This window comes from Nocardia sp. NPDC050712 (assembly GCF_040654295.1).
Classification (GTDB): domain Bacteria; phylum Actinomycetota; class Actinomycetes; order Mycobacteriales; family Mycobacteriaceae; genus Nocardia.
In genome coordinates, this window is record NZ_JBFAHT010000001.1 from 55,087 (window position 1) to 448,805 (window position 393,719).

Sequence of the window (393,719 nt, forward strand, 5' to 3'; positions counted from 1 at the left end):
CGCGCTGCTCGACGTGGTCGATTCGGTGGTCGCGGTCGAGATCGACCCGGTGCTCGCCGGGCATCTTCCGGTGACGGTCGCCGATCGCGCGCCCGAGCTGGCCGATCGGCTGACGGTGGTCGAGGCCGACGCGATGCGCGTGCGCGCCGACGAGCTGCCCGCCGCGCCGACCGCGCTGGTCGCGAACCTGCCCTACAACGTGGCGGTTCCGGTGTTGCTGCACCTGCTGGCCGAATTGCCCAGCATCACCACGTCCTTGGTGATGGTGCAGGCCGAGGTCGCCGACCGCCTGGCCGCCGAACCGGGCGGCCGCATCTACGGCGTCCCCAGCGTGAAGGCCGGCTTCTTCGGCCAGGTCCGCCGCGCGGGCCATGTCGGCACCCAGGTCTTCTGGCCGGTCCCGCGCGTGGAATCCGGGCTGGTCCGCATCGAGCGCTACGCCGAATCCCCGTGGCCCATCGACGAAGCGCATCGCCGCCGCGTCTTCGCGGTCGTCGACGCCGCCTTCGCCCAGCGCCGCAAGACCCTGCGCGCCGCCCTGGCCTCCTGGGCCGGTTCGCCCGCCGAGGCCGAACGCCGGCTGGTCGCCGCGGGCATCGATCCCACCGCCCGCGGCGAAACCCTCGACACCGCCGCCTACGTGCGTTTGGCCGCGCAGGCCTGATCGCTCAGCGGTGGTGCGAATGGCCACCGGATCCGGCGGAATCGGTGGCCGTGACCGTGAATTCGGCCGTGTGCACCGAATTGCCGTGTGCGAAGTCGAGATACAGGCGGTAGTCGCCGGGGCTGGGCGCGGTGGTGTGGAAGACGACATCCGGACCCGGTGGTGTCTTGCCGACCTCGCCCTGGGGATGGGTGTGCAGATACGCGAGATCGCCGGCGCGCAACGCGACCAGATGGGCGTAAGCGCCTAGGTAGGGCTGTAGATCGGTGACGGGCCGGCCGTCGCGGGTGACGGTGAAGCGCAATTCGCTGCCCGCGGTGCTCTGTTCGCCGTCCAGGGTCACCTGGTAGCCGTCGACCGTGGCGGTGCGGGCCGGGGGTGGAAGTGGTTGCGGCACGGCGTTTCCGGCCACCGTGAACGACCTGCCCAGGACCAGGTCGGCGCCGGTGGCCGTGGGCACGAAATCGGTGAAGACGCGGTAGCTGCCGGGCTGGGCCCAGGTCCAGTCGATGGACCAGGTGCCTGCCGCGTCCATGACCGGATGCACGTGGCGGTACTCGGTGGCATCGGCGCGGACGACGACGAGATGCAGCTGCTTCTCGTGCTGGGTGGTGAACCGGGTGACCGCGGCGCCGTCGGGCCCGGTGATCCGGAACCGCAGCGCCCCGGGCTGATTCGGCTCGGCGGGCGCACTCAGATCGGCCAGGGTGTAACCGGACTCGCTCGCGCTGAGTCCGGTCGCACCCGGCGTGCCGGTGGCCGCCGCGTTCTCGGCCGGGTCGCCCACCAGGGCTCCGATGCCGAGCGCGACGCCGAAGAGGACGACGAGCGCGCCGCCCGCCGCGACCAGTTTGAACCGGTCCTGCATCAGGAGGCGACCTCGTAGCCCGCCTCGTCCACGGCGGCGGCGATTTCGGCGTCGGTGACCGGGTTGCCGCTCTCGACCCGCACCGCGCCGGTCGCCAGGTCGACATCGACACTGGTCACGCCGTCGATCTTGCCGATCTCCGATTTGACCGCGCCGACGCAGTGCTCGCAGGTCATGCCTTTGACGGTGTAGGTGCTGCTGGCCATCGTCCGACTCCTTCGCTCGTCTTCAGTGCGGCCGGGACATCTCCCGGCCGCTTCAACATACCCTCAGGGGGTATATCGCGCAATGTCGCTCAGTGGGTCGCCGACCAGGATGGCCAACTCGCCATGGCCATGTCGGCGACCGTCGTCAGCTCGGCCGCGGTCGCGCCGTCGCGCGCGGCCTGCGACATACCTTGCAGGACGGTGCCGACGTAGCGCGCGAGCACCCGGGCGTTGGCGTCGGCCGGCAGCAGGCCCGCGTCGATATCGGCCTGGATGTGCTCGGTGAACGCCTCGATATTCCGATTGCGCAGGCCACGCAGCATTTCCGCGACCTCGTCGCTGGTGGTGTTCATTCCGGCGCTCATCACCAGGCAGCCGTGCGGGCACTCCGGCCGGGTGTACTCCACCGCCGCCTCGCGCAGCATGCGCCGCACCGCGGCGGTCGCGGTGGGTTCCTGTTCGAGAGCGCGCGGCATGAAGCCGCCGTAGCGGGTGGCGAAGACCTGCACCACCTCGGTGAACAGCTTGGCCTTGTCGCCGAACGCGGCGTAGAGGCTGGGCGCGCCGATGCCGAGCGCGGTGGTCAGGTCGCCGATCGAGGTGGCCTCGTAACCGCGGCTCCAGAACAGGCGAACGGCCTTGTCCAGCGCCGCTTCCCGATCGAAGGAGCGGGGTCGTCCGCGGGTCGGTGTGGCCATGGCAAACATTCTATAGCGCTCGTTAGATAATGTGCTATCTTCCTTTCTGTAGCGATCGTTAGAGAAAGGAACCCCGTCATGGGCGCACTGGCAGGTAAGACGGCTCTGGTCACCGGCGGCAGCCGCGGCATCGGGCGCGGCATCGCCGAACGGCTGGGGCGCGACGGCGCGCGCGTCGCGGTGCACTACAACGGAAACGCCGAGGCCGCCAAGGCGACCGTGGCCGCGATCGAGGGGGCGGGCGGCTCGGCCTTCGCCCTGCGCGCCGAACTCGGCGTGCCCGGCGACGCCGAAACCCTGTGGGCCGCCTTCGACGCGCACGCCGACGGCCTGGACATCCTGGTCAACAACGCGGGCATCGACGGCGTGCGCGAGCCGATCGGCGGCACCGGCGAGGCCGACTTCGACCGCGTGTTCGCGGTCAACACCAAGGCGCCGTTCTTCGTCACCAAGTTGGGCCTGGACCGATTGCGCGACGGCGGCCGGATCGTCAACGTGTCGACGGGGCTCACCCAGGGCGCGCGGATGCCGCAGCTCATCGCGTACACCATGACCAAGGGCGCGATCGACTCGTTCACCCAGATCCTGGCCAAGGAGGTCGGCGCGCGCGGGATCACCGTGAACGCGGTCGCGCCGGGCGTGATCGACACGGATATGAACGCGGGCTGGCTGCGCAATCCGGAGACCGAGGCCGAGGTCGCGAGCTGGTCCCCGCTCAATCGGATCGCCCAGCCGGCCGACGTCGCCGACATCGTCGGCTTCCTGGCCTCCAGCGACTCCCGCTGGGTCACGGGGCAGTGGATCGACGCGACCGGCGGCGTGCTGCTGTAACCGAATGATGAATGGCTCGTCGCGGGGCCGCCGGTGTCGGAGCTACCCATTAGAGTTGGGCACCGTGTTGTCAGTAGTGCCAAGCCCCGTCACCGTGCGCGCGCCCTCCAAGGTGAATCTGCACCTCGGAGTCGGTGACCTGCGCGCCGACGGCTACCACGATCTGACCACGGTGTTCCAAGCGCTTTCGCTCAGCGACGATCTGCACCTCTCGCCCGCCGCCGCGCTCACCGTGAAGGTGAGCGGCGAGGGCGCCGCCGACGTGCCGACCGATCGCACCAATCTGGTGTGGCAGGCGGCGGTCCGGCTGGCGCGCGAGGCCGGGCGGGCGCCGCTGGTGGAAATCGCCATCGCCAAGGGCATTCCGGTGGCGGGCGGGATGGCCGGCGGCAGCGCCGACGGCGCCGCCGCCCTGGTCGGGCTGAACGAGCTCTGGGATCTCGGCCACACCCGCGACGAATTGCTGTCGATGGCGGCGGAATTGGGCAGCGATGTGCCGTTCTCGCTGCACGGCGGCACGGCGATCGGCACCGGGCGCGGCGAACAGCTGCTTCCGGTGCTGTCCCGCAACACCTTTCACTGGGTCATCGCCTTCGCCAAGGGCGGCCTGTCCACGCCGTCGGTCTTCGCCGAGCTGGACCGCCTGCGCGAGCTCGGCGATCCGCCCCGCCTCGGTCCGCCCGAGCAGCTGATGCAGGCGCTGGCCGCGGGCGATCCGAAACAGCTCGCCCCGCTGCTGGGCAATGATCTGCAAGCGGCGGCCGTGTCGCTGAAACCGGAACTGCGCCGCACGCTGCGCGCGGGTGTCGCCGCCGGCGCGCTGGCCGGCCTGGTCTCCGGTTCCGGCCCCACCTGCGCCTTCCTGTGCGAAAGCGAAAGCGCGGCGGTCGAAGTCGCGGCCGAGCTCGCGGGCGAGGGTGTCGCGCGCAGCGTCCGCACCGCCAACGGCCCGGTCCCGGGTGCGCGCATTCTGCCGCCGGACAGCCAGGCCAAACGCTGAGCGTTCAGTCGAGGAGGTCGGCGAGGCGGTCGACCTGGGCGGGATCGCCGCCGTAGCAGTAGAAGATGACCTCGTCGGCGCCGAGTTCCTCGAATTGCGCGCTGGCGGTGTGGATTTCTTCGGGGGTGGTGCGCATGCCGGCGACCATGTAGTCGGCGCGGCCGCTGAATTCGTAGTAGGCGGACATGGCCGAACGGGCCTCGGCCACCGAGTGATCGGGGCCCAGGGCGACGTTGAGCTGGGCGACGATGCGCGGTTCGCCGGTGCGGCCGTGGTCTTTCCAGGAGCGGCGCACGGTGTCGAAGAGGCCGCCGGCCCAGTCGGGGGCGGCCGCGGCGAGGAAGCCGCCGCCCCAGCGGCCGACGCGGTCGAGCGCGGCGGGTTGGAATCCGCCGAACAGGAGTTCGGGTCCCGCGGGCTGCGACGGGGCGGGCCCGATCGGTCCGCAGCCGGGGCTGTGGGGTTCGCCGGCCCAGAGCCGGCGCAGCAGGCCGAGTTGCTCGTCCATGCGGCGGCCGCGGGTGCGCAGGTCGGTGCCGGAGGCGAGGTGGTCGTCCTCGCGGCCGCCGACGCCGAGGCCGAGCACGAAGCGGCCGCCGGACATGAGGTCCAGGGTCGCGGCCTGCTTGGCCAGCAGCGACGGTTCGCGCAGCGGGGCGATCAGTACCTCGGTCTGTAGTTTGATGCCCGTGGTGGCGCCGGCGAGGACGCCGAGCGCGACCAGCGGTTCGGGGTTGTCGTAGACCAGGCGGTCGAGCAGGCCGAGGGTGCTGAAATCGGCCGCGTCGGCGCGGCGGGCCCAGTCCAGGAGCTGGGCGGGCTGGGAAATGGGCAGGCCGATGCCGTATTTCATGGAGAACCTCCAGGTGGGAGTCTGCGAATAGCGCAGGAGGGGAAACAGCGTCCGTAACGAACACTGTTCGTTACGGGCGACTTTAAACGAACGTCGTTCGTCACGCAACCCCGGGCGGCAACCGGCGTCGGTGCCGCTGGGTACCCTTGCCGAGGGCAACTATCTGGCCCGGTGGCAAAACTCGGAAGGATTCATGTCCAACCTGATCAACCTGGAGCAGGTCTCCAAGAGCTTCGGCATCACGCCGCTCTTGGACAACGTCTCCCTCGGCGTGCACGCGGGCGAGCGGATCGGTGTCGTCGGCTTGAACGGTGGCGGCAAGACGACCCTGCTCGAGGTGCTCACCGGGATCGAAGCGCCGGACAGCGGCCGGGTGAGCCGGGTCGGCGGGCTGCGCGTGGCCGTGGTGACCCAGCGCGGCGTCCTGCCGCCGGGGTCGACCGTCGGATCGGTGGTGCTCGCGGGCCTGGCCGACGACGCCATGACCGACAGCGTCGACGAGCACGAATGGGCGTCGAACCCGCGCATCCGCACGGTGATCGAGGGCATCGGCATCGAGGGCCTCGGCATGGACACCTCGGTCGACAATCTCTCCGGTGGTGAGCGCCGCCGCGTCGCACTGGCCGCCGCGCTGGTGCGCGAGCTGGACCTGCTGGTGCTCGACGAGCCCACCAACCATCTCGACGTCGAAGGCGTGCAGTGGCTGGCCCAGCACCTGCTGAACCGCCGCAGCGCGCTCGTCGTCGTCACACACGATCGCTGGTTCCTCGACACGGTGGCCACCAACACCTGGGAGGTCGTCGGCGGCAAGGTCGAGAGCTACGAGGGCGGCTACGGCGACTGGATCTTCGCGCGCGCCGAACGGGCCCGGCAGTCCGACGCCACCGAGGCCCGCCGGCAGAACCTGGCCCGCAAGGAGCTGGCCTGGCTGCGCCGCGGCGCCAAGGCCCGCACCTCCAAGCCGCGCTACCGGGTCGAGGCCGCCGAGGCGCTGATCGCCGACGTGCCGCCGCCGCGCGACAATGTCTCGCTGGCCGCGTTCGCCCGCAAACGGCTGGGGCGCGTGGTGGTCGAACTCGAGGACACCACGCTGACCACCCCGGACGGCCGGGAACTGGTGCGGGACCTGACCTGGCGGCTCGCGCCGGGCGAGCGGATCGGCCTGGTCGGCGTCAACGGCTCCGGCAAGACCACGCTGCTGCGCGCCCTCGCGGGCGAGGTGGAACCCGCCAGCGGCAAGCGAATTCAGGGTCAGACGGTCGAGATCGGCTGGCTGCGGCAGGAACTCGACGACCTGCCCACCGATATGCGCGTGCTCGAAGCGGTGCAGCAGGTGGCGCAGCGAATCATGCTGGGCGACAAGGAGATCTCCGCCGGTCAGCTGGCCGAGCGGCTCGGCTTCACCCCGGCCCGCCAGCGCACCCCGGTCGGTGATCTCTCCGGTGGTGAACGCCGGCGGCTGCAGCTGACCCGCATCTTGATGGCCGAGCCGAACGTGCTGCTCCTGGACGAGCCCACCAACGACCTCGACATCGACACCCTGCAGCAGCTCGAGGATCTGCTCGACAACTGGGCGGGCACGCTGGTGGTGATCAGTCACGACCGCTACCTGATCGAGCGCATCGCCGACTCCACCTGGGCGCTGTTCGGCGACGGCAATCTCACCAACCTCCCCGGCGGCATCGACGAGTACCTGCGCAAGCGCGCCGCCCAGCTCAACCCGGTCGCGGCTCGCACCCTTCCGGGCGCGGAATCCGGTGCGCCGGTGACGGATGCGGCCGCGCACCGGGCCGCGCGCAAGGAGCTCTCCAAGCTCGAGCGCAGCATCGAGAAGCTCGACCAGCGCGAGGCGAAACTGCACGCCGCCCTGGCCGACGCGGCCTCCGACTCGGGCAAGCTCGTCGCTCTCGGCGCGGAGCTCAAGCAGGTCCGCGCCGAGAAGGAAGCCGCCGAGGAGCGGTGGATGGAGCTCGCCGAAGACGTCTGAGCGCTAGACCGCTCCGGGTACCGGGCGGGCGTTCTCCGGTAGCGGGTCCGCGAATTGCCAGCCCTCGCCGAGCAATTCGTCGACCGCCGCCACCGCGGCGGCCAGCCGCGTCGCCCGGTCGCCGCGCATGATCCGGAAGCGCCGGCCGGTGCGGGTGAGTTCGGCCTCGAAGCGGCCGGTCATCCATGGGCGCAGGTGCGCGCCGTCGCGCAGGCCGTCGTCTTCGAAGTCGACGCCGGCGTGGTCGGTCAGCAGGTACAGGTCGCGCCGGGTGCGGGCGGCGATCTGTTCGACCTCCGCGTTGCGTCCGCCCAGGTACCGCTCGTGCCAGATCCCGGTGGCGAAAGAGTCGGTGTCGCAGAGCAATACCGGGCCGCCCCGGCGGGCCGCGTCCTGCTCGCGGGCGTCCTGTTCGCGAGCGATCAGCGGGAACTCCGCGGTGCCGAAGGAGATGTCCGCCCAGGTGGCCGCCGGGTCGGCGGCGCGCGCGGCCGCCAGTTTCTCCGCGCTGTACTGCCGCCCGTATTCGGCGACCCAGGCGGTGTCGGGCCAGCGGCGCCGGTAGTGGCCGGCCAGATCCCGCGACAGCGTTGTCGTGCCGGTGGATTCGGCGCCGAGGACCACGACGCGGCGGGTCAGGGCGGCCCGCACGGGCGGTCCGAGGAATTCCCAGCAGGCCACCGGGTCCGCGCGCACCGCCGTCGCGGAGACCGGGAACCGGGTTCGGCCCGGATCCACACTGATCTCCGCGGCGCCGAAGCGTCGCGCGAGTTCGGCCCCGTAGCCCTCCGAGGTGAAGACGGCGTCGACCCGATCGGGGACGGCCGCGCGGAAGATCGCCATGTGCGCGTCCCAGATCGCGGGGTCGTGCAGGTCGACGGGGATATCGTCGATCGCGCCGACCACCGCCGCGCCGGGGTGCGCCTCGCGCATCCACGCGACCCGCTCGGCCAGCGGGATCGATTCCACGGCCGACGCGCACACCAGCACGGTGAGCCGCGCACACCGTGCCGCCGCGGTCCGCACCAGATGGTGGTGCCCGGCATGCGGCGGATAGAACTTGCCGAGCACCAGCCCGTGACCGAAGCGGATCATGCCGCGGCCCGGACGGATTCGCGCGCTCCCGGAACGGACAGCGACCGCCGCCAGCGCAGCAGCCCGGCCACGCACAACGCGAGGAACCCGGTGTACAGCACGGCCGTCAGATACAGGTCCTTGTGGACGTAGAGCGGAATGTAGACCAGGTCCGCCGCGATCCACAGCCACCACGATTCCAGCAGCTTGCGGCACTGCCCGTAGGTGGCCATCAGCGACAGCCCGGTGGTGAGGGCGTCCCAGAACGGCACGCTGGAATCGGTGGCGCCGCTGAGCAATACGGTGAGCGCGCCTACGCCCGCCGCCCCGGCCCCGGCGAGCACCGCCCATTCGGCAGGTGTGGTCCGGCGGACCGGCAGCGCCGCCGTGGCACCCGGAGCGCCGCCGTGCGTGCGGAAGTGCTTCGGCAATCCTCAGCTGGTGCCGGCGGCGCGATCCCCGTCGACGACGATCGGCAGGCAGGTGCGGATGAAGTCGGCGCCGAAGGCGGTCAGCACGATGCTGCGGTAGTAGACCTTGGTGCCGAAACCGGAGCGCTTCAGGATGGTCCGGGCCGCGGGCTCGGCCTCGAGGAGTTGGTAGCGGTGCGGGTTGCCCACCGGTTCCGGGGCGAACTCGATCAGGCCGAGGCGGGCCAGGTTCGGCAGGTACTGCTGGGTGCGGTTCGGGAATCGCAGGCCGGCGTGCTCGCCGATCAGGTTCAGGCCCGAGACCCGGCGGTCCGAGCCGAGCGCGCGCGGGCGTCCGGTGCGGATATCGAGGGCGGGCTGCGGGCCGTCGGTGTGCAGGAAGCGCAGGATGCGGGCCTCGTCGGGCGTCAGATCCGCCAGCATTCGCGCGAACGCCGGATGGATATCCGGTTGCTCGGCATGCGGACTCGCCGACAGCCGCAACAGCGCGGCGCCCTGCTCGTGCAGCGCGGGTACCGCGGAACCGGCCGTGGCTCCGGGAATGCCCAGCGCCCGCCGCACCGCGCCCTTGAACTCGGATTCGGCCTCGGCGAGCACCTCGGCGGGCGGCGAACCGGCCAGGCTGCCGCGCACCACTGTCTTACCGACATCGGCCGCGGTGCCCACGCTCCACGCGGTGGCCTTGGACGCCGCCGTAATGGCAACGCGCGCAACGCCGACCCCGGCCCGGACGGTCTGCCGGGCCGACGGGCGGGTGCGCGCCGGTTGTTCGGGAACTGGCAGGGGAGTTACCGGCCGCCGCGCGATCTCCGCCGACGGCGTCGCGTCGGTGGATCGCCCGGCGGCCGAAATATCGTCGCCGGCGCCAGATTCCGTCAGAGCCATGTCGTTGCCACTCCCGTTCCGAAGATCAGGATATGAGCGTATCCGGCAAACAGGCCCAGCACGCCGCCATGCAAAAAGAGGAGCCATTCGTCCTGTTTGATGGCCGAGCGCAGCATGTCCACGAAGTCCGGCGGCGAGAGCTGCGACATCTGCTTGGCGATGTAGTCGTTGATCTGGCGGCCCTGGCGGATGTTGAAGTCCGGGTCGGCGAAGGCGATCGGCGCGATGGCCTTCGCCTCGTTGGTCAAGGTCTCTTGCAGCGAATCGTATTCGCGGCTGCCGAGCATGAACTTGACCGCGGGCCGAGCCGGGCCGAGCGCGCGGTCGGCGGCCGGGCGCAGGGTGTCCTCCAGCATCTGCATGGTGCGATCCGAGCGCGGGCCGTTGAGCAGTTCGTCGCCGATATTGGCGACGGTCACCACTTGACTGGACACCAATTCGGCGTAGCCGTCGGTGATCTCGGACTGGCGCTTGATCAGCAGGCCCTGCCGCCACGGGCACCACCACTTCGGGTAGGCCGGCGCGAAGATCATGTTCAGGCCCACGTAGTTGACCACCCAGCCGATGATCACGCCGCCGACCGGCAGCACCACCAGCGAGGACCAGCCGGACAGGTGCAGCACCGCGACCAGCACCACGCCCATCGGCGCGCCGAAGTAGAAACCGAAGTTCTGCATGAACCGCAGCTCTTTGGCGCCCAGCACCTGGAACAGCGTATTCAGCAGGTGCGGGCGGGCCTGGAAGTAGCGGATCACCATTTGCTTGACGTCGAGCAGCTGATCGATATTCGCGCCGAGTTCCTCGGTGAGTTCGCGCAGAATATCGGGCAGCTGCTGGCGCACCCGGGCGTGCACCATGTCGCGCACTTGGCTCGGCAGGTTGTACCAGAGCTGGGGATGTTCGCGGCGCAGGATTTCCTCGACGATGTCCTGAATCTGCGTCTCGGCGATGGTGGTGAGATGCTCGGCGAGTTTGTCGGGCTCGAGCTCGCGATAGAAATCCGCGACGCTGCCGAGTTTGGCCAGGCCCTTGTCCACGGCGATGCTGGCCATTTTGTCCGCACGCGAGGGCACGATGCCCTGCCAGCCGATGCGGCCGTCGTAGCTGAGCAGCGGCAGGACCTGAATTCGCTTGGGCAGGAACGGAAAAACCGCGCGCAGCCCGGGTAGGTGGACGCCGTGGAAGGCGATCGGCTTGAACAGCATGAGGATGCCGGTCCAGTTGGTGATGTAGCCGATGATGCCCGTGAAAAGCGGGATTGTCAGTAGCTCCAGCAGGATTGTGGGGTGCACTCCGAAGACGCTCTCTAACACGACACCCTCCTGCCGACATACCGGTGACCGCCGCCTCACCGGCACATCAAGTTAGCACCACAGCCGTCTGATTGTTACGTCAGCCACCAGCGCCGTACCAGACAGCCGGAGACGTCAGTCACAATCGTCGGCCGGAATGTCGCATCCGACGGGCCCGGCGGCGAGAATGAGCGCGACCACATTTCCGGTGCGGAGGTCATCGGTTGTGACCCGCGCGGCTCTCGGTTCGGGGTACCCGGAGCCACGGCGGGCAATAATCTGTGGGCAGATTCGTTCATCGGGCAATACATCGGAGAAGACGTGGCAGACGACAGGACCGGACAGGAAATCACCCGAGCCGGTTCCCGTTCGGTGGAACGCAGCTCGGATGTCGAACAGCGGCAGATCAGCAACGAGGCCCGGCTGATCCGCGGTGTGTTCCGGGCGGCCGGGCTGGCCGCCGGCAGCGCCGTGCGCGGCGGCCAGTGGGCGGTGAACACCTCCTTCGAGGTCACCAAGGAGATCGCGCAGGCCGCCCTGGACGGCGAGTCCTCGGCCGATATCGCCGAGCGCACCGGCAACGCCATCCGCTCGATCGCCCGCAGCGCGCTCGGCGTCACCGAGGGGTCGGTGCGCGAGATCGTCAGCTACGTACCGACTCCCGGCAACAACAACAGCACCAACGGCCCCGGTCAGCAGCCCGCCCTGACCATGGGGACCCAGGTCCGCTCGGCCAGCACCCAGGAGCTGCGCCGCCGCGGGGACGCGCTGCTCGCGCGCTCCGCCGACGTCTACTTCACCGAGCACGTGCACCCGGCCTACGACCGGATCCTGGATCAGCTGGCCCCCGACGAGGCCCGCATCCTGCGCTTCATGGCGCTCAACGGCCCGCAGCCCGCGGTCGACGTGCGCACCAACCGCCCGCTGGGCATCGGCTCGGAACTGGTGCGCGGCGATCTGACCTCGGTGCCGGAGCAGGCGGGCGTGCGCTACCCGGACCGGTCGCGCTCCTATCTGATCAACCTCAGCCGGCTCGGCCTGACCCTGACCTCCGATGATCCGGTGGTGCTGAGCCGCTACATGGTGCTCGAGGTGCAGCCGGTGGTCGAGGCGGCGCTGAAGCAGGCCGGTCGGGCGCCGAAAATCGTGCGCAAAAGCCTCCGGTTGACCGAGTTCGGTGAGGACTTCTGCCGCACCTGCTTCACCATCGGTAACTGATCCGCCGCCCTTCGGCGAGAGATTGATAGCGAGTTGATACAAATCTCCTGAAGCATCGCGGCTTCAGATGGGATTGTTGAAGTATGGGATCGGCCGAGCATCAGTTGAATAGTCGGGGGACCGACGATGTCTCGGCCATCTGCCGTCTGAAGTACCGATATCTGCGCACGCTCGACACCAAATCCTGGGACGAGTTCGCCGACACCATGATTCCCGAGGCGACCGCCACCTACAGCGAGTACCTGCAGTTCGAATCGCGGGAGGCCTTCCTGGCTTTCATGCGCAACACCCTCGGGCCGCACGTCATCACCGAGCATCGCTGCGACCATCCCGAGATCGACGTCGATGGCGATACCGCCACGGGCACTTGGTATCTCGCCGACACCGTGCTGATCCCGGCGCACAACATGCTGCTGCGCGGCGCCGCGTTCTACACCGACCGCTACCAGCGCTGCCAGGACGGGCACTGGCGGATCGCGCACACCGGCTACGAGCGGACCTACGAGGTCGTGCTCTCGCTCAGCGACTTGCCGAGCCTGCGGATGACCTCCAGCCGGTGGGGGCTGATCGCCCGCGAGGACGGTATCGCCGCGGTACAGAAGGACCCGGACCCCACCCAGCCCTAGTCCGCGGCCGCCACCAGCGGTTCCAGCGTCATCTTCGGCATTTCCTTCTCGATGTACTGCAACCGCCACTTGTCGCTGAACAGCGCCAGCAGCACGCCGTCGGTGCGGGTGAACACCTCGACCCCGCGCTGGCGGCCCAGTTCGTCGGCCGACGCGGCATCGGTGCGCCGGGCGATCGTGTACGGCAGGAAGTCCAGATGCGTCTCGACGTTGTACTCGCCCTGCATGCGGGCGGTGACGACCTCGAACTGCATGGGGCCGACGGCCGCGAGCACCGGCGAGGCGTCACCGCGCGCGTCGTTGCGCAGCACCTGCACGACACCTTCGGAGTCGAGCTGGTCGATGGCCTTGCGGAACTGCTTGTACTTGCCCGCGGACTGGGCGCGCAGCACCGCGAAATGCTCCGGCGCGAACGAGGGGATCGGCGGGAACTCCACCTTCTTGTCCACGTACAGCGTGTGGCCCGGAGCCAGCGCGGTGGCGTTGACCAGGCCGACCACGTCACCCGGGTAGGCGGTGTCGACGGTGGTGCGGTCCCGGCCGAACACCGTCAGCGCGTACTTGGTCGCGAACGGGCGGCCGGTCTGCGCGTGCGTGACGACCATGCCGCGCTCGAACTCGCCGGACACGATCCGCATGAACGCCAGCCGGTCGCGGTGCGCGGTGTCCATGCCGGCCTGCACCTTGAAGATCACCGCGCTGAACGGGTCGGTGGTGGTGCGGGCGCCGCCGTTGATATCGGCGCGCGAGCCGGGCTCGGGCGCCAGCGCGACCAGCGTTTCCAGCAGCTGGCGCACGCCGAAGTTCAGCATCGCGGAGGCGTAGATCACCGGGGAGGTCTGCCCCGCCAGGAACATCTCCTGGTCGTGGTCCTGGCCGGTGGCCGAGAGCAGTTCGCTCTCCTCGGCGGCGGTGGTCCAGGCCTCGCCCTCGCGGGCCTCGGCCTCGGCCGGGCTCAGCATTTCCTCCGGGGCGATGGTCGCGCCACCGGCGGTGCGGGTGAAGTGGATGTACTCCTCGGGGGCGCCCTCGGTGCCGCGGCGCAGCAGGCCGCGGAAATCGCCGGCGATGCCGACCGGCAGGAACAGCGGCGTGGGGGTGAGGCCGATCCGCTCGCTGATCTCGTCGAGCAGTTCCAGCGGCGCCTGACCCGGGCGGTCCCACTTGTTGATGACGGTGATGACCGGGATGCCGCGATGGCGGCAGACCTGGAACAGCTTCAAGGTCTGCGGTTCGAGGCCCTTGGCGGCGTCGATCAGCATGACCGCGGCGTCGACGGCGGTGAGCACGCGGTAGGTGTCCTCGGAGAAGTCCGAGTGGCCCGGGGTGTCGACCAGGTTGATCACATTGTCGACATCGGAACCGGCGGCGCGGTAATTGAACTGCAACGCCGTGGAGCTGACCGAGATGCCGCGGGCCTTCTCCATCTCCATCCAGTCCGAGACCGTCGACTTGCGCCCGGCCTTGCCGTGGATCGCGCCCGCCTCGGAGATCATCCGGGCGTGCAGCGCCAGCGCCTCGGTGAGCGTGGACTTGCCCGCGTCCGGGTGCGAGATCACCGCGAAGGTGCGGCGGCGGGCGACCTCGGCGGGCAGTCCCTTGGGAGTCACCTCGCGCGCAGTCGTCTCGTCGGCGAGTTCCTCAGAGGAGGTCACGGGACAAACCTTTCGCGCGGGCGGCAGCAGACAACCCTTCCAGCTTAGGCCGTCGGCGCAGTACCGCCCCGACCCGGGGTTTCGGCGCAAATGTACGGCGCCTGACCTCCCGATTAATTCCGGGCCATCGGCCTGCGGTACAGTGTTCGGGTTGTCTCGGCGAGGGTGTCCGCAGACGTTTTCCGATGAATGCGACACCGTGATCGGCGTGGCGCGGCTTGATGGCCGTCGTCCTCGTTTGTCTTCGCCCGACGAGTAGACCAACTGTCAGGGTTCGATTCCCTGGCCCACAGCTGACAGCCACCGTAGAGCCGTAGGAGTACATCTAGTCATGTCCGACGCCAATCTTCTCGAAGCCGCCGTACGCACCGAGTTCGGCAAGGGCGCTGCCCGCCGCACCCGTCGTGCCGGCAACGTGCCCGCCGTCCTCTACGGCCACGCCACCGACCCGCAGCACCTGTCGCTGGACGCCAAGGCGTTCTCCGCGATCCTGCGTCAGCACGGCACCAACGCCGTGCTGAGCCTGGTGATCGATGGCAAGCAGCACCTGGCGCTGACCAAGTCGGTCGTGGTGCACCCGATCCGCCGCTACATCGAGCACGCCGACCTGCTGGTCATCAAGAAGGGCGAGCGGGTCACCGCCGACGTCCTCGTGTCCGTGGTCGGCGATCCCGCCGCCGGCACCCTGGTCACCCAGGACGCCACCACCATCTCCATCGAGGCCGACGCGCTGAAGCTGCCCGAGTCCATCGAGGTCTCGATCGAGGGCGTCGAAGCCGGCACCCAGATCAACGCCGGTGACATCGAGCTCCCCAAGGGTGTCACCCTGGTCGTCGACCCGGAGACCCTGATCGTCAACATCATCGCCGCCCCCGAGGCGGAGACCGAGGAGACCGACGAGGCCGCCGAGGGCGATGTCGAGACCGCCGAGGGCGCGTCCGACGAGGCCGCCGAGAGCGCCGAGTAAGAAATCTCCTGGTCTTGACCGACTCCGTGCCGGCGCTCGTAGTCGGACTGGGTAACCCCGGTTCCGAATACGAGCGCACCCGGCACAACATCGGCTTTCTGGTCGCCGACGTGCTCGCGGAGCGCGTCGGCGGCCGTTTTGCCGTGCACAAGAAGTCCGGCGCGGACCTGTTGCAGGCGCGCCTGGACGGCCGTCAGGTGCTGATCGCCAAGCCCCGGTCGTTCATGAATGTCTCCGGCCGCCCCGTCGCGGCGCTGGCCAAATTCTTCTCCGTGCCGCCCACCGAGGTCATCGTCGTGCACGACGAACTCGACCTGCCGTTCGGCGCGATCAAACTCAAGCGCGGCGGCGGCGAGGGCGGGCACAACGGATTACGTTCCGTCTCCAGCGCTTTGACCACCAAGGACTACCTGCGCACCCGCATCGGCATCGGCCGCCCGCCGGGTCGCCAGGACCCGGCGGACTATGTGCTCAAGCAGTTCGCGGTGCCGGAGCGCAAGGAAGTGCCGGTGATCGTCGAGCAGGCGGCCGACGCCGTGGAGCTGCTGCTGCGCGTGGGGCTGGAAACCGCGCAGAACCAGCTGCACTAGAGCCGCGGCCCGCCTAGGTGCGCGTCGCCAGGACCAGCGCGAACCGGGCCTGCGGATCGGTCCACACGTGGTCTGTCGCGAATCCCGCGGCGCCGAGCTCCTTTTGGAGGCCGAACGGCGTGAACTTGGCCGAGATCTCGGTCCGCAGCTGCTCGCCGCGGGCGAATTCCACCGTCAGGTCCAGGTCGCGCACCGTGACGGTCATGTCTTCGGTGGCGGCCAAGCGCATTTCGATCCACTCCTGCTCGGAGTCCCAGAGCGCGACGTGGGTGAACTTCTCCGGTTCGAAGTTCGCGCCGAGCCGATTGTTCAACACGTACAGCACATTCCGGTTGAACTCCGCGGTGACACCGGCCGCGTCGTCGTAGGCGGGAACCAGCACCTCGGGCTCGATGACCAGGCCCGCGCCGAGCAGCAGGTGCTCGCCCGGCTCCAGGACGTCGTGGATGCCGCGCAGGAATTCCGCGCGCTCGGCGGGGACCAGATTGCCGATGGTGCCGCCGAGGAACGCGATCATGCGCCGGCCGCCGCCGGGCAGGTTGTGCAGGGTGTCGGTGAAGTCACTGACCACGCCGTGCACCGCGAGACCGGGGAACTCGGCGGCCACCTCGGCCGCGGCGGCCTGCAATGCCGACGTCGAAACATCTTGGGGGACATACGTCTTCAACGGACCCTCGGCGCTGAGCGCGGTGAGCAGCAGTCGGGTCTTGGCGGCCGAGCCCGCGCCGAGCTCGACCAGCACCTCGGCCTGTGCGGCACGCGCGATCTCCCCGACGACCCGCTCCAGCAGGGCCCGCTCGGTGCGGGTCGGGTAGTACTCCGGCAGCTCGGTGATGTGTTCGAACAGCTCGCTACCGCGGGCGTCATAGAACCACTTGGGCGGCAAGGACTTCGGGTTCGAGGTCAAACCCCGCCGGGCATCGCCGCGCAAGGCCGCGGTGAGGTCGTCGTCGGATAGGTAGATCTCCAGCGTCGGTGCGGTCATGGTGGTACGCCTTTCGGTTGGACTCGAAGGTGTTGCCGGGGTGCGAGTTTCGGGTGCGGAGCTCACCGGGCCGCGGTCCGGACGTCGGCCAGCGGCTCGACGGAGAGCCCGCCGGGACGCGCGGTGACCAGGCAGCGATCCGGGATCGGCTGCCAGCGTGGATCGTCGTCGTACGGTTCGGAGGACAGGATCGCCACGTCGTCGGTGACCAGCGCCGACAAGGCGTGGTACACCGTTGTCGCCCAGAGCTGTTCGCCATCGCCGAGCAGGAGATTCAGTCGCGCGTCCGGGGCATGGGTCAGCACACTGGTCGCCAGCAACGCGAGCGCGGCGCCGGGGGACTCCACAAAACCCTCGGGCCCCGCCGAATCCAGCAGTTCACCCAGCAGCACCCACAGCGCGGCCGAATCGGTCGGCGCTTCGGCCTCCAGCAGCCGCGCCGTCTCGAACAGCCGCGTCGCGCCCCACTGGGTCGCCGCCACATCCAGATTCGACGACACCGCGGTCAGCGCGCGCCGCCACTCCGGCACCACGCCGTTGTGACTGAACGCCCACCGCCCACTCACGAACGGCGCACATGCCGCCCGCTCCACCGGCATCCCGGCCGTCGCCGACCGAATCGAAGCCAGTACACCCACCGATCGCAACTGCGGTAGCACCTCTTCGACCGCCGGATCGGTCCAGATCGGATCCGAATTCCGATACCGGCCGGCAACCAGACCGCCGCCTACCGCGGAATCCGGCACCCCGCCCCGCCCGGAGATATCCCCGCGCCCGGCCGTAACCTCTTGCGCCGCAGCCGCTTCGGCATCGTCGGCCCGCCACCACGCGACGCCGAACCCGTCCGCGTTGATGGTGCCGCCGCCCCGCATCTCCCGTGGCGCCCAGGCCTGCGTTCGCAGCGAATGCGTTCCGCGGGTGAGCAATTCGCCCACCGACGTGGTGGGCCCGACATAACCCAGATGCCTGCACATCAGCGTTCCTCCGGGTGGAGGTCGCGGGCCAGGCGGAAGCCGGCGAAGATCTGGCGGCGGATGGGGTGATCCCAGTTGCGGAAGGTGCTGCGGCAGGCGACGGGGTCGGTGCCGAAGGAGCCGCCGCGCAGGACCCGGTAGTCGCCGCCGAAGAAGACGTCGGAGTATTCGTCGTAGGGGAAGGCGCGGAAGCCGGGGTAGGGGTCGAAACCGGAGGCGGTCCACTCCCAGACGTCGCCGATGAGCTGGTGCACCCCGGCGGGGGAGGCCCCGGCCGGGTAGGCGCCGACCTCGGCGGGTTCCAGGTGGCGCTGGCCGAGATTGGCGGTGCGGGCGTCGGGTTCGGTGTCGCCCCAGGGGTAGCGGCGGGCGGCGCCGGTGGCCGGGTCGTACCGGGCGGCCTTCTCCCATTCGGCCTCGGTGGGCAGGCGTTTGCCCGCCCAGGTGGCGTAGGCCTCGGCCTCGAACCAGCAGACGTGCACGACCGGCTGGTTCGGGCGCAACGGCGTCAGGACGCCGAACGAACGCCGGAACCATTGCCCGTCGGTGTCGCGCTCCCAGAACTGCGGGGCCACCAGCCCGGCTTCCCGCCGGTGCGCCCAGCCGGACTCGGACCACAGCTCCGGGCGGTCGTAGCCGCCGTCGGCGAGGAAGGCCAGGTACTGCTCATTGGTCACCGGCACGGCATCGATGGCGAAACCGGGCAGCTGCCTGCGGTGCGCCGGGCGCTCGTTGTCCAGCGCCCACGGTTCGGTGGACGTACCCATGGTGAATTCGCCTGCCGGGATGATGATCTCGCGGCCGACGAGCTCGCTCGTTCCGGTGGGCGCGGGCGCGGCGTGCAGCACCGCCGCGCCGGAGCGCAACTGGTGCGTGGCCAGCATGGTCTCGTCGTGCTGCTGCTCGTGCTGGGCGATCATGCCGAACGCGAAGCCGCCGTCGACGAGCGCGTCGCCGCGTAAGGCGCTGGCCTCGAGCACATCCCAGACCTTCTCGCGCACGGTGCCGACGTAGCCGCGGGCCTGGGTGGGATCGAGCAGCGGCAGCGCCGGGCGATTGGCGCGGGCATGCTTGAACGCGTCGTACAGCTCGTCGATATCGGAGCGCACGGCTTCGCGCCGCCCGACGTCGCGCACCAGCCACAGCTCTTCCTGATTACCGATGTGCGCGAGATCCCACACCAGCGGGCTCATCAATCGCGAATGCTGCGCCACGAGTTCGGCTTCGTCGAGTACGTCGGTCAGCCCGAGCGAACGCTGACGCGCTCGCGTCAGCACCTCGGCGATTCGGCCGCGCAGTCGCTCGGTCTCGCTGTTGTCGGTCGCGGGTAGGTGCTCGGTGGTCACGGGAGTTCCTCCAAAGTCGTTGATCCGCTGCCGGACCGGCCACGCGCCGCGGTGTCGTCGCCGGCCGCGGCGGCGCGGAGGGGAGTGCTGTCGTCCCGGAATTCGGTCGGGGTCTGTCCCCGGTGACATCGGCGCGAGGCGTTGTCCAGTTCGACGGCCGAAGCTTCCGTGCCCGCGTGCGCCGCCGCGAGTGCGAGCAGATCGACCGCGACGGCCCGGATTTCGGGTTCGGCGAGCCCGTGGCGGGCCGCGTCGAGCCAGCGCCCGGCGGTGGACGCGGTCAGGGCGGTCGCCTCGGCCACCACCGCCGGGGTCGCGAGCAGGGCTTCGACGGCGAGGATCGGTGTCGCCCAGCCGCGTTCGGGTTGCGCGTCCAGGTAGCGGACTTCGAGATGCCCGGACGCGCGTACCGGCGGGAACAGGGTGGTCAGGTGGTAATCGAGGTCGGCAAGGCCGGGGCGGCGGCCGATCTCGTCATCGAGGGCCCCGGAGAGCCAATCGGCGAAGGTCGCGCCCGGCGGGGCGGCCCAGCTTTCGGTCTCGCCCTGGCGGACGCACAGCAGCGGGACGTCCAGCGCCCAGCTGCTGTAGGACTCGATCGGGTCGGCCCAGCTCTCGGCGGGCGGGCGGGTGCGGGCGTAATCCAGGCGCAACCAGGTCCGCATGCGTTGGGAGGCCCAGGCGCCCGCCGGGGCGCCGCGCAGAAAAGGGGAGCACGCGAACGCGGCCAGTAACGCCGGCCCGACGGTATGTAGCGCTTTCCAGCGCGCGGCGACTTCGGCGCGATCGGCGCCCGCGTCCACGCTGACCTGGGTGGCGGCGGTGTTGCACATCATCAGCTTGCCGAAGGGGCCGATGCCGCCGAAGGATTGTTCCATCGCGTGATAGCGCGGTAGTCGCAGCAGGCGCTTGGGGCGGCGGTCGGCGTCGGCGGCGAGGGCGACGATGCGGATGGCCCGGGATTCCAGAAGTTCGCGCAGGTGGCGGGCATCACTGCCGAGCTGCTCGCACAATTGTGCGGCGGTGCCGAACGGGGCGCTGGAGAGTTCGATCTGACCGCCGGGTTCGATGGTGACCCGGCTGCCCCCGGGCAATGCGTGTGCCGGTGAATCGGGGGCGATGGACCGCGGTGCGTAGGGTCCGAGAGCAGCGGCGAATGCAGCCGGCTGCGGGCGGGGGGCGGCGGCGGGGCCGCGGGCGGACGAACACTCACCCTGCACGGTGAGCCATTCGAGTTCGGCGCCGATCAGCGCGGGTGGGCCGAGCTTGAAGCAGACACCGCCGACATAGGCTTCCGCGGCGGCGCGGGAGGACAATTCCCCCGACGTCGTCGTGCGCCCGGGCGATTCCGACTGTGCGAGCGTGACCGCCATACCAACCTCCGCCGTGGATTCTCAGTGCTGTGCGAGCCCACTCGATCCGGGCCGCGGGGGTGCTGCCTACCTCGGTACTGCCGTGGCGTCGAAACGCCGACCCAAACCAGGGTAGCGAGGGGGACCGACAAGAAACCGACTAGAAACAAAACTTCTCGGCCGACCTGGCCTGCCCGAGGCGCTAGGGTCGTTGACATGTTGGACGAGAGTCGCGTGCGGGCCGACACACCGGGGTGCGAGTCCGAATCCGGGCTGGTTTTCCTCGACAGCGCCGGTTCTTCGCTGCCACCGCAGGTCGTGCTCGACACCGTCATCACGCATCTGCGGCGTGAAGCGGCAGTGGGTGGCTACCGTGCGGCGAACGAGCGCCTCGACGATCTCGCCGCCGTGAAGACGGCGATCGGCACGCTGATCAACGCCGATCCCGGCGCTATCGCGCTGAGCGACAGCGCCACCCGCGCCTGGGCCGATTTCTTCTACTCCGTACCCCTCGGCCCCGGTGATCGCATCCTCGTCTCCGGCTCGGACTACGCCTCCAATGGCATTGCGGCACTGCAACGTGCGCGCGCCACCGGGGCGCGGGTCGAGCAGATTCCCACCGATCCGAGCGGGCAGATCGACCTCGACGCCATGGCCGAGCTGGTCGACGAGCGCGTGAAACTGGTGTCGGTTCTGCATGTTCCGACCAACGGCGGCCTGGTCAACCCGGCGGCCGAGGCGACCCGGATCGCGCATTCGGTGGGCGCGCTCGTCCTGCTCGACGCGTGTCAGTCCGCGGGTCAGATCGCGCTGGACACACAGGAACTCGACGTCGACGCGCTCTCGGTCACCGGCCGGAAATGGTTGCGCGGCCCGCGCGGCACCGGATTCCTCTATGTCCGGCCGGAATTGGCCGCCACCATGGAACCGCAGCGACTGGATCTGCACGGCGCGCAGTGGACCGCGCCCGACAGCTACCAGCTGGCACCGGACGCGAGCCGCTTCGAGTTCTGGGAGTGCGACGTCGCCGGGCGGCTCGGCCTCGGGGCCGCGGTGCGCTACCTGCTCGAGCTGGGTCCCGAGCAGGTGTACGCCGCCGTCGCCGCCCGCGCCGAGCACCTGCGCAAGACGCTGCCCGAGATCTCCGGGGTCACGGTCCGCGATCTCGGGTCGCGGCACAGCGGCATCGTCTCGTTCACCGTCGACGGCGTGCCCCCGATCGAGGTGCGCGATCGTCTCGCGGCCCGCGACATCACCGTCACCGTGAGTCACGCGAGTTCCACCCTGCTGGACATGACCGCTCGCGGCCTGGACGCCGTGGTGCGCGCCTCCCCGCACTGTTTCGTGAGCTACGACGAACTGGACCGCTTCGTCGCGGCAGTCGCCGAGCTGTAGCGCCGGATGTCGCAGCGTGAACTCGTCGTCCTCGGCACGGCCAGTCAGGTCCCGACCAAGGTTCGCAACCACAACGGCTACATCCTGCGCTGGGGTTCGGAAGGGGTGCTCTTCGATCCGGGCGAGGGCACCCAGCGGCAGATGACCTACGCGGGCGTCTCGGTCACCGACCTCACCCGCATCGCCATCACCCATTTCCACGGCGACCACAGCCTCGGCCTGCCCGGCATCGTGCAGCGCATCAACCTGGACCGGGTGCCGCACCCAGTGCACGCCTACTACCCGGCCTCCGGCGAGGTGTACTTCGAAAGGCTGTGCAACGCCACGGCTTTCCGCCGCAATGTGGAACTACGCCCGCACCCGATCGCGGCCGCCGGGCCGCTGGACGCACCGGACGCGCCGTTCGCGATGACGGCGGTGGCGCTCTCGCATCCGGTCGACACCTTCGGCTACCGGCTCACCGAGCCGAGCAGCCAGCGCATTCTGCCCGCCCGGCTGCGCGAGCTGGGCGTGCACGGGCCCGCCATCGGGCAACTCCAGCAGGAGGGCGCACTCGACATCGCGGGCCGCACGGTCACGCTCGCCGAGGTCAGCACGCCGCGTCCGGGGCAGAGCTTCGCCTTCGTCATGGACACCCGGCTCTGCGACGGCGTCTACGAATTGGCCTCGGGCGTGGATCTGCTGGTCATCGAGGCGACCTTCCTGGACGCCGATGCCCGGCTCGCCGAGGAGTACGGTCACCTCACCGCCGCGCAGGCCGCGCGGGTCGCGGCCGAATCCGGCGTCCGGAAGCTGGTGCTCACGCACTTCTCGCAGCGTTACCAGTCGCTGGAACCGCACCTGGCCGAAGCTCAGAAGCACTTCTCCGGCGAGATCGTCGTCGCGCGGGATCTGACCCGGATCCCGCTGCCGCCGCGGCGCTGAGCCGGCTCAGGCCAGGTGTAGCTCGAGTACCTGGCCGACCAGCGAACCCGGGTCGGCGGCGGGGGCGATCAGCCCGAGACTGCGGTTGGCCTGGAGCGTGGCGATGCCGTGCAGATTGGTCCAGAGCACCAAGGCCCGCGCGGCCGGGTCCGGCGCCCGCGTGACCGCGCTGACCAGCGTGGTGAACTGGCCGAAGATCGGCAGGGTGGTGGCGCGCAGGTTCTCCCCGGAGCCTTCCAGCAGGTCGTGCCGGAACATCAGGGTGAACATCTCCGGGCGATCGGCGGCGAATTCGACGTACTCGACGGCCATGGCGCGCAGGCGATCCCGGGGTGTGCCGCCGGGGTCGATCCGCGCGAACCGTTCGATCAGGTCGGCGAAGCCGCGAGCGGCGATGGCGCCCAGCAGGGCCTGATGGGTGGGGAAGTGCCGGCGCGGCGCGCCGTGCGAGACGCCGGCGGCCCGGGTGATGGCGCGCAGGCCGAGCTGACCCGCGCCCACGTCTTCCAGCAGGTCTACGCCGACGCCGATCAATCGCTCACGCAGGGTTTCGGTTTCGGCCACGGTCACATTGTCTCTCCTGCGTGGAATCACTCATGCGGTGGGTGTAGACACTGTCTACAATGGTCGCGTAGACAGTGTCTACCAAACTCGCGTCGGGAGGAAGATCCATGTGGTACTGGCTTTTCAAACACGTCCTGCTCGGGCCGCTGCTGCGGCTGCTGGGCCGGCCGAAGGTGGAAGGCCTGCACCATGTTCCGGCGGACGGCCCGGTCATCATCGCGGCCAACCACCTCGCGGTGATCGACTCGCTCTATCTGGCGCTGATCCTCCCGCGCCGCGTCACCTTCCTGGCCAAGCAGGAGTACTTCACCGGCACCGGGCTCAAAGGTCGTTTCCAGCGCTGGTTCTGCACCGTCGCCGGCCAGGTCCCGGTCGATCGCACCGGCGGCACCGCGGCCGCCGACGCCCTGGCCGCGGCCACCCGCATCCTGACGGCGGGCGGTATCTGGGCCATCCACCCGGAGGGCACCCGCTCCCCGGACGGCCGGATCTACCGCGGCCGCACCGGCACCCTGCGCGTCGCCATGGCCACCGGCGCACCGGTCGTCCCGGTGGTCCTGTCCGGCACCGACCGGATGAACCCGCGCGGCAGCAAACTGCTGCGCCCGGCCAAGATCCGGATCAGCATCGGCGCACCCCGCTACTACTTCGCCGCCGACCAGCAGACCACCCCGCGCACCGCCACCGACGCGCTGATGCGCGAACTCGCCGCCCGGTCCGGGCGCCCCTACGTCGACCGGTACGCCACCACCTTCGTCGCACGCTGATCCGGCGCGGTCCAATTCGCCCGGTGCACAACGGGACCGGGCAAACGGTTAACGCCGATCGAACGGCGCGGGATAGTGGAGAGGAAGCAGCCCGGTACGTCGATGAGGGAGTCGGACGTTGAGCAGGTTCACCGACGAGATGTACGCGACCGCGCAGTCCTCCCAACGGGGCCTGGTGACCGGCGAGCCGAACGCGCCGAAACGCCAGGGCTGGGGTGAGATCCACCAGCTCTCGCGCCGGATGGCCGGCGGGCTGGCGGCGGCCGGGATCGGGCACGGCGACGCGGTCGGCGTGCTGGCGGGCATGCCGGTCGACATCGCTCCGGTCTGCCAGGCGATCTGGATGCGCGGCGCCTCGATCACCATGCTGCATCAGCCGACACCGCGCACCGACCTGGTGGTGTGGGCCCGCGACACCGAAACCGTGCTGCACATGATCGAAGCCCGCGCCGTGGTACTCGGCGCGCCGTTCGAAGCCGCCGAGCCGATCCTGCGGGAACGCGGGATCGCGGTGGTCCGCATCGGCCAGTTGCCCGACGGCCCGGACACCGACCCGGTGCCGACGGCCGAATCCGATATCGCCCTGCAGCAGCTGACCTCGGGGTCGACCGGCGTGCCGAAGGCCGTGCAGATCACCCACGGCAACTTCTTCGTCAACGCCTACGACATGTTCAACCGGGTCAAGTTCCAGCTGGACCAGGATGTGATGGTCAGCTGGCTGCCGCTGTTCCACGACATGGGCATGGTCGGATTCCTCAGTGTGCCCATGCAATTCGGCGCCGAGGTGGTGTGCGTGACGCCGATCGACTTCCTGACGCGCCCGCTGCTGTGGGCCGAGCTGATCGACAAGTACCGCGGAACCGTCACGGCGGCACCGAATTTCGCCTACTCGCTGCTGGCCCGCCGCCTGAAGCAGGCGGCCGAGGGCTCACTGGATCTGAGCAGCGTCCGCTACATGTGGAACGGCGCGGAACCGGTGGATCCCGACACCATGGCCGCGCTCGCCCGCTCCGGAGAGCGCTTCGGGTTGAATCCGATGGCGCTCACCCCGGTCTACGGAATGGCGGAAACGACACTGGCCGTGTCCATTCCGGATCCGGGCAAGGGGCAGGTGCTCGACGTCATCGACGCCGATCTGCTGGAAGCGGTGGGCAAGGCGGTCCCGGTGCCCGACGAGCACGCCCACCACGGCAACATCCGCAGGCTGCCCACCCTGGGCTATCTGGTCGACGGACTGGAGGGCCGCATCGTCGACTCGGAGCGGCAGTCGCTGCCCACCCGTTCGGTCGGCGTCATCGAATTACGCGGCCCTGCGGTGACTTCCGGCTATGTGACGGTCGACGGCTTCCGCCCGGCCCAGGACGACGGCGGCTGGCTCGACACCGGCGACATCGGCTACTTCACCGAGGAGGGGCTGATGGTGGTGTGCGGCCGTATCAAGGACGTCATCATCATGGGTGGCCGCAATATCTACCCGACCGATATCGAGCGCGCCGCCATGCGGGTGCCCGGCGTGCGCCCCGGCAACGCGGTCGCGGTCCGGTTGGACGCGGGGCAGAAGCGCGAAAGCTTCGCTGTCGTAGTCGAATCCAACAGTCACCAGAACTCCGACGAGGTCAAGCGGATGGAGCGCGAGATCGTGCACGAGGTGGTCTCGGAGGTCGGGGTCCGCCCGCGCACCGTCGCCGTGCTCGGGCCGGGCGCGCTGCCGAAGACGTCCTCCGGCAAGCTGCGCCGCGCCGCGACCGCCGTGCACCTGCACTAGCCGACGACGGCGGTGAACCATTCGACCAGGGGGCGCAGGGCTTCCCAGCCCTTGCGCACTTCCTTGCCGGCGCGCGGAGATTCGAGCCAGTCGGGCGCGCCGAGTTGCTTGCCGCAGCTGATCGCCTTGTGCCGGAGCAGGTCGATGCGCGGGTGGTCGGCGTCGTAGCCCTTGGGCTTGGTCTTGAGTTGCTCGCCGCCCAGGGTGAAACCCGCCTTGGTGAGCTTTGCCAGGATGGCCGCCAACTCGGCGCCGCGCACCTCGTCGTCGATGATGGCGCGCAGCTGCGCGAGCTGGGCCGGCGTGCCGCTGTAGAAGCCGCCCGCCAGGAACAGCCCGGCGGCGCCGATCTGCACGTACCAGCCGACCCCGGGCGCCGGGCTGACGACCGCGCCCTGATGGTCCTTGTAGGGGATCTTGTCTTTGGAGAAGCGCACGTCACGGTACGGGCGGAAGATCTTCGCGGTCCCGAAATCCGGTTCCAGTTCGGTGGTCAGCGCGAGCATCGGGGCGCGCACCGACGCGTCGTAGATGTGCTTGTGCGCGGTCCAGAACGCCTTGGAGTTGTCGGCCTCGAGATCCTCGTAGAAATCCAGTCCCGCCAGGGGGAACCCGCTGAAACTCATACCGAGAACCTAGAGCATGCCGATCAGTAGGCGTTGCTGTCGTCGTAGTAGCCGAGCCAGACGAAGTAGGAGAAGAGCAGGCCCAGGACCAGCCCGACACCCGCCGCGATGGCGGCCCACTTGCCCAGCGACTCACCCTTGTTGCGACCGACCAGGCCGAGGATGATTCCGGCCGGCCCGAACAGCAGCGGGCACAGGAACAGCGCGAGGGGTGCGCAGATGAAACCCAGGATCGAGAACAGCTGGGTACCGGACCGCTGCGTCGGCGTGCCATAGGCGCCCTGCGGATATTGGCCCCCCGGATACGGGTAGGGCTGCTGCCCGGATTGGGGGTAGCCGCCGGTTTGCGGCCCCTGCTGGAAAGGTTGGCCCGGTTGGTAGGACTGTCCCTGCGGGTAGGACTGTCCGGGATAGGGCTGACCCTGCTGATATGGCTGGCCCGGATTCGCCTGCGGGTAGGGCTGACCGGGATAGGACTGGCCCTGCTGATAAGGCTGGCCCGGTTGGTAGGACTGTCCCTGCTGGTAGGGCTGACCGGGGTAGGGCTGGCCCGGCTGCCCCGCAGCGGACTCACCCTGCTCCCAGGGCCCCGCCGGATACGGCGGGTACCCCGCACCGGTCGACGCCGACTCCGGCGTCTGCGAATATCCGCCACCGGTGTAGGTCGGCGCGCCAGGTGTCGGAGACGGTGACCCGGACTCGTACGGCGACGCCTCCGCGGCCCGCGACGACCACTGCTCCGCGGAATCGGGCTCACCCGCCGCGGACTTGGATAGGGAGGGCGTCGGGTCGGAATCCTGCCCGGACTGGGGCGCGCTACCGGTCAGCGGTTCCGGCGACTCGTCCGGGTTCTGCGGGTTGGTCATAGCGCTCTCCTCGTCGAAGTACGGGTCAGCTGCCACGCGCGATCGCTACATCAGGAATCTTTACAGATCGGAATCGTCGACGATGTCTACGGCGGCGACCTCGGCGGGTCGCTCGTCCTCGCGCTCGGCCTCGGCCCGCCCGTCGCCGCGGCGCCACTCCTGGTCCAGTTCCTCGCCGATCCCGAGCCGGCCGTCGGCGTCGCCCTCCCGATTGCGGATCCGCAACTCGTTCGGCGGATCCTCGACATTGCGCTCGTATTCGCGGATCTCGTCGGCCTGGTCGTCGTCACCCATGTCTTGATCGAGCCGTTCGCCGTTCATGCGCCCGTCCTTCTCCTCGGGTTCAGTACCTCCACGAGCCTAGCGGCGTGCGCCGGGGGTGACGAGCGACTAGGCCGAGTCGAGCGAACTGAAAGCGGCGATTCCCAGCAGGATCAGGATCAGGGCCAGGGCGACTGAGACACCGTTGGCGATCGCGGCCCACTTGCCGAGCGGCTCGCCCTTGGAGTGGCCGACGACGCCGAGGATGACCCCGGCCGGGCCGGAGGCGATCATCGGGAGCCCGCAGAAGAACAGGACCGAGGCCGCCGATACCGCGAGGCAGGCGAAGCTGGCGATCGACCAGGCCGGAGCCTGCGTCGGCTGGGCGTAGGGCGGGGGATAGCCGGGCGCGCCGTACCCCGGGTAGGGCTGCTGGTAACCCTGCTGGGGATAACCCGGCTGCTGGTACGGCTGACCGTAGGCCGGGTAGGCGGGCGGCGCCGGTGGCGGTGCGAAACCTGGATACGCGGGCGGTGGCACGGGCTGCGAGACGGGCGGGGTGTACGCGCCCGGCGCGGGCTGCTCCGGCTGCCAGACCTGGGTCGGGTCGGCCTGCCCGGGCTGCCACACCTGTGTCGGATCGGCCTGGGGCGGCGCGCCGTCCTGCGGCTGCTGCGACTTCCACAGATCGATGGGCTGCTGCGGATCCTGCGGCGTGCTCATGGGCGAGTCCCCTCCCGGAATCGAAATCGCCCACCATCGTCACACGCCGCTACCTGCCGGGCAAACAACAATGGCCCGGACATCGAGTCCGGGCCATTGTCGGGGTATGTCAGGCGTTGCCGTTGAAAAGGCCCGTCACGGAGCCGTTCTCGAAGACCTCGCGGATGGTGCGGGCCAGCAGCGGCGCGATGGACAGCACCGTCAGCTGCGGGAACTTCTTGTCCTCGGTGATCGGCAGGGTGTTGGTGACCACGACTTCCTTGGCGCCACAGGTCGAGAGCCGCTCGGCGGCCGGGGCGCTGAGCACACCGTGGGTGGCGGCGATGACGACGTCGAGCGCGCCCGCCTCCTTGAGCACCTTCACCGCGCCGGCGATGGTGCCGCCGGTGTCGATCATGTCGTCGATCAGGATGCAGGTGCGGCCCTCGACGTCACCGACCACGCGGTTGGCCACGACCTGGTTGGGCACCAGCGGGTCACGGGTCTTGTGGATGAAGGCCATCGGGGCGTCGGCGAGGTTGTTGGCCCACTTCTCCGCGACCTTCACCCGGCCCGCGTCCGGGGAGACGACGGTGACGTTCTCCAGCGGGTAGTTGTTGCGGATGTACTCGACCAGCTGCACCTGCGCGTGCATGTGATCGACGGGTCCGTCGAAGAAGCCTTGGATCTGGTCGGTGTGCAGGTCGACCGTGATGATGCGGTCCGCGCCCGCGGTTTTGAGCAGATCGGCGACCAGGCGCGCGGAGATGGGCTCGCGGCCACGGTGCTTCTTGTCCTGGCGGGCGTACGGGTAGAACGGCAGCACCGCGGTGATGCGCTTGGCCGATCCACGCTTCATCGCGTCGATCATGATCAGCTGTTCCATCAGCCACTTGTTCAGATCGGGGCCGGGAAAGCTCTGCAGCACAAAGGCATCCGAGCCACGCACGGATTCCTCGAAGCGGACGAAGATCTCGCCGTTGGCGAAATCGCGGGCGGTCTGCGGGGTGACGTGGACGTCGAGTTCCTTGGCGACCTGCTCGGCCAGCTCAGGATGAGCGCGTCCCGAGAAGAGCATCAGGTTCTTCTGGTTGTCGATCCATGACGCGGTCACTGCTAGTTGCCATCCTTTTGCTCAATTGCCTGACTCGACATCTCCGTCGGAGGCCTTGTTCGCTGCCTCCGCCGCACGCGCCGCGGCCGTCCCGGGACGGTGACGCTGCACCCAGCCCTCGATATTCTTCTGCGCCCCACCCGAGACCGCCAGGGCCCCCGGAGGAACGCTTCTGCGCAGTACAGTACCTGCCCCCGTATAGGCGCCGTCACCCACCGTCACCGGCGCGATGAACATGGTGTCGCTGCCCGTCCGGACGTGCGAGCCGACCACCGTGTGGTGCTTTTTCACGCCGTCGTAATTGACGAAGACACTCGAAGCGCCGATGTTGCTGTGCTCGCCGATGGTGGCGTCGCCGACGTAGGTCAGGTGCGGCACCTTGGAGTGGGCGCCGATGGTGGCGTTCTTGGTCTCGACGAAGGCGCCGAGCTTGCCGGAGTCGCCGACCACGGTGCCCGGGCGTAGATAGCTGAACGGCCCGATGGTGGCGCCGGGCCCGATCGCGGCCTGCTCGCCGTGCGTGCGAACCACTTTCGCGCCGTCGCCGACCAGTACGTCGGTCAGGGTGGAATCCGGCCCGACCTCGGCGTCCTCGCCGATGACGGTGGTGCCGAGCAGCTGCACGCCGGGCTTGAGCACGGCGTCGCGGCCGATCCGCACGGCCGCGTCCACCCAGGTGGAGGCCGGATCCATGATGGTGACCCCGGCGCGCATGTGGCGCTCCAGGATGTAGCGGTTCAGGGTGTTCGCCGCCTCGGACAGCTGCACCCGGTCGTTGACGCCGGTCACCTTGTTCGCGTCGACCAGGCGGGCGCCGTGCACCGGATGGCCGGCCTCGCGGGCCAGCTTCAGCACGTCGGTGAGGTAGAGCTCGTGCTGGGCGTTGGCGGTGGACAACCGGCCCACCATGGTGCGCAGCACGGCCGCGTCGAAGACGTAGACACCCGAGTTGACCTCGGTGATCGCGGCCTGCTCGGGGGTGGCGTCGGCGTGCTCGACGATCTCGTTGACGTGGCCTTCGGCGTCGCGGACGATGCGGCCGTAGCCGTTCGGGTCGTCCGGCACGAAGGTCAGCACGGTGACCGCCGAGCGTTCGGGATAGCTGCGGTGCTCGTCGAGCAGCGCGGACAGGGTGTGCCCGTCGAGCAGCGGTACGTCGGCGGAGGTGACCAGCAGGTCACCACCGAAGTCGGCCGGCAGTGCCGCGAGCGCGCACTGCACCGCGTGCCCGGTGCCCAATTGCTGTTCCTGCAGGGCGGGAGTGATCTCCCGGCCCATGATCTCGGCCTCCGCGGCTACCGCGGCGCCGACCTGTTCGCGGTCGTGACCCACCACGGTGATGAGAAAGGCGGGGTCGATCTCGTTCGCCGCATGCAGCGCGTGCGCGAGCATGCTCCGACCGGCCAGCGAATGCAGCACTTTAGGGGTCTTAGACCGCATTCGCGTCCCGGCTCCGGCTGCGAGAACGACGACGGCGGTCTGCTGTGGCATGAATCTCCCTCGGCTGCCTGTCATCGTGCATGGCGGCGATAGGCCATCGTGCCGCCGATGTGCTCCGCCGCCAGGACTCGAACCTGAACTATCTGAACCAAAATCAGAGGTGCTGCCATTACACTACGGCGGATTGCCACACCGGCGGATCGACACAAAACCCACCGCTGTGCCAGCGGCACGGGAAAGATCCTCGCATACTAGTCCGCCTCCTCGCGAATCTTGGCGGGGCCTCGGGGTGGGCGTGTGGCGCCGCTGTCTGGAACAGTTGTCGACGGTAGTGCTGGTCGTAGCCGAGGAGGCACGTGGTGACTTCGGGTGAGCCGCAGCGGGTGACCCGTCCACGCATGACGGGGACCCAACGCCGGCAACAGTTGATCGAGATCGGCCGGGTGCTCTTCGCCGAACGTGGCTACGAGGCCACCTCGATCGAGGAGATCGCGCAGCGGGCTCAGGTGTCCAAACCCGTTGTGTACGAACACTTCGGTGGTAAGGAAGGCCTGTACGCGGTCGTTGTCGACCGCGAGATGTCGATGCTGCTCGACATGATCACCTCCTCGCTCACCCACCATCGGTCCCGGGTGCGGCTGGAACGGGTTGCGCTGGCGCTGCTGACCTACATCGAGGAACGCACCGACGGATTCCGGATCCTGGTGCGCGATCAGCCCGCCGCGACCGGCGACGGCCGCTATTCGAGCCTGCTGAACGAAGCGGTGAATCAGGTATCCCATATCCTGGCCGGAGATTTCGAGCGGCGGGAGTTCGATACCAGTCTCGCCACGCTGTACGCCCAGGCGCTGGTCGGCATGGTCTCCACGGCCGCCACCTGGTGGCTGGACGTGCGGGAACCACCGAAAGAGGTTGTGGCAGCACACCTGGTGAATCTGTGCTGGAACGGGTTGAGTCATCTGGAGGCCGCGCCACGACTCAGCTCACAGGGAACCAACGGCGTGCCCTGGGCGCGCCGCGATGGGGACTGAGCCGTTTTGTTAACCAGTGAATTGCGCTGCGCCCCCTGGGGAATGCTCGAATTCGCTGTCGCACGCTCACCCAGTGGTACGGTTCACCCATCCTCTGGGTGCTGTTCGAGCGGTATGTCGGTCTAATTCGGGATGTCGGTCTACTTCAGGATGGCTGGTTTTAGGGATGACAGGCGGATCTGATGGCTAGGCAAGCGCGCGCGGAGATCACCCGCGACTCCGTCCTTGCGGGCGCTGCCGATGTCTTTCTGCGCTTGGGCTACGCCAACGCGAGCCTCAGCGAGATCATCGCGCAGTCCAATGTGACCAAGGGCGCCTTGTACTTTCACTTCGGCTCGAAGGAAGAGCTAGCGCGCGCCGTAGTGGATCAGGGCAACGAGCGGCTCGTCTCCTCGTGCCAGGGTTTCTTCGACCCGCGCGTGCCCGCGCTGGAGGCGTGCATCGGCATCACCTACGTGGTGGCCGATCTATCGATGAACGATCCGATGGTCGGCGCCATGCTGAAGCTGACCCACCAGATCGGCGACTACCGCGGCGCCCAGGGCGACAATATCGCCAAGACCTGGGGCGATACCTACCGCTTGCTGTCCGAGCGGGCCATCGCGCAGGGTGACCTGGAGCCCGGTCTGGACCCGGAGGTGGTGGGCCTGCTGCTGCAGGAGGTCACCGCGGGCGTGCACATCGTGGCGGTCGGCACCGAGTCGATCGACCAGATGGCCACCCGGATGGAGCGGGCCTGGTATTTCCTGCTGCCGTCCATCGTTCCGGCCGAAAAGCTGTCGTACTTCCGGGAATTCGCGGCGCGCCGGTTGCGTCGCTACGTGCCATAACGTATTCGCTGCGTAGCAACCCCCGCGGAGGGAGTTTTGCGACCGACCGTTCGCGGCCGTCTCGCGTCCGAGCAGCCGAAGCGCATGCGCCGCAGGCGCGAGTCTCGGCTGCTCGGACGCGAGACATCAGGGGCCGCGAACATGCGGTGCCGCAGGCGCCGCCAATCCAACACTGACTAGACTCGGTTGGCCGTTAGGAAACCCCGCCTGAGCTCAGGAGTCGTCGATGTCCACGCACCGCCCACCTCTTGCCGGACTGGCCGCGGTGGCCGGGGCCGACAGCGCCCTGCGGACCGTTGCCGAGCTGGTCGGGAAGTCGACCGTGGAGCTGGTCGCGCCGAGTTCGGTGCGGCCGTTCGTGGCGGCCACCCTGGCGGCGCAGCGGCCGCTGGTGGTGGTGACGGCGACGGGGCGCGAGGCCGATGATCTGACGGTCGAGCTGACCGAGATCCTGGGCGGGAGTGTCGCGGTGTTCCCGTCCTGGGAGACGCTGCCGCACGAGCGGCTCTCGCCCGGGGCCGACACGGTGGGCCGCCGGCTCGAGGTGCTGCGCCGGCTCGCGCACCCCGAGGACACGATGTTCCCCGAGCCGCTACGCGTGATCGTGACGACCGTGCGCTCGCTGATGCAGCCGATGGCGGCCGGCCTGGGCGATATCGAGCCGATCGTGCTGCGGGTCGGCGCGGAATTCGACTTCGACGAATTGCTCACGCGCCTGGTCGAATTCGCCTACAGCCGGGTCGACATGGTGGGTAAGCGCGGCGAGTTCGCGGTGCGCGGCGGCATTCTCGACATCTTCCCGCCCACGGCCGATCACCCGGTCCGGGTCGAGTTCTGGGGTGACGAGATCACCGAGGTGCGCGCCTTCTCGGTCGCCGATCAGCGCTCGCTCGCCGAGGTCGACGTCCCCGTGATCGTCGCCACGCCGTGCCGCGAGCTGCTGCTGACCGACGCGGTGCGCGAGCGCGCCGGCGTGGTCGCGCGCGACAACGCCGCCGACGCCGCCCTGGTGGAGATGCTGGACAAGCTGTCCGAGGGCATCCCGGTCGAGGGCATGGAGGCGCTGCTGCCGGTGCTACAGCCCGGCGAGTTGCGCCTGCTCACCGAGGTGCTGCCCGTGGGCACCCACCTGCTGCTGTGCGATCCGGAGAAGGTGCGCACCCGCGCCGCCGATCTGGTGCGCACCGGCGCGGAATTCCTCGAAGCCTCTTGGACCGCAGCGTCTTTCGGTGGCGCGGCGCCGCTGGGCGGGCACGGGCTCGATCTCGCGGCCTCGGGCTACCGGTCGCTGACCGAGATCCACGAGAGCGCCGACCGGCACGACCTGCCCTGGTGGACGCTGAGCCCGCTGGCCTCCGGCGATCCGGCCGAGGTGGTGCTCCCGGTCACCGGCGGTACCTCCGCGCGCGGCTCGGAGGAACTGGTCGCCACCATCTTCGCCGCGCTGCGCGCCCACGTGTCGACCGGCGGCCGCGCGGCCGTCGTGGTCGCGGGACACGGTACGGCACAACGCATTCTGGAACGTCTGGCCGACGCCGAGGTGCCCGCCGCGGCGCTCGAGCCGGGGGCCGAACCCGTCGCCGGGGTGGTCGGGGTGCTGTGCGGTTCGCTGCACGACGGCCTGGTCCTGGCCGACGTCGGCTTGGTCGTGGTCGCCGAGTCCGATCTCACCGGCAACCGGGTCACCGCGCCCGGCGAGGGCAAGCGGATGCCCGCCAAACGCCGCAACCAGGTGGACCCGCTGGCGCTGAGCGCCGGCGACATGGTGGTGCACGATCAGCACGGCATCGGCCGCTTCGTGGAGATGATCGAACGCACCATCGGCGGGGCTCGTCGCGAATACCTGGTTATCGAATACGCGCCCGGCAAGCGCGGTCAGCCGGGTGACCGGCTGTTCGTGCCGATGGAGTCGCTGGATCAGCTGTCCCGCTATGTCGGCGGCGAGCTGCCGAGCCTGTCCAAGCTCGGCGGCTCGGACTGGGCGAATACGAAACGCAAGGCGCGCAAAGCCGTTCGCGAGATCGCGGGCGAGCTGGTGCAGCTGTACGCGGCCCGTCAGGCCGCGCCCGGGCACGCGTTCGGTCCGGACACGCCGTGGCAGCAGGAGATGGAAGACGCGTTCGTCTTCACCGAGACGGTCGACCAGATGACCGCCATCGCCGAGGTGAAATCGGACATGGAGAAGGCGGTCCCGATGGACCGCGTGGTGTGCGGCGACGTCGGCTACGGCAAGACCGAGATCGCGGTGCGCGCCGCGTTCAAGGCGGTGCAGGACGGCAAGCAGGTCGTGGTGCTGGTGCCGACCACCCTGCTGGCGCAGCAGCATCTGCAGACCTTCACCGACCGCGTCGCCGGGTTCCCGGTCAACGTCAAGGGCCTGTCCCGCTTCACCGACCCGGCCGACGCCCGCGAGGTGATGGCGGGCATGGCCGACGGCTCGGTCGACATCGTGGTCGGCACGCACCGCCTGCTGCAGACCGGCATCCGCTGGAAGGATCTCGGCCTGGTCGTCGTCGACGAGGAGCAGCGGTTCGGCGTCGAGCACAAGGAGCACATCAAGGCGCTGCGGACCCACGTCGACGTGCTGACCATGTCCGCGACGCCGATCCCGCGCACCCTGGAGATGAGCCTGGCCGGCATCCGCGAGATGTCGACCATTCTGACCCCGCCCGAGGAGCGCCACCCGGTGCTCACCTACGTCGGTGCCTACAACGACAAGCAGGTCACCGCGGCCATCCGCCGCGAATTGCTGCGCGACGGCCAGGTGTTCTACGTGCACAACCGGGTGTCCTCGATCGACAAGGCCGCCCAGCGGATCCGCGATCTGGTGCCCGAGGCCCGGGTGGTGGTCGCGCACGGCCAGATGAACGAGGACACGCTCGAGGCGACCGTGCAGGGCTTCTGGGAGCGCGAATACGACGTGCTGGTGTGTACCACCATCATCGAGACGGGTCTGGACATCTCCAACGCCAACACCCTGATCGTGGAGCGCGCCGACGCGCTGGGCCTGTCCCAGCTGCACCAGCTGCGCGGGCGGGTCGGCCGCAGCCGGGAGCGCGGCTACGCCTACTTCCTGTACCCGCCGGAGAAGCCGCTCACCGAAACCGCCTACGACCGGCTCGCCACGATCTCGCAGAACTCCGATCTCGGCGCCGGCATGGCGGTGGCGATGAAGGACCTCGAGATCCGCGGCGCGGGCAACGTGCTCGGCGCCGAGCAGTCCGGTCACGTCGCCGGCGTCGGCTTCGACCTCTACGTGCGCCTGGTCGGCGAGGCGGTGGAGGCCTACCGGGCCGCCGCCGACGGCAAGCCGATCACCACCAGCGAGGAGGCCAAGGAGGTCCGCATCGATCTCCCGGTCGACGCGCACATCCCGCCCGATTACATCGCCAGCGATCGGCTGCGCCTGGAGGCCTACCGCAAACTCGCCTCGGCTCAGGACGATTCGGCTCTGGCCGCCGTCGTCGAGGAGCTCGTGGACCGCTACGGCCCGCTGCCGGTCGAGGTCGGCCGGCTGGTGTCGGTGGCGAAGCTGCGCCTGCTGGGCCGGGAGTACGGGCTCACCGAGATCGCGGTCGCCGGCACCACCCTGAAGATCTCGCCGATGCTGAACCTGCCGGATTCCAAGCAGTTGCGGTTGAAGCGGCTGTATCCGAGCGCGACCTACAAGCCGGCCAGCGGTGTCGTGCAGTTGCCGTTGCCGCGGGTCGAGGACAGCGTCGGCGCGAACCGGGTGCGCGATGTGCGCCTGCTGCAATTCGTCGCCGATCTGCTGCTGGCGCTGGACGGAAAGGCCCAGGGCGCGGTCGATCTCACCGTCGCCACCGAGGTCACGGCGGCCCGATGAGCACGGAATCCGAGACGAGCGCCGACACCGCGGTCGTCGCCCGCGGGCTGGCCGGCGCGGTCGAGGTGATGGATCGCCTGTGGAATTTCGGCGGCTGGGAAGTCACCCAGACCCATGACTCGCTGCGCCCCTATCTGCTCGAGGAGACCTACGAACTCCTCGACGCGATCGGCCACGAGGACGCCGAGACCATCAAGGAGGAACTCGGCGATCTCCTGCTCCAGGTCCTGTTCCACTCCCGGATCGCCGAGGCCGCGGGCGAGTTCACCGTCGACGACGTCGCCGCCGCCCTGGTCGCCAAGCTCGTCAACCGCAGCCCGCAGCTCTCCGATGCCTCCATCGATCCGCACGCTCCCCTCGAAGCGAAGATCGCCGCCCAGGAAAAAGCCTGGGAGGAACGCAAATCCACGGAGAAGTCCCGGCGCTCCTGCCTGGACGGCATCGCCCTGGCCCAACCCGCCCTGGCCCTGGCCGAGAAGATCATCGGCCGCAGCACCAAAGCGGGCCTGCCCGACGACCTGATCCCCGAGCACCTGCGCGTCGTCCACCTCGGCGGCCCGGACAGCGCCGAGGAGCGCCTCCGCAAAGCCACCCTCGCCTTCGCCACCCACATCCGCGCCGCGGAGGACACCGCCGAATCCACCCGCGGCACCCGCACCCCCCTCACCCCGGCCGACTGGCGCGAATTCTGGCCTCGCTGATGCTGTCCTAGCGTCGATCAACCAGTGGTGCGTTCAGTGCACTACGAGCTCGTCGCCGAGAGTGATTGTGCCCGGGCGGTTTACGGCGACCTTGATGCCGAAGGTGACGCCGCCGCCCGGGTCCCGGCGGTAGCCGGCCAGGGTGCGCAGGGGCTCGGGGCCCGCGCGCTTGCCGGTGGGCTGGTCGACGACGGTGACCTGGCAGCGGACGTCGGGCTTTACCCACCGCAACTCGGTGCTGCCGAGGGTGAAGTCGCGGATGTCGTCTTCGGCGTAGGGGGTGGTCCAGCCGGTGACCACGATGTTGGGGCGGAAGCGCTCCATCGGGACCGGGGCGGCGCCATTGGCTTCGATGCGGGCGTTCAGGTCGTCCAGGGAGGCGTCCGAGGTCAGGTGCAGCGCGGTGGAGTCGGTGAAGGTGATGTCGCCGTGCCACTCGTCGACCGCGCGCTGGTGCTCCGGCGGAACGCGGACCAGGCGCACATCCTCCTCGAGCAGCGCACTGGCCCAGGCGGCGACCTCGTCACCCTGGTCGACGCCCGCACCCTCCCAGGTGTTGTGCACGTTCACGGTCAGGCGCGGCCCGTCCGACCGGATGTCGAGCGTGTGGGTTTCGTGGTCCAGCGCGCCGAGCGTGAGTTTGGCGCCGTCACCGGCCAACTCGGGCCGGATCACCGAGAGCAGCGGGGTGCTGCGCTGGCTGCGGAACAGCCCGTCGGGACGGACGAACATGAACGCGCGATCGTGCACGACCCCGGTCGGCAGGATCTCCGCGCGGGTCAGCGGGGTGCCCGCGCAGCCTTTGATCGGGTAGAGCCAGAGCTCGGAGACAGTAGCCACCGGATCAGCCTAACCGCGGTGACCGGGAAACTCTGTCCGCCATCGTGTCCCGCGCTCGCTCGGAAACGGCTGTCATTCGGGTCCGGCTGGAAGTTGGCCCGGGAGTAAACGGTGTGGTCGCTAGGGGCGATGACACGTACACCAACCTTTTCGGCTCGAGCGTCCGACACCGAAATCTCACCTTCTCGCAAGTGTGTCGTCACCGTATGCCGGGAATCCTGTAAACGGGCCTTCGCTATCCTGGCGGCGGAACCCGAAGCCAAATCCGTGGCGACTGCTCGCAGGTCGCTCGAAATGATCGGCGGGCTACCCGCCGGGAGGGACCTCGGTCCGGTGCGCATCAGCAGAGTCGCGGAGCACCCGCGACCGAATCATGTGTTGTTCCACTTCAGCGACACCCACCTGGTCGCCGGCGACGGCGATCTATACGGTGCCGTCGACGCAGAGCAGCGTCTGCGCCAGGTCATCGACCAGGCGGCGGCCACCCATATCCGGCCGACCGCGATCGTGTTCACCGGCGATCTCACCGACAAGGGTGAGCCGGGCGCCTACGACAAGCTGCGCGCGATCGTGGAGCCGTTCGCGCGGCACATCGGCGCCCCGATCGTGTGGGTGCAGGGCAACCACGACGATCGCGGCACCCTGCGCCGCAAGCTCCTGCGCGAACGGGCCTCGACGGCCCCGCTGGACCGGGTGCACATGATCGACGGCCTGCGGATCATCGCGCTGGACACCTCGGTGCCCGGCCACCACTACGGCGAGATCTCCGGCGCGCAGCTGGACTGGCTGCGCTCGGTGCTGGCCACGCCCGCGCCGTTCGGCACCATCCTGGCGATGCACCACCCGCCGGTGCCGTGTGTGATGGATCTCGCAGTGACGGTCGAGCTGCGCGAACAGCGCCGCCTGGCCGATGTGCTGGACGGTAGCGACGTGCGCGCGATTCTGGCCGGCCATCTGCACTACTCGACGTCGGCGACCTTCGCGGGCATCCCGGTCTCGGTCGCCTCGGCCACCTGCTACACCCAGGATCTGGGCGTCGCCGACGGTGGCCAGCGCGGCCGCGACGGCGCCCAGGCGTTCAACCTGGTGCACGTCTACCCGGAAACCGTGGTCCATTCGGTCGTGCCGGTCGAGAAGGGCCCGACCGTCGGTACACCGGCCACCCCGGCGGAGACCGAGGCGCGGCTGGCCGAGGCGGGCATCGTCATCCCGCCCGCGGCCAAGATCCCGCTCTTTATGCAGCGCCCGCAGCCGGCTGAGCCCGACCCGCCCCGCCGACTCCGTCCGCAGCCATCTTCAGAGGAATCGGACGACGAGTCGGTGCACTGATCCCGCGCCGCTCCCACGGCGCCGGGTCCGGGAAGTAGTTGGCGAGGAAATCCGATACCCGCTGTGTCCGTTCGGCTTCGGACACTTCGGGGAAGCTGCCGTCGTTCAGGCAGAAGAAGTCGACGTCGCGGTCGCGCCCCAGCCCGTCGAGCAATTCGAGCCCGGCGTGGCCGGTGGTGTCGACATAGCGCATGTGCGCCTGTTCCTGCGGCACCGCGCGCCCGGTGAGCAGCGCGTAGTAGTGGTAGAGCGAGTTGGTGACCGAGATATCGGTGGCGGCGCGGAACCGGCTGGTCCGGGTGCGGGCGAAGTCGGCCGCGAACACCTCTTCCATCTCGTGTAATACGCTGCGGGACAACGGCACCGGCGTGTGCTCCAGATGTCGCGTGATGACGTGCCCGAACCGGTCGGCCAGCAGCGCGCGATTCACGCGCGCGGCGTTCTCGAACCCGCTGCGCCGCTCGTGATTACGGCCCGGTCCGATCCGGGTGTCGGCCTCGATGAACCGGCTGATCCCCGCCGGGGAGAAGAACATCGACGGGCGCACCGGCCGGGCGAAGAACATGTCGTCGTTGGAATACAGGAAGTGCTCGGACAATCCGTCGATGTGCTGCAACTGGCATTCCACCGCATGGGAATTGAAGATCGGCAGTCCGCTGGTGTCGCTGAAATGGTCGACCGCGCGCACCACGGTCACCTTCGGATGCTCCGAAAGCCAGCTCGGGACAGCCGAGTCCGTGGCGATGAAGATGCGCCGGATCCAGGGCGCGTTCTTGTGCACCGCGCGCAGGGCGTACTTCAGCTCGTCGATCTGGCGGATCCGGGCGTCGGCGTCGTCGCCCTCGCCGACCACCACCTGGGCCAGCATCCCCGCGCGGCGGGCCCGGAATTCCGGGTCGGAACCGTCCACCCAGGAGAACACGATGTCGATGTCGAAGCCGACATCGGTGGGCTGCGGCGCGAACATGCCCGCCAGCGTCGGCCAGACCCGGTCGAACAGCCGGACCTGGATGTAGTCCACATCGGCGACATCGAAGACGTTGCGGGTCAGGGCATTAGGGCGGGGGCATTCGACAGTGTCGCCGTGGTACTCCCACAGCTCGAGTTCCACATGGTGGGCCGGATCGTGATCGCGGCCGATGCGGAAGACATTGTGCGCTAACTCGATACAGGAGAACCCGGAGGCTACGGCGGTGGCGGTGACCCGGCGCACCATGGCCTGATGCGCGGCGTCCGCGGCCAGCCCCAGCCGGTGCCCGCTGTCCCGGATCAGCACGAACGGCACCTCGGCCGCCGCCAATTCGGTGCGCAGGTATGCCAAGTCGTCGATCGTCGCCTGCGAGGCCGCCAAGTTTCCGGCCAGCTGCACGGCGCCGGCCAGCATTGCCGGGTTCACTGCTCCCATATCCATCATCGGTGGTGTTCGCTCCGTTCGTATGTCGTGATCCATGACTGATCCCCCCGGGGCACCGCGCCGGAGGCCGGAGATCGGCCCTGCCGATGCCTCGAGGGCATCGGCTGACAGGCCGCCGGGACCGGCGCGGTCAGAGTCAGGGATTCGGAACGGTGCCGTAGGGCAGGAACGAATCGGCAGGCCGATATTCGGACGGCAGGTTGACCATGTCGTTCTCACCTCACTCGCTCACCGGACGCCCGTAGCGGCGTCATGGGCGAGTGCTGTCCAGCGCACGGCGGGCGACCGAGCGTGGCGACAGCACACGCAGGGCCGGACAGCCATCGGCCGGCGAAAGAAGAACTCCTGATGAACACAGGGTTGCTACGAATGATGCATCGTTCTCGGCCGTCCGTCAATCGTACAGTGTGCGCCGCCCCTGGCAGGCGGCCCGGAGGTCTAATGAGGCAAGCCTTGCCTGGTCAGGGCACCTCGCCGAAAGATCACGCACACCAGCGAGCAAGGGCCACAGCGCTTTAGACTGGCAACAGTGCGACCCCAAGCAACGATTCGCGAGGTGACGAAGATGGCAGCAGGAGCGACTCCCGCGCAACGTCAAGACCACTCGACCGATGGGTCCGCCATGGAACACCCCGAACTCGACGCATTACCGAATTGGCCGCGCGACACCATCGCGGTCCTGGTCACCACCGACCCCGCTCCGCACGCGATTCCGGTGTCCTGGCCGGTGCGCGCCGGTGATCGGCGCATCCTGCTCAGCCTCAAGTTCGACCGCGGCTCGCTGGCCCGGTTGCGCAAGCAGCCCGACATCGCGTTGCTGATCCTGGGCGGCGGCAACGTGGCGCTGTGCGCGCGCGGCAAGGCGCAGGTGATCGCCGAGGAGATGCCGGGCGCCGAGGATTACGTGGCGGTACAGCTGGACGTCGAAGTCATCGACGACCATCGGCAGTCGGCTTTCGCTGTGGCCCAAGGCATTCAGCGCAACATCCTGGACCAGAGCGAGCTGGACGCGCTACAGGGCAGAGTGGCGACCTTGCGACAATGGGCCGAGACGCCGAACTGAGCCGACAAACTCCGGGTCAGCGGGAATAATCAGGATGGAAGGCGGCGCAGGCGCGCCGAACGGAAGGGGATCATGTCCGTCACACTCGCCAAAGGCGGCAACGTCTCGTTGTCGAAGCAGGCGCCGAACCTCACCAATGTCGCGGTGGGCCTCGGTTGGGACACGCGCACCACCACCGGTGCCGACTACGACCTCGACGCGAGCGCGCTCGCGACCGGGGCGAATCTGAAGGTGCTGTCGGATCAGCACTTCATCTTCTACAACAATCTGAAGTCGCCGGACGGCAGCATCGAGCACACCGGTGACAACCTGACCGGTGAGGGCGAAGGCGACGACGAGGTGATCAACGTCAACCTCGCGGCGGTGCCGCCGTCGATCACCAACATCTTCTTCCCGGTCTCCATCCACGACGCCGACGCCCGCGGCCAGTCGTTCGGTCAGATCCGCAACGCCTTCATCCGCGTGGTCGATCGCAGCAACGGCGCCGAACTGGCCCGCTACGACCTCTCTGAGGACGCTTCCACCGAGACCGCGATGGTCTTCGGCGAGCTCTACCGGCACGGCGGCGAATGGAAGTTCCGCGCCATCGGCCAGGGCTACGCCTCCGGGCTCGGCGGCATCGCGCGGGATTACGGCGTCAACATCTAGTCCTGGTAGTTCGGCGGGCGGCGGTCCTTGCGGGCGCGCATCGCCTCGTCGAAGTTCTCGGTCGTCAGGCGCACGTAGATCTGCGCCATACCTTCGTGCTGCATGTGGGATTCGAAGCTGCCGGCTTCCATCCCACTCCACAGCATGCGCTTGGTGAGCTCGGTGCCGACGCGGCTGTAGCGCAGGATCTGCTCGGCCAGGTCGTAGCTGGTCTCCAGGAGCTTGTCGCCGGGGACCACCCGCGAAACCAGCCCGATCCGTTCGGCTTCGACCGCGTCGACATCGCGCCCGGAGAGCATGATCTCGAAGGCCCGCGAGGATCCGATGGCGCGCGGCAGCAGGTAGCTGAAGCCGAGTTCCGCCGAGGTGAGGCCGTTGTTGATGCCGGCGGCGCGAAAGTGGGCGCCCTCGGCGGCGAGGCGGATGTCCGCCCCGACGCTGAGACAGAAGCCGCCGCCGATGGCCGCGCCGTTGATCGCCGCGATCACCGGCTGGTGCATCCGCCGCAGGGCCAGCATGACGTCGTTGAACAGGTCCATCGACCGCCGCGCGATGCTGGTGCGGGTCAGCCCGGCCACACCCGGGATGGCGCCGGAGTGCTGGAGATCGGCGCCCGAGCAGAAGCCCTCGCCCGCACCGGTGAGCACGACCACGCGCACGTCGTTGTCGGCCGCGACGGCCTGCAAGGTCTCCCGCAGCGGCACCATGACGTCGAAGGCCATGGCGTTCATCCGATCCGGCCGGTTGAGCGTGATCAGCGCGACGTGCGGGCGCGGCCTGGAGACGATCACGAACGACATGGGAACTCCTGCATCCAGAACTGAAACCTGTTCTAGAACCTACGCGAGGAGCGGGCCCGATGTCCCGGGATCAGCCGGTGCTGGACAGGGTTTTGGTGAGCAGCGGGAGCTGATCGCGCTCCTTCTCGTCCAGCAGCGCGAAGTAGCGGCGCAGCATCAGCACGGCGGTGGTCGCCAACCCCGCGGTCAGGCCCCACCAGACGCCCGCCGCGCCCAGACCCACCGGGAACGCGAGGAACAGGGCGCTCGGCAGGCCGACCAGCCAGTACCCGATCAGCGACAGCCGGAACCCGGCGTTGGTGGCGCCCAGGCCGCGCAGCAGGCCGGTGCCGATGTTCTGCGCGGCATCGAAGAACTGCAGCACGATGCCGATCAGCAACAGGCTGCGGGCGATATCGAGGGTGTGGGTATCGCCGGGCTCCAGGAACGGGCGCAGCACCAGATTCGGGATGACGACGTAGGCCACGCCGGTGAGTGCCGCGACCACCGCCACCTGCCGCAGCGCCAGCCAGGAGATCGCCTTCGCGTGCGGATACTCATCACGCGCCACGGCACTGCTGACCAGGATCGACGCACCGTGCGACAGGCCGATCGCGACCTGGAAGACGATGTAGATGATCTGGTAGACGACATTGTGCGCGGCCAGCGCGGCCGGGCCGATGCTGCCCATGACCAGCGCGAGCACCGAGAACATGCCCGCCTCGGAGCCGTAGGTCAGCGCGATCGGGGTGCCCAGCTTCAGTTCGTCGCGCACCGCGGGCCAGTGCACCGGCCAGGGGCGCACCGCGAGCCGCGGCCCGAGTTCGGCGTCGTAGCGCACCATCGCCCAGAAGACGCCGAAGGTGATCAGGTAGACCAGCGAGGTCGCGACGCCGACGCCGGTGAGGCCGAGCGCGGGCAGTCCGGCCCAGCCGTGGATCAGCGCGAGCGCGAGCACGAGATTCAGCGCGACCGAGCCGAGCGTCACCAGCAGCAGCGCTTTCGGGCGCTGCATGCCGACGGTGTACTGGCGCAGCACCTGGAACCACAGGCAGGGCAGCAGTCCCGGTGCGAGCGCGATCATCAGCGGCCGCGCGTCGGCCAGCACGCCGGCGTCCTGGCCCAGCCAGTGCAGCGACCAGCCGAGCCCGATGAGCAGGACGCCGCCGAGAATGCCCGCGATCGTGGCGATCAGGAAACTCGACCGCACCACGTCCCGGATCGCGCGATCGGCCGAGCCGCCGTGCTTGCCGGAGGTACTCGTCTCGGCGGCGATCCGGTTGCCGGTGCCGGTGATCAGCCCGACGCACATGGTCCGGATCTGGTTGAACAGCACCAGCGCCAAGCCGCCCGCGGCGACCTGACGCACCCCCAGGGTGCCCATCAACGCGATATTCGTCGTGGAGACCGCGATCTGCGCCAGCTGGGTCAGCGCGATCGGCGTCGCCAGCGCGGTGAGCCGCTTGGAGTCGGCGCGGTACTGCGACAGGATCACCGCGCACCTGCCGTGCGCGCTGCGGCCGATCGGCTCGCGGTGCGACTCATCCCGCGTTCACCAGCTGGGCGGCCCGCGCGGCGGGGGAGTAGCGGTCCAGCATCGCCAGCACCTCGCGTTCGGTACCGGCGTCGAGCAGGTCGCGGTCGTTCATCCAGTCGTCGTCGAAGACGGTGTCCAGGTACTTCTCGCCGCCGTCGCAGACCAGGGTGACCACGGTGGAACCGGGCGGGAACTCCTCGAGGCGGGTGAGCCCGGCGTGCACCGAGCCGCCCGCGGAGCCACCGATCATCAGGCCCAGCTTGGCGGCGACCGCGCGGGCGGTCGCGAAGGCCGCCACATCGGAGACCTTCACGCCCTCGTCGAGCAGCGAATAATCCACGGCGGTGCCGATGGTCGCCCCGGGCGGTGTGCCGGTGCCCGACTGCCAGTACGGCCCGCCCGGCCCGCCGAACGCGATCGACCCGACCGGCTCCACCCCGATCACTAGCGGAATGCAGCCGAGCTGACGCAGCCGGGTGGCGGTACCGAACAGCGAACCGCCGGTTCCCACCGCCGAGAGCAGAATGTCGACGCGTTCCACGTCGGCCAGCAATTCCTCGGCCACGGGGTAGTACCCGACCGCGTTGGCGTCGTTGTTGTGCTGCTCGGTGAAATACGCGTCCGGCAGCCCGGCCGCCATCGCCTCGGCCAGGTCTTCCCGGGCCGAGGTGGCCAGGTTGTCGTCGTCCTCGTCGGCGACGAACACCAGTTCCGCACCCATCGCTCGCATCGCTCGCAACTTGTCCTTACACGCGTGATGATCGACCACTGCAGTAAAGCGATACCCACGTTCGGCAGCAACTACCGCGAGTCCGAGGCCGGTGTTCCCGGACGTCGACTCGATGATATGCCCGCCACTCTTCAGCAAACCGCGCCGCTCGGCATCGTCCACCATGGCACGGGCCATTCGGATCTTCGCCGCGCCGGTCGGGTTGAACTGCTCGAGCTTCAGCAGTAGCCGGGTGCCGGTAGCGGTGCTGGCCAGTTCGAACAGCGGAGTGCGGCCGATCAGATCCGTCACGCGCGTGACGAGCATGGGTGTCTCCTCATCAAGGGTTTACGGGTGGTGCGGTGGGACCGGGATCGCTCAGGAGTCGAGCGTCCAGCGGAAGCGGTCCCCGGGTGCCTCGTGCACGACGACCTTCGGTGGAATCGGCAGGTCGTGGAAGGCGGATTCGTTCGAATCCATCTGGTAGCCCGCCGTATTCGGATAGACGAGCAGATCGCCCACCGCGGCCGGGCGGGGCAGCGGTATCCGCCGCCAGCTCAGCATGTCGGACTCCAGACAGGTGGCCGCACCGACACTGGCCGGTGTTGGTGCACCGGCGCGCCGCGGCCACAGCACCGGATCGGGCAGGAATTCGCTGTCGAACCACTGCTCGGACAGGCTCAGGCTGGTTCCATCCACGGTGAGCAGCTGATACGGCTCGCCGTGCGCGTGCCGGATCTTGCCGCCGCGAACCCGGAACACGGTGCTGCCCGCGCCGTCCAGCAGCGCCCGGCCCGGTTCGATCGCCAGCCGGATATCGTTGTCGCGCAACCGTTCGCCCAGGCCGTCGTGCTCCAGAATCGCCGACAGCATGGCCGGGCCGGGTGCCGGGAAGTGGTACGGATAAAACGATTCGAAGCGCTTACCGGCATGGAACCAGTCCGGGTTCACGCCCGCGGTGAACTCCTGCCAGGGCGCCTCGGGCAGATAATCGACGCCGAAGCCGCCGCCGATCGAGAGGGTGCCGGCCGGATGGCCGAAGGCACGCGCCGCCAGGCAGTGCTCGATCAGTGCCGCCGCCTGGGTGGTGCGGGCGGTCGCGTCATAGCCGGTGAGATGGAAACTGAAGCCCTCCAGCTGAATCGGCTTCAGCCCGACCGTGCCCGCGGACCCGATGGCCGACATCGCGGCCCCGATCTCCCGCTCGGACAACCCGAATCGACTGTCCGACCCGGCAGGCAGCACACGCAACAAGACCCGCGCCGCCGCGTCGGCGGACGCGATCCGCTCCAGCCGCGCCAACTCGTCGAGCGCATCGAGCGCGATCAACGCCCCGTGCCGCACCGCCAGCCACAGCAGATCATCCGACTTGGCCGGCCCCGTCACCATCAACTCGGCCCCACGCACACCCTGTGCCAGCGCGGACGTCAACTCCCCGACACTGGAAACATCGACACCCGTGCCGTTCTCCGCACAGACCCGAGCCACACACGCCGACTTGTTCGCCTTCTTGCCGTAATAGATCGCGCCATCCACCCCCGCATCCACGAACACCTCACGAAACCCGCGAATATTGCGCGCAACCCGCTGCGGATACATCACATGGAACGGACCACCCACCGCAAAACCGATGTCATCCAACAGATTCGGATCATCCAGAACCCGCTGCTCCCAGTCGTCCCGGTGCGCGGGCAGGGGCGCGGCGGAAATCCGCACGGCGGCTGGTGCTTCGGCCTTGGCCGCAGCCTTGGTGGCCGCGGCCCCAATCGCGGCATCCTCGGTCGCTTCGGCCCTGCTGACGGCAGCGTCGGGCGCTGTACCGTCGGTTGTCGCGGCCGTGGTCGCCGTATCGTCGGTTGCCGCAGCCTTGGTCGCCGTACCGTCGGCGGCCGCACCCTTGGTCGCTTCGGCCCCAATCGTGGCAGCGTCGGTCGCTTCGGCCCCGCTGACGGCAGCGTCGGGCGCCATACCGTCGGTTGCCGCAGCTGTGGTCGCCGTACCGTCGGTTGCCGCAGCTGTGGTCGCCGTACCGTCGGTTGCCGCAGCTGTGGTCGCCGTACCGTCGGTTGCCGCAGCCGTGGTCGCCGGACCGGCGGTCGCGGCAGCCTTGGTCGCTGCAGCTTTAGCGGCGGCAGCTTTGGTTGCTGCAGCCTTGGTCGCGGCAGCTTTGGTCGCTGCAGCCTTGGCGGTGGCGACCTTGGTCGCAGCAGCCTTTATCGCCGCGGCCCCAATCGCGGCAGCGTCGTGTGCTTCGGCCTCGGTCGCGGCAGCGTCGGTCGGCGCGGCACTGGTCGCGGTGGGTTCTCGAGTCGCGCTACCAGTTACCTCGGTGACGAGTCCTATTGCCGCAAGGTCAGCGGCTGTGCGCTTCTTCCACCTGGCGCGGCCGGCAGGCGGCTCCGCGAAGGCGCGCAGCGAAATCCGCTCCAGCACAGGCGTCTCGGCGACTTCGGCGGGATCCTTGATCTCAGTGTCTGTCGAAAGCGGGTCGGCCGCCGGAGCCGAGTCGGCTTCAGCATTACCGACTTCGCTCCCCAGCACCGCATCGCCATCGCCGGTCGCCTGCGGGGCTACCGGCTCGCCGATACTCGGCTCGGCATCTTCGGTCGAGTGACCGACGACGTCATCTGCATCATCTGACGAGTCATCAACAGCGGTGTCCGTCGATTCTTCGCTGAACTTATCGAGACTTGTTTCTTGCGAGCTCATTTCGCCGAGGATGGGCGATTCCAGGTCCTCGTCAGGTACCCGCTGCGCCTCGCCCGCCGCGTACGCGATGTCGTCTCCGTCAGCATCAGTGAGTGCTCCGCCGGCAACCGCGACCAGTGGTGTGTTGTCGGGATCAAAGCCCTGCGAGATCGATTCACCGGCGCCTGACTCGGCATCATCGGCCGAGCCAGCTCCGACGCCATCCTCAGCGCTCCTGTCGAGAGTCGGTTCTTGCGCTGTCATTTCGCCGACGGCGCGTGATTCCGCGTCCTCGTCCGAATGATGGCCCGGATCGACGGGGATGTCCTCATCGACGGGTTTCCGCGTCTCGTCCAGTGCGATCCCTGGAGTCGTATCGCCGAGATCGGTGGCTTGCGCCCCTACGTCGCCGACACCGGACCCGGCATCCTCGCTCGACTGGTCGGTCGTGCCGACGAGGTCGTTGCCGTCAGCTTCGGCCTGCGCCTCATCGGTTTCGGCGTCCGCTGTGGTGCTTTCGGACGCAAGGGCCCGCAAGGTTGCTTTGTCGCTGTCGCCAGGCTCGGCGTCATCGGTCGAACCGTCGGCTCCGGGGACACCGTCCTCGCCGACCTCAGCCGGAATTTCGGCCGCGACGGGTTCGGCGTCCACGTGATCGGGGGCGACTTCGGAACCTGTTTCCTGCGAGGTTGCGTCACTCGGAGCTTGATCGGTCGAGTCGATGACGTCATCGGCGGAGGCCGGGTTCGGCATTGCGGTTGCGATGGTCTCCGGCGGCGCGTCATCGAGGTTGGCGCCGAAATCGGTTTCCTGCGAGAGTGTTTCGTCGCTGGTCGACGGCTCGGTGTCTTCGTTGTGCGGGGACTCTGTTCGGTCCAGCATGTTGTCTGTCACGTCATCGGCGGTGTCGCCGAGAGCGATGGTCTGGTCGTCAGCACTATCGGTGGGCGCTTCGTCAGTGTCGGCAGTGAGTGGGACCTCGTCGAGCGAGGCCTCAGCCTCGAGAGCGTCGACAGCTGCCACTTCGTCTGTGGCATCTGTTATTTCATCGCCTGACTTGGCATCTTCCAGCTCAAAGGTCGCCGGTTCGGCAGCAGCTGAAACCTCCGCATCGATCGATGCGGAGGTCGGAGCTTCCTCTGCCTCGGCGGAAATCGTGTCGGCTGACGCGGCGTCGTCGGCGATGGCGCTGACCGCCACCGCTTCCTTCGCGCAGAACTCGTTCAGCGGATCGTCGGACGCAACCGAATCCCGGGCGGCGGGTGCCGTTTCGGCGGCAGCGGAAACCGGTTCGGAAACAGGGGTTTCGGCCGGTTGTGCCCGCTTGCGGGGCTTGCGCTTCTTGCGTTCGGTTTTTCCGGCGACGGTGTCCGTCGGCTCGACGCGGGGTTCGGGGGCGGCCGGTTCGGTGGGGCTGTCCGGGACGGGGCTCGGAATGCCTGGGTCGTGGTCGACCGGTCCGGGCCCCATGTCGAACAGCGCCAGGTCGTCGGTATCGAACAGCCCTAAGGTCAGTTCGGCGGTGGCGTCTAATCCCACAGGGGCACCTCCGTGCCGCGTCCTTCGGCGATCGCACGCTCGGCAAGGGCGTGCGCGACTGCGATATCGGTGAGCACGAGTCCAGAGTTGTAGACGAAGATCTTCTCTTCGTCGCTGCGGCGCGCCACGGCACGGCGGGACAATATTTGCGGCAGTTCCGCGTCCACGGTCCGCAGCCGCCCGTCCGGGCCCGCCATATCGGTGCCCGTGAGCTGCATCTGCTCGGCGCTGGTGGCGACCACCCGATCGGCCTCCACCAGCGTCGACGGCGCCAGCCCGTACCCGACCAGCACCGCCGTCGCCCCCGGTGCCAGGTCGGCCGCTTCGAGCGCGACCTCGGTGCCGGGGCCCGCGGTCGCCAGCACCACGTCGGCGTGCGCGGCGGCCGCGCGCGCGTCGGTGACGGTCTCCAGCAGCGCGTGCGGATGATGCTCGGCCAGCTGCCGGTGCACCGCGTCGATGCCCTCCGGGTGCGTGCCGTAGAGCATCAGCTTGCGCAGCCCGGGGTTGGCGGCGAGCAAGTGCGGCAGGGCATTGCGGCCCTGGGTTCCGGTGCCGATGAGCAGCACGCTCTCCGCGCCGCGGCGCATGGTCTCGCGCACCAGCAGCGCCGAGACGGCGGGGGTGCGCAGCGCGCCGACGCGCGCACAATCCATCATCGCGATCGGCGCGCCGGTGGTGTCGTCGTAGAGCGTGATGGTGGTGTAGTACCGCTTGGTGCTGCGATCGTGCCCGGGATCGAACTTGTAGGAGGTCTTCATCGCCACGACCCGCCGCCGGCCGTCCCGGCCGAGCATCGCGTAGGCCACCGACCAGCCGTCCGGATTCGCCACGCTGAGTTTGCGTGGATTGTCCGAAAGGCCCTCGGCGAACGCGAGATACGCCTCTTCCACCGCTCGCACCACGTCGTGCGGCGTGATCGGTACGGCGGCCAGATCGGTACGGCTCAGCACGCGCAGCGGCGTGGCTCGATCACGAGTGTTCAACGGATCCTCGATCATTTCGGTCCCAACCTGATCCCGCCACCGCGTCCGTTCGGACAGCGAATGGGGCGACAATCCGCTGTCCATACCCATTCTCGTCGGCTTCGGCGGCGCGGCGCCGCCGTTCGGGCAGGCGGATGTTGACGCGCTTGAGCCAGCGATCGGTGCCGTCGTACCGCGCGGTGAACGGCACCCGGCCGTGCACGGCGACATCGTTGTCCACGAGCAGCAGTTCGCCCGGGTGCAGCGCGGCGGTGACGCAGACGCGTTCCAGCTCGGCGGTCAGGCGCGCGTAGGCCTGGCGGAATTCCGGGCCCGCATCGTCGAGCGGGGTGTAGGCGGGGTCGTAGCGCAGGGTGAAATCGGCTGCGCTGCCCGGTATTTCGGACCAGATGGTGGGCAGCGGCGGCGCGGTGTGGCGTTCGTGCCCGGACCCGTAGGAGACGTCCGGCAGGATCGGCAGCGTCGGCGTTTCCAGCAGCCGGTGCTCGGCCGCGGTGAGCTCGACCCGCCGCACCGAGGAGACGGTGGTGCCCACCAGGTCGGGGTTGCGCAGGCAGCCGAGCATCAGCAGGTTCGCCCGCTGCGGGTGGAAGGCGTCCTCGGAGTGCGGGCAGAGCAGCGTCTTGCTGCTCGCGCCGGACTGCTCGTCCTCGTGGCCCGGCGTGGGCAGAATATTGTTGACCAGGCGACCGTCCTGCTGGCCTTGCCAGCCGAAAGGCTCACCGGCACAACGCGCGAGCAGCAGCATGACGATGTCGAGTTCGCTCCAGCGCACCGCCTCGCGCCAGCTGTGCGGGGTCGGCCCGAGCTCGTCGTCGGACAGCGGCAGGCGGCTGACGATGGTGGCGCCGGCGGTGGTGGCCGGTGCGCGCATGGCCGTGCGCACGGCGGCGGGCAATTCGGCGGCCCGGCGGTCGATGTGCTCGGCCAGCGCCGGATTGGTCAGCGCGCGGCCGACACCGCCGGGCTGGGCCGCCAATGTGGTGCAGATCTCACGTGCGAGCGCACGCACCGCGTGTCCGGCCTCCGGGGGGAGCTCGCGTCGTTCGATATCCTGTGGGTGAAGCGTCTTACGTTCGGAGAGAACGCTTTTCACCAGGAGGTCCCTTCTTCGCATCAGTCGAAAAGCGGGTGAAGACGTATCGCACTGCGAAGCTAGTACCTCGCGCTGCCTTAAGCAAGGCTTACCTAAGCGAGTCGTGAAAAATAGCGAAGACGCATGAAAGGGTAAGGCTCGAGGCGGGTCCGATCCAAAGCGGCACCTCGTTCCGGGTGTGGCGCCGCTCTGACCAGCGAATTCCCTAGGGGTGCCACGCTGTTAAGGAGGCTTACGCCAATGGTGCGCGGATGTTGCCGGCGGAGCGATTCGCGGGTCGGGCCGGGCGCAAGTGTGGCGAGAACCGCAGTGGCCGTGCCGGATTCGAGGGCCCGGCGGTCCATCGAAAGCCTGCGTCACCGAGCGGCGCGCCCGGCGGATTTCGGGTCGGGCGCAGTGGATTCCGCACCCGCCGTGCGCGATTCGCACGCGAAGCGAACTTGTCGGTCGCTCCCGCTACGCTCCGCCGCATGAAAGCCATCGGTACCTTCGCTGTCACCGCCTTCGTCCCCACCGACGTGGTTCCCGATCCGCCGATCGGCACCGCCCTCCCGGTCGGCATCGCCACCATGACCAAAGAATTCGCCGGGGAGATCACCGGCCGCGCGGCGACGCTGTTCACCTCCGCCTTCGACATGGCCAGTGGCGCAGGCACCTACCTCGCGATGGAGTCCTTCGAGGGCACCCTCGGCGGCCGCACCGGCGCCTTCAATTTCGTGCACTCCGCGAGCACGTCCGGCACCGACCGCTCGGGCGAGTTCTTCCGCATCGTCCCCGACAGCGGCACCGGCGAGCTCGCCGGTCTCACCGGTACCGGCGGGCTGAGCGTCGATGCCGAAGGTGGGCACCACATCTGGTTCGACTACGAAATCCCGGGCGCGTAGCGGACCTGCGGCGACGCGCCGGAAGGCGACTCGGACCGGCCCCGGTTGCGTTGTTGGTCGCAATCCGGGGGAGCACTCCGAAACACCTGGATGATGGAAGGGTGCTCCTGAAAAAGACCGGCGTTGTGGCCGCTGCGATGGTGACCCTGGTTCTGGCCGGCTGCGGGGGTGTAGGCACGCTGACTCCCATTCCCGAGGGGATGCCGCCGGGGCCGGGCGCCCCGGTGCCCGTGATCGACCTGGACGCGCCCGGCCGCTCCGCCGCCCAGCTCGCGGACTGGGCCGACGGGCAGAGCGGCCTGGGCATCCCGAACGTCGCGCTCGAGGCCTACGGTTACGCGGCCGCGGTGCTGGCCCGGTCCAGACCGGACTGCGGCATCGCCTGGACGACCATCGCCGGCATCGCGAGCGTGGAGAGCAAGCACGGCACGCACGGCCGATCGGCGCCGGACGGCGACGGCGCGGTGCGGCCCCCGATCATCGGGATCCCGCTCGACGGCGCCCCGGGGGTCGCGGAGATCAGAGACTCCGACGGCGGCGCCCTGGACGGTGACAAGGTCTTCGACCGCGCCGTCGGCCCGCTGCAGTTCATCCCGGAGACCTGGCACCGCTGGAGCGCGGACGCCAACGGCGACGGCTTCGCCGATCCGCAGAGCATCGACGACGCCGCGCTCACCGCGGCCAGATACCTGTGCGCCAGCGGCGGCGACCTGACCTCCGAACACGGTTGGCAGCGGGCACTTCTGACCTACAACCAGTCCAACCAGTACATGCGTACCGTGCGCGATCGCGCCGCCGCCTACAGCGTCGGCCGCAGAGTGTGAGGCAGCGCACGGTCAGTTCGAGGGACTTTTTGAGAGTGTGCCAGGGGTCCGCCGCTACGGCACTGCGCTAGGCTCGGCACCGCACGGACCATCCGTCATCTGCCGTGCCACTGCCGTAGCGACTGCTTGCCGGTCGCTCGAAATGATCAGCCGAAGGAGTGTCGTTTTCGTGGCAATCATCGAACAGGTCGGAGCTCGCGAGATCCTGGATTCGCGCGGAAACCCCACTGTCGAGGTGGAAATCGCCCTCGACGACGGAACCCTGACCCGCGCGGCGGTCCCGTCCGGCGCTTCCACCGGTGAGCACGAAGCGGTCGAGCTGCGCGACGGTGGCGACCGCTACCAGGGCAAGGGTGTGCAGAAGGCCGTGGAGGGCGTGCTCGACGAGATCGCCCCGGCCATCATCGGCCTGGACGCGGTCGAGCAGCGCACCGTCGACCAGGTCCTGCTGGATCTGGACGGCACCCCGGACAAGTCCCGCCTCGGCGCGAACGCGCTGCTCGGCGCCTCGCTGGCCGTGGCCCGCGCCGCCGCCGAGTCCTCGGGCCTGGAGCTGTTCCGCTACCTGGGCGGCCCGAACGCCCACGTGCTGCCCGTCCCGATGATGAACATCGTCAACGGCGGCGCGCATGCCGACACCGGCGTGGACGTGCAGGAATTCATGATCGCCCCGATCGGCGCCCCGACCTTCAAGGAAGCCCTGCGCTGGGGCACCGAGGTCTACCACTCGCTCAAGTCGGTGCTCAAGGCCCAGGGCCTGTCCACCGGCCTCGGCGACGAGGGCGGCTTCGCGCCGGACGTCGCGGGCACCCGCGCCGCCCTGGATCTGATCTCGGTCGCCATCGAGAAGGCGGGCTACAAGCTCGGCACCGATGTCGCGCTGGCGCTGGACGTCGCCGCCACCGAGTTCTACACCGCCGGTAGCGGTTACAAATTCGAGGGCAGCGTGCGCAGCGCCGCCGAGATGAACGAGTTCTACAGCGAGCTGCTCGCGTCCTACCCGATCGTGTCCATCGAGGATCCGCTGTCGGAGGACGACTGGGACGGCTGGGTCGCGCTCACCGACGCCATCGGCGACAAGGTGCAGCTGGTCGGCGACGACCTGTTCGTCACCAACCCCGAGCGCCTGGAAGAGGGCATCGCCAAGGGCGCGGCCAACGCGCTGCTGGTGAAGGTCAACCAGATCGGCACCCTGACCGAGACTCTGGACGCCGTCGAGCTGGCGCACCGCAACGGCTACAAGACGATGATGTCGCACCGGTCCGGCGAGACCGAGGACACCACCATCGCCGACCTGGCCGTCGCCGTGGGCTCGGGCCAGATCAAGACCGGCGCCCCGGCCCGTTCCGAGCGCGTCGCCAAGTACAACCAGTTGCTGCGCATCGAGGACGCGCTGGGCGATTCGGCCCGCTACGCCGGCGATGTCGCCTTCCCGCGCTTCGCGTTCGAAGGCTGATCAGTAGGAGAATGATGGCGGAGCGACGTGCGCGCGGTACCAGTCCGGCTGGACGTGGGGACCGCCGCACGTCGCGCGCTGCCCGCGCGGCGCGTCCCGCGGCGGGCACACGCACCCGGCGGCGGGCGGATTCACCCCCGTCGGTGCGCAAGCCGGATTCGCGCAAGAGCGCGGACCGGCACGAACGCACCATCCTCGGGCTGCCCACCGGTAAGGCGGTCATCCTGGCGGTGGTGGTCTGCGCGCTCGCGCTGACCCTCGCGGTCCCGATGCGCACCTATTTCTCCCAGCGCGCCGAAGCCGCCGAACTGGCCCAGCAGCGCCGGGATCTGGAAGCCGACCTGACCCGGTTGCGCGATCGCCGGGCCCAGCAACTGGATCAGCGCTACATCATCTCCGAGGCGCGCAACCGGCTGCGGTTGGTGATGCCGGGGGAGACGCCCTACATCGTGCAGGTGCCGGGCATCGAGGCGCCCGCGCCGCCGCCCGCGCCGACCAAGTCCAAAACACCGGACCCCTGGTACACCGAACTCTGGGAGACGATTTCCCAGCCTCAGCCCCCCGCGACGGAGCCCGCGCCCGCCGCGCCCGTTCCTGTCCCGGAAGGACCACGGTGACCGCACCGACCGAACGCGATCTCGAAGTCATCGCCTCCCAGCTCGGCCGCGAACCCCGCGGCGTGCTGGCCGTGGCCTACCGGACGCCGGACGGGCTGCCCGCGGTGGTGAAGACCGCGCCCCGGTTGCCGGACGGCACCCCCTTCCCGACGCTGTTCTACCTGACCGACCCGCGGCTCACCGCCGAGGCGAGCCGGCAGGAGTCCGCCGGTGTCATGCGCGAGATGACCGAGCGGCTGGCCCAGGATCCGGAGCTGGCCGCGGCCTACCAGCGCGCGCACGAGAGCTATCTGGCCGAGCGGAACGAGATCGAGTCGCTCGGCACCGATTTCACCGGCGGCGGGATGCCGGAGCGGGTGAAGTGCCTGCACGTGCTGATCGCGCATGCCCTGGCGAAGGGCCCGGGGGTGAATCCGTTCGGTGATGAGGCGGTGGCGCTCGCGGCCGACAATGGACTGCGTGGCACCGCCATTCCGGCGGACTGGCCGAAATACGAGGCGGGACAGACACTATGACGCGGGTTGCGGCGGTTGACTGCGGTACCAATTCCATTCGACTGCTGATCGCCGACGTGCTCCCCGACGGCAAGCTGGCCGACGTGCACCGCGAGATGCGGATCGTGCGGCTCGGCCAGGGTGTCGACGCGACCGGTGCGCTCAATCCCGAGGCGATCGAACGCACCCGGGTCGCGCTGGCCGACTACGCGCGGCTGATGCGGGCGGCGGGCGTGGCGAAGGTGCGCATGGTCGCCACCTCCGCGACGCGGGACGCGTCCAATCGCGAGGATTTCTTCGGCATGGCGCGCGCCGAACTCGGCACCGTGGTGCCGGGCGCGGAGGCCGAGGTGATCACCGGTGACGAGGAGGCGCGCCTGTCGTTCACCGGCGCCGTCGGCGAGTTGTCCGGTGCCGAGGGCCCGTTCGTCGTGGTCGATCTCGGCGGCGGCTCCACCGAGCTGGTCTTCGGCGACAGCTCCGGCGTCCAGGCCGCGTTCTCGGCCGACATCGGCTGCGTCCGCATCACCGAACGCTGCCTGCCGGGCGATCCGCCCACCGCCGAGCAGATCGCCGCGGCCCGGGAATTCGCGGCCGAGCGGCTCGGCGAGGCCTTCGAACGGGTGCCGGTCGACGGGGCCCGGACCTGGGTCGGCGTCGCGGGCACCATGACCACCATCGCCGCGATCGCCCTGGATCTCCCCGAGTACGACTCGGAGCAGGTCCATCTCACCCGCCTGAAGCTGGACGAGGTGCGCGCGGTCTGCGATCGCCTGATCGGAATGAGCCATGAGCAGCGGGCCGCGCTGGGCCCGATGCATCCGGGGCGGGTCGACGTCATCGGTGGCGGCGGGGTCATCACCGAGGTGCTCGCCGAGGAACTGTCCCGGCGCGCGGGCATCGGTGAACTCGTGGTGAGCGAGCACGACATTCTCGACGGCATCGCGCTGTCCATCGCCTGAAAGCGGTCGCTTCGGCCACCGGCTTTCGGCCGCCCGCCGTGCTGGTCGCATGTCCAATTAGAGCGATATGCAATTACCGCATAACTGGCTAACTTCCGGCATACCTACGCTATCGAAGGTGAATGGCGAGCAGTTGGCATACTGCTCCCGAATGCGTACCTACGGTTCGTTTACCAGCGCAAACTGCCCTATTTCGGTGGTTGGATTTACTCTGGATGCACAGGGGATCGGATCATCCGGACATACCTCATTTGTCATTCGGATTCGCGGCACGCCGAGGGTGATTTGCTGCACAGTTGCGATTTATGCCAATCTCTCGGGTATGTCCCAAAGTGTGGTACCCGATGAGGCCGTAGCCGGTCGCACCCTCTTCGGCCATCCGATCGGGTTGACCAACCTGTTCGGCGTGGAGATGTGGGAGCGCTTCTCCTTCTACGGCATGCTCACCATCCTCGGGTACTACCTGTACTACTCGGCGACCGAAGGCGGCCTGGGCCTGGACAAGGCCACCGGCGTCGGCATCGTCGGCGCCTACGGCGGCCTGGTCTATCTCTCCACGGTGCTCGGCGGCTGGATCGCCGACCGCGTCCTCGGCATGGAGCGCACCGTCTTCTACGGCGGCGTCATCGTCATGCTCGGTCACCTCGCGCTGGCCCTGATCCCGGGCCTGGTCGGCGTCGGCATCGCGCTGCCGCTGATCGCACTCGGCTCGGGCGCGTTGAAGGCCAACGCCTCCTCGCTGCTCGGCACCCTCTACCCGAAGGGTGACGCCCGCGTCGACGGCGGCTTCACCCTCTTCTATCTCGGCATCAACGTCGGCGCCTTCACCGGCCCGCTGCTCACCGGCCTGCTGCAATCGCGCATCGGCTTCCACTGGGGCTTCGGCGCCGCCGCGGTCGGCATGGCGCTCGGCCTGACCCAGTACGCGGTCTTCCGCCGCAATCTCGGCAACGCCGGGCGCGAGGTGCCGAACCCGCTGCCGCGCACCGCCGTCCCGAAGGTGATCGGCGTCCTCGCGGCCGCCGTGGTGATCATCGCGATCGCCTGGGCCACGAAGCTGGTCACCCTGGACAACCTGGCCGATGTCACCACCGGCGTCATCATCGTCGCCTCGATCGCCTACTTCGTGATCATGCTGACCAGCAAGCAAGTCGAGCCGATCGAGCGCACCCGGGTCCGGGCCTTCATCCCGCTGTTCATCGCCAACGCCGTGTTCTGGTCGCTGTTCCAGCAGATCTTCACCGTGCTCGCGGTCTACTCCGACGAGCGCATCAACTGGAGCATCTTCGGCTGGGAGGCGCCGTCCAACTGGATCGGCTCGATCGAACCCGTGTGGATCATCGCGCTCTCGCCGCTGTTCGCGCTGATGTGGACCAAACTCGGCAGCCGGGCCCCGAGCACCCCGCGCAAGTTCGCCTTCGGCGTGATCGGGATGGGCGCGGCGTTCCTGCTGTTCGTCCCGCTGGCCGGGTACACCGGCAAGACCGTGCCCGTGCTGTTCGTGGTGCTGATCATGGGCGGGTTCGCGATCTCCGAGCTGCTGCTCTCGCCGATCGGCCTGGCCGTCACCACGCAGCTGGCCCCGAAGGCGTTCCGCGCGCAGATGATGGCGCTGTACTTCTTCTCCGTCGGCATCGGCACCTCCATGGCCGGCGTGCTGGCCCGTTTCTACTCCGATGAGAATCAGACCGCCTATTTCGGGCTCATCGGCGCGGCGGCGATCGTCGCGGGTCTGGTAGTCCTCGGCCTGGTCCCGTGGATCAGCCGGCGTATGGAAGGCGTCCACTAGCCGCCGCGGCCAGTGCGCTCTAGCTCAACCCTTTGTTGAAGGAGAAACACAGTGGCGATCCAGGAAACACCGGACAAAGTTCCGGTGCCACGCCGCACCGGCCTGTTCCGGACCAAGTCGGTCGAGCAGTCCATGAGGGACACCGACGAACCCGACTCCAAGCTCCGAAAGGACCTGACCGCCTGGGATCTCACGATCTTCGGCGTCGCCGTCGTGATCGGCGCGGGCATCTTCACGCTGACCGCGCGCACCGCGGCCAGCGTGGCGGGCCCCTCGGTGTCGCTGGCGTTCGTGCTCGCCGCCATCGCCTGCGGTCTGACCGCGCTGTGTTACGCGGAGTTCGCCTCCACCGTTCCGGTCGCGGGCAGCGCGTACACCTTCTCCTACGCCACCTTCGGTGAGCTGGCCGCCTGGATCATCGGCTGGGACCTGATCCTGGAATTCGCGCTGGCCGCCTCGGTGGTCGCCAAGGGCTGGTCGCAGTATCTGGGCACGGTCATCTCCAGTGAGACCACCGTGAAACTCGGATCGATCTCCTTCGACTGGGGCGCGGTGCTGCTGATCGCGATCCTGGGCGTGCTGCTGGCGGTGGGCACCAAGATCTCCTCGCGGGTGTCGGCGATCGCGGTCGCGATCAAGCTGGCCGTGATCGCGCTGGTGATCGTGGTGGGCCTGACCTACTTCAACAAGGACAACCTGTCGCCCTACATCCCGCCGTCCCAGCCGGCCGGTGACGGCGCCAGCGGTATCCACCAGTCGCTGTTCTCCCTGCTGACCGGTGCGGGCAGCAGCAACTTCGGCTGGTACGGCCTGCTCTCGGCGGCCAGCCTGGTGTTCTTCGCGTTCATCGGTTTCGACGTCGTGGCCACCGCCGCGGAGGAGACCAAGAACCCGCAGAAGGCGCTGCCGCGCGGCATCCTCGGCTCGCTGGCCATCGTCACCGTGCTCTACGTCGCGGTCTCGCTGGTGCTCACCGGCATGGTGCCCTACACCGACCTGGGTGAGGACGCCACGCTCGCAACGGCTTTCGCGCTGCAGGGCGCCGACTGGGCGAAGAACCTGATCTCCATCGGCGCGCTGGCCGGCCTGACCACCGTGGTCATGGTGATGTACCTGGGGCAGACCCGCGTGCTGTTCGCCATGTCCCGCGACGGCCTGCTGCCGCGCAAGCTGGCCCACACCGGCAAGAAGGGCACGCCGGTCCGGCTGACCATCCTCGTCGGCGTGGTCTGCGCCGTGCTGGCCGGTTTCGTCGACTTCGGCACGCTGGAGGAAATGGTCAACATCGGCACGCTGTTCGCCTTCGTGCTGGTCTCGATCGGCGTGCTGATCCTGCGCAAGACCCGCCCCGACCTGCCGCGCGGCTTCCGCGTCCCGTGGGTGCCGGTGATCCCGATCCTGGGCGTGCTGGCCTGCCTGTGGCTGATGCTGAACCTCTCGGTGGAGACCTGGCTGCGGTTCGTCATCTGGATGGCGATCGGCATCGTGGTGTACTTCGCCTACGGTCGCCGGCACGCGCTGCTGGGCAAGACCGAACAAAAGTAGCCCGAAATCCGAAGGAGCCCACGAATCCTCGTGGGCTCCTTCGTTTGCGCTCGAGTTGCTGATAGCTTGCGCCAGCGGCTACCTAGCCCACGTCAGCCCCATTGACCGCCCTCCGACCGCTCGGTCGAACGGCCGGGTCGGCCACCGAATCCAATGCGGCGGATACGATCCCGGCAGTCCCCGCCGCCGCCGCGACCGTCGCCGTCACCACGCCGATCAGCGAGTTTCCTGCCAATCTGAAGTAACCCGATGATCGCCGTCTCAATAAACCATAGCCCACGGCTATGATTATCCGACCACTCCGCCCGAGGTGTTTGCTCACTCGCAGCCAGGGAACACCAACAGACGGGGCACACCGTGAATCCCAGAATTCCGGTACAGCCGTACGAGTCGGTAGTCTGAACGCCCACGCCCCCATAGCCCAATTGGCAGAGGCAGCGGACTTAAAATCCGCAAAGTGTCGGTTCGAGTCCGACTGGGGGCACCCCTCGGGCGTGAATTCTGTTGTACACGCGGCATGTTCACCAGCCCCCGGCTGGGGACAGCGGTCCAGCGCCGGCTCCGCCCACGCCGTTTTGAACCGCTCATGGTGCAGAACTCCCCATGCGGCGCGTCCGCCCGTCGAGTCGCGATTCGCGGATGTGGGTCGCCGTCTCCGCGGTCCCCGACCTCTGCTCGAAGGCCACCGGCAGGGCGCGCAGTGAGTTCTGGATCCGGGTTGTGGCTACCCGGCAACGGCACTGGGAAACCGGTGTCCTGCGATGGAAACAACCGGTCAGGCCTGATGGCAAAAAACTACACCGGCGAGTGTAGACATTCTCCAGGGGGCGGTATACAGTCGTGATCGTTCAGTTGATGAGTCCAGAAGCCGGGCAGGCGAACTGCCCGGAATATGTTCCATCCGTCCCCCGGCGGAGAAGAGAATCCGGTGCAGTCGGCCGGGCCGCCGGCGGGGGCGGCAAGCAATGTCCAGCACTTATCCGCAGGTGAGACCGGCAACTAGGAGGTGGTCACTGAGTAGTCAGCTACCGGTTCCGTGTCCGGGCGAGAAACGCCGGGCACGTGTCGTGAGATCGGCCCCCATGGCCGGCGACCAGATTTAAAAGTCGAACCCCCTCTTCCGTATCGCAGGCCCCGGCGCGCACACGCGCCGGGGCCTGCTGGCGTTGAGCCTGAGAGATGCTCCCGCGTGGGACGGGCGGCTGGGAGGTCCCCGCTCCGGCACCCAGTGTGCAGCGTTAGTGGAGGCCCTCGCGAAGTCGATCACGTTCGGCGGTGAGATCGGCGTTGGTGTCTTCGAGTTCGAGGATGCGCCCGATCCCGGCGAGGTTGACGCCCTGGGCCGACAATTCCGAGATCCGTTGCAGGCGGGCCAGGTCGTTGCCGCTGTAGCGGCGGGTGCCGCCCGCGCTGCGGGCGGGAGTGATCAGGCCGTGCTCTTCGTACAGGCGCAGCGTCTGAACGCCGATCCCGGCCAGCTCCGCGGCCACCGAGATCGCATAGACCGCGCGCTCGGAGGCAGGTAGATGCTCCGGTGGTGGTGCCATGGAACTCCTCACGAACAAGGGATGGTCCTCGAAGATTACCTGTCTCCAAGTCTTGCACTCTCATGTGTCGGGTGCTAAATATTATCTATGCCAGATGGCAGAGGTTATCTGGTCAAGAACCCATCGAGATTGGAGTTAGAGGTGGCGACCATGCTGATGCGTACTGATCCCTTCCGTGATCTGGATCGTTTGACGCAGCAGGTGTTCGGCACGGCAGCCCGACCCGCGGCGATGCCGATGGACGCCTGGCGCGACGGTGACGAGTTCGTGGTGGAGTTCGACCTGCCCGGTATCGACCCGGATTCGTTGGACCTCGACGTCGAACGCAACGTGGTGACAGTCAAAGCGACTCGTCCCGAGCTGGATCAGGGGCGGTCGATGATTGCCGCGGAACGCTCCCGCGGCGTATTCAGCCGCCAGTTGTTCCTCGGTGACAGCCTCGACACCGAAGCGATCCGTGCCGACTATCGCAATGGTGTGCTGCGGTTGACGATCCCGGTCGCGGAGAAGGCCAAGCCTCGCAAGATCGAGATCTCGCGCGAGGAGCGCGAACTCCAGGTGATCAACGCCTGACCCGCACCCCGGGCGGCCGAACCTTTGTTATCTGTCCCAGTAGGGGAGTGAGGTGCTGCCCGTATCCCCCTGAAACACATCACGCACGAATATCTTCCGTCCCGGGTGGGCCCGACACGGACTGTGTGGGCCCACCCACCCTCGTCGACCTTGTCGGACAGGAGGACCAGCCCATGACCGCCTTCGTGACCGGCGGCGACGCCGAGCATGGCGCCGACGGAGGAGTTTCCATGATCCATCAGCCGGGCACGCTGACCGTCGAGGTCGAGGACCAGCGCGAACACGGTCGTATCCTCACTATTGGCGGCGAGGTCGACATTCTCACCGCCCCGCAACTGGCCCGAGCGTTGGACCTGGCTGTCGCCGCACACCCCTCGCGGATTCTGGCGGATCTGAGCGGGGTGCTCTACATGGGCGCGGCCGGGCTCACCGTGCTGCTGCGGGCCCACGCCGCCGCGGGCCCGCATACGGTGTTCGCGGTGATTGCGAACGGCGCCGCGGCGCGCCCGCTGCGGGTGACCGACGTGGACTCCGCGTTCGCGGTCTACCCGAACCGCGAGACGGCGCTGGCCTGCACCGCCGCCATGCTCACGCCGGTGTCCATGCGGTCCGAACCGTCCTGAGGCACAACTGCGGTCACTCGTTAGGATCGCTAGCTATGCGTTGGGTGGAGTGGGTTAGATCTTCTCGTGGTGTGGTGTGACGACATCTGAAGAAGCGGTATCCGATCCGATCGTTCGGGTCGAAGAAAAAGTAAGTACTCGCGGGGGCCGGTTCGAGTTTCTCGATGCGCTTCGAGGTGTGGCGGCGTTGGTGGTGGTGATCCACCATTGTTCGGAGCGACTATGGCCGGAGTACGCGCGGTTCGCGGCGTCGTACTTCGGGGCCGGCATGTTCGGTGTCTTCGTCTTCTTCATGGTCAGTGGCTTCATCATTCCCGCCTCGCTGGAGCGGGGGCGGTCGCTGGGTGCGTTCTGGATCGGCCGGTTCTTCCGGTTGTTTCCGCTGTTCTGGGCGTGCCTGATCGCGGCGCTGGTGCTGCATTCGGTGGGCCGGTTCCCGTTGCAGGCGGGCGTCGAGGCCGATCCCGGATGGACCATCCCCACGAATTTCACGATGGCGCAGTTCTTCCTCGGCGCACCGGACACACAGATCATCGGCGCCGCGTGGACTCTGTCCTACGAGCTGGTGTTCTACATGTTCGTGTCGCTGCTGTTCCTCGCCGGATTCAACCGGCGATCGGTGCCCCTGGCCGTCTTCGCGATCGGTTCGATTCTCTTCGCCGGAGTGTTCCTGCCGGTCGCCATGGTCAACGGATCCGCCTCGAACCTCTGGACTCGATTGGCGGTCGTGGTCGTGACCGTCGCGGTCGCGGTGTTTTTCGCGCGCCGGGCGGCCACCAGGCGCGGGGCGGTCGCCGCGGTGCTGCTCGCGGCGCTCGCTGTCCCGTTGGGGCTCAACCAGCCTGGCCCATCGGGGTACTCGGTCGGCATCATCGCCACGATGTTCGTCGGCACGGTGCTCTATCGGATGACGGCGGACGAGATCAGCACCAGGCTCGGCTGGGGCGTGTTCGCGCTGGCCGTCTGTGTGATCTTCGGGCTCAAGCTCTTCCAGCAGCCCTACGTGGATCCGACGTTCGGCTCGGTGGTCACCTGGAAGAAGGAAGCCTTCACCCTGGTCGGCGCCTATCTGGTATTCGCGGCGGCCCTGCTGTTGCGCAAGTACTCGTTCCCGCGCCCGCTGCTCTATCTCGGGCGCGTCAGCTACTCGCTGTACCTTATGCACGCCCTTGTCCTGGCCGCTATCTCCCCGTTCTCGGTGTCGGTCGCCGGGATACCCGCGACCTTGCTCACCTGGTGCACCTGGATCGCCTGCGCGATCATCCTGGCCGCACTGACTTACCGCTTCATCGAGAAGCCCTTCCACAACCTCGGTCATCGTCTGATGGGCAAGGTGGACGCGCGCCCGGTCGCCGCGACGACCTGAGAATCCGCCCGCCTCACCGAATCCGCAGCACCAGGCTTTCGTGCCGCCGCACGAAGATGCTCGGCACCCACCGCGCCGGCGCCGCGAGGGTGAACTCGGTGGTGCGGGTGAGCAGGGCGGTGAGTGCCGCGGTGGCTTCGAGTTTCGCGAGGGTCGAGCCGATGCAGAAGTGGGCGCCCTTGCCGAAGGCGAGGTGTTTGCGGGCGTTGGGGCGGTCGAGGTCGAAGGTGTCGGGGGTGGGGAAGACGGTGGGGTCGCGGTTGGCGGCGGACCAGAGCAGGAGGAGGTGGCTGCCGGCGGGGAGGTGGGTGGAGCCGAGGGTGGTGTCGGTGGTGACGTGGCGGTGGTGGGCGCGGAAAGGGGATTCCCAGCGCAGGGATTCGTCGAGGAAGGCGGGGAGCAGGTCGGGGTGGGCGCGGAGGCGGTGCTGGAGTTCGGTGTCGGTGGCCAGGATGCGGGCGGCGTTGGCGATCAGGCCCGCGGTGGATTCGCCGCCGGCGCCGATGAGCTGGACCAGGATCAGCACGGCGACGTCGGGGGTGAGCTCGCCGGTGCGGCAGGCGGTGGCGAGGACCGCCAGCAGGCTGGAATCGGGGGCGGGGGCATGCAGCTTCTCGTGCAGGTAGCCGGCGAGCGCCGCGGCGGACGCGATCAACGGGGCCAGGCGGGTGGAAGAGACTGTGCCGCCCAGCATTTCGGTGCTGTCGTAGGCCCAGGCGAGGAGTTGGGGGACGTCTTCGGCAGGGAGGCCGATGATGTCGGCGACCAGGGCCAGGGGCAGGCGGTCGGCCATGCCGGTCGCCCAGTCGATGCGATCGTCGCCGGTCCACAACTGGTCGACCAGCCGTCGGACGGTGGGTTCCAGGGTGCGAATCCGCTTGGACAGCAAGGGGAGAACGAATTTGCGGTGCACGGTGTGCACCGGGTCGTCCGCGGTGGCCAGAACATGGACCGCTTGGCCGCCACCGTCCATATCGAAGGTGACGGGCGGCCCGTCGGGTTGCTGCACCAGCAGGCCGGTGAGGTGGGAGGAGAAGTCGGTGGTGCGCGCGGTCGCCTCGGTGACCAGCTCCCACGAGGACACGAGATGGAAGTCGGTGCCCGGCACGTTGTAGACCGGCCGCCGGGTGCGCAATGCGCGCAGCAGGGGGTACGGGTCGTCGAGGTGGGCCGGGTCGAAGATGTCGATCTCGCCGGGTGACGTCGTTGTCATGGGTCGCTCCCGTTGTCGTGGACCATAGTCGGGCGCTCACCGTGCGTGGTCGCGGAATCGGTGTCAATCGTCGTCTCACCGCGCGATCCCCGGCCGGACCGCGGCGCTCTCGACCAGCAGCAACAGCGCTGGTCACCAGGAGATGGACATGGCACTGTGTCTCACATCGAGATAGCGGAGTGAGGAACTGAGACGATGCCGGAGCGCGTGGATCGGTCGGCGGTGGCACGGCAGCGGATCGAAACCGCCGCCGCGGAGCTCTTTCTCGAACACGGCGTCGACCGCGTCGGTGTGGCCGACATCGCCGCCCGGGCCGGCTGTTCCCGCGCCACGCTCTACCGGCACGCGGGCGGCAAATCCGAGCTGGTGCACCGGGTGCTCACGCGCGCCGCCGCCACGGTGGCCGAACGCGTGGCCGCCGCGGTCGAGCCCTACCGCGGGGCCCGCCGCGCGGTCGAGGCGATCCTGGCCTCGGTGGCCGCGATCCGGGCCGACCCGGCCCTGGCGCAGTGGCTGGGCCGGACCCGCACCGGTGACACCGGCGAAATCCTCACCACCGCACCGGAATTGCGCCGCATCGCGACCACCCTCACCCGCATCGCGCCGGACGACGAGGCGGCCCAGTGGATCGTGCGGGTGGTGCTGTCCCTGCTCGCCTGGCCGGCGGCGGACGCCGCCACTGAGCGCCGCCTGGTCGAACGCTTCGTCGGGCCGCTCTTCGTCAAGGGATGAGTACGGTCTTGCCCTTGGCGTTGCCGGTCGACTCGTGCGCCCGCGCGGCGTCGGCGAGCGGGAATTCGCGCTCGACGTGCAGCCGCAAAGCGCCGTCGGCGGCCAGGGCGGTGAGGGCGGCCAGGGCCTCGGCCGCGGGCTGGACGAAGACGGTCTCGAACCGGATCCCGTGCTGCTCAGCCGCTTCCGGGGTGAGCCCGGTGTTGTGGCCGACGGTGGTGACGAGCAGTCCGCCGGGCTTCAGCAGTGGCAGCGAGCGGGTGGCGTAATCGCCGCCGACCAGGTCAAGGACGACGTCCACCGGGTCGGTCGCGGTCGCGAAATCCGTTGTGCTGTAGTCGATCACCTCGTCGACGCCGAGGTCCCGCAGGAACTCGTTGTGCACCGCGCGAGCGGTGCCGATGACGTAGGCGCCCCGTGACTTCGCGATCTGCACCGCCAAGTGCCCGACGCCGCCGGCCGCGGCGTGGACCAGCAGGCGCTGCCCGGCTTCGAGCTGGGCGATCTGCACCAGGGCCTGCCAGGCGGTCAGGCCGGACAGTGGTAGCGCGCCGGCTTGCGGCATCGGCAAGGCCGCGGGCTTGACCACCAGTTGGTCGGCCGGAGCCGCCACGTATTCCGCGTAGGTGCCCGCCTCGCCCGGGAATCGGAGGAGGCCGAGTACCTCCGCGCCGACCTCGAACTCGTCGACCTCTGGGCCGAGGGCTTCGACGACACCGGCCACATCCCAGCCCAGGATGCGCGGCGGTGCGGGGAACAGCGGGAAGTGGCCCGCGCGGGTGGCGGCGTCGACCGGGTTCACGCCGGCGGCGCGCACGCGGACCAGCACCTCGCCGGCACCGGGCACGGGGCGGTCGATCTCGCTGTGGTGCAGCACTTCTGGGCCGCCGAAGGTGGTCTGGGTGATGGCGTGCATCGGGTCTCCCGGAGTTAATTGCTGTGCGGACTATTGCGTCAGCAACTACATTAACCGATTTATTCCGCACGGCAACTAAAACTTCGCGCACCCCGGCGGCACCCCGTGTTTGCCTGCCGGTCGCTGATATCGGTTAGCGTCGCGACCATGAAGTTTCGCCGTCGCTGCGCCGCCACCCTGGTCGCGCTGATCGCACCGTTGTCCGCGCAGGCCACGGCGCACGCCGCACCCGCCGGCGGTTTCGAACTGCCGAACGGCTTGTGGGAGGTCCCGGCCGCCGCGCCGGACAGCTTCAGCCTGATCATCGCCTACGCCTTCGGCAACCGGATCCCCGCCGGCGCCGACCCCGCCCGCACGATCGGTGCGCCGGGGCCGGTGAACGAGGCGCTGGCCGAGGCCGTCGTCCGGGCCCGCGGTGATCGGCAGATCCCGGTCTACGCGCAGATCGAGATCGCGGAGGTGCTGACCGCGAAGTACGGGATGACCGGTGTCGTGTCGATCGATCCGCGGCGCAATCCGGACGGCACCCTGGTCTATCTGTCCACCCTGGGCGTTGCCGAGCAGGTCGCGAGCCTGCGCGGTGCTGCCGCCGAGACCGACCGGGCCGGTGTCGTCGCCTTCGGCGATCACCTGTGGCGCGCGACGTACAGCACCACCGTGCGCGGGTTCGCGGCCTACGCGCCCGCGGGGATTCCGATGCCCGATCGCTACGACCCGGAGTCCGGGCAGGCCTGGACCACCGGCCCCGAGAAGTACCTGCCCGTCGACCTCCTCGGGCGCGCGCAACTGTTGCAGGCGACCGGCCTCGACGGCTTCCGCTAGCCGCGTACGGCCCGAAGCGCCTCGGCCGTCAGGTCTTTCAGCGTGGGATAGCCGTCCACCGCCATGATCAGGTCGGCCTCGGCGAGCAGTGCGCGCAGCACATGCACGATGCCGTCGACCCCGCCCAGCGCGGCGCCATAGACATAGGGCCGCCCGATGCCCACGGCCGTCGCACCCAGCGCGAGCGCCTTGACGATGTCGGCGCCACTGCGGACACCCGAGTCGAACAGCACCGGCGCGCCGTCGGCCGCGGCCACCACCTCGGGCAGCACGTCGAGCGCGGGCAGACCGCCGTTGGCCTGGCGCCCACCGTGATTGGAGCAGTAGATGCCGTCGGCGCCGCCCGCGAGCGCGCGGCGCGCGTCCTCCGGGTGGCAGATGCCCTTGACGATCAACGGCAGGTCGGTCAGCGAACGAAGCCAGGGCAGGTCGTCCCAGGTGAGTGGATTGCCGAAGAGCTGAATCCAGCGCAGGATCGCGGCCTGGGGATCCTGCTCCGGCGGCTTGGCCAGCCCGGCGCGGAAAACCGGATCGGTGAAATAGTTGGCCAGGCAGTGGCCACGCAGTTGCGGAAAGTTGCTGGTGGCCAGGTCGCGTGGCCGCCAGCCGGTGATCCAGGTGTCGAGCGTGACGACGATCCCCCGGAACCCGGACTGCTCGGCCCGCCGCACCAGGCTGGCCGCGAGCTCCCGGTCGGTCGGCGTGTAGAGCTGGAAAAGCCCCGGGGTGGTGCCGAATTCGGCGGCGACCTGTTCCATCGGATCCACCGTCAGGGTGGAGGCGACCATCGGTACTCCCGTGCGTGCCGCGGCGCGGGCGGTCGCGAGATCACCGTGCCCGTCCGGGGTGCACAGCCCGACGACGCCCACCGGCGCCATGAATACCGGTGCGGGCAGCGACATTCCGAACAGCTCCAGCGACAGGTCGCGTTCCTTGGCGCCGACGAACATGCGCGGCACCAGACCCCAGTGGTCGAACGCGGTCACATTGGCGTCCTGGGTGCGCTCGTCGCCGGCCCCGCCCGCGACGTAGGACCAGATCGACGGCGGCAGCGCGGCCTGTGCTCGCTCGCGCAACTCCGCGAACCGCATCGGCAGGTCCGGCACGACGCCGCCCAGCCCGCGGAAATAGATCTCGTTCTGATAGTCGCCGAACGCCATCTTCCGACCTCTCTGTCTGCACCGGTAGCAATAGGGATACAGTCCGATATCCGCTGCCGAGGCGGCCCCATATGCAGGATATGAATTGAACAGGTGCAAATGGTGCAGGAAAACGACGACCTACTGACCGAGGATGAGCTCGCGCTGATCCACGCCCTGCAACTGCGGCCGCGCGCCTCCTGGGCCGAGTTGGGCCACGCGCTCGGCGTCGACCCGGTCACCGTGGCCCGGCGCTGGCAGCGGCTCAGCGAGCGCGGCGCGGCCTGGGTGGGCGTCTCGCCCGGCCCGCGCCTGTTCGACCGGGTCTGCCTGGCCTATCTCCGAATCGATTGCGCGCCGGGCGAAGTCGGCACCGTGGTCGCGGAGCTGGCGCGGCACCCGCACCTGGTGACCCTGGAGCGCGCCGCCGGGCCGCACCACATTCTGGCCACCGCGGGCGCGGCCGACCTGGCGGCGATGTCGCGCTACGCCCTCGAGGTGCTGCCCGGCCACCCGCACGTCACCGCCGTCCGCGCGGAGCTGATCACGCACATGTTCACCGAGGGCGGGGACTGGCGCATCGACGCCCTCGCGCCCGACCAGCGCACCCGCCTGCCCGCTCCGCCCGCGCCGCGGGCCGCGAAACGCGATCGCGGCCGATTCACCGACCAGGACCGCGCCCTGCTCGGCGCCCTCGCCCGCGACGGCCGCGCCGCCTACTCCGCCCTGGCCGGCGAACTCGGCACCCGCGCGGCCGTCGTGAAACGCCGCATCGAGGAGCTGACCCGACTCGGCCTGTTCCGCTTCCGCTGCGACTTCGCGCGTCCGCTCGGCGGCTGGCCGGTCGCCGTGACCTTCTGGGCGAGCGCACCCACCGACCAGGTGCGCCGCATCGGCCACGCGCTCGTCGAACTGCCGCAGACCCGCAACTGCGCCGCGATCACCGGCGCGCACAATCTGCTCCTGCAGGCCAGCCTGCATTCGGTCGCCGACGTGCTCGCCTTCGAAAACCAGTTGGCCGCAGCGCATCCCGAGCTCACCGTCGGTGAGCGCGTGGTCACGCTGCGGCACGACAAACTGCTGGGCCGGATCCTGGACCCGCAGGGGCGTTCGATGGCCGCGGTCGCGCCCGACATCTGGAGCGACCCCGGCGCGGTCGATCAGTGACGGCTGAGTTCGCGGTCGGATTCGCGTAGGGACCAGTCGGAGTTGGCTTTCCGGCGAATCTCGTCGGTGGTCGGCCAGTGCATTCCGGGATCGCGGGGCAGCGGGTCCATGCGCTCGTCCCGGGTGCTGCGCTCGTCGATCTCGGCGAACCCGACCAGGATGACCAGCATCATCAGCACCAGGGTGACGGTGACGATGAGCGGGGTGAGCAGCTGGGTCGGTTCGACGCCGCTGTCCGGCGCCACCGCCGAGTGATGGGTGCTGTGCGGTGCGTGCATGGAATACATTCCGGTGTAATGCATTCCGCAGACCGCCAGGCCCATCAGCAGGGCCGCGCCGAGGGTGGCCAGCAGGCCGCGCACATGCAGCACGAACCACAGCGCCGCGGTCGCCGCGACCACCGCGATGCCGATCGACAGGGCCACGGTGCCGAGCTTGTAGTCCATGTCCATGCCGGTCTTCATCGCGAACATGCCCAGGTAGTGCATGGCGGCCACGCCGAGACCGGTGATCGCGCCGCCGATCGGCAGCGCCACCAGTTCGCGCCGGCCCCGCACCACGATGGACAGCCCGATCCACACGAACACGATCGCGATGGCCGCGCTGAGCAGCGTCAGCGGCACGTCGTAGCGGATGGTGCCGCCGGGGATGGAGAAGCCGAGCATCGCGGTGAAGTGCATGACCCAGATGCCCGCGCCGCCGAGCGAGACCGCGGCCGCGATCAGCCAGCCGACCGGCCATTCGGTGAGCCGGGCGTGCGAGGTGCAGCGCAGGCCGAGCAGCGAGCCGAGAACCGAGATGAGGAAGGCAACGGCGGGGGTGACCCAGCCGTAGCTGAAGTGATCGAATTCCATTGCAGCTCCGTTGTTCTCAGCCGAGCAGGTGCGCCGGGGTCGCGGTCGCGCAGACCTTGTGGACGAAGTTCTGCCGCAGCTGGTGGTACGGCGATCCGGGCGCGAAGTTCTCGCGCATCCGCGCGAGTTCCGCGGCGCGGTAGGCGGCCAGCGGTTTCACCGCCTCGTCGGCGGCCAGGCGCCGCTTCTTCTCCACCAGCCGGGTCGCCAGTTCCGGCGAATCCGCCAGCGCCCCGGCCTCGGTGCGCACCCAGGCCCAGAACGCCGCCGGGCTGCCGGGAATCACCTGATCGACCAGTCCGAGGGCGCGCGCGGCCCGCGCGCCGACCGGAAGTGCTTGCTGGGTAAGAGTTTCCGCCATCGCGGCGCCGACTCGGCGCGGCAGCGTGTAGGTCCAGTACTCCGAGCCGTAGAGGCCCATCAGCTTGTAATGCGGGTTCACCACCGCGGATTCGCGGCACCACACCTCGTCGGCGGCCAGCGTGAGCATGATCCCGCCGGCCGCGGCGTTGCCCGGCAGCGCCGCGATCACCAGCTTGTCGGTGGTGGTGAGGATGGCCTCGACCAGGTCGTCCATCGCGTTGATATTGCGCCAGGACTCCTCGCCCGGATCGGCCGCGCCCTCGATCACGTTGAGGTGGATGCCATTCGAGAAGAAGTCCCGCTCCGGGCCGAGCACGAGCACGCCGATCGGGCGGGTGCGGGCCTGCTCGTAGGCATAGAGCAGGCGGCGGCACTGGCCGGTGCTCATCGCGCCGCCGGCGAAGCCGAATTCCAGGTAGCCGACCGAATCCTGTTCGCGGTAACGGATTTCCGACCAGGTATCGCGGGTGGCGGCCTCGGCGGGGGACACCGGCACCTCGGGGACCGCGGGCAGCAGCGGGCCGAGCGCGTCGGTCGCGGGTTGTTTGAAGGTCGGCGGTCTGCCCTGCTCCCGGCGCGCCCGCAGTTGCGGCAGCCAGACCGCGCCGTCGACGGTGGCCCGGCAGATCGCACCGTCGCGGGTCGCGACGACCGTGCCGGGCTTGCCGCGCAACTGGTCCTCGTTGTGCCCGCCGTGCAGGAAGAACTCGCGGCCGAACAGCTCGTCGAGCACACCCGGCTGCGAGTCGGCGGCGCGCAGTTTGCGCAGGACGGTGGCGGTGCTGTCGGCGGCCCAGTCGATGCGCCGGTGCGGCTGCGCGTGGTACGGGCGCAGCTCACCGCGCACGTCGGGGCGGCTGTAATCCAAAGGCTCCGGCTGGAATTCGCCGCTCTCGAAACGCTGCACCGCCAGCAGGACCGCGGTCAGCGCGGCGTCGGCGACCTCGTTGCGATACAGCGCGCTCTTGCCGACCGGCGTGACCGGGAACGGCACCGAGGCCCAGATCGGCCCGGCGTCCATCTCGGCCACCGCCTGCAGCACGGTCACGCCCCAGGTCCGCGCGCCGGTGCTGATCGCCCAGTCCAGCGAGGAGGGTCCGCGGTCGCCCTTCGGGCCCGGATGCACGATGAGCACGGTGTGATCGGTCCAGATGTCTTCCGGGATCGCCCTGGTCAGCATGGGTGCGAGGATCAGGTCCGGCCGGAATCGCGCCACGCCCGCCCGTAGTGGTTCGTCTCCCAAAGCCAGCTCGACGCCGACGTGGTGTCCACGGTCCCGTAGTTCGGTGTGGACCCGCTGCGTGAGGCTGTTGAAGGCGCTGGCGACCAGCAGGATGCGCAAAGTTTTACTCCATCAGGCGGATTTCTGTGCGACATGACGACGGCGTCCCGGTTGTCCGGTTCGGCACCAGGAAAAGTTAACCGTAACCAAGCCGTTATGCACCTTGATCGTTTCGCGATCTGTTCCGCCGGGTACTCCGTATGGCCGCCGAAACTGCTGGTCGGCAAGGGTTTTGGGGTACGCCGACGAACAGTGATAGCCAGTGGCTAGTGTGTTTCTTGGAACAAGTTGATTGAAATTCGATTCCATTGGGTACCCACTTCGCCCCGGTAATGCGGGCGCGGCGATTGCCGCCCGATGGCCACGCGAAGGTGCGCTGGGCATTTGCTGTTGGTGTGCTGGTATCGCCGGCCACCCCGAGAAATCGAAAACCACCTGTTTCGATCGGAGGACAGGCCGACCCTGGAATCGCTACTGTCCGAATATATTCCGGGGCAGTACGGATGAGGGTCGCCCCGGTTCTGCTCGATGTCAGGAGAACGCAGTGAGATTCACAAGAGCTGGCGCGTTGATCGGGGCGGTGTTACTGGCCACAAGCCTGGGGCTGTCCGCGTGTGGCACGGAAGACAGTGCGGCCGAAGGGATTGTCACCACCAACGGTGGTGAGCCCCAGAATCCGCTGGTGCCCGGCAACACCAACGAGAATATGGGTGGTCGCGTCGTCGACCGGCTGTTCGCGGGCCTGAAATATTACGACGCGAACGGTCAGCCGCACGACGAGATGGCCGAGAAGATCGAGACCACCGATCGCAAGAACTACAAGATCACCATCAAGCCGGACTGGAAGTTCACCGACGGCACCGTCGTCAAGGCCAAGAACTTCGTCGACGCCTGGAACTACGGCGCTCTGGGCACCAACGCCCAGTTGCAGAGCTACGTCTTCACCCCGGTCCTCGGCTTCGACGAGGTGTCCGCCGATCCGCCCAAGGCCCAGACCATGTCGGGCCTGAAAGTTCTCGACGATCGCACCTTCACCGTGGAGTTGAAGTTCCCGTCCATCGATTTCGAAGTGGGACTGGGCTATTCGCCGTTCTACCCGTTGCCCGACGTCGCGTTCAAGGACATCAAGGCGTTCGGTGAAGCGCCGATCGGCAACGGCCCCTACAAGTTCAAGACCTGGGAACACAACGTCAAGATCGACCTGGACGTGAACCCGGACTACCCGGGTGGCCGCCCGGCCAAGAACAAGGGCCTGCGGTTCGTGCACTACCAGACCTTCGAAACCGCCTACGCGGACTTGCAGGCCGGCAACCTCGACACCCTCGACACCATTCCGTCGAGCGCGATCGCGACCTACAAGGACGACCTCGGCGACCGCGCGATCACCAAACCGACCGCGCAGAACCAGCACATCGGCGTGCAGTCCAACGTCGCGCACTTCTCCGGCGCGGAAGGCGTGCTGCGGCGCAAGGCGCTGTCGATGGCGATCAACCGAGAGCAGATCTGCGACAAGATCTTCCACGGCAGCCGCATCCCCGCGCGCGACTTCACCGCGAGCACGCTGCCCGGTTTCAACGGCAACCTGCCCGGCGCCGAAGTCCTGAAGTACAACCCGGAGGAAGCCAAGAAGCTGTGGGCCCAGGCCGACGCGATCGCGCCCTGGTCCGGTCGCTACGAGATTGCCTACAACTCCGACGGTGGGCACCAGGAGTGGATCGAAGCCCTGGCCAACAGTGTGAAGAACGTGCTCGGCATCGACGCGGTCGGCACGCCCTACCCAACGTTCAAGGATATTCGCGGTCTGATCACCGGGCGCACCATCGGCAAGGCGTTCCGCTACGGCTGGCAGGGTGACTACCCGACCATGATGCAGTTCCTGAGCGCCAACTACTACAGCTATTCCGGCACCAACAATGTCGACTACAAGAACCCGGAGCTGGACAAGCTGTTCGACGCCGCGCTGGCGGCGGCTTCGCTGGAGGAGTCCTACAAGATCATCGCGCAGGCCCAGACGCTGATGCTGCGCGACATGGTGGATATCCCGGTCCTGGACTACGTGGCGAACGCCGGCCGTTCGGACAGGGTGAAGAAGGCCGAGCTGACCTGGAACGGGCTGTTCGACTTCGAGGGTATCGAGAAGTAGAACCGTTGGCCGGTGGGGACTTTCGGTCGAAGGCCCCCACCGCGCCAGGTCTCAGGACGCCAGGATTCGCGGCCCGAGGCCGGGGTTGTCGGTGACCCGCGGGTCGGCGTAGGGCCGCTTGCCCAGCTGCTGTGCGGCCTGCGCGGCGAGCAGGTCGGCGAGCTCGTCTTTCAGATCGCCGTCGTCGCCGAGATCGATGTCCACCCAGTCGGTTTCGATGCCGCGCTCCACGTAGGCGTGTACCTCGCCGCCGGTGATGACTCCGGCGATATTGCGGAAAGCGGTGGAATCCGGGTCGTCCCAATACTTTCCGTGACCGTCGGTGCCGAAGACGACCTGCTGTTCGCCGTCGCCGTCGTAGTCGCCGTAGTAGCCGGTATCCAGGCGGGTGACGCCCGGCATCTCGTCCGGGTCGGTGCCCTGCGGATGACCGCCGTGCGGATTGCGCTCCGGGATGCCGGGCAGGTCCAGCCAGGAGGGGAGACCGGTGTCGCGCGGCGCGGACTGCGCGGCGCCGATCAGGTCGCCGGGGGCGGTCATGGCGTAGCGCCGCACATCGGGATTCGGGTTGTTCCAGGATTTGTCCTCCACGCCGGTGCCCGCGGAGGAGGCGTGCAGGATGCGATCGGCGCGCAGGCCCTGCTGCTCGGCGGTGCCGACGATGGAACCGCCGTAGGAATGCCCGACATAGGTGACCGGGGTGCCCGGCGCCCGCTGCGCGACCTCGCGGTCCACCTCCCTGCCGAATTCCACCAGCCGGGGCGCCATTTCGGCGGCGTACTTCGGATTCATCGCGCCGGACGGGCCGAGATCCTGCGGGAAATCGCCCGCCATGAAGAGGAACACCGGGCCCTTGGTCTGGTCGGCCAGGTTCCAGGCCGCGGCCTGGTTGGACGCGGAACCGTCCAGATCGGTCGAGGTGCCGGGCACGTAGACGCCGACACCCTTGGTGTCGGCGGTGAATTCGCCGACCATCTCGATCATGTGGCCGGTGCCCTCCTCGGCCCGGAACATGATGAACTTGCGATCGAGCTTCGCGTCGTCGGCGGCGCTGACGCCCGCGGTGCGCACGAGCTCGAGTTCGGGCTTGCGGTCCGAGTCCGATCGGCCCGGCACACGGTCGGTCTTGGTGGGGTCGTCGATCGGCTCGAGCAGGCCTTCCAATCGCCGCACCCGGCCCTGATCGGGATCGGGCTTGTGCTTCTCCCGCTGGATGGCGTTGCGGATATTGATCTCGTTGGCGGCGATGCGCACGGGGAACGGAACGCCGTGCAGATTGCCCAGCGCATCGGGATCCGCGACGACCAGGGCGCGGAGATCGGCCGGGCTCAGCTGGGACAGCGCGGCCGCGCGCTGCTCGGCGGTCATCGCCGCCAGCCGCGTGACCACCTCGTCGGGATCGCGCGGGACACCCTGGAAGACGATGTCGCGCTGACCGTCCCGGATCGCGGCGAGATCGGACTGGATGGCGCGCAGGCGGTCACCATAGACGGTGTCGATCCGTTCCACCTCGTCCAGCCCGGCCAGGATATTCAACTGGAAGACACCGGCTTCGGTGTTCCCGGCGTCCGGATGGGTGACGTACCCGGCGTCGTCGACGGTACAACCGGCGGCCTGCGCGGCCGCGCGCTGCGCCAGCACGTACTGCTGCGCGGTCGTGAATTCCCGATGCGCGTCCTCGGCTTCGTCGGCGAACTGCACCAGCAGGCCGCGCACCTCGTGCGCGTGATCGATCTCCTCGTTGGTGCGCTGCCAGGCCGCGTCCCTGGCCCGGCCGCGCCACTCCTGTGCGGCGTCCATCGCCCGGGTGGAATCGGTCAGCGAGTCGTACAGCGTCACCGCGTTCTCGTTCGCCGCCTTCGCGGCCTGGAGCAGCCCGGCGAGATTCCACGCCGCCAGTTGCGCGATCGCCGGGCGCATCAGCGCGCCGCCAGTTCGCCGAATTCCGTAGCGATCTCGGCGTCGCGCTCGGCGATATCGCCCGCGAACCGGTCGACCAGGTCGGCCATCGTGCCGAACCGGCCCGCGATCGCGACCGCGGCCTGCCGTGCCGGATCCGCGCTGTCGCGGACCGCGGCCAGCACCGCGCTGCCCTCGCCGGTGGCCTCGGACAACGCCGTCCAGGCGAGGCCGGTGAGATCGGCGGCCTCGCGCCGCCACGTCGCGGAAATGGTCGTCAACTGTTCGGGCCGCACCCCGAACCGATCCTCGGTGCCCACATCGCTCCCTGCGTCGTCCAGAACTGTGCGTTCTCTGTCTTCGACGCAGCGCGGGCGAGATCGGTTCCACGAACCCGGGTACGAAATTTCACCGGCTGGGTAGCATGAGGGCCGGACGTCGGCGGCGCTAAGAGGGGTCTGATGGAGCGCGATCACGAGTTCACTGTCACGTTGCCCGGGGGTACCTATGTGGTCGAGTTGCTCGCCGGTGTGCGGCTCGAGTCGGCCGAGGGGGTCGTTCGCGGGCAGTGGCCCACGTTCGGGCTCGAGGCGAAGAGCGACACCGAGGCGAAGGTCTACGACGAACTGCTGAACGATCTGCAGCAGCAGATCGGCGCGGGTCCAGGCGCACCGGAGTTCGCGGCCTTCGAGGCCTATGTGCACGAGCACGGCACCCTGCTCTCGGCGGCCGACGCACTTGCCCGCGAGGCGGTCGAGGTGCGCGAGATCGCCCTGCGCTGGCGGATCACCGACGCGGAGCAATACACCGTGCGGCTCTGGCAGGACATCGAATTGGCGCGCGACGGTGACACCGTCAGCGCGCACGCCTTCGAGTTGACCGGTAGCGGCCGGCACACCGGTGAGGCGTTGCAGGCGCTGTCGAAAGCCGTCACCGAGGCCTGCGGTGAGCCCGGCGCACCCGGCCCGCGCTTCACCGAGTTCACCGCCTGGGTCCGCGAGCACGGCGAGCCGGTCGACGCCCTCCTGCTGGCCCAAGAGGAGCAGGACAAGCAGGTCTACCTGTCGGCCCGCGACAAGCTGACCGCCATCACCCCCGACGACATCGCCGCCGAGAGCTCGACCGGCATCCCCCTGCTGGTCGACTTCTGGGCCGAATGGTGCGGCCCGTGCCGCCGCGTCACCCCGGTCCTGGTCGAGCTGTCCCAGCAGTGGGCCGGGCGGGTGCTCGTCCGCAAGATCGATGTCGACCGATTCGACGGCATCTGGGAGCGTTTCGGTTTCCGCGGCATCCCCGCCATCCTGATGTTCAAGGACGGCAACGAGATCCACCGCGTCATCGGCTTCGGCGGCAAGAACCACCTGATCGCCGAGCTCGAACCGCACCTCGGCTGAAGCTCACCCGCCGAGGCGCGCTTGCAGGGCGCGCGCGTCGCGCGGGGCCATGACCTTCGCGTCGTTGTCGAAGTAGGCGTAGACATCCCCGTGCCGGGCCCGCTCGCGGATCTTGGCGGCCCACAGATCCAGCCCCTCGTCGGTATAGCCGCTGACGTACAGCTCGTCATGGCCGTGCAGCCGGATATAGCTGAAGTCGGCGGTCTGCTCATCGAGGAACGGGTACTTGCCCGCCGTGTCCGCGACGACCAGCGCGACACCGAATTCCCGCAGCAGCGCCGGGAATTCGGCGGTGGCGAAGCTGGGATGCCGGACCTCCATGGCGTGCCGGAGCGGCCGGTCCGCGTCGGTGCTGAGCCAGGGTTCCGGGACGCGTTCGTCGTGGCGGCGCGCGATCTCCACCGCCGCGGTCGTACTGCGGGGGAGCCGGGCGCAGAAATCGGCGAGGACATCGGGGTCGAAGGCGAAGTTCGGGGGCAGCTGCCACAGGAACGGGCCCAGTTTCGGACCCAGCGCCAGCACCCCGGAGGCGAGGAAGTTCGACAGCAGGGTGTCGCCGTCACGCAGCCGCTTCATATGCGTGATGAACCGGCTGCCCTTCACCGCGAACACGAAATCGTCCGGGGCCTGCCCGGCCCATTTTTGATAGCTGGCCGGTTTCTGCAACGCGTAGAACGAGCCGTTGATCTCTACGGTGCCGAATTGCCCGGCCAGATAGGCGAGTTCGCCGCGCTGCGGCAGACCCTTGGGATAGAAGACGCCCCGCCATGGCGGGTACAGCCAGCCCGAGGTGCCGATGCGAATCTCGCCCATCCGGCCATGGTGTCAGCTAGCGCGGCGTGCGGGCCGCTACGACGCGGCCGACCAGCCAGGCCACCAGGGCCGCGGCGAGGAAGGACAGCAGCGAGGCGCTCATCCAGGCCTGCTTGGTGAAGCCGATCGCCTCCTGGACGTCGACCCAGAAACGGGTCCACACGCCCGCGTCGCCCGGGTTGATCAGCTGGTACACCGACAGGCCGACCAGCCAGGCGAAGACCATGCCCCAGCGCGACGGCGCGTCCTGCTCGGTGTTCCAGGAACCCTTGGCGCGCAGGAAGAAATCGGCGGCCAGCACACCGAGCAGCGGCACGAACACCGAGCCGATCAGGCCGAGGAAGCCGAAGTAGTCGTCCATCTGCAGCCACAGCGCCAGCACCGTGATCAGCACGCCGAGCCCGATGGTCAGGATCCGACGGTCGATGCGCGGCCACAGGTTCTGGATCGAGACCGCGGTCGAGTAGACGTTGGCGAAGGACTGATCCGCCTCCCGGAAGACCAGGATGAAGAAGAAGAACGCGCCCAGCGTGACGTGCAGGAACGGACCGTAGACGCCGCTGTCGCCGGTGGCCAGGGCCAGCGCGAGCAGGCCGAGGATGTAGGCCACGATCTGGGTCAGCGCGTAGGAGCCGCTGGCCGCGCCGAACGCCGCCCGGCTGCTCTTGGAATGCCGGGTGTAGTCGGCCGCGACCGGCACCCAGGAGATCGACACCGCCAGCGCCGCGTCGGTGGCGATCCAGAAGAGGTTCCAGTCCACACCGAACGGGCCGCCGCCCTTCGGGCCCGGGTTGGTGGTCAGGTCGGGAATGCCGGCCCGGAAGAACTGGATATAGAACCAGGCCAGCGCGATCACCACGCCGACGGTGACGAACCGGCGCAGCATCCGCACCGAACCCAGCGGCCAGATCGTCAGCGCCGTGGTGATCAGGCCCGCGGCCACCACATACAGCCAGCGCGGTCCGCCGCCGAACAGCTCTTCGGCCGCGCTGCCGATGACGATCAGTTCGAAGGTGCCCCAGCCGATCAGCTGGGCGATGTTCAGGACCGTCGGCAGATAGCTGAGTTTCGCGCCGAACAGGCCGCGCAGCAGCACCATCGCGGGTTTGCCGGTCTGCGCGCCGGGCACCGCGGCCAGGCCGAGCATGAGCCCGCCGACCACGGTGCCGATGATCATGGCGAGGATGCCCGCCGCGATGGACAGCTGGAAGGCGCCGTCGGTGTTCGGGGCCAGCACGGTGTAGGCGCCGGAGAAGGCGAACAGGCTGACGCCGAGGTTGGCCCAGAACGCGCTCTGATCCCAGAACGAGAGCACCTTGGGTGCGGGCTGATCGAGGGTGAGCGGCGCTTCGTGCGCCGCCGTCGGAACAGACATACTTCGAGCACTTTCCCTACGTCGGCATTACCCGGACAGGTTGCGCGGTCGGCGGAGCGTAGGGCCCGCCCTCTCAGCCCGGCCATGCCCGAGCTCCCGCAGTGAGGTGGTTCGGGCGAATAGTACACCCGCCCCAGTATTCGTGGGATGTCTCGAAGTCCCTGCTCACCCCGGGTGTGCGGTCCTCCGATCGGTAGGCTGCGATAGTGCTGCCGGGGTGGAGGATTCGCCGAACCCGGAGTGCGAGACGACGGGGTGGGTGCGGTGCGAGCATTCTTCGGGGCGGCCGGCGCGCGGTGGCGGCGCTGGTCACGGTGGCGGCGGGCGGGCGTGGTGGCCGGCTTGGTGGTGAGTCTGCTGCTGACGGCGGTGGCCGGTCTGGCGCTGGCGCTGCGGCTGGAGTACGCCGGTGAACCGGCGGCGGACGCGCGGACCCGCGGCCGCGACGCGGTCTGGCTGGGCCACGCCTGGGTCGACGGCCGCAAGACCGACGCCGATATCGCCGGGCTGGTCACGCTGCTGGCCGGCACCGGCATCAAGGACCTGTTCGTGCACACCGGCCCGTTCGAGCACGACGGCAGCCTGCCCGGCGACCTGCACCCGCGGGCCCGCTGGTTCGTCGACGCGGTGCATCGCGGCCTGCCCGGCATCCGGGTGCAGTCCTGGCTGGGCCAGCTCGTCGCGCCCGAATTCGATGCCTTGAACATGGACGATCCGGCCACGCGCGCCCGGATCACCGACGCCGCGACGCAGGTGCTCGACCTCGGATTCGACGGGGTGCACCTGGATCTGGAGCCGGTCCGATCCGGTTCGGCGGGCTTCCTCGCGGTGCTGGCGCAGGTCCGGGCGGTCACCGGGGCCCGCGCGGTCCCGCTGTCGGTCTCAGCGCCGCAGATCGATCCGCTGCCGGGTCTGCACAACCTCGGTATCGCCCTGCGCGACCACGGAAAATGGTGGTCGCAAGCCTATTTCGCGGAGGTGGCGCGGCGCGTGGACCAGGTCGCCCTGATGTCCTACGACACCGCCATGCCCTGGCAGTCGCTCTACGGCGGCTATGTCGCGCAGCAGACTTCGCTCGCACTGGCCGTCACTCCGGCCACGGTGGACCTGCTGATGGGCGCGCCCGCCTTCTGGTCCGACGACATCGCCCACCACGGCGCCGCCGAAACGGTGCCCGCCGCGCTGCGCGGCATCCGCCTGGCGCTGAGCCGCGACGACCCGGCGCGGCAGACCTTCGGTGTGGCCCTCTACGTCGATTTCGCCGCGACACCGCAGGATTGGGCGGCCTACCGCCGCGATTGGGGCACGCCGCGCTGAGTGGAACACTCGTGGGTCTTGTTTTCCGGCGCCCGCGGGTTTCCCATAGAGGGAGATAACGTCGACGTTCGGGGGTTATTGATGCGCGCCGAACCTGTCCATGGTCACTACGTTTTCGACAACGGCAACGAAAAAGCCGGCGAGCAGTTCCAGCTCCTGTGTGACATCCTCAACGCCCACACCGTCGGCGTCCTGCGCGCCACCGGGGTGACCAGCGGCTGGCACTGCTGGGATATCGGCGCCGGCAACGGCACCATCGCGCACTGGCTGGCCCGCGCCGTCGGCCCGACCGGCACGGTGCTCGCGACCGACTTGGCGCCGCAGCACGTTCCGCCGCACGACAGCCTCGAGATCCGCAGCCACGACGTGCGCGGCGACGACCTGCCCGGCACCTTCGATCTCATCCACGTGCGCCTGGTCCTGATGCACCTGCCCGAACGCGAAGCCGTGCTGCGCCGCCTGCTCGCGGCGCTGGCGCCCGGCGGGGTGCTGGTGGTCTCGGATTGGGATGGCCCGCAGCGGGATTTCGTCATCACCGCGCCGGACGCGGAGGCCGCCGCGGCCGTCGGCCGGTTCGGCGGCGCGATGCACACCGTGGCCGGCCTGGCGGGCATCGACTTCTCCTGGGCCCGCCGCGCGCCCGCCGTCTTCCACCAGGCGGGCCTGGCCGACGTGCGCTGCACCGGAGTCGGCGAGATCTGGCCGGGCGGCAGCCCCGGCTGCGCCCTGTTCCGCCTGCACACCCTGCTGCTGCCCGGCCCGCTCACCGCGGCCGGGCTCGCGCCGGGCGATCTGGACACGCTCGCGGATGCCTTCACCCGCCCCGACCTGCGCTTGTGGTCGCTACGCATCTATACGACCACCGGCCGACTGGCCGCCTAGACCGAAACCGGGATGCCGGGCGTCCGCGCGCCTGCGATCATTGCCGGATGGGGAGTCTGCTGCTGACCGGGGACCTGCACGGCAATACCACCCATGCCGTGGACCTGCTGCGGGTCGCGCAGCGCGAGGACTGCGCGAAGATGTTCGTGCTCGGCGATTTCGGCGCCTGGGAGCACACCCCCGCCGGAAAACGCTATTTCGACGTGGTGGACCGGGTGGCGCGCAAGAAGCAGGTCCGGGTCTATTTCCTCGACGGCAACCACGACAAGTCCTCGCTGCTGTACGAACGCTACGGCGACGCGCTCGACGACGAGGGCTTCCTGATCTGCCGCAAGAACATTCGCTACGCGCCGCGCGGCCACCGGTGGACTTGGGCGGGCACAAGGTTCGCCGCGTTCGGCGGGGCGTACTCGGTGGACAAGGCGTGGCGGCTCGCCGCCGAAGCGGTGCGCGAGCAGAAAGCCGAGCGCCGCAGGCAGTTCGGTTCGGGCCGGCGGCCGGCCACCGCGGGCACGCTGTGGTTCCCCGAGGAGCAGATGACCGACGCGGAATGCGACGCGCTGCTCGCCGCCGACCCCGCCCCGGTGGACGTGCTGCTGACCCACGACAAACCGCGCGCCGCGGACCCGGCGTGGAATCGCAAGAATCTGCCCGAGTGCCTGCCGAACCAGGACCGGATCCAGCGGGCGGTCGAGGCGCTGCGGCCCCGGCTGCTGCTGCACGGGCACCTGCACTTCCGCTACACCGACCAGATCGGCGACACCCGGGTGGAGGGGTTGGGCGCCGATCCGGACGCCTCACACCCGCACGACTACGAGAGCTCGGATTCCTGGCTGGTGCTCCCGCTGCCGTTCCCGCCCGAGGCGGCCGCGGAACGCGAAATCGCCTGAGGCGCGCCCCTATCCGGCCAGGCAGGCGTCGCGCGCGGCGTTCTTGCTCGCGTTGAACTTGTCGACCGAGGCGTTGAGGGTGTCGACATCCACCCGGCGGTCCACGTTGTCGGCGACGACATTGCTGTCGTCGCGGTAGGTCTTGAGCGGATCCGCGATGCGCGCCGGCAGCTCGGAGGTCAGCTTCGCGGTCAGTTCGGTGGCGGCCCCGCGCAGCGTGTTCACCGCCTCGGTGGCTTTGACGCCCTCGTCCGGGGCGTTGGATTCACCGGCGGCGATGTAGGCGTTGAAGGAGGTGACGGACTTGGACGTCACCTGCGCGAAGGTGTCGCAGGCGCTTTCGATGGCCGAGGCGGCCGCCGCGGCCTTGGACGAGGAGGCCGCGATCGAGGACGAGACCGAGGACGCGGTCACCTCGGAGGTGTAGGAGGCCAGCTCGGTCTGGTTGGCCTCGGCCGCACCACTGACCTGCTTGGAGCAGGCGCCGAGGAAGATGATGCCGGTAGCGGTGGCGGCTGCCGCGGCGGCCAGGCCCGCACGCTCTAGTCGTCGCATCGTGTACGCCTCTCTGAATCGGACGTTTCGACGTTACTTGTTCGGCGTGGATCCCGTGGGGTGGGCCACCAACCCGTAATCATCTGTACCCCGAAGGGGCCCGGGACCGGGTGGTCACGGGCCCCGGTCACCGCCGGATCAGCCGGGCAGGCCCGCGAGCATGCCGTTCATGGTGTCGATCTCGGCGCGCTGTGCGGTGATGACCGCGCGGGCCAGGGCCACCGACTCGGGGTTGACGCCGTTCGCGACCTCGGTGTCGGCCATGGTGATGGCGCCCTGGTGATGCTGGATCATCAGCTCGAGCCACTGCCGGTCGAAGGCGGTGCCGGTGGCGGCCCGCAAGGCCGCCAGCTGCTCGGCCGACATCATGCCGGGCATGGTGGCGCCGTGGTCGCCATGGTCGCCGGACGTGCTCGGCACCGGTTTGCCGAAACTTTGCAGCAGCGAGCTGATCTGCTGCATCTCCGGCGACTGGGCCTGCTCCACCGCCGTCGCGAGGGCGAGCAGCCGCGGGTCCTGGCTGCGGCCCGGGACGAGCTGCGCCATCTCCACCGCCTGCGCGTGATGCGGATACATCCCTTGCAGGAAAGTGATATCCGCGTCGGTGAAATCGGTGCGCGCGCCCGGGGCGGCACCGGCCGACGTGCTGGACGGCGCATTGTGATCCATGCCGGGCATGGCATCGGAATCGTCGCTACAGCCGGCCGCGAGCAGGCCGATCACGGCGACGGCCAGGGTGATTCGGGTACGACTTTTGAACATGGGTGTACTCCTGGGGAATTGGGGTGGGATTCAGGGCAGGGCGAAGCGCCCATCAGATCCGCAGAATCGACAATTCGGCCAGGGATAGGACGGTCCACGGCGGCGGGCGTTCCCGCTCGGCGCGCCAGTGCCGCGGTGCTGCCGGCAGGCCGCCCGCCCGATCGGCGGCGACGTAATAGAGCAGTACGAGCAGCAGCGCCAGACCTAGCGCGGTCAGGATGAAGACGCAGCCGTGCAGGCCCGCGTGCCCGGTATCGCACTCGGCGCCGCAGCCGGTGTCGGCGGCGGCGAGCGGGACGGCCGTGGCATGCTCGGCGGCCATCTCGTGGGCGGCGGAAACGGAGTGGTGCGAATCGCCGGGATGCAGGGTGAACACACCCGCGTGCATCGCCACGATTCCCGCGAGCAGCGCCAGCACCGCCAGCATCCGGGTGGCCCCGGAGGCTCGAAGCAGTGGATGGTGGTCGACCACGGCGCCGAGTCTAGCCACCGCCTCCGGCCGCTCGCAAATACCCCCATCCCGTATCGGGACGTGCGGCTACGGCGTCGCGATATCGATCACCAGGCGCTGCGGATTGGACAGCGTGCTGACGGTGAAGGGCGGCCGATCGGCGTTCACCCCGATGAACGACTGCGTGGTGCCCTCGTAGACAGCGCTGCCGTACACCCCGGCGATGCCCGGCGCGTTCGGATCGGTGGCCGGGTCCGGCCCGGCGTACGGCTCGACCCCGCTGTCGAACGGATACGCCGACCCGGTGATCTGCACCTGCAGGATGGACTGCCCGGCCACCGGGATGGCCCGGCCGCTGCCGTCCTGCACGGCACGATCGGCGTACTGCACGTTCCAGCCGGGTGCGCCGCGGCCGCCGAGGTCGTAGACGACACGGTCGTAGCCCGGCTGCCGGCCGATCCGGATGCCGGTCACCGTGACGCCCGCGTCGCCGGCCGGGGCCTGCTGCTTGGGCAGCGCGTCCTGCGGCGCCTGGGTGGGCGCGTCGGTGAACGTGCTCGTCGTGCTCGACGACGGCGGCGCGGATTCGGGGCCGCGGTCGGCACAGCTCGTCAGCAGGGCCGCGGAGGCGACGGCCAGCACCACCATCGTGTTACGCATGGGGCTGATGTTACTTAGGGAAACCGGTATCGACGGGAACCAGCAATCCTCGTGTCGTGCAGGTCCTTTCGACCACCGCCCGGTCGGGGGTATTACATTGCGACGCTTGATATTACGAACCTTGCATATATGCCGAAATAAACAATCGGGCCTATTTGCCGGGGTGAATGAGACATTCGGGCAACGATCTAGCACACTTGACGTGTGGGAGATGTCGAGGATGTCCTAAGCCGGCTTCGGCGGTATCCGGATGTGGAGGCGCTGAACCTCTATGCCGTCGATGCCGCGGATCGGTTGATTCTCGATGTCGCCGAGGAGCAGTTGGCCGTCGCGGGTAGCGGCAAGGTTGCTGTGATCGGCGACAGCTATGGCGCGCTGACCCTCGGTGTGATCGCCGCGCGGGATCTGCGCGACGTTCGCGTGCACCAGGATCTGTACACCGGCGAGCTCGCCCTCGCCAACAACGCGAGAACCCTGGGCTTCGCCGATCGCTATGTCGCGCACGGCCTCAACGAGAAGTTGCTGGCCGAGGCCCGCGTGGTGCTGCTGCGGCTGCCGCGCGCCCTGGCCGGGCTCGCGGAGGTGGCCGACGCCATCGCCCGCTACGCCGACCCCGAGGTCACCGTGATCGCGGGCGGCCGCGACAAATACCTGACCAAGTCGATGAACGACGTGCTGGCCGAATACTTTTCCGAGGTGCGGGCCAGCCGCGGCCGGCAGAAGTCGCGCACGCTGCTGGTGTCCGGCCCGAAACCCGTGGCCGAGCCGCCGTTCCCGGTGTCGGAGCACATCGAGGATCTCGGCCTGGACGTGGTCGCGCACGGCGCCGCGTTCTCCCTCGCGCGCCTGGACATCGGAACCCGCTTCCTGCTCCAGCATCTGAAACTGATGAAGCCGGACGCCCGCGACGCCATCGACCTCGGCTGCGGCACCGGCATCATCGCCGTCACGCTGGCCAAGGCCCGGCCGGGGATCCGGGTGCTCGGCACCGACCAGTCCGCGGCCGCGGTGGCCTCGGCGCGAGCGACGGTGGCGGCCAACCAGGTCGACGATCGCGTCACCGTGGTGCGTGACGACGCCATGTCCTCGGCCGCCGACAACAGCGCCGACCTGGTGCTGTGCAACCCGCCCTTCCACGTCGGGGCCGCCGTGCACACCGGCTCGGCGATCAAGATGTTCGTCGAGACCGGCCGGGTGCTGCGCCCGGGCGGCGAGCTGTGGACGGTATACAACTCGCACCTGAACTACCGGGGCGTGGTGGAGAAGATGGTGGGCCGCACCGAGGTGATCGGGCGCAACCGGAAGTTCACGGTCACTCGTTCGGTCCGTGGCCTGCACGACGCCCAGCAGCGGTAGAGTCCAGTCCGATATGTCCATCTCGGGCAAGCCCCACCTGGGAACTTGCCAAGGGGCGTACACGTTGAACAGGGCAGTTGGCACCTTCGGGCACCGGGCCCGGGTACCCCAGCAGCAGCAACGACCGAAAGAAGGGACGCCTTGCGTACCACGAGCAATCCGGTTTTCAAGAACCTGCCGAAGCAGCAGGGCAACGGTGGCTACGCCAATTTCGGCCAAGGTCCGGCCGGTGCCCCGATGGGTCAGCCGTACGGTAATCAGTACCCGCCCAACCAGTACGGCCAGCCCGGCCAGTACCAGCCGTACCAGCCGCCGGCGCAGGCCACCCGCTCGCTGACCATCGATGACATCGTCACCAAGACGGCCATGGTCCTCGGTGTGCTCTCGGTGACGGCGCTGGTCTCCTACATCCTGTCCGCCAGCAGCGCGAACAACGCGCTGGCCATGCCGCTGATGCTGGTCGGCCTGATCGGCGGCCTGGTGCTGTCGCTGGTCGCGATCTTCGGCAACAAGACCGACAACCCCGCGATCGTGCTGTCCTACGCGGCTTTCGAGGGTCTGTTCCTCGGTGCGATCTCGTTCGTGTTCGCCAACATCGTCAGCGTCGGCGGCCCCAGCATGATCGCGCAGGCGGTGCTCGGTACCTTCGGTGTCTTCGCGGGCATGCTGGTCGTCTACAAGACCGGCGCCATCCGGGTCACCCCGCGGTTCACCCGCATGATCATCGGCGCCACCATCGGCGTCGTGGTGCTGATGCTGGGCAACCTGGTCGCCAGCTTCTTCACCGACGGCGGCTTCGGCCTGCGCGACGGCGGCCCGATCGCCATCATCTTCAGCCTCGTCTGCATCGCCATCGCGGCCTTCAGCTTCCTGCTGGACTTCGACGCCGCCGACGACCTGATCCGCGCCCAGGCGCCGGAGAAGGCGGCCTGGAGCGTGGCCTTCGGCCTGACCATCACCCTGGTCTGGCTGTACCTGGAGATCCTGCGGCTGCTGAGCTACTTCAACAACGACTAGTAGTACCCGTTCGGCAACGAGAAGGCGGCCACCGGAATACCGGTGGCCGCCTTTGTCATTCGCGAATCAGGAGAGGCGCTCGATGACCAGCGCCATGCCCTGGCCGCCGCCGACGCACATGGTCTCCACACCGAACTGCTTGTCGTAGGTCTGCAGGTTGTTGATCAGCGTGGTGGTGATGCGGGCGCCGGTCATGCCGAACGGGTGGCCCAGCGCGATCGCGCCGCCGGACACGTTCAGCTTGTCCTCGTCGATCTTCAGCTCGCGGGCCGAGCCGAGCACCTGCACCGCGAAGGCCTCGTTGATCTCGAACAGGTCGATATCGCCGACGCCCTTGCCGGCCAGCGCCAGCGCGCGCTTGACGGCCTCGATCGGGCCCAGGCCCATGATCTCGGGGGACAGGCCGGAGACGCCGGTGGACACGATGCGCGCCAGCGGGGTCAGGCCCAGCTCCTTGGCCTTGGTGTCGCTCATGATGACCAGCGCGGCGGCGCCGTCGTTGAGCGGGCAGCAGTTGCCGGCGGTGATGGTGCCGTCCGGCCGGAAGACCGGCTTCAGGCCGCTGACCTTGTCGTAGGTGACGCCGGCGCGCGGGCCGTCGTCGGCGGACACCACGGTGCCGTCGGGCAGGGTGACCGGGGTGATCTCGCGCTCGAAGAAGCCGTTCTTGATGGCCTCCTCCGCGCGGTTCTGCGAGCGCACGCCCCAGTGGTCCTGGTCCTCGCGGGTGATGCCGGTCAGGCGGGCGACGTTCTCCGCCGTCTGGCCCATCGCGATGTAGGCGTCGGGCAGCAGGCCGTCCTCGCGCGGGTCGTGCCAGCCGACGCCGCCCTCGGCCGTCTTGGCGGTGCGCGCCTGCGCCTCGTCGAAGAGCGGGTTCTTGGTGTTGGGCCAGCTGTCGGCGGAGCCGTTCTTGTAGCGCGAGACGGTCTCCACGCCGGCGGAGATGAAGATGTCACCCTCGCCGGCCTTGATGGCGTGGAAGGCCATCCGGGTGGACTGCAGCGAGGACGCACAGTAGCGGTGCACGGTGGTGCCGGGCACGGTGTCGTAGCCGAGCTCGACCGCGACGTTGCGCGCGATGTTGAAGCCCTGCTCACCGCCCGGGGAGCCACAGCCCAGGATCAGATCGTCGATCTGGGTGGGGTCGAGGGCCGGCACCTTCTCCAGCGCGGCGCGCACGATCTGCACGGTGAGGTCGTCCGGACGCATGTCGACCAGCGAGCCCTTCATGGCGCGGCCGATAGGCGAGCGAGCGGTCGAAACGATAACTGCCTCAGGCATGAGGGCTCCTTCGGTACTGCGGCGTGGCGAGCTCAGTTTTGTACTGGCACCTCTATGTGTACCGAACTCCTGGATTCCGGAGTCAGGCAGGTACGTCGAAGGCGGCGCGCGCGGGAATATGCCCGCTGTCGGTGGTGACCACGACCTCGATGCGGCCGGGCCCGGTGTCCTGGAACAGCGAGTACAGAATGCTGCCGTAGATGCCGACCACTACGGGGTTGCTGTAGGCGCCCGCGGCGCCGGTGTTCATGTTGCGCCAGGCGACGGTCGTCTGTACTTCGCACAGCGGGGCCAGGGGATAGACGCCCGGCCCGACGCCGGCGACCGGATCGGCCCGCATATTGATGATGGCCCGGCCCGGCCACTGCGCGCTGGTGTCGGCCCAGGTGCGGACGCTGGTCCAGCACAGGCCGCCGTGCGCCAGCGTCGGCACCTGCGGAAACGGCGTGGTGGCGGCGTTCGCCGCCGCGGTCGGGAGCAAAGCCAGCGCCGCCGCGGCGATCAGGGCGGCGCGAGCAATGGTGGGCTGCCTCATATTTGGGAATGATAGGGGCGAAGGGCAGTCAGAGCCGGGAGGTGCCGTCCGAGGCGCTTCGGGTTCGGCGCGCAGCTCACCGGGCCGCGTGGGGCACCGGGGGGCCGAGCGGCCGCACCACGGTCGCGTGCAGCGAAAATCCGGCTTCTGCAACGATGGGGGCATGCGCATCGCGAACCATGTCGTGGACCTCATCGGCAATACGCCCCTGGTTCGGTTGAACTCTGTGGTGGAACCGGAAGCCGGCCTGCTGGCCGCCAAGGTCGAATACCTGAACCCGGGCGGTAGTTCCAAGGACCGCATCGCGGTGAAGATGATCGACGCGGCCGAGGAGGCCGGGCTGCTGAAGCCGGGCGGCACCATCGTCGAGCCGACCTCCGGCAACACCGGCGTCGGCCTGGCCCTGGTCGCCCAGCAGCGCGGATACAAGTGCGTGTTCGTCTGCCCCGACAAGGTCTCCGAGGACAAGCGCAACGTGCTGCGCGCCTACGGCGCCGAGGTCGTGGTCTGCCCGACCGCGGTCGCGCCGGAGGATCCGGCCAGCTACTACAACGTCTCCGACCGTCTGGTGCGCGAGATCGAGGGCGCCTGGAAGCCGGACCAGTACTCCAACCCGGGCGGCCCGGACAGCCACTACGCGACCACCGGCCCGGAGATCTGGAAAGACACCGAAGGCAAGATCACCCACTTCGTCGCGGGCGTGGGCACCGGCGGCACCATCACCGGCACCGGCCGCTACCTCAAGGAGGTCTCGGGCGGCACAGTGCAGATCATCGGCGCGGATCCGGAGGGCTCGGTGTACTCCGGCGGCACCGGTCGGCCGTACCTGGTCGAGGGCGTCGGCGAGGATTTCTGGCCCTCGGCCTACGACCCGGCGATCCCGGACGAGATCATCGCCGTCTCCGACGCGGACTCCTTCGACATGACCCGCCGCCTGGCCCGCGAGGAGGGCCTGCTGGTCGGCGGCTCCTGCGGTATGGCCGTGGTGGCGGCGATCGAGGTGGCGCGCCGCGATCCGAACAACGTGGTGGTCGTGCTGCTGCCGGACGGCGGCCGCGGCTACCTGTCCAAGATCTTCAACGACCAGTGGATGAGCTCCTACGGCTTCCTGCGCACCCGGCTCGACGGCAGCGTCGCCGAGCCGCTCGTCGGTGACGTGCTGCGCGGCAAGTCCGGCGCCCTGCCGGATCTGGTGCACACCCACCCGTCGGAGACCCTGCGCGACGCCATCGAGATCCTGCGCGAGTACGGCGTTTCGCAGATGCCGGTCGTCGGCGCCGAGCCGCCGGTGATGGCGGGCGAGGTCGCGGGCAGTGTCACCGAGCGGGATCTGCTCTCGGCGGTGTTCGAAGGCCGGGCGCACCTGACCGATTCGGTGGCCAAGCACATGAGCCCGTCGTTCCCGCTGATCGGTTCCGGCGAGCCGATTTCGGCGGCGACGAAAGCACTTTCGGATACTGACGCGCTGATGGTCGTCGAAGACGGCAAGCCGGTCGGCGTCATTACCCGCCACGATCTGCTCGGTTTTTTGAGCACGGGCAGCATAGGGCACTGATCGGATAAACGCACGCGGCAATTCGGTCGCCGATTCATCGCGACCGAATAACCATTCCTCCTACTTTGGCAATTTCCTGGCAAACTGCTGGTTTAGCACTTCGCGGCGGGGTACAACCGCTGGGAAGGTCGCCTGGCAACCGCCTGGGCGTCGTCGAATAGCAGCGAAGGGAAGCAGCCGTGCAAACCTCCAACTTGGCTATCGATATCGACTTCCGACAGGGGTGGTCCGACGCCTGGAGTGCGATCGCGACGTTCGTCCCCAAGTTCATCGGATTCCTGGCGATCCTGTTCATCGGCTGGATCGTCGCCAAGATCGTCGCCTCGATCGTGGGCCGGGTGCTCGACCGGGTCGGCTTCGAGAAGCTGGTCGATCGCGGCGGCATCAAGAACATGCTGGCGCGCAGCAATTGGACCGCCTCGCAGATGCTGGCCAAGCTGGCCTACTACGCGGTGCTGCTGATCACCCTGCAGCTGGGCTTCGGCGTCTGGGGCCCGAACCCGGTGAGCGACATGCTCAACGGCATCGTCAGCTGGCTGCCGAAGCTGGCCGTCGCGATCGTCATCGTGATCGTCGCCGCGGCCATCGCCCGGGTCGTGCAGGAGATGGTGTCGGCGGCGCTGGGCAGCCTGTCCTACGGTCCGCTGCTGGCCCGGGTGGCCTCGGTCTTCATCTGGGCGCTCGGCATCATCGCGGCGCTGAACCAGGTCGGCGTCGCCACCGCGATCACCGCGCCGGTGCTGTGGGCCGTGCTGCTGACCATCGCCGGCATCCTGATCGTGGGTGTGGGTGGCGGCCTGGTCCGTCCGATGCAGTCGCGCTGGGACGGCTGGCTGGAGAAGGCCGAGAACGAGATGCCGAACCTGAAGGGCCACGCCCAGGCCTACCAGCGTGGGCGTGAGGACATCTCGCGGGAGCAGGCGTGGCAGGACCAGTCGGCGACGACGACCACCCGCTACACCAGCGCGACCGGCGATCAGACCCGTCAGAACGGCTGAATCACGCTCTGAGTCGCTGTAAGACAACGTCCGCCGCGAGCCTCGGCTCGCGGCGGACGTCTGTGCTCAGTTGATGGCTTGCGCTTGGACGCACACCGCGGCCAGCCGCAGTTGCATCCAGTCGGCCCGGGTCCAATCCGCGGGCGGCAGGCCGGTCATCGGGGTGGCGATCATCTCGGCCAGATCCTGGGCGGTCGCGGGCTGGTGCTCGCGGGCCTGGTCGAGCAGGCCGCGGACATATCCGGCGAGCAGCAGCAGCGGCGGCACCTCCTCGGCATCCTCGACACCGTGGTCGAGAATGTCGCGCAAGGCCGCGCCGTGCTGGTCGAGCACCGCCGACAACGCCGGATTCACCGCGGCCGCGGCGAGCGCCGGTTCCCCGTGCGATTCGTGCAGGCGGTTCATAATTCTGCGCGCCGACACTTCGAGCAACGCGGGACCGAGCATGAACATTGGCCGACTGTAGCAATCATGCAGTGTTTATCAAAATGTGATCTTCGACCTATTTATCCCGGGCTCCGAAAGTGTTTGTCAGCGAAACGCATTCGCGTCCGTCAGTGCTTTTCCGAGGACCAGTTGATGGACTTCGGCGGTCCCCTCATAGGTCAAAACGGACTCGAGATTGTTGGCGTGCCGCAGCACCGGATAGTCCAGCGTGATGCCGTTCGCGCCGAGGATCGTGCGGCACTCCCGGGCGATCTTGATCGCCTCCCGCGTGCTGTTCAATTTTCCGGCGCTGATCTGGTCGGACAGCAGCTCGTGCCGGTCCTTGAGCCGGCCCAGGTGCAGCGCCAGCAACTGGCCCTTGCCGTACTCCAGGGCCATGTCGGCCAGCTTGGCCTGGGTCAGCTGGTAGGCGGCCAGCGGCTTGTCGAACACCTCGCGGGTGCGGGCGTAGTCGATGGTGGCTTCCAGGCAGTCCCGGGCGGCGCCCAGCGCGCCGAAGATGATGCCGAAGCGGGCCTCGCTCAGGCAGGCCAGCGGCGCGGCCAGCCCGCGCGATTCCGGCAGCACGGCCTCGGCGGGCAGGCGCACGTCGTCGAAGTCCAGCTCGGCGGTCACCGAGGCGCGCAGCGACAGCTTGCGGTGCATCACGCGGGCGGTGAAGCCGGGGCTGTCGGTCGGCACGACGAAGCCGCGGATCTTGTCCTCGGTCTGGGCCCAGATGACGGCCACGTCCGCGACCGAGCCGTTGGTGATCCACATCTTCGAGCCGTTGAGCACCCAGTCCGCGCCGTCGCGCACCGCGCGGGTCCGCATGCCGCCCGGGTTGGAGCCGAAGTCCGGCTCGGTCAGGCCGAAGCAGCCGATGACGCGGCCCTCGGCCATCCCGGGCAGCCACTGCTGCTTCTGCTCCTCGGAGCCGAACTTGTGGATCGCGGTCATCGCGAGCGAGCCCTGCACCGAAACCATGCTGCGCACACCGGAATCCACCGCCTCCAGCTCCTGGCAGGCCAGGCCGTAGGTGGTCGCCGACATGCCGGCGCAGCCGTAGCCGTCCAGGTGCATGCCCAGCAAACCGAGCTTGCCGAGTTCCGGCGCCATCTCCCGGGCCGGGAAGGTGCCTTCCTCGAACCAGTCCGCGATATGGGGTCGCAGCTTCTGGGTGGCGAAGTCTCGTACGGTGTCGCGGATCTCGCGTTCCTCGGCACTGAGCAGGGAGTCGGTGGCGAACAGTTCATCAACGCTGAGCATGGACCTCACGCTACCGCCGAGCCACCCAACCCCGTGCCCGAAGGCAGCGGCCGAATCGGACCCATTTAGGCTGGCGCTATGAGTGCTGAAGGGTTGGGATTTTCCACACGGGCCGTGCACGCCGGATTCGAACCGGATCCGCAAACCGGCGCGGTGAACGTTCCGATCTACGCGAGTTCGACGTTCGCCCAGGACGGCGTCGGCGGCCTGCGCGGCGGCTTCGAGTACGCCCGCACCGGCAACCCGACCCGCCAGGCGCTGGAAGCCAACCTCGCCGCGCTGGAATCCGGCCGTTTCGGCCGCGCCTTCGCCTCGGGCATGGCGGCCACCGACTGCGCGCTGCGCGCCACCCTGCGCCCCGGTGATCACGTCGTCATCCCCGACGACGCCTACGGCGGCACCTTCCGCCTGATCGACAAGGTGTTCACCCAGTGGGGCATCACGCACTCGCCGGCGGCGGTCTCCGACCCCGATGCCGTGCGCGCCGCGATCCGCCCGAACACCAAGCTGGTCTGGATCGAGACCCCGACCAACCCGCTGCTCAACATCGGCGACATCCCGGCCCTGGCCGAGATCGCGCACGACGCCGGCGCCAAGCTCGTGGTCGACAACACCTTCGCCACCCCGTACCTGCAGCAGCCGCTGCTGCACGGCGCCGACATCGTCACCCACTCGACCACCAAGTACCTGGGCGGTCACTCCGACGTGGTGGGCGGCGTGCTGATCACCGACGATCCCGAGCTGGACGCGGCGTTCGCGTTCCTGCAGAACGGCGCGGGCGCGGTCCCCGGCCCGTTCGACGCCTACCTGACCATGCGCGGCGCCAAGACCCTCGCACTGCGGATGGAACGGCACTGCGACAACGCCGAGCTGCTGGCCGAGTTCCTGGTCAAGCATCCGGCCATCGCCCAGGTCATCTACCCGGGCCTGCCCGAGCATCCCGGCCACCAGGTCGCCGACAAGCAGATGCGCCGTTTCGGCGGCATGATCTCGGTGCGGCTGCACGGCGGCAAGGAGGCGGCGCACGACTTCTGCTCGCGCACCAAGATCTTCACCCTGGCCGAATCGCTCGGCGGCGTGGAATCGCTGATCGAGCATCCCGGCGCCATGACGCACGCCTCCACCGAGGGCTCGGAGCTGGAGGTGCCCGCGGATCTGGTGCGGCTGTCGGTCGGCATCGAGGACGGCGCGGATCTACTCGCCGATGTCGAGCAGGCGCTGGCGGGATAGGACCACACAGATGACGAAGCGGCCGCACTCGAGATCGGGTGCGGCCGCTTGCGTCTGCTACGGGTTTTCGGCTACCGGCGGATCAGCTGTGGTAGGGCTCCGCGCTGACCAGGGTGACCTTCATGACGTTGCCGTTGGGCAACTGGTATTCCCGGGTCTCGCCGACCTTGGCGTCGATGAGCGCCCCGCCGAGCGGCGACGCGGGGGAGTAGGTCTCCAGCTTGGAATCGCTGAGGCCCTCTTCGCGGGTAGCGATCAGGAAGGTCTCGGTGTCGGACTCGTCGCCGTCGTAGTAGACCTTGACGACCGAACCGGGCAGCGCCACACCGGACTTGGTGGGCGCGACACCGACCTTCGCGTTGTTCAGCAGTTCCTGCAGCTGGCGAATGCGCGCCTCCTGCTGACCCTGCTCTTCACGCGCGGCGTGGTAGCCGCCGTTCTCCTTGAGGTCACCCTCTTCACGGCGTTCATTGATCTCGGCGGCGATGACGGGACGGTTGGCGATGAGCGCGTCGAGTTCGCCCTTGAGCCTGTCGTGCGACTCCGGGGTCAGCCAAGTCACTTGCGTCTCAGTCATCTCGATCACTCCCTAGTAGTTGTTCCCGGAAAACCGGGATTTCTTCGTAGCTGCCGCAGTACCCACCCGGGAGCGGGCACGCACCAGCCGACGACCAGGCGCGATCAATGGAGGTTCGAAGAACTCCTACCGACCTGATCCCGGGCAAACCCGAAAACCCAAGATTCCCTGCGCTGGCCGCCAATGCAGCAAACACGGCTCCGAGGTCCGGAACCGTGTATCACGCCATTTTAGCATGAATCACAAACATGCAGGTCGGAACTTGTTTTGTGTCCGAGGGGTGCCGTTTGTTCGCCGGATAGGTCCGGTTGATCACCCGGCTCGCAGGTAACCCGGCACCTGATCGGCGCATCCGTAAACGTTGCCGGCCGATGGCCGGGACGAGGACCGCACGGTGGTGGTCAGCTCCAGGGTGCCGCTCTCGGACGGCGGGATCAGCACTTCGCGACGGCCGATCTCGGCGCTGTTGCTGGACATCACCCGCACGAAACACACCACGGGCTGTCCCGGATCCTTGCGGGTCACCTTGAACCGGACCGTCATGGTGGAGTCGTCGATCTGCTGGTAGCCGAGCCCTTCGGCCTCGATGTCCTTGGGCCCGTACTTCTGGTAGCCCAGGAAGGCGACGCCGACCCCGGCCAGCACCACCAGCACGCTGAGCACGATCGGAATCCACGGCCGCCGAACCCGCTGAACCTTCCCATAGCGGTCGGCGTGTCGCGCCGCAGCTGTGGACTCCGCGTCGGTCATAGCGATCACTCCGGGGGGTAGGTCGGAACAAAAGTAGGTCGGATGGAACTATAGGGAACGACCATCCGACACCCGCGACCGAGAGCGATGGTGAACGAAATCGTGAGTGGCCTTCGCCTCATGGCGGTGCACGCCCACCCGGACGACGAGTCCAGCAAGGGCGCCGCGACGACCGCACGTTACGCCGACGAGGGACACGACGTCCTGATCGTCACGCTGACCGGCGGCGAACGCGGCAGCATCCTCAACCCTGCCATGGATACCCCCGGCGTGCTGGATCGCATCGACGAGATCCGCCGCGAGGAGATGGCCGCCGCCGCCCGCGCGCTCGGTGTCCGGCAGACCTGGCTCGGCTTCGTGGATTCCGGCCTGCCCGAGGGCGACCCGCTGCCGCCGCTGCCCGAGGGCTGCTTCGCGCTGGTGCCGCTCGAGGAGGCCACCGAGGCGCTGGTGCGCGTCATCCGCGAGTTCAAGCCGCACGTCATCACCACCTACGACGAGACCGGCGGTTACCCGCACCCCGACCACATCCAGTGCCATCTGGTGTCGATGGCCGCGTTCGAGGCCGCGGGCGACCCGGAGCGCTTCCCCGACGCGGGTGCGCCGTGGACGCCGCTCAAGCTGTACTACGACCACGGTTTCTCGATGAAGCGGCTGGAGCTGTTCGCCGCGGAGTACGAGCGCAACGGCGAGCCCTTCCCGCTGCAGGAGTGGCTGGACCGGATGCGCGGGTACTCGGTGGACCGCGGGGACATCATGTCGCGGGTCACCACCCAGATCGATTGCGGCAAGTACTTCAACCAGCGTGACGACGCGCTGCGGGCGCACGCCACCCAGATCGACCCGAACGGCGCGTTCTTCGCGATACCGCTGGAGATGCAGCAGCGGCTGTGGCCGACCGAGGAATTCGAGCTGGCCCAGACCCGGGTCCGCACCGCTCTCCCCGAGAACGACCTGTTCGCGGGCATCGAAGAAGCTGAACTCACCCACCCCGCCGACTCCGTCGGCGACCATCCCCGTAGTGGAGTCCAGGGCTGATGTTGCTCGAACTGCTCGCCCAGACACCCGGAACCCCGACCGGCCCGGAATTCGGCAAGGCCTCCCCGCTCGGCCTGGTGATCGTGCTGGTGCTGCTGGCCGGCACCGTGCTGCTGGTCCGCTCCATGAACCGGCACCTGAAGAACCTCCCGGAGACCTTCGAGCCCGAGCATCCGGAGCCCGATCAGGAAGCCGACGAGGGCACCGAGCCCGGCATCACCAAAGCGACCAAGGACGAGTCCGGCGCCGAGGGGCACGCGCAACCGAGCTGAGGGCCCGCGCGCCGATCGCCCACCTCGGCATTCTTCGCGGATAGTGTCCTTGACGGCGAAATCGGTTCCGGCGCAGTCGATTCGCTCGTCACCGGCGTTTCCGTCACCGGCGGGGATCATGCCATCGTCGACACCCGGCGATCGCTCCGCTATCGGCACCGAATCCCTTCGAACCCAGTGCTGCAACAGGTTTGGCGGCGATTCGCGCTGCGTCGAACAGGTGATCCGGCACACAGCGGAGGTCGTCCGCCCGCCGTCGCGATCGCGGTATGGGCAGCACCACAGTTGTTTTCGCGGCTGGTGATGCCGGGTAATCCGATCCTGCGGTTGCTGCCACTTGTCAGCCGGTCGTGCTATCAATGCTGCATCCGCTCGAGCGAAGGAAGCCCATGGAGACTGCGCCTACCCGTCCCGTCGGAGTGATCGGCCAGATCGATCGCGCGCTGGATACCGCGGAAGTGATCGTCGCGGCCATCACGGCCGAGCAGTTGACGGCGGCCACTCCGTGTCGGGAATGGGATGTGCGCGCCGTCCTCAATCACCTGGTGGGCGGGATGCACCTGTTCGCGGCCGCGCTGAGCGGGATGGACGCGGGCGCCGGCCACGACGACGACTGGCTGAGTTCGGATCCGCAGGGCGCGTTCGGCGCGGCCGCCGAGATCGACCGGGCCGCCTGGCATCGCCCGGACGCGCTGGAGGCGACGGTCGAGATCGGGCTCGGCGCACTACCCGGGCATTTCGCGGCCGCCGTCCACCTGACCGAGCTGGTCGTGCACGGCGTCGATCTCGCGGTGGCCATCGACCGGCCCGATCTCGCCGACGATCAGCTCTGCGCCGACCTGCTCACCCTCATGGCCGAGCAGGGCGGCCTCGACGCCTTCCGCAAGCCGGGCATGTTCGACGCCGCGGTCGAGATCGCCGCCGACGCACCGGCACACCGCAGGCTGCTCGCCTACGCGGGCCGCGTCCAGTAGTCGCTAGAGCCGTCGCGCCGGGTGGCGCAGAATGGTTTTCGTGCTGTTCCCCGGTGTCCTGCGCGGGTCCGACAGGTAGATCTCGTGATGCCTGCCGTTCATCGTCAGGCCCTCGGCGGTCATGAAAGCGTCCATCCGCGCCAGTGTTTCGGGTTCGGTCGCGTACGGGCCGACGTGCAGCGCCTGCACCGCGAGCCCCTCGTGTAACCGCTGCACGGTGACCGGCTCGGTCACCACCTCGGCCGCCATCTGCTCGGTGACCACCTCCGGCAGCCGAATGAGCAACTGCCAGTGCCATTCCGCGCGCGGCACCGTCAGCGCGGGCCGGTCGTCTTCCACCCACCACAGGCCCTCGAGCTTGGCCACCACGAAATCCCGCTCCGCCGCCTTGGCCCGCTTCTTTATTCCGTACGCCGCCCGGTACAGCGCGGTGACGGCCTCGGTGTACTCCGGCCCGGCGGGTGCGCCCACCCCGGTGACCGCCAAATAGTCGCAGGCCTCGAAGGTCCGCAGTTGGGGTGCGGCCGCGGCCGTGTAGTAGTGCTTGTCGCTCTTGGCGAGATCGATCTTCACAGTGCTCCTCTCGGGTCCGCGTCGAGCCTGAACCCTCCCGCGGCTGGAGAGTCAAGCCCGATTATCGAATCACCGGCTGCTGTAACCGAGTATTTGCTGACCGGTGGGCCACACTGAGGCTCGTGGCTACCCCACCTGCACCGGACCGATCCGCCGCGACCTGGGATACGGCGCGCCGGATGCCGCGCTGGCTGCCGCGGGCGATGGTGCTCGCGTTCGTGCTGGCCGGCGTCTTCGAGCTGTGCAACTGGGCCGTCTACCGGCTGCTCGGGCTGTTCATCCTGGTCCTGGTCGCGTTCTTCGTCGCGCTGGCGATGGAACCCGCGGTCGACAATCTCGCGGCCCGCGGCCTGTCGCGCGGGCTGGCGACCGGGTTCGTCTTCGTCCTGCTGTACGCGTGCGTGGCCGGGTTCACCGCGGCGCTCGGGGTGTTGCTGGTGCACACCGTGTCCGGCGTGGTCAACGAATTCCCGCGCCTGATCGATGAGGCCGTCGGGTGGGTGAATTCGACGTTCCACCAGGACTTCACGGTGGCGAAACTGCGCAAGCGGCTGCTCGAGGAATCCGATGTGATCAGCAACTACGCGCAGAGCGCGGCCAATCACGCCTGGGGCCTGTCCTACACCGTGCTCGGTGAGCTCGGCCGCTTTCTCACCGTCGCGCTGTTCAGCATCTATTTCACGGTGTACGGACCGCGGATGCGGCGGTCGATGTGCTCCTGGCTGCCGACCGAGCGCCAGGACATGATCCTGCGGGCCTGGGATCTCGCGATCGAGAAGACCGGCGGCTACCTGTACAGCAGGGCGTTGCTCGCGGTGATCTCCGCGCTCGCGCACGGCCTGTTCCTTTGGGCGCTCCGCATCCCCAACGCGATCGAGCTCGGCATCTGCTTCGGCGTGATCGCCTCGTTCGTCCCGATCATCGGCACCTATCTGGCCGGCCTGCTGCCGATCCTGGTGGCGCTCACCATTCACCCGATCGACGCGGTGTGGATCCTGATCTTCGTCGTGGTCTATCAGGTCTTCCAGGACTATGTCCTGCAGCCGCGGATCACCGCGCACAGCGTCGATGTGAATCCGGCGATCGCGCTGCTGGCCGTGATGGCCGGCGGCGCGCTGCACGGCGCGGTCGGCGCGCTGCTCGCTATCCCGGCCGTGGCCACGCTGCAAGCCTTCCTCGGCCTGTACGTCAAGCGCTACGAGGTCGCCGAGGACCCGCGCATCGACCGGGTCGGCAAGTCCCCGCGCCGTTCTCGCCGCGGCAAGGACCGTGCCGCACCGGTTTCACCGGAGGTCGGTGAGTAGATCGTCCAGCGCGGCGCCGAGCGCGTCGGCGTTGGCCTGGTCGAACCAGGTGGTGCGAATGCGCTCGTTGTTGCCCTTCGGCGTCTCGTGCTCGGCGGCGAGTTCGCCCAGCGAGCGTTCCGCGCCCAGCGAGCGGCCGACATCCTGGAAGAGGCTGCGCACGTAGCGTTCCGCGGCGTCGGCGGGGATGCCGTGTCCGACGGCCCATCCGGTGAGCGCGGTCAGGTACGCGTAGTGCGCGGTCTGCGCGCCGGTCACGGCCGACAGCACGTCGAAGGCCGCTTCATCCGCGACCGGCAGGGCGCCGCCGAGCCGATCGAAGAGCGCGTCCACCACCGGGTGGGACGGGAAAACGACTGTCACCGAGCGCCGTTCGCGCGCGGAAGGCAGCGGGATGGCGCGCACCAGCGGCGCCTCGGTGGCGAGAATCCGGCGCAACTCGTCGTTGCTCACCCCCGCCATCACATTGACCACCGTCTTGTCGCCGTCCACGCGCAGGCCGCTCAGTGCCTCGTGCCGGTCCGCCCGGCGTACGGCGATGATCACCACCTCCGCCCGGCGCACCACCTCCTGGTTACCGGCGCAGACCTGGACACCGTCGTACCGCGCGGCCAGCTCCCCGGCGATCCGCGCACCCCTGGGCGAGAGGAACACTTCCGGCGCGTCGCCGCCGCTGTACAACCCGGCCACGAGCGCCTGCCCGAGTTTGCCCACCCCGATGATGCCGATCCGTAAGTGCCTACCCCAATCGCGCGTAGTTGTCGTGACCCATGGTGCGGCCATCGCGGGCGCCCCGCCACAGCAGTGCGACGGCCACCAGCCCGGCCAGGCTGGGCGCCATTCCGGCCCAGCCGAGCACGGGCGCCAAGCCGGTATCGCCGGACGCGTCGTTCGTGAGCAGCAGGGTCAGCCCGAGGCCGGTGCCCAGGACGAACAGTGTGGTCGCGGCCGGGCGGGCCCACCGCTTGCCCGCTTTGACCGCCCAGGCGGACCCGAGCCAAGCGAGGACGCCGAGTGCCCCGATGACCGTGAGCAGGATGAGGTAGGCGCCGACGGCCGAGTCGATGCGGGCGTCGGAGTAGGTGGGATAGCCGGATCGAATGTGGTCGGCCAGCAAGGACCGGTCCAGGTATGGGGTGCTGGTCACCAGGACGGTGAGCCCCAGTCCCGCGAGCATCGCGCCGAGGGTCGATCGCTCGAATCGTCTGGTCTTCATGATGTCGCTTCCCTTTCTAACCTACGTCGTAGGTTTCAAGGACGACGGTATATCCTACGGCGTAGGTTTGACAAGGAGAGGGGCGAACATGGCCAGGCGGGCGCAGGGCACAGCGGCGGGGCTCACCCGCGAGCGGATCGTGGCCGCCGCCGTCGCGCTCGTCGACCGCGACGGTCTCGAGCGCTTCGGAGTCCGGCGGCTGGCCGACGACCTCGGTGTCGATCCGATGTCGATCTACAACCACATCAAAGGCAAGGCGGCCCTGCTGGATTCGGTGTCCGAGGCGGTGCTCGCCGAGTTGCCCGACGTGGCGCACGACGCCGGGGACTGGGAGGCTGTCGCCCGCTGGACGGCGCACAGTTATCGCGAGATCGCCTGCCGTCATCCCCGGGTGATCCCGCTGCTGGCCACCCGCCCGCAGACCTCACCGACCGCCCTGGCCGCGCTGGAAACGCTGGTCACCGCGATGCGCGCGGCCGCTCTGCCCGATCGGCTGATCGCCGACACCCCGCTGCTGCTGTTCGGTTTTCTCAACGGTTACCTGCTGGCGGCGATCAGCGCCGAAACCGACACCGTGCCAACGGTTCCCGAAATCGACGCCACCCGGTATCCGGCGCTGGCCGCGCTCGCGCCGCAGCTGGCCGACTTCGGCTCGGTGGCCGAGTTCGACCGGCTGCTCGACGCGGTACTCGCCGGGATCCGTTGCCGGGCAGCGAGATAGCGGGCCTAGGCCTCCGCGCTGAGCTCGGGCAGGCGGGGGACCGAGGCGACCAGCCGGCGGGTGTATTCGTGCTGTGGCGCGTGCAGCACCGAGTCGACCGCACCGGATTCGACGACCCGTCCGTCTTTCATGACGACCACGCGATCCGCGAGGTGGTGCACCACCCCGAGATCGTGCGAGATGAGCAGCAGCGCGGTGCCGAACCCGGCCTGCAATTCGGCGAGCAGATCGAGGATCTGGGCCTGAACGGACACGTCGAGCGCCGAGACCGGTTCGTCGGCGACGAGCAGGGCCGGGTTCGGCGCGAGCGCGCGGGCGATGGCCACGCGCTGGCGCTGGCCGCCGGACAGGGTGCGGGGGTGCCGGTCGAGCAACTCGCGGCTCAGGTGCACCGCGTCCAGGATCTCCCGGACCCGCCCGGCGCGGGCCCGGCCCCGAATCCCCACGGTGTCCAGGCTTTCCCCGATGATGCGCTCGACGGTGTAGCGCGGATCGAAGGAGCTGAGCGGATCCTGCGCGATCAGCTGCGCGGTGCCGCGAAGACGCCGCAGTTCCTTTTCCGGCAGTTCGCTCCACGGTGCACCGTCGACGACGACGCGGCCCGAGCTGGGCGCGACGAGCCCGAGCGCCATCCGCGCGGTCGTCGTCTTGCCGGAGCCGGATTCGCCGACGATGCCGAGGGTTTCACCGGCGAACAGATCGAAGTCGACATCGGCGACCACGGTGCGCGCGGCCGCTCCGGAACCGTAGGTCTTGCGAAGCTTCCGCGCCGACAACACGATTCGGGTGTCGTCGATCGTCCGCTCCGGCAGCGGCGGGCGCTCGGCAACCGAGAGCGCCGTCCCCCGCGAGGCCGCCGACGGTACGGCGGCGAGCAGCTTGTTCGTATACGGATGCGCGGGCCGGGTCAGCACATCGTGACTCGCGCCCGCCTCGACGATCTCGCCGTCCTTCATCACCAGCACCCGATCGGCCAGCTCCGCGACCACCGCGAGATCGTGGCTGATCAGCAGTAGTGCGTTGCCCGCGGCCTTGCGCTGGCGCAGCAGATCCAGGATCTGGCGCTGCACGGTGACGTCGAGCGCGGTGGTCGGCTCGTCGGCGATGATCAGCCGCGGATCGCCCGCGATGGCCGTGGCGATCAGCGCCCGCTGGCGCAGGCCGCCGGAGAGCTCGTGCGGGTACTGCCGCAACCGCAGCTCTGGTTCGGGGACACCGACATCGGTGAGCAGACGGACGCTGCGCGCGGTGCGCTCGGGCCCGCGTAACCGGGTCAGCACCCGTTGCGCCTCGCCCAGCTGGCCCCCGATCGTGCACAGCGGGTCGAGCGAGACGAGCGCGTCCTGGAGGACGAATCCGATGTCGGCGCCCCGGATTCGGCGCCACTGCCGTTCCCGGAACCCCCGGGCGTCCTGTCCGCCGAGTTCGAACTCATCGGCCCGCACCCGCGCGTTCGATCCGGTCAGCCCGACCAGCGCACGGGCCGTCACCGACTTGCCCGACCCCGATTCACCGACCAGGGCCACCGCCTCGCCGGGCTCGATCCGCAGGTCGATGCCCTTGACCACATCGTGGATTCCGCCCGGCCCCGCGAAGCCGATGCGCAGATTCCTGACAGCGACCAGACTCATGCCGGCGGCCTCCCGTCGTAGTGCCGTTGCCAGTGCCGCCCGAGGGAACTCACCGCGATGACCGTCGCGGTGACCGCGACACCCGGCAGCACGGCGATCCACCAGGCGTTGCGCAGATAGTTGCGCCCCTCGGCGAGCATCGCGCCCCATTCCGGTTCGGGCGGTTGCGGTCCCATGCCCAGGAAGCTCAGACCGGCCGCGCCGAGGATGGCGGTGCCCAGGCCGATGGTGGCCAGGATCGGCACCTGGGCGACCGCGTGCGGCAGCACGTGCCGCCGCACCAGCGTGGCCCGGGTGAGCCCGAAAGTCCGTGCCTGCTCGACATATCCGGATTCCTGCACGACCAGGGTCTGCGCGCGCACCACGCGGGCGAACCGGGGGATCGAGGCGATGCCGAGCGCGAAGATCAGGTTGGTGGTGCCCGGCCCGGTGAACGAGATCAGCACCAGCGCCAGCAGCAGATCCGGAAAGGCCGAGACCACATCGAGGAACCGGGTGATCAACTCGTCGAGCGCGCCGCGGGCCAGCCCGGCCAGCAGGCCGAGCAGCGTGCCGGCCAGCACCGCGATGGCCACGGCCGTCACGCCGATGAGCAGCGAGTAGCGCGCCCCGTGCACGACCCGGGTGAACACGTCGCGCCCCAGATGATCGGTGCCGAACCAGTGCTGGGCGCTCGGTGGAAGCTGTGCCGCGAGGGGATCCGCTTCGAGCGGATCGGATCCGGCCAGCACGTCGGGCGCGAGGACCGCGACGGCGACCAGGCCGACCGTCACCGCCGCCACCGCGACCCCCGGGGCGAAGCCGATATTCTTCGCGCGCAGCGCGATTCGGCCGAGTACCGGGCGCGCGGAGTCGAGGACCGTCATCGCGCACCTCCGCGCCCGGCGTCGCGGCGCAGCCGCGGATCCAGTAGCGGATACAGCAGATCGACCAGCGTGCTGATCACCACGTAGACGAACGCGGACAGGATCGCGACCGCGAGCACCACCGGAAGATCCTGTGCCAGCACGGCTTCGACCGTCACCCGGCCGAGGCCGGGCCGCCCGAAGACCTCCTCGATGATCACCGCGCCGCCCAGCAGTCCGCCGACCAGCCAGCCGGTCAGGGTCACCGCGGGCAGGGCGGCGTGGCGCAGTCCGTGCCGCAGGCGCAGCTCGCTCTCGCGCACCGACCACGACCGCACCGTCACCGCGAACGGTTCGTCCAGCGCCCGCTCCAAGCCGTCGCGCAGCACCTGGGAGATGACCGCGCCGAGCGAGAGCCCGAGCGCGAGCGCGGGCAGCACCAGCGCCGACAAACCCTTGTTCGCCGCCACCGGGAAGATCTTCAACTGGAAGCTGAAGACCGAGAGCAGCACGATGCCGAGCCAGAACGCCGGTGTCGAAACCAGCGCCAGTTCAACGGCATTCGCGACCGCGCGGGCCCGCCGCCGCCGGGCGGTGAGCGTCGCGACGGCGACCGCGAAGACCAGCGCGACGAGCAGCGCGGCCCCGGTGAGCGCCAGGGTGGGCCCGGCCTGTGAGCCGAGCACCTCGGCCACCGGCCGCTGCAACACGTAGGACCGCCCGAAATCCCCGTGCGACACGTTCCACAGGTAGCGGGCGTACTGCACGACGGCCGGGCTGTCCAGGCCCCATTCGGCCCGGATGGCGGCTTCGACCTCCGGGGTGCGCGGCTGCTCGCCGAGCAACACGTCGACCGTGTCGCCCGGCGCCAGCCGCACCCCGATGAAGGACAGGGTGATCGCGCCCCACAGGACGCCGATGCCCGAGATCACCCGAAGCACAACCCGTTTGGCGGTGCCGGCGCGAGCGCTGGGCGCGGTGCCGGCAATGGGTTCCACCGTCTGCGGAGCGGTGATTTCGAGCGTCACGGACAGCACCCCGGTTCGGCGCGCCCGCTCGCCGGGCTACCCACGCGAGACCCAGATGTCGTAGGAGTTCTCCACGAGTTGCTTGTACGGACGGAATCCCGCGCCGTGCACGTGCGCGGCGGCCGCGAGCTGGTTCTCCGGAATGTAGAGCGGCAATCCATAGGCCTTGTCCACCAGCGCGAATCGCTGCAGCTGACCGTACTGCTTCGCCCGTTCGGTGTTGTCGACGGTCGCGGCCGCGGCCCGGAGCCAGCCGGACAGTTCCGGGTCGGTGGCACGGCTGTAGTTGAGCGTGCCCAGCCCCGTCGCGGGGTACCAGTGGTTTTCGATGTCGATGCCGCCGGTAATGGTGTCGGAGTTGGCGATCGCGCCGAAGGTGTTGTTCTTGCGGAACTCGGCGTAGGTGCCCAGATCGACGTAGGACAGCTTCAGATCGATGCCCGCGTTCTGCTTGGCCTGTGCCTGCACCGCCTGCAAGAGCACCTCGCGCTGGTCGCGCACGGTGGACTGGGCCTGCACCAGTTCGATGGTCAGGCGCTGGCCGTCCTTGGTCCGGAAGCCCTCGGAATCCTTGCCGGTCCAGCCGGCTTCGTCGAGCGACCGGTTGGCCGCGTCCTTGTTCGCGCCGTAGGCGCCCTCGACGCTCTTGTCGTAGAACAGCGCGTCGACGCTGGAGGCGATGCCCCACCCGCGGGTGCGCTGGCCGCGATAGATCGACTTCAGCACCGCGTCGACATCGACGGAGTTGTTGAGCGCCTTGCGAACCCGCACATCGGCGGCGGGCCCGAAGGTGGCGTTCCAGTACAGCGTGTACGGGCTGCCGTTGTTGAGCGACCGCTGGTAGGTGAAGTCGGGATCGCCCTCGAACAGCGAGGAGTCGTTGCCGGACACGCCCTCGATCAGGTCGACCTGGCCGGAGGTGAGCGCGCCGGTGCGCACCGAGGATTCGGGCAGGAACCGGTAGGTCACCTCGTCCAGGTAGGCCGGGCCCTGGTGCGCGGCGTTCTTGGGCGCCCAGTTGTAGTCCGGGTTCTTCCGGAAGTGCAGTTCCTGACCCTTGACGTAGCGGTCGATGATGAACGGGCCGGTGCCCGCGATCTCCGGCCCGCCGGCTTTGAGCTGCGGCTTGTCCCACGCGGCCGGGGAGATGATGGGGAATCCGGCGGCGAAGTCGAGGAACGGCGCGTACGGGTCCTTCAGGGTGAAGACCAGGGTGCGCTCGTCGCGGGCGTCCACCGCGGCCAGATGCGACAGCGGCCCAGCGGACCACCCGCCGGAGTAGGACACGTCCTGCATCTTGGTGAAGTTGCGGGCCGCCGCGGCCGCGGTGAGCGGGCTGCCGTCGGTGAACTTCACCCCCTCACGCAGGGTGAAGGTGTAGGTCAGTCCGTCCGGCGAGATCTCGTGCCCCGAGGCCAGCCAGGAGACGAAACCGCCCTCGGTGGTGCGCGCCAGCAACGTCTCGAAGACGTTGCGCAGCATCAGATGTGTATTGCTCTGGCCGTTGAGGTGCGGATTGAGCGTGGTCGGCTCGGTCTCCACACCCCAGGTCAACGACCCGCCGCTCCGCGGCTCCCCGGACCCGGAGTCCCCGGTATCCGCTCCGCCGCAGGCGGTCAGCAGCATGGCTGCCGCCGCGAGAGCTGTCGCTAGTCGCCAATTCCGCTTCACCGCGCGGTGCTCCTGTCTTCGATGAGAAAAATTGATTGGGCCGTGGTGACGACCGCGCCTTCCAGCGCGGTGACGGTGACGATCCCGGTGTGTGTCGCGGTCAGCTCGTGTTCCATCTTCATGGCCTCGACGACGCCGAGGAGCTGGCCTTTTTCGACCTCCGCACCCGATTCGACGTGCAGGCGCACGAGCGTGCCGGGCATGGGGGAACGGATCTCGGGGTCGGCCGAAGTCGTGCCGAGCGAGCGGTATTCGGCGTAGCGCACGTCGCGGGTGACCCCCGCCACCTGGCTGACCCAGCCCTCGCCCGCCCGGCGGACCGTGCTGGTGACCGCGCCCACGGTGACGGTGTCGCCGGTGCGGATACCGGACACGCTCGGGCCGTCGGTGTCGGTGCGGACCAGCACCGCCTCGCCGTCGTATCCGCTGACCCGCACCGTGAACGGGCGGCCGTCGACCGTCAGATCGAGGGTGCCCAGGTCGTGCTCGGCGGGGTCCAGCCAGGTCCGGTCGCCGACCGGGGCACCCGCCGACCACGGCGTGCTGCGGTCGGGTGCGGTCAGCGTCGCGGCCACCGCGAGGGCGCTGAGCCGGTCGGGATCGCCGAACTCGGCGACCGGGTCGATCCGGTCCAGGTAGGCGGTGTCGTGCTCGGCCGCCGCGACGATCGGGGCGGCCAGCACCTGGGCGACGAAGCCGAGGTTGGTCGAGATGCCGTGCCAGCGCAGGTCCGCGCAGGCCTGCCGGGCCGCGGCCAGCGCCTGCGCGCGGGTGCCGCCGGTCGCGACGAGCTTGGCGATCATCGGATCGAATCCGCCGGTGACGTCGAGCTTGCGGGTGAAGGCGCGGTCGACGCGGACCTGCGGCCACCGGGTCACCTCGAGCGGGCCCGGGCACGGCAGGAAGGACCGGAACGGGTCCTCGGCGTACATCCGGACCTGCACCGCGGCCCCGGTGTAGCCGATCTGCGCCTGGGTGGCGGGCAGTGGCTCCCCGGCGGCGACCCGCAGTTGCCACTCCACCAGGTCGAGCCCGGTGATCTCCTCGGTGACGGTGTGCTCGACCTGGAGCCGGGTGTTCATCTCGATGAAGAAGAACTCGGCGCCCACCAGCAGGAACTCGAACGTGCCCGCGCCGGTGTAGTGCAGCGCCCGCGCGCCGCGCACGGCGGCGTCGAACATGCGCTCGCGCAGTTCCTCGGGAATCCGCGGCGCGGGCGCCTCCTCGATCACCTTCTGATGCCGGCGCTGCAAGGAACAGTCGCGATCGAAAAGGTGCACGACACTGCCGGATTCGTCGCCGAAGACCTGCACCTCGATGTGGCGCGCGTGCTCGACGTAGCGCTCCAGGTGCAACCGGCCGTCGGCGAAGGCCGCGGTCGCGGTCCGGGTCGCCGAGGCCAGCGATTCGCGCAGTCCGTCGGCGGCGTGCAGCACCGACATGCCCTTGCCGCCGCCTCCGCCCGCGGGTTTGACGATCAGGGGATAGCCGATATCGGCGGCCGCTCGGACCAGTGTGTCCAGGTCGTCGCTGGCCTCTTTGGTGCCCGGCAGCACGGGGACACCGGCCTCGGCCATCACCTGGCGCGCCGAGGCCTTGTCGGCCATGGTCTCGATCGTTCCCGAGGCGGGTCCGACGAAGACCAGCCCGGCCGCGCGCACGGCCCGGGCGAACGCGGCGTTCTCCGAGAGAAAGCCGTAGCCGGGATGCACTGCGTCACAGCCGGTTTCGGTGGCGGCCCGGACCAGCGCCGCCGCGTCGAGATGGCCGCCCGCGGGCAGCCGCACGGTGGCCTTGGCCCCGGCGTGATAGGTGAGGTCGCGGTCCTCCTCGACACTCACGGTGACGTAGTCGATGCCGAGGTCCGCGCAGGTGCGCGCGATGCGGGCGGCGATCTCGCCGCGGTTCGCGATGAGCAGTGTCGAGATCACAGGCGCAGCACCCCGAACGTGGCGGCGGCCGGGGCGGTCCGGTCCCAGCGCTCGTGGGCCAGCGACAGGCACTGCGCGAGCCAGGCCCGGGTGTCCTCGGGTTCGACGATGGCGTCGATCCACATCCGCGCGGCGATATAGGCCGGCAGCGACTGCTGTTCGAAGCTGTCGATGATCGGCTGCTTGATCGCGGCCTCCTCGGCGGGGCTGAGCTCCTTGCCTTCGCGGCGCAGCCGGTCCCGCTTCAGGATCGCCATCACCGCGGCCGCCTGCTCGCCGCCGACGCCGGTGGAGCGGGCATTCGGCCACATCGCCATGAACTGGCCGCCCATCGACCGGCCCGACATCGCGAAGTTCGCGGCGCCGAAGCTGCCGCCGATCACCAGCGAGATCTTCGGGACCGTCGCGCAGGAGACGGCGTTCACCATCTTCGCGCCGTGCTTGGCCACGCCCTCGCGCTCGTACTGCTCGCCGACCATGAACCCACTCACGTTGTGCACGAACAACAGTGGGATCCGGCGCTGGTTGCAGATCTGGATGAAGTTCGTCGCCTTGAGCGCGCTGTCCGGGAAGATCACGCCCTGGTTGGCGATGATGCCGACCTCGTAGCCGGCGATGCGCGCGGTCGCGCACACGATGGTGATGCCGTAGTCCTTGCGGTACTCCACCCAGGAGGCGGCGTCGACGACGCAGCGCAGGATCGCGCGGACGTCCATCTCCTTCTTGGTGGTGGCCGGGATCAGATCCGGCAGGCGCGCCGGATCGTCGGCGGGTTCCAGGGCCTGGAACGCGGGTGGCCGCACCTCGTCGCCGGGCGCCCGCGCGACGATGTCGCGGATCATCGCCAGCGCTTCCTCTTCGTTCGCGGCCAGGTGGTCGGCCACGGCAGTTTCCCGCACGTGCAGGTCGGCGCCGCCGAGGGTCTGCGCGTCCACCTTGATGCCGGTGGCGGCCTCCACCAGCTGCGGCCCGCCGAGGAAGACGGTGCTGAGGTCCTTGACCATCACCGTCTCGTCGCTCATCGCGGGGATGTAGGCCCCGCCCGCGGTGCAGATGCCGAGCACGGCCGAGATCTGCGGCAGGCCCAGCGCCGACATCTCCGCGATGTTGCGGAACATCTTCCCGAGGTGTTCCTCGTCCGGGAAGATCTCCTCCTGCAGCGGCAGGAAGATGCCGCCCGAGTCGGCCAGATACACACAGGGCAGGCGATATTCGCGCGCCAGTTTCTGCCCGCGCAGCTGCTTCTTGATCGTGAGCGGGTAGTAGGTGCCGCCCTTGACGTGCGGATCGTTGGCGAACACCATGACCGGCCGGCCGTGGATGGTGCCGATCCCGACGACCAGCGCGGCCGCGGGCAGATCGGTGTCGTACATGCCGTGCGCGGCCAGCCGCCCGATCTCCAGGAACGGGGTCCCGGGGTCGAGGATCCGGTTGACCCGTTCGCGCACCGGCAGTTTGGCGTCACCCGGCCGACGCCGGGGCGCCACGATCGCCGCGGTGTGCTCGCGCAACTGCCGGCGCTGAGCTTCGAAACCGACGTTGTTCTCGATGGTGAGAGTCATGCGAGCTGTTCCTCCCGGTCCTGGTGTGCGGCCAGACTCGCGGTCAGCGTGTCCGCGAAGCGGTGGATGGTGGCGGGCTCCAGGTCCGCGCGCAGCATCAGGCGCAGGCCCGCGCTGCCGCGGCGGATGATCGGGAAGAACACGGGGGAGGTGTAGAAGCCGGCCTCCAGCATGTCCCGGGCCACCGCCACGGTGGTGTCCTCGCGGCCGATGCTGACGAAGCGGATCGGCAGGCCGTCGCCCGCGAGCTCGGTGTCGACCAGGGAGTCGAACAGCCGGACCCGCTGCTGGAGTTCGACCTGCAACCGGTCCACGGTGCCGTCGTCGTGCAGGTCACAGGCCGCGACGATGGCGCCGAGACCGGCGGTGTTGATCCGCTGCGACCACATCAGCGGGCCGCTGGTGCGCAGCAGCGTCGGCTTGCGCGAGTCGTCGCCGGGCGGGCCGAAGAAGATGACGCCGCCGCTGGCGCCGAAGCCCTTGTTGAGCGAGGCGATGATGAGCGTGCGGTCGCGCCAGCCCTCGTGCGCGCCGAGGACATATCCGCGCCCGTTCGGACCCAGCGTCGAAATGCCGTGCGCCTCATCGAAATACAGGAACAGCCCGTACTGGTCCTGGAGCCGGTGCAGCTCGGCCAGCGGGGCGCCGCCGCCGGTGCTGTAGACGCCGTCGGCGATGTAGGCGACATGAGAGTGCTTGCGGCACAACTCTTCCAGCGCCTCGATGTCGTTGTGCTCGATGGTGACCAGCTCGGTCTCGTCGGCGACCAGCGGCTTCATCGCGTTCAGGCAGAAGTGCGCGTTCTTGTCGAAGACCACCAGCGGTGCGTGCCCGCCCGTCAGTTCCCCGGAGGCCAGCAGCGGCAGGGTCGCCCAGGCCGCCGCCGCACACGAGGACACCGTGACGGCCTGGGCGCCGAAGGTCCGCGACAGGCGCTGCTCGGCCTCCTCCAGCAGGCTGAGCCGAATGCGCATCCGGGAGATGGAGGAGTTGATCGTCGCGGTCTCGTCCAGGCCGCGATGCGCGCCCGCGATGATGCGCGGGTCGCTGTCCAGGCCGAGGTAGGAGTAGGAGGAGAAGTTGACGATCGTCCGGCCGTCCCGGTCGTGCACCGTGCCGTCGCGCATGTCCGTCGCGACGATGTCGACCAGCCCGTGTGTGGCGCTGTCGTCCCAGAAGGTGTTGCTCAGTTGCAGCTGCCTGCGAATATTGGCGAATTGGTGAGTGACCATTCCGGTTAACCCTTCGTCGGCGAGAGCACCGTGACGACCGATACGTTCACGGCGGCGAGCAGAGAGATGGCTAGGGACCAGGCGAGCAGCCCGGTGAGCGAGGGGCCGGCCAGCGACGCGAGGCCCGCCAGACCCTGCTGGATCAGCGCGCACCACGAGACCGCGATCGCGCCGCCGGCGACCAGGTGGCTGACGGCGTTCGCGGCGCTGTTGGGGAAGAGGGTGGCCTGACCGAAGGTGGTGGTGACGTAGCCGGCGAGGAAGATCGGCAGGGCGATCGCCCTGTGCAGGTCGCCCACCCAGACCACCGTGATGAGCAGGCAGCCGGCCAGCATGATCCAGGCGCCCTGCCGCATCATGACGCGCGCGCCCAGCTCGCTCACCCGCCGCCGGACGTAGGTCGCCCCGGCCAGGTAGGCCGCGCCGTACAGCACGCCGAAGAGCCCGAAAACCCAGGGCGGCAGCGCGAATCCGTCGGCGAAGATGAACGCCGAGCGCTGCTGGATCATCACGATGACCGCGAAGCCGATGCCGCCCGCGACGGCGGGGGCCAGAAAGGCCCGATCGCTGAGTAGCCTGCGCGCCGAGCCACGGCTCGGGGCGGGTGCGTCCGGCCGCGGCAGCGAGATGCGCAGCGCGAGCACGACGGGCACGATCGCCAGGACGGCCAGTACGGCGAACCCGTACCGCCAGCCGAGAGTGGAGGTGACGATGCCGCCGATCACCTGGCCGCCGCCGAGCGCGACGACGAAGGCCATCGACAGCAGCGCGAGCTGGCGCGCGAGTTCGGCGCCGGTGAACAGGTCCTTGACCATCACCCGCCCGACCACCGCGATGCCGCCCGCGCCGATCGCCTGAATCACCCGCAGCGTCAGCAATTCCGGCGCGTTCTGGATCAGCGCCAAGCCCGCGCTGGCCAGGATGAAGCAGAGCCCCGCCGCGGCGAACGCGGGCACCCGGCCGAATCGTTCGGCGGCCCGTCCCCAGGCCACCACCGGCAGCGCCGCGAACACCACGAAGATGGCCACCGAGAGCTGCAAGGTGCTGTCGCTGGCACCGATATCGGCGCCGAGCGCCGGCATACTCGGCAGGTAGATGGTGGTCGCCATCTGCGCGACAATGACTGCCCCGCAAGCGATTGCGACAATCCTCCGGTTCGGTGCCGTTCGAGTCGTCGTCCCGCCGGTCTGTTGCCGCACAGCCAAGTCACTTCCCCTACGCCCCACAGATGTGCGCCGCAATGCGGCCGGCCACCTCTGAACATTTCTGGCGTCGGCAAAGCATTGTCAGCGTCACTTGTCCGGATTTCGGATCCGCTTTATAGATCTACGGGACTGCGCGCCGGTTACCCAGGGTTAGAATCGGCTTGATTTCACACGCGTAACGGGTTGTGCTCGCGGACAAGGGCTTTCGCGCTGATTGCGCAGGTGGCAGCGCGTTTCCGGGTCAGGGGATGGTGATGAAGCCCGCGGCCGCCAGCCAGTCCCGGGCCACGTCGGCGGGTTCGCGGCCCTCGACATCGACCTTGCGGTTGAGCTCGGTGACCGACTCGTTGGTGAGCAGCTGAGAGATCGGCGTGAGCACGTCGAGCACCCGGGGGTGCGCCTCGGCGAAGTCCGCGCGCATGACGAGGGCGATGTTGTACTGCGGGAAGAATCCGAGGTCGTCCTCGAGCAGGCGGAGATCGAGCGCGGGGATGCGGCCGTCGGTGGCGGCGACGGAGCCGAAGCGGCATTGGCGGGCATCGGCGGTGGACTGGTAGACGATGGCGTCGTCGACCACCTGCTTCTGCACCTTCGCGGCGTCGATGCCGTATTTGCGGATCACGCCGGGGAAGCCGTCTTGGCGCACGCTGAATTCGGTGCCGACACAGGTGGCCGCGGCGGCCGGGTCGGTGTTGGCCAGCTTCGCGTATTGGGACAGCGTCCGCACCCCGGTCTCTTCGGCGGTGCGGGCGCTGGTCGCGATGGCGTAGGTGTTGTTGACCGGTGCCATCGCGGCCCAGAGCATTCCGTGCGCGGCGCGGTCGGCGTCGCGGACGGCCTCGAACTGGGGCTGCGAGCCCGGGACGGGCGCCTCGTTGCCCAGGTAGTTGATCCAGCCGGTGCCGGTGTAGTCGTAGGCGATATCGACCTGTCCCCGGACCTGCGCGTCGCGCAGACTGTTGGAGCCGACGATATCGGTGAGATCCCGCACCTCGGCCCCCGCCGCGTCGAGCGCGAAAGCGATGATCAGGCCGAGGATCTCCTGTTCGGTGAAATCCTTGGAGCCCACGGTGATTCGCACACCCTGGAGTTCGGGTATCGGCTGGATGCTGCCGGGATCGACCTCCAGCGGCACCGAGCGTCCCGCTTCCAGCCCGCAGGAGGCGACGAGCGCCACGGTGAGCGTCATCGCGAATGCCGCACAGCCACGCCGGATCCGGGCCTTCATCGCAGCCCCTTGGGTCCGAGATACCGTTCGGCCAGCGCGCCCACCCAGTCGATGAGCAGCGCCAGCGCGACTGCCAAGAGCGCGCCGACCCAGAGCGTGACGTTGTCGCGCAGCTTGTAGCCGGTATCGATGAGGATGCCCAGCCCGCCCGCGCTCACCAGGAACGACAGCGTCGCGCTGCCGACCGCCAGCACCAGGGAGGTGCGCAGGCCCGCCAGGATGTAGGGCACGGCGAGCGGGAATTCGATGCGGCGCAACACCGTCGCGGCCGACATGCCCTGCCCGCGACCGGCGTCGATGAGCATGGGGTCCACCTGCTGATAGCCGAGGATGGTGTTGCGCAGCACCGGCAGCAGCGCCAGCAGCACGATCGGCGCTACGCCGATCCAGAAGCCGGTGGTGCGGGTGACCAGGTAGAACAGCACGATCAGGCCGATGGCCGGCGCGGCCGCGCCGATATTGGCGACGCCGACGAAAAGCGGTGCCAGGCGCCGGAATCGGGGCCGGGTGAGCGCGGTGCCGAGCGGGACCGCGAGCACGATGACGATGGCGACCACGGTCGCGGTGATGAGCAGATGCTCCCAGGTGACGGTGGCGATGATGCGCGCGCTGAGACTGGCCTGCTGGGTGGCGGTGAGATCTCGGGCGAACGCCCAGACCAGCACGCCCGCGCTGAGCAGCACGGCGAGCACCGGCTGGGCGAAGAGCCGGATGCGTTCGGCGCGGCGTTCGGTCTGCGCGGTCACGGCGAGCCGGTTCCGGAGTGCGTGGTGCGCAGGGCCGACAGGTGCGAGACCAGCGTGTCGATGGTGATCAGCCCCGCGTACACCCCGCGCCGCCCGGTGACCACGGCGTTCGCGGTGCTGTCGGCGAGCAGGGCCTCCAGCGCTTCCTGCAGGGTGGATCGCAGCGAAACACCCTCGCCCACCGCTGTTCCCACCTCGTGCAGGGACGTCGCCTGCTCCAGCCGGGGGAGGGTGACCCAGCGCAGTGGGCGCTGGTGTTCATCGAGGACGAGACCGAAGTCCTTGCCGTCCTCGGTGATCTTGGTGCGCAGCGACGCGACCGAATCGGTGGCCAGGGCGGTGGGGCAGGCGTCGAGCTCGACGTCCTCGACCCGGGTGAGCGTGAGCTGCTTGAGCGCGGCGTCGGCGCCGACGAAGCCCGCGACCGTTTCGTCGGCGGGTTCGGCCAGGATCGCGGCCGGGGTGTCGTACTGCAGTATGCGAGACTGGTTACCCAGCACCGCGATCCGATCGCCGAGCTTCACCGCCTCGTTGAAATCGTGGGTCACGAAGACGATCGTCTTGCGCAATTCGGCTTGCAGCCGCAGCAATTCGTCCTGCAGCAGCCCGCGGGTGATCGGATCGACCGCGCCGAACGGCTCGTCCATCAGCAGCACCGGCGGATCGGCCGCGAGCGCCCGCGCGACACCGACCCGCTGCTGCTGGCCACCGGAGAGCTGGCGGGGATAGCGATCCCGGAAGGTGCCCGGATCCAGCCCGACCAGATCCAGCATCTCGTCCACGCGATCGCCGATCCGCTTGCGGTCCCAGCCGATCAGGCCCGGCACGGTGGCGACGTTCTTCGCGACCGTGAGGTGCGGGAACAGCCCGGCCTGCTGGATGGAGTAGCCGATCCCGCGCCGCAACTCGTCCGGATTCACCGCCGCGGCGTCCCGCCCGCCGATCGTGATCGTGCCCGAACTGGGCTCGATCAGCCGGTTGATCATCCGCATGGTCGTCGTCTTGCCGCAGCCCGAGGGCCCGACGAGCACCACGGTCTCCCCGGCCGGGATGGTCATCGACACGTTCTCGACCGCCGGATCCGATTGCCCGGAATAGCGTTTGGTGACCGCGTCGAGCACGATCTCGACCCCGGACACGTCCGGTTCGACGGTTTCACTCACGGATACCCCCGGGGGTGGTCAGTCGTCCGGCCAGGACGAGCAGGGCGTCGAGCAGCAGCGCCAGCAGGACGATCAGCACCGTGCCGGTCAGTGCCTGCGGCACCGCGGTCGGCGTGCCGAGCCGCGACAGCCCGGAGAAGATGAGGTTGCCCAGCCCGGGCCCCTTGGCGTAGGCGGCGATGGCCAGAATGCCCATGATCAGCTGCGTGCTGATCCGCATCCCGGCCAGAATGGCCGGCCAGGCCAGCGGCAGTTCGATCACCGTGAGCACCCGCAGCCGGTTCATGCCGACACCGCGGGCGGCGTCGGTGACGGCGGGATCGACCGAGGACAGACCCACGATCGTGTTGCGCAGAATCGGCAGCAGCGCGTAGAGCACCAGCGCGGTGATGGTGGGCGGAACACCGAGCCCGAGAACGGGAATCAGGATGCCTAGCAGGGCGAAGGACGGAATGGTCAGGATGATGCTGGCGGCGGCCGTGGCGGCCGCCGAACCGGCCGGGCTGCGGTAGACCAGCGCGCCGATCGCGATCGACACGACCGCGGCGATCAGCACCGACTGCACCACCGCCGAGACGTGCAGATAGGAATCCGTCATCAACTGCTGGCGGTGGTCAGCGATATAGGTCCACAGCGCGTCCAGTACCCCGCCCTCCCTCAGGTCGGCATCGCGGTGAGCCTATCGGCAATGCCACGACGCCGCAGGGCAATTCAGGGTGCGGGATGCTGGGCGTGCCGGCCGACGGCGTTGAGATGGCCGAGCGCTTCGGCGTAGGAATCCAGCAGTCCGGTCTCGCGATAGGGCACGCCGATCTCCGCGCAGAACTCCTCGACCATCGGCTTGGCGCGCCGCAGATTCGGGCGCGGCATGGACGGGAAGAGGTGATGTTCGATCTGGTAGTTCAGGCCGCCGAAGACGGTATCGGTCAACCAGCTGCCGCGGACATTGCGCGAGGTCAGCACCTGCCGCCGCAGGAAATCGGTGGCGTCGTCGGCCGAAAGAACTTCCATGCCTTTGTGATTGGGCGCGAAGGTGCAGCCCATGTAGAACCCGAACAGGCCCTGCTGCACCGCGATGAAGAGCAGCGCCTTGCCCGGCGGCAGCACCAGGAACACCACGGCGAGGTACCCGGCGGCGTGCGCGGCCAGCAGCGCGCCCTCCCAGACCCGGTGCCGCAGCGGCCAGCTCACGACCGCCCGGACGCTCGCGTAGTGCAGGCTCCCGGCCTCGAGTAACAGCAGCGGGAAGAACAACCAGGCCTGGTAGCGAAAGATGAAGCGCCGCAGCCCGGTACCGGCGGCCGCGCGGCCGCCCGAATGCGCCAGAATCCCGGAGACGTCGGGATCCGCGCCCTCGGTATTGGGGTGGGCGTGGTGCCGGTTGTGGTTGCTGGTCCACCAGCCGATGCTCAACCCGGTCGCGAGATTGCCGGCCAGCAGGCCGTACACATAGTTGGCGCGGCGGCTGCGGAAGATCTGCCGGTGCCCGGCATCGTGGCCGAGGAAGGCGAACTGGGCGAAGACCGCCGCCAGCACCACCGCCACGGCCAGCTGCCACCACGAGTCACCCAGCAGCACCAGGGCCGTCCACCCCGCGACGAACACGCCCGCGGTCACCGCGGTCTTCACGCCGTAGTACCGCGACTGCCGGTCCAGCAGCCGCGCCGCGCGCACCCGCCGGGACAGTACCGCGTACTCACTGCCACGCGTCGTCGCCGGCGCGGGCATGACCTGCGCCAATTCTGCTACTACGGGCACCGCACATCCCTGCTGTCGCTTGGTGATCAGCAGTGGTTTCCATGCGCTTGTCACAAGAACTCTCGCCTGCCTCCCCGCATCATGCCGTCAACTGGCCACCATCAGGTAAACGGACGCGCGGAACGCCGAGACATCTGTGTGACATCGCCCTGCCGGGCTACCGCCCGCGGTGGGTGTCGCGCGGCCCGGGCCAGCCCCAAGCGAGGTCGTCGACCGCGAGGAACGGTTCACGCACCACCGCCGACGGAGTAAGGCCGGTGAACGCCGCGACGTCGCGGTGCAGGTGGCGTCCAGACCGCACGCCGATTGGTTTCGAGTGACAAGTCAGGACTTGGCTCGCGGGGGTGGGTCGAGGGGTTGGTCGAGCTGGGTGTGCATCGCGGACAGCAGGTCGGTGAGGAAGGTGTCGAACTGCTGGAGCTGGGTGCTGGAGTAGCGGGCCATGACGGCGCCGACCTGTTCGCCGAGCGGGCCGAAGAATTCGTCGGCGAGGGTGTGGACCTCGGGGCTGCTGCGCAGGGTGACGACGCGCCGGTCGCTGTGCTCGCGGGTGCGCATGACGTGGCCGGCCTGTTCGAGCCGGTTCAGCAGGGCGGTGGTCGCGGGCTGTGAGAGCCCGATCCGTTCGCTGAGGCGGGCGGGGGACAGGGTCGCGCCATGTTCTTCGGCGGCCAGGATTTCGATGAGCGCCTCGGCGTCGGTGGAGTGCAGGCCGAGCCACGCGGCGAAACGCCGGCTGAACTCCCGGAAGGTCGCGCCGTAAGCGCGCAGGCGTTCGGTCACCTGCTCCTGCTGCTCCGGAGAAACCGGGTCGTCCATCCTCGCCACCTCACCCTTCCGCGCCGAGCGCTACCCGGCGACACCGATTGACAACTTACGGCCATCCAAAGTACTTTTACCGTGGAATTATTCTACCATGGAAGGAGTTGCTGATGGATGAGACGAAAACACCCCTTCTGCGGTGGCTCGGCTTGATTGCGATCGCCCTCGGCGTCGCCCTGATCGTGGTCGACACCACGATCGTGAACGTGATCATCCCGTCGATCATCGAAGGCTTGAAGACGGATTCGACCGAGGCGCAATGGATTCAGGAGTCCTACGCGATCGTTTTCGCGGCGCTGCTGCTGGTGGTCGGGCGCATCGCCGACATCATCGGCGCCCGGCGCGTGTTCGTCGCCGGTGTCGTCGTGTTCGGCGCGACCAGCATCCTGGCCGGGCTCGCGCCCGGCGGCGGCCTGCTGATCATCGCGCGCTTCCTGCAGGGCGCGGGCGCGGCGATGATCCTGCCGACCTCGCTGGCCCTGCTCAACGCCACCTTCACCGGCAAGGCGCGCGGTCAGGCGTTCGCGGTGTGGGGCTCCACGATCGGCGCGGCCGCCGCGCTCGGCCCGCTGCTGGGCGGTTGGCTGGCCGAGCATGTCTCGTGGCGCTGGGCGTTCGGCATCAACGTGCCACTGGCGGTGCTGATCGTGGTCGGCGTGCTGCTGTGCATCGAACGCTCACCCCGCGTGCCCGGACGCCTGGACGTCCTGGGTTCGATCCTGTCGGTACTCGGCCTCGGCCTGCTGGCCTTCGGCCTGGTCGAGGGCCGCACCTACGGCTGGATCAGCACGACCCACGCGATGAGCCTCGGCGGATTCACCTGGGACAGTGGGCCTTCGCCGGTCCTGGTCGCTCTCGTGCTGAGCGTGCTCGCCCTCGGCGGATTCCTCGCGCGGCAGATTCTGCTGCGCCGTGGCGGCAATGCCGACAAGGCGCTGCTGGATCTGGGCCTGTTCGCGCTGCCGTCGTTCCGCAACGGCAATATCGCCACCCTGATCATCGGGCTCGGCGAGTTCGGCATCGTCGCCGTGCTGCCGCTGTGGTTGCAGTTCACCCTGGGCTACAGCGCGTTGCAGTCGGGTCTGGCGCTGGTGCCGATCGCCATCGGCAGCTTCATCGCCAGCGGCGCGAGCTTCGGCTTGGCGGGCAAGGCGTCACCGTTGAACATGGTCCGGCTGGGGCTCGCGCTCGAGGTCGCCGGCCTGGCGGCGCTCGGCTTCTTCGCCGCCACCGACAGTTCCTGGTGGGCGATCTCGCTGATCCTGTGCGTGTACGGCGTCGGTGTCGGCTTCGCCACGGCGCAGGTGACCAATGTGGTGCTGGCCGACATCCCGGAGCAGGACAACGGCCAGGCCTCCGGTATCCAGAGCGCCTTCCGCCAGCTCGGGTCGGCGTTGGGGATCGCGATCCTGACCACGGTCTTCTTCACCACGCTGAGCTCGCAGATCGACGACGATCTGGCCGCGGCGGGCACCCCGCCGGCGCAGGCGCAGCAGTACGCGGACGCCGTCACCGGCAGCGCGGGCGCCGCGATCGAAGGCTTTGCCGCACAGCCGGAAACGCGGGAGGTCGCCGCGGTCGGCCGGGCCGCGATGACCGACGGCGTCACCCTGGGCGGCTACCTCGCGGCCGGATTCGTCCTGCTCGGACTGATCGCTACCGCGCTGATTCCGAAGCAGGAGGTGCACGAGGAGGAGCAAGGGCGCGCATCGGTGCACGTCTGACCGCGCCTGCGGCCCCCGGCTCGGCCGGGGGCCGCAGGCCGTTCAGGCGGTCGGTCCGACGAGCCGAAGAGCGCTGTCGTGCAACGACTTCTCGGCTTGTGCCCGGGTCATGCGGCCGGCCTCGACTTCGGCGCGGGCAGCGCGGGTGATTGCGATGACGGTCGCCGCGAGCCACTGCACCGTTGTGGCGCTGTCGAATTCGCCGGTGCGCTGTCCGCGTTCGAGCAGGCGCAACAGGCGCTCGTAGACAGGGGCTGGAAGTTCCTGGCCACGAGGAGATTCGGCGCTCACGCGCTGCTTCACTTGGCGTAAATCGACTGCCCGCCAGCTCAAGTCGAGGATGCGGCGCAGCGCGTCCGTCGCGGGCCCGGCATCGAGGTCGGCGGCGTCGAGCGCGGCCACCGTATCGGTCTTGATGCGCTCCGCCACGGCCTCGAAAAGCGCCTCGCGACTGGAGAAGTGGGCGTAGACGGTTTGCCGCGTCACCCCCGCCGCTTCCGCGACAGCCGCGAGCCCGCCCGTGTCGACGCCCTCGGCCAGGAGGCGACCGGCGGCGTCGAGGATGGCCGCCCGGCTGCGCTCGGCGTCGGCGCGGCGGCGGGGTTCCTGTGCAGCGGACAATTCTTACACCCTTGTCAAAGTTAACGATGGGCCATAACCTTTACAGCGTTGTAAGAATTCTACGGCATCGCTCAGGAGATTCATGCGCACCCGACTCACGCACGCCACCGCGCTACTGACCACCGGCCTGCTCGCCGGGGCCTTCGGCTACGGCGCGGCCAATCTCGCGCCGACCTTCCATCGGGTCCCGCTGCAGATGCGGCTGGAGTTCCACACCGAACTCATGAAGGCCAACAGCATCAGCATGCACCTCACCATGGCGGCCGCGGCCGTGAGCTGCCTCGGCCTGGCCCTGCTGACCACCGGGCGCACCCGGCGGCTGGCCGGCGCGGCTACCGCGCTGGTCGTGGGCTCTTTCGCGATCACGCGGCTGGGCAACGTGCCGATCAATCACCAGATCAACCGCTGGGTCAGCGCGGGCCCGCCCGCGGACTACGCCGCGATCCTCACCCGTTGGGACATCTTTCACGGACTGCGGACCGGCACGGCCCTGCTGGCCTTCGGGCTCGTGATCGTTCTCGCGCTGTGGCCGGTCGTCGCCGGGAATGCGGACGATCATTCCGGTGTTGCCCAGTGATATGTCGGAACGACTGACGATCATGGCTGTCCACGCCCATCCGGACGACGAGGTGCTCAATACCGGCGGCGTGTTCGCGCGCTACGCCGAAGAGGGCATCCGCACCGTCCTGGTGACCTGCACCAACGGGGAGCAGGGCGACGGACCCGAGGGCGTGAAACCCGGTGCGCCAGGCCATGATCCGGCCGCGGTGGCCGAGCATCGACTCGGTGAGCTGCGGGCCTCGGCCGCACTGCTCGAGATCGAACACCTCGAACTGCTGGGTTACCAGGACTCCGGGATGGACGGCTGGGACGCCAACGCCGATCCCCAGGCCTTCACCAACGCGCCGGTCGCGGACGCCGCCGGGAAACTCGCCACCCTGATCGAGAAGTACCGCCCGCAGGTGATCGTCACCTACGACGCGAACGGCGGCTACGGCCATCCGGATCACATTCAGGCACACCGCATCGCGGTCGCGGCCACCGAGTCCACCGGCATTCCCGCCAAGCTGTACTACGCGGTCGTGCCGCGCGAAGCCGCCCAGGAAATGGCCGCCACCGCCAAGGCCAACGGCGTCGATGACTTCGAACTGCCCGAGGACTTCGGCACCCCGATGGCCGAGATCACCACGGTGGTCGACGTCGCCGCCTACACCCGGCGCAAGGTGAAAGCCCTCGAGGCGCACGGCAGCCAGAGCGACGGCGCCTTCTTCCTCGGCCTGGACGAGCCGGTCCAAGATCTCATCCTCGGCACCGAATTCTTTGTCCGGCAACAGAATCGGGTCGCGAGCGCGCCCGATCGGGAAACCGACCTCTTCGCCGGGCTGCGCTGAAAACTGGCAGCCGCAGGGCCGGACGGACTAGCGTGAACCCGAAGGTTCGAGGTCACCGAGTGCGGCGGTAACGAGATGTATAGCGATGCTCAGCTGAGTCAGCCACATCCCTCGCGCATCTATGACTACTACCTCGGCGGTAAGGACAACTACGAGGTAGACCGGCTGGCCGCGGCGGAGATCCTGGAGGCGTGGCCGCACATCCGGACGGCGGCCCGGGTCAACCGCCGTTTCATGCACCGCAGCATCCAGTTCCTGGCCGAATCCGGCATCCGGCAGTTCCTCGATATCGGCACCGGGATTCCCACCGAGCCCAACCTGCATCAGATCGCACAGCAGGTCGCCCCGGCGGCGAAGGTCGTCTACGTCGACAACGATCCGCTGGTCCTGACCCATGCCCGCGCCCTGATGACGGGGAACGAGCAGGGGGCCATCGCCTACCTCCAGGGCGATGTCACCGAGCCGAGCGCCATTCTGCAAGCCGTGCAACGGAATCGAACGCTGGATCTGTCCCAGCCGATCGCCCTGAGCATGATGGCGCTGCTGCATTACATCGACCACAGCGTCGACGACGTCATGGCGACCTTCGTCGAGGCCCTCGCGCCCGGCTCCTACCTCGCGATCTGCACCATCACCGCCGATTTCGCCCCCGAGCAGGTGAACGCCGCCCAGGAGATCTACCGCGTCCGCAAGCTGCCGGCGCAGGCCCGCGGCCGGGACGAGGTCACCGGCTGGTTCGCCGGACTCGATCTGGTCGAGCCGGGTGTCGTGCCGCCGCACCGGTGGCGGCGCGCGGAGATCGCCGAGGTGCCGGCGTCCTACGACGCCAAGGTCTCCTGCTACTGCGCGGTGGGCCGCAAACTCTGAACCCAGTGCCCGAAGCCCTTGGCACACAACGAGGTCGCTCCGCGATGATGGACGCGTGGAGATCCCTGGATATGTCATGGACGGCGACGGGCGAGCGGAGTTGTACGACGCGACCGAGCTGACCGCGCATCCGGCGTTCTGGTCCTATCACCTGTGCGGCACGGTGAACGACGCCCATCGGTACTTCGGGGTACCCGACGAGGAGTTCCTGCGGATGCGGGATCGCCTGACCGATGCCGCGCGCTGGCCGGTGCTGCCGATACCGCTCGCGGGCGGGCACGAGATGTTCATCGTGTACGAGAACTACGAGCTGACACCGGGCGACTACGAATACGAAACCAGCTATCTCCTGCGGCTCACCGACGCACCGGACCTGTTGGCGCTCAGCACAACCGACATGTACGGCTCCTACGCGGGCATCCGCTGGGCCGAACTCGCCGCAGCGGCAACGCCGTCCGGTGCCGGCGGGATCCAGCACGCCGCGGCTCGATTGCTGACCCTGCTCCCGATCCTCGGCGACGCGGAACTACCGCTGCCGGAAGCGACCGATGTGCTGGCCGAGGCGCTGCGCGCCGTCGGCGCGACCGACCCGGCTCGCCAGGCGGCAGCTCTGCTCACCGATCGGGAGTTCTGCGGCGACGAGCCCTGGTCGGTCGACGCCGACGGCGTCTGGACCTGCGATGAGCAATCCAGCCGACGGCACCGCGACCAGGGGCACAGTAGTGCCGACCTGGCCGCGATCAGCCACGCGCTCCAGCGGTAGCCCTCAGCGGGCCGGTTGACCCGCCGCGACGGGCTGCTCCGCCGTGCCCGGCTCGGTCGCGACCATCGGGTCGAGCGCGGGATCGATGTCGATCGTGCGCCGGAGCGGACGGTTCGGCAGCAGGGTGGTCGCCAGGAGTGCCACGACTGCGGCGCCCGCGGCGATCAGGAAGATCCGGCCGGTCGCGTCGCCGTAGGCAGCGCGAATAATGGTGGCGATGGGTTCGGGCAGGGCAGTGATATTCAGATTGCTGCCGCCCGAGGCACTCGGGTGCGCGCCCACCTTGGCGAAGCCCGCGGTGGACAGGTCGCTGACCCGGGTGGCCAGGACCGAACCGAGCACCGAGACTCCGATCGCGCCGCCGAAGGTGCGGAAGAACGCGACACTGCTCGAAGCCGAGCCGATGTTGTGCACGCTGACGGTGTTCTGCACGGCCAGCACCAGGTTCTGCATCATCAGGCCGACGCCGAGGCCGACGATGGTGATGAACAGCCCGACCAGCCACAGATTGGTCGCGTGGTCGATGGTCGAGAGCAGTCCGAAACCGACCACCAACAGCGCGCCGCCGGTGACGACGAAGCCCTTCCACTTACCGAAGCGGGTGATCAACTGTCCGGAACCGACCGAGCCGATGAGCATGCCCGCCACCATCGGGATGGTCAAAATGCCCGCGGTAGTGGGGGAGTAGCCGCGCGCGGTCTGAAAGTACTGGCCCAGGAAGGTGGTCGCGCCGAACATGCCGACGCCGACCGCGATCGAGGCGATGATCGCCAGCCCGGTGGTGCGCTCGGTGACGATCCGCAGCGGGATGATCGGCGACTTGGCGCGGGATTCGACCCACAGCGTCGCGAGCAGCAGCAGCACGCCCGCGCCGACGTAGAGCGCCGACTCCCGGGAGAACCAGTCGTAGTAGCCGGCCTTGCCCGCGAAGGACACCCAGATGAGCAGGACGGAGACACCGCCGGTCAGCAGCGTGGCGCCGAGCCAGTCGATCGAGACGCCCTGCTTGGCTTCGGTGGGCAACCGCAACGTGCGCTGCAACAGGAAAAGCGCGATCACGGCGAGCGGCACGCAGACGAAGAAGGTCCAGCGCCAGCCCAGCGGGCTGTCGACGATGACGCCGCCGAGGATCGGCCCGCCCGACATCGAGACGGCCATGACCGCGCCCATGTATCCGGAGTACCGGCCGCGTTCCCGCGGGGCGACGATGGAACCGATGATGGCGACGGTGAGTGCGGTCAGCCCGCCCATGCCGACGCCCTGAATGGCGCGCGCGACCAGCAGTACCGGCACATTGTGTGCGAATCCGGCGATGACCGAGCCGACGACGAAGATGATGATCGCCGTCTGGACCAGCAGTTTCTTATTGAACAGATCCGCGAACTTGCCCCAGATCGGGGTGGACGCGGCATTGGCCAGCAGCGCCGTCGTGATGACCCAGGCGTACGCGGTCTGCGAACCCTCGAGGTCGCCGATGATGGTCGGCAGCGCGGTCGCCACGATCGTGGTGCTGAGCAAAGCTGTGAACAGCGCGGCCAGCAAGCCGGTCATTGCTTCTAGAACTTCGCGGTGCGACATGGCGTACGGATCGCGCGGGGTCACCGCCTTGACTGAACTAGACATTCACTTCCTGACTCTCTCCCGGAACGGGCCGGTGGCTCGCTCCGGTGTGGTGCACGTGTGTGGTCAGTGCGTTCTTGAGTTTCTGAACAGCCGCGCGCGCCTGCTCGGCTTCGTCCTCGCTCCAGTCGGTGAGGACGGCTTGCAACTCCTGTGCCCGGGACAGTCGAACGCGGTGCAGCAGGTCACGACCTGCTTCGGTGACCTGGATGACGTTGGCGCGGCCATCGTTCGGGTCGGCGTGCCGGCTGATATACCCGGATCCGACCAACTCCGCGACCTGCCTGCTCAGCACCGAAGGGCTGATACACAGCTGCGCGGCCAGATCCCCTTGCCGGTTCGGGCCCTTGGCCTCGAGCAGCCCGAGCACCGCGACGCCGCCCGGAAGCAGCTCGCCCTCCTCCGGATGAAGAAGCGCGAGGCGCATCGCCCGCCCGACCAGGTAAAGCTCCCGGACCAGGCCTTCAGCGGTATCGGCGGACACTGCCATGGTCACTCCAAGCACAAGATTGTCGTTGCCTTATGCAACTATAAGTCATTTACTTGTACTAAGCAACTACATCTGGACGATGGTATTGTCGTACAATAACTTGTACAACTTGATAGGATGTAGTCATGGCCAAAGCCCTACCTATATCGACCGTGCGCCAGAACCTTTTCGGCCTGGTGCAGCAGGTCAACGATGACCATGACACCGTGACGGTCGTGTCCAAGACCGGTGAGAACGCGGTCTTGGTAGCGGAGAGCGACTGGAATTCGTTGATGGAGACGCTCTATGTGCTGCGCACGCATGGCGGCGTCACCTTGCTCCAATCCGCCGATGACGCCCGCTCCGGACGAACCGAAGCCCACGAGTTGATAGACCCGGACGCCGACTGATGGCGGACCGCAAACTCACCTTCACCGCGCAAGGCTGGAAGTCCTATAAAGGCTGGCTCACCACCAACCGGGATGTGCTCAAAGGCGCGAACAAGATGATCGACGCGGCGATGCAGGACCCGTTCACCGGCATCGGCAAACCCGAGCCGCTGAAACACCAGCTGGCCGGACACTGGTCGCGCCGTATCAGCCAAGAGCATCGATTGGTTTATCTGGTCACCGATACCGAAATCGTTGTGGTGCAGGTCGGCTCACACTACGAGGATTGAGCGGCCGGCCGGGTGTGCAAGGCTGGGGATATGAACCGATTGGCCAGCGCGACATCGCCCTACCTGCGTCAGCATGCCGAGAACCCCGTGCACTGGCGGGAGTGGGATGCTGCGGCGCTGGCGGAGGCGGTGGAGCGGGATGTGCCGATTCTGCTGTCGATCGGGTACGCGAGTTGCCATTGGTGTCATGTGATGGCGCACGAGTCGTTCGAGGATGTGGCTACGGCCGCGGTGATGAACGAGAACTATGTGTGCATCAAGGTGGATCGGGAGGAGCGGCCCGATCTGGATGCGGTGTATATGAATGCCACCGTGGCGATGACGGGGCAGGGTGGGTGGCCGATGACGTGCTTCCTCACGCCGGCGGGGGAGCCGTTCTATTGCGGGACCTATTACCCGAAGGTGGCGCGGGGTGGGATGCCGTCGTTCACGCAGTTGCTGGAGGCGGTCACCGATACCTGGCGGAATCGGCGGGATGAGGTGCACAAGGCTTCGGGGCAGGTGGCCGAGGCGCTGCGGGCGCAGGCAGCGGGGTTGCCGGACGCCGATCTGGCGTTGAACGCCGAACTGCTGGATCACGCGGTGGCGGCGGTGCTGCGCGATGAGGATCGCGAGCACGGGGGTTTCGGTGGGGCGCCGAAGTTTCCGCCGTCGGCGCTGCTGGTCGGGTTGGTGCGGAGCTGGGAGCGCACCGGGGACCCGGAGGTGTGGGATGTCGTGACGCGGGCCGCGGACGCGATGGCGCGGGGCGGGATCTACGACCAGTTGCGGGGCGGGTTCGCACGGTATTCCGTCGACACCGCCTGGGTGGTGCCGCATTTCGAGAAGATGCTGTACGACAACGCGCAGTTGCTGCGCGGGTACGCGCATCTCGCCCGGCGCTCGGCGGCGCCGAACTCGTTGGCGGAGCGGATCACCCGGGAGATCGTGCAGTTCCTGGTCGATGATCTCGGTACCGAGCAGGGTGGGTTCGCTTCCGCGCTGGATGCCGATACCCATCTCGAACCCGGCGGTCCCGGGGTCGAGGGCGCTACCTATGTGTGGACACCGGCGGAGCTGGTGGGGGAGCTCGGTCCGATCGACGGCGCCTGGGCCGCAGAGCTTTTCGGGGTGACCACCGCAGGAAACTTCGAGGAGGGTGCCTCGGTGCTCACCCGGTACACCGACCCCGATGACCAGGAGCGTTTCGATCGTGTCCGCGCCACCCTGGTGCGCGCCCGCGACCGTCGCCCCCAGCCGGCCCGTGACGACAAGGTGGTCACCGCCTGGAACGGCATGGCGATCACCGCTCTCGCGGAAGCGGGTTCAATTCTCCAGCAGGCGGATTGGATCGAGGCAGCCGCCAAGTGTGCACGTTTCCTGCTGGCCGAGCACGTCGTCGACGGCCGAGTGCGCCGGGCCTCGCTCGGCGGGGTCGTGGGTGCCTCACCCGGGGTGCTCGAGGACTACGCCTGGCTGGTCACCGGCCTGCTCGCGCTGCATCAGGCCACCGGCGAACTGGAATGGCTGGACCAGGCGCAAGCATTGCTGGACAAGGTGATTCAGCACTTCGTGGATCCAGAAATCCCGGGCAGCTGGTTCGATACCGCCGATGACGCCGAGGTGCTCGTCACCCGCCCGCGCGACCCGGTCGACGGTGCGACCCCCGCGGGCGCCTCGTCGCTGGCGGAGGCTCTGCTCACCGCCGCGGCGCTCAGCGCCCCGGACAAGGCCGTGCGCTACCGGGAACTGGCCGACCAAGCCCTCGACCGTGCCGCTGTCGTCCTGGCCCGCGCCCCACGCTCGGCGGGCCAATGGCTCACCGTCGCCGAAGCGGCACTGCGCGGCCCACTCCAGGTCGCCATCGCAGTGCCGGCCGATAACGCCGACGCGACAAGGGAATTGCTCGAGACGGCTCACCGCGAGGCACCCGGCGGAACGGTGATCATCGCCGCCACACCCGATTCGGTCCCGCTGCTCGCAGACCGTCCATCGGTCAGCGGGAAGCCTGCCGCCTATGTCTGCCGGGGTTCGGTCTGCGACCTCCCGGTCACGACGTCGGCCGACCTCCTGGAGTCTCTGCGACGCCCGTAATCCGTCAGCCTTCCCCCGCCCGCGAATCGGTTTCGGTGACGAGCGTCCGAATCTCGGTGACGGCCCCACGCTCGATACCGGGGTCGGCGTGACCCTGCGGGGTGGCGGGGACGCTTTCGTCCTCGATGATGCTGGCCGAGTAGTCGACATCGCTCCAGCAGGAGGTGGGTTCGGGACGGCCGCGGAGCTGGATGCGCTGGTAGAGGGACCATTTGGCTTGCTCGTGGGCGGCGGCGGCCTCGATCACCGCGCTGCTCACCAGGATTCGGCGCGGGACCTCCTTGGCCTCGGTGGTGAGCCGGGCGGCCTCGTTGACCGCGTCGCCGATCACGGTGTACTCGAGGCGGGTGTCGGAGCCGACGTCGCCGGCGAAGACCTGGCCGCGCGCGACGCCGATCCCGATATCGAGTTCGCCGCTGGCGAGCACCTCGTCGCGGATCCGGCGGGCCGCGCGCAACGCGGGAGTCGCGTTGTCGCCCAGCGTGATCGGGGCGCCGAAGATGCACAGCGCCGCGTCCCCCTCGAACTTGTTGACCAGGCCGTTGTTCTCCTCCGTCGCCGAGACGACGATGGCGAGCAGGCGATTGAGTTTGGCGACGAAATCGTGTGGGGACAGTCCGATGGACAACTCGACCGAACCCGTCACGTCGACGAACAGCGCCGACACCTCCCGCACATCGCCCTTGAGGTGCACGGTCTGCTCGGCCAGCGCCCGTTCGGCCACCTCGGTGCCCACGTGCCGCCCGAACAGCTCCCGCATCCGCTGCCGTTCCCGCAGGTTCGCGGCCAGCTCGTTGACCGAGTGCTCGAGCCGGCCGATCTCGCTGGTGCTGCCGACCGGCACCCGGATGTTCAGCTCGCCCTGGGTGATCCGGTCCAGCGCCTGGCGCAGCATGCGGATCGGGGAGGCGACCGCGAGGGCCAGCAACGCGGTCGCCAGCGCGCCGATCGCGAGCCCGACCGCGGACAGGTAGATCGCGGTGCGGATCCGGTCGTGGGCCGAGGACGCGGGGTCGGCGAGCACCACGATGAGCATCATCAACGGCAGCGCACCCGCCACCGTCCAGCTGAGCACCACCCGCGCCAGCACCGACGAACTCCAGTGCATGGTCGCGCCGAGTACCCGGGTGAGCATCGGGATGGTGGGCCGGATCAGCCGGTCCACGATGATGAAGGTGATGCCCGCGGATTCCAGCGCGCCGATGGTGAACAGCGCCGCGGTGATGCCGCGATCGTCGTGCGGGGTGACGTGGGTGAACACCACGGCCGCCACGATCACGCCCGGGATCCAGATGGCCAGCGCCCGCAGCGTGATGGCCAGCGGCAGCTTCAACAGCCGCCGGGCCTCCTCCGGGGTGGGCCGGCGTGCCTGGTCGAACCAGCCGAAGTAGACGGTGCGGTCCCGGATGGCCAGCGCGATGCCGGCCAGGAATCCGAAGGTCGGGTAGATCGCGACCAGGCCCAGCGTGTGCAGCCAGTCCTCGCCGAGTTTGTCGAAGAAGTTGCTCAGCCAGAGTTCGGTGATGATGACGGCGAGGCCGCTGAGATTGGCGGTGATCACCACGGCGGCCAGGCCCCAGCGGGCCCGCAGCGCCCACAGGATCAGCCTTGCGATCACCCGCCGCACGCGATTCATGGGGGGCGCCAGGTGCACGGCATCATCGCGATCACCCTCGGCGGTGTCCACGCCTTGCTCTGCCATCGTCAGTGCCGTCCGGTCGTCGGAGTTTCGCTGCCGACTTTATTGCGCGGAGCAGGTGGCGGGTGTGCGGACACCGAGTTTTCAGCGCAGAACGACCATCCAGATCGCGATGTAGTGGGTCAGCGCCGCCAGCACCGTTGCGGCGTGGAAGAACTCGTGATGCCCGAACACGGTCGGCCACGGATTCGGCCACTTGGTGGCGTAGAGGATGGCGCCGGCGCTGTAGATGAGGCCGCCGATGAGCAGCAGGATCAGCGGCGCGATGCCGATCTCGGTGTGCAGCTGACCGGCGACCGGCACGATGGCCCAGCCGAGCAGCAGGTATAGCGGGACGCCGACCCAGCGGGGTGCGGTGGGCCAGAGCAGTTTCAGCGCGACACCGGCCAGCGCGCCCGCCCACACCACCGCGAGCAGGATCTTGCCGGTGCGGCCGGGCAGGCCGAGCAGCGCGAACGGCGTGTAGCTGCCCGCGATGAACAGGAAGATCATCGAGTGGTCGGCGCGCTTCATCTGGATGCGCTTGCGCACGGTCGGCCAGGTCACCCGGTGGTAGACGGCGCTGACGCCGAACAGCAGGCAGACGGTGAGCCCGTAGACCAGAGTCGACCAGCCCGCGGTCGCCGAAACGGTCGCGGCCTTGGCGACCAGCACGGTGCACGCGACCGCGGCGATGCCGACGGCCCAGGTGTGGATCCAGCCTCGCATGCGCGGTTTGACCAGCGCGTCCACCGGAGATTCGCCGGACTGGGCGAGCTCGGTGGCGTTCCCTGCTTCGGACACGAGCATTCTCCTAGTTGACCGGTGAGTAACCTACGGTACCGTAGGTTCGGTGCTGATGCCAGTGCACGCCGTCGTTGCCGGCATCGGGCCGGTGAGGCGTAGGGTTGGACGCCGTGGAGTTTCCCAGTCGGGTGCGTGGCCTGCCCTACCGCATCTACGAGGCGCGGCTGTCCAAGCAGCTGGCCGGCAAACAACATCCCAGACACGTCGCCGTCATGTGCGACGGTAATCGGCGATGGGCCCGCGAGAACGGCTTCACCGACGTCAGTCACGGTCACCGGGTCGGCGCGCTCAAGATCGCCGAGCTGGTCGGCTGGTGCGCCGAGGTCGGCATCGAGATGGTCACCGTCTATCTCCTCTCCACCGAGAACCTGCAGCGTGATCCAGAGGAACTGGAGACGCTGTTCGAGGTGATCACCGATGTCGTCGAGGAACTCTCGGCGCCGGAACAGGATTGGAGCGTGCGGATCGTCGGCACGCTCGACGGGTTCCCGGAGCTGATCGCCAAGCGCCTGCGCACCGCCGCCGAACGCACCGACGGACGCGAGGGCGTGCACGTCAATGTGGCGGTGGGCTACGGCGGCCGGCAGGAGATCGCCGACGCCGTGCGCAAACTCGTGCGCCAGGAGATCACGGCGGGGGAGCACGGCGAGGACCTGGTCCAGTCGATCACCGTGAACGCCATCGGCCAGCATCTCTACACCTCGGGTCAGCCGGATCCGGATCTGGTTATCCGCACCTCCGGTGAGCAACGCCTGTCCGGCTTCTTGCTCTGGCAGAGCGCGTACTCCGAGATCTGGTTCACCGAGGCCTACTGGCCGGAGTTCCGCCGGGTCGACTTCCTGCGCGCGCTGCGCGATTACGCGGCCCGGCACCGCCGCTTCGGGGTTTAGCCGGTACCCCGAGTTTCGGGTTTCCCGGGTCGTTCGGTCCGATTTCGCGTAACTTCCGATTCATGGACGAGTCGGCGCCGTACATCAGCTACGAGGACTTCGGCCGCCGGTTCCTGGAGTACGCGGTCTCCGAGCAGCGCATCCTGGCCGCTTTCAGCCAATTGACCGGCGCCGCCATCGATTTCGGACCGATCGGCGTCGGTCCCGCCCGGCTGGCGAAGGTCACCGCCAACGTCCGGCTGGGTGAGCCCCGTCTCACCCGCTACCTCGAAGAGCTCATCACCTTCGAACTCGTCATTCCGCTGTCGCTGGACATGGTCATCGACCTCACCCTCGACCGCCACACCTTCGACGTGGCGGGCACGCTGCACCTGCATCTCACCGCCCGCACCGCCGATCCGCTGCGCATCATCATCGACATCGCCGAGCCCCGTCCCGCCGACGTCCGCATCAACGTCGAAGCCGAAACCATTCGGGCCCAGCTACTCCGGGTCTTCGCCAGCGTCGACCACGAGATCCGCCGCTTCGTCGCCAAGTACATCGCCAAGGAGATCCGCAAGCCCCACATCGCCGCCGCCCGCGACATCGATGTGGCGGCCCGCCTGGACGCCGCCTGGAAGCTCTAGCGGCGCATCGGTACGGGTCGGTATGCTCCTTACCCCCTCAGCCGGCCGCGACACGCGAAGGAGGGCTGGCTCACAGTGTTCGCTTTCCCGGCGAATCCGTGACAAGGTGGGTAAGTGAGCACGGGCTGATCAAAGTGATCTGTTCGGCTCATCTACAGAAAAGAATGAATACCAAAATGGCTCAAGGCAGTGTGAAGTGGTTCAACAGCGAAAAGGGCTTCGGCTTCATCGCTCAAGACGGTGGCGGTCCTGACGTCTTCGTTCATTACTCGGCGGTTTCCGGCTCGGGATTCAAGTCCCTTGAAGAAGGACAGCGCGTGGAGTTCGAGGTCGGCCAGGGACAGAAGGGGCCGCAGGCCCAGGACGTTCGCGCCATCTGATTTCGGCGTATAAAGAGCTCCGCACCCTCGGGTGCGGGGCTTTTTGCGTTGCTCAGAGCTTGCGCAGGCGGATCCGGTTGATCGTGTGATCGGCGTCCTTGCGCAGCACCAGGGTGGCGCGCGGCCGGGTCGGCAGAATGTTCTCCACCAAATTGGGGCGGTTGGTGGAGTTCCAGATCTCCTTCGCCGCCGCGGTCGCCTGATCGTCGGTGAAGTTCGCGTAGTGGTGGAAGTGCGCCCGGGGATCGGCGAAGCCGGTTTCGCGCAGGGCGAGGAACCGCTGGATGTACCAGTTCTCGATGTCCTCGATGCGGGCATCGACATAGATGGAGAAATCGAACAGGTCCGACACCATCAGGCGCGGACCCGTCTGCAGGACGTTCAAGCCCTCGACGATGAGGATGTCGGGCTGGTGCACACAGTGGAACTTGCCCGGCACGATGTTGTAGGAGATGTGTGAGTACATCGGCGCGCAGACCTCGGCCGCACCCGACTTCACCTCGGTGACGAAGCGCAGCAGTTTGCGGCGGTCGTAGCTCTCCGGGAAACCCTTGCGGTGCATGATGCCGCGACGGGTCAATTCCTCGGTGGGGTAGAGGAATCCGTCGGTGGTGACCAAGTCGACGCGGGGATGATGCTCCCAGCGGGCCAGCAGCGCCTGCAGCACACGCGCGGTGGTGGATTTACCGACCGCGACACTGCCGGCGACACCGATCACGAACGGCACCTGCTGATCGGGGTGCTTCTCCCCGAGGAAGGTGGCGGTCGCCGCGAACAGCCGCTGCCGCGCGGCCACCTGCAGGTGGATGAGGCGAGCGAGCGGCAGGTAGACCTCCGCGACCTCCTCGAGATCGATCTGTTCGCCCAGGCCACGCAGGCCGATCAGTTCTTCCTCGGTGAGTACCAGCGGAGTCGATTTGCGCAGTGTTCGCCACTGCTTTCGATCGAACTCCACGTAGGGACTCGGCTCGCTCATCTTCGCCACTCTATTAACCCGCCCCGCCGGCCGCGCTGGCTGTCATCCCCTTGGTGCCGGGACAACTCTGTGGGTTCCGGTGTAGCTGTCGCCGCATGGACGAATTGTCCTCTGCCGCAGAAGTGTGTGAAACGGGGGGTACCGCTACTCACTAGTAACCGCAGGTGGCCCCGGCTGTCAGCCACTAGGGTTGACGGGCATGGACGCGCATCCCGTTGTGACCGAATATTTGCGGCTCGGCCTGGCCTTCGACCGGCTCGAGGAAGGCTTCGTCGACGCCTACACCGGTGACCCGCAGTTGCGCCGCGAGGTGCAGAACGCCCCCGCGCCGGAACCGCGCGACCTTGCGCGGCGCGCGGCGGCGCTGCGGGCCGACCTGCCGGACGCCGGTCTGGCGGCCGAGCGCACCGAATTCCTGGACGTGCACCTGCGCGCGCTGGAGACCTCCGGCCGCAAGTTCGCGGGCGACGACATCGGTTTCGTCGACGAGGTGCGCGACTACTTCGACGTCGACATCGCCCCCGGCGACACCGAGGATTACCGCGACGCGCACCGGCAGATGGACGAGGTCCTGCCCGGCGACGGGCCGCTGGCCGAACGGGTCGCCGCGCACCGCCGGGCCGACGAGATCCCGCCCGAGCGGTTGCAGGTCTGTGTCGAGGCCTTCTCCTCCGCGCTGCGCGAACTGGTCCGCGAGCGCTACCCGCTACCCGACCACGAGCACGTCACCTACGAGGTGGTCGGCGACAAGCCGTGGTCCGGATTCAATTACTACCTCGGCAATTACCACTCCCGGGTAGCGATCAACTCCGATCTCAAACAGCACATGGCGCATCTGCCGAGCCTGATCGCGCACGAGTCCTACCCGGGCCATCACACCGAGCACTGCCGCAAGGAGGCCGGGCTGGTGGCGGCGGGCCAGGCCGAGCAGACGCTGTTCCTGGTGAACACCCCGCAGTGCCTGATGGCCGAGGGCCTGGCCGACCTGGCGCTGCGCTCGATCGTCGGACCCGGCTGGGGTAAGTGGGCGCAGGAGATCTACGCCGATCTGGGCCTGCGCTTCGACGGGGACCGCGCCGAACGCCTGTCCACCGCGTCGGCCAAGCTGTTGAGCGTGCGCCAGGACGCGGCGCTGCTGCTGCACGACCGGCATCGCGACGAAACCGAGGTCGCGGAATTCTTGCAGCAGTGGACCCTGGCGACCCCGGACCGGGCCCGGCAGTCGCTGCGCTTCCTGTCCTCGCCGCTGTGGCGCGCCTACATCAGCACCTACGTCGAGGGCTACAAACTCCTCGGCGGCTGGCTGGATCAGGCCCCCGACGCCGGTGAGCGCGCCGACCGGTTCCGCCGGCTGCTGGACGAGCCGCTGACGCCCGGCGCGATCCGCCGCATGTGAGGCGGCGCCGGGTCAGCGGAAGATGACGCAGGTCGTGGTGGCGTGCGCGACCAGGCGGCCCTGCTCGTCGACGACGCGGCCCTCGGCGGTGGCGGTGGTGCGCCCGACGTGGATGGTGGTGCCGGTGGCGGTGAGGCGGCGGCCGTCGACGGGGACCGCGCGGATGTAGTTCACCTTCAATTCCAGGGTGGTGTAACCGACTCCGGCGTCCAGGGTGGTGTGCACGGCGCAGCCCATCACCGAGTCCAGCAGCGTGGCGCAGATGCCGCCGTGCGTGCTGCCCAGCGGGTTGGCGAAGTCCTGGCGGGTTTCCACGGCGAAGACCACGCGACCGTGCTCGAGCTCCTCGACCTGCATGCCGAGCAGGTCGCCGATGAAGCGCGGGCGATTCTCGGCGGTCATGGCGGTGCGCAGCAATTCCAGGCCGGACAGCTTCGAGTAGTCGATCTCTGCGGTGGTCATAGGGTTCCGTCCTCTCTGTGAACCGATCGGTCCACATGGCATGATTGGGAGTATGGACCGATCGGTTCATGAAGGCAAGGGAGACGCCATGACCGAGGGCCCGCGGACCCGGTTGATCGAGAGCACCATCGCGCTGGTGCGCGAGCAGGGCGTGCCCGGCGCCGGGCTGGCCACGCTGCTCGAACGCAGCAACGCCTCCCGTAATTCGCTGTATCAGCACTTCCCCGCGGGCAAGGCCGAATTGGTGACGGAGGCGACAAAGGTCGCGGGTGCGCGCATGTCCGCCGTCTTCGACCGGGTGACCGCCACCGGCCCGCCCGACCAGTGGCTGGCCGCGCTTGTCGGCTGGTGGAAGAAGGCCCTGCGGACCAGCGACTACGCCACGGGCTGCCCGGTGGTCGGCGCGGCGCTCGCCGAGGCCGAACCGGGGGTGCAGGCCGCGGCGGGTGCGGTCTTCGACGAGTGGAACGTCCGGCTGGCGGGCGCCCTCGGCGACGCGGGCGTGCCCGCCGAACGGGCCCGCGCACTGGCGAGTCTGATGGTCAGCGCGCTGGAGGGTGCCATCGTCCAGGCCCGGGCCACGAAATCGGTGCGCCCGCTCGACGACCTCGAGGCCACCCTCGGCCCGCTGCTGCGCGCCGGATAGGCTGAGCGGACCGCGACTGGCGCATTCGAGGTGGAAATAACCACCGGGAAGCCTCACCGCCCGCACCGCGCGCCTGGGTGCAGGGCAACCTTTGGAGGTTGCTATGCAACAGAACCCCGTTCCGGCCGCCGCGGGCCCGGCAAATACACTCGGCGGCGTGACGCAGACGACCCCCTCTGTCAATACTCAGTCTCTCGGTGAACTCGATCCCGAGCTCGCCGCCGCGATGGCCGGGGAGCTCGCTCGCGAACGCGACACCCTCGAGATGATCGCCTCGGAGAACTTCGTGCCGCGCGCGGTGCTGCAAGCGCAGGGCAGCGTGCTCACCAACAAGTACGCCGAGGGCTACCCCGGCCGCCGCTACTACGGCGGCTGCGAGCACGTCGACGTCGTGGAGACCCTCGCCCGTGACCGCGCCAAGGAACTGTTCGGCGCCGAATTCGCCAATGTCCAGCCGCATTCGGGCGCCCAGGCCAACGCTGCGGTACTGATGGCGCTGATGAGCCCGGGCGAGCGCCTGCTCGGCCTGGATCTCGCGCACGGTGGTCACCTGACCCACGGCATGCGCCTGAACTTCTCCGGCAAGCTCTACGAAGTCCACTCCTACGGTGTGAGCAAAGAAGATCACCGCGTCGACATGGAAGAGGTGCGCAAGATCGCGCGCGCCTCGCGCCCGAAGGTGATCGTGGCCGGCTGGTCGGCCTATCCCCGGCATCAGGACTTCGCGGCGTTCCGGGAGATCGCCGACGAGGTCGGCGCCTACCTGTGGGTCGATATGGCGCACTTCGCCGGTCTGGTGGCCGCGGGTCTGCACCCGTCGCCGGTGCCCTACGCCGACGTGGTCTCCTCCACCGTGCACAAGACGCTGGGTGGCCCGCGCTCCGGCCTGATCCTGGCCAAGCAGGAGTTCGCGAAGAAGCTCAACAGCGCGGTGTTCCCGGGTCAGCAGGGTGGCCCGCTGATGCACGCGATCGCCGCCAAGGCCGTGGCGTTCAAGATCGCCGCGGGTGCGGAGTTCGCCGATCGGCAGCAGCGCACGCTGTCGGGAGCCAAGATCCTGGCCGAGCGCCTGGCCGGCGCCGATGTGAAGGACAAGGGCATCACCGTGCTCACCGGCGGCACCGATGTGCACCTGGTGCTGGTGGACCTGCGTAATTCCCAGCTCGATGGTCAGCAGGGCGAAGATCTGTTGCACGAGGTCGGGATCACGGTGAACCGGAACGCGGTGCCGTTCGATCCGCGTCCGCCGATGGTGACCTCGGGCCTGCGGATCGGTACCGCGGCGCTGGCTACCCGTGGTTTCGGTGACACCGAGTTCACCGAGGTCGCCGACATCATCGCGACCGCGCTGGCGGGTGGCTCCGATGTCGAGACGCTGCGCGGCCGGGTGACCGAACTGGCCCAGAGCGTCCCGCTCTACCAGGGCTTGGAAGACTGGCGCCTGCTCGGCTGAGCCCGGCGCAAGCTAGGAGCGTCCCGGTCCATGTCCGACATGGGCTGGGACGCTGTCGTTTTCAGTTCTGCGGCATCTCCACGCCGCGCGCCGCGGCCAGTTGACTCAACTTCTCCGATTCGTCGATCGCGACCGCGACGTAGGCATGTAGGTGGCCGCCGTCGCGGCGCAGCAGGTATTCGTAGTCGCTGTCGGTGAGCAGGCCGCCCTCGGCATCGTAGAAGTGCCAGCGCACCCGCACGCGCACGATCTGCCGGGTCAGATCGACCCGGTCCAGCACGGTGTAGCCGACACTCGCCAGGCCCAGGCGCTGGTAGAACGGGTAGGACTCGGCCAGGCCCTCGGCCAGTTCGGCGGTGGTGTCCACGGAGCCGATGAAGCCGTCGCTGATGATGGTGCTCGGCATGCCCCAGTAGGAGGCCGCGCGTTCGGCGTCGTAGGCACTCAACGCCTTCTGATACTCATCGAAGAAAACCCCGATTTCGTCCTGGTTGGTCATAGCGTCCACGGTAGGGAAGAAGACCTTCGGCCACGCCCTGATTGGCCCGGCATCATTGAGACAACATCGCGCCGGGCGGGGCGGAAAACCGGCCGGTGGCTCAGGAATCCATCCGGGCCCGCGCGCGGATGATGGCCTCGTCCAGGTAGCGAGTGATTCCGGCGCTGGTCGCGGGCCGGATCATCAAGGCGCCGTTGGCCGGTGTCTCGGCGTAACGGCCCTCGACAGTGTCGATCCAGCGGAGCTTGCCGGTGGGCAGCGGTTCGGCGTTGCGCGGGCCGAGCAGCACGACGACGGTGCCGCGCGTGGTGCAGGGCTGGCGCCAGAAGCGGCGGTAGTCCTCGCGGGTGTCCGCGGGGGCGAACGGATCGGCCGGGTCGGTGCCGAGATCGCCTAGTAGATAACTCTTTTCGGGCGCCGTGCCCGCGGTCGCGTCGGGTAGCAGCCGGATCAGTTCGGTGGCCAGGTGGTCGCTGCGGCAGCGGCGTAGTCGTACCTTGCCGCCGTCGGGGCCGGGGTTCTGCATGGCGATGACACCGGTCCCGCTGCGGCTGGCGCAGCCGATGGCGCGCATCTCGGCGATGCCGCCGCGGCGGTGATCCAGACCGAACAGTTCGATGCGCCAATCGGGTTGGCCGAGGACCCGCAGCGCCCGCTTGAGATGCAGGTGCTCGTCGGAATCCAGTTCGCGCCGGAAACGGCGCTGGTAATCCTGGTATTCGTAGAGCCCGGGAAAGCGGCTGGTGAACCGGAACGGGAACGGCAGCCGGTCCAGGCCGGTGCCGAACCAGGCCGCCGCGAACTGTTCGGCGGTCAGTGTCCACTGCGGAATTGCGGGCTGTGACATCAATCGGCTCCGAGCGCGGGCGGAACTGTCTTCTCGGTCTCGCCGAGCAGTTCCTTCGTATGTTCCTTGGTGCGCAGGTATTTCGGTGTTCTGTGCTCGTCGTCCTCTTCTCGGCGGGCGTGCGTCCGGGGCGGCATCAGGCCCGCGTAGCCGGGGGTGCCGGGCGCGCCGAGGCGCGGGCCCGCGGCGGCCGGTGCGACCGGTGCGTTCTGGGCGGCCGGGTAGGCGGGCACGGAGGTGCCGGGCCGCAAGGGGTTCGGCGCGTTCGGCGCCGGGTTGTTCGCGGCCGGGGTGTTGGGCACGCCGGTCGATTGTGGCGTGGCGACGGGCGCCGCCGGCGTCACGGCCGCGGTGGGTATGGTCGCGGACTGCGGCGTGGTGGCGGCGGGGTTGTAGGTGGACGACGGGAACCCGCTACTCGGGTTCTGCGAAATGGATTGCGGCGTCGTGCTTCCCGGGGCCGTGCTCGCGGGCGTCGTGGCGGGATCTTCCTCGGTGGGAGCCTCCGAGTTCGGCTTGCCCTCCTCGGCGGGCCGGCCTTCCTCGCTGGGCGCACCTTCCTCGCTGGGCGCGCCCTCCTCTGCCGCCGCGGGCGAGCCGTTCTCCGCCGGTGTGGCGGCCGGTGTGCCCGCCTCGGCGGGATCGACGGGCTTGGTGGTGCCGGGAACGGCGTTGTCTGTACCGGGTTGTGTACCAGGTGAACTGGGCCCGGGGATGACCCCGGTACCGGGCTGCGCTATCGGCTGGACCGGATCCGGGAGGGTGGGCAGTTGCGGCGCCGTCGCCCCGTACGGCTGGATGTAGTAGGTGTACATGTCGTCGCGGGCCTGCTCCTCCTGGGAGTTGCGGGCCGCCGGCTCGGTCGAGTTCGAGGAGCTGTCGGCCACCGCGGGAATCGAGGCCTTGAACTTGGTCGCCGCCCCGGCCGCCGTGGACAGCGGCCCGGACTGCTGGGCCAGGGACTCGCCGAGTTCGCCCACCCGGGTGGCGTATTCGCGGATCCCGCGCACCGCCGCCGCGGCCGCCACGCCCTCCCACCGCTGATCGATGGCCTTCTGGATCGCGGTCTCGAACTCGTCACCCGCCTTGGTCACCGCGGCCGCGATCGCCGACCAGGCCGTGAACGCGGCTTCCAGCGCGGCCGGATTCATCTGATCGGCGGCCTGTTTGATCTCGGCGTGCGAAAAGTTCTGCGCGTTCTCGGGATTGGTGATCGCCCTGCCGTCGGTAGGTCTCATGGATCGCTCCCTGGTGGTGCCCGGTGGCGGATGTGAGCCGTTCGACCATATAGACGCATGCCACCACCTATCGGTTCCATCGAAACACAGCCGATCTCCCGGAGCCAGGTGAGAATCGATCACCGGCCCTCGACCAGCGCCGGGTAATCGCGCAGATCGATGTCGGTGGCGGCGTTGTCGCCGAACTTGCTCATCAGCGCGAACATCCGGCTGCCCAGGAACCAGTTGCGCAGCTTGATTCCGCGCGCGGTGCGCGGGGCGAGGAACTTGCCCGCGTTGGCATTGCCCGCGATCTTGGCGTAGCGCCGCATGATCTCGTCGTACCGGGCGAACGCCGCCGCGTGATCACCCGCCGCCAGCGCGAGTTCGCCGGCGATCACATAGGCGCCGACCACGGCGAGCCCGGTTCCGAACCCGCCCAGGGTGTTTCCGTAGGCGGAGTCGCCGACCAGCGCGACCCGGCCCCTGGTGTAGCCGATCTCGCGCATCGTGACCTGGCTGACCGAATCCAGGAAGAAGTCGTCGAAGTCGACCATCTCGGCCAGCATGCGCGGCACCTCCCAGCCCAGACCGGCGTACTGCTGCGCGAGCAGGCGGCGCTGCGCGGTGACGTCGTTGCGGTCGTAGCTCAGTTCGGGCGCGGCGAACATGTACAGCTGCTGTGCCTTGGCGCCGCCGCTGATCGCGAGGCGGCCCGGAGCGTTGAACCCGTAGGCGGTGGCGCGTTCGCGCGGCCCGGTCTGCTCGGCGCTCCACGGGCTGGCACCAGCCACGCAGTAGTAGTGGCCCAGATGCTTCACGAACTCCGCTTCCGGCCCGAACGTCAGTCGCCGCACCCGGGAATGGATGCCGTCGGCGCCGAAGACCAGGTCGAAGGTGCGCGGCGCGCCGTTCTCGAATTCGACGTGCACACCGGCGGTGGTCTCGGTGAGCGCGCTGATCGAGTCGCCGAAGACGTACTCGCAGTCACCGAGGGTGCGCTTGTACATGATCTCGGCCAGATCCCCGCGCAGGATCTCGACATCGCCGCCGGTGAAGTCGCCCGACATGAACCCGACCCGCTCGCCGTTCTCGTCGACGAAGACGGTGTCGGTGGTGCCGGTGCGGTGTGCCTGGATCTCGTCCCAGATGCCCATCCGCTCCAGCACGGTGCGGTGGGTGGCGCCCTTGAAGTCGATGGCCTGGCCGCCGGGCCGCAGGGCCGCGGCCCGCTCGACGACGGTCACCTCGAAGCCGTAGTGGTTCAGCCAGAAGGCGAGGGCGGGGCCCGCGATCGAGGCGCCGGAGATGAGAACGGTCTGGTTACGCATGGCTGCTCCTGAAGAGTGAAATGGTGTCCATCGGAATCTGTTTCCGGTGGACACGAATTAGAGTATGGTAGACACAGTTTCACGTCAAGTGCGTTTCCGGAAGGATCAGCGAATGCCGTCACCGACCACCGTCGAGCTGCTGTGGGGCACCCAGCAGCGCCCGAAGCGCGGCCCCAAGCCGGCGCTGACCCTGGAGGGGATCGTCGCCGAGGCGATCGCCCTGGCCGACGCCGAAGGACTGGCCAGCCTGTCCATGCAGCGGCTGGCCGAGCGCCTCGGCTTCACCAAGATGTCGCTGTATCGCTATGTGCCGGGTAAGGAGCAGTTGGTCGCGCTCATGTTCGACACCGCGATGGGCGCGCCGGTCCGGCCCGCGCCGCCGAACCCGGATTCGGCCGAGCCGTGGCGGGCCGGCCTGCGGCACTGGGGGCTGACCATCTTCGAGCGGTACTGCGAGCATCCGTGGTCGCTGGAACTCGCGGCCGGGGTCCGGCCGATGGGCCCGAACGAGATGGGCTGGCTGGAGGTCGCGCTGACCGCGTTGGCCGGCACCGGGCTGACCGGCCCGGAAAAGCTCGACACCGTCGTGCTGATCAACGGCCACAGCCGCAGCCTGGCCCAGCAGGCCCGCAGTGTGACCGGTGCGCAATTGGCCGAGCAGGTCGCCGAGCAGTTCGGGGCGATGATGGCCGCGGCGGGCGCGGACTATCCCGAGGTGCGCGCCGCCTTCGCCGAGGAAGCCGCCGCTGGTGCCCCGGCCGACGCTATGTTCAACGAGAACGCGAGCAACGCGCTGCATTTCGGCATCGACCGGATCCTGGACGGACTGGCCGTCCTCATCGCCGACCGCGCGGGATAGCGTCCCCGCGCGCCCGCGCCTAGGCTCGACGCATGCCCGAGGAACTCGAACTCACGCAGGACGCGATCACCACGGTGCGGGAGTTCTTCGCCGCGCTGGAAGCGAGCGCGGTGGACGAGGCGCTGGAGCTGCTGCACCCCGACATCGTCTGGAAGAACACCTCGCTGCCCGATGTCCGCGGCATCCGCCGGGTGGGCGCGGTGCTGCGCGGCCTGGACCGCGAGGCGTTCGGTTTCGGCGTCGACATGCACCACATCGCCGCCGACGGCCCCATCGTGCTCACCGACCGCACCGACTACCTGCGGGCGGGCCCGCTCACGATCGGCTTCTGGGTCACCGGCACCTTGGCGCTGCGCGACGGCCGAATCGTGCTGTGGCACGACCACTTCTCGTGGGAAAACTTCTTGAAGGGCACCGCCGTCGGAATCGGGCGCGCGGCGCTCACCGCCGCACGCCGCACCCGTGGCTAGACGGTTGCCTGCCGACCGTCAGGAATGTTCGGCCAGGTACTCCAGGTAGAACGGCCGCAGCTGTTCGGCCAGCTCGCCCTCACCCGCGTGCACGTAGTCGTGCAGCAGGGCGGCGGTGTTGTTGACGTCCACCTCGGCCTCGCCCTGATCGCCGGTCTCGGCCTGGGCGGCCGGAATCCGCTCGAGCAGCTGCCACAGGAACTTCACGTCGCCGTGGCGCACCGCACGCTTCACCGCCTCGTCGTGGAGTTCCTTCGACGACAGGTTCTCGAGTTCCGTGTTTCCGGCCATGAAACCGACTCTAGCTCCCAGTCTCGTATCGGTTAACGAAAGATTCACGGACACGCCTTCACTTCCCCGAGCGCAGACCGGGTGGTCGGCGGTAGCGTCGGTGGTGCGGGCCGCGTCGGTGTGGTTCGTACGGGAGGTCCTGACCGTGACTGAGAAATTCAGTGCGAGAGGGCCGGCGCCCGGCCCTCGTGGCTATTGACGTAAGTCAGACGCCATCAGGGCCGGCCGGTCCAGCGAGATCGTCCGCGCGCGGGTGCCGCACGGACACAAAGGAGCCCACCGTGACTGCTGCACGCTCCGTTTCCGCCTCCTCGGCGACCTCCTCCAGGAAAGCCGCCGCTGTCCCTACAGACACCAAGGAGGCTCGCCCTTCGCTCTCCCAGAAAACCTTTGTCATCGACACGTCCGTGCTGCTGTCGGATCCCTGGGCATTCACCAGGTTCGGCGAGAACGACGTGGTGCTTCCGCTGGTCGTCATCAGCGAACTCGAAGGCAAACGGCACCATCACGAACTGGGCTGGTTCGCGCGGGAAGCCCTGCGCAACCTGGATGATCTGCGCCTGCAGTACGGCAGGCTGGATGAGCAGGTGCCGATCGGCACCGAGGGCGGAACGCTGCAGGTGGAACTCAACCACACCGACCCCGCGGTACTGCCCGTCGGATTCCGCACCGACACCAACGATTCCCGCATCCTCGCCTGTGCGCTCAATCTCGCGGCCGAGGGCCGCGAGGTGGTGCTGGTGTCCAAGGACATTCCGCTGCGCGTCAAAGCCAGCGCGGTGGGGTTGCACGCCGACGAATACCGCGCCCAGGACGTGGTGACCTCCGGCTGGGCCGGCATGGTCGAAATCGATGTGGCAAAAGAGCGGATCGATCAGCTCTACGCCGATTCCGTGATCGATCTGGATGAGGCCCGGGAACTTCCGTGCCACACCGGCATTCGGTTACTCGGGACGAGCTCCAGCGCGCTGGGCCGGGTCACGCCGGACAAGCGGGTGCAGCTGGTGCGAGAAAGGGAGGCCTTCGGTCTGCACGGCCGCTCCGCCGAACAGCGGATCGCGCTGGATCTGCTGCTGGACGAGAGCATCGGCATCGTCTCGCTCGGTGGCCGGGCCGGCACCGGTAAGTCGGCGCTCGCGCTGACCGCCGGTCTGGAAGCGGTGCTGGAGCGCCGTACTCAGCGCAAGGTGGTGGTGTTCCGTCCGCTGTACGCGGTCGGCGGCCAGGATCTGGGCTACCTGCCGGGCTCGGAGAGCGAGAAGATGGGGCCTTGGGCTCAGGCCGTCTTCGACACGCTCGACGGGCTGGCCAGCCGTGAGGTGCTGGAAGAGGTGCTCTCCCGCGACATGCTGGAGGTGCTGCCGCTCACCCACATCCGCGGCCGCTCGCTGCACGATTCGTTCGTGATCGTGGACGAGGCGCAGTCCCTGGAACGCAATGTGCTGCTCACCGTGCTCAGCCGGCTCGGCACCGGGTCGCGGGTGGTGCTCACCCACGATGTGGCCCAGCGCGACAACCTGCGGGTCGGCCGGCACGACGGTGTGGCGGCGGTGATCGAGAAGCTCAAGGGGCACCCGCTTTTCGCGCACGTCACCCTGACCCGCAGCGAGCGCTCGCCGATCGCGGCGCTCGTCACCGAGATGCTGGAGGAGTACGGACCGAACGCATAGGGCAAATGTGTAGCGTGTGTTTCATCTCACAACGAGCGGGTAATTACCTGCGGTGATACCTGTTCAGCGCGATCCGGCGAATCATTCTTTGATTCGCCGGATCGTTGCTTGAACGCCGATGGTCGCCACTTTCGAGAGGGATGGACATGAACCAATTCGCTCGACGAACGGCTACGTACACCACCGCGGCGCTCGGCGCCGCGGCCCTGCTGCTGGCCGCGGGCTGCAGCGAGGACGAGGCGAAAGAGAACGTCGACAAGGCCAAGGGCGCGGTCACCTCGGTGCTGTCCTCCCCGTCGGCCACTCCGTCCGGCACCGAGGCCGCCGAGGAAACCAAGATCGCCACCCAGAACGGCCCGGAGGTCACCGTCTCCGGCGACATCTACGAGAAGTACGTCGCGTCCGGCGGCGCCGCCGGTGCGCTGGGCCTGCCGCTCGAGGCGCAGGAGAACGGCCCGAACGGTGGCGAATACCAGGACTTCGTGGGCGGCACCATCTACGCGGCCGAGGAGGGTGAGCCGCACATCGTGTGGGGCGAGATCCGCAAGGCGTGGGAGGCCAACGGCGGCGCCAACGGCAAGCTGGGCTACCCGACCAGTGACGAGCAGGACGTCCCCGGCGGCAAGGAATCCACCTTCACCGGCGGCACCATCACCTGGAAGGACGGCCAGACCACCGTCACGCCGAACTAGCGCGGGGGAGCGCCCGAGCTTCCGGGCGCTCCTTTTTCTTGATACCAGGTGCCCCACGAAGTGTGATCAGCGACTAAGTTGTGCTGGTGCAGAATCACTTGACCGACCGCGAGTTGCTCGAAGCCCTCTCCGGCGAGGTGGAACTCGAGCTTCACCGGCACATCGAGCTGGCCGACGGCTGGCAGCCGCACGAATATGTGCCGTTCGACGACGGGCGTAATTTCGGCTTCCTGGGCGGAATCGATTGGGAGCCGGAGCAATCCGAGCTCGGCGAGATCGCCAAGCTGGCCCTGACGGTGAGCGTGCTCATCGCCGACAACCTGCCCTCCTATCACCGCGAGATCGGCAAGTACCTGCGCATCGGCCCCTGGTGGCGCTGGGTCGGCCGGTGGACCGCCGAGGAGAACCGGCACGAGATCATGCTGCGCAACTACCTGATGGTGACGCGCGCGGTCGATCCGATCGAATTGGAGCGCCTGCGCATGGCGCACATGACCAACGGGTTCCGCCGTCCCGCCCTGCACCTGCTGGACGTGCTGGCCAACTGCGCCTTCGAGGAGACGGCCTCCGCGGTCCGGCATCGCAATATCGCGGCGCTGGGTGAGAACGCGATGGTCACCGCGATGGCCGAGCGCATCGCGATCGACGACGAGATGCAGGCCTCGTTCTTCGCGCACCTGGTCGACGCCGCGTTCGCGCACGCCCCCGATCAGACGATGCGCGCCATCGCCGACCGGGTGGCCGACTTCACCGTGCCCACGGTGGCCCTGCCCGACGGCCGGACCAGCGACGAGCTGCTGGCCGAGGCCGGTATCTACGAGCCGGCCAAGCAGGACGAGCTGATCTTCGCGCCGCTGCTGCGCCGCTGGAACTTCTTCGAGCGCACCGATATCGGCGCCGAGGGCGAGGCCGCCCGGGCCGAGCTGGCGCACCTGCGGGCGCCGGCGCTGTCCGGGGCGTCCGAGTAGCAGACCTCGAATTCCCCCGCTGGTTTCCTACCGGCGGGGGAATTCGGCTGTCCGGGGTCGCTACTTGTCTTGGACCTTCGCCATCGACAGCACGTCGAGGCGGCGATCCAGCTCCGCCTCGGAGAGCTTGTCGCCGATCAGCCCGCGATCGATGACCGTCTGCCGGATCGTCTTCTGCTCCTTCAGCGCCTGCTTGGCCACCGCGGCCGCCTCCTCGTAGCCGATCGCCGAATTCAGCGGCGTCACGATGGACGGCGAGGACTCGGCCAGCGTGCGCAGCCGCTCCTCGTTCGCGACCAGCCCGGCCACGCACTTGTCGGCGAACAGCCTCGACACGTTGGCCAGCAGGCGGATCGACTCCAGCACATTGCGCGCCATCACCGGGATGTAGACGTTGAGCTCGAACGCGCCGCTCGCGCCGGAGAAGGCCACCGTCGCGTCGTTGCCGATCACCTGCGCGGCGACCTGCGTGACGGCCTCGGGCAGCACCGGATTGACCTTGCCCGGCATGATCGAGCTGCCCGGCTGCAGGTCCGGCAGCTGCAATTCGCCCAGACCGGTGAGCGGGCCCGACCCCATCCAACGGATGTCGTTGGCGATCTTGGTGAGGCTGACCGCGACGGTGCGCAGCGCACCCGAGACCTCCACCAGACCGTCCCGGGCAGCCTGCGCCTCGAAGTGATCCTGCGCCTCGGACAGGGCGTCGATGCCGGTCGAGCGCACCAGTTCCGCGACCACCCGGGTGCCGAAACCGTCCGGGGCGTTCAAACCGGTGCCGACCGCGGTGCCGCCGATCGGCAGCTCGCCCAGGCGGGGCAGGGTGGCCATCAGCCGCTCCATGCCGGCCGCGATCTGGCGGGTGTAGCCGCCGAACTCCTGACCGAGGGTGACCGGCACCGCGTCCATCAGATGCGTGCGGCCGGACTTCACCACGGTGCGCCACTGCACGGACTTGTCCAGCAGTGCCAGCCGCAGATGCTCCAGCGCCGGAACCAGATCCGTGATGACGGCCTCGGTCGCCGCCAGATGCGTCGCGGTCGGGAAAGTGTCGTTGGAGGACTGCGACATGTTCACGTCGTCGTTCGGGTGCACGTCCACGCCGGCGGCCTTGGCGAGGGAGGCGATCACCTCGTTGGCGTTCATGTTCGAACTGGTGCCCGAGCCGGTCTGGAAGACATCGATCGGGAACTGGTCGTCGTGCGCGCCCGCGGCGATCTCCTGGGCGGCGGCCACGATGGCGTCGGCCTTGGTCTTGTCCAGCAGGTCCAGGTCGCGATTCACCGTGGCGCACGCGGCCTTCAGCAATCCGAGCGCCCGGATCTGCGCCCGTTCCAGCCCGCGCCCGCTGATCGGGAAGTTGTCCACGGCCCGCTGCGTCTGCGCCCGCCAGAGGGCGTGCACGGGGACCTGGACTTCACCCATCGTGTCGTGCTCGATGCGAAATTCTCCGGGGATGGCAGCCGGCGGAGCTTGCGGAGCCGGCGGGGTGGGTGAACTCTGCGATTCCTCGGTCATGGGATCGACCATATGCCGCGAACGGAGCACGGTGGGCTGCCACGCCTGAGGTCATTCGCACATCGGGCGCGGGGAATAAGACTCAGGAAGAGAAGAGCATCCGCTACTCGGCGGAAAAGAAAGGCGCGCAGGCCGAGTGGCCTGCGCGCCGAGATCTGTCGCCGGGGCGATCAGGGTAGCGGGGGGACCGCGTCCTCGTCGCCGATGAAGTCGACCGAGCTGTACTCGCGCAGCTTGGTCAAACGGTGGTAGGCGTCGATCATGCGGACGGTGCCGGACTTGGACCGCATGACGATGGACTGGGTGGAGGCGCCGCCGCCGTAGTAGCGGACACCGCGCAGCAGATCGCCGTCGGTGACGCCGGTGGCGCAGAAGAAGATGTTCTCGCCGGAGACCAGATCCTCGGTGGACAGGATGCGGTCCAGGTCATGGCCCGCGTCGATGGCCTTCTGGCGCTCGTCGTCATCGGTCGGGGCCAGCATGCCCTGCAGCGCGCCTCCCATACAGCGCATGGCGGCCGCGGCGATGATGCCCTCGGGCGTGCCGCCGATGCCGACCAGGATGTCGGTGCCCGAGTCGGGGCGCGCGGCGGCGATGGCGCCGGCCACGTCACCGTCGGAGATCAGGCGGATCCGCGAACCCGCGTCGCGCACCTGCTGGATCAGGTCCGCGTGGCGCGGCCGATCCAGGATGCAGACGGTCAGATCGGACTTCGACAGCTTCTTCGCCTTCGCGACCCGGCGGATGTTCTCGCCGATCGGGGCGGAGACATCGATCACGTCGGCGGCGTCCGGGCCGACCGCGATCTTGTGCATGTAGAACACCGCGGACGGATCGAACATGGCGCCGCGCTCGGCGACCGCGAGCACCGCGATCGCGCCGGGGGAACCCTTCGACATCAGCGTGGTGCCGTCGACCGGATCGACCGCGAAGTCCACCTCGGGACCGGTGCCGTCGCCCACCAGCTCGCCGTTGTAGAGCATCGGGGCTTCGTCCTTCTCGCCCTCGCCGATGACCACGACACCGCGCATGGAGACCGAGTTGACCAGCTCACGCATCGCGTCGACGGCGGCACCGTCGCCACCCTCCTTGTCACCGCGGCCGACCCACCGGCCCGCGGCCATCGCCCCGGCCTCGGTCACCCGGACCAATTCGAGCGCAAGGTTGCGGTCCGGTGCCTCGCGGCGGCTAGTGGGCGAAGATGCCGTCATGGCGGGGTGCCTCCCTCGGGTTGTACGTACCGGACGATTGTCTCATTACGTGCGCCGGAGTCGTGCCACCCCTGGTCGGCGGGACCGATACCGAAGTGGATACTGGGGGCGTGTCGTACCAGAAACCGCGGATTCTGCTGAACTACAAGGATCTGTTCCTGTCGCTGATTCCGTTGGTGCTGATCGTGGTGGTCTTCGCGGGCGTGGCCAGCCAGTGCAGCTTCGCCGCCAAGGGCCCGACCCAAGGTCAGATCCCGCATTTCGACGTCAAGACGGCGCTCACCGCCGACGCGAAGACGCTGCCGTTCCCGATCCGGAACCCGGCCGTGCCCGCCGACTGGACCCCCAACTCCGGCAGCCGCGCCGACATCACCGGCGCGGGCGGCGGCGCGGCCAGCACCGTGGGCTACATCACCCACCAGGGCACCTACATGCAGCTGACCCAGACCGCCGCCACCGAGGAAGCGCTGGCCCGCTTCGTGCTCGGCTCCCGCTACGCCAGCGGCACCCAGCAGCTGGGCAATCAGCGCTGGACCGTCTACGCCGAGCCGACCGAGGAAACCGCCTGGATCGCCGACCTCGGCACCTCGCGCGTGCTGATCAAGGGCGCGGGCAACGAGGGCGCCTTCAAGACCCTGGCGCAGGCGATCGGCACCGCCCAGCCGCTCACGCGCTGAGCATCGCCCACCTTTACGCCTCTTCGGCGGCCTCGGAGCGGGAGATCGCGTCCTCGACGCGCTGGCGCGCGCCCGCGAGGTGCTCCTCGCAGCGATTCGCCAGCGCCTCGCCGCGCTCCCACAGGGCCAGCGACTCGTCCAGGTCCATGCCGCCCTGCTCCAGCATCTTCACCACGTTGACCAGTTCGTCGCGCGCGCGTTCGTAGCCGAAGGTCGCGATCTCGGCGGCTTCCTCGGTGGATACGGCCTCGGTGCCGGCATCGGCCACGGTCAGTTCCTCTCGGTGCGGTTGGTCTTGGTGGCGCCCAGCGCCTGGGTGCCAAGCGCCGCCGCGCTGATCGCGCCGTCGGCGACGCGGATACGCAGCTGGCTACCCGCGGGCGCGTCCTCGATGCTGCGCACGACGTGGCGTTCCGGCCCGGTCACGCGCTGCACGACAGCGTAGCCACGCGACAGGGTCGCGGCGGGGCCGACCGCGGTCAGCTTTTCGCGCAGGTGCCGGGCGGCCGTCGATTCGGTGCGGATCAGCTGCTCGGCGTTGCGCCGCGCGGAGGTGCGCAGCCGCTCGACTTCCTCGGTGCGCCGGTCGATTTCGCGCAGCGGGTCGGCCAGCACGGGACGGGACCGCAGCTGGGCCAGCGCGCGGGTCTCGCGCTCCACCCAGCCGCGCAGCGCGGCGACCGAACGCGCGCGCATATCCCGGACACCCGCCAATTCGGCCGCGGCGTCGGGCACTACACGCTTGGCGGCATCGGTCGGCGTGGCGGCGCGCACGTCGGCGACGTAATCGCTGAGCGGGTTGTCGGGCTCGTGGCCGATGGCGCTCACGATCGGGGTCTTCGCGGCCACGATGGCCCGGCACAGGGTCTCGTCGGAGAAGGCGAGCAGGTCTTCTACGCTGCCACCGCCGCGGGCCAGCACGATCACCTCGACCGCGGGATCACGCTCCAGATCGGCCAGTGCCGCGATGATCTGCGGCACCGCGGCCGGACCCTGGGTCGCGGTGTTGCGAATCTCGAAATGGACCGCGGGCCAGCGACTCTGCGCCACCGAGACGACATCGCGCTCGGCCGCGCTGGCCCGGCCGGTGATCAGCCCGATCGTCCTGGGCAGGAAGGGGAGTGGGCGCTTGAGACGCGGATCGAACAGGCCCTCGGCCGCCAGCAGGGCCTTCAGCCGCTCGATGCGGGCCAGCAGTTCGCCGACGCCGACGGGCCGAATCTCGAGCACGCGCAACGAGATCGTGCCGCGGCCGGTGAAGAAGGAGAGCTTGCCGTAGACGACGACGCGGGTGCCCTCTTGCAGCGGCACCGGGGATTTGCGGATCAGCTCCGGATCGCAGGTGACCGAGAGCGACATGTCGACCGACGGGTCGCGCAGCACCAGAAACGCGGTGCGGGTGCCGGGCCGCAGATTGATCTGGGTGATCTGGCCTTCGACCCAGATACTGCCCAGCCGATCGATCCACTGCGAGACCTTCATCGACACCGAGCGCACCGGCATCGGCGCTTCGGCGGAATTCGGCGGGCTCGCCGGTGGGTTGGCCGCGGAGGTCATACAGCTAGATATACGCGGTGCCACCGACGCGCTCGCGCAGCGGTCGGCCGGGATGCGCTTTCCGCACCCGGCCGGGCCGCGAAAATTACTGCGCCTGAACGGTGGCGATCCGGTTCGTCAGCATGGTGACGAACGGCGCCCGGGCCCGCGTCTGCTGCTCGTAGTCGAGCAGTGCGGCCAGATCCTCGAGGGTCAGCATGCGCAGCCGGGCGCGCAGCTGGGCCAGGGTCATGTTGGCGTAGTCGTAGCGGGTGGCGACCTCCGGCTCGACGACCTCCGCGGGCTCCGGCTCGGCCGCGGCGGCGGGTTCGGGTTCCGGCTCGGATTCCGCCTCCGGGCGGTTGAATTCCGGCACCGTGATGGTCGTCACTGCCGTGACATGACCATTGGCCGTGCGGGTGGGCTCCGCGGGCTCGCCGTCGGTGTAGAGGTCGAAGCGACTGGTACGGCCGGCGGCCGGCGCGTCGAAGCCGGGAGTTTGCTCGCCCGGCAGATCCTCGTCGAAGGTGGCCCAGTCCGGCTGGTCGACGGGCGCGTTGCCGAGCCGGTCGAACACGGCGTCGCCCTTGAGCGCGAGGCTGGTCACGAACTGCTGCAGGTGCATCGTGGTCTGCAGCAGCTGACTGATCGCGGTGATCGGGAAATTCATTGCCGTCGTAGGTAACCGGCGGGTTTCCTCGAGGGCGTATACGGCGGCACCGGCGGCGACCCGGGCCAGGAACGGAGGTCGGAACATGGTCCTAGCCTGCCCGATCCGGTCGGCTATGCAAAGACTTACTGTCACAGACACATCGTGATGCCGGTCATGCCGCTTCATCCGGCCGGGTATCGGTCGGTGCGCGCCAGTAAGCTGTGGGGCATGTCTTCGGCCATACCTTTGAACCTCGGAATCGCCCGCTCGGCGGGCGCCGGATCAGCCGATGCCAATGGGGGAAAGCGCGTCCTACTCGCGGAGCCGCGCGGCTACTGCGCGGGGGTGGACCGCGCGGTGGAGACGGTGGAGAAGGCGCTGGAGAAACACGGCGCCCCCATCTACGTGCGCAAGGAGATCGTGCACAACCGGCACGTGGTGGAGACGCTGCGCGATCGCGGCGTCGTGTTCGTCGACGAGACCGACGAGGTGCCCGAGGGCCAGGTGGTGGTCTTCTCCGCGCACGGCGTTTCGCCGATGGTGCACGAGACCGCGGCCGAGCGGAACCTGCACACCATCGATGCCACCTGCCCGCTGGTAACGAAGGTGCACCAGGAAGCCAAGCGCTTCGCCCGCGACGATTACGACATCCTGCTGATCGGCCACGAGGGCCACGAGGAAGTCGAGGGCACGGCCGGCGAGGCGCCGGATCATGTGCAGCTCGTGGACGGCCCGGATTCGGTGGACAAGGTCACCGTGCGCGACGAGTCCAAGGTGATCTGGCTGTCGCAGACCACGCTCAGCGTGGACGAGACGATGGAGACGGTGAAGCGGCTGCGCGAGCGGTTCCCCGGATTGCAGGATCCGCCGAGCGATGACATCTGCTACGCCACCCAGAACCGTCAGGTCGCGGTGAAAGCGATGGCGCCGGAATGCGATCTGGTGATCGTGGTCGGTTCGCGCAACTCGTCGAACTCGGTGCGGCTGGTCGAGGTCGCGCTCGGCGCCGGCGCGAAGGCGTCCTACCTGGTCGATTACGCCAAGGAGGTCGACCCGGCCTGGCTCGAGGGTGTCGGCACCATCGGCATCACCTCCGGCGCCTCGGTCCCGGAGATCCTGGTGCAGGGTGTGCTGGAAATGCTGGCCGAGTACGGGTTCGGCGAGGTTCAGCCGGTGACCACCGCGAACGAGACGCTGGTCTTCTCGCTTCCGCGCGAACTGCGCGCCGCTCGTAACTGATCGCGACAGTCCCGGCGGGCACGCCGGCCGGGACTCGAGCGGTTCCTAGAGGTTGTTCTCGGGCTTGCGTCGCTCGGGCCGGCCCGCTTCCCGCTCCCGGTAGCGCACGTTCGGGCGCGGCAAGGGCGGGTTGTCGCTGCGCGGCGTGGCCGAACGGCCACCGCGGCCGGTCCGCCCATCGCGCGGCCGGCCCGACTTGCCCACGCGCGGCGGCGTATCGGCGACCTCGCCGGAACCGCGCTTGCTCACCCGCGCCGGCGGGTACTTATCGGTCTTCTGCTCTTGCAGATCCGGGTCGAGGTCGTTGTCCGGATCGGTCTGATCGCGCCGGCCGCGGCGCTTCGGGGTATCCGCGAGGGCGCCCCGGCCGGGCCGGGACCGTCCGGTCGCGGTGGTGCGGCCCCACGCCGAACCGCGGCGCGCTTCCGCGGCCGTCTCGGCGGACTGCTCGCGCCGGGCCAGATAGATCCGGATGCCGCCGATGATCAACACCAGCGCGGTGGCCAGCAGCATCGTCGGGAATCGGGACACCAGCGGGAGCGCCAGGTTCAGCAGCACGTCTTTGAGGCCGCCGGACGAACCCTCGGAAAGCTGCTGGTAGGCCAGCGGCACGGCGATAACCATCAGCAGGGGCGGCAGCACCATCGTGCTGAACAAGCCGCGGTAGCGAACGACGAGTACCGCGACTACGCAACCGGCGACGTAAAGCGTGGCGAAGGTGCCCGTCAGCTCGGTCATGTCGCCGTTGGCGTCGATCAGGAACCCGAGGAACGCGCAGGCAACCGCAATCAGGACGGCTGCGCCGGCCGGGATACCCGGCACCGACGGCAGGAACGAACGTTGCGGCGCGGGCACCCGGGAACGCACACGTTGGGAAGCAGCCACGGTATGAACCCTAACCGCCGTCGCGCCGTACGGCGTTATGGCACGGCGCGACGGCCATCACTGGCTAACCGTCGGCATCGGCGAAGCCGACCGCGCGCGGCCAGGAATCCACCCGGGCGATGGTGGGCACTTCCTGCTCGGCTATCTCCATGTCGTGCAGCTTGCGGGCCGTCACCATCACCCGTGATTCCACCGAGGCCACCGTGTAGTTGAACGCGTCCACGGCTTTCGACAGCTGCGCGCCGAGCCGGTCCAGGTGCCGGCCGGTCATGCCGAGGCGGGAGTAGAGCTCCCGGCCCAATTGCTGAATTTTTGCCACATCCTGGGACAGCGCCTCCTGCCGCCAGCTGAACGCCACCGTGCGCAGCAGGGCGATCAGTGTCGTGGGAGTAGCCAGGATGACGTTGCGCCCGAACGCGTATTCCAACAGCCCCGAGTCGGTGGTGAGCGCCGCGTCGAGGAACGGATCGCCCGGCACGAACAGCACCACGAACTCCGGGGACGGATCGAAGGCCGCCCAGTAGGCCTTGTCGGCCAGCTGGTCGATGTGGGCGCGCAGATGCTTGGCGTGCCGGAGCAGATGCGCGCCGCGCTCGTCGGGATCCTCGACCGCGCTGGCGTCCAGATAGGCGCTGAAGGGCACCTTGGCGTCGACCACGATGTGCCGGCCGCCCGCCAGCCGGACCACCAGGTCGGGTCGGACCGTGCCGGTGCGGTCGGCATTGCCGTCACCCCGGGCGGCCCGGCTGACCTGGGTGTCGAAATCGCAGTGCCTGGTCATACCGGCCAGCTCGACCACGCGCTCAAGCTGGATCTCGCCCCAGCGGCCCCGGATCTGCGGTGCCCGCAGTGCCGCCACCAGCTGCGAGGTCTGGCTGGTGAGCTGATGCGAGGTGCGCTGCATCCCGGCCACCTGTTCGCGCAGGCCGGAGTAGGCGTTGATGCGGCTGTGCTCGACCTGCTGGATGTGCTGATTCAGGGCGCCGACCGCCTCCCGCAGCGGGTCGACCATGGCGCCGATCGCGTGGGAGTGGCGGCGGGCCGCGTCCTCGTTGGCGGCGGACAGCGATTGGCGCAGCAGCTGCTCGTTGTCGGTGGCCGCAGCCAGCCTGGCCTCGGCGGTGGCGGCTCGTTGCCCGGCGTGGGCGGTGTGGCCCAGCCAGCCCAGCCCGACTCCGGCGGCGAATACCAGCAACAGTGCGAAGAGCATCGATGCGGTCATGGACGAGATAGTGCCGTACCCCACCGACAAGTTCCGGCCGCCAGCAACTTCACAGCGCCGGTGTCGGCAAACCGACTGAGCCGCAGGTATGTCAATGACTGTGGACAGCTGAGCGGATTGCAGCAAATGAGCTGTGAAGTCGGCTGCGCGCCGGTGCGCGCCGAAACCCGCTGGCGCTGCGCCTACCACGGGCCGGTGGCTGCCCGCGGAGATCGTTCGCGGCCCCGCGGCGTCTGTGCCGCAGCCGTGAGTTCGGGCACTCGATTCCGCGCGTCGTGCCGGAAACACGCCGCTGAGGAACTCGGCAAACCCGACACCCGGCTCTCGGCAATTGAATTGTGTCGGTGGGTGCGCCTACGTTTCTCGCCATGCGGCTGCTGCACACCTCCGACTGGCATATCGGTCGTACCTTCCACGGTGTCGATCTGCTTGCCGATCAAGCACGTTCGCTGAGTGCCATCGCGGAGCTGGTGGCCGCCGAGTCGGTGGATGTCGTGGTGCTGCCCGGCGATGTGTACGACCGCTCGATTCCCAGCGCCGACGCCATCGCGGTCTGCATCCGCGGCTTCGAGGCCATCCGTGCCGCCGGCGCGCAGATCGTCGCGACGTCCGGCAATCACGATTCGCCCGCCCGGCTCGGCGCCGGCGCCAGCTTCGCCGCCGCGGGTGGCCTGCATCTGCGCACCACCGTCGCCGAGGCGGACCGGCCGGTGCTGCTGGCCGACGCGCACGGTGCCGTCGCCTGCTATGGCATCCCCTATCTCGAGCCGGAGATCACCCGCGCCGAACTCGGCGTGCCGCAGGCGCGTTCGCACGCCGAGATCCTGGCTGCCGCGATGGGCCGGATCCGCGCCGATATCGCCACCCGCGGCGATATTCGCACGGTGGTGCTCGCGCACGCCTTCGTCGTCGGGGGCGAGGCGACGGGGTCGGAGCGCTCCATCTCCGTGGGTGGTGTGGAGACGGTGCCGCAGTCCGCCTTCGACGGCATCGATTATGTGGCGCTGGGGCATCTGCACTCACCACAGACGTTGTCGGAATCGGTGCGGTACTCCGGCTCGCCGCTGCCCTACTCGTTCGCGGAGAACTCGCACCGCAAGGCGGTGTGGATCGTCGAGCTCGACGCCGACGGCCTCGGTTCCGTCGAGCGTCACGACCTTCCGCTGGTCCGCGGCCTGAGCAGGCTGACCGGCACGCTGGACGAATTGCTCTCCGGCGCGGCCTATTCCGAGGCCGTCGAGCACTACGTGTCGGCGACCTTGACCGACCATGCCCGTCCCGTGGACGGGCTGCGCAAACTGCGCGAACGCTTCCCGCACGCCGTGCACGTGGAATGGTCACGCCCGGAAGGCAATCCGGAATTGCGCTACCGTGAGCGGGTGCACGGCCGCCGCGACACCGAAGTAGCGCACAGCTTCCTCACCGATGTCCGCGGCGCCCCGTCCGCCGGTGAGATGACCTGGCTGGAGCGGGCACTGGCCGCCGCGGTCGCCGAACCGGAGCGGGCGCCTGCCGTCGCGGAGCAGTCCGGGCGCGGGGAACTGTCTGCATGAGGCTGCATCGGCTGGAGATGACAGCGTTCGGCCCCTTCGCCGAGACCACCGCGGTCGATTTCGACGCGCTCGGAGCCGATGGGCTGTTCCTGCTGCACGGGCAGACCGGCGCGGGCAAGACCACCGTGCTGGACGCGATCGCGTTCGCCCTCTACGGGCGGGTGCCCGGCGCGCGCGGGGAGAGCAAACGCCTGCACTCCGATCACGCGCCGGAGCAGACCGCGCCGCAGGTGGTCCTCGAAGCCACGCTGGGCGGACGGCGCCTGCGGCTCACCCGGACTCCGGAATTCGAGCGCCCCAAGTTGCGCGGCACCGGCATGCGCACCGAGCAGGCCAAGGCCACGCTGGCCTGGCTGGACGGGCGCGGAGCGAACCTGGCCCGCATACCCGACATCGGGGAGGAGATCGTGCGGCTGCTCGGGATGAGCGCCGACCAGTTCTTCCAGGTGGTGTTGCTGCCGCAGGGCGATTTCGCCCGATTCCTGCGCGCCGACAACGAAGATCGCGAGAAGCTGCTCGAAAAGCTCTTCGACACCGAACGATTCGGTAGCGCCGAGCAGTGGCTGGCGGATAAGCGCCGCGCCTCGGCCGGCGATCTGGAGAAGCGCCGCCAGGGCATCGAGCGGTTGATCGCCCAGATCCGCGGCGCCGCCGGCCTGAGCGTCACCGAATCCGTCGGACCGCTGGAATCGGTCGGCTGGTCCCAGGACCTGCTCGCCGCCGCCCGCGCCGACCTGTCCACCGCCACCGTCGAAACCGAACGCTGCCAACAGGAATCGACCCGCGTCGGCACACGCGCCGAAGACCAGCGCCGACTGCACGAACTCCGCCGTCGAATGACCACCGCCCAAACGCAACTCGCCGACTACGCCGCGAAGAGCGATCATCGGACGGCCTTACAAGCCGAACTGGAAGCGGCGCGGCGAGCACAGCCGGTGGCCGACGCGATCGATGAGGCCCGTGCGGCTGTCATGACGAACCGTCGCCGCGATGGCGAAAAACGCGATGCAGCAGTGCAGTTCGTGTCCGCACTCGTGGAGCCAGCTGCCGCTGAAGTCGGTGGCCGTGAGCTGATCGACGAATCCGGCGGTTCGGCCCCATCGGGCGGTCATATGGCCGCAACGGGTGAGGGCGCCGCGGGTGGCCGCGTCGAATCCGTGGGCGAGAGTGTCGCAGGGACTCGCGCTGCTGATCGGCCCGACAGCCGCGCTGAAGCGATCGGCGCGGGTGCTCGGGGTGGCGGTAATGCGGTGGGCGCGGGCGTTCGAGCGGACGTGGATGCCGGCAGCGCCGCGGTGATCCGTGCCGACGCTGATATCGATGCCGCGATCCGGCGCTGGAGCAGTCAGATCGGTGCACTCGAGGAGATCGGGGCCGACGCCGCTACCGCGACCAAGATGACCGCCGAATTGACCGGGCTGCGGGAGGAAGACGCCGCGGTGGCCGGCCGCATCGGCAAGCTCACGCGGTTGCGTGAACAGCTGCCCGCGTCGATCACCACTATCGAGGGCCGCTTGCGGGAGGCCACCGAGGCGGTCGCGCTGTTGCCCGCGCTGACGGCCGATTGTGAACGGCTGCAAGCGGCGGCGACTGCCGCGGTCGAATTGGCCAGGCACCGGCAGACGGTGGATCGGGCCCGGATCGAGTTCGAGACCGCGCGTACCGCGCACAACGACGCCAAGGAGCGCGTGCTGGATCTGCGCGAGCGCCGCTTGGCCGGGATGGCCGCGGAACTGGCCGGGCAGCTGAATGATGGTCTGCCGTGCACTGTTTGCGGTTCGGCCGATCATCCGGCTCCGGCCCGCCCCACCTCGGACGCGGTGTCCAAGGACGCCGAGGACGCGGCGGAGGCCGCCGCCCGCACCGCCGAGGCGAAGCGCGATCAAGTGCTGTCCCGGATCACCGAACTCGAACGCGATATCGAAGGGCTGATCGCCCGCGGCGGCGACACCGATCGGGTCGAACTCGCGACCGCCTTGCGCACCGCCACCGACCGCTACGAGGACGCCTCCGGAAGTGCCACTCTCGCCGAGAGTTTGACCGCGGAGCTGGCCCGGGTGCGCTCGGACGAAACCCGCCTGCACGACGAACTCCGCGAAGCCGAGACCCGCCGCGGGACGATCACCACTCAGATCACCACGATCGCCGCCCGCCTGGTCGAACTCACCGACCGCCTGCGCGCCGCCGCGGGCGCCGACGAAACCATCGATCGCCGCCGCACCCGCCTGCACACCCTCATCACCCTCGCCACCACCTTCCGCGACACCAGCGCCCAGGCCGCCGCCGCCCGCGAAGCCGTCTCCGTAATCGCCACCCGCGTCGAAAGCCTCGCCCTCGCGGCGGGTTTCGTGCTCGACGCGGAGACCGCGCGTGCGATCGGTGCTGCGATATCCGCTGAGATAAAGGCTCCGGAAACAGGCGCTGCCAACACATTCGACAGCCGCCCGCTGCATGATGGCAACCGCCCACTGCGTGACGACAGCCGCGCACCGCGTGACGACGTCGCACTGCTCACCGCCTACGCCAAACTGGTGACCGCCGCCGCTCGAACCACTCAGCGCCAGAACGACATCGATGCCGAACTCGTAGCCGCCGACCGTGCCCGTGCGCACGCGGAGGCGGTGCTGGCCGAACCCGAGGTGCAGGCCGCCGGTGCGGCCGAACCCGGCGATCTGGCCGAACTGGAAGCGGCCGTGGCCCAGGCTCGCTCGCAGCTGAATGCGGCGGTGGCCGCGCATGCCGACGCCACGCGCCGGGTCAAACTGCTCGAGGAACTCGGCGGGCAGCTGTGGACCGAGGTCGACCGTATCGCCCCGCTGCAGCAAGCCCATGATGAGCTTGCGGGTCTCGCCGAGGTGGTCGCGGGCCGCGGCGAGAACAACCGCCGAATGTCGTTGCGCTCCTACGTCCTTGCGGCTCGCTTGGAAGAGGTTGCCCTTGCTGGCTCGGTGCGCTTGCGCCGAATGTCCAGCGGCCGTTACGAATTCGTGCACACCGACAAGGCAGGACCGCGCGGCCGTCGCGGTGGCCTCGGTCTGGACATCCGCGACGACTACACCGGCGCGATCCGCCCGGCCAAGACCCTCTCCGGCGGCGAGACCTTCATGGCCTCACTGGCTTTGGCGCTGGGCTTGGCCGACACCGTGGCGGCGGAATCCGGCGGCATCGTCCTGGACACCCTGTTCATCGACGAGGGCTTCGGCGGCCTGGACGCCGACACTCTCGACGCGGTGATGGGCGTCCTGGACGAACTGCGTTCCAACGGCCGGGTGGTGGGCGTGGTCAGCCACGTCGACGAAATGCGCCAGCGCATCCCCAGCCGCCTGCATGTCCGTCGTACCCCCACCGGGTCCCACCTGCAAACGATCGTCGCGTAGCCGAACTAGGCCTCGTGGTCGAGCAACCACCGTTTGGCGTCCAGCCCCCAGCGGAATCCGCCCAGCGCACCACCGATGCGCAGGACGCGGTGGCAGGGGACGAACAGCGCGGCGGCGTTGCGGGCACAGGCGTTCGCGGCGGCGCGGGTAGCGGCCGGACGGCCGGAGAGCGCGGCGTATTCGGTGTAGGTGACGGGCTCGCCGGCGGGAATCTTGCGCAGGACTTCCCAAGCGTACGTGAGGAATTCGCCGGAATGCTGGCGCACCGGGATCGCGTCGATGGCGGTGAGATCGCCCCCGTGATAGTCGATGATCGCTGTGCTCACCGCGCCGAGCGAATCGCGCCGGCGCAGGTCGGCGGGCCGCAGCCTGGAGTGGATCAGCTGGCGCAGGTTCTCGGCGTCGGCGGTCCAGCCGGCGGCCAGCACCGCGCCGTCGGCGGCCGCGATGGCGGTGAAGGGGCCGATGGGCGTGTCGACGACGGTGAAGTCGGCGGTGGTCATGACGGGCGTCCGTTCTTCTTGGGGGAGGTGGCTTTTCGAGGGGCGGCGGCGCGATCGGCCAGCGCCGCTTTCCACAGGTGCATGGACAGGTAGGAGCGCCAGGGGCCGTACCGCGCGGTGTCGGTGAGGTCAAGGCCGAGCAGCGTCGCGCCTTGGCGAACCACCAGGTCCGTGTCGAGCAGGATGTCGGGGTCGGCCAGCAGGCGCATGGTCACGTAGTCGGCGGTCCAGGGGCCGACGCCGTCGAGGGCCAGCAGATCGCGGCGTAGCTCGGCGGCGGTGCGGCCCTGGTGTAGCTGGAGTTCCCCGCCGGCCAGGGCGGTGGCCGCGCCGATGATGGAGCGGACCCGTTTGGCCGGGCCGGTCAGCACTTCCGCGCCGTGCTCGGCGACGACCGCCGGGGTGGGGAACAGCCGGGGCAGCGGCCCGGCGATCGGTTCGCCGAGCGCCTGCACCAGCCGCGCGGTGTGCGTGGCCGCGGCCGAGACCGAGATCTGCTGTCCGATCATGGTGCGTAGCAACAGCTCCGGGCCGTCCAGGCAGCCGGGCACGCGGATGCCCGGGCTGAACAGCGGCCGCACGGGCTCGAGCGGCCGCGGCACCGAGTCGGCGGCACCCGCGGCACCCGCGTCGGGCAGCCCGTCGACGGTCAGTTCGGCGACCGTCTCGGCCGGCCGCACCCCGAGCACCTCGTCGATGCCGACCGGGTCGGCGTCCAGATCCAGCAGGTGCCGCAGCCGCCCGACGGTCGGCGCGAGGTCACGCATGTCGTGCAGCGCGATTTCGGCGCGCACATGATCGCTCTGGAAGCTGAGCCGGGCGATGGCGTGCCCGTGCGGGGTGCGCAGGGCCCGGGTGTAGGCCCGGTCCTCCCACAGCTCCATGCCCGGTGTCACATGCGCCGACAGGAACCATTCCAGCCAGGCCCGATCCAGCGGCTCACGGTACGGAAGCCGCAGTGTCAGAGCGCCGTTGGTGCTGGGCACGGGCTCGCGCCGGGCGCGCTGGCGGGCCTCGGTGCGCATCACCGTCGGGCTGACGGCGAACACCTCGCGCACCGTGTCGTTGAACTGCCGGATACTGGCGAACCCGGCCGCGAACGCGATGTCCGACATCGGCATCTCGGTGGTCTGGATCAGCAGTCGCGCCGTATGCGCGCGGTGCGCCCGGGCCAGCGCCAGCGGTCCGGCCCCCAGTTCGGTGGTGAGCACCCGGGTCAGCTGCCGCTGCGAGTAGCCGAGGGTGGCGGCCAGGGCGGGCACGCCGCCCCGCTCGATCACCCCGTCCCCGATCAGCCGCATGGCCCGCGCGGCCAGATCGGCCCGGGTGTTCCACAGCGGTGAGCCGGGCGCGGCGTCGGGCAGGCAACGCCGGCAGGCTCGGAAGCCGGCCTGCTGGGCCGCCGCCGCGGTGGGCAGGAAGCTGACATTGGTCGGCTTCGGCGTGATCGCCGGACAGGAGGGGCGACAGTAGATACCGGTGGTGCGCACCGCCGTGAAGAACTGCCCGTCGAACCGGGAGTCCCGCGTCGAGACCGCCCGATAACACCGTTCGAAATCCAACGCCATGATCGTCACGTCCTCCACAATGTCAGCTCCCCGAGCGCGGTGCTAGCGGAAAACAGACACCGCCCCCGACTCTGTGTGGACACACAAAAACGGGGGCGGATCTTTGATAGTCGAGGTGGTTACGGCTGCCCCGGTAATCGGGGGCCTAGAAATCGGGGTCTATGACTTCCAAATGCTGCGGCATAGCGTGATCGGCGCTGCTTCGGGCATTTGGGGCAGTCCGAAAATGCTAAAGCAAAGGGAAATTCGATGAAACGATCACTTGCCGCAGCCGCCCTGGCCGGTGCGCTGACGCTGGCCCCGATAGCCACCGCCAACGCACAGCACCCTGCCCCAGCCCCCGCGCAGGCTGCGGCAACCCCCGCCGCAGCCGAACCGGTTGCCCTACCGCCCGACTTCAACCCCTTCCACGTCCTCCTGGAACTGCTGCACACCGGATCCTCCAGCCTCAGCGGTGGCGCCAAGTCCACCGCCGCGCCGGTCGCCTCCGGGTTCCAGGAGTTGCTGTGGGCGCTGACCGCCGGCTCCTCCAGCGCCAGCGCCGAGGACCAGGCGTGCCGGGAATCGTACGAAGGCCTGATGCACGGCTGCCCCGGTCTCCTGCAACGGCTCCTCGGTAGCGGTTCCGCGAAATAGTAATCAGCAGCAGCGGTTCGGAGTTCGCGTTCGGCCTCGTCGTCGGTCCCGCCAGTGCTGCCGCGCGCCCGGGATCTCGCAGCCGGGTCGCGCGTGCCCCTGGCGACATGGGCCAGGGAACCGGGGTCTGTGGGCTGGGCCCATGCCCGAATACCGTGATCTTCGCTGCTTCGGGGGGCAGTCAGGCAGTTCCGAAAAGTTAGAGCAGAAGGAATTTGATGAAGCGATCACTTGCCGCGGCCACCCTGGCCGGCGCGCTGATGCTGGCCCCGATGGCCACCGCCGCCGCCACCGCCGAGGCCGAACCGGCCGCCCCGGTCTCGGGGTGCGCCACCATCCCGCCCGGTGGGTGTAGCTGGTTTCACGAGCTCGGAAACCTGCTGTCGGCAGGCTCCTCAGCCCTCAGTAGCGGCTCGAAAGCCAAGTCCTGAGCCTGGATACGGAACCGCCCGGCACGCGAGGCGTGCCGGGCGGTTCGCTGTTCAGCAGCAGCGGTTCTGGGGTTTGCGTTCGGCTTCGTCATACCGGTCGCGCCAGTATTGGCGCTCGCTCGGGATTTCGCAGCCGGGATGCTCGCGCCGCAGATGCGCCACGTAGCGCTGGTAATCCTGTCCGCCGATGATGGCGTTGTACCAGCTCAGCAGGCTCCGAACGGCGCCGAGCAGACGCCGCAGCACGGCCGGTCGGGTGGACCGGCCGCGCTGCGGCACATCGGGATTCGTCACTTACTCAGGCTGACGTCCGGGCTCTCGGCCCCGTGCGCGGCGCCGCGCGGGGCGAGTTTTCCGGCCGCGACCAGCTCGTCCCACTCCTTCTGCACGGCCTTCTCCTCCGCCGTCGGCAGGAACCCGCTCGGCTCGAAGATCTTCGAGGGGACCTCTTCGGTTTCGGTCGTCTCCGAACCGCCCTTGCGCCAGGCCTTGAAGCAGACCAGCGCACCGACGATCGCGACGATCAGCACCATCGCGGCGAACACGATCGACAGCGAACCCTGGATGAAGGTGTTGCGCACGACGATGTCGACCTCTTCGGGAGTCTTCGCCGTCAGGCACAGCTTCCCGGCCGCCTGGGCCTGCTCACAGATGCTGTTCTGCTTCCAGTAACCCACCTTCGGGTCGGCGGAGAAGATCTTCTGCCAGGAGGCGGTCATCGTGACGAGCAGATCCCAGACCAGCGGGATGCCCGGGATCCAGGCCCACTTGGTGTAGCCCTTCTTCACCAGGATGGTCAGTACCACGGTCAGCGCGATCGCGGCGAGCAGCTGGTTGGCGATGCCGAACAGCGGGTAGAGCGCGTTGATGCCGCCGAGCGGATCGTTGACGCCCATCAGCAGGATGGAGCCCCATCCGGCGACCACGATCAGCGAGCACAGCCAGGCGCCGACCCGCCAGGACGGATCCTTGAACTTGCGCAGCGGGCCACCGAAGTTGCCGAACGCGTCCGAGACCATGAAGCGCGCGACTCGGGTGCCCGCGTCGATGGTGGTGAGGATGAACAGCGCCTCGAACATGATCGCGAAGTGGTACCAGAACGACTTCATGCCGGCGCCGCCGAGGAACTTGCTGAACACCTCGGAAATGCCGACCGCGAGGGTGGGCGCGCCACCGGTGCGCGAGATGATCGACTTCTCACCCAGATCCGAAGCGGCCTGCGAGAACGTCTCCGCGGTGGCCGGCGGGCCGGAGAGCCCGAGCGAATTCGTGTACGCCGCGGCTTTTTCGGGCGTGCCGCCGGTGAGGCCGGCGGCGGCGTTCATGCCGAAGTACAGGTGCTGGTCGATGATGGTGGCGGTGATGATGGCCATCACCGCGACGAACGACTCCATCAGCATGCCGCCGTAGCCGATCATCCGGGCGTGCGATTCCTTGGCCAGCAGTTTCGGCGTGGTGCCCGAGGACACCAGCGCGTGGAAACCGGACAGCGCGCCACAGGCGATGGTGATGAACAGGAACGGGAACAGGCTGCCGGCGAAGGCCGGACCGGTCTTGTCGAAGGCGAACTGCGACACCGCGGGCGCCTTCAGCACCGGCATGGTGATCAGGATGCCGATGGCGAGCAGGCCGATGGTGCCGATCTTCATGAAGGTCGACAGGTAGTCGCGCGGGGCGAGCAGCAGCCACACCGGCAGCACCGAGGCGACGAAGCCGTAGGCGATCAGCAGCCAGGCGATGGTGACCTTGGACAGGGTGAACCAGTCCACGCCCCAGGCGGTTTCGGAGACCCAGCCACCGGAGATGATGGCGAGCAGCAGCAGCACGATGCCGATCACGGACACCTCGCCGACCGCGCCGGGCCGCAGGTACCGCAGGTAGACGCCCATGAACAGGGCGATCGGGATGGTCATGCCGATGGAGAACACGCCCCACGGGCTCTCGGCCAGCGCGTTGACCACGACCAGCGCGAGCACCGCCAGCAGGATCATCATGATCACGAGGATGCCGACGATGGCGGCCACGCCGCCGATCGCGCCGAGCTCGTCCCGGGCCATCTGCCCGAGGCTGCGGCCGCGCCGCTTGGTGGAGGCCCACAGCACCAGGTAGTCCTGCACGGCGCCGGCGAAGACCACGCCGACCACGATCCAGATGGTGCCCGGCAGATAGCCCATCTGCGCGGCGAGCACGGGACCGACGAGCGGGCCGGCGCCGGCGATGGCGGCGAAGTGGTGGCCGTAGAGGACCCGCCGGTCCATCGGCATGTAGTCCTTGCCGTTTTCCAGGATCTCGGCAGGGGTAGCCAGGTCGTCGCGGGGCTTGGTGATTTTCCATTCGATGAACTTGGCGTAGAACCGGTAGGCGGTGATATAGGTACACACCGCCGCGATCACGATCCACACCGAGTTGACGGACTCGCCGCGCGCGATACCGACGACCGCCCAGGCGATGGCGCCGAGGATCGCGATCGCGGCGAAGATCGCTTTCTTCTTCGCCGTGATCGGGGTTTTGTCGACCACGCCTACCGGGGGTAGGTCTGGGTCTGTCCGCAGATATTCGATTGTCGCCATCGAGCCCTCATCTCCTGAAAAGCGCAGGGTGCAGCAGGAACCAGAAAAAACGTAACCGATCGCGGAGCTTTGCCGAGTGGATTCGCGCCGTCGGTAGCTCGAGGTTTTGTTCTGTCCAGTGTGTCCGCCGTCACCTGCGTTATAGCCGTGCGTATGCTGCCACGCCGCCTCAGCTCGCGCCACATCCTTCGGGGAGCCTTAAGGAGGTCTGAACATTCGGATCGGATGAACGGTCGATACCGTGCGACGAACGGTCGCGGATCCGCGACCGGCGGTCGATCGCGATTTTGCCGTAAGTATGCTGCTGCGCGTCCGTGGCAGTCCCTTCGAGGCTCGAAGAACGGTAGATCGTGACGACACCCCTCGGCTCGTGACCGCCCTGCGCCGCCGGACCCTGCTCGGCGCCGCCCTGGCCGCCCCGCTGGCGCTGGGCGGGTGCGGGGCCGACGACGACGCGCTGACCTTCTTCTTCCAGGCCCGCCCGGAGGAGGCCCGGGTCCGGCTGACGCTCATCGAGGCATTCCAGCGGCTGCACCCCGAGATCAAGGTCCGCACCATCATGTCCGGCCCGGATCCGTTGCAGCAGATGCTCACCTATTGCGCCGGCGGCAAGTGCCCGGACGTGATGATGGCCTGGGAATTGCTCTACGCCGGGCTGGCCGAGCGCGGGGTGCTGCTCGATCTGCGGACGCTGCTGGACCGGGAGCCCGCCTACGCCGCGGAGTTGCGGCGGGACAGTTATCCGACGCTGTACGACACCTTCACCTACGCGGGCGGCCAGTACGCGCTGCCGGAGCAGTGGTCGGGCGTATTCCTCTATTACAACCGGCAGCTGTTCGCGGCGGCCGGGATCGTCCCGCCCGCGCGCTGGGCCGAGGCCTGGACCTTCGACGAATTCCTGGCGGCGACCGGGGAACTCACCCGGCGCACCGGCGAGCGCACCACCCAGTGGGGTTTCGCCGACGCCTGGGTGCCGTACTTCTCGGCCGCGTGCTTCGGGATGAACAACGGCGCCGACTGGTTCACCCCCGCGGTCGACCCGACCCGGACCAATCTCGGTGATCCCCGGTTCGCGGCCGGGTTCCAGTTCTACGCGGACCTGGCGGTGCGGCATCGGGTGGCGCCGAAAGTGGCCGATCAGCAGTCTGTTTCGGCGCCCGACCTGTTCCGGCGCGGCCGGGCGGCGATGGCGATGGGCGGGCACTGGCTCTACTCGGAGTTCGCCGGGCACGACGATCTCGCGATCGATCTGACGGTGCTGCCGCGCGGTCCGCGGGGTGGACCGGGGGCGGTCACCGATGTCGGCTGCACCGGCTTGTCGATCGCCGCGGACAGCCCGCGCATCGAACAGGCCTGGGAATTCGTGAAATTCGCGACCGGGCCGGTGGGGCAGGCGATCGTAGCCTCGTCCGGGCTGTTCGTCCCGGTGCTGCAGTCGGCCATGGCGTCACCGGGTTTCGCGGCCGCGCACCGCGCGATCGGGAACCTCGAGGTGATGACCGGCGGGCCCGCCGCCTCCCGTCCGCTGCCGGTGACTCCGGCCTGGGGCAAGGTGTCCGCGCTGCTGGAGCGCAGCGGCAATCGGGTACTGCGCGGCGCCGCGACGGCCGAATCCCTCGGCGGCTCCTGCGCGTCCGATATCGACGCGGTGCTGAGTGCCCATGCTTGAACGCGGCCGCCTGGCGCGACGCCGGGAGCGGGCGGGCTGGCTGTTCATCGCGCCGAATCTCGCTGCGGTACTGGTCTTTCTGGTATTCCCGCTGGGCTTTTCGCTGTATCTGAGCCTGCACTCCTGGGATCTGTTCAGCGCGCCCCGGTTCGTCGGGATCGCGAACTACCGGCGGCTTTTCGGTGCGGATCCGCTGTTCTTGATCGCGCTGCGCAACACCGCGGTATTCACGGTGCTCACCCTGGTACCGACGGTCGCGATCGGGCTCGGCGTGGCGTCGGCGCTGAACCGAAAGCTGCCCGGTATCGGGATCTTCCGGACCCTCGCGTTCCTGCCGCTGGTCGCGTCCACGGTGGCGATGGCCGTGGTGTGGCGGTTCATGTTCACCACCGACGACGGCGTCCTGAACCTGCTGCTCGGCTGGTTCGGCATCGATCCGGTGCCGTGGCTGACCGATCCGGGCTGGGCGCTGGTGTCGCTGAGCATCGTGACCGTGTGGAAGAGCGTGCCGTTCGCGACGGTCATCCTGCTCGCGGCGTTGCAGGGCGTGCCGGAGCAGCTGTACGAGGCGGCCAAGATCGACGGCGCCGGTGCGCTGCGGCGGTTCTGGTCGGTGACGGTGCCGCTGATCCGGGGCCCGCTGTCGTTCGTCTTCGTCATCACGGTGATCAACTCGGTGCAGGCCTTCGATCAGGCCTACGCGCTGACCGGCAGCGGCGGCGGACCGGAGACCGGCACCTACCTGCTCGGAATCATGCTGTTCCAGCACGCTTTCGGGTTCTACGAGGTGGGTTACGCCGCGGCGCTGGCCTGGGTGATCTTCGCCATCCTGCTGCTGCTGACGCTGCTGCAACTGCGCTTCGCGCGCCGATCGGAGGTGGAACTGTGAGCGGCACCCCGCGGGTCGACCGCAGGATCGTGCGCCGGGTGCTGGGCGGGGTGCTCGCCTACCTCGCGCTGGCCGCGATCGCCTGGTGCGCGCTGCTGCCGATCCTGTGGGCGCTGTCCGGCTCCTTGAAGCGGGACGGCGAAATCGCCGACGCCGCAATCTTTCCCGAGCGCCCGAGGTGGGCCAATTACGGCGAGGTCTTCGAACTGCTGCCGCTGGGCCGGATGCTGCTCAACACCACGGTGTACGCGCTGTGCGTCACCGCCGGGCAGGTGTTCTTCTGCTCGCTCGCCGGATATGCGTTCGCGCGCTTGCGCTTTCGCGGTCGGGACGCGCTGTTCGTGGCCTACCTCGCCACCCTGATGGTGCCGCTGACCGTCACGGTGATCCCGCAGTTCCTGCTCATGCGGGCCCTCGGCTGGGTGGACACCCCGTGGGCCATGATCGTCCCGGGACTGTTCGGCAGCGCCTTCGGCACCTATCTGATGCGCCAGTTCTTCCGCACGCTCCCGGCGGAATTGGAGGAGGCCGCCATCCTCGACGGGTGCAGCACCTGGCAGGGGTACTGGCGCGTGCTGTTGCCGCACACCCGCCCCGCGCTGATGGTGCTGGCGGTTCTCACCTGGATCACCGTCTGGAACGACTTCCTCTGGCCGCTGATCATGATCCAGCGCAACGAGATCGCCACCGCCACCTTGGGTTTGGTCCGGCTCCAAGGGCAGTACCACACCCAGTGGCCGATGCTGATGGCCACCGCAATCATCATTCTGCTGCCGCTGCTGGTGGTCTACGCGATCGCGCAGCGCGCCTTCGTCCGGGGTATCGCCATGTCCGGCATGGGCGGTCGCTGAGGGCCGGCCCAGATAATCGGGGGCACTGAGGAAGTTGGCACCGAGCAGCCGGATGGGTCACGATGGCTTGCGCCGGCCCGGCGGGTCGCGGGGAGATGCTGTCCAGGGCTTGGAGTGACGGATGCTGCGCAGCGGTGAGGTTTTCGCCGACTATGTGATCGAGCGGGAATTGGGCCGCGGTGGCATGGGGACCGTCTATCTGGCTCGGCACCCACGCCTTCCGCGCCTGATCGTGCTGAAAGTCCTGAATTCCGAGCTGTTCTCCGACGCGGAGAGCCGGGGCCGATTCGAGCGCGAAGCGGAATTGGTCGCGCGACTGGAACATCCGAACATCGTGTCGGTGTACGACCGCGGCGCGGTGGGGGAGCAGCTGTGGATCGCGATGCAGTATGTGCAGGGTGCCGACGCGTCGACGACGGTGGGCCCGATGGCGCTGGACCGCGCCGTGCGGATCATCGGCGAGGTGGCCGAAGCCCTGGACCACGCGCACAGCCGCGGCGTGCTGCACCGCGACGTGAAACCCGCCAATATCCTGCTGGAACAGTCGATCGAGGGCCGGCCCGAGCGAGTGCTGCTGGGCGACTTCGGCATTGCCCGGCTGCGCGACGACGGCGGGCATCTGACCCGCACCGGCAGCTTCACCGCGACCCTGGCCTACGCCGCGCCCGAGCAGCTCTCCGGCGCCGAACTCGACGCGCGAGTCGACCAGTACGCGCTGGCCTGCACGCTGTTCCGGCTGCTCACCGGCACGCCGCCCTTCATCGCGGACCATCCCGCCGTGGTGATGCAGGGCCATCTCTACGACCAGGCTCCGCTCGTGAGTAGTCTGCGCCCGGACCTGCCCGGCGCTATCGACGCCGTGCTGGCCCGGGCGATGTCGAAGCGGCCGGAACAACGCTTCGCCAGCTGCACCGAGTTCGCGGCCGCGGCGCGGCGCGCGCTCGGCGCACCGGCCGAGCCGACGGTGTCGACCGAGGTCGACCGGACGGTCCGGGCCCAGCCGGCCCCGGCGCGACGCTCCCGGCCCCGGCTGCTGGCCGCCATCGGCGCGGGCGTGCTGGTGCTCGTTCTCGCGGTGGCCGCCGGAGCCTATGCCGCATACGGCAATTCGGACTCGGAGGTGCAGACCTCGGCCGGGGATCACGCGGCCCTGTGGGACGCCTTCCCCAAGATGGTGCCGGTCGACGCCAAGCGCAAGGAGGGCTATCACGGCGCCAGCTGCAAGAGCAGCAAGGACGGGAAGGGGGCCGACCGCGAAGACGACGGACTGGAACTCGGCCGCTGGACCGCCGCCTGGGAATGCGATTCCAGCAGCGACTACAAGGACCCCACCTTCCGGTTCTACGCCTACCGGTCCTCCGCCGACGTGCAGGCGGTGGTCGCCCTGCTGGATCCGAAAACCCGGTTCACCGCCGACAACAACGGGCGCTCGTATACCAACTATCGCGTCACCTCGTACTGGGGCGAGGCGATCGTGACGGTATTCCTGGACACTCCGGACCGGGCGCCGTTCCTGATGTACTCCCGGCCTCGATCTTCGAGCGAGAAGCAGGATGTGGTCGCCTGGTGGAAGGCGACCACGCTGAGCTGAGCAGCGGTTATTCGCCCCGGTAGGTGCCGAAGCTCCACATGTTGCCCTCGGGATCGCGCACGGTGAAGCCGCGCGAGCCGTAGTCCTCGTCGCGCAGGCCGCGCACCACCTCGGCGCCGGCGGCGGTAGCCCGCTCGAACAGTTCGTCGGGGTTGTCGCAGACGACGTAGATGTTGTCGATGCCGGGCGCGCGGTTGCAGAACGGGGAGTCGTCGCGGCCGATGGAGCTGAACATGATGCCGCCGCCGAGCGGCCCGCGCAGCTCACCGTGCTCGATGATCGACGGATCGCTCTCCCGGGCGAACAGGGAGGTCTGCTCGAAACCGAAGGTCTCGACCAGGAACGCGACCGTGCCGCGGGCATCGGCGAAGGTCAGGCAGGGCCACAGGTAGGTGGTTCGGGTCTGGGTCGGATTGGTCATGGACCTAGCCTCGACCGGTGGACCCCGGTTCGTCTTGGACGGATGGAATCTCCTCGGCCAGCAACGTGGTCGGGCTGCACCCGGCCAATTCCGCGAAGTCCCGATTCAGGTGGGCCTGGTCGTAATAACCACAGGTGGCGGCGACCTGCGCGATGGTGACGTAGGACGGTGTGCGCTGCAACATGCGCCGGGCCCGCTCGAAACGCGTGACGCGGGCGGCCAGCTTCGGGCTCAAGCCGAACTCCGCGCCGAAGCGGCGGGCCAGATGCTGACGACTCCAGCCGATCTCGGTCGAGAGCTCCCCGATGCCGGTGGTGCCGCCGGTGTCGACCAGAGTGCGCCAGGCCCATGCCAATTCGGGGACGACCAGGCGGTCGTGGCGGGCCAGCCGGGTCAGCACCTGATCGCAGGCGGCGAACCGCTGCGGCCAGGAGGCCGGGCCCTGCAGCCGCTCCCACAGTTCGTGGCCGGTCGGTCCGGCCAGGTCGGCGAACTCCAGGGTGGTGTCCCACAGCTCGCCGGCGGGCAACCCGAACAGGGTGCGCGAGCCGAGCGGCGTCAGCGCGATCGCCAGGCCCTCCTGATCCGCGGGGTTGGCGATGGACGCCGGACTCGCTTGCAGGCCGCTGAGCACGCAGCGGTAGTTCGCCGGCTGCTGGCGCGGATCGGTCTGCGCGACAACGTCGATGGTGTGGCCGATGGCGACGATGAAGGTGAGGTGGCGCGAGGGCAGGCCGCGATGCAGCGCGGGTTCGTACCCGGTCATGCGGTAGCCGAGGTAGTGATCGATGAATCCGGCCAGCGTGGGTGCGGGCCGCGCGGTCACCACCTCGGTGGTCGGCTCCATGTCTGTCACGCTACGCCGCCGGGCAGTGCGCGCAACCCCGGTGAGATGTCGCACATGTCCGGCTCACAGTGTGCGAGATCTAGTTGCTGCCCCGTTACCGTTACGCGTTCTAACGTTTTCTGGAGGTGTGATGCGGCGGGTCGGGTACGAGCGCAGCGGTGGTCCTGAGGTGCTCGAGCTGTCCTCGGCCGAGGTGCCGACGCCAGGCCCCGGTGAGCTCCTGGTCAAGGTGCAGGCGATCGGCGTGACCCTGCCGGTGGTCCGGAAGGTGCGCGAATCCGCCGATCCGATCCCGCTGGGCGGGGAAATCGCTGGTGAGGTTATTGCCGTGGGTGACGGGGTCACCGGTTACACCCCGGGCTACCGGGTCACCGGCCTGTGCTTCGGCCACGGTTACGCCGATTACGCGATCGTCTCCGCACGGGTGGCCTCGCCGATTCCGGACGGCGCCTCCGCGGTCGACGCGGTCGCCCTGGTGCGTAGCGGACTGGTTGCTCTCGGTGCGCTCGACGCCGCGCGACCGGCCGTCGGCGAGACCGCGCTGATCACCGCCGCGGCCAGCGGCGTCGGCCATCTGGCCGTGCAGCTGGCCCGGGTGCGCGGCGCGTCCTGGGTCGTCGGCGCGGTCTCCGATCCCGCGAAGGCCGATTTCGTGCGGAGCCTCGGCGCCGACGAGGTCGTGACCTACGCCGAGACCGCCTGGGGCAAGGCCGCGGACTACGGCCTCGAAGCGGTCGGCGGCGATCTGCTCACGCCCGCGCTGGACGCCCTCGCTCCCGGCGGTCGCCTGGTCGCCTACAGCTCCGGCGGTGGCACGATCCAGGCCTACGACCTGCTGGTGGGTGCCAAGTCGGTCATCGGCTTCCAGATCCGGCGCATCGCCGAGGGGCAGCCGGAGGTCTATGACCATTGGCGCCAAGAGCTTTGGCAGTACTTCGCCTCCGGTCAGGTGCGTCCCGTGCACACCGAGTTCGCGCTCGCGGACGCGGCCCAGGCGCATGCCCACGTGGAGGCTCGCGCCAATCTCGGCAAGGTCGTCCTCATTCCCTGAGGTGGCACCGCGTAGACTCTCCTGCTCGTGAGTCTCACCCTCGGAATCGTCGGCCTGCCCAACGTCGGAAAGTCGACGCTCTTCAACGCGCTGACCAAGAACGACGTGCTGGCCGCGAACTACCCGTTCGCGACCATCGAGCCGAACGTCGGGGTGGTGCCCCTGCCCGATCCCCGGCTCGGCAAGCTCGCCGAGATCTTCGGTTCCGAGCGCATCGTCCCGGCCGTGGTGTCCTTCGTCGACATCGCCGGCATCGTCAAGGGCGCCTCCGAGGGCGCGGGCCTGGGCAACAAGTTCCTCGCCAACATTCGTGAAGCCGACGCCATCTGCCAGGTGGTGCGCGTGTTCGCCGACGACGACGTGATCCACGTCGACGGCAAGGTGGACCCGGCCTCCGACATCGAGGTGATCGAGACCGAGCTCATCCTCGCCGATCTGCAGACCTTGGAGAAGGCGGTTCCGCGCTTCGAGAAGGAAGCCAAGATCAAGAAGGACCGCAAGCCGATCGCCGACGCCGCCAAGGCGGCCCAGGAGGTCCTGAACGAGGGCACCACCCTGTTCGCGGCGGGCAACAAGGTCGACACCGATCTCCTCAAAGAGCTCTCCCTGCTCACCATCAAGCCGTTCCTCTACGTCTTCAACGCCGACGAATCGGTGCTCACCGACGAGGCCAAGATCGCCGAACTCAAGGCCACCGTCGCCCCCGCCGACGCCGTCTTCCTCGACGCCAAGGTCGAAGCCGAACTGCTCGAGCTCGACGACGAATCCGCCCTGGAACTCCTGGAATCCATCGGCCAGACCGAACCCGGCCTGCACGCCCTGGCCCGCGCCGGCTTCCACACCCTCGGCCTGCAGACCTACCTCACCGCCGGCCCCAAAGAGGCCCGCGCCTGGACCATCCACCAGGGCGACACCGCCCCCAAAGCCGCCGGCGTCATCCACACCGACTTCGAACGCGGCTTCATCAAGGCCGAGATCGTCGCCTACAACGACCTCGTCGCGGCCGGGTCCATGGCGGCCGCCAAGGCCGCGGGGCGGGTGCGTATGGAGGGTAAGGACTACGTGATGGTGGACGGCGACGTCGTCGAGTTCCGCTTCAACGTTTAGACGCTGCACGGCTGAACCGGCCGAGCATTCATGCGCACGACTGTTCAATATTTTGCGACGTTCAGTTCAGTTGAACATCGCAAAATATTGAACAGTCGCCTGCGTTCGATTTCCTGGTTCTGCGCGGACTTATTGAGTGAGTGCTGCTGAGGCGAGCAGCTCGTTCCAGCGGCTCATGATCAAGGTTGTGTACTGGTCGGCGGGGATGTTGTAGGCGCCGAGGTGCCGGTGAAGCTTTTGCGGCGGTCGGCCGGTTTGATGAAGGTGGGTGGTAGGGCCCCGGTTTCGAAGCCGCGTTCGATCTCGCCCAGGGTGGCAGTCCAGATTTTTCGGCGCAGGAACTCGCGGAGGCCGGCGGGGTAGTCGTCGGGTTCGGGTATCGGGATTCCGAGTTGGCGCATCGCGCCGTGCATCGCGTCCATGTCTCCGGCGATGAAGGTGTCCGGGCCCAGGGGGAGTTGGCGGCGGGTGATGCGCTTCATCGTGTAGTAGTGCACGGGTATTCCGTGCTGCTGCAGGCCTGCTTTCAGCAGCGCTTCCTCGTGGCGCATCGGGCCGCTGCCCGGGTACTGGAGAAAGGCGGTCGTGAGCATGAGTTACTCAATCATGCTGCGGCTCAGGCGATCCAAGAGATAAAAGGCGCTGCCCGGTTTTGCACGACGAATGCTGTCGAATAAGTGAGGTGGATCACAATATTGCCCGGTTTTCGACCGTTGTAATCACCGAGGAGCGGGTATCAGTTGCATTGCGGTCCGCAGCGTGCGGAGAAACCTGGAGAAAGAAGGAATCGTGTCGGCGACGGTTGTGGCGTTGGTCGGGGTAGCGGTGCTGGCGATGGCTGTCATTGTCTGCCATGTGGCCGTGGCCGCCAGTTACTGGTGGCAGATGCGCGACCTGCGGCGGCGCTGCGCGGCACGACGTCCGGTATCCACGGGGATCCCCATGCGCGAGCTGCAGTGGGCGGGCGCGCGGAACTGAACGACCGGGCCCCGGTGATCAGCGAACGGGGCAGTCCCCGTCGAGGATGCCGAGGTCGTGGAACAGGCGGTAGCAGGTCGGGTCGTCGGGCAGGAAGTGGAAGCCGGCCAGGCAGAACGTCGCGATCAGGTTGATCACGATGACGAGCGCGGCGAACCACAGCGCCAGCTTGCCGATCAGGGCCTGCGGGCCGCCGGTGGGGATGGTGATCGCCGCGGTCTCGTAGGCGAAGATCAGGATCACGCCGATGGTGGCGATCGCGGCGACGAACAGGATCCAGGCCCAGACGTAGAGGTGCAGGCCCAAGACGGCGCCGCCGTAGCCAGGGTCCCCGGGCAGGATGTGCAGCATGGTCTGGCGCCAAGAGGTGAAGCCGCCCGCGACGCAGCCCACGATCGCCAGGCCCCAGCCGGTCATGTAATCGCGCCGGGTAATGCTGCCGCGCAAACCTTTAGCGACGATGTAGGCGCCGCCCAGGGCGGCCAGGGTCATGAAGTTGCGTTGCAGCATGCACAGCGGGCACGGGTATTCCCAGTTGACGAACTGCACGGCCAGCCCGCCGCAGACCACGCCGGTCCAGCCGACCACGAAGATGACCGCGAGCCAGTACTGCAACCGGCCGAGCGCGCCGCCGCGCGGGGCCTCGGCCGCGGGTTCGGTGGTCGTCGCCGCGGTCACCAGGTCAACCCGAGTCCGAGACCACTGCTGATGTGGTGGCGCAGCAGCAGCGCCGTCGCGAGCAGCGTGATCCACCACAGGGCCAGTTGCACCCGGCGCGAGCGCTGCTGGAACATCACCACCCACGTCGCCAGCAAACCGATCCAGATGAGCGAGTCCATGCCTGGAAGCTACCGTCGATAGCAGTTCAGGACGCTGGTGTGCCGGCTCGACACGCCGCGCTATGCGAGCGCTGGCAATATTTCAGCAACCATTTAGTTCCGGCTGCGGGCGATGAGCTCCGCGGCCGCGACGCTCGCCGACGAGACGGCTTGCTCCATGCTCGAACTGATGCCACCCGGCCGATCGGCGTAGACCGAGACCACGCCGATCACGGTGCGCTCCAGCGCGACCGGATGGCACAGGACCGCCCGAATGCCCAAGTAGCCCAACTCCGTCGCGTAATCGTCCCACTTCGCGCTGCTCGCCAAGTCGGTGACATGGACGGGTTCGTGTGAACGCGCCGCGGTCAAGCCGGGGCTGGTCAGGGCGATCATCTGGGTCTGCTCCGCGAGTTTGGCGCGCGGACTGGACCAGGCCAGGGATTCCAGGGTCTCGTCGCGGTAGGCGCTGATGCCCGCCGACGGCCCGCCCGGGACGCTCCGGGCGATCGACAGCGCCAATCGAGTCAGCTCGCCCAGGCCTTCCTCCGGTGACGTGCGGCGCGCCTGCACTGTTCGATACCTCCGCATGATCTGCCCTCAGCCGACCATCCGGCATCGATCCAGCGTGCCAGCGGGATCGCGAGCGGGCAGCACGCGGAACGAAGACGCCGGGACGGAAAGCGAAGCGGGTCAGCGGTGCAGGGTTTCGCTGGGCGCGCAGCCGTATTCGCGGCGGTAGGCGGCGGCGAAGCGGCCGGAGTGCGCGAAACCCCACGCGGTCGCGATGGCGGTGACCGTCGCGGCGTCGGACCGCGCGCGGCGCAACTCCTCGTGCGCGCCGGCCAGCCGCAGGCGTTGCAGATACCGCATCGGGGTGGTGCCCAGATGGGCCTGGAACGCCAGCTGCACCGCGCGCGGGGTGACATAGGCGGCCGCCGCGATATCGCCGACGGTGAGGGGTTCGCGCAGATGGGCTTCGAGAAAGGCGATCGCGCGGCGCACCGTGGCGGGGTGGGCGTCGTGCCGGTCGACGGTGTTCTCGGCGGGCCGCTCGGCGGGAAACGCGCTCAGCACCGTCGCGGTGGCGTAGTCGGCGAGAGTCGCTGCTACCAGCGATGATTGCTGTGCGGCGGCCTGCACTTCCGGCTCGCGCAGGTGCGCGAGCAGCTGCCGCAACCGCTGCGCCTTGGCCGGCGCGCAGGGGCCGCGCTGGAGCACCCGCACCGGCTGGGCGCCCGCCACCCGGGCCAGCATTTCCGGGCTCAGCGAGAGGATGTCGTAGTCGGAGTTGATCAGCCGCCCCGTGTTCGGCTCGTCCGGGGCGCTCATCCACACGACGTCGCCGGGCCGGATCTGGGCTTCGGTGCGCTCGCGCAAGTAGGTGTGCTCGATGACGCCGGAGCGCACGGCACACACGTTCCAGGTGCCCACCGGGTCGGAGTCGTAGGCGACCTGGACACCGAATTTCAGCCGGTCCAGCCGCAGGTCCGGCCCGAACTCCGAGCGCGTCATCACCGTGCGGCGCGCGGCTACCCGCCCACCCGCGCGCAAACCATCGAAACGGACCTTGGCGAACGCCTTGGTCAGGACATCTTCGACCAGATCCAGATCCCGACTCTCGAAATTCACCGTCACTCCTTCCCTGCGCAACCCGGCGTATATAACCATCAATTCTTCCGGAACCTCGCGACCGGGGGGAATCGAATGTGAGCGGGAAAACGACGAAACCCCGGCGACCGCGAGGTCGCCGGGGTTTCGGCATGAGGGGGATCAGCTACCGGGGAAGCCCGGCGGCAGCGGTGCGAAGGCCGCCATGAACTTCGGGCCCGGCGGCAGGCCGCGCAGCAACGCGCTGGTCCAAGCCACCGCGGGCGGCCAGCCGGTGACCGCGTTCACCACGTGCTCGGGCACGGGGACCGTGTAGAAGCGCAGATCGGCGCCGCGATCCCAGTAGCTCTGGACGGTGGGGAGCACGACCTTGCTGGGCGGGATGAGCTCGTCCCAGATGCCGTGCCACCACAGCACCGGCGTGTCCGGAATGTATTTGCCGAGGCTGTTGTCCTGCAACGCCTGGACCACCGCGGGTGAGCCCTCGAGCGATTTGCCGGGCTGGAAGTAGTCGCTGATCGGGCGGTACATGCCGGTGGCGGCGATGGTCGCGTAGCAGCGGCTCTGGAAATCGGCGAGGATCTGCTGGCCCTCGGGTGTCAGCAGTTCCTGCGCGTCGAACGCCTCCGGATATTCGCGGGACAGCGAAGCGAAACCGAGCCACATGGTGAAGTTGCTGATTCCGGTGAGGCCGGGCTGCTGTTCGACGGCGAACTTGGCCTGCTCGATCAGGTTGGCGGGCGTGCCGCCGATGGTGGTGCCGAGCAGTCGCACATCCGGTGCGTAGGTCTGGCGCAATTCGGCGGCGCGGATCGATCCGGAACCGCCGCCGGAGTAGCCGTAGAGGGCGATCCCGGAATCGGTGAGGCCCAGGCCCGGCGCGCTTTTCATGGCGCGCAGGCTGTCCAGCACCATCTTGCCCTCGGCATAGGTGTTGAACGTATTGAACTTGCCGTCGAAGTCGGGGACGTTGATGGCGAAGCCCTGCATCAGCCAGTACACGGCGAGCGCGGCTTCCTTCATGGTGCCGGTCTGCAGCGTGTAGGAGGGATTACACGTCGAACTGGTGGAGTCGATGGCCTCCTGGAACGACACCACCGGGCGCGCGCTGCCCTGCCACGGAATGCCGGGCACGATCACGGTCGTGGCGGTGACGATCGGATTGTCGTGCACGTCGTTGGAACGGAACAGCAATTGCCGGGTGTACACCGGGAACGGAAGTCCCAGCAATCGCGTCTGCACGTCGCGCGACCGGACGATGTCACCCGGTGCGAACGACGCCAAATTCGGCGGATCGGCGTACCACGGGTCTTCGGCCGGGGTCGGAATCGGCAGCAGATCGTAAAGCTGTGGTTCCGCGGGCAATTGCGGCAACTGATTCTGATCCGGCGGAAAAGCCGGAAGCCCCGGTTGTGCGGATGCGACACCCACACCACTCGCTACCACGCACGCCGACGCCAATGCCAGCGCGAGTCGTCGGAGATTTTTCCTGGCCATTTCGCAGTAACCTCGTTGTTCCTGTGCGGCCGGACACATATGTCCGGCGGTATGGTCCAGCACACAGGATCTGAGAGCCGGGCGCTATCGGCATACTTCCCAGGCTCGGCCGCCCCGGTTGTGCATGTGCACGGTCAGGCCCGGGCGCCCCGCGATTCCAGGCGCCGCGCCACCCGGGCCGCCATCAGGGTGGCGATGCCCGCGGGCTGCTGCGGATCGTGACCGGTCAGGTCCGCGATGCGGGTGAGCCGGTAGTTCACGGTATTGCGGTGGATGAACATGGTCCGCGCGACCGCGTTGTGATTGAACTGCTGATCGATGAACGCGTCCAGGGTCTGGGCCAGCGCGGGCTGACCTTCGAGCGGATCGAGCAGCGCGGCCAGCCCGGGCCGGGCCGGACCCGAGGTGGCGATGGCGTACTCGAACACCACGAACGAACGCTCGCACACGGTCTCGCCCCGGCGCAGCGACCGGGCCACCTCGGCCACGATCTGCGCCTCGGCGTACGCGGCGGGCAGGGCGGCCCGGTTCGGGGCGGCGGCGACGCCGATCCACAGCTCCGGATGTGGTTGTTCCGCAGGGGAACCCAGCCGGCTACGCAGGGCCGCGGCGGGGGATTCGGCGTCCTCGGGCCGCATCGGGACCAGGGCGGTCCAGCCGCCGCTGTCGCGATGCATCAGGGTGCCGGGCACGGTGTTGATCCGCCCGCGCAAACCGGTCAGCGTTCCCGGGGTTGGTTCGCCCAGGCGCACCACCGCGACCAGGTACGCGGTGCCGATCGGCGACTCCGGATCCTGAGCCCAGCCGGCCGGTTCGCGGCCGGTCAGCAGCGCGTCGACCACCTCGCGCTGGCGCTCGAGCAGATCCCAGCGCGGCTGGCGCGCCTCGTCCACCAGCGCGACCGTGATCCGGGACATGATCAGCCCCAGATAGTCGGTCACCCGCAGCGCTATATCGGTGACCACGCCGACGTCGGCGACCTGCGGCACCAGGTGCGCGAACAGGAATTCGATGCCGGCGCGATAGTTGTGCAGCACCTCCACCAGCGGCATGCCGTCGTGCACCAGGGTGACCGCGCGCAACACCAGCGGTGCGGTGTCTTCCTCGGACGGCGCGATCTCCTCGATCAGATACCGGAAGAACAGCGAGACGTTCAGCGTCGCGCTCGGCACGAAATCCGCGTCCATCATCGAGGCCGGGAGCGCGTTGTAGGGCGCGCTGTCCGCACTGAAGGCGCCGACCAGCGCCACCGCGCGATCGCGCAGGCCTTCCAGTTCGGACCGCCGCGCCTGCGCGGCCGGTCCGGTAGTGCCCGGGGGTTCGGGTGCGGTCATGGGACATCCTCGGCTATTGCCCGGCGAATTGGTCCAACGATAACTGCGCGGTCCGGTTCAGTTGCGCGTGGTGAGTTCCGCGGGTCGGACCGGCCGCAATGCGCGCAGCCGGTCGGCGAGTTCGGTGCGGTAGAACTCGAGGAATCCGTCCGGATCGGGTCCGGCGTTCTGCAGCACCGGGTGGTCGAAGCCCGCGTCGGTGTATTTCTTGACCGCCGCGACAAAGCGCTCGGGGTCGGTGCCGCAGGTGAATTGCGCGAGAATGTCCTCCTCGCGGACGGTGGCACTGGCGGCGGCGAAATTCTTCGGATTCGGCAATTCGCTCATCACCGGCCAGCCGGTGAGCGCCCAGCGAGAGGTCTCCCAGGCGGCCTTCGCGCCGGTGTGCTCGTCCGGCGCCCACGCCACCGGCACCTCGCCGTAGCGCGGACCGTCGCCGCCGGCCCGGTGATAGTGCTGGACCAGTTCGGCGCCGGCCTCGGTGGTGAACAGGCCGTCGCCGAGTTCGGCCGCCAGCTTCGCCGCCGACTCGCCGCCGGCCGCCACCGCGATGAGCGGCGGTTGCTCCGGCAGATCGAAGATCCGCGCGTCCGACAGCTGTAGGTACTGGCCCGCGTAGGACTGGTAGCCGCCGGTCCAGAGCAGCCGGATGATCTCCAGCGCCTCGCGCAGCATGGCCTGCCGCACGCGCACCGCGTCCGGGAATTCCAAGCCGACGACATGCTCGTTGAGCCGCTCACCGGAGCCGACGCCGAGGGTGAAGCGCCCATCCGAGACCAGTGCCAGCGTCGCGGCGGCCTGGGCGATGATCGCGGGGTGATAGCGCAGCGTCGGGCAGGTGACGCCGGTGGCGAGGCCGATCCGATCGGTTTTCGCGGCGATCGCGCCGAGTACCGTCCAGGCGAACGGCGAGTGGCCCTGATTGTCGAGCCAGGGGTGGAAGTGGTCGCTGATCTCGACGAAGTCGAAGCCCGCCTGCTCGGCGGCCACCGCCTGCCGGATCAGTTCCTTGGGACCGAACCCCTCCGCGGCCAGCTTGTATCCGATCTGCATCGCTACCTCCTGGATTGTGGCCGTGGGCACGGCGCTGCTCCGCACTGCTCGGACCAGGAGGTGCTACCCGGCGTTCGGGTCAGCAAACCCGGGGCGGCGGTGCCCGATTGACATCCGTGGCCATCCGAAATACCGTCAGTATTCGAATACTGGCGGTATCCAACGAGGAGGTTGGGCATGACGAGGTGCGGGTCGGCGTATGCGGGGGAGGGTCGGCGATGACCACTCCCCGGGAGCCGCGGATTGTCGTCATCGGTGCCGGAGTCTCCGGTATCGCCAGCGCTATCACGTTGCAGCGCAATGGGTTCCATGACTTCGTCATCCTGGAGAAGGGATCCGACGTCGGCGGGGTGTGGCATTGGAACCACTACCCGGGCCTGACCTGCGACGTGCCCTCCCAGCTGTATCAGTTCGGGTTCGCGCCGAATCCGAAGTGGTCGGCGGTCTTCGCGCCCGGGCCGGAGATCCAGCAATATCTCGGCGACGTGGTCGACCAATTCGAGCTGCGGCCGCGCATCCGCCTGAACTCCGAGGTGGTGGCGGCGGAGTTCACCGGGTCGGGCTGGCGGGTCGAGACCGGCGACGGCACCGTGCACGAGGCCGACTTCGTGATCGCGGCCACCGGCGTGCTGCACCATCCGGCCCAGCCCGAGCTACCGGGCCTGGACGAGTTCACCGGCGACGTCCTGCACACCGCCCGCTGGGACGACAGCATGCCGACCGCGGGCCGGCGGATCGCCGTGATCGGCACCGGATCCACCGGCGTGCAGGTGGTTTCGGCGTTGCAGTCGAAGGCCGGGCGGCTGACGCACTTCGTGCGCAGCCCGCAGTGGGTGATCTGGGCGCCGATGTGGCTGCCGCAACCGGCCGCCGTCGGCGCGGTGCTGGACCGGCTGCCCGAGGTGAACAAGGCGCTCTACCGGGCCGGGATGATCGGCGCGAAACTGTTCACCGATGTCGTCACCCGGCCGAGCTGGCGGCGGCGCGCGGTGCAGGGCTACGCCCGGCTGAGCCTGCGCGCCCAGGTCCGCGACCCCGGCCTGCGCGCCCAGCTCACCCCCGACTACGAGCCGCTGTGCAAGCGACAGGTGCTGTCCGGCAGCTACTATCGCGCGCTGCGCGCCGGCAACACCGAGCTGGTCTCCGAGCGCATCGAGCGGGTGACGCCCACCGGCATCCGCACCGCCGACGGCCGGGAGCATCCCGTCGACCTGATCGTGTTCGCCACCGGATTCCAGGCGCACAACTACATGCGCCCGATGAATCTGATCGGTCGCGACGGTATTTCGATCGACGAGGCCTGGACGAAGGGCCCGCGCGCCTATCGAATGACCGCGCTGCCCGGATTCCCGAATCTGTTCACGGTGCTCGGACCCAATTCGCCGACCGGCTCGATCCCGCTGCATCACGCGGCCGAGGTCACCGCCCGCTACATCACCGCGTGGATTAGCCGATGGCGTGCGGGTGAATTCGACACCGTCGAGGTGACCGAGGCCGCGACCGAGCGTTTCGAAGCCGATGTCAGCCGGGCGCTGGGCCCGACGGTCTGGAACACCGGCTGCAATTCCTGGTATTTCACCGAGGGCGGCAGCATCGACCTGCTGCCGTTCGATCGAGCCACCATGGAAACGATGCTCGCCGCCCCCGACACGGACGATTTCCAGCTGCGCAAGCTGCCCGGATAACGCGCTCGCGGTTCAGCGCGGCGCGAGGCGGACGACGGGGTATTCGCGGTCGGACTTGCTCTGGTATTTCCCGATGCGCGGCTGCGCCGCGGTGATGATCGTGAACGCCTGCGCGCGCTCGTCACCCTCGAGCGTCCGCGGCAGCACGGCGACCGGGCCGGCACTGTCGGGCAGTTCGATGCTGGCCTGGTCCGGATGCGCCATCAGGTTGGTGTACCAGGCGGGATTCCGGCTGCCGCCGCCGGAGGCGATGACCAGGCGGCCGCCGGCGCCGTCGTCGAACCAGGCCACCGGGGTCTCGCGCGGCTCGCCGCTGCGCGACCCGACGGTGTTCAGGATCAGCACCTCCATGCCCGCGAATCCACCCTTGCCCTTGCGGACCTTGCGGTTCATCCGCGCATTCATCTTCTTCTGCATCCAGAGGGAGAACGCGCCCGGAGTGCCGGCTTTGCGCTGCTGATCGGTCATTGTCTGCCTCCGTCTAATAGAGCGGAATGCCCGCTCATTTGGCGTTATTGCTGTTGGTAATAACGTTAGGCGCGCGGCACCGCTCTCGGCTTCTCGATTCCTGATCGGTCGCGACGGTGATAAACAGCACTGCCGCGTAACAGTTCGGCCTCGGCGACAGACTTAGATTCGGTGAAGCTATCTGCCCTACGCAACACCGCCGCGGTCGCGCTTACCGCCGCCCTCTCGATGACGCTGCTCGGCGGCACCGCTTCGGCGGCCCCGGACAAGCCCTCGGCCGTCACCTCCATCGTCAAGGAGGGACGCAACTGGCATCTGAAGGTCTATTCGGCGGCCATGGATACCGAGATTCCCGTCGACGTGCAGCGTCCGGCCGACGATTCGAAGCCCGCCCCGAACATGTGGCTGCTCAGCGGCCTGGACGGCGGCGAAGGCACCGCGAGCTGGCAGGCCCAGACCGACGCGCTGGAGTTCCTGGCCGACAAGCCGGTCAACGTGGTCCTGCCGATCGGCGGACGCGGCAGCTACTACACCGACTGGGAGAAGGTCGACCCCGAGCTCGGCAACAACAAGTGGCGCACCTTCTTCACCGAGGAGCTGCCCGCGCTGCTGGACGACGCCCTCGGTTCCACCGGCCTGAACTCGCTGGCCGGTCTGTCGACCTCCGGCACCTCGGTGCTGCAGCTGGCCGAGGCCAAGCCGGGCCTGTGGAAGTCGGTCGCGGCCTACAGCGGTTGCGCGCAGATCGCCGACCCGATCGGTAAGCAGGCCGTGAAGTTCTCGGTCGAGACCTGGGCCGGTGGCAACACCAAGAACATGTACGGCGCCGACGACAGCCCGCAGTGGGCGGCCAACGACCCGGTCATCAACGCCGAGAAGCTGCGCGGCACCAAGCTCTACATCTCCAGCGGCAGCGGCATCCCGGTGGCCGCCGACGTGCTGTACTACCTGAACCAGGCGCCCGGCCCGATGGGCGCGGTCAACCTCAGCCTCGGCATGATCATCGAGGGCGCCACCAACGCCTGCTCGGTGAACCTGAAGAACCGCCTCGACGGCCTGGGCATCCCCGCGACCTACCAGTTCAACCCGGTCGGCACGCACTACTGGCCGTACTGGGAAGAGGCCCTGCACAAGTCGTGGCCGGTGCTGGCCGAGGGCATGGGCATCCCCGCCTGAGCCGGAACCGCACGCCGGTGTACCCAGTCGTTCGCGCCGCATACCTGTGCGGCGGCCCGCACCTCGGTGTGGCCTGTCCCACAGTGGCGCCGACCAGGCACGACCCCAGTATTTCGACCTGATCGCGTTTCGCTCCCGTGGGACGGGTATGCCCAGAGTGTCAGCCGTTGCCTGATATTTGGAGGTAGTTGTGCCCGAACATACGAGTGGTCCCCGTGAAGGAATCGAAGGCGTCGTCGAAGACGTGAAGGGGAAGGCCAAGGAGGCCACCGGCATCGTGACCGGTAACGAGGGCCTCAAGGATGAGGGCCGCGCCCAGCAGGACAAGGCGGAATCCCAGCGGGAAGCCGCGAAGAAGGAAGCCGCCGCCGAGAAGGCGCGCGCCGAAGCCGATATCGACGAGGCTCGCCAGGCCGGTTACCAGAACCGCTGACGGGTTCCGATGCGGGCGGTGGTCGAAAGACCGCCGCCCGCATCGTCGTGTTCAGCGCTCCGCGGCGTAGGTGCGGATGATGGCGCCGTCGAGGTCGGCGGCGAGGTAGGCCCCGGCGTAGTCGTCGACGAGATAGACCAGCAGCGTGGGCTTGTCGTCGTTGAACGTCCAGGCGGGATTGACGATGACGTAGCGCATGGTGGGTTTCGGGATGTTCAGTTTGGCCGCGGCGGCCTCGAACAGGGCGGGGAGCACATCCCAATTGATGGTGGCGAGCTGGATCGTCGGATCGGACAGCTGGCCGCCGGGGCCGGTGCGCTTGGCCTTCTGGCTGTCGCGGTAGTAGTCGTACAGGTCGTACACGGAGGGGCGGTCGGCGACGGGTGCGCCGGTGGAGACGTGGTCCGCGTAGATCTTGGTTTCGGTGAATTCCGTGGTGCCGGCGGCTTTTTCGAGTGCGGTGACCGCCGTGCGCAGGGTGGCGGGGTCGAAAAGATCGGCACCGGTGCGCGGTACGGCGGCCGGGCTGGTCCGTACCGTCGTGGTCTGGCCGGGGATCGAGGGCTGGATCGACTGGGTCGTTTCCGGCGGCGGGCTCGCGGTGGTGTCCGGCCGCTGCCACAGGGTGACGGCCGCGCCGACCGTGACGAGGGCGACCACCAGTCCGGCGGCGAGAAGTATCCGGCGCGCGGGGTGCGGGGGCTGCGGTAGTCGGTGGGGGTCGACAGGTGTCGGCGAGTAGGCGGCGACCTGGTATCCGCTCGGCGCGGAATGCGGCCGGGCGTGCGATAGTTCGGCCGGCACGGCGTACGGCTGCGACCGGTACTGCCCGCCCGGCGGCGGTGTGTGCGCGAACGGCCGATACTCCCCGGCGGGCGTGACCGAGGTCCGTGTCGTCGGCTCCGGCCCGGGGAACCGTTGCGGCGCGGCCAGCGGCATGGACGGTACCGAGGTCGCGGAAATCGCCTGCGCGAGTAACTGATCCACCTGCTCGGCCGAGGGTCTGCGCTCCGGCTCGGGTACCAGCAGCGCCTCCAGCACCGGGGTGAGCGCACCGGCGCGGCGCGGCGGTGGCACGTCGCCCGCCAGCACCGCGGCCAGGATCGCGACGGTCGTTTCGCGCCGCATCGGGTGGTAACCCTCGACCGCGACATAGAGCACCAAACCCAGCGACCACAGGTCCGACGCCGGATGGCCCTCTTTTCCGCCGAGGCGTTCCGGGGCAACATATTCCAGCGAGCCGACCAGGTTCCCGGTGGAGGTGAGCCCGCCCAGGCCTTCGATCGCGGCGATGCCGAAATCGGTGACCACCGGCGAACCATCCTCGCGCAGCATGACATTCGCGGGCTTGATGTCGCGGTGCAGCACACCCACCGAATGCGCGGCCCGCAGTCCGGCCAGGATGCCCCGCCCGAGTCGTGCGGCCACGCCCACCGGCAGCGGCCCCGCCGCCAGCCGGTCGGCCAGGCTCTGCCCGCGGACCAGCTCCATCACGATCCACGGATGATCCTCGGCCTCGGAATTCACGATGTGGTGTAGCGCCACCACATTCGGATGCCCGATGCGGGCCAGCGCCCGCGCCTCGCGCAGCACGCGTTCCCGCTGCACCGCCGGTGAGCTGGCCCCGGGTGAGATGTCGGGCCGCACCTCCTTCAGCGCCACATCCCGGTGCAGCATCACATCCAGGGCGCGCCACACCGTCCCCATGCCGCCACTGCCGAGCGGCTCGATCAACTCGAAACGCCCGTCGACCACTGTCCGCCCGGAAACCACGGCGTCAGCCTATGGCGTCGCCCGTCCGGGCGCGAGACCCACCCGGCCTTGGTGATAGTTAGTATCTTGTTGACAGAGACTGTCATACGTGGAGATACTTTCAGGCATGGCGACGGAATCGGTATCCCTGCGGGAACGGCAGCGGCGGCAGGTGCGCGCCGAAATCCAGCGGGCCGCGTTCGAGTTGTTCGCGCGCAACGGATTCGACGCGGTGACCACCGAGCAGATCGCGGCCGCGGCGCAGATCTCGCCGAGTACCTACTTCCGGCACGTGCGCAGCAAGGAAGACCTGCTGCTGGACCCGGTCCGGGAGGGCGGCGCGGGGATCGCCGCGCTGCTCGAGGAGCGCCCGGTGGGCGAAGCCGCGGATGTGGCACTGGCCCAGGCGATCTTGACGCGCTCGGCCGCCCTGGCCCCCGCCGAGCTGGCGCACTGGCGCGCCGCGTTCCGCAGTGCGCCGCATCTGCTCGACCGGGTCGCGCTGGTGCCGCCCGAGCATCGCGCCCGGCTGATCGAGCTGGTGGCGCAGCGGATGCCGGGCGATCCCGCGGGGGACAGCCGGTCGGGGCTGCTGGTGCATTTGATGCTCGCCGCCGCCGAGTTCGGATATCTGCAATGGCTGCGCAGCGCGGACAACACGGCAGCGTCGCTGCCCGTCTGTATCGAAGCAGCCCTGGCCGCCGTGCTGGATCGGCGCTGGCGCGCGCAGGGCTGAAACAACCGGATAGGGATCGAACATGCAGGACACCAACGTCTTCGACCTGGTCGTCGTCGGGTCGGGAGCCGCCGGGATGGCCGCGGCGCTCACCGCCGCGCACCACGGCCTGAGCGCCATCGTCATCGAAAAGGCTCAGCGCTGGGGCGGATCCTCGGCACGGTCCGGGGGCGGGCTGTGGATGCCCGGGAATCCCGTACTGCGAGAGCAGGCCCCGGCCGACGACATCGAAGCCGCGCGCACCTACCTGCACGGCATCGTAGGCGCGGAGGCCGGCACCGCGCGCATCGACACCTATATCGATCGTGGCCCCGAGGTTTTCGAGTTCTTGCAGCGGCACACCCCGCTGGACATGCGCTGGGTGCCGGGCTATTCCGACTATTACCCGGAAGTCGAGGGCGGGCGGGCGCACGGCCGATCGGTGGAGCCGAAACCGTTCGACGCGCGCCGGCTCGGTTCCGAACTGGCCACCCTGGAACGGGATTACGCGCCGGGCCCGCGAAATTTCGTGCTCACCCAGGCCGACTTCCGGCAGTTGCACCTGGGCCTGCGTAACCCGCGCTTCCTGCCGCGGGCCCTCGCCATCGGCGCGCGCTGGGCGAAAGCGAACCTGCTGCGGCAGCAGCTGCGCACGCGCGGCCAGGCGCTGATGGCGATGCTGCGCAGCGGCCTGCTGGACGCGAATATCCCGCTGTGGCTGGATACCGCGCTCGTCGCGGCGCGCGAGGACGACGGCCGGGTCACCGGTGTCGTGGTCCGGCGCGAGGGTGTCGAGCAGTTCGTCGAGGCCCGCCGCGGCGTCGTGATCGCGGCGGGCGGCTTCGAGCACAGTGCGGAGATGCGCGAGCGCTATCAGCGTCAGCCGATCGGGACCGGCTGGACCGTCGGCGCGCGGGGCAACACCGGAGACGGTATTCGAGTCGGCCAATCAGTCGGCGCGGCAGTCGAATTCATGTCCGACGCGTGGTGGGGGCCGTCCATTCCGCTGCCCCGGGTGCCGTGGTTCTGCCTGGCCGAACGCAACCTGCCGGGCAGCCTGATCGTCAACGAGCGCGGCGAGCGTTTCATGAACGAATCGCTGCCCTATGTCGAAGCCACGCACCGGATGTACGGCGGCGTGCACGGCCAGGGGACCGGTCCCGGCGAAAACCTGCCCGCCTGGCTGATTTTCGATCAGCGCTACCGCAACCGCTATTCGTTCGCGGGCCTGACGCCGCGCCAGGCGATACCCCGGCGCTGGCTGGACTCCGGGGCGGTGACGCGTGCGGATTCCCTTGCCGCACTGGGGGAGCGGATCGGCGTTCCCGCCGCCACGCTCGCGGCGACGGTCGCCCGGTTCAACGGTTTCGCGCACGCGGGCAAGGACGCGGACTTCGGTCGCGGTGAAAGCGCCTACGACCGCTACTACGGTGACCCGCGTCAGCGCCCCAATCCGAATCTCGGTGCGCTGGAACAGGGTCCGTTCTACGCCGCGAAGATGGTGCCCGGCGACCTCGGCACCAAGGGCGGCTTGGTCACCGACTCGGACGCGCGGGTGCTGCGCGCGGACGGCAGTGTCATCGCGGGCCTGTACGCCGCGGGCAATGCCAGCGCCCCGGTCATGGGCCACACCTACGCCGGACCGGGTGCGACCATCGGCCCCGCGCTGGTCTTCGCCTACCTCGCGGCCCGGCACGCCGCCGCGGTGCTCCCGGCCCGCGGCTGACCGGTCAGCGCCGCGACAGCTGCGCCGGGGACCGATCCCGGTGCAGATAGGCGGCGCGCTCTTCCTGGCGGCGGTAGTCCAGATCGGTGCCGCCGCCCAGGGTGGCCGCGGTGCGGAGCGCCACGACGATCCCCACGGGCAGCAGGATCCAGCTCAGTTCCAGCACGGCTATCGTCCGCCGTGGGAGCGGGCGGGTTCGCTGCGGTAGCGCGAGGTGGTGCCGTCGATGCGGCAGATCTTCCACAGGATCCGGGAGATCGGGTTGATCAGGCCGAGGTCGGTGGCCAGCATGCGGACATCGGCGAAGAAGCCGCGCAGCAGCTTGCGGGATTCCGGGCTGCCCCAGAAGACCTCGTCCAGCACCGACTGCGGCACGTCGCAGTCCTGGCGGAACTCCTTGGTGGGCACCGCGATCAGATCGCAGATGATGCGCATGGTCGGGGCGAACACCAGCGACAGCGCGAACTTCTTGAACCGGCCCAGCCGCGGCACCGCGTGCTCCAGGTAGCCGTGGGCGAAGCTGATGTGGCGGGCCTCCTCGGCGACGTGGATCGCCATCACCCGTTCGATCATGGGGTGGGCCGCGGCGCCCGAGCGCAACAGCGTCTTCTGCCCGTGGTCGATCGGCTCCTCGCCGGCCAGCACCATGACGAAGAACCATTCCGGAAAGACGTTGGCCAGGAACGGAACCAGCGGCGCGACCACCCGCACCCAGGGGCGCATGCCGGGGACATCCAGGCCGATCCGGTTGACCACCTCCTGGAACATCATGGTGTGGTTGCACTCTTCGATGGATTCGTGTGTGCAGTAACGGAATTCGGCCGACCCATTGGGCAGGCTGAACACGTACTGCATGAGCCCGCGGATGAGAATGTTCTCGAATTGCAGGCCCACCTTGGCGATATTGGCCTGCCGCCACATGCCGATGTGGATCTGCCGCTCGCGCGGCAGCGCCTGGTACCAGGGGTGCGCGCCGAACGGGTCCGCGGTGGGCATGATCCAGCGGTCGTCGTCGGCGCGGACGGCGAACTCCGGGTCGTCCCAGGGGATGTCGATATACGGATCGAACCGCTTGTGGACCGAGCCGTAGGACAGGGTCGCCAGTTTCTCGATGTACTCGTCACGAAGTGCCTCGGGCATCGGGCCCCGCCTCCTCCAGCTGTGATCGCGACACTGTGTCGCGCTCAATAACGTCACGGTACCGCCGGGCATGCGGTGCGGGCAAGGGTTGACCGCGACAATCTGTCGCGGTCATGGCCGAACGGTGACTCAGTAGCGGGCGGCGGCCTCGGCCAGCAGTTCGCCGATCGGCACGTCCGCGTCGACGGGGATACCCCGGTTGCGGGCATGGCCTTCCAGCACCATCACCAGCGAATCGGTCAGCGCGCGGCTGACCTGGGCGGCGTCCCAGCCGCCGGGCCGGGTCCGCAGCCAGCGCGTCACCGCGCCGTCCACCGTCGACACCACCGCGAAGGCCGCCACGTCGATGGCGGGGTCGGCCTGCCCGAACAGCGCGGCCGCGGGCGTGAACAGTGCCGAGATGCGCTGCGCGACGGCCTCTTTGGTACCGGCGACCACGATCACGCCGGAGGGATCGTGGCTGCCGGGCCCCTGCTCCACCCACCGGTGCAGGCGGGGATGGGCCGCCACCAGGGTGACGTAGGTGTGCACGGCGCGATACACCGTCTCGCGCACCGAATCCTCGGGGTCCAGCGTCGGCATCAGCGTGCCGATATACGACTCGACCAGGTACTCCCGGGTCTGGGCGTCGAGGTCCTTGCGATCGGCGAAATGCCGGTAGATCACCGAGCGTTTCAGGCCGGCCCGGTCGGCGATGTCCTGCAGCGAGATCTCGGTGCCCGGTTCGGACTCCTCGATCAGCTCGACGAGCGCGTCCATGACCGCACGGCGGCGCTCGGCGTTGTGCTCACCCCAGCGCCCACCGGAACCCTCGTTACGCCGCGCGACCATGTCTCACAGCATTCCATCTCCGGCGCTACGGGTTCACCACTGTCCATACGACTCGGTCAGGATGTGGTTGAGATCGACGCCGACGCCGTCGACCGCCCGCTTGTCGATTTCGAACTGGTGCAGGTGCGCGGCCGGGTGCACATAACCCTGCGGCGTGCCCCAATTGTGCTGCCAGAAATAGGAGCCCAGGCCCGAGTCCAACGCCCAGTCGATGGTCGGGGAGTTGGCGTAGACGCCGGTGTTCTGGTGACCGGCGACCGATTCCCAGCCTTCGAGGTACGGGCGGACCATCGCGTCGAATTCCTCGATGCTCGGATTGTCGTCGATGGAGGTGTAGATGGGACGGTCGTCCGGCCCGCCCGCCTCGCGGTGCAATTCCATCCCCCGCTCGGCGTGGCGCTGACCCGCTTCGAAACCGCCGCGCCAATCCGCGGTGGGGCCCTTGCCGAATTGATAGCAGGACACGACCGCCAGGCCCGCGGCACGCAGGGCTTCGGCCTCGAGGGCGAGCAATGGTTTGCCGATCATCCATTCCGCGCCGGGCCGCCGATCGGAGACGTACCGGATGGCGCCCAGATGGCCCGCCTGCATGATCGCCTCGACGGAGGGGACGCCGCCCGCGTAGTCCAGCAGGGTGCCCAGCGGCTCGGCGGATACTCGGGGCGCGGTCAAACCGACGGCCGCCACGGCGGCGGCACAGGTGAAAAGGGAACGCCGGGACAACTCCATTACGCAGACTCCTTCGCACAAACCGCTGGGATGCGCGAGCCGAAATTGCGCACCTTTATGGGCAGCGTGCCCGGCGCACCTTCCCCAAGGTGGCTACATTCCTGCAGCCGCGCGCCGGGAGCCTCGAACGTGAACTTATTTCACCATATTCACAGGGGAACCGCCAGACCCATCGGACACACTCACCACACGAGTCCCAACGGTCACTAGCGGGTTTTGCTGCCGCCGATCCGGGCGGCGACGTCGATGGTCCGCCCGGACGCGTTGCCCAATTCCTTGCGCACCACGCTCGCGACCTGGGCTACCACCTGTTTCTTGATTCCGGCCAGGGCGCCCAGGGTGGCGGCGCGCATGCCCTCGGCCTTGTATTCCAGCTGGATGTCCGCGGTGTCGAGCGGGTCGACATCGATGACGATCGACAGCGGGTCGCTCGCGCGGGCGGTCAGCACCAGCGGCACCCGCACGTCGGCGCGGTAGCGATTGGACTTGAGCACGTCGACGGTGATGTCCAGGCTCACCGGCAGCAACAGGTCGAAGGACACCTCGTCCGCCTCGCGCTCGGTCAGCTCCGGCTCCAGGATCGAACCCCGCACCTGCACGGTGGCCTTCTTGCCGGGGCCGGTGCGCAGCGGCCCGACCTCGATCGGGCGGCCGGCCATCCGGCGCACCACGTCGAAGACGCGCTCCCGGGTGACGATGTGCTCGAAGAAGCGGTGGCCGAACTCGCCGTAGTCGATCCAGTCGAACTCGGCCTTGTCGCGATGCGGGGACGGCGTGCCGGCCACGATGGCCTCGACGTCGAAGACCCGCCCGCGCCGGGCCTGCGGCTCGGACAGAATCGCGTTCACCCGCTTGGTCACCTCGTTCTGCACCATTCCGGCCAGCGGTCCGAGCAGGCCCTCCCAGGACGCGGCGATGGCCTGGGCGCGCAGCACGAAACTGACGTCGGCCGCGGTGATCGGCGGGATGTCGATGACGATGAGTACCGGGTCGGCCGTCCGCGCGTGCAGGGCCAGATCGATCTCGACGACGGCCGCCAGCCGCAGCTTCTGCCCGCCGAGCAAGACCTTCACCGACAGCGACAGCGGCACGGTGACCTGGAAGACGACGTGCGGGTCGCGCCGCAGCACCACGGGTTCGCCGACCTTGCCCTCGGCGAGGAAACCGGCCAGGCCCGCCGGGCCCAGGGAGTACGGGCCGATGCTGACGCCGCGGCCGGCCATACCGGCCACCGCGGACACGATGCGCTGCTCGGTCACCGCCTGGGCGACGAAGCGTTCTCCGAATTCGGCGTAGTCGATCCAGGTCGGATCACTACCCGTGGCGTCGATCGGCTGCACTGTTGCGGAACCCTTACCTGAAGACGGACACCGGACACGCTACGCGACCGAGGTTTCCGGCGGCGTGCGCCGCCTGGGAACGAGGCGGGATCCCTGTCCTGCTGATGAGGGGGTAGCAGGACAGGGCCCCTATGAGCGACGCTGCCGGGCGCCGCCTACTCCATGGTAAGGCGCGGGGCCGGACTCGCCGATTGTCCGCGCGCCGAGTATTCGGGCAGATGAGCAACGATTCTCACAGTTGACAACGGCTCAGCTGTGCAACTTGCCGAGTCCGACCACGCCGGGCACTTCCGCCAGCACAAATCTGCTGATGCGCACATCGTCGAATTCGTTGCCGCCGATCGTGGTCACCGAGCCGTTCGCGTAGTCCAGCACGATGTTGGTGTGCTGGGTGAACGGGCTGCCGTCGCTGTAGAGCAAGACGTCGCCGGTGCGCGGCGAATATCCCGCGAGGCCGGTGAATCGGCCGGCTCCCTGGTAGTACTCCGTCAGCGTGTAAACGCCCGGAATGCGCCAGGATCCGGAGTTCGGGTTGGCCAGTGGAAGGCCGGCCGCGCGCATCGCCCAGCTGACGAAGTCGGCACACCAGGCTTCTTCGATGCCCTCGGCGTATTTGGTGCCGGCGCCGGGCTGCTCGAACTCCCGCCGCAGCACCTCGCCGAGCCGGGCCTGATCGGCGCTCAGGCTCGACTCGTCCAGGGCCGGGAACTCGGTGAGATTTTCCCCGATGACCGCGGATTCGGCCGAGTGCTGGTGCCACAGGCGCACTCCCAGGACCGCGGCGACCGCGAGCGCGGCCACCAGGATGATGCCCAGCCCCGCCCAGCGGCCGATCTTCTGCTTGTTCATGTGCCCCCGGTCCTTCGTGCCGTTCTACCGAGTAGACGAACGGGGGCGCCGAACGGTTCCCGCGTCGCTCAGGCGGCGGGCTTCTTGCCCATCGGAATGCAGGCGGTCAGCGCGATCGCCACGACGGCGGCGGCCATCGCGATGAAGAAGGTGGTGTGGAAGCCCTCGCGCGAGGGGAGCACGTGCGTACCGAGCTGGATGGTCATGTGGGCGAGCACCACGCTCATCACGGCCGAGGAGGTCGAGGTGCCGACCGAGCGCATCAGCGAGTTCAGGCCGTTGGCGGCGGCGGTCTCGGTGATCGGCACCGCGCCCATGATCAGCGCGGGCATCGCCGCGTAGGCCAGGCCCACGCCGCCGGCGCAGATCACCGAGGCCAGCATGATCTGCCAGACGCTGTCCATCAGCACCACGGCCAGCAGGTAACCGGTCGCGATCACGGCCGAGCCGAGCATCAGGGTCACCTTCGGGCCGCGCGCGGCCGACAGCCGCGCCGACACCGGCGACAGCAGCATCATCACCAGGCCGGTGGGCGCCATCACGAGGCCGGCGTTGACCATGGACAGCCCGAAACCGTAGCCGGTCTCCTCGGGTGCCATCAGCAGCTGCGGGAAGGTCAGCGACATGCCGTAGAGCGCGAAGCCGACCGCGATCGAGGCGACGTTGGTGAACAGCACCCGCGGCCGTGCCGACACGCGGATGTCGACCAGCGGGGCGGCTTGGCGCAGCTCGTACCAGCCCCAGCCGAGGAACATCACCAGCGCGACCGCGAACAGCGCCAGGATCGATCCGCTGGCCCAGCCCCAGTCCGCGCCCTTGGTGATCGCGATCAGCAGCGCCAGCAGCGCGATCGAAAGACCGACGGCGCCACCGAAGTCGAACCGGGCGGGCGTGCGGACCGGGGACTCCGGAACGAAGATGAACACCAGCACCGCGCACAGCACGCCCATGCCCGCGGCGGTCCAGAACAGCATGTGCCAGTCGGCGTTCTGCGCGATCGCGGCGGCGACCGGCAGGCCGATCGCGCCGCCGACGCCCAGGGTGGCGCTCATGATGGCCATGGCCGAGCCCACCTTCTCGGCGGGGAGTTCGTCGCGCATGATGCTGATGCCGAGCGGGATCGCACCGACCGCCGCGCCCTGCAGCGAGCGGCCGATGACCTCGGGCAGCAGCGAGGAGAAGCTCGCGCAGACCACCGAGCCGGCGATCAGCGCCAGCAGATTCACGAACAGCACGCGGCGCTTGCCGAACATGTCGCCGAGCCGGCCGCTGATCGGGGTGAACACCGCGCCCGCGAGCAGCGTGGCGGTGATGACCCAGGAGGCGTTGGAGGCCGAGGTGCTCAGCAGCGTGGGCAGCGACGGAATGATCGGGATGACCAGCGTCTGCATCAGCGACACCACGACGCCGACCATGCCGAGGGTCGCGATGAGCACGGCGGGCGCGGGACGGCGGGGAGTCTGCGCCGGACTCGGGTCGGCGGTTTCCGCGCTGGATTCGGCAATGGTCATGAGTGTGTACGGTACATATCGTGTGTAGGGTGCACAATTTGCTCTCGGCGTGATCCGGCCGACATAGTGGTGCCCATGTCCGACGAGCCGGCCGCGCTGCAGCGCTTGGTCTACGAGATGACCCTGCTCTCCCGGCACTTCCCGACCTCGGTGCTACGCCGTCCGGGATTCCAGCTCGACCGCTCCGCCTACCTGTTGCTGATCCGGCTCGAGCTCGACGCGCCGCTGAGCCTGCGCGAGCTGGCCGAGGCGTTCCGGCTCGATATCTCCACCATCAACCGTCAAGTGGGCTCGATGCTCAAACAGGGTCTGGTCGAACGGGTTCCGGACCCCGCGGGCGGGATCGCGCGCAAGATCCAGGCCAGCCCCGCGGGATTGGATTTGCTGGTCCAGGATCGAGCGCAGAGCCGGGATGGCATCGGCGCCGTCGTCGCGGACTGGGACGCGGCCGATGTGGCACTGCTGAGCAAACTCGTCGCACGGTTCAACGCCTCGATCGAGGCCAAGGAAGACAACCCGTGGCCGCGGCCCTAGGGCGGACATCGATGCGGACAATCGGTGCGAACCCGTTGTGTCCGTGGCCGATCCCATTAGGCTCGCGACGGTGGGACAGCACCGCAGCACAGAACCCTCTACCTGGCTTTCCTGGGACAATTACCTCATCGGTGTCCTAGGTCTGGTGATCGCGGCGGGCCTGGGTACCTCGGCCGCCATCCTCGCCGATTCCGGGCACACCACCGCCGCCGTCGTGCTCGCTGTCGCGGCCGCGGCGTGTGTGATCCCCGCGGCCCTGCAAGCTCTCGGCGAACTCCTCGCCGGGCTGCTGCTGGTGCTGATGTTGCTGGGCGGTGTCCTGCTCTTACCGGCGCTGCTCGTCAGCCGCCGATTACGGCGCTGGGCCAAGCAGCGGTGGATCCGGACCTGGCATTGAGTCTTCAAGTGCCCCAGCCGGATTGACTCGTGCACCCGCAGCCCCACCAGTACCTATTCGGGGGTTCGAGGTGTGCGGCGCGGCTTTGTCGGGTTCACTGAACACTATGGGCCCATTACGAATTCCGGTCTCCGCCGCGTCCCTGAAAGGGGTCGGCTGGCTCGTCGACGCGAGCAGGCAGCAGCGCGTCATCCTGACCAGTGCCGGCCGCCCGGTCGCCGTCGTCGACGCGTGCGGCCGTGCGCCACAGTCATTTCCGGCTGTCGACCTGGCCGGCGCGTGCGCTCGGCTCGGCGTCGACGAGGCTCGGGTACGCGAGCGAATCCGGCACCTGACCGGTCGGTAGCCAACCGGCAACTGGGGGTCTCGCCGACGGCGGGGCCCCTATTTTGCTGTGCCCCATCGAAATAACCCGATGTTTGAGTCGCCGATCGCGAGGCACTACCGGAACAACAGACGCTCGTCGAAGGAGAATGCGGTGTCGTCCGGAATGTTGGTAGTGCTGGTTATCGCGGTGGTAGTCGCCCTCGCGCTGTTGGGCTTGTTGATGTGGCCCGCGGTGCGCAGGCGGCGGCTGCGGGAGAAATTCGGGCCCGAGTACGACCGGACCCTGCAAGAAGCCGAGGATCGCAAGACCGCCGAACGTGAACTGGCGCAACGCGAACGTCGGCACGCCGAACTCGAGCTGCGTGAGCTGCCCCAGGAACGCAAAGAGCAGTACCTGACCGAGTGGGCCGGGGTCCAAGAGCAGTTCGTCGACCATCCGGCCGAGGCCGTGGTCGCGGCGGACCAGCTCGTCACCACCATCATGTCCGAACGCGGTTACCCCACCGAAGGCTACGACCAGCAGGTCGCGGATCTGTCGGTGGAACACGCCAACACGCTCGGCCACTACCGCACCGCGCACGAGATCGCGACCCGTCGCGACGGCGACGGCGCCTCCACCGAGGAGATGCGCACCGCGATCGTGCACTACCGCGAACTCTTCCAAGACCTGATGAACGGCCACACCACCCAGCACACCAAGGAAGCGAAGTCATGAGCACCAAACACGTCCACGGCGCCCAGCCCTCGGATTCCGACGACACCGCCGCCGAGTCCGCCTACGCCAAGCCGCACGACGCCGAGGAAGATCAGCTTGTCCCCGGCGACGACCCGAACGGCTGGTCCGGCACCCACCACGCCGGCGACGAGGCCACCACGGCCGAATCGGCCGAGACCGAGCGGGCCACCGACGCCGAGCTGAACGAGCACCCGGACCGGGCGGACTACGCGCACGAGGCCGAGACCGCGGAATCCCCGGCAACCGAGCGCGACGTCGACGGGACTTACGCCGACACCGAGCGGCCCGCGACCGAGTCCGAAACCTACGATGCGGCCGTCGGGTCCGAAAGCTACGACCCGGCCGTCGACTCGGAGCCGTACGAGCCCCTGCCCGCGACCGCGGAGCACGAGACCGCGGCGCACGAGACCGCCACCGCGGTGCCCGAGGCGAAGTCGCCGGTGTCCGCCGAGACCAACGGCGACGTGAGCGGCCCGCTGTTCGCCGAGGACGAGCTCGAGCGACTACGCACCGAATGGCGCGAACTGCAGGGCAATTTCGTCGACAACCCGCAGGACGCCGTCACCCGCGCCGACGAACTCGTCACCTCGACCATCGATCACCTCACGGCCGCTTTCGCCGAGCGCAAGCAGACCCTCGGGCAGCGTTGGACCGACCAGGCCGACACCGAGGACCTGCGCAACGCCCTGCGCGGCTACCGTGACTTCTTCAACCAGCTCCTGAGCACTCCGTAACCCCGGAGCCGACACACCCCCTGCGTGCCCGCACGCAGGGGGTGTGTCGCTGTCTAGGTCTGGCTGTGGCTCAGTGGGGAGCCGCGAAGGTCCGGCTCGTCGTCGGCGACGACGCGCAGCGTCGGGCGCGACTCGGGGGCCGCGTGATCGCCGCGCCAGGAGAACATCGACCAGCGCGAGCGGCCGGAGAACGCCGAGCCGAGGCTGGCGAAGGAGGCCGAGGAGAGCAGCGAGCCGAAGCAGCCGGCCGAGCCGATCGACAACACCGAGCCGACGCTGCCGATGGACAGGATCGAGTAGGCGGAGCCGATGGACAGGATCGAGCCTTCGGAGCGGTAGGACAGAATCGACCGGTGCGATCGCCTGCTCCGGCGGGAGTGCGAGGGTGCGTCGACAGTCGCCATGACTCGGGTCTACCACAGTGCGACGAGATGCACGCGCTAACACCGGGGTCCGGAAACGACGAAGCCCGGCGGTCGACGGACCACCGGGCTTCGGGCAAATATCAGGCGACGTTGAAGAAGCCGAGCATCGGCAGGAAGGAGCAGGTGCGCGGCTCGGCATCGGCGGCCTGGGTGGTCAGCGAACCGCCCACCACGGCGACCACGCGACCGGCGCCGGTATCGGCGATGGCCGAGAGCGTGGCCGGGCCGTCCGGGTTGATCTTGGCGTCGTCGGTCAGGGTCTGCACGCCGGACTTGCCGGTGTTCAGGTTGATCCACTGCACCGTCATCGGCGCGCTCTGTTCGGCGGTCGGCGACTTGGTGCCGAGCGCGGTGAACACGAAACCGGTCTGACCGGACTTCGGCCCGGGCGGGGGCAGCTGGGCCGGGCCGGGCACCGCGAGCGCGGTACCGACCGAATCGGCGCTGGCGCTGATGCAGCCCTTGCCGATGCTCGGGTACAGGAACTGCGCGATGACGGGGCCGTCCTGCGGCAGGGTCGGGCCGCCGCCGCCGCTACCGTCGAGGAAAGTGATGATGCGTTCCAGCGTGGCCTTGATCTGCGGGGGCAGGTTCAGGGTGGCCAGCAGGGTGCGCGCCTGGGCCAGGATGGCGGCCTGCGGTCCGTCGGCGATGTCCTTGGCGGGGCCGGTGATCGAGCCGACGATGGCCGGGGCCAGCGCGGCCAGCGCGTCGACCGGCACGCCCTCGGGCACGATGGGGATGTCGTTCGAAACCGCGGTGGACGCGGGCGCCGGAGCCGCAATGGCGGTGGGCGCAGCGAGTGAAGCACTCGCGGCCAGGGCGAGAGCGGTCAATGCGATCCGCGATCCTCGGTTGCGAAGCACTGTCTAGCCGTCCTTACCTTCGGGTACATCTGGTGCGATGGGGTGAAAACCCATCGTTTCGGGGTCACTCTAGGGACAAGGTCACCGAGTTGTACAGCTGCGGTGTCCTAGTAGTGCGCTCTGGACGAACAGTGTGGTCAGAACCTAGCGCGATCTGGTGTTACTCGAGTGAAGTGTGATGCAGATGTTATCAGCAATTATGCGGCGCCAGGGTGCAGGCCGGGCATCACTATAGGGCCCTGATGAGTGGTCCTACCGGGGCGTCCGCCTTGTGGGCCTTCGCGCTGCGGTTAATGTAGTCGGAGTTTTCAGCCCCTGCCGCCCAATGCCCGAACGAAAGCCGCGATGTGACCCCAGAGAGCGTTCGGACGACCCACCGTCCGGCCGCCACCCGCCTGCGCTGGGCGGTGCTGGCCCTCGGCCTGTCCGTGCTGGCGCGGCTGTTGTGGATGCTGCTGTCGGAGAACGGGATGAACCTCGTCGACTTGCACGTCTACGTCGACGGTTCGGCCTCGCTGCTCACCGACAAGCTCTACGACTACACGTATTCGGAGAAAACGCCGGACTTCCCGCTGCCGTTCACCTACCCGCCGTTCGCGGCGCTGGTGTTCTATCCGCTGCACTTCTTGCCGTTCACCGTGATCGCGATCGGCTGGCTGCTGGCCACCGTCGCCGCGCTCTACGGCATCGTGCAAATCAGCTTGGAGCTCTTGCTCGGTCGCGATCGGATGCGCGAAATCGGCTGGCAGGCAGCGGCGATCGGCTGGACCGCGGTGGGCGTGTGGCTGGAACCGGTGCGCACCACCATCGACTACGGGCAGGTGAACGTCTTCCTGGTGCTGGGCGCGATGCTGGCCGCGCGCAGCACCCGCTGGTGGGTCTCGGGCGGGCTGGTCGGCATCATCGCGGGCATCAAACTGACTCCGGCGATCACCGGTCTGTACTTCGTGGCGCGGCGGCGCTGGGGCGCGGCGGTCTGGTCGGCGGTGGTGTTCGGGCTGACCGTCGGCATCAGCTTCCTGATCAATCGGCACGAGGCGAAGCGGTATTTCGGCACCCTGCTCGGCGACGCCGACCGGATCGGCCCGGTCGGGTCGGTGTGGAACCAGTCGATGCGCGGCGCGCTGAGCCGGATCGTCGGCTACGACGTGCAGACCGGCCCCTGGTACCTGGCCGGCGTGCTGGTGATCGCGGTGCTCGGCGTCTGCGCCTGGCGCACCCTCGGCCCCGACGACCGGCTGGGCACGCTGATCATCGTCCAGCTGTTCGGGCTGATGATCTCGCCCATCTCCTGGTCCCACCACTTCGTCTGGCTGCTGCCGACCGTGCTGTGGCTGGTGTACGGCCCGCTGCGGCAGGCGCCCGGTGCGCGCCTGCTGGCGGGATTCTGGTTGCTCACCATGCTGATCGGCGTGCCGTGGGTGCTGTCGTTCGCCCAGCCCTCGATCTGGGACGTGTCCCGGCCGGGGTGGCTGGCCTGGCTGGGCGCGGTCGACCTGTTCGGCGTGCTGGTGTTCTTCGTCTGGGTGATCTGGGTCAGTCGGCGGAACCGGCCAGCGCGGCCAGCCGATCGATCTCCCGAGCCAGCGCGACATCCAGGGCGGTGAGTCCGCCCGAGTCGTGGGTGGACAGCGCGAAGGTCAGCGTGCGCCAGCGAATGTCGATATCGGGGTGATGGTTCATCGTCTCGGCGATGTCGGCGACCCGGCGCACGAGCTCGACGCCGTTCAGGAACGAGGTCGCCTGCAGGGTGCGGGTGATGGTGTCACCGGAGCGAGTCCAGCCCTGCAACTCGAGGAGCGCGTCGGTGAGTTCGGCGTCGGTCAGTAGTGGGGTACTCATGACCCGGTTCTACCCAATTCGCTACGCGGCGCGCGCCAGTTTCAAGGCTTTCTTGAGGTCTTTGCCACAGCAGCCGCGTGCCTCTGCCTTCTGCATCCGCATGATGACAACAGGGCATTTGATGCAGCGCGTCTTCTTACGGCAGCATTTCTTCTTAGGTTTCAGCTTGGAAACCTTCTTGGCTTTCACCTTGCCCACAATGGTTAGCATACCCTAAGTCGGGGAGCCGGACGCGGAGGGGACACGTGATTGCCGGTAAGGTATCACCTGGCCGCTAGCCCCAGGTGAGTTTTTTTCGCTACCTGTTTGCAGGGCCGGCCGACCTACACCAACAGCAGGAGGATTCAGCGTGTCGTCTGCGCGCGATTTTCGCAACGTGGCCATCGTGGCCCACGTCGACCACGGCAAGACGACGCTGGTCGACGCCATGCTGCGGCAGTCCGGGGCATTCGCCGAACGGGCGGAGCTGGTCGATCGGGTCATGGACTCGGGTGACCTGGAGCGCGAGAAGGGCATCACCATTCTCGCGAAGAACACCGCGGTACACCGGCATAACCCCGACGGCTCGGTAACCGTCATCAACGTGATCGACACCCCCGGCCACGCCGACTTCGGTGGTGAGGTCGAACGTGGCCTGTCCATGGTCGACGGCGTCGTGCTGCTGGTCGACGCCTCGGAGGGTCCGCTCCCGCAGACCCGCTTCGTGCTGCGCAAGGCGCTGGCCGCGAAGCTCCCCGTCATCCTGGTGGTCAACAAGACCGACCGCCCCGATGCCCGGATCGCGGAGGTCGTCGAGGAGAGTCACGACCTGCTCCTCGATCTCGCCTCGGATCTGGACGACGAGGCCGCCGAAGCCGCCGAGCTGGCGCTGGACCTGCCGGTCCTCTACGCCTCCGGTCGCGCGGGCAAGGCCTCCAAGGAGCAGCCGGAGAACGGCTCCGCGCCGGACGCCGAGAACCTGAACGCGCTCTTCGACGTTCTGATGGAGTACATCCCCGCGCCCAAGGGCGATCCGAACGGGTCGCTGCAGGCGCACGTCACCAACCTCGACGCCTCCAACTTCCTGGGCCGCCTCGGCCTGGTTCGCATCTACAGCGGCGAGCTGCGCAAGGGCCAGAACGTGGCCTGGATGCACGCCGACGGCGTCAAGACCATCAAGATCACCGAGCTGCTCCAGACCATCGGCGTCGAGCGCCAGCCCGGCGAGGTCGCCGTGGCCGGTGACATCGTCGCCATCGCGGGCGTCCCGGAGATCATGATCGGCGACACCCTCGCCGATCCGGAGAACCCGGTCGCGCTGCCCCGCATCGCGGTCGACGAGCCCGCCATCTCGGTCACCATCGGCACCAACACCTCGCCGATGGTGGGCCGGGTGAAGGGCCACAAGCTGACCGCGCGCATGGTCAAGGATCGCCTCGACAAGGAACTGATCGGCAACGTGTCGCTGCGCGTGCTCGACATCGGCCGTCCGGACGCCTGGGAGGTGCAGGGCCGCGGTGAGCTGGCGCTGGCCATCCTGGTCGAGCAGATGCGCCGCGAGGGCTTCGAGCTGACCGTCGGCAAGCCCCAGGTGGTCACCAAGAACATCGACGGCAAGGTGCACGAGCCGTTCGAAGAGCTGACCATCGACAGCCCCGACGAGTACCTGGGCGCGATCACCCAGCTGCTGGCCGCCCGCAAGGGCAAGATGGTGCAGATGAGCAACCACGCCGCCGGCTGGGTGCGCATCGAGTTCATCGTCCCCTCGCGTGGCCTGATCGGTTTCCGCACCGACTTCCTCACCGAAACCCGCGGCACCGGTATCGCCAACGCCGTTTCGCACGGTTACGCGCCGTGGGCCGGCGAGATCCGCGCCCGCCACACCGGCTCGCTGGTCTCCGACCGCGCGGGCACGGTGACCCCGTTCGCCATGATCCAGCTGGCCGACCGTGGCCAGTTCTTCGTAGAGCCGGGCGCGGACACCTACGAGGGTCACGTCGTGGGCATCAACCCGCGTGCGGAGGATCTCGATATCAACGTCACCCGCGAGAAGAAGCTGACCAATATGCGCAGCGCGACCGCGGACACGTTCGAGACCATGGCCAAGCCGCTGCAGCTCGAGCTGGAAAGCGCGATGGAGTTCTGCGCCGGCGACGAGTGCGTCGAGGTGACCCCGGAAATCGTGCGCGTGCGCAAGCTGATCCTGGGCGCCACCGAACGCGGCCGTGAACTGTCGCGGCGTAAGGCTCGGGACCGGGCCGCTCTGTAGTGGGAATGCCCGGCGAGGCAACGGATTCTCACACGCCGTCTAGTAGTGTGCGGCGTGTGAGCCCGGGGGCAGAATCTACTTGGCGCGTTCGGGGCCCTGCATGGTTACGCAGGCTGCCGCCTCCGGGCCTGACCTCGCGCGCCGGACGACGCGCCACGGTGCGCGTGATGTCAGTGCTGATGGCGGCCTCCGTGACGGTCCTCGCCGGCTGCACGGCGAATCCGCCACCGCCCATCGAGAGCACCGACAGCCCCAAGACGACGCCGGCCAAGCCGGGCAAGAACACCGTCGTGGTGGCCATCGACGACATCGGGATCGGGTTCAACCCGCATCTGCGTTCCGATCAGTCGCCGGCCACCGCCGCGGTGAGTTCGATGGTGCTGCCCAGCCCGTTCCGGCCGGTGCCGAATACCGCGGCGCCGGGCGCGACGGAGTGGGTGGCCGACACCGCGCTGGTGACCTCCGCCGAGGTCAGCTCGCAGGAGCCCTTCACCATCACCTACGCGCTGCGCAATCAGGCCAACTGGTCCGACGGCGCCCCGATCGCCGCCGAGGATTTCCGGTTCCTGTGGCAGCAGATGATCACCCAGCCCGGTGTCGTCGATCCGGCGGGCTACCGGCTGATCTCGGATGTGGACTCCTCCGACGGCGGAAAGACCGTGAAGGTCAAGATGACCCAGGCCTACCCGGCCTGGCGGGAGCTGTTCACCAACCTGCTGCCCTCGCATCTGCTGAAGGACTCGCCGGGCGGTTTCACCAACGGCCTGGTCGAGCGAATCCAGGTGTCGGGCGGCAACTTCCGCATCAAGTCGGTGGATCGTGGCCGCGACGAGATCCTGCTCGAACGCAACGACCGCTACTGGGGCACCCCGGCCGCGCCGGACCAGATCCTGTTGCGGCGCGGCGGAACTCCCGCGCAGCTGGCCGATTCGCTGCGCACCGGGGACGCGCAGATGACCCTGGTGCACGGCGGCGTCGCGACCCAGGCGCAGCTGGCGGCGATCCCCTCGGTGCGGACCGCGATCATGGCGCAGTCGCGGCAATTGCAGCTCGTGCTGAACGGCCGCGGCACCGGCGATCTCAGTGACGCCCGGGTCCGCCGCGGGGTTTTCGCGCTGCTCGATCCGTCGCTGCTGGCGACTGTCGGCGCGCAGACCGGCGGCTGGGTGGAGCCGGTGCGTGCGCAGATCCTGAGCCCGTCCGACCCCGGTTACGCGCCGACCGCGCCGCCGCGGCTGTCCGCGGAGGAGGCCTTCGGGCTGCTCGGCGAGGCCGGGTACACCCGGGCGCCGGAAACGCCCGTTGCGAGCTCGCCGACCGCGCCCGCGCCGCAGCCCCGTCAGCTCACGAAAAACGGTAAGACCCTTGCCATTCGGATCGGCGCGGTGACCGGCGACGCGACCTCGCTCGCGGTCGCCAATACCGCGGCCGACCAATTGCGCAGTGCCGGTATCGATGCCACCGTCCGCAGCCTGGCCGCGGACGCGCTCTACGGCAAGGAACTGGTCGAGGGCGGCGTGGACGCGATCGCGGGCTGGGCGGTCGCCGGGTCCGATCCGGCCACCGTGCTCGCCTCCCGCTACGGCTGCCTGCCGCCGACGGACACCGGCTCCGACACCGGCACCGCCCCGACCGTCGAGGCGATGCGCCGGGCGCCGAGCAACCTGTCCGGGGTGTGCGATCCGGTGCTGCAAGGCGGGATCGATGCCGCGCTGCGCGGTGTCGACGTGCCCCAGGTGCTCGCCGAAGCCGAACCGGCCCTGTGGAATCTGTCGACCGTGCTGCCCATCGTGCAGGACAACGTGGTCGCCGCCGCGGGCCCGCGGGTGGACGGCGCCTCGCTGAGCGGAGCCATCCAGGTCGGCATCTTCGGTGACGCGGCCATGTGGCGGCGCCTGCCGTGAGCGGTGGTCTGCTGCTGGTGCACGCGCACCCGGACGACGAATCCATCACCACCGGCGGCACCATCGCGCACTATCGCCGCCTCGGCGTTCCGGTCCAGGTGCTGACCTGCACCCTCGGCGAGGAGGGCGAGGTGATCGGGGACGAATGGGCCCAGCTCACCGTCGATCACGCCGATCAGCTCGGCGGCTATCGGATCACCGAATTGACCAGGGCGCTGGCGGCTTTGGACGCGGGGCCGCCGCGCTTCCTCGGCGGCGCCGGGCGCTGGCGGGATTCCGGGATGGCGGGCACGCCCTCCGCCGAGAATCCTCGGGCCTTCGTCAATTCCGGCGCGGCCGCGGTGGACGCGCTGACCGAGATCGTGCTCGAACTGCGCCCCGACGTGGTGGTCGGCTACGACCCGAAGGGCGGCTACGGTCACCCGGATCACATTCGCGCGCACCAGATCACGACGGCGGCGGTGCACGCGGCGGCCGACAAGGGCTGGGATACACCGAAGTTCTACTGGACCGTGACCGACGGCGACATCCTGCGCCTGCACACCGCCGCGCTGGCCCGCCGCACCGTCGAGGGGCTGCCCGGCGCGCTGCCGCCGGGATGGCGGTTGCCCTTCGCGGATGAACTCGCCTGCGTCCCCAGCCAAACCGTCACCACGACGGTCGACGTCTCCGATGCGCTGGCGGCCAAGCGCGCCGCGCTGCGGGCCCACGCCACGCAGGTGACGGTCGCTCCGGCCGGGCGCGAATTCGCGCTCTCGAACAACATCGCGCAGCCGGTCCTGCCCGAGGAGCACTACGTGCTCGTGCGCGGCGCGCGCGGGCCGATCGGCGCCGACGGCCGCGAGCACGACCTGTTTGCCGGTATTGCCCGATTTGCGCAAAGTAGCTGATAAACGCCGGTAACTGGACGTCTGCTGAAATGCGGTGAACCCGAGGTAGGGTTCCCTCGTTCACAGACGTTCGACGCGGAGGAATGCACGTTTCATGACGGCAGTCAGCGACCACGATTCGAATCACCTCAGCGTCGAGGACCACGGCTATCACAAGAGCCTCAAGCCGCGGCAGCTGCAGATGATCGCGATCGGCGGCGCCATCGGCACCGGCCTGTTCCTGGGTGCGGGCGGGCGGCTCGCCAGCGCGGGCCCCGGGCTGTTCCTGGTCTACGGAGTCTGCGGCGTCTTCGCCTTCCTGATCCTGCGGGCCCTGGGCGAGCTGGTGCTGCACCGGCCGTCCTCCGGATCGTTCGTGTCCTACGCGCGTGAGTTCTTCGGCGAGAAGGCCGCTTTCGTGGCCGGCTGGATGTATTTCCTGAACTGGTCCATGACCGGTATCGCCGACACCACCGCGATCGCGCAGTACTTCCACTACTGGGCCGGGTTCTCCCATATCCCGCAGTGGGTGCTGGCGCTGATCGCGCTCCTCATCGTGCTCGGCATCAACCTGATGTCGGTGAAGTGGTTCGGCGAGATGGAGTTCTGGGCCGCACTGGTGAAGGTGTTCGCGCTGAGCGCGTTCATCATCATCGGCGCCATCTTCCTGCTCGGCCGGTTCACGGTGCAGGGGCAGCCGACCGGCATGTCGGTGGTCACCGACAACGGCGGGCTGTTCCCGAACGGGCTGCTGCCGCTGGTCCTGGTCACCTCCGGCGTCGTCTTCGCCTACGCCGCTGTCGAACTCGTCGGCACCGCGGCGGGGGAGACCGAGAATCCCGAGAAGATCATGCCGCGCGCGATCAACTCGGTGATCTTCCGGATCGCGATCTTCTACGTCGGCTCGGTGGTGCTGCTCGGGCTGCTGCTGCCCTACACCGCCTACAAGGCCAGCGAGAGCCCCTTCGTCACCTTCTTCGCCGCGCTCGGCGTCCCCGGCATCGGCAGCGTGATGAACCTGGTCGTGCTCACCGCCGCGTTCTCCAGCCTGAACGCCGGTCTGTACTCGACCGGCCGCATCCTGCGCTCGATGTCGATGAACGGCAGCGCGCCGAAATTCACCGGCGTGATCGGCGACAACGGCGTGCCCTACGGCGGCATCCTGCTCACCAGCGTGGTCGCGCTGTTCGGCATCGCGCTCAACGGCATCGTCCCGGACGAGGCGTTCGAGATCGTGCTGAACATCGCCTCGCTCGGCATCATCTCCTCCTGGGCCACCATCGTGCTGTGCCAGCTGCAGTTCTATCGCTGGTCCAAGCAGGGCAAGGTGCAGCGGCCGGCCTTCCGGATGTTCGGCGCGCCCTACACCGGCATCCTGACGCTGGTGTTCCTGTTCCTGGTCCTGGTGCTGATGGCCTTCGACACCCCGATCGGCACCTGGACCGTCGGCGCGCTGGTGGTCATCGTGCCGGCGCTGATCATCGGCTGGTTCGCCGCGCGCAAACGGGTCATGGCCATCGCCGAGCAGCGCGAAGGCAACACCGGGCAGTTCCCGGTCGTCGCCAACCTCCCGATGGGCAAGCGCAAACGCAAAGGCTAGCCAACCGGACGTAGACTCCGTGGGGTGTACAACTGGGACCTGCAGAACGCCATCGCGGCCTTCGTGGAGAGCATGCGGCCCAACTGGCCCGCGCAACACGAGCTGTACATGTCCGCGCTGCACACCTTCGTCGAGATGCAGAGTCACCTGCTGACCCTGCTCGGCTTCCCGCCGGTCCCGTGACCGCTACCGTCGACAAGCGCGCCGCACCGGCCGCGGATCCCGCCGAGCGGGCGCCGCGCCTGGTCCTGATGACCACGCTCGTGCTGAGCGGATTCTTCACCCTGGCCTTCGAGGTGCTGTATCTGCCGTTCTACCTCGGCCGCTCCGGTGTGCCCGCGCCGGAGGCCGGTGTGCAGGCCGCGGGCCTCGCGGTGGCCGGTACCGGCGGCGCCACCCCGTTCCCGCTCACGGCGCTGCTCGCGGCCGTGCTGAACGTGCTGCTGGTCGCGGCGATGGGCACGCTCACCACGAGCGCCCGCGTCATGCTGCTCCCGGTGCTGGCCTGGGCCTTCGGCTTCTTCCTGTGCTCGATTCCGGGGCCCGGCGGCGACATCATGCTGCTCAGTGACTGGTCTACGCTGCTCCTGCTGCTCGGCGGCCTGATCCCGCCGCTGCTGTACGCCCTGCTGCGCTGGAATCCGGCGCCGGTCGCGCGCTAGTCGATCCGGATAGCCATGGTGGCGACCACGGCGTCGGTGCGCAGGCGCAACGCGGTGGCCAGGACCGGGCCGCGGGGGTTGTGGAAGACGCGGTGCCGCCAGTGTTTCGGCTCCACCTGCGCCAGCAGGACGGTGACGTGGCGACCGGCGGCCGTGCGCTTGCGCACGTAGGCCAGGACGGTGGCGACCATGTTGCGATGCGGGCAGGGCAGGACGACGAGCGGGATATCGGGATTCCACTCTTTCCACAGGGCGCTCAGGTGCTTGGTCTTGGCGGGCTCGATCTCGGCGGTGACGGCGATGATCTCGCCGTGCATGCGCAGCGCGGCCTCCAGCGCCCGCACGGTCACCTCGCTCATCGTGACCACCGGGACGATGACCAGCGGCTCGGCGTCCGGGCTGAGCCGCAGCGGCGGCGGGATCCGACCGAGGCGCAGGGTCGCGGCGACCCCGCGGTAGTAGTTCTCGGTGCGGGCGAACAGGATGATCAGGGCGGGCACGATGAGCAGCAGCAGCCAGGCGCCCTCGCGGAACTTCTCGGCGAGCAGCACGAAACCCGCCAGGCAGGTGAGCACCGCGCCGAAGCCGTTGAGCAGGATGCGGGCCCGCCAGCCACGACCGTGGTCCTGATGCCAGTGCCGCACCAAACCCGTTTGGCTGATGGTGAATCCGATGAAGACCCCGATCGCGTACAGCGGCAGCAGCCGATGCGTGTCGGCGCCCACGACGAGCAGGATCAGGCCCGCGGTCAGGGCCAGGGCGAGCACGCCGTAGCGGAAGACCGGCCGCTCCGACCGCATGGCGAACAGCGAGGGCAGGCGGCGGTCCTTGGCCAGCAGCGACAGCAGCACGGGCAGCCCGCCGAAGCTGGTGTTGGCGGCCAGGACCAGGACCATGGTGACCGCGAGGTTGGTCAGGTAGAACAGCCAGCCGGTGCCGAACGCGGCGGCGGCGAGCTGGGCCAGGATGGTCACCCCGTGGCGCGGCACCACGTCGTGCTGGCGGATCAGCCAGGACAGTCCGAGCAGCAGCACGCCGAGCAGCACACCCAGCGCCACCTCGGTGTGCTGGGCCCGCCGCACGGCCGGGCTGCGGAAGGCGGGCACCGCGTTGGCGATCGCCTCGACGCCGGTCAGCGCCGAACAGCCGGCCGCGAAGGCCTTGAGCAGCAACAGGATTCCGACGGCCTCCAGCACCGGGAACGGTGCCTCGTCATCGCCGATGACCGCGACCGGCGTCGCGCGGAACAGGCCGGTGACGATGACCGCCACCATCAGGACCAGGAACAGGAACGCCGGTGCCATCAGGACTTTCGCCGATTCCGCGACGCCGATCAGGTTGAGCACGGTCAGGGCGAGGAGCCCGAGCAGCGTGATCGCGAGCAGGTGATCGTGCAGCGCGGGGAAGGCGCTGGCCAGGCTGGCCGCGCCCGCCGCGAGACTGACCGCGACGGTGAGCACGTAGTCCACGACCAGGCTGGCCGCCGCCAGCAGCGCGGCGTAGCGGCCCAGATGCTTCTTCGCGACCGCGTAGGAGCCGCCGCCGTCCGGGTGCACCGCGATGACTTGCCGATACGACAGCACGAGCACCAGCAACAAGGTGGCGATCGCAGCGGCCACCGGCAGCGTCCAGGACACCGCCGCCGCGCCCGCCACCACCAGCACCAGCACGATCGCCTCGGGACCGTAGGCCACGCTCGACAGCGCGTCCAGCGAGAGCGCCGCGAGACCGCCGACGGCGGTCAGCCGGTACTTGTCCCCACGCTGCTGCCGCCGGACCCGCGGATCGGCGATGGGCAACTCGGTCGTCCGCGGTTCGGCCACGGATCTATTGAACGCGGCGGGCGCTCGGCAATCAGGCAGCGACACCCGCGCGGTCGCCCAGGCGGCCCGGGGTCACGGCGTCGATCAGCGGCCAGGCCTGATCGACGGGGATGTCGATGACGAGATAGCGTTTCCGGCCTGCCGCCGTGGCGGCGATGATGGTGGCGACGCCGGAGCGCCGCTGCCAAAACGATTGCCGCACAGTCCAGCCGATGATGCCGGGCGCCTCCACGCAGTCGCGGGCGCGGTCCAGCGAGCCGGAGCGGGTGATCAGCCAGGCCGGAGCGGTGCTGGTCGCGGGGATCACGGTGTGCCCGAGCCCGCGATACCGGTCCTCGGCGAGCGGGAGCGCGATCAGCGCGAGAATGCCGGGCAGCAGGAGCCACCAGGGGGAGACGCGCGCGCCGGTCAGGTGCAGTACCGCCAGCAGGACGACGATCAGCGCGGCCGGAGTGAGCGCGCGGGTGTATCGCCGTCGGCGCGCGGCGGTTCCGTGGGGGATCAGCGGTGCACTGGTCTGCACTGTGGTCACAGTGCCCCCGCCCGTGGAGTTGGCGACAGCGGGCGAGTGGGAGTTGTCTGCGGCGGACTTGCTGAGCTGCGGCGGATCGGAGTCGCCTGCGGAGGCCTTGTGGAGGCTCAGCGCGCCGGCCGCGGTCGCCGCGGAGTCCTGTTGCTGTGCACTCTTTTCCGGTTCGGGCGTCTGGCGCGGCCCGAGCAGCTCGGCGAGGGTGCGTTCGACGGCGGCGCGCGGGGCCTGGGGGAGCAGCTTCAGTTTGGGCTTCTCGCCGACCATGATCGCTTCGAGTTCCGCGGCGCCCGCCAAGCGCAGCAGCAGGGGCTCTTTCACGGTCGCGCCGCGAAACCGGGCCAGGTCCATGGTGATCTGGCGGGTGGTGAACAGGCCGTGGCGTACGTGCAGGGTGTGACCGTCGTCGAGGACCTTCAGGTTGTGATAGGTGGTGAGGTAGCGGGCGCTGCCGGCGAGGCTGACCACCAGCACGATCGCCACGACCAGGGCCGTGATCGCGAGCGCGATGACCAGGCCGCTGCCGTCCTCGAGATTCTGGGCCGCCCGTGATTCGAACAGCACCTTGCCCAGGCCGTACTGGAAGGCCAGGCCCACCACGGGCGCGACCACCGCGAACCCGGTGAGCGAGAGCGGCGCGTAGCGGGCCCAGGCCGGCTGCCAGTGGCCGATCTCGCGGGCGGGCCGCGGCGGCTCGGGCGGCGCGCCGGGCGAAACCGGTTGTGCCGCAACACTTTGCGTGGTGTGCGCCAGCAATTCGGTACGCAGTCCCGGCACCACCCGGGCGTCCAGGGCGTCGAGTTTGAAGGTGTCTTCCCGATCCGCGGCCTTGCCCGTGCCGATGACCACCACCGCCAAGCCGAGCGCGCGGCGCAGTAGATCGGCTTCGATGTCGACCGACCGGATCCGCGAGCGTGGCACCGAGAGCTTCTTGCGCTGGATCAGGCCGGTACGCAGTTCCACATGCGTCGGCCCGACCCGATAGCTGGTGGTGAACCAGCGGGTGAGCGCGAACACCACGATCAGGACCAGCGGCACCAGGCTCCACAGGTGGTTGCCGCTGCTGGTGCCGAGCAGCACGGTGCCGATCAGCACCGGGATGAACTTCACCAGCTCGGTGACCGGATGCACCAGCAGCATGCGCTTGTCCAAGCGCAGCCACGGCCGATCGGATGGAGCCGGTTCGACGACCTCGGTCATCGGCGGCCCGGCCGGTCCATGCCGACGGCTCGCGCCCGGGCGTGCTCGCTCATGTCGCGTCCCCGCGATGCTGCGCGGCGATCTCGGTCAGCCGCTGCACGGTCTGTTCGGCGACCGGCAGATCCAGGGCGGAGATGTGGACCGCGCCCGCCGAGGACGCGGTCGTCACGGTGACCGTGGCCAGCCCCAGCATGCGCTCCAGCGGCCCGCGCTGGGTATCCACGGTCTGCACCCGGGAGATCGGCGCGACCCGGCTCTCCTGGGTCAGCCAGCCGACCCGGGTGTACACGGCCTCCTCGGTGACTTCCCACCGATGCACCGAATACCGCCAGATCGGCACGACGACGGCGGTGAGCACCGCGAGCACCACGGCGATGGCCAGCGAGAGCAACGCCGAACCGCGGCGGGCGGAATCGACCGCGGCCCAGATCGCCAGCGCCACCACCGGAATCACCCAGCCCGCGAGCACCTGCAGCGCCCACAGCAGCCGCGCCCTGGGACTCGGACGCCAGGCGGGGTCGGCCAGGATGGTGGGCGGCTGCGACATCTTGCCATCTTGCCCGAACTCGGGCCCGTACGGCGCGACCCGGCGAATCGTGGGCTCGCCGAGCCCGGTCCGGCGTCCGGGAATAAGGCCGCGCGCCGCCGCGGTTGTCCCGCTCATGACCGGCGTCGAACTGGAGGGTTCGGTGCGTCACGAGCAGTCGAGGGAGACAGGCCGGGATGTGTAGCGCATGATCGAACCTGTGAGTGAGCGCAGCGAACGAACAGAAGGCACAGCACGGCCCGTCACGGCGGAGCCGAGCGGCAGCGAGGCGCAGCGGTGACGGAGCTAGCGACACCGAGTGTTCCCCCGGCACCGCCTTCGCCGTCGGCCATGCGCCGGGCGTTGCGGCGCGCGCGTGACGGCGTGACGCTGAACGTGGACGAGGCGGCCGTACTGCTGCACGCGCGTGGCGAGGATCTGGCCGATCTGACCGCCAGTGCCGCGCGGGTGCGTGATGCGGGTCTGGAGTCCGCCGGGCGCCCGAAGACCATCAGCTACTCACGCAATGTCTTCATCCCGCTGACCCGGTTGTGCCGGGACAAGTGCCACTACTGCACCTTCGTGACCGTGCCGGGCAAGCTGCGCGCCGAGGGTAAGGGCATGTTCCTGGAGCCCGACGAGGTGCTCGAGATCGCCCGCCGCGGCGCCGAACTCGGGTGCAAGGAGGCGCTGTTCACCCTGGGTGACCGTCCCGAGGACCGCTGGCCGGAGGCCGCGCAGTGGCTCGACGAGCGCGGCTACGACTCCACCCTGGATTACCTGCGCGCCGTGTCGATCATGGTGCTTGAGGAGACCGGCCTGCTGCCGCATCTGAATCCGGGCGTGATGAGCTGGGAGGAGATCTCGCGGCTCAAGCCGGTCGCCCAGTCCATGGGCATGATGCTGGAGACGACCGCGACCCGGTTGTTCACCGAGAAGGGCAACTGCCACTACGGCAGCCCGGACAAGGACCCGGCGGTCCGGTTGCGCGCGATCACCGACGCGGGCCGCCTGTCGGTGCCCTACACCACCGGTCTCCTGGTCGGCATCGGCGAGACGCTGTTCGAGCGGGCCGAGTCGATCATGGCGATTCGCAAGCAGCACAAGGCGTTCGGCCACATCCAGGAAGTCATCATCCAGAACTTCCGGGCCAAGGACGACACCGCGATGCGCGATGTCCCCGATGCCGGCATGGACGAGTTCCGCGCCACCATCGCGGTGACCAGGCTGGTCCTGGGCCCGGATGTGCCGGTGCAGGCGCCGCCGAACCTGGTGTCGCACGCCGAGTGCCAGGCGCTGATCGACGCCGGCATCGACGACTGGGGCGGTGTCTCCCCGGTCACTCCCGACCACGTGAATCCGGAACGCCCGTGGCCGAACCTGGACACGCTGCGCGAGATCACCGAGGCGGCCGGGTATCAGCTGGTGGAACGGACCTCCGCGCACCCGAAATACGTGCGCGCGGGCAACCCGTGGACCGACCCGCGGATCGGCGCGCACGTCGCCGCGCTCACCGATCCCGCGACCGGCCTGGCGAACCCCGACGCCATCCCGAAGGGCCTGCCCTGGCAGGAGCCCGACGAATCCTGGGAGTCGGTCGGCCGCGTCGATCTCAACACCTCGATCGACACCGAGGGCCGGATCACCGAGTCCCGCAGCGATTCCGGGCTCGGCGAGGACCTGCTGGGCGCCTTCGGCGACTGGGAGACCATCCGCGAACAGGCCCGCGATCTGGCCGTCACCGCCCCCGAGCGGCTCGACTCCGATGTGCTCGCGGCGCTGCGCGTCGCCGAGCAGGACCCGGCCGGGCTCACCGACGATCAGTACCTGGCCCTGGCGACCGCCGACGGCCCGAACCTGGAAGCCGTTGCCGCCCTTGCCGATCAGTTGCGCCGCGACGTCAACGGCGACGACGTCACCTACGTGGTGAACCGGAACATCAACTTCACCAACATCTGCTACACCGGCTGCCGCTTCTGCGCCTTCGCCCAGCGCAAGGGGGACGCGGACGCGTTCACCCTGAGCACCGACGAGGTCGCCGACCGGGCCTGGGAAGCCCACGTCGACGGCGCCACCGAGATCTGCATGCAGGGCGGTATCGACCCGGAACTGCCGGTCACCGGATACGCCGACCTGGTGCGCGCGATCAAGAAGCGGGTGCCCTCGATGCACGTGCACGCGTTCAGCCCGATGGAGATCGTGAACGGCGCCTCGCGCGGCGGTCAGAGCATCCAGGATTGGCTGATCGCGCTGAAAGAGGCCGGGCTGGACACGATTCCGGGCACCGCCGCCGAGATCCTGGACGACGAGGTGCGCTGGGTCCTGACCAAGGGCAAGCTGCCCAGCTCGGCCTGGATCGAAGTGATCACCACGGCGCATCGGGTGGGCCTGCGCTCGAGTTCGACGATGATGTACGGCCACGTCGACAATCCCAAGCACTGGGTCGGGCACCTGCGGGTGCTGCGCGGCATCCAGGACGAGACCGGTGGTTTCACCGAATTCGTGCTGCTGCCGTTCGTGCATCAGAGTTCGCCGCTGTACCTGGCGGGCGCGTCCCGGCCGGGGCCGACGATCCGCGACAACCGCGCCGCGCACGCGCTGGCCCGGATCATGCTGCACGGCCGGATCGACAACATCCAGACCAGCTGGGTCAAGCTCGGCTCGGCCGGTACCCGGATGATGCTCAACGGCGGCGCGAACGACCTGGGCGGCACCCTGATGGAGGAGACCATCTCCCGGATGGCCGGTTCCCAGCACGGGTCGGCCAAGACTGTGGCCGAACTCACCGAGATCGCCACCGGCATCAACCGCCCGGTGCGCGAGCGCACCACGGTGTACGGCCAGGTCGACCGCCGTGGGACGCCGCTGCCGCTGTCGGTCGGGTAACGGCTGGGATTCCCAGCCCCCGCGGGGGACGACGGGCGGCTCCGGGGGCACTAGGATTCACCGGGAGTGGACGTCGGTGTGGACGGGACCATCCGGCGGCTGCGAGCTGGGGCCGAGCAGGCAAGTTAGGGCAGGCTGACCGGGAGTAACGTGGGGGAGCCCCGATAGGGTTTTCGCAGGCGGACCAACCCCGCAGGCGAGGACAGACTAGGAGAACGGCAGTGCCGTACATCATCGCTGAACCGTGCGTTGACGTGAAGGACAAGGCATGCATCGAGGAATGCCCCGTGGACTGCATCTACGAGGGTGGTCGCATGCTGTACATCCAACCCGACGAGTGCGTGGACTGTGGTGCGTGTGAACCGGTGTGCCCGGTGGAGGCGATCTTCTACGAAGACGACACCCCGGACCAGTGGAGCGGCTACGTGAACGCCAACGTCGACTTCTTCCACGAGCTCGGTTCGCCGGGTGGTGCGACGAAGGTCGGCGCGGTCGATTACGACCCGCCGTTCATCAAAGAGCTACCTCCGATGGCGGAGTGATTCACCGGTGAGTTCACGTAGCCGGGTCAGCAGCCTGCTGCCCGACTTTCCCTGGGACACCATTGCCGCGGTCAAGGCGAAAGCGGCGGCCCATCCCGGCGGGCTCGTCGACCTGTCGGTCGGCACGCCGGTCGATCCGGTCGCCCCGCTGATCCGGGCCGGCCTGAACGCGGTGGCGGAGGTGCCCGGCTACCCGACCACGCACGGCACGCCGGAGCTGCGTGCCGCCGCCGTGGAGGCGCTCAAGCGCCGCTTCGGGATCACCGGCGTCGACCAGTCCGCGGTGCTGCCGGTGATCGGCACCAAAGAACTCATCGCGGGTCTGCCCCGGCTGCTCGGGCTGGGCGCGGGTGACCTGGTGGTCATCCCCGAGGTCGCCTATCCCACCTACGAGGTGGGCGCGCTGCTCGCGGGTGCGCAGGTGCTGCGCGCCGACGGGCTGACCAAGTCCGGCCCGCAGACCCCCGCCCTGATCTATGTGAACTCGCCGTCGAATCCGACCGGGCGCGTGCTGCCGGTCGATCACCTGCGCAAGGTGGTGGCGTTCGCGCGCGAGCGCGGCGCGGTGGTGGCCTCCGACGAGTGCTACCTCGGCCTGACCTGGGAAGGCCGCGCGGTCTCGATCCTCGATCCCGAGGTGTGCGACGGAGATCACACGAATCTGCTGGCCATCCACTCGCTGTCGAAGACGTCCAACCTGGCCAGCTACCGCGCCGGTTTCGTGGCGGGCGATCCGGAGCTGGTCGCCGAGCTGCTCGAGGTGCGCAAGCACTCCGGCATGATGCTGCCGCTGCCGATCCAGGCCGCGATGACGGCCGCGCTGGGTGATGACGCGCACGAGGCGCAGCAGCGCGAACGTTACCGCGTGCGCCGGGAGATCCTGCGAAAGGCCTTGCAGGAGGCGGGTTTCCGCATCGATCACTCCGAGGCGGGCCTGTACCTGTGGTCCACGCGCGGTGAGAGCTGCCGCGCCACCCTGGACTGGCTGGCCGAGCGCGGCATCCTGGCCGCGCCCGGCGATTTCTACGGGCCCAACAGCAATGAGCACGTCCGCATCGCGCTGACGGCCACCGACGAGCGCATCGCCACCGCGGCGCAGCGCCTCTCGTCGACGAACTGAGCTATTCCTCGTCCGGCGCCGCGGCGGATTCGTCGCGGCGCGGCGGGGGAGCGAGCCGCACTACCCCCGCGTCGAGATCGAGCTCGACGGGGCGATGCGGCTGCCCGTTGCTGTCTTCGCCGCCCTCGTCGGCCAGTTTCTGGCCGGGAAACAGTTCACCGATGACACCCATGGCTCCACCCTAGCCGCGCTCAGCGCAGTGCCGGGTCGGTGACCTTGTCGCTGCTCCCGGCGGCCGCGTAGGCCTGGTCCTGCAGGTCCAGCAGCAGGTTGCCCGGCTGCACCTGGACGTCGGTCTCGCTGATCACCCCGCCCTGCGGGCACCACACGGCGACCCGGTGCGTGCCCGGCTTCAAGTTGTTGATCACGATCGTGCCGGACGGGTGCATCGCGATGCTCTGGGTGTCGGGGGTGCCGATGCTCGGATCGATCCGGCAGTGCCCGACGGGGTACTGCGTGCCGGTAACGGTGACTTTGACCCGTTCCCGGCCCGCGACGACCTGTGCCGAGCCCCAGTCGTCGGCGTGGGCGATGGCCGGTGCGGCCAGTATGAGCGATCCGGCAGAGAGCACAGTGGCGAGAATTCGCGCGGAGGTCATGTGACGAGCCTAGGTCGACCATGATCGGCGCCGCCACCCTCGATCCCGGCCAGTTACCGACACGCCCGGCGGGAGTGCGCCAACAGTCGCCTTCCGGGGTGCTCGCGGCGATAACCTGGGGTATGGACGCTGTCACGGTTGTCCCTACTCCTGCGAACGAACCCGTGCACTCGTATGCACCGGGTAGCCGGGAGCGTGCGCTGCTGGTCGCCGAGCTCGCCGAGATCTCCGCCGAATCCGTCGATGTGCCGCTGGTGATCGGCGGCAAGCATCGGCCGGGTACCGGGCAGGGACACGATATCGTCGCGCCGCACCGGCATCGCCACGTACTGGGGACCTACACCGATACCACGCATTCCGAAGCGAGCGCGGCCGTCGAGGCCGCCGTCGCGGCGGCGCCCGCCTGGCGGGCGCTACCCTTCGACGAGCGGGCCGCGGTGCTGTTACGCGCCGCCGACCTGCTGGCCGGGCCGTGGCGCGAAACCATCGCCGCCGCAACGATGCTCGGCCAGTCGAAGACAGCGCAGCAGGCCGAGATCGACGCGCCCTGCGAGCTGGTCGACTTCTGGCGATTCAACGTGGCCTTCGCGCGCGAGATCCTGGCGCAGCAGCCGCAGTCCGGCCCGGGGGTGTGGAACCGGATGGACTACCGGCCGCTGGAGGGGTTCGTCTACGCGATCACGCCGTTCAACTTCACCGCGATCGCGGGGAACCTGCCGACCGCGCCCGCCCTGATGGGCAATACGGTGGTGTGGAAACCTTCACCCACGCAGACGCTTTCGGCGTTCTATACGATGCGGCTGCTGGAGGCGGCGGGCCTGCCGCCGGGGGTGATCAACCTGGTCACCGGCGACGGCATCGCGCTCTCGGAGGTCGCGCTGGCCGACCCGCGGCTGGCCGGAATCCACTTCACCGGTTCCACCAAGACTTTTCAGCACCTGTGGCGCCAGGTCGCCTCGAATATCGACCGCTACCACGGCTATCCGCGCCTGGTCGGGGAGACCGGCGGCAAGGATTTCATCGTCGCGCACCCCTCGGCCGAGCCGGATTCGCTGCGTACCGCCCTGATTCGCGGTGCCTATGAATATCAGGGCCAGAAGTGCTCGGCGGCCTCGCGCGCCTACCTGCCGCGTTCGCTCTGGCGCCGGATGGGCGATGATTTCCTCACCGAGGCGGCCGAGCTGACCTACGGCGATGTCACGGATCTGGCGAATTTCGGTGGGGCGGTGATCGATCGGCGTTCCTACGACAAGAACGTGGCCGCCATCGAACGCGCCCGCGCCGCCGGCCTCGGCATTCCGGCGGGCGGAACCTATGACGACACCGAGGGCTGGTTCATCCGCCCGACGGTGCTGCTCTCCGAGGATCCGCGCGACGAGTCCTTCGCCACCGAGTATTTCGGGCCGGTGCTGTCGGTGCACGTCTACGACGACAGCGCGCCCGGCGCCTACGCCGACATCCTCGCCGAGGTCGAGTCCACCGCGCCCTACGCCCTGACCGGCGCGGTCTTCGCGCGCGACCGGCAGGCGATCGAACAGGCCGGTGCCGCACTGCGTTTCGCGGCGGGCAACTTCTACATCAACGACAAGCCGACCGGCGCGGTGGTCGGCCAGCAGCCGTTCGGCGGCGCCCGCGCCTCCGGCACCGACGACAAGGCGGGCTCCCCGCTGAACCTGCTGCGCTGGACCGCGCCGCGTGCGCTCAAGGAAACCTTCGATCCGCCCGCCGATTACCGCTATCCGCACATGCGGGCCGACGGATGAGCCGGGAGCGCGCGACATGGCGGTGAACCCGTTGCGTCCGGTGATCCTCGCGGCGGCCGACTCGCCGCGGATGAAGGCGGCGATCACCGGCACCAAGATCACCTCCGACATCGTGCGGCGGTTCGTGGCCGGCGAGACCCGCCGCGACCTGCTGCCCGTGGTCGGCGACCTGCTGGGCAGTCGCCGGCTGATCAGTGTCGACTTCCTCGGGGAGAACACCACCGACCGGGCACAGGCGGACGCCATGGTGGGCGAATACCTGGCGCTGATCACGGAATTGGCGGCGGCTCCGCGCCCCGACCTGGCCGGGATCGGTGCGGCGCCGGTGGAGGTGTCGGTGAAGCTGTCGGCGCTCGGGCAGGCGCTGCCCGGCGACGGTCCCGCGATCGCCACCGCCAACCTGCGCACGCTGTGCGAGAGCGCCGCCGATGCCGGGGTGTGGGTCACCGTCGACGCCGAGGACCACACCACCACCGACGCCACCCTGGCGACCGTGCGTGAGCTGCGGCCCGAATTCCCCTGGCTGGGTGCGGTTCTGCAGGCCTACCTGCATCGCACCGAGGCCGACTGCGCGGAGCTGTCCGGGCACGGCTCGCGAATCCGGCTGTGCAAGGGCGCCTATCGGGAACCGCGGGAGGTCGCCTTCCAGCGTGCGAGCGAGGTCACCGACTCCTACCTGCGCTGCCTGGAGATCCTGATGCGCGGGGCGGGCTATCCGATGGTCGCCACGCACGACCCGGTGCTGGTGCTGGCCGCCGAGCAGTTGGTCGCCGAAACCGGCCGCGACATCGGCAATTTCGAGCATCAGATGCTGTACGGCATCCGGGACACCGAACAGCTGCGGCTGGCGGAGGGCGGAATGGCGATGCGCGTCTACGTGCCCTACGGCAGCCAGTGGTACGGCTACCTGACCCGCCGGCTGGCCGAGCGCCCGGCGAATCTGACCTTCTTCCTGCGGGCGCTGGTCAGCAAGTCCTGATCAGACCAGCGGCTTGCCCAGGCGGCGGCGGATGCGCATATCGAGCAGGTAGGCGTTGACCGGGAACATCCGCGCCGGCTTGGGCAGCCGGGAGTGCACCGCCGAAATGGTGCGCAGGATCCGATCGAAGCGGGCGGCGTCGTGCGCGGTCCACGTCATCCGCATCTCGTCGCGCAGATGCTGGGGCAGCAGCCCGGTCACGATGAAGCGCTGCATCCGGGCGAAGGCCAGCTGGATCGGGCGCGGCATCATCTTCAGGTCGATCATCGCGTCGAAGTAGCGGCGCAGTTCGGGCTCGATGGACTTGGTGGCCAGGTTCTCCGCCCAGTAGCCCGCGAACGCGGCGCGATCGGCCGGCCACATCTCCGGCCGCATCTGCAAGGTGGTGCCCAGCCGCGCGCAGTACTGATAGAAGGCCTCGGCCGAGGCCGGATCCATCGGGCCGTGCATGCGGGTGTGCAGATCGTCGATGCCCCAGTAGAGGCAGGCCGCGACCCACAGTTGCAGTTTCGGGTCGAAGGCGTTGTATTTCACCGGGCTCGCCGCGGTGGACCGCACCGGCCGGTGGGATTCGTTGACCGCGTCGCGGTAGGCGACGCGCTCCTCGTCGGTGCCCATGAGGGCGACGGCGAGATAGGTCAGCGTGGTGCGCAGCCGCTTGACCGGGTGCAGGGTGACCTTCCCGCTGTCGACCGGGCTCTCCAGGACGCCGCGCCCGACCGGGCGCAGGCTGAGCTGCATGATGACGTTGGCCGCACCGCCGAGGAAGGCGGCGACACCGTCCAGGTGCTGTTGCACGGTGTCCGGAGTGAACGGGACGTAGGCGACCGGCTCGGAGTCGTGGGCGCGATATGCGGCTGTCATGGCTCTCCATTGAGCTGTGAGATGATTTGTATCGAACCTTCTCATCGTCTCGGCGAGCTGTCAATGCCGGGCCGCGACTGGATAGGGTGGACCCCATGGCGAGGCTGACCAAGTTGCTGTCGCTGGTGCGCAGCACCGGCCCCGAGGATCGCAATCAGGCGCGTGTCCTGGACGCGGCCTTGCTGGCGTTCCTCGATTTCGGCATCAAACGCACCAGCATGGTCGAGGTCGCCCGGCGTTGCGGTCTGTCCCTCGCGACGCTGTACCGGCGCTTCGCCAGCAAATCCGATCTGATCCAGGCCGTCGCGCTGCGCCAGACCCGCGAATTCATCGACGAGGTGGACGCGGTGCTGCAACGCCAGGTCGACCGCGACGCACCCGCCGAAGATCAGATCGTCGAATTGTTCGCCGCGTTCCTCAACGGGCTGCGCGAGAACAAGCTGGTGCACCGGCTGCTGGCCACCGAACCGGAATTCGTGCTGCCGTTCCTCACCACCCAGGGCGCGCCGATCATCGAATTGGGGCGCGATTATCTGGCCGAATTCGTCGCCCGGTTGCAGGCGGAAGGCAAACTGCCGGAATACGATCCGGCGCCGCTGTCGGAAATGATCGCGCGCACGGCGATTTCGCTGGCCCTCACGCCGCAGACGGTGATTCCGCTGGGTGACGACGCCGCGATCCGGCAGTTCGCCCGCGACCACGTGGTGGTGTCGTTCCGGGTGCCGCAGCGCTAGACCAGCCGCAGGCCCAGCCGCCGCCGCAACCGGAAGTCGGCCAGGTAGGCGTTGACCGGGAACATCCGGACCGGCCCCGGCATCCGGCCCGAGACGGCGCCGAGAGTGCGCAGCAGCGCGGCCAATACCTGGTCGTCGCGAGCGTTCCAGCGCATATTCATCTGCTCGCGCAGATGCGGTGGCAACATTCCGGCGACGACCCAGCGATGGAATCGGGCGAAGGGGAGCCGCAGCGGCAACGGCAGCATCTTCAAATCGATCAGGTCGTCGAAGTAGGCGCGGATCGGCGGATCGATCCGGGTGCGGGCCAGATTCTCGGCCCAATAGGCGTCGAATGCGGCCCGGTCGGCGGGCCACATCTCCGGGCGCATCTGCAACGTCGTGCCGAGTCGAGCGCCGAAATAGTAGAAGGCGTCGGCACTCGACGCGTCCATCGGGCCGTGCAGGCGCTCGTACATATCGCGCGCGCCCCAGTACAGGCAGGCCGCCACCCACAGTTGCAGTTTCGGGTCGAAGGCGTTGTATTTCACCGGGCTCGCGGCGGTGGAGCGCACCGCGCGGTGTGAGCGGTTCACGGCCGCGCGATAGGCCGCGCGCTCGTCCTCGTCGCCGAGCATGGCGACCGACAGGTAGGTGACCGTCGTGCGCAGCCGCTTGATCGGATGCAGCGTGACCTTGCCGCTGTCCACCGTGCTCTCCACCACGCCGTAGCCGACCGGTGGATCGGCGAGTTGCATGATCACATTCGCCGCCGCGCCGAAGAATGCGGTGGCGCCGTCGAGGTAGTGCGTGATGTCGAATTCGGCGCCGGGGAGCCCGGAATTGTGTGCTGCGCGAAGCGGACTGGTCATGATCGACCTCGTTCTCGTCGTTGAGAAGGTTATGCAATAACTTTCTCACCGCCTCGCGGGGGTGTCAACGGTCACAGTGCCCGCGGGCAGTAGCGTGGGCGGGTGTCCTATGGCCCGCCTTTGCTGCTCCGCTCGCTGAACCCGCTCGCCGTCGCCGCCGGGGCGGATATCCCCGACGCGGTGACCATCGACGGGACCACGCTCTCGCGCAGTGACCTGCTGGGCGCGGCCACCTCGGTGGCCGAGCGGATCGCGCGCGCCGAACGCGTCGCGGTGCTGGCCGAGCCGACCGTGCCGACGGTGCTCGCGGTGCTCGGCTGCCTGATCGCCGGCGTCACCGTGGTGCCCGTGCCGCCGGACTCCGGCACCGCCGAGCTCGCGCACATCCTGGCGGACTCCGGGGCGCAGGCCTGGCTCGGCGCGGCGCCGGAAAACGCTGGGCTCCCGGTGGTTCCGGTGCGCGTGCACGCCCGCTCCTGGCACACCTACCCCGAACCCGACCCGGCCACCACGGCTTTCGTGCTCTACACCTCCGGCACCACCGGCCCGCCGAAGGGCGTCGTGCTCAGCCGGGGCGCCATCGCCGCCGGCCTGGACGCGCTCGCCGAGGCCTGGGCCTGGACGCCCGGTGATGTGCTCGTGCACGGACTTCCGCTGTTCCACGTGCACGGCCTGATCCTCGGCCTGCTCGGCCCGCTGCGGGTGGGCAGCCCGCTGATCCACACCGGCAAGCCCACCCCGCAGGCCTACGCGGCGGCGCGCGGCACCCTGTACTTCGGGGTGCCGACCGTGTGGTCGCGCGTCGCCGAAGACGCCGATGCCGCACGGCAATTGGCGAGCGCGCGCCTGCTCGTCTCGGGCAGCGCGCCGCTGCCCGTGCCGGTGTTCGAGAAGCTGCGCGAGCTCACCGGCCACGCCCCGATCGAGCGCTACGGCATGAGCGAAACCATGATCACCCTGTCCACCCGCGCCGACGGCGAACGCCGTCCCGGCTGGGTCGGCACCCCCGTGGCCGGTGTCCGCACCCGGTTGCGCGACGAGGCGGGCAACGCGGTGCCGCACGACGGCGAAAGCATCGGCGGCCTGCAGGTTTCGGGCCCCATGCTCTTCGACGGCTATCTGAACCGGCCCGACGCCACCGCCGCGAGCACCACCTCCGACGGCTGGTTCGTCACCGGTGACGTCGCGGCCATCGACCCGGACGGCTGCCACCGCATCGTCGGCCGCGAATCGGTCGACCTGATCAAATCGGGCGGCTACCGCATCGGCGCGGGGGAGATCGAAACCGCGCTGCTCGGCCACCCGGCGGTCGCCGAGGTCGCGGTGGTGGGGCTGCCGGATGCCGACCTCGGTCAGCGCATCGTCGCCTTCGTGGTGGCCCGCGACGCGGCCGAGGCGAACGAGGACGAGCTGATCACCTATGTGGCCGAACAACTTTCGGTGCACAAACGGCCCCGCGAGATCCGGCTGGTGGCCGGGCTCCCGCGCAACGCCATGGGCAAGGTGCAGAAGAAGCAGCTGGGTTAGCGCGGCGTCTTGACCTCGAGTCGGCTCGAGGTTTTACGGTCTCGGACATGACTGCAGCCCTGGCCCAGGACCACATCGATTACCTGAAGACCCAGCAACTCGGGCGCTTGGCGACCGTGCGCGCGGACGGCTCGCCGCAGAACAATCCGGTGGGGTTCCACTACAACGCCGAACTCGGCACCATCGACATCGCGGGCTGGAATATGGGCGCGTCGTGGAAGTTCCGCAATCTGGCGGGCAACGATCAGGTGGCGTTCGTTGTCGACGACATCGCCTCGGTGCAGCCCTGGCGGGTGCGCTGCCTCGAAATCCGGGGTAGCGCCGAGGCTTTGACCGATGTCGACTCGTATCTGAGCGGCGTGCCGTCGCGGGAGATGATCCGCATCCACCCGACCCGCGTCATCGCGTTCGGGATCGGCGAGGAGGTCGCCGTCGGCTGACGGCGCACGCCCACCGGCGCGGTGCCGGTGGGCGTTTCGGGATCAGTCGTTCGCGTGCAGCGCGGCGTTGAGCTCGATGCCGGTGCCCTTGCGGGGCACCACCTCGACGGCGCCGGTCTGCGAGTTGCGGCGGAAGAGCAGGTTGTTCTGGCCGCTCAGTGCCGCGGCCTTGACCACGGTGCCGTCCGGGGTGCTGACCTTGGTGCCGGCGGTCAGGTACAGCCCGGCCTCCAGGACGCAGTCGTCGCCGAGCGGGATGCCCAGGCCGGAGTTGGCGCCAAGCAGCGAGCGCTCGCCGATGGAGATGATGGTGGTGCCGCCGCCGGACAGGGTGCCCATGGTGGACGCGCCGCCGCCGATGTCGGAACCCTCGCCGACCACGACGCCCGCCGAGATCCGGCCCTCGACCATCGAGTTGCCGAGCGTGCCAGCGTTGAAGTTCACGAAGCCCTCGTGCATGACCGTGGTGCCCGAGGCCAGGTGCGCGCCGAGGCGGACCCGGTCGGCGTCGCCGATGCGCACGCCGGAGGGGACCACGTAGTCGACCATGCGCGGGAACTTGTCGATGCTGTACACGGTGACCGGGCCGCGGGCGCGCAGCTTGGCCCGCACCGTCTCGAAGCCCTCCACCGCGGCGGGGCCGTGATTGGTCCACACCACGTTGCTGAGCAGGCCGAACTGGCCGTCCAGGCTCACTCCGTGCGGCTGGACCAGCCGATGCGAGAGCAGGTGCAGGCGCAGGTACACGTCGTGCGCGTCGATCGGCGCGGCCGACAGATCGGCGATGGTGGTGCGCACCGCGATGACATCGACGCCGCGGGCGTCGTCGAAACCGAGCAGCGCTGCGTACTCCGCGGGCGCGTCCTCCAGGCGCTTGGTGCCGGTCTCGGCGAACTCGCCCAGTTCCGGGCTCGGGTACCAGGTGTCCAGGACGGTTCCGTCCGCGGTCACATTGGCGATACCGACTGCTACTGCTCCCTGAATGCTCACGTCAGAAGAGGTTACCCACTCTCGCCGAACAGCAGGAACCTACCTCTTCGTCAGTCTAGCCAAATTTGGCTACTCGAGTTACGCTCGCGGCCTAGGTAACCAATTTTGGCTAGTCAGGAGATCGGGATGTCCGCAGTAACCCCCTATGTGATGGTCGATGACGCCACCGTCTTCCGCGCGTTCCTGGAGCAGGTCTTCGACGCGCAGGTGCCCACGGTGGTGCCGTTGCCCTCGGACCCCGGCCGCATCATGCACGCCGAAGCGCGGATCGGCGAAAGTTCGCTCTATTTCGCCGATTCCGGCGCTGCCGGTGAGCGCTGCCTGCGCTCGCCGCAGGAGCCGGTGCACGTGCAGCTCTGGTCCACCGTGCCCGATCCCGAAGCCGCCCACGAGCGGGCACTCGCCGCGGGCGCGCGGTCGGCCGCGCCGGTCGGCGTCCAGGACGACGGCAGCCGGATGGGTGCGTTCGTCGACCCGTTCGGCACACTGTGGTGGGTCACCGCACCCGCCTGACATTCGACCGGGAGGTACCACGTGACGGCGGTTCGACTGCTCGTGCTCGGCGCGGTCCGGCGCCGCGGTCGTGCGCACGGCTATCAGGTGCGCGCCGATCTGGAGTCCTGGGGCGCGCACGAATGGGCCCGGGCCACCTCGGGTTCGGTGTACCACGCGCTCAAGTCCCTGACCAAGGACGAACTGCTGCGCGCGCACGACACGATGCCGAGTGAAGCGGGCGGACCGCCGCGCACGGAATACGAATTGACCACCGCCGGCGAGCAGGCCCACCAGCAACTGCTGCGGTCCGCGCTGGCGCACCGCGACCCCCGCCTGGACCTGCTCGCGGCGGCGGTCGGCTTCATCGACGATCTCCCGCGCGCCGACGCCATCGCGCTACTGCGCGACCGCGCCCGGGAACTCGGGGAGTGGCGCGCCAGCATCACCACGAACCTCCCACCGGACACCGACCTCGAAACCTGGGGCCCGGTCGGCGAGGTGCTCGGCCTGTGGCTCGATACCGCCGACAGCCGCACCGCCTGGACTCAGCGCCTGATCGCCCGCCTGGAGGGCGGCGCCTTCACCATGGCCGACGACTGACGCAGACGCGGTCGTAGGGTGGTGGCGTGACTCTGGACCTGTCTGCCGATCCCATCGCGCTCACCGCCGCCCTCGTCGACATTCCCAGCGAGTCGCTGGACGAGAAGGTGATCGCGGACCTCGTCGAGCAGGCGCTGCGCGAGCAGACGCGGGGGTTCGAGGTGGTGCGGCACGGGAACGTCGTGCTCGCCCGGACGAATCTGGGGCGGCCGGAGCGGGTGATCCTGGCGGGGCATCTGGACACCGTGCCGATCGCGGACAACGTGCCGAGCCGTTTCGAACGGGACGCGGCGGGGGAGCAGGTGCTCTACGGCTGCGGCACCGTCGATATGAAGTCGGGGGACGCGGTATTCCTGCACCTGGCCGCGACCATCGCCGATCCGGTGCACGATCTGACGCTGATCTTCTACGACGGCGAGGAGATCGCGGCCGTGCACAACGGGCTCGGTCACATCGAACGGGACCTGCCGCAATGGCTGGAAGGTGACCTGGCGATTCTCGGGGAGCCGTCCGGCGGCTGGATCGAGGCGGGCTGCCAGGGCACGCTGCGGGCCCGGATCGGCACCGCGGGCGTGCGCGCGCACTCGGCTCGCTCGTGGAAGGGCGACAACGCGATTCACCAGCTGGCCCCGATCCTGGCGCGCCTGGCCGACTACCGGGCCCGCGAGGTCGACATCGACGGCTGCGGCTACCGGGAGGGCCTGTCCGCGGTGCGGATCGCGGGTGGCGTGGCGGGCAATGTCATCCCGGACGCCGCCGAGCTGGACGTGAACTTCCGCTTCGCCCCCGACCGCTCCGTCGAGCAGGCCATCGCGCACGTGCGCGAGGTCTTCGACGGCCTCGAGGTGGACTTCGAGATCACCGACTCCGCCCCCGGCGCGCTGCCCGGTCTGACCGCGCCCGCCGCGAAGGGCCTGATCGACTCGGTGAACAGCCACGGCGGCGGCGGTATCCGCGCCAAATACGGCTGGACCGACGTCTCCCGTTTCGCCGCGCGCGGCATCCCCGCCGTCAACTTCGGCCCGGGCGACCCCAACCTCGCGCACAAGCGCGACGAGCACTGCCCGACCGCGCAGATCACCGCGGTCACCGCGATGCTGCGCACCTACCTCACCGGCGCCTGATCCGGTGGTCACGGCCCGGCGGTAGCGTGGAGCGCATGTCCAGCGACGCTGCCGAACCCGAGGTTGACCGTCCGCCGGTGGCCGGTACCCCGGCCCCGAATCCCCCCGCGAACGACCCGCCGGCCGGTCGTTCGCCGATGCTCGGCACGCCCGTCGAGAGTGCCCCGGTCACCAGTGGCGCGGTGCCGGGTCTGCCCAGATCCACGCCCAAGATGCGAGGCCCCATCATGTTCCGGCGCGACCGTAAGCCCGGCCTGCGGACCGCCGATCAGAACCTGCTCGACGACCACGGCCCCAGCGACTGGGTGCACACCGACCCGTGGCGGGTGCTGCGGATCCAGTCCGAGTTCGTGGAGGGCTTCGGCGCGCTGGCCGAGGTGCCGCCGGCGGTGGCGGTCTTCGGTTCCGCGCGCACACCCGTCGACCACCCCGAGTACCAGGCGGGCATGGCGATCGGCGCCGCGCTGGCCCGGGCCGGGTTCGCGGTGATCACCGGCGGCGGCCCGGGCGCGATGGAGGCGGTGAACCGCGGCGCCTCCGAGGCGGGCGGGTATTCGATCGGGCTCGGCATCGAGCTGCCGTTCGAGCAGAGCCTCAACGAGTGGGTCGACCTGGGGATCAACTTCCGGTACTTCTTCGCGCGCAAGACCATGTTCGTGAAGTACTCGCAGGCTTTCGTCTGTCTCCCGGGCGGTTTCGGCACCCTGGACGAACTGTTCGAGGCGCTGACCCTGGTGCAGACCCGCAAGATCACCCGGTTCCCGATCATCCTGTTCGGCACCAGGTACTGGTCCGGCCTGATGGATTGGCTGCGCGACTCGCTCGGCGGCTCCGGCAAGATCGCGCACGGCGATCTGAGCCTGTTGCACGTCACCGACAGCGTCGAGGACGTGGTGTCGATCATTACCAGTAATGCCGCGGCGGACATCGCCGCCGATGCGATCGGTACGGAGGATCTGTGGTGAGTGCGCCGGTGGTACAGCCCTATTCGGTGTGCGTGTATTGCTCGGCGAGCACGGTCGACACCGACTATCTGGCGCTGGCCGGCCAGGTCGGCACCGAGATCGCCGGTCGCGGCTGGCAACTGGTGTCCGGCGGCGGCAACGTGTCGATGATGGGCGCGGTCGCCACCGCGGCCCGGGCCGGTGGCGCGAACACCGTCGGCGTCATCCCGAAGCACCTGGTGCACAAGGAAGTCGCCGACACCTCCGCCGACGAGCTGGTGGTCACCGACACCATGCGCCAGCGCAAGCAGATCATGGAGGAACGCGCCGACGCTTTCCTGACGCTGCCCGGCGGCATAGGCACGCTCGAGGAGTTCTTCGAGACGTGGACGGGTGGCTATCTCGGCGAGCACGAGAAGCCGGTGGTGCTGCTGGACCCGAACGGCTTCTACCGCGGCCTGGTCGACTGGCTCGGCGAGCTGCACCAGCGAAAGTTCGTGCCGCAGTCGGCTTTGGATCGCATCACAGTGGCTAACACCATGGAAGCGGCCTTCGCGGCGCTGAAACCAGGGCTCGAATAGGAGAACCGTTGTGAGCGAAACACGGAACACGGTCAGCCTGCTGGATCTGGCCAAGTCGTTGCCCCGCATGGCCTTCGACGCGCCGTCGATGCTGCGCGGAGCCCGGGGCATGCTGGTGCGCGGCGGGGACAAGGCCTCGGTCGGCCTGTACTTCCAGCGCAACGCGCACCGGCATCCGGATCGGTTGTTCCTGCGGTTCCAGGGGCAGAAGTTCACCTACCGCGAGGCCAACGCCGAGGTGAACCGGTACGCGCATGTGCTCGCCGAGCGCGGTGTCGACCGTGGTGACGTGGTCGGGGTCCTGATGACCAACCGGCCCGAGACCTTGTTCGTCGCGCTGGCGGTGGTCAAGCTCGGCGCCACCGTCGGCCTGCTCAACTACAACCAGCGCGACGAGGTGCTCGCGCACAGCTTCGGCCTGCTGGAGAGCGTGCTGAACGTGATCGGCGAGGAGTGCCGGGAAGCGTTCGACTCGCTCGCCGAACCGCCGTCGAACGTGTTGTTCAGCAACGATCTTCGCGACGCCGCCCGCGACGCCGACGCCTCGGACCCGCCGGTCTGCGCGCAGGTCACCGCCCGCGAGCGCGCCTTCCTGATCTTCACCTCCGGCACCACCGGCCTGCCCAAGGCCAGCGTGATGACGCATCGGCGCTGGACCCAGTCGATGTCCGGCCTCGGCGGCCTGGGCGTGCGCCTGAACACCGGCGACGCCCTCTACTGCTGCCTGCCGCTCTATCACAACAACGCGCTCACGGTGGCGCTGTCGTCGGTGCTCTCGGGCAGTGCCACCTACGTGCTCGGCGAGAAGTTCTCCGCCTCCGGTTTCTGGGACGAGATCATCCGCGAGCAGGCGACGGCGTTCATCTACATCGGTGAGCTCTGCCGCTATCTGCTGAACCAGTCGCCCAAGCCGGCCGATCGGCAGCATCGGGTGCGGCTGGCCGTCGGCAACGGCCTGCGCCCGGAGCTGTGGGACGAGTTCAAGAGCCGGTTCGGGATCGACCGCATCGTCGAGTTCTACGGGGCCAGCGAGGCGCCGGTCGCGTTCGTCAACGCGTTCGGGGTGGATCGCACCGCCGGGTTCACGGTGCTGCCGTACACGATCGTGGAATACGACGAGGAGAACGGCGCAGCCAAGCGGGACTCCGCCGGTCGGCTGCGCCGGGTCGGCGCGGGCGGGATCGGGTTGTTGCTGGCCAAGGTCACCGACAGTCAGCCGTTCGACGGCTACACCGATGCGGACGCGACCGAATCCAAGCTGGTGCGCGACGCCTTCAAGCCCGGCGACTCCTGGTTCGACACCGGCGACCTGGTCCGCAACCAGGGCTGGTGGCACATCGCCTTCGTCGACCGGCTCGGCGACACCTTCCGCTGGAAGGGCGAGAACGTGGCCACCACCCAGGTCGAGGGCGCGCTGAACAAGGCCGACGCCATCGACGAGGCGGTGGTCTTCGGCGTCGATATCCCCGGCGCCGACGGCAAGGCGGGCATGGCCGCGGTCACCCTGCGCGCGGACACCGAGTTCGACGGCAAGGCCCTCGCCGACCTGGCGCACGACCAGCTGCCCGGGTACGCGGTGCCGCTGTTCGTCCGGGTCGTCTCCGAGCTGGAGCAGACCTCCACGTTCAAGAGCCGCAAGGTCGACCTGCGCAAGCAGGGCTACGAACCCGACGACGCCACCGAGCTCTATGTCCTGTCCGGCCGTTCGGAGGGCTACGTCCCGTTCTACGACGACTACCCCGACGACGTCGCGGCGCGGCGCGCCCCCAAGTAGTCGCACGGCTCCCCGTCGATCTTGAGGCGGGGTTCCCCTGGGTACAGTCAAGGTCATGTTCAGCCCTGCCGTAACGCCGCTTCCCACCCTGTGCGGCAGGCCGGTGCGGACGGATCGGGCACTGGTGATGGCGATCGTGAATCGCACCCCTGATTCGTTCTACGACCAGGGCGCGACCTTCAGCGACGCGGCCGCGATGGACGCGGTCGCGCGGGCGGTGGACGAGGGCGCCGATCTGGTCGACATCGGCGGGGTGAAGGCGGGGCCGGGCAATCTCGTGGATGCCGCCGAGGAAGCCCGCCGGGTCGTGCCCTTCGTTGCGGAGATCCGCGGTAAATATCCCCAGCTATTGATCAGCATCGATACCTGGCGGGCCGAGGTGGCGCGGGCCGCGGTCGACGCGGGTGCGGATCTGATCAACGACACCTGGGCCGGCGCGGACCCCGATCTGGTGCGGGTAGCTGCGGAAACGGGCGCCGGAATCGTGTGCAGCCACACCGGCGGGGCGGTGCCACGGACTCGCCCGCACCGCGTCCGGTACGCCGACGTGGTCGAGGAAGTCACCGGGACCGTGGTGAACGCGGCCGAGCAGGCGCTTGCGGCAGGTGTGCGCCGGGATTCGATCCTGATCGATCCGACCCACGATTTCGGCAAGAACACCTATCACGGGCTCGAGTTGTTGCGGGCAATCGACGTTCTCGTAAAAACCGGATGGCCAGTCCTGATGGCACTGAGCAACAAGGATTTTATCGGGGAGACTCTAGGTGTCGGTCTATCCGAACGATTGGAGGGCACATTGGCAGCAACCGCATGGTCCGCGGCCGCAGGCGCCCGGGTCTTCCGAGTCCACGAAGTTGCCGCAACCCGTCGCGTGGTCGACATGATCGCCGCGATCCAGGGCATCCGGCCCCCAGCGCACACCCTGCGAGGTCTGGTATGACGATCAACACCTGGGACAACCCCGAATGGCCGATCGAGGAGCTGGTGGCCGCCAAGGCCGGCCGCACCGTCTCGGTCGTGCTGCCCGCATTGAACGAAGAAGCCACGGTCGCCGCCGTGGTGGCCAGCATCCGGCCCCTGCTGGGCACCCTCGTGGACGAACTGATCGTCCTCGATTCCGGCTCCACCGACGCCACCGCCGAGCGCGCCCGCGCCGCCGGGGCCGAGGTGTTCAGCCGGGAACAGGCCGTCCCCGAACTCGATCCGGCCCCCGGCAAGGGCGAGGTGCTGTGGCGCTCGCTGGCCGTGGCCGAGGGCGATCTGATCGCCTTCGTCGACTCCGACCTCATCGACCCCGACCCGGCCTTCGTCCCGAAGCTGCTGGGCCCGTTGCTGACCGTCGACGACATGCAACTGGTCAAGGCCTACTATCGTCGTCCGCTGCGCCGGGGCGGCGAGGTCGAGGCGCACGGCGGCGGCCGGGTCACCGAGCTCGTCGCGCGCCCGCTGCTGGCCGCCCTGCGGCCCGAGCTATCCCAGGTGCTGCAGCCCCTGGGCGGCGAATACGCGGGCAGCAGAGAGCTTTTGACCTCGGTGCCCTTCGCACCGGGCTACGGCGTCGAAATCGGCTTGCTGCTCGACACCTACGACCGGCTCGGCCTGGAAGCCATCGGTCAGGTCAACCTGGGCGTGCGGACCCACCGCAACCGCCCGCTCGCCGACCTCGGCGTGATGTCACGCCAGATCCTCGGCACGGTCCTCGGCCGCAGCGGCGTGCAGGACTCCGGCGCCGCGCTCACCCAATTCCCCATGATCGGTGACGCTTTCACCGCGCAGAGCACCGAGGTCTCACTCACCGACCGCCCCCCGATGAACACCCTGCGCCCCACCCGCGTCGCCGCGTGACCGTCGCAGGCCCGACCCTTCGCCGCGTGCTCAGCGTCGCGTACGCGGCGCCATGACGCGCGAGTCGGAAGGGTCGTGCCGGTAGACGGGGGTGAGCAGGTCGGCATCGACCGGCTCGCCGGTGCCGCGGTCGTAACGCACCGCGATCAGCACCGAGAACAGGTGATTGGCGGCGCGCTCGTGCAGCGTCGCCAGGCGGGTGGCCAGCAGCCGGACGGCGCCCAGCGAACCGGGCGGGTGCAGGCCGTCGATGATCAGGCAGGTGCCGCGGCCGTCGGGGCGCGGCAGCCGGGCCAGATAGGCGATGTCGTGCGGATCCGGGCCGCCGGGCCGGTAGACCCGGCGCGCGGCGCGATCCTCGATGCCCCGGCGGGCGTCACCGGCGCGGGCCACCGCGCGGCGCAGGCGCGGGTCGGCGGCGATGAGCTGGCGCAGGCTGGGGGAGAGCTCGGGGCCGCCGACGATGATCAGCCCGTCCCGGTTCAGATCGATCGGGCGCCCCGGCAGGAAATGTTCGATGGTCGCGCCGAACCCGAGCTCGTGCAGCAACTCGGCCAGCCGCGCGGGCGCGGTGGCGTCGGGTGCGCCCAGCACCCGCCCCGCGCGCACCTCCGGCGCGATCACGGTGACGGGACCGTGCCCGAAGAACAACCCCTCCGGTGCCGGACCCTGCGTGCTCACCTGATGGATGCGGGCGCGGGAAAGACCCGCGGCCGCACCGATTCTGGCGAAGGTCCAGCCCTCGGCGTGTAGCTCCCGGATCACCGCTCGGCGAATCCGGGTGAGTTCGTTGATGGTCTGCTGGGCCGCCGCTACCCCGTCGGTCGCCGCTTTGAGCCGCTCGACCTTGTCCTCGATAGCGAAGACCCGTGCCACGTCATCGGCCGACATGTGCGAAGTCTAGACAGCTGGACAGTGTCAGGTGTCTAGAACGCTTGACGCCGGTGACCTTGCTCGGCCTAGGTGGCGTCGTTGTCGATCGGTGGAGTTTCGTTGCGCTCCAGCGGTTTCTGCGGCTTCAGCATGGGGTGCGCGGGCATCTGAGTGCCGTTCCGAAGATCTCCGACAGCGCCGTCGATTTCCTTGAACACCGAATCGTCACCGCCCAGCAGATGTTTGGTGACCACCGCGCGCGGCGACATCCCGCGCAGCTCGTTCAGCTCGGCCAGCGGTTTGCGCAGATCGTCGAACTCCGGGCCGAGCTCCTGTTTGAGCTGGGTGGTCGCGCCGCTGGCGTAATCGCGCACCTGACGCAGGCTGCGCGTGGTCCAGCGAACCGCGCCGGGCAGACGCTCCGGGCCGAGGATCACTAGGGCTGCGACGAGCAAGATGACCATCTCGCTCCAGCCGATGTTGCTGAACACGGATCCCAGCGTACCCGGAGGTCACGCCACTTCTCAGTCGGACTCGAGGGTGACCGGCACGTCTACCTGCCTGCCATCGCGGATCAACTGCACGTTCACCCGCTCGCCGATCTTGTGCTGCTGCACGGCGACCGTCAGTTCCTCGGGCCCGGTCACTTCCCGGTCCCCGATCTTGACGATCACGTCGCCCTCGACGATGCCCGCCTTGGCCGCGGGGCCACCCGGCTCCACATCGGCGACCGCGGCGCCGCTCATCACCTCGTTGGCGACCGTCTTGGTGCGCGCCGACAAGCCGATCTTGGCGTGGTGCATCTGCCCGTCGCGGATCAGCGTCTGCGCGACCGTGGTCACCACATCGGCCGGGATGGCGAAGCCGAGACCGACCGAACCGCCGGACTCGCTGCGGATCGCGGTGTTGATACCGATCAGCCGGCCCTGCATGTCGACCAGCGCGCCACCGGAGTTACCCGGGTTGATCGCGGCGTCGGTCTGCACGGCGTCGATGACGGCGTTGGTGTCGCTGCCCTCACCGGCCAGCTTCACCGGCCGGTGCAGCGCGCTGACGATGCCGGAGGTGACGGTCTTGCTCAGGCCCAGCGGCGAACCGACGGCCAGCACGTCGTCGCCCACCTGGACGTCCGCGGACTTGCCGATCTCGGCCACCGTGAGGTTCTTCACATCGACCTTGAGCACCGCGAGGTCGGTCTTCTGATCGCGGCCGACCAGCTGCGCGGGCACCCGGGTGCCGTCGGAGAAGGTCACCTGCATGACCGCGCGGTTGCTCTTGTCCTGCGCGGCCATCGAGATCACGTGATTGTTGGTGACCACGTAGCCGGCGCCGTCGATCACCACGCCGGAGCCGGTGGCGCCGTTGTCGCCGACCGTCACGCGGATCGAAACCACCGACGGCAGTACGGCATTGGCGACCTGGGAGATCTGGCCGTGCGGCTGCTCGGGCGCGTCACCCTGTTCCAGGGCCACCTTGCGCGAGGTCAGGGTCTGCGAGGTCTCGGCCGTCAGCCGGCCGACCAGACCACCCACCAGGCCGATGGCGAGCGCGACAGCGGCCAGCAACGCCAGCGCCTTGGGCGCGACGCGGGAACCGAAGAGCACCTCGCGGGCACTGAGCCTGTGCGACTGCGGTAGCGCCTCGGGCGCGGGCGTCTCGACCGCCGGGGCACCGAGCCGCGCGGGTGCGTTCGGATCACGCCACGGATCCGCGGGACCGGCGACGGCGGGATGGGCGTCGTCGGCATCGGGATCACGTTGCAGCAGTTCGCTGGAACCCGCGGGCCGGCCGAAAGCCTCGGCGAGCACCGAATCCGGCGGGCGGTTCTGCAATTCCGGGCCGAGTTGCGGCGCGGCATCGGGGGCACCGCCCGGTGAATACGCGGCGAAGGATCCGACCTGCCCGGCGGGCCTGCCGAAAGTCGAGGCGGTATGCGGATCTACCTGGGGGCGATTAACCGGTCTCGGGCCCAATACGGGCGCATCTGACGGCCTCAGGCTTCCCCGATTGGCCGCCGAATCGTTGGTGTCGGCCGATCCGGTGTTCTGCGATTCGGTGGTCACGCGTGAAACTCTACTTGCGCCACCACTGTGCCCACCGGGTCGCGGTGAACGAATCCGGCAGAAAACCGAAAACTGCCTCGGTACGCGAGTTTCCCGGCGCGGAATGGGCCGGCCGATCGGACGGCGGACCCGCGCTCGGACCGGCGCCGGGCAATTCGCCGAGCGGGATGCGGCTCAAAGTGTCGTGCAGGCCGTGCGGAATCCGGATCGGGCCGGACTGGCGCAACGCGATGCGCGCCTGCTGCTGTGCGTCGACCTCGGCCGCGCACTCGGGGCACTGGGACAAATGCTGAGCGGCGCGCAAATAAGCGTTCATCCGCAACTCGCCGTCCACATAGGCGGCGATCGCTTCGCTCGCCAGATGCTCGGTGGGACGAAAACGCGGCCTAGCTTCGCCACTCATTCGGTGCTCACCCTTCCGACCGGCAACATCCATCTGCTGACGGTGAGGCCGGCTCCCGAAGCCGACAGTCGGTTCGGTGCCCGGCTCACCCAAGGCTCGTGGCCGCGGTAATCCGCTGCCCAGCTCCATTATGCGCAAGGTGCTCACGCAGTGCCTGGCGGCCGCGGTGGATTCGGCTGCGCACAGTGCCCAGTTTCACGCCCAGCGTCGCGCCGATCTCCTCGTAGGACAGGCCCTCGATGTCGCAGAGCACGACCGCGGCGCGGAATTCCGGAGCCAGCGCGTCCAGCGCCGATTGCAGCTCGGGATCCAGGCGGGCGTCGTGGTAGGCGTCCTCGGGGGTCGGGCCCTCGGCCGGCACCCGGTCGTAGTCCTCGGGCAGCGCTTCCATCCGGATGCGGTTGCGGCGGCGGACCATGTCCAGGAACAGGTTGGTGGTGATGCGGTGCAGCCAGCCCTCGAAGGTGCCCGGCTGGTAGTTGGACAGGGAGCGGAAGACCCGGATGAAGGTCTCCTGGGTGAGGTCCTCGGCGTCCTGCGCGTCGCCGGAGAGCCGGTAGGCCAGCCGGTAGACGCGGTCGGCGTGCTCGCGGACCAGTTCGTCCCAGGAGGGCATGACCGTGCGATCGCCGGTGGCGTCGAACGCGGCGGTGCCGGTCAGTTCTTCCTCGGGGATCTCGGAGGCATCGGAATCAAGGGGAAAGGCCTGCTCAGGCAGGGTCGACTGCTCGGGAACAGTGGTGGGGTGCCCCGAAAGCGCCGCAAACGAACCTTTGACCATGTGGATGGGGCTACCTCCTACTCAGGACCGTAAACACGGCAGTAGCGAATACAACCGACAACCTGTATGTCGTTGTTCCCGCCCCCGCCGTTGCGCGGTCGACTGGTCTTGCTTGCCCCTACTCTTTCCTGTGCTTGTATGCCGGGGATATGGAGATCCTGAGGGTCGGCTGAGAAACTCGGCGGGGCCGAAACCGTGTTGTCACAACGCCGATAACACGTTCTCCGCATTAGCCTCATAGGCGTGGCATCGAATCTGGAGCAAAATCTCGCCTACGTGGAGGAATCCGTGGTGGAGGACGAGGTACTCGTCGGCGCGCGGGAACGGGCCACCGAGCTCGGCGCGGCGCCGGTGCCCCCGTCGGTCGGGGCTTTGCTGAGTATGTACTCCCAGTTGCTCGGGGCCCGCGCGGTGGTCGAGGTGGGCACCGGAGCGGGGATCAGCGGGCTGTGGCTGCTCGACGGTATGCGCGAGGACGGCACGCTCACCACGATCGATTCCGAGCCCGAGCATCAGCGTGCCGCCAAGGAGGCTTTCCGCACCGCGGAGATCCCGCCCGCCCGGACCCGGCTGATCAACGGCCGCGCCCTGGACGTGCTGCCCCGGCTCGCCGACGGCGCCTACGACCTGGTCTTCATCGACGCGGCGCCGATGGAGCATCCGGAATACGTCGAGCAGGCCGTCCGGCTGCTGCGCCAGGGCGGCGCGATCATCCTGCACAACGCGCTGCTCGGCGGGCGCGTTCCCGATGCGGCCCAACGTGATCCGGCGACCCAGGCGGTGCGCGCGGCGACCCGCGCCATCGCCGAGAACCCGGAGTTGACCAGTGTGCTGATCCCCGTCGGCGACGGTTTGCTCTGCGCCTCGCGCGGCTGATTCCTTTGCCCCGCAGGGGGTAACCGGCAACCACTACACAGGGTTGCAGAGGTACAGCATGACGTGGCAGAGCGGGTCCGAATTCGTCGAAGGTGTGCACGTAGGGCATATCGCCACCGAGAAATCGGTGCCCTATTGGCTGATTATGGTCTTGTCGGTCGTCGGTTTGATGGTCGCGGCGGCGGTGATTGTGCTTGTGTTGGTCAGCAACGCCGATTTCGACACCGGACCGACTAAAGCGCCGCCGCCGCCGGGAACCTGCGCACCGTTCTGCACCGAGCCCGCACGCTGAACGCGACCACGGCCCGGTCACAGTGAAGGGTCAGTGCCATGTGGGAGGGCTGGGAAGAAGAGCAGCGAGCCCGCCGCCGCCGGTTTCGCAACCGGGAGGCCTACGACGCCTACGAGGCGTACGACGATCCGGGCCCTGACCGCGCCTACGACAACCGCGCCTACGACAACCGGGGCTACGACACCGATCGCCGCGCGGACGGGCAGACCGACTGGGCCGGCGCCGCGATCATCTTCGTGCTCCTGCTGGTCGGGGCCATCGTGCTCCTGGTGCTGGTCAGTACCGCCGATTTCGGTGGCGACCCCGAGACCACGGTCCCGCGTACCCCGGGGCCCTGCGCGCCGTTCTGCACCGGCCCGCAATCCGGGCCCTAGACCCAGATCCCCTTGCCGACGGTGACGATGCCTCCGTGACTGATGGCGAACCGGTCCCGGTCGCGCTCGACGTCCACGCCGATGATCTCGCCCTCGCCGACGACCACGTTCTTGTCCAGGATGGCCCGGCGCACCACCGCGCCCCGCCCGATCCGCACACCCGGCATCAGCACGCTGCCCTCGACGGTCGCGCCGTCGTCGATCATGACGTTGGAGCTGAGCACGGAATTGCGCACGGTGGCCGCGGACAGAATGCTGCCCGCGCCGACGATCGACTCCTGGGCCAGCCCACCCTGCGCGAACTTGGCGGGCGGAAGGTTCTCGGCGGCCCCGCGGATCGGCCAGTGCCGGTTGTAGAGGTTGAACACCGGGTGCACCGAGACCAGGTCCATGTGCGCCTCGTAGAAGGCGTCGATGGTGCCGACGTCGCGCCAGTAGCCGCGGTCGCGGTCGGTGGCGCCGGGCACCTCGTTGTCGGCGAAGTCGTAGACCGCGGCGTCCCCGGCGGCGACCAGCGCCGGGATGATGTCGCCGCCCATGTCGTGGTCGGAGTCGTTGTCCTCGGCGTCGGCGCGGATGGTGTCCACCAGCACCTTGGTGCTGAAGACGTAGTTGCCCATCGAGGCGAAGGTGACGTTCGGGTCGTCCGGGGTGCCCGGCGGGTGCGCGGGCTTCTCCAGGAACTGGGTGATCCGGCCGGACTCGTCGGAATCGATGCAGCCGAACGCGCTCGCCTCACTGCGCGGCACCCGGATGCCCGCGACCGTCACGCCCGCGCCGGAGGCGATGTGCGCGGAGACCATCTGCTCCGGATCCATCCGGTACACGTGGTCGGCGCCGAAGACCACGATGTAGTCCGGGTCCTCGTCCTGGATCAGATTCAGCGACTGCATGATCGCGTCGGCGCTGCCGGTGTACCAGCGCGGGCCTAGCCGCTGCTGCGCGGGCACCGGGGTGATGTATTCACCGGCGAACCCGGACAGCCGCCAGGTCTGGGAGATGTGGCGGTCCAGCGAGTGCGACTTGTACTGGGTGAGCACGCACAGCCGCAGATATCCGGCGTTCACCAGGTTGCTGAGCACGAAATCGATGAGGCGGTAGGCACCGCCGAAGGGGACGGCAGGCTTGGCCCGGTCCGCGGTGAGGGGGAACAGTCGCTTGCCCTCGCCACCGGCGAGCACGATCCCGAGTACGTGCGGCTGGCTCCTCACACAGCCAAACTACCGTGAAGTAGTCCGCTGAGTGGCCCGAGCCGAGCCGAGCGTCTAGTTTGAAGTGGGTGAGTTTCGGCACGGATGGGGGAGTTTTCGCGGCGGGCCCCGAGGGGCTCCGGGTCGCGATGCTGACTCGCGAGTACCCGCCGGAGATCTACGGCGGCGCCGGCGTGCACGTCACCGAGCTCACCGCGCGGCTGCGCCGGCTGGCCGATGTCACCGTGCACTGCATGGGCGTCTCGCGCACGGATGCCGTTGTGCACCAACCTGATCCGCTGCTCCAGGAGTCCAATCCGGCACTGCGGATGATGTCCGCGCAACTGCGCATGGCCGACGCCGCCGGGCATGTCGACGTGGTGCATTCCCACACCTGGTACACCGGGCTGGCCGGGCATCTGGCCGCCACGCTGTACGGCATTCCGCACGTGCTGACCGCGCATTCGCTGGAGCCGCGCCGGCCGTGGAAAGCCGAACAATTGGGCGGGGGCTACCGGGTCTCGTCCTGGTCGGAACGCAACGCGGTCGAACACGCGGACGCCGTCATCGCGGTGAGCGACGGCATGCGCCGCGATGTGCTCGACGCCTATCCGGCCGTCGACCCCGATCGCGTGCACGTGGTCCGCAACGGCATCGACGCCGAGCTGTGGCACCCGGGCCCCGCCGCACCCGGCGCCCGGCCGATCCTGGCCGAGCTGGGGGTGCGTACCGACCGCCCGATCGTGGCCTTCGTCGGGCGGATCACCCGGCAGAAGGGCGTCGGCCACCTGCTGGCCGCCGCCCGCGCCTTCGATCCGGACATTCAGCTGGTGCTGTGCGCGGGCGCGCCGGACACCCGCGAACTCGAAGTGGAGACCGCGGCCGCGGTGGACGAACTGCAGCGGGTGCGCGGCAACGTGTTCTGGGTGCGCGAGATGCTGCCCACCGAGCAGATCCGGCAGATCCTGTCCGCGGCCACCGTTTTCGTCTGCCCGTCGGTGTACGAGCCGCTGGGCATCGTGAATCTGGAGGCGATGGCCTGCGCGACCGCCGTCGTCGCCTCCGACGTCGGCGGCATCCCCGAGGTCGTCGCCGACGGCGGCACCGGGCGCCTGGTGCACTACGACCCGCAGGAGCCCGCGGCCTACGAGCGGGCCCTGGCCGCGGCCGTCAACGAGGTCGCCGGGGATCCGGAACTCGCGGCCCGGTTCGGGGCGGCCGGGCGCAAGCGCGCGATCGCCGAATTCGACTGGTTCCGCATTGCCGAGCAGACCATCGCGGTCTACGACCTGGTGCGCAAGAGCTAGGCGCGGCCGTAGGTCGCGACGGTGACCGACGCGGTCACCTCGAGCTGTTCGGGGAGCCCGCTCGGATCCCGGCCGGCGTCGTGGAAGGCGGACGGGCCCATCCCGATGACCTGCCCGATGTCGGCGCGGGCCAGCTTCATCGGATAGTCGACGACGACACGGTCCCGGAGTTCGAAATGACCGGTCATCGCCGCGGCGAGGCGGCGCTCCTTGTCGGGGTCCACCGTCACCATGCCCAGCGGCCCGACCAGCTCGGCCAGGTGCCGCACGGTCGGGGTGGCCACCACGAAGCGGCCGTCGGCGCGCAGCACCCGCGCCACCTCGGCCGGATTGCGCGGAGCGAACACCGACACGGCCCGGTGCACCGTGTCCGCGCGCAGCGGCAGACCGCGCCAGGCGTCGGCCAGCACCGCCGCGGCGCGCGGATGGGCACGCGCGCAGCGCCGGGCAGCGGCCTTGGCCACATCCAGTGCGATGCCGCGGGCCGCGGGTGCGTTGTCGAGTGCGCGAGCGAGGTAGTAGCCGGTGCCCGCGCCGATTTCCAGCATGACGACGGCCGGCTCGTCGGCCGGTGCCGCGGCCGCGGAGACCGCGTCGGAGATGGGTGTGAAGTGCCCGCCGCCCTGAAAGGCGGAACGGGCGTCCAACATGGCGGGTGTATCGCCGGTCATCTTGGTGGAAGCGCCGGTCAGCAGGCTGACATAGCCCTGCTTGGCGAGATCGAAGCTGTGGCCCTGCGGGCAGCGCAGTACCCGGTCGGACGGCTCCAAACCGAGACCGCATTCTGGGCAGGCCAATAATCCGGCCAGCTCAGCAAGCACACGACTAGCTGGTGACACTCTTCAATTCGTCACCGAGCGCCGCTGCTTCATCCGGCGTGAGTTCGACGACCAGACGCCCGCCACCCTCGAGTGGAACCCGCATCACGATTCCACGCCCTTCTTTGGTTGCCTCGAGGGGACCGTCCCCGGTGCGGGGCTTCATGGCCGCCATCCTCTGCTCCCTCCAGATCTGCGCGGTAATCCTGCGCACTTTCTTGGAACTCCAGTTGTCACCAACTAGGTAGCTCGCCGGCATTTGGCGAGCTACACCGCACCTATTCTTCCCTATCGCCGTTGTGGACGGATACCTGAGTTCGAAATGTGACCCCGGGACCACTGTCGGGCACGTCACGTTTCACCCAGCAATCGACCAGATGGTCGTCGACCATTCCGGTCGCCTGCATCAGTGCGTAGGCCGTGGTGGGCCCTACGAAACGGAATCCCCGGCGCTTCAATTCTTTTGCCAGAGCGACGGATTCGGCTGTGGTGGCGGGCACGTCGGCGAGCGCGCGGGGCCGCGGCCGGGGGGCCGGCGCGAAGCTCCAGAGCAGCTCGTCGAGCCCGATATCGAGATCGCGGGCAACCTGGGCGTTGGTGATCACCGCGTCGATCTTGAGGCGGTTTCTGACGATGCCCGCGTCCGCCATCAGCCGGGCCACGTCGGCCGGGCCGAACCGGGCCACCCGCTCGATCTCGAAGCCGGCGAACGCGGTGCGGAAGGCGGGCCGCTTGCGCAGAATCGTGATCCAGGACAGCCCCGACTGGAAGGCCTCCAGGCACATCCGCTCGAACAGGGCGTCGTCGCCGCGCACCGGCTTACCCCACTCGTGATCGTGGTACTCCCGATACAGCTCGGAGCCCTCCGACCAGCCACAGCGGATCAGCCCGTCGGCGGGGAGCTCGAGGCTCACTGGTGATCGCGGGGCTGGGCCGGCCCGGCTTCGAAGCTGTAGGCGGCCGGGGGCGGCGGCGCATCCGGGAGCGGGTGCTTGGCCGCGGCCGGTGCGTGCCGGGCCCGGGTATGGGCCAGCTCGGTCTGCAATTCGTCGATGCGCGCGGCCAGCCGGGCCAGCGCCCAGTCGACCTCACCGGCTTTGTAGCCCCGGACCACCTGCTGGAACCGCAGCGACCGGACATCGGCCCCGGTGATCCCCTCGGCGGGCAGCACGGTGGTGGTGGTGCCCTCCGGGAGCGGCCCGAGCTCCTCCCCGCGCCCGAACACCGCACTCGCCAGCAGGAACAGCACGACGGCCACCAGGCCGACGATCAGCACGTACAGAAGCAGCGTGAGCATGGGTTCGAGCTTATTGGCACCCGCCGACAACCGGTACAGCTCACCCCGGCGGAATTCGGACCTCGCGTTCGGCTACAGGTGGCGGGTGGTGTCGATGCCCAGCGACATGCCGGCCAGCCCGCGGCGGCGGACCGCCAGCTTGTCGGCGACACCGAGCAGCGCCTTGGCCGCCGGGCTCTCCGGATTGCGCAGCACGATGGGCGTGCCCTCGTCGCCGGACTCGCGCAGTTCCTGCTCGATCGGGATCTGGCCCAGCAGCGGCACCGAGGCGCCGACCGCGCGGGTGAGGTTGTCGGCGACGATCTGGCCGCCGCCGGAGCCGTAGAGGTCCATCTTGGAGCCGTCGGGCAGTTCCAGCCAGGACATGTTCTCCACCACGCCCGCGATGCGCTGACGGGTCTGCAAGGCGATCGAGCCGGCCCGCTCGGCCACCTCGGCGGCCGCGGGCTGCGGGGTGGTGACGACCAGGATCTCGGCGTTCGGGATGAGCTGGGCGATCGAGATGGCGACGTCGCCGGTGCCGGGCGGCAGATCCAGCAGCAGGATGTCCAGATCGCCCCAGAAGACGTCGGCCAGGAACTGCTGCAGCGCGCGGTGCAGCATCGGGCCGCGCCACACCACCGGGGTGTTGCCCTGGGTGAACATGGCGATCGAGATGACCTTCACGTCGTGCGCGACCGGCGGCATGATCATCCGCTCGACCTGGGTCGGGCGCTGGTCGGTGCCGAGCATGCGGGGCACCGAGTGGCCGTAGATGTCGGCGTCGAGCACGCCGACCGACAGGCCGCGCGCGGCCATGGCGGCGGCCAGGTTGACCGTGACGCTGGACTTGCCGACTCCGCCCTTACCGGAGGCGACGGCGTACACCCGGGTCAGCGAGCCGGGCTGGGCGAACGGGATGACCGGGTCGGCGGAATCGCCGCGCAGCTGCTTGCGCAGGGTGGTGCGCTGCTCGTCGTCCATCACGTCGAGTTCGACGGTGACGGCGCCCGCGCCCGGCACATCGGCGACGGCCTTACTCACCCGCTGGGTGATCTCGGTACGCAGGGGGCAGCCCGCAGTGGTCAGGTACACCTCGACATGGACGTTGCCGTCGTCATCGATCGCGACGCTTTTCACCATGCCGAGTTCGGTGATCGGCTTGCGGATCTCCGGGTCGTCGACCTTTGCGAGGGCGCCCCGCACATCCGCTTCCGTAAACACTGGCATAGCAGTGAATTTTAGGCGCCTCAGATTTTGGGGAGCTCTGCGGGCTTCGGGGCGACGCCCGTGTTGTAGGAGTTGGCCCATGCCATGACGTTGGCCACATAGGCCATGGAGTTGTTGTAGCGCAGGATCGCGCGGGTCTGCTGGCCCACGTCGCGCATGTTCAGGCCGCCCGAGCACAGGTACTTACCCGCGGTCAGCGCGGCGTCGTAGAGGTTCTGTGGATCGGCGATGCCGTCGTTGTTGCCGTCGGCGGCGAACTTCTTCCAGGTTTCGGGCAGGAACTGCATCGGGCCGATGGCGCGGTCGTAGCCGCCGAGGCCGTCGAGTTCGCCGCCGTCGCTGTCGTGGATGACGTTGTTGCCGTAGAGGCTGCCGTCGAGCACCGGGCCGTAGACCGGGCTGAGCGGGTTGCCCTGGTTGTCGGCCTTGCCGCCGAAGGCGTGCGTGGACTCGACGCGCCCGATGCCCGCCAGCATGGACCAGGACATGTTGCAGGTCGGATTCTCCGCGTGCAGCGTCTCCTCGGCGGTCTGGTAGGCCGCGATGGCGACGCCCGGGATGCCGGCCTGCGCGGGCAGCGTCGACTTCTCCCGGTCATTGGGCAGCGCAACGGTTTTGACGACCGGCGGCGCTCTGTGCCCCTGCTTGGCGACGGCGTGGGTCTGTTCGGCGGGATCCAGCGCGGCCGCGGCTCTGGCGGCCAGCGGCTCCAGTTCGCCCTCGCCCACCTGCTGAATGGCCGCGACTTCCCCGGTGTCCAGATCGGAGGCGGCGCCGACGGCCATGAAGCCGGCGGGTACCAACCCGGTTAGTGCGAGTACGGAGCTGCGCCTGACGGTCGCAGGCGATTGCTTACGGTGACGCCCCACTTGCGGTGATCCTCCTGCAGCGACGAGCTGTTGTGGACCACACGAGGCTACCGCATTCGAGACCTTTTTGTTACTCCTTCGTGACCTGTGTTTATGTTTCGGAATCAGGCTGCTGGCAACGGGATAACGATGTTGAAGGGCAGCGTGATCGCGGGCGGCGCGACCGGCGCGGGCTCGGCCGGTGCGGCCTCGGCGGGCGCGGGCGGCTCGGGTTCCGGTGTCTTGGCGACCTCGGGCTGCTGGGCCGGTGCGGGGGCCGCCGGGGCGGCGGGCGCGGCCTGGGCGCCGGGTTCCGCGGGCTTGGCGGGGTCGGCCGGGACGCACACCGGCTGCTTCGGCTCGGCCTTGCCGGGCTCGGTGTCGGCGGGTTCGCTCGCACCGTAGGTCTGCGGCGCGTTCGGGTTCACGGCTTCCTCGACCGGGCGCGCCATCGGCGCCGGAATCGTCTCGCCCACACACTGATCCGCCGGCGGCGGGACCGGCGCCGGGCAGAAGATGCCGCACGGGATCGGCGGCAGGCCGGGCAGGTAGATCATCACCTCGGTCGGCGTCGGCGTCGCCGGGGTGACCGCCGGGGCCTGCGACGGGGGCTGCTCGGTGCTCGTCGGCGGTTTGGTGTTGGCGGCCACCATGTCCGGGCCGGCCTGGATCGGGCTGGTGCCGGGCGCGATCAGCGCGGGGGAGATGGGCACCTGGCTCGGCGAGCCGCCGGTGCGATAGGCCGAACTCCAGCTCAGCACGTTGGCGGCGTAGGACATCGAGTTGTTGTAGCGCAGCACCGCCCGCAGTTCCTGTTGCGGGTCACGCAGATTCATATTGCCCGAGCACAGGTACTTGCCGGCCGCCAGCGCGGCGTCGAAGACATTGTGCGGATCGGCGACGCCGTCGCCGTTGCCGTCGGCCGCGTAGTTGCTCCAGGTGCCCGGCAGGAACTGCATCGGCCCGAGCGCGCGGACGTAGCCGCCCTCGGCGGCCTTGATGACCTCGTTGCCGGGCAGGGTGCCGTCCAGGGCGGGGCCGAAGATCGGGGTGACGGTGGTGCCGGCGGCGTCGGTGCGGCCGCTGCTGGCGTGGCCGGATTCGATGCGGCCGATGCCGGCCAGCAGATTCCAGGACACGCCGCAGCCGGGCGCCGAGGACTCCAGCGCCAGTTCGGCATTGCGGTAGGCGGCGAGCACTATCTCCGGAATGCCGAGCGCCCCGCCGGTGGCCGGCAGGGCGATGTCACGCAGGGGGACCAGGCCGGCGAAGGGAGCGACGCCGTCGGCGGGCGGAGTCATTGCTGTGAGTTTGCGAGGAGTTTCCGGGGCGACCGGTAGTAGGCCGACCGTCCGGGACAGTTGCGCCTCACCGGCTGTGGCTGCGGTGTTGCCCGAGCCTTTCGCGGCGGCCAGTAAAGCCTCCGGCGCGGTGGGCGGCGCGGTATCGGTGGTGGAATTAGTAGTCGATCCGGTAGCGACGAGACCCGCGACGACCAGCGCCGACACGGTTATTGGGGCAGATCTGCGCATTCGGCCACACCAATCCTCTACGTCGTGGGAGCGAGGCCGGGCCATCCCCTGCCCGCCCGCCCCTCGGGACAACGCTGTCTAGGTTACCCACCGGTCAGGTGATTCAGTGCACATTTCCGGTCAATCGTCAGCAACTGGAGGCGAAATCGGTCCCGGTGCCTGCTTTTGCCCGGATGATTTCTTCCGGCGTGTCTTGATCGTCTGGTCGGGCCGGAACGTTCCAGCGGCCACCTCGATCCGATCCAGCACCTCGCGCATCTCCTCGATCTCCCGGCGCAGATAGTCACGGGTGGCGACATCGCCGACCGCGATGCGCAGCGCCGCGAGCTCGCGCGCCAGGAACTCGGTGTCGGCCTTGGTCTGCGCCGCGCGAGTCCGGTCCTCCTCCAAGGCGACTCGGTCCCGGTTGTCCTGACGGTTCTGCGCCAGCAGGATCAGCGGCGCCGCGTAGGCGGCCTGGGTGGAGAACGCCAGGTTCAGCAGGATGAACGGGTACGGGTCCCAGCGCAGTGCCACCCAGAACACGTTCAGCACGATCCAGATGATGACGACGATGGTCTGGATCGCCAGATACCGCCCGGTGCCCAGGAATCGGGCGACGCGCTCGCTGCCGCGCGCCAAAGCGTCCGCGTCCCAGTCGAATCGGAAACGCGATTCCATCGGCGTTTCCAGACGCTGCCGGGCCGAAGCCTTCTCGGCCAACCGCTTCTCAGTCATGGATCCGGACCTCCCCGAGCGCCTGCTCCTGTTCGCGCCAGTCCTCGGGCAGCAGATGGTCCAGGACGTCGTCGACGGTGACCGCGCCGAGCAGATGGTTCTCCTGATCCACCACCGGACCGCAGACCAGGTTGTAGGTGGCGAAGTAGCGGGTCACCGCGCCCAGCGGCACCTCGGGATGCAGCGGGGCCAGATCGGAGTCCAGAATCCCGCCCACCAGGTGTGCCGGAGGTTCGCGCAGCAACTGCTGGATGTGTACACAGCCCAGATAGCGGCCCGTCGGCGTGGCCGTCGGGGGGCGCACCACGAACACCATCGAGGCCAGCGCGGGCGTCAGATCCGGGTTGCGCACCCGGGCAAGCGCTTCGGCCACGGTGGTGGCCGGGGTCAGGATCACCGGCTTGGGCGTCATCAGACCGCCCGCGGTGTCGGGGGAGTGCTGCAGCAGCCGGCGGACCGGTTCGGATTCCTCCGGGTCCATCAGCGCGAGCAGGGATTCGCGTTCCCCGGTGGACAGTTCGCCCAGCAGGTCGGCGGCGTCGTCGGGGTCCATCGCCTCCAGCACGTCGGCGGCGCGGCCGACCTCGAGGTGGCCGAGCAGGTCGATCTGATCGTCGTCGGGCAGCTCCTGCACGACGTCGGCCAAGCGCTCGTCGTCGAGGGCCTCGGCGACTTCGATCCGGCGCTTCTCGGGTAGCTCGCGCAGCAGGTGCGCGACGTCGGGGGCGCGCATGCCCTCGAACTGGGCGAGCAGCTGGGTGACGTCCTGGCCGGGGCGGCCCACCTCGTAGGGGGTCAGCCCGCTGACCCGCGACCAGTCCACCACGTGCACGGTGCGGCGGCGGCCGATGCGGCGGTGCCCGCGCACCGCGACCCGCGCCACCAGCCAGTCCCGGGTTCTGGACTGCTCGATGGCGAGATCGACGACGAAGACGTCCACGCCGGCCAGGTCGGGCAGATCCGGGTCCTCGACGCGGACCGCGGAGTCCACGATCTGGGCCAGCGCCAGTAGTTCGCCCGCGCGCTGGGCGAATCGGCGCAGGCTCACGGTGCCGGTGTTGAGCGTCACCACGCCCGGCTCGATGCCGGTCACCCGCAGCATCGGCACGAAAATCCGGCGGCGGGTGGGCAATTCGACGACCAGCCCGTGCACCCGCGGTTGCTGCCGGTCGTAGCGGATGGCCACGACGACATCGCGGATCCGGCCGATAGACTCGCCGTCCGGTCCCAGCACCACCAGGCCGGACAGCCTGGCGATGTACACCCTGGTTGCTGCCATGCTTGCCAGGCTAAGGGTTCGCGGCCCGGTCTCGTACCACGCCACGAGCCCCTGGACAGGCAAACAGCTAGGAGATCTATGAAGTCGCGCCGTTCGGTACTCGCCGTGCCGGGAAGCAACCCGAAGATGATCGAGAAGGCCAAGGGGCTGCCGGTCGACGAGGTGTTCCTCGACCTGGAGGACGCGGTCGCGCCGGTCGCGAAAGCCCAGGCCCGCGCCAATATCGTGGCCGCGCTCAATGATTCGGGCTGGGGCACGCAGCTGAAGGTGGTGCGGGTCAACGACTGGACCACGCAGTGGACCTACGCCGACGTGATCACCGTGGTCGAGGGCGCGGGCGCGGCGATCGACGCGATCCTGCTGCCGAAGGTCACCGATGCCGGGCAGGTGCGGGCGCTGGATCTGCTGCTCACCCAGTTGGAGAAGGCCCAGGGCCTGCCGGTGGGCCGGATCGGGATCGAGCCGCAGCTGGAAAACGCCCTCGGCCTGCGCAATATCGATGCCATCGCGACCGCGAGCCCGCGCGTGCAGGCGCTGGTCTTCGGGCCCGCGGACTTCATGGCCAGCATCACTATGCGCACCCTGGTCGTCGGCGAGCAGCCCGAGGGCTACGAACCCGGTGATGCTTATCACCACATCCTGATGACGATCCTGCTCACCGCCCGCGCGCACGGCTTGCAGGCGATCGACGGCCCGTACTTGCAGATCCGCGACGTGGACGGTTTCCGCCGGGCCGCCCGGCGCACCGCCGCCCTCGGTTTCGACGGCAAGTGGGTGCTGCATCCCGGCCAGGTCGAGGCCTGCAACGAGATCTTCAGCCCGCGCCAGGCCGACTACGACCGGGCCGAGGAGATCCTGGCGGCCTATGCCTTCCACACCTCCGCCGAGGGCGGCGCCCGCGGCGCGGTCATGCTCGGCGACGAGATGATCGACGAGGCCAGCGCGAAGATGGCCCAGGTGGTCGCCGAGCAGGGCCGGGCCGCCGGTATGACGCGTTCCACGTAGAAGAGCCGCGTTTCACATCACCGGACCACCGGTGGGAATAGCAGAATAGAGACATGACGAATCCCTTGGGGAACGCTAACCGCCGTGCTCAAGGCCTGCCGACGCCGCCGTCGGGCTGGCCGGTCGGCTCCTACCCGACCTACGCCGAGGCGCAGAAGTCGGTCGACTTCCTGGCCGACAACAACTTCCCGGTCGGCGATGTGACCATCGTCGGCGTCGACCTGATGCAGGTCGAGCGGGTGCTGTACCGGCTGACCTGGGGCAAGGTCATCGGCGGCGGCATCGCCTCTGGCGCCTGGCTCGGCCTGTTCATCGGCCTGCTGCTGAGCCTGTTCAGCCCGGACGGCTCGCTGGCGCCGCTGGCGGTCGGCCTGGTCGGCGGCATCGTCTTCGGCCTGATCACCACGGCCATCCCGTACGCCGCGACCAAGGGCCAGCGCGACTTCGCCTCCAGCATGCAGCTGGTGGCGGGCCGCTACGACGTGCTGTGCGACCCGAAGTCGGCCGAGCAGGCGCGCGACATGCTGGCTCGGCTGGCCATCTGAGCATGGATGTGGTGCAGCAGGTGCGCGCCGGGGTGCTCGATCACTTCGGTGTGGACGCGGCCGGTGTCGATTCGGCCTCGGTGACATTCCTCGGCTTGGAGCCGATCGAGATCCTGCGGATCGGTGACGGCGAGCTGGTCCATTACGTGACGCTGGGTGGATCCCGGACGCCGATGGGCGATCCCGGCGATCTGCTGGCCGATCCGGTACGCGGCCCGCGCGCCGAACTGGTGCTCACCCTGCGTGCGGGGACCGGCGCGGCATCCGGCCTGGCCCGGACCCTCGGTGTGCTCGCCGCTACCCCCGCGGTGGAAGGCGTTGTGCTGCAATCGGATGCGCTACTCGACCTGGGTGAGGCCATGTGGGTGAACGCGCCGTTCACCGCGGTCCTGCTGGGCGACAGCGCGATTCCCGAGGTCGTGCTGCCCGAGCCGGCCGAGCCGGTGCGCTATCTGACGGTCACGCCGGTCACCGCGACCGAGGCGGCCTGGGTGCGGGTGCGTGGCGCGCAGGCCCTGCGCGACGCCTGGGCCGAGGCCGGTATCGATGTCCGCGATCCGGCGCGCGGCGCCGCGCAGCTCTAGGTCTACAGCCAGCTCCGGCGCCGGAAGTTGAGGTAGAGCACGATGCAGCCGGTGAGGATGATGGTCCAGATCAGCGGATAACCCCAGGGCTGATGCAGTTCCGGCATGAAGTCGAAGTTCATGCCGTAGATACCCGCCACCATGGTCGGCCAGGCCGCCATGGCCACCCAGGCGGAGATCTTGCGCATATCGGTGTTCTGCTGCACGCCGATCTTGGCCAGCGCCGCCGAGACCAGCTCGCTCAGTGACTCGTCGTAATCGGCGATGCGATCGTTGACGGCGGTGTGGTGATCGGCCACGTCGCGCATGTAGCGGCGAATCTCCTTGGGCAGCGGGGTATCCGGGCTCTGGCTGAGCATCTGCAGCGGAATCTGCAAGGGCGCGACCGCGCGGCGCAGCTCCACCACCTCGCGCTTGAGCTGATAGATCGCCTCGATGGTGACCAGGTTGTTCGGGGTGAACACGTGCTCTTCCATCTCGTCGATGTCGTTCTCGACGGCTTCGGAGACATCGATATAGGAATCGACGATGTGATCGGCGACGGCGTGCAGCACCGAACCCGGCCCGAGCGCGAGCAATTCGGACTGGGCCTCCAGCGCGCTGCGGACACCGGCCAATTCGCCGTGGTCACCGTGGCGCACGGTGACCACGAAGTCGGCGCCGGTGAACACCATGATCTCGCCGGTCTCCACGATCTCGCTGACCGAGTTCATCTCGTGCGGCACGTAGAGCACGGTGCGCAGCACCAGGAACAGGGTCTCGTCGTAGCGTTCCAGTTTGGGGCGCTGGCGGGCGTGCACCGCGTCCTCGACGGCCAGCGGATGCAGACCGAATGTCTCGGCGATATCGGCCATCTGGGCCTCGTCCGGGTGGTGCAGGCCGATCCAGACGAAACCGGTGCCGCGGGAACGGACTTCGGCCAGCGCCTGCTGGTGGGTGTAGTGGCCGGGCAGGCGCTTGCCCTCGACGTAGACCCCGCAGTCGACCACCGCCCGCGCCGTCGGCACCGGAATGCGCGGGCGCTGGGTGGCCGTGCGCGGTTGGGTCCGGAACGACGGCAGCGGGGGCATGGATGGCACGGATCCGATGCTACGTCCGTAACAGCCGCATACCGGTGATCACGTAATCCCGGCTCGCAGGGTAAGACTGAACTCGTGCGCATCGACCTCCACACCCACTCGACCGCCTCCGACGGCACCGACACTCCGGCCGAACTGGTGCGCAATGCCGCCGCCGCCGGTCTGGATGTCGTGGCGATCACCGATCACGACACCACCTCCGGGTGGGCCGAGGCGGTGGACGCGCTGCCCGCGGGCCTGACGCTGGTGCGCGGGATGGAGATGTCGTGCGTCGGCCTCGGCGAGGACGGCTGGCCGGTGCCGGTGCACCTGCTGGCCTACCTCTTCGATCCGGCCGACGGCAGTTTCGCCGCCGAACGCGAACGGCTGCGCGCCGAACGGGTGGACCGGCTGCGCGCCATGGCCGAGCAGATGGCCGCCGACGGCTTACCCGTCGACCCGGACGCGGTGCTGGCCTCGGCGGGTCCGTCGGCGGGCCGCCCGCACCTGGCCCGCGCGCTGGTCGCCGCCGGTGTGGTGCCGACCGTGGACGCCGCGTTCACCGATCTGCTCGCCCCGCACGGCCGCTACTACGCGGAGAAGGCCGACACCCCGCTGCGGCGCGCGGTGGAGATGATCGCCGCGGCGGGCGGGGTCAGTGTGCTCGCGCACGCGCGGGCCCGCAAGCGCGGCCGCATGCTGGCCATCGACGACATCCGCGACCTGGCCACCCGCGGCCTGGGCGGCCTGGAGGTCGACCACACCGACCACAGCGCCGCCGACCGGACCGTGCTGAGCGACTTGGCCGCCGAGCTCGGGCTGCTCACCACCGGCTCGTCGGACTACCACGGGTCCAACAAGACCATCCGGCTCGGCGACTTCACCACCGATCCCGCGCAACTCGAGGTGCTCGTCGGCAAGGCAAGCGGGGTGCCGGTGATATCCCGATGAAGGTGCTGCGCGGGCTGAGCGGGATGGCCGCCGCGGGCGCCGTCGTGCTGACGCTGGTGGTGGTCGCCACGGCGTTCATCGGCGCGCGGCGCGGATTTCCCGGCCCGGGCGGGGAATCCATCGCCTGGCATGTGGGTACTTCGATCGTCGTTATTTCCGCGCAGGTTTTCGCGGACCGGCGTCGGGGTTTTGCCGCGTTTTCCGCATCGATCGTTGTTTTCGTGGTGTGCGGAATATTGCTGTGGACCCAGTGGTGGAGCTGACAAAAAGCGGAATAGTTATCTGGTGCGGTTGCGGCCGGATGAATTGTGGCCGAATATTTCTTCTGTGAGTGCGATCGAGACGGACGTACTGGTTCTCGGCGGGGGTCCCGCCGGAGCTTGGGCCGCCGTCTCCGCCGCCGCGACCGGCGCGCGCGTCGTTCTGGTCGACAAGGGGCGGTGCGGGGCCAGCGGTCCCGCCGCCACCGGCGTCAGCACACTGTGGACCATTCCGCCGGGCGCCGCCCGCGACGAAGCGGTCCGCCAAGCCCTCGGGCAGGGCGGTGAGCTGGGCGACGCGGACTGCCTGCATCGGGTGCTGGACGAGACCCACCGGCGGGTCGAACAGCTGGCGCGCTGGGGGCAGCGCTTTCCCGGCGAGCGCGGCGCGGTCCGGGTCCGCCTGGACGGGGCGAGCTATCTGCGCAGGCTGCGCCGCCGACTACGGGCTTCCGGCGTGCTGGTCCTGGACCACCAACCGGTGCTGCAACTGCTCGTCGACCGGGACGGCGTCGTCACCGGCGCGACCGGAGTGCGGCCGCACCATCGGTATCAGAACTGGACCGTGCACGCGGGCGCGGTGGTAATGGCGACCGGCGGCTGCGCCTTCCTGTCCGGCGGCGCGGGCACCGAGGTGAACACCGGCGACGGCTTGCTGCTGGCCGCCGAGGCGGGCGCGCACCTGTCCGGCATGGAGTTCTCCAGCGCCTACGGATTGGCCCCGGTGACCGGCGGGCCGGCGCACCCGCTGCAGTTCGAGAAGCTCTACGACGAAACCGGGGCGGTACTCAGCGATCAGGCGGCGGCCTTCGCCGAGATCGGGCAGGGCCGTCGCGTGTACGCCGCGCTCGACGACCTGCCCACCCGCGGCCGGTCGAACGGAACCGGGCCCGCGGGGCGGGTACCGCTGCGCCCGGTGCTGGCCGGCACCGTCGGCGGTACCGGCGGGCTGCTGCTGACCGGCGCCGACTGCGCCACCTCGGTGGCCGGGCTCTACGCCGCGGGCAGTGTCGCCAGCCGGGAATCGATGACCGGCGCGGTCAGCGGTTTCGGCGGGCAGGGCGGTGCCTGGGCCATCGCCTCGGGCGTGTGGGCGGGCGCGGGCGCGGCCCGGTTCGCCCTGGACCGCGGCACTCCCGACACGATGCGGCCGGTGCCCGGCGCCGGTTTGAACGCCCGGGCCCGCATCGATCCCCGCGCGGTCGTCGGCCTGGTGCAGGAGCACACCCTGCCGCTGCGCCGCAGCTACTGGCGCAGCGCGGGCAGTCTGCGCGACAGCATCGCCGAACTCGACGCGATGTGGCCGGGCGCGGAATTCGACCTGGGCGGCACCGGCACGGGCCGGTTGCAGGCCCGGCAGGCGGCGGCGCTGCTGGCGGTGGCCCGATGGACCAAGTACAGCGCGCTGGCCCGGACCGAGAGCCGCGGCATGCATCGCCGCACCGATCACCCGGGGGCCGCCGAGGATTGGCGGGTCCGGCTCACCTCCGGCGGGCTGGATCGGATCTGGGTGCGCACCGACACCCGGCGACCGGCCGCGCCGGTCGTCGAGGTGCGGGCCGCCGAGGTGCCGGTGCCGCTGGGGCGCAGGCTGGACGCGCTGCCCCCACAGGCCGGGGCGGTCGAACTCACCGCTGACGTGCGCCGGACCTCCGGCCAGGAGTCGGTACTCGCCGCGCCGCGCGCCGAGCGGGCGGCCGCCGAGCTGATTCCGCACAGCGCGACCGCGCACTCCGGTCGGGTCTCTCACATCCCCGCACCACCGAGCTGCGAGTTTCCCCTTACGTCAGGGTAATTCCGCCGCCTTACTCTCGAACGATGGCGCGGCACCGGCATAACCCCAGGCCGGTTTGGCATGTCGCGAGACCGGCTGGCAGAATATTGCGGATTCCCCGCTCCGCCACCGCCGGGTTCGGGAATAACGGTGATCTCCGCCGAGCGACGCACCGTCGCACCCCGAGAGTCACCGGAGCATGTTCCGTCCGGACCACCCTCCGGCTCCCGCTGGTCGGGAGCGATGCGCCTGGAGGCGGCAGCCTGCGTAACCACGCAAGCGGTCGCGGACACCGCCGAGAGTCAGCAGCGCCACAACACATTTCGGTACCGCCGAGTAATAAGCAAGAATACTCGGCAGATCGAAACGCACCGGTGCGCGCACTCTAGAAGCGGTATGCAGCACCTAATACCAATTACCCGGCGGTAACCGTCCCCCCGGATTGCCCGACCCGAGCAGGAGTGAAATCGTGTCACCTGTGACTGACGCACCGAATGCCACTGCGGCCCTTTCCGAAATCACGCAGGAAGAGATTTTCGCAGGCCATCTCGGCGGCAAACTCTCGGTCGAACTGGCGGCGCCGCTGGAAACCCAGCGCGACCTTTCGATCGCCTACACCCCCGGCGTCGCCCAGGTGAGCCGTGCCATCGCCCAGGACGCCGCGATGGCCAAGCAGTACACCTGGACCGACCGCCTGGTCGTCGTGGTCAGCGACGGCACCGCCGTGCTCGGCCTCGGCGATATCGGCCCGCGCGCCTCGCTGCCCGTGATGGAGGGCAAGGCGGCGCTGTTCAAGAAGTTCGCCGATCTGAACTCGATCCCGATCGTGCTGGACACCAAGGACGTCGACGAGATCGTCGAGACGATCATCCGGCTGCGCCCCAGCTTCGGCGCGGTCAACTTGGAGGACATCTCCGCCCCGCGCTGCTTCGAGGTGGAGAAGCGCCTGATCGAGGCGCTGGATTGCCCGGTCTTCCATGACGATCAGCACGGCACCGCCATCGTGGTGCTGGCCGCGCTCAACAACGCCGCCAAGGTGCAGGGCCGCGGCATCGACGGCCTGAAGGTCGTCGTGTCCGGCGCCGGCGCCGCCGGTGTGGCGTGCACCAACATCCTGCTCGCCGCGGGCGTGCGGGACGTCACCGTGCTCGACTCCAAGGGCATCGTCAGCCGGGAACGCGGCGATCTCAACGGCGTCAAGGCCGAGCTCGCCCAACGCACCAACCCGCGCGGCCTGGCCGGCGGCGCGGCCGAGGCCCTGTCGGGCGCGGACGTGTTCCTGGGCCTGTCGGCCGGCCTGATCCCCGAGGAGTTCATCGCCACGATGGCTCCCGACGCGATCGTGTTCGCCATGTCGAACCCGGATCCGGAGATCCACCCCGACGTGGCCCGCAAGTACGCCTCGATCGTGGCCACCGGCCGCAGCGATTTCCCGAACCAGATCAACAACGTCCTCGCCTTCCCGGGTGTCTTCAAGGGCGCCCTGGATGCCGGCGCCCGTCGCATCACCGAGGGCATGAAGCTCGCCGCGGCGAACGCGATCGCCGCCGTGGTCGCCGATGAGCTCGGCCCGGAGAAGATCGTGCCCAGCCCGCTGGACCCGCGCGTCGCCCCGGCCGTGGCCGAGGCCGTCGCCGCCGCCGCGCGCGCCGAAGGCGTCGTCTGACCGATCGACAAGCGAGAGGCCCCGTTCCGATCGGAACGGGGCCTCTCGCTGTACCGGGTCAGTGCGCGGGTTGCAGGATGCCCGCCGGGGTGACGGGCAGGCGCCGCGTGCGGCGCAGGCGGCCGGTGCCGGGGGCGCTGGCCCAGACCACCCCGGCCAGGATCCCGTCCAGGACCATCGCGAGCAGGGCGACCAGCAGCGCGCCGACCAGGACGCGGTCGTAGCGGTAGAGGCCGATGCCGTCGAAGATGTAGCGGCCCAGGCCGCCGAGGTTGACGTAGGCGGCGATGGTGGCGGTGGCCACGACCTGCAGGGTGGCCCCGCGCAGGCCGGTCAGGATGATCGGGAGCGCGTTGGGCACCTCGACGCGGAACAGGATCTGGCGTTCCTTCATACCGACGGCGCGCGAGGCGTCGACGACATCGGCCGGCACGTTGGCGATGCCCGCGTAGGCCCCGGCCAGCAGCGGCGGCACCCCGACGGTGATCAGGGCGAGCAGCGGCGGGATCAGGCCCAGGCCGAGCAGCAGCACCAGGAAGGTGAGCAGGCCCAGGGTGGGCAGGGCGCGCATCGCGTTGGCGAAGCCGACCAGCAGGGCCGCGCCGCGGCGGGTGTGGCCGATGATCAGGCCCAGCGGGATCGCGATCAGCGCGGAGGCGGCGACGGCCAGGAAGCTGTACCAGAGGTGTTCGAGGATGCGCTGGGTGATGCCGGTGGGACCGGACCAGTTGGCCCCGTCGATCAGGTACTGCCAGGCGTCGGTGAAAAGGTTCATGCCCGGGCCCCTTTCGCGGTGCGGACCCACGGCGTCCCCCAGCGGCCCAGCAAATAGAGCACTCGGTCGACGACCAGCGCGAGCGCCAGGGTGACGATGATGCCCGCGATGATCTCGTCGGTGTAGTTGCGCTGATAGCCCTGGGTGAACAGGACACCGAGCCCGCCGCTGCCGATCAGCGCGCCCACCGACACCATGGCGATATTGGTGACGGCGATGACCCGCAGGCTGGACAGGAAGACCGGAATCGCCAGCGGCATATCGACGGTCAGCGTGCGGCGCAGCGGACTGAAGCCGACGGCGTCGGCGGCGTCGATCACGGTGGCGGGCACCGAATCCAGGGCCGCGGGCACCGCGATCAGCAACAGCGCGGTCGAATAGATGGCGAGCGCGATGATGACATTGAGCGGATCGATCGTCGAAATTCCGACCAGCGGCGGAATGATGACGAACAGCGCCAGCGACGGAATGGTGTAGGCCAGGCTGGATACGGCCGTGGTGATTTTCCGCAGCCACGATATCCGGCGGATCAAGGCGCCCACCGGAATCGCGATCACCAGGCCGATCAGCAGCGGTACCAGCGCCAGCTTCACATGGGTTCGGGTGTAACCCCAGATCTCCGCGAAATTGTCGATCAGATAATTCACGCCGGATCCTTGGTCAGCCCGTGCTCGAAGGCCTGCCGGTTGCGTTCGGCGTCTTCGGCGGCGCGCTGGTCGGCGAGCAGTTGCAGCACCTCGGTGGCCAGGACGCCGCCGCGTACCGCACCCGTATCGTCCACGGCCACACCGATGCCGGAGGGCGCGGAGATCGCGGCGTCCATGGCCTGGCGTAGGTCACCGCTCGGGGTGAACAGCGAGCCGCCCGCCGACATGCTCTGCGCCAGTTCGCGTCCGGCGCGCATCGATTCCACGCCGGTCACGTCAATCCAGCCGACCGGCTTGCCGTCCGGGTCGACCACGAGCACCCAGTCGCCCAGCTCCAGCCGCAAGGTCTTGACCTGGTCGGCGGTGCTGGTCCGGATCTCGTGCAGCGGAACACCATTGGCGGTCCGGAAGGACAGCCCGCGGTAGCCGCGATCGTGGCCGACGAAGTCGGCGACGAAATCGGTGGCGGGCTGGGCCAGCACTTCCCGCGGTGTGTCGTACTGCTGCAGTACGCCGCCGCGGGCGAAGACCGCGACCTTGTCGCCGAGCCGGATCGCCTCGTCGATGTCGTGCGTGACGAACACGATGGTCTTGTGCAATTCGGCCTGCAGCCTTTGCATTTCGGCTTGCAACTCGGCGCGCACCACCGGGTCGACGGCGCTGAACGGCTCGTCCATCAGCAGGATCGGCGGGTCCGCGGCCAACGCCCGGGCCACGCCGACGCGCTGCTGCTGACCGCCGGAGAGCTGGGCGGGATAGCGCGTGGCCAGTTCCCGGTCCAGCCCCACGCGGTCGAGGATCTCCAGTGCGGCGGCCCGGGCGGCCTTGCGCGAATCTCCGCGCAGCACCGGCACGGTCGCGACATTGTCGAGCACCGTGCGATGCGGCAGCAGGCCGCCGCTCTGGATGACGTATCCGATACCGAGCCGCAGTTTCACCGGGTCGATGGTCGAAATATCTTGTCCGTCGATGGTGATCGCGCCGCTGGTGGGCTGGATCATCCGGTTGATCATCCGCATCGAGGTGGTTTTGCCACACCCGGACGGACCGACGAACACGGTGAACGATCCGGAGGGAATCAGCAGATCCAGCTCGGTGACCGCGTGCGTGCCATCCGGATAGACCTTGCCGACGCCGCGGAATTCGATATCGGACACGCGGAACTCCTAACTGACCGGCTTGTCCAGCCCCTGGGTGCGGATCCACTCCAGGGCGGCGGCCTTCGGCTCGGTCTTGGTCTTACCCGAAACCGCGTCGTTCAACTTCAGCAAACCCTCGGTGGTGAGCTTGGCCGAGACGGCGTCGAGGACCTTGGCGGCCTTGTCGGTCTTCTTCTTCGCGTTGAACAGCGGGACCACGTTCTGCGCGGGGAAGTTGTGCTTCGGATCCTGCAGCACCACCAGGTTGTTCTCCAGGATGGCCGGCGAGGTGGTGAAGATATCGGCCGCCGTCACCTGGCCCTCGACCAGTGCCCGCACGGTGGCGGGGCCGCCGCCGTCGGCGATCGCCACGAAGTTGTTCGCGGCGATGTCCACGCCGTAGTTCTTCTTCAGGCCGGGCAGGCCGCCGGCGCGCTCGGCGAATTCCGCGGGGGCGCCGAACTTCACCTCGGCCGAATGCGACGCCAGGTCGGCGATCGTGGTGAGGTTCCACTTCTCGGCGGTGGCCTTGGTGACGACCACGGCGTCCGAATCCTCGGCCGCGGCGGGCTTGGCGATCGCCAGATCGGCACCCAGCGCGCCGACCAGGGCCTTGTCCACCTCGGCGGCGGTCGCGGCGGTGGCGTTCTTGTCCAGGTACTGCAGCAGGTTGCCGGTGTAATCGGGGACCACCGAGATATCGCAGTTGCGCAGGGCCGGCACGTAGGCCTCGCGGCTGCCGATGCGGAAGCGGGTGTCCACCTGGAAACCGTTGATGCGCAGGGCTTCGGCGTAGATGTGGCCGACGGTCTCGGATTCCTGGAAATCGGCGGAGCCGACGACGAGGCCGTCGCCTTCGCAACTGCCCCCGCTGCTCAATGGATCCGAGTTGCCACAGGCGGACAGCACCATGGCGACGGCGAGCGCCGTCGCGGCGGCGACGAGTCTGGCGGCGCGTAGCGCCAACCGCGGCGCGGTCCGCCGGGGGGCGGGAGTGATCGTGGTTTTCACGGGAGTCCTTCCGGGCAAGGCGTGCTCGAGCGTGTGGCCGACTGTTTGCCTCGAGGCCACCGGTACATTCTGGATGTCCATACTGCCCGTTGCATGATGTTCCTGTTCACTACGGAGAGTTGGGGTCGCCGGATGGTGCTGGCCGTGTCGAGGTCCATCCTTGCCCGGATACTGGTCGTTGCGGTCGCCGCACTGGCCGTATCCTGCGCGGATGAGCCGGCGACGCCGGATTTCGTGGTCGGCGCGGGGAATTCGGCGGAATCGGATCTGCTTGCGCAGATTTATGCGCAGGGGCTGGCGCGCACGGGGCTGCAGGTGTCGGTCAAGGGTGAGCTGGGTGATCGCGCCGGGTATCTGGCCGCGCTCGACGCGGGCACGGTGTCGCTGGTGGGCGAACACAACGGCGAACTGCTCGAATTCTTCGACAGCGGCACGGCGGCCCGCACGCCCGCCGAGGTGACGAAGGCGTTGCACGGTTCGCTGCCGGAGGGTCTGGTGGTCGCCGATGCCGCCGACGGCACGGATATGCGCCCGCGCGTGCTGATTCCGGCCGCGGCGGCCGAGCAGCAGCAGGTGCGTTCGATCGCCGCGCTCGGTCCGCGCTGCCCGGAGCTGGCGGCGGGTCTCGCGCCGGTGCCCGCGGTGCTGCGCGCTCCCGCCGTACCGGTTGCGGTGGCCGGGTGCGCTTTTCGCGAGACCAGCGTCCTGCCCGGCCCGGAAGGCCTGCGCGAAGCCCTGCTGGACGGGCGGATTCAGGCGGGCGTGCTGAGCGGCCCGCCCGCCCTGGCGCCGGACGCGCTCGCCGGGCTCACGGTGCTCACCGATGCCGAGTACGCGCTGCGCGCACAGAACGTGTTGCCGGTGCTGCGCAAGGGCAGTCTGGATCAGCAGCGCTTGAAGAAGCTCAATTACGTCGCGGGCGAGTTGACCACCGACGAACTCGCCGAGTTGCTCCGGCGGATCCGCGCCGGCGAGCTGACCTCGGCCGACGCGGCCCGCACCTGGCTCGACGCGCACGGCCTGTAGCGGTAAACCGCCCACCCGCAGTGTGATTCGGGTCGCACGGGCGACCCGGGGGCCTTGTGGCCGAGTTGTTCCACGCCGTATATTCCACGTGGAGTATTCGAAGTGGAGCATCAGGAGGTGAAGATGGAGCGCAAGGCGCGCCCCACGGTCACGGCGTTGGCGATCGCCGTGCTCGCCCTGCTGGAAGAGCGGCCCATGCATCCCTACGAGATGTATCAACTGCTGCTCACGCGCGGGGAGGACGTGCTGGTCAAGGTTCGCCCCGGCTCGCTGTATCACACGGTGGCGCGGCTGGCTGAGCAGGAATTGGTGCGAGCGGAGGGGGTGGACCGGGCGGGCAACCGGCCCGAGCGCACCACCTACCGGATCACCGAGCACGGCCGCAAAGCCATGCGGGCCAGGATCTCCGAGATCATCCGCTCGCCCGGCGCGGAGTTCCCGATCTTCCCGGTGGCCCTGGCCGAGGCGCACAACCTGCCCAGCCACTGCGTCGTCGACCTCCTGCGCGAACGCGTCGAGCTCCTGGAAAGTGATCTCGCCGATCTCGACACCATGGGCGAGTGGGCCCGGAGCCAGACGGTGCCGCGGCGGTATTGGATCGTGCTGCAGTACTTGCAGAGCACCCTGGGCGCCGAGGTCGCCTGGATCAAGTCTCTCATCGACGACCTGGACAGCGGCGCGCTCGAGTGGGAGGAATTCGACCCTGCCACCGGTCTGCGCCGCACCGAACCCGAGCACGCCTGGACCGGCGGCGACATCCCCTACGACGAGTTACCCCCCGTGCCGCGCCGCTCGGCCGGATCGGCCCGGCGGCCGCAAGCAACTTAGACATTTCGCTGATTGGAACGAAACCGATGACAAAAGAACGTAATCCGTGGCTGGCGCTGGGCGCGCTGGTCGTCGGCTTCTTCATGATCCTGCTGGACATGACGATCGTCGCGGTCGCCAACCCGGCCATCATGAAGGGCCTGCACGCCGACGTCTCCCAGGTGATCTGGGTGACCAGTGCCTACCTGCTCAGCTACGCGGTGCCGCTGCTGGTCACCGGCCGGCTCGGCGATCGCTTCGGCCCCAAGAACATCTACCTCATCGGCCTGGTGGTCTTCACCGCCGCGTCGCTGGGCTGTGGCCTGTCGGGGACCATCGCCCAGTTGATCGTCTGGCGCGCCGTGCAGGGGCTGGGCGCCGCGCTGATGACACCGCAGACCATGGCGGTGATCACCCGCACCTTCGCGCCGGACAAGCGCGGCGCGGCCATGGGGCTGTGGGGCGGCGTGGCCGGCCTGGCCACCCTGGTCGGCCCGATTCTCGGTGGCGTGCTGATCGATTCGCTCGGCTGGGAGTGGATCTTCTTCGTCAACCTTCCGGTCGGCATCATCGCCTTCGGCCTGGTCATGTGGCTGGTGCCCGCGCTGGAGACGCACGAGCACAAGTACGACTTCCCGGGCATCGCGCTCAGCGGTATCGGCCTGTTCCTGCTGGTCTTCGGGCTGCAGGAGGGCAATGCCCACGACTGGTCGGTGCGCATCTGGCTGATGATCGGGGTGGGCCTGGTCTTCCTGGCACTGTTCGTGGTGAACCAGGCACGCAATACCGACGAGCCGCTGATGCCGCTGGCGCTGTTCAAGGATCGCAACTTCGCGCTGTCGTCGCTGGCCATCGCGGCCATGGGCGCGGCGATCACCTCGCTGATGGTGCCGGCCTACTTCTATCTGCAGGCCGTGCGCGACATGTCGCCGACCAAGTCGGCGCTGGTCTTCGCGCCGATGGCGATCGTGACCGGTCTGCTGTCGCCGTTCGTCGGCAAATTCTCCGACAACCTCGCACCGCGCATTCTGCCGACCATCGGTTTCGCGTTGTTCGCGGTCTCGGTCTTCTGGTGGGCGGTGCTGATGGCGCCGGACTCCTCGATCATCTGGTTCCTGCTGGCGGCCGTGCTCGCGGGTATCGCCAACGCCTTCATCTGGGGGCCGCTGGCCGCCACGGCCACCCACAATCTGCCGGTGCAGCAGGCCGGCGCGGGTGCGGGCATCTACAACACCACGCGGCAGGTGGGCTCGGTGCTCGGCAGCGCCGCGATCAGCGCGCTCATCGCGGCGCGGCTCAGCGCCAACGGTTTGGGCGGTGGCGCACCGGTCGGTGAGGGCGCCGGCCAGGGTGCCATTCCGGACCAGATCCGGGCGGAGTTCAGTACCGCCCTGGGCCAGGCCACGCTGCTGCCGGCGGGCATCCTGCTGATCGGCGTGCTGGCCGCGGCGCTGTTCGTCAGCCATAACCGCGGGGCGAAGGCGCCGGTGGCCACGCCGGCCCCGGCCGAGCCGGTCGCGAGCTGACCGCTACTCGATCGTCATGGCGGCGGCCTCCGAAAGGGGGCCGCCGTCGTCGTCTCTGACCTAGGCTGGCTACGTTCTGGTTAACCGAGGCTCGGTCGAGAGGAACATCTCATGTCCGTGGGCGCCGATACCGAACGCAACCCGTGGCTCGCGCTGTTCGCGCTGGTCGTGGGCTTCTTCATGATCCTGCTGGACATGACCATTGTCGCGGTCGCCAACCCGGCGATCCTCGAGGCCTTCCACGCCGACATCTCCCAGGTGATCTGGGTGACCAGCGCCTACCTGCTCACCTACGCGGTGCCGCTGCTGGTGACCGGGCGGCTCGGCGATCGCTTCGGCCCCAAGAACGTCTACCTGGTGGGCCTGTTCATCTTCACCGCCGCCTCGCTGGGCTGCGGATTGTCCGGCACCATCGCGCACCTGATCCTGTGGCGCGCGGTGCAGGGCATCGGCGCCGCGCTCATGACGCCGCAGACGATGGCCGTGATCACCCGGACCTTCCCGCCGGATCGGCGCGGGGCGGCGATGGGCCTGTGGGGCGGCGTCGCGGGCCTGGCCACGCTGGTCGGCCCGATTCTCGGTGGCGTGCTGGTGGATTGGCGCGGCTGGGAGTGGATCTTCTTCGTCAACATTCCCGTCGGCATCATCGCTTTCGCGCTGGCGCTGTGGCTGGTTCCCGCGCTGCCGACGCATGTGCACAAGTACGACGTCCCCGGCATCCTGCTCAGCGGTGCGGGAATGTTCCTGCTGGTCTTCGGCATTCAGGAGGGCAACACCCACGACTGGTCCGGCCTGATCTGGCTGATGATCGGCGCCGGGCTGGTGCTGCTGGCGCTGTTCGTCTGGAACCAGCGCCGCAATACCGGCGAGCCGCTGCTGCCGATGAGCCTGTTCCAGGACCGCAACTTCGGCCTGTCGAACCTGGCCATCGCTGCCATGGGCGCGGCGGTCACGGCGATGATGGTGCCGTCCTACTTCTATCTGCAAGCGGTGCGCGAACTCTCGCCCACCAAGTCGGCGCTGGTCTTCGCGCCGATGGCGATCATCACCGGCATCTGCGCCCCGCTCATCGGCCGGTTCTCCGACCGGCTGCACCCGCGCCTCGTCCCGACCTTCGGCTTCACCCTGTTCGCCCTGTCGGTCTTCGCCTTCTCGGCCTTGATGAAGCCCGATTCGCCGCTGATCTGGTACCTGGTCGTCGCCGGCTTCGCGGGCCTGGCCAACGCGTGCATCTGGGCCCCGCTCGCCTCCACCGCCACGCACAATCTGCCGGTCGCGCAGGCCGGTGCGGGTGCGGGCGTCTACAACACCACCCGGCAGGTCGGCGCGGTCCTGGGCAGCGCGGCGATCAGCGCGCTCATCTCGGCGCGGGTCGCCGCGCACGGCCTGGGCGGCGGCAATATCGCCGAGGGCGGCACGGGCCAGGGACCCATCCCGGAACCCGTGAAGGAAGCCTTCAGCACCGCCCTCGGCCAATCCATGCTGCTGCCCGCGGGCATCCTGGTCCTCGGCATTCTCGCCAGCGCCCTGTTCGTCAGCCATCGCCGCTCCGCGCCCGGCGGCCGCGGCGCCGCGGCCACCGAGGTCGAGGGCCGATAGCCTCAGCTCACCTGGACGGTGACCGCGGGATATCCGGTGGCGCCGTCGGGGATGACGTCCTGGAACGCGGCGATCTGCGGCCGGCCGGTGGCGTCGATGGCGCGGGCGCGCAGCGTGTGCGTACCCGGGGTGGCGTCCCAGTCGTAGACCCACTGGCGCCAGGTATCGATGGATTGGTCGGCCGACAGGCGCGCGGGTTGCCATGGGCCGTTGTCGATTTGGACCTCGACGGCGGTGATGCCGAGGTGCTGGGCCCAGGCGACGCCCGCGATCGGGATGCGGCCGGCGGACAGGCGGGCGCGAGCGCGCGGGGTGTCGATGCGGGACGCGGTTTTGATGGGCCCCTCGGCCGACCAGCCGCGCCGGGTCCAATAGGCGGTGACGCGATCGAAGCGGGTGATCTCGATGTCGGTGACCCATTTGGTGGCCGAGACGTAGCCGTAGAGGCCGGGAACGACCAGCCGGGCGGGGTAGCCGTGGGCGACCGGGAGCGGTTCGCCGTTCATGCCGACGGCGAGCAGGGCGTCGCGGCCGTCGGTGAGCGCGGCCAGCGGCGCGCCGCAGTTCCAGCCGTCCTTGGAAGTGGACAGGGCCATGTCGGCGTCGGGGTGCGGGCCCGCTTCGGCCAGCAGTTCGTCGAGCCGGTAACCACGCCACAGGGCGTTGCCGATCAGGTCGCCGCCGATCGGATTCGAGACGCAGGCCAGGGTGATCAGCCGCTCGACGGCGGTGCGGCCGGCCAGATCGGCCCAGCTGAGCCGGATTTCGCGATCCACCATGCCGTGGATGCGCAGCGACCAGTCCTCGATCGACACCTGCGGGACGATCAGGGCGGTGTCGATCCGGTAGAACGAGGAATTCGGGGTCAGGTAGGGCGTCAGGCCGGGGATCCGCAGATCCGCTTCCGGCGCAAGGGAAATCGGTGGTCCACTGGGCTGGGGCAGCTGCACGGCCGCCCGCTCCTCGGAGACATCCGTGCGCTGCGACCCGAGCAGCTTCCCGCCGACACCCGACGCGATGGCCAGCCCGCCGGTGACGAGAATGCCCCGCAGCACCTGCCTGCGCTCCGGGGCCGCGACCGGATCGGCCGACTCGACGGATTCGGTTGTGCCGAGCGGCTTTTCCGGCGCGAAATCGAACGCGGCGTCGATGCGCCGGGTGAGCACCCGCAACGCGTAGATACCGGCTCCGACGCCGATCACGGTCGGCCACAATCCCGGCAGTCCCTGGCGGCCCACCGCGACGATCACCGCGAGCACCCCGAACGCCGCCAGCAGCGCCGACCCGGCCGCCCGCTCGGTCCGCTCGACGGCGCCCGCGAGCCCCGCGACCACGACGGCGACCACCGCCATACAGAGGTACAGCACGGCTTTGTCGTTCGTGCCGAAGGTCTGGATCGCCCACTCGCGCAGACCATCCGGCGTGTGATCGATGACGGTCGAGCCGAGCGCGATGATCGGCGCGGTGCCCGCCCCGGTGAACGCCGCCACCAGCTCGGCGATCCCGAGCGCCAACGCAGCGGCCAAGACGCCCGCTACCACACGAATACGCAGCTCGGCCATGGATTCGAGCCTACTGCCGCGCGGCGGACCGGACCGCCCGGCAGCGGCCGAAACGGCGGTACGTCACTGTTTCGTCACAAGCGCGACGGCGTGCGGCACGCAAAAGCGCCGCCCGCGAAGAGGTTTCGCGAGCGGCGCCGGTGCGGAGCCGAACTCAGTTGTAGATCGCGTCCACGTCGGCCGCGTACTGCTTCATCACCACGTTGCGCTTGAGCGACATCTTCGGGGTGAGCTCACCGGTTTCCTGGGTCCAGTCGACCGGGAGGATGCGGATCTTCTTGATCGCCTCGGCCTTGGAGACCTTGTGGTTGGTCTCGGCGACGGCGGCATCGATCTCCGCGACCAGGGCCGCGTTGTCGATGAGCTGCTCGGTCGTGGTCTCGGCCGAGATGCCGTTGCGTTCCTTCCAGCCCGGCAGCGCCTCCGGATCCAGGGTGATCAGCGCGCCGATGAAGGGCTGGCCGTCGCCGACCACCATCACCTGGCTGATCAGCGGATGCGCGCGCAGCGAATCCTCGAGCAGCGCGGGGGAGACGTTCTTGCCGCCCGCGGTGACCAGGATTTCCTTCTTGCGGCCGGTGATGCTGATGAAGCCCTCGGCGTCGATGGCGCCCAGGTCGCCGGTCTTGAACCAGCCGTCGGCGAACGCGTCGGCGGTGGCTTCCTCGTTGCCCCAGTAGCCGTTGAACACCGAGAAGCCGCGTACCAGCAGCTCGCCGTCCTCGGCGATCTTGACGCCGTGGCCCTCGGTGGGGCGGCCGACCGAGCCGACCCGGATGTACTCCGGGGTGTTCACGGTGACGGCGGCGGTGGTCTCGGTCAGGCCGTAGCCCTCGAAGATGGTGACGCCGATACCGCGGAAGAAGTGGCCGAGGCGGGCGCCCAGCGGGCCGCCGCCGGATACCGCGGCGTCGCACTGGCCGCCCAGGGCGGCGCGCAGCTTGCTGTAGACGAGCTTGTCGAACAGCGCGTGCTTGAGCTTGAGCACCAGGCCGGGGCCGCCGTTGTCCAGCGCCTCGCTCCAGGCGATGGCGGTTTCGGCGGCGGCGTCGAAGATCTTGCCCTTGCCGCCGTCGTGCGCCTTCTGCTTGGCGCCGTTGTAGACCTTCTCGAACACGCGCGGCACCGCGAGGATGAAGTGCGGGCGGAACACGCCGAACTGGTCCACCAGGGTGGTCCAGTCGGCGGTGAAGCGCAGGGTCACCTTGGCGTCGAAGCTGGCCAGGGTCACCGCGCGGGCGAAGACGTGCGCCAGCGGCAGGAACATCAGGGTCTTCTTGCCCTCGATGATGTACTTGCGCAGCGCGATCAGGTCCGAGCGGGACTGACCGTAGAGGTTCGCGTGGGTGAGCATGACGCCCTTGGGGCGGCCCGTGGTGCCGGAGGTGTAGATCAGGGTCGCGGGGGACTCCGAGCCGACCTGTGCGCGGCGCTCGTGCACCACCTGGTCGTCGAGCTCGGCGCCGCGGGTGATGAGCTCCTCGACGGCGCCCTTGTCGATCTGCAGGATCTCGGTGAGCGCCGGGATCTGATCGGCCGCGATCTCGTCGATGGTGGCGCGGTGCGTGTCGTTGTCGAGCACCAGCAGCTTGGTCGCGGAGTCCTGCAGGATCCACTTGGCCTGCTCGGCGGCGGAGCTGTCGTAGATCGCGACGGTGCAGCCGCCGACCGCCCAGATGGCGAAGTCGATGACGACCCACTCGTAGCGGGTGGGCGCCATGATGGCGACCCGATCGCCGAAGCCGATGCCCGAGGCGATCAGTCCCTTGGCCACGCCGGTGACGGTCTTCGCGAACTGCGCGGCCGTCACGTCGTCGAAGCCGCCGCGTCCGTTCGGGACGTCGAACAGGACCGCATCGGGCGACTGCTCGGCGTGCCGGAAGACGTTGTCGGAATTATTCGCGTCCGCCGGAATTGTGTAAGAAGCCGGAACTTCGAACTCGCGCATCAGTGCCCTTCCACGTGGTTTACTCGCCAGTAATCTACGACACCTATGAGGCGGTCGTCATATCGACCACCGTAAACACGCGAAATGGCGTGTTTACACCCGGTGGGAATGGGGTTGTCGATCATCCTAGGTCGCGCATCGACACCGGTTGGATCGCCTCTTTGAGGAAATCCGACAGTTCGCGCACCGCCGCGGCGGCGGCGGCCACGAAGGCCGCCTGTGCCTGCGCGACATGCCACAGCCCCTGGCTTTCGGTGAACCGGACATGCACACCGGCGGTCCGCAGTGCGCCGACCAACTCTACGCACTGACTGTGCAGCAGCTCACTGACGTCGACCTGGACGTAGGTGGGCGGCAAGCCGTGCAGTTCGCCGCGTAGCGGCGCGTAGCCGGGGTCGTTCCCGTCGCCGTCGCCCAGGTAGGCGGCGGCGCAGGCGCGCGACCACGGCCGGTTGATGACCAGGTCGCGTTCCTGTTCGGGGACGACGTTCGGGTCGGTCCAGGGCGCGATCAGACCGAGCGCGGCCGGTGTCAGGCCGTGCTCGGCGATCAGCCGCTGCGCGGTGGCCAGGCTCAGCCCGCCGCCCGCCGAGTCGCCGGCCAGCGCGATCTGGTCGGGCCGATAGCCCGCCTGCTCGACCAGCTCGCGGAACGCCGCGGTGGCGTCCTCGAGTCCGGCCGGGAAGGGGTGTTCCGGCGCCAGCCGGTAGTCCAGCAGATACACCGCGCACCCGGTCTCGTGCGCCAGCCGCGCGGCCAGCGAACGATGGGTGGCCAGCGAGCCGACCGTGTACCCGCCGCCGTGCAGGTACAGCACCGCGCCGGCGGCGGATTTGCCTCGGACGGTGAGCTTTTCGGCGGGACGCCCGGCCAGGCGGAGCCGATGCACGACCGTGTTGTCGGGCAGCCACTGCAGCGCCGAGCCCACATCCATCAGCTTGCGCTGCACCGGGAACGGCAGCCGCGCGTTGAGCATGGCCGGAAACATCCGTCCCAGCACGGCTTTGGACACGGGCAGCGGAAAATTCATGTCGCGCATCGGTTTACCTCAGGGCTGAAAGGTGCGGTTCACCACGGCGGAGATCCGCTGGTAGCCGGAAGCGGAGATTCGGACGAAGGCGTCGAGCAGCTTGGCTTCCCAGCCGATCAGCACCCGGCCGTGCTTCTTGCGCACGCCCTCGGTGATGGTCTGCGCGGCCATCTCGGGGGTGTGGATGGCCAGCTTCGCGTCGAACATGGCGGCCGCCTTCTTGCCGTCGATGCCCTCGGCGAAGGTGGAGTTGCGCGCGACCGCGGTCTTGATGCCGCCGGGGTGCACGCAGGTGACCTCCACCGGGTGCTTGCCCAGGATCATCTCCTGGCGCAGCGACTCGGTGAAGCCGCGCACCGCGAACTTCGCCGAGTTGTAGGCACTCTGGCTCGGCACGGCGATGAGGCCGAACAGGCTGGAGACGTTGACGACATGGCCCGCGCCGGACTCCATGAGCATCGGCAGGAAAGCCTTGGTGCCGTTGACGACGCCCCAGAAGTCCACGTCCATGATGCGCTCGATGTCCTTGAACTCGGACTTGATCACATCACCGTGGTAGGCGATACCCGCGTTGTTGTAGATCTGGTGCACCACGCCGAAGTGCGCCTTCACGGCGTCGGCGTAGAGCAGCACCGCCTCGCGCTCGGCGACGTTGAGCCGATCCGATTTCACCTGCGCGCCGAGGGCTTCGCAGCGGCGCACCGTCTCGGCCAGGCCCTCGGTGTCGATGTCGGACAGCGCCAGCTTGGCGCCGCGCTTGGCCAGGTTCTCCGCCAGGGCGCGCCCGATGCCGGAACCGGCGCCGGTGATCACACAGACCTTGCCCTTGAAGTAAGCGTCGTTGCCCACGGGTTATGCCACCACTTTCCGGTCGTCCGCAGACGACGTCGTTGCGTATGCGGATACGTCGAATTTCTTGGTAAGCCTACGGAATTCGAAGGTGAAGTCGGGCCAGAGCGTCGTATTGTTGCCGTGCTTGTCCATGTACCAGCTGGCGCACCCGCCGGTACTCCACACGCTCTTGGCCAGCTTCTGCTGCAGGTCCTGGTTGTAGGTGTCCTGCACCTCGCGGCGCACCTCGACGGTGTTCAGGCCGAGCCGGTCCACGGTGGCCAGCGCGTCGGCGATGTAGTTGATCTGCGATTCGATCATGTACACCATCGAGGTGTGGCCCAGGCCGACGTTCGGGCCGAGCAGGAAGAACATGTTCGGGAAGTTCGCGATGGCCGAGCCCTTGTAGCCCTGCTGGCCGATCTCGTCGAACACCTCCGACAGGGTGCGCCCGTCCTTGCCCGCGATGGTGTTGTAGGTCGGGGAGTCGGTGACGTGGAAGCCGGTCGCCACGATCAGGGCGTCGATCTCGCGCTCGGTGCCGTCCTTGGTGATGATCGAGCCGGACCGGACCTCCTTGATGCCGTCGGTGATCACGTCGACGTTGTCGCGGCTCAGCGCGGGGTAGTACTCGTTGGAGATCAGCATGCGCTTGCAGCCGATCCGGAAGTCCGGGGTGACCTTCTTGCGCAGCTCCGGATCGCGAATCTCGAACTGCAACTTGGCCTTCGCCAGCAGTTCCAGGCCCTGCATCAGCGCCGGCACCTTGGTCAGGCCCAGCACCTGGGTCTCGCGCGCGGCGTAGATGGCGGCGCGGGACAGCCGCTGCACGCCGGGAATGTGCTTGAACGCGAAGCGCTCCGCGGCCGTGTAGGGCCGGTCCACCCGGGGCAGCAGCCACGGCGCGGTGCGCTGGTAGACGTCCAGGTGGCCGACCTGGGCCGCGATCGCGGGCACGATCTGAATGGCGGAGGCGCCGGTGCCGATGATGGCGACGCGCTTGCCGGCCAGGTCGGCGTCGTGGTTCCAGCGCGCCGAGTGGAAGACCTCGCCCTCGAAGTCGTTGATGCCCTTGATGTCCGGCAGGGCCGGCTCGCAGAGCGCGCCGACCGCGGAGACCACGGTGTCGGCGGTGAAGCTGCCCTGGTTGGTCTCGATCTCCCACAGGGCGGTCTCGTTGTTCCAGCGGGCGCTGGTGACGTCGCAGTCGAACAGGTGCTTGTCCAGCACGTCGAAGCGCTCGGCCACGCCGCGGATGTAGCGCTGGATCTCGCCCTGCTTGGAGAACGAGCGGGTCCAGTCCGGGTTGAGCGCGAAGGAGTAGGAGTACAGGTGCGAGGGCACATCGCAGGCCGCGCCCGGGTAGGTGTTGTCCCGCCAGGTGCCGCCGACATCGCTGCCCCGTTCCAGGACGAGATAGTCGGTGCGACCCTGTTGGCTCAGCCGGATAGCCAGCCCGAGGCCCGCGAAACCACTACCGATGATGATCGTCTTGGCGTGGCGGGCAGGGCGGTTGCCGACAGCTTTGTCTGTAACCTTGCGACTCATGTAAACGAGAGTACGGTCTTATTGAGCATGAGTCAACAGTACTGAATGGCGTTCAGTAAGGTGGGGTTTGTGGGTAAAGCGAACGGTGTGACCAAGCGGGTGCGGCTCAGTCCGGAGGAACGCCGTCAGCAGTTGATCACGCTCGGGGTCAAGATGCTGGGCGAGCGGCCGCTCGAGGAGATCTCGGTCAGTGACATCGCCGAGCAGGCCGGCATCTCCCGCGGCCTGCTGTTCCACTACTTCCCGACCATGCAGGACTTCCAGCTCGCGGTCGTCGCGCACGCGAATACCGAGCTGTTGCAACGGGTCCGGCCGGACGGCTCGCTCGACCTGTTCGAGCAGCTGCGCGATTCGATCGAACGCTACATCGACTACGTCAGCGAGAACCGCCAGTCCTACCTGGCGCTGCTGCGCGGACCCGCCAGCGCCAGCCCCGACCTGATGCCGCTGGTCGACGAGACCCGCCTGGCGATCGTCGAGATGATCCTGGACCAGATGCCCGTGCCCGCCGAAGCGAGCGACCGGCCGCGGCTGGTGCTGGCGGTGCGCGGCTGGATCGCCTTCGTCGAGGAGATCACGCTCAGCTGGCTGCGCGCGGAAACCATCACCCGCGAGCAACTGGTCGACCTGCTGGTCGAATCGCTGCTGACCTTGGCCCTAGCCCTCAACCCCGCGATCGCCGCCGCCCTGCGCGGCTGAGATCCGCCGGTCGCCGGGCACGGCGTCGACGTCGGCGCAGATCGCGTCGAGGGCCGCGTGCAGGCCGCGGGTCAGCGCCTGGATGGTCGCCGGTTCCCACAGCAGCGCCGCGTAGCGGAATTCGGCCCGGATGCCGGCGGGTCGTCCACCGGCGCCGACGCGCTCCCGGGCCTGCAGCAGGAGCTCGAACTCCGCGCGCAGCGCCGGGAGGTCGCGCAGTCCGAATTCCAGGTCGCCGGCCGCACCGGCGGTGGCGACGTCGCGGAAGAACGTGGTGACGATCTGCGGCAGCGCGGTGGCGCCCGCCGGGACCAGGCGCTCGTAGGGGAACTCCCGGTGTTCGTAGGCCTCGAGCACACGGTCGCGCACCTGGCGGATCAGGTCGCGGTAGGTGGGCGCGGCGGCGCGGTCGGTACGGATCAGCACGATGTCGACCGCGCAGCCGAGCATGGTGTCGAGCTCGGCGCGGTCCCGGCTGCTCAGCGCGGTGCCGACCACCAGATCGGGGCCGGCGCCGTGCTCGGCCAGCGCGCAGACCAGCGCGGTGTGCAGCACGGCGTAGGTGGTGGCGCCGCAGCGGCGGGCGGTATCGAGCAGGCGGGTATGGGTTTCTGCCTCGATATCGAAGGCGAGTACCGCCGCCGCACTCGCGCCGGTGCGCGGATTGTCTACCGCCAGTGGCGGTTCCGGTGTGATGCCCGCCAGGGTCTTGCGCCAGTACTGGGATTGCTGGGCGAACCGGGTGCCGGGATCGGTCGACGCGCCGAGGGTTCCGCGCGGCGCGAGGGTGTGATCGGCGTATTGGAAGGCCGGCGTGGGCCAGCGCGGCGACAAGTGCGCGGCGCGGGCCTGGTAGGCGAACTGGATTTCGCTCAGCAGCGTGCCCAGCGATTCGGCGTCACCGGCGCAGTGGTGGACCACGATCAGCAGGACGTGATGCTCGGGGCTGATCCGGAAAAGCCTTACTCGCCAGGGCGGTTCGCTCATCAGCCGAAAGCCGCGCGCGGTTTCCGCGGCCAGCATTCCATCGAGATCGGCGATATCGGTCGCTATTTCGCGATAGTCGACGTCTTCGGACCGGAAATCCTTGATTTGCTGGACGGGGCCTTTCGGTGTGAAAGGCAATATCGTGCGCAAGATTTCGTGCCGGCGCACAATATCGTCGATCGCCGTGCGGAGGGCCGAGGTGTCGAACGGCCCGCGAAGTTCGAACGCCACCGGCATCAGGTAGTCGGCGGTGTCCTCGCTCAGATAGTTGACCGTCCACAGGCGGTGCTGGACCGGGCTGAGCGGAATCGGGTCGGGGCGGCGCACGGTGCGCGGCGCGGTACCGGCCACGCCGGTGCGACCCGACAGCAGCTGTTCCAGCGCGGCGACCGTCGGCGCGGACAGCAGGTCGCGCAGGGTGACGGTGACGCCGAGCGCACGGCTCGCGGCCGCCGCCAAACGGATGGCGGCCAGCGAGTTTCCGCCGAGCTGGAAGAAGTCGTCGTCCAGGCCGACCCGGGGCGCGCCGACCGCGTCGGCGAACAATCCGGCCAGGATCTGCTGGCGTGGGCTGCGCGGCGGGCGGATGGCGGCGGCCGCGGGCAGGGTGAGCGCCTTGCGGTCGATCTTCCCGTTGACGGTGAGCGGCAACTCGGGGATCCGCACGATCACGGCGGGCAGGAGATAGCTGGGCAGCAGGGTGGCCAGCCGGTCCCGCAGCGCCCCGGTATCGACCGCGGTCTCGGTGACGACGTGGGCGATCAGCGTCTTGCCCGCCGCCATCCGGTGCGCGGTGACCACGGCCGCGGTGACACCGGGCTGGGCCCGCAGCACATGCTCGATCTCACCCGGCTCGACCCGGATGCCGTTCACCTTGACCTGCCGGTCACCGCGCCCGAGGAACCGCAGCTCACCGTCGGCGCCCCAGCTGCCGTAATCGCCGGTCCGGTACATCCGGGAACCCGGCGCGCCGAACGGGTTCGCGGTGAACCAGCCCGCGGTGCGCCCGGGCAGCCCGAGGTAGCCCTGCGCCAAACCCGCACCGGTCAGATAGATTCCGCCGACCATGCCCGGTGGGACCGGCCGCAACAGCGCGTCCAGCACCAGCACCGCGGTGTGATCGACCGCCCGGCCGACCGGGAACGCGGCCGTACCGATCGGGCCGGGTGGAATCGAGTAGGACGTGGCGTAGGCGGTCGCCTCGACCGGGCCGTAGATGTTGACTACCTCGACCTCGGGTGCCGCGGCCCGCATCGCGCGCACGGTGTCCGGCGCGAGCACATCGCCCGCACTGGAGATGACGCGCAGCCCGGCCAAACTCTCCGGAATGTCCTCGGCCAGCACCTGGAACAACCCGGCCGGGCACAGCATGGCGGTGACCGCGCCCGCGCGCAGCACCTGCCGAAAATCCTCGGCGCCGAGCCGGGCCGGCGACGCGAGCACCGCGGTATGCCCCTGCAACAGCGGCATCCACAGCTCCCACACCACCATGTCCCAGGCATACGGCGAATGCACCAGCATCCGCCGGTACTCCGCACCGGCGGCGATCCGATCGATCGCCCGGGTGACGATCGCCCGATGCGTCACCTGCACGCCCTTCGGCTCCCCGGTCGACCCGGAGGTGAACATCAGCCACGCCACCGCCTCGGCGGGAACCGTTGTTGTCCTGCCCATTCCGGCCGAGGTCACATCCCGCACCGCCGCGACATCGTCGAGTACCAGCCGGGTTCCGGTGTGCCGCAGCATCCATTCGACACGGTCGGGTGGATCCTGCTCGTGCAGGGGGACGCAGATCGCGCCCAGCTTCATGAGGGCGAGCAGCGCGATGACCAGCTCGGGGGAGCGGGGTAACCGCACGGCGACCGGTGTGCCCAGTCCGATGTCGTGGCGCTGGGCGAGCTGGTGGGCGAAACCCGCTGCGCGAGTGTCGAGGTCGCGGTAGGTGAGGTGCGTGCCCTCGTACCAGAGGGCATCCCGGTCCGGGTGTGCTCGCGCGATATCGGCGAAAGCCTGTGCCACGCTGCGGTTCGTCGCTCCGGTGGGGTCTTCGTGAGGTGCGCGGCCGGTGCCCGCCGGGCCGTCGGCGAGGCGGCCGATGGGCGTTCCGTCGGCCGCGGCGGCTACCTCGTCCAGCGCTGCGAGGAACCGTGCGTGCAACCGGGCCAGCGCGTCGGGATCGCAGCGATCGGCGGAGGTGTCGAAGTCGATGCGGGGTGCGTCCCCACTGGCGTAGACGCCGATGCCGAAGGTCTCGGTGCCGCCGGTCGAGACCGGAGTCAAAACGGCGGGCACCGCGCCGAAGTGGAGTTCCGGCGGGATCGGCAGGATATTGAGCATCGGCCCGGTGAGGCGATGCTCGCCGCCGGGCGCGGTGCCGTCGGCGAGCAGGTCGAACCGGCGATAGTGCTGGTGGCGCAGCAGCTTCCGGAACTCCGCCTGCGCCGCCCGGGCCAGCGCGCCGATCGAACCGGCGGGGTCGACGGTCAACCGCAGGCCGACCACGTTCGAGGTCATCCCGAGCGCCTGCCAGGAACGCTTGGCGGGCACCGATACGCCCAGCACCACGGTGCGGGCGCCGGTGTCGGCGTGCAGCACGACGGCGATGGTCGCGGCGAGCAGCGCCGTCCAGTCGACGTCGAAATCCGCGGCGGTCCGCTGGAAGCGCGCCCAGCTCGCGGCGTCGGGCCGGTCGGTGTGGCGGATCGGCCCCGTAGCGCCGGGTGGCACGGGCGGATGGTTGAACATCGGCGCGTCCGGCAGTCCCGCCAGCCGCTCGGCCCAGAATTCGCGATCGTCGGCGAATCGGCGGGAGTCGCGATAGCGCTGGTCCGCTTCAACGAAATCGGCCACGGTGTCGGTGATTTCGGTCGACACCGGCCGGTCTTCGAGCAGATCGGTGTACGTGCGCGCGACCTTGCGAATCAGCGCGAGCGAGGTACCACCGTCGAAGATCAGGTGGTGCGCCTTGATGCCCCACAGGTATCCGTCGGTGCCGAGGTCCAGCAGGTAGTGGTCGAACAGTGGCGCGCTCGTCAGGTCGTAGGGCCGGGCGAACTCGGGCTCCAGGTACGCCAGGGCGGCCGCGAGCGGATCCTGCTCGGCACTGAAATCGCGTTGCACCAACGGGAATCCGGTGCAGTCGGCGAGCACCTGCCGCGGTTCCGGCCCGGTGTGATCGAGCCGGACCCGCAGCGTCTCGCTGCGCGCCACGACACTACGCAGCGCCTGCTCGAAGACCACCGGATCGATGCGCCCGCGCAGCCGGACGTAACCGCTGATCAGGTAGCGCCGGTCGGTGCCGAACAGGGCTGTGTAGGCCCAGATCTCTTGCTGGGCAACGGTGAGCGGCCAGCCGGGGTTGTCCATCACAGTCCGTTCCGATCAGCGAGCGCGTCGAGCAGCCCGGCGAGGTGGGTGACGAGGCGCTCGACGCGGTGGTCGTCGAGCAGATCGCGGTGCCAGTTCAGCGCCACCCGCAGGTGCTCGCGCGGCCATACCGTCGCGGTCAGGGGAAACAGCGTGATCTCGCGCGATTCCAGCTCGGTCAGCGTCAGCTCGCCGAGCGTGAGCGGTGTCGCCGCGCCGTCGACCGGGTACGACTCGAAAACCAGGAGCGTGTCGAAGAATTCGCGCACCGGGCGGCGCGCCGCCGCTTCGATCTCGGCGAGTCCGAGGTAGTGGTGGTCCACCACCGCCGACTGCGCGGCCTGGACCGCCCGCAGGCGGTCGGCGAGGTCACCCTCGGACCGCAGGCGAACCCGGACCGGCACCGTATTGATGAACGAGCCGACCATCGCGTCGACACCGGACAGGCTGGGCGGACGCCCGGAAACCACGGTGCCGAACAGGATGTCGTCGCCTCCGGTCAGCTCGCCGAGCACCCGCGCCCAGGCGTATTGGAAGACGGTGTTGAGCGTGACACCGGCTGCGGCGGCCAGGCGCGACAAGCCCAGGGTCTGCGCCGCGGACAGCGTCAGCACCTGCTCGGCGGCGGACTCGATAGGCGCCGGGGGCGTCGCACCGGGCGCGGCCACCAGTGTGGGCCCGGCCACGTCGTGCAGGGCGGCCTGCCAGGCCGCGACCGCCGGCGCGTGATCCTGGGCCGCCCGCCACCGCAGGAAGGTGCCGAAACCGGCGTCGATGTCGTGGTCGGCCCGGATCCCCAGGGTGTATTCGGTCAGCAGTTCGCGCAGCAGGATGGGCGCGGACCAGCCGTCGAGCAGCAGCCGGTGGTTGGTCAGCGCCAGTGTCCACCGCTCGGCGGCGGTGCGAACCAGCAGGAACCGGACGAGCGGCGGCGCGGCCAGATCGAAGGGCCGGAACTGCTCGTCGGCGAGCAGGTCCTGGAGTCCGGTGGGGTTCGAGCGGAGATCGCTCTCGCGTACGGAGATGGGGGCGTCCGCGGTGATGAGCTGATACCAGCGCTCGTCCGCGCCGCCGCGCAGGAAGGCCGCGCGCAAGGTGGCATGCCGGTCTACGAGATGCTGTGCGGCCGTGCGCAAGCGGGCCAGATCCGGTGTACCGGTGCAGGTGAGCACCACCTGGAGGGTGTGTACCTCGATCGCGTCCGGGTCGCGGGGCGCGAGGGCGGCGAACTTCTCCTGGATCGGCGTCAGCGCCCAGATATCGCGCAGGCCCGGGTAGCGGTCCTGCCACCTGTCGATCTCGGACTGTCGCAGCGGCACAGCGTAGTCGGACGGCGTGCGCCCACCCGCGTCCGATTCTTCGGCGTGCGTGGCCAGCGCTCTCAAAGCACTCAGCCACAGGTCGGTGAGTTCGCCGACCTGTGTTTCGGTCAGCAGCGTGCGGGGGAAGGAGAAGCCGGCCGTGAGCTTGCCGTCGGTCACCATCGCGTCGATCGAGATCGCCGCGCCGGCGGGCAGTCCTGAATCATGCGGCGGTTCGGCTGTTTCCGAGTCGGCGAAGTCGGCGGCGGGGAGCCACGGGCCGCCGCCGGTCGGCGCTCCGGAGACCGTGCCCAGGTAGGTGAAGGCGACCTGCGTGGTCTCCGCGGGCATTCGCGCGGCGGTCGACGGGTTGAGGTAGCGCAACAGCCCATAGCCGATGCCGGATCCCGGCACCGAAAGCAGCTGTTCCTTCACCGTTTTCACGCTGTCGGCAAGGGCTGGACCGCCGGCGATCGCCGACTCGGCATCGAGCCCGGTCAGATCCAACCGGCAGGGGTAAGCCGCGGTGAACCAGCCGAGGGTGTGTGAGAGATCGGCCCCGGAGACGAGATCGGGCTCGCGGCCGTGCCCTTCCAGCCGGATCGTGGCCGCCGCCGCGCCGAGCCCGCGCCGCTGCCGCCACGCGGCAAGGGCCAGGGCGACCGCCGTGAGCAGCACGGCGTTGGCATCGGTGCGATACAGCGCGGGCAGCGTGGTGAGCACCGCCGTCGTCGCGACCTCGTCCAGCCCGACGGGTATCCGCTGGACCGTGGCCGCGGTATCGACGCGCGGATCCAGCGGGCGGTCGGTGAACAGCGTCGTCGCCGCCCCACCCAGTTCCCGCCACCGGTCCACCTCGGCGACCCGCGCCGGCCGGTGCGCTTCCGCGCGCAGACTGTGCGCCCACCGCCGCATCGAGGTGCCGCCCCCGGGCAACTCCGGTCGCCCACCGGCACCGACCTGCGCCCACGCGGCAAGGAAGTCCGGAATCAGAATGCGCCAGGACACACCGTCGATCGCGAGGTGATGCACGACCACGATCAAACGGTTGTCGTGCTCCAGCCAAACGCAGTGCAGTACGGCACCATTGGCCGGATCGAGTCGTGCGATGGCGGCCGAGGTCGCGGCGCCGGGCGCCGTGCCGTCGGCGCGGGTCAGCACGGTATCGAGATCGACGGCTTCGACGGGGTCGGCGAACAGCCGCCAGCGTCCGCTGGCGTCGCGGTAGAGACGGGCGCGGAGCATGTCGTGGCGGGCGACGACCGCGCCGAGAACGGTGCGGAGTTGCGGCTCGGTGATGCCGGGCGGCAGGTCGAGCACCAGGTGCTGGGCATAGCGATCGAATCGGGTGCCGCCGGATTCCGCGAGTTCGAGCAGTGCGAGAACCGCCGGGGTGGGCGGCAATTCGCCGACGCCACCGCCGGGCAGCTCGGCGAGCGTGTCCGGAATCTGGGTACCGGTGCCGGCGATCGCGGCCAGACCGGCGACGGTGCGCTCCTCGAACACCTGCTGGGCGGTGAAGCGGATGCCGCGCGCCTTGGCCCGGGAGACCAGCAGGATCGACATCACGCTGTCGCCGCCGAGGGCGAAGAAGGACTCGTCGACGCTGACCTGCTCGCGGCCAAGGACTTGGGCGAAGACCTCGGCGAGGAGCTGCTCGGTCTCGTTGCCCGGGGCCCGGAACGGAACTCGACTGGGTGCGGGCGCGGGAAGCGCGGCGCGGTCCAGCTTGCCGGCCGGATTGCGCGGGAAGGCGTCGAGGACGAGGATCTCGTCGGGCACCATAGCCGCGGGCAGTCTTCGTGAAAGATCTTCGCGTAGTGCGTCTTCCGTGGGCGCTACTCCGGCGACCGGGACGATGTAGCCGATGAGCCGACCATCGGAACGCAGGATCGCGGCAGCCTGGGCGACCGGCGCACAGGCCGCGAGCGCGGCCTCGATCTCACCGAGTTCGATGCGGACGCCGTGCCGTTTGACTTGCAGATCGGCCCGCCCCTGATAGTCGAGCAGGCCGGTGCCGCTGTTCCAGCGCACGATGTCCCCGGTGCGGTACAGCCGCCCGCCGGGTTCGAAGGGGCTGGCGACGAAGTGGTCCGCGGTCCGGGCCGGATCGCCGAAGTAGCCGCGGGCCAGTTGAACTCCGGACAGGTACAGCTCCCCGGGTGCGTCGTCGGGGACCGGGCGCAGACAGGAGTCCAGCACGTAAGCGCCGGTGTTCCAGGCCGGTGCGCCGATGGGGATGGCTGTGGAATTCGCCGTGCTGACCGGATATCCGGTGACCGCTCCCGTCGCCTCGGTCGGTCCGTAGAGGTTGTGCAGCCGGGCCGGGCTGGCCGCCGCGAACCGGTGTGCGAGTGCGGGGGCGAGGGTTTCGCCGATCAGCAGGACGCGCCGCACACTGCCCGGGAGTTCCGGGGACACGTTCAGCTGACTGGCCAGGGTCGAGGGCACGAACTGGACCGTGGTGACCGCGTGCGCGGCCAGCAGGCGCGATATCTCGGTGGGATCGTGGTCGGCGGCGGCCGGGGCGATGGCCAGGCGCGCGCCGCGGTGCAACGGCCACAGCAGTTCCCAGATCGAGACGTCGAAGGTGACCGGCGTCTTCTGCAAGACCGTGTCGGTGTCGTCGAGCTCCAGGTGCGCGGACATCCAGTGCAGGTGGTTCACCACGGCGGCATGGGAAACCGCCACACCCTTGGGCATACCGGTCGAGCCGGAGGTGAACATCAGATAGGCGAGATGGTCCGGGCGCGGAGCCGCGTAGTCCACTGTGCCGGAGTCGAACCGGGCGCGATCATCATCGAGGTAGACGATCGGTGCGGTACCGCACTCGAATCCCGCGCCGCGCGTGGTCAAGACGAGGAGCGGACGTGCGATCCGCAGGATGCGTTCGAGTCGTTCGGTGGGATGCCCGGGATCCAGCGGCAGGAACGCGCCGCCGGCGCGCAGCACCGCGTAGACCGCGACGAGGGCATCGGTCGAGCGGGGCAGTGCCACGCCGACGACGGTGTCCGGCCGCACGCCGCGCCGAATCAGCCAGCGGGCGAGCGTATCCACGCGTGCGTCGAGCTCGGCATAGGTGAGTGTTTCCGGGCCGTAGACGAGTGCGGTGGCGTCCGGTGTCCGGCGCACCGCACGCTCGAAACCCGTCAGCGTGGTCTCGGCCGGATCCAGGTCGCGCACCGCGCCGCCGCGGTGGAACTGCCGCTCGCGCTCGGCGGTCGAGGCCAGATCGAAGCGGCCGATCGGAATGCTCGATGTCGCAATCAGACTGGCGAAAAGTGCGGTGCAGGTCGTCAGTTCGGGGTCCGGCAGGCTGATCTCCCAGCCGTCCGCGCTCTGGGTCGCGATCGGCGTCCCGGGTGGCGGCGTGCCGGGGCGCGCCCGCCGCAGGAGTACGCCGACCTCGGTCGTGATCGTGCGGAAGTCCTGATACGGACTGACCTCGACGTGCAGCACCGTCGTGCTCGCGCCGATCCGCAGTCCCACAGCGACTTCCGCCACACCGGACCGTCGATGCGCGTACACGGCCAACCCGGCCAGCACCACCGCCGCCGCGCCCCCGCCGCTGCGACGGGCCAGCCGGCCCAGCCCGGCGGAGTGTTCGAGCACAGCGCTCGCCTCACGGGTACTCATGAAAACCCTTACCCGTCTTGCGGCCCAGATGACCGGCCGCCACCAGTTCCGCGAGCGCCCGCGGTACCCGGTAGCGCCCGTCGCCGGTCGTCTCGCGCAGCACCACCAGGGTGTCGGCGACGTTGTCGAGCCCGATCAGGTCGGCGGTGCGCAGCGGTCCCATGCGGTGGCCGAGGCAGCCCTCGAACAGGTCGTCGATGGTGGCGGCGTCCGTGCCGGTCTCGGTGATCGCGACGGCCTCGGCGATACCGAGCATGAGCACGCGGTTGATCACGAAGCCGGGACCGTCGCCGACCACGATGCCCTTCTTGCCCAGCGTGTCCAGCAGGGCCAAGGCGCGGTTCAGCGCGTCCGGTGAGGTCTGGGCGGAGGTGATGACCTCCACCGTCTCGGTCAGCGGTGCGGGATTCATGAAGTGCAGGCCGAGAACTCGTTCGGGGCGGCCGGTTTCGGCGGCCAGGTCGGCGATCGGGATGGCGGAGGTGCCGGAGGCGAAGATCGCCGTGGGCGGGCAGACCCGGTCCAGATTCGCGAACACCGCGCGCTTGAGTTCGACGCGCTCGGTGACGGATTCGATGACGAAGGTGGCCGTGGCCAGGTCTTCGAGCCGGTCGGTCCAGTGCACGCGCGCGGTGATGCCGGGCAGGTCGGCCGCCGCCGGGCCGCGGCCAAGCAGCACGCTGAGCCGCAGCGCCGACTTCAGTTGGCGGCGGGCGTTTTCGACGGCCGTGGCATCGGTTTCGACCACGGTCACTTGGAGGCCGGCCTGGGCGACGCACTGCGCGATGCCCGCGCCCATCACCCCGGCGCCGACGATGCCGACGTGTTGTTCGCCGGTCATGGGTGTACCTCCGGTTCGTAATCCGCGCTCGCGGTGTCGTAGACGGGTTCGTCGGGCCTGGTCCGGGCGGCCGCCAGGAGACGGGCCAGGTCTTCGAGCAGGTCCTCGGCCGAGGTGTAGTCGAAGAGTTCGGTCGCGTAATTCAGGTGCAGGGCCGGGGGATTCGTTGTCCACGTGAGGTCGAGTTCGGTGGACGGGTCGGGCGGGGCGGTGTCGGTGCCTCGGAACCGCACGGGCGAGCTGCCGAGCTCGGTGATCGTGGGGCGGCGCAGTGTGCGCCAGGTTGTCTGCGGGGTCAGCTCGGCGAGTGCGTATTGCGGTTGTCCCGCTGTGGAATCCGACAGCCCGATGCAGAGCCGGTGCTGTCCGGAGTACCAGGCAAGTAGCACGGCGTAGGCGTCGAAGACCGCCGCGTCGAAGTCGTTGTCCGGCTTTGGTGTCCCGTTGCCGAAGGGGAGGTGGATCTCGCGTGTGGCGCGGGCGTGGGTGAAGGTGGTGTGACCGGTGCGGGGCTGGTCGGAGGGGATCAAAAGGGCGGGGGCGTCGGGGCCGATGATCAAGGCGTCGAGGGTGGGTGGGGTGGGTGCGGTCATCGCGGTGAGGGTTTGCAGGAGTTCGTCGGCGAGGGCGGCGACGGTGGCGCGGGTGAAGAGTTCGGTGCTGAACTCGAGGCAGGCGCTGATGTCGCGGGGGACGTCGTCGGTGTATTCGAAAGTCACCAGGGTGATATCGAATTTCGCTGTGCCGGTAGGCAGTCCGCCGAATTCATTGCCCGCCGAGTGTTCGAGGTCGAAGATTTCCGCGCCGGCCTCGTCGACGCGTTCCATCCGCGGGGTGACCTGGTGGATGTAGAGCACGTCGAACAGCGGGGTGCGGGATAGATCGCGCTGATCGACGAGGGCGTGCACCACTCGGTCGAACGGGATCTCCTGATGTTCGAGTGCGCCGAAGACACTGGACCGGACGCGGGCCAGCAGTTCGGGCAGCATCCGATCGGCGGTGAAGTCGGTGCGCAGGGCGACCGTGCTGTTGAAATAGCCGATCAGGTCCTGGAATTCGCGTCGGCCGCGTCCGGTGGTCGGGGTGCCGATGACGATGTCGCGCTGCCCGCTGCGCCGGGCCAGCGTCAGATAGAAGGCGCTGAGCAGCACCACGAACAGCGAGACCGATTCGCGCTGCGCCAGCGCGCGCAACTCGGTGATCAGCCGCGCCGGAAGCGTGAACGGGTGCAGATCGCCGACGTAGGTCTTGCGCGGCGGGCGCGGAAAGTCGGTGGGCAGGGCCAGCGTCGGCGCGCCGGTCAGTTCGGTGCGCCAGTACTCGAGTTCGTGATCGAGCGCCGAACTCCGCAGCAGCTCGCGATGCCAGGCCGCGTAGTCGCGGTACCGGATGGGCAGTGGCGCCAGCCGGTGCGGGCGCCCCTCCTCGCGGGCCGCGTACAGTTCCGGCAGCTCGCGGGCCAGGATCACCGGCGTCGCGCCGTCGGTCACCGCGTGATGACAGACCAGTTGCAGCACATGGGCTTCCGGCTCCAGCGTGATCACCAGGACGCGCAGGAGCGGATCGGCGCCGAGATCGAACGGCGCCTGCGCGGCCGCGTGCACCAGCGCCCGCGCGGCGGCGGTGGGATCGGGCTCGGCCGAGACGTCGACGACACGGAAGTACGCCGCGAGCCGGTCGCGGATCCGCAGCACGGGCAGACCGTCCACCTCGGCGAAGTTGTAGCGCAGGGTTTCGTGGCGTTCGACCAGATCATCGAAGGTGCCGCGCAGCACGTCCACATCGATCGGCCCGCGCAGCAACTGCACGACCGGATAGTTGTACAGGGTGGTGTCCGGATCGAACTGGTGGTGGAACCACATGCGCTCCTGCCCCGACGACATCACCGGCTCGTCCTGCGCGAACAGCGCCGGAATCGGCGCGCGCCGAGGCACTGCCGGCGCCGCCGTGAGCAACTCGGCGAAATCCGCCAGCCGCGGGCGCTCATAGATGTCGAGCAGCTTCGGGCGGAACCCGAACGCTTCCTCGATCCGGTCCACCAGCTGCACGGCGATCAGCGAATTACCGCCGAGCGCGAAATAATTCGCCTCCTCATCCATATCGTCACTGGTCCCGAGCAACCCTGCCAGCGTCTCCCGCAACCACAACTGAGGATCGCTGACCGCACGCACCGGCTTATCGACCACCGCGACCGACACCCCATGCTGAGCGCGCGGCAAATCCACCCAGCACCGCTCCTCCTGCATCGGATGCCCAGGCAACCGCACCCGCCGCGCATCCGGCGCGAGCACCGTCCAATCCAGATCGACACCGGTTTCGTACAACCGGCCGAGCAGCTCTTCGGACCCCTCGTAGTCCGCTGCCGCCGTAATGATCTCGGTGTCAGTCGCCGACTCGGCGAGCAGCGCGCCCAGACGTCCGCTCGGACTCGGCTCGATGAAGACCACCGGTCCATCGGCACGCAGCGCCCGAACGGCGGCCAGCAGCCGGTCGGTGTCGATAGTGGGTGCTGCGTCGGCGAGTTCCCGCGCATCGACCGGCTCCCGTGAGCCGAGTAGATATCGCGACGCGTAGCGGGAGGAACCGGCACTGAGCAGCGCAGCGAATTCGACTCCGCAGGCCCGCAGACGCTCATGCACCGCGATCTGACCGGCCAGCACCCGCGCGGTCTCGCCGGTCGCGGGCAACTGCGCGGGCAGGGGACCAGCCGAAGCCGAACCCGCCGGAACGGCATCGGGTGACAGCAGCAAGACCACCCGCGGCTTGTCCGGCTGGGTCCGTGCGGATACAGCCGCCTTGTCCAGCAGATCGGCCAGTTGTGCTGTGCTCGAGGCGGTAACAGCCACCCGATACTCGTAGTGCGAACGTCCAAGCGCGAGGGTCGCCACGATCTCGTCGAACGAGGCAGAACTCCCGCGCAACGCCGCTGCCAATTGCGTGCACAGCTCGGTGAGTGCCTGCGGACTCCGCGCGGAAACCCCAACGAGCCGCGCGGGCATGGCATCAGACGTGGTGGGGGCGTCGACTGTGGAGGTATCCGTCGCGATGACGGCAGGCATAGCGGCGAATGCGTCAGGTGTGGTCGCGGCTATTTTGCGTGCTGTCATGACGACGGGCGTAGAGGGGCGCGCCGTTGCGGTGCCGGTTTTCGTGGTGGACACCGCTGTGCTGCCGGGCGCTGTGCCAACCGCAGCGGCCGTGCCCGGCGGGGCCTGCACCACGACGCAATGGGCGATGCTGCCGCCCAGACTGAATGAGCTGACGCCGGCTACTCGCGGTCCGGTCCAAGGGCGGGCTTCGGTAAGCACCTCGATGCCGGCGCCGGCGAGATCGAATCCGCCGGTGGGGCGGGTGAAGTGGAGGGAGGGATAGAGCTCGCTCGCGGATACGCTCAGGACGGCCTTGACCAGGCCGGCGATTGCCGAGGCGTGGTCGAGGTGTCCGATATTGGTTTTGACCGAGCCGATGGGCAGGGGACGGGGGCGGGATGCGCCGAAGACTGCGGTGAGACCTTCGAGTTCGACCGCGTCGCCCAAGCGGGTGCCTGACCCGTGTGTTTCGAGATATCCCGCAGTGCGGGGATCGAGTCCGGCTTTGGCCCAAGCTCTTTCGATCACCCGGGCTTGGCCGGTGGCGCTCGGCGTGCTGATCGTCGCGGCTGCCGCGCCGTTGTGCCGGGTGGCGCTGCCGCGGATCACGGCATGGATCGGGGCCCGATCGGCTTGTGCCCGCGCCACGGTGGTCAGGAGCAGGATCGCGCCGCCCTCACCGTTCACGGTGCCATCCGCGTCGGCGTCGAACGCGCGGCATACGCCGCTGGGCGACATGATCTCGCTGAAACCGCCGCCACCCCAGGACGGTGTCCCGTGCACCCGCACCGCGACCCCGCCTGCCAGCGCGTAATCCGCATCACCGGAAAACAATTCGCGGCACGCCTGGTGCACGGCGACCAGCGCGCTGTTGCAGCCGCTGTCCACGCCGAAGCAGGCTCCGGTGAATCCGAAGCGGTGCGCGATCCGCGCCGGTCCGGCGAACGCGGCGTTGCCGAGCAGGCTCAGCGGGCCCGGGTCCACCGCGATCGAGTGATAGCTCGACTGGGCGGCGCTCAAAGCGACGGCCGTAACCGCCTGTGCCAGAAACTCCCTGGCGTATCCGCCGTCCTCGATCGCGCGCTGCGCCAGCACCAGTGCCAGCCGCTGCTGCGGGTCCATCACCGCCGCCTCCCGGGGCGACAGGTCGAAGAACCGGTAGTCGAACTGCTCGATATCGCTGAGATGCCCCATCGGCAGGTAGGTCACCGCCGGATCCAGCCCGGTGGCCGCGATCCGTCCCGGCGGCATCGCTCCCACCGAATCCCGCCCCGCGGCCAGGTTCCGCCGGAACTCCGCCAGGTCGGCGGCCTGCGGGAAGCGTGCCCCGATGCCGACGATGGCGATATCGGTGGGGCGGGTGTCTAGCTCGGGCAAGTCTGCTCCTGCGTACTCATGATCGGGGGAAAGGCCGGCAGCCAGGGATTTACAGTTCGAACGCCATCGGCTCAGCCGTGGGAGATCGCGGGGCATCCGCGGCCAGCGCGGTTTCGAGCGCCTCGGCGTGCGCACCGATAGTGCGCAGATCGAAGAGCTGGCCGACGCGCAGCGCCCCGGGCCAGCGCTGCTCCATTTGCAGGTGCAGAAAGACCACACTGTGTGAGTTGCCGCCGACCTCGAAGAAGGAGTCGTCGAGGTCGAAGTCCTCGTGTTCGAGGGCGGTGGACCACAATCCGGCGATCTCCACCTCGCGCTCGGTCCACCCGCGGCGATCGGGCCCGGGCAGCGGTGGACCGTCGGCGGCGGCACGGAGCGCGGCCTCGTCGAGCTTGCCCGCGGCAGCGATCGGAATGGTGTCGATCCGCACGAAGCGGCTCGGGACCGCCATCGCTTGCAGGTGTTCCGCACAGTGACGCGCCAGGTCCCGGCGCACCGGTGGAGCGCTCGGATCCGCGGGCACGACAAAGGCGACCAATTCGCCTATGCCGTCCGGGTTGTCGACAACCAGTGTGACGGCGTGCGCGACAGCGGGATGACTGTCCAAGACGGCCTCGACGGCATGCCGTTCCACCCGGGCTCCCCGAATCTGCACCTGCCCATCCCGCCGTCCGAGGAACTCGATCGCACCGGATTCGGTGCGCCGGGCCAGATCTCCGGTCCGGTACATCCGCGCACCGGCGTCCTCCGCGCCGGGATCGGCGACGAACCTGGTCGCGGTGAGCCCCGGCTGCCCGGCGTAACCGAGCGCGATCTGATCTCCGCCGAGATACAGCTCCCCGGTGTCGCCCTCGCCCACGCCCCGCAGGTCCGGACCGAGGATCGTCGCCGAATTCCCCGGCATCGCAGTCCCGATGGGAATGATCTCCGGAGCCACACCGGCCTCGACGCGGTGCCACACACACGTCACCGTGGCTTCGGTCGGCCCGTACTCGTTGAGCAGCAACGTCTCCGGCAGCAACTCGTGATGCCGAACCGCCAGCCCGGTCGGCACCTGCTCCCCGGCCAGCGCGACCACCCGCGGCGCACCCACCCCGTCGAGCAGCAACCGGTAATACGAGGGCGTGGCGATGAGATGGCTGACCCGCAGCCGCCGAGCGAGCGCGGCGACAGCGGCCGCATCGGGCAACTCCCGATGTGTAGGCACCACCACGGTCCCACCCACCGTGAAGGCCCACGGCGCGAACAACATCGACGCGTCCGCGGTCAACGGGCAGGTAGACAGCGCCACCAACTCGCCATCGGTATACGGGTAACTCCGCCCGGCGATCATCGCCGCCAAATTCCTCCGGCTGACCACCACCGCCTTCGGCACCCCGGTAGACCCGGACGTCGTAATCACATACGCCGCCGAACCCGCCCCCACCGGCCCGGGAAGCTCACCCACCACCGACGTCTCGCCGAGCCGAACCAAAGCAGCACGCGGAGCCGCAGCCCGGAAAAAACCAGCCACATCACCGTCTTCGAGAACCGCGGCCACCTCGCGGGCGTCATAAATGACGGCGCTGCACTGAATTCGATCAAGCAGCGTCTCGATCTGCGCGCCGGAACGCCCGGGTTCCACCAGACACCACGCCGCCCCCGCCCGCAGCACACCCAGCATTGCGATGACGGAATCAGCGCTCTGCGCCGAGTAGCACAGCACCACATCCCCTGGACGCACCCCTGCGCCCACCAGGCGGCCGGCGAGTTCCGCTGTGGCGGTGTCGAGTTCGCGAAAGCTGAGGCTGCGATCCCCGGAGATCAGCGCGGTCCGATCGGGCACTCGCGCGACCTGACGCAGCAGCCCGGTCACCAGATCACCGGGCGGCACCGGAGCGTCAGGTGCCCGCAGCAGAACGTGGTCGGTATTGGGTACCGCGGTTTTCCCGTCGTGCGCGAGCAGCACCCGCTGCTCGTCCTGCTCCACTACCGCGAACCCCGCGAACCGCAACGTCACCAGCATCACCCGATTCACCGGCGTCGGAACGAACTCGGCGACCGCCCGCTGCCCCCGCGCCCCGGCCCGGTCGATCAGATGGGCCAGCAGCGCACCGCCGACGCCGCGCGACATCACCCGGCAGGACATGAGCAGGAGCAGCAGCACCGAATCGCCCTCGCGAAACTCGCTGACCGCCAACCCGATCACCCCGTAGTCACCGAAGCGATCGCGCAGCGAGGCGACCACTATCTCGTGGTCCGGTGACGTGCTGAGCTCCCGCAGTTCGGTCAGTGCGAAGGTCCGCCCGGTGGTGTTGAGCTGATTGGTGCGCACCGCGAGCTCGTGTGCCCGCGCCAGATCCGCTGCCCCGGCCCGCCGCACGGTCATGACCAGCCCGAGCCCGGCCAGGAACTCGGCATCCGAACCGTCGAACGTCGAGGCGCTGTGCCGCCGAATCTGTTCGGCCCGATAGCGTTTCCGGCGGTCGCGAGCATCGGCGGTGAGTACGGTGGGGGTGAACTCGGGCAGGTCGGGCAATCGCGCCAGGTCCTCGGCGGCGTAGCAGCGCACCTGGGGGAGCGCGGCGGCGACCTCGGCGCGTTCGACCGGATCGTTGTCGACGAACGCGATGGCGTCCAGCCCGATGTTCAACTCCGCCGCGATTCGGCGCACCGCCGCCGACTTCGCACCCCACCCGATCTGCAACGAGCAGAACATCTCCGAGAGCCCGTGCGCGTCGAGATGCGCGGTGGCCACCGCGGCTTCACTGCGGCTGGCGACCGCGTGCACGATCCCGCGGTCGTCGAGCAACCGCAGCACCCGCCACGCCTCGGGGTGCGGCGCGGTGGCGTCCTGCTCCAGCACCACACCGCCCCACAGGGTGTCGTCGAGGTCCCAGACCAGGCATTTGACGACGGCGCTCACAGTTCGATCCCTTCGTGGTGCCGGTCGGGCAGGCGCCGCAGCAGCGTGGAACTCCAGGCCGCGACGGGACTGCTGTTGAGCAGCAGGACATGATCGCCCGGTGCGCGATGCCGGGCCGCCGCCTCCAGATTGACCAGCACGTCCACCGAGCCGAGGTGCCCGAACTCGGCGAGATTGCGGTGGCAGACCCGGTCGACACGGGTCTCCAGCGCCTCTTCCCAGAACGAGAACGCGCCGGCGGACAGGTTCTGCATCAGCATCGGACCCAGGTCCTGGAGCCGTAAATTGTTGCGCCCCAGCAGCTCATCGTTCATCGCGGCCAGCCGCTTGCGGCTCTCCACCGCCAGCCGGAAGCTGTAGGTTGCCTCGTCGGCGCACTCTTCGCGCCACTCCCGCTGTGGCACATCGCGATAGTCGATCCGGAACAGGTCGGCGTATTTGCCGTCACTGCGCACCAGGTGATCGACGAGTTGGTAGCGCCCGGTCGCCGCGGTGCTCAGCAGCACCGCCGCGGCGCCGTCGCCCAGCACCGTCATCGGCGCGCGATAGCGGAACCGGGTCGGCGCGCTCGCGGCCGCCACGATCAGCACGGTGCCGCACCGGGGATCACCGCGCAGTAGCCCGGCCGCCAGGGTGAACGCCGCCGAGATCGACGCGCAGCCGAGCTCGCCGACACCGGCGACGAAGGCGCGGTCCGCGCCGAGCCGATGCTGTAAACGGGTGGCCTCGGAGGTCATCAGGTAGCGCGGTGCGCGACCGCCGACCACCAGCAGCGCGTCGAGCGCACGCGCGTCGAGCCCCGCGCGCTCCAGCGCCTGCTGGGCCGCGGCAACGGCCAGGTCCTGCTCCGCGCCGTCCGTCGCGCAGCGCACCGTCTCGATCCCCAGTGCCAGCGCGTGTGCGCGCCGCGCCTCGGTCAGCTCCGCCAGTTCGGTGAGTTCGGTGACCGCGACGGAGGTTTCCGGAAAGGCCGTGGACACCGGCCCGAGCGTGATCATCGCCCGGCCCCTGCGGTCCGGAGCACGAATTCGCCGATGTCCTGTTCGGCCACTTCGCGCGCGCCCTCGATGATCTGCATGATCTTGGCGTCCCGGAAGAACCGCCCGGCCCGGCTGTCGGGCGCACAGCCCGCGGCGCCGAGAATCTGCACGGCGCGCTCGCTCACCGCACCCGCGGCGGCAGCGGCGGCGTACTTCGCGGCGATGGTGCCCAGCAGCGCGGCGGGATCGCGCGCGACGCGCTGCCCGGCGGCGCGAACGCACAGCGCGCGAGCGCTTTCCACCTCCACCCAGCTGCGCCCGAGCATGGCGCGCACGGCCTGGTGCTCGCCCAGCGCGGCACCGCCCTGCACCCGATCGCGCGCGTGCGCCGCGGCATCGGTCAGGCAGGCCCGTGCCATGCCGACACAGCCCCAGGCGATGGTGTAGCGGCCGTGGTCCAGCGCGGTCCCGAGCACGTGCGAAACCCCGAAACCCGGTCGCGCCAGCACGTTCTCGGCGGGCACCCGGGCACGGTCGAACGTTACGTGCGCGAGCCGTGTGCCCCGCATCCCGAGCTGATCCACTACCGGCTCGACGACGACGCCCGGCTGGTCGGTCGGCACCAGCGCGGCCACCGGCCCGTCCGCGGACCGACCGGCCACCAGCAGCACATCGGCCATGGCCCCGAACGTGATCCACAGTTTGCGCCCGGACAGCGCCAGCTCCGTCGATCCGGTGAACCTGGCCTCGATGCCCGACAGGTCGCTTCCGGCCGCGGCCTCGGTCGCCGCCAGCCCGGCGATGAGCTCGCCGGAAGTGAAGGCGGGCAACCAGGTCGAGCGCTGCGCCGCGGTACCCCACCGGTCGACGGTCGCCGCGACCATCCCCTGCACCGTGAACAGCGAACGCAGCGAGGTGCAGACCGCGCCCAATTCGCTTGCCACCAGTCCGAGTTCGTGCGCGTCCGAACCCCGCCCGCCATACTGTTCGGCCCGGTCCGAGCCCAAGACCGTCGCTCGCGCCAGCCCGAGCGCGGCCGTGCGCGGCAGCCCGGCGCGGTCCCAGCCGCTCGCGGCCGTAACCGCTTCGGCCAGCACGGTTTCCAGCTCGCTCACCCGGCGGCGCCCGGTCCCACCACCGCACCGCACTTGCGGGTGACGAACGCGGCGGCCCGGTGCACGGTGCGGAAGTTCTCCAGGTCGAGATCGTCGATCTCCACCTCGAACTCGAAGGTGCGCTCCAGATACGCGACGAGTTCCAGCGCCCGCAGGGAATTGATCAGGCCCATCGCGAAGTAGTCGTCATCGGGGCCGAATTCGGCTCCGGTGAGCACGCTGAAGTCCCGCAGCAACTGCTGCACCAACTCCGGCCGTGCCGTCTGCGCCGCATCGCTCATCTGCTTGCCCGTCCCTCACCGAAAGCACCCATCCGGTCGGATGTCCGTTTCGGAAGTTACCGGGCCGCGCGCGCGAGCGAATGCCCCCAATTCGTCTGCCCCTGAAAGCCTTAGACCAGGAATTGGAGCAGCTGCGGCACCGCTTCCACGGGGTGCTTGGCCGGGAGATTCAGGCCGATCTCCTGATACAGCCAGCCCTGCGTGGTGTGGATCAGCTTGCCGAGCACGAAACCGGTCGCGCCGCGGCCGCCGTCGAGGTCGTAGCGGGCGAATTCGTGGTCGGCCATGCCGTCCACCAGGCGGCAGAAGGCGTTGTCGATCTGGCCGAACGGCTGGCCGGAGTAGGAGGTGACGATGAAGAAGATCGTCGTCAGATGCTCGGGCAGCCGGGTCAGGTCGACGGTGATCACCTCGAGATCGCCCACACCCTCGCCGGTGGTGTTGTCGCCGAGCAGCCGCACCGACCCGTCCTGCGACATCAGCTGCTCGTGGTAGACCACGTCGACGATGGCCTCGCCGGAGAACATCAGTGCGGCGGCGTTCAGATCGATATCGGGCCTTCCCCCTTCGAGCCATCGCCCGTGTGCCGGATCCCACCCCAGCGCCATAGTCACGAATGCGAGTCCTTGGCTGGTTTCCGCTGTGGACACTTGGGCACCTCTTTCAAGCCGGCACGGCGCAACCTAGCTCACGCCGTCTCCCTCACCCTAGGTGCTATCCAGAATCGGCAGTCCGAAACAGCCGTGCGCACCAGCGGAAACAGCAGCGCCGGGCGCGAGATCCGCACTCCTGCAAGAGCGAATTCGCACCCGGCGCACCGGTTTTCAGTTAACTGCTAGCGGGTCGGCTCGAAGGCCTCGGCGATGATCTCCGCCTGCTCCACCGCGTGCACCTTCGACGAGCCCGAGGACGGGGCCGACATCGCACGGCGCGAGATCCGGCGCAGCCGGCCCAGGCGATCGGGCAGGATCTCCGGCAGGTTCAGGCCGAAGAACGGCCACGCGCCCTGGTTGGCCGGCTCCTCCTGGACCCACGCGATGTCGGTCGCGTTCGGGTACCCGTCCAGCGCCTCGTTCAGCCGGAACTTGGGCAGCGGGTAGAGCTGCTCGATCCGCACGATGGCGACGTCGTCGCGCTTCTGCTTGGCCTTCTCCGCGGCCAGCTCGTAGTAGAGCTTGCCGGAGGTCATCAGGACCCGCTTGACCTTGCTGCGGTCGCCGACGCCCGTCTCGTAGGTGGGCTCGTCGAACACCGAGTGGAACTTCGACTCGGTGAAGTCGCGCACGTCCGAGACCACGGCCTTGTTGCGCAGCATCGACTTCGGGGTGAAGACGATCAGCGGGCGGCGGATGCCGTCCAGGTTGTGCCGACGCAGCAGGTGGAAGTAGTTCGCCGGGGTGGACGGCACGGCCACCGTCATCGAGCCCTCGGCACACAGCTGCAGGAAGCGCTCGATGCGCCCGGAGGTGTGGTCCGGACCCTGGCCCTCGTGCCCGTGCGGCAGCAGCAGCACGACATCGGAGAGCTGGCCCCACTTGGCCTCGCCGGAGGAGATGAACTCGTCGATGATGGTCTGCGCGCCGTTGACGAAGTCACCGAACTGCGCTTCCCACAACACGAGTGCGTCCGGGTTGCCCAGGGAGTAGCCGTATTCGAAGCCGACCGCGGCGAACTCCGACAGCATCGAATCGTGCACCGCGAACCAGCCGGGGCTGGCGCTGCCGATGTTGTGCAACGGGGTGTACTCGGCGCCGGTCTTGCGATCGATGATCACCGAGTGGCGCTGCGTGAAGGTGCCGCGGCGCGAATCCTGACCGGTCAGGCGCACCGCGGTGCCCTCGTCGATCAGCGTGCCGAAGGCCAGCAGCTCGGCGAAGGCCCAGTCGACCTTGCCCTCGTAGGCCATCTCGCGGCGCTTCTCCAGCACCGGCTTGACGCGCGGATGCACGTTGAAGCCGTCGGGGACGTTGAGGAAGGCGTCGCCGATGCGCTGCAGCACCGACTTGTCCACCGCCGTCTGCACGGTGGTCGGCACCTGCTGCTCGTCCTCGACCGACTCCGAGGGCTCCGGCGGGTACTTCTCCAGTTCGCGGACCTCGTTGAACACGCGTTCCAGCTGGCCCTGGTAGTCGCGCAGCGCGTCCTCGGCCTCTTTCAGCGAGATATCGCCACGGCCGATCAGCGATTCGGTGTAGGCCTTGCGGACCGAGCGCTTGGTGTCGATGACGTCGTACATGTACGGCTGGGTCATCGACGGATCGTCGCCCTCGTTGTGGCCGCGACGGCGGTAGCAGATCATGTCGATGACGACGTCCTTGCGGAACTTCTGCCGGAAGTCGACCGCGATCCGGGCCACCCAGTCGCAGGCTTCCGGGTCGTCACCGTTGACATGGAAGATCGGCGAGCCGATGAACTTCGCGATGTCGGTGGAGTACTCGGTGGAGCGGCTGTTCTCCGGCGCGGTAGTGAAGCCGATCTGGTTGTTCACCACGATGTGGATGGTGCCGCCGACCCGGTACCCGCGCAGCTCGGACAGGTTCAGCGTCTCCGCGACCACACCCTGACCGGCGAAGGCCGCGTCACCGTGCAGCATCAGCGGCATGACGGAGAAGCCCTCCGGGCCGTCACCCTTGTCCAGCAGGTCCTGCTTGGCGCGGGCCAGACCCTCGAGCACCGGGTCGACCGCTTCCAGGTGCGAGGGGTTGGCGGTCAGCGAGACCTCGATCTCGTTGTCGCCGAACATCTGCAGGTAGGTGCCGCGCGCACCGAGGTGGTACTTCACGTCACCGGAGCCGTGCGTGGCGGCCGGGTTCATGTTGCCCTCGAACTCGGTGAAGATCCGCGAGTAGGGCTTGCCGACGATATTGGCCAGCACGTTCAGCCGGCCGCGGTGCGGCATGCCGATGATGACCTCGTCCATGCTGTACTCGGCGCACTGGTCGATGACCGCGTCCATCATCGGGATGACGGTCTCGGCGCCTTCCAGCGAGAAGCGCTTCTGACCGACGTACTTGGTCTGCAGGAAGGTCTCGAAGGCCTCCGCCGCGTTCAGCCGGTTCAGGATGTACTTCTGCTGCGCGACAGTCGCTTTGACGTGCTTCTGCTCGACCCGCTCCTGGATCCACTGACGCTGCTCGGCGTCCAGGATGTGGGTGTACTCCACGCCGATGTGGCGGCAGTAGGCATCACGCAGGATGGACAGCACGTCGCGCAGCTTCATGCGCTCCTGGCCGTGGAAGCCCGCGACGTTGAATTCGCGGTCCAGGTCCCACAGGGTCAGGCCGTGCTGGGTGACATCGAGGTCCGGATGGCTGCGGAACTTGTCCTTGACCAGGCGCAGCGGGTCGGTGTCCGCCATCAGGTGGCCGCGGTCGCGGTAGGCCTGGATCAGCTCCATGACGCGCGAGCTCTTGTCGACGCCGCGTTCGCGAACATCCTTGCGCCAGCGCACCGGCTCGTACGGCACACCCAGGCCGTGGAAGATCTCGTCGTAGAAATCGTCGGAGATCAGCAGGTTGTGGATGGTGCGCAGGAAGTCACCGGACTCCGCGCCCTGGATGATGCGGTGGTCGTAGGTGGAGGTGAGCGTCATCAGCTTGCCGACACCGATGTCGGCGATGCGCTCGTCGCTCATGCCCTGGAACTCGGCGGGGTACTCCATGGCGCCCGCACCGATGATCGCGCCCTGGCCCGGCATGAGGCGCGGCACCGAGTGCACGGTGCCGATGGTGCCCGGGTTGGTCAGCGAGATGGTGACACCGGTGAAGTCCTCGGTGCCCAGCTTGCCCTCGCGGGCGCGGCGCACCACGTCCTCGTAGGCGCTGTGGAACTGCCCGAAGGTGTAGGCCTCGCACCCCTTGATGGCGGCCACGACCAGCGTGCGGCTGCCGTCCTTGCCCGCCAGGTCGATGGCCAGACCCAGGTTGGTGTGCGCGGGGGTGATCGAGTTCGGCTTGCCGTCGATCTCGGCGAAGTGCCGGTTCAGGTTCGGGAACTTCTTGACCGCCTGCACGATGGCGTAGCCGAGCAGGTGGGTGAAGGAGATCTTGCCACCGCGGGTCCGGGCCAGATGATTGTTGATGACGAGGCGATTGTCGATCATCAGCTTGGCCGGGATGGCCCGCACGCTGGTCGCGGTCGGGATCATCAGCGAGGCGTTCATGTTCTTGGCGACGGCGGCGGCCGCGCCACGCAGCACCTTGGCCTCGTCCTTGGCCTCGGCCACCGGAGCGCCCGAGGTCGGCGCGGCGTTGGAGGCCGGCGCCGGGGTGGTCTGCGGCTTGCGCGCGGCCGGCGCCGGAGCGGGTGCGGCGGCCTTGGGCTGCGCGGCCGGCTTCGATTCGGCGGGCTTGGCGGCGGCAGCGGGCTTGGCGGGCGCGCTGCTGTTGGTCTTGGTCGGCGCGGGTGCCTGCTTCGGCGCGGGGGCCGGGGCGGCCTCCTGCGCGGCGGGCTGACCGTCGGCGGTCGCTTCGGGCGTGTAGTCGGCGAGGAACTCGTGCCAACTCTCGTCGACCGAAGATGGATCCTGTTTGTACTTCTGATACATCTCGTCGACTAGCCACTGGTTCTGGCCGAACTGGGAAGTTGAGCTGCTCACAGCAGGTGTTCGCCTCATTTCGTTCTTCGCGCTGCGACGTTTGTAACGTGCCCGGCACGGGGATCGGCGGATGTGCTCCCGATGCCCCTATTCGAGGATATGCCCAGGGGCAAATCGGCGATGCTACCCACCACCGGACAGACCCAAACTCGTGTGTCGAACGCGTCTGATACCGACTTTATGCCTCTCCGTTATCGCATCGCCGCCCAGCGCCACCTTTACGCACGGGTTAACTTCGCGACCTGGGCCGGGATGCCCGATATTTGCCACATCTTGATAAAGCTGGCACCGCGGCCGTGGGCGAGGTGAGCTTTCGCCTCACAGCTCGCGGGTGCGCACGGCCCACCATCCGGCGCCCGCCACACCGGCGGTCCACAGCAGGAGCACGATCATCGCGGCCGGCGTCGGGGCCAGGAAATCGCTGTCCGGGAAGGATCCGGCGGCGACCGAGGCGATGGTGGCCGAGCCGGGCAGCAGGGTGACGAAACCCTTCAGGCCGAGGGCGCCGGCGACGAGCCAGACCAGCGGTTCGACGATCAGCAGCCAGCCCGCGAGCCCGGCGATCGCCACCAGCGGCTTGCGCAGCAGCAGGGCCAGGCCCGCGCCGATCAGGGACCAGCAGACGGTGGCCAGCAGCCCGCCGCCGAGCACGGTGACCAGGCGCAGCCCGAATTCGGTCTTCCCGCGGCCGAAGCCGAACACCGCGGCCAGCCCGACCAGTTCCACCACGACCGCCGCCGCCAGCGCGAAGCCGGCGATGACCAGGAGTTTCGCGGCCACCAGCCGATCACGGTCGGCGCTGAACAGCGACGTCACCGGCATCGTCTGATAGCGGTACTCGGACCCGGCGGCAGTGGCGCCGAAGACGGCCGCCGCCCCGATCGCGGCGACGATGCCGACGTACAGCCCGACCGACGCGCCGCCGGTGACCGGGTTCGCCTTGGGGTTCGCGGGCCCGGCCAGCAGCGCGGTGACCATGCCGGCCACCAGCGCGAGGGCGGGCAGCAGCGCCGCCAGCACCAGATTCGGGCGCAGCGAATAGACCTTGCGGAACTCGGAATTCAACGGCGGAACGAGTTCGGCGGGCAGAACGGTGATCATCGTGGAATCCCGTGGGGCTGGTGGGGCGCGGGCGGCGGCGGTGGTGGTGCCAGGATGCGGTTCTGCGGCGGCACGTACATGGTCGAGGAGACGGGGCGGACCGGTCTGGTCAGCGCGGCCAGCACGCGATCGGGATGGATCAGGTCGGCGGTGACGGCGTCGATGCGCACCTTGGCCGTCTGCGCCGCGTCCCGGATCTGGGCCTCGGACGCCTCGGCGATCGCGAGCTTGCCGTCCGGGCGCATCACGGCGTCGGTGTACCCGCGCGCGGCCAGCGCGGTGGCCAGCGCGACCGGCGTCGAGGCGCTCACCACGAGCCGGTCCGGGTGGCTGCGGCGCAGTTTCGCGGGCGTCCCCTGGTAGACGATCGCGCCCTGGTTCAGCACCAGGACGGAGTCGGCCATCGGCACCACCGCCGCCAGGCTGCGCCCGGCCAGCAGCACGGTGCCGCCGCGCCTGGTGTGCCGCTTCAGGAAGTCTTGGAGCCAGCCGCGTTCGGCCGGATCGAGCCCCTCGATCGGGTCGTCGAGGATCAGCAGCGGGGGATCGGCGAGCAGGGCGGTGGCCAGTGCCAGCCTGGTCTGCTGCCCGGGGGTCAGGGCGCCCGCCCGGGTGTCGGCGAACGCGGCGAGGCCGACGGTCTCGAGCACCTCGGCGGCCCGCTCGTCCGGAACACCGGCCGCCGCCGCGTACACCCACAGATGATCGCGTGCCGAACGTGCCGGATGCAGCCCGCGCGGGACGAGCACCCCGCCGACCGGCGGCCCGCCGCCGAGCCCGGCGGACATGCCGGGCCGACCCACCGAGGCGGTGCCCGAGGTCGGGGCCAGCAGGCCGAGCAGGATCCGCAGGATCGTCGACTTGCCCGCACCCGCGGGACCGACCAGCGCCGCGGTGGTCCCGGTCGCGACGGTGAAGCTGACCTGTTCGATCGCGGCCGGCTCGCCGGCCAGCTCCGGATGGAAGCGCTTGGTCAGCCCGCGGACAGCGAAAGCGGGTGCGGCCGTGGTCATTCCGGCTTCGCGGTGGTCTTGCGGCCGTCCAGCGCGGTGAGCGGATCGGCCTCCACGATCAGGTGCCGGTCCGGCGGCCAGGTGACCGGCGCCGCGCCGAAGGCCTGATGCGCGTTCTTGATCGTGGTCTTGCCCAGGGTCCGGTTGCCGAAGCCGCCGATCGCCGCGCCGATGCCCATCGGCAGGATCTTGCCCGCCATCAGCGCCATCCGCTTGGTCAGGAACCGGATGATGAAGCGCTTCATCAGCGAATCGTTCATCGCGGACAGGCCCGGGATCTTGTTGGCCAGCAGCGTGCCCCAGTTCTTGGCCGAATGCCCGACCGTGCGCTCCACGATGTCCATGCCCTCGCCGCCCAGGACGACCGCGAGCACCAGCGCGCGGCGCTGCTCCTTGGCCTCGGGCTCGACGCCGTGCACCGCGGCGATGGCCAGGGCGTAGAGCGCCGAGGCCTCCAGGAAGAACGCGGTCTCCGCGGTGATGGTCGCCATCGAGGCGATGGTGCCGACGCCCGGCACGGCCGCGGTCGCGCCGGCCGCGGTACCGCTGCCGGTGACCGCGAGCAGGTACTGCTTCTCCAAGCGCGCGATGATCTGCGCGGGCGTCTCGTTCGGGTGCGCCCGCCGGATTCGGTCGACGTACTTGGCCACCGCGGGGCCCTGCAGCTTGGACCCGTTTTCGAGTAGGGACACGACGGTCTTCTCGAACGCGCCATGCTTCATGGCAACACCCCTTAGTCATCGGCCAGTCGCAGCTATCCGCTGGCAGAACTCTATGGCACCGGCGGCGCGCCGGCCCAACACAGCAACGAACCGCGATGTTCCATCGGTTCCCCGTGCCGAGTCGGTATACCCGTCTCGACGCGGCTTATCGCGGATCGATCTCCGGTACCCGCTCGGCGGGCGCGGGCGGCGGTGGCGGGGTGCCCGCGCCGAACGGTTTGCCACCCAGCGCTTCCCGGCCGTGCGGGGTCAGCCAGTTCGACAGGTCCGGGCCCTTGGGCACCACCCGGGTCGGATTGATGTCGGTGTGCACGACGTAGTAATGCGTCTTGATCTGCCCGAAGTCGATGGTGTCGCCGAAGCCCGGGGTCTGGAACAGATCTCGCGCGTAGGCCCACAGCACCGGCATTTCGCTGAGCTTGCTCCGATTGCATTTGAAATGGCCGTGATAGACCGGATCGAAGCGGGCCAGCGTGGTGAACAGCCGCACATCGGCCTCGGTGATGGTGTCACCGACCAGGTATCGCTGCCGTTCCAGCCGCTCCGAGAGCCAGTCCAGGCGGGCGAAGAGCCGATCATAGGCGGCGTCGTAGGCCGCCTGGTCGCCGGCGAAGCCGCAGCGGTAGACCCCGTTGTTGACGTCCTTGAACACCGCGAGGGCGACCTCGTCGATCTCGGCGCGCAGGTCCTCGGGGTAGAGCCGCGGCGCGCCCGGCCGGTGGTATTCGGTCCACTCGGTCGAGAAGTCCAGGGTCATCTGGGCGTAGTCGTTGGTGACCACCTGCCCGGTCGGCACGTCCACGACCGCCGGGACGGTGATGCCGCGCGGGTAGTCCGGGAACCGGGCCAGGTACGCGTCGCGCAGCCGGGGGATGCCCAGCACGGGGTCGACGCCGCCGGGGTCGAGATCGAAGGTCCAGCTCAGCTTGTCGTGGGTGGGTCCGCAAAGGCCGAGGGAGAGGACGTCTTCCAGGCCGAGCAGGCGGCGCACGATCAGCGTGCGGTTGGCCCACGGGCAGGCCCGCGCGGCGACCAGGCGATAGCGGCCCGGCGTCACCGGGTAGCCGTCGCGGCCGTCCGCGGTGATGCGGGTGGTGATGTAGTTGGTATCCCGTTTGAATTCGCCGGGTTCCACGTAGGAACCGTTTCCAGGCGCTGTCTCGGTCACCCGGCCAGTCTGGCAGACGCAGGCTCTAGTCTGGCCGAATGAGTGATTCGAAAGCCACCCGGCTGGAGCGCGAGACCACCGATTCCGGTGCGGAGATCGCCGTGCTCACGCTGGCCAATCCGCCGCTGAACCTGTTCGACCAGGCGATGCTCGACGCGCTGATCGCCGATCTGGCCGAGTTGACCGCGCGGCCGCCGCGCGCACTGCTGATTCGCGCCGAGGGCAAGCTGGTGTCGGGTGGCGTGGACGTGCACGTCTTCGACGGGCTGAGCGTCGAGCAGGGCGCCGAGCTGTGGCGCAGGCTGTTCGCCCAGATCATCCATCCGCTGGAGGCGCTGCCGTGCCCGGTGATCTTCGCCGCGCACGGGCTCACCCTGACCGCCGCCTTCGAGATGGCGGTGGCCTGCGACATCATCCTGGCCGCGCCGAAGGCGAAGTTCGGTCTGGTGGAGACCGTGGTCGGGCTGACCCCGTCGATGGGCGGCCCGCAGCGGCTGGCCGAGCGCGCCGGCTCCGGCCGGGCCCGCGAATTCGTCATGACCGGTGATCTGTATGACGCTGCGACCATGGCGGATTGGGGTGTGGTCAACGCCGTGCACGACGACGTGGACACCGCCGCAAGGCAACTCGCGCACCGGCTGGCGCAGGGCCCGACCAAGGCGCACGCGGCCACCAAGGCGATCATCGAGGCCTGGCGTTCCGGCGGTGTGGCACATGCGGATTCGGTGACGCCGGAGGTCTCGGGCGCGCTGTTCGCCACCGCGGACCTGAAGGGCGCGGTGCGCAGTTTCCTCGAGGTCGGGCCGGGCAAGGCGACTTACACCGGCCGCTGACCCAAATACCCGCGCCGCTGTGATCGACGTCATATAGTCGCAGTGCCTGCTGAACCGAGGCACCGCGGAGGACGACATGTCGCAGCAGTTGTTGATCGAGTACCCACTGAAGCGGCCTGCTGCCCGGGACAACCCGCTGGCGCGCGGCGCCGACGGGGTCCTGCGCTACGGGAATCTCACCCCCGCCCTCACCGAATTGCTGGATTTGCAGGTGCACGCCTTTTCCGGGCGTGAGGCGGTGGTCGAGATCGGCGGTCCCCGGCTCACCTACCGGGAGCTGTGGCATTCGGCGTCCCGGGTGGCGGGCGGCCTGCAGGAGCACGGCATCGGCTACGGCGACCGGGTCGCGATCCACCTGCCCCCGGGCGCCCGCTGGGTGCAGGCGTTCCTGGGCGCGCTGCTCAGCGGCGCGGTTCCGGTGCTGGTGCCCGACGGGCTGTCCCCGGCGGCGGCGCGGCGCGTCCTCGAGGACAGCTGCGCGGATTTCGTGCTCGGCGGCGACCTGCCCGACGGCGCCGCGTTCATCGACGACGGCGCGGCGCTCAACGATCTGGCACTGCTCTGCTACACCACCGGCACCGCGCACCCGCGGGGTGTGGAGCTGACCAACGAAAACCTGCTCTCGGCGGTCCGCTCGGTGGTCGGCGCGCTGGACCTGCCCACCGACGGCCTGCGCAACCTGGTGCTGCTACCGCTCGCGCATGCCAGCGGCTGCGTCGATCAGCTGCTGCCCACCTTCGCCGTCGGCGGCACCGTGGTGCTCGTTCCCGATCCGGCCCGGCTCACCGAAACCGTTGCGGCCGAACGGATCGACATGGTCTCGGCCACGCCGCGGATCTTCGCCCGGGTGCTGCCGGACCTGGTGCGCGGACTGGAAAAGTCGCGCACCGCCGGAGTTTCGCGGGTCTGCACGGCCAGTCATCGCGCCGAACGCAGCGCCGCCACGCCCGCCGCCCTGGCCGACGAGTTGCGCGAGCTGTTTCCGGCCGCCCGGCAGTGGTCGGTCTGGGGCGCGACCGAGACCAGCGGCATCGGCCTGGCCGTGGATTCGGAGTCCGCCGCCGATCCCCGGACCGTGCTCGGCTTTCCCTTCGGGGGCACCGAATTGGCGCTGTACGGTCCGCGGGCCGGCAGCGGGCACGGCGAATTACTCTGTCGCGGGCCGAATGTCACGCGCCGCTACTGGCGCGATCCGAACGCGACGGCCGCCCGGTTCACCGGCACCTGGTTCCACACCGGGGACCAGGTCACCATCGATCCGGACGGCCTGGTGCGCCGCGACTAGGTCACTCCAGCATGCGGCGCCGCAGCCGGGCGCGCAGCGCGGGCGTGACGCCGATCTCGGTCAGGTAGTTGTCGAAGCCGCCGTAGCGCGACTCGACCGACTCGATCGAGGCCGCCAGGTATTCCTTGCGGACACCGAGCAGGTCGTCGGAAAGTTCCTCGCCCGCGGCGAGTTTGGGCGCCAGCATCTCGCGCAGCATGGGGACGGCCGCGTTGCTCAGCAGATAGTCGGACTGGATGTCGGCCTCGGTCACCTGCACCGCGCGCAGCAGCGCCGCCACGGCCCAGCCGGTGCGGTCCTTGCCCGCCGCGCAGTGCACCAGTGCCGCGCCCTCGTCGCGCAGAATGGATTCGGCCAACGCGCGGATCGCGTCGCCCGCCTCGGGCAGCGAGGGGAATTCCCGGTAGACCTCGAGCATGTGGTCGAACGCCGAGGAGGTCTGCGCGTCGTGCGGGGGCGCCTCGCCCATCCGGGAGTCGAACGGGGTGACGTTCAGCCGGATGCCCTCGGGCAGGCTGTCCTGGCCCATGTGCTCGATCTCGCGCAGGCCACGCAGGTCGTGGACGTCGCTGACGCCGAGCTGGCGCAGGCCGGCGTGGCCGTCGGCGTCGAGGCGGCTGAGCTGGGCCGAGCGCAGCAGCACGCCCGGGCGAACCTTGGCGCCGTCGACGGTGCGCAGTCCGGCGACGTCACGGAAGTTGAAGGTGCCAGGTATGAGGAACTGATCAGCGGGCGGGGATGTCACCGACTCACACTAACGGTCCGAAGCGGGCTGGGTGGCACAGCGCTGTGGCATCCGTCACAGTACCCGGGGGGTGCCGCGGATGGGACCTAAAGTTTCGGCCGGTGCGTTAAGCGCCCTGGATCAGGCCGATGAGCGGCGGGCTAAATACATACCAACTGGTCGCAACCGCGTCGCATTTAGGTAACAAAACATTCTTGCGGTACGTAATTACCCATTGAACCCATTCTTGAAACCGGAAAACCCTTTACCATTGACGCATGTTGGGCCGGGCAGTCCGGGATCGCGTGATGCGGATCCAGTACGGATGGTCCAGCAGTTTGAGCGGGTCGCGGCCGACGAGGGTGCGCGAAATATTTCGCCGAGGGAGCCGTCGTTGAGCGCACGTGGAGAAATAGCGGAGAGCCGGGTTCGCCCGACCATCTGCGAGGCCGTGGAGAAGGCGGCCGCCTCGCTCGATTTCGGTGGTGTGCGCGCCCTGCGGGTGCTGCTGCACGCGGGGGTGAGTGCGTACTGGCCGCTGGTCAAGGCCGCGCCGGGCAAGCAGATTCGCGCCTACGAGTCGACCGTGCAGACCTTGCGGCAGCGCTGGGACGTGGAAACCGATTGCGTGCCGGAGCCGGCCACCGCCGCGCGCTTCCAGGAGATGGACACCGAGGTCGCCGTGTTCCTCGAACTGTGCGCCCAGCGCTCGGGCACGCAGTGGCTGGAACCGATCGAGTCCATCGCCTGCTATGTGGTCTCCGTACTGCACGGCACGGTGCTGCGCTGGCTGGCCGACTGCAATGACGAAACCACCCTCGTAGTGCTGGACGACCTGGTCAGCGGCCTGACGACACGCGCGGTCGAGGTCTGATCGGCGTTTTACTGGACGCGTGACCAGTTTGGTGGTTGCATGAGTGGTGTGACTTCGCCCGTAGCCGGATTGCACGCCGCCACCGCCGAGCTCGACCCGCCGCTGGCCGCCCTCGACCTGTCCGTGCTGCGGGCCAACGCCGCCGATCTGGTGCGCCGGGCCAACGGTGTCCCGGTCCGCGTAGCGAGTAAGTCCGTGCGCTGCCGCGCGGTCCTCGAGGAAGTCCTCGGCTCCGGCCTCACCGCCGACGGCGGATTCGCCGGCATCATGGGCTACTCGCTACGCGAAGCACTCTGGCTGGCCCGCCTCGGCGCCCGCGACATCCTGCTCGGCTACCCGACCGTCGACCGCGCCGCACTGGCCGAACTCGCCGCCGACGCCACGCTGCTGGAGTCGATCACCCTGATGATCGATGATGTCGCACAACTGGATCTGATCCGCGCCGCGCTCGGCAGCGACCGGGTGCACCCGCGGGTGTGCGTGGACGTCGACGCGTCGCTGCGCATCGGACCGCTGCACCTGGGTGTGCGGCGCTCGCCGATCCGCACTCCGGAACAGGCTGCGGCACTTGCCCGTCAGGCTCTGGAGCGTGGTTTCCGGGTGGTCGGCGTGATGACCTACGAAGCCCAGATCGCGGGCCTGCCCGACTCGAATCCGGCTGTGCGCCTGGTGAAACGGGCATCGGCGGCCGAAATCACCAAGCGCCGCAAGCAAGTTCTGGACGCTGTGCACTCGGTGGTGGGCAAGCTGGAGATCGTGAACAGCGGCGGCACCGGCTCGATCGAGGTCAGCATCACCGACCCCGGCGTCACCGAGGTCACCGCGGGTTCCGGGCTCTACGTGCCCACACTGTTCGACAACTACCGCGCCTTCACCCCGCGCCCCGCCCTGTATTTCGCCACCCCGGTGCTGCGCAAGCCCACGCCGTCCATCGCGACGGTGTTCGCGGGCGGCTACATCGCCTCCGGCCCGGCCGGTGCCGCACGCGTGCCGAAGCCGATGTGGCCCAGCGGTTTACGCCTGATCGGCACCGAGGGCGCCGGCGAGGTGCAGACGCCGCTGCAAGCCGCCGCGGGTCTGGAAATCGGTGACCGGGTGTGGTTCCGCCACGCCAAGGCGGGCGAACTGTGCGAGCGCTTCGACCAGATCCACCTCGTCGAGGGCACGAGCCGCCGCACCGTCGCGACCTATCGCGGCGAAGGACAGTGCTTCGGCTGAGCCGGAATTCGGCTGCGCCCACAGCATGGTCAGGGCCGCGTCCAGGATGGTGCTGGGGCCCAGGCCGGTCATTTCGCGGCATACCCGATTGGCGTGCGCCAGATCGGTGAACCCGGCCGCGTGCGCGCCGTCGGTGAGCGAGCGCCCGCCGAGCACCGCGACCGCCCAGTGCAGCAGCCGGGTCCAGCGCACCACCGCGGGGAAGGTGCCGCCGGTCTGCGCGCGGAACAGTTTTCCCAGCCGGCCGGGCGAGAGGAATACCGCCGCGGCCAGGTCCGGCAGCGACACCCGGCCGGGCAGCCGGGCCATCAGCAGGCCCATGGCGGCGCGCAGCTGTGGATGACCGGCCTCGGGAAAGCCGGTGCCGCACAGGGATTCGATCGCGGCCTGGGCGCGCACGCGCAGTGCCCGGTCGTCACCGGTGAGCAACCCGGGCAGATCGGCGCCGGCCGCGACCCACGCGGCCGGACCGTCGGCCAGGCGGTGCCGCGCGGCGATGGTGTGTCCCCGGCGACTGCCCGGAAACAGGTGGATGGACAGCACCCGTGTGCCCGATCCGCCGCGCGCGGTGTGCTGCGCGCCGGGTGGAACAACCATGGCGCGGCACCGGATCCACTGCCCGCTGCCGTCGTCGATTTCGAAATCGCCGCGGGTGGCCACGGTGATCTGCAAAATCGGATGGGTATGCGGTCGCGGCCAGACGCCGCCGAAATCCGCGTCGAAAACCATTCGGTCCGGTTGAATACTCCAGTCGTGCACCCGTAGCCATCCGTGCATGTTCTGAGGCTAGCCTTATTTCGCCTGGCCGGGTCGAATGCGGCCGATCCATACAAGCCCGCGGCACGCGCGGCTGCCGATACTTCGGTGATGAATGTGATCGAGGCGGAATCGCTGGTCAAGAGTTATGGAAAGGTCCATGCCCTGCGGGGATTGGACCTCGAGGTGCGGGCGGGGGAGGTGCACGGATTCCTCGGGCCCAACGGCGCGGGCAAGACCACCACGATCCGGATTCTTCTGGGCTTGCTGCGGGTGCGCGCCGGCCGGGTGACCGTCTTCGGCAAGGACCCGTACCGGGACGCGATGGCTATCCACGGCCGGTTGTCCTACGTGCCGGGCGATGTCAACCTGTGGCCGGCGCTGACCGGCGGCGAGGTGATCGACATACTCACCGACCTGCGCGGCGGGGCGGAGCCGCGGCGCCGGGCCGAACTGATCGAGCGCTTCGAATTGGATCCGTCGCGCAAATGCGGCGGCTATTCCAAAGGCAACCGGCAGAAGGTCGTGCTGATCGCGGCCTTCGCCGCCGAGACCGAGCTGTTCATCCTCGACGAGCCGACCAGCGGGCTGGACCCGCTGATGGAGCGCCAGTTCACCCACTGCGTCGAGGAGGTGCGGGCCCTCGGCCACACGGTGCTGCTGTCCAGTCACATCCTCAGCGAGGTCGAAAAGCTCTGCGACCGTGCCACCATCGTGCGCCAGGGCAAGGCGGTGCGCACCCTCGAGGCCGCCGAGTTGCGGGCGCCCGCCGGTGCGGACGCGGTCGAACTCGAGGAGCTGTTCCTGAGCCACTACCTGACCGGCGAGGTGGCGTGATGACCGCGCCCGGCCTCGCCGGATGCGCGGCCGTGGCCAATTCGACTGTGGCGCTGCGACTGTCGTTCGGCACCACGTGGCGTGGCCTGGCCCCCGCGGTGCTCGCGATCGTCGCCTGCGTGTATCTCGGGACGATCGGCGTGGACGGGTTGTATCCCGCCGGCCTCGAGCGCACCAGCTACGCCGCGATCGCCGGTCAGCTCAGGGCACAGGCCGCCCTGCAGGGCCCGCCCGACGCCCTCACCACCCTCGGCGGCATCGCGGTCTTCGAGGTGGGCTGGTATCTGACGATCGTGGTGGCGTTCCTGAATATCGTCCTGGTTATCCGAAACACCCGGGCGCAGGAGGCTTTCGGCAGGTTGGAGCTGCTGCGGGCCGGGCGGTTCGGCCGGCACGCCAACTCGGTCGCGGTGCTGCTGCTGGCGCTGGTCACCAATCTGATCCTCGGTGCCGGCGTGGCGGCGGCGCTGGTGCTCGCCGGGACGGAGGCGCGCGGCGCGGCGGCCTTCGGGTGCGCGATCGGCGGCACCGGAACGGTGTTCGCCGCGGTCGCGCTGCTGGCCGCGCAGATCTCCGCGCAGCCCCGGCCCGCCTACGGCATCGCCTGCACCGTGCTCGGACTGTCCTATCTGCTGCGGGCCGTCGGCGACGGCGCGGATGTCGGCGCACTGCGGCGGATTTCACCGCTGGGCTGGGCGCAGCAGATGCATCCGTTCGGCGCCACTCGGTGGTGGCCGCTCGGGGTGTGTGCGCTGGCGGCGGCGTTGCTGGTCGCCGTGGCCTGGTGGCTGGAGTCCGTGCGCGATCACGGCGCGGGCCTGGCGGCGCCGCGACCCGGCGCGGCCGTCGCGGGAGCGATCACCAGAACACCGCTGGGACTGAGCATCCGGATCCACCGGGCGGCGCTGGCCGGCTGGGCCGGGGCGCTGCTGGTGCTGGGCGCGGGTTTCGGGGCGGCGGGATCCGATGTCACCGAGATCTCGGCGGGCGCCCAGGGTCTGCTGAAGTTGCTGGCGGGCTTCAACGTCGATGTGGTGGACGGCTTCCTGGCGATGGTGACGCTGCTGTTCGCGACGGCCGGCGCGGGCGCGGCGATCGCGACGGTGCTGCGGCTGCGGCAGGAGGAACTCGCCGGGCGGGCCGATCTCCTGCTGGCCGGTCGCTTGTCGCGCCGACGGCTGGCGCTGACCCACATCGGCATCGCCGTGGCCGCTGCCGTCGTGCTGTCGGCGCTCACCGGCGGCGCGATCGGTCTAGTGCACGGCAGCCGGACCGGAAACCTCGGTCAGGCTGTGCGGGTGGGCGTCGCGGCGCTGGCACAGCTGCCCGCGGTGCTGTTCCTGCTCGGCCTCGCGGTGCTGCTGATCGGGGTGCGACCGGCGCTGACCTGGCTGGTGTGGGTGGTGCTCGCGGAGTCGGCGATCGTCTCCATCCTCGGTCCGTCCATGCGGCTGCCGGTGCCGGTGCTGAATCTGTCGCTGTTCCACCATGTTCCGCACCTGCCGGGCATCGCGGTGAACCCGCTGCCGATGACCGTGCTCGGGGTGGCGGGGCTGGCCGCGACCGGCCTGGGCGTTGCCGCCTTCGCCCGCCGCGACCTCGCCTGACCGGTTCACCCCGGGCCGCGGCGCCTGCTGTCACCGAGTTCGTCCAGGCGGTCGTCCGGCTCGGCGACGGCGGCGCTCCAGATCTCGAAACCCGGTGTGATCTCGCCGTTCTGATGCCGGCGGGTGTGTTCCCGGTGGGCCGCCCAGTACTCGGGATCCTGCATCCGCCGATCGGAGCCCTTGATCAGCAACCGCACCGCCTCCGCGTGGTCCTTGCCGCAGACCGACCAATCCTCGCCCGGGTAGAAGGCGTGCACCGAACCATCGGACAGCGGAACGAACTGTGGCCGCTGCACCACATGCGCGCTGGAATCGTGAGTTGACCGCGGGCGCTGGGACATCCGAGACCTCCCTTCTCGATCGAGTACAGCTCCCCTCCCGCGCCGTGAGCCCATACTCGCGTGCGGGCAGGGGGCTGGACAATCCCCGGCAGCCGGAGGTCCGGACGTTGTCCGCCTAGCCGAGCAGCGCGGTGACCTCGTCGTCGGCGAGCTGGTGGAAGTCCTGATAGGCGGTGCCGACGCCGCCGAGTCCGGCCGGGACGGCGGGACAGATCAGCTCGTCGCACTCGGTCAGCACTCGCTCCACGGCCTCGCCGGAGGAGACCGGGACCGCGACCACGAGCCGGGCCGGCGCCCGCATCCGCGCCACCCGGCAGGCGACGGCCACCGTCGCGCCGGTGGCCATGCCGTCGTCGACCAGCACGACGGTGCGGTCGGTGAGCGGGATCGGGGCCCGCGCACCCCGCCACACCGTGCGCCGCCGTTCCAGTTCCCGCCGCTCGGCGCGCTCGATCGCGGCGAACTCCTGCGGGTCGATCGTCATGTGTTCCAGTACGTCCCGATTCAGGACGCGGGTGTCGTCCTCGCCGATGGCGCCCATCGCGAGTTCCGGCTGCCAGGGGACGCCGAGCTTGCGGACCAGCAGGATGTCGAGCTGCCCGCCGATGATCTCGCACACACCCGCGGCCACCGGGACACCGCCGCGCGGCAGCCCGAGCACCAGCGGATCCGACGCGCGCAGGTGGTCGAGCTCCGCACCCAGCGCGCGACCGGCGGCTGTCCGATCGATGTAGATCATCGATCCAAAACGCTACTCCGCGGCACCCTGTGTGATAGCGATTCGCCGCTAACCGCGCTCGGTAATGGCGAATCGGCGCAAGGACAGGCTCGGGTTCGTGGTGCGTACCTCGGCCACCCGGGCCGCGTCGACCGCGGCGGTGATCACGCCGGGCTCGGACCCCAGTTCGGCGAGCACCGTCCCGGCCGGATCGACGATCATCGAGGCGCCCGCGCCGCGCGTGCCGCACTGGTCGGCGCCCAGCACGTAGACGGTGTTCTCGATGGCCCGGGCGCGCAGCAGCGTCGTCCACTGGTCCACCTTGCCCGGCCCGGGAATCCACTGGGCCGGGAGCAGCAGAACCTGCGCCCCCGCGGCGGCCAGACGGCGGAAGCCCTCGGGAAAGCGCAGATCGAAGCAGGTCTGCAGGCCGAAGACGATCCCGTCGACGGTGAACAGCACGGGCTCGGTGATCGGACCGGCGTGCACGACCTCGGACTCCAGATGCCCGAACGCGTCGTAGAGATGCACCTTGCGGTACCAGGTGACCAGCTCCCCGGACGGGTCCAGCACCACCAGGGTGTTGCGGATGCGCGAGGCGTCGGCCTCGTCCTGCTCGACCATGCCGGCTACCAGATGCACCCCGAACTCGCGGGCGATCGCCCCGAGCCCGGTGACGAACTTTCCGGTCAGCGGTTCGGCGACGGCCACCACCCGCTCGTCCAGCCGCGATACCGCGAACATCGAGTACTCGGGGGCGACGATCACGCGCGCGCCACGCCCGGCGGCGGACTCGACATGCTCGCGTAAAGCGGCGAGGTTGGCGGTCGGATCGGTGCCCGGCGCGAACTGGACCGCCGCGACTGCCACGGGGGTGTCCGCTTCGGCCGGGTCCTGATGTGTGGGCGAAGCATTGGGAGCCATAGGTCACACCGTATTGGGGCGGTGGCCGGGACCTCTACCCGAAGGCAGTAAACTCCTGGTCAATGAGCACCAATGAGGTCGACAGCGTTCTGGATGATGTTCCTGGCGACAATGACAGGGACAACAGTGACGGCCCGACCTTCGCCGATCTCGGAATCGATGACCGCCTGCTCGCGGCCATCGCCGATGTCGGCTACGAGACGCCCTCACTGATCCAGGCCGCGACGATCCCGCCGCTGCTCGCCGGCAACGACGTGGTCGGTCTCGCGCAGACCGGCACCGGCAAGACCGCCGCCTTCGCGATTCCGATCCTGATGGGTCTGAACATCAGCGGCAAATCGCCCAAGGCGCTGGTTCTGGCCCCGACCCGGGAACTGGCGATCCAGGTCGCAGAGGCCTTCGGTCGCTATGCCTCCCACATTCCCGGGCTGAACGTGCTGCCGATCTACGGCGGCCAGGCCTACGGCGTGCAGCTGGCCGGCCTGCGCCGGGGCGCGCACGTGGTGGTCGGCACGCCCGGTCGTGTCATCGATCACCTGGAGAAGGGCACGCTCGACCTCTCGGAGCTGCAGTACCTGGTGCTCGACGAGGCCGACGAGATGCTGAAGATGGGCTTCCAGGAGGACGTCGAGCGCATCCTGGCCGACACTCCGCGCACCAAGCAGGTCGCGCTGTTCTCCGCGACCATGCCCTCGGCGATCCGCAAGATCTCCAAGCAGTACCTCAACGACCCGGTCGAGATCACCGTCAAGACCAAGACGACGACCAACATCAACATCAACCAGCGCTGGGTGCAGGTCTCGCACCAGCGCAAGCTGGACGCCCTGACCCGCATCCTCGAGGTCGAGACGTTCGAGGCGATGATCATCTTCGCGCGCACCAAGCAGGGCACCGAGGAACTCGCCGAGAAGCTGCGCGCCCGCGGTTTCTCCGCCGCCGCGATCAACGGCGACATCGCCCAGAACCAGCGTGAGCGCACCATCGGGCACCTGAAGTCCGGCGCGCTGGACATCCTGGTCGCCACCGACGTCGCCGCCCGCGGTCTGGACGTGGACCGCATCTCGCACGTGGTCAACTACGACATCCCGCACGACACCGAGTCCTACGTGCACCGCATCGGCCGCACCGGCCGCGCGGGCCGCAGCGGCGAGGCGCTGCTGTTCGTCGCCCCGCGCGAACGGCACCTGCTCAAGGCGATCGAGCGCGCCACCCGGCACCCGCTGGCCGAGATGCAGCTGCCCAGCGTCGACGACGTGAACGCGCAGCGCGTGGCCAAGTTCGGCGACGCCATCACCGAGAACCTGTCCTCGGACAATGTCGCGCTGTTCCGCCGCCTCATCGAGGACTACGAGAACGAGCACAACACCCCGCTGGTCGATATCGCGGCGGCCCTCGCGGTCAGCGCCTACGACGGCAAGAACTTCCTGATGGAGCCCGAGCCGGAGCCGGTCGAGCGCCCGCGCCGGGACCGGGAGCCGCGTGGCGACCGTCCGGAGCGCCGCTTCGAAGGCGAGCGCCCCAGCGGCCCCAGCTTCTCCCGCACCAGCGGCGCCGAGCTGGCCACCTACCGGATCAGCGTCGGCAAGCGCCATCGCGTGGTGCCCGGCGCCATCGTCGGCGCCATCGCCAACGAGGGCGGCCTGCGCCGCAGCGATTTCGGGCACATCAGCATCCGCCCGGATCACAGCCTGGTGGAACTGCCGGCCGACCTGCCCGCGGAGACCCTGGAGGCGTTGCGCCGCACCAGGATCAGCGGTCAGCTGATCCAGCTGCAGCTCGACGACGGCGGCCCGGCGCAGCGTCCGTACAACCGCGGCCCGCGCCCGGACCGGGCACCGGCCAAGCGCACCGAACGGCGCAAACCGCGCTTCTGAGGACGCTGCGCGGCACAGGATCGGACCGACTGGCTATGGTGTTGCGGTCCGTGTTCTGTGGGGGTCGCCCCACACCCCCTGATCTGCGGGGCCGTGCCCCTTGGACCTCCGGTGGGGGGCTCGGCGAAGACACAGGAGGCCGCGTTTGTTCGTGTTCGGTGATCGTGTCGTCTGCACCGCTGTGGATCTCGTACGCGCCGCGCGCTGTGAGTTCGAGCTGCTGCGCCGGCTCGACGCCGAACTCGGCTACCTGAGCGGTTCGGCCGCAGCGGATTCCGAGCCGCCGGCCCGCCAGGGGGTGGCCGCCGATTTCGACGAGTCCGCCGTGCTGCGGCTGGCCGACTTCCGAGATCGGTTCGGCCCCACCATGGTCGAGGTGCCCTCGGTGCAAGCCGCCGCCGGCCCCGCGGCCCGGGTCGCGGCCCTGCGGGCCGCGCACGCGGAAACCGTTGGGGCGCTGCGTTCGGGCGTGCACGTCATCGCGGGGGCCACCTTCTTCGACGGTTCCTTCGCCTGCTCCTGCGATTTCCTGGTGCGGGCCGGGCACCGGGTGCGCTACACCGTGCAGGGCACCGCGCCGAGCCGGGCCGAGTTGGTCGGCGCCGCACTCGAACTCGCGGCCTGCGCGGACGCGCTGGACAGCAGCGGCGCGCTCACCGCGCCGATCGTCCGGCTGTACCTGGCCACCGACGCCACCGATCTTCCGCTGGCCGACCTGATTCCGGTGTATCAGGCGCGGCGGCGCAGACTAGCCCGGATCCTGGACGAGAAGCTGAGCGAACTGCTGCCGGTGCAGTGGGGCGATCCGCGCTATCTCGCCTGCGGCGCGTGTCCGACCTGTGTGAACGCGCTGACGGCCGCCCGCGATCTGATGCTGGTGGCGGGCATGCCGAGCCCGGTGCGAGCCCGGCTGCGGGCCGCCGGCGTCGCGACCGTCGACCGGCTGGCCGCCTCGGACGCCACCGTGAGCGGGGTGCCGCCGCGCACCTTCGCGACGCTGCGCCGCCAGGCCCGAATCCAGCTGCGCCCGGCGGAATCCGGGCGGCCCGCGCATACGCTGCTGGACGCGCTCGCGGTCGGCGCGCTGCCGCCGGTCACACCCGGTGACCTGTCGCTGTCGCTGGAGGCGACGCCCGGGGCGGCCTTCGTCGTGGCGGTCGGCGGGCCGGGCGTGGTGCACCTGTCGCACCGGATACCGCCCGGGCCGGACCTGATCCGTGACCAGCGCCGCGCGCTGACCGAGGTGGCCGGGTTCCTGGCCAGGCAGCGCCAGCAGTACCCGGCGCTGCGGATCTACCACTACGGCCGGGAGGTGCGCGACGCGCTGCTGCGCTGCGCCGGAAGCCTCGGCGCCGGTGCGGAACTCGTCGAGGACATCCTGCACGCGGGCGTGCTGGTCGACCTGTATCCGGTCGTGCGCAACGCGGTGGTCGTGGGCGCGCAGTCGTATCGGATCGCGGCGCTGCGCCCGGTGCTGCCCGGCGCGGGTGCGGACGAGCCGGACTGCGTCACCGTGCTGCGCCTGCGGGATTGGCTGCTCGACCAGGCCGCCGACGCCCAGTCCGACACCGCGGCACCGGCTTCGGAGCCCACCGGCGCGTGGCGCCCGGTGCCGGATCGCGACGACGACCCGGCGGCCGGGCTGGCGCGCGCGTCCTCGCTGGAGGCGGCACTCACCGAATTCGCCGCGACGCACCGCGATCTGCGGCCGACGGTGCGCGGCGAGCGCCGCGACGCCGGGGCGACACCGCATCCGGCCGCGCTGATGGCGGCGGTGCTGGGCTATCACCGGCGCGAGCGGCTGCCGCTGCGGCTGGCGCACCTGGACCGGCTGGACCATCCGGTCGACGAATGGGCCGAGGCCCCAGGCGTTCTCGTCGCCGACTGGGGCACCGTGGACACCAAGTGGCACCACAGCCTGAATCGGCCGACGATGCGCCGCTATCTGACGCTGACCGGCCGGGTCGGCACCGGGTGGGCGCACGGCGTCGCCCTCACGCCGGGCACCACCGTCTACACCCTCTACGAACAGCCGACGGACACCGGCATGGCCACTCCGGTCGGCAAGCGCGCGGTCGCCACCGCCACCGTGCTCGGGTGCTCGGTGGACGCGAATTTCGACGACACGGTCCGGCTGGAGGAACTGCTGCCCGAGGGCTGCGAGCCCTACGACGAGCTGCCGACGGCGATCGCGCCCGGCCTACCCCGCTGGGACGAGAACATCGAGGGCACGGTCGAACTGACGGCCCAGCAGCTGCTGGTGACCCTGCCCGAGATCCCGTGCGAGGCCGTGTTCGACATCCTGGCCCGGCGTCCGCCGCGGCTGCGCGGCGGCGGCCCGCTGCCGGAGGTGCACGGCGATCACGCGGCCGCCATCACCACGGCCATGGTGCACCTGGATCACTCCTACATCGCGGTGCAGGGACCGTCGGGCACCGGCAAGACCTCCACCGCCGCCCGCGTCATCGAGCGCCTGGTCACCCGGCAGAAGTGGCGCATCGGCGTGGTCGCGCACGCGCATTCCACGGTGGAGAACATGCTCGACGCGGTCGTCGAGATCGGCGTGCTGCCCGAGTTGGTCGGCAAGAAGGACGTCGAGGCGGTGAAGCCGGAGTGGGCCGTGATCGATGCGGGCAAGTACCGCCGGTTCCTCGACAATGCCGTCAACGGCTGCGTAATCGGCGGCACCCCGGCCGATTTCGCCGACGAGAACCTGATCCCGCACGACGGCCTGGACCTGCTGGTGATCGCCGACGCCGGGGCGTTCGCGCTCGCCGACACCGTCGCGGTCGGGCTGAGCGCGCGCAACCTGCTGCTGCTCGGCGATCCCGTGCCGACCGCGACCCACGGCGCGCACCCGGAACCGGTGGGCGATTCGGTGCTCGGCTGGCTCACCGAGGGCCGGGCCGTGCTGCCCGCCGAACGCGGCTACTTCCTGGACCGCACCTGGCGGCTGCATCCGCGGGTCTGCGAACCGATCTCCCGGGTCTGCTACGACAACCGGCTGCGCTCCAACGAAACCGTCACCCTGGCAAGGCAACTCGACGGCGTGCCGCCCGGCATGGAAACCGTGCTGGTCGAGCACTACGGCAACACCACCGAATCGGTCGCCGAGGCCAAGGAGGTGGTGCGCCGGATCCGGGTGCTGCTGGGCACCTCGTGGACCGTCGGCGCGGTGACGCGGCGGCTGCATCCGCACGACATCTTCGTCGTCGCGCCCTACAGCGCGCAGGTCGGGCGGATCCGAACTCTGCTGGCCCGCGCCAAGATCGAGGACGTGCTGGTCGGCACCCCGGATCGGTTCCGGGGGCGCGAAGCCGCGGTGGTCCTGCTGTCGATGACGACCTCCACGCCGGCCGACGCGCCCTTCGGCATGCCGTTCCTGTTGTCGCGCGGGCTCATTCACTCGGCGCTGTGCCGGGCCATGTGGAAGGCCGTCATCATCCGCTCGCCGCTGCTCACCGAGTATCTGCCGATCGCTCCGGACGAACTGCCCGACCTGGCGGGGTTCCTCCGCCTGAGCTGAGGCCCCGGGCGCTCAGTCCCGGTGCGCGGCGCGGTACGCCGAGGGGGACTGGCCGAACCGGGCACCGAAGGCCTGGCGCAGGGTCTCGGCGGAGCTGTAGCCGCAGCGCCGGGCGATCTCGTCCAGACGCAGACCGGTCGAGCCGAGCAGCCGGGCGGCGGCGTCGGCGCGGGTGCGCCGCACGTATTTGCCGGGGGTCTCACCGATTTCCCGCACGAACAGGCGGGTGAGGTGACGTTCGCTGGTCCCGGCGACGGCGCTCAGCGCCGGGCCGTCCAGCTCGCCGTCGAGATGCGCGCCGATGTACTCCACGACCCGGCGTACCAGCGGCTGTTCCGGCGGCGGGCTCCCCACGAAAGCGCTGACCTGGGACTGGCTTCCGGGGCGGCGCAGGTAGGTGACCAGGCCCATCGCGACCCGGCGGGCGACCTCGGCGCCGTGATCCTCCTCGATGAAAGCCAGGGTCAGATCGAGCGCGCTGGTGACGCCGCCGGAGGTGGCCACGTTGCCGTCGCGCACGAAGATCGGATCGGGATCGACCCGCGCCTTCGGATAGCTCCGGGCCAGCTGGCCGGCGTAGAACCAGTGCGTGGTCACGCTTTTCCCGTCCAGCAGCCCGGTCGCGGCGAGCACCGTGGCGCCGGTGCAGATCGAGGCGACGCGGCGGGAGTGCCGGGCCAGCCGCCGGACATGGCCGACGAGCTTGGCGTCGGCCGCCGCGTCGCAGTGGCCGAGGCCGCCGGACACGATGAGGGTGTCGATGGGTTCGTTGAACTGCTCCAGGGCTTCCTGCCCCGGCAGGCTGAGCCCGGAATTGCATTCGACCGGCGCTCCGCCCGGCGTCGCGACCAGCATGCGGTAGCGCGGTGTCGCGCCCATCCGGTTGGCCATGTCCAGACTCGAGGTGACGCAGGCGATGTCGAGCAGTTCGACGCCGTGGTAGCCGACCACCACGACGAGCGATTCGTTCACCCCTTCGATCCTAGCCGCGCGGACAGGAATCCCAGGATTACCGACATTTCGGTCCGCGGCACTGGCCTCGCGCGAGCCGCGGCGCGGACCGTTGAGCCATGACAAGCACTCCCACCCGCTCGCGGTCGCTGACGCACCGCTGGCCCACCCTGGCCGGCGTCCTCTTCGCCGCCGCCACCGCCTACGACCTGGCCACCGGCGTCGATCTGGCGCAGATCGTGGCCGCCTCGGCCCTCATCTATCTCGGCGCCGCCGCCCTGGGCCGGCAATCGACGGCCTGGCCGCTGTTCCTCGGCACCTTCGTCGTGATCACCCTGGCCAAGATCGCGGGGTTCGACGGGACCGTGGTGCTGCTCGCGGTCGCCGTGCCGCTGGCGATCTACGCGGTGGTCAAGCGGCGCGACATCACCGCACAGGGCCTGGGCGTGCTGGCCTTCGGCGCGGTCGCGCTGACCGCCCTGGTGGTGAACGAGCAGCTCGGCGCCTATCTGGTCGCCGCCGGGCTGCTCGGTCACACCGCCTGGGACATCTACCACTTCCGGGTTGACCGGGTGGTGGCCCGGTCGATGGCCGAGTTCTGCATGGTGCTGGACACCCTGCTCGCGCTGGCCATCATCGTCGTCGAACTCACCTGAGCGTGAGCACCTGCTCGGCGTCGACATGGGTCAGCTTCTCCGGGTTGCGGACGAAGTAGAGGCCGGTCACCCGGTCGGCCTCGAGGTGCAGCGTCATCATGCCGTCGAACTCGCCGTCGAGGTACCAGGCCAGGGCCGGGCCGCCGTTGACCTCGGTGAGTACCGTCGTGATGTCCTCGCGGACCTTGCCCAGACCGCCGATGATGTAGCGGGCGACCTTGTCGGCGCCCAGGATCGGGCGCACCGCGGCCTGCTTGATGCCGCCGCCGTCGGCCATCAGGACGACGTCCGGCGCCAGGATATCGAGCAGGGTTTGCGGATTCCCGGTTTCGAGGGCGCGCTGGAACGACGCCAGCGCGGCCCGGGTCTGACTCGCGGTGACCACCGAGCGGGAGCGGCGCGCGTCGACATGCTGCCGGGCGCGATGGGCGATCTGGCGCACGGCGGCGGGCGTCTTGTCGACGCTGGCGGCGATCTCGTCGTAGCTCACATCGAAGACCTCGCGCAGTACGAAGACGGCACGCTCGGTCGGCGCCAGCGTCTCGAGCACGAGCATCAGGGCGGTCGAGAGGCTTTCGGCGAGCTCGACATCCTCGGCCACGTCCGGCGCGGTGAGCAGCGGCTCGGGCAGCCAGGGCCCGACGTAGGACTCCTTGCGGCGCTTCATGGTGCGCAGCCGGTTCAGTGCCTGCCGGGAGGTGATGCGCACCAGGTAGGCGCGCTCGTCGAGCACCTCGGCCAGGTCCACCTCGGACCACCGCAGCCAGGTCTCCTGCAGCACGTCCTCGGCGTCGGCCGCCGATCCGAGCATCTCGTAGGCGACGGTGAACAGCAGGTTGCGGTGTGCGAGAAAACTATCGGTGGCCGCGCCGGCTGCTTCGCTCATCTGTCTATCCTTCCTCGTACCCGGTGGCGGCGCCGCGTCAGGCGAACGGTTCGAGGACGAACCGGCCCCAGGCGAGGAAGGCCGCGAGCAGCAGGTAGATCGAGTTCACCGCCGCGAACTTGGCGCCGCCCGGGTACCGGAGGTGGGTGATCATGGCGCCGATCATCAGCAGGATCCAGGCCACGGCGGTCACCGGCACCAGGACCGGCGCGATATCGAGCACGGCGGGCAGGATCAGGCCCGCCGCGGCCAGGATCTCGAGGACGCCGAGCCCCCGGACGAAGCCGGCGCTCGCGTCCGCCAGCCACTCGCCGCCGGCCTTCGCGCCCAGCTTCTCCTTGGGCAGCAGTGCCTTGGTGAGTCCGCCGGCCAGGGCGACGGCCGCGAGCAGCCCGGCGACGATCCACAGTGCGGTGTTCATGATGCTCTCCTCTGTTTCCAGTTCGAAGCATCAAGACACCGCACACCGCCGCGCTGTGACACAGAGTGACTCGAGTCACTGCGCAGGCGGGCTACCAGGCCTGTGCGTAGGCGGTCGTCTGCTTCTCGGCCGCGGTGAGCATCGGACGCAGGGTGTCCCGGAAGCCCTCCGCGTCGACGGGGGTGATGTCGACGTCGGCGCCGGTGCGCACGGTGTAGCGGCCGTCCGCGCGGACGTCGATCCAGCAGAGCACGCCGAAGGGGCGCAGCTCACCGCCGGGACGGCGGATGGAGACGACGATCTGGCCGATGCCGTCGCGGGGCTGGTTGAGCAGTTTGCGGATGCGCGCCGGGGTGGTGGGCCCCGCGACCTGCATGGTGACCATGTCGCGGCTGTCCTCGGTGACCTTGGCCAGCGGTGCGCTGAGCCGGGCCAGGGTGCCGGGCGAGTTCTTCGGCAGCATCGAAACCATGCGGGAGGCAAGGCTTTTCGGCGTGGTGACGAACAGCCGCAGCTCGCCGCCGCGATCCGGGGTGGCGCCGGGGCGCTGGGCGGCGACCACGGCGATATTGCCCGAGACGGCGCCGAGAATCCGCACGGGGCGGATGGATTCGTCGTCGAAATCCGGTTCCTCGGCCGACGGCGCGGCCGCGCCGACCGTGCCGGGCAGGGGCTCGGGATCGAGCTGCCGGGTGCGCGGGACCGGCGCACCGGCCTGGCGTTCGCCGAAGATCTCCACGCGCACGGCCGGTTCGGCCAGGGCGCGCAGGGCGGCGGCCAATTCGGCGTCGAGCGTGCGCTCGCACCACTCCTCGAGCGCGGGCAACTGGGCCGCGCGTTCGGTGGAGTCGCGCGCGGAGAGCCGGACGGCCAGCGGGTAGGGAATGCGGTCGCCGTCGGTGCGGGACCAGGCCAGAGCGAACTGGTCGGGAGTCAAGGTCCAATTCATGGCCGAGTTCCCGGGTGAGACAGGCGCGTTCACTCCAGTTCGGTCCATTCGCCGACCACCGGGGGCGTGGTCGGATCCATCGAGCCGATCAGCTCACGGGGCTCTTCGGCCGGCTCGAGGAAGGTGAGTTCGTCGTCGGTCCAGTGCAATTCGTCGTCATCGTCGTCGTCTCCGGACACCGGAGCCGGGCGGGCCGCGGGGCCCGAGCTGTGCCGCGGGGTATCGCCGCCCGCGGCGAGGGCGCCGCCCATCAGGCCGCCCATCGCGCCGACGCCCGCGCCGGCGACCGCGTCCGAACCGGGGTCGCGGCGGCGTTCCTCGCGCTTGCGTTCGTCCTCGGCGCCGGCGGCCGAGGTGCTGCCGGCGAAGCCGCTGGCCACGGTCGGCGCCACGGCCGCGGGAGCGATCTGCGCACCGGCCGGCGTGGGCGCCAGGCGTTCCGGTGTGATCGCTGCCGCCGGAGTGGTCGGCGCGGCGGCAGCGGCCGGAGCGGTGGCCGCCGCGGCGGGCGTGGTGTCGCCCGGCAGTACGGCGCCGGGCAGGCTCGCGACGGGGAGCGCGGCGGCGGGCACCGTCGCCGCGGGCTGCGCCGCGGGCTCGGCCTCGGGGGTCGCGGGCTCCGGGCTGTTCGCCGCGGGCTGCACCGTCGCGGGAGCGCTCGAAACCGGCTGCGCCGCAAGGTTTTCCGCGCTGGGCACGGGAAGCTGAAGGGCGATGCCGGGCGCGTTCGGGGCGGTGGCCGACACCGGCGTGCCCGTCGTCGCGGCGTCCGGGAAGGCGGGCACACCGGCCCCGCTCTGGATGAACGCGTTGGTGTAGATGCTCTCCATCGTCGCCACCACGTCCTGGCGATCGTTCTCGGTCGCCTTCTGGGTGGTGGTGTTGCTGGTGGCCTGGCTCGGATCCAGCAGCGCCGCCGACAGATCCGGCTGGTCGGCGGAGGGGATGCCCACGGCCGAGCGCAGGGCTTCGGCGGCGTCACCGGCCTGGCCGAGGCGCTGCGCCACCGTCGACATCACATCGGCGAGCTGACTGCCCTGCTGCTCGAAGGCACGCACCGCGTCCGCCGCGGTCTGCGCCGCGCCGCCGCGCCAGCCGTCGGCGATGGTGGCGCGAATCTCGGTGTTGGCCTGGGTGACCGCGTCGGCCAGCCCGGTCGCGGTCTGCTGCCAGGCCGACTGCCCGGCGCTGAGCACGGTCGGATCCAGCAGCTGCACCCGGTCGTGGATCTCCTTGTGCGCGATGTTGTCGAAGACTTCCACGCTCGGCGCGTAATCGGGGTCGGTGCGGGTGTGCGGCCAGCGCTCGGTGGTGACCTGGATTTCACGCATTGGCCGCTCCCAGCTCGGTCAGGTGGTCGACGGCGACCGCGAGTTCCTCGTCGCCACGCTGGTAGGCCGCGGCGGCCGCGCGGAAGGTCTGCGCGAGTTCGCGCGCGGCGGTGGCGTATTCCCGCAGCTTCGTCAGCGCCTCGGTGGCCTTGTTCTCGAAACCGGTGCGCAACGCCGCGCCCGAATCGAACCCGCCGAAGCCGGGCAGCGAGGTGGCCGCGCGCAGCGCCTCGATCTGCGCCTCGACCTGCTCGGCGAGCAATTCATAGCGCTGCGCGCACTTCTCGTGCGCGCCCTCCGCGACCAGCACACCGTCGATCCAGAGCTGCCCGTCCTGCACGGCCCGGTTCAAGGTTGTCGTATTCGGCTGCACCACTTCCCCCTTACGTTGTCACCTCACCGCCGCGCCGAGCCGGCCACACCCGCCGGCTCCGCGACCTCACGCATCCACTCCACGATGTCACCGGAGACCCGCGCGTGCACCGGTTCGTGCAACAGATCGTGCCCGGCTTCGTCGTACTCGATCAAACTTACCCAGTTGTGGCGGGCAGTCCAGTCCCGTATCGCATCGATCGGGGCGCGACGGTCCTCCACGCCGTGCACCGCGAGGATCGGCAGGGTGGGCGGCAGCGCGGTGCCGAGGGCGCCCGGGGCGCCGCCGCCGAGGGCGCGCTTGGGTACGCCGGAGAGCACCAGCCCGGCCAGTGCCGTCGGCTCCACGCTCGGCGTCAGGGGGCAATTCGCCTCCACCGCGGACAGATCCGCGGCCGAGGCGGTGTCCGGGACCGCCGCGCCGAGCAGGCCGAGCGCGGTGACCGCGCCCAGCGAATGCCCCATGAGCAGCAGCGGGGACCGGGGTAGTTCGGTGCGCACCAGCTCGATCAGCCGCAGCGCGTCGGCCACCAGTTCGGCCAGCGTGCCGGGGTTCGCGGGATCGCCTTCGCTCAGACCGTGGCCGGCGGTGTCCAGCGCCCACATCTCGATTCCCGCGGCGCGCACCGGTGCGGCGAACCGGTGATAGTGGCCGGTGTGCTGGCCGATACCGGGTAGCAGCACCAGTGCGGCGCGGTGCTCCGGCGCGGGCCAGCGCCGATAGTGCATCCGGCCCCGCGATCCGTCGAAGAATGGCATGGGTCGATAGTGTCAAACTCGCTGCCTCTCAGGGGAGTTCACCGGGGAATTCCCCGGTGCTCTACAATCCGGCGAGATCGCGGTTGCTAGGGGAGGATCCGGAATGTCTGTGCGCAAGCTCGCCGTCGTTGTCGCGCTGAGCTGCGCCGCGGCCGTTGCCGGAATGCCCGCCGCGGCGGCCGATCCCGTCGCCGCCTGCGCGTCGGCCCGGGTCGCCACCGCACTACCCGCCCAGACGCCCCTGCTGGATTGGTCGGAGAACGTCGGCTACGACGGGCGCGGAAATCTGTGGGTCGCCCGGATCTACCGCAACGAGGTGCAGCGCTACGACAACACCGGCAAGTTGACCGCCACCGTCCCGGTGGCGTTCCCCGGTGCGATCCGGCTCGGGCCGGACGGATTGCTCTACGTCGTATACGGTGACGCGCCGAGCAGCGCGGTGATCCCCGGCGGCGTGGTCCGTTTCGATCCGGATGCCGCCGATCCGCGCCCGGAGGTGTTCGCCGCCGGGTTCGCCATGCCCAACGGCGCGGCCTTCGACGCCGCGGGCAATCTGTACGTGGCGGTCACCGGGTCCGGAGTCGTCAAGGTCGGCCGGGACGGTGTGGTGGACCAGGAGTGGACGGCGCGGGCCGCCGGGCTCGGCGCCAACGGCATCGCGGTGCGCGGTGACACCGCCTACCTGACGACGAACGCGAGTCCGCTGGGGCGGGTGCTGAGCTTCCCGATCGACGCGCCGGAGCGGCGGACCGTGCTTGCGGACCTGTCCACCGGCGCCGGCATTCCGGATTTCGCCGATGACCTGCATGTCGACGCGGACGGGGTGCTCTATGTCGCCACCCTGTCCGGGCAGCTCGTGCGGATAGACCCGGCGAGCGGCGAGGTGTGCTCGGTGTTGAACACCGAGCCGATGACCGCGGTGGTCCCGGTGCCCGGCCGCACCGATGAACTGCTGGCGGGTACCGAGCGCGGCGGCATCCTGCGCATTCGCCTGCCGCACTGATGTGACCTAGGTCTCAATCCAGGGTAGGGACCACGCACTGAGCGGGCGGATCGATGGGGCGATCCGTTTGTTCACCTGACGTTCAGTTTATGTTCACCTGCCGCGATCAGTCTGTGACCTTCCAAATCAGACCGTGCGTTCGGTTATGGCCGCGGATTCTGACTCCACATCAGCCAGGAATCCGCTCCCCATGTCATTGCGCAAACTGTTTCCCCTAGCCGTGATCGTCACCTTCGCGGCCGCCCCCGCCTACGCCGCCGCCGAGATCCCCGGCGTCCCCGACCCATTGCAGCAGCCCGCTCAGCAGCTGCAACAGCAGGCCCAGCAGGCACAGCAGGGCCTGCCGCGGGATCAGCAGGACCAGGTCCAGGGTCTGGTCCAGCAGCTACCGGCCCCGTTCGCGGGCATGCTCCCGGCGCCCGACCCGATCTTCACCGACGACCTCGACGGCTGGATCAAGAACTCCCTGCGCATCCTGGCCAAGCACGGCATCCCCGGCAGCTACGAGGGCATCCACCGCAACATCATCCGCGAGTCCGGCGGCAACCCCTTCGCCATCAACCTCTGGGACTCCAACGCCGCCGCCGGCATCCCCTCCAAGGGCCTGCTCCAGGTCATCGACCCCACCTTCGAGCGCTACCACGTCGAAGGCACCTCCTGGGACATCTACGACCCGGTCGCCAACATCACCGCCGCCTGCAACTACGCCGCGGCCCGCTACGGCTCGATGGACAACGTCTTCGGCGCCTACTGACGCACGGCCCGATCGATGCGGGCCGAGATCGCCCGCAGCTGCGCGCTCAACTCCGGCGGCTCGTGGACTTCGAAGTCGACGCCGAGGGTGAGCAGGCGGTGGGCCAGCCATTCGGGGGCGTCGTCGCGGACGGCGTCGAGGCGGCAGGAGGTGGGAGTCGAGGGGGTGAGTTCGCCCGGAGTGTCGCCGAGGCGGCCGGAGATCTGGGTCAAGGGAGCGTGCAGGGTGATCGAGACGTGGAATTGGGGTGTGCCCCAGTCGGTTCGGCGGCCCGCGACGTAGGCGGCGGGGTCGGTGGCGGGGAGTGGGCGGGGAGTGAAGCGGGCCGCGGTGGGGTGCGGGGCGGTGACGCGGTCGACGCGGAAGACGCGCCAGGCGGCGCGGTCCAGGTCGTGGCCGACGAGGTACCAGTGGCGGCGGTGGTTGACCACGCCTACGGGTTCGATGTGGCGGTGCGCGCCGGCGTAGGTGAAACGCAAACGCTCCCTGTTGGTTACGGCCGCGGCGGCGGTGGTCAGCACATCGGGGTCGACGGTGGGGGCGTCGGTGGCGGGCAGGGCGACGGCCGTGCCGAGGACCTTGACGCGGCGGCGGAGCCGGGCCGGGAGCACCTGATCGAGTTTGGTCAGGGCGCGGACCGCGGCGTCCTCGATGCCCGCGATGGACGAGGCCGCGGCGGTGCGCAGCCCGACGGCGATGGCGACCGCTTCCTCGTCGTCGAGCAGCAGCGGGGGCATGGCCTGGCCGGCCACGAGGCGGTAGCCGCCGGCGGCGCCCAGCGTGGCCTCGACCGGATAGCCGAGGTCGCGCAGGCGGTCGATATCGCGGCGGACGGTGCGGTCGGTGACGCCGAGGCGCTGGGCCAGTTCGCTTCCCGGCCATTCGCGGGGCGTCTGGAGTAGCGAGAGCAGCCGGAGCAGCCGGGCGGGGGTGTCGGTCATGATGTCCAGAATCCTAGAGAACTAGGACATGAATGGTCCTAGTTCGTTTCTACCGTGGAGACATGACTTCGATCAGAATCTTCCGCATCGACATCCCGCAGACCGACCTCGACGACCTGCGCGACCGGCTCGCCCGGACCCGCTGGGCGGCGCCGCTGCCGGGCTCGGACCGGGGCGTGCCGGTCGCCTACCTGAGCGAACTCGCCGACTACTGGCGCACCGAATTCGACTGGCGCGCACAGGAAGCCGCACTGAACGAGCTGCCGCAGTTCCGGACCGAGATCGACGGCCTGGACGTGCATTTCGTGCACGTGCGCTCACCGGAGCCGGACGCGCTGCCGCTGCTCCTGACGCACGGATGGCCGAACTCGTTCGTGGAGTTCACGAAAACCGTGGGCCTGCTGACCGATCCGCGGGCGCACGGCCTGGACCCGGCGCGGGCGTTCCACGTGGTGATCCCCTCGGTGCCCGGCTTCACGTTCTCCCAAGCGCCCGGCGCGGAGGGGATGACGGTGGGCCGGGTGGCGCGGATGTGGGTCGAGCTGATGGCGCGGCTGGGCTACGAGCGCTACGGCGCCCAGGGCGGTGACCTGGGCGCCTATGTCGCGCCGGAAATGGCGCTCGCGGCGCCGGATCGGGTGGTCGGCGTGCACCTCGACGGCGGCATCGGCATGCCGACGGCGGCGGACGTGCCGACCATGAGCCCGGACGAACTGGCGGAGTGGGAGCTGATGCAGCAGTGGATGACCGGCGGCGTCGACCATCATGCGCTGCTGCGTGTGGCGCCGCAGACCTTCGCCCACGCCTGGACCGATTCCCCGGTGGGGCTCCTGGCGTGGCTCATCCAGAAGTTCGACGAGTTCACGCCGCTCGCGGACCGCGCCGAGGACGTGATGGATCGCGATCACCTGCTGACCAACATCAGCCTGTACTGGTTCACCAATACGGTCGCCTCGTCGTCCTGGCCGATGTACGAGGGGTTGGGTAAGGACACGGGCGTCACCTGGCCCACGGGTCAGAAGCTGGTGCCGACCGGCACCTACGGCGGCGGCTCGGCTCTGATGCGCCGGCTCGCCGAGCAGGACAACGACATCGTGCACTGGCCCGAGGGCAACACCGGAAACCACTTCGTGGCCATGGAGCAGCCGCGGATGCACGCCGACGACATCGGCGCCTTCTTCGCGAAGGTGCGCTAGCCGGTCGGCTTCTGCAGGTCCTGGTCGACCGCGGCCGGGAGCTGCGGGGCCGGAACGGCATCGCCGGAACCGGAGTTCACGCCGGGCTGCTCGGCGGGCGGTTGCGGCGCCGGCGCGGCCTCGCCGGAGCCGGAGTTCACGCCGGGCTCGGCCGGGGCGGCCGGGGGCGCGGGCGGCGGCGGGACGTCCGGCACGGAGAACAAGCCGACCGTCGGGGTCATCACGCAGTTCGCGAAGGGGTAGTTGATGACGCCCCACATGGAGGCGATCACGGTGCCCGGCCCGGAATTCACGGTCCGGGTCAGCGAGGGCAGGCCGGTCTCGGTGCGATCGTCGAGGACATCGATGCCGCTGGCGCCGTTGTTGACGTTGACCCAGGCGACCACGAGCCCCGAGTTCAGCGGAATGCCGGTGTGCGCGGGGGAGGCGCTGAACCGCAGCGAGCCGGGGCTCGGGTTCGGGGCGTCGGCCAGACGGGGGCCTTCGGCGCTGGCGGCGCCGATGATCGTGGTGATCGGGCCGTTGCTGCCGCAGCCGAAAGTGGGTGCGGCGTAGGCGAAGGGGGTCCAGCCCGGGGTGACGTAGCGCAGCTGCGCGATATCGACGAGCTGGGTGTACTGGGTCAGCGCGCCGACACCGGCCTGGGCCGGCAGATCCGGCCCGGCCTTCTCGGTGAGCTGGGCGAGCGCGCCCGCGATATCGGGGGTACCGGGCTCGGCGGAGGCCGGTCCCGCCATGGTCAGAACCGCGCCGATGCCGAGAGATGTCACTGCCGCCGCGGCTCGCGCGATGGTTCTGCCGTTCACTCAAACACTCCTCGAAGAAACCAGGGGGTCCCCATACCCCGACGCCAGCAACGTACCAGTTCCCCGGGTCACTCGCGCCTCAGCGTGTCCCGCGGATGTGATCCCCCTGACGGCGCACGATTACCAGAGGGTAAGTTCGGCTCGGAAGTACGAGACATGGACGGAGTCCTGTATGAAAATATCCCTGTCCCCCGACGAGATCACCTTCCGCGACGAATTGCGAAAGTTCTATCGGACCGAGATCCCCGCTGAGATCCGCGAACGCGTCCGCTACGGCCGCGAATTGTCCAAAGAGCAGATCGTCACGGCCAACAAGATCCTGAACGACCATGGGCTCGCCGTGCCGAACTGGCCGGTGGAGTGGGGCGGCAAGGACTGGACCCCGATGCAGCGCCACATCTGGCAGGACGAGATGCAGCTGGCCTCGGTGCCCGAGCCGCTGACGTTCAACGCCCAGATGGTCGGCCCGGTCATCGCGCACTTCGGCTCCCAGGAGATCAAGGAGCGCTTCCTGCCCCCGACCGCGGCGCTGGACATCTGGTGGTGCCAGGGCTTCTCCGAGCCCGACGCCGGTTCCGACCTGGCTTCGCTGCGCACCACCGCGGTGCGCGACGGCGATTCCTACATCGTCAACGGCCAGAAGATCTGGACCACGCTCGGCCAGTACGCCGACTGGATCTTCTGCCTGGTGCGCACCGATCCGAACGCCCCGAAGAAGCAGGCCGGCATCTCGTTCCTGCTCTTCGACGTCAAGAGCCCCGGTGTCACGATGCGCCCGATCAAGCTGATCGACGGCGGCTACGAGGTCAACGAGGTCTTCTTCGAGAATGTCCGGGTGCCCGCCGACCAGCTGGTCGGCGAGGAGAACATGGGCTGGACCTACGCCAAGTTCCTGCTCGGCAACGAGCGCACCGGCATCACCGGCGTCGGCCGCACCAAGGTCAAGATCGGCGTCGCGAAAGAGTACGCGCGCAAGACCACCGCGGGCGCGGGCACGCTGCTCGAGGATCCGCTGTTCGCGGCCCGGGTCGCCGAACTCGAGAACGAACTGCTCGCCCTGGAGCTGACCCAGCTGCGCGTGGTCTCCAATTCCGAGGAGGGCAAGCCCAATCCGGCCTCCTCGGTGCTCAAGCTGCGCGGCTCGGAACTGCAGCAGGCGGCCACCGAGCTGCTGCTCGACATCGCCGGACCGGACGCCCTGCCGGTCGACGCCGAGGACATCGCGTCCCCGGAGTGGGCCCAGCACAGCGGCCCGGGCTACCTGAACTACCGCAAGACGACCATCTATGGAGGTTCGAGCGAAGTACAGCGCTCCATCATTTCCTCCACGATCCTGGGATTGTGAGGCGACACCATGGATTTCGAACTCACCGACGAACAGGTCATGCTGCGCGACACCGTTCGTGACCTGCTGGGCCGCAACTACGACCCGGAGTCCCGGCTCAAGGTCACCGACACCGACCTCGGCTGGAGCCGCGATGTCTGGCGCCAGCTCGCCGAGCTGGGCGTACTCGGCCTGAGCTTCAGCGAGGAAGACGGCGGCATGGACGCCGGACCGGTGGAGACCATGGTGGTGGTGCAGGAGTTCGGCCGCCGGCTCGCGCCCGAACCGCTGCTCGACGCCGTCCTGGTGCCCGGTGGTCTGGTGGCCGCGCTCGGCAGTGCCGACCAGCGCGCCCGCATTCTGCCCGCGGTCGCCGCGGGCGAGAAGCTGCTCGCCTTCGCGCACAGCGAGCCGGGCGTGCGCTGGCCCTCGGCCGAACTGTCCACCGCGGCGGCGGCGCAGGGCGATTCGTATGCCCTGACCGGCGTCAAGAACCCGGTCGGCCACGGCGATTGCGCCGAGGAATTCGTGGTCAGCGCGACCCTGCCGGACGGCGGCCTCGGGCTGTTCCTGGTCGCCGCGGACGCGCAGGGCGTCACCCGCAAGTCCTACCGCACGGTGGACGGGCAGCGTGGCGCGCAACTCGAATTCGAGTCCGCCCCGGCCGAGTTGCTCGGTGCCGGCGCCGAAGCGGTCGCCGCGGCGATCGTGCGGGCGCAGGCCCTGCTGTGCGCGGAATCCATCGGCGCGATGGAAGAGGCGCTGCGCCTGACCACCGATTACCTGAAGGCGCGCAAGCAGTTCGGCGTCACGCTGTCGAAGTTCCAGACGCTGACCCAGCGGGCCGCCAACATGTATGTCTCGCTGGAGCTGGCGCGCAGCATGGCCCTCTACGCCAATGCGGCGCTGACCGACGGCACCGCCGATCCGATCATCGCCTCGCGGGCCCGGCTGCAGGTCAGCCGCGCCGCCCGGCACGTCGGGCAGGAGGCCATCCAGATGCACGGCGGTATCGGCGTCACCGCCGAGTACCCGGTGAGCCACTACGTCGCGCGGCTCACCGCGATCGAGCGGACGCTCGGCGGTGCGCTCGAGCACCTGCAGGTGCTCAGCGCGCGGGTCGGCGAGTACGACCAGCCGGAGCTGTAGCTTCCGAAAGAAAAAGGCCGCCTCGCCGGGTGCGGGGCGGCCTTTTTCGTGCGCGTTATTCGCCCGGCGGTGCGGGTGTGGTCGTCGTCGGCGGTGCCTCGACGGAGGTGACCACGTCCACCGGTGCGCCGATCTCGGTGGGGCCCGGCGTTTCCTGGGCCGAGGGCACCGGTTCGACCGGTACCACCTGATCGACCGGCGGGACCTGATCGACCGGCGGCAACGGCTCGACCGGCGGCGGCGCGGCGGCCGTCGTGGTCGGCACCGGTGGCCGGCGCGTGGTGGTCTCCTCGTCCTCGGTGGGCCGGGGGCGCGGCCGTGTGGTCGGCTCCTCGGCTTCGGTGGTGCGAGCCGGCCGGGTGGTGCGGGTCGGCCGGGTGGTGCTCTCCTCGTCGGCCGGTAGGTCGATCTCGGTGCCGGACGGCGTGGTCATCGGCGTATACCCGGCCGGTCGGCGCGGCGGCCCGGCCGGCGCCACCTGCCAGGTGGGCGACGGCGGAATGACGACCTTCTGTGCCGACACCGTGGTGCCGTTCTGTACGGCCATCGCGGCCGAGGGCCCGGACTTCAGCGGTGGGGGCGGCACGTAGGTGTCTTCCTTACCCACGCCACAGGCGCCGATGAGGACGAGCCCGACGGAAACCGCCCCCGCTGCGATCGCCGGACCGGTGATCTTGGTCCTGTTGCTCACCATCGGGACACTCCTGCTGTGTAATCGAGTGGGCCTCACCTTAATCGAGGCCTGTCACCGCGGCTACTGCGGCCTGGGCCTTTCACCGGCGCATACTTTGATCTTAAATACTCGCGATTCAGATATCGAAATGGTCACTATTGCGTGTCGCGGGCACGTGTCGCGCTCGAACCGACCGGTGCGGTCGTACCGTGTGTGAGCAAAGTTACGTGTGAGACGCCTGAACCAGATGAGAGATCCGCCGAGGGCTCGAGAACCCTGTCGCGACAACAACTCTGATCGAAGTCGGGTCGAGGGAGTGAATGATGGGAGCTTACTCGACAACTCCGCTGCGAGCCGAGTCCGCGGCCGCCGATCCGGCGACCTCCGCACTCTCGCAGCCCCAGGTGTCGAAACCGCCACGGAGCTTGTCCACGATTGTCTCGCGGACCTTCGCCTGGCTGTTTTTCATCGGTGGCGTCGTCGGCGCCGCGCTCGGCATCGCCGGGTTGCATGTCGAAATCGCCGTGGCCGGTTTGATACTGGCCTGTACCGCCGGACTGGTGTTGCTCAAATTGCGCCACGACCGCGGGGTTCGCATCGAAACCGACTGAAACACAGGCGAGTTCGGATTTGGTTGCCGAAGCCGCTGTTCGCGTGCAGGATTGGCAGATGGCTGGATGTGATCGTAGGCAGACGGCGATCACCAGTGATGTCACCGAGTTCCTGGACCGCGCCGAGCCGTACCTACGGCAGAACGCGCTGCGCAATACGGTGATCGCGACTGCCGTCGGCAATCTGCTCGGCGCCAAGCCCACGGTGGGCGAACCGTCCTGGTTCGTCTCGGTGTTCGACGACGCGGGCGAGGTCGCCGGCGTGGCCGCGCGGTCGGGGCGCAACGACATCTATCTCGGCGACATCCCGGTGCGCAGTGCCGGCGCGGTGGCCGACGCGTTCGCGGGGGCGATCAGCACCGCCGGCGGCGTCGAGGGCCCCTCGGAAGTGGTGTGGCCCTTCGCCGAACGCTGGTGCGCGCTGCGGCGCATCGGCTACAAGCAGGACTACGCCGTGCGGCTCTATCGGCTGGGCGCGCTGCACGTCCCGCAGGTGCCCGGAACAGCCAGACGCGCAACGGAATCCGATATCGCGCAGCTCGTGGCGTGGACCGAGGCGATGCAGGCCGAGATCGGGATGTCCGGCCCGGGCCTGCCGATCGAGGCGCTGCACCGCCGGATCGCGGCGGGCTGGTGGTGGCTGTGGGAACGCGACGGCCGCCCGGTCGGTCTGGCCGCGCATCAGGTGCCCGCCTACGGTTGGTCCCGGATCGGGCCGGTCTACACCCCGCCCGAGGAGCGCGGCCGCGGGTACGCCGCGGCGCTCTCGGCGCACGTGTCGCGCATCCTGCGGGCGCAGGGGCACGACATCTGCCTGTTCGCCGACACCGATAACGCCACGTCCAACAAGATCTACCGCGGCATCGGCTTCGAGCCGGTCCGCGAATACGTGCACTACCAGTTCGGTTAGCGCGCCACCCATTCGAAGGCGTCCGCCTCGGAACGCGCGCCCTGCGCGGTGCGGGAGCGGTTGGGCTCGCCGAGTTCGCCGAGCAGGTCCTCGGTCAGGCCGACCAGGGCCGCCAAGGTCTTCGGGGTGAACCACTCCGGGCGGGTCGCGAAGAGGATGTCCTCGGAGGCGGTGTTGCCGCTGGCGCCGGGCGCGAAGGGGCAGCCGCCGAGGCCGCCGAGCGAGCCGTCGACCAGGGTGGCGCCGGCCGCGACGGCGGCGAGCGTGTTGGCCACGCCCATGCCCCAGGTGTCGTGGCCGTGGAAGGCGATGCGGCGCTGCGGGGTGCGCTCGCGCACGGCGGTCACCAGGGCGCCGACCTGCGCCGGGTGCGCCTGGCCGAGGGTGTCGGCCAGCACGATGTCGGCGGCGCCCGCGGTGCGCGGATCGTTGGCGATGGCCAGCACCCGCTCCGGGTCGACCGGTCCGTCGAACGGGCAGGTGAAGCTGGTGGCCAGGCAGAGCTGGATGGTCCCGCCCGCCTCCTGGGCCAGGCGCACCGCCGCGGGCATCGCGGCCACGCTGTCCTCGGCGGTGCGGCCGATATTGGCCTTGTTGTGCGCGTCGGACACCGACAGGCAGTACTGGAAATTACGCACGCCCGCGGCGGCGGCCTTCTCGACATGGCGCGGCGTCGCGACCCAGAGCCAGCAGCGCGCGAGCTCCGCGCGGGTCAGCTCGGCGACGAGGTCCATCGTGTTGGCCATGGGCGGCACCAGGTCGGGCCGGGCCATGGAACCGATCTCCAGCTCCGGCACGCCCAGTGCGAGCAGCCGGCGCACGATCTCGGCCTTGCGTTCGGTGGGGAGGATTTTGCCGGTCAACTGCAATCCGTCACGCAAGGTGACATCGCGCAGGACAGCGGTCACTTCTCCTCCCGGGTCCGGGTGGGGACACACATCACGCCCGCCCAGGATCTTCGATTCGTACCGGCCGGATTGGGGTGCACTGTCGGCCTGCTCGGCGCCGGCGAGCGAAGCTCGCCCCTGCTACGTCCCGCCGGGCGTCTGCCTCCACGCCGCCTACTCATGCGGGGCACCCTATCGGCGCGCGGGCCGCGGCGCGACCCCCGGCCCCCGGATGGGTCGGCGTGTCGGTCCGGGCGCTCACTCCGCGACCGGGTTCAGCGCGTCGATCTCGGCCGCGCTCAGACCGAGCAGACCGGTGAGTACTTCGCGGGTGTGCTCGCCGAGATCGGGGCCCACGTTCCGGATCGGCAGCGACTGCCCGCCGATGACCGGGACGATGCCGGTGAAGCCGACCTCCTTCGGCTCGGGCTCGCCCACATCCACCGGGAAGGACTGAATCATATTGCGCGACTTCAACTGTTCGTCGGCGACGAGATCGGCGGCGGTGTAGATCGGTCCGCAGGGGATGGCGGCCGCCTCCAGGATCTTCAGCGCTTCGTCGCGGGTATGCCGGATGGTCCACTCGGCGATCGAGGCGTCCAGGCGTTCCCGATTGGTCCAGCGGCCCCAGTTGTCCTGGAGATCCGGGTCGGCGGCCAGATCCGGCCGATCGATGACCTGCATGTAGCGCTGGAAGATGGCATCGCCGTTGCCGCCGATGATGATGCTGAGGCCGTCGCCGCACGGATAGGCGTTGCTGGGGGCGATGCCCTCCATGCGGCCGCCGACGCGCTCGCGGGTGATGCCGTAGGCCAGGTAGTCGGGCACCAGCGATTCCATGACCGACAGGATGGATTCGTTCAGGGCCACATCGATGATCCGCTGCTCCAGTGGCACCCGCTCGACCCGCTCGCGCTGGAACAGCGCCATCACGGTGCCGAACGCGGCGTAGATGCCCGCGATGGAATCGCCGATGGACACACCCACCCGCACCGGCGGGCGGTCCGGATCGCCGACCAGCTCCCGCAGGCCGCCGACCGCCTCGGCGACCGCCGCGAAACCGGGGCGCTGCGCGAGCGGGCCGGTCTGGCCGTAGGCGGAGATGCGGGTGATCACCAGATCCGGATTGGCCTGCGAGAGCTCCTCCGGGCCCAGGCCCCACTTCTCCAGGATGCCGGGGCGGAAGTTCTCCAGCAGGACATCGCACTGCCGGATCAGATCCAGCACGATCCGCCGTCCGGCGTCGGTGCGCAGATCCAGGGTGATGGACTTCTTGTTCCGATTGATGGTGCGGTACAGCATCGAGGTGTCGCCGCCGTAGAGCCGCCAATTGCGCAGCTCGTCACCGGTTTTGGGGCGCTCCACCTTGATCACCTCGGCGCCGAAGTCGCCGAGGATGCGCCCGGCCGTCGGTGCGGCCACGTAGTTGCCCAGTTCCAGTACCCGCACCCCGTCGAGCGGCCGAATGTCCATCGTCACAGCCCCAACAGTAGGGGTCGGCCCGCGCGGTCGGGACGGAAGCCGAGGGAGCCGCACGCCCGGAAGCGGCGTCCGGGCGTGCGGCCCGATCGATCTCAAGCGGCCTGGGCCGCGGTCTCCTCGACGATCGAGTAGTGCTCGGCGTTGCCGGCGATGATCGTGCTGGCCTGGCCGTCCACGCCGACCGGGATGTCACCGGCCAGGGTGATCCGGGTCAGGCGGCGGGCCTGGGCGTCGTAGTCGTCCACGGCGTAGTGCTGGGTGGCGCGGTTGTCCCAGATCGCGACGTCGCCGAGCTGCCAGTTCCACCGGGTGGTGTTCTCCAGCTTGATGACCCGGTTCTGCAGCAGCTGGAACAGCGCGGAGGACTCGGCGGCGGACAGGCCGGCGAAGCCCTTCACGAAGTGCCCGAGCAGCAGCGCGCGCTCACCGGTCACCGGGTGCACGCGCACCACCGGGTGCTCGGTCTCGTAGTAGGTCGACTCGAATTCCTCGCGGTAGGCCTTGCCCTGCTCGTTGGCCGCGTGCCGGTCGGTGCGGTCGGCGGCGTAGTCGTAGGCGTTGGTGTGCCGGGCGCGCAGGTTCTCCACGAGCGCCTTCAGCGAGTCGGGCAGCGAGTCGTAGGCGGCGACGGTGGAGGCCCAGGTGGTCGAGCCGCCGTACTCGGGCAGGTGCACCGCGCGCAGGATCGAGGCCTTCGGGATGCGATCGACGAAGGTGACATCGGTGTGCCAGCTGTTGGCGCGGCCGTACTCGGAATCGATGGGCAGCGACTTCACGCCGCGCGAGGTGACCGTCGGGTGCGGGGTGGTGGGCGTGCCCAGCAGCTCCGCGAACTCGTACTGGCCGTCCTCGGTCAGGTGGTCCTGCCCGCGGAAGAAGATCACCTTGTGCTCGTGCAGCGCGTCCTGGATCAGCGCGACGGTGTCGGCGTCCAGGCCACCGCTCAACCGGACGCCGTCGATCCGGGCGCCGATCCGGCTGCCGAGTTTCACCACAGTGGCGGTTGCTGAATCGACGGTCATTTGAGTGCCTTTCGCTCGAACGTTTGCTGTGTTCGAGCACACCAGGCGGGCCGTCGGCCGAACAGGTTTCCCCTCAGCCGGATCGAAAGCAGTTACCCGACCTGCTCGCGCAGGTAGGCGATATCGTCGGCGACGCCCTCGGCCGGAGTCTCCAGAATCACCGGGGCGCCGGCGGTGCGGCAGACCTCGGCGAGCAGCTCCGGATCGATGGTGCCCTCGGAGAAATTGGCGTGCCGGTCGGCGCCGGAATTGAACTCGTCGCGCGAGGAATTCAGGTGCACCAGATCGATACGGCCGGTGATGGCCTTGATCCGGTCCACCACGCCGACCAGCTCCTCGCCGCCGGCCCAGGCATGGCAGGTGTCCAGGCAGAAACCGGCGCCGAACTCGCCGACCGCGTCCCACAGCCGGGCGATGGAATCGAAATGCCGGGCCATGGCGTGATTGCCGCCCGCGGTGTTCTCGATCAGGATCGGCACCGCGAAGCCGCCCTTGTCCTGCTGGCGCTCGAACAGCTTGCGCCAGTTGACGACGCCGGCCTCCAGCTCGGCGTCGGAGCGGACATGCCCGCCGTGCACGACCAGGCCGAACGCGCCCAGCTCGGCCGCCGCGGCGGCCTGCAGGGCCACGGCCTGGCGCGAGGGCATGCGCAGCCGGTTGTTCGTGCTCGCCACGTTGATCTGATACGTGGAGTGGATCACCACGTCGATCTCGCTGGCCTTGATCTGCTCGGCCAGCGGATGGGGTTCGGGTTTGTCCCAGCTCTGCGGATCTACGACGAAGAACTGGACGACCTCGGCGCCGAGCTTCTCGCCGAGGCCGATCGGGTCGCTGTCCTCCCGGACGTGAGCTCCAATTCGCATGACATCGAGCTTAGGCGGGGGCACCGACAAACCGGCGCGAGCGGGGCGATAATCGAGGTGTTGCAGGAACGCGGACCGGCGAGATACATCGGTAGGATCCGCGTGCTCGGCCCGATGAGGGGGTGTACACACTGTGTTGCATGCTGGCGAGGTCTTTGCCGGTTATGTCGTCAAGCGCGTGCTCGGCAAGGGCGGTATGGGCACCGTCTACCTGGCGCAGCATCCGCGGCTGCCGCGACTGACGGCGCTCAAACTGCTGGACCGTGAGCTCTACGCCGACGACGAGATCCGGCAGCGGTTCGAGCGCGAGGCCGACCTGGTGGCCCAGCTGGACCACCCGAACATCGTCACCGTCTACGACCGCGGCGCCGAGGACGACCAGCTCTGGATCTCCATGCAGTTCGTGGCCGGCTCCGATGCCGCGGGCGCGGACGTGAACGCGCTGGCCCCGGCGCGGGCGGTGCACATCATCTCCGACACCGCGGCCGCGCTGGACTTCGCGCACGCCAACGGCGTGCTGCACCGCGACGTGAAACCGGCCAACATCCTGCTCGCCAAGGCGCCGATCGGGCAGCCGGAACGGGTGCTGCTCACCGACTTCGGGATCGCGGCCTCGCGCAACTCCGACCACACGCTGTCCTCGGTGGGGCAGATCACCGCCACGCTCGCCTACGCCGCGCCCGAACAGCTCAGCGGCACACCGCTGGATCACCGCGCCGACCAGTACTCGCTGGCGTGCACGCTGTACTGGATGCTCACCGGGACACCGCCGTTCGGCGGCGGCAACCCGGCCGTGGTGATGAACGGTCACCTGTTCGGGCCGGTGCCCGCGCTGCGGCAGGTGCGGCCCGGGCTGCCGCCCGCGCTGGACGGCGTGCTGGCCCGGGCGCTGGGCAAGCGCCCCGACGACCGGTTCGCCAGCTGCACCGAGTTCGCGGCGGCGGCCCGGCAGGCGCTGGCCGGTACCGGGCCGCAACAGTTTTCCCGTCCCGGTCCGCACGTCGGCTATCCGCCGCCGGGGACCAGGTCCTACACCGGGTACGCGCCGCCCGCGCGCCCGGGCTACGGACCGCCGCCGACCGGTGCCTATCCCGGATACGCGCCGCGGCCGAACGGGCCGCACACCGGGTACCGGCCGCCGATGTCACCGAATCCGCAGGCGCATCCGCCCCCGGCCGGGCACGCCTCGCCGCCACCGGCCGCTCCGCCGCGGACGAGTCTGCCGCGGGTGACCGGGGTGCCGCCGGGAGCGGGCCGGCCCCCGGTCTCGGGTCGGCCGCCTGCCGCGGGCGGTTCGCCTGCCCCTGGCGGGCCGCGCGCCGGGGAGCCGGCCAGGCCGCCGAGCTCGGATCGAAACCCGCTGCCGCCCAGGGGAACCGATCCGCCCCGCCCGGTGGAGCGGCCGCGCACCGACCCGACCGCCGCCGCGGAAAACGCTGTGCCGCAGCGCCCGCCGTCGGGCACCCGCCGGACGGTGCGCCCGATCACCATCGCGCTGCCGGACGCGCCGATCCGGCGCACCCGCCCGCCCGCCGCCGAATCAGGGGATACGTCATAGCCATTCGCTATTTCGGTCACCTTTGGAACGCCCCGGGGTCCGGCCGCGATACCTCTTCGTCGGGCATAACGGGTGTGTGACAACTGCTAGGGTTTCCGTATTCCGTGGTCGGGCGACGCCCTGATCGCGCATCTGTGCTGTACGCCTGTTGCCGGTGGGTCCCGGCGCGGGCGAGAAGTGGAGCAAGACATGCTGGCCAGCGGTGATGTTTTCGCCGGCTATGTCATCGAACGGCAAGTCGGCCGCGGTGGCATGGGTTCGGTGTACCTGGCGAAACATCCGAGACTTCCGCGGATGACGGCGCTGAAGCTGTTGAACCGGGAGATGTTTCACGACGACGAGGTGCGGGCGCGGTTCGAACGGGAGGCGGATCTCGTCTCGCGGCTCGACCACCCCAACATCGTCACGGTGTACGACCGCGGCCTCGATGACGAGCAGCTGTGGATCTCCATGCAGTACATCGACGGGATCGACGCCGCCTCGGCCGAGCCGCAGTCGCTGCCGCCGGCACGGGCGGTGCAGATCATCAAGGAGACCGGCGAGGCGCTGGACTACGCGCACGGCATGGGCGTGCTGCACCGGGATGTGAAGCCGGCCAATATCCTGCTGGCCCGCTCCGGCGGCGGGCGCGGCGAGCGGGTCTATCTGACCGACTTCGGTATCGCCCGATTGCGCGACGACACCGGCCATCTCACCCAGACCGGCACCTTCACCGCCACGCTCGCCTACGCCTCGCTCGAGCAGCTCACCGGCTCGCCGCTGGATCATCGCTCGGACCAGTATTCGCTGGCCTGCACGCTGTTCTGGCTGTTCACCGGGTCCGGCCCGTTCGCCTCGACGAACCCGGCGCAGGTGATCCAGGGTCATCTGCAGACCGCGCCGCCCGCGCTGAGCAGTGTGCGGCCGGGCCTGCCCTACGCGCTGGACGGCGTGCTGGCCAAGGCGATGGCCAAGCGCCCCGACGACCGGTTCAACTCGTGCTCGGAGTTCGCGGCGGCCGCGCAGCAGGCGCTCAGTGATCGCAGTCAGCCGGCGCTGCCGCTGGCCGGCGGTGGGCCGCGCCCGGGCACCGGGCCGCAGTTCCCGACCGCGCACACCTCCGCCCCGCAGCTGCCGACGACGGGCGGTCAGCATCCGTCCAGCCCGCAGCAGCCGACCTATCCGGTCGGGCAGGCCAGTGGGCCGCATTCGATGAGCGGGGCGCCGACGGCGCTCACGCCCGCGCCGCGGATGATCCAGCACGCCATGCCGGGTGTCTCGACCGGTCCGCAGCAGACCGCGCCGACGTCGGGCTACGCCCAGCAGAACGCCTATCACCCGCCGGGCGGTTACAACGCGCCGCCGCGGCCGCCGATCCAGCGGCCGGGCGGGCCGCCGCGCAAGTCCAATGCCGGGCTGATCGTGGGTGTGGTCGCGGGCGCGGTGGTGCTGGTGATCGGGCTGCTGGCCGTCATCGGCGTGGTCGTCGGCGACGACACCGACCCGACCACCACCCGCACGCCCACCGCCTCGGCGTCCGCGACGAGCACCAGCTCGGCGAGCAACTCGCCCGCGACGACCGCGAGCGTGGAGGCGATCAGCCGGGAGTTCTCCAGCATGGTCCCCACCGACCCCGACGGCGACGCCGGATACAACGGCGCCACCTGCAGTTCGCACACCGCCAGCGCACCGCCCAATCCGACCGACGGCACACCGGATTTCGGTAAGTGGGGCTACGCCTGGGACTGCTACGGCGGCGGCGACAACGACGACCCGTTCTACACGATCTACATGTACAACGCGGCCGCCGATGTCCAAGCCGCGCTGAGCAACCTGCCCGGCGACACCGTCAAATCCACTGAAACCAATGGTGGAAAGTCCTACACCAGTTACAAATTCAACAACAGCGGCCCGAAGCTGGTGACCGTGTTCACCGGATCCCGCGGGCAGTACCTGATGTACACCGACGGGATCGCGGGCAGTATCGACGAGGTGCTGCGCTGGTGGCGCTCGGCTCCGCTCTGAGTGCTACAGAACCGATTCCACCGCGCCGCGCAGCGCGGCGTCGTCCGGGGTGACGGTCGGGCGGAAGCGCCCGGCCACCTGGCCGTCACGATCGATCAGGAACTTCTCGAAGTTCCACTGGATGTCGCCCGCCGCGCCCGCGGCGTCGGCGGTCTGCACCAGTTCGGCGTAGAGCGGATGCCGGTTCTCGCCGTTGACCTCGATCTTCTCCAGCAGCGGGAAGTCGACGCCGTAGGTGGTGGCGCAGAACTGCGCGATCTCCTCGGCGCTGCCCGGCTCCTGGCCCATGAACTGGTTGCACGGGACGCCGACCACGGTGAAGCCCTTCGGCCCGTAGGTCTCCTGCAGCTCGACCAGGCCCGAATACTGTGGCGTCAGACCACATTTCGACGCGACATTGACCAGCAGCACGGCCTTGTCGCCGGCCAGTTCGGCCAGCGTGGTCGGCTCGCCCGCCAGGGTGCGCAGTGCGACGTTGCGAATAGCCACTCGTGTTTACCTACCCATTCCGGATTCGGGTGATCCGCCCGCCACCGTACCGGCCGGTGCTACTACCTGGGGAGTCAGGGGAAATCCGGATGGCGCGGGGCGGGCGGGCCCGACAGACTGGAGGGCATGACTTCGCACGCTGTGGGTACCGACACCGCCGAAACGGCGGCTCCGATCGATGTCGCGGCCCGCGCCATCGCTGTGTCCAAAGTTTATGGTTCGGGAGATACGCAGGTCACGGCCCTGGACGAGGTGTCGGCCGAGTTCGCGAAGGGTGAGTTCACCGCGATCATGGGTCCGTCCGGGTCCGGCAAGTCGACCCTGATGCACTGCCTCGCGGGGCTCGACAGCACCAGTTCGGGCACGGTCCGGATCGGCGACACCGATCTCTCCGGCCTCACCGACAAGCAGATGACGGCCTTGCGCCGGGATCGGATCGGGTTCGTCTTCCAGGCCTTCAACCTGGTGCCGACGCTCACCGCGCTGGAGAACATCACGCTCCCGCTGGATATCGCGGGCCGCGAACCGGATCGGGAGTGGCTGGACACGGTGCTCAAGCGGCTCGGGCTCAACGACCGCCTGGGCCACCGCCCCAGCGAGCTGTCCGGTGGTCAGCAGCAGCGCGTGGCGTGTGCCCGCGCCCTGGCCGGCAAGCCGGACATCATCTTCGGCGACGAACCGACCGGCAATCTGGATTCCCGGGCCTCGGGTGAGGTGCTGTCGATTCTGCGGGCCGCGGTGGACGAGTTCCGGCAGACGGTCGTCATCGTCACCCACGAGCCGCACGCGGCGTCGTTCGCCGATCGGGTGGTGTTCCTCGCGGACGGGCGCATCGTCTCCGAATTGCGCGGGCCTACCGCGGATTCCGTGCTGGACCGGATGAAGTCGCTGGAGCAGGTCTGATGCCGGGTAGCCCGATGCGCAAGGTGGCCTTGCGCAATCTCGCCGCGCACAAGGTCCGCCTGGCCCTGACCCTGTTGTCGGTGGTGCTCGGAACCGCCTTCGTCGCGGGCACTTTCGTCTTCACCGACACCTTGCAGCGCACCTTCGACGACATCTTCGCCAACGAGGCGGTCGGCGTCGACATCCGGGTGAGCCCGGAGGAACGCCAGGCCTTCGGCGTCCCGCTCGCGGTGGTGGACAAGGTGGAGCGCACCGCGGGCGTCCGCGCCGTCGAGCCCAGCATGCTCGGTCCGGCGGTGCTGCTGGACTCGAAGGGCAAGCCGGTCCAGACCGGTGGCGCACCGAGCCAGGGGCAGTCGTACACGCCGGCCGATCAGGCCGTCGGCGACCCGGAGAAGTTCGTCCTGGGCGTGCCGCCGAGTAAACCCGGTGAGATCGCGATCAACAGCGGCGCGGCCGCTCGCGCCGGTCTGAAGGTGGGCGACAGCGCCAAGGTCGTGGTCCCGTCGCGGAGCACGGCGGAGGCGCCCACGATCCCGGTCACCGTCACCGGGCTCTTCGATATGCCTACGGACACCGGGCTTTTCGTCGGCATGCTGTTCGAGGTCACCCAGGCTCGGCAGCTGTTCACCAACGGCACCAGTGTGGCGTACCTCGATATCGCCGCCGCGCCGGGTGTCGGCGTCGACGAGCTGCGCGACCGGATAGGCAAGGAACTGCCGGGCTTCAAGGTGCAGAACGGCGATCAGGTGCGCGCCGACCTGCGCGAGCAGGTATCCAAGAGCCTGAACTTCCTCAACTACTTCCTGCTCGCCTTCGTCGGGATCGCGGTGATCGCCAGCACCTCGATCATCTACAACACCTTCTCCATGATCGTCGCTCAGCGGCTGCGTGAGCTGGCGCTGCTGCGCGCGGTGGGCGCGAGCCGCCCGCAGGTGGGCCGGACGGTGGTGGTGGAGGCGTTCGTCATCGGATTGGTCGGCAGCGTACTGGGTTTGGCCGCCGGCATCGGCCTGGCGTATGGGCTGTCCGGGCTGATGAACTCCTTCGAGCTGGGCGTGCCTACCGGGTCCATGACGGTGCTGCCGCGCACCATCGTGGTCGGCCTGCTGGTCGGCCTGCTGGTCACGGTGATCAGCGCCTGCGCCCCCGCGTGGCGGGCCTCGAAGATCCCGCCGGTCGAGGCGATGCGCGAGGAGTACAAGGCCATCGGCGAATCGCTGCGGCGGCGTACCCGGATCGGCGCCGGCCTGGCCGTGCTCGGCGTGCTGCTGGTGGGGATCGGCGCGCAGTGGACCGGCAAGGTCGCGGCCGAGGTGGTCGGCGGCGGCGCGGTGGCGTTGATCGCGGCCGTGCTGCTCGCGGGGCCCGCGCTGTCGCAGCCCGTACTCCGCGCGCTCGGCGTGCTGACCCGGCCGTTCGGCCCGATCGGCCGGATGGCGCGCAACAACGCGGTGCGCAACCCACGCCGTACGGCCGCAACGGCTTTCGCGCTGACGCTCGGGCTCATGCTGGTGTCGATCATCGGCATGGCGGGCGCCTCGGCGAAGGCCACCGTCGACGAACTGGTCGACAAGGGTGTCCGGGCCGATTTCGTGCTGGTGGGCCCCTCACAGAATCAGTTGATCGGCTTGCCGATCGGCGTGCCGGACAAGGTGCGCGCCAGCGTGCCCGAGGCCGGCAAGGTGGTGGGCTTCCGGGGTACCGCCGCGCAGATCGGCGACGACTCGATGCGCGGTGTCTCGCCGGACGCGCCGATCAGCGGAATGCTGAACTACACCATGCGCTCGGGCACCGACACGCTCGGACCCGGTGACATCCTGGTCTCCCAGGACGAAGCGGAGGAGCACAACCTGACCGCCGGGCAGCGGATCGAGCTGTCCACGTTCCAGCCGGATCCGGAGAACCAGGGTAAGCCGAAGAAGGTGCCGGTCACCATCTCCGGGATCTACGAGAACAGCACACTGCTCGGCGAATTCGTGGCCGCGCCCGATTTGTTCACCGAGATCACGCCGACCGATTTCCAGAACAATTTCATCGTGCTGGTCGCCGCGAAACCGGGCTCCGATCTGACCGCGATGCGGGCCAGCCTAGAGAACGCGGTCAAGGATTTCGCGCTGGCGCAGGTGCAGGACCCGGAACAGTTCAAGGGCACCCAGGCCCAGCAGATCAATATGCTGCTGGCCATCCTGTACGGCCTGCTCGGGCTCGCCGTGGTCATCGCCATCATCGGCGTCATCAACACGCTGGCACTGTCGGTGGTCGAGCGGCGCCGGGAAATCGGCATGCTGCGTGCGGTGGGCACGGCGCGGGCCCAGGTCCGGCGCACCATCTACCTGGAATCGATGCTGATCGCGGTGTTCGGCGCCATCGTCGGCGTGCTGCTCGGCATCGGCCTCGGTTACGGATTCCTGCGCACGCTCAGCGAATTCGGGCTGGACCAGATCGCCGTGCCGTGGACCCAGTTGCTCCTGGTTCTGGTCAGTTCCGGCGTTATCGGCGTCCTCGCGGCGCTGTGGCCCGGTATCCAGGCGGCGCGTACGCCCCCGCTGGCGGCTATCGCGGATCTGTAGCAGCGCAACCGTTCACGGGCGCCGGGACCTCATGGTTCCGGCGCCCGTTCGCGTACGACCCGCTCAGGCCATGTGACGGTGGAACCACTCCTCGCTGGGCCCGCCGTAATCCCCGCTGGGCGGATTCGGGCCGAATTCGCTGCAATAGTCACCGGCGAGCCCCTCGATGACGGTGCCTACGTCGACCCCACGCCAGGGGCGCGGAATCGCGGAGGCGCCGAAGCAGGCGCCCAGGATGCTGCCGCAGATCGCGCCGGTGGCGTCACTGTCGCCGGAGTGGTTGACCGCGAGCAGGATTCCGGTGCGCAGGATCTGTTCGGCGGAGCCGCCGGCCGTCTGGGCGGCCAGCGCCGCGTAGACGCCGATGGCCAGCGCCTCCGGCCCGATCCAGCCGGGGCCCAGGGTTTCCAGGTCCTCCGGGCGGGGCGGGCGCGGGCCGACGCGATCGGCGAGCCGCAGCGCGGCATCCAGCGCGGCCGAAGTCTCCTCGTGCCGTTCGTATTTGCGGAGCTCGGCCCGGGCCCGGTGCACGGCGGCGCGCAGGTCGGTGCCGCGGACCAGCTCGTAGACGATGACCGCCAGGGCGCCCGCCGGCAGCCAGCCGCTCGGATGACCGTGGGTGAGTGCCGCGGCGTCGCAACCCAATTCGAAGACGAACTCGACCGCCAAGCCGGTGCGGTCGAGCAGATAGCCGAAGCCGCACGGTGCGGAGCGCGCCACCGCGGCGCAGCCCTTGGAGTCGTTGACCGGGTTGGCGCGGGTGCCCAGCGGCTCGGCGGGCTTTGCGCGGGCGCCCGCGCGCTGCAACGCCGAGACGGCGGCGAGCCCGGACCCGCGCTGCGCGAGCAGTTCCGGATGGGCCGCCAGCCGGCTGTGCAATTCTTGCTCGGGGAGCTCGACGCCCTGACCGCGCAGCCACACCAGGAAGCCCTGCTGCATCAGGCCGAGCGTCGCGCCGCCGATCCCGCCCTTGGCGCGGGCCCGGACCGAACCCTTGATCAGGGCTTCGACGGTGAACAGCGCGAGCTGGGTCTCCTCGGAGATGGCGCCGTCGAACGGGTCGCCGATCACCCCGTTCGGGCCGTAGCGCCGGCGAATGTCGGCCAGCGGCAGGTTTTCGACCGGTGCGCCCAGTGCGTCGCCGACCGCGCCGCCGAGCAGGCAGCCGTGCACCCGATCGGCGACCGCGCGCAGCGAACTCGGCCGAATCGGCTCGGCCGGCGGCGCTTTCGGCGGCTCGCGATCCGGCTGGGGAATCCTGGGGATATCCCGGGTCGGCCGGGGTTTGCGCCACGCCTCCAGGGCCGCCTCGGCGAAATCGCAGCAGGTGCGGAAGCGCTGGTCCGGGTCCTTGGCCATGGCCTTGGCCAGCACCGGGTCCAGGGCGGCGGGCAGGTCGGGGCGGGCGGTGCGCAGCGAGGGCGGCGGTGTCTTCACGTGCCCCCAGACCACCGCCGCGATATTCGCGGCGTCGAACGGGCCGGTGCCGGTCAGGATGCGAAACATGGTGCAGGCCAGCGAGTACTGGTCGGCGCGGTGGTCGACCGGCGCGGAGGTGAGCTGCTCCGGCGAGGCGTAGGCCAGGGTCGCGACCAGCGTGCCGGTGCGGGTGAGACCGCCGGCGTCGCCGAGCAGCTTCGCGATCCCGAAATCGGTGAGCAGCACCCGCTCGGTGAAGCCGGGACCGACACCGGCCGAGCGGGACAGCAGGATATTGGCCGGCTTCACATCCCGGTGCAGGACGCCCTGGCTGTGCGCGTAGTCGAGCGCGCCCGCCGTCTGGTGCAGGATCTGCATCGCCCGCGCCACCGGCATCGCGTTCACCGGCACCGCCGAGGTGTCGACGCCGTCGACGTACTGCATCGAGATCCAGAGGTGCTCGTCCTCGACGCCGCGATCGAACACGGTGATGATGTTCGGGTGATCCAGCTGGGCGACCAGATCGGCTTCGCGTTCGAAGCGGGTGCGGGTCTCGTTGTCGCCGAACAGTTCCCGGTGCAGGAGCTTGAGCGCCAGGAGTTTCGGCAGCCGGGGATGGCGGGCCGCGTAGACCGCGCCCATGCCGCCGCGGCCCAGCTCGCGTTCGATCACGAAGCCGGCGAATACATCACCACGGCGCAACATCCGTGCCCCCCACATCCAGCGAGCCCAACGCTTGGAGCCTATCCAACTCCGGCGCGGGCGACGGGGGACTGTCCCGATGCAGGCGCCAAAATCCCACGTCAGTGCGGGTCTCGCCGCTACGCTCGGTTAGCTGAAAGTTAGCCATCCCCGACCGAGGAGCACCTGTCATGGTAATTCTGGAGACCGTTCTGACCCTCGTCACCTCCGTGCTCGATCTCGCGAGCCAGCTGTCGGCCTTCGGGTCCTGATGGAATTCGTGCTCTCCGCACTGTCCGTGGTGACCAGTGTGCTCGGCGCCGTCGTGACGGTGCTGGAGCTGGTGGGCGCGCTCCTCTGAGCTGCCGGCCCGAGGTCCCCCGGGTTTCGCCCGGGGGACCTCGGCGTCGCTACCGGTCGCGCGCACGCGTCTGCGCCCAGGCGTGCACATCGCCGCGATCGATCGCGACGGCGAGCAGCTCCGGGAAAGCGTCGGGTGTGCAGGCGAAGGCGGGGACGCCGAGTGCGGCCAGGGCGGCCGCGTTGTCGTGGTCGAAGGCGGGCGCGCCGTCATCGGAGAGGGCCAGCAGCACCAGCACCTGAACTCCGGATTCGCGCATCGCGTGGATCCGGCGCAGCATCTCCGCCCGGATACCGCCCTCGTACAGATCCGAGATCAGCACGAACAGCGTCTCGGCGGGCCGGGTGATCAGCGACTGGCAGTAGGCCAGCGCCTGATTGATGTCGGTGCCGCCGCCGAGCTGGGTCCCGAACAGCACGTCCACCGGGTCGGTGAGGTGCTCGGTGAGATCGACGACCTCGGTGTCGAAGGCGACCAGCGAGGTCCGCAGCGCGCGCATCGAGGCCAGCACCGCGCCGAACACCGACGCGTAGACGACACTGGCCGCCATCGACCCGGACTGGTCGATCGCCAGCACCACATCGCGCCGGACCGCCTGCGCGGTGCGCCCGTACCCGACCAGGCGCTCGGGCACCACGGTGCGCTGCTCGGGCAGGTAGTGCGCGAGATTCTTGCGAATGGTCTTGTCCCAGTCGATATCCCGGGGCTTGGGCCGGGTCGTGCGGGCCGCGCGGTTCAGCGCACCCGACACCGCCGCCCGGGTGTGCGCGGCGATCCGCTGTTCGATCGCCCGCACCACCTGATGCACCACGACACGCGCAGTCGCCCTCGTGGTTTCGGGCAGCACCGAGTTCAGGCCGAGCAGCGTGCCGACCAGGTGCACATCCGGCTGCACGGCCTCGAGCAGTTCCGGCTCCAGCAGCAGCTGGGTCAATTCGAGCCGATCCACGGCGTCGCGCTGGAGCACCTCGACCACCGTCGAGGGGAAATAGCGCCGGATATCGCCGAGCCAGCGCGCCACCCGCGGCGCGGAGCCGCCGAGGCCGCCCGCCCGCTTGCCCTCGGCGTCCCCGGCGTTGTACAGGCTCCCCAGGGCCTGATCCATCGCCAGATCGTCGGCGTCGGCCAGCCCACCGGCCTCCGCCTCGGCGGCGGCGCCCAGCACCAGTCGCCAGCGGCGGGCCTGCTCGTCCGCGGTGGTCGTGGGCTCGGTCGTGTCGTGTCCGCTCATCGGGTGGCTCCGAGTATTTCGGCGACCGTGGTCAGCGCGGGCATGCCGCGGAACTGGTCGGCGGTGGGAGTTGTTGTGCTGGGCGCGGTTTCGGTGTGGCGGACGGCCTGGGCGATGGCGCGGCGTTCGCCGGGTTCGAAGGAGCCGAAGGTGCGGCGCAACAGCGGCAGGGTCTCGACGAACTGGTCCGGGGTCAGGCTGTGCAGCCAGGCGTCGATGAGCCGCAGCAGTTCTCGGTCGTGCACGAGCAGCAGACCGCGGCTGCCGAGGAAGCCGTCGATCCAGGCGGCCTTGGCGGCCGGGCTGTGCCCGACGGACAGGGCGGCGGAAAGCCTGCGGGCGGACTCGGATTCATCGATGCGCCCGGCGTCCGACAGCAGGCGGACCGTGCGGCCGACCAGCGCGCCGTGCACGTCCTCGCGGTCGGCGAGCCGATGCAGGGCGGCCAGCCACTCGGCACCGGCCCACGGGTTGTCGCGGGTGTGGATGGCGGTGTGGGCGGCATCGAGCTGGTCGCGCAGATGCTCGGCGGCGGTGGTGTCCAGGCCGGTGACCGCGCCCGGCAGGCCCGCGCAGATGCGCACCAGCAGGCTGTCGGCGACGTGGGTCAGCGCGGTGGTGTCGGTGCCGCGGACATCGCCGTAGCGCAGCGTGCCGACCAGGCCGGGCAGCGCGGCGAGCAGGTGGGTGACATCGTGATCCAGTGCCGCAACGGTTTCCAACCGGGTGATCAGACCGGTGGTGGCGGGGCCGAGGTCGGCCAGCAGCGCCGATTCCAGGGCCTCGGTGAGATCGGCGAGCCCGGTGCCGGGGCGGGCGGCGGCGTCGAGCACCTTGGCGGTGGCCGCGGTGGCGAGCGTGGTGCCCCAGCGCGAAGCCTCGATGACGGCGACCGCGAACTCCGGGCGCCAGCGCAGCGACCAGCTCTCGCGGAAGGTGCCGGTGCCCCGGATATCGCTCGATACCGCGATGCCCCAGGGGATTCCGAGCAGCCGCAACCGGTGCAGCAGCTGCGAGCGCTGCCGCTCCCGGTCCTTGCGCAGATCCAGATCCAGCGCTTTGGCCTGTGGCTCCTGCTTCAGGCGCAGGGTGCGGATCCGGGCGCGCAGATCGGCATCGAGCGGCACCGCGGGCACGCCCTCGGGCACCGAACCGAGCGCCTCGCCGACGACCAGTTCGGCGTCGACGACCCGCACCAGGGCCTCTTCGCCACCGCACATGACCGACCGCACCGCCTCGGTCACCTCCGGCAGCCCGGCCAGCGGCCGCTCGCGCAGCACCGCCAAAGTCTCGGCCAGCCGCACCGATTCGATGACGTGCGCGCTCGACACCGGCAGGTCATGAGCCCGCAGCACGCCCGCCACCCGGGTCAGCCAGCGCGCCACCGGCTGTTCGGGCGCGGTGAACAAATGGTGGTACCAGCCGGGCGAATCGATACCGGCCCCGTACCCCGACGCGGTCGCCAGCCGCGAATGCGTCCACGGCACCCACGTCACCGTCGCCTTCACTTTCGGTAACCCTTTGAGCCGCCGCGCATCCGGCGCGGCGGGCCCCAGCTCGCCCTCGAGCGCGGGGGCGTGCCACGCTCCGCACACCACGGCCACCCGCCGCGCGCCGCCCTTGATCGTCTTGCGCAGCACCTGTCGCATGTACGCCTCGCGCAGCAACGTGTGCGCGTCCACCCGCGGCATCGCGTTCGAACCGGTCCCGGCGGGCTGGCGCAGGACGGCCATGGCCTCGGTGATGGCGTCGAAAGCGTCCAGGTGCGGTGCGGATTCGAGGACGGTGTCCCACCAGCGTTCGGTGTCCTCGTGGCCGGCCGCGGCCGCGAGTTCGGCGACCGGGTCGACGCTGTCACCGGATTCCTCCCGGGTGGCCAGCACGGTGCCGGCCGGGATATCGCAGAAGCGCACGGGCACCGCGTGTTCCGCGGCGTAGTGCAGGGCCTGCCATTCGGGGGAGAACACGGCGAAGGGCCAGAAGGCGGCGCGGGCCGGCTGGTCCGGGACGTAGGCGAGCAAGGCGACCGGCGGGGTCATGCCCTCGGCGGCGGCGAAGCCGACGAGCGGGTCCGCGTCCGCGGGGCCCTCGATCAGGATCGAGTCCGGGCGGAAGTCGTTGAGTGCCAGCAGAAGTGAACGCGCGGATCCGGGGCCGTGGTGGCGGATGCCGAAGACGCGGGTGACCGCCTCGGCGTCGTCCTGGTCCGGGGCGGTCATCAGCCGCTGATCTCGCGGCAGGCGCGGTAGAAGTCGGCCCACTCGGGGCGTTCGCGGACCACGGCCTCCAGGTATTCGGTCCAGACGACGGCATCGGCGACGGGGTCCTTGACGATCGCGCCGAGGACCGAACCGGCGACATCGGCCGGGCGCAGCGTGCCGTCGCCGAAGTGCGCGGACAGGGCGATGCCGTTGGTGATGACCGAGATGGCCTCGGCGGTGGACAGCGTGCCGGACGGGGATTTGAGGGCGGTGCGGCCGTCGGCGGTGCTGCCGGAACGGAGTTCGCGGAAGACCCGGACCACCCGGCGCACCTCGTCGGCGACCGGAACTGCGGGCAGTTCCAGTGCGGCGCCGAGCTGTTCGACGCGCCGGGTGACGATGGCTACCTCGTCGTCCTCGCTGGCGGGCAGCGGCAGCACGACGGTGTTGAACCGGCGGCGCAGTGCCGAGGAGAGCTCGTTGACGCCGCGATCGCGATCGTTCGCGGTGGCGATGAGATTGAAACCCTTGGCGGCCTGCACCTGGATGCCGAGTTCGGGTACCGGCAGTGTCTTCTCCGACAGCACCGTGATCAGCGCGTCCTGGACATCGGAGGGGATGCGGGTGAGCTCCTCGATGCGGGCGATGGCGCCCGTGCGCATCGCGGTCATCACCGGCGAGGCGACCAGGGCGCCCTCGCTCGGGCCCTCGGCGAGCAGGCGCGCGTAATTCCAGCCGTAGCGGATGGCCTCCTCGGCGGTGCCCGAGGTGCCCTGCACCAGCAGCGTCGACGAACCGCTGACGGCGGCCGAAAGATGCTCCGAGACCCAGGTTTTGGCCGTTCCCGGCACCCCGAGCAGCAGCAGCGCGCGGTCGGTGGCCAGGGTGGCGACCGCCACCTCCATCAGGCGGCGCGGGCCGACGTACTTCGGGCTGATCACGGTGCCGTCGTCGAGCACACCGCCCAGCAGATAGGTGACCACGGCCCACGGCGAGAGCCGCCAGCCGGGCGGGCGCGGGCGGTCGTCGGTGGCGGCGAGGGTCGCCAGTTCGGCGGCGTAGGTCTGTTCGGCGTGCGGGCGCAGCAGCTCCGGCACGAGATCGGTAGTGGTCACTGCAACTCCTCGAGCATCATCGAGCGGTGGGTGAGATCGCGGGTGAGCCGATCGAATGCTTGCCGCCAGCCGGGGTCTTCGCAACGCCGGGCCAGCACCTCGGCCATCCCGGCCGCGGTGGCCGGCAGGTGCGCGGCCGCCGCGACCAGCAGGGACCGGTGCGCCGCCGGACCGGCGCCGTGCGCGCCGACCCGCTGCGCCGCGACCCGGGACCGCTCGAACAGCAGCAGCAAGACATGCTGGGCCAGCGGATCCGGCCATGGATGCCCCATCGCGGGCAGTAGCGCCTCGATCTCGGAGAACCAGGCCCCGTCCAGCCGCAGCAGATGCCGCACCCGATCGTCCTCGGGCAGCAGCGCGAAGAGCTCGCGGCGCCGCAGCAGCGCCACATCCGAGGGCACACCGGCCTCGAACAGCGCCTTGGCCCAGCCCGAATCATGCTGCGCCAGCGCCGCATCCACCCACCCGTCGAACATCGGCTGCCGGAACCGCTCCTGCACGCCCACCCGGATGACGTCCTGGGGCGTGGCCGGGCCGCGCAGCGTTTGCCAGTGGGGGAGCGGGGTCGCGGCAACCAGTTGCCGGAGTCGGCCGGCAGTGGGGTCGGGGGTGCCGTTCCAGCGGTAGGTGAATTCGACCGGGCGGTCGAAGATTCCGTCGCGGCGGGCGTCGGCGTCGAGCGGGTCGGGGAGGTGCAGAACGAATGCCGTTCCGCCGGGTGCGGATTGGATGTCGATCCAGGCCTGTGCGCGGGTGGTCATGCGCTGGGCGAAGGCCGAATCCGGCAGCAGCGCGAGCAGCCCGGAGGCGGTGCGGCGGACGTCGGCGCGGCGATCGTCCAGCGCGGCTTCGAGTAGCGGCTCGTCCTTCGCCGACAGCTCTGTCGAGAGTACGTCCAGCAGTTCGGCTTTCAGCGTTCCGGATTCTTTCGGCCAGGCCTGGGCGAGCGCCTCGCGGGCCGCATCCGGATGCTGCTCGCGCAAACGGGTGAGCCAGGCCAGCCGCTGGGCCGGCTTCCCGGTGCGCCAGATCTCCTCGGTCGCGAGCAAGGCACTCTCGGAAAGATTCGGCCACTCCAGTTTTCGCCAGTCCGGATGCCGCGCCGCCAGCCACCGGCCGCGCGGGCCGGCCAGGCGCAGCAGCAGCGGGCGCAATCCGGCGTGCGCGCTGGCCTGCTCGAGCAGCAGGGCCGACAGCGCCTCGGGCGCCCGGAAGTCCCGGGGCGCTGCCGCTTCGAACCATTCCGGCAGGAACACCGAGCGCTCCCGCAGCATGGTGGCCAGCCGCCGGGCCGCGGCGGCCGGTAGCAGCCGACGGGAATCGTCGGGTGCGGGCGCCGGCAGCTCGGCGGTGGTGGCGAGCGCGCCGCCGCGGGTGAACGCGTCGTGCAGCGCGACCGATTCGAGCAGCAGCGCCGCCGGATCGCCGGACAACCGGCCCGATACCGCGCCGACCGAAGCTTGCAGCTGTGCGATGTCCACCGCCCGCCGCGCGGTGCCGAGCAACGCGACCGAAGTCAGGTGCTCGCTGCCGAAAGCCGCCGCACCGCGGGCGCTCTCGGGCTCGAGATCGAGCACCTCGCCGCTGGTGAACACCGACATCGGCACCAGCCCGGCGGCCGTCCACTCGCCGATCACGGTGACCGGGTGCCCGCCGGAGATCGCGAGCAACTGCCAGGGGCGGGCGCCCTCGGCCAGCGGCAGCGCCGAACCATCGGCTTCGGCTACCTGCCAGCCGTTCTCGCCGGTGACCGGCACGACGTCGGGGACGAGGACCGGCCACGCCCACAACCACGGGTCGGCAGCCAACGCGTGCGCTTGCGCCGCCAAGGCGGCGGCAACGGGCCCGGCGTTCTGTGGATCGGCATCCCGAGCGGGCGTCGTGGGGGCGGGTAGACGGGGAATCGTGGTGAACGGCTCGTCCGCGCCGTAGCGCTCGCCCCACAGGGCGCGCAGGGGTGCCGCGGCCGGGTAGTAGTGCAGGTCCGCCTCGGCCGCCAAGCCCAGCGCGGGGGTGTTCTTCGGGAACTCGGCGGTACCGAAACTGTGGTCGACCAGCAGGGCCCAGCGCCCGCTTCGGCGGCCGCGCAACCAGGTTCGGCGGGTGTGCAGGCGTTCCTCCTCGGTGATCCGGACGCCGAGCACCATCCACTGGTCGCGCACGGTGGGTTCTTCGCGCACGCTCGCCGTGCGGGTGGGATAGCCGATGTGGGTGCGGACGCTGGCGCGCAGGGGCGCGGGGAGGTCGTCGAGGCGGCGGTGGGCGGCGACGAGCAGATGCAGGCGCGCGTACTCGCGCAGTAGTAGGCCGGGCCAGTCGGTGCGGCCCGCCAGCAGCTCCGGCAGCCGGCGCAGCATCGCCGCCACGCCGGGCGCCTGCGCGTCGACCATGCGCGCCGCGATCGCGGCGAAGGCGCGCTGGGATCGATCGGATTGGGCGAGCCCGGTGCGCACCTGATCCCCGAGCCAGATGTCGAGCTCGGCCAGCCCGGCCGCGACCCGCACCTCGCGCTGCCGCGCGGCCGCCGTGCCGGGCGGCCCCACCTGCGCGTCGGCCGGCGCGGCGCTCATCGAGCGGCTCCGGATCGGTCCTGGTTCATGGCGCCCCCATCTCCTCTGTTGACCGAATTCCTACCCGACGCCACCGACAAGCGACAGCCGTCGCCGCGGACCCCGCTGCGCGCCCGCCGGATTCGACTGGAACCGCCCTCTTGCGCTGGATGTCCGATATCTGGCATTCTGTTCTGTTCGGCTCCGTCCGAGCCACCCAATTCGGGTGCCACACTTCGAGCTGCCCGCGTGGGTTGGCGAGGGGTGGACATCGAGTGCGGGGGGTTCATTCGATGGCCATACCATCCCCGCGGGCAGATTCGGAGGCTTGTTTCCGGCCCCCGCCTACGGTGGGCGAAAATCCCGCTGTCGGGTAGCGTTTCGCTCGAATTTGCCGATCGGGGTGGAGGGTTTTCGTATGGCCGATGCGGCCACCGAGGCGGTACCGCGCCTGACCGAGGTGGTGGCACGCCGCCTTGCCGAGGATCCCGCGGTCACCCCCGATGTCGTGCACGCCGTGCTGCGCGCGCTGGGTGGCGTCGAAACCGAGGACCGGACAATCGGTTTCGCGGACACGGGCATCTTCCTGAAAGCCATCCGGGTCTGCGGTTTCCGCGGCATCGGCCCGGAGACGACGCTGGAGCTGGCCCCCGGCCCGGGCCTGACGCTGGTGGTGGGCCGCAACGGCAGCGGCAAATCGAGTTTCGCCGAGGCCGCCGAGCTCGCGCTGACCGGCGGTAATCGCCGCTGGGACGGCCGATCCGCGGCCTGGCGGGAAGGCTGGCGCAATCTGCACGCCGGCGACACCACCCGGATCGAGCTGCAATTGCTCACCGCCGGTAGCGATCCCGAGATCACCATCGTCAAGGAGTGGGGCCCCGACGCGCAGCTGGCCGAGGCCCGCTGGACCGAAAACCGCCGGGCGCGGGCGAATTCGCGCTTCGATCCGACCCGCTGGTCGCCGGTGCTCGAGCTGTACCGCCCGTTCCTGTCCTACAGCGAGCTCGGCGCGCTGGTCGACGGCAAGCCCAGCGATCTGTTCGACGCGCTGCACCAGCTGCTCGGGCTGGACGAACTGACCGTCGCGCAGGAGCGAATCCGGTCCCGCCGCTTGGCTTTGGAGCGCGCGGCGCGCGATTCCCGGGTGGAGCGCGTCGCCCTGGTCGACGCCCTGGACGCGCTCGCCGACGATCGCGCCACCCGGATGGCCAAACTGCTGCGCCCGGCCCAGCCCGACCTGAACGCGGTGGGCCGCCACATGTCCGGCCGCACCGACGACGCGGACGGCCCGGACGGCCTGCGCGCCATCGTCCGGCTCGCGCTGCCCACCAGCGAGCAGGTGGAGGAGATCGCCGACCGGCTCGCCGCCTGCGGCGCCGACCTGGCCCGCGACGCCACCGCCGACGCCGAAGCCGACCTGCGGGTGCTGGAGTTGTTGCGCCGCGCCAGGATTCACGCCGACGCCAGTGGCGACTGCGCCTGCCCGGTGTGCGGGCGCGGCACCCTGGACGCGGCCTGGGCCCGCGCGGCCGACGCCGAGATCGCGCAGCTGGCCGCGCGGGTGGACGCGCTCACCACCGCGCAGACCCGACTACGCGAGGCCACCCGCGCCGCGCGGGCGCTGCCGGATCAGGTTCCGGCGGAACTGGATTTCGATCCGCGCAACCCGCCGACCGTCGACACCACCGCGGTCCACCGCGCCTGGTCGGACTGGGCCGCGCTGACCGCCGCCGACTACACCCCCGATCTGCCCCAGCGGTTGCGCGGCGCGCACGCCCGGCTGGTCGACGAACTGGCGCTGCTGCAACAGGGCACCCGCAAGGAACTGGACCGGCTCGACGAGGTGTGGGCCCCGCTGGTGCCGCGCATCGCGAGCTGGCTGGACACCGCGCGCCAGGTCGCCCTGCGGGCCGGCGAATTGCGCACCGTCAAACGCGCCGAGGACTGGCTGAAGTCGGCCACCTCGGGTCTGCGCGACGAGCGCATGTCGCCGCTGGAGACCACCGCGCGCTGGGTGTGGCGCACGCTGCGCCAGCAGAGCAACGTGGAACTGGGCGGAATTCGCTTGCAGGGCAACACCGGAACCGCGCGCCGGGTACTGCTGGACGTCACCGTCGACGAGGTGGAGAGCGCCGCGCTCGGCGTGATGAGCCAGGGCGAACTGCACGCGCTCGGCCTGTCGCTGTTCCTGCCGCGGGCCACCGTCGAGCACAGCCCGTTCCGCTTCGTCATGATCGACGATCCGGTGCAGGCCATGGATCCGGCGAAGGTGGACGGCCTGGCCCGGGTGCTGGCGGCGGTCGCCGCGACCCGGCAGGTGATCGTGTTCACCCACGACGAGCGGCTGGCCGAGGCGGTGCGCCGGATGCAGCTCGCGGCCCGGGTGGTGGAGGTGCAGCGGCGGGAGCGGTCGGTGGTGGAGGTGCGGGTCTCCAGCGATCCGGTGCGCCGCTACCTGGACGACGCACGCTCGCTGGTGCGCACCCCGCAGTTGCCGCCCGCCATCGCCGACGAACTCGTCGCCACCTGCTGCCGCTCCGCGGTGGAGGCCGCCAGCCAGGCCCGGGCGCGGCACACGCTGCTCGCCGCGGGCATGCACCATCGCGAGGTGGAACGCCATTTGGAGGCGGCGCACACCACCCGGGCCATGGTGGCGCTGGCGGTGATGGGGGTGACCTACAACGTCGACCACCTGAACGCCCATCTCGCCACCGAGGAGAAATGGCTGGTCCCGGCGCTGCGCGATGTCACGGCCGCCGCGCACGTGCCGATCGATCGCACCATGCGGGAGTTGATCACGAGCACCGAGCGGCTCATCGCCTGGCTGGGCAAATGACCAGCCCGCGGCACCACGGTTCCAGCGCGTCCCGCCGTCCGTCGCGCTCGCGCCGCCCCAGGCGCCGGCCACCACGCCCGACGGTGGCCGAACGCTTCGAGGCCGTGGACCGGCTCCTGGACGGCGACGTCACCGACGCGGGCGGGGTGTGGTCCCGCGCGACCGCGTGGATTCTGCGCCTGGCCCTGGAGCAGGCGGTCGATCAGCTGTGGCTGCGCACCACACCGGAATTGGCGCGCTGCCCGATGCGCGCGCAGCTGCTGGCCCTGCGCGTCTACGCCGGGCCGGACACCGCCGCGCAGGTCGCGACGGTGTGGGCGGCGCTGTCGCGGGCCGCCCACCATCACGACTACGAGCTGGCGCCGAGCGTCACCGAGCTGCGCCGCTGGCGCGAGCAGACCGAGGCCATCGCGGCGGTGCTGGTCCGCATCGAATAGCTCAGAACAGCAGCGGACCCCCGAAGATCGTGCCCAGCCAGCGCAGCACGTTCGACGCAAGCCCCGAGCCTGTACTCAACGGACTGAATGGACCCATCTCCAGCTCCCTTCTCCGTACGTTGCAGGTGATTCGGCGCGCCAGGGCCCGTGGACCGGTGCGCCGCACCGATTCGGCACTGGGACAATCACACCATGGCTGAGTCGCAGTTGTGCCCGTGCCGGCGCGGAGAACCCTTCGGCGCGTGCTGCGGCCCGCTGCTCGCCGGTCAGCGCCCCGCGCCGACGGCCGAGGCGCTGATGCGCTCGCGCTACACCGCGTTCGCGGTCGGCGACACCGGCTATCTGCGGCGGTCCTGGCATTCCGCGCACCGGCCGGCGGAGCTCGACCTCGACCCGGACCAGCGCTGGCTGTTCCTGGAGATCGTGCGCACCGAGCGCGGCGGCCCGTTCGACGACACCGGCGTGGTGGAGTTCGTCGCGCACTACCGCGCCGACGGCGGGCGCGGCCAACTGCACGAGGTCAGCCGGTTCACGCGCGAGGACGGCGCCTGGGTGTACGTCGACGGGGAGATCGAACCGCCGGTCAGCTGAAGCCGACCGCCTGATCGCCCCAGGCCGCGTGCAGATCGCGGTCGGGGTTGTCCACGACGCGGTCGATGGTGTCGATCAAAAGCGTGGTCCGCGAGGACGGGCGGTAGGGCGGCCAGTGCTTGGAGCCGTCCAGCGCGGCGGGCACCCCGTGCGCGGCGAAGGCCAGCCAGCGCCGCATCACCCGACCGGAGACCTCGCCGGCCACCTTGCGCCCGCCCAGCCAGAAGGTGGGATCGTGGTTCAGGGTGCCGAAATTGCCGAAGACATAGGGCAATTCGGTGGCGTGCCCGGCTCCGACCCGGGCCGCGCGCAGCATCGGGGTGGCGTAGTCGAAGCGGTAGGTCCAGGTCGGGGAGTGCTGTGCGTGCGCGTCGGCCACCCAGTGCGCCGGCATACGGAACGCCGCGTCGGTCGACATCAGCAGGGCGCCACGGGTTTTCGTGAGATCCGGATACGCCGAGGTGATTTCGGCGATGCGCTCGGGCGACATACCGGGATGGCCGGCTGCCACGTCGTGCAGCATGACGTTCACCGCGTCCGGCGTGACCGGCATGATCGGGGAGCGGAACAGCCGGAACAGCGAGGCCTCGTCCTTGTTGGTGCCGATCATCAGCGGCATCCGGTGCGAGCGGCCGAGCTGGAACCGGTGAATCGGATACTCCGGCAACAACTCTCCGTCCACCACCGGCGCCGCCGCCAACCGGCCGGGCTCCTTCATCGGCACCTCGTCCATCAGCAGGCCGGCCGCCTGGACGAGCCGGTCGATGGGCAGGTCGATCAGGTCCATGGCCTGGGCGGGCGCGAGTTCCAGCAGTTCCAGCAGGCGCTGCGCGACGCCCGCGGCGCGCTCCCGGCTCAGCACCGTGGTCGCGGGCGGGCTCTGCGCGATCGCCTTGTGGAACAGGCCGCTGGTGCGCGGCGCGGTCAGCAGCGCCGTGACACAGCCCGCGCCCGAGGATTCGCCGAACAGCGTCACGTTGCCGGGATCGCCGCCGAACGCGGCGATGTTGTCGCGCACCCACTCCAGCGCGGCGATCTGGTCGTGCAGGCCGAGATTCGGGGTGAAGCCGTGGAACAACGAGGACAGGTCCAGGAAACCGAGCACACCGATGCGGTAGTTGACGCTGACCACCACCACGTCACCGGTCTCGGCGAGCTTGCGGCCGTCGTAGATGGCCTGGGCGGCGGTGCCGAGACAGTAGGCGCCGCCGTGCACCCACACCATGACCGGGCGCGGATCACCGGACGCCTTGGGGCCCACACTGTCCGGGGGCGACCAGACGTTCAGCCACAGGCAGTCCTCGCCCATGGTCAGCACCGAGTCCACGGGAACCATGTTGCCCATGGTCTGCGGGGCGATCTGGCCGAACAGCGCGCAGTCGCGGATACCGTCCCAGCGTTCGGGGGGCACCGGCGGCTGGAAGCGTTTCGCGCCGGTCACCGGGGCCGCGTAGGGGATCGAGCGCCAGACCGCGACGGGCCCGTCCCAGTGGCCGCGGACCCGGCCCGAGGTGGTGGGGACGACCGGGCCGTCGAGGGCGGCGTCGGATTCGGTTTCGAACTGCGTCGTCATAGCCCGCACCTCCTATCGGCACCCGGTGATCCTCTTCGAGAGTACTTCCAGTCGGTTACGGCCGACGGTAGCCGCACGGAACGTCGGCCAGGCGATACGCTGACCCGATGCCGAGCTACAACTTCCGGTGCCGGACCTGCGGGGACACCTTCGAGGTCACCCGGCCGATGGCGCAATCCTCGAATCCCGCCGCCTGCCCGGGCGGCCACGACGACACCGTCAAGCTGCTGACCACCTTCGGCACGGTGAGCCGCGGCGGCGCCGTGCCCGCCGCGGCCGCGGCGCCCCGTCCGGCCGGTGGTGGCTGCTGTGGCGGCGGCGGTTGCTGCTAGCGGGGCTTCTCGAATTCCGCGATCAGCACGGGATATTGCTCGCCGCCGTGCCCGGCCGCGATCGAGCGCTGGGCCATCGCCTGGATCAACCGGGGTAGTTCGGCGTCGACGCCCAGCGCCTCGCTCTCCGCGACGAGGTGGGCCATCGCCCGGGCGTCGGTCTCCAGCGCCGACACCTCGGCCGGGAAGGCGCCGCGATCGACCTGCTCGGCGTAACCCGGTAGCCAGTCGGCCACCCCTGCCGCGATCTGCCGCGCGAACGGCGCGAAGGTCGCCGCGTCGACCCCGGCGGTGCGCAGCATGGCCGTGCCCTGCAACCAGGCGTTGAGCACGCTCCACATCATGGCCAGGCCGGCCATGTCGTAGAGCGGCGCCAGCCCGTGGTCCGCACCGAGGTAGCTGACGGTGCCCAGGGCCGCGAGCACCGGCTCGTGCGCCTCGAAGTCCGCCTGGGGACCACTGTGCAGCACCACCGCTTCCGGGGTGCCGATCGCCGGCGGGACGGCCATGATGGCCCCGTCCAGGTACCGGGCGCCGCGCTGCGCGGCCCACTCGGCGGCCGCACGGGCCTGGGCGGAGGAGCCCGAGGTGAGATTGATCAGGGTCGCGCCCGCGAGGTCGGCCTCGGCGAGCAACTCGTAGACCGCCGGATAGTCGGTGAGGCAGAGGAGGGTCACCGACCCGGCTCGCACCGCCTCGGTGACGGTCGGGGCCGGCCGGGCACCCTGGGCCACCAGGTCGTCGGCTTTGGCGGCGGTACGGTTCCACACGGTGGTGGTGTGCCCGGCTTTCAGGAAGGCGCCGGCCAGCGCGCGGCCCATCAGTCCGAGGCCGAGAACAGTGACTGAGCTGGTTGTTTCGTTGGTCATGGCACCATCGTCAACGTTGATACCGGTGTGAAGGTCAAGTGAGGTTCTGATGCTGATCGGGGAATTGAGTCGCCGGACGGGCGTCAACGCGCATCAGTTGCGCTACTACGAATCCCAGGGCCTGCTGGAAGCCGACCGCGGCGCGAACGGCTACCGCGACTACGCCGAAGCCGCGATTCTGCGGGTGCAGCAGATCCGGCACCTGCTCGCCGCCGGGCTCTCCTCCGAGGACATCGCCTATCTGCTGCCGTGCGCGGTCGGCCCGGCGCCGGAACTCGCGGGTTGTCCCGAACTGCTGAGCGCGATGCGGTCGCGGATGGCCCGGCTGGAGGAGCAGCTGGCCAAGCTCGCGCGCTCCCGCGACGCGCTGGCCGATTACATCGACGCGGCGGAGCGGACGGGCGCCGAGCACTACCCGCCGTTCGACGAGCCGGCCCGGGTCCCGGCCTAGGCCGGGCGGTCGGCGTGGCCGAGGTCGCGGTCCGGCGCGACCTTGTCCCGGACCCGCTGCTTGAGCACCGCGATCTCGGGGAAGCCGCCGTCGGCCTTGCGTTCCCAGATCTGCTCGCCGTCGACGGTGATGCGGAAGATCCCGCCCGCCCCCGGGACCAGCGCGACCTCGCCGAGGTCGGTGCCGAAGGTGCTCAGCAGTTCCTGGGCCATCCAGCTCGCGCGCAGCAGCCAGCGGCATTGGGTGCAGTACTCGATCGCGACGCGTGCCATGGCGGCAACGCTAGTTCACACCACCGAGGTCGCGGGGGCGTGGGCGCTGCGGCCGAGCCGGACCGGCAGCCGTTCGTAGCCGTGCAGGGTGAACAGCTCGCGGCGCTGCGGCGGGCCCGCCAGTTGCAGGTCGGGGAACCGCTCGAACAGCGCCCGCAGCGCGTAGGTGGCTTCCATGCGGGCCAGGCTGGCCCCCAGGCAGACGTGCACGCCGCTGCTGAAGGTCAAGTGGTCCTTGGCGTTCGCGCGGCCCACGTCGAACCGGGTCGGATCCTCGAAGACGCCCGGGTCGCGGTTCGCGCCCGCGAGCGAGACCACCACCGTATTGCCCTTGCGCAGCGGGATGCCCGCGATCTCCACGTCCTCCAGGGCGGAGCGGGCCGTGGTCTGCACCGGGGCGTCGATGCGCAGCACCTCTTCCACGGCGTTGGGCCACAGCTCAGGTTCGGCCCGCAAGCGCTCGAGCTGGTCGGGGTGCGAGAGCAGTTGCACCACGCCGTTGCCGATGAGGTTGACGGTGGTCTCGAACCCGGCGCCCATGAGCAGGCTGGCGGTGGCCTTCAAGCCGTAGGTGTCGAGCTCGCCCGCGGTGACCAGGCTGGAGAGGATGTCCTCGCCGGGCTCGCGGCGCAGCCGCTCGATATGCCCGTCGAGGTAGGTGTTCATCACCTCCATGGCGTCGAGGGCATGGCGGTGCGCCTTGCGGGAGATGCCGATGTCCAGCAGCGGGGTGGCGGCATCGCCCCAGTTCAGGAACATCTGCTTGTCTTCGCGCGGGAAACCGAGCATCTCGGAGATGATCGCGATCGGCACCTGCGCCGCGAAGGAGGCGATGAGGTCGGCTGATCCGCCGGCGGGCAGTTCCGCCAGCAGTTCCTCGGTCACCGATTCGACCCGGTCGCGCAGCCGGCCGATGGCGCGCGGGGTGAACGCCGCGGCGACCGGGCGGCGCATCTTCGTGTGGTCGGGCGGGTCGATCACCAGCATGGACGGGGGCTCGACCGGGTTGGGCGGCAACGGATAGCGCTCGGTCAGCCGGACCAGCGGCGCGGGCAGATCGAAGTTCTTGTTCGCGCGCACCCCGAAGCGGTTGTCCCGCAGGATCGTCCGCACCAGTTCGTGATCGGCGCTGGCCCAGGCGATCGGCGTCTTCACCAGCCGGCCCTGGCCGCGGAGCTGCTCGATCAGCGGGTACGGGTCGGTGAAACCCTGGCGCCCGCCCATCAACTGCGCGAACGGGTGCCCGCGGCGGGCCTGGCTGCGCAGGACCAGCCGGGGCAGGCCCTGCACGGAAAACCACTGGAACCAGTACTGCGGCTTCATCGCTCACCAACCTCGTCGTTGTGGATAGCTCCACCGTACGGATCGCTGTGGCGGCTGAGAACGTTCTCCGGTTGGACGACCGACCTATACCTGGGTAGGAGCCTCAACGCTGCGCGGTGACCCTTTCGGAGGCGATTCGCCGATCCCGCGCGGCCGGATCGGGATTCACGACCTGCACCAGCGACGCGCCCGCCGCCAGCACGGCCACGAAGCCGTCGATCAGCTCGGCCGGGGTCTCCCACGGCGTGCTCGACAGCACGCGGTCACCCTCGCCGAAGCCCTGGCGCATGGCCGACCGCCTGGCCTCGGCGAACACCTCGGCGACCGGCATACCGTCCAGCGCGACGCCCGCGCCGCGCGGCAGGAACTGGTCGCCGTGCACCCGCACGTGCGTGGCGAAATCGGTGACGCCCAGCGGCAGATCCCGCACCGGCGCGCCCATCGGATCCAGGGACAGCGCCGCGACCTCGGCGATGTCGTCGGTCTCGGCCAGGCGGGTCGCGGTCACCAGGGCGAGCTCGGCATCCGGGTCCGGGCCGAGCACCACTTCGGCGCCGGCCCACCAGCAACCCAGCAGAACGGCGGCCGTCTGCCAGTGCGCTGGCAACAACACAGCTACCCGCGCGCCGGGGGTCAGGCCGAACTCGTCGCGAATCAGATTGGCGGTTTTGGCCGCCCAGTTCGCCAGTGTCAGCCCGGACAGTTCGATCCGGGCACCGCTGGCGTCGTCGTAGTAGGTGACCCGCGGTGCGGCGGGCTCGCGCGCGAGGATCGGATCCAGCACCAACTCGGTGAGTGTCGTGTGCTCACGCATTGTTCAGTTCACGCATTTCGGTCCGTTCTGGCCTGCGGAAATCGGTGGAGCGGGTGGCACCGGCGTCGCCGAGGTGGACGACGAACCGGTGAAGTCGAACATCGAGCTCGCACTCGAGCCCGGACCAGAATAGTCGCTTGCCAGCACGACGCTGATCGCTTCCGGTGACATCATCGGGTCCGCCACCACCGTGACACCGCCCAGCACCCGCGCGACCTCCTTGGCCCGGGGATCGGTCGTGCTCGCCGCGAGCACCCGGGTGCTGGTCACGCTGCCGCCGTTGTAATTGCCGACCTGGCCCGGCTGGAAGCCCTTGGCGCCCAGCGCCTGGGATACCTTCGAGGCCAGCCCGCCGACACCGCTGGCGTTGAGCACGTTCACCGTCACGGTCGTGGCGTCGAAACCGACGTCCTCGGCCTCCTCCTCGTCGGTCTTGCCCGCCACCAACGAGGACACGAACGCCTTCACCATGCGCGGCTCGACCCGCACAACGGACTCGCCGTTGCTGGTCATGCCGTTGAGGTCGGCGACCGGGATGGTCTCGAACCGGACGTGCCCGCCGGACAGGTCCTTGAGCTGCTTGAGGAACGAGATCACATCCCAGCTGCCGTCCAGCACCACGGTGCGCCCGACGGCGTCGCTGAGTTCCTGCAACCGCATCGGATTGCTGAGCGTCTTCGCACTGAGCATCTGATTGGTCAGCTGGGCCAGGAACACCTGCTGGCGCACGATCCGGTCGATGTCGCCACGCGGCAGGTTGTGCCGCTGGCGCACGAAGCTCAGCGCCTCCGGGCCGTCGAGGCGCTGGCGCCCGGCGGCGAAGTCCGCGCCCGACATCCACTCGTCCACCGCCTCGTTCAGGCACACCTCCACGCCGCCGACGGCGTCGGTGAGCAGCACGAAGCCCAGGAAGCTGATCTCGGCGTAGTGGTCGACGGTGAGCCCGGTCAGCGCGCCGACGGACTTGATCAGGGCTTGCCGTCCGGCCTGCGTGGACTGGGTCTCGGCCTGGGATTCCGACTGGCCCTGGGCCATCAGTTTCTCTTTGGTGGTCAGCTTGGTGGCGCCGTAGGCGGAGTTGATCTTGCTCGACCCGATGCCCGGCACCTCGACGTAGCTGTCGCGGGGGATGGAGATGGCGGTCGCGGACCGGCCGTCGTTGGGGACGCGCACCAGCATGATCGTGTCGGTGTTCGTGCCGACCTCGTCACCGGCGTGCAGCATGGCCCGTTCGGCGGCGCTGAGCGGGTTGCCGTGCGCGTCGGTGCGGGAATCCACGCCGACCAGCAGGATGTCGGTGGCGCCGTCGCGCTGCCCGCCCAAGCCCAGGTCGCTGATCCGCTCGATACCCGAGACGAACGAATCGACGCTGCGCCAGGCGAATCCGGTGAGCACGAGCACCAGCGCGGCCCCCGCCGCCAGCACGACGCGGCCCAGGCTCATCGATCTGTCTTCCGTCACTTTCAGCGTCCTTCCAACTGACCCGATGCCCCGACTTCCGGTGCTCCCGCAACCACTCCGAACGCCTGCCCCCGGTCTTGCTGGGGCTCAAGGCTAACCGGCGGTTACCGCACCGGAGCGCACCTGCGGGTGTCACGGCGTGCCAGACTGCACCCCGTGCCCGAATCGTTTGCTCACCTCGTCGTGACCGGCGCGCGCGGCCAAGTCGGGCGGCAGCTGCTGCGCCTGGCACCCGGCGCGCGCGCCTACGGCCGCGATGATCTCGACATCACCGACGCCGATGCCCTCGGCGCCGTGCTGACCCCGGGAACCGTGGTACTCAACTGCGCCGCCTACACCGCCGTGGATCAGGCCGAATCCGACCCCGAGGCCGCCTTCACCGCCAACGCGACCGGACCCGCCGTCCTCGCCGCCGCCTGCGCGCGGGCCGAGGCCCGGCTCATTCATCTGTCCACCGACTATGTCTTCGCGGGTACCCACAATCGGCCCTACGACACAGGCGATACGACCGCACCCGCAACGGTTTACGGCCGTACCAAGCTGGCGGGTGAGCAGGCCGTCCTGGCCTCCGGCGCCGCCGCCCACCTGGTGCGCACCGCCTGGGTCTACTCGGGGGAGCCCGGCGATTTCGTCGGCACGATGCGCCGGCTGGAACGCGAGCGCGACACCCTCGACGTCGTCGACGATCAACTCGGCGCGCCCACCTATGCCGCCGACCTCGCGGCCGGCCTGCTCGAACTCGCCGGGCGCCCGGACGCGCCCCGGGTGCTGCACGCCACCAACGCCGGCCAGGGCACCTGGTTCGATCTCGCCCGCGCGGTCTTCGAGGAGGTCGGCGCGGATCCGGCCCGGGTGCGGCCCTGCCCCTCCTCGGCCTTCCCGAGACCCGCACCGCGCCCGGCCTATTCGGTGCTGTCGCACCGCTCCTGGGACGAGGCCGGACTGACCCCGCTGCGGCCTTGGCGCGAGGCGCTGCACGCTGCGCTGAGCTGACCCCTAGATCAGCCAGAATTGAACGGCGCGAACAGGTTTCAGTTATCGACCGGTTGTCCCCGCGGACTCGGGGACGCACGGTCGAGTTTCGGCGACTACGCTTCGGTGCCGTGAGCTTGCGAACCGACAACACAGCCGCCAAAGCGGTCGCAACGATGCCGAGCGTCAGCGAGGCAGCGTTGTGAGCGCTTCCGATCAGTTGGCCCCTGGTGGCCTGGCCGTCGTCACGGTGACCTACTCGCCCGGCGAACACCTCGAGCACTTCATTTCCACCCTGGCCACCGCCACCGGTGAGAAACCTCAGGTGATTCTGGCCGACAACGGCTCGACCGACGGGACGCCCGAACTGGCCGCCGAGGCCAACGCGCACGTGCGCCTGCTGCGCACCGGCGGCAATATCGGCTACGGCGGCGCGATCAACCGCGCGGTCGCCGAGATCGACCCGAGCATCGAGTTCATCGTGATCGCCAACCCGGATATCCGCTGGGACACCGACTCCATCGATCACCTGCTGACCGCCGCCAAGCGCTGGCCGCGCGCGGGCGCGCTGGGCCCGCTGGTGCGCGAACCCGACGGCAGCGTCTACCCGTCGGCCCGCGCGGTGCCCGGTCTGCTCGACGGCGCCGGCCACGCCATCCTCGGCTCGGTCTGGCCCGGCAACCCGTGGACCCAGCGCTACCGCCGCGACAACGAGCAGATCGCCGAGCGGACGGTCGGCTGGCTGTCCGGCTCCTGCCTGCTGGTGCGCCGCTCGGCCTTCGACGCCATCGAGGGCTTCGACTCCCGCTACTTCATGTACATGGAGGACGTCGATTTCGGCGACCGCATGGGCAAGGCCGGCTGGCACAACGTGTTCGTGCCGACCGCCGAGGTCACCCACGCCAAGGGGCATGCCGCCGGCAAGCATCCGGAAGTGATGCTGCCCGCGCACCACGCCAGCGCGTACCGCTTCCAGGCCGACCGGCATCCGCACTGGTGGCAGGCCCCGCTGCGGCTGGCGCTGCGCGGCGGACTTGCCATTCGCGAGCGTATTGCGGTTCGATCGGCGCTGCGTCAGCAGGCGCGAGAAGCAGCTCAGTAGCCGTACAGCAAGCTAGCCTGGTTCAGGCATGTGCCCTGTCGGAGACAGATCCCAGTGAACAAGGGGAACTTTTAATGGGAAACGCAGGCAGCACCGATGCTGTGATCCTGGTCGGGGGCCAGGGCACGCGGCTGCGTCCGCTCACGCTCTCGGCGCCCAAGCCGATGTTGCCGACCGCGGGCCTGCCGTTCCTGACCCATTTGCTGGCGCGCATCGCCGAGGCCGGGATCACCCACGTCGTGCTCGGCACCTCGTTCAAGGCGGAGGTGTTCGAGGAGCACTTCGGTGACGGTTCCGAACTCGGCCTGGAACTCGAATACGTCACCGAGACCGAGCCGCTGGGCACCGGCGGCGGCATCCGCAACGTGCTGCCCAAGCTGCGTGCCGACAACGTGATGGTCTTCAACGGTGACGTGCTCGGCGGCACCGATCTCGGCGCGGTGCTCGACACCCACGAGAAGTCCAACGCCGACGTCACCCTGCACCTGGTCCGGGTCAGCGACCCGCGCGCCTTCGGCTGCGTCCCCACCGACGAGAACGGCCGGGTCACCGCGTTCCTGGAGAAGACCCAGGATCCGCCGACCGATCAGATCAACGCCGGCTGCTACGTCTTCCGCCGCGAGTACATCGAGAAGATCCCGCCCGGCCGCCCGGTCTCGGTGGAGCGCGAGGTCTTTCCCGCGCTGCTGGCCGAGGGCGCGCGCGTCCAGGGCCACGTCGACACCTCCTACTGGCGCGACATGGGCACCCCCGAGGACTTCGTGCGCGGTTCCGCCGATCTGGTCCGCGGCATCGCGCCCTCCCCGGCCCTGCCCGGCCAGCGCGGCGAATCCCTCGTGCATCCGAGCGCGGGCGTCGCCCCGGGCGCGCTGCTGATCGGCGGCACCGTCGTCGGCCGCGGCGCCGAGATCGGCGCGGGCGCGCGGCTGGACGGTGCGGTCATCTTCGACGGTGCGGTCATCGAGGCCGGGGCCACCGTCGAACGCTCGATCATCGGCTTCGGTGCCCGCATCGGTCCCCGCGCGCTGGTCCGCGACGGCGTCATCGGCGACGGGGCCAATGTCGGCGCGCGCTGTGAATTGCTGCGCGGCGCCAGAATCTGGCCCGGTGTGGAGATCCCCGACGGCGGCATCCGCTTCTCTACCGACGTCTGAGCGGTCAGCTCTTCCAGAGGTAGCGCGTCTTCGGCCGGCCCGCCCGGCCGTAGTCGCTGCGCCGCAGCACCAGGCCGTCGTCGGCCAGTTTTTCCAGGTAGCGCCAGGCTGTGATGCGGGAGACGCCGATGGCGATCGCGGTGTCCGCGGCGGTCATGCCGTCGGCGGCGTCGCGGACGACCCGCGAGATCTCCTCGAGGGTTTGCGGCGCGACACCTTTCGGGGCGCCGGCGCGCTGGTCGGTGGTGCGCAGCGCGGCGAGCGCGCGGTCGACGTCGTGCTGGGTGACGGCGGATTCGCCGGCGGGCAGCGCGGTGCGGAATTCGCGGTAGCGCTCCAGCTTTTCCCGGAAGGCGGCGAAGGTGAAGGGCTTCAGGAGATAGAGAACCACGCCGTGGGACACCGCGGTGCGGACCATGGTGAGGTCGCGGGCCGAGGTGATGGCGATGACGTCGGGGCGCGGCGCCAGGCCGGACAGCGCGGCGGCGACGTCGAGGCCGCTGGTGTCGGGCAGCCCGATGTCCATGAGCACCAGGTCGATCGGGGTGCCCGCGGCGGCGGCTTCGGCGGCGGCGCGCATGGCGTCGCGGCCGGTGTGCGCGATACCGACCGGGGTGAAGCCCTCGATGCGGGCCACGTAGGCGTGGTGCGCCTCGGCGATCAGGGGTTCGTCCTCGACGATGAGCACTCGGATCACGACTGTTCCTGTCTACCTTCGATATTCGCGGTGCTCCGCGGGATTGCCACGGTCACCGCACTTTCCGGGTCGCGCTCGGTGCCGATGACACCGTCGTGGCGGCCGACCAGCCGGTGCACCAGCGCGAGGCCGAGCCCGTGGTGGTCGGATTTGGTGGTGTATCCGCGTTCGGCGGCGCGCGCGAACAGCGCCGCGGACATGCCGGGGCCGCTGTCGGCGACCCGCAGCAGCAGGGCGGAATCCTGCTGCCGCACCGTCACTTCCACCCAGCCGCCGGCGCCGTCCGGCCCCGCGGCGGCGTCGATGGCGTTGTCGATCAGGTTGCCGACCAGGGTGACCGCCTCGTGGGCGGACAGCGGCGCGGTCGAATCCAGCGCGGTGTCCTCGGCGATGGTCAGTTCGACGCCGCGCTCGGCGGCCTGATTCACCTTGCCCAGCAGCAGCGCGGCCAGGGCCGGGTCGCCGACGTCGGCGAGCAACCGGTCGATCAGGGTCTGGGAGAGTTCGAGTTCGGCGGTGGCGAACTGCACGGCTTCCTCGTGCTGGCCGAGTTCGACCAGGGTGACCACGGTGTGCAGCCGGTTCGCCGATTCGTGGGCCTGGGCGCGCAGCGATTCGGCGAAACCGCGCACCGAGTCGAGTTCGCCCATGACGGTGCGCAATTCGGTGTGATCGCGGATGGTCATGACGGTGCCGAGCGGCCGCCGCCCGGACTGCACGATGTCCTGGTTGACGAGCAGGATCCGGTCGCCGGTGACGTGCATTTCGTCGCGCACCACACCCCAGCTCATGCGCTGCATGGACAGCGGCAGGTCCGCGCGCCGCACCGGGCCGTCGGGCAGATCGAGCAGGCGGCGGGCCTGGTCGTTGACGACCTCGGCGTCCTCGCCCGCACCGAACACGACCAGGCCCTCGTGGATGGAGTGCAGGACCGCGTCGTGCTGCTCGTACATCACCCGCAGCTCGTCCGGCGCGAGACCGTGGGTCTGGCGGCGTAGTCGGCGGCTGAGCAGGAACGATCCGGCCGCCGCGACCAGCAGCCCGGCCAGCGCCACGCTGCCGATCTTGGGCAGCTGATTGCCGACCTCGTCGCTGATCCGGGCCCGCGTCACGCCCGCCGACACCAGCGCGATGATCGCTCCGGACTCGTCGCGCACCGGGGTGACCGCGCGGATGGACGGGCCGAGGGTGCCGGTGAAGGTCTCGGTGAACGTCTCCCCGGCCAGTGCCCGGTCGATGGTGCCGCTGAACGGGTGCCCGATCTGGGCCGGATTGGTGTGGGTGAACCGGGTCCGGTCCAGCGCCATCACGACGATGAAGTCCATGCCGGTCTGCCGGCGGATCGCCTCGGTGACCGGTTGCAGCAGGGCGGTCGGGTCGGGGGAGCGGACCGCGTCCGCGGTGCCGGGCACCAGCGCCACGGTCACCGCGACGTCGATGACCTCCTGCTCGGTGGTCAGGTCGCTGGTGCGCCGGGCGTCGAGGACCGCGAGCACCGCGCCGATCCCGATCACCAGCGTGATGACGATCAACTGCAGCACAAAGGCCTGTCCGGCGAGAGTGAGCCGGCCTTGTTTCATCAGCCGACCTCCAAACGCACGAGCTGAACGTAATGCAATAAACCGTGACCCAGGTCACGTGGGTCGTCATCATTTTGCACAGGGGCCCACAGGCCCGTTCACGCCGGTACCTTTTGGAAGGCATTTCTCGCCATGAGAGAGCGCAGCGAACGAATCATGTGCCAGCGCGCATCGCGCATGCTGGAGCCGAGCGTCAGCGAGGCGGAAGCATGAGCGACACAACTCAACAGGTGACGAGCGCGCCCAAGCGCGATCGCACCCACTGGCTCTATCTGGGCGTGCTCGCCGCCGTCGTCGCGGGCATCATCGTCGGCCGGGTCGCCCCGGATTTCGCGGTCTCGCTCGAACCGCTGGGCAAGATCTTCGTCAACCTGATCAAGATGATGATCGCGCCGGTGATCTTCTGCACCATCGTGCTGGGTATCGGCTCGGTCCGGGCCGCGGCTACCGTCGGCAAGGTCGGCGGCCTGGCGTTCGCCTACTTCCTGGTCATGTCGACCGCCGCCCTGGGTATCGGCCTGGTGGTGGGCAACCTGCTCGAGCCCGGCTCGGGCATGAACATCTCCTCTTCCGCGGCCGGCCAGGGCGCCAAGTACGCCGATCAGGCGCACGCCGCGGGCGGTACCTGGGAATTCATCCAGGGCATCGTGCCGACGACGCTGGTGTCGTCGCTGACCTCCGGCAGCGTGCTGCAGGCCCTGTTCGTCGCGCTGCTGGTCGGCTTCGCGCTGCAGGCCATGGGCAAGACCGGCGAGCCGATCCTGCGCGGCATCGCCGCGATGCAGCGGCTGGTGTTCCGGGTACTGGTGATGATCCTGTGGCTGGCCCCGATCGGCGCGTTCGGCGCGATCGCGACTGTCGTCGGCAAGACCGGCTGGTCCGCGGTGGTGCAGCTGGCCACGCTGATGCTCGCCTTCTACCTGACCTGCCTGGTGTTCGTCTTCGGCGTGCTGGGTGTGCTGATCCGGGTGGTGTCGCGGGTCTCGATCTTCAAGCTGGTGCGCTACCTGGCCCGCGAGTACATGCTGATCGTCGGCACCTCGTCCTCGGAGTCGGCGCTGCCGCGCCTGATCGCCAAGATGGAGCATCTCGGGGTGCAGAAGACCACCGTGGGTGTCGTTGTGCCGACCGGGTATTCGTTCAACCTCGACGGCACCGCCATCTACCTGACCATGGCCTCGATCTTCATCGCCGACGCGATGGGCAAGCCGCTGAGCATCGGCGAGCAGGTCGGCCTGCTGGTGTTCATGATCGTGGCGTCCAAGGGCGCGGCCGGCGTCACCGGCGCCGGGCTGGCGACGCTGGCGGGCGGCATCCAGAGCCACCGGCCCGAACTGCTCGACGGCGTCGGCTTGATCGTCGGTATCGACCGGTTCATGTCCGAGGCCCGCGCGGTCACCAACTTCTCCGGCAACGCGGTCGCCACCGTCCTCATCGGCACCTGGACCAAGACCATCGATCCCGAACGCGTGCAAGCCGTCCTGAACCGGGAGATCCCGTTCGACGAGCAGACCATGGTCGATGACCACCGCCCCGCCGAACCAGCCGAAGACCCCAAGCCGGGAGAACCCGAGAAATCTCTCCAACCGGCTTGATGCGGTCCCGATTGTCACAGCCATAAGCCGCGACATCGGGACAGTGCCGCCGGCCGGTCGCTCCACCGGCCCGGCACACCAACCACGAAGGGCCCGCGAATCCCGCGGGCCCTTCGTTGGTTTTCCGGACTGGAACAGCCTCAGGCGGCCCACTTTTCGGGGTTGAGGTGGTGCTGGGTGATGGCCGAGGCGTGGCCGTGGCCGAAGCCGTGCTCGGTCTTGAGCCAGGTGACGAGTTCTTTGAAGGAGGTCAGGCCGGTTTCGCGCATCGCGGTCTTCCACTCGTCGATGGTGCGGCCGTACTTGGCCTCGATGGAGGGGAAGTAGGAAGCGGGTCCGTGCGGCTTGGCGGCGGCCATGATGTTCTCCTCGTGCTGCGTGGTGTTACCCGTATCGACGGGGCGGTCGGCGAAAATTGATCGGGCTGTGAGCCAGAACACAAAAAACGCGCCGACCCCGAGGCCGGCGCGTTCGAAAGGTGCTGGAGCTCAGGCGGCGATCGGCGCGGGAACCCGGGCCGGGGCCGGAGCGGTACGGGACTCGCGGATCAGCAGCCCGCCGGTGAGGGCGACGAAGACGGCGGTCAGGCCGTGGATGCCCAGTGCCGTGGCGGCGGAGCCGTCCCAGCTGAACACGGTGAGCATGTCGCCCAGCGGGATCAGGGCGATCACCAGCGTGGTGATGCCCAGGGCGTAGCGCTGCTTGGTGGCCAGCAGGACCAGGATGAGAATCCCGGAGACGGTGTCGCGCACGCCCTTCAGGTTCATGAACGCCACCGCGTCGCCCTCGGGCCAGGCCGGGAGCCCGAAGCCGGTGGCGATGGTCTCCGGCGTGATCAGGTAGCTGATGCCGATGTAGAGGATGAAGGCCGCTCCGATGAGGGAGAAGACGGTGGCGAGGCGCGAGACGTTCATGGTGACTCCTGGTGTGCGGCCCCGGATTTCCCCGGTGCTCTTTTTTCTAGCGGCGCTAGGTTCGAGAGCAACATTAAACGAGCATCGCTACTTTGTCTAGCGCTGCTAGTATTTCTTTCATGAGCACTCAGGCCCGCAAAGAACGCGACCGCGCCGAACGGCACCAGCGCATCGTCGACACCGCCCTCGAATTGGCCGAGAACGACGGCTGGGAGTCGGTGACGGTGCGCAAGCTGGCCGAACGCATCGAGTACAGCCAGCCGGTGCTCTACAGCCACTTCGCGGGGAAACAGGCCATCGTCTCCGAGGTCGCCGAGCAGGGCTGCGCGGTACTCGCGGACACGCTGCGCACCGCGCGCGGCGCCGCCACCACGCCGGAGCAGGCCTTCGCCGACGTCGCCCGCGCGTACCTGAACTTCGCCTCCGACAACCCCGCCCGCTACGACGCGATGTTCGTCCTGAAGACCGACCTGAATTTCGGCCCCGACGCCCCGCAGGCCCTGCGCGACGCCTTCGGCGAAATCCAGGCGCTGTTCAGTCCCTACTACGAGGGGGCCGCTCTCGCCGCGCGCACCGAAGTCGCCTGGTGTTCGATGCACGGCATCGCCACGCTCGACCGGGCCGGCCGGCTGGTCGACGCCCTCCGCGAACAGCGGCTGACCATGCTGCTCGCCGAATGGATCGCCGCGGTGGGTCAGACCGGGTAAACCGGCCTGTGCGTTGGATTACCGCCGCCGACCGGGCCGGGATTCAGCGGTAGCGTGGAGGTCATGGCTGATGTCGCAGTGGTCGGATCCGGACCCAACGGGCTCGCCGCGGCGGTGATCCTGGCGCGTGCGGGCCTCGCGGTGGAGGTCTTCGAGGCCCAGCCCACCGCGGGCGGCGGTTCCCGCACCGCCGAGCTCACCTTGCCCGGCTACCACCACGACGTCTGCGCGGGCGCGCATCCGATGGCGTTGGCGTCACCGTTCTTTCGGGCCTTCGACCTGCCCGCCCACGGTGTGGAGCTGCTCATGCCCGAGGTCTCCTACGCGCATCCGATGGACGGCGGCCGCGCGGGCTTGGCCTGGCACGATCTGGACCGCGCAGTCGCGGGCCTCGGGCGCGACGGCGCCGCGTGGCGCGGCCTGTTCGAACCGCTGGTGCGCCAGTGGGAAGCGGTCGTCGACGTCGCGATGGGTGACCTGCGCCGCCCGCCCGCCGATCTGGTCACCGCGCTGCGTTTCGGCTTGCGCGTGTTCGAACAGGGCACGCCGCTGTGGAACAAGCGTTTTCAGGACGACCTGGCCCCGGCCCTGCTGACCGGCGTGGCCACGCACGCGATCACCCCGCCGCGTGCCATCCCCGCCATGGGCGCGGGCATGCTGCTCGGCACGCTCGCGCACGCGGGTGGCTGGGTGCTGCCGCGCGGCGGCAGCCAGGCCATCCCGAACGCGCTGATCACCGAACTCGAACGGCTCGGCGGCAAGGTCTACACCGGCCAGCGGGTGGACTCGCTCGCCGAATTCGGCACGGCCCGCGCGGTTCTGCTCGACACCTCGCCCGCGGAGCTGCTGCGCATCGGCGGCGACCAGCTGCCGCGCCGCTACGCCAACCAGCTCGGCCGGGTGCACTACGGCGGCGCGGCCTGCAAGGTCGATTTCGCGCTGTCCGGCCCGGTGCCGTGGCGGGCCAAGGATTGCGATCGCGCGGGCACCCTGCATCTGATCGGCACGCGCGAGGAAGCCATGGTGGCCGAGCGCGCCGTCGCCGCGGGGCGGCACGCCGAGAACCCCTACGTGCTGGCCATCCAGCCCGGCGTCGTCGACGACACCCGAGCCCCCGCGGGCGGCCACACCTTCTACACCTACGCCCACGTCCCCAACGGGTCCACCCGAGACATCAGCGATCAGATCATCGCCCAGGTGGAACGCTTCGCACCCGGCTTCACGGATCTCATTGTGGCCAAGCACGTCTGGACCGCCGCCGAGCTCCCGGCGCACAACGCCAACTACTTCGGCGGCGACATCTCCGCCGGCGCGATGACCCTGCGCCAGACGGCCTTCCGGCCGGTCGCGCGCTGGAACCCCTACGCCACCCCGGTTTCCGGGCTCTACCTGTGCTCCTCGGCGACGCCACCCGGCCCGGGTGTGCACGGCATGAACGGCCTGAACGCGGCCCGCCACGTCCTGCGCCGCGAATTCGGTATCCGCACGGATCCGCTCGAACTGCTGGATCCGGGCCGAGCGGCAACGCGCTAAATCTGCTCGGGGCGGTGGATCTCGGGTTCCAGATAGACCACATCCACCTGGCTCAGCGCCGTCCGCACCCGCGCCTCGGCGTCGTTGATCGCGTCCGCCACCTCGGTGACATCCAGGAACGGCGTCATCTGGATCTTCGCCGCCACCATCAGCTGATCGGGCGCGAGGTACTCGGTGCGCAGCCGCAGCACCCGGTCGATGCGGTTGCCGTCGACCAGGAGCTCCCGGATCGCGGCGTCCTCGGCCGGGGTGGCCCCCTCGCCGATCAGCAGGCTCTTCATCTCCACGATCAGCACGACCGCGATGACGCCGAGCAGCACGCCGATCGCCAAGGTGCCCAGGGCGTCCCAGATCGGATCGCCGGTCAGCACGGTCAGGCCGACACCCGCGAAGGCGAAGCTCAGCCCGATCAGCGCGCCGCTGTCCTCCAGCAGCACCACCGGCAGCTCCGGATTGCGCGATTCGCGAATGAAGCGCCACCAGCTGCCGCGGCCCTTGAGGCTGCGCGACTCGCGCATGCCGGTGCGCAGACTGAAACCCTCCAGGCACAGCGCGACCACCAGGATCGCGATCGCGACCAGCGGCTTCTCCAGGTGTTCGGGCTCGCGGATCTTGTCGATGCCCTCCCGGATCGCGGTGAGCGAGCCGAGGGTGAACAGCACCAGCGCCACCACGAACGCGTAGAAGTAGCGGTTGCGCCCGTAGCCGAAGGGGTGTTTCGAGTCCGGCTCGTGCTCGGAGCGCTTCTGCCCGAGCAGCAGCAGACCCTGATTGCCGGTGTCGGCGACCGAGTGGATCGCCTCGGCCATCATCGACGACGACCCGGTGATCAGCGCGCCGATGAACTTGGCCACCGTGATTCCGGCGTTCGCGCCCAGCGCCGCGAAGATCGCTGTCTTGCTGCCGCCGGCTGACATTCCGCCAAACTACCGGCGGCCCGGGCGAACCGCCCGCCGACACCCCGCCCGGTCAGGCCGGATCGGTGCGGTACAGATCCGGTTCCAGGTAGATCAACCGCGCGGCCGGGACCGCACCGCGCACCCGCGCCTCGGCGGCGTCGATGGCGGCGGCGATCCCATCGATCTCCAGGCCGGGGGTCATCGCGATCTTGGCGGCCACCAGGATCTCCTCCGGGCCGATGTACTGGGTCTTGACGTGGATGACGCGGGTGATGCGATCCCCGTCGACCAGGTTCTCCTTGATCAGCTTGTCCTCGGCGGCGGTCGCGCCCTCACCGATCAGCAGGCTCTGCATCTCGATGATCAGGATGATCGCGATGACACCGAGCAGCAGGCCGATGGCCAGGGTGCCGATGCCGTCCCAGATCGGGTTGCCGGTGATCATGGTCAGGCCGACGCCGGCGAGCGCGAAGATCAGGCCGATCAGCGCGCCGGTGTCCTCCAGCAGCACCACGGGCAGCTCCGGGCTGCGCGAGGTGCGGATGAACCGCCACCAGCTCACCTCGCCCTTGAGCGGGCGGGATTCCTTGACCGCGGTCCGGAAGCTGTAGGTCTCCAGGCCGATCGCGATCACCAGGATGACGATCGCGACGATCGCCGTGCTGAGTTCCTCCGGGTGCTGGATCTTGTGGATGCCCTCGTAGACCGCGTAGATCGAGCCGATGGTGAACAGCACCAGCGCGACGATGAACGAGTAGAAGTAGCGGTTGCGCCCGTAGCCGAACGGATGCAGCGCGTCGGCCTCCTGCTCGGCCTTGCGCTGCCCGAGCAGCAGCAGCCCCTGATTGGAGGTATCCGCCACCGAGTGCACCCCCTCGGCCAGCATCGAGGCCGAACCGGTGATCGCCGCACCGATGAACTTCGCGACCGCGATCCCCGCGTTCGCCGTCAACGCGGCGATGATCGCCTTCTTGCCACCACCAGCAGACATGTCCGGAATGCCCCTCTCGTTTCTCGGTTCCCCGCCCTACGCGACCGGCCCGGCGGAAGTTGCCCCGCTGTGTCATCTCGCTCAATCACCGCTTAACTTAGCGTGTCCGCGGCGAAACGGACTCCGGGCGACTCATCCCGAGCCCGGGCCGCCGCCCACACAGGCGCAGAAGACCTGGGCCGCGCCGTCGACCGCGCAGGCCCGAATTTCCTTGTCCGAGGCCGACACCCACGCCGCCGCGCCGCGGCGCAGCAGCAGTTCGCTGTCGTCCTGGCGCAGCAGCACGGAGCCGGCGGTACACAGCACGATGCCCGGCCCGGCGCCGGTCAGCGGCAGCTCGCCGCCGGCCCGCAGATCCACCCGGCGCAGCGCGAATTCCGAGGCGGGCGTGCGGTAGCGCAGGGAGCCGTCGGCGGCGTACTCGGGCAGCACGACGGGCAGGTCGATCGGTTCGAAATCCAGTACCCGCAACAGTTCCGGCACGTCGACATGCTTGGGGGTGAGACCGCCGCGCAGCACGTTGTCGGAGTTGGCCATGATCTCCACGCCGAGCCCGCTCAGGTAGGCGTGCAGGTTCCCGGCGGCCAGGTACAGGCCCTCGCCGGGTTCGAGGGTGAGCCGGTTCAGCAGCAGCGCGGCCAGCACGCCGGCATCACCCGGGTAGGCCTCGGCGAGCTCCAGCGTGGTCTGCGCCTCGGGCAGGAACGGGCGCTCGCCGCGGCCGTGCAGATAGCGCACGCAGCCGTCGAGCACCGCGGGCAGCAGCGACTCCAGGACGTTCTGCGGCAGCGTGATCCAGGTCGTGAACAGCGTCCGCAGCCCGGCCGAATCCGGTTGCGCCGCGAGCAGGTCGGCGTAGGGACCCAGCGGCGGCACGGCCAGCGCGCGCAGCAGCGCGACGGTGCGCCGCGGGTCGCGGAACCCGGCCAGCGCCTCGAAGCGGTCCAGCGCCACCACCAATTCGGGCTTGTGGTTGTCGTCGCGGTAGTTGCGCATCGGCGAGTCCAGCGGCACCCGCGCCCGGTTCTCGCGCTCCCAGCCCACCCGCGCCTGCTCGGCACTCGGATGGGCCTGGAGCGACAGCGGCTCCTCGGCGGCCAGGATCTTGAGCAGGAACGGCAGCTTGCCGCCGAATTCGGGTGCGGCCGCGCCGAGTTCACCGTCCGGGTCGGCGGCCAGGTACTCCAGCAGGGATCGGCTGGCGTCCCCGACCCGGACGTGTGCCGGGTCGGCGGGGTGGGCGCCGAACCACAGTTCGGCCTCCGGGTGCGCCGAGGGAACCGGTCGGCCGCACAGTTGAGCGAGAGCGGTGCGTGAGCCCCAAGCGTAGGAGCGCAGTGCACCAACGAGTTCGTGCACTAGTAGCGTCCCCCGTCGAATTCCTCGCCGCTGCCGGTGGTCGCCGGCGCCCCGGAGCCGAGCAGCCGCAGGTAGGCCGCGGCCATCTCCAGGCGCAGCGCCAGAACGGCGAGTTGTTCGAGTTCGGTGCCGTGCCCGGAGGTGCCGGGCTGGTGGGCCGCCGGATCGTCGATCTTGGCCGCGGCGGGGACACTCGGGTCGGCCAGAGTGGCCTGCAGCAGGTCGATATCGGCGCTGACCAGGTCGGCGTCGACCAGGCCGGAACCGCCACCGAAGACCGCGATTCTACGGCGCGCCGCGGACTGGTCCGGGTCGGCGCTGAGCACGAATACGCGTACGCGTTCCACCGGCGCGGGACCGTCGAGTTCCTCGTCGTGGAACAGCGGGTCGAAATCCGGGGTGGTGCGGCCCGCCGCCTCGGTGATGCGCGGTAGCGCGGCCACCGCCTCGGCCAGGCTGACCGCGGCGGTGACCCGGCCCGCGGACTGCACCAGCACCTCGGCGCCGTGCTCGGCCAATTCGCTCGCGGCCGGGGAATCGCCGGCCAGCACCAGCCCGCGCTGCTGCATGCGCGCGGCGAGGGTCTTGGCCGGATTGTGGAAGACATCGCTGTGCGGGCCGTCGCGCAGCGCCTCGGCGTCGAGCAGGTCGGCCAGCGCGGTCAGGTCGGGCACGGCGTCGGCGGTGCGCACCGGATCGACCAGGCGCAGCACGGCGATACCGGCGGCGAGGAAGCGCAGCAGGCGGTTGTGCGCGAGCACCTGGACGCGCGGCTCCAGGATCGCGGCTCGCCCGGCGGCGGCCGCGCGTAGCGGACCCTCCAGCGGCGCGGCGACCACCACTTCGGCGCCGCGGCGCACGGCCCGGTCCACCGAATCGATCAGGCGCGGATCACCCGCGTCGTCACCGGCCACCAGGACCACGTCCAGCGGGCCAACCCAGGGCGGCAGCGTGGCCGCGGACATGATCGGCAGGCCGGCCCGATCACCGAGGGCGGCCATCAGCAGGTTCGCGGCGCGGGTGGCGCGGCCGGCGCCGCAGACCAGCACCACGCTGCGCGGTCGTAAGCCGGTGAGGCGAGCGAGTACATCCTCACCGACGGCTGCCGCGGTCGCGCGAACCTGCGCGCCGCCGGAGGCGGCCGAGCGCAGGGCCCCGCCGGTATCGGCGGCTTCGAGCGAAGCGGCGTCGTCGAGGTCGAGCACCGGTGTTCCAGCGATCATCGGGCGTCCCACCTCCCCTCATCGCGCTGCTGTGATTCCACTATTCCAGTCGGGAGCGAACGACGCTCAGGATCTCGGCGACCCGCTCCCAGTCCTCGGAGTGCTGTCCCACGCATCACTCCTGTGTAATTCCACTATTCCAGTCAGCCCCGAACGATGCTCAGGATCTCAGTCACAAGTGCATCTACTTCCTCCGGCGAACGAGCCTCGACATTGAGTCGGAGCAACGGTTCGGTGTTCGACGCGCGCAGATTGAACCAGGCGTTGTCGGGGAGCTGGACCGTCACACCGTCCAGCCGGTCCACCGAGGTCGCCCGGTCGCCGAACGCTTCCAGCACGGCAAGCGTCCGCTCCTTCGCGTCCGGCACTGTGGAGTTGATCTCCCCGGAGGCCGCATACGTTTCATAGGAGGCCATGATCTCGGAGATCGACCGGTCGGATTCGCCCAGCGCGGCCAGCACGTGCAGCGCCGCGAGCATGCCGGAGTCGGCGCCCCAGAAATCGCGGAAGTAGTAGTGCGCGGAGTGCTCGCCACCGAAAACCGCGCCGGTGGAAGCCATTTCCTGCTTGATGAACGAGTGCCCGACCCGGGTGCGCACGGGCGTGCCGCCGAGCCGGGTGACCAGCTCGGGCACCGCGTGCGAGGTGATCAGGTTGTGGATGATGACCGCGCCCGGCTCCTTGGTGAGCTCGCGCTCGGCGACCAGGGCGGTGATGGCCGAGGGCGACACCGGGTCGCCCTTCTCGTCGACGACGAAGCAGCGGTCGGCGTCGCCGTCGAAGGCCAGCCCGATATCGGCGCCGGACTCGCGCACCAGCGCCTGCAGGTCGACCAGGTTCTTCGGGTCCAGCGGGTTGGCCTCGTGATTGGGGAACGAGCCGTCGAGTTCGAAGTAGAGCGGCACGACCTTCAGCTGCGGCAGCGTGCCGAGCACCTCGGGCACGGTGTGGCCGCCCATGCCGTTGCCGGCGTCCACCGCGATGGTGAGCGGGCGGACGTGCTCCAGATCGACCAGCCCGCGCAGATATTCGGCGTAGGCGGTGAGCAGATCGACCTCGGTGGCGGTGCCGGGTGCGCCGTCGTAGGCGGGCACGCCGGTGGTCACCTCGGCGGCGATGGTGGCCAGGCCGGTGTCCTGACCGACCGGCAGCGCGTTGGCGCGGCACATCTTGATGCCGTTGTACTTGGCCGGGTTGTGGCTGGCGGTGAACATGGCGCCGGGGCAGCCGAGATGGCCGGAGGCGAAGTACAGCTGATCGGTGGAGGCCAGGCCGATGTGCACCACATCGAGGCCCTGGGCCCGCACACCGTCGGCGAACGCGGTGGCCAGGCCGGGGGAGGAATCGCGCATATCGTGGCCGATGACCACGCGGGTCGCGCCCTCGGTGCGCATCAGGCGCGCGAAGGCGGCGCCGACGTCCTGCACGAACTGCGCGTCGATCTGTTCTCCGACAACACCGCGGACGTCATAGGCCTTGATGACCGCGTTCACGAACTCGGCAGAGCGGGCGACTGTCATGCGCACCACCCTAGTGTGCACAGGCGCACGGGATCTCAGCTGGGCGGCATCGGGCACTGCCACGCGTGGTTCAGCTGGGCGGGTCCGGGAGTACGCGTAGGTGACCGCGACGGCCCGTGCGGGTGGCGCGCGGCGCCGGGGGCGCGGCGTACTCGCGGTAACCGCGGTCGGCGGCGGGCTCGGGCGGGCGGCGGCGTAAGCCGGCTTCGCGCACCGCCTCGGCCAGCGCGGTCAGATCGTCGTCATCCGGTGTGCTCGAGGAGAATCCGCCTTCGTGCCGGACCAGCTCCCACCCCTTGGGGGCGGTAATCCGAGACCCGTGGGTTTCACACAGATCCCAGGAGTGCGGTTCGGCGACGGTGGCCAGCGGGCCGACGACGGCCGTGGAGTCGGAGTACACATAGGTGAGCGTCGCGACGGCCGGGTTCTTGCAGCCGGGTCGGCAACAACGACGCATGGGGATCACGCCGAGAAGAGTAACCCCCCTGGCGCTTTCGCGGGCTCAGACACGCTCTAGATCACTGATCGGGGCTACTCCGGATCGATGATCTCCGGGTCGACGCCGAGGTAGGTGGCGATCTGCTGCACCAGGACCTCGCGCAGCAGGTCGACCAGATCGTCGGGGTCACCCGCCCGCAGTTCCAGCGGCTTGCGGAACAGCACGACCCGGGCGCGGGTGGCCGCGCCGTGCCGATCGACACCGGCGGGGATCAGTCGCGACAGCGGCACCGGGCCGTCGGCCACCACCTCGTCCGGCCAGGTGACCGAATCCGGATGCAGCGGACGAATTTTCGGCACGTCGTCGACGGCGATATCGAGTTTGGTGAGCCGCTCGTGCCAGCGGCTGTCCAGCGGCGCGAACGCCTCCAGGACGAGACGGTCGAACTGCTGGCCGCGGGTGCGCCAGGCGGGAACAGTCGGGGGCAGCATGGGCCCGCGCACGCCCCGGCCGCGGCGGATCACCGACCGGGCGGTGGGAGGTCGTCGGTTGCGGGAACGTGCCATGTAGAGAAACTTACTGGGCACTACACGCAAACTCGCGCCGACCTCGGGTGAGGCCGGCGCGAGTCGAGTGCGAACAGGTACCGCGGGACTAGCTGATGCCGCGTTTGAGCCGGCGGCGCTCTCGTTCGGAGAGGCCGCCCCAGATACCGAAGCGTTCATCGTGGGCGAGTGCGTACTCCAGGCACTCGTCACGAACCTCGCAGCCCATGCAGATCCGTTTCGCCTCGCGGGTCGAGCCGCCCTTCTCGGGGAAGAACGCCTCCGGATCGGTCTGCGCGCACAGTGCACGTTCCTGCCACTGCTCTTCGATGGTTTCGAACATCTCGTCGAAGCCCGTCACGATCAGGCTCAACCGGGGTGCCGGGGCCGTCTCGGGTGGCAAGTGCTCCGCACTCGCCTGGTGTTCTGACTCTTCCGAGCGATCTGACAAGCAGTCGCTAGCGGCCCGGCCGATGTCTGCGCAGACGCCACGTGCTGCGCCTGCTGTGGAATCGGTAGGCGTGACCATATCGTCGGCCATCGCTCCGCCTCCTCACTGTGTGTTAGCGCAGAATGATTCTTTCCGTCGGACCAACGCGCACACCGACGGCCGTACCCCGCGACGTTGTCCCGCGGACATCCCCGAGCTCGTCACTCCGGTGCGAACATGCGTTCGAAAACCTGTCCGCGGCTTGAGGTCTCGCGCGGACCCGGAATGACATGACTGTGATTAGACACGCCGGACGTGTCGATGGTCAAGCCGCCGACGCTATTCCGTTACTATCCGCCATCGTTTTCCGCGCTGATCTTGGTGTCTGCCATAGCAAATGGTTAGCAAATAGGTTGTTGCGGTCGGGCGCGTCGGTTACGCCTAGGCTGTGCGGATGTGACTGCACAACAAGCGGACCGCAGCTCGGTGCGCACGCCCAAGATCGCTGTCCTGGTCGGCGGAGTAGGCGGCGCGCGCTTCCTGCAGGGCGTCCGGGAACTCCTGCCCGACGCCGAGATCTCGGCGATCGTGAACGTCGGCGACGACGTCTGGATGCACGGCCTCCGTATCTGTCCCGACCTCGATACCTGCATGTACACGCTGGGTGGCGGCATAGATACCGAGCGCGGCTGGGGCCGGGTCGGCGAAACCTGGCACGCCAAGGAGGAGCTGGCGAATTACAACGCGCAGCCGGATTGGTTCGGTCTGGGTGATCGCGATATCGCCACGCATCTGATTCGAACTGAAATGTTGCGTGCCGGATACCCGCTTTCCGCGGTCACCGAAGCGCTCTGCAATCGGTGGCAGCCGGGCGTCAAACTCATCCCGGCAACCGACGATCGCTGTGAAACACATGTGATTGTGAGCGATCCGGAGAACCCTGGCGAACGTCGCGCGATCCATTTCCAAGAGTGGTGGGTTCGCTATCGAGCGAACCTCGAAACGCACGGATTTGCCCAAATCGGGGCAGACGAAGCGAAACCGGCCCCAAATGTGACGGAGATCATAGCGGAGGCTGATGCCGTCCTGCTGGCACCGTCGAACCCCGTTGTCAGCGTCGGTGCCATCCTCGCCGTACCCGGCATCCGGGGTGCGTTGCGCACCACGGAAGCGAAGGTGATCGGCGTGTCGGGAGTGATCGACGGCAAGCCGCTGCGCGGCATGGCCGACGAATGTCTGTCCGTGATCGGTGTGGAAACCACCGCCGAGGCGATCGGCCGGCACTACGGCGCCCGCTCGGCCACCGGCATCCTGGACGGCTGGCTGATCCACACCACCGACACCGCCGACGTGCCCGGCGTCGCGGTGCGCAGCGTACCGCTGCTGATGACCGATCCGCCGACAACCGCCGAAATCGTCCGGGCCGCCCTGGATCTCGCGGAGGTGAAGTGGTGAGTAAGGAGATCGTCGATCACGCGGCCACCGAGCTGACCATCCTGCCGGTCACCGGCCTGCCCGAATTCCGGCCCGGCGACGACCTCGCCGCGCACCTCGCGGCCTGCGCGCCCTGGCTGGCCGACGGGGACATCCTGGTGGTCACCAGCAAGATCGTCGCCAAGGCCGAGGGCCGCATCGTCGCCGCGCCCACCGACCCCGAGGAGCGCGACACCGCGCGCCGGGCGCTGGTCGACCAGGAAGCGGTGCGCGTGCTCGCGCGCAAGGGCCGCACGCTGATCACCGAGAACAAGCTCGGCATCGTGCAGGCCGCCTCCGGCGTCGACGGCTCCAATGTGGAGCAGGGCGAATTGGTGCTGCTGCCCGCCGATCCCGACGCCAGCGCCAAGGCGCTGCGCACCGCGCTGGCCGAGTCGCTCGGCGTGGACGTCGCGGTCGTCATCACCGACACCATGGGCCGGGCCTGGCGCAACGGCCAGACCGACGCCGCCATCGGCGCGGCCGGGCTGCGGGTGCTGCACGACTACGCCGGCGCGGTGGACTCCCAGGGCAACGAGTTGCACGTCACCCAGATCGCGCTGGCCGACGAGCTGGCCGCCGCCGCGGATCTGGTGAAGGGCAAGCTCGGCGGCCTGCCGGTCGCGGTGGTGCGCGGGCTGCCGATCACCGACGACGGTTCGTCCGCGCGCGACCTGCTGCGCGGCGGCACCGACGATCTGTTCTGGCTCGGCACCGCCGAGGCCATCGACCAGGGCCGCCGCGAGGCGATCCGGCTGCGCCGCTCGGTGCGCCAATTCGCCGATACGCCGGTCGATCCCGAACGGATCCGGGCGGCGGTGGGTGTGGCGCTGACCGCGCCCGCCCCGCATCACACCCGCCCGGTGCGCTTCGTCTGGCTGCGCGACCCGGACCGCCGGGCCGCGCTGCTGGCGGCGATGGCCGACAAGTGGCGGGCCGATCTCAGCGGCGACGGCCGCACGCCCGAGAGTGTGGAGCGCCGGGTCGCCCGGGGCCGCATCCTGGCCGACGCCCCCGAGGTGATCATCCCGTTCTGCGTGCCCGACGGCGCGCACGACTATCCCGACGAGCGCCGCCGCGCCGCGGAGCGGACGATGTTCACCGTCGCGGTCGGCGCCGCGGTGCAGGGCCTGCTGGTGGCGCTGGCCACCGAGGGCATCGGCAGCTGCTGGATCGGGTCGACCATCTTCGCCCCCGAGGTCACCCGCGAGGTGCTCGGCCTGGCCGCCGACTGGAACCCGCTGGGCGCCATCGCGATCGGCCACCCGCTCGAGGAACTGGTCCCGCGGCCGGTACACGGCCCGGGCCCCGGGCTCGTCGAACTGTGACACAGAGGTAAGGACGCCGATGACCGCCGAGTCGCTGCACGCCTCCGCCACGAAACTGCTCGAAACCTGGAGCCCCGCAAAGGGTCCCGAGCAGTCGCTGCGGGAGGCCGTGCTCGCGTTCCTGGGTTCCGCGCCCCGGGGCTGCCTGCGCGAGCACGCACCCGGGCACATCACCGCCTCGGCGGTGGTGTACTCCCACGACGGCCGCGAGGTGCTGCTGACGCTGCACCCGCGCGTCGGGCTGTGGATCCAGCTCGGCGGGCACTGCGAGGAGAGCGACGAGACCGTGCCGGACGCGGCGCTGCGCGAGGCGCTCGAGGAGTCCGGCATCGACGGACTGGTGCTGGACCCGGAACTCTATGGCGTGCAGGCGCATCCGATCACCTGCTCGCTCGGCGTGCCGACCCGGCACCTGGACCTGCTGTTCCGGGTCACCGCGCCGGCCGGCGCGATCCCGGTGCGCAGCCACGAGTCGACGGATCTGCGCTGGTGGCCGATCGACGCGCTGCCGCCGAATGCCGAAGTGCTGCTGCGCTGATTCGGCCGGGAGCATCGCTCCCCAAACATGTTGATACCAAATCGTTGCAGACCGCATTCGCCCCGATGCCGGTCTGTTGCTCCGGCTTTCCCGTGCTCGCGGAGCCGGTTCCGCGCAGCGCCGCCTGCCAGGTGAAAGGCTCGAACCGCGTGCTCGCATCCCGCGGGTCGCGTCCGGCGATCCGGTCGTGATGACGCCGCGTCGATCCGATCTTCGCTGGTCTCCGCTGCTGTCGCACCGGATTTGAAGTCAGGGCACCCTTTGTTAGCCATGCATATGCCGTGACCGCTGTCACATGTGAGTGCGCTCAAAAACCGACCGCCGTGGTTGTAATTGCTGCCACGTTTCCCCGCCAAGCCCCCCTGTAACGGACGTAAAGTCTGTAAGTATTCTCATGCATCGGAGTTAGGGTTCTTATTTAGCGGGGCAAACGTGCAATCGGCTGGCAAACCTGCGGGGTCTCCCGACCCCAAGCGCCACTTGTGGGTTCTAGGCCTCATCGCTCCCTCCTGCGCACTCCTGCCCTCTCAGCTGGTGCTTCACACCAAGGCGCCGGTGTTCTGGTGGATCGGGCCGATCATCGTGCTCGTGGTGATCCCGATCCTGGATTGGCTGGTCGGCGAGGACGGCAGCAACCCACGCGACGAGGACTACGAGGTGCTGTCCAACGATCGCTACTACCGTTGGTGCACTTACCTGTTCCTGCCCATCCAGCTGGTCGGTCTGGGCATCGCCTGTTTCATGTGGGCAGGCAATGACCTGAGCGTGCTGGACAAGCTCGGTCTGGCAGCGACTCTCGGCTTCGTCAGCGGTATCGGCATCAACGCCGCGCACGAACTCGGGCACCGGGTGGAGCATTTGGAGCGCTGGCTGGCCAAGATCGCGCTGGCGCAGTCCTGCTACGGCCACTTCTTCGTCGAGCACAACCGGGGCCATCACGTCCGGGTCGCGACGCCGGAGGATCCGGCCAGCGGCCGCCTGGGCGAATCGCTGTGGGAGTTCCTCCCGCGCAGCGTGATCGGCGGCTTCCGCTCGGCCATCGGGCTGGAGGGCGAGCGCCTGGCGCGCAAGGGCAAGCACTGGTGGAGCCCGCACAACCACATCCTGCAGGCCTGGTCGATGTCGCTGGTGCTGTTCGCTGGCCTGGTCGCGGCGTTCGGTCTCGGCGCGCTGCCCTACCTGTTGCTACAGGCGGTGATCGGCGCGGCCCTGCTCGAAACGGTGAACTACGTCGAGCACTACGGACTACTACGCGAGCGGCGGCCCAACGGGAACTACGCGCGCTGCTCGGCCCGCGACAGCTGGAACAGCGACCGCCTCGTCACGAACATCTTCCTGTTCCACCTGCAGCGCCACAGCGACCACCACGCCAACCCCGGCCGCCGCTACCAAACCCTGCGCAGCTCCATGCAAGCCCCGCAACTCCCCGCCGGCTACGCCTCCATGATCGTGTTCGCGGCCGTCCCCCCACTCTGGCGCGCCGTCATGGACCCCCGCGTCATCGCGCACTACGACGGCGACATCAGCCGCGCGAACATCCAGCCCCGCAAGCGCCGCCGGTTACTGGCGGCGAAGCGGGCGCCCGCGTAAACGCTTGGTACAAGCGGGATTTGGACACTCGACCGAGATTGGTCTCTGGTACCTTCGAGGCAGCGGTTGCTATGCGCCGCGTATCTCAGGGGAGGGATTCATGAGGTCCATTTTGCGTACCACTATCGCGCTGTCCATCGGTGTTGCCGGAATCGCCGGCATCGGTACCGCGGCCGCCGGTGCGGCCGTGCCATCGGCCACGACCGTGGCTGCTCCGATGCTCACGGCGGGTCCCCGGGTGGGTGACTGGCACCAGCACGAGTACTACTGCAAGAACACGCTCGAGGCATGGGGCATGCAGGACCGGTTCAAATGCGTTCCGGAGAACAACGGCTTCGTCATCCGCAGGCGATAGTCCGGGTTCGGGCGGCGGCGGCCGAGATCGCCGCCGCCCCAGCTCCGGCGGCCGAAGCCCTGGTCGCGGACCTTCGGGCAGGGCGGACTCTGCCGCCGAATGGGCGGGGGCCCACGCTGTAGCCTTGGTCCCGGAACTGTCGACCAGGAGAGGCTGATGACGACCTCAGAACTTACCGCCGATGTGCGCAACGGCATCGATTACAAAGTGGCCGATCTGTCCTTGGCCGAGTTCGGCCGCAAGGAGATCCGCCTCGCCGAGCACGAGATGCCCGGACTGATGGCGCTTCGCCGCGAGTACCACGACGTGCAGCCGCTCAAGGGCGCGCGGATCTCGGGTTCGCTGCACATGACGGTGCAGACCGCGGTGCTCATCGAGACCTTGGTCGCGCTCGGCGCGCAGGTGCGCTGGGCGTCCTGCAACATCTTCTCCACCCAGGACCATGCCGCCGCGGCCATCGTCGTCGGACCGCACGGCACCGTCGAGGAGCCCAAGGGCACCCCGGTCTTCGCCTGGAAGGGCGAGAGCCTGGAGGAGTACTGGTGGGCCGCCGATCAAATGCTGACCTGGCCCGAAGAGCCGGCCAACATGATCCTCGACGACGGCGGCGACGCCACCATGCTGGTGCTGCGCGGTGCGCAGTTCGAGAAGGCCGGCGTGGTTCCGCCCGAGGAAGAGGACCACTCGGCCGAGTACAAGGTGTTCCTGAACCTGTTGCGCGCCAGCCTGGACGCCGACCGGTCCAAGTGGACCAAGATCGCCGAGAGCGTGAAGGGCGTCACCGAGGAGACCACCACCGGTGTGCTGCGGCTGTACCAGTTCGCGGCCGCGGGTGAGCTGGTGTTCCCGGCGATCAACGTCAACGACTCGGTCACCAAGTCGAAGTTCGACAACAAGTACGGCACCCGGCACTCGCTCATCGACGGCATCAACCGCGGCACCGATGTCCTGATCGGTGGCAAGAAGGTCCTGATCGCCGGCTACGGCGATGTCGGCAAGGGCTGCGCGGAATCGCTTGCCGGACAGGGCGCGCGCGTCCAGGTTACCGAGATCGACCCGATCAACGCCCTGCAGGCGCTGATGGACGGCTACGACGTCGTCACCGTCGAGCAGGCGATCGGCGAGGCCGACATCGTCATCACCTCGACCGGCAACAAGGACATCATCACCCTCGATCACATGAAGGCGATGAAGGATCACGCGATCCTGGGCAACATCGGCCACTTCGACAACGAGATCGATATGGCCGGCCTGGAGCGTTCGGGCGCAACCCGGATCAACATCAAGCCCCAGGTCGACGAGTGGACCTTCAAGGAGTCCGGCAAGGCGATCATCGTCCTGTCCGAGGGCCGCCTGCTGAACCTGGGCAACGCCACCGGCCACCCGTCGTTCGTGATGTCGAACAGCTTCTCCAACCAGGTCATCGCGCAGATCGAACTGTGGACCAAGCCGGAGAACTACGACAACGAGGTCTACCGCCTGCCCAAGGCGCTGGACGAGAAGGTCGCCAAGATCCACGTCGAGGCGCTCGGCGGCACCCTGACCAAGCTGTCCAAGGATCAGGCGGAGTACATCGGCGTCGACGTCGAGGGCCCGTACAAGCCCGAGCACTACCGGTACTGATTCTCCCGCGCTACACGGTATTTCGGCCGGTCACCCCAGGGTGACCGGCCGATTTTCGTTGCCCGATCGGGGCTCGCGAGGACCGGGTCCACCCGCCGGGTAGCCTCCTGCACCATGGGTGTCCTGGTGGCGGTGGAGGGTCTCGACGGTGCGGGCAAGCGCACCCTGATCGACGCGACCGCCGCACACCTGCGGGCGGCCGGGCTGCGGGTGACGAGCCTGGCGTTCCCGCGCTACGGGCAGTCGGTGCACGCCGATCTGGCGGCCGAGGCGCTGCGCGGCGCGCACGGCGATCTGGCGCAATCGGTGAATGCGATGGCGTTGCTGTTCGCCCTGGACCGGGCCGGGGCGGTGCCCGAACTGACGAAGTTGTTGCTCGACAACGACATCGTCGTGCTGGATCGATACGTGGCCTCCAACGCGGCCTACAACGCCGCCCGGCTGACGCAATCCGCCGACAGCGAGATCGCCCGCTGGGTGGCCGAATTGGAGTTCGTCCGCTTCGGCCTGCCGGTACCGGATCTGCAATTGTTGCTGGACGTCGATACCGAGCTCGCCGCCGAACGCGCCCGCAAGCGCGGCGAACTCGACGCGACTCGCGCCCTGGATGCCTACGAACGGGATGGCGGACTCCAGCGGCGCACCCTCGAGGTCTATCGTGAGCTGGCCGGGAGCGATTGGTACGGCCCTTGGTGGAGAATACGATCCGATGACGATCCGGCATCGCTGGCCGTGCGATTGGCGGAATTGGTTGCCGGATAAGGTTGGATGTGCGGCGGGTTCGCACCAGTGTTGGCGTGGCGGCCCGTTCCTGGCCTGGGAGATGACAACATAGTAATTATGAAGCCCAAGATTCTGGTCGTCGACGACGATATGGCACTCGCTGAGATGCTCACGATCGTCTTGCGCGGGGAAGGGTTCGACCCGCACGTGGTCGGCGACGGCACACAGGCCCTGGCGGCGGTTCGCGAGATCCGCCCCGACCTGGTGTTGCTGGACCTGATGCTGCCCGGCATGAACGGCATCGACGTGTGCCGCGTGCTGCGGGCCGATTCCGGCGTTCCGATCGTGATGCTCACCGCCAAGACCGACACGGTCGACGTGGTGCTCGGCTTGGAGTCCGGCGCCGACGATTACATCGTCAAGCCGTTCAAGCCGAAGGAGCTCGTCGCCCGCGTGCGGGCCCGGCTGCGCCGCACCGAGGAGGAGCCGGCCGAGCTGCTCTCCATCGCCGAC

At 69.2% G+C, this 393,719-nt stretch carries 367 protein-coding genes, 2 tRNA genes, 3 pseudogenes and 1 riboswitch (1 of these 373 running past the window's edge); of the genes and pseudogenes, 169 read left to right on the forward strand and 203 right to left on the reverse strand.

The window, feature by feature from the left end; all coding sequences use genetic code 11:
* On the forward strand, positions 1-664 hold the 3' portion of the coding sequence (gene rsmA / locus AB0H76_RS00275; protein WP_357315179.1) for a 16S rRNA (adenine(1518)-N(6)/adenine(1519)-N(6))-dimethyltransferase RsmA. 218 nt of this gene lie to the left of the window's left edge; only the last 664 of its 882 coding nucleotides appear in the window; the start codon falls outside the window, past its left edge; the stop codon is at positions 662-664.
* A 4-nt stretch (positions 665-668) separates the two neighbouring features.
* Here rsmA and AB0H76_RS00280 read toward each other — a convergent pair whose 3' ends face one another.
* The 3 genes from AB0H76_RS00280 to AB0H76_RS00290 all read right to left on the reverse strand — a co-directional run bounded on the left by AB0H76_RS00280 (position 669) and on the right by AB0H76_RS00290 (position 2,436).
* On the reverse strand, positions 669-1,532 hold the full coding sequence (locus AB0H76_RS00280) for a hypothetical protein (protein ID WP_357315181.1): 864 nt from the start codon (positions 1,530-1,532) through the stop codon (positions 669-671).
* A complete protein-coding gene (locus AB0H76_RS00285) occupies positions 1,532-1,738 on the reverse strand; it encodes a copper ion binding protein (protein ID WP_357315183.1) in 207 nt (68 codons plus the stop codon). Before AB0H76_RS00285 ends, AB0H76_RS00280 begins: the two co-directional genes overlap by 1 nt.
* Positions 1,739-1,827: 89 nt before the next feature.
* Positions 1,828-2,436 carry a TetR/AcrR family transcriptional regulator gene (locus AB0H76_RS00290; protein ID WP_357315185.1) on the reverse strand — a complete coding sequence of 203 codons (609 nt, stop codon included), beginning with the start codon at positions 2,434-2,436 and terminating at the stop codon, positions 1,828-1,830.
* Between the two features lie 78 nt (positions 2,437-2,514).
* On the opposite strand from AB0H76_RS00290, the gene AB0H76_RS00295 reads away from it, so the two are divergent.
* Positions 2,515-3,267, forward strand: coding sequence for an SDR family oxidoreductase (locus AB0H76_RS00295; protein ID WP_357315187.1), 753 nt, complete (start codon positions 2,515-2,517; stop codon positions 3,265-3,267).
* Between the two features lie 64 nt (positions 3,268-3,331).
* Entirely contained in the window at positions 3,332-4,267 is a 936-nt protein-coding gene (locus tag AB0H76_RS00300) for a 4-(cytidine 5'-diphospho)-2-C-methyl-D-erythritol kinase (RefSeq protein WP_357315190.1), read from the forward strand.
* 4 nt (positions 4,268-4,271) lie between these two features.
* Here AB0H76_RS00300 and AB0H76_RS00305 read toward each other — a convergent pair whose 3' ends face one another.
* Positions 4,272-5,120, reverse strand: coding sequence for an LLM class flavin-dependent oxidoreductase (locus tag AB0H76_RS00305; RefSeq protein WP_357315193.1), 849 nt, complete (start codon positions 5,118-5,120; stop codon positions 4,272-4,274).
* Positions 5,121-5,313: 193 nt separating this feature from the next.
* Here AB0H76_RS00305 and AB0H76_RS00310 point away from each other — a divergent pair, with 193 nt between their 5' ends.
* Positions 5,314-7,107, forward strand: coding sequence for an ABC-F family ATP-binding cassette domain-containing protein (locus AB0H76_RS00310; RefSeq protein ID WP_357315196.1), 1,794 nt, complete (start codon positions 5,314-5,316; stop codon positions 7,105-7,107).
* Between the two features lie 3 nt (positions 7,108-7,110).
* Here AB0H76_RS00310 and AB0H76_RS00315 read toward each other — a convergent pair whose 3' ends face one another.
* From AB0H76_RS00315 to AB0H76_RS00330, 4 genes are read right to left on the reverse strand one after another with little or no spacing between them, the layout of a single operon-like run.
* Positions 7,111-8,202, reverse strand: a complete 1,092-nt coding sequence (locus AB0H76_RS00315) for an AAA family ATPase (protein WP_357315199.1) — start codon at positions 8,200-8,202, stop codon at positions 7,111-7,113.
* Positions 8,199-8,612, reverse strand: coding sequence for a nicotinamide riboside transporter PnuC (pnuC, locus tag AB0H76_RS00320; protein WP_357315202.1), 414 nt, complete (start codon positions 8,610-8,612; stop codon positions 8,199-8,201). Before pnuC ends, AB0H76_RS00315 begins: the two co-directional genes overlap by 4 nt.
* 3 nt (positions 8,613-8,615) lie before the next feature.
* Positions 8,616-9,497 (reverse strand): Abi-alpha family protein, encoded by an 882-nt coding sequence (locus AB0H76_RS00325; RefSeq protein ID WP_357315205.1) that lies wholly within the window; start codon positions 9,495-9,497, stop codon positions 8,616-8,618.
* Complete coding sequence (locus tag AB0H76_RS00330) at positions 9,488-10,810, reverse strand: hypothetical protein (RefSeq protein ID WP_357315207.1); 1,323 nt, start codon at positions 10,808-10,810, stop codon at positions 9,488-9,490. Before AB0H76_RS00330 ends, AB0H76_RS00325 begins: the two co-directional genes overlap by 10 nt.
* 300 nt (positions 10,811-11,110) lie before the next feature.
* Here AB0H76_RS00330 and AB0H76_RS00335 point away from each other — a divergent pair, with 300 nt between their 5' ends.
* Together AB0H76_RS00335 and AB0H76_RS00340 are read left to right on the forward strand one after the other, a co-directional pair.
* On the forward strand, positions 11,111-12,007 hold the full coding sequence (locus tag AB0H76_RS00335; RefSeq protein ID WP_357315210.1) for an Abi-alpha family protein: 897 nt from the start codon (positions 11,111-11,113) through the stop codon (positions 12,005-12,007).
* Between the two features lie 83 nt (positions 12,008-12,090).
* Entirely contained in the window at positions 12,091-12,633 is a 543-nt protein-coding gene (locus tag AB0H76_RS00340; protein WP_357315213.1) for a nuclear transport factor 2 family protein, read from the forward strand.
* Here the strand turns inward: AB0H76_RS00340 and AB0H76_RS00345 are convergent.
* Positions 12,630-14,243 (reverse strand): peptide chain release factor 3, encoded by a 1,614-nt coding sequence (locus AB0H76_RS00345; RefSeq protein WP_357320237.1) that lies wholly within the window; start codon positions 14,241-14,243, stop codon positions 12,630-12,632. The two genes, AB0H76_RS00340 and AB0H76_RS00345, sit on opposite strands and share 4 nt — an antisense overlap.
* A gap of 376 nt (positions 14,244-14,619) precedes the next feature.
* On the opposite strand from AB0H76_RS00345, the gene AB0H76_RS00350 reads away from it, so the two are divergent.
* Positions 14,620-15,255: a 50S ribosomal protein L25/general stress protein Ctc gene (locus AB0H76_RS00350; protein ID WP_357315216.1), complete on the forward strand. Its 636-nt coding sequence runs from the start codon at positions 14,620-14,622 to the stop codon at positions 15,253-15,255.
* 14 nt (positions 15,256-15,269) lie between these two features.
* Positions 15,270-15,845: an aminoacyl-tRNA hydrolase gene (gene pth / locus AB0H76_RS00355; protein ID WP_357315219.1), complete on the forward strand. Its 576-nt coding sequence runs from the start codon at positions 15,270-15,272 to the stop codon at positions 15,843-15,845.
* Positions 15,846-15,858: 13 nt separating this feature from the next.
* Here the strand turns inward: pth and egtD are convergent, their stop codons facing one another.
* The 4 genes from egtD to egtA form a co-directional block, all read right to left on the reverse strand.
* Complete coding sequence (gene egtD, locus AB0H76_RS00360) at positions 15,859-16,830, reverse strand: L-histidine N(alpha)-methyltransferase (RefSeq protein WP_357315222.1); 972 nt, start codon at positions 16,828-16,830, stop codon at positions 15,859-15,861.
* A 62-nt stretch (positions 16,831-16,892) separates the two neighbouring features.
* Positions 16,893-17,804 (reverse strand): ergothioneine biosynthesis protein EgtC, encoded by a 912-nt coding sequence (locus tag AB0H76_RS00365; protein WP_357315225.1) that lies wholly within the window; start codon positions 17,802-17,804, stop codon positions 16,893-16,895.
* Positions 17,804-19,102: an ergothioneine biosynthesis protein EgtB gene (gene egtB / locus AB0H76_RS00370; RefSeq protein WP_357320239.1), complete on the reverse strand. Its 1,299-nt coding sequence runs from the start codon at positions 19,100-19,102 to the stop codon at positions 17,804-17,806. The genes AB0H76_RS00365 and egtB overlap by 1 nt, the downstream gene beginning before the upstream one ends.
* 44 nt (positions 19,103-19,146) lie before the next feature.
* A complete protein-coding gene (gene egtA / locus AB0H76_RS00375) occupies positions 19,147-20,523 on the reverse strand; it encodes an ergothioneine biosynthesis glutamate--cysteine ligase EgtA (RefSeq protein WP_357315228.1) in 1,377 nt (458 codons plus the stop codon).
* Between the two features lie 195 nt (positions 20,524-20,718).
* Here egtA and AB0H76_RS00380 point away from each other — a divergent pair, with 195 nt between their 5' ends.
* Positions 20,719-21,897: an aminotransferase class V-fold PLP-dependent enzyme gene (locus tag AB0H76_RS00380; protein WP_357315231.1), complete on the forward strand. Its 1,179-nt coding sequence runs from the start codon at positions 20,719-20,721 to the stop codon at positions 21,895-21,897.
* A gap of 6 nt (positions 21,898-21,903) precedes the next feature.
* Positions 21,904-22,821, forward strand: coding sequence for a ribonuclease Z (locus tag AB0H76_RS00385; RefSeq protein ID WP_357315234.1), 918 nt, complete (start codon positions 21,904-21,906; stop codon positions 22,819-22,821).
* 6 nt (positions 22,822-22,827) lie between these two features.
* Here the strand turns inward: AB0H76_RS00385 and AB0H76_RS00390 are convergent, their stop codons facing one another.
* Positions 22,828-23,385, reverse strand: coding sequence for a WHG domain-containing protein (locus AB0H76_RS00390; protein ID WP_357320242.1), 558 nt, complete (start codon positions 23,383-23,385; stop codon positions 22,828-22,830).
* A gap of 107 nt (positions 23,386-23,492) precedes the next feature.
* Between AB0H76_RS00390 and AB0H76_RS00395 the strand changes: the two genes are divergently transcribed.
* Together AB0H76_RS00395 and AB0H76_RS00400 are read left to right on the forward strand one after the other, a co-directional pair.
* Positions 23,493-24,152 carry a lysophospholipid acyltransferase family protein gene (locus tag AB0H76_RS00395; RefSeq protein ID WP_357315237.1) on the forward strand — a complete coding sequence of 220 codons (660 nt, stop codon included), beginning with the start codon at positions 23,493-23,495 and terminating at the stop codon, positions 24,150-24,152.
* A 118-nt stretch (positions 24,153-24,270) separates the two neighbouring features.
* On the forward strand, positions 24,271-25,917 hold the full coding sequence (locus AB0H76_RS00400) for a fatty acyl-AMP ligase (protein ID WP_357315239.1): 1,647 nt from the start codon (positions 24,271-24,273) through the stop codon (positions 25,915-25,917).
* On the opposite strand, the gene AB0H76_RS00405 is transcribed toward AB0H76_RS00400, so the two are convergent.
* The 7 genes from AB0H76_RS00405 to AB0H76_RS00435 all read right to left on the reverse strand — a co-directional run bounded on the left by AB0H76_RS00405 (position 25,914) and on the right by AB0H76_RS00435 (position 31,110).
* Positions 25,914-26,543, reverse strand: a complete 630-nt coding sequence (locus AB0H76_RS00405) for a DUF2461 domain-containing protein (protein WP_357315242.1) — start codon at positions 26,541-26,543, stop codon at positions 25,914-25,916. The two genes, AB0H76_RS00400 and AB0H76_RS00405, sit on opposite strands and share 4 nt — an antisense overlap.
* 23 nt (positions 26,544-26,566) lie before the next feature.
* Positions 26,567-27,409: a hypothetical protein gene (locus AB0H76_RS00410; protein ID WP_357315244.1), complete on the reverse strand. Its 843-nt coding sequence runs from the start codon at positions 27,407-27,409 to the stop codon at positions 26,567-26,569.
* 60 nt (positions 27,410-27,469) lie between these two features.
* Positions 27,470-27,730 (reverse strand): hypothetical protein, encoded by a 261-nt coding sequence (locus AB0H76_RS00415; protein ID WP_357315246.1) that lies wholly within the window; start codon positions 27,728-27,730, stop codon positions 27,470-27,472.
* Positions 27,731-27,799: 69 nt separating this feature from the next.
* Positions 27,800-28,393: a hypothetical protein gene (locus AB0H76_RS00420; protein WP_357315249.1), complete on the reverse strand. Its 594-nt coding sequence runs from the start codon at positions 28,391-28,393 to the stop codon at positions 27,800-27,802.
* A 109-nt stretch (positions 28,394-28,502) separates the two neighbouring features.
* Complete coding sequence (locus AB0H76_RS00425) at positions 28,503-29,486, reverse strand: ribose-phosphate diphosphokinase (protein ID WP_357315252.1); 984 nt, start codon at positions 29,484-29,486, stop codon at positions 28,503-28,505.
* Positions 29,487-29,507: 21 nt separating this feature from the next.
* Positions 29,508-30,977: a bifunctional UDP-N-acetylglucosamine diphosphorylase/glucosamine-1-phosphate N-acetyltransferase GlmU gene (gene glmU, locus AB0H76_RS00430; RefSeq protein ID WP_357315255.1), complete on the reverse strand. Its 1,470-nt coding sequence runs from the start codon at positions 30,975-30,977 to the stop codon at positions 29,508-29,510.
* Between the two features lie 62 nt (positions 30,978-31,039).
* Positions 31,040-31,110, reverse strand: a tRNA-Gln gene (locus AB0H76_RS00435).
* Positions 31,111-31,324: 214 nt separating this feature from the next.
* On the opposite strand from AB0H76_RS00435, the gene AB0H76_RS00440 reads away from it, so the two are divergent.
* From AB0H76_RS00440 to AB0H76_RS00455, 4 genes are all read left to right on the forward strand, one after another.
* Positions 31,325-31,957 (forward strand): TetR/AcrR family transcriptional regulator, encoded by a 633-nt coding sequence (locus tag AB0H76_RS00440; protein ID WP_357320245.1) that lies wholly within the window; start codon positions 31,325-31,327, stop codon positions 31,955-31,957.
* Between the two features lie 182 nt (positions 31,958-32,139).
* Entirely contained in the window at positions 32,140-32,787 is a 648-nt protein-coding gene (locus tag AB0H76_RS00445) for a TetR/AcrR family transcriptional regulator (RefSeq protein WP_357315258.1), read from the forward strand.
* A 226-nt stretch (positions 32,788-33,013) separates the two neighbouring features.
* Positions 33,014-36,634, forward strand: coding sequence for a transcription-repair coupling factor (gene mfd / locus AB0H76_RS00450; protein ID WP_357315260.1), 3,621 nt, complete (start codon positions 33,014-33,016; stop codon positions 36,632-36,634).
* Complete coding sequence (locus AB0H76_RS00455; protein WP_357315263.1) at positions 36,631-37,335, forward strand: MazG family protein; 705 nt, start codon at positions 36,631-36,633, stop codon at positions 37,333-37,335. The genes mfd and AB0H76_RS00455 overlap by 4 nt, the downstream gene beginning before the upstream one ends.
* A 33-nt stretch (positions 37,336-37,368) precedes the next feature.
* Here AB0H76_RS00455 and AB0H76_RS00460 read toward each other — a convergent pair whose 3' ends face one another.
* Positions 37,369-38,175 carry an MOSC N-terminal beta barrel domain-containing protein gene (locus tag AB0H76_RS00460; RefSeq protein ID WP_357315266.1) on the reverse strand — a complete coding sequence of 269 codons (807 nt, stop codon included), beginning with the start codon at positions 38,173-38,175 and terminating at the stop codon, positions 37,369-37,371.
* Between the two features lie 333 nt (positions 38,176-38,508).
* On the opposite strand from AB0H76_RS00460, the gene AB0H76_RS00465 reads away from it, so the two are divergent.
* Positions 38,509-39,504 (forward strand): phosphodiesterase, encoded by a 996-nt coding sequence (locus tag AB0H76_RS00465; RefSeq protein ID WP_357315269.1) that lies wholly within the window; start codon positions 38,509-38,511, stop codon positions 39,502-39,504.
* Here AB0H76_RS00465 and AB0H76_RS00470 read toward each other — a convergent pair.
* Entirely contained in the window at positions 39,410-40,888 is a 1,479-nt protein-coding gene (locus tag AB0H76_RS00470; protein WP_357320248.1) for a stealth family protein, read from the reverse strand. The two genes, AB0H76_RS00465 and AB0H76_RS00470, sit on opposite strands and share 95 nt — an antisense overlap.
* Positions 40,889-41,483: 595 nt before the next feature.
* Here AB0H76_RS00470 and AB0H76_RS00475 point away from each other — a divergent pair.
* Positions 41,484-41,981 carry a hypothetical protein gene (locus AB0H76_RS00475; RefSeq protein WP_357315272.1) on the forward strand — a complete coding sequence of 166 codons (498 nt, stop codon included), beginning with the start codon at positions 41,484-41,486 and terminating at the stop codon, positions 41,979-41,981.
* Positions 41,982-42,053: 72 nt separating this feature from the next.
* Entirely contained in the window at positions 42,054-42,629 is a 576-nt protein-coding gene (locus AB0H76_RS00480; protein ID WP_357315275.1) for a TerD family protein, read from the forward strand.
* Here AB0H76_RS00480 and AB0H76_RS00485 read toward each other — a convergent pair.
* The 6 genes from AB0H76_RS00485 to AB0H76_RS00510 all read right to left on the reverse strand — a co-directional run bounded on the left by AB0H76_RS00485 (position 42,626) and on the right by AB0H76_RS00510 (position 51,879).
* Positions 42,626-43,429: an enoyl-CoA hydratase gene (locus AB0H76_RS00485; protein ID WP_357315278.1), complete on the reverse strand. Its 804-nt coding sequence runs from the start codon at positions 43,427-43,429 to the stop codon at positions 42,626-42,628. The two genes, AB0H76_RS00480 and AB0H76_RS00485, sit on opposite strands and share 4 nt — an antisense overlap.
* A gap of 70 nt (positions 43,430-43,499) precedes the next feature.
* Positions 43,500-44,903, reverse strand: coding sequence for an MATE family efflux transporter (locus tag AB0H76_RS00490; protein WP_357315281.1), 1,404 nt, complete (start codon positions 44,901-44,903; stop codon positions 43,500-43,502).
* 46 nt (positions 44,904-44,949) lie between these two features.
* Positions 44,950-45,981, reverse strand: a complete 1,032-nt coding sequence (locus AB0H76_RS00495) for a cysteine synthase family protein (protein WP_357315286.1) — start codon at positions 45,979-45,981, stop codon at positions 44,950-44,952.
* Positions 45,982-46,032: 51 nt separating this feature from the next.
* Entirely contained in the window at positions 46,033-49,881 is a 3,849-nt protein-coding gene (locus AB0H76_RS00500; RefSeq protein ID WP_357315289.1) for a hypothetical protein, read from the reverse strand.
* On the reverse strand, positions 49,872-50,882 hold the full coding sequence (locus AB0H76_RS00505) for an ornithine cyclodeaminase family protein (protein ID WP_357315291.1): 1,011 nt from the start codon (positions 50,880-50,882) through the stop codon (positions 49,872-49,874). Before AB0H76_RS00505 ends, AB0H76_RS00500 begins: the two co-directional genes overlap by 10 nt.
* Positions 50,854-51,879: a TauD/TfdA family dioxygenase gene (locus AB0H76_RS00510; protein WP_357315294.1), complete on the reverse strand. Its 1,026-nt coding sequence runs from the start codon at positions 51,877-51,879 to the stop codon at positions 50,854-50,856. The genes AB0H76_RS00505 and AB0H76_RS00510 overlap by 29 nt, the downstream gene beginning before the upstream one ends.
* Positions 51,880-52,433: 554 nt before the next feature.
* Between AB0H76_RS00510 and AB0H76_RS00515 the strand changes: the two genes are divergently transcribed.
* From AB0H76_RS00515 to AB0H76_RS00555, 9 genes are all read left to right on the forward strand, one after another.
* Complete coding sequence (locus AB0H76_RS00515; RefSeq protein ID WP_357315296.1) at positions 52,434-52,847, forward strand: DUF3224 domain-containing protein; 414 nt, start codon at positions 52,434-52,436, stop codon at positions 52,845-52,847.
* 137 nt (positions 52,848-52,984) lie between these two features.
* Complete coding sequence (locus AB0H76_RS00520; RefSeq protein WP_357320250.1) at positions 52,985-53,671, forward strand: lytic murein transglycosylase; 687 nt, start codon at positions 52,985-52,987, stop codon at positions 53,669-53,671.
* A 169-nt stretch (positions 53,672-53,840) separates the two neighbouring features.
* On the forward strand, positions 53,841-55,127 hold the full coding sequence (eno, locus tag AB0H76_RS00525; protein ID WP_357315299.1) for a phosphopyruvate hydratase: 1,287 nt from the start codon (positions 53,841-53,843) through the stop codon (positions 55,125-55,127).
* Between the two features lie 14 nt (positions 55,128-55,141).
* Positions 55,142-55,744, forward strand: coding sequence for a septum formation initiator family protein (locus tag AB0H76_RS00530; RefSeq protein ID WP_357315302.1), 603 nt, complete (start codon positions 55,142-55,144; stop codon positions 55,742-55,744).
* The gene (locus tag AB0H76_RS00535) at positions 55,741-56,259 is read left to right on the forward strand and encodes a DUF501 domain-containing protein (protein ID WP_357315305.1); all 519 of its coding nucleotides are present in this window, start codon (positions 55,741-55,743) and stop codon (positions 56,257-56,259) included. Before AB0H76_RS00530 ends, AB0H76_RS00535 begins: the two co-directional genes overlap by 4 nt.
* A complete protein-coding gene (locus tag AB0H76_RS00540; RefSeq protein ID WP_357315308.1) occupies positions 56,256-57,200 on the forward strand; it encodes a Ppx/GppA phosphatase family protein in 945 nt (314 codons plus the stop codon). Before AB0H76_RS00535 ends, AB0H76_RS00540 begins: the two co-directional genes overlap by 4 nt.
* 322 nt (positions 57,201-57,522) lie before the next feature.
* Complete coding sequence (locus AB0H76_RS00545) at positions 57,523-58,989, forward strand: peptide MFS transporter (RefSeq protein ID WP_357315311.1); 1,467 nt, start codon at positions 57,523-57,525, stop codon at positions 58,987-58,989.
* Between the two features lie 132 nt (positions 58,990-59,121).
* Positions 59,122-60,534, forward strand: coding sequence for an amino acid permease (locus tag AB0H76_RS00550; protein ID WP_357320252.1), 1,413 nt, complete (start codon positions 59,122-59,124; stop codon positions 60,532-60,534).
* A gap of 410 nt (positions 60,535-60,944) precedes the next feature.
* Positions 60,945-61,018: transfer RNA gene (locus AB0H76_RS00555), tRNA-Leu, on the forward strand.
* A 754-nt stretch (positions 61,019-61,772) separates the two neighbouring features.
* On the opposite strand, the gene AB0H76_RS00560 is transcribed toward AB0H76_RS00555, so the two are convergent.
* A complete protein-coding gene (locus tag AB0H76_RS00560) occupies positions 61,773-62,081 on the reverse strand; it encodes a MerR family transcriptional regulator (RefSeq protein WP_357315314.1) in 309 nt (102 codons plus the stop codon).
* 150 nt (positions 62,082-62,231) lie between these two features.
* Here AB0H76_RS00560 and AB0H76_RS00565 point away from each other — a divergent pair, with 150 nt between their 5' ends.
* The 3 genes from AB0H76_RS00565 (at position 62,232) to AB0H76_RS00575 (ending at position 64,643) form a co-directional block, all read left to right on the forward strand.
* The gene (locus AB0H76_RS00565; protein WP_357315316.1) at positions 62,232-62,654 is read left to right on the forward strand and encodes an HSP20 family small heat-shock protein; all 423 of its coding nucleotides are present in this window, start codon (positions 62,232-62,234) and stop codon (positions 62,652-62,654) included.
* Positions 62,655-62,827: 173 nt separating this feature from the next.
* Positions 62,828-63,277: an STAS domain-containing protein gene (locus tag AB0H76_RS00570; RefSeq protein ID WP_357315319.1), complete on the forward strand. Its 450-nt coding sequence runs from the start codon at positions 62,828-62,830 to the stop codon at positions 63,275-63,277.
* A gap of 76 nt (positions 63,278-63,353) precedes the next feature.
* The gene (locus tag AB0H76_RS00575) at positions 63,354-64,643 is read left to right on the forward strand and encodes an acyltransferase (RefSeq protein ID WP_357315323.1); all 1,290 of its coding nucleotides are present in this window, start codon (positions 63,354-63,356) and stop codon (positions 64,641-64,643) included.
* A gap of 13 nt (positions 64,644-64,656) precedes the next feature.
* Here AB0H76_RS00575 and AB0H76_RS00580 read toward each other — a convergent pair whose 3' ends face one another.
* Positions 64,657-65,856, reverse strand: coding sequence for a cytochrome P450 (locus AB0H76_RS00580; protein ID WP_357315325.1), 1,200 nt, complete (start codon positions 65,854-65,856; stop codon positions 64,657-64,659).
* Between the two features lie 195 nt (positions 65,857-66,051).
* Here AB0H76_RS00580 and AB0H76_RS00585 point away from each other — a divergent pair, with 195 nt between their 5' ends.
* Positions 66,052-66,588: a helix-turn-helix domain-containing protein gene (locus AB0H76_RS00585; RefSeq protein WP_357315328.1), complete on the forward strand. Its 537-nt coding sequence runs from the start codon at positions 66,052-66,054 to the stop codon at positions 66,586-66,588.
* On the opposite strand, the gene AB0H76_RS00590 is transcribed toward AB0H76_RS00585, so the two are convergent.
* The gene (locus AB0H76_RS00590) at positions 66,578-67,504 is read right to left on the reverse strand and encodes an NADP-dependent oxidoreductase (RefSeq protein WP_357315331.1); all 927 of its coding nucleotides are present in this window, start codon (positions 67,502-67,504) and stop codon (positions 66,578-66,580) included. The two genes, AB0H76_RS00585 and AB0H76_RS00590, sit on opposite strands and share 11 nt — an antisense overlap.
* A 147-nt stretch (positions 67,505-67,651) precedes the next feature.
* Between AB0H76_RS00590 and AB0H76_RS00595 the strand changes: the two genes are divergently transcribed.
* Positions 67,652-68,326, forward strand: coding sequence for a hypothetical protein (locus AB0H76_RS00595; protein ID WP_357315334.1), 675 nt, complete (start codon positions 67,652-67,654; stop codon positions 68,324-68,326).
* Here the strand turns inward: AB0H76_RS00595 and AB0H76_RS00600 are convergent.
* Positions 68,323-69,486 carry an alpha-hydroxy-acid oxidizing protein gene (locus tag AB0H76_RS00600; RefSeq protein ID WP_357315337.1) on the reverse strand — a complete coding sequence of 388 codons (1,164 nt, stop codon included), beginning with the start codon at positions 69,484-69,486 and terminating at the stop codon, positions 68,323-68,325. The two genes, AB0H76_RS00595 and AB0H76_RS00600, sit on opposite strands and share 4 nt — an antisense overlap.
* Positions 69,487-69,585: 99 nt before the next feature.
* Between AB0H76_RS00600 and AB0H76_RS00605 the strand changes: the two genes are divergently transcribed.
* Positions 69,586-70,632, forward strand: coding sequence for an AsnC family transcriptional regulator (locus AB0H76_RS00605; protein ID WP_357315340.1), 1,047 nt, complete (start codon positions 69,586-69,588; stop codon positions 70,630-70,632).
* On the opposite strand, the gene AB0H76_RS00610 is transcribed toward AB0H76_RS00605, so the two are convergent.
* Both AB0H76_RS00610 and AB0H76_RS00615 read right to left on the reverse strand, forming a co-directional pair.
* Positions 70,626-71,486: an MHYT domain-containing protein gene (locus tag AB0H76_RS00610; RefSeq protein WP_357315343.1), complete on the reverse strand. Its 861-nt coding sequence runs from the start codon at positions 71,484-71,486 to the stop codon at positions 70,626-70,628. The two genes, AB0H76_RS00605 and AB0H76_RS00610, sit on opposite strands and share 7 nt — an antisense overlap.
* A 16-nt stretch (positions 71,487-71,502) precedes the next feature.
* Positions 71,503-73,191, reverse strand: a complete 1,689-nt coding sequence (locus tag AB0H76_RS00615; RefSeq protein ID WP_357315346.1) for a hydrogenase maturation protein — start codon at positions 73,189-73,191, stop codon at positions 71,503-71,505.
* Positions 73,192-73,675: 484 nt separating this feature from the next.
* Here AB0H76_RS00615 and AB0H76_RS00620 point away from each other — a divergent pair, with 484 nt between their 5' ends.
* The gene (locus AB0H76_RS00620; protein ID WP_357315349.1) at positions 73,676-75,274 is read left to right on the forward strand and encodes an ABC transporter substrate-binding protein; all 1,599 of its coding nucleotides are present in this window, start codon (positions 73,676-73,678) and stop codon (positions 75,272-75,274) included.
* A 51-nt stretch (positions 75,275-75,325) separates the two neighbouring features.
* Here AB0H76_RS00620 and AB0H76_RS00625 read toward each other — a convergent pair whose 3' ends face one another.
* Positions 75,326-77,194, reverse strand: a complete 1,869-nt coding sequence (locus AB0H76_RS00625; protein WP_357315350.1) for an alpha/beta hydrolase — start codon at positions 77,192-77,194, stop codon at positions 75,326-75,328.
* On the reverse strand, positions 77,194-77,493 hold the full coding sequence (locus AB0H76_RS00630; RefSeq protein WP_357315353.1) for a hypothetical protein: 300 nt from the start codon (positions 77,491-77,493) through the stop codon (positions 77,194-77,196). The genes AB0H76_RS00625 and AB0H76_RS00630 overlap by 1 nt, the downstream gene beginning before the upstream one ends.
* Positions 77,494-77,634: 141 nt before the next feature.
* On the opposite strand from AB0H76_RS00630, the gene AB0H76_RS00635 reads away from it, so the two are divergent.
* Positions 77,635-78,567: a thioredoxin domain-containing protein gene (locus tag AB0H76_RS00635; RefSeq protein ID WP_357315356.1), complete on the forward strand. Its 933-nt coding sequence runs from the start codon at positions 77,635-77,637 to the stop codon at positions 78,565-78,567.
* Positions 78,568-78,570: 3 nt separating this feature from the next.
* On the opposite strand, the gene AB0H76_RS00640 is transcribed toward AB0H76_RS00635, so the two are convergent.
* Complete coding sequence (locus tag AB0H76_RS00640) at positions 78,571-79,380, reverse strand: DUF72 domain-containing protein (protein WP_357315358.1); 810 nt, start codon at positions 79,378-79,380, stop codon at positions 78,571-78,573.
* A gap of 16 nt (positions 79,381-79,396) precedes the next feature.
* Positions 79,397-80,755, reverse strand: a complete 1,359-nt coding sequence (locus AB0H76_RS00645) for a cytosine permease (protein WP_357315360.1) — start codon at positions 80,753-80,755, stop codon at positions 79,397-79,399.
* Positions 80,751-80,865: riboswitch (TPP riboswitch) on the reverse strand. It overlaps the preceding gene by 5 nt.
* 154 nt (positions 80,866-81,019) lie before the next feature.
* On the opposite strand from AB0H76_RS00645, the gene AB0H76_RS00650 reads away from it, so the two are divergent.
* The 3 genes from AB0H76_RS00650 to AB0H76_RS00660 all read left to right on the forward strand — a co-directional run bounded on the left by AB0H76_RS00650 (position 81,020) and on the right by AB0H76_RS00660 (position 83,844).
* Complete coding sequence (locus tag AB0H76_RS00650) at positions 81,020-82,072, forward strand: hypothetical protein (protein ID WP_357315363.1); 1,053 nt, start codon at positions 81,020-81,022, stop codon at positions 82,070-82,072.
* Between the two features lie 81 nt (positions 82,073-82,153).
* Positions 82,154-82,954: a class I SAM-dependent methyltransferase gene (locus tag AB0H76_RS00655; protein WP_357315366.1), complete on the forward strand. Its 801-nt coding sequence runs from the start codon at positions 82,154-82,156 to the stop codon at positions 82,952-82,954.
* 47 nt (positions 82,955-83,001) lie between these two features.
* Positions 83,002-83,844 (forward strand): metallophosphoesterase, encoded by an 843-nt coding sequence (locus AB0H76_RS00660; protein WP_357315368.1) that lies wholly within the window; start codon positions 83,002-83,004, stop codon positions 83,842-83,844.
* A gap of 9 nt (positions 83,845-83,853) precedes the next feature.
* Here the strand turns inward: AB0H76_RS00660 and AB0H76_RS00665 are convergent, their stop codons facing one another.
* The 4 genes from AB0H76_RS00665 to AB0H76_RS00680 form a co-directional block, all read right to left on the reverse strand.
* A complete protein-coding gene (locus tag AB0H76_RS00665; protein WP_357315370.1) occupies positions 83,854-84,399 on the reverse strand; it encodes a hypothetical protein in 546 nt (181 codons plus the stop codon).
* A gap of 138 nt (positions 84,400-84,537) precedes the next feature.
* Positions 84,538-85,161 carry a DUF305 domain-containing protein gene (locus tag AB0H76_RS00670; RefSeq protein WP_357315373.1) on the reverse strand — a complete coding sequence of 208 codons (624 nt, stop codon included), beginning with the start codon at positions 85,159-85,161 and terminating at the stop codon, positions 84,538-84,540.
* Between the two features lie 52 nt (positions 85,162-85,213).
* Positions 85,214-85,633 carry a DUF6153 family protein gene (locus tag AB0H76_RS00675; protein ID WP_357315375.1) on the reverse strand — a complete coding sequence of 140 codons (420 nt, stop codon included), beginning with the start codon at positions 85,631-85,633 and terminating at the stop codon, positions 85,214-85,216.
* A gap of 66 nt (positions 85,634-85,699) precedes the next feature.
* On the reverse strand, positions 85,700-86,272 hold the full coding sequence (locus AB0H76_RS00680) for a hypothetical protein (RefSeq protein WP_357315378.1): 573 nt from the start codon (positions 86,270-86,272) through the stop codon (positions 85,700-85,702).
* Between the two features lie 204 nt (positions 86,273-86,476).
* On the opposite strand from AB0H76_RS00680, the gene AB0H76_RS00685 reads away from it, so the two are divergent.
* Both AB0H76_RS00685 and AB0H76_RS00690 read left to right on the forward strand, forming a co-directional pair.
* Entirely contained in the window at positions 86,477-87,628 is a 1,152-nt protein-coding gene (locus AB0H76_RS00685; protein WP_357315380.1) for a methyltransferase, read from the forward strand.
* 141 nt (positions 87,629-87,769) lie between these two features.
* Positions 87,770-88,645, forward strand: coding sequence for a Bax inhibitor-1/YccA family protein (locus AB0H76_RS00690; RefSeq protein WP_357315382.1), 876 nt, complete (start codon positions 87,770-87,772; stop codon positions 88,643-88,645).
* A 66-nt stretch (positions 88,646-88,711) separates the two neighbouring features.
* On the opposite strand, the gene AB0H76_RS00695 is transcribed toward AB0H76_RS00690, so the two are convergent.
* On the reverse strand, positions 88,712-89,929 hold the full coding sequence (locus AB0H76_RS00695; RefSeq protein ID WP_357315385.1) for an acetyl-CoA C-acetyltransferase: 1,218 nt from the start codon (positions 89,927-89,929) through the stop codon (positions 88,712-88,714).
* Between the two features lie 82 nt (positions 89,930-90,011).
* On the reverse strand, positions 90,012-90,464 hold the full coding sequence (locus tag AB0H76_RS00700) for a hypothetical protein (protein ID WP_357315388.1): 453 nt from the start codon (positions 90,462-90,464) through the stop codon (positions 90,012-90,014).
* 163 nt (positions 90,465-90,627) lie between these two features.
* Between AB0H76_RS00700 and AB0H76_RS00705 the strand changes: the two genes are divergently transcribed.
* Both AB0H76_RS00705 and AB0H76_RS00710 read left to right on the forward strand, forming a co-directional pair.
* Complete coding sequence (locus AB0H76_RS00705; protein WP_357315391.1) at positions 90,628-92,019, forward strand: cystathionine beta-synthase; 1,392 nt, start codon at positions 90,628-90,630, stop codon at positions 92,017-92,019.
* A gap of 179 nt (positions 92,020-92,198) precedes the next feature.
* Positions 92,199-93,017 (forward strand): hypothetical protein, encoded by an 819-nt coding sequence (locus AB0H76_RS00710; protein ID WP_357315393.1) that lies wholly within the window; start codon positions 92,199-92,201, stop codon positions 93,015-93,017.
* 66 nt (positions 93,018-93,083) lie between these two features.
* On the opposite strand, the gene AB0H76_RS00715 is transcribed toward AB0H76_RS00710, so the two are convergent.
* Both AB0H76_RS00715 and AB0H76_RS00720 read right to left on the reverse strand, forming a co-directional pair.
* Positions 93,084-93,470: a DUF6401 family natural product biosynthesis protein gene (locus AB0H76_RS00715; protein ID WP_357315396.1), complete on the reverse strand. Its 387-nt coding sequence runs from the start codon at positions 93,468-93,470 to the stop codon at positions 93,084-93,086.
* A 78-nt stretch (positions 93,471-93,548) separates the two neighbouring features.
* Positions 93,549-94,712, reverse strand: coding sequence for an acyl-CoA dehydrogenase family protein (locus AB0H76_RS00720; protein WP_357315399.1), 1,164 nt, complete (start codon positions 94,710-94,712; stop codon positions 93,549-93,551).
* 78 nt (positions 94,713-94,790) lie between these two features.
* On the opposite strand from AB0H76_RS00720, the gene AB0H76_RS00725 reads away from it, so the two are divergent.
* Complete coding sequence (locus AB0H76_RS00725; RefSeq protein WP_357315402.1) at positions 94,791-95,942, forward strand: cystathionine gamma-synthase; 1,152 nt, start codon at positions 94,791-94,793, stop codon at positions 95,940-95,942.
* 82 nt (positions 95,943-96,024) lie between these two features.
* Here the strand turns inward: AB0H76_RS00725 and greA are convergent, their stop codons facing one another.
* Together greA and AB0H76_RS00735 are read right to left on the reverse strand one after the other, a co-directional pair.
* Positions 96,025-96,519 (reverse strand): transcription elongation factor GreA, encoded by a 495-nt coding sequence (gene greA, locus AB0H76_RS00730; protein ID WP_357315405.1) that lies wholly within the window; start codon positions 96,517-96,519, stop codon positions 96,025-96,027.
* Positions 96,520-96,831: 312 nt separating this feature from the next.
* Positions 96,832-97,269 (reverse strand): DUF4307 domain-containing protein, encoded by a 438-nt coding sequence (locus AB0H76_RS00735; RefSeq protein ID WP_357315408.1) that lies wholly within the window; start codon positions 97,267-97,269, stop codon positions 96,832-96,834.
* A 120-nt stretch (positions 97,270-97,389) separates the two neighbouring features.
* Here AB0H76_RS00735 and mca point away from each other — a divergent pair, with 120 nt between their 5' ends.
* From mca to AB0H76_RS00750, 3 genes are all read left to right on the forward strand, one after another.
* Positions 97,390-98,307, forward strand: coding sequence for a mycothiol conjugate amidase Mca (mca, locus tag AB0H76_RS00740; RefSeq protein WP_357320255.1), 918 nt, complete (start codon positions 97,390-97,392; stop codon positions 98,305-98,307).
* Positions 98,307-98,579, forward strand: coding sequence for a hypothetical protein (locus AB0H76_RS00745; RefSeq protein WP_357315411.1), 273 nt, complete (start codon positions 98,307-98,309; stop codon positions 98,577-98,579). The genes mca and AB0H76_RS00745 overlap by 1 nt, the downstream gene beginning before the upstream one ends.
* Before the next feature lie 389 nt (positions 98,580-98,968).
* Positions 98,969-99,553 carry a TIGR03086 family metal-binding protein gene (locus AB0H76_RS00750; protein ID WP_357315412.1) on the forward strand — a complete coding sequence of 195 codons (585 nt, stop codon included), beginning with the start codon at positions 98,969-98,971 and terminating at the stop codon, positions 99,551-99,553.
* 3 nt (positions 99,554-99,556) lie between these two features.
* Here the strand turns inward: AB0H76_RS00750 and AB0H76_RS00755 are convergent, their stop codons facing one another.
* Entirely contained in the window at positions 99,557-100,126 is a 570-nt protein-coding gene (locus AB0H76_RS00755) for a GyrI-like domain-containing protein (RefSeq protein WP_357315415.1), read from the reverse strand.
* Between the two features lie 122 nt (positions 100,127-100,248).
* Between AB0H76_RS00755 and AB0H76_RS00760 the strand changes: the two genes are divergently transcribed.
* Entirely contained in the window at positions 100,249-101,430 is a 1,182-nt protein-coding gene (locus tag AB0H76_RS00760; RefSeq protein ID WP_357315418.1) for an AI-2E family transporter, read from the forward strand.
* On the opposite strand, the gene AB0H76_RS00765 is transcribed toward AB0H76_RS00760, so the two are convergent.
* Together AB0H76_RS00765 and AB0H76_RS00770 are read right to left on the reverse strand one after the other, a co-directional pair.
* A complete protein-coding gene (locus AB0H76_RS00765; RefSeq protein WP_357315421.1) occupies positions 101,410-102,213 on the reverse strand; it encodes an NAD(P)-binding domain-containing protein in 804 nt (267 codons plus the stop codon). The genes AB0H76_RS00760 and AB0H76_RS00765 overlap by 21 nt on opposite strands.
* Positions 102,170-102,646, reverse strand: a complete 477-nt coding sequence (locus AB0H76_RS00770; protein WP_357315424.1) for a hypothetical protein — start codon at positions 102,644-102,646, stop codon at positions 102,170-102,172. The genes AB0H76_RS00765 and AB0H76_RS00770 overlap by 44 nt, the downstream gene beginning before the upstream one ends.
* Positions 102,647-102,734: 88 nt before the next feature.
* Between AB0H76_RS00770 and AB0H76_RS00775 the strand changes: the two genes are divergently transcribed.
* Entirely contained in the window at positions 102,735-103,367 is a 633-nt protein-coding gene (locus AB0H76_RS00775; protein ID WP_357315426.1) for a TetR/AcrR family transcriptional regulator C-terminal domain-containing protein, read from the forward strand.
* A gap of 5 nt (positions 103,368-103,372) precedes the next feature.
* Here the strand turns inward: AB0H76_RS00775 and AB0H76_RS00780 are convergent, their stop codons facing one another.
* The 15 genes from AB0H76_RS00780 to AB0H76_RS00850 form a co-directional block, all read right to left on the reverse strand.
* On the reverse strand, positions 103,373-104,998 hold the full coding sequence (locus tag AB0H76_RS00780) for an ABC transporter ATP-binding protein (RefSeq protein ID WP_357315429.1): 1,626 nt from the start codon (positions 104,996-104,998) through the stop codon (positions 103,373-103,375).
* Positions 104,995-105,864 (reverse strand): ABC transporter permease, encoded by an 870-nt coding sequence (locus tag AB0H76_RS00785; protein ID WP_357315432.1) that lies wholly within the window; start codon positions 105,862-105,864, stop codon positions 104,995-104,997. The genes AB0H76_RS00780 and AB0H76_RS00785 overlap by 4 nt, the downstream gene beginning before the upstream one ends.
* Positions 105,861-106,871, reverse strand: a complete 1,011-nt coding sequence (locus AB0H76_RS00790; protein ID WP_357315434.1) for an ABC transporter permease — start codon at positions 106,869-106,871, stop codon at positions 105,861-105,863. Before AB0H76_RS00790 ends, AB0H76_RS00785 begins: the two co-directional genes overlap by 4 nt.
* Before the next feature lie 36 nt (positions 106,872-106,907).
* Positions 106,908-108,542 (reverse strand): ABC transporter substrate-binding protein, encoded by a 1,635-nt coding sequence (locus AB0H76_RS00795; RefSeq protein ID WP_357315439.1) that lies wholly within the window; start codon positions 108,540-108,542, stop codon positions 106,908-106,910.
* Positions 108,539-110,473, reverse strand: coding sequence for a biotin carboxylase N-terminal domain-containing protein (locus AB0H76_RS00800; protein ID WP_357315441.1), 1,935 nt, complete (start codon positions 110,471-110,473; stop codon positions 108,539-108,541). The genes AB0H76_RS00795 and AB0H76_RS00800 overlap by 4 nt, the downstream gene beginning before the upstream one ends.
* A complete protein-coding gene (locus tag AB0H76_RS00805) occupies positions 110,470-112,035 on the reverse strand; it encodes a carboxyl transferase domain-containing protein (RefSeq protein WP_357315445.1) in 1,566 nt (521 codons plus the stop codon). Before AB0H76_RS00805 ends, AB0H76_RS00800 begins: the two co-directional genes overlap by 4 nt.
* The gene (locus AB0H76_RS00810; RefSeq protein ID WP_357315448.1) at positions 112,032-113,267 is read right to left on the reverse strand and encodes an aminotransferase class I/II-fold pyridoxal phosphate-dependent enzyme; all 1,236 of its coding nucleotides are present in this window, start codon (positions 113,265-113,267) and stop codon (positions 112,032-112,034) included. Before AB0H76_RS00810 ends, AB0H76_RS00805 begins: the two co-directional genes overlap by 4 nt.
* Before the next feature lie 5 nt (positions 113,268-113,272).
* Complete coding sequence (locus AB0H76_RS00815) at positions 113,273-114,466, reverse strand: MFS transporter (RefSeq protein WP_357320258.1); 1,194 nt, start codon at positions 114,464-114,466, stop codon at positions 113,273-113,275.
* Positions 114,467-114,713: 247 nt separating this feature from the next.
* Positions 114,714-115,700 (reverse strand): glycine betaine ABC transporter substrate-binding protein, encoded by a 987-nt coding sequence (locus AB0H76_RS00820; protein WP_357315451.1) that lies wholly within the window; start codon positions 115,698-115,700, stop codon positions 114,714-114,716.
* On the reverse strand, positions 115,697-116,446 hold the full coding sequence (locus AB0H76_RS00825; protein WP_357315454.1) for an ABC transporter permease: 750 nt from the start codon (positions 116,444-116,446) through the stop codon (positions 115,697-115,699). Before AB0H76_RS00825 ends, AB0H76_RS00820 begins: the two co-directional genes overlap by 4 nt.
* Complete coding sequence (locus tag AB0H76_RS00830) at positions 116,443-117,609, reverse strand: ATP-binding cassette domain-containing protein (protein ID WP_357315457.1); 1,167 nt, start codon at positions 117,607-117,609, stop codon at positions 116,443-116,445. Before AB0H76_RS00830 ends, AB0H76_RS00825 begins: the two co-directional genes overlap by 4 nt.
* Entirely contained in the window at positions 117,602-118,252 is a 651-nt protein-coding gene (locus AB0H76_RS00835) for an ABC transporter permease (RefSeq protein ID WP_357320259.1), read from the reverse strand. Before AB0H76_RS00835 ends, AB0H76_RS00830 begins: the two co-directional genes overlap by 8 nt.
* 68 nt (positions 118,253-118,320) lie before the next feature.
* Positions 118,321-119,337 (reverse strand): acyl-CoA desaturase, encoded by a 1,017-nt coding sequence (locus AB0H76_RS00840; RefSeq protein ID WP_357320261.1) that lies wholly within the window; start codon positions 119,335-119,337, stop codon positions 118,321-118,323.
* Between the two features lie 187 nt (positions 119,338-119,524).
* Positions 119,525-119,668, reverse strand: coding sequence for a hypothetical protein (locus tag AB0H76_RS00845; RefSeq protein ID WP_357315459.1), 144 nt, complete (start codon positions 119,666-119,668; stop codon positions 119,525-119,527).
* Between the two features lie 23 nt (positions 119,669-119,691).
* Positions 119,692-120,186: a MarR family transcriptional regulator gene (locus AB0H76_RS00850; protein WP_357315463.1), complete on the reverse strand. Its 495-nt coding sequence runs from the start codon at positions 120,184-120,186 to the stop codon at positions 119,692-119,694.
* A gap of 113 nt (positions 120,187-120,299) precedes the next feature.
* On the opposite strand from AB0H76_RS00850, the gene AB0H76_RS00855 reads away from it, so the two are divergent.
* A complete protein-coding gene (locus tag AB0H76_RS00855) occupies positions 120,300-121,913 on the forward strand; it encodes a DHA2 family efflux MFS transporter permease subunit (protein WP_357315467.1) in 1,614 nt (537 codons plus the stop codon).
* Positions 121,914-121,955: 42 nt separating this feature from the next.
* Here the strand turns inward: AB0H76_RS00855 and AB0H76_RS00860 are convergent, their stop codons facing one another.
* Positions 121,956-122,534, reverse strand: coding sequence for a helix-turn-helix domain-containing protein (locus tag AB0H76_RS00860; RefSeq protein ID WP_357315470.1), 579 nt, complete (start codon positions 122,532-122,534; stop codon positions 121,956-121,958).
* 82 nt (positions 122,535-122,616) lie between these two features.
* On the opposite strand from AB0H76_RS00860, the gene AB0H76_RS00865 reads away from it, so the two are divergent.
* The 4 genes from AB0H76_RS00865 to AB0H76_RS00880 all read left to right on the forward strand — a co-directional run bounded on the left by AB0H76_RS00865 (position 122,617) and on the right by AB0H76_RS00880 (position 125,555).
* Positions 122,617-123,111, forward strand: coding sequence for a DUF1772 domain-containing protein (locus AB0H76_RS00865; protein ID WP_357315472.1), 495 nt, complete (start codon positions 122,617-122,619; stop codon positions 123,109-123,111).
* A 22-nt stretch (positions 123,112-123,133) separates the two neighbouring features.
* On the forward strand, positions 123,134-123,925 hold the full coding sequence (locus tag AB0H76_RS00870; RefSeq protein ID WP_357315475.1) for a PIG-L family deacetylase: 792 nt from the start codon (positions 123,134-123,136) through the stop codon (positions 123,923-123,925).
* Positions 123,926-124,000: 75 nt separating this feature from the next.
* Complete coding sequence (locus AB0H76_RS00875; RefSeq protein WP_357315477.1) at positions 124,001-124,792, forward strand: SAM-dependent methyltransferase; 792 nt, start codon at positions 124,001-124,003, stop codon at positions 124,790-124,792.
* A 55-nt stretch (positions 124,793-124,847) separates the two neighbouring features.
* Positions 124,848-125,555: a hypothetical protein gene (locus AB0H76_RS00880; RefSeq protein WP_357315479.1), complete on the forward strand. Its 708-nt coding sequence runs from the start codon at positions 124,848-124,850 to the stop codon at positions 125,553-125,555.
* A 3-nt stretch (positions 125,556-125,558) separates the two neighbouring features.
* On the opposite strand, the gene AB0H76_RS00885 is transcribed toward AB0H76_RS00880, so the two are convergent.
* Together AB0H76_RS00885 and AB0H76_RS00890 are read right to left on the reverse strand one after the other, a co-directional pair.
* Positions 125,559-127,178, reverse strand: a complete 1,620-nt coding sequence (locus AB0H76_RS00885; protein WP_357315482.1) for an MDR family MFS transporter — start codon at positions 127,176-127,178, stop codon at positions 125,559-125,561.
* Positions 127,171-127,665 carry a MarR family winged helix-turn-helix transcriptional regulator gene (locus AB0H76_RS00890; RefSeq protein ID WP_357315484.1) on the reverse strand — a complete coding sequence of 165 codons (495 nt, stop codon included), beginning with the start codon at positions 127,663-127,665 and terminating at the stop codon, positions 127,171-127,173. The genes AB0H76_RS00885 and AB0H76_RS00890 overlap by 8 nt, the downstream gene beginning before the upstream one ends.
* A gap of 125 nt (positions 127,666-127,790) precedes the next feature.
* On the opposite strand from AB0H76_RS00890, the gene AB0H76_RS00895 reads away from it, so the two are divergent.
* From AB0H76_RS00895 to AB0H76_RS00905, 3 genes are read left to right on the forward strand one after another with little or no spacing between them, the layout of a single operon-like run.
* Complete coding sequence (locus AB0H76_RS00895) at positions 127,791-128,054, forward strand: type II toxin-antitoxin system Phd/YefM family antitoxin (RefSeq protein ID WP_357315487.1); 264 nt, start codon at positions 127,791-127,793, stop codon at positions 128,052-128,054.
* A complete protein-coding gene (locus AB0H76_RS00900; RefSeq protein ID WP_357315489.1) occupies positions 128,054-128,323 on the forward strand; it encodes a Txe/YoeB family addiction module toxin in 270 nt (89 codons plus the stop codon). The genes AB0H76_RS00895 and AB0H76_RS00900 overlap by 1 nt, the downstream gene beginning before the upstream one ends.
* 30 nt (positions 128,324-128,353) lie before the next feature.
* The gene (locus AB0H76_RS00905) at positions 128,354-130,396 is read left to right on the forward strand and encodes a thioredoxin domain-containing protein (RefSeq protein WP_357315491.1); all 2,043 of its coding nucleotides are present in this window, start codon (positions 128,354-128,356) and stop codon (positions 130,394-130,396) included.
* A 4-nt stretch (positions 130,397-130,400) separates the two neighbouring features.
* Here AB0H76_RS00905 and AB0H76_RS00910 read toward each other — a convergent pair whose 3' ends face one another.
* Complete coding sequence (locus AB0H76_RS00910; protein ID WP_357315494.1) at positions 130,401-132,098, reverse strand: adenylate/guanylate cyclase domain-containing protein; 1,698 nt, start codon at positions 132,096-132,098, stop codon at positions 130,401-130,403.
* An 81-nt stretch (positions 132,099-132,179) separates the two neighbouring features.
* The gene (locus tag AB0H76_RS00915; protein ID WP_357320263.1) at positions 132,180-132,803 is read right to left on the reverse strand and encodes a hemolysin III family protein; all 624 of its coding nucleotides are present in this window, start codon (positions 132,801-132,803) and stop codon (positions 132,180-132,182) included.
* A gap of 179 nt (positions 132,804-132,982) precedes the next feature.
* Between AB0H76_RS00915 and AB0H76_RS00920 the strand changes: the two genes are divergently transcribed.
* The 3 genes from AB0H76_RS00920 to AB0H76_RS00930 all read left to right on the forward strand — a co-directional run bounded on the left by AB0H76_RS00920 (position 132,983) and on the right by AB0H76_RS00930 (position 134,777).
* Complete coding sequence (locus tag AB0H76_RS00920; RefSeq protein ID WP_357315497.1) at positions 132,983-133,771, forward strand: isoprenyl transferase; 789 nt, start codon at positions 132,983-132,985, stop codon at positions 133,769-133,771.
* 62 nt (positions 133,772-133,833) lie between these two features.
* Complete coding sequence (locus AB0H76_RS00925; protein ID WP_357315500.1) at positions 133,834-134,397, forward strand: hypothetical protein; 564 nt, start codon at positions 133,834-133,836, stop codon at positions 134,395-134,397.
* 176 nt (positions 134,398-134,573) lie between these two features.
* Positions 134,574-134,777 carry a cold-shock protein gene (locus tag AB0H76_RS00930; protein WP_067523410.1) on the forward strand — a complete coding sequence of 68 codons (204 nt, stop codon included), beginning with the start codon at positions 134,574-134,576 and terminating at the stop codon, positions 134,775-134,777.
* 52 nt (positions 134,778-134,829) lie between these two features.
* On the opposite strand, the gene coaA is transcribed toward AB0H76_RS00930, so the two are convergent.
* Entirely contained in the window at positions 134,830-135,762 is a 933-nt protein-coding gene (gene coaA / locus AB0H76_RS00935) for a type I pantothenate kinase (RefSeq protein WP_357315503.1), read from the reverse strand.
* Positions 135,763-135,952: 190 nt separating this feature from the next.
* Here coaA and AB0H76_RS00940 point away from each other — a divergent pair, with 190 nt between their 5' ends.
* Positions 135,953-137,149, forward strand: coding sequence for a DUF885 domain-containing protein (locus AB0H76_RS00940; protein ID WP_357315505.1), 1,197 nt, complete (start codon positions 135,953-135,955; stop codon positions 137,147-137,149).
* A gap of 12 nt (positions 137,150-137,161) precedes the next feature.
* On the opposite strand, the gene AB0H76_RS00945 is transcribed toward AB0H76_RS00940, so the two are convergent.
* Complete coding sequence (locus AB0H76_RS00945; RefSeq protein ID WP_357315508.1) at positions 137,162-137,611, reverse strand: PaaI family thioesterase; 450 nt, start codon at positions 137,609-137,611, stop codon at positions 137,162-137,164.
* Between the two features lie 88 nt (positions 137,612-137,699).
* Between AB0H76_RS00945 and AB0H76_RS00950 the strand changes: the two genes are divergently transcribed.
* Entirely contained in the window at positions 137,700-138,257 is a 558-nt protein-coding gene (locus AB0H76_RS00950) for a TetR/AcrR family transcriptional regulator (RefSeq protein ID WP_357315511.1), read from the forward strand.
* 157 nt (positions 138,258-138,414) lie between these two features.
* A complete protein-coding gene (gene glyA, locus AB0H76_RS00955) occupies positions 138,415-139,710 on the forward strand; it encodes a serine hydroxymethyltransferase (RefSeq protein ID WP_357315514.1) in 1,296 nt (431 codons plus the stop codon).
* Positions 139,711-139,771: 61 nt separating this feature from the next.
* On the opposite strand, the gene AB0H76_RS00960 is transcribed toward glyA, so the two are convergent.
* The 4 genes from AB0H76_RS00960 to AB0H76_RS00975 all read right to left on the reverse strand — a co-directional run bounded on the left by AB0H76_RS00960 (position 139,772) and on the right by AB0H76_RS00975 (position 143,604).
* Complete coding sequence (locus AB0H76_RS00960) at positions 139,772-140,209, reverse strand: hypothetical protein (protein ID WP_357315517.1); 438 nt, start codon at positions 140,207-140,209, stop codon at positions 139,772-139,774.
* Between the two features lie 100 nt (positions 140,210-140,309).
* Complete coding sequence (locus tag AB0H76_RS00965) at positions 140,310-141,056, reverse strand: ESX secretion-associated protein EspG (RefSeq protein ID WP_357315520.1); 747 nt, start codon at positions 141,054-141,056, stop codon at positions 140,310-140,312.
* Positions 141,056-142,294 (reverse strand): hypothetical protein, encoded by a 1,239-nt coding sequence (locus AB0H76_RS00970; RefSeq protein ID WP_357315522.1) that lies wholly within the window; start codon positions 142,292-142,294, stop codon positions 141,056-141,058. Before AB0H76_RS00970 ends, AB0H76_RS00965 begins: the two co-directional genes overlap by 1 nt.
* A gap of 119 nt (positions 142,295-142,413) precedes the next feature.
* Entirely contained in the window at positions 142,414-143,604 is a 1,191-nt protein-coding gene (locus tag AB0H76_RS00975; RefSeq protein ID WP_357315525.1) for an FAD-dependent monooxygenase, read from the reverse strand.
* A 112-nt stretch (positions 143,605-143,716) separates the two neighbouring features.
* On the opposite strand from AB0H76_RS00975, the gene AB0H76_RS00980 reads away from it, so the two are divergent.
* Positions 143,717-144,463 (forward strand): TetR/AcrR family transcriptional regulator, encoded by a 747-nt coding sequence (locus AB0H76_RS00980; protein WP_357315528.1) that lies wholly within the window; start codon positions 143,717-143,719, stop codon positions 144,461-144,463.
* A gap of 32 nt (positions 144,464-144,495) precedes the next feature.
* Positions 144,496-144,933 (forward strand): limonene-1,2-epoxide hydrolase family protein, encoded by a 438-nt coding sequence (locus AB0H76_RS00985; RefSeq protein ID WP_357315531.1) that lies wholly within the window; start codon positions 144,496-144,498, stop codon positions 144,931-144,933.
* Between the two features lie 18 nt (positions 144,934-144,951).
* Here AB0H76_RS00985 and AB0H76_RS00990 read toward each other — a convergent pair whose 3' ends face one another.
* Positions 144,952-145,224, reverse strand: coding sequence for a hypothetical protein (locus AB0H76_RS00990; protein ID WP_357315534.1), 273 nt, complete (start codon positions 145,222-145,224; stop codon positions 144,952-144,954).
* Between the two features lie 281 nt (positions 145,225-145,505).
* Here AB0H76_RS00990 and AB0H76_RS00995 point away from each other — a divergent pair, with 281 nt between their 5' ends.
* The 3 genes from AB0H76_RS00995 to AB0H76_RS01005 all read left to right on the forward strand — a co-directional run bounded on the left by AB0H76_RS00995 (position 145,506) and on the right by AB0H76_RS01005 (position 148,554).
* Positions 145,506-146,894: a PhoH family protein gene (locus AB0H76_RS00995; RefSeq protein WP_357315536.1), complete on the forward strand. Its 1,389-nt coding sequence runs from the start codon at positions 145,506-145,508 to the stop codon at positions 146,892-146,894.
* Positions 146,895-147,040: 146 nt separating this feature from the next.
* Positions 147,041-147,586 carry an esterase gene (locus tag AB0H76_RS01000; RefSeq protein ID WP_357315538.1) on the forward strand — a complete coding sequence of 182 codons (546 nt, stop codon included), beginning with the start codon at positions 147,041-147,043 and terminating at the stop codon, positions 147,584-147,586.
* An 86-nt stretch (positions 147,587-147,672) separates the two neighbouring features.
* Positions 147,673-148,554 carry an acyl-ACP desaturase gene (locus AB0H76_RS01005; protein WP_357315540.1) on the forward strand — a complete coding sequence of 294 codons (882 nt, stop codon included), beginning with the start codon at positions 147,673-147,675 and terminating at the stop codon, positions 148,552-148,554.
* Positions 148,555-148,614: 60 nt separating this feature from the next.
* Here AB0H76_RS01005 and AB0H76_RS01010 read toward each other — a convergent pair whose 3' ends face one another.
* Together AB0H76_RS01010 and glpX are read right to left on the reverse strand one after the other, a co-directional pair.
* On the reverse strand, positions 148,615-150,069 hold the full coding sequence (locus AB0H76_RS01010; RefSeq protein WP_357315543.1) for a class II fumarate hydratase: 1,455 nt from the start codon (positions 150,067-150,069) through the stop codon (positions 148,615-148,617).
* 170 nt (positions 150,070-150,239) lie between these two features.
* A complete protein-coding gene (gene glpX / locus AB0H76_RS01015; RefSeq protein ID WP_357315545.1) occupies positions 150,240-151,280 on the reverse strand; it encodes a class II fructose-bisphosphatase in 1,041 nt (346 codons plus the stop codon).
* Between the two features lie 110 nt (positions 151,281-151,390).
* Here glpX and AB0H76_RS01020 point away from each other — a divergent pair, with 110 nt between their 5' ends.
* On the forward strand, positions 151,391-151,957 hold the full coding sequence (locus tag AB0H76_RS01020) for a DUF4245 domain-containing protein (RefSeq protein WP_357315548.1): 567 nt from the start codon (positions 151,391-151,393) through the stop codon (positions 151,955-151,957).
* A gap of 13 nt (positions 151,958-151,970) precedes the next feature.
* Here AB0H76_RS01020 and AB0H76_RS01025 read toward each other — a convergent pair whose 3' ends face one another.
* From AB0H76_RS01025 to AB0H76_RS01035, 3 genes are all read right to left on the reverse strand, one after another.
* On the reverse strand, positions 151,971-152,225 hold the full coding sequence (locus AB0H76_RS01025) for an exodeoxyribonuclease VII small subunit (RefSeq protein WP_357315551.1): 255 nt from the start codon (positions 152,223-152,225) through the stop codon (positions 151,971-151,973).
* Between the two features lie 2 nt (positions 152,226-152,227).
* The gene (xseA, locus tag AB0H76_RS01030; RefSeq protein WP_357315554.1) at positions 152,228-153,514 is read right to left on the reverse strand and encodes an exodeoxyribonuclease VII large subunit; all 1,287 of its coding nucleotides are present in this window, start codon (positions 153,512-153,514) and stop codon (positions 152,228-152,230) included.
* 85 nt (positions 153,515-153,599) lie between these two features.
* Positions 153,600-154,250 carry a lipid droplet-associated protein gene (locus AB0H76_RS01035; RefSeq protein WP_357315556.1) on the reverse strand — a complete coding sequence of 217 codons (651 nt, stop codon included), beginning with the start codon at positions 154,248-154,250 and terminating at the stop codon, positions 153,600-153,602.
* Between the two features lie 123 nt (positions 154,251-154,373).
* Here AB0H76_RS01035 and AB0H76_RS01040 point away from each other — a divergent pair, with 123 nt between their 5' ends.
* Positions 154,374-155,384, forward strand: a complete 1,011-nt coding sequence (locus AB0H76_RS01040; RefSeq protein WP_357315558.1) for a 4-hydroxy-3-methylbut-2-enyl diphosphate reductase — start codon at positions 154,374-154,376, stop codon at positions 155,382-155,384.
* Positions 155,385-155,429: 45 nt separating this feature from the next.
* On the opposite strand, the gene AB0H76_RS01045 is transcribed toward AB0H76_RS01040, so the two are convergent.
* The gene (locus AB0H76_RS01045) at positions 155,430-156,269 is read right to left on the reverse strand and encodes a DUF6542 domain-containing protein (protein WP_357315562.1); all 840 of its coding nucleotides are present in this window, start codon (positions 156,267-156,269) and stop codon (positions 155,430-155,432) included.
* A gap of 64 nt (positions 156,270-156,333) precedes the next feature.
* The gene (locus AB0H76_RS01050; RefSeq protein WP_357315565.1) at positions 156,334-157,491 is read right to left on the reverse strand and encodes a DNA recombination protein RmuC; all 1,158 of its coding nucleotides are present in this window, start codon (positions 157,489-157,491) and stop codon (positions 156,334-156,336) included.
* A gap of 368 nt (positions 157,492-157,859) precedes the next feature.
* Here AB0H76_RS01050 and AB0H76_RS01055 point away from each other — a divergent pair, with 368 nt between their 5' ends.
* Complete coding sequence (locus AB0H76_RS01055) at positions 157,860-159,044, forward strand: exonuclease SbcCD subunit D (RefSeq protein WP_357315568.1); 1,185 nt, start codon at positions 157,860-157,862, stop codon at positions 159,042-159,044.
* Complete coding sequence (locus tag AB0H76_RS01060; protein ID WP_357315571.1) at positions 159,041-162,421, forward strand: AAA family ATPase; 3,381 nt, start codon at positions 159,041-159,043, stop codon at positions 162,419-162,421. Before AB0H76_RS01055 ends, AB0H76_RS01060 begins: the two co-directional genes overlap by 4 nt.
* 5 nt (positions 162,422-162,426) lie before the next feature.
* Here the strand turns inward: AB0H76_RS01060 and AB0H76_RS01065 are convergent, their stop codons facing one another.
* Both AB0H76_RS01065 and AB0H76_RS01070 read right to left on the reverse strand, forming a co-directional pair.
* Positions 162,427-162,924 (reverse strand): methylated-DNA--[protein]-cysteine S-methyltransferase, encoded by a 498-nt coding sequence (locus AB0H76_RS01065; protein WP_357315574.1) that lies wholly within the window; start codon positions 162,922-162,924, stop codon positions 162,427-162,429.
* Complete coding sequence (locus tag AB0H76_RS01070; RefSeq protein WP_357320266.1) at positions 162,921-164,492, reverse strand: Ada metal-binding domain-containing protein; 1,572 nt, start codon at positions 164,490-164,492, stop codon at positions 162,921-162,923. Before AB0H76_RS01070 ends, AB0H76_RS01065 begins: the two co-directional genes overlap by 4 nt.
* 249 nt (positions 164,493-164,741) lie before the next feature.
* Here AB0H76_RS01070 and AB0H76_RS01075 point away from each other — a divergent pair, with 249 nt between their 5' ends.
* Both AB0H76_RS01075 and AB0H76_RS01080 read left to right on the forward strand, forming a co-directional pair.
* Entirely contained in the window at positions 164,742-165,128 is a 387-nt protein-coding gene (locus tag AB0H76_RS01075) for a hypothetical protein (RefSeq protein WP_357315577.1), read from the forward strand.
* Positions 165,129-165,346: 218 nt separating this feature from the next.
* A complete protein-coding gene (locus AB0H76_RS01080) occupies positions 165,347-165,559 on the forward strand; it encodes a hypothetical protein (RefSeq protein ID WP_357315580.1) in 213 nt (70 codons plus the stop codon).
* Between the two features lie 51 nt (positions 165,560-165,610).
* Here the strand turns inward: AB0H76_RS01080 and AB0H76_RS01085 are convergent, their stop codons facing one another.
* Both AB0H76_RS01085 and AB0H76_RS01090 read right to left on the reverse strand, forming a co-directional pair.
* On the reverse strand, positions 165,611-165,853 hold the full coding sequence (locus AB0H76_RS01085) for a YbdD/YjiX family protein (RefSeq protein WP_357315583.1): 243 nt from the start codon (positions 165,851-165,853) through the stop codon (positions 165,611-165,613).
* Complete coding sequence (locus AB0H76_RS01090) at positions 165,850-168,129, reverse strand: carbon starvation CstA family protein (protein ID WP_357315586.1); 2,280 nt, start codon at positions 168,127-168,129, stop codon at positions 165,850-165,852. The genes AB0H76_RS01085 and AB0H76_RS01090 overlap by 4 nt, the downstream gene beginning before the upstream one ends.
* Before the next feature lie 379 nt (positions 168,130-168,508).
* Between AB0H76_RS01090 and AB0H76_RS01095 the strand changes: the two genes are divergently transcribed.
* The 4 genes from AB0H76_RS01095 (at position 168,509) to AB0H76_RS01110 (ending at position 173,129) form a co-directional block, all read left to right on the forward strand.
* Positions 168,509-169,798, forward strand: coding sequence for a sugar ABC transporter substrate-binding protein (locus AB0H76_RS01095; RefSeq protein ID WP_357320269.1), 1,290 nt, complete (start codon positions 168,509-168,511; stop codon positions 169,796-169,798).
* Complete coding sequence (locus AB0H76_RS01100) at positions 169,791-170,687, forward strand: sugar ABC transporter permease (protein ID WP_357320272.1); 897 nt, start codon at positions 169,791-169,793, stop codon at positions 170,685-170,687. The genes AB0H76_RS01095 and AB0H76_RS01100 overlap by 8 nt, the downstream gene beginning before the upstream one ends.
* A gap of 26 nt (positions 170,688-170,713) precedes the next feature.
* Complete coding sequence (locus AB0H76_RS01105; protein ID WP_357320275.1) at positions 170,714-171,538, forward strand: carbohydrate ABC transporter permease; 825 nt, start codon at positions 170,714-170,716, stop codon at positions 171,536-171,538.
* A gap of 121 nt (positions 171,539-171,659) precedes the next feature.
* Positions 171,660-173,129: a serine/threonine-protein kinase gene (locus tag AB0H76_RS01110; RefSeq protein WP_357315589.1), complete on the forward strand. Its 1,470-nt coding sequence runs from the start codon at positions 171,660-171,662 to the stop codon at positions 173,127-173,129.
* A gap of 7 nt (positions 173,130-173,136) precedes the next feature.
* On the opposite strand, the gene AB0H76_RS01115 is transcribed toward AB0H76_RS01110, so the two are convergent.
* Complete coding sequence (locus tag AB0H76_RS01115) at positions 173,137-173,550, reverse strand: VOC family protein (RefSeq protein ID WP_357315592.1); 414 nt, start codon at positions 173,548-173,550, stop codon at positions 173,137-173,139.
* A 4-nt stretch (positions 173,551-173,554) separates the two neighbouring features.
* Entirely contained in the window at positions 173,555-174,397 is an 843-nt protein-coding gene (locus AB0H76_RS01120; RefSeq protein ID WP_357315595.1) for a helix-turn-helix domain-containing protein, read from the reverse strand.
* A 130-nt stretch (positions 174,398-174,527) separates the two neighbouring features.
* Here AB0H76_RS01120 and AB0H76_RS01125 point away from each other — a divergent pair, with 130 nt between their 5' ends.
* A complete protein-coding gene (locus AB0H76_RS01125; RefSeq protein ID WP_357315598.1) occupies positions 174,528-175,448 on the forward strand; it encodes a zinc-binding dehydrogenase in 921 nt (306 codons plus the stop codon).
* Between the two features lie 27 nt (positions 175,449-175,475).
* Complete coding sequence (gene ychF / locus AB0H76_RS01130; RefSeq protein WP_357315601.1) at positions 175,476-176,555, forward strand: redox-regulated ATPase YchF; 1,080 nt, start codon at positions 175,476-175,478, stop codon at positions 176,553-176,555.
* A gap of 179 nt (positions 176,556-176,734) precedes the next feature.
* Here the strand turns inward: ychF and AB0H76_RS01135 are convergent, their stop codons facing one another.
* Positions 176,735-177,148: a hypothetical protein gene (locus AB0H76_RS01135; protein ID WP_357315604.1), complete on the reverse strand. Its 414-nt coding sequence runs from the start codon at positions 177,146-177,148 to the stop codon at positions 176,735-176,737.
* 241 nt (positions 177,149-177,389) lie between these two features.
* Here AB0H76_RS01135 and AB0H76_RS01140 point away from each other — a divergent pair, with 241 nt between their 5' ends.
* A complete protein-coding gene (locus tag AB0H76_RS01140; protein ID WP_357315606.1) occupies positions 177,390-177,533 on the forward strand; it encodes a hypothetical protein in 144 nt (47 codons plus the stop codon).
* Between the two features lie 18 nt (positions 177,534-177,551).
* On the opposite strand, the gene AB0H76_RS01145 is transcribed toward AB0H76_RS01140, so the two are convergent.
* The 7 genes from AB0H76_RS01145 to AB0H76_RS01175 all read right to left on the reverse strand — a co-directional run bounded on the left by AB0H76_RS01145 (position 177,552) and on the right by AB0H76_RS01175 (position 183,846).
* On the reverse strand, positions 177,552-178,211 hold the full coding sequence (locus AB0H76_RS01145) for a disulfide bond formation protein B (RefSeq protein ID WP_357315609.1): 660 nt from the start codon (positions 178,209-178,211) through the stop codon (positions 177,552-177,554).
* On the reverse strand, positions 178,208-178,372 hold the full coding sequence (locus tag AB0H76_RS01150) for a DUF5993 family protein (protein WP_357315612.1): 165 nt from the start codon (positions 178,370-178,372) through the stop codon (positions 178,208-178,210). The genes AB0H76_RS01145 and AB0H76_RS01150 overlap by 4 nt, the downstream gene beginning before the upstream one ends.
* Positions 178,373-178,465: 93 nt before the next feature.
* On the reverse strand, positions 178,466-178,942 hold the full coding sequence (locus tag AB0H76_RS01155) for a GAF domain-containing protein (protein ID WP_357315614.1): 477 nt from the start codon (positions 178,940-178,942) through the stop codon (positions 178,466-178,468).
* Between the two features lie 102 nt (positions 178,943-179,044).
* Entirely contained in the window at positions 179,045-179,983 is a 939-nt protein-coding gene (locus tag AB0H76_RS01160) for a helix-turn-helix transcriptional regulator (protein ID WP_357315617.1), read from the reverse strand.
* A 141-nt stretch (positions 179,984-180,124) separates the two neighbouring features.
* On the reverse strand, positions 180,125-181,459 hold the full coding sequence (locus AB0H76_RS01165; protein ID WP_357315620.1) for a lipase family protein: 1,335 nt from the start codon (positions 181,457-181,459) through the stop codon (positions 180,125-180,127).
* A gap of 134 nt (positions 181,460-181,593) precedes the next feature.
* Positions 181,594-182,793 (reverse strand): helix-turn-helix domain-containing protein, encoded by a 1,200-nt coding sequence (locus AB0H76_RS01170; RefSeq protein WP_357315622.1) that lies wholly within the window; start codon positions 182,791-182,793, stop codon positions 181,594-181,596.
* Between the two features lie 57 nt (positions 182,794-182,850).
* A complete protein-coding gene (locus AB0H76_RS01175) occupies positions 182,851-183,846 on the reverse strand; it encodes a TIGR03557 family F420-dependent LLM class oxidoreductase (protein WP_357320278.1) in 996 nt (331 codons plus the stop codon).
* A gap of 218 nt (positions 183,847-184,064) precedes the next feature.
* Here AB0H76_RS01175 and AB0H76_RS01180 point away from each other — a divergent pair, with 218 nt between their 5' ends.
* Positions 184,065-185,531, forward strand: coding sequence for an NAD(P)/FAD-dependent oxidoreductase (locus AB0H76_RS01180; protein WP_357315625.1), 1,467 nt, complete (start codon positions 184,065-184,067; stop codon positions 185,529-185,531).
* Between the two features lie 12 nt (positions 185,532-185,543).
* On the opposite strand, the gene AB0H76_RS01185 is transcribed toward AB0H76_RS01180, so the two are convergent.
* Positions 185,544-185,999, reverse strand: coding sequence for a nitroreductase family deazaflavin-dependent oxidoreductase (locus AB0H76_RS01185; RefSeq protein ID WP_357315628.1), 456 nt, complete (start codon positions 185,997-185,999; stop codon positions 185,544-185,546).
* Between the two features lie 171 nt (positions 186,000-186,170).
* Here AB0H76_RS01185 and AB0H76_RS01190 point away from each other — a divergent pair, with 171 nt between their 5' ends.
* Both AB0H76_RS01190 and AB0H76_RS01195 read left to right on the forward strand, forming a co-directional pair.
* On the forward strand, positions 186,171-187,175 hold the full coding sequence (locus AB0H76_RS01190; RefSeq protein ID WP_357315631.1) for an alpha/beta hydrolase family protein: 1,005 nt from the start codon (positions 186,171-186,173) through the stop codon (positions 187,173-187,175).
* A 190-nt stretch (positions 187,176-187,365) separates the two neighbouring features.
* On the forward strand, positions 187,366-187,608 hold the full coding sequence (locus tag AB0H76_RS01195) for a CsbD family protein (RefSeq protein WP_357315634.1): 243 nt from the start codon (positions 187,366-187,368) through the stop codon (positions 187,606-187,608).
* A gap of 51 nt (positions 187,609-187,659) precedes the next feature.
* On the opposite strand, the gene AB0H76_RS01200 is transcribed toward AB0H76_RS01195, so the two are convergent.
* Positions 187,660-189,381, reverse strand: a complete 1,722-nt coding sequence (locus tag AB0H76_RS01200; protein WP_357315637.1) for a protein kinase — start codon at positions 189,379-189,381, stop codon at positions 187,660-187,662.
* Positions 189,382-189,487: 106 nt separating this feature from the next.
* On the opposite strand from AB0H76_RS01200, the gene AB0H76_RS01205 reads away from it, so the two are divergent.
* On the forward strand, positions 189,488-190,096 hold the full coding sequence (locus AB0H76_RS01205) for a helix-turn-helix domain-containing protein (RefSeq protein WP_357315640.1): 609 nt from the start codon (positions 189,488-189,490) through the stop codon (positions 190,094-190,096).
* A 22-nt stretch (positions 190,097-190,118) separates the two neighbouring features.
* On the forward strand, positions 190,119-191,801 hold the full coding sequence (kstD, locus tag AB0H76_RS01210; RefSeq protein ID WP_357315643.1) for a 3-oxosteroid 1-dehydrogenase: 1,683 nt from the start codon (positions 190,119-190,121) through the stop codon (positions 191,799-191,801).
* A 4-nt stretch (positions 191,802-191,805) separates the two neighbouring features.
* Here kstD and AB0H76_RS01215 read toward each other — a convergent pair whose 3' ends face one another.
* From AB0H76_RS01215 to AB0H76_RS01245, 7 genes are all read right to left on the reverse strand, one after another.
* Positions 191,806-191,967: a hypothetical protein gene (locus AB0H76_RS01215; RefSeq protein ID WP_357315646.1), complete on the reverse strand. Its 162-nt coding sequence runs from the start codon at positions 191,965-191,967 to the stop codon at positions 191,806-191,808.
* Positions 191,968-191,969: 2 nt separating this feature from the next.
* The gene (locus tag AB0H76_RS01220) at positions 191,970-192,941 is read right to left on the reverse strand and encodes a diiron oxygenase (protein WP_357315649.1); all 972 of its coding nucleotides are present in this window, start codon (positions 192,939-192,941) and stop codon (positions 191,970-191,972) included.
* A gap of 129 nt (positions 192,942-193,070) precedes the next feature.
* Complete coding sequence (locus AB0H76_RS01225; protein ID WP_357315652.1) at positions 193,071-193,772, reverse strand: TetR/AcrR family transcriptional regulator; 702 nt, start codon at positions 193,770-193,772, stop codon at positions 193,071-193,073.
* Positions 193,773-193,805: 33 nt separating this feature from the next.
* Positions 193,806-194,501: a DUF1906 domain-containing protein gene (locus tag AB0H76_RS01230; RefSeq protein WP_357315655.1), complete on the reverse strand. Its 696-nt coding sequence runs from the start codon at positions 194,499-194,501 to the stop codon at positions 193,806-193,808.
* 206 nt (positions 194,502-194,707) lie between these two features.
* Positions 194,708-195,841: a hypothetical protein gene (locus AB0H76_RS01235; RefSeq protein WP_357315658.1), complete on the reverse strand. Its 1,134-nt coding sequence runs from the start codon at positions 195,839-195,841 to the stop codon at positions 194,708-194,710.
* A gap of 249 nt (positions 195,842-196,090) precedes the next feature.
* Positions 196,091-196,690: a CHAP domain-containing protein gene (locus tag AB0H76_RS01240; RefSeq protein ID WP_357315660.1), complete on the reverse strand. Its 600-nt coding sequence runs from the start codon at positions 196,688-196,690 to the stop codon at positions 196,091-196,093.
* Positions 196,691-196,758: 68 nt separating this feature from the next.
* On the reverse strand, positions 196,759-198,201 hold the full coding sequence (locus AB0H76_RS01245; protein ID WP_357315663.1) for an MFS transporter: 1,443 nt from the start codon (positions 198,199-198,201) through the stop codon (positions 196,759-196,761).
* A 75-nt stretch (positions 198,202-198,276) separates the two neighbouring features.
* On the opposite strand from AB0H76_RS01245, the gene AB0H76_RS01250 reads away from it, so the two are divergent.
* From AB0H76_RS01250 to AB0H76_RS01270, 5 genes are all read left to right on the forward strand, one after another.
* Positions 198,277-198,735, forward strand: a complete 459-nt coding sequence (locus AB0H76_RS01250; RefSeq protein WP_357315666.1) for a MarR family winged helix-turn-helix transcriptional regulator — start codon at positions 198,277-198,279, stop codon at positions 198,733-198,735.
* Between the two features lie 70 nt (positions 198,736-198,805).
* Positions 198,806-199,132 carry a hypothetical protein gene (locus AB0H76_RS01255; protein ID WP_357315669.1) on the forward strand — a complete coding sequence of 109 codons (327 nt, stop codon included), beginning with the start codon at positions 198,806-198,808 and terminating at the stop codon, positions 199,130-199,132.
* Positions 199,133-199,238: 106 nt separating this feature from the next.
* Positions 199,239-199,478, forward strand: coding sequence for a hypothetical protein (locus tag AB0H76_RS01260; RefSeq protein WP_357315671.1), 240 nt, complete (start codon positions 199,239-199,241; stop codon positions 199,476-199,478).
* A gap of 132 nt (positions 199,479-199,610) precedes the next feature.
* Positions 199,611-200,174: a hypothetical protein gene (locus tag AB0H76_RS01265; protein ID WP_357315674.1), complete on the forward strand. Its 564-nt coding sequence runs from the start codon at positions 199,611-199,613 to the stop codon at positions 200,172-200,174.
* A complete protein-coding gene (locus AB0H76_RS01270) occupies positions 200,171-200,929 on the forward strand; it encodes a hypothetical protein (protein WP_357315677.1) in 759 nt (252 codons plus the stop codon). Before AB0H76_RS01265 ends, AB0H76_RS01270 begins: the two co-directional genes overlap by 4 nt.
* Before the next feature lie 53 nt (positions 200,930-200,982).
* Here the strand turns inward: AB0H76_RS01270 and AB0H76_RS01275 are convergent, their stop codons facing one another.
* Positions 200,983-201,333, reverse strand: coding sequence for a hypothetical protein (locus AB0H76_RS01275; RefSeq protein ID WP_357315680.1), 351 nt, complete (start codon positions 201,331-201,333; stop codon positions 200,983-200,985).
* A gap of 101 nt (positions 201,334-201,434) precedes the next feature.
* On the reverse strand, positions 201,435-202,220 hold the full coding sequence (locus AB0H76_RS01280; protein ID WP_357315683.1) for a hypothetical protein: 786 nt from the start codon (positions 202,218-202,220) through the stop codon (positions 201,435-201,437).
* A gap of 347 nt (positions 202,221-202,567) precedes the next feature.
* On the opposite strand from AB0H76_RS01280, the gene AB0H76_RS01285 reads away from it, so the two are divergent.
* The gene (locus tag AB0H76_RS01285) at positions 202,568-203,827 is read left to right on the forward strand and encodes a mannosyltransferase (protein ID WP_357315686.1); all 1,260 of its coding nucleotides are present in this window, start codon (positions 202,568-202,570) and stop codon (positions 203,825-203,827) included.
* Here the strand turns inward: AB0H76_RS01285 and AB0H76_RS01290 are convergent.
* Both AB0H76_RS01290 and AB0H76_RS01295 read right to left on the reverse strand, forming a co-directional pair.
* On the reverse strand, positions 203,757-204,062 hold the full coding sequence (locus AB0H76_RS01290; protein ID WP_357315689.1) for a 4a-hydroxytetrahydrobiopterin dehydratase: 306 nt from the start codon (positions 204,060-204,062) through the stop codon (positions 203,757-203,759). The two genes, AB0H76_RS01285 and AB0H76_RS01290, sit on opposite strands and share 71 nt — an antisense overlap.
* 21 nt (positions 204,063-204,083) lie before the next feature.
* A complete protein-coding gene (locus AB0H76_RS01295; protein ID WP_357315691.1) occupies positions 204,084-204,260 on the reverse strand; it encodes a hypothetical protein in 177 nt (58 codons plus the stop codon).
* A 151-nt stretch (positions 204,261-204,411) separates the two neighbouring features.
* On the opposite strand from AB0H76_RS01295, the gene typA reads away from it, so the two are divergent.
* The 6 genes from typA to AB0H76_RS01325 all read left to right on the forward strand — a co-directional run bounded on the left by typA (position 204,412) and on the right by AB0H76_RS01325 (position 211,345).
* Entirely contained in the window at positions 204,412-206,310 is a 1,899-nt protein-coding gene (typA, locus tag AB0H76_RS01300; RefSeq protein ID WP_357315694.1) for a translational GTPase TypA, read from the forward strand.
* Between the two features lie 167 nt (positions 206,311-206,477).
* A complete protein-coding gene (locus AB0H76_RS01305; protein ID WP_357315697.1) occupies positions 206,478-208,214 on the forward strand; it encodes an ABC transporter family substrate-binding protein in 1,737 nt (578 codons plus the stop codon).
* On the forward strand, positions 208,211-209,104 hold the full coding sequence (gene mshB, locus AB0H76_RS01310) for an N-acetyl-1-D-myo-inositol-2-amino-2-deoxy-alpha-D-glucopyranoside deacetylase (protein ID WP_357315700.1): 894 nt from the start codon (positions 208,211-208,213) through the stop codon (positions 209,102-209,104). Before AB0H76_RS01305 ends, mshB begins: the two co-directional genes overlap by 4 nt.
* 94 nt (positions 209,105-209,198) lie before the next feature.
* Positions 209,199-210,683 carry an amino acid permease gene (locus AB0H76_RS01315; RefSeq protein WP_357315703.1) on the forward strand — a complete coding sequence of 495 codons (1,485 nt, stop codon included), beginning with the start codon at positions 209,199-209,201 and terminating at the stop codon, positions 210,681-210,683.
* Positions 210,684-210,707: 24 nt separating this feature from the next.
* Entirely contained in the window at positions 210,708-210,866 is a 159-nt protein-coding gene (locus AB0H76_RS01320; protein WP_357315706.1) for a hypothetical protein, read from the forward strand.
* The gene (locus tag AB0H76_RS01325; RefSeq protein WP_357315709.1) at positions 210,863-211,345 is read left to right on the forward strand and encodes a hypothetical protein; all 483 of its coding nucleotides are present in this window, start codon (positions 210,863-210,865) and stop codon (positions 211,343-211,345) included. The genes AB0H76_RS01320 and AB0H76_RS01325 overlap by 4 nt, the downstream gene beginning before the upstream one ends.
* Here the strand turns inward: AB0H76_RS01325 and AB0H76_RS01330 are convergent.
* The 3 genes from AB0H76_RS01330 to AB0H76_RS01340 are packed head-to-tail and all read right to left on the reverse strand — an operon-like array spanning position 211,342 to position 215,444.
* Complete coding sequence (locus AB0H76_RS01330) at positions 211,342-213,168, reverse strand: APC family permease (RefSeq protein WP_357315712.1); 1,827 nt, start codon at positions 213,166-213,168, stop codon at positions 211,342-211,344. The two genes, AB0H76_RS01325 and AB0H76_RS01330, sit on opposite strands and share 4 nt — an antisense overlap.
* A 31-nt stretch (positions 213,169-213,199) precedes the next feature.
* Positions 213,200-214,897 (reverse strand): PH domain-containing protein, encoded by a 1,698-nt coding sequence (locus AB0H76_RS01335; RefSeq protein WP_357315715.1) that lies wholly within the window; start codon positions 214,895-214,897, stop codon positions 213,200-213,202.
* A 49-nt stretch (positions 214,898-214,946) separates the two neighbouring features.
* Entirely contained in the window at positions 214,947-215,444 is a 498-nt protein-coding gene (locus AB0H76_RS01340) for a PH domain-containing protein (protein ID WP_357320280.1), read from the reverse strand.
* Between the two features lie 276 nt (positions 215,445-215,720).
* Here AB0H76_RS01340 and AB0H76_RS01345 point away from each other — a divergent pair, with 276 nt between their 5' ends.
* The 3 genes from AB0H76_RS01345 to dapC all read left to right on the forward strand — a co-directional run bounded on the left by AB0H76_RS01345 (position 215,721) and on the right by dapC (position 219,971).
* Positions 215,721-218,309, forward strand: coding sequence for a bifunctional FO biosynthesis protein CofGH (locus AB0H76_RS01345; RefSeq protein ID WP_357315719.1), 2,589 nt, complete (start codon positions 215,721-215,723; stop codon positions 218,307-218,309).
* A gap of 221 nt (positions 218,310-218,530) precedes the next feature.
* Complete coding sequence (fdxA, locus tag AB0H76_RS01350; RefSeq protein WP_194815326.1) at positions 218,531-218,851, forward strand: ferredoxin; 321 nt, start codon at positions 218,531-218,533, stop codon at positions 218,849-218,851.
* 7 nt (positions 218,852-218,858) lie between these two features.
* Positions 218,859-219,971 carry a succinyldiaminopimelate transaminase gene (gene dapC / locus AB0H76_RS01355; protein WP_357315721.1) on the forward strand — a complete coding sequence of 371 codons (1,113 nt, stop codon included), beginning with the start codon at positions 218,859-218,861 and terminating at the stop codon, positions 219,969-219,971.
* Position 219,972: 1 nt separating this feature from the next.
* Here the strand turns inward: dapC and AB0H76_RS01360 are convergent, their stop codons facing one another.
* Both AB0H76_RS01360 and AB0H76_RS01365 read right to left on the reverse strand, forming a co-directional pair.
* Complete coding sequence (locus tag AB0H76_RS01360) at positions 219,973-220,143, reverse strand: hypothetical protein (RefSeq protein ID WP_357315724.1); 171 nt, start codon at positions 220,141-220,143, stop codon at positions 219,973-219,975.
* Between the two features lie 19 nt (positions 220,144-220,162).
* A complete protein-coding gene (locus AB0H76_RS01365; RefSeq protein WP_357315725.1) occupies positions 220,163-220,570 on the reverse strand; it encodes a hypothetical protein in 408 nt (135 codons plus the stop codon).
* Between the two features lie 122 nt (positions 220,571-220,692).
* Between AB0H76_RS01365 and pruA the strand changes: the two genes are divergently transcribed.
* Complete coding sequence (gene pruA, locus AB0H76_RS01370; RefSeq protein ID WP_357315728.1) at positions 220,693-222,333, forward strand: L-glutamate gamma-semialdehyde dehydrogenase; 1,641 nt, start codon at positions 220,693-220,695, stop codon at positions 222,331-222,333.
* A 16-nt stretch (positions 222,334-222,349) separates the two neighbouring features.
* On the forward strand, positions 222,350-223,312 hold the full coding sequence (locus AB0H76_RS01375) for a proline dehydrogenase family protein (RefSeq protein ID WP_357315732.1): 963 nt from the start codon (positions 222,350-222,352) through the stop codon (positions 223,310-223,312).
* Here AB0H76_RS01375 and AB0H76_RS01380 read toward each other — a convergent pair whose 3' ends face one another.
* Entirely contained in the window at positions 223,313-224,176 is an 864-nt protein-coding gene (locus AB0H76_RS01380) for an oxygenase MpaB family protein (protein WP_357315735.1), read from the reverse strand.
* Positions 224,177-224,271: 95 nt separating this feature from the next.
* Between AB0H76_RS01380 and AB0H76_RS01385 the strand changes: the two genes are divergently transcribed.
* Positions 224,272-224,910 (forward strand): TetR/AcrR family transcriptional regulator, encoded by a 639-nt coding sequence (locus AB0H76_RS01385; RefSeq protein ID WP_357315738.1) that lies wholly within the window; start codon positions 224,272-224,274, stop codon positions 224,908-224,910.
* On the opposite strand, the gene AB0H76_RS01390 is transcribed toward AB0H76_RS01385, so the two are convergent.
* Entirely contained in the window at positions 224,907-225,761 is an 855-nt protein-coding gene (locus AB0H76_RS01390) for an oxygenase MpaB family protein (protein WP_357315740.1), read from the reverse strand. The genes AB0H76_RS01385 and AB0H76_RS01390 overlap by 4 nt on opposite strands.
* 120 nt (positions 225,762-225,881) lie before the next feature.
* Here AB0H76_RS01390 and AB0H76_RS01395 point away from each other — a divergent pair, with 120 nt between their 5' ends.
* Positions 225,882-227,288, forward strand: a complete 1,407-nt coding sequence (locus AB0H76_RS01395) for an acyl-CoA synthetase (RefSeq protein ID WP_357320283.1) — start codon at positions 225,882-225,884, stop codon at positions 227,286-227,288.
* A 47-nt stretch (positions 227,289-227,335) separates the two neighbouring features.
* Positions 227,336-227,728, forward strand: a complete 393-nt coding sequence (locus AB0H76_RS01400; RefSeq protein ID WP_357315743.1) for a PPOX class F420-dependent oxidoreductase — start codon at positions 227,336-227,338, stop codon at positions 227,726-227,728.
* A gap of 42 nt (positions 227,729-227,770) precedes the next feature.
* Here the strand turns inward: AB0H76_RS01400 and dapD are convergent, their stop codons facing one another.
* A complete protein-coding gene (dapD, locus tag AB0H76_RS01405) occupies positions 227,771-228,718 on the reverse strand; it encodes a 2,3,4,5-tetrahydropyridine-2,6-dicarboxylate N-succinyltransferase (protein WP_357315746.1) in 948 nt (315 codons plus the stop codon).
* A gap of 126 nt (positions 228,719-228,844) precedes the next feature.
* Here dapD and AB0H76_RS01410 point away from each other — a divergent pair, with 126 nt between their 5' ends.
* The 8 genes from AB0H76_RS01410 (at position 228,845) to AB0H76_RS01445 (ending at position 236,081) form a co-directional block, all read left to right on the forward strand.
* Positions 228,845-229,231: a VOC family protein gene (locus tag AB0H76_RS01410; protein WP_357315749.1), complete on the forward strand. Its 387-nt coding sequence runs from the start codon at positions 228,845-228,847 to the stop codon at positions 229,229-229,231.
* Positions 229,232-229,252: 21 nt separating this feature from the next.
* Positions 229,253-229,813, forward strand: a complete 561-nt coding sequence (locus tag AB0H76_RS01415) for a PadR family transcriptional regulator (RefSeq protein ID WP_357315752.1) — start codon at positions 229,253-229,255, stop codon at positions 229,811-229,813.
* Between the two features lie 26 nt (positions 229,814-229,839).
* Positions 229,840-230,937: a succinyl-diaminopimelate desuccinylase gene (dapE, locus tag AB0H76_RS01420; protein ID WP_357315755.1), complete on the forward strand. Its 1,098-nt coding sequence runs from the start codon at positions 229,840-229,842 to the stop codon at positions 230,935-230,937.
* A gap of 227 nt (positions 230,938-231,164) precedes the next feature.
* Complete coding sequence (locus AB0H76_RS01425; RefSeq protein ID WP_357320286.1) at positions 231,165-231,902, forward strand: TIGR00730 family Rossman fold protein; 738 nt, start codon at positions 231,165-231,167, stop codon at positions 231,900-231,902.
* Positions 231,899-232,462 carry a TIGR00730 family Rossman fold protein gene (locus tag AB0H76_RS01430; protein WP_357315758.1) on the forward strand — a complete coding sequence of 188 codons (564 nt, stop codon included), beginning with the start codon at positions 231,899-231,901 and terminating at the stop codon, positions 232,460-232,462. The genes AB0H76_RS01425 and AB0H76_RS01430 overlap by 4 nt, the downstream gene beginning before the upstream one ends.
* Positions 232,463-232,472: 10 nt before the next feature.
* Positions 232,473-234,236 carry a long-chain-acyl-CoA synthetase gene (locus AB0H76_RS01435; RefSeq protein WP_357315761.1) on the forward strand — a complete coding sequence of 588 codons (1,764 nt, stop codon included), beginning with the start codon at positions 232,473-232,475 and terminating at the stop codon, positions 234,234-234,236.
* Positions 234,237-234,291: 55 nt separating this feature from the next.
* On the forward strand, positions 234,292-235,176 hold the full coding sequence (gene folP / locus AB0H76_RS01440; RefSeq protein ID WP_357315764.1) for a dihydropteroate synthase: 885 nt from the start codon (positions 234,292-234,294) through the stop codon (positions 235,174-235,176).
* Complete coding sequence (locus AB0H76_RS01445) at positions 235,173-236,081, forward strand: glucosyl-3-phosphoglycerate synthase (protein WP_357315767.1); 909 nt, start codon at positions 235,173-235,175, stop codon at positions 236,079-236,081. Before folP ends, AB0H76_RS01445 begins: the two co-directional genes overlap by 4 nt.
* A gap of 30 nt (positions 236,082-236,111) precedes the next feature.
* On the opposite strand, the gene AB0H76_RS01450 is transcribed toward AB0H76_RS01445, so the two are convergent.
* The 5 genes from AB0H76_RS01450 to sigE form a co-directional block, all read right to left on the reverse strand.
* Complete coding sequence (locus tag AB0H76_RS01450) at positions 236,112-236,972, reverse strand: hypothetical protein (protein WP_357315770.1); 861 nt, start codon at positions 236,970-236,972, stop codon at positions 236,112-236,114.
* Between the two features lie 68 nt (positions 236,973-237,040).
* Positions 237,041-237,445: a Sec-independent protein translocase protein TatB gene (gene tatB / locus AB0H76_RS01455; RefSeq protein ID WP_357315772.1), complete on the reverse strand. Its 405-nt coding sequence runs from the start codon at positions 237,443-237,445 to the stop codon at positions 237,041-237,043.
* A gap of 33 nt (positions 237,446-237,478) precedes the next feature.
* Entirely contained in the window at positions 237,479-239,017 is a 1,539-nt protein-coding gene (locus AB0H76_RS01460; RefSeq protein WP_357315775.1) for a trypsin-like peptidase domain-containing protein, read from the reverse strand.
* Between the two features lie 10 nt (positions 239,018-239,027).
* On the reverse strand, positions 239,028-239,420 hold the full coding sequence (locus AB0H76_RS01465) for a zf-HC2 domain-containing protein (protein WP_357315778.1): 393 nt from the start codon (positions 239,418-239,420) through the stop codon (positions 239,028-239,030).
* 85 nt (positions 239,421-239,505) lie between these two features.
* Positions 239,506-240,201: an RNA polymerase sigma factor SigE gene (gene sigE, locus AB0H76_RS01470; RefSeq protein WP_357315781.1), complete on the reverse strand. Its 696-nt coding sequence runs from the start codon at positions 240,199-240,201 to the stop codon at positions 239,506-239,508.
* Positions 240,202-240,438: 237 nt separating this feature from the next.
* Here sigE and AB0H76_RS01475 point away from each other — a divergent pair, with 237 nt between their 5' ends.
* Genes AB0H76_RS01475 through AB0H76_RS01485 form a run of 3 tightly spaced genes read left to right on the forward strand, consistent with a single transcriptional unit; the run spans position 240,439 to position 241,743 of the window.
* On the forward strand, positions 240,439-241,077 hold the full coding sequence (locus AB0H76_RS01475; protein WP_357320288.1) for an O-methyltransferase: 639 nt from the start codon (positions 240,439-240,441) through the stop codon (positions 241,075-241,077).
* A 58-nt stretch (positions 241,078-241,135) separates the two neighbouring features.
* The gene (locus AB0H76_RS01480) at positions 241,136-241,369 is read left to right on the forward strand and encodes a hypothetical protein (protein ID WP_357315784.1); all 234 of its coding nucleotides are present in this window, start codon (positions 241,136-241,138) and stop codon (positions 241,367-241,369) included.
* Between the two features lie 38 nt (positions 241,370-241,407).
* Complete coding sequence (locus tag AB0H76_RS01485) at positions 241,408-241,743, forward strand: hypothetical protein (RefSeq protein ID WP_357315787.1); 336 nt, start codon at positions 241,408-241,410, stop codon at positions 241,741-241,743.
* Here the strand turns inward: AB0H76_RS01485 and glgC are convergent.
* Positions 241,740-242,954 (reverse strand): glucose-1-phosphate adenylyltransferase, encoded by a 1,215-nt coding sequence (gene glgC, locus AB0H76_RS01490; protein WP_357315790.1) that lies wholly within the window; start codon positions 242,952-242,954, stop codon positions 241,740-241,742. The genes AB0H76_RS01485 and glgC overlap by 4 nt on opposite strands.
* A gap of 128 nt (positions 242,955-243,082) precedes the next feature.
* Between glgC and glgA the strand changes: the two genes are divergently transcribed.
* Complete coding sequence (gene glgA / locus AB0H76_RS01495; RefSeq protein WP_357320291.1) at positions 243,083-244,240, forward strand: glycogen synthase; 1,158 nt, start codon at positions 243,083-243,085, stop codon at positions 244,238-244,240.
* Here glgA and AB0H76_RS01500 read toward each other — a convergent pair.
* From AB0H76_RS01500 to AB0H76_RS01540, 9 genes are all read right to left on the reverse strand, one after another.
* Positions 244,237-245,061 carry a putative RNA methyltransferase gene (locus AB0H76_RS01500; RefSeq protein WP_357315792.1) on the reverse strand — a complete coding sequence of 275 codons (825 nt, stop codon included), beginning with the start codon at positions 245,059-245,061 and terminating at the stop codon, positions 244,237-244,239. The two genes, glgA and AB0H76_RS01500, sit on opposite strands and share 4 nt — an antisense overlap.
* Before the next feature lie 4 nt (positions 245,062-245,065).
* Positions 245,066-245,233, reverse strand: coding sequence for a DUF3117 domain-containing protein (locus AB0H76_RS01505; protein ID WP_011211259.1), 168 nt, complete (start codon positions 245,231-245,233; stop codon positions 245,066-245,068).
* A gap of 103 nt (positions 245,234-245,336) precedes the next feature.
* A complete protein-coding gene (locus AB0H76_RS01510; RefSeq protein WP_357315795.1) occupies positions 245,337-245,972 on the reverse strand; it encodes a DNA-3-methyladenine glycosylase I in 636 nt (211 codons plus the stop codon).
* A complete protein-coding gene (locus tag AB0H76_RS01515; protein WP_357315797.1) occupies positions 245,969-246,355 on the reverse strand; it encodes a DivIVA domain-containing protein in 387 nt (128 codons plus the stop codon). The genes AB0H76_RS01510 and AB0H76_RS01515 overlap by 4 nt, the downstream gene beginning before the upstream one ends.
* Positions 246,356-246,427: 72 nt before the next feature.
* Positions 246,428-247,564 carry an Mrp/NBP35 family ATP-binding protein gene (locus AB0H76_RS01520; RefSeq protein ID WP_357315800.1) on the reverse strand — a complete coding sequence of 379 codons (1,137 nt, stop codon included), beginning with the start codon at positions 247,562-247,564 and terminating at the stop codon, positions 246,428-246,430.
* 20 nt (positions 247,565-247,584) lie between these two features.
* The gene (locus AB0H76_RS01525; protein ID WP_357315803.1) at positions 247,585-248,433 is read right to left on the reverse strand and encodes a lytic murein transglycosylase; all 849 of its coding nucleotides are present in this window, start codon (positions 248,431-248,433) and stop codon (positions 247,585-247,587) included.
* Positions 248,434-248,537: 104 nt separating this feature from the next.
* On the reverse strand, positions 248,538-249,944 hold the full coding sequence (locus AB0H76_RS01530) for a lytic murein transglycosylase (protein ID WP_357315806.1): 1,407 nt from the start codon (positions 249,942-249,944) through the stop codon (positions 248,538-248,540).
* Between the two features lie 120 nt (positions 249,945-250,064).
* Positions 250,065-250,661 (reverse strand): DUF1003 domain-containing protein, encoded by a 597-nt coding sequence (locus AB0H76_RS01535; protein ID WP_357315809.1) that lies wholly within the window; start codon positions 250,659-250,661, stop codon positions 250,065-250,067.
* Entirely contained in the window at positions 250,654-251,940 is a 1,287-nt protein-coding gene (locus tag AB0H76_RS01540) for a CBS domain-containing protein (RefSeq protein WP_357315812.1), read from the reverse strand. The genes AB0H76_RS01535 and AB0H76_RS01540 overlap by 8 nt, the downstream gene beginning before the upstream one ends.
* 78 nt (positions 251,941-252,018) lie before the next feature.
* Here AB0H76_RS01540 and AB0H76_RS01545 point away from each other — a divergent pair, with 78 nt between their 5' ends.
* From AB0H76_RS01545 to AB0H76_RS01555, 3 genes are read left to right on the forward strand one after another with little or no spacing between them, the layout of a single operon-like run.
* The gene (locus tag AB0H76_RS01545) at positions 252,019-252,945 is read left to right on the forward strand and encodes a CoA ester lyase (protein WP_357315815.1); all 927 of its coding nucleotides are present in this window, start codon (positions 252,019-252,021) and stop codon (positions 252,943-252,945) included.
* A 53-nt stretch (positions 252,946-252,998) separates the two neighbouring features.
* Positions 252,999-253,490, forward strand: a complete 492-nt coding sequence (locus tag AB0H76_RS01550) for a general stress protein (protein WP_357315818.1) — start codon at positions 252,999-253,001, stop codon at positions 253,488-253,490.
* Between the two features lie 2 nt (positions 253,491-253,492).
* On the forward strand, positions 253,493-254,074 hold the full coding sequence (locus tag AB0H76_RS01555) for a suppressor of fused domain protein (protein ID WP_357315821.1): 582 nt from the start codon (positions 253,493-253,495) through the stop codon (positions 254,072-254,074).
* Between the two features lie 2 nt (positions 254,075-254,076).
* Here AB0H76_RS01555 and AB0H76_RS01560 read toward each other — a convergent pair whose 3' ends face one another.
* Positions 254,077-255,144: a magnesium and cobalt transport protein CorA gene (locus AB0H76_RS01560; RefSeq protein WP_357320294.1), complete on the reverse strand. Its 1,068-nt coding sequence runs from the start codon at positions 255,142-255,144 to the stop codon at positions 254,077-254,079.
* Positions 255,145-255,228: 84 nt separating this feature from the next.
* On the opposite strand from AB0H76_RS01560, the gene AB0H76_RS01565 reads away from it, so the two are divergent.
* The 4 genes from AB0H76_RS01565 to AB0H76_RS01580 all read left to right on the forward strand — a co-directional run bounded on the left by AB0H76_RS01565 (position 255,229) and on the right by AB0H76_RS01580 (position 259,783).
* Positions 255,229-256,083 carry a PHP domain-containing protein gene (locus AB0H76_RS01565; protein ID WP_357315824.1) on the forward strand — a complete coding sequence of 285 codons (855 nt, stop codon included), beginning with the start codon at positions 255,229-255,231 and terminating at the stop codon, positions 256,081-256,083.
* Positions 256,080-256,346, forward strand: coding sequence for a hypothetical protein (locus tag AB0H76_RS01570; protein WP_357315827.1), 267 nt, complete (start codon positions 256,080-256,082; stop codon positions 256,344-256,346). Before AB0H76_RS01565 ends, AB0H76_RS01570 begins: the two co-directional genes overlap by 4 nt.
* 64 nt (positions 256,347-256,410) lie before the next feature.
* Positions 256,411-258,138 carry an FAD-binding protein gene (locus AB0H76_RS01575; RefSeq protein WP_357315830.1) on the forward strand — a complete coding sequence of 576 codons (1,728 nt, stop codon included), beginning with the start codon at positions 256,411-256,413 and terminating at the stop codon, positions 258,136-258,138.
* A 457-nt stretch (positions 258,139-258,595) separates the two neighbouring features.
* Positions 258,596-259,783 carry an NADP-dependent malic enzyme gene (locus AB0H76_RS01580; RefSeq protein ID WP_357315833.1) on the forward strand — a complete coding sequence of 396 codons (1,188 nt, stop codon included), beginning with the start codon at positions 258,596-258,598 and terminating at the stop codon, positions 259,781-259,783.
* A 58-nt stretch (positions 259,784-259,841) separates the two neighbouring features.
* Here the strand turns inward: AB0H76_RS01580 and AB0H76_RS01585 are convergent, their stop codons facing one another.
* From AB0H76_RS01585 to AB0H76_RS01600, 4 genes are read right to left on the reverse strand one after another with little or no spacing between them, the layout of a single operon-like run.
* Positions 259,842-260,558, reverse strand: coding sequence for an ABC transporter permease (locus AB0H76_RS01585; RefSeq protein WP_357315837.1), 717 nt, complete (start codon positions 260,556-260,558; stop codon positions 259,842-259,844).
* Positions 260,555-261,205 carry an ABC transporter permease gene (locus tag AB0H76_RS01590; RefSeq protein ID WP_357315839.1) on the reverse strand — a complete coding sequence of 217 codons (651 nt, stop codon included), beginning with the start codon at positions 261,203-261,205 and terminating at the stop codon, positions 260,555-260,557. The genes AB0H76_RS01585 and AB0H76_RS01590 overlap by 4 nt, the downstream gene beginning before the upstream one ends.
* Positions 261,202-262,362, reverse strand: coding sequence for an ATP-binding cassette domain-containing protein (locus tag AB0H76_RS01595; protein WP_357315842.1), 1,161 nt, complete (start codon positions 262,360-262,362; stop codon positions 261,202-261,204). The genes AB0H76_RS01590 and AB0H76_RS01595 overlap by 4 nt, the downstream gene beginning before the upstream one ends.
* A gap of 9 nt (positions 262,363-262,371) precedes the next feature.
* Positions 262,372-263,256, reverse strand: a complete 885-nt coding sequence (locus tag AB0H76_RS01600; RefSeq protein ID WP_357320296.1) for an ABC transporter substrate-binding protein — start codon at positions 263,254-263,256, stop codon at positions 262,372-262,374.
* Between the two features lie 243 nt (positions 263,257-263,499).
* Here AB0H76_RS01600 and AB0H76_RS01605 point away from each other — a divergent pair, with 243 nt between their 5' ends.
* The 4 genes from AB0H76_RS01605 (at position 263,500) to AB0H76_RS01620 (ending at position 268,313) form a co-directional block, all read left to right on the forward strand.
* Positions 263,500-264,381 (forward strand): glycine betaine ABC transporter substrate-binding protein, encoded by an 882-nt coding sequence (locus tag AB0H76_RS01605; RefSeq protein ID WP_357315845.1) that lies wholly within the window; start codon positions 263,500-263,502, stop codon positions 264,379-264,381.
* Between the two features lie 102 nt (positions 264,382-264,483).
* A complete protein-coding gene (locus tag AB0H76_RS01610) occupies positions 264,484-265,209 on the forward strand; it encodes a PadR family transcriptional regulator (protein WP_357315848.1) in 726 nt (241 codons plus the stop codon).
* A 26-nt stretch (positions 265,210-265,235) separates the two neighbouring features.
* On the forward strand, positions 265,236-266,714 hold the full coding sequence (locus AB0H76_RS01615) for a DHA2 family efflux MFS transporter permease subunit (protein ID WP_357315850.1): 1,479 nt from the start codon (positions 265,236-265,238) through the stop codon (positions 266,712-266,714).
* Between the two features lie 111 nt (positions 266,715-266,825).
* Positions 266,826-268,313, forward strand: coding sequence for a DHA2 family efflux MFS transporter permease subunit (locus AB0H76_RS01620; protein WP_357315853.1), 1,488 nt, complete (start codon positions 266,826-266,828; stop codon positions 268,311-268,313).
* Positions 268,314-268,315: 2 nt separating this feature from the next.
* On the opposite strand, the gene AB0H76_RS01625 is transcribed toward AB0H76_RS01620, so the two are convergent.
* The 5 genes from AB0H76_RS01625 to AB0H76_RS01645 form a co-directional block, all read right to left on the reverse strand.
* Positions 268,316-269,875: a molybdopterin-dependent oxidoreductase gene (locus tag AB0H76_RS01625; RefSeq protein WP_357315856.1), complete on the reverse strand. Its 1,560-nt coding sequence runs from the start codon at positions 269,873-269,875 to the stop codon at positions 268,316-268,318.
* Positions 269,876-270,029: 154 nt separating this feature from the next.
* Complete coding sequence (locus tag AB0H76_RS01630) at positions 270,030-271,823, reverse strand: long-chain fatty acid--CoA ligase (protein ID WP_357315859.1); 1,794 nt, start codon at positions 271,821-271,823, stop codon at positions 270,030-270,032.
* Between the two features lie 121 nt (positions 271,824-271,944).
* The gene (locus AB0H76_RS01635; RefSeq protein ID WP_357315862.1) at positions 271,945-272,862 is read right to left on the reverse strand and encodes an alpha/beta hydrolase; all 918 of its coding nucleotides are present in this window, start codon (positions 272,860-272,862) and stop codon (positions 271,945-271,947) included.
* 9 nt (positions 272,863-272,871) lie between these two features.
* On the reverse strand, positions 272,872-273,702 hold the full coding sequence (locus tag AB0H76_RS01640) for an SDR family NAD(P)-dependent oxidoreductase (protein WP_357315865.1): 831 nt from the start codon (positions 273,700-273,702) through the stop codon (positions 272,872-272,874).
* A 3-nt stretch (positions 273,703-273,705) separates the two neighbouring features.
* A complete protein-coding gene (locus AB0H76_RS01645; protein ID WP_357315869.1) occupies positions 273,706-275,232 on the reverse strand; it encodes an NAD(P)/FAD-dependent oxidoreductase in 1,527 nt (508 codons plus the stop codon).
* 45 nt (positions 275,233-275,277) lie between these two features.
* Between AB0H76_RS01645 and AB0H76_RS01650 the strand changes: the two genes are divergently transcribed.
* Positions 275,278-275,931 (forward strand): TetR/AcrR family transcriptional regulator, encoded by a 654-nt coding sequence (locus tag AB0H76_RS01650; protein ID WP_357315872.1) that lies wholly within the window; start codon positions 275,278-275,280, stop codon positions 275,929-275,931.
* Here AB0H76_RS01650 and AB0H76_RS01655 read toward each other — a convergent pair.
* The 14 genes and pseudogenes from AB0H76_RS01655 to AB0H76_RS01720 all read right to left on the reverse strand — a co-directional run bounded on the left by AB0H76_RS01655 (position 275,890) and on the right by AB0H76_RS01720 (position 304,410).
* Positions 275,890-280,284 (reverse strand): amino acid adenylation domain-containing protein, encoded by a 4,395-nt coding sequence (locus tag AB0H76_RS01655; protein ID WP_357320298.1) that lies wholly within the window; start codon positions 280,282-280,284, stop codon positions 275,890-275,892. The two genes, AB0H76_RS01650 and AB0H76_RS01655, sit on opposite strands and share 42 nt — an antisense overlap.
* The gene (locus tag AB0H76_RS01660; protein WP_357315875.1) at positions 280,284-285,221 is read right to left on the reverse strand and encodes an amino acid adenylation domain-containing protein; all 4,938 of its coding nucleotides are present in this window, start codon (positions 285,219-285,221) and stop codon (positions 280,284-280,286) included. Before AB0H76_RS01660 ends, AB0H76_RS01655 begins: the two co-directional genes overlap by 1 nt.
* Positions 285,208-286,062 carry a 3-hydroxyacyl-CoA dehydrogenase family protein gene (locus AB0H76_RS01665; RefSeq protein ID WP_357315878.1) on the reverse strand — a complete coding sequence of 285 codons (855 nt, stop codon included), beginning with the start codon at positions 286,060-286,062 and terminating at the stop codon, positions 285,208-285,210. Before AB0H76_RS01665 ends, AB0H76_RS01660 begins: the two co-directional genes overlap by 14 nt.
* Positions 286,059-290,528, reverse strand: coding sequence for a condensation domain-containing protein (locus AB0H76_RS01670; RefSeq protein WP_357315881.1), 4,470 nt, complete (start codon positions 290,526-290,528; stop codon positions 286,059-286,061). The genes AB0H76_RS01665 and AB0H76_RS01670 overlap by 4 nt, the downstream gene beginning before the upstream one ends.
* 49 nt (positions 290,529-290,577) lie before the next feature.
* Positions 290,578-293,433: an HAD-IIIC family phosphatase gene (locus AB0H76_RS01675; RefSeq protein WP_357315884.1), complete on the reverse strand. Its 2,856-nt coding sequence runs from the start codon at positions 293,431-293,433 to the stop codon at positions 290,578-290,580.
* Complete coding sequence (locus tag AB0H76_RS01680) at positions 293,430-294,431, reverse strand: 3-oxoacyl-ACP synthase (protein ID WP_357315887.1); 1,002 nt, start codon at positions 294,429-294,431, stop codon at positions 293,430-293,432. Before AB0H76_RS01680 ends, AB0H76_RS01675 begins: the two co-directional genes overlap by 4 nt.
* Positions 294,428-295,528, reverse strand: coding sequence for an acyl-CoA dehydrogenase family protein (locus AB0H76_RS01685; RefSeq protein WP_357315890.1), 1,101 nt, complete (start codon positions 295,526-295,528; stop codon positions 294,428-294,430). Before AB0H76_RS01685 ends, AB0H76_RS01680 begins: the two co-directional genes overlap by 4 nt.
* Positions 295,525-295,809: an acyl carrier protein gene (locus AB0H76_RS01690; RefSeq protein ID WP_357315893.1), complete on the reverse strand. Its 285-nt coding sequence runs from the start codon at positions 295,807-295,809 to the stop codon at positions 295,525-295,527. The genes AB0H76_RS01685 and AB0H76_RS01690 overlap by 4 nt, the downstream gene beginning before the upstream one ends.
* Positions 295,810-295,919: 110 nt before the next feature.
* Positions 295,920-296,468, reverse strand: a pseudogene (locus AB0H76_RS01695) (TerD family protein); the annotation flags it as partial.
* A 176-nt stretch (positions 296,469-296,644) separates the two neighbouring features.
* Positions 296,645-300,424: a multifunctional oxoglutarate decarboxylase/oxoglutarate dehydrogenase thiamine pyrophosphate-binding subunit/dihydrolipoyllysine-residue succinyltransferase subunit gene (locus AB0H76_RS01700; RefSeq protein ID WP_357315895.1), complete on the reverse strand. Its 3,780-nt coding sequence runs from the start codon at positions 300,422-300,424 to the stop codon at positions 296,645-296,647.
* A 300-nt stretch (positions 300,425-300,724) separates the two neighbouring features.
* Entirely contained in the window at positions 300,725-301,507 is a 783-nt protein-coding gene (locus AB0H76_RS01705; RefSeq protein WP_357315898.1) for an ABC transporter permease, read from the reverse strand.
* On the reverse strand, positions 301,504-302,520 hold the full coding sequence (locus AB0H76_RS01710) for an ATP-binding cassette domain-containing protein (protein WP_357315901.1): 1,017 nt from the start codon (positions 302,518-302,520) through the stop codon (positions 301,504-301,506). The genes AB0H76_RS01705 and AB0H76_RS01710 overlap by 4 nt, the downstream gene beginning before the upstream one ends.
* Positions 302,517-303,242 carry a hypothetical protein gene (locus AB0H76_RS01715; protein WP_357315904.1) on the reverse strand — a complete coding sequence of 242 codons (726 nt, stop codon included), beginning with the start codon at positions 303,240-303,242 and terminating at the stop codon, positions 302,517-302,519. Before AB0H76_RS01715 ends, AB0H76_RS01710 begins: the two co-directional genes overlap by 4 nt.
* 145 nt (positions 303,243-303,387) lie before the next feature.
* A complete protein-coding gene (locus tag AB0H76_RS01720; RefSeq protein ID WP_357315907.1) occupies positions 303,388-304,410 on the reverse strand; it encodes a glutathione S-transferase C-terminal domain-containing protein in 1,023 nt (340 codons plus the stop codon).
* Positions 304,411-304,448: 38 nt separating this feature from the next.
* Between AB0H76_RS01720 and AB0H76_RS01725 the strand changes: the two genes are divergently transcribed.
* Positions 304,449-305,243, forward strand: a complete 795-nt coding sequence (locus AB0H76_RS01725; protein WP_357315909.1) for an enoyl-CoA hydratase/isomerase family protein — start codon at positions 304,449-304,451, stop codon at positions 305,241-305,243.
* 76 nt (positions 305,244-305,319) lie between these two features.
* On the forward strand, positions 305,320-306,528 hold the full coding sequence (locus AB0H76_RS01730) for a long-chain fatty acid--CoA ligase (RefSeq protein ID WP_357315911.1): 1,209 nt from the start codon (positions 305,320-305,322) through the stop codon (positions 306,526-306,528).
* Position 306,529: 1 nt separating this feature from the next.
* On the opposite strand, the gene AB0H76_RS01735 is transcribed toward AB0H76_RS01730, so the two are convergent.
* The gene (locus AB0H76_RS01735) at positions 306,530-307,273 is read right to left on the reverse strand and encodes a tyrosine-protein phosphatase (RefSeq protein ID WP_357315913.1); all 744 of its coding nucleotides are present in this window, start codon (positions 307,271-307,273) and stop codon (positions 306,530-306,532) included.
* A 373-nt stretch (positions 307,274-307,646) separates the two neighbouring features.
* Here AB0H76_RS01735 and AB0H76_RS01740 point away from each other — a divergent pair, with 373 nt between their 5' ends.
* Positions 307,647-308,126: a TetR family transcriptional regulator gene (locus tag AB0H76_RS01740; RefSeq protein WP_357315916.1), complete on the forward strand. Its 480-nt coding sequence runs from the start codon at positions 307,647-307,649 to the stop codon at positions 308,124-308,126.
* Positions 308,127-308,165: 39 nt separating this feature from the next.
* Positions 308,166-309,344 (forward strand): alanine racemase, encoded by a 1,179-nt coding sequence (locus AB0H76_RS01745; RefSeq protein WP_357315918.1) that lies wholly within the window; start codon positions 308,166-308,168, stop codon positions 309,342-309,344.
* A gap of 57 nt (positions 309,345-309,401) precedes the next feature.
* Here the strand turns inward: AB0H76_RS01745 and AB0H76_RS01750 are convergent.
* Positions 309,402-310,121, reverse strand: a pseudogene (locus tag AB0H76_RS01750) (AraC family transcriptional regulator); the annotation flags it as partial.
* 90 nt (positions 310,122-310,211) lie between these two features.
* Between AB0H76_RS01750 and AB0H76_RS01755 the strand changes: the two are divergent.
* Both AB0H76_RS01755 and AB0H76_RS01760 read left to right on the forward strand, forming a co-directional pair.
* Positions 310,212-310,862 (forward strand): annotated as a pseudogene (locus AB0H76_RS01755) (ABC transporter ATP-binding protein); the annotation flags it as partial.
* Positions 310,863-310,936: 74 nt separating this feature from the next.
* The gene (locus tag AB0H76_RS01760) at positions 310,937-312,544 is read left to right on the forward strand and encodes a hypothetical protein (protein ID WP_357315920.1); all 1,608 of its coding nucleotides are present in this window, start codon (positions 310,937-310,939) and stop codon (positions 312,542-312,544) included.
* Between the two features lie 5 nt (positions 312,545-312,549).
* On the opposite strand, the gene AB0H76_RS01765 is transcribed toward AB0H76_RS01760, so the two are convergent.
* From AB0H76_RS01765 to AB0H76_RS01775, 3 genes are all read right to left on the reverse strand, one after another.
* Complete coding sequence (locus AB0H76_RS01765; RefSeq protein ID WP_357315922.1) at positions 312,550-312,885, reverse strand: hypothetical protein; 336 nt, start codon at positions 312,883-312,885, stop codon at positions 312,550-312,552.
* Between the two features lie 115 nt (positions 312,886-313,000).
* Entirely contained in the window at positions 313,001-313,624 is a 624-nt protein-coding gene (locus AB0H76_RS01770; protein ID WP_357315924.1) for a phosphoribosyltransferase family protein, read from the reverse strand.
* A gap of 48 nt (positions 313,625-313,672) precedes the next feature.
* Positions 313,673-314,527 (reverse strand): carbon-nitrogen hydrolase family protein, encoded by an 855-nt coding sequence (locus tag AB0H76_RS01775; RefSeq protein ID WP_357315926.1) that lies wholly within the window; start codon positions 314,525-314,527, stop codon positions 313,673-313,675.
* A gap of 62 nt (positions 314,528-314,589) precedes the next feature.
* Between AB0H76_RS01775 and AB0H76_RS01780 the strand changes: the two genes are divergently transcribed.
* Together AB0H76_RS01780 and AB0H76_RS01785 are read left to right on the forward strand one after the other, a co-directional pair.
* Entirely contained in the window at positions 314,590-316,401 is a 1,812-nt protein-coding gene (locus AB0H76_RS01780; protein ID WP_357315928.1) for a DEAD/DEAH box helicase, read from the forward strand.
* 151 nt (positions 316,402-316,552) lie between these two features.
* Complete coding sequence (locus AB0H76_RS01785; RefSeq protein ID WP_357320301.1) at positions 316,553-319,927, forward strand: AAA domain-containing protein; 3,375 nt, start codon at positions 316,553-316,555, stop codon at positions 319,925-319,927.
* A 12-nt stretch (positions 319,928-319,939) separates the two neighbouring features.
* On the opposite strand, the gene AB0H76_RS01790 is transcribed toward AB0H76_RS01785, so the two are convergent.
* A complete protein-coding gene (locus tag AB0H76_RS01790; protein ID WP_357315931.1) occupies positions 319,940-320,899 on the reverse strand; it encodes a DJ-1/PfpI family protein in 960 nt (319 codons plus the stop codon).
* Positions 320,900-320,997: 98 nt separating this feature from the next.
* On the opposite strand from AB0H76_RS01790, the gene AB0H76_RS01795 reads away from it, so the two are divergent.
* Entirely contained in the window at positions 320,998-321,534 is a 537-nt protein-coding gene (locus AB0H76_RS01795; protein ID WP_357315933.1) for a hypothetical protein, read from the forward strand.
* Here AB0H76_RS01795 and AB0H76_RS01800 read toward each other — a convergent pair.
* The 6 genes from AB0H76_RS01800 to AB0H76_RS01825 form a co-directional block, all read right to left on the reverse strand.
* Positions 321,527-322,420, reverse strand: a complete 894-nt coding sequence (locus tag AB0H76_RS01800; protein ID WP_357315935.1) for an RNA polymerase sigma-70 factor — start codon at positions 322,418-322,420, stop codon at positions 321,527-321,529. The two genes, AB0H76_RS01795 and AB0H76_RS01800, sit on opposite strands and share 8 nt — an antisense overlap.
* A gap of 37 nt (positions 322,421-322,457) precedes the next feature.
* Positions 322,458-322,841, reverse strand: a complete 384-nt coding sequence (locus AB0H76_RS01805) for a DoxX family protein (protein ID WP_357315937.1) — start codon at positions 322,839-322,841, stop codon at positions 322,458-322,460.
* A 91-nt stretch (positions 322,842-322,932) separates the two neighbouring features.
* Positions 322,933-323,790 carry an ESX secretion-associated protein EspG gene (locus tag AB0H76_RS01810; protein ID WP_357315940.1) on the reverse strand — a complete coding sequence of 286 codons (858 nt, stop codon included), beginning with the start codon at positions 323,788-323,790 and terminating at the stop codon, positions 322,933-322,935.
* A 29-nt stretch (positions 323,791-323,819) separates the two neighbouring features.
* On the reverse strand, positions 323,820-325,121 hold the full coding sequence (locus tag AB0H76_RS01815) for a hypothetical protein (protein ID WP_357315943.1): 1,302 nt from the start codon (positions 325,119-325,121) through the stop codon (positions 323,820-323,822).
* Complete coding sequence (locus tag AB0H76_RS01820; protein WP_357315946.1) at positions 325,114-325,494, reverse strand: type VII secretion target; 381 nt, start codon at positions 325,492-325,494, stop codon at positions 325,114-325,116. The genes AB0H76_RS01815 and AB0H76_RS01820 overlap by 8 nt, the downstream gene beginning before the upstream one ends.
* 23 nt (positions 325,495-325,517) lie before the next feature.
* On the reverse strand, positions 325,518-326,252 hold the full coding sequence (locus AB0H76_RS01825; RefSeq protein WP_357315949.1) for an alpha/beta fold hydrolase: 735 nt from the start codon (positions 326,250-326,252) through the stop codon (positions 325,518-325,520).
* Positions 326,253-326,355: 103 nt separating this feature from the next.
* Between AB0H76_RS01825 and AB0H76_RS01830 the strand changes: the two genes are divergently transcribed.
* Positions 326,356-327,255, forward strand: a complete 900-nt coding sequence (locus AB0H76_RS01830) for a hypothetical protein (RefSeq protein ID WP_357315952.1) — start codon at positions 326,356-326,358, stop codon at positions 327,253-327,255.
* Positions 327,256-327,445: 190 nt separating this feature from the next.
* Positions 327,446-328,009, forward strand: coding sequence for a transglycosylase SLT domain-containing protein (locus AB0H76_RS01835; RefSeq protein WP_357315955.1), 564 nt, complete (start codon positions 327,446-327,448; stop codon positions 328,007-328,009).
* Here AB0H76_RS01835 and AB0H76_RS01840 read toward each other — a convergent pair.
* Positions 328,003-328,950, reverse strand: a complete 948-nt coding sequence (locus AB0H76_RS01840; RefSeq protein WP_357315958.1) for a YafY family protein — start codon at positions 328,948-328,950, stop codon at positions 328,003-328,005. The two genes, AB0H76_RS01835 and AB0H76_RS01840, sit on opposite strands and share 7 nt — an antisense overlap.
* Positions 328,951-329,012: 62 nt before the next feature.
* Here AB0H76_RS01840 and AB0H76_RS01845 point away from each other — a divergent pair, with 62 nt between their 5' ends.
* Entirely contained in the window at positions 329,013-330,146 is a 1,134-nt protein-coding gene (locus AB0H76_RS01845; protein ID WP_357315961.1) for an epoxide hydrolase, read from the forward strand.
* On the opposite strand, the gene AB0H76_RS01850 is transcribed toward AB0H76_RS01845, so the two are convergent.
* Positions 330,143-330,952: a hypothetical protein gene (locus AB0H76_RS01850; RefSeq protein ID WP_357315964.1), complete on the reverse strand. Its 810-nt coding sequence runs from the start codon at positions 330,950-330,952 to the stop codon at positions 330,143-330,145. The two genes, AB0H76_RS01845 and AB0H76_RS01850, sit on opposite strands and share 4 nt — an antisense overlap.
* 172 nt (positions 330,953-331,124) lie before the next feature.
* On the opposite strand from AB0H76_RS01850, the gene AB0H76_RS01855 reads away from it, so the two are divergent.
* Entirely contained in the window at positions 331,125-332,297 is a 1,173-nt protein-coding gene (locus tag AB0H76_RS01855; protein WP_357315968.1) for an acyl-CoA dehydrogenase family protein, read from the forward strand.
* 9 nt (positions 332,298-332,306) lie between these two features.
* Positions 332,307-333,425, forward strand: coding sequence for an acyl-CoA dehydrogenase family protein (locus AB0H76_RS01860; RefSeq protein WP_357315971.1), 1,119 nt, complete (start codon positions 332,307-332,309; stop codon positions 333,423-333,425).
* Between the two features lie 55 nt (positions 333,426-333,480).
* Here AB0H76_RS01860 and AB0H76_RS01865 read toward each other — a convergent pair whose 3' ends face one another.
* On the reverse strand, positions 333,481-334,119 hold the full coding sequence (locus tag AB0H76_RS01865) for a hypothetical protein (protein WP_357315974.1): 639 nt from the start codon (positions 334,117-334,119) through the stop codon (positions 333,481-333,483).
* Between the two features lie 302 nt (positions 334,120-334,421).
* On the opposite strand from AB0H76_RS01865, the gene AB0H76_RS01870 reads away from it, so the two are divergent.
* Positions 334,422-334,709, forward strand: coding sequence for a hypothetical protein (locus tag AB0H76_RS01870; RefSeq protein ID WP_357315976.1), 288 nt, complete (start codon positions 334,422-334,424; stop codon positions 334,707-334,709).
* Positions 334,710-334,767: 58 nt separating this feature from the next.
* On the forward strand, positions 334,768-335,619 hold the full coding sequence (locus AB0H76_RS01875) for a GNAT family N-acetyltransferase (RefSeq protein WP_357315979.1): 852 nt from the start codon (positions 334,768-334,770) through the stop codon (positions 335,617-335,619).
* On the opposite strand, the gene AB0H76_RS01880 is transcribed toward AB0H76_RS01875, so the two are convergent.
* The 4 genes from AB0H76_RS01880 to AB0H76_RS01895 form a co-directional block, all read right to left on the reverse strand.
* Positions 335,616-336,527, reverse strand: coding sequence for a hydroxymethylglutaryl-CoA lyase (locus AB0H76_RS01880; protein ID WP_357315982.1), 912 nt, complete (start codon positions 336,525-336,527; stop codon positions 335,616-335,618). The two genes, AB0H76_RS01875 and AB0H76_RS01880, sit on opposite strands and share 4 nt — an antisense overlap.
* Before the next feature lie 237 nt (positions 336,528-336,764).
* Positions 336,765-337,979 (reverse strand): CaiB/BaiF CoA-transferase family protein, encoded by a 1,215-nt coding sequence (locus AB0H76_RS01885; protein WP_357320303.1) that lies wholly within the window; start codon positions 337,977-337,979, stop codon positions 336,765-336,767.
* A 101-nt stretch (positions 337,980-338,080) separates the two neighbouring features.
* A complete protein-coding gene (locus AB0H76_RS01890; protein ID WP_357315985.1) occupies positions 338,081-339,010 on the reverse strand; it encodes a TauD/TfdA family dioxygenase in 930 nt (309 codons plus the stop codon).
* A 92-nt stretch (positions 339,011-339,102) separates the two neighbouring features.
* Entirely contained in the window at positions 339,103-339,873 is a 771-nt protein-coding gene (locus AB0H76_RS01895; RefSeq protein ID WP_357315988.1) for a deoxyribonuclease IV, read from the reverse strand.
* A gap of 133 nt (positions 339,874-340,006) precedes the next feature.
* Here AB0H76_RS01895 and AB0H76_RS01900 point away from each other — a divergent pair, with 133 nt between their 5' ends.
* Entirely contained in the window at positions 340,007-341,431 is a 1,425-nt protein-coding gene (locus tag AB0H76_RS01900) for a protein kinase (RefSeq protein ID WP_357315991.1), read from the forward strand.
* A 189-nt stretch (positions 341,432-341,620) separates the two neighbouring features.
* The gene (locus AB0H76_RS01905) at positions 341,621-343,435 is read left to right on the forward strand and encodes a protein kinase (RefSeq protein WP_357315994.1); all 1,815 of its coding nucleotides are present in this window, start codon (positions 341,621-341,623) and stop codon (positions 343,433-343,435) included.
* 3 nt (positions 343,436-343,438) lie between these two features.
* Here AB0H76_RS01905 and AB0H76_RS01910 read toward each other — a convergent pair whose 3' ends face one another.
* Positions 343,439-343,924: a glutathione peroxidase gene (locus AB0H76_RS01910; RefSeq protein WP_357315997.1), complete on the reverse strand. Its 486-nt coding sequence runs from the start codon at positions 343,922-343,924 to the stop codon at positions 343,439-343,441.
* A 126-nt stretch (positions 343,925-344,050) separates the two neighbouring features.
* Between AB0H76_RS01910 and AB0H76_RS01915 the strand changes: the two genes are divergently transcribed.
* Entirely contained in the window at positions 344,051-344,827 is a 777-nt protein-coding gene (locus AB0H76_RS01915; protein WP_357316000.1) for an ABC transporter ATP-binding protein, read from the forward strand.
* The gene (locus AB0H76_RS01920) at positions 344,827-347,400 is read left to right on the forward strand and encodes an FtsX-like permease family protein (RefSeq protein ID WP_357316003.1); all 2,574 of its coding nucleotides are present in this window, start codon (positions 344,827-344,829) and stop codon (positions 347,398-347,400) included. Before AB0H76_RS01915 ends, AB0H76_RS01920 begins: the two co-directional genes overlap by 1 nt.
* A gap of 63 nt (positions 347,401-347,463) precedes the next feature.
* Here AB0H76_RS01920 and AB0H76_RS01925 read toward each other — a convergent pair whose 3' ends face one another.
* The 5 genes from AB0H76_RS01925 to AB0H76_RS01945 form a co-directional block, all read right to left on the reverse strand.
* Positions 347,464-349,524: an ADP-ribosylglycohydrolase family protein gene (locus AB0H76_RS01925; protein WP_357316005.1), complete on the reverse strand. Its 2,061-nt coding sequence runs from the start codon at positions 349,522-349,524 to the stop codon at positions 347,464-347,466.
* A 386-nt stretch (positions 349,525-349,910) separates the two neighbouring features.
* Positions 349,911-351,092, reverse strand: a complete 1,182-nt coding sequence (locus AB0H76_RS01930; RefSeq protein ID WP_357316008.1) for a VWA domain-containing protein — start codon at positions 351,090-351,092, stop codon at positions 349,911-349,913.
* Positions 351,089-353,311 carry a DUF5682 family protein gene (locus tag AB0H76_RS01935; protein WP_357316011.1) on the reverse strand — a complete coding sequence of 741 codons (2,223 nt, stop codon included), beginning with the start codon at positions 353,309-353,311 and terminating at the stop codon, positions 351,089-351,091. Before AB0H76_RS01935 ends, AB0H76_RS01930 begins: the two co-directional genes overlap by 4 nt.
* Positions 353,311-354,408, reverse strand: coding sequence for an AAA family ATPase (locus tag AB0H76_RS01940; protein WP_357316014.1), 1,098 nt, complete (start codon positions 354,406-354,408; stop codon positions 353,311-353,313). Before AB0H76_RS01940 ends, AB0H76_RS01935 begins: the two co-directional genes overlap by 1 nt.
* Positions 354,405-356,978, reverse strand: a complete 2,574-nt coding sequence (locus tag AB0H76_RS01945; protein WP_357316017.1) for a DUF5691 domain-containing protein — start codon at positions 356,976-356,978, stop codon at positions 354,405-354,407. The genes AB0H76_RS01940 and AB0H76_RS01945 overlap by 4 nt, the downstream gene beginning before the upstream one ends.
* Before the next feature lie 397 nt (positions 356,979-357,375).
* Between AB0H76_RS01945 and AB0H76_RS01950 the strand changes: the two genes are divergently transcribed.
* The 3 genes from AB0H76_RS01950 to AB0H76_RS01960 all read left to right on the forward strand — a co-directional run bounded on the left by AB0H76_RS01950 (position 357,376) and on the right by AB0H76_RS01960 (position 360,821).
* Positions 357,376-359,793, forward strand: a complete 2,418-nt coding sequence (locus AB0H76_RS01950) for an AAA family ATPase (protein ID WP_357316020.1) — start codon at positions 357,376-357,378, stop codon at positions 359,791-359,793.
* 83 nt (positions 359,794-359,876) lie between these two features.
* A complete protein-coding gene (locus AB0H76_RS01955) occupies positions 359,877-360,230 on the forward strand; it encodes a hypothetical protein (protein ID WP_357316022.1) in 354 nt (117 codons plus the stop codon).
* Positions 360,231-360,422: 192 nt separating this feature from the next.
* A complete protein-coding gene (locus tag AB0H76_RS01960; protein WP_357316024.1) occupies positions 360,423-360,821 on the forward strand; it encodes a YchJ family metal-binding protein in 399 nt (132 codons plus the stop codon).
* On the opposite strand, the gene AB0H76_RS01965 is transcribed toward AB0H76_RS01960, so the two are convergent.
* Entirely contained in the window at positions 360,814-362,394 is a 1,581-nt protein-coding gene (locus AB0H76_RS01965; RefSeq protein ID WP_357316027.1) for a carboxylesterase/lipase family protein, read from the reverse strand. The two genes, AB0H76_RS01960 and AB0H76_RS01965, sit on opposite strands and share 8 nt — an antisense overlap.
* A 107-nt stretch (positions 362,395-362,501) precedes the next feature.
* Here AB0H76_RS01965 and AB0H76_RS01970 point away from each other — a divergent pair, with 107 nt between their 5' ends.
* Positions 362,502-362,726 (forward strand): zinc ribbon domain-containing protein, encoded by a 225-nt coding sequence (locus tag AB0H76_RS01970; protein WP_357316030.1) that lies wholly within the window; start codon positions 362,502-362,504, stop codon positions 362,724-362,726.
* On the opposite strand, the gene AB0H76_RS01975 is transcribed toward AB0H76_RS01970, so the two are convergent.
* A complete protein-coding gene (locus AB0H76_RS01975; protein ID WP_357316032.1) occupies positions 362,723-363,595 on the reverse strand; it encodes an NAD(P)-binding domain-containing protein in 873 nt (290 codons plus the stop codon). The two genes, AB0H76_RS01970 and AB0H76_RS01975, sit on opposite strands and share 4 nt — an antisense overlap.
* Positions 363,596-363,644: 49 nt before the next feature.
* Between AB0H76_RS01975 and AB0H76_RS01980 the strand changes: the two genes are divergently transcribed.
* Positions 363,645-364,046, forward strand: a complete 402-nt coding sequence (locus AB0H76_RS01980; RefSeq protein WP_357316035.1) for a MerR family transcriptional regulator — start codon at positions 363,645-363,647, stop codon at positions 364,044-364,046.
* Here AB0H76_RS01980 and AB0H76_RS01985 read toward each other — a convergent pair.
* The 4 genes from AB0H76_RS01985 to AB0H76_RS02000 form a co-directional block, all read right to left on the reverse strand.
* Complete coding sequence (locus AB0H76_RS01985) at positions 364,043-364,318, reverse strand: SelT/SelW/SelH family protein (protein WP_357316038.1); 276 nt, start codon at positions 364,316-364,318, stop codon at positions 364,043-364,045. The genes AB0H76_RS01980 and AB0H76_RS01985 overlap by 4 nt on opposite strands.
* A 15-nt stretch (positions 364,319-364,333) precedes the next feature.
* Positions 364,334-365,641 carry a cytochrome P450 gene (locus AB0H76_RS01990; RefSeq protein WP_357316040.1) on the reverse strand — a complete coding sequence of 436 codons (1,308 nt, stop codon included), beginning with the start codon at positions 365,639-365,641 and terminating at the stop codon, positions 364,334-364,336.
* A 103-nt stretch (positions 365,642-365,744) separates the two neighbouring features.
* Positions 365,745-366,455: a TIGR03089 family protein gene (locus tag AB0H76_RS01995; protein WP_357316043.1), complete on the reverse strand. Its 711-nt coding sequence runs from the start codon at positions 366,453-366,455 to the stop codon at positions 365,745-365,747.
* A gap of 3 nt (positions 366,456-366,458) precedes the next feature.
* A complete protein-coding gene (locus AB0H76_RS02000) occupies positions 366,459-367,898 on the reverse strand; it encodes an LCP family protein (RefSeq protein ID WP_357320307.1) in 1,440 nt (479 codons plus the stop codon).
* 174 nt (positions 367,899-368,072) lie between these two features.
* On the opposite strand from AB0H76_RS02000, the gene rfbD reads away from it, so the two are divergent.
* The 3 genes from rfbD to AB0H76_RS02015 all read left to right on the forward strand — a co-directional run bounded on the left by rfbD (position 368,073) and on the right by AB0H76_RS02015 (position 371,144).
* Positions 368,073-368,909, forward strand: a complete 837-nt coding sequence (gene rfbD / locus AB0H76_RS02005) for a dTDP-4-dehydrorhamnose reductase (RefSeq protein ID WP_357316046.1) — start codon at positions 368,073-368,075, stop codon at positions 368,907-368,909.
* A gap of 181 nt (positions 368,910-369,090) precedes the next feature.
* The gene (locus AB0H76_RS02010; RefSeq protein ID WP_357316049.1) at positions 369,091-369,990 is read left to right on the forward strand and encodes a glycosyltransferase family 2 protein; all 900 of its coding nucleotides are present in this window, start codon (positions 369,091-369,093) and stop codon (positions 369,988-369,990) included.
* 74 nt (positions 369,991-370,064) lie between these two features.
* Positions 370,065-371,144: an NDP-sugar synthase gene (locus tag AB0H76_RS02015; protein WP_357316051.1), complete on the forward strand. Its 1,080-nt coding sequence runs from the start codon at positions 370,065-370,067 to the stop codon at positions 371,142-371,144.
* Between the two features lie 4 nt (positions 371,145-371,148).
* On the opposite strand, the gene AB0H76_RS02020 is transcribed toward AB0H76_RS02015, so the two are convergent.
* Together AB0H76_RS02020 and AB0H76_RS02025 are read right to left on the reverse strand one after the other, a co-directional pair.
* Positions 371,149-371,841: a response regulator gene (locus tag AB0H76_RS02020; RefSeq protein WP_357316054.1), complete on the reverse strand. Its 693-nt coding sequence runs from the start codon at positions 371,839-371,841 to the stop codon at positions 371,149-371,151.
* Entirely contained in the window at positions 371,838-373,421 is a 1,584-nt protein-coding gene (locus tag AB0H76_RS02025; RefSeq protein ID WP_357316057.1) for an ATP-binding protein, read from the reverse strand. Before AB0H76_RS02025 ends, AB0H76_RS02020 begins: the two co-directional genes overlap by 4 nt.
* 209 nt (positions 373,422-373,630) lie before the next feature.
* On the opposite strand from AB0H76_RS02025, the gene AB0H76_RS02030 reads away from it, so the two are divergent.
* Positions 373,631-375,016 (forward strand): cation:dicarboxylase symporter family transporter, encoded by a 1,386-nt coding sequence (locus tag AB0H76_RS02030; RefSeq protein WP_357316060.1) that lies wholly within the window; start codon positions 373,631-373,633, stop codon positions 375,014-375,016.
* Between the two features lie 140 nt (positions 375,017-375,156).
* On the opposite strand, the gene AB0H76_RS02035 is transcribed toward AB0H76_RS02030, so the two are convergent.
* A complete protein-coding gene (locus AB0H76_RS02035; protein WP_357316062.1) occupies positions 375,157-375,375 on the reverse strand; it encodes a DUF4287 domain-containing protein in 219 nt (72 codons plus the stop codon).
* Between the two features lie 129 nt (positions 375,376-375,504).
* Positions 375,505-375,930: a DUF4267 domain-containing protein gene (locus AB0H76_RS02040; RefSeq protein ID WP_357316064.1), complete on the reverse strand. Its 426-nt coding sequence runs from the start codon at positions 375,928-375,930 to the stop codon at positions 375,505-375,507.
* A gap of 119 nt (positions 375,931-376,049) precedes the next feature.
* Here AB0H76_RS02040 and AB0H76_RS02045 point away from each other — a divergent pair, with 119 nt between their 5' ends.
* Together AB0H76_RS02045 and AB0H76_RS02050 are read left to right on the forward strand one after the other, a co-directional pair.
* Positions 376,050-376,637, forward strand: coding sequence for a TetR/AcrR family transcriptional regulator (locus tag AB0H76_RS02045; protein WP_357316067.1), 588 nt, complete (start codon positions 376,050-376,052; stop codon positions 376,635-376,637).
* A 63-nt stretch (positions 376,638-376,700) separates the two neighbouring features.
* Entirely contained in the window at positions 376,701-378,170 is a 1,470-nt protein-coding gene (locus AB0H76_RS02050) for an NAD(P)/FAD-dependent oxidoreductase (protein ID WP_357316070.1), read from the forward strand.
* Here AB0H76_RS02050 and AB0H76_RS02055 read toward each other — a convergent pair.
* The 8 genes from AB0H76_RS02055 to AB0H76_RS02090 form a co-directional block, all read right to left on the reverse strand.
* Positions 378,167-379,087, reverse strand: coding sequence for a cation diffusion facilitator family transporter (locus tag AB0H76_RS02055; protein WP_357316073.1), 921 nt, complete (start codon positions 379,085-379,087; stop codon positions 378,167-378,169). The genes AB0H76_RS02050 and AB0H76_RS02055 overlap by 4 nt on opposite strands.
* 52 nt (positions 379,088-379,139) lie before the next feature.
* Positions 379,140-380,060 (reverse strand): cation diffusion facilitator family transporter, encoded by a 921-nt coding sequence (locus tag AB0H76_RS02060; protein WP_357316074.1) that lies wholly within the window; start codon positions 380,058-380,060, stop codon positions 379,140-379,142.
* Between the two features lie 132 nt (positions 380,061-380,192).
* Positions 380,193-381,419, reverse strand: coding sequence for a mannose-6-phosphate isomerase, class I (gene manA / locus AB0H76_RS02065; RefSeq protein ID WP_357316077.1), 1,227 nt, complete (start codon positions 381,417-381,419; stop codon positions 380,193-380,195).
* Positions 381,419-382,642, reverse strand: coding sequence for a tobH protein (locus AB0H76_RS02070; RefSeq protein ID WP_357316080.1), 1,224 nt, complete (start codon positions 382,640-382,642; stop codon positions 381,419-381,421). Before AB0H76_RS02070 ends, manA begins: the two co-directional genes overlap by 1 nt.
* 143 nt (positions 382,643-382,785) lie before the next feature.
* The gene (locus AB0H76_RS02075) at positions 382,786-384,162 is read right to left on the reverse strand and encodes a phosphomannomutase/phosphoglucomutase (protein ID WP_357316083.1); all 1,377 of its coding nucleotides are present in this window, start codon (positions 384,160-384,162) and stop codon (positions 382,786-382,788) included.
* A gap of 70 nt (positions 384,163-384,232) precedes the next feature.
* Positions 384,233-384,628: a DUF3499 domain-containing protein gene (locus AB0H76_RS02080; protein WP_357316085.1), complete on the reverse strand. Its 396-nt coding sequence runs from the start codon at positions 384,626-384,628 to the stop codon at positions 384,233-384,235.
* A gap of 65 nt (positions 384,629-384,693) precedes the next feature.
* The gene (locus AB0H76_RS02085; protein ID WP_357316088.1) at positions 384,694-385,167 is read right to left on the reverse strand and encodes a metallopeptidase family protein; all 474 of its coding nucleotides are present in this window, start codon (positions 385,165-385,167) and stop codon (positions 384,694-384,696) included.
* 88 nt (positions 385,168-385,255) lie between these two features.
* Entirely contained in the window at positions 385,256-385,489 is a 234-nt protein-coding gene (locus AB0H76_RS02090; protein ID WP_357320309.1) for a WhiB family transcriptional regulator, read from the reverse strand.
* 573 nt (positions 385,490-386,062) lie between these two features.
* Here AB0H76_RS02090 and cofD point away from each other — a divergent pair.
* From cofD to AB0H76_RS02130, 8 genes are all read left to right on the forward strand, one after another.
* Positions 386,063-387,031, forward strand: coding sequence for a 2-phospho-L-lactate transferase (gene cofD / locus AB0H76_RS02095; RefSeq protein WP_357316090.1), 969 nt, complete (start codon positions 386,063-386,065; stop codon positions 387,029-387,031).
* Positions 387,028-388,377 (forward strand): coenzyme F420-0:L-glutamate ligase, encoded by a 1,350-nt coding sequence (locus tag AB0H76_RS02100; protein ID WP_357316092.1) that lies wholly within the window; start codon positions 387,028-387,030, stop codon positions 388,375-388,377. Before cofD ends, AB0H76_RS02100 begins: the two co-directional genes overlap by 4 nt.
* A gap of 19 nt (positions 388,378-388,396) precedes the next feature.
* Positions 388,397-388,915: an NUDIX domain-containing protein gene (locus tag AB0H76_RS02105; protein ID WP_357316095.1), complete on the forward strand. Its 519-nt coding sequence runs from the start codon at positions 388,397-388,399 to the stop codon at positions 388,913-388,915.
* 534 nt (positions 388,916-389,449) lie between these two features.
* Positions 389,450-390,505, forward strand: coding sequence for an alkane 1-monooxygenase (locus AB0H76_RS02110; RefSeq protein WP_357316100.1), 1,056 nt, complete (start codon positions 389,450-389,452; stop codon positions 390,503-390,505).
* Positions 390,506-390,605: 100 nt separating this feature from the next.
* Complete coding sequence (locus tag AB0H76_RS02115) at positions 390,606-390,860, forward strand: hypothetical protein (protein WP_357316103.1); 255 nt, start codon at positions 390,606-390,608, stop codon at positions 390,858-390,860.
* A 156-nt stretch (positions 390,861-391,016) separates the two neighbouring features.
* On the forward strand, positions 391,017-392,483 hold the full coding sequence (gene ahcY, locus AB0H76_RS02120; protein WP_357316105.1) for an adenosylhomocysteinase: 1,467 nt from the start codon (positions 391,017-391,019) through the stop codon (positions 392,481-392,483).
* A 114-nt stretch (positions 392,484-392,597) separates the two neighbouring features.
* Positions 392,598-393,245: a dTMP kinase gene (locus AB0H76_RS02125; RefSeq protein WP_357316108.1), complete on the forward strand. Its 648-nt coding sequence runs from the start codon at positions 392,598-392,600 to the stop codon at positions 393,243-393,245.
* A gap of 69 nt (positions 393,246-393,314) precedes the next feature.
* The coding region (locus AB0H76_RS02130) for a response regulator (RefSeq protein WP_357320312.1) at positions 393,315-393,719 on the forward strand (405 nt) is incomplete at its 3' end.

Excerpts from the sequence above, each read along its gene's own strand:
- AB0H76_RS00280 (WP_357315181.1), bottom strand. The coding sequence starts at position 1,532 with ATGCAGGACCGGTTCAAACTGGTCGCGGCGGGCGGCGCGCTCGTCGTC.
- AB0H76_RS00285 (WP_357315183.1), bottom strand. The coding sequence starts at position 1,738 with ATGGCCAGCAGCACCTACACCGTCAAAGGCATGACCTGCGAGCACTGC.
- AB0H76_RS00290 (WP_357315185.1), bottom strand. The coding sequence starts at position 2,436 with ATGGCCACACCGACCCGCGGACGACCCCGCTCCTTCGATCGGGAAGCG.
- AB0H76_RS00295 (WP_357315187.1), top strand. The coding sequence starts at position 2,515 with ATGGGCGCACTGGCAGGTAAGACGGCTCTGGTCACCGGCGGCAGCCGC.
- AB0H76_RS00305 (WP_357315193.1), bottom strand. The coding sequence starts at position 5,120 with ATGAAATACGGCATCGGCCTGCCCATTTCCCAGCCCGCCCAGCTCCTG.
- AB0H76_RS00310 (WP_357315196.1), top strand. The coding sequence starts at position 5,314 with ATGTCCAACCTGATCAACCTGGAGCAGGTCTCCAAGAGCTTCGGCATC.
- AB0H76_RS00315 (WP_357315199.1), bottom strand. The coding sequence starts at position 8,202 with ATGATCCGCTTCGGTCACGGGCTGGTGCTCGGCAAGTTCTATCCGCCG.
- AB0H76_RS00325 (WP_357315205.1), bottom strand. The coding sequence starts at position 9,497 with ATGGCTCTGACGGAATCTGGCGCCGGCGACGATATTTCGGCCGCCGGG.
- AB0H76_RS00340 (WP_357315213.1), top strand. The coding sequence starts at position 12,091 with ATGGGATCGGCCGAGCATCAGTTGAATAGTCGGGGGACCGACGATGTC.
- AB0H76_RS00350 (WP_357315216.1), top strand. The coding sequence starts at position 14,620 with ATGTCCGACGCCAATCTTCTCGAAGCCGCCGTACGCACCGAGTTCGGC.
- egtD (WP_357315222.1), bottom strand. The coding sequence starts at position 16,830 with ATGACCGCACCGACGCTGGAGATCTACCTATCCGACGACGACCTCACC.
- AB0H76_RS00365 (WP_357315225.1), bottom strand. The coding sequence starts at position 17,804 with ATGTGCAGGCATCTGGGTTATGTCGGGCCCACCACGTCGGTGGGCGAA.
- egtA (WP_357315228.1), bottom strand. The coding sequence starts at position 20,523 with ATGGCGGTCACGCTCGCACAGTCGGAATCGCCCGGGCGCACGACGACG.
- AB0H76_RS00380 (WP_357315231.1), top strand. The coding sequence starts at position 20,719 with ATGTTGGACGAGAGTCGCGTGCGGGCCGACACACCGGGGTGCGAGTCC.
- AB0H76_RS00385 (WP_357315234.1), top strand. The coding sequence starts at position 21,904 with ATGTCGCAGCGTGAACTCGTCGTCCTCGGCACGGCCAGTCAGGTCCCG.
- AB0H76_RS00395 (WP_357315237.1), top strand. The coding sequence starts at position 23,493 with ATGTGGTACTGGCTTTTCAAACACGTCCTGCTCGGGCCGCTGCTGCGG.
- AB0H76_RS00405 (WP_357315242.1), bottom strand. The coding sequence starts at position 26,543 with ATGAGTTTCAGCGGGTTCCCCCTGGCGGGACTGGATTTCTACGAGGAT.
- AB0H76_RS00410 (WP_357315244.1), bottom strand. The coding sequence starts at position 27,409 with ATGACCAACCCGCAGAACCCGGACGAGTCGCCGGAACCGCTGACCGGT.
- AB0H76_RS00415 (WP_357315246.1), bottom strand. The coding sequence starts at position 27,730 with ATGAACGGCGAACGGCTCGATCAAGACATGGGTGACGACGACCAGGCC.
- AB0H76_RS00420 (WP_357315249.1), bottom strand. The coding sequence starts at position 28,393 with ATGAGCACGCCGCAGGATCCGCAGCAGCCCATCGATCTGTGGAAGTCG.
- glmU (WP_357315255.1), bottom strand. The coding sequence starts at position 30,977 with ATGCCACAGCAGACCGCCGTCGTCGTTCTCGCAGCCGGAGCCGGGACG.
- AB0H76_RS00440 (WP_357320245.1), top strand. The coding sequence starts at position 31,325 with ATGACGGGGACCCAACGCCGGCAACAGTTGATCGAGATCGGCCGGGTG.
- AB0H76_RS00445 (WP_357315258.1), top strand. The coding sequence starts at position 32,140 with ATGGCTAGGCAAGCGCGCGCGGAGATCACCCGCGACTCCGTCCTTGCG.
- mfd (WP_357315260.1), top strand. The coding sequence starts at position 33,014 with ATGTCCACGCACCGCCCACCTCTTGCCGGACTGGCCGCGGTGGCCGGG.
- AB0H76_RS00455 (WP_357315263.1), top strand. The coding sequence starts at position 36,631 with ATGAGCACGGAATCCGAGACGAGCGCCGACACCGCGGTCGTCGCCCGC.
- AB0H76_RS00470 (WP_357320248.1), bottom strand. The coding sequence starts at position 40,888 with ATGCTGGCCGGCGCCGTGCAGCTGGCCGGAAACTTGGCGGCCTCGCAG.
- AB0H76_RS00475 (WP_357315272.1), top strand. The coding sequence starts at position 41,484 with ATGGCAGCAGGAGCGACTCCCGCGCAACGTCAAGACCACTCGACCGAT.
- AB0H76_RS00480 (WP_357315275.1), top strand. The coding sequence starts at position 42,054 with ATGTCCGTCACACTCGCCAAAGGCGGCAACGTCTCGTTGTCGAAGCAG.
- AB0H76_RS00485 (WP_357315278.1), bottom strand. The coding sequence starts at position 43,429 with ATGTCGTTCGTGATCGTCTCCAGGCCGCGCCCGCACGTCGCGCTGATC.
- AB0H76_RS00495 (WP_357315286.1), bottom strand. The coding sequence starts at position 45,981 with ATGCTCGTCACGCGCGTGACGGATCTGATCGGCCGCACTCCGCTGTTC.
- AB0H76_RS00505 (WP_357315291.1), bottom strand. The coding sequence starts at position 50,882 with ATGATCGAGGATCCGTTGAACACTCGTGATCGAGCCACGCCGCTGCGC.
- AB0H76_RS00515 (WP_357315296.1), top strand. The coding sequence starts at position 52,434 with ATGAAAGCCATCGGTACCTTCGCTGTCACCGCCTTCGTCCCCACCGAC.
- AB0H76_RS00520 (WP_357320250.1), top strand. The coding sequence starts at position 52,985 with ATGGTGACCCTGGTTCTGGCCGGCTGCGGGGGTGTAGGCACGCTGACT.
- AB0H76_RS00530 (WP_357315302.1), top strand. The coding sequence starts at position 55,142 with ATGGCGGAGCGACGTGCGCGCGGTACCAGTCCGGCTGGACGTGGGGAC.
- AB0H76_RS00540 (WP_357315308.1), top strand. The coding sequence starts at position 56,256 with ATGACGCGGGTTGCGGCGGTTGACTGCGGTACCAATTCCATTCGACTG.
- AB0H76_RS00545 (WP_357315311.1), top strand. The coding sequence starts at position 57,523 with ATGTCCCAAAGTGTGGTACCCGATGAGGCCGTAGCCGGTCGCACCCTC.
- AB0H76_RS00550 (WP_357320252.1), top strand. The coding sequence starts at position 59,122 with ATGAGGGACACCGACGAACCCGACTCCAAGCTCCGAAAGGACCTGACC.
- AB0H76_RS00560 (WP_357315314.1), bottom strand. The coding sequence starts at position 62,081 with ATGGCACCACCACCGGAGCATCTACCTGCCTCCGAGCGCGCGGTCTAT.
- AB0H76_RS00565 (WP_357315316.1), top strand. The coding sequence starts at position 62,232 with ATGCTGATGCGTACTGATCCCTTCCGTGATCTGGATCGTTTGACGCAG.
- AB0H76_RS00570 (WP_357315319.1), top strand. The coding sequence starts at position 62,828 with ATGACCGCCTTCGTGACCGGCGGCGACGCCGAGCATGGCGCCGACGGA.
- AB0H76_RS00580 (WP_357315325.1), bottom strand. The coding sequence starts at position 65,856 with ATGACAACGACGTCACCCGGCGAGATCGACATCTTCGACCCGGCCCAC.
- AB0H76_RS00585 (WP_357315328.1), top strand. The coding sequence starts at position 66,052 with ATGCCGGAGCGCGTGGATCGGTCGGCGGTGGCACGGCAGCGGATCGAA.
- AB0H76_RS00590 (WP_357315331.1), bottom strand. The coding sequence starts at position 67,504 with ATGCACGCCATCACCCAGACCACCTTCGGCGGCCCAGAAGTGCTGCAC.
- AB0H76_RS00595 (WP_357315334.1), top strand. The coding sequence starts at position 67,652 with ATGAAGTTTCGCCGTCGCTGCGCCGCCACCCTGGTCGCGCTGATCGCA.
- AB0H76_RS00600 (WP_357315337.1), bottom strand. The coding sequence starts at position 69,486 with ATGGCGTTCGGCGACTATCAGAACGAGATCTATTTCCGCGGGCTGGGC.
- AB0H76_RS00605 (WP_357315340.1), top strand. The coding sequence starts at position 69,586 with ATGGTGCAGGAAAACGACGACCTACTGACCGAGGATGAGCTCGCGCTG.
- AB0H76_RS00610 (WP_357315343.1), bottom strand. The coding sequence starts at position 71,486 with ATGGAATTCGATCACTTCAGCTACGGCTGGGTCACCCCCGCCGTTGCC.
- AB0H76_RS00625 (WP_357315350.1), bottom strand. The coding sequence starts at position 77,194 with ATGCGCCCGGCGATCGCGCAACTGGCGGCGTGGAATCTCGCCGGGCTG.
- AB0H76_RS00635 (WP_357315356.1), top strand. The coding sequence starts at position 77,635 with ATGGAGCGCGATCACGAGTTCACTGTCACGTTGCCCGGGGGTACCTAT.
- AB0H76_RS00640 (WP_357315358.1), bottom strand. The coding sequence starts at position 79,380 with ATGGGCGAGATTCGCATCGGCACCTCGGGCTGGCTGTACCCGCCATGG.
- AB0H76_RS00645 (WP_357315360.1), bottom strand. The coding sequence starts at position 80,755 with ATGTCTGTTCCGACGGCGGCGCACGAAGCGCCGCTCACCCTCGATCAG.
- AB0H76_RS00655 (WP_357315366.1), top strand. The coding sequence starts at position 82,154 with ATGCGCGCCGAACCTGTCCATGGTCACTACGTTTTCGACAACGGCAAC.
- AB0H76_RS00660 (WP_357315368.1), top strand. The coding sequence starts at position 83,002 with ATGGGGAGTCTGCTGCTGACCGGGGACCTGCACGGCAATACCACCCAT.
- AB0H76_RS00665 (WP_357315370.1), bottom strand. The coding sequence starts at position 84,399 with ATGCGACGACTAGAGCGTGCGGGCCTGGCCGCCGCGGCAGCCGCCACC.
- AB0H76_RS00670 (WP_357315373.1), bottom strand. The coding sequence starts at position 85,161 with ATGTTCAAAAGTCGTACCCGAATCACCCTGGCCGTCGCCGTGATCGGC.
- AB0H76_RS00680 (WP_357315378.1), bottom strand. The coding sequence starts at position 86,272 with ATGCGTAACACGATGGTGGTGCTGGCCGTCGCCTCCGCGGCCCTGCTG.
- AB0H76_RS00695 (WP_357315385.1), bottom strand. The coding sequence starts at position 89,929 with ATGCCTGAGGCAGTTATCGTTTCGACCGCTCGCTCGCCTATCGGCCGC.
- AB0H76_RS00700 (WP_357315388.1), bottom strand. The coding sequence starts at position 90,464 with ATGAGGCAGCCCACCATTGCTCGCGCCGCCCTGATCGCCGCGGCGGCG.
- AB0H76_RS00705 (WP_357315391.1), top strand. The coding sequence starts at position 90,628 with ATGCGCATCGCGAACCATGTCGTGGACCTCATCGGCAATACGCCCCTG.
- AB0H76_RS00715 (WP_357315396.1), bottom strand. The coding sequence starts at position 93,470 with ATGTTCATGCTCGGTCCCGCGTTGCTCGAAGTGTCGGCGCGCAGAATT.
- AB0H76_RS00720 (WP_357315399.1), bottom strand. The coding sequence starts at position 94,712 with ATGCTCAGCGTTGATGAACTGTTCGCCACCGACTCCCTGCTCAGTGCC.
- AB0H76_RS00725 (WP_357315402.1), top strand. The coding sequence starts at position 94,791 with ATGAGTGCTGAAGGGTTGGGATTTTCCACACGGGCCGTGCACGCCGGA.
- greA (WP_357315405.1), bottom strand. The coding sequence starts at position 96,519 with ATGACTGAGACGCAAGTGACTTGGCTGACCCCGGAGTCGCACGACAGG.
- AB0H76_RS00735 (WP_357315408.1), bottom strand. The coding sequence starts at position 97,269 with ATGACCGACGCGGAGTCCACAGCTGCGGCGCGACACGCCGACCGCTAT.
- mca (WP_357320255.1), top strand. The coding sequence starts at position 97,390 with ATGGCGGTGCACGCCCACCCGGACGACGAGTCCAGCAAGGGCGCCGCG.
- AB0H76_RS00745 (WP_357315411.1), top strand. The coding sequence starts at position 98,307 with ATGTTGCTCGAACTGCTCGCCCAGACACCCGGAACCCCGACCGGCCCG.
- AB0H76_RS00750 (WP_357315412.1), top strand. The coding sequence starts at position 98,969 with ATGGAGACTGCGCCTACCCGTCCCGTCGGAGTGATCGGCCAGATCGAT.
- AB0H76_RS00765 (WP_357315421.1), bottom strand. The coding sequence starts at position 102,213 with ATGGCCGCACCATGGGTCACGACAACTACGCGCGATTGGGGTAGGCAC.
- AB0H76_RS00770 (WP_357315424.1), bottom strand. The coding sequence starts at position 102,646 with ATGAAGACCAGACGATTCGAGCGATCGACCCTCGGCGCGATGCTCGCG.
- AB0H76_RS00775 (WP_357315426.1), top strand. The coding sequence starts at position 102,735 with ATGGCCAGGCGGGCGCAGGGCACAGCGGCGGGGCTCACCCGCGAGCGG.
- AB0H76_RS00780 (WP_357315429.1), bottom strand. The coding sequence starts at position 104,998 with ATGAGTCTGGTCGCTGTCAGGAATCTGCGCATCGGCTTCGCGGGGCCG.
- AB0H76_RS00785 (WP_357315432.1), bottom strand. The coding sequence starts at position 105,864 with ATGACGGTCCTCGACTCCGCGCGCCCGGTACTCGGCCGAATCGCGCTG.
- AB0H76_RS00805 (WP_357315445.1), bottom strand. The coding sequence starts at position 112,035 with ATGACTCTCACCATCGAGAACAACGTCGGTTTCGAAGCTCAGCGCCGG.
- AB0H76_RS00810 (WP_357315448.1), bottom strand. The coding sequence starts at position 113,267 with ATGGTCACTCACCAATTCGCCAATATTCGCAGGCAGCTGCAACTGAGC.
- AB0H76_RS00820 (WP_357315451.1), bottom strand. The coding sequence starts at position 115,700 with ATGAAGGCCCGGATCCGGCGTGGCTGTGCGGCATTCGCGATGACGCTC.
- AB0H76_RS00840 (WP_357320261.1), bottom strand. The coding sequence starts at position 119,337 with ATGCCCGCGCCGGCGACGACGCGTGGCAGTGAGTACGCGGTACTGTCC.
- AB0H76_RS00850 (WP_357315463.1), bottom strand. The coding sequence starts at position 120,186 with ATGGACGACCCGGTTTCTCCGGAGCAGCAGGAGCAGGTGACCGAACGC.
- AB0H76_RS00855 (WP_357315467.1), top strand. The coding sequence starts at position 120,300 with ATGGATGAGACGAAAACACCCCTTCTGCGGTGGCTCGGCTTGATTGCG.
- AB0H76_RS00865 (WP_357315472.1), top strand. The coding sequence starts at position 122,617 with ATGCGCACCCGACTCACGCACGCCACCGCGCTACTGACCACCGGCCTG.
- AB0H76_RS00870 (WP_357315475.1), top strand. The coding sequence starts at position 123,134 with ATGGCTGTCCACGCCCATCCGGACGACGAGGTGCTCAATACCGGCGGC.
- AB0H76_RS00875 (WP_357315477.1), top strand. The coding sequence starts at position 124,001 with ATGTATAGCGATGCTCAGCTGAGTCAGCCACATCCCTCGCGCATCTAT.
- AB0H76_RS00885 (WP_357315482.1), bottom strand. The coding sequence starts at position 127,178 with ATGTCTAGTTCAGTCAAGGCGGTGACCCCGCGCGATCCGTACGCCATG.
- AB0H76_RS00890 (WP_357315484.1), bottom strand. The coding sequence starts at position 127,665 with ATGGCAGTGTCCGCCGATACCGCTGAAGGCCTGGTCCGGGAGCTTTAC.
- AB0H76_RS00895 (WP_357315487.1), top strand. The coding sequence starts at position 127,791 with ATGGCCAAAGCCCTACCTATATCGACCGTGCGCCAGAACCTTTTCGGC.
- AB0H76_RS00900 (WP_357315489.1), top strand. The coding sequence starts at position 128,054 with ATGGCGGACCGCAAACTCACCTTCACCGCGCAAGGCTGGAAGTCCTAT.
- AB0H76_RS00905 (WP_357315491.1), top strand. The coding sequence starts at position 128,354 with ATGAACCGATTGGCCAGCGCGACATCGCCCTACCTGCGTCAGCATGCC.
- AB0H76_RS00910 (WP_357315494.1), bottom strand. The coding sequence starts at position 132,098 with ATGGCAGAGCAAGGCGTGGACACCGCCGAGGGTGATCGCGATGATGCC.
- AB0H76_RS00915 (WP_357320263.1), bottom strand. The coding sequence starts at position 132,803 with ATGCGAGGCTGGATCCACACCTGGGCCGTCGGCATCGCCGCGGTCGCG.
- AB0H76_RS00925 (WP_357315500.1), top strand. The coding sequence starts at position 133,834 with ATGGACGAGTCGGCGCCGTACATCAGCTACGAGGACTTCGGCCGCCGG.
- AB0H76_RS00930 (WP_067523410.1), top strand. The coding sequence starts at position 134,574 with ATGGCTCAAGGCAGTGTGAAGTGGTTCAACAGCGAAAAGGGCTTCGGC.
- AB0H76_RS00940 (WP_357315505.1), top strand. The coding sequence starts at position 135,953 with ATGGACGCGCATCCCGTTGTGACCGAATATTTGCGGCTCGGCCTGGCC.
- AB0H76_RS00945 (WP_357315508.1), bottom strand. The coding sequence starts at position 137,611 with ATGACCACCGCAGAGATCGACTACTCGAAGCTGTCCGGCCTGGAATTG.
- AB0H76_RS00950 (WP_357315511.1), top strand. The coding sequence starts at position 137,700 with ATGACCGAGGGCCCGCGGACCCGGTTGATCGAGAGCACCATCGCGCTG.
- AB0H76_RS00960 (WP_357315517.1), bottom strand. The coding sequence starts at position 140,209 with ATGACCAACCAGGACGAAATCGGGGTTTTCTTCGATGAGTATCAGAAG.
- AB0H76_RS00965 (WP_357315520.1), bottom strand. The coding sequence starts at position 141,056 with ATGTCACAGCCCGCAATTCCGCAGTGGACACTGACCGCCGAACAGTTC.
- AB0H76_RS00970 (WP_357315522.1), bottom strand. The coding sequence starts at position 142,294 with ATGAGACCTACCGACGGCAGGGCGATCACCAATCCCGAGAACGCGCAG.
- AB0H76_RS00975 (WP_357315525.1), bottom strand. The coding sequence starts at position 143,604 with ATGCGTAACCAGACCGTTCTCATCTCCGGCGCCTCGATCGCGGGCCCC.
- AB0H76_RS00980 (WP_357315528.1), top strand. The coding sequence starts at position 143,717 with ATGCCGTCACCGACCACCGTCGAGCTGCTGTGGGGCACCCAGCAGCGC.
- AB0H76_RS00985 (WP_357315531.1), top strand. The coding sequence starts at position 144,496 with ATGCCCGAGGAACTCGAACTCACGCAGGACGCGATCACCACGGTGCGG.
- AB0H76_RS00990 (WP_357315534.1), bottom strand. The coding sequence starts at position 145,224 with ATGGCCGGAAACACGGAACTCGAGAACCTGTCGTCGAAGGAACTCCAC.
- AB0H76_RS01000 (WP_357315538.1), top strand. The coding sequence starts at position 147,041 with ATGAACCAATTCGCTCGACGAACGGCTACGTACACCACCGCGGCGCTC.
- AB0H76_RS01010 (WP_357315543.1), bottom strand. The coding sequence starts at position 150,069 with ATGACCGAGGAATCGCAGAGTTCACCCACCCCGCCGGCTCCGCAAGCT.
- glpX (WP_357315545.1), bottom strand. The coding sequence starts at position 151,280 with ATGACGGCATCTTCGCCCACTAGCCGCCGCGAGGCACCGGACCGCAAC.
- xseA (WP_357315554.1), bottom strand. The coding sequence starts at position 153,514 with ATGACCTCCGCGGCCAACCCACCGGCGAGCCCGCCGAATTCCGCCGAA.
- AB0H76_RS01035 (WP_357315556.1), bottom strand. The coding sequence starts at position 154,250 with ATGTTCCGACCTCCGTTCCTGGCCCGGGTCGCCGCCGGTGCCGCCGTA.
- AB0H76_RS01040 (WP_357315558.1), top strand. The coding sequence starts at position 154,374 with ATGTCTTCGGCCATACCTTTGAACCTCGGAATCGCCCGCTCGGCGGGC.
- AB0H76_RS01050 (WP_357315565.1), bottom strand. The coding sequence starts at position 157,491 with ATGACCGCATCGATGCTCTTCGCACTGTTGCTGGTATTCGCCGCCGGA.
- AB0H76_RS01055 (WP_357315568.1), top strand. The coding sequence starts at position 157,860 with ATGCGGCTGCTGCACACCTCCGACTGGCATATCGGTCGTACCTTCCAC.
- AB0H76_RS01060 (WP_357315571.1), top strand. The coding sequence starts at position 159,041 with ATGAGGCTGCATCGGCTGGAGATGACAGCGTTCGGCCCCTTCGCCGAG.
- AB0H76_RS01065 (WP_357315574.1), bottom strand. The coding sequence starts at position 162,924 with ATGACCACCGCCGACTTCACCGTCGTCGACACGCCCATCGGCCCCTTC.
- AB0H76_RS01070 (WP_357320266.1), bottom strand. The coding sequence starts at position 164,492 with ATGGCGTTGGATTTCGAACGGTGTTATCGGGCGGTCTCGACGCGGGAC.
- AB0H76_RS01075 (WP_357315577.1), top strand. The coding sequence starts at position 164,742 with ATGAAACGATCACTTGCCGCAGCCGCCCTGGCCGGTGCGCTGACGCTG.
- AB0H76_RS01080 (WP_357315580.1), top strand. The coding sequence starts at position 165,347 with ATGAAGCGATCACTTGCCGCGGCCACCCTGGCCGGCGCGCTGATGCTG.
- AB0H76_RS01090 (WP_357315586.1), bottom strand. The coding sequence starts at position 168,129 with ATGGCGACAATCGAATATCTGCGGACAGACCCAGACCTACCCCCGGTA.
- AB0H76_RS01100 (WP_357320272.1), top strand. The coding sequence starts at position 169,791 with ATGCTTGAACGCGGCCGCCTGGCGCGACGCCGGGAGCGGGCGGGCTGG.
- AB0H76_RS01110 (WP_357315589.1), top strand. The coding sequence starts at position 171,660 with ATGCTGCGCAGCGGTGAGGTTTTCGCCGACTATGTGATCGAGCGGGAA.
- AB0H76_RS01115 (WP_357315592.1), bottom strand. The coding sequence starts at position 173,550 with ATGACCAATCCGACCCAGACCCGAACCACCTACCTGTGGCCCTGCCTG.
- AB0H76_RS01120 (WP_357315595.1), bottom strand. The coding sequence starts at position 174,397 with ATGGAGCCGACCACCGAGGTGGTGACCGCGCGGCCCGCACCCACGCTG.
- AB0H76_RS01125 (WP_357315598.1), top strand. The coding sequence starts at position 174,528 with ATGCGGCGGGTCGGGTACGAGCGCAGCGGTGGTCCTGAGGTGCTCGAG.
- AB0H76_RS01135 (WP_357315604.1), bottom strand. The coding sequence starts at position 177,148 with ATGCTCACGACCGCCTTTCTCCAGTACCCGGGCAGCGGCCCGATGCGC.
- AB0H76_RS01140 (WP_357315606.1), top strand. The coding sequence starts at position 177,390 with ATGGCTGTCATTGTCTGCCATGTGGCCGTGGCCGCCAGTTACTGGTGG.
- AB0H76_RS01150 (WP_357315612.1), bottom strand. The coding sequence starts at position 178,372 with ATGGACTCGCTCATCTGGATCGGTTTGCTGGCGACGTGGGTGGTGATG.
- AB0H76_RS01155 (WP_357315614.1), bottom strand. The coding sequence starts at position 178,942 with ATGCGGAGGTATCGAACAGTGCAGGCGCGCCGCACGTCACCGGAGGAA.
- AB0H76_RS01165 (WP_357315620.1), bottom strand. The coding sequence starts at position 181,459 with ATGGCCAGGAAAAATCTCCGACGACTCGCGCTGGCATTGGCGTCGGCG.
- AB0H76_RS01170 (WP_357315622.1), bottom strand. The coding sequence starts at position 182,793 with ATGACCGCACCCGAACCCCCGGGCACTACCGGACCGGCCGCGCAGGCG.
- AB0H76_RS01175 (WP_357320278.1), bottom strand. The coding sequence starts at position 183,846 with ATGCAGATCGGATACAAGCTGGCCGCGGAGGGGTTCGGTCCCAAGGAA.
- AB0H76_RS01180 (WP_357315625.1), top strand. The coding sequence starts at position 184,065 with ATGACCACTCCCCGGGAGCCGCGGATTGTCGTCATCGGTGCCGGAGTC.
- AB0H76_RS01185 (WP_357315628.1), bottom strand. The coding sequence starts at position 185,999 with ATGACCGATCAGCAGCGCAAAGCCGGCACTCCGGGCGCGTTCTCCCTC.
- AB0H76_RS01205 (WP_357315640.1), top strand. The coding sequence starts at position 189,488 with ATGGCGACGGAATCGGTATCCCTGCGGGAACGGCAGCGGCGGCAGGTG.
- kstD (WP_357315643.1), top strand. The coding sequence starts at position 190,119 with ATGCAGGACACCAACGTCTTCGACCTGGTCGTCGTCGGGTCGGGAGCC.
- AB0H76_RS01220 (WP_357315649.1), bottom strand. The coding sequence starts at position 192,941 with ATGCCCGAGGCACTTCGTGACGAGTACATCGAGAAACTGGCGACCCTG.
- AB0H76_RS01225 (WP_357315652.1), bottom strand. The coding sequence starts at position 193,772 with ATGGTCGCGCGGCGTAACGAGGGTTCCGGTGGGCGCTGGGGTGAGCAC.
- AB0H76_RS01230 (WP_357315655.1), bottom strand. The coding sequence starts at position 194,501 with ATGGAGTTGTCCCGGCGTTCCCTTTTCACCTGTGCCGCCGCCGTGGCG.
- AB0H76_RS01240 (WP_357315660.1), bottom strand. The coding sequence starts at position 196,690 with ATGAACAAGCAGAAGATCGGCCGCTGGGCGGGGCTGGGCATCATCCTG.
- AB0H76_RS01245 (WP_357315663.1), bottom strand. The coding sequence starts at position 198,201 with ATGACCATTGCCGAATCCAGCGCGGAAACCGCCGACCCGAGTCCGGCG.
- AB0H76_RS01250 (WP_357315666.1), top strand. The coding sequence starts at position 198,277 with ATGTCCGACGAGCCGGCCGCGCTGCAGCGCTTGGTCTACGAGATGACC.
- AB0H76_RS01260 (WP_357315671.1), top strand. The coding sequence starts at position 199,239 with ATGGGCCCATTACGAATTCCGGTCTCCGCCGCGTCCCTGAAAGGGGTC.
- AB0H76_RS01270 (WP_357315677.1), top strand. The coding sequence starts at position 200,171 with ATGAGCACCAAACACGTCCACGGCGCCCAGCCCTCGGATTCCGACGAC.
- AB0H76_RS01275 (WP_357315680.1), bottom strand. The coding sequence starts at position 201,333 with ATGGCGACTGTCGACGCACCCTCGCACTCCCGCCGGAGCAGGCGATCG.
- AB0H76_RS01290 (WP_357315689.1), bottom strand. The coding sequence starts at position 204,062 with ATGAGTACCCCACTACTGACCGACGCCGAACTCACCGACGCGCTCCTC.
- AB0H76_RS01305 (WP_357315697.1), top strand. The coding sequence starts at position 206,478 with ATGTCAGTGCTGATGGCGGCCTCCGTGACGGTCCTCGCCGGCTGCACG.
- AB0H76_RS01315 (WP_357315703.1), top strand. The coding sequence starts at position 209,199 with ATGACGGCAGTCAGCGACCACGATTCGAATCACCTCAGCGTCGAGGAC.
- AB0H76_RS01335 (WP_357315715.1), bottom strand. The coding sequence starts at position 214,897 with ATGACCGAGGTCGTCGAACCGGCTCCATCCGATCGGCCGTGGCTGCGC.
- AB0H76_RS01340 (WP_357320280.1), bottom strand. The coding sequence starts at position 215,444 with ATGTCGCAGCCGCCCACCATCCTGGCCGACCCCGCCTGGCGTCCGAGT.
- AB0H76_RS01360 (WP_357315724.1), bottom strand. The coding sequence starts at position 220,143 with ATGGGTGTCATCGGTGAACTGTTTCCCGGCCAGAAACTGGCCGACGAG.
- AB0H76_RS01365 (WP_357315725.1), bottom strand. The coding sequence starts at position 220,570 with ATGACCTCCGCGCGAATTCTCGCCACTGTGCTCTCTGCCGGATCGCTC.
- pruA (WP_357315728.1), top strand. The coding sequence starts at position 220,693 with ATGGACGCTGTCACGGTTGTCCCTACTCCTGCGAACGAACCCGTGCAC.
- AB0H76_RS01375 (WP_357315732.1), top strand. The coding sequence starts at position 222,350 with ATGGCGGTGAACCCGTTGCGTCCGGTGATCCTCGCGGCGGCCGACTCG.
- AB0H76_RS01380 (WP_357315735.1), bottom strand. The coding sequence starts at position 224,176 with ATGACAGCCGCATATCGCGCCCACGACTCCGAGCCGGTCGCCTACGTC.
- AB0H76_RS01385 (WP_357315738.1), top strand. The coding sequence starts at position 224,272 with ATGGCGAGGCTGACCAAGTTGCTGTCGCTGGTGCGCAGCACCGGCCCC.
- AB0H76_RS01390 (WP_357315740.1), bottom strand. The coding sequence starts at position 225,761 with ATGACCAGTCCGCTTCGCGCAGCACACAATTCCGGGCTCCCCGGCGCC.
- AB0H76_RS01400 (WP_357315743.1), top strand. The coding sequence starts at position 227,336 with ATGACTGCAGCCCTGGCCCAGGACCACATCGATTACCTGAAGACCCAG.
- AB0H76_RS01410 (WP_357315749.1), top strand. The coding sequence starts at position 228,845 with ATGTCCGCAGTAACCCCCTATGTGATGGTCGATGACGCCACCGTCTTC.
- AB0H76_RS01425 (WP_357320286.1), top strand. The coding sequence starts at position 231,165 with ATGTTCCGGCGCGACCGTAAGCCCGGCCTGCGGACCGCCGATCAGAAC.
- folP (WP_357315764.1), top strand. The coding sequence starts at position 234,292 with ATGTTCAGCCCTGCCGTAACGCCGCTTCCCACCCTGTGCGGCAGGCCG.
- AB0H76_RS01445 (WP_357315767.1), top strand. The coding sequence starts at position 235,173 with ATGACGATCAACACCTGGGACAACCCCGAATGGCCGATCGAGGAGCTG.
- AB0H76_RS01450 (WP_357315770.1), bottom strand. The coding sequence starts at position 236,972 with ATGTCGGCCGATGACGTGGCACGGGTCTTCGCTATCGAGGACAAGGTC.
- AB0H76_RS01465 (WP_357315778.1), bottom strand. The coding sequence starts at position 239,420 with ATGAGTGGCGAAGCTAGGCCGCGTTTTCGTCCCACCGAGCATCTGGCG.
- sigE (WP_357315781.1), bottom strand. The coding sequence starts at position 240,201 with ATGGTCAAAGGTTCGTTTGCGGCGCTTTCGGGGCACCCCACCACTGTT.
- AB0H76_RS01480 (WP_357315784.1), top strand. The coding sequence starts at position 241,136 with ATGACGTGGCAGAGCGGGTCCGAATTCGTCGAAGGTGTGCACGTAGGG.
- AB0H76_RS01485 (WP_357315787.1), top strand. The coding sequence starts at position 241,408 with ATGTGGGAGGGCTGGGAAGAAGAGCAGCGAGCCCGCCGCCGCCGGTTT.
- glgA (WP_357320291.1), top strand. The coding sequence starts at position 243,083 with ATGCTGACTCGCGAGTACCCGCCGGAGATCTACGGCGGCGCCGGCGTG.
- AB0H76_RS01505 (WP_011211259.1), bottom strand. The coding sequence starts at position 245,233 with ATGGCGGCCATGAAGCCCCGCACCGGGGACGGTCCCCTCGAGGCAACC.
- AB0H76_RS01515 (WP_357315797.1), bottom strand. The coding sequence starts at position 246,355 with ATGCTCACGCTGCTTCTGTACGTGCTGATCGTCGGCCTGGTGGCCGTC.
- AB0H76_RS01520 (WP_357315800.1), bottom strand. The coding sequence starts at position 247,564 with ATGCCAGTGTTTACGGAAGCGGATGTGCGGGGCGCCCTCGCAAAGGTC.
- AB0H76_RS01530 (WP_357315806.1), bottom strand. The coding sequence starts at position 249,944 with ATGCGCAGATCTGCCCCAATAACCGTGTCGGCGCTGGTCGTCGCGGGT.
- AB0H76_RS01535 (WP_357315809.1), bottom strand. The coding sequence starts at position 250,661 with ATGACTGAGAAGCGGTTGGCCGAGAAGGCTTCGGCCCGGCAGCGTCTG.
- AB0H76_RS01540 (WP_357315812.1), bottom strand. The coding sequence starts at position 251,940 with ATGGCAGCAACCAGGGTGTACATCGCCAGGCTGTCCGGCCTGGTGGTG.
- AB0H76_RS01545 (WP_357315815.1), top strand. The coding sequence starts at position 252,019 with ATGAAGTCGCGCCGTTCGGTACTCGCCGTGCCGGGAAGCAACCCGAAG.
- AB0H76_RS01550 (WP_357315818.1), top strand. The coding sequence starts at position 252,999 with ATGACGAATCCCTTGGGGAACGCTAACCGCCGTGCTCAAGGCCTGCCG.
- AB0H76_RS01555 (WP_357315821.1), top strand. The coding sequence starts at position 253,493 with ATGGATGTGGTGCAGCAGGTGCGCGCCGGGGTGCTCGATCACTTCGGT.
- AB0H76_RS01560 (WP_357320294.1), bottom strand. The coding sequence starts at position 255,144 with ATGCCCCCGCTGCCGTCGTTCCGGACCCAACCGCGCACGGCCACCCAG.
- AB0H76_RS01570 (WP_357315827.1), top strand. The coding sequence starts at position 256,080 with ATGAAGGTGCTGCGCGGGCTGAGCGGGATGGCCGCCGCGGGCGCCGTC.
- AB0H76_RS01585 (WP_357315837.1), bottom strand. The coding sequence starts at position 260,558 with ATGAACCTTTTCACCGACGCCTGGCAGTACCTGATCGACGGGGCCAAC.
- AB0H76_RS01600 (WP_357320296.1), bottom strand. The coding sequence starts at position 263,256 with ATGGTGCTGTCCGCCTGTGGCAACTCGGATCCATTGAGCAGCGGGGGC.
- AB0H76_RS01615 (WP_357315850.1), top strand. The coding sequence starts at position 265,236 with ATGACAAAAGAACGTAATCCGTGGCTGGCGCTGGGCGCGCTGGTCGTC.
- AB0H76_RS01620 (WP_357315853.1), top strand. The coding sequence starts at position 266,826 with ATGTCCGTGGGCGCCGATACCGAACGCAACCCGTGGCTCGCGCTGTTC.
- AB0H76_RS01625 (WP_357315856.1), bottom strand. The coding sequence starts at position 269,875 with ATGGCCGAGCTGCGTATTCGTGTGGTAGCGGGCGTCTTGGCCGCTGCG.
- AB0H76_RS01630 (WP_357315859.1), bottom strand. The coding sequence starts at position 271,823 with ATGCGCGAGTTCGAAGTTCCGGCTTCTTACACAATTCCGGCGGACGCG.
- AB0H76_RS01635 (WP_357315862.1), bottom strand. The coding sequence starts at position 272,862 with ATGCGCGACATGAATTTTCCGCTGCCCGTGTCCAAAGCCGTGCTGGGA.
- AB0H76_RS01645 (WP_357315869.1), bottom strand. The coding sequence starts at position 275,232 with ATGAGTCGCAAGGTTACAGACAAAGCTGTCGGCAACCGCCCTGCCCGC.
- AB0H76_RS01650 (WP_357315872.1), top strand. The coding sequence starts at position 275,278 with ATGGCGTTCAGTAAGGTGGGGTTTGTGGGTAAAGCGAACGGTGTGACC.
- AB0H76_RS01655 (WP_357320298.1), bottom strand. The coding sequence starts at position 280,284 with ATGGACAACCCCGGCTGGCCGCTCACCGTTGCCCAGCAAGAGATCTGG.
- AB0H76_RS01660 (WP_357315875.1), bottom strand. The coding sequence starts at position 285,221 with ATGAGTACCCGTGAGGCGAGCGCTGTGCTCGAACACTCCGCCGGGCTG.
- AB0H76_RS01665 (WP_357315878.1), bottom strand. The coding sequence starts at position 286,062 with ATGACCGGCGAACAACACGTCGGCATCGTCGGCGCCGGGGTGATGGGC.
- AB0H76_RS01680 (WP_357315887.1), bottom strand. The coding sequence starts at position 294,431 with ATGATCACGCTCGGGCCGGTGTCCACGGCCTTTCCGGAAACCTCCGTC.
- AB0H76_RS01690 (WP_357315893.1), bottom strand. The coding sequence starts at position 295,809 with ATGAGCGATGCGGCGCAGACGGCACGGCCGGAGTTGGTGCAGCAGTTG.
- AB0H76_RS01700 (WP_357315895.1), bottom strand. The coding sequence starts at position 300,424 with ATGAGGCGAACACCTGCTGTGAGCAGCTCAACTTCCCAGTTCGGCCAG.
- AB0H76_RS01705 (WP_357315898.1), bottom strand. The coding sequence starts at position 301,507 with ATGATCACCGTTCTGCCCGCCGAACTCGTTCCGCCGTTGAATTCCGAG.
- AB0H76_RS01710 (WP_357315901.1), bottom strand. The coding sequence starts at position 302,520 with ATGACCACGGCCGCACCCGCTTTCGCTGTCCGCGGGCTGACCAAGCGC.
- AB0H76_RS01715 (WP_357315904.1), bottom strand. The coding sequence starts at position 303,242 with ATGAAGCATGGCGCGTTCGAGAAGACCGTCGTGTCCCTACTCGAAAAC.
- AB0H76_RS01725 (WP_357315909.1), top strand. The coding sequence starts at position 304,449 with ATGAGTGATTCGAAAGCCACCCGGCTGGAGCGCGAGACCACCGATTCC.
- AB0H76_RS01730 (WP_357315911.1), top strand. The coding sequence starts at position 305,320 with ATGTCGCAGCAGTTGTTGATCGAGTACCCACTGAAGCGGCCTGCTGCC.
- AB0H76_RS01745 (WP_357315918.1), top strand. The coding sequence starts at position 308,166 with ATGAGTGGTGTGACTTCGCCCGTAGCCGGATTGCACGCCGCCACCGCC.
- AB0H76_RS01760 (WP_357315920.1), top strand. The coding sequence starts at position 310,937 with ATGACCGCGCCCGGCCTCGCCGGATGCGCGGCCGTGGCCAATTCGACT.
- AB0H76_RS01765 (WP_357315922.1), bottom strand. The coding sequence starts at position 312,885 with ATGTCCCAGCGCCCGCGGTCAACTCACGATTCCAGCGCGCATGTGGTG.
- AB0H76_RS01770 (WP_357315924.1), bottom strand. The coding sequence starts at position 313,624 with ATGATCTACATCGATCGGACAGCCGCCGGTCGCGCGCTGGGTGCGGAG.
- AB0H76_RS01775 (WP_357315926.1), bottom strand. The coding sequence starts at position 314,527 with ATGGCTCCCAATGCTTCGCCCACACATCAGGACCCGGCCGAAGCGGAC.
- AB0H76_RS01780 (WP_357315928.1), top strand. The coding sequence starts at position 314,590 with ATGAGCACCAATGAGGTCGACAGCGTTCTGGATGATGTTCCTGGCGAC.
- AB0H76_RS01795 (WP_357315933.1), top strand. The coding sequence starts at position 320,998 with ATGACAAGCACTCCCACCCGCTCGCGGTCGCTGACGCACCGCTGGCCC.
- AB0H76_RS01800 (WP_357315935.1), bottom strand. The coding sequence starts at position 322,420 with ATGAGCGAAGCAGCCGGCGCGGCCACCGATAGTTTTCTCGCACACCGC.
- AB0H76_RS01805 (WP_357315937.1), bottom strand. The coding sequence starts at position 322,841 with ATGAACACCGCACTGTGGATCGTCGCCGGGCTGCTCGCGGCCGTCGCC.
- AB0H76_RS01810 (WP_357315940.1), bottom strand. The coding sequence starts at position 323,790 with ATGAATTGGACCTTGACTCCCGACCAGTTCGCTCTGGCCTGGTCCCGC.
- AB0H76_RS01815 (WP_357315943.1), bottom strand. The coding sequence starts at position 325,121 with ATGCGTGAAATCCAGGTCACCACCGAGCGCTGGCCGCACACCCGCACC.
- AB0H76_RS01825 (WP_357315949.1), bottom strand. The coding sequence starts at position 326,252 with ATGCCATTCTTCGACGGATCGCGGGGCCGGATGCACTATCGGCGCTGG.
- AB0H76_RS01830 (WP_357315952.1), top strand. The coding sequence starts at position 326,356 with ATGTCTGTGCGCAAGCTCGCCGTCGTTGTCGCGCTGAGCTGCGCCGCG.
- AB0H76_RS01835 (WP_357315955.1), top strand. The coding sequence starts at position 327,446 with ATGTCATTGCGCAAACTGTTTCCCCTAGCCGTGATCGTCACCTTCGCG.
- AB0H76_RS01840 (WP_357315958.1), bottom strand. The coding sequence starts at position 328,950 with ATGACCGACACCCCCGCCCGGCTGCTCCGGCTGCTCTCGCTACTCCAG.
- AB0H76_RS01845 (WP_357315961.1), top strand. The coding sequence starts at position 329,013 with ATGACTTCGATCAGAATCTTCCGCATCGACATCCCGCAGACCGACCTC.
- AB0H76_RS01855 (WP_357315968.1), top strand. The coding sequence starts at position 331,125 with ATGAAAATATCCCTGTCCCCCGACGAGATCACCTTCCGCGACGAATTG.
- AB0H76_RS01860 (WP_357315971.1), top strand. The coding sequence starts at position 332,307 with ATGGATTTCGAACTCACCGACGAACAGGTCATGCTGCGCGACACCGTT.
- AB0H76_RS01865 (WP_357315974.1), bottom strand. The coding sequence starts at position 334,119 with ATGGTGAGCAACAGGACCAAGATCACCGGTCCGGCGATCGCAGCGGGG.
- AB0H76_RS01870 (WP_357315976.1), top strand. The coding sequence starts at position 334,422 with ATGGGAGCTTACTCGACAACTCCGCTGCGAGCCGAGTCCGCGGCCGCC.
- AB0H76_RS01875 (WP_357315979.1), top strand. The coding sequence starts at position 334,768 with ATGGCTGGATGTGATCGTAGGCAGACGGCGATCACCAGTGATGTCACC.
- AB0H76_RS01885 (WP_357320303.1), bottom strand. The coding sequence starts at position 337,979 with ATGGACATTCGGCCGCTCGACGGGGTGCGGGTACTGGAACTGGGCAAC.
- AB0H76_RS01890 (WP_357315985.1), bottom strand. The coding sequence starts at position 339,010 with ATGACCGTCGATTCAGCAACCGCCACTGTGGTGAAACTCGGCAGCCGG.
- AB0H76_RS01895 (WP_357315988.1), bottom strand. The coding sequence starts at position 339,873 with ATGCGAATTGGAGCTCACGTCCGGGAGGACAGCGACCCGATCGGCCTC.
- AB0H76_RS01905 (WP_357315994.1), top strand. The coding sequence starts at position 341,621 with ATGCTGGCCAGCGGTGATGTTTTCGCCGGCTATGTCATCGAACGGCAA.
- AB0H76_RS01915 (WP_357316000.1), top strand. The coding sequence starts at position 344,051 with ATGACTTCGCACGCTGTGGGTACCGACACCGCCGAAACGGCGGCTCCG.
- AB0H76_RS01920 (WP_357316003.1), top strand. The coding sequence starts at position 344,827 with ATGCCGGGTAGCCCGATGCGCAAGGTGGCCTTGCGCAATCTCGCCGCG.
- AB0H76_RS01925 (WP_357316005.1), bottom strand. The coding sequence starts at position 349,524 with ATGTTGCGCCGTGGTGATGTATTCGCCGGCTTCGTGATCGAACGCGAG.
- AB0H76_RS01930 (WP_357316008.1), bottom strand. The coding sequence starts at position 351,092 with ATGAGCGGACACGACACGACCGAGCCCACGACCACCGCGGACGAGCAG.
- AB0H76_RS01935 (WP_357316011.1), bottom strand. The coding sequence starts at position 353,311 with ATGACCGCCCCGGACCAGGACGACGCCGAGGCGGTCACCCGCGTCTTC.
- AB0H76_RS01945 (WP_357316017.1), bottom strand. The coding sequence starts at position 356,978 with ATGAGCGCCGCGCCGGCCGACGCGCAGGTGGGGCCGCCCGGCACGGCG.
- AB0H76_RS01950 (WP_357316020.1), top strand. The coding sequence starts at position 357,376 with ATGGCCGATGCGGCCACCGAGGCGGTACCGCGCCTGACCGAGGTGGTG.
- AB0H76_RS01960 (WP_357316024.1), top strand. The coding sequence starts at position 360,423 with ATGGCTGAGTCGCAGTTGTGCCCGTGCCGGCGCGGAGAACCCTTCGGC.
- AB0H76_RS01965 (WP_357316027.1), bottom strand. The coding sequence starts at position 362,394 with ATGACGACGCAGTTCGAAACCGAATCCGACGCCGCCCTCGACGGCCCG.
- AB0H76_RS01970 (WP_357316030.1), top strand. The coding sequence starts at position 362,502 with ATGCCGAGCTACAACTTCCGGTGCCGGACCTGCGGGGACACCTTCGAG.
- AB0H76_RS01975 (WP_357316032.1), bottom strand. The coding sequence starts at position 363,595 with ATGACCAACGAAACAACCAGCTCAGTCACTGTTCTCGGCCTCGGACTG.
- AB0H76_RS01980 (WP_357316035.1), top strand. The coding sequence starts at position 363,645 with ATGCTGATCGGGGAATTGAGTCGCCGGACGGGCGTCAACGCGCATCAG.
- AB0H76_RS01985 (WP_357316038.1), bottom strand. The coding sequence starts at position 364,318 with ATGGCACGCGTCGCGATCGAGTACTGCACCCAATGCCGCTGGCTGCTG.
- AB0H76_RS01990 (WP_357316040.1), bottom strand. The coding sequence starts at position 365,641 with ATGAAGCCGCAGTACTGGTTCCAGTGGTTTTCCGTGCAGGGCCTGCCC.
- AB0H76_RS01995 (WP_357316043.1), bottom strand. The coding sequence starts at position 366,455 with ATGCGTGAGCACACGACACTCACCGAGTTGGTGCTGGATCCGATCCTC.
- AB0H76_RS02000 (WP_357320307.1), bottom strand. The coding sequence starts at position 367,898 with ATGAGCCTGGGCCGCGTCGTGCTGGCGGCGGGGGCCGCGCTGGTGCTC.
- AB0H76_RS02015 (WP_357316051.1), top strand. The coding sequence starts at position 370,065 with ATGGGAAACGCAGGCAGCACCGATGCTGTGATCCTGGTCGGGGGCCAG.
- AB0H76_RS02025 (WP_357316057.1), bottom strand. The coding sequence starts at position 373,421 with ATGAAACAAGGCCGGCTCACTCTCGCCGGACAGGCCTTTGTGCTGCAG.
- AB0H76_RS02030 (WP_357316060.1), top strand. The coding sequence starts at position 373,631 with ATGAGCGACACAACTCAACAGGTGACGAGCGCGCCCAAGCGCGATCGC.
- AB0H76_RS02035 (WP_357316062.1), bottom strand. The coding sequence starts at position 375,375 with ATGGCCGCCGCCAAGCCGCACGGACCCGCTTCCTACTTCCCCTCCATC.
- AB0H76_RS02040 (WP_357316064.1), bottom strand. The coding sequence starts at position 375,930 with ATGAACGTCTCGCGCCTCGCCACCGTCTTCTCCCTCATCGGAGCGGCC.
- AB0H76_RS02045 (WP_357316067.1), top strand. The coding sequence starts at position 376,050 with ATGAGCACTCAGGCCCGCAAAGAACGCGACCGCGCCGAACGGCACCAG.
- AB0H76_RS02050 (WP_357316070.1), top strand. The coding sequence starts at position 376,701 with ATGGCTGATGTCGCAGTGGTCGGATCCGGACCCAACGGGCTCGCCGCG.
- AB0H76_RS02055 (WP_357316073.1), bottom strand. The coding sequence starts at position 379,087 with ATGTCAGCCGGCGGCAGCAAGACAGCGATCTTCGCGGCGCTGGGCGCG.
- AB0H76_RS02060 (WP_357316074.1), bottom strand. The coding sequence starts at position 380,060 with ATGTCTGCTGGTGGTGGCAAGAAGGCGATCATCGCCGCGTTGACGGCG.
- AB0H76_RS02070 (WP_357316080.1), bottom strand. The coding sequence starts at position 382,642 with ATGATCGCTGGAACACCGGTGCTCGACCTCGACGACGCCGCTTCGCTC.
- AB0H76_RS02075 (WP_357316083.1), bottom strand. The coding sequence starts at position 384,162 with ATGACAGTCGCCCGCTCTGCCGAGTTCGTGAACGCGGTCATCAAGGCC.
- AB0H76_RS02085 (WP_357316088.1), bottom strand. The coding sequence starts at position 385,167 with ATGGCACGTTCCCGCAACCGACGACCTCCCACCGCCCGGTCGGTGATC.
- AB0H76_RS02090 (WP_357320309.1), bottom strand. The coding sequence starts at position 385,489 with ATGTTCGAAACCATCGAAGAGCAGTGGCAGGAACGTGCACTGTGCGCG.
- AB0H76_RS02105 (WP_357316095.1), top strand. The coding sequence starts at position 388,397 with ATGACCGCCGAGTCGCTGCACGCCTCCGCCACGAAACTGCTCGAAACC.
- AB0H76_RS02115 (WP_357316103.1), top strand. The coding sequence starts at position 390,606 with ATGAGGTCCATTTTGCGTACCACTATCGCGCTGTCCATCGGTGTTGCC.
- ahcY (WP_357316105.1), top strand. The coding sequence starts at position 391,017 with ATGACGACCTCAGAACTTACCGCCGATGTGCGCAACGGCATCGATTAC.
- AB0H76_RS02125 (WP_357316108.1), top strand. The coding sequence starts at position 392,598 with ATGGGTGTCCTGGTGGCGGTGGAGGGTCTCGACGGTGCGGGCAAGCGC.